Source organism: Brevibacterium sp. OS20 (assembly GCF_056837565.1).
Window position 1 is genome coordinate 2698861 of record NZ_CM166367.1, and the last position, 461373, is coordinate 3160233.

The following is a 461373-nucleotide window of genomic DNA, read 5'->3' on the forward strand; positions in this document are numbered from 1 at the left end:
TGTCGATGCCCTCGAGCTCCTCGCGCGGGTCGATCCGCAGCCCCATCGTCTGCCGCAGCACCAGCGAGATGGCCAGCGTGACGAGTCCGGCGAAGACGATGGCCACGAGGCAGGCGAGCACCTGCGCGATGAGCAGTTCGAGTCCGCCGCCGTAGAAGAGACCGGCAGGCCCGTCCTCGTGTGGGAAGGCGAAGAAGCCGATCATCACGGTGCCGATGATTCCCGCGACGAGGTGGACGGCCACCACATCGAGCGCATCGTCGTAGCGCAAGCGGTTCTTCGCTTCGACGGCGAAGATCGCTCCCGCTCCTGCGGCGATGCCGATGAGCACGGCGGCGTAGGGATCGACGTTGGCGCACGCCGGGGTGATGGCGACGAGGCCGGCGATCGCACCCGAGACGCTGCCGATGCTGGAGGGCCGCGAGGCCCGCAGCCGTTCGATCATGATCCAGGTGATCATGCCGGCGGCCGGAGCGGCCAGGGTGTTGATCCAGATGAGTCCGCCCTGTTCGATCGTCGAGGCGGCACCGCCGTTGAAGCCGAACCAGCCGAACCACAGCAGGGCCGCTCCGAGCACGGTGATCGGAATGTTGTGCGGCTTGTGCGGGGTCGAGAAGCGGGCGCGGCGACCCATGACGACGACGAGGACGAGTGCCGAGATGCCGGCATTGATATGAACGACGGTGCCGCCGGCGAAGTCGATGGCGGGTCCGAACAGGCTGCCGATCGCACCGGATTCGCTGAGCAGTCCGTCGCCCCAGACCATGAACGCCAGCGGGCAGTACACGAGCGTCACCCAGGCGGCGGAGAAGACCAGCCAAGTGGAGAATTTCGCTCGGTCGGCGACGGCACCGGCGATGAGTGCGATCGCGATCATCGCGAACGTCGAACCGTAGCCGATCGAGATCAGCGAGGCGGGGTCGTCGGCGACGGCACCGGTGAGTCCGAGCTGGGACAGCGGATTACCGACGAGCCCGGCGATCGAATCACCCGAGCTCAGGCCGTATCCGTAGAGCACCCAGACGAGCCCACCGACGGCCATTGCGGAGAAGACCATCATCATCATGTTGATCGCCGAGGTGATGCGCGTCATCCCGCCGTAGAAGAACGCCACCCCGGGGGTCATGAGCAGGACCAGCCCTGCCGCGACCATCATCCATACGTTCACTGCATCGAGTTCCATGTCGTCTCTCATCCGTCGAAGCCGGTTCCGGATCGAACCGCGCAGAGACAGTTTCCATGACGCATGTCACAGTGATGATTCGGCTATGTTTCGTGAATATGACAAGCCGGGTCTCACCCAGCAGATACAAGGGTGAGACCCGGCAGAATCCATCCGCAGATTCGGTGTGCGAAATCAGTCGAGCAGCGCGTCGACGAACCCTTCGGCGGTGAATGGCGCCAGGTCGTCCGCGCCTTCGCCGAGGCCGATGAGCTTGACCGGCACTCCGAGCTCACGCTGGACGGCGACGACGATTCCGCCCTTCGCGGTGCCGTCGAGCTTGGTGAGCACGATCCCGGTGATGTCGACCGCCTCGGCGAAGACCTTCGCCTGCTGCATGCCGTTCTGTCCGGTGGTTGCGTCGAGGACGAGGAGCACCTCGTCGATGTCGTGGCCCTCCCCCAGCGGTCGGGTGGCCACTCGTTTGACCTTGCCGAGTTCGTCCATGAGTCCGCGTTTGTTCTGCAGACGTCCGGCGGTGTCGATGAGGACGACGTCGGAACCGTCGGCCTGCCCCTTCTCGACGGCCGAGTAGGCCACCGAGGCGGGATCGGCACCTTCTTCCTTGCGCACGGTTTCGACGCCGACACGTTCACCCCATGTGGCCAGCTGTTCGGCCGCGGCAGCGCGGAAGGTGTCCGCGGCACCGAGCAGCACGGATTTGTCCTCAGCGACGAGCACGCGGGCGATCTTGCCCACCGTCGTCGTCTTCCCGGCACCGTTGACCCCGACGACGAGGATGACGGAGGGGTCACCGTTCTTGCCGGTATCGGCGAGCGAGCGGTCCATCGTCGGATCGACGAGTTTGATGAGCTCTTCGCGCAGCAGCCCGCGGACCTCTTCGGGATCCCGGGTGCCGAGCACCTTGACGCGTTCCCGCAGGCGGTCGACGAGCTCGGTCGTCGGTTCGACGCCGACGTCGGCGAGGATGAGCGTATCCTCGATCTCCTCCCATGCGGACTCGTCGAGGTTGTCACGGGAGAGGAGGTTGAGCAGTCCGCGTCCGAGCCCGCTGTTCGACTTCGCCAGGCGCTCGCGCAGGCGGACGAGGCGGCTGGCCGGTTCGGTGGGGACCTCGGAACCGCGCGCTTCGGCTTTGTCCTTCTCGACCGCCTCGGCGACGTCATCGATGCTCAGCTCACCGGTGACCTCCGCATCGATGCCGCGCCTGTCATCGAGGCCTTTCTTCCGAGCGTTGACGCGCAGCGAGATGCCCACGCCGACGACGAGAGCGAACACGATCGCCGCGACGATGAGCAAGATGATCGGCTGATCCATGGTTCTTCCGTCCTCCTTTGAGTGCCGCCGTTCGGGCCGCCGGCACTCGAGTTCCCGGACTCTTCCGGTGGTGTCAGTGTGTCGGTGAGCGCGCCGGAATCAGTCGGCGCGGTCTCCATTGTCGCGGGCCTCGACCGCTCGAGGCCGCATGGGTCTTAAGGTCAGGAACCGCGGCTGCCGAAGAGCAGCCCGGCGGTGGTCTTCCACCCTGTTCCCGACTCGGGGATCTTCCAGTGGCGGGTGCGCGGGCGGACCGTGATGAGCGAGGGCGCGGCATGGCGTCGGGGCTGTGGCCGGAGCACATAGGAGTGGTCGCGGATCGCGGTCACCGCCGCCTGTTCCCTGGTCGCCAGGTGCGAGGTGCCGTCATCGTGGCCGAAGAATTCGTGGACTTCGTCGTCGTAGCCGGTCCACTCCGGGGGAAGGCGGAACCGCTGCACGTCGGAGGAGTATCGCAGGCGTCCTTCGGCGCGAAGGCCGGGCAGAGCCACGAGAAGGACGACGACGAGTGCCAGGGCGAAGGAGATCGCGAGTCCGACGATGACGACAAGTACCGAATTCATGCCCTCGAGCCACCTCGCAGTACAGCAGCCTCGGCCATGGACGTCCCGCTCCTCACATTCTTCGAATACCTGTGTCTCGGCCCAAGTCTATAGTCCCCGGCCACGACTATTGTGCTCGCCCGCCGTACGGCAGTTGCAAAATTCCCTGGGACTGTCCTGGGCATCACCGTCAAACGGCCTTGTGCCCCAGCGGCGGGCCTGCCACCTCGGGCGCGCCGGCCGAAGAGCGGACTGCCGATCACGGAATCCGCTGCGATATGACTTTCGACACCCCGTCGCCGTGCATCGTCACTCCGTAGAGGGCATCGGCGATCTCCATCGTCCGCTTCTGGTGGGTGATGACGATGAGCTGCGAGGAGTCCTGCAGCTCCTTGAACACCGTGAGCAGGCGAGAGAGGTTGAGATCGTCGAGGGCCGCTTCGACCTCGTCCATGACGTAGAACGGGCTCGGCCGGGCCTTGAAGATCGCGACCAGCATGGCCACGGCCACCAGCGACCGCTCCCCTCCGGAGAGCAGAGACAGACGTTTGACCTTCTTGCCGGCCGGGCGGGCGTGCACGTCGACGCCGGTGGTGAGCATATCGTTCGGATCGGTCAGGCTCAAGGCGCCCTCACCGCCGGGGAAGAGACGGGAGAAGATGTCCTCGAACTCCCGCGCCGTATCCGCATAGGCTTCGGCGAAGACGCGTTCGACGTGCCGGTCGACCTCCTCGACGAGCTGCATGAGGTCCTTGCGCGAGGATTCGATGTCCGCGATCTGCTTCTCGAGGAACTGATGCCGCTCCTTCAGCGCCTCATACTCCTCGAGCGCGAGCGGATTGACCGTGCCGATGCGCTTGAGCTGCGACGCCGCCTGCTTCTGCCGCTTCTCCACTTCCGCGCGCACATACGGCCGGTCCTCGACGTCCTCCTCGAACGACGGAACGGGCAGATGCGGCCCGAATTCGTCGATGAGGCGGTCGATTCCCAACCCCGTCTCCTCCTCCGATCGGTGCGCGATCTCCTCGAGCCGAAGTCGGAAACGCTCCTTCGCGAGTTCGGCTTCGGCCGCGGCGTCCTTGAGCTTCTGCAGCTGGGTTCGCGTCGATCCCAATTCCTCGCCGAGGCGGCCCTTCTCTTCGCGCAGACCGCCGCGTTCATCGACGAGAACCTGGATCGCCTCACCGAGTTCGGCCACCGTGGAGGTGGCCAGCTCCGCGGCTTCGGCCGCGGTTTCGGCGATGAGCTGTACCGAGGCTGCCGCGCGCTTCTTCTTCGCGATCGTGCGCTGCGTCTGCTCCCGCGCCGCTTCTTCGGCCTTCGCCGCCCGCAGGAGGGAGTCCACCCGGTCGCTGAGGAACCGGGCCCGGTCGGCTGCCGACCGGTGGCTGATGCGGGCTTCGACGAGGTCTTCCGAAGCTTGGGCGACCTGTGCGCTGAGTTCGTCCCGAGCGGCGGTATCGACGACTTCGTCGACCTCGGCGGCTCCGGCCAGTGCTGCCGCGGCCGACTGAGAGTCGCGTTCGGCGGCGGCGAGGCGGGATTCGAGTTCGGTCGCGTTCTCCTGCGCGCGCTGCAGGCGCGTGCGAGCCACACCGATCTCACCGGTGATGCGCGAGACCTCTTCGGCCGCGGCCATGATCTTCGCGTCCGAGGAGTGGAGAGCGTCGAGGGCTGCGGCTGATTCCTCACGTGCCGCGGTCAGGCGCGGTTCGAGTTCCCTCAAGGAGGCGTCGAGCTTCCCTTCGCGGTCGTCGAGGTCGGCAATGAGGGAATGGGTGTCCTCGAGCGCGGTCTGTGAGGCCAGCCGTGTGCCCGATGCGGTGCGGGCCCGGCTGATGCGGGTCGTAGTGAGTACTTCACCGTGGACGGTGACGGCGGTGAGCTCAGGCCGGGCCGCGGTCAGTTCGATTCCGGTGCGCGCATCGGGGACGCAGACGACACCATGCAGGGCACGGGCCAGCAGAGAACGCAGTTCGGGGACGTCGCTGTCGACGACGTCGGAGAGCCATCGCAGGTCGTCCATCGCAGGCAGCTCCGGCAGAGCGTCAAGGGTGGTCCCACCGCCCTTCCCTGCCGCTGGTTCGACTCCGGCGGGGATCGTCAGTGACACGTTCGTGTCCTCGCCGAGGTGGTCGAGCACTGCCAGCGCCGCTGCGCTGTCATCGACGATGACGCCGGAGACCGTCGTCGACAGGGCCGCTGCCGCGGCCATTTCGAACCCGTGGTCGACACTCAGTCTTTCTGTCACGGCCGTGCGCACTCCCGGCAGGTCCGCATTGACGATGTCTTCGAGGTCGGCTTCCAGGGCGGTGCCCAATGCCAGGGCCTCCGCGCGGGCCTTCGCCGATGACAGTTCGGACGCGACCTGCGCCCGCTGCTCCTGCAGCTGAGTGCGTTCGGTCTCCAGCTTCTCGAGGCTCTCCTGCGCGGCCTCGTACGCGGAGTCGAGTTCGGTCTCACCGGCTTCGACGTCCTCGACGCCGGTCTCGGCGGTTTCGAGTTCCCTGCTGCGCTCGGTGATGCGGGCGGTGACGGTGTCGATCTCGGCACGGTTGGCTTCGATCCGGGTCTTGAGGTCGGTGATCCGCTCGGCCGCCTGGGTCTGCTTCGACTGTAGCGCCGAGCGGTTCTTCACCGCTTCGGTGATGGCGATCTGTGCGGCCTTGACCTCGTCTTCGGCGGCGCGCAGGGCTTGGGTGAGCTCTTCCTTCCGCTGCTGGCTGGCCTCGAGTGCGTTCGTCTTCTCGGTCACGGCCGCCTCGGCGTCGGTGAGTTCGGAACGGTTGCGTTCGGCCTGGGCGCGCAGCTCTTCGGGTGACTTCGCTTCCCTCTGCCCGAGGCTCGTGACCTCCGAGAGCAGGTGGGAGCGCTTGTCCGCGGCACGTTGGCTCAGTCCTTGGGCGCGCACGACCTGCGTCTGTGTCCGCGATTCGGCGGTGCGTTGGACGTCGAGTTCGCTGTCGAGTTCGGACAGCCGAGCTTCGATCTCCGACAGGCGCGCCTCGGTGCGGGTGCGGCGGTGGTCGAGTTCGGCGATGCGGTCGCTGTGGTCTTCGCCCTCGCTCGTCGAGGCCAGGGAGGACTGCATCCGCACGGCGTCGTCGGCGAGCAGCCTGGCGGTGGCGTCACGCAGCGTCGCCTGCACGGTCGCTGCCTTCGCGGCGGCTTCGGCCTGCCGTCCCAAGGGCCCCAGCTGCCGGTTGAGTTCGGTGCGCAGATCGGTGAGCCGGTCGAGATTCGTCTGCAGTCCGGTGAGTTTGCGGACCGCTTTGTCCTTGCGACGTCGGTGCTTGAGCACCCCGGCGGCCTCTTCGATGAAGCTGCGCCTCTCCAGCGGGTCGGCATGGAGGATCGCGTCGAGGCGGCCCTGACCGACGATGACGTGCATCTCCTTGCCCAGGCCGGAATCGTTGAGCAGCTCTTGGATGTCGAGCAGCCTCGCCGGTGCCCCGTTGACGGCGTATTCGGATCCGCCGGTGCGGAACAGGGTCCGCGAGATGGTCACCTCGGTGTAGTCGACGGGGATGGCTCCGTCGGTGTTGTCGATGGTCAGAGTCACCTCGGCGCGTCCCAGGGCCTGACGTTTCGAGGTTCCGGCGAAGATGACGTCGTCCATCTTTCCGCCGCGCAGATTCTTCGCACCCTGTTCGCCCATCACCCAGGACAGGGCGTCGACGACATTGGACTTGCCCGAGCCGTTGGGTCCGACGACGCAGGTGATTCCCGGCTCGAATCGAAGGGTCGTCGCCGAGGCGAAGGACTTGAATCCCCGCAGTGTCAGGCTTTTGAGATGCATATTGGGCACCAGCATATCCGCAGGCGGCGGCGAGATCCCGAATCTTTTGGTAGAGTTTCTCCTCGTGCGTAGACGACTGCGCCGTTTTCCTCCGTAGCTCAGTTGGCAGAGCATTCGACTGTTAATCGAAGGGTCGCTGGTTCGAGCCCAGCCGGGGGAGCTGGAAGGGGCCCTGTCGTGCGCGGCAGGGCCCCTCACTATTCACCGCACCTGTGTGACGGTGAAGCACAGCGAAAGGCGACCGATGGTGGTCCGAGATGAGGGAATTCCGACCATCATCGCCCATGGTCTGTCATGATCATGTGTGAGAGGTGTTCGGGTGCACTCGGCTCGGATCCCTTCGGCCACCTGTCCGATGCAGTCCATTCAAGGAAGGAACGCCGAGGCGGCAGCCCGTTCTCATTCGTGTCACCGAGGACCCGCCCCCGATCGGCCCGATCACTATGAGCAGTGAACATACAAAGACTCAGGAGCTCATCGAGCACCTGAAGCATCCGACGACCGCGCTCCGGCCCTTCAAACGTGAGGGTCTGGACAAGGTGGTCTTCTTCGCGGCCGGCATCCTCGCCGTCGCATTCGTCGTCTGGGGCTTCGTCTCTCCCGACAGCCTCGGCAATGTTGCTGGCACGCTGCTGACCGGAGTGATGGACAACTTCGGCTGGCTCTTCGTCATCGCCGCGACGATCTTCACGATCTTCGTCATCGTCGTCGCCGTCAGCCGATTCGGACGGATCCCGCTGGGCAAGGACGATGAGAAGCCGGAGTTCAAGACCTCCTCGTGGATCGCGATGATGTTCGCCACGGGCATGGGCATCGGACTCGTGTTCTCCGCGGTCGGCGAGCCTCTCTTCTTCTACATGTCGCCTCCCCCGAACACCGTCGACGGCTCCACTGCCGAGGCGATGGGCACGTCCATGGGAACGACACTGTTCCACTGGACGCTCTACCCGTGGGCGATGTACGCCATCGTCGGTCTCGGCGTGGCTTACGGTTCGTTCCGTCTGGGACGCTCGCAGCTGTTCTCGTCGATGTTCACCCCGCTGTTCGGCGAACGCGCCGTCAATGGAATCGGCGGCAAGGTCATCAACATCCTCGCGATCCTCGCGACTCTGTTCGGTTCGGCCTGCTCGCTGGGTCTGGGTGCCATCCAGATCGGCGGCGGCATCGAGTCCGCAGGCATCATGTCCGAGGTCACTTCACCGGTGCTCGTCATCATCATCGCGATCCTCACGGCCGCATTCGTCGCCTCGGCGGTGTCGGGCGTGGAGAAGGGCATCCAGTGGCTGTCGAACATCAACATGGTGCTCGCCGTCATCGTCGCCCTCATCGTCTTCATCGGCGGTCCGACGCTGTTCATCCTCAACGTCATCCCCTCCTCGGTGGGTGCGTTCATCCAGGATCTGCCGCAGCTGGCTTCACGGACCGCTGCCGATGGGCAGGGTGTCAATGAGTGGCTGTCGTCGTGGACGGTCTTCTACTGGGCATGGTGGGTGTCATGGTCGCCCTTCGTCGGCCTGTTCATCGCGCGCATCTCGCGCGGTCGCACCGTCCGTCAGTTCGTCACCGGCGTGCTCATCGTCCCCTCCGTCGTCTCGACCATCTGGTTCGCGATCTTCGGCGGCGGTGCCATCGGCATCCAGGAACGCGCTGAACGCGGCGAGGGCACGGTCAAGGCATTGGCGAGCATCGTCGACGGAGAACCGGACATCAACATGGACACGGTTCTGTTCGACCTCCTCGGCGCTCTGCCGTTGCCGAACCTCATCGCGATCATCCTCATGATCGTCACGGTCATCCTCATCGCGATCTTCTTCGTCACCGGTGCGGACTCCGCATCGATCGTCATGGGCACGCTGTCGGCCAACGGCATGCAGGAGCCCGGCAAGGGCCTCGTGATCTTCTGGGGCACCGCGACCGGTGCCGTGGCTGCGGTGATGCTGTTGGCGGGAGGTTCCGATCCCGCCGAGGCGCTCGACGGACTGAAGAACATCACGATCGTCTCCGCCCTGCCGTTCGTCATCGTCATGCTGCTGCTGTGCGTGGCTGTGTGGAAGGACCTGTCGAAGGATCCGCTCATCATCCAGGAGCAGCTGGCCGCACACGTGCTCGAGACCTCGGTGGCCACCGCGGTCGACGAGTACGACGGCGAGATCTTCGGCCTCGAAACCTCGGAACTCCAGATCGAGGACGAGCCGGACGAGGACAAGGACACCTCCGAAAAGAACTAACCCCCAATTACTACCTGACGGCGGCCCAGCAACCTCGCGCGAGGTTGCTGGGCCGCCGTCAGGTAGTTCTGAGGGAAAGGACGTCGATAGATGAACAGAGTCATCAGACGCGAGGGGAACATCTCGACATTCATCGGCTGGATGCTCGTCGTCATGGCGATTCTCGCGTTCATCACGGTGATCCTCCTGGCGATCTTCGCCGAACCATTCTTTCTCATCTTCCTCTTCACACCGGTCATCGCGCTCATCGGCGCGTGGGTGAATTTCCACTTAGGAGCCCGCGCCCGGTTGGAGATCACTCCTGAGGAGTTCATCTGGTGCGGCTTCACCGGCAGACCTCATCGGATCGCCTGGCGGGATCTCGACCGCATTCTCCTACCGGTTCCCGGTTCACGCTATCGGCTGGCTGCGGCAGCGCGCCTGCGAGACGGTCGGATCGTCGAAATCGACTCACTGTGGTTATCTCCGACGAACCCCGCGAATATTCTCTCCCCACCTGACCACACCGAGGCGCAACGCGCGCTCATCGACGGCCACAAAGCGTATCTTGCGAGGGCATTCTGACACTGACGTCTTGATACTGTGTTCGCAGGCGGCACCGCTGAAGGCGAGAGACGGAGGGCGAGACTGATGATCGTGATCGACAGCATCGAGGCGCTGCGTGAGCACACAGCCGACACACGTTGCGTTCTCGCCACCCCCGAAGACCGAGAGCTGACGGATGAGGCGGCCAATAGCCTCGACCTGACGGTGCACACCGCACATCCTGGGCCGAGGCGGCCGATGGCTGCGGTCGTCGACGACCAGATCAGCCTCGTGCTGCAGGTCCTCGACGAGGATCGTGCCCACCATGCGCTGCAGCTCCACGCCCGTGAGCGCGGCCTGCTCGTCATCGGTGAGAAGAAGGCCCTGGACTCCATCGCGGGAAAGATTCCTGCCGATGCCGGCGATACGTGGACCGTGCTCGTCGAGCTCATCCTCATCGTGGCGCGCCGCTGCGAAGAGGCACTCGACGAGATCGATGATCGGTGCCAAGAGCTCGAAGCACAGTCCGTGGGCTACGCGTCTTCACCGCGGCGGCGGACGATGGGGAGACTGCGAGCCGAGCTCTTCCGAATCGGTGAGACCCAGGCGGCCCAACAGAGGCTGCTGTCGAACGAGGAAGAACTCGCGCAGAGCCTCGGCGAGGACCATCAGCGGCTGCTCGCCCGTGCTTCAGCGGCGTTCGGGGCGAATCAGTCGATGACCACGCGACTGTATGCGATGCTCGGCGACATCCTCAACGAACAGGACTCCGTCGTGTCCGAACGGCTGACACTCGTGGCGACGATCTTCCTGCCGCTGACCCTGGCGACGGGGTTCTTCGGCATGAACTTCCAGTGGATGCTCGATCGTCTGGGCAGCCTGCCGGCGTTCATCGTCTTCGGCCTCGTCATCCCCGGCCTGCTCACGGTGGCGACCCTCGTCTTCATCCGCCGCCTGACGCGCACCTCCTGAGCCAGCCGAACCCGGTCTCGGCTACATCCCGAACAGCGCCGGAATGGCGATCGGGCCGGCACCGAACGCGGTGATGACCGCGGCCAGCACCAGCAGGAGCAGGTCGTATTCGGGACCGCCCGCCGAGGCCCAGTACTTCGAGTGCCATTTGAAGACGTGCAGGCTCGTCGTGATGAGCATGAGCACGACGACGCCGAGACCGGCCCATTGAGCGAGGACGCCGGTGCCGAATGAGACTGCGGCGGCGAGCTCGGCGATGGTGACGAACCATGCAGTCGGGACGTTGAGCCCATCCGCTTTGGCGAACCGCGGAATATCCTTGGCCTTGACCATGAACTCGCGGACGAAAGCCACCGTCAGAACCGCCCTGACGAGCAGGAGTACGATCCCTGCAGCGATCGTTGGAACCGTGAACATGAGCATTCCTCTCCGCCTGAGCGCCGAGGTGGCGACTTCTCGCCCGAGTCTACGCTTCACTGCGTTGCAGCCGGAGGTCTCGACAGCCTCTCCTGCCCGGCATCCCTCACCCTGAGTTGCATTTCACCGCGCTGCAGCGGTGCATAATGCCGCAGCCGGTGACCGATGGACCGTTGACTGTAGGACTTGCGGCGAAGGCGAGGGACTGCGAGCAACGGTGCGGGATGCTCTCGGCAGCTGGAGTGCACCGTGCCGGAGACACGGAGGCCGGATCACCCCAGCGTCGTCACCGCCTACCTATACCGCGGGGGCTTCTGGCACACGGGACAGTAGTGGGTTCCGCGTCCGCCGACGGTGATCTTGACGATCTCGGTCCCGCAGCGCACACATTCCTGTCCCCCGCGCCCGTAGACGAGCAGGGCACGATCGAAGTATCCGGATTCGCCGTTGACGTTGACGTAGAGAGCGTCGAAGCTCGTCCCGCCCACGGCCAGGGCATCGCTCATCACCTTCGTCGCGGATTCGAGGACCGCGACGAGGCGGCTCTTCCGTGTCCGCGCGGGTGTCGCCAAAGGGTGGACTCCCGCCCGAAACAGGGCCTCATCTGCATAGATGTTCCCGATTCCGCTGACCAACGTCTGGTCGAGCAACGCTGCCTTGACCGCCGTGCGCTTCCTCGCAAGGTCCGAAACGACCCGTTCCGGATCGAATGCGGGCTCGAGCGGATCCGGGGCGATGTGAATCGCCGAGGCGGGGACGAGCCGTCCGTACCCGTGGACGAGAGGTTGGACGCCGATATGGCCGAAGATCCGTTGGTCGACGAAGCGCAGTTCTCGTGGCTGTCCTCCATCGTCCGAGAGGTGCAGAATCGCCCGTGTGTGGCGGTGGATCTCCTCGCCGTGCGAGTGGATGCGCAGCTGTCCGCTCATGCCCAGATGCACGAGGATGCCGAGTTCGGGCCTCGGCACAGATGAAGCGACCGAGTCCGCAGTGGAGAGATCAGTCCCCTCTCCCAGGCTCAGCCACATGAACTTCCCGCGCCGTTCGGCCCTCAGGATGTGCGCCCCGGTTACGGCCGAAACGAACCCGGAGACCGCGGACGGATCGATGCGCCGCTGGGACGTCGTGCCCAAGATTCGGGGGTCGGCCACCTCGGCGCCGGTGATCGTGGTCCCGGCCGTCCATTCGTCGACGCCGCGACGGACGCTTTCGACCTCGGGAAGCTCAGGCATCAGTGACCCTCGATTCGATCAGGCATGCGCCCGTGAGCGCACAAAGAGACCACGGTGAGGCTCAGCGCCGGTAGTCCGGGTAGATGGTGCGGATGGCTTTGACGGCTACCTCGGCGGCCGCGGCTTCGGCGGCCTTCTTCGAGGATCCGTCGCCGGCGCCCCAGTTGTTCGCCCCGAGCATTGCGGTGGCGGTGAAGACCATCGCATGGTCGGGACCCGCCGAGGTGATCTCGTAGCTCACTGCGCCGAGGTCGAGGTCGGCAGCGGCCTCCTGCAGGGTGGTCTTGAAGTCCATCCCGGCCCCGAGGTTGACCGCGTCGTCGAGCATTCCGTCGATGAGGCGGTGGACGAAGGCAAAGGCCTCTTCGCGTCCGCGGGAGACGAAGGTCGCGCCGATGAGGGCCTCGACCGTGTCGGCGAGGATCGAGTCTTTGTTCCGGCCTCCGGTCAGCTCCTCACCCTTGCCCAGCAGAATGTGCTCGCCGATGCCGTGTCGGCGGGCGATCGACGCGAGGGCACGCGTGTTGACGACGGCCGAACGCATCTTGGCCAGCTGGCCTTCGGGCAGATCCGGGTTGTCGTAGAACAGCGACTCGGTGGCGACGAGGCCCAGAACGGAGTCGCCGAGGAACTCGAGGCGCTCGTTGGTGGGGATGCCACCGGCCTCGAAGGCGAAGGAGCGGTGCGTGAGCGCGAGACGAAAAGTCTCGGGATCAATATCGATCCCGAGACTCTTCTTCAGTGCTGCTGTGGTGTCAGTGTCCACAGTCTCAGACGTCAGCGACCTTGCGGCCCTTGTACTCGAGGTACAGCGGGGTGCCGGCTGCGTCTTCGACGACCTTGGCCTGGTGGGGGCGCGAGTACACAACGCGACCGTTCTCCACAGTCTTGACCAGGTTCGGAGCCTTGGCCTTCCACTGCGAACGACGGTGGCGGGTGTTGCTGCGCGACAATTTACGCTTCGGAACAGCCACGTCTAGCTCTCTTTCTTCTCTTCCAACAGATTCTTCAATGATGCGAACGGCGATTCGGATTCGTCCTCGTCCACCTCGAGGTCCTCCCCCAGGGTGTAGCTGAACTCCTCGCTCTCATCCCGTGAGGGATTGAACGGCAGAGCCATCACGACGGCGTCTCTGATCGCGGGCTCGAGGTCGAGCTGATCCCGGTCGATGACGTAGGAGTCCTCGTCCCCTTCGGCCTGCTCATAGACGTACATCTCCTGGATGTCCACATCTATAGGCAGCTCGATGGGTTCGAGCGTCCTTGCGTCTTCGCCGCGGGCCGTCGCCGAGACTGTGCCCGACACGTAGATCCCCTCCGACACACTCTCGAACATCAGCTCGAGCGTCAGTGGTGAACCTTCCGCAACCCCGATCACTTCGATCTTGAGATCCGCTGGAGCCGACAAGGTGGTGTTCACCCGTTCCCACTCACCCGGATGACCGAGCAATCCCATGGATCTGAGATCATAGACGAATTCAGATCTGTTCTTCATGCCCTGTCCTCCTGGTGCGTTTGAGGATGTCGCTCCTGCGTTCACACGCGACTCACCATTCTAATCATTGTCAGCGGCCATTACCAATCGGGTCCGTCCCGCCGCGCAGGTGTTCCTGCTCACCATTTCTCGTGCTGGTTGCGCCAGGTGACGCCGCCGGCCAGGAGGAGCAGTGCGCCGGAGATCGTGAACACGATCCCGGAACCGGCGATGACCGTGAGCGCCGAGGCGGCCGATGGGATCGCGACCTGGCTGAGCCGGTTGCCCGCCAAGCGGATCGACAGCACCGCGGCCCGGTTCGCCGGATCCGAGAGCGTCGACACCCAGGTCATCGTCAGCGGCTGGGTGAGACCGAAGCAGAAGCCCGCGATCGTGAGCAGGATCGCCAGCGTCCACGGTTGGCTGAGCACGGGAATGAGGACCACACAGAGCCCAGCCGCCGCCGAGGCGGTCCACAGCAGGGAGAGATTCCGCCATTTCCGCGTGAGGAAACCGATGAAGAGCCGGGAGATCACCGAGGCGAAGGTCCGTGCCGCGAGCAGCCACGTCACCGTCGTCACCGACAGTCCGTTCTGCTGACCGATGAGCGGCAGATAGGCGGTCATCAGATCCACGGCGGCGAGCGTGGCCATGGAGGCGAAGATCGCGGGCTTCATCCCCCTCACCGACAGCAGAGCCAACGGGGCGATGGCGCCTTCGGCCGCCTCGGCGCGGGAGACGTGAGGGGTCCGGCCGCGGAGCATGACGATGACGGCGGCGATGAGGGTCAGCGCTGACAGTGCGGTCATGAACCACAGCGCGTTCGTGATCGCGGTATCACCTGTGGTGGCGTCGGCGACAATGCCGGCCAGGGGCAGGCCGATGGTCTGTCCGATCGAGACCCCGAGGGTGAGGTGGCCGAACTTCGCGGTGAGCTTCGAAGCGGGGAAGCTCTGCGGGATGAGCGCCTGGGAGGCGACCGTGGTGAGCAGCTGGCCGAAGCCCAGGCTCATCGTGGCGATGAGGAGCACGCCGAGGTTGGGAGCGGTGGCCGCGAGCGCGACGGGCAGGATCGACAGAGCGGTGCCGACCCACAGCACCGCCGTGGCGTACCCGCGGTCGACGAGGCGGCCGACGAAGAGCGCGGTGAGCAGTGGGACGAGTGAGTACACCGCGGTCATGAGACCGAGGACGACTCCTGATCCGCCGAGCTCCAGAGTGCGGTAGGAGATGAGGACGCGGACGCCGTTGTACGTCGCGTGCGCGATGACGGTGTGGATGACGAGGCCCGGGAACCAGGCCCTATTGGCAGGATCGGCGGCTGCGCTCATCCCTCAGACGACGCTGTCGTCGTTCGCGGCCGCGGGTCCGCGGCCGCCCAATGCCTCCAGCACCGAGGTGGGGACGAGGCCTTCGATGTTCCCGCCGCCTCCGTGGACTTCCTTGATAAGTGAGGAGGAGACGTGTTCGAACTTCGGGTCACCGGGGACGAAGATCGTTTCGAGTTCGGACAGGTGCTTGTTCATCAGCGCCATCGGCAGTTCGTAGGCGAAGTCGGTGCCCGACCGCAGGCCCTTGACGACGGCGGGGGCGCCGATTCTCGTGCAGTAGTCGACGAGGAGGCCCCCGGAGACGAGGTCGATCGTGATGTTCTGCGCTTCCCGGGCGCGTACATCTTCGGCCAGGGACCGGCGGATGAGGTCGGCACGGATCTCCGGGTCGAAGCGACCGGATTTCGAAGGATTGTGGACCACTGCCACGACGACCTCTTCGAACATCCGAGAGCTGCGGGCGATGATATCGAGATGACCCATGGTGATCGGGTCATAGGAACCGGGGCAGACGACCTTCATGCCCTCATCGTATCGTCTGCCCCGATCAGAGGCGGGCAGATCCGTGTGACGGACACGTAAGGTCGCGACCGTCAGTGCGTCTGTTCCCGCAGTCGCAGCCACTGGTCGTCGGCGGAAGTCTCAGCGTCGGTGCCTTTGACCACCTGCCCGTCGAAATCATCAACCGGTCCGTGCAGGCGGGAGGCCGCCTCGGCCATGATCCGGGCGACGATGGCAAGGGAGCGGGGTTCGTCACCGGCGGCGACCGCCTCGGCGAGGTTCCTGTGACTGTCCAGGACATCGCATCGGACCTCATAGCCGCGCTTGTCCGACAGCGACAGCAGCCGGGTGTGGACCATCGAGACCTTCATGAGGTCGGTCAGCCGCGCCGATCCGGAGCACGCGACGATCGAATGGTGGAAGTTGAGGTCGGCGTCGCCGATCGTGCGCGCGACGTTGTCCTCGATGGCGTGCTCGAGCTCTCGCAGCGCCGTGCCGATCCGTGACGTGGACCGACCCTGCCTGATGACGAGCCTGACCGCCTGCGATTCGACCGCCTCGCGCACGGCATAGACGTCGTCGATATCGGCCGTGCGCATGCGTCTCACATGCACACCTCGTCCGGGAGCATGCGTCATCACGCCTTCGCTGATGAGGCGCTGCAGGGCCTCCCGCAGAGACGGCCGCGAAACCTCGAGCAGCTCAGCCGTGCGCACCTCGTTGATCGACTGCCCTGGCTCGAGCGAACCGGAGTAGATGGCATTGCGCAGCTGGTCCGCAATGAGGTCGATCGTCGAGGACCGGACCACTTTGCGCAGCACCGGCAGCTCGGAAGCAGGAGGATTCGTCACGGTCACGATCATATAACGTTGTCAGACAGTGTGACATTCGGACAACATGAGTATTGAATACTGTTTCAGAGACGCACGTCACGATGATGTGTCGACGTTCAAGGAAGGAACAGCACATGAAACTCAAAGGACTGGCCGCCGCGACATCGATCCTCGCGCTGACGCTGACCCTCGGTGCCTGCGGCGGAAGCGACTCCGACAAATCCACCCTGCAGAAGGCCGTCGACGACGGAAAGATCACGGTCGGCTTCGCCGGTGAAGCCCCGTACAGCTTCGAAGAGGGCGGTGAACTCCAGGGAGCATCGGTGGCACTGGCCAAGGCCGTGTTCAAGGAGCTCGGCGTCGACGACGTCGAAGGCGTCAACACCGAATTCGGCTCGCTCATCCCCGGCCTCAACGCCGATCGCTTCGATGCGATCTCGGCCGGCATGTCGATCCTGCCCGACCGCTGCGAACAGGCCGCCTTCGGTGATCCCGAGTTCATGTACACCACTGCCCTGATGACCAAGGAGGGCAAGCTCGACGGGATGAAGAACCTCGAGGACGTCAAGGAGAAGGGCGTCAAGCTCGCCACCATGACCGGCGCCATCGAGTCCGACTACGCCAAGGACCTCGGCATCAAGACCCAGCAGGTCGGCACCCCGCAGGACGGCATGGACGCTGTGACCACCGGTCGCGCCGACGTCTTCGCGCTCACCGCAATCTCGCTCAACTGGATGGAGAAGAACACCGAGGATTCCGGGGTCGAGGTCAGCGATTCCTTCGTCCAGGAGATCGACGGAGTCCCACAGGTGGGAGCCGGCGCCACGGTCTTCCGCACAGATGACAAGGAACTGCGCGACGAATGGAACAAGGGCCTCGAGAAGATCGTCTCCGATGAGAAGTCGTACCTCGACGTCGTCGGCGACTACGGCTTCACGAAGGAAGAGCGCCCCGACGGTTCGATCACCACCGATCAGCTGTGCAAGGGCGAACTTCCCACCGCTGACTCCTGAGTCGGCGCTGTAGTCACGCACCATGAATGACAATGTCACAACGTTGCTGAACTTCCTCCCACAGCTGTGGGAGGGAGTTCAGACAACCATCATCCTCACGGTCGCCGGCAGCATCGGCGCCGTCATCATCGCACTCATCCTCGGACTGACGATGACCTCGCCGAGCGCCTGGCTGCGCATTCCGGCTCGCATCGTCGTCGAATTCTTCCGCGGCACCTCTCTGCTCGTGCAGCTGTTCTGGCTGTTCTACGTGCTCCCGCTCCTCGGCGTCGATTTCGACCCCATGTCCTGCGGTGTCGCCGCTCTGGCGCTCAACTACGGAGCCTATTCCGCCGAGGTGGTCCGGTCCTCGATCAAGACCGTGGCACCCGGTCAGTGGGAAGCCGCCATCGCGCTCAGCCTCTCCCCCACCCGTCGGATGATCCGCGTGATCTTCCCACAGGCCTGGGCACTGATGATCCCGTCCCTGGCGACGCTGCTCATCCAGCTGCTCAAAGGCACGGCGGTCGTCTCCTTCATCACGCTCTCCGACCTCACAGACAAAACCGAACAGCTGCGTCAGTCGACCGGTGACACGATGTTCGCCTATTCGATCAGCCTCCTCATCTACTTCGCACTTGCATGGCTGCTCCAGGAGTTCATGAACTTCCTCGAACGCAGAGCGACGAAAGCTCTCGGCCGCCGTCGCCCGAACTCTCGCACCGATCGCCGTGCGGCCAGGCGTGCAGCCCGTGCCGACGCCGTGCGCAAAGACCGTCTCAAGTCACACGTTGCCGCCGGTGAAGGCACCAACCACACCAAAGGTCCGTTCCCCGGGCAGGGAGGTGACCTCTGATGTGGAATTGGGAATTCGCCGCCGAGGCACTGCCGATCCTGCTGCGCGGTTTCGTCAACACTCTCATCGCCACGGTCGTGGGCACCGCCATCGCCGTCGTTCTCGGACTCATCCTCGCCGTCGCCATCCGCGGCCTCCCACGGTGGATCAACTGGCTCATCCGGCTCATCGTAGCGTTCATCCGCAACACCCCGCTGGTCGTCCAGCTGCTGTTCGTCTACTACGCGTTCGCGGATATTCCGGGACTCGTCGATGTGCCCGCTCTGGTGATCGGCTTCATCGTCATCGGCATCCACTATTCGACGTACATGTCCGAAAGCTACCGCGCCGGAATCGATGCCGTGCCGCCGGGACAGTTCGAGGCTGCCACCGCGCTGTCGCTGCCGCCGGTGCGCACGTTCACCGCGATCGTGCTGCCGCAGGCGCTGCGGGCAACCATCCCGTCGCTGGGCAACTACGCTGTCGCGATGTTCAAGGACACTCCGTTCCTGTTCGCGATCTCCGTCGTCGAACTCGTCACTGCTGCGAAGGAATTCGGCGGTTCGACCTTCGCCTACACGGAAGCCTTCACCCTGGCCGGAATCATCTTCCTCGCCGCCAGCTACCCGACCTCACTGCTCATTCAGAGATTGGATCGACGCCTTGCCAAGTACTGAGAACACCCCAGCCAATTCCTCCACTCCCGGCGCAGGCACACCGGCGATCGAGTTCAGGGATGTGGAAAAGAGCTTCGGGCCGACCACCGTGCTCAAGGACCTCAACTTCACGGTGGCTCCCGGCGAACGCGTCACCCTCATCGGGCCCAGCGGTTCGGGCAAGACAACGATCCTGCGCCTGGTGATGACGCTCGAGGAGCTCACCGGCGGATATATCTTCGTCGACGGTCAGCCGCTGACGCACGAGGACCGCGGCGGCAAACGCGTGGAACTGCCGAAGAAGCGCACGCGTGAGATGACCACGCGCATCGGCATGGTCTTCCAGCAGTTCAACCTGTTCCCGAACATGACCGTGCTCGAGAACATCATCGAAGCCCCCGTCCATGTGCTCGGCAAGTCCAAGGTCGAAGCCACCAAGGAAGCCAAGGAGCTGCTCGAACGGGTGGGACTGGCCGACAAGGCCGACGCTCACCCGACTCGTCTCTCCGGCGGTCAGCAGCAGCGCGTGGCGATCGCCCGAGCACTGGCAATGAACCCGGAGATCCTCCTCCTCGACGAGGTCACCTCGGCGCTTGACCCCGAGCTCGTCGGGGACGTGCTCGGAGTGCTGCGCGATATCGCCGAGACCACGGACATCACGATGCTGCTGGTCACACACGAGATGCAGTTCGCCCGCGACGTCTCTCACCGCGTGATGATGTTCGACGGCGGTCAGGTGCTCGAAGAGGGTCCGCCGGATCAGATCTTCAACAATCCGCAGCACGAGCGCACGCGCAAATTCCTCTCCAGCGTGCTCTAATCCTCTGCGGCGCTCACTTCGTCCGGCTCTGCGACGAGCTGGACGAAGTGGATCGCGGTCTCGCCGAAGGTCTTCGCCCGAAATACCTCCAGCCCGTCGGGCATCGTCGGCTCCGGCGAACGCGCGGCACGTTCGACGACGACGATGGACTCCATGTCCAGGTGTGTGCTCAGCCGTCTGAGGATCTGCGTGACAGCGTCCTCTCCCAACGGGTATGGCGGATCCATGAACACGAGGTCGAAGACACGTGACTCCGGATTCTCCGGTCCGGGCAGTCCGGCGAGAAAGTGGAGCACGTCCCCGGTGTGGACCTCGGCCGAATGGTCGAGACCGAGCTTGTCCGCATTGGATTCCAGAGCGCGAGTCGCAGCCAGGGATGAATCGACGAAGTCGACTTGTGCTGCGCCCCGCGACATCGCCTCGAATCCGAGTCCACCGGAACCGGCGAAGAGGTCGAGGACGTTCGCTGCAGGCAGCACCCCGTAGCCGTCGAGCATGGAGAACAGGGACTCCTTGACGCGGTCGGACGTCGGTCGGGTGTTCGCCCCCGACGGTGACGACAGTCTGGCGCCCTTATGTGCGCCGGCGATGATTCTCATATCTGCTCCCTCAGCCTGCCTCGATGAAGTGGGCGTCGTCCTCGGGCAGGACGCGCCTGATGAAGGCCTTGAGCGCGGGCACCGCTTCCAGTGTCGGGTCGACCGCGACGATCTGCTCAGCGATCGTCTTCGCTTCGGCGACCATCTCGGAGTCGCGGAGGATCGACAGATGCCGCAGCGACGACCCACCCCATTGGGAGCCGCTGAGCACATCGCCTTCGCCTCGGGCGTCGAGATCGTATTCGGCCAGAGCGAAGCCGTCAAGCGTCTCGGCCACGGCCTGCAGCCGTCCATAGCTCTCATCCTCAGCACTCATCTCGGTGAGCAGGAAGCACAGGGCCGAGCTGCCGTCACGTCCGACGCGTCCGCGCAGCTGGTGCAGCTGTGCGACACCGAAGTTCTCGGCTTCGATGATGACCATCATCGTCGCCCTCGCTACGTCGACGCCGACCTCGATGACCGTCGTCGAGACGAGGATCTCGATGTCGCCTTTGACGAAGTCCGCGAGCACCCGGTCCTTCTCCGCCGTCGACATCCGCCCATGCAGCAGACCGAACTTCAGACCAGCCAGTTCCGGGGTCTCAGACAGCTTCCGTGTGATGTCTTCGATGCCCTGCTTCTGTCCGACTACGTCCCCGGACTCCGGATCTTCGATATCCGTCGGTTCGATTCGCGGGAAGACGACGAAGACCCCCTTCTCAGCCTCGACGGTCTGCCGCATGAGCTCCCGAACCCGGACGTACCAGGCAGGTTGGTCGACGATCGGCACCACATGGGTGGCGACGTCCTTCGGCCCCGCCGGCATCTCGTCGAGCGTCGAGATATCGAGGTCGGCGAAGACTGTCATCGCCACGGTGCGCGGGATCGGCGTCGCCGACATCACGAGAGTATGCGGGGTGGTGTCCCCGCCCTTCGCACGCAGCGCTTCCCGCTGTTCGACACCGAAGCGGTGCTGTTCGTCGACGACGATGAGACCGAGATCTGAGAACATCGTCGACTCCGACAGCAGCGCATGCGTGCCGACGACGATGTCGATGTTCCCGGCGACGAGGTCGAGGGCGAGTTCGCGACGGTCCTTCGCCGGCATCGACCCGGTCATCAGCGCCACCGTCACCTGGTCGTCGTCAGCCAGCAGCGGCGACAGCGCCATCTGCTCGTCGAGGAATGTCTGGATCGAGTGGAAATGCTGAGTGGCGAGCACCTCGGTGGGGGCGAGCATGGCGGCCTGGGCACCGGAGTCGACCGCAGTGAGCATGGCCCGCAGTGCCACGAGGGTCTTACCGGAACCGACGTCACCGTGCAGGAGCCGGTGCATCGGCCGGTCCGCGGCCATGTCCTCAGCGATCTCCTCGCCGACCCTGACCTGAGAGGCGGTGAGGGTGAAGGGCAGGTCTTCGTCGAACCGGCGGCTCTTCGTCCCCTGCGTGAGCAGCGGCGTCGCCTTCTCGTCGGCCAGTTTCGCTTTGCGGGCGGCGAATTCGGTCTGCAGGGCGAGCGCCTCTTCCCATTTCCACCTCAGCCGGGCCCGTTCGACGTCCTCGATCTTCCGCGGTCGATGCATGTCTTCGAGAGCTGTGCGCAGGTCCGGCAGCTCATGAGCGTCCCGCAGCCCCTTCGGCAGCGGATCCTCGAACTCCTCGGGCCCAGCGACGGTGAGCAGGGTCTTGATCGAACTCCACAGCCGGGACTGTGCGATCTTCTTCACAGCCGGGTAGATGGGGAACGGCGAGTTGAGGTCCTCGGGAGTCCACTCATGGTCATCCTCGGTGCGGTTGAGCCACACCGGAGACGCTAGCGTCAGCTGCCCACGGAACGATTCCACCTTGCCGCCGAAGACGACGGTCAGTCCCGGCTTCAGCGACTTCTCCAACCAGTACTGGTTGAAGAACGCGATCTTCATCGACTGCTTCCCGTCATGGACGATGACCTCGGTGATCGTGCCTTTCCGCTGTTTCATCCGCCGCGTCTCCACCCGGATGACTTCGGCCTGGATGATCGCGGTTTCCCCCAGGGGCAGATCCCCGAGTTCCGTGCGCTCCCCGGGGACGAGGTAGCGCCGCGGGAAGAAGCGGAGCAGGTCGGTGACCGAATGCACCCCACGTTTGGCCAGGTTCTTCCGATCGCCCGGCCGGAAGTTGTCTTCGAGCCGGGTCGTCATTCGACCCCCATGATCACGAGCACTCCGGAGTCTCTGGCATCGATGTCCTGGAAGTGGACGGTCTCGTGTGACTTCTGGATCCAGTCACGCAGGTGGTCGAGCACCTCCGGTGCGCAGTCGGGTCCGTGGACGACGGTGAGCAACTCTCCCCCGGCCCCGAGCAGCCGATCAGCGAGCTTCTCCACCAAGGTCCGCAGCTCCGTGCTCTGGGTCTTCGCGCGGCCTTCGATGAAGACCCGGTAGAACTGTGCCGGATGAGCCGCCACTGCCGTGCCCCCACCCGGACCGAGAGCCGTGGCAACGCCCGGAACGCCATCCGAAGTCGATCCTTCGTCCTCGCGGATCACCGGCAGCATCCCCGTCGGAGGGTCGGTGGCGAGCTGATCGGCCGAGTAGATCGTGCCCACCCTCGTGCCCGCGGCCGCTTCGGTCATATCGGCGAAGATCTCCCCCGCCGGAGCGAACGGATCGTAGACGGCCAGGGCCGAGAGCAGGGTGCCGACGTTGCGGGAGCGCACGACGTGCGCACCCAGCCCTGCCAGGGACTTCAGCGCCGAGGTGGAGCTGGGGATGACGATGACCTCCCGGTCCTCGGCGGCGATGAGTTCGGACATCGTCTCGAACAGGTCGCCCACCTCCGGAGTCAGCGCCGTGGCCCCGTTGAGCGCGGTGTGCATGAGCAGTCCCGTGCCCTTGACCAGGGCGATGAGCTTCGTCTCGCCCTCCTCCTCGTGCATCCGCAGGTCTTCCATGTCGAGCCGGGCGATCCCGTATTCGCCGAGGCGGTCGATGACGGTCGCGGCGGTCGTTTCGTCGGCGACGTGGACGTGGACCTTGGCCGCGTTGATGACGATCGAGGTCCCGCCGAGGCGGTCGAGATCCTCGGCGAGCGAGTCCGCGGGGGTGTCGGTGAGGATGGCGACGATCTCGAGTTCGTCGGCGGTGGCTTCGTGGATGATCTTCGGGGCGCGGGCCACCTCGGCGAGCATCGAATCCTGCGGGGTGCGGCCGGTGACGGTGGCGTAGAGGAGGTCGAAGAGTTCGACGATTCCCGTCGATCCGGCGTCGACGACCTCGGCTTCGCGCAGCACGGTGAGCTGTCCGGTGGTCTCCCGCAGCGCCGACCGGGAGCGTTCGCGCACTGCCGCGATGACGTCGATCAGGGAGGCTCCGTCGTCGGCTTGCTCACGGGCCTCGGTGGCCATGGCGTCGAGCACAGTGAGCATGGTGCCGTCGACGGGTCGGGCGACGGCGGCCCGCGCTCGGTCGGACGCGGTCTCCAGGGCGGTGGCCATGGCGTCGGCGGTGGCCACGGTGACTCCGGCCAGAGCATCGGCGACTCCCTGCAGAGCGACAGCGAGGATGAGTCCGGAGTTGCCGCGCGCACCACGTCCGGCTCCGGCGGCCAGTGCCGCGACGACCTGTGGGAGGGTGACGGGGCCGGTGAGCTCTTCGACGGCGAGGTAGGCGGCGCGCAGGGTGTGGTACATATTCGTGCCGGTGTCGCCGTCGGGGACGGGGAAGACGTTGAGCTCGTCGATCTCGGTGCGTTCCTTGCGCAGCCGGTCGACCGCACGGCGGGCCCAGCGCGCGGCCAGACGACCGTTGAGGCTGATGGCGTTGCTCATGTCACTTCCCGAAATGGCTGAAACCGCTCGCCGGCACGGGTGTGCCGTCGAGGCTGACATCGTGTCCGGTGCGGATCTCACCGATTCTCCGCCAGCCTACTCCAGGCACGGCGGACGGCGGCGCAGACGCGGCGAAGCCGTGATCCTCTCCCCCGTCGAGCACCCAGGACAGCGCCAGATCCTCTGCCGTCGTGGCCACCTCCGTTATTCCGACCCCGTCGCCTGACCCTCCAGTCGCCCGTGTTTCGAGCACGAATTCGGCTGCGGGCAGCAGCGGGTCGACGAGGTCGCTCAGCAGGGAACGGTCAAGGTCGATTCCCGCCCCCGAGGCGGTCGCCACCCGGGCGAGGTCGAGGCTGAGCCCGTCGGAGACGTCGATCATCGCAGAGGCCCCGAGCGTGGCCAGCGCACCGTAGTCAGGCTGTGGCGCCAGCTGGGTGTCGATGAGCGAGCGGAGTTCCGGTCCGGCGGTGTCAGGTCGCGCTCCGGCGAAGAGCAGGTCGAGCCCGGCGGCGGATCGACCGACCGTTCCGGCCAGGTAGAGCGAATCCCCTGGCTGGGCGCCGGAGCGCAGAATTGCGGACTCCTCGCCCACGGTCCCGAGTGCGGTGATGGCGATGACGATGAGACCCGAGGACGACAGGTCCCCGCCGATGATCGGCACCGTGCAGTCCAAAGCCGTCCCTGCTCGTTCCGCTTCGTCGAAGAGCCCGGAGTACAGGGCTTCGAGGCAGGCGATGTCCGTGTCATCCGGAACGGCGACGGAAACGAGCAGTCCGTGCGGGATCGCTCCCATGGCACAGACGTCGGCCAGGTTCTGGGCCGCTGCCTTGACTCCGAGCTTCTTCCAGTCCAACCACTCGCGAGTGAAGTCCTCGTTTTCCACGAGCATGTCCGCGGTCGAGACGAGTCGACCCTCAGGTGCGGTCACGGCCGCATCGTCTCCGGGTCCGACGATCACGTGCGTGCTGCTGGGGTTACGGCCCAGCACGCGGGAGATGATGTGTGATTCGCCAAGTTCGGACAGTCGGGTCATGGCTCCAGGTTATCGGGCGATACGGTAGTCCTATGAGATCTCGCCCTGCTTCGACGCGCCGCAACGCCCGGCCCGCGCACCGTCGTCGTTCTCTCACCTTCGTCGCATTGGCCACGGTGCTCACCGGTCTGGCGGTGACCGGGTGTTCGCGCACCGTCATCGTCGAACCGGCCAAGGATGCTGCGAATCCGAAGTGTGCCGACATCCTGCTCACCCTGCCCGATGAGATCTCGGGTGAGAAGGCACGCACGACCTCCTCGCAGGGCACGAAGGCGTGGGGAGATCCCAACGTCGCGGTGCTGCGCTGCGGAGTCACTCCCCCCGGGCCGACGACAGATCAGTGCGTGAGCGTGTCCGGAGTCGATTGGATCTCGAAGCCGGTCGAGGACGACGATTCGACGTGGAGGTTCACCAGCTACGGGCGAACCCCCGCCGTCGAGGTGCTCGTCAACCGCAAGGCCGAGTCAGGCAATGACGTGCTCGCCGCGATCTCACCGACCCTGTCGAAGTTCCCTCCGGAGAACGAGTGCGTCGGAGCCGAGGACATCGCCGGCTAGAGCGCCCACCGAAGACGCGATTGCTCCACGGAGGCGGTTGCTCCGCGGCATCCGCTTCTACTTCGCGCGAGCGTGGTCGATCAGGGCGATCGAGATGAGTTCGCCGATGAGTTCGGAGTATTCGAGTCCCGACTGCGCCCACATGAACGGGTACGCCGAGGTGGGAGTGAACCCGGGAAGGGTGTTGAGTTCGTTGATGACGACCTCGCCGGTGTCCGTGACGAAGGTGTCGACGCGGGCCAGACCGGTGCAGTCGAAGAGACGGAACACCGAGGCGGCCAACTCCTGAACCCGGGCGGTCACCGTCTCGTCGAGATCGGCCGGACAGGTGACCTCTGCGGCGGCGAGGTCGAGGTACTTGGCGTCGAAATCGTAGAAGGAGTGGTCGCCGCTCACCCGGATCTCTCCGGGAGAGGACACTCGCAGCTCCGTGTCATAGACGGAACCGAGCACGGCGCATTCGACCTCACGACCGCTGACCTCGGGTTCGACGATGACCTTGGAGTCGTGTTCGAAGGCACCGAGCAGGGCGGCTTCGAGGTCGGCCGCCTCGGCGACCCGGCTGACTCCCATGGACGATCCGGCACGGGCGGGTTTGACGAATACGGGCAGGCCGAGCGCGGCCACTCGTCTCTCCGCCTCCGCGCGGTCTGCGGCCCACATCGTCTCGGTCACGAGCTCCCACGGGCAGGTGGGGACTCCGGCGTGGGCCATGAGTGACTTCGTATAGTGCTTGTCCATGCTCGCGGCGGAGGAGAACACTCCGGAGCCGACGAACGCGGTGTCGCTGAGTTCGAACAGTCCCTGCAGGGTTCCGTCCTCGCCGAAGCGGCCGTGCAGGAGTGGGAAGAATACGTCGACGGCACCGAGTTCGGTGTAATTGCCCTCGGCATCGCGCTGCAGCAGCGGTGACCCGTCGGCGGAGACCGGAGGAATCACCTCGGTGCCGTTGTCCGTGACCTCGGGCATGGCTTGCGGGTCGAAGCGCATGCTCGCCCAGTCGTCGACGACCCGCCACACACCGGTCTTCGTGATGCCGATCGGCAGAACATCGAAGGCATCGGCGTCGATGGCACCGATCACCCCGGCCGCGGTGACGCAGCTGACGGAGTGCTCGCTCGAACGGCCTCCGAAGAGGACTGCGACAAGGGGCCGGTGATCGTTGTCTGCCATGAGTTTCCTTGCTGAAGTGGTACTCCCGTGCACTCGGACCGGACACGGGTGCGCACAGCGGGTCAGGTGTGCGCGGACTGAAAGACTTTAGCTCACTTGGCCTCGTACGTGCATTCCAGCCACGCCCGGCCGATGCCCTTGAAGAACATGTTGAAGCCGGCGAAGGCAGGTGTTGCGGATTCGTCGATGCCCAGCGGTTCGGCCAGAGCGGTGACGATGAAGAAATAGCGGTGCGGTCCGTGGCCCTCCGGCGGGGCGGCACCGACGAAGCGGGGTTCGCCGGCGTCGTTGCGCAGGGTCACGGCACCGCTGGGCAGGAGGTCGGCGGCCGGGTCACCGGCGTTGGCCTCCAGGCTCGTCACCGAGGCGTCGAGGTCCGTGACGACCCAGTGCCAGAAGCCCGAGCCGGTGGGAGCGTCGGGGTCGTAGCAGGTCACGGCGAAGGCCTTGGTCTCTTCGGGGAACCCGGACCAGGACAGCTGCGGCGAGACGTCCTCACCGCCGGGCACGCCCATGGCGCCGGAGAGCTGGGGGCCGGTGAGCACCCCACCGTCTTCGATGTCGGTGCTCGTCAGCGTGAAGGTGGGAAGTTCGGGAAGGTTGAAGAACGGTGAGTTGGCGCTCATTTGTGCTCCTAGTTTTCCAGCGGGTGCCTGAGACTCGGTGTGGCTCAGGCAGGTGGTCCTTCGTGCTTACGCTTCCGAGACAACAGCAATCCGGCGAGTTCGTCAACCTGCAGTTTTCCGCTGAGCACCGCACAGACCGCCTCGGTGATGGGCAGGTCGACGCCGTTGCGTCGCCCCAGGGCGAGGACGGCAGGAGCGGATTTCACGCCTTCGGCCGTCTGCGAGGTGTGGGCGATGACATCGTCGAGGCTCATCCCCTCACCGAGGTGGCGTCCGAAGGTGCGATTGCGCGACAGGGGCGAGGCGCAGGTGGCCACGAGGTCGCCGAGTCCGGCGAGTCCGGACAGGGTGTGCGCCTCGGCGCCCATGGCCGCAGCCAGGCGAGAGGTTTCGGCGAGCCCGCGGGTGATGATCGACGCCTTCGAGTTGTCGCCGAGCTTCTGTCCGTCGGCGATGCCCACGGACAGGGCGATGATGTTCTTGATCGCACCGCCGATCTCGACGCCGACGACGTCGGTGTTCGTATACGGGCGGAAGTACGCGTTCGCGCTGATCTCCGCGACCACCTCGGCGGTGGTGATGTCGGAGGACGCGACGACGGTGGCGGTGGGCTGCCGGTCGGCGATCTCCCGCGCCAGATTGGGTCCGGAGACGACGGCGATCTGGGATTCGTCGACCTCGGCGACCTCGGCGATGACCTCGGACATGCGTTTGCCGGTGTCGACCTCGATGCCCTTCATCAGGCTCACGAGCTTCACACCCTCACGCAGATGCGGCTTCCACCGGGTGAGGTTCTCCCGCAGGGTCTGGGCGGGCACGGCGAGGACGATGACCTCGGCGTCGGTGACCGCGGCGATATCGTCAGCGGTCGCACTCAGCCCCTCGGGCAGGAGTCGCTCGCCCAGGTAGCGCTCGTTGGTGTGCGTGGAGTTGATCTCTTCGGCGACCTCGGGACGGCGGGCCCACAGGGTGACGGGGAATCCGGCGTCGGCGATGACCGCGGCGTAGGTGGTTCCCCACGATCCGGCTCCGAGGACGGTGATCTTGTCGACGCTCATTCGCCAGTCTCCTTAGCTGTGAAACGCTGCGGCAGTTCGCGTTCGGACAGTTCGGCCACCATCGCCGCCACGGTGTTCTTCACACGCTGGGAGAGGTCTCCCATCGTCTTCTTCTCAGCCCGGTGATCCCACAGATCCGAATAGTCGATGGCGGGGCCGAAGGCCACGACGGAGTCATGGCTGAAGGGGCGGAAGCGGACCTTCTTCTGCCCACGCGGGTAGACCGTGTCCAGTCCCCAGTGGGCGACGGGGATGATCGGGGCTCCGGTCTCCAGCGCCAGCCGGGCAGTGCCGGTCTTGAAGTGCTGGGGCCACAGCTCCGGGTCCTTCGTCAGCGTGCCCTCGGGGTAGATGACGACGGTCTGGCCGTTCGCCAGGGCGTCCTTCGCATATTCGAGGGAGTCCCCGGCCGAGGCCGAGGCGCGCAGCACCGGGATCTGCCCGATGGTCTTGAGGATCTTGCCGAGCACCCCGGTGAACAGCGTCGACTTCGCGAGGAAGTGCGGCATCCGACCGTTGCGCTTCAGCGCCAGCCCCACGAGGATCGGGTCGAGATGGTTGGCATGGTAGGCGGCGGCGATGATGCCCGTGCCGGCCGGCGGCAGGTGCTCGACTCCCCGCACGCTCATCTTCGTGGCCGTGCGCATGAGCCCGAAGGCCGCTGTGGCGGCGACGGTGCCGGCCCGGTTCTGGGACCGCACCGAGGCGGGATCGAAGGAGACGAGATCGTGGTCGTTCGCGTCCGGTTCGATGTCGGCGCTCATGCGGAGACCTCGGCACCGAGTCCGGTGAGTTTGTCGAGGAAGTTCTCGTAGCCGCGGTTGATGAGTTCGATGCCGTGGACTTCGCTCGCACCCTGGGCAGCCAATGCGGCGATGAGGTGGCTGAAGCCGCCGCGCAGATCGGGAACGTCGATGCGGGTGCCCTTGAGGTCGGTGGGTCCGGAGATCACGGCCGAGTGTTGGTAGTTCCGTCGTCCGAAGCGGCAGGGAGTGCCGCCGAGACATTCGCGGTAGAGCTGGATCTGCGCACCCATATCGCGCAGGGCGTCGGTGAAGCCGAAGCGGTTCTCATACACGGTCTCGTGGATGATCGACAGACCTTCGGCCTGAGTCATCGCGACGACCAACGGCTGCTGCCAGTCGGTCATGAAGCCGGGGTGGACGTCGGTTTCCAGCGCAAAGGATCGGAGTTTGCCGCCGGGGTGGCGGAAGCGGATGCCGTTCTCCTGCACATCGAATTCTCCGCCGATCTTGCGGAAGACGTTGAGGAACGTGATGAGCTCCGGCTGGCTGGCGCCTTCGACGAAGATGTCTCCGCCGGTGGCCAGTGCCGCCGAGGCCCAGGACGCGGTCTCGTTGCGGTCGGGCAGGGCGCGGTGGATGAACCCGCGGAGGGTGTCGACGCCTTCGATGCGCACAACGCGGTCGGTGTCGACGGTGATGATCGCGCCCATCTTCTGCAGCAGCGCGATGAGATCCATGATCTCCGGTTCGATGGCCGCGCCCCGCAGCTCGGTCACGCCTTCGGCGCGGACCGCGGTCAGCAGCACCTGTTCCGTGGCACCGACGGAGGGGTAGGGCAGTTCGACCTTGGTGCCCTGCAGGCGGCTGTGCGCCTTGAGCATGATGCCGCCGGGGGTCTTGTCGACCTCGGCTCCGAACTTGCGGAGCACATCGAGGTGGAAGTTGATGGGGCGGTCGCCGATATGGCAGCCGCCGAGGTCGGGGATGAACGCCTGACCGAGGCTGTGCAGGAGAGGTCCGCAGAAGAGGATCGGGATGCGAGAGGATCCGGCGTGGGCGTCGATGTCGACGATGGAGCCCTGAGCCACATCGGCCGGGTCGAGGTGGAGTTCGCCGTCGGGCTGGTCCCCGTCGGGGCCGGAGGTGACGCGGACTCCGTGGAGTTCAAGGAGTCCGGTGACGATCTCGACATCGCGGATGTTGGGCACGCCGCGCAGCACGGACGGGGTCTCACCGAGCAGAGAGGCCACCATCGCCTTGGGCACCAGGTTCTTGGCGCCGCGGACTCGGACGGTGCCGTCCAGCGGATTTCCCCCACGTACTTCGAGCATGTTCCTCCCTGATTCCGATGATCGGATCCGGGCGGGATGCCACCCGGAGACGGTGCCCCACGATTGCCGCGGGCACCGTCCTAGACTAACCCAGCCGACGGTATCCCACCGATTCGCCGAGGATGCCCACCGTCACGTCCGGACGTGTGACGGTGGGCATCCTCGGCGGGGTGGAAACGGTACGGGTGGGCCGGCTTAGGTGAGGGTCAGACCTTGGCGGGCAGGGTCGTCGGCTTGAAGGCGAAGCGGGAGGATTCGTAGGCGACGATCTCGTCTTCCTTGGCCAGGGTGAGGCTGATGTCGTCGTGGCCTTCGAGCAGGCGCCAGCGCGTGTAGTCGTCGATCTGGAAGGACACGGTGACGGTGTCGCACGTCACGGTCTTCTCGTTCAGGTCGACGGTGATCGAGGTGCCGGGATGGTTCTCGAGGATCTTCCAGATCAGTTCGATATCGGCCTGTTCGAGCTGGGCGGCCAGCAGGCCCTCTTTGCCGGAGTTGCCGCGGAAGATATCGCCGAAGCGGGAGGACAGGACGACGCGGAAGCCGTAGTCCTTGAGCGCCCAGACGGCGTGCTCGCGGGAGGAGCCGGTGCCGAAGTCGGGGCCGGCGACGAGGACGGAGCCGGATGCGAAATCGGGGTCGTTGAGGACGAAATCGTCGCCTGACCGCCACCGGTAGAACAGGGCGTCCTCGAAGCCGGTGCGGGTGACCCGCTTGAGGAACTTCGCGGGAATGATCTGGTCGGTGTCGATATTGGATCGGCGCAGAGGAACGCCGATGCCGGTGTGGGTGGTGAAAGCTTCCATGGCTCGTCCTCCTTTGTCAGTCGTTCGCCGAGACGGGTGTCAGGTTGAGGGACAGGCGGTTGTCGGCCCATTCCACGGGTTCGGCATCCCGCGGCAGGTCGGCGACGTCGCCCGGTGAGGAGAGCGTGCCGCGCACCGCGGTGGCCGCGGCCACGAGCGGTGAGACGAGGTGGGTGCGCCCGCCCTTGCCCTGGCGGCCTTCGAAGTTGCGGTTCGAGGTCGAGGCGCAGCGTTCGCCTTCGGCCAGCTGGTCCGGGTTCATCCCTAAGCACATCGAGCAGCCGGCGAAGCGCCATTCGCCGCCGAAGTCCTTGAAGATGACGTCGAGGCCCTCTTCTTCGGCCTGGAGTCGGACCTTCGCGGAGCCGGGAACGACCATGAAGCGGACGTTGTCGGCCTTCTTGCGGCCGCGGACCACCTCGGCGGCGGCCCGGAGATCTTCGATCCGGGAGTTCGTGCAGGACCCGAGGAAGACGGTGTCGACGTCGATCTCGCGCAGCGGCGTGCCCGGGGTCAGGCCCATATAGGCCAGCGCATTGGCGGCTGCGGCTTTGTCGTTCTCGTCGGTGAAGTCGTCGGGGCTGGGCACGCTCGCCGACAGCGGCAGGCCCTGGCCCGGGTTCGTTCCCCAGGTGACGAAGGGTTCGATGTCTTCGGCCTTGAGGACCACCTCGGCGTCGAATTCCGCGCCTTCGTCGGTGTAGAGGGTCTTCCAGTACTCGACGGCCGCGTCCCAGTCTTCGCCTTCGGGGGCGTGGGGACGGCCCTTGACGTATTCGAAGGTCGTCTCGTCGGGGGCGACCATTCCGGCGCGGGCGCCGGCTTCGATCGACATATTGCAGATCGTCATCCGGGCTTCCATCGACAGCTGGCGGATGGCCGAGCCGCGGTATTCGAGCACGTAGCCCTGTCCCCCGCCGGTGCCGATCTTCGCGATGATGGCGAGGATGATGTCCTTGGCGCTCGAGCCTTCGGGCAGGTCGCCGTCGACGGTGATCGACATCGTCTTGAAGGGCTTGAGGCTGAGCGTCTGCGTGGCGAGCACGTGTTCGACCTCGGAGGTGCCGATGCCGAAGGCGAGCGCTCCGAAGGCGCCGTGGGTGGAGGTGTGCGAGTCGCCGCAGACGACGGTGGTGCCCGGCTGGGTCAGACCCAGCTGCGGTCCCACGACGTGGACGATTCCCTGGTCGGCGTCGCCGAGGCTGTGCAGGCGGATGCCGAATTCCTCGGCGTTCTTGCGCAGGGTGTTGATCTGCGTGGCCGAGGTCGGTTCGGCGATCGGCTTGTCGATGTCCCACGTCGGGGTGTTGTGGTCCTCGGTGGCGATGGTGAGGTCGGGGCGGCGCACTGGGCGCCCGGCGAGTCGGAGTCCGTCGAAGGCCTGCGGGCTGGTCACCTCGTGGACGAGGTGGAGGTCGATGTAGATAAGGTCCGGCGCACCGTCAACACCTCGTGAGACGACGTGATCGGCCCAGACCTTCTCGGCCAATGTGCGTGGCATGGTTCCTCCCGCCGGTGCAGGGATCTCTGCACCCGATGTAGACCTGACGGGCCGAGGTACGGCGCGTCGATGAACTGCGATGTGCGCACTGGAGTGAGTGCGTATTCGAAATCTACTCGCCCGTATCGCAATGCGAACTTGCATCTCGCCCACTGAGACGCGCACAATGGTGCCTATGACAAGCAATGGTAGCGGCGTCGGGGTCATCGACAAGGCCGCAATGGTTCTCTCCGCACTTGAGGCCGGACCCGCCTCTCTCGCCGAATTGGTGACGCTGACCGGACTGGCACGCCCCACTGCCCACCGCCTGGCTGTTGCCCTCGAATTCCACCGCATCGTCGGTCGCGACCTGCAGGGACGTTTCGTCCTCGGGCCGCGTCTGGCCGAGCTGTCGTCGGCCGCCGGCGAGGACCGCCTGCTGGCCGCGGCCGGGCCGGTGCTCGGTCAGCTGCGCGATCAGACGGGTGAGTCCGCTCAGCTCTTCCGCCGTCAGGGCGATCTGCGCCTGTGCGTGGCCGCGGCCGAGCGCCCCGTGGGTCTGCGCGACTCCGTGCCGATCGGCGCGACGCTGTCGATGCGCGCCGGTTCTGCGGCTCAGGTGCTGCTGGCCTGGGAGGAGCCGGACCGTCTGCACACGGGCCTGCGGGGTGCCCGGTTCTCCGCGACCATGCTCTCCGGGGTCCGCCGCCGAGGCTGGGCCCAGTCCATCGCCGAACGCGAACGGGGGGTCGCCTCGGTGTCGGCTCCCGTGCGCGGTCCGAGCAATCGGGTGGTCGCAGCCGTCTCGATCTCCGGACCGGTCGACCGGCTCACCCGCCAGCCCGGCCGCCTGCACGCGAAGTCGGTCATCGACGCCGCGCGTGCGCTGACCGAGGCACTCGTGCGCGGCTGAGTCCGACTCAGCTCCCATCGCACCTCGCCCAGCGGCGAACGGGTTGACCGCGGGCCCGGAGGATCATCCCTCCGGGCCCGCGGTCGTGCCTCGTCCTTGAAGTCGGCCCGACCTCCGGGCTTGTACTATGGCCCCATGATCGCCGCTCAGAGACGCAACATCATCGTCGATACGATCGAGAGAGACGGCGCCGTCTCCATCACTTCCCTGTCGGAGAAGCTCGATACTTCGGCCGTGACCATCCGCCGGGACCTCGATCAGCTCGCCGAGGAGGGCAGACTCATCCGCACCCACGGCGGCGCCGTTCTCGCCTCGAGCGCGCGGGAGTCGAGCTATGCGGAGAAGCTCGAGCAGGCTCTGGCCGAGAAGACGGCGATCGCGCGTGCTGCAGCGGCCCAGGTGCGCAACGGCGACGTCGTGGCGCTGGGGCCGGGAACGACGACCGAACTGCTGGCCAAGGAGCTCGTGACGCGTTCGGGTCTGCGCGTGGTGACGAATTCGCTGCTCGTCGCCGAGGCCATGGTCTCCTCCCCCGACAACGAGGTCATCGTTGTCGGCGGTCTGCTGCGCCATTCGATCCGGGCCTTCGTCGGCGGCGGCACTGTGTCTCAGCTGCTCGGCCTGCGCGCCGACACCGTCTTCCTCTCCGGGAACGGACTGGCCGCGGACTTCGGGCTCTCGACTCCCGCCTTTCCTGTCGCCGATACAGATCGGGCCATGGCCGCCGGGGCAGGGCGCGTCACCGCGCTCGTCGATCACACGAAGGTCGGTCTCCGCTCATCGGTGCTCACTGTTCCGACCGAGCAGATCCAGCAGCTCATCACCGATTCGAAGAGCGAGGAATCCGAACTCACCGCCCTGCGCGAGGCGGGCGTTGAGGTCGAGGTCGTCTGACCCTCGCCAGCAAACGATCAAAACTGTTCAGGTTCGATCACTAGCGATCAGGCTCACAATCCTCTAAAGTGTCCACTCGGGTGTCATACACCACACGCAGCCATGCACTGACGCATTACGAAGCGATGCACTGACGCATATGGAGGAACCTTGGAAGCAATCCGCTTGGACGCACAGTGGATCGACTATCTGCTGATAGCGATCTACTTCATCTTCGTCCTCGGCATCGGCTGGTTCGCCAAGCGCGGGATCTCCTCGAGCATCGAGTTCCTCCTCTCCGGACGGAGCCTGCCTGCTTGGGTCACGGCTCTCGCGTTCGTCTCGGCCAACCTCGGCGCCGTGGAGATCATGGGCATGTCCGCCACGGGAGCCCAGTACGGAATGCCGACGATGCACTACTTCTGGATCGGCGCGGTCCCGGCGATGCTGTTCCTCGGCGTCGTAATGATGCCCTTCTACTACGGTTCGAAGGTCCGGTCGGTTCCGGAGTTCATGCGCAAGCGCTTCGGCACGGGCGCCCACCTCGTCAACGCGCTGTCCTTCGCCGTCGCACAGCTGCTCATCGCCGGCGTCAACCTGTTCCTGCTCGGCACGATCGTCAATCGCCTGCTCGGCTGGCCGCTATGGATCACTCTTATCGTCGCCGCCGCGATCGTCCTGTCCTACATCACCCTCGGCGGACTGAGTGCGGCCATCTACAACGAGGTGCTGCAGTTCTTCGTCATCGTCGCAGCCCTCCTGCCGCTCACCCTCATCGGCCTCAACCGCGTCGGCGGCTGGGACGGGCTGGTCGACCGAGTGAGCAATGACGGAATGCTCGGCGCCGAGCAGCTGAGCAGCTGGCCCGGCGAGCAGCTCTCCGGCTTCTCCAACCCCGTGCTCTCGGTCGTCGGCATCGTCTTCGGCCTCGGCTTCGTCCTCTCCTTCGGCTACTGGACGACGAACTTCGTCGAGGTCCAGCGCGCCATGGCGTCGAAGTCGATCAATGCCGCGCGCCTGACCCCGATCATCGGCGCGTTCCCGAAGATGCTCATCCCCTTCATCGTCGTCGTCCCCGGCATGATCGCCGCGGTCCTCGTGCCGCAGATGACGCAGTTCAAGGAGATCTCGGCCTCCATCGACGAGGCGACCGCGCTCGAACAGACGGGCGTGACGTACAACGATGCGCTCCTGCTGCTCATGCGCGAGGTCCTGCCCAACGGTCTCCTCGGTGTGGCGATCGCCGGCCTCCTCGCCGCGTTCATGGCCGGTATGGCCGCGAACATCTCCGCGTTCAACACGGTCTTCAGCTATGACCTGTGGCAGCAGTACGTGGTCAAGGACCGCGAGGACGACTACTACCTGAAGATCGGCCGCTGGGCGACGATCGGTGCCTGTGTCGTCGCGATCTTCACAGCGCTCATCGCGGGCAACTTCTCCAACCTCATGGACTACCTGCAGACGCTGTTCGGCTTCTTCAACGCCCCGCTGTTCGCCACGTTCATCCTCGGTATGTTCTGGAAGCGGATGTCGGCGACCGCCGGTTGGGTCGGCCTCGTCGGCGGCACGCTCTCGGCCGTGTTCGTGTTCATCCTCGCCGAGACCGGAGTCCTCGACCTGCCCGGCCAGGGTGCCGCATTCCTCGCGGCCAGCACAGCGTTCGTCGTCGACATCGTCCTGTCGGTGATCGTCACCCTGTTCACCACGCCGAAGCCCGCCGCGGAGCTGCGCGGACTCGTCTACTCGGAGACCCCGAAGTCCGATTTCGAGGACCTCAGCGAACCGAAGGCGCCGTTCTGGAAGCGCCCCGTGCCCGTCGCGGGTGTCGCCCTGGTGCTCGTCATCATCCTCAACGTGACATTCGGCTGAAGGAGCCAGTGAGACCATGAGCAAATCCAACGAACTGACCAAGACCGCAGGCGCCTTCGACGTCCGCAACTTCATCGGTGCGCTGCTGGCGATCTTCGGCGTCATCCTCACGATCGCCGGAATCGTCGGCTTCACCCCCGACGAAGCAGAGCGCACCGGCGGGGTCGATGCGAACCTGTGGACCGGAATCGGCCTCATCATCGCCGCAGCCGTCTTCCTCATCTGGGCGAAGCTGCGCCCGATCCGCATCGTCGAAACCCCCGACGACGCCGCAGGCGCGGCCGGCACCGACTGATCGCCTCAGTCTGCGTCGATCCGCTCAGAGCGCTGCCATCGCTGCAGCAACCTCGGGGGTGTCGGCGGTCGGTACGACGGTCGAGGCGTTCTCGAGGGTCAGCAGCCGGGCATCTGGAATCTCCCGGGCGAGCGCCACTCCATTGCCCACGGGGAAGAACGGGTCACGCCTGCCGTGCATGACCAGCGTCGGCACTCGCAGCTGCGGCAGTCGTTCTCGCCAGCGTGGCTGGCAATCGAGGCGGGAGAACACCATTCCCAGTTGATCGGCCAGATGAGCTTCCGGATCCGAGTTCTGTGTCGGAACTGAGCCCTGTTCTGAATCAGAGCTCTGCGTGCGTGCCCAGATCCGCGCGGCGACTGCCCGTGCCTCTTCAGGGTCGTCGCCGAGGATCCGTGCACCTTCGGCCATATAGTCGGCCACCGAGTAGACGTCCGTCCAGTCCGGCTGCGGTCGGGAGAAGAGCGGACCCATCGTCGCCTCATCATGATCCGGCAGGTCATCGTCGACCGGGCCGGGAGCGACCGGTCGGGTGCCGATGAGAGTGAGTGCCGAAAACGCCTTCGGATGGTCGAGAGCCGCGACCTGCGCAATCATTCCGCTGATACCGATTCCCGCGAGATGAGCGGGCCGACCGTCGAAGATCCGTGCGAGTTCGGCGGCATCAGCAGCAAGGTCCCGCAGGGTGTAGTCCGGTGATTCGAGGTCACCATGGCTCGAGGCCCCGGCATCCCGGAGATCGCAGCGCACAACGTGACGTCCCTGCTCTGCCAGCTGCTCGCACAGAGCATCGGGCCAGGACAGCATCGTCGGGGCGCCGAGGCAGAGAACCAGCGGCGCATCCGCCTCGCCGAACTCGTCGACGCCGAGGCTCACTCCATTGACGTCGCAGATATCCATGCCGCTCCCCCGCTCCGAGTTCATCCTCGTCTGAGGTTCAAGCATGAACCGCGTTGCTTCGAGAGGTCAATGCCTGCCCGGCTCGGCTGCACCGGCGGCTCAGCCGAAACAGGTTCGGCCGAATCAGGAGCTCAGTCGAAACGGGCAGCGCCCCGGCCGGCACTGACGGCGAAGATGTCCGGCTCCCCGTAGCCGTGCTCGGCGAATGCCGAGGTGACGGCATCGCCGACCTGTTCGACCCGGTCTGCGTGGATGAGGGCGATCGCGGAACCGCCGAAGCCGCCGCCGATCATCCGCGCGCCGAGCGCCCCGGCTCCCATCGCGGCGGCCACCGCCACGTCGAGTTCGACGCACGAGACCTCGTAGTCGTGCTGCAGAGATTCGTGGGAGGCCACCAACAGGTCGCCGATGGCACTGATGCGCGCGTCATGGTCGTCGCCGGTTGCTCGTTCATTGTCCTCGAGCAGTTCGACGGTGGCGCGGACCCGAGCGTTTTCGGCGATGACGTGGCGCACCCGCTTCCGCTGCTCCTCGGTCAGTTCGCTCAGGTCGACGTCATCGGCGAGTTCCCGCAGACTGTCGACTCCGAAGATCGCGGCGGACTCCTCACAGGTCCTCCGTCTGGCGCCGTACCCGCTTTCGCTGTGCGAGTGAGAGACCTTCGAGTCGATGACGAGGAGTATGAGCCCCTCGGCGTCGAGGTCGAAGGGAATCTGGCGAGCGCTGAGGTCACGGCAGTCGAGGAAGAGCGCATGCCCGGCCTCGGTCATGATCGACGCGGCCTGGTCGACGATGCCCGTCGGCGCACCGACGAAGTCGTTCTCGGCTCGCTGAGTCAGCAGGACTTTCTCCCGGTCGTCGAGGCCGAGGCCATACACCTCGTCGAGGGCGATGAGCACCGCGACTTCGAGTGCGTGCGATGACGACAGTCCGGCACCGACAGGCACGGTGGATTCGATATAGAGGTCGACTCCGCCGACCACCGTGCCGGTGGTCTTCGCGATCTCATCGACGACTCCCGCAGGATGACTCAGCCAACCGGGCAGGGTTCCGGGCACGAGTTCCGCGGCCGCGAACTGGCCGAACATTCTCTGGCCGGTGTCATCGCGATGGTCTGAAACGATGCGAATGCTCTCCCCACGCCGAGGCGGTTCCACAGATCCAGTGTTCCCTGCGTCATCGACCTGCTGCTCTGAGGCGTCCCCGCCTCGCCCGGCAGCGCCGTTGTCGGGTCGCCGACCGATGGCGACGTACACCGCCCGATCGATGGCGATCGGCAGGACGAAGCCGGCGTTGTAGTCGGTGTGTTCGCCGATGAAGTTCACCCTGCCTGGAGCACGGAAGGAACCGATCGGACGGTATCCGAACAGGGACTCGAACTCCTCGGCGAGGTGTCCGGGGGTCGGTGTGGATACGGCCTCGGGGGTCTCTGTGGTCATGAACGATCGTCTCCCGGGTCGAACGCCGAAGCCGTGCTCGCGTTCGCGCTCACGGGTACGGCTGCCCCGGCGAGGGGTTCCAGGGCCACGGCACGCAGTCTGGCTGCGGTCTCCTCGGCGGAGACGTCGCCGACGAAGGCACCCATGGCGGCCTCCGAACCGGCGAGGAACTTCAGCTTGTTCTCCGCACGACGGGGGCTCGTGATCTCGAGGTGGAGCCAGTCGGCGCGGCGGTCGGCACTGTTGACCGGCGCCTGGTGCCAGGCCGCGATATACGGTGTGGGACTCGGGTAGAGGCCGTCGATGCGGCGCAGCACCTCCGGATAGACGCGGGCCAGGTCGTCGCGTTCGGTCTCGTCGAGCTCGTCGACGCTTCCCACCTGGCGGTGCGGAACGAGGTGGACCTCGATCGGCCAGCGGGCCGCGAAGGGCACGAAAGCGGAGAAGTGATCGGTCTCAAGAATCATTCGCTCTCCTGCCTCGCGTTCGAAGGCGAGCACATCGCCGAGCAGCGGCCGACCGGTCCGGCGCAGGTGTTCATGCGCCCGGGCCGAGGTGATCGCGGTGTGCGGGGTGACATAGGGGTAAGCATAGATCTGACCGTGCGGGTGGTTCATCGTCACCCCGATCTCCTCCCCGCGGTTCTCGAACATGAAGACCTGTTCGATGCCCGGCAGCGCAGCGAGTTCGGCGGTCCGATTGGCCCACGCGTCGATGACGGTGCGGGCACGCGCGGTGCCGAGGCCCGCGAAGGAGCCGGTGTGCTCCGAGGAGAAGACGACGACTTCGCAGCGGCCGTATCCCGGTCCCGACAGCACGGAGGTCACGGTTTCGGCGGAGTCGGCGGCCGCCTCGGCGAAGGTGGTGTCCACGCTCTGCGCGGACGGAACATCACCGAGGCCGGGGCCGAGGGAGGGGAAGCGGTTCTCGAAGACGGCGACGTCGAAGTCCACTGCCGGGATCTCTGTGGGACGGTCCGTCGTCGACGGGCACAGCGGGCACTCGGCGGCGGCGGGCAGGTGGGTGCGGGTCTGTCGGTGGGTGGCCACGGCGACCCATTCGCCGGTGAGGACGTCGAAGCGCAGGGTTCCGCTGTCGGGGCGCGAATCGTGTGGCCGGGGGTCGGCGGCGATCGTCGGTGCAGGTGAGTCGGGGTCCTGGAAGAACAGGATCTCGCGACCATCGGACAGGTTCGCCCGGCGATGCGACGCTAGCATCAGACCTCCCAAAAGTTATCATTTTCGATCATAATGCTAACATCTGGCGGCCCGGATGCGTGCGGACGGCGTAGAATATCTGCAACTGTTCTTCCCGCGCTCGAGCACCCTGGAGACCCATGACCGCCACCATCGAACTCGCCTGTGACGAGTCAGCGGCGGTCATCTCCCCCATCGGCGCGAGCCTGGTTCGCTTCAGCGTCGGCGATCGTCCGGTCGTGGTGCCGATGAACGCGTTCGACGGAGCCGTGCTCGCCCCCTGGCCGAACCGGATCGATGGGGGTCGCTACGACTTCGCCGGGGACAGCTACCGGCTGCCGATCACCGAGCCCGAGCGGGGTACTGCCTTGCACGGCCTCGTCGCCGATGTCGAATGGTCCGTAGTCGAGCGCACCGAGTCGACGGTCAGTCTCGCATTCACGCTGGAGCCGACTGCGGGGTATCCGTTCAGGTTCGATCTGCAGGTGGATTTCGAACTCGCCGAGGCGGAGCTGCGCATGCGCGCACGTGCCCTGAACACGGGGTCGGCTCCCGCACCGTTCGGTTTCGGATTTCATCCGTGGCTCTCCCCGGGCACGGCCCCATCGGGTACAACCGACCCCGTTGACGGTGCCCTTGTCGATGAGGCTCAGCTCGTCATTCCCGCTGCGCGCTGGTACGAGACCGATGAGCGGCTTATCCCCACGGCTGTTCGCCCCTTCGATGACGGCACTGCCGTCCCGGCCGATCATGCCTCCGATGATTCGGCATGCATGGTGTGCAAGGACTTCCGGGCGCTGCGCCTCATCGGCGGCACGGTCCTCGATGATGCGTACGGCTCACCTCGGCGCGGTGACGACGGATGGTCGCGGGCACGGCTGAAGGGTGCAGATCTGCGCGAGGTCGTCGTCGGGATGGGGCCGGGGTTCCGCACCTGGCAGGCGTGTACGGGCGACGGCCTCGATGAGGATCTGGCACGTCGGGCGATTGCGATCGAGCCGATGACCTGTCCCCCGAATGCATTCGCAGCGGGCGAAGCCGGCGAGGACTTCGACGTCGTCGCCCCGGGTGACGAGCTTGTCGTCGAGTGGAGCATCGCTCTGACCGGGGCAGACGACACTTCGTGCTTCCTTCCGAAATGACAGTCGCCCTGCCGCGAGTCGGCGCATCCTGATAGGTTGCGACTACAGGCAGATATCAGGCGAGCGTGCCCTGTCCTGGGTGCGTTCCATTCTCGAAGGGGACACCATGTCGACACCGCAGAACCCGAACGACCCGAACAGCAGCTCGGCTGAGCAGAATCTCGACGGCCAGAACCCCGGTGCGAGCGACCAGCCGGAGAGTGCCCAGTCCGCCTCGGACCAGTCGGCGCAGAATCCTCAGGACACTCAGTTCCAGCCCAACCAGGATGCACCGGCATCGCAGCCTGGCCAGGATGCGCAGTTCCAGCCCGAGCAGCCCACCTATCAGCAGGGCACCTATGATCCCAATGCCTATCAGGCACAGGGGCAGCCGTACCAGCAGGGCGGGTATTCGCAGCCCGGCGCCTATCAGCAGGATCCTTATCAGCAGCACGCATACTCGCAAGGAGCGGCCCAGCAGCAGGCTTATGGTCAGCCTGCGTATGGTCAGCCTGGGTATGGTCAGGCTCCGCAGTCGGCGCCTCAGCAGGCTGGGTTCTTCAAGTCGCTGTTCGATATCCGCTTCGACAACTTTATCGCGGTGAAGTGGGCGGGCTTCATCTACATCATCGCGATCGTGGTCGCGGTCCTGTCCTATCTCGGGACTATCGTCGCCGGCATCACCACGGGAATCGCCGCAGGTTCGGCGTCGAGCTACCTCAGCGGCGGACCGAGCTTCAGCGTGCTTCCACTGATCCTGTCGATCATCTTCGGCTGGATCATCCCGGCCCTGTGGGTCATCGGCGTGCGTCTCGTGCTCGAGCTCATCGTCTCCAATATCAAGACTGCCGAACATACGAAGCGCATCGCCGATTCAGTCGGCCACTGACTCACTGCGCCCTATATTTCTGGTGCAGGAGCGGCTTCAATGTGCAGAAGTGGTGATCTCAATCAGTGCATATGAATCTTGAACCCGCAGATGCTGACACGGTGCAGGAACGCCCGTGAATTAGAGTGAGCCCCGCACCGAAATTCGATGCGGGGCTCAACCGTACCCCCGAGCAGATTCGAACTGCCGTTACCGCCTTGAGAGGGCGGCGTCCTAGGCCACTAGACGACGGGGGCTAGAACAACACTCCTGGACTGATCCAGACTGTGTCCGCTGGGCTACCAGGACTTGAACCTAGACTAAATGAACCAGAATCACTCGTGCTGCCAATTACACCATAGCCCAATGTTTTTCAAGGTTATCCCCGAGGAGATTTCCCTGAGCAACGAGATATAACTCTACACAAGCACCCCGCCTCCCGACAAATCCGAGAGGCTCCTTTTCAGTGTGACCTTCTTAACAGAATAGGCTCACCGCACCCGGCCCGTCGACAGGCCCAGAAGTCCCGCGCGCGCAGGCTCGCTCTGCCGGCCCCGACGGCCCCGGCCTCACCCGCGAGCGAGGCCGATGAGCCGGTCGAGGACCCGGTAGCCGTCGGCGCGCAGACCGTTGTGTTCGTACTCGTTCGTCACCCACGGCTGCACCCCGGAGAGATGCTCGGCCGTGGCCAGCGAATACTCCACCGGCACGTACGCGTCTTCGAAGTACACTGCCGCCGCACCACGCACCGAGGCGGCCTGCAGAGCGTCGACATCGTAGAGACCGGGCCACTGACGTGCGGCGACGAGCTCGGCCACCTCGGCGAAGGGCGTAAGCTCCGGATCCTCATGCAGCGACTCCGGCCCGGCATGCTCGCCGGCCAGCAGCGTCGGATCATTGACCACGGCATCGGGCATCGCCCTCCTGGCCGCCCAGTTCGTCACCGTGCCGTCGGCCCAGCAGGATTCGTGGATGACGGCATAGAGCGGGTTGCGCCCCGAGAACGGCAGAGACGCGGCAAGGTCATGCCGGAAAGCCCCCGAAGAGAAGTCGAGGTCGAGCAGATAATGCAGCTTCTCCGGACCATCCGAGGCGCCGAGGAAGTGCCCGAGCAGACGGATCCGCTCCGGCGTCGCCCGCGCTCCCCCGGGCAGGGCGAGACCGTCGCCGACAGACGCAAGGTCGCCGAGGCGCCGCATCTTCTCACGGTCGCCGGGGAACGCTGCGTAATACTGCTCGGACTTGCGGATCATGCCCTCCCACGTGCGTCCGTAGACGGTCGCCGGGTCGAGGCCGATCGCCGGCAGACCGCCGGTGAAGTACACCTCGTGAAGGGCACTCGAATGCGCGGAGATGTAGCGCAGAGTCGTGAAGCCGCCGAAGGACTGCCCCAGCAGGGACCAGGTTTCCGCGCCGAGGTGGCGGCGCAGGATCTCCGCGTCCTCGACGATCGAATCGGCACGGAAGAAGGACAGCGCCTCGGCGATCGCGGCCGGGTCGTCCCCTACCGTCTCCAGTCCGGTGATGGCCCCATCGACAGAGCCGATCGGATTCGATCTTCCGGTTCCACGCTGGTCGAGCATGACGACCTGGAATTCCTCGAGGGCACGCTTCACCCAGCCGCCGGGACCGCCGACGACGCCCGGGCGCGGGGCTTCCACGCCGGGCCCGCCCTGCAGGTACACGAGGTAGGGCTTCTGACTGTCCGCCTCGGTGGCGATGATCCGGGCGAACACGTCGATCGTATCCGGCAGATCCACCTTCCCCGAGGCGGCAGTCGCGGCGTTCTCCCCCGCCGAGGCGGCCTCCCCCGACCGTCCGAAATGGTCGAAGGGCACGGTGACCGTCACGTCACGGAAGTGCAGTCCCCCACGGGTCCAGTTCTTCTGCTCGACCATGGTCACAGCTGCGCCGCGAGTGCCTTGAGGCGCTTCAGCGAGGAGTCCTTGCCGAGGATCTCCATCGACTCGAACAGCGGTGGTGAGACCTTGCGGCCGGACACGGCCACACGCAGGGGTCCGTAGGCCAGGCGCGGTTTGATCTCCATCTCGTCGACGAGTTTCGCCGACAGCACCTCTTCGAGCTTCGCCGTGGTCCAGTCGTCGAGCCCTTCGAGGACCTCGATGGAGGCGGCGAGCACCTCGGGGGCGGAGTCCTTGAGCGTCTTCAGTCCGTCTTCGGCCATGACGAGGTCGTCATCGGAGGTGAAGAGGAACGCGAGCAGGTCGGGAGCCTCTCCGAGCAGCTTCATGCGGGTCTGCACGAGCGGAGCCGCCTCGTTGAGGATCGCCAGCTGAGCATCTGTCGGGGACTCTGGGAGCACCTCGGCGGCCTGGAGATACGGCACCAGACGGTCACGGAAGTCATCCGGCTCGAGGAGGCGGATGTGGTCGGCGTTGATGGCGGTGGCCTTCTTCACGTCGAAGCGGGCCGGGTTGGGCAGGACGTCGTGGATGTCGAAGGCCTCGGTGAATTTCTTGACGCTGAACACGTCGCGGTCGGGTCCGATGGACCAGCCGAGCAAGGCGAGGTAGTTGATGAGTCCCTCGGGGATGAATCCGTTCTCGCGATGGAGGAACAGATTCGATTCGGGGTCGCGCTTCGACAGCTTCTTGTTGCCTTCGCCCATGACGTAGGGCAGGTGGCCGAACTCGGGAGTCGCCTCGGCGATGCCGATGGCCTTGAGGTGTTCGTAGAGAGCGATCTGACGCGGGGTCGAGGACAGGATGTCCTCGCCACGGAGCACATGGGTGATGCCCATGAGCGCGTCGTCGACGGGGTTGACCAGGGTGTACAGCGGCTGGCCGTTGGCACGAACGACGACGAAGTCGGGAACGGTGCCGGCCTTGAAGGTGATGTCGCCGCGCACGAGGTCGGTGAAGGTGATGTCCTCATCGGGCATGCGCACGCGCCACACGGGTTCGCGACCCTCGGCGCGGAAGGCAGCCTTCTGCTCGTCGGTGAGGTCGCGGTCGTACCCGTCGTAGCCGAGCTTCGGGTCACGGCCTGCGGCCTTGTGCCGGGCTTCGACTTCCTCGTTGGTCGAGTAGGACTCGTAGATGTGGCCGCCGGCCTTGAGCTTCTCGATGACGTCGGCGTAGATCTCGCCACGCTGGGACTGGCGGTAGGGTCCGTTGTCTCCGCCGACCTCGATGCCTTCGTCCCAGTCCAGGCCCAGCCATTTCAGCGCCTCGACGACCTGACCGAAGCTCTCCTCGGAGTCACGTGCCGCGTCGGTGTCCTCGATGCGGAAGACGAACTTGCCGCCGGTGTGCTTGGCATAGGCCCAGTTGAACAGGGCTGTGCGGACCATACCGACGTGCGGGGTGCCGGTGGGTGATGGGCAGAAACGAACTTTGACGCTCACGATTGTCCTTTGCGTGATCTTCTCGGGTGTGAGTCTGTGGTGTGCGCGGTGGCGCTGGTGGTTCGGCGGCTCTGGTGTTCCGTGGATGCGATCGCCGAGGCGGCGGTGGGTTCAGGCGTCCATGACCGGGTTCGACAGGACGCCGAGTCCTTCGATGGCGATGTCGACGCGGTTGCCGGACACGATCTGGCCGACCCCCTCCGGGGTTCCGGTGAGGATGACATCGCCGGGCAGCAGGGTGATCGTCTCCGACAGGTGTTCGATGATGGTCGGGATATCGAAGATGAAGTCGGCGGTGGTGCCGTCCTGCTTGAGATCCCCGTCGACCCAGGAGCGGATGCCGAGGTCGTCGACGTCGAGTTCGGTTTCGATCCAGGGACCCAGCGGGGCCGAGGTGTCGAAGCCCTTCGCCCGCGTCCACTGCTTGTCCGACTTCTGGAGGTCGCGCAGGGTGACATCGTTGCTCGCGGTATAGCCGAGAACATGGTCGAAGGCGTTCTCCGCCTTCACACCCTTGGCCACACGGCCGATGACGACGGCGAGTTCGGCCTCATAGGAGACGTATTCGCTGATCGCGGGCAGGCGGATGGGGTCGCCGGGGCCGATGACCGCGGTGTTCGGTTTGAAGAAGGTCACCGGAGTCACGGGAACCTCGTTGCCGAGTTCTGCTGCGTGTGCGGCGAAGTTGCGGCCCACGCCGATCACCTTGGAACGCGGCAGGATGGGGCTGACCAGACGCACATCGTCGATCTTCAGCCTCTCGCCTGTCGATTGGGCCGGAGAGAAGAAGGGGTCCGAGTCGAGAACGGCGAGTTCGAGTCCCGACGTGTCCCAGCTTCCGTCGGTGATCGGCGGCACTTCACCCTCGACGACTCCGTATTTGGGTTCGTCCTGATGTACAAATCTGGCGATACGCATGTGTCACAGTCTAGTCAGTGCCTGGTGCCTTCCGCGCGTCGGTGCTCATCGATCCGCGATCGGGTCTCCACAGATCCCCCGCTGTGTCCCGTGTGCGGGCGGGGCCGCCCTGCTGAGAGACTGGTGGCATGCCCGATCCGCACCTCCCGCACACCTTCGATCTCGCCCGTATCGGGGCCGGCCTGCCCGCCGCCGCGCTCATCGATGAGCTGGGCCTCGGCGAGGCGGCCCCCGCCCCGAGATTGGTCGTGGAGGCTCCTCCCGGAACCGGTAAGACCACCGTGGTGCCGCCGATGATCGCTGAGCACGTGGCCGGTCCGGGCCGCATCATCGTCACCCAGCCCCGGCGGATGGCGGCCCGCGCCGCGGCCAGGCGGCTCGCGTCGTTGACGGGGACCCGCCTCGGCGAGGTGGTGGGGTTCACCGTCCGCGGTGAATCGCGGACTTCGCGGGCGACACGGATCGAGTTCGTCACCACGGGTGTGCTTCTGTCCCGACTGCTGCGCGATCCGGAGCTGACCGGTATCGACGGGGTCATTCTCGACGAGGTGCATGAGCGGCAGCTGGATACGGATCTCGCGTTCGCGATGTGCCGGGAATTGGCTGATCTGCGCGAGGACCTGTCCGTGGTCGTCATGTCGGCGACCTTGGATGCGCAGCTGTGGGCCGCGCGTCTCGGTGACGGACCGCAGTCGCCGGCGACGCTGCTGCCGGTGTCCGCCGATCCTCATCCCTTGGAGATACGGTGGGCACCGGCGAAGGATCGGCCCCTTGATGCGCGGGGTGTGACCTGGGATTTCCTTGATCATCTGGCGGCGACGACGGTGCGTGCGCTGACTGAGACCGGTGAGGGCGACGTCCTCGTCTTCGCTCCCGGTGCACGCGAAGTCGACGAGGTGGCCTCTCGCGTGCAGCGCCGTGTGGAATCAGGTGGCGGTTCGGGTGATGGCGGACCGATCGGCTCTGGTGGTTCGGGTACCGGTGACACGATCGAGGTGCACACTCTCACGGGGCGGACCCCCGCGAAAGAGCAGGACGCGATTCTGCGCCCACGCACCGACGAGGGACGGAACCGTCGCGTCATCGTTTCGACCTCGGTGGCAGAGTCGGCGCTGACGATCGATGGGGTCCGCATCGTCGTCGACTCCGGGCTCTCCCGAGGACCACGGCTGGATACGCGGCGTCGCATGTCCGGGCTGGTCACGATGCGGGAGTCGAAGGCTTCGGGAACACAGCGCTCCGGTCGTGCCGCCCGGCAGGGACCGGGTGTTGCGTATCGGTGCATGTCAGAGGCGGATTGGGCAAGCCTGCCCGAGCACACTCCTCCCGAAATTGCGACCTCCGATCTCACCTCCGCAGTGCTCGCACTCGCTGTGTGGGGCGGCGACGAGACCCTCTTGCCAGATCCGCTGCCGGCCGGACCGAAACGGCAGGCGGTCGACAACCTGGTCGCTTTGGGAGCCGTGGAGATCTCGGCAGCGGCAATGGACGGTGCAGGAGGCGAGCGCTCCGCCGGTGAGCTCCCCGACACTGCCGAGTTCCCGATATCAGCACTGAACGTCACCCAGACGGGGCGGGCGATCGCGGCGGTTCCCGCCTCGGTGTGGTCGGCACGTGGTCTCCTCGACGGGGCCGCCCTGCTCTCTCCCGCTCGTGCGGCAGAAGCAGTCGCCGTCATCGAATCCGATCAGCGGGCTCCAGGCGCCGATCTCTCCGCGCTGCTGCGGCACCTGCGGCGCAGCAGGGATACTCGATTCGCTCAGGACCGCAAACGGTTCGCGTCGATCGCACGCGAGTTCGCCTCCGATGGCGGCGAGGGTGGCGATGGCGGCGACACGGGAGGCGACACCGGGAACGGTGGAATCGGCGACCGCGCTGAAGTCAACGGCGGTTCCGGCACAGCGTTGACTTCCGAGGATCTCGGGCTCGTCACGGCGCTGTCCTATCCCCTGCAGATCGCGCGTCTGCGCGGCGCCTCCGATTCCGAATACCTGCTCGCCTCAGGCACGGCGGCGAGCCTGCCGCGGGAGTCCTCTCTGCAGGGCAGCCCATGGTTGGCTATCGCCGAGGTGGGCCTCGCCGGATCGCGTGCGATCATCCGATCTGCTGTGCCCATCGACGTCGACACCGCGGAACTCGCCGGCGCCGGGCTGCTGCACACGGAGGAGACGGCGACGTTCGAGTCCGGGAAGGTCCGTGCGGTACGGCGCAGCCGCCTCGGCGGAATCGAACTGACCTCCACCCCGATCCAGGCCGGTCGCGAACTCGCCCGCCGCGCCATCGCCGAATCGGTGCGAGAACGAGGAGCCCGCGAGGTTCTGCGTCCCTCCGAGGCTTTCGAATCGCTGCGCGCCCGGCTGGGACTGCTTCGCGCGATCTACGGGGACCCGTGGCCGGACGTGACGTGGGAGCACCTCTCTGAGACGCTCGACCAGTGGTGTCCTGATGCGCTCGACCGGATCGCGAAGGGCTCCGATCATGCCCGCGTGGACCTCGTCTCCGCGCTGCGCGGTCTGCTGCCGTGGCCCGAGGCGGCTCGGCTCGATGAGCTGGCCCCGACCCATATCGAGGTGCCCAGCGGATCACACGTCCGCCTCGAGTATCCGGATCCCGAGCGCGCCGAGCTCCCGAGCCCGATCCTCGCGGTCAAACTCCAGGAGTGCTTCGGCTGGACCGATGTGCCTCGCATCTGCGACGGCCGGGTGCCTGTCAGCATGCATCTGCTCTCCCCCGCCAGGCGGCCCCTGGCGGTGACCAGTGATCTCGCGTCGTTTTGGGCGAATGCGTATGCCCATGTCAGGGCCGAGAACCGGGGCCGCTACCCGAAGCATCCGTGGCCGGAGGATCCACTCACCGCACCGGCGGCGAAGGGCACGAAGCGCTCGAGTCGCTGAGCTGGAGCCCGACTCGACCGTCTGGGACAATGGTGCGGTGACTTCCGCACTCTCGACCACGACTCCCGCCCCATCCAGGGCGGCGACCGAGCGTGCCGACGCATCGTCGGGCCGCCTCGGTGACGGTGTCGTTCCTGCCGAGATCTGGCGCGAGCTGCGTGACGAGCACGAACATCGGATCGCCGAGCGCACCGATGCGCATATCGACCGGCGGATGCGACAGGAGACCCACCCGGTCGAAGACTTCCTCTTCACCTACTACCCGTTCAAGGTCGGGCAGCTGAAGAAATGGCATCCCGGGCCGGGTGTGCGTGTCGCGCTTGAGACGGCCGAAGATCGTCGGTATTTCGACCGTCGGTGGTATCGCATCGACGATGCGCAGAATTTCGCCGAGGTGGACCTCGAGTCCTGGCGCACCGACCGTGGGGACGGAGCGAAGTTCATCGCCTCGCTGCTGTCGTCGACATTGGGTCGGGAAGCGAACTTCGGGTGCTTCGGCATCCACGAATGGGCGATGGTCTACCGTCTCACCGACGAGCAGCGCCGGCATCAGCAGGTGCCGCTGCGGCTGAGCCCCGCCGAGACCGATGCCGTGGTCGAAGGCCACCGCATCCAGTGTTCGCATCATGATGCGTTCCGTTTCTTCACCGCACCGGCCCGGCCGCTCAACACCTTGCAGCCGAGCCGCGAGGGCATGGTCGCCAACGAGCAGCCCGGGTGTCTGCACGCGGGGATGGATCTGTACAAATGGGCGATGAAGATCTCGCCGATCGCTGATTCGGATCTCGTCGTCGACTGCTTCGACCTCGCGCTCGACATCCGCACCCTGGACATGGAGGCCTCCCCCTATGACCTGCGTGGTTGGGGCTACGGGGTCGTCGCCATCGAGACCGCTGCGGGCAAGGCCGAGTACATGGAGCGGCAGAAGGATTTCTCCGGCAGGGCGCAGTCGCTGCGGTCGCGCCTGCTCGATGCCTTGGCAGTCGCGGGAGTCCATCCGCGCTGAGTCGCCTGGTGGCTGCGCTGGTTAGCCGCTGCGGCTGCGCCGGGCCCGCTGTGCTGACCGGTCGCTGCGGCCGCGCCATTTCGTGGACGTCTTCGCGGTCGCGGCACCGGCGAGCCTACGATCGGCGGTATGCGCGCCGTCCTCTTCGACCAGTTCTCCGTCCGTCCCGAACTCACGGACATTCCCGCCCCGACCGCACCTGGTGCGGGCGTCGTCATCGACATCGAAGCCACCGGGGTGTGCCGCAGCGACCATCACGCGTGGGCCGGCCACGATTCGACGATCACTCTGCCCCACGTGCCCGGGCATGAGCTGGTCGGTCGGGTCGCCTCGGCGGGTGTGGGCGTACAGGACTTCCACGTCGGCCAACGGGTGACTGTTCCTTTTGTGTGCGGTTGCGGCAGCTGCCGGTGGTGCGTTTCCGGCAATGCGCAGGTGTGCCCCGATCAGACCCAACCGGGATTCACGCATTTCGGGTCGTGGGCGGATCAGGTCGTCATCCACAATGCCGATGCCAACCTCGTGGCCGTGCCCGAGGACCTGCCGGCCGCGGCCGTCGTCGGGCTCGGATGTCGATTCGCCACGGCCTTCCATGGTCTGCGAGTGCGGGCTCACCTTGCCGCGGACGAGACTGTCGCCGTCTTCGGCTGCGGCGGGGTGGGACTGTCGACAATCATGATCGCCGGGGCCCTCGGTGCGAAGGTGATCGCCATCGACGTCAGCGATGCGGCCTTGGAATCCGCCCGTGAGTTCGGTGCCGCACGATGCGTCAATGCTCGGGATCTCAGCCCTGAGGAGCTGAGCGCCGAGGTGGTCGCGCAGTTCGCGTCGACCGATCCCGACGGGGTGGCTGTGACCGTTGATGCCCTGGGCAGGGAGGACACGATCCGGGCGGCGATCGGTGCTCTGGCACCTTTGGGTCGGCATGTGCAGATCGGGCTGCTGCCCGCGGAGCCGGTCGTCGATCTGCCGCGCGTGATCGCTCTCGAGCTCAGCGTGCTCGGCTCGCACGGAATGGCTGCGGCCGAGTACCCAGAGCTCGTGGACCTTGTCGTTCAGGGACGATTGCGTCCGCAGGAGCTGGTCACTACTGTCATCGGACTCGACGAGGCGCCCGCGGCGATGGAGGCGATGGGGTCACCCTCTGCCTCGGCGGGGATGACGATCATCGACCTGGCCAGGTGAGACGGCCGGCGGTCCGGGCACTGTGAGTCGCCTCGGCGAGGTCGAGCGCAACGGCGGCGATCACGGCAATGCCTCATTCGTCGCCGAGTGACTCCCGCATGCTCGCGGCCAGGAATCCGATGAGTTCCTGATTCCCGCGGATTCCGGGTTCGAACGGCAGCCGCAAGCGGTCTTTGTCCCTGTCCCGGTAGCGCGGAATGACGTGCATATGGAAGTGGAAGACCGTCTGCCACGCCTCGGCACCGCAGCAGTTGAGGAGATTGACGCCATCGGCTCCCCATGCATCGAAAGCGTGCTTGGCGATGCGCTGGGATTCGAGCGCCACCGCAGACAGATCTTCGGCCGGGATATCCCGCAGGTCCGTGCTGTGACGTTTCGGCACGACGAGCAGATGCCCGTCCGACCCGGGCTGGATGTCCATGAACGCTAAGGTCGACTCGGTCTCGGCGATCGGCGCACTCGGTGCGTCACCTGCGACGATCTGGCAGAAGATGCAGTCGCTGCTCATGAGTTCCGATTCCTCCCCTGCTGTCAGTCAATTGTCCTGTTCGGTGCTGGGTCGAGTCCCTCAGATCGTGCTGACGAGCCCTCAGACCATGATGGCGAGGACGACATTCGTGTCCTGGCCATCCCAGCGGCCCAACAGCAGACCGGCGTCGGACTTCTCCGCCGGAGACTCGGGCGACAGGCGGTAGAGGATCTCGACGTCGCCGGCACCCGGCAGAGGTCCCGTCCCGAAGGCGTGGGCCAACTCGGTGATCTCTTCGCCCCGGTTGCCCTCAGCATCGACGCGGTACTGCTTCGCTGCGGTCGACGCGGTGGCGATGGTGTGGTCGAGGCGCTGCCGGAACAGCGGGTCACCCATGCCGCCGTAGACCCACCGCTTGCCGAGCACCGAATGCTCCATATTCGCCACGAATGCTTCGTCGGCGCCTTCGAGCGGTGCTCCGCGGTAGGTCAGCGGCACCTGCAGCAGCTGGTCGCCGCTCTTCACGATGTGGATCTCGATGCCCACTTCGCCGGCAGGGTCGTCGAAGCGGTACGCGGTAACAGTCTCGAGCGGGTTCGCCGCGAGGTCGAGCTCGGCGGCCCAGTCCTGCTTGGCAACCCAGTCGGTGACGACGTCGAGCTTGCCGGGATTGAGCTGAGCTGCGTAGATATCTGCCATGACGGTTCCTCCTGAAATCTGTCTGACGTCGGCGTCAGGTGTGGCTGGGCGGGTCAGGTGTCTGTAGGTGTGAGGCGATCGGAGGTCTCCGGACGCTTCGCAACAGGCCTTGCGTGGTCTCAGGCCTTGCGCGTGCCGGGGATCCATTCTCCGTCGACGACTTCGTAGTCGGCGAAGACTGCCGGTGCCTCTTCGCGCATGACCTCGCCGATCTTGTTGAAGATGAGGCGGATCTCCTCTTCAGCGCCCTTCGCAGTGCGCATTTCGATGACGTGGCGCAGAGAACGCAGGTTCGCGGTGTAGACGATTCCGGTCGCCAGGCCCTCGGGGGCGAAGCGGCGCATGAACGAGGTCATGTGCTTCTTGTGGGAGAACTTCGTGCCCTCCTCGTCAAGCTCGAAATGATCGGCCATCCACTGCTGGTGCTCCTCGAGGGTGTCGAGGACCTTGAGGCTGCGTTCCATGAGTTCGGGATCTTCGCGGGCCCACTCGGGGAACCAGAACGGGATGTCCGTGAGGCGGACGTAGCGCAGCGATTCCTGCGAGAACGCCGATCCTGCGCGGTGGCGGATGAGTTCGTGGGTGAGCACGCGCGAGACGTTGTGGAGGACGAAGGTGAAGTTCGCGTGTTCGAGCACGGATCCGTGCTGGGACTTCACGACGTTGCCGAGGTACTGCGCGGAATCGGTGCGCACCCGCGAGACGTTCGGGTTGAGTCCCGGCTCCCACGAGCGATAGCACATGCGTCCGGAGAACTCGAGGAGATCCTCGGCGTCGGGAGATTCCGCATCTTCGACCCGGTCCGCCCAGGAGGTTCCGCCCACCTCGTCGAGGTAAGTCCTCATCGCTTCCCAATCGATATTGGGCTTGGCGAGCAGTTCAACGGACGGTTCGACCTGGCGCATGGCTCTCCTATTGAAGGGGACGTGATTGATTCCCAATCCTACAGACAGCCCGGCTGGTTGCGGCGACCGGTCCGCACCGAAATTCTCCTCGCCTCAACCGCCTTGGCTGACAGATGCGACGGGGCCCTGTTCGTCGAGGTTGTGCAGGCGACCGCCCGTATCAACGACGAACGCCTGCGCCCCCGCGGATTCCACCATCACCGAGGTGGCCGCACCGTCGACGTATACGACCGCGGCATGATCATCGATGGCGATTCCGGGGCCCGGAAGTCGGCCCTGTGCGATCCATTCCCGGAAGGATTCCTTCCGTCCGGATTCTCCATGGAAGTGCGGGCAGGCACTCCCCCGCAGGAAGCCGAGCCCGTCGTTCAGCGGTGCCAGCGGACCGAACGAATCCGTCGAGGATGCCTCGAACCAGCAGCTTGCACCGGCGCTGATGCCGGCGAGGATCGTTCCTCCGGCGGCCGCTTCTCTCATCCGTTGGTCGACGCCATGCCTCCGCCAGAGGCTGAGCAGGTTCGCCGTGGAGCCGCCGCCGACGTAGATGAGGTCCATGTCGAGCAGCATCGCCGGATCCTGGTAGTCCCACGGACTCTGCCCGAACAGGGAGAGGACATGGGTTCGTGCCCGCGCCGCGAATGCCGCTTCGAACCTTTCGCTGTAGTCACGGCTGTCACCGGATGCCGTCGGGACGAAGCAGACGTTCGGGAGTCCAACAGAGGTGCCGAAGCCGCTCTGAGCACCGGCCTCGTCCTCAGCGCCGCCGCGGATCCGTCTGGCGGCCATGCGCACCAGCTCGTCGTCAATGGCCGATTCCCCGGTCTCGGACATCGAGAATCCACCACCGCCGAGGGCCACGATCGTGCCCCGGAAAGCGGTGGATTCAGAGGTGCTCACGGCACTCGGTGCGTCCACTTCTCGGTTCCGAACTTCTCATCGACGAGTTCCTGGGCCCGCTTGAGTTCCTCCTCCGTGTAGGTGCCGTAAGTGGCCCCGTAGCGGGTGGCGAAGGTGTCCGCCATGACATCGATGATGTCTTTGCGCGCCTCACCGGTCTGACTCCGCAGCGGATCGACGCGCTTCTTCGCGCTCGCCACTCCCTTGTCGGAGATCTTCGCTTCGCCGATGCGCAGAACTTCGACCATCTTGTCCGCGTCGATGTCGTAGCTCATCGTCGCGTGGTGGAGCAGTGTGCCGTCGCGATTGCGCTTCTGTGCGGCACCGCCGATCTTGCCTCCGGTCGAGGAGATGTCGTTGATCGGCTTGTAGAACGCCTCAACGCCGAGAGTCTTGAGAGCCGCGAGCACCCACTGGTCGAGGAACACATACGACTCCTCATAGTCGAGGCCGGCGACGAGGGCAGGCGGGACGAACATCGAATAGGTGATGCAGTTGCCGCCTTCCATGAACATCGCACCTCCGCCCGAGATGCGACGCACGACCTGGACGTCGTACTTCTCCACGCCTTCGGGCCGCAGCTCGTTGACGTAGGACTGGAAGGCCCCGATGACGGTGGCCGTGTCCTCCCACTCCCAGAACCGCAGGGTCGGCTGACGACGACCTGCCGCAACTTCCTCGAGCAGGACCTGATCAAGTGCCACATTGAGCTGAGTCGGCAGCACCTCGCCGCGAATGACCTGCCAGTCGAAGTCAGTGAAGTTCGCCGCCGAACCCAGCGCCCGTCGCACGACGGTGGCGATATCGGCGGTGGAGAAGCCGTGCATCGCCAGTTCCGAACCGTAGCCGGCCAGAGCCTCGTCGAGGCGGCCGCGCAGCGCCGCATTATCGGCAGTGACGCTGGCGCCGACGAGGGCCGGTGCCAGGTCGAAATAGGCTTCCTCGGGTTCGAGGAAGAAGTCCCCGGAGATCTTCACCTCGGTGATGGTCTTGCCGTCGGTGGTGACATCGGCGACGACGAGTTTGCCGCCGATGACCTTGTATTCGCCGTGGAAGTGCTGCGTCTCGTTCGTCATGTCTCCCAACCTACTCCCCTGTCAGTGCGTTCCACATGAACCGGTAGCTCAGCGCCCGGGTGAATGCGGTCTGTTCATTGTCCGAAGCGGCGGAATGTCCGCCTTCGGTGTCTTCGAAGAACCACACGTTCTCGATTCCGTCCGCCTGCATCCGGGCGGCCATCTTCCGGGCCTGCACCGGCCCCACCCGATCATCCGACGTGGCCGTCCAGAACAGCACCGGCGGATAGTCCTGACCGTCCTCGAGGAGGTGGTAGGGAGAGAATTCCCTGATGAACGCCCAGTCCTCGGCCACGTCCGGGTCTCCGTACTCGGCCTTCCACGAATAGCCGGCGCTGAGCTTCGTGTATCGGGCCATGTCCAGCAGCGGCACTCCGCAGGACACAGCACCGAAGAGCTCGGGATATTGGGTGAGCATATTGCCCACCAACAGGCCACCGTTGGATCCGCCGGCACAGGCGAGAGTCTGCGGACTCGTCACGCCGCGGGCGATGAGATCGCGAGCCACTGCCGAGTGATCTTCATAGCAGCGCATGCGGTTCTCCCGCATCGCCGAGGTGTGCCATTCGGGTCCGTATTCGCCTCCGCCGCGGATGTTCGCGAGGACATAGACGCCTCGGCGACCTGCCGGGAGGGTGTTGCCGGTGGTGCTGCGGCTGAGCCAGCCGATGCCGACGACGGGTGAGTATCCGGGAGTGCGGCTGACTTCGAAGCCGCCGTAGCCGTCGAGCAGGGTGGGATTCTCTCCGTCGAGCGGGAGGTCGTCGGCTCCGATCTGGAAGTACGGGATCTTCGTCCCGTCGGCGCTGGTGGCGAAGTGCTGTTCGACGCTCAGCCCTTCAGCATCGAACATCGCCGGGGCTGACTTGATCACCTCGATGGTGGACTCCTTCGTTCCCGCAGCTTCGTCCGAGGGGCCCAGGGTGCCGTACGACAATGTCGAGGGCGTGAGGAAGCCGGTGCTGACCATCCAGAAGTCGTTGGCGGTGGCCGGGTCGTACTTGTCGACCGCGCCGAGGCCGACCATATGGTTGGCCGGGACTCCGGGCAGGGCGGATTCGGCGAAGTCGTTGTTCAGGTCGAGGACCGTGAGCTTCGACTGTACGTCGGCGAGCAGCTCGAGCACGAGGTAGTCCCGGGTGAAGGTGAAGGACTGCAGGGAGGTGTGGGCGTCGGGGGTGAAGATCACGCGCGGAGCGATCTCGCCTGCCTTGACTGCATCGATATCGGCGATGGCGAGGCCGCCGGCGGCCACCTCGGTGGTGGTGGACGTCCACGTCGACTGGGGCCGGAAGAGCACGAGGTCGCGCTCGAAGCCGACCTCGACGTCGGTGGGGACGTCGACCTTGTTGAGCGCGTCGGCCCATGCCGTCGGTTCGACTGACAGCGAACCGTCTGCGCTCGTGATGTCGGCGAGGTCGAGGAAGCTCATCGTCGAGTTGAAGAAGTCGATGGCGTCGATGATGACGGCGCGGTCGGTGGCCTCGGTGTCGGGGCGGATGTCGCTGCCGACGAAGATCGCCACGTGGTCGCGTGGCACTTCGGCGACGATCGGGGCGTCGTCGAGGTTCTGACCGCGGCGGAGCGCTCGGGCTTGGCGTGGGTAGGACGAGGTCGTCAGTGAGTCGGCGTCGGTTTCGGTGGCGACGAGCACGGTGTCGTCGTCGAGCCAGGCCAACCGTGTCTTGGCGGCGGGGATGTCGAAGCCTCCGTCGACGAAGGCGCGGTCGTCGAGGTCGAATTCGCGGACTCGGTGTGAGTCGCCTCCGTCCGGGGACAGGAGGACGAGTGCGCGGCGGTTGTCGCTGCGGCGCACCATCGCTCCTGACCAGACCCAGGCGGTGTCTTCCTCTGCGGCCAGTTCGTCGAGGTCGAGCAGCACCTCCCAGTCGGGGGTGGCCGTGCGGTAGCTGTCCCAGGAGGTGCGTCGCCACAAGCCCTTCGGGTTCGTCTTGTCCCGCCAGAAGTTATAGAAGTGATCACCGCGTTTGGTGACCATCGGGATGCGGTCGTCGGAGTCCAGCGCAGTGCGCAGATCACCGGAGATGTCGTCGAAGAGGCCGTCGTGAAAACGTTCGAGGGTCTTCGCGTTCTGGTCCTTCACCCAGGCGATCTGCTCCTCGCCGTAGATGTCTTCGAGCCAGAGGTTTTCGTCGTCGGGCAGTTCGGCGTTCACCGTCGAGGCCGCCTTCGAGGAGTCTTCTTCACGCATGCTCCCATCCTAGTGACCGCCGCCGACGCGGCCACGTGTCGCCGCTGACGAGAAACTGTTCTGCCGAGGATTTCTCACCGCGGGCTGCGGAACATGACCAAGCCGGGGTGCCCGTTGGGTGCCTCGGGCCCGTGGCCGAGTTCGGTGAAGCCGAGTTCCTCGTAGAGCCGTCGTGCCGGGCTGTCGATATCGTCGGTCTGCAGCCAGCAGCCGAAGCGTCCGACCTCCCCGATCCACGCCTCGAGAGTGCGCCGTCCCAGTCCTCGTTCGCGCCGGTTCGGATCACGGGCGAGCAGGTTGAGAGCGAAGGTCGATTCGAGTTCGGTCGAAACCTCGCCGAGGCGGCGCTGCAGTTCGAAGGCCCACGGATATTTCTGTTCTTCCCATTTCCAATGGTGTCCGTAGGCGAATGAGCTCAGCCGGCCGTCGGGCTGGGTCCGGGTCAATGTCATGAGGACCTGCCCGTTGCGGACGGAGACTTCGTAGACGCCGGCGAACACTGCCGCAAACCTCGGGTCCTCGTTCAGCGGCGGCTCGGCGGCAGCGGCCCCATAGACTGCTTCGACCTCGTTGCGGGGCGGGAGGACTCCGGTGATTCCCGGCCCCGAGGGCATGCCCTGCCACAACGGCCCCATTCCCGTCGGCATCCCCCACACGATTTCGACCGCGGGAACGTCTGCGCGGCCGGAGGGCGCGATGTGGTCAGCGGGCGACGGCTGCCCGTTGAGGTCGTTCATGACTATCACCATAGTCCCGTGATGGAGCGGGCAGTTGAACATTCGGTGACCACTTATCATCGCTTCGGCAGACTCGGTTCACAGCCTGCCTCGGTGTTCGAGGATTGCGGCGCAGAGTAGTTCTTCGGTGGGGCTCATCGGGCGTTCGTCGGCATCAAAGATATCGATTCCGATAGTGGTTCCGCCAACTTCGACAATTGCCGGCTGCGAGGTCCGGCGAACGTACCGCCATGGGATCAGCACCGAGAACGCGTGTTCGGCTTCGTCTGGTGAAGCACCGTCACGGTCGCTCGGGGGAACGGCACGAGGTCCGTCGTCCAGCGGCGCGGCACGGGTTCCATCACCGGGCGGCGCGGCACGATCTCCGTCACCGGGCGGCGCCGTCGCCTCCGCTGCTTGAACGGGCCCTCGTCCCGGTTCGGGGCCATAGTCTCGTCCCGGCTCGGGACCGTGTTGTCGACCGGGAAGTTGCTGCCGTTCCCGATCGTGCTGCTGATCAGGAGGATCCTGTTGGCCGGGGCCATGCCTCGCACCGAGTCCCCCGTCCTGACCGGAGGCGCATCCGGGATCGGAACCGCTGAGTGGTTTGGTGCGGGTTTTGTAGTGGTGACCGGTCGGTGTGACGACCTCGAGGGAGTCGGCAGTTGCCTTGTGGCGCCACCCGCTGAGCTCTTTGAGATAGTTGCAGGCGGCGCACAGTCCAGAGGCGTTGTCCCACTCGGTTTCGCCGCCGCCGGCAGCCGCGTCGGCATGATCGGCGTGCTGGATGGGGGCCTCGCACCACGGCGAGCGGCAGACGTCGTCGCGGAAGACGACCATGCGTCGAAGCAGCCCGGAGAATTCCCTGCGGCGCGAGTCCATCCTCACGAGCTGCCCGTCTTCGGGCCGAGTGTAGAGCCTGCGGATGAAGGTGGCGGCCTCGTTCTCGGCAACGACGGCCCTGGCGGCTTGTGCCGGGATCGGGCCGACTCCGGGGAACCATGCCGATTCTTCCCCGGGCCCGAACAGACTGCTGTCCTGCATGATGAGGTGGACTTCAGTGGGCACTGCCGCAGCAGCAGCCTGCCCGGTCAGTCGCTCGACCAAGAGATCCGCAGCGATCTGATTCTGACCTCGACCGTCGGCTCTGCCGGTGGCGATGGCAGTCTGCGCCGACTTCTTGAGGTTGGCGAATGCGGCGACAGCCTGCGGCATCGGCAGCAGAGCGGTCAGATACGCCATATTTCCCGGTGCCGGACGCACACTGACCGAGCGCTCCTCGATACAGCGCTCGAGGTGGTCGACTGCAGCCTTCTGATCGAGTCTCTGTGCGAGAGCCCTCACTTCGTTGCCCAGTCGCCTCACACCCACCTCGGCCAGGCGTCCGGCCATCTGCTCGTCGAGCTCGTGCTTCTTCTCCCGGGGAAGCCAGTCGGATTCCTTTGCGACCGTGCGGGCCTTCTCCTCCGAGATGTCGCCACCTTTCATCGCCCTGTAGACATTGGGCAGATCCAAGAGCAGGGTCCGAGAGAATTTGAGCAGCGCGTTGCCACGGTGCCGGGAGACCTTTCTGGCTAAGCCGATCTCCGCACCGACTCCGAGGCCCTGCTTCTTGCTCGGGATCCCGTCTTCGGCTTCCCGATTCCTGCGGTGCGTATCGAACGTCAGGGATTCGCGGGCCTGCGCGGCGGCGCAGGCGGAAGTCAGCTCCTCGAGAGCCGTGATGCGATCGATCGCCTCTTCCTCGGTCGCGGCAGGAGGCATTTCGGACAGGCTCTCACACCACCGAGCGATCTCGGTGAGCACGTCTGGAACCGGCTTTGCCTCCATGTCCAGAACACTATCGTTCGCCACTGACACGAGATTTCGCGCGACCATCTGTGCAGGTCACAGCTTCATGGAAGCAGATCCGTTGCCAATCGGTTCGAGGTGGAGCTGCCCCGCTGCTTTCGCGGCTGCCTCAGCTCAGTTCTTCGCCGGTCGTCTCTCGGGCGAGGAAGCCCATGAGCAGCACGGCGACGACCACAAGCGCGCCGGTGAGGACGAACGTCAGCGCCAGTCCGAGCACGGGCCACATGAACGCACCAAAGACGATCGGGGCGATTCCTGTCGCCAGTCGAGACGCTGCCGACGCCCATCCGAATCCGGATCCGCGCAGGCGGGTGGGATAGAGCTCGGAGACGTAGGTGTAGAGCGTCGGGATGGCGATCTGGATGACGAAGCCGAACCCGATGATTGCGGCCTTCGCAGTCCAGGTGAGGTCGGCGCCGGAGGCTTCGATGAACACTGCCGATCCGACGAGGAGGATCGCGGCCACGATCGACGAGACCCCGAGCACCCATTTGCGACCGAATCGTTCGACGATGAGCGCGGAGACGATCACACCGAGGATGCCCACCGCTGTCATCGACCCGGTGACGAGGAATGCCGCCTGATCGGCCAGCCCCTGCTTCTTGAGGATCCCCGGCAGCCATGTCAGCGCCGCATAGTAGACAAGAAGGACGGAGACGAACAGCGACCAGGCGACGAGAGTCGTCCTCGCGGAATGCTGCCACAGCTGCACCAGCTGACCACTGGCCGCACGCAGCTGCCCACTGACCTTGGGCTCTGCACTCGAGCTCGGCGTCGCAGCAGTCCCTCCGACCGGCTCGTGTGTCCACTCACGCACGTCGGCACCGGTGCGCTCGACCAGTCGCCTGATGATCGCATCGGCCTCTGCGTAGCGTCCGACCGAGGCCAGGTAGAGAGGTGATTCGGGAATCCCGAAACGCACCGCCACCGTCAACAGCGCCGGCACGATCATGACGAGCATGATCAGGCGCCAGTCCCCGAAGCCGAGGAGGTAAGCCGACACGAACGCACAGAGCGAGGCGCCGATCGGCCACCAGCCGTCCATAGCCGTGAGCACGCGTCCGCGGTGACGGCTGGGAGTGAACTCCCCGACGAGGGCGTAGTCCACGGGGATACATCCGCCGAGCCCGAATCCCGCAAGGAAGCGGAAGAGGATGAACCACCCATATGCCGGTGCGAAGGCTCCGGCGACGGTGAAGATCGAGAACACGAGGAGCGTGAGAGTGAAGGCCTTCTTCCGACCGATGACGTCGGCGATGCCGCCCCAGATGAAGGCACCAAGTGCCATGCCGATGAGGTTGGCGGTCGCGATCCAGGCGGCCTGGCCGACGGTGAGACTCCAATAGTCGCTGAGCAGCGGAATGAGGAATCCGTTGAGGGCGACGTCCCATGCGTCGAACATGAAACCGAGCCCGCCGATGATGAAGATGGCACCTTGAGTGCGCCACTTCCATGGCAGGTGAGCGATGACTTCGGAGGCTGTCGGTATTGACGCCGAGGTGGTCGTGTGCACGAAGACACAGTACCCCATTTAACGCATAGCTGCGTAAAATATCTGCCGACCGGCCACCCCGTAATCAACGGCTCCGCAACAGCAGACGGACAGACACAAAGGGCCGGACTCCGCGATCATCGCGACGCCCGGCCCTCCAGAGCCCCGACCCTCAGGCCAGCCGCACGAGCCAGTTGTTCTTGTCCTCGACGCGTCCGTACTGGATGCCGAGCAGCGTCTTGCGCAGCTCCATGGTCTTCTCACCAGCCTCTTCACCATGGTCGATGGTGAAGTCTTCGCTGACGAGCTTGCTGATCGGCGTGATGACCGCGGCGGTGCCGCAGGCGAACGCCTCGACGATCTCGCCGCTGGCCGCGCCCTCGCGCCACTCCTCGATGGAGATCTGACGCTCTTCGGCCTCGAGTCCGAGCTGAGGTGCCAGTTCGAGCAGCGAACGGCGGGTGACGCCGTCGAGGATCGAATCGCTCAGCGCCGGGGTGAGCAGCTTGCCGCTCCTCGTCACGAGCATGAGGTTCATGCCGCCGAGCTCGTCGATGTACTTGTTCTCCACCGAGTCGGTGAACAGCACCTGCTGGCAGCCCTTGGCGGCCGCCTCGTTGGTCGCCACCAGCGACGATGCATAGTTGCCGCCGCACTTGGCGAATCCGGTGCCGCCCGCGCCGGCGCGCTTGAGCTTCGGCGAGAGCCAGATCGACACCGGCTTGATGCCGCCGGAGAAGTAGGGTCCGGCCGGTGAGGCGATGACGTAGTAGTCGACCTCGTGGCTCGCCCGCACGCCGAGGAACCGCTCCGTGGCGATCATGAACGGGCGCAGGTAGAGACTCGACTCGTCGGCGTCCGACTCCGGCGTCGGAACCCACGCCTGATCGAGGCTGACCAGGTGCTTGAGCGAGTCGATGAAGTCCTCTTCGGGCAGCTGCGGCAGCGCGAGACGCTCGGCGGACTTGTTGATGCGCGCGGCATTGCGCTCGGGTCGGAACGTCCATACCGATCCGTCGGCATGACGGTAGGCCTTGAGCCCCTCGAAGATCTCCTGGGCATAGTGGAGGACGGCGGCTGCCGGGTCGAGCAGCAGCGGACCGTACGGCCGGACCTCGTGCCCCTGCCAACCGTCATCGATCGTATAGCGGATGTGCGCCATGTGGTCGGTGAAGTACTGGCCGAAGCCGGGATCCTTCTTGATGTTCTCGCGCACCAGCTCGGGTTGCGGCTGGAGGTTCTTAAGAACGGTGAAATCTGTCATGAAAACTCTTTTCTCACTTGTGATGAGTGACACTTTCAGGGTAGTCCATCACCCCGGCGCTCGTCGCACCGGGGTGATGTCGTCAAACCTGAAATCGGGTGTCGCTCGGTTGGGTTCATCCTCGCAGAGGTGACCCCATGGTTGCCCATCCGCCCCCTCGCAGAGGTGACCCCATGGTCACCCACTCGCCCCCTCGCAGAGCCGGTCGATCCGGTCAGCCGAGGCGTGCCGCGATCGCGTCGCCCACCTCGGCGGTGGACCGCTTCGTGCCGTCGCGCTCGGCGAGGTCGGCCTCCACGGCCGTCTCGATCGCCTTGGCCACGGTCTCGAGCCCCAGATGGGAGGCCATGAGCGCCCCCGAAAGGATCGAGGCGGTCGGGTCGGCGATCTGCTGCCCGGCGATGTCCGGAGCGGACCCGTGGATCGGTTCGAACAGGCTCGGCGCCGTTCCTTCGACGTTGAGGTTCCCCGAGGCTGCCAGACCGATTCCGCCGGTGACCGCGGCTGCGAGGTCGGTGAGGATGTCACCGAAGAGGTTGTCGGTGACGATGACGTCGTAGCGCTCGGGATTCGTGACCATGTAGATCGTGCACGCATCGGTGTGCTCGTAGTTGACGGCCACCTCGGGGAATTCCTGCCCGACCTTCTCGACCACGCGACGCCACAGGTGACCGGCGTGGACCATGACATTGTGCTTGTGCACGTAGGTGAGCTTCTTGTTCCGCGCCTGAGCGCGGGCGAAGGCATCGCGGACGGCGCGCTCGACGCCGTACCAGGTGTTGACCGAGACCTCGGTCGCGACTTCCTGCGGCGTGTCCGTGCGCACGGAACCGCCGGATCCGGTGTACGAGCCCTCGGTGCCCTCGCGGACGACGACGAAGTCGATCTTCCCGGGCTCGGCCAGCGGGCTGGTGACTCCGGCGAACAGCTTCGAGGGACGCAGGTTCACAGCATGCCCCAGCCCGAAGCGCATCTTGAGGATGACTCCGCGCTCGAGCACGCCGGAGGGCACGGACGGATCTCCGCAGGCGCCGAAGAAGATGGCATCATGTTCACGCAGCGATTCGAGCTCTTCGTCGGTGAGCGTCTCACCGGTCTCGTGATAGCGCTGAGCACCGACCTTGTAATCGGTGAGCTCGAGCTCGACGGGCTCGCCGGACACCTCGATGGCGCGCTTGAGGACTTTGAGGCCTTCGGGGACGACCTCGTTGCCGATTCCATCTCCGGGCATGACTGCGATTGAGAACTTCATGCTCACAGAATAAGACTCAATCTCACGATACAACTACAGCGTCTTACAATGTGAACCGGCCTCGGCGCCGTCGCAGAAGCGCGGAAGTGCAGCGACGTCAGCTCAAAAGCGGCGCGAACACATCGGACGACGACCGCCGCACCCGCCGCTGCCCCGCGCTCCGTGTGCCGACATGAACAAATTCACGTCTCAATCACTGTTCTCGGCTACACATCCGACGCCGCAGGGACGAAAATGGAGACAGCACCCCAAACCCCGTGGGGGCCAACCGCAACCAGCCCCGAGAGAAAGTCGATCATTGACCGAAATCATCCGCAACGCCCGCGCCGCAGCTCTGCCCGCCAAACTCTCCCGGTCCTGGCTGCTCGTCAATGCTGCGAGGGAGGAACTGTTCACTCCTGCGCAGACCTCGGAAGCGGATTCCGTCATCTTCGACCTCGAGGCTTCTGTCGCCGATGACAAGAAGATCGAAGCCCGCGACAATGTCGTGCGCGCCCTCGACTCGGGAATGTCCGCCTGGGTGCGGATCAACAAGATGGAATCCGAGTTCTGGGCCGACGACCTCGCCGCCGTCGCCATGCTTCCGGGCCTGCGCGGAGTCATGCTGCCCGAGACCGAACGCCCCGAGCAGGTGTCCTACACCGCGATGCGCGCGAAGGCCGGCCTGCCCGTGCTCGCCCTCCTGGAATCGGCCCGCGGAGTGGAGAACGCCACCCGCATCGCCGAGGCGCCCGGCACCTTCCGCCTCGCCTTCGGCACCAATGACTTCCGCAAGGACACCGGCTTCTCCGGCGATCCGATGGCTCTGGCCTATGCCCGCTCACGCCTGACGATCGCCTCTCGCATGGGCGGCCTTCCCGGACCCATCGACGGCCCTTCGGCCGCCGATGCCGATGATGAGAAGGTCTGGGCCGATGCCGAAGTCACACACATGATGGGCATGACCGGAAAGCTCGTCCTCACCGTCGACCAGGTCAACACCCTCAACGAGGCCATGAGCCCGAGCGAAGACGAACGCGATTGGGCCCGCCAGATGCTCGAAGCCGCCGAAGGCGGATCCGAGATCACCGACGGCTCCTACCTGCCGCGCCTGGCCCGCGCCAAGAAGATCGCGTCCATGGCCGACGCCTACGGTCTCTGGAACGCTTGAGCCGACAGCCGCCTTGGCTGCTGTGGGCAACACTGCCCGCCGTCCTGCTCGTCATCGCCTTCGGACTGTGGCTGCATCTCGAGCGCATCGGGCCCACCCCGGTCGATCAGTCCTGGTTGGAGTTCGCCGGTCTCGATAGAGGTTCGGTGCCGTATTGGATCGCCGTCGTCCTCGCCGAGGTCGGCGGCGGCACGGGTGTGGTCATCTGCACCGCGTTGCTCACAGGCGTCTTCGTGTTGCGCAGACGCCTGCGCTCGGCGCTCTTCCTCGTCACCACGATGCTCGCCGGCATCGCCGCCTCGGAGATCCTCAAGGCCATCGTCACCCGGCTGCGCCCCGGCGACCAGCTCTACGAATCCTTGGGGTTCTCCTATCCCTCGGGGCATTCGATGGGCGCCGCCGCACTGGCCATGAGTCTGGCCATCATCGCCTGCCGCCGTCATCAGCTGCGCGGATCGACAGCCCAGGAAGCACAAGCACAAGCACAAGCACAAGCACAAGCACAAGCACCGAGGATGGGCTTCCATTGGTCGTTCATCCTCGCCGGGATCTGGATCCTCGGCATGATGTGGTCTCGGACAGCGCTCCAGGTCCATTGGCTCACCGACACGATCGCCGGCGCCTTCATCGGCATCGCCGTCGCCGTTCTCGTCGACGAATTCTGGACCCTGACAGCGCAGAAGACCCGTTCACCCCGCTTCGCTCTGTGGCTTGCGGGGTGAACGGGTCTTCTGCTGAGGGGCTCAGTCCTCCTGGAGCGAGACGCCGGTGAAGGCCGAGGCGTTCACGGCACCGGCCACGGCCTTGACGACCTCGTCCGAGACGACCGAATCCACGGCGAGCACGGACAGCGCCTCGTTGCTCGTCGATGCAGGCGAGACCTGCATTCCCGCGATGTTGACGTTGTTCGCACCGAGTGCCAGACCCAGCTGACCGATGATTCCCGGACGGTCCTCGTAGCGGAAGATCAGCAGGTTGTCGGTCAGTTCGATCTCGAGCGAGTAGCCGTCGACCTCGGTGAGCTTCTGCACGAGCTTCGGACCGGTGACCGTGCCGGACACGGAGATGCGCTGCCCGGTGCTCGTCGTCGCGGTCAGTCGGGTGATGTTGCGGAACGATTCGCAGTACGGATCGGTGACGAGCTCGACGCCGATTCCACGCTCTTCGGCCAGCAGCGGAGCGTTGACATAGGAGACCTGATCGGACACGACGTCCTTGAACAGGCCCTTGAGCGCGGAGAGCTTGAGGACGGAGACGTCCTTGTCGGCGATCTCGCCGTTGACCTCGACCTTGAAGTGCGTGACCGAGGAGTCCGCCAGAGCGTTGACGACCCGGCCCAGACGCTCGGCCAGGGGAATGCCCGGGCGCACATCCTCGTGGATGGCGCCGCCTGCGACGTTGACCGCATCGGGGACGAGTTCCCCGGCCAGGGCCTTGCGCACGGACTTCGCCACGGCGACGCCGGCCTTCTCCTGGGCCTCATGAGTCGAGGCGCCCAGATGCGGGGTGACGTTGACGGCATCGAGATCCATGAGTGCCGAGTGCTCCGGCGGTTCGACGTTCCAGACGTCGATTCCGGCACCGCCGACCTCGCCGTTGGCCACAGCCTCGGCCAGGGCTGCCTCGTCGATGATGCCGCCGCGGGCGACGTTGATGAACCGGGCTCCGGGCTTGGCGGCTTTGAGCTCCTCGGTGCTGATCATGCCGACCGTCTCCGGCGTCTTCGGCATGTGCACGGTGACGAAGTCGGACACGGCGAGCAGACCGGGCAGGTCGAGGACCTCGACGCCCATCTGAGCCGCGCGGGCCTGGGTGATGTAGGGGTCGTAGCCGACGAGTCGCATGCCGAAGGCCTTCGCGCGTTCGGCGACGAGTCCGCCGATGCGACCGAGGCCGACGATGCCCAGGGTCTTCTCGTAGAGTTCGACGCCGGTGTACTTCTTCCGGTTCCACTCCCCCGCCTTCAGCGAGGTGTTTCCGGCTCCGAAGTAGCGAGCCGAGCCGAGGATGTGGGCCATCGTCAGCTCGGCTGCGGAGATGATGTTCGACGTGGGTGCGTTGACGACCATGACACCCGCCGAGGTGGCCGCGGGGACATCGACATTGTCGAGTCCGACGCCGGCGCGGGCGATGACCTTGAGTTTCTTCGCAGCGTTGATGGCTTCGGCGTCGACCTGCGTGGCAGACCGGACGAGGATCGCATCGGCGTCGGCGATGGCGGGCAGGAGCTGGGATCGGTCGGCGCCCTCGGTGTGACGGATCTCGAAGTCTCCTCCGAGAGCTTCGATGGTGGCCGGTGACAGTTCTTCGGCGATGAGCACGACGGGCTTGGGCACTGATTTCCTCCTGTTGCGTCCGGGACGCGTCCACCTTATGAGACTTTCAGGATTCCTTCACAAGGTCTCAGATTCTGGGAAGAATCGCTCAACAGACCGTTCGGGTTGCTCAGAATCCGTGGCGTGCTCAGAATCCGTTCGGAGAATACGGTGCCCGACCGAGGCTGAACATTGCGCTGGCGAGTACGGCGGATCCCGGCGTCTGCTCATCGATGCGTCCGGCCCGGGCGAGGATGACGGGATCGGCGCCGCCGAGGTACAGGGACCCGAGCTCGGCGATGCCGAGCCCCAGGTCTGCCGGCGTCGAATCGGAGGCAGGGGTCACCTCGGCGCTCTCACCGTCAGAGGTGATCGTGAAGCGTCCCCCTGCGAGGTCGAGGGAATCGTCGATGTCGATCGTCAGCGTTCCGGGCACATACCAGGGCCGGGCTTCGAGTGCGGCCTTGACGTCGAGGATGCGGATCCAGATGTTGTCCTCGCTCGCGACGGTCTTCACACGCCTGGAATCGGTGAGCAGCCACGGCAGCGGGGAGTATTCGGCGGACTCGCCGAAGGTCACGCGGGTCGACAGGTCGATGGCGGCGAGGAACGACCACAGGGAGGCGTAGGCCGCATCGGTGACGGCCACGAAGTCGATGATGTCGACGGTCGGCGGGGTCTTCGACCAGCCGGCGAACTTGTAGGACACATAGCCGTCGGGCTCGCCCTGTTCGTCGAAGTGCAGGGCCGCGCGGACACCGCGGTCCTCTTCGCCCGTCTCAGTGTTGAGGGCGCCGGTGGCGCGTTCGATGTAGGTCTGCTGGCGCTCCATCGCTCCGGGCGAGGTCCGCATGAAACGGTCGTAGATCTTCGGAGCGAGTTCGCGCAGCTCGCTGGGCAGGCACATCTCGACACGGCGATCGGGTTCGCGGACCATTTTGAAGCCGGGAGAGGTGTCGACCTCGATCGAACGCAGCCAGGTGGCCACACCGAAGCCGAAGCGCGAGTAGATTCCGCCTTCGGTCGCGGTCAGTGCGGCGAACGGGTAGCCGGCCGCCTTCGCCTCGGCGAGGTCCGTGGTCATCAGCGACCGCAGCAGACCGCGCCGCCGGTGGGTCGGTCGCACCGTGATCCAGGTGATGAGGTGACCCGGGACCAGCCGACCGCCGCCGACGTTGACGAGTTTTTCGAACCAAGCGAAGGTCGCGACCGGGATCGACGAATCCAATCCGTGGCCGAACTCCTGGTCGGCGTAGACGGCGGTGAGCTTGCGCCCATCGGCGATCGCCCGCTTCACCCTGCCCACCAGGGCCGCATCCGTCGAACGCGGGTCGTGGAAGCCCACACTCGTCGAGGCGAAGTACGCCTTGGTGCGCTCGTCCGGCTCGCCGGTGGCTTCGTCGATGGTGGGCTCGAAGTCTTCGAATCTGTAATTCGTCACACATCCACAGTAGTCCAGATCACCCTCCATGCCCACGAATGATTGCGCTCAGGCTAGGCAGAGGGCTCACAGATCCCAGCCGGACCGGCCGATCGCCGCCCACGGGAGCCGACCGTCCACAGACCGAGAAAGCATCCAGACTTTGCCCAGGAGGAATTCAGGAGTAATAATTGTTGAGCAGTTCAGGCAACCAAGCCGAACCCGGCCACCTCCGGGTCGCACCCGCCCTTCTCCGAGCACACCCGCTCGGCTCAAGAACGGCGACGCCGTCTAAGAAAGCAGAACATGGCTCAAGCACCACCCCCACGCGGTCAGCGCATCACCGTCTGGACGCGCCTGAGGCGGTCCCGTCCCGCCATGATCGGCCTCGCGCTCGTCGTCTTCTTCGTCGCCCTCGCTGCGCTCGCTCCCGCATTCTCTGCGATCACCGGCAACAGCCCGTATGCCTACAACCCGGATGCACTCGGCCCGGACACAGCCCCGACCGGACCATTGGGCGGGGTAAGTGCTCAACACTGGTTCGGCGTCGAACCCCGCACGGGCCGAGATCTCTTCGCCATCGTCAGCTATGGGGCGCAGGTGTCACTGCTCATCGGTCTTGCCTCCACCGCGGTGTCCATCATGGTCGGCGTCGCCGTCGGTCTCATCGCCGGCTTCTACGGTGGAGTCGCTGACCGTCTGCTCTCCAGGCTGACCGACATCATCTTCGGCTTCCCGTTCCTCATCTTCGCCATCGCATTGTCCGCAACGGTCCCGGCCAGCGTCCCCCGACCGCTGCTGCTCATCCTCGTCATCGGGTTCTTCGGCTGGCCGTCGATCGCCCGCGTCGTCCGCAGCGAGACCCTGTCCTTGCGGGAGCGCGGATTCGTCCGCGCCGCCGCGGCGCAGGGCATCGGCAGCGGCCGCATCATCATCCGCGAGATCATTCCGAACATCCTCGCCACCATCATCGTCTTCACGACAGTGTCGATTCCGGGCAAGATCGGCGCCGAGGCGGCGCTGTCCTTCCTCGGCGTCGGCGTCAACCCGCCCACTCCGTCATGGGGCCGGTCGATCTCCGATGCCATCAGCTGGGTCCAAGTCGACCCGATGTATCTCATCTTCCCCGGAATGGCTCTGTTCCTCGTCACGCTCGGATTCAACATGTTCGGCGACGGGCTCCGCGATGCCCTCGACCCGTCCGAGGCTGAGGCCTCGACAACCACCAGCACCGAGGCGGCCCCCGCGGCTGCTCCCGTCTCGACTGATCCGCTGAGCGCGGGAGGGCAGGCATGAACCGCACGAAATTCATCCTCATGCGCCTCCTCGGCGCGGCCTTCGTACTGCTCATCATCGCCGCTGCGTGCTTCGCGATCTTCTACCTCATGCCTGCGAACCCGGCACAGTATTCGTGCGGCAAACCCTGCTCCCCGGAACGTCTGGCCGAGGTCGAGCGCTATCTCGGCGTCGATCAGGCCTGGTGGAAGCAGCTCTTCGACTTCCTCGGCGGCATCGTCGGCGGGCGCACCTATGGTGAGGGCGCGGCCGCAATCCACTGCAACGCACCCTGCTTCGGGTATTCGTTCCGTCTGCGCGATTCGGTCACCGATCTCGTCATCGACCGCCTGCCGATCACGTTCTCGCTCACCCTCGGAGCTGCGGTCCTGTGGGGCGTCGGCGGAATAGCCGCCGGTCTCATCGCCGCTCTCAAACGCGGAACTGCCGCCGACAGCACGGTCATGGGCGCCGCCATCACCGGCATCTCCGCACCGACCTATCTGCTCGGGCTGCTCGGCATCCTCCTCTTCGGCTTCACCCTCAACGTGCTGCCGATCGGCGGCTACGTGCCGTTCACCGAGAACCCCGGAATGTGGGCCTTCCACCTCATCCTGCCGTGGATCGTGCTCGCCATCGCCAACGGCGCCATCTATGCCCGGCTCACTCGCGGACAGATGCTCGAAGTGCTCAGCCAGGACTTCATCCGCACTGCCAGGGCCAAGGGACTGTCCGAAACGACGGTGATCGGCAAACACGGCCTGCGCAACCTCGTGGTGCCGCTGACGACGCTCTTCGCCATCGATATCGGCGGACTCCTCGGCGGGGCCGTGATCACGGAGAAGGTCTTCGGGCTCGGCGGAGTCGGGACTCTGCTGCTCGAAGCGGTGTCGAACCTCGACATCCAGGTCATCGTCGGTGTGACTCTCTTCGCAGCCGCCGTCGTCATCATCGCCAACCTGCTGGCCGATCTCAGCTATTCGCTGCTCGACCCGCGAATCAAGGCCGTCCGATGAACGGTGACCGGCCGATGAGCACCGCACACGAACACATGCGCACGGGGCCGCCTCGGCGGCGATGTCGATACCAGCTCTCTTCCTCATTCGTCTCTTGACCGACTTCGCGACGCAGTCAGCGCCGCACATCTGAAAGGCACACCATGAAACGCGCAGCACTCATCGCCGCCACCCTGTCCTTGGGTCTCGTCCTCAGCGGCTGCAATGCCAACCCTGAACTGAACAAGGACGGCGGGGAGTCCAACACCCTCGGCGAGACGCACAAGGGAGGGACGCTCAACATCTTCTCCGACGCCCCGGACATGGACTTCGATCCGGGCAAGAGCCAGGGCCTGGCGATCACGTCCCTGTCGTTCGTCCACCGCCGCCTGACCACCTGGGACATCCAGCCAGGCAAACAGGCGAAGGTCGTCCCGGATCTCGCCACTGACACCGGTACAGCCAGCGACGACGGCAAGACCTGGACCTTCACGCTGAGGGACGGGCTGAAGTACGAAGACGGCTCGGAGATCACCTCGGCCGATATCAAGTACGGCATCGAACGCTCCTTCTCCACCGAACTCTCCGGAGGGCTCAGCTATCACAAGACGCTGCTTGAGGGCGGCGATGACTATGCGGGCCCGTTCAAGGGCAAGGAGCTCAAGTCCGTCGAGACTCCTGATGAGAAGACGATCGTCTTCCACCTCGATTCCTCGTTCGGCGACTTCCCGTGGATCGCGTCGATGCCGGCCTTCTCCCCCGTGCCCGAGTCGAAGGACGATCCGGGCAAATACGGCCTCGATCCCATCGCATCGGGTCCGTACAAGGTCGAGTCGAACAAGTCCGGTGCCGAGGCGGTGCTGACCCGCAATGACAATTGGGATGAGAAGACCGATCCGGTGCGTACCGCCGGCCCCGACGAAGTCGTCTTCAAACTCGGTCAGGATGCTTCGGTGACTGCGCAGGCGCTCATCTCCGATTCCGGGGATGCGAAGAACGGCTTCTCGGCAAGCTTCGTGCCCGCTGCTCAGCTCGCCCAGGTGCAGAACGATCCGAATGCGAAGTCGCGTCTGGTCACCTCGGGCCCCGGAGCTTTGTCATACCTGGCGATGAACAACGATTCGAAGGGACTCGACAACGTCAAGGTTCGTCAGGCGATCAACTATGCGGTGAACAAGGACACGTTCCGCATCGCCGCCGGAGGCGAGATCTCGGGCGACTTCGCCTCGACCCTCATCACCCCAGGCATCCCCGGACGCGTCGACTACGACCTGTACGAGGCGAAGCCGGAAGGCGATGTGGAGAAGGCGAAGTCCCTGCTCGAGGAATCCGGAGAGAAGCTCGGTGACCTCAGGCTGCTCGTCGCCAATGACGCCACCTCCGTGTCCGAAGCAGAAGCTGTCCAGGAAGCACTGGCACGCGCCGATATCAAGGTGACCATCAAATCCGTCGACTCGAACACCTTCTCCGCCGACGCAACGGATGCCAAGGGCGACTACGATCTCGCCCTGAGCTCCTGGCAGCCGGACTTCCCATCGGCAAACGGCAATATCGCTCCGCTCTTCGACTCCTCACAGATCGGCAACGGCAACTACAACATTTCGCACTTCTCCGATGAGAAGGTCGATGCCCTCATCAAGAAGGCCACCGAGACCGTCGACCCGACCGCAGCTCAGAAGGTCTGGGCCGAGGCCGACAAGGCGATCATGGAGCAGGCGCCGATCGTACCGCTGACCTATAACAAGAACTCCTACCTGCACGGGTCGAACGTGGAGAACTTCGTCATCGGCGACTTCCCCGCCTACCCGGTCTACTTCAAGGCATCGCTGAAGGGCTGATCCATGGTTGCCGATTCTGCGCCGTCGCCTGAGACCGTTCCGACTGACCGCGCTGCACTGTCCTATCGTGACCACAGCGTGTCGTTCGGGCCCAAGGTCATCACCCGTGAGGTGTCTTTCGACCTCGTTCCCGGCCGGATCCTCGCCCTCGTCGGCGAGTCCGGTTCGGGCAAGTCCGTGACCGCACTGGCTGCACTCGGCTTGGCAGGAAGCGCGGAGCAGACGGGGTCCGTGCTTCTGAGCTCTGCGGGCCTAACCGGTACAGCTGCAGACAGCCGTGAACTCGTCGGGCTCGACCCCACTGGGCTGCGCGGAGTGCGTGGGGCGGAGATCGGCGTCGTCTTCCAAGAGCCGATGAGCGCGTTCAATCCGATGTTCCGCCTCGGTCATCAGATTGCCGAGGCGGTTCGTGCTCACCGTCACCGCGCGGGCTCTTCGCCGGGTGGAGCAGAACCCGCTGGAGGTGCGGAGGCGACGGCCGGTGCCGCATCTGCTGCCGAAACATCGGTGAGAGACCGGGTACGAGCCCAGTTGGTCAAGGTCGGCCTCGACGACCCGGACCGGATCATGCGAGCCTATCCGCATCAGCTCTCGGGTGGTCAGCTGCAGCGAGCGATGATCGCCTTGGCGACGGTCAATGCCCCGCGTGTGCTCATCGCCGACGAACCGACGACGGCTCTCGATGTCACGGTCCAGACGGGCATCCTCGACCTTCTCCGCTCCCAAGCGACTGAGGAAGGGCAGGCCGTCCTCCTCATCACCCACGATATGGGTGTCGTCGCCGATATCGCCGACGAAGTGGCCGTGATGAAGAACGGTCGCATCGTCGAACAGGGCAAGGTCGACGAACTGTTCTCGGACCCGCAGGAAGAATATACGCGCCAGCTGCTGGCTGCGGTCCCCCGCCTCGGTGACTTCGGATCTGGAAGGTCGAAACCGGAGACCGGTTCATCCAGCGCTCCGGATGCATCGACAGCACCAGATGGATCAACTGCTCCGGCAATCGCCGCCGAGCTCAGATCTGCCACAGTCGTGCACAGGAGCTCGGCGGGCCCGGTCACCGCGATCGAGGGCATCGACCTGCAGATTCCTGCCGGTTCGATCACCGGACTCGTGGGCGAATCCGGTTCCGGGAAGTCGACGATCGCCACTGTCCTCACCGGCGGGCAGAAGCTCAGCAGCGGTCAGGTCTTCGTCGACGGTCAGGCCGTGTCCACCCGCCCGAACCGGGCTCAGCGACGTCGCCGCGCCGATATCGGTGTGGTCTTTCAGGACCCACGCGGCGCACTCAATCCGCGGCGGACCATCGGTTCTCAGATCGGCGAGCCCCTGCGGGTCCATCGTCGCCTCGATTCTCACACGATCGACGCACGCGTGGCTGCGCTCCTCGACGATGTGCAGCTGCCCGGTGACTTCGCCGAGCGCTATCCGCACGAGCTCTCCGGTGGTCAGCGTCAGCGTGTGGCCATTGCGCGGGCACTCGCTCTGGATCCGAAGCTGCTCATCGCCGATGAGCCGACGTCCGCGCTCGACGTTTCGGTCCAACGCGGGGTGCTGCGTCTGCTGGCCGAACTCCACGAGGTCCACGATTTCGCCTGTCTGTTCATCAGTCATGACCTTGCAGTCATCGAGCAGCTCGCCTCCACCGTCGTCGTGCTCAGGCATGGAGCGATCGTCGAACAGGGCACGAGCGCTCAAGTGCTCACTGCGCCCCAGCAGGCGTATACGAAGGAGCTCATCGAATCCGCTCCCCTGCCGGATCCGCAGATCCAAGCCGCCAGACGCGCTGCCCGGCTGGCCGCCTGACCGGGCGAGCCGGCTGCCAGAGCGACAGCACCGGCCGTCTGACCAGCCGAGATCTGTGAATGTGAAGGAGCCCTGGACACCGAATGGTGTCCAGGGCTCCTTCTCTCAGCTCTCCCAGCTGGGGCGGTCACAGCATCGCAGCGTTGGGGCCGCCTCGGCGAGGTTGAGACTCAGCCGATGATTCCGACTCAGCGAGCGGCAGTGCCCTCGGTGTAGTCGTCGTCGGAGTCCTTGAGCCATGCGAACATCTTGCGCAGCTCGCGACCGGTGGATTCGATCGGGTGCTGCTCTTCCTTGGCACGCAGCTCCTTGAACTCCGGTGCGCCGTTCTTCTGGTCGTTCATGAAGCGCTCGGCGAACTTTCCGTTCTGGATGTCGTCGAGGACGCCCTTCATGTTCTCCTTCACCTCGGGGGTGATGACCCGCGGGCCGGAGACGTAGTCGCCGTACTCAGCGGTGTCGGAGCAGGACCAACGCTGCTTGGCGATGCCGCCCTCGACCATGAGGTCGACGATGAGCTTGAGCTCGTGGAGGACCTCGAAGTACGCGATCTCGGGCTGGTATCCGGCCTCGGTCAGGGTCTCGAAGCCGTACTGGACGAGGTGCGAGACACCGCCGCAGAGCACGGTCTGCTCACCGAACAGGTCGGTCTCGGTCTCCTCGGTGAAGGTGGTCTTGATGCCGCCGGCGCGCAGGCCGCCGATGCCCTTGGCGTAGGACAGCACGGTGTCCCAGGCCTTTCCGGAGGCGTCGACCTCGACGGCGACGAGCACGGGCACACCGCGGCCGTCGACGAACTCACGACGAACCACGTGGCCGGGACCCTTCGGTGCGACCATGATGACGTCGACGCCCTCGGGAGCCTTGATGTAGTCGTAGCGGATGTTGAAGCCGTGGATGAACACGAGGGTCTTGCCGGGAGCCAGCTGATCCTTGATCTCATTGTTGAAGATCTCGGCCTGAACCTGGTCGGGTGCGGCGATGGTGATGACATCGGCCCATGCGGCCACCTCGGCGGGGGTGCCGACCTCGAGGCCCTCTGCCGTGGCCTTGTCGCGGCTGGCCGAGCCTTCCTTGAGGCCGATGCGGACTTCGGCGCCGGAGTCGCGCAGGCTCAGCGAGTGGGCGTGGCCCTGGCTGCCGTAGCCGATGACGGCGACCTTCTTGCCCTGGATGATCGACAGGTCTGCATTGTCGTCGTAATAGCGTTCTGCTGCCATAGTTCTAGCTCCTTCGGGTTACGGGGTGATGTCCCCATTGTTTCACAGTTCGGTACTGCTGTTCACGTATTGAGATGAGCGGGGTTCCACAAGTTGGAACGCGAAATCAGCCACGCAGTGCGCGGTCGGTGATCGACTTCGCCCCGCGGCCGATGGCCACGGTTCCCGACTGCACGATCTCCTTGATCCCGAAGGGTTCGAGGACCTCGCGCAGGGCTTCGACCTTGCCGAGCTCACCGGTGGCCTCGATGCTCACGGAGTCGGGTCCGACGTCGACGATCTTCGCGCGGAACATCTCCACCGCCGAGGCGACCTGGGGTCGTGTGGCCGCATTCGCCTTCACCTTGTAGATGATGTGCGCACGGCGCACCGAGGACTCAGGTTCGAGTTCGACGATCTTGATGACGTTGACGAGCTTGTTCAGCTGCTTCGTCACCTGTTCCAGCGGAACGTCGTTGACGTCGACGACGACGGTGATCCGGCTCAGCTCCTCATGTTCTGTCACACCGACGGCGAGGCTGTGGATATTGAAGCCGCGGCGGGCGATGAGCCCGGTGAACCGGGTGAGCACGCCGGGCTTGTTCTCGACCAGGACAGAGAGTGTGTGTCGGCTGCTGTTCATTCCAGGCCTCCTTCGATCTGAGCCACGGAACGCACCGTGCCGTCTTCGTTCGCTCCGGCCTCGGCGATGGCAGCCTCGGCCTCCTCTTCGCCCTCTCCGTCGAACTCGGGACGGATGCCGCGGGCGTACTCGATCTCATCGTTCGACACGCCTGCCGCGACCATCGGCCACACCATCGCATCCGGTGGGACCGTGAAGTCGAGGACGACCGGTCGGTCATTGATCGACAGCGCCTTCTCGATCGCGGCGTCGACATCCTCGTTGCGGTCCACGCGGATCGCCTCACAGCCGTAGGCTTCGGCCAGTTTGGCGAAGTCGGGGATGCGGATCGTCTCGTGCCCGGTGTTGAGGTCGGTGTTCGAGTAGCGGCCGTCGTAGAACAGGGTCTGCCACTGACGGACCATGCCCAGCGACGAGTTGTTGATGATCGCGACCTTGATCGGGATGTTGTTGAGCGCACAGGTGGCCAGCTCCTGATTCGTCATCTGGAAGCAGCCGTCACCGTCGATCGCCCACACCACGCGGTCGGGCTGGCTGACCTTCGCACCCATGGCCGCGGGCACGGAGTAGCCCATGGTGCCGAGCCCGCCGGAGTTCAGCCAGGACTTGGGGCGTTCGAATTCGATGAACTGAGCGGCCCACATCTGGTGCTGCCCCACGCCTGCGGCATAGACCGCCTCGGGGCCGGTGAGCGCAGAGATCCGGGAGATGACGTACTGCGGATCGCACAGTTCGCCGTGCGTCTCATAGCCGAGCGGGTAGGTCTGCTTGAGACGGTTGAGGAAGCGCCACCACGGTTCGCGCTGGCGCTCCAGAGCCTTGGGGAACTTGCTGCGCATCTCTGCGAGCATCTCGGCGAGCACTTCGCGGGCATCGCCGACGATGGCGACATCGACCTCTCGGTTCTTGCCGATCTCGGCCGGGTCGATATCGGCGTGGATGACCTGGGCGTTCGGCGCGAACGAGTCCAGCTTGCCGGTCACGCGGTCGTCGAAGCGGGCACCGATGGCGATGAGCAGGTCGGCCTTCTGGAAGGCGGTGACGGCAGGCACGCTGCCGTGCATTCCGGGCATGCCCAAGTGCAGCTGATGCGAGTCGGGGAAGGCTCCGCGCGCCATGAGCGTGGTGACCACGGGGATGTTCGTGGCCTCTGCCAGGCGCAGCAGCTCCTTCTCGGCCTCCGAGCGGATGACTCCACCGCCGATGTAGAACACCGGGCGCTGAGCCTCGGACATCAGGCGTGCGGCCTCGCGGATCTGCTTGGCGTGCGGCTTGAGGATCGGGCGGTAGCCGGGCAGCACCGGCTCTTCCGGCCAGACGAACGGGGCCGTGCCGGTCTGCGCATCCTTGGTGATGTCGACGAGCACGGGGCCGGGACGGCCGGTGGTCGCGATGTGGTGGGCGTTGACGAGCGCCGCCGGAATGTCCTCGGCACGGGTGACGAGGAAGCTGTGCTTGGTCACCGGCATCGTCATGCCGACGATATCGGCTTCCTGGAAGGCGTCGGTGCCGAGCAACGATGAGGCCTGCTGACCGGTGATCGCGAGCATCGGCACGGAGTCCATGTGCGCATCGGCCAGGGCCGTGATGAGGTTCGTCGCGCCCGGACCCGAGGTGGCGATGCACACGCCGAGCTTGCCCGATGCGGCCGCATAGCCTTCGGCCGCGTGGCCGGCGCCCTGCTCGTGACGGACGAGGATGTGACGGATCTTGTCCGTCTCGAACAGCGGGTCGTAGGTGGGAAGGATGGTTCCGCCGGGAAGCCCGAATACCGTGTCGACCTCGAGCTTCTCGAGGCTGCGGACGATCGCCTGTGCGCCGGTGAGGACCTCCGGCCCGGTGTTGCGGCGAATGCTGGACGGTGTGGCTGTGACCGGTGCGGACGCGGGTTGAGTGCCCGTGTCTTTCGCGGTCGAGGGCTTGGCTGCCATCGATTCCTATCCTTCCTGGGTTTCCTTCTCATCTCCGCATTAAAAAAGCCCCTCCGGATTCGGTAGGGGCGCGCGGAACGTGTCGTCTCGACAGGCTACGGAAGATCCGCGCGCTGGGTAATAACGACGACAAGAAGGTGAGTCATGCCTCAATAGTTCCCCGCAGCACTCGAGGGTGTCAAACCTCGCAAACGTTCGTCCCGACATTCGAGACCGACGATGATTGCCAGGCGAGACTCGCCGAGGCGGCACAGCGTCCCCATTCCCCACCGCCGTTCCGCTCGACCTCAATTTTCAGCGCACAGAGAAACGGGAAGCCTGTTTGCCGGATTCGTGGAATAGATCACAGTCTGCGACTAGGCTGGATTCTCGTGCGCCCCCTCCTCCGTTTCTGGCCTGACCTCCGCTCCCGCATCGGCGTGTACGTCCTCGTGCTCGTCCTCACTCTCCTGGCCAACGGAATCCAGCTCATCGTCCCCGTGATCACCGGCTACATCGTCGACGGACCCATCGCCCACCGCGATCTGTCGGGCCTGTGGCTGCCGGTCCTCGGGGTCCTGTTCATCGGCATCGCCGAGGCTGTCGGGATGTGGGCACGGCGCATGGTCGTCGCTCCCGTCGTCTCCCATTGGGAGGTGACGTGGCGTTCGCGCCTGTTCGATCGTCTGCAGTACACCTCGGTGGCGATCCACGACTCCTGGGAGTCCGGCCAGCTCCTCTCGCGCGCGGTGAATGATCTGTCTCAGCTGCGTCGCTTCTTCGCGTTCGGGCTCCCGTTCCTCCTCTCCACACCGATCGTGCTCGCCGTCGGCACGGTGATGCTCGTGATCATGCAGCCCGTCTTCGGTCTGATCATGATCATCATGGCAGTGCCGGCGATCATCGCGGTCGCCGTCTTCGAGAAGCACTATCGGGAGACCTCCCGTCGGTCGCAGGACACTATGGGCGAACTGACCACCGACGTCGAGGAGTCCATCCAGGGCATCCGCATCCTCAAGTCGTTCGGACGCTCCCCCTGGGCCGCCGAGCGCTTCTCCGAGATCTCCACCCGGCTGAAATCCTTGGAGATCCGCAAAGCGAAGCTCGACTCCTGGCTGTGGAGCGTGCTCCTGCTGCTGCCGACCCTGGCTCAGGCCGCGATCGTCGCCGTCGGCACGTGGGGTGTCATCGAGGGCTGGACGACGATCGGCACGGTCGTGGCGGCCGTGACGATCTCGATGGTGCTGCGGATGCCCATCGAGATGCTCGGCTTCCTGCTCGCCGATGCGCTCATGGCGCTGACCGCCGCAGGACGGTACTGGGAGGTCATCGACATCCGCCATGACATCACCGATACCGACGGCGGTGTCGACGATGCTCCCGAAGTCGGCCACTACCGCGGGAAGCTGCGCTTCGACGACGTCGATTTCCATTTCTCTGATACCGAGCGACTGACCCTGCGCGGTCTCGATCTCACCATCGAGCCCGGTCAGACTCTCGCTCTCGTCGGGGCAACCGGCTCGGGGAAGACGACTCTGGCGTCTCTGGTGCCCAGGCTTCAGGACGTCTCTGCCGGCACGGTGAGCATCGACGACGTCGATATCCGAGACATGCCGGTGAACGAGCTGCGTCACCTCGTGTCCGTATCCTTCGAGGACCCGATCCTGTTCTCGACTTCCGTGGCCGAGAACGTCGAGATGGGTTCCCCGGGCGCGGGCGAGGAAGAGATCTGGGAGGCCCTCGAGATCGCGGCGGCGAAGGATTTCGTCTCCCGACTGCCCGATGGTCTGGATACGCAGGTCGGCGAACAGGGACTGTCGCTTTCCGGCGGTCAGCGTCAGCGCCTCGCTCTGGCTCGTGCGGTCATCGGGCGTCCGCGCATCCTCGTTCTCGACGACCCGCTCTCGGCCGTCGACGTCGACACCGAGGATCGGGTGCAGCGGGCCCTGCGGGAGATCCTGCCGGATTCGACGACTCTCATCATCGCCCACCGCCCATCCACAGCGGCATTGGCCGATGTGGTGGCGGTGCTCGACGAGGGCCGGATCGCAGCGCTCGGCACCCACGAACAGCTGCTCGAGTCCTCGAAGCTCTACCGCGAACTCATGGGGGCGAGCGCGAAAGCCGATGCACACACGTATCCGGGTGCGGCCGCCTCGGCGAAGGAAGGAGGGACACCATGAGCATGCCACGTCTCGACAGCGACGACGAGATCGAGTCGCTGCCGCCGGACATTGCGAAGAAGGCCCGCACCCTGCTGATGTCGCTGGTCAGGCCGCACCTGGCGATGGCCGTCTTCCTCGCCGTCATCGTCGTGCTCACGGCTGCGCTGATGGTCATCGGGCCGGTGTTCATCGCTGATGCCCTCGATCGAGGTGTGCCCGCAGCCATCGACGGCGATATGGATCCCCTGATCCGGGCGGTCACGCTCTTCGTGGTCTCAGCAATCGCCTCGGCGATCTTGGCGTTCACGTCGACCAGGCTCGTCGGGATCACCGCTCAGCGGATCCTCTTCACCCTGCGCGAGCGGGTCTTCACCCATGTTCAGCGTCTTGACCTGGGTTATCACGAGAAGTCGACCTCGGGTCGGCTCGTGTCCCGGCAGACCTCGGACATGGAATCGGTGCAGCAGTTCCTGTCGTATTCGCTCTTCGACACGGCGCTGGCGGTGCTGCAGATGCTCTTCATCGCCGTCACCCTCGTCGTCCTCGATGTGCCGCTGGCGATCGTCGTCTTCGCTGGATTCGTGCCGCTGTTCTTCATCACGAAGGCGGCGCATTCGACTCAGCGCAGCGCCTACCGGCGTACGCGGACGTCGATCGCGAAGGTCATCGTCCACTTCGTCGAGACGATGGGCGGCATCCGCGCCGTGCAGGCGTACCGGCGTCAGCCCGAGCGGCGCGGGACCTTGAGCGATCAGGATGCCCGGTATCGGGATGCGAACACGGATGCCCTGCGCGGAGTGGCCTGGTTCGCCGGGTGGACGCGGCTGATCGGCAACGTCACGCAGACGGTCATCATCGTCATCGGTGCGTGGCTCGTTATCGAGGGGTGGACGCAGATCGGCGTGCTCGCCGCCTTCATCCTCTACCTGCGTCGTTTCTACGGTCCTCTCGATGAACTCGTTCAGGCTTTCAATCTCTACCAGTCCGCCTCGGCGGCGCTGGAGAAGATCGCGGCGGTGCTCGACACCGACCCCGAGGTGGTCGAACCGACCCAGCCGCAGGCTCTGCCTGCGCACGCAACCAGTGACGCGGCTGCCAGCGGTCGTGCCCTCGATCTCGACGACGTCCGCTTCGCCTACTCCGACGGCCCCGACGTCCTCCCCCGCTTCGATCTCCACATCCCGGCGGGACAGATCGTCGCGCTCGTCGGCGCCACCGGCGCGGGCAAGTCGACCCTGGTCAAGCTCGTCACCCGCTTCTACGATCCAAGCGTTGGACGGATCACCCTCGACGAGGTGGATCTGCGTGACCTCGACGATGCACAGCTGCGATCGTCGGTCGTCATGGTGACGCAGGAGTCGTTCCTCTTCGCCGGCACCATTGCCGACAACATCCGCATCGGCAATCCGGGCGCCAGCGATGACGATGTCGTGGCGGCCGCGACCGCGGTCGGCTTGGATGCGTACATCCGCCGGCTGCCCGAGGGCTATGCCACGGATGTGAAGAAGCGCGGCGGCCGGTTGAGTTCTGGCCAGCGTCAGCTCGTGTCCTTCGCCAGGGTGTTCCTCGCCGATCCGGATGTCGTCGTCCTCGACGAGGCGACCGCGCACCTCGACATCCCGTCCGAGCGGCTGGTGCAGAACGCCCTGGCCACGGTGCTCGAAGGCAGGACAGCCATCATCATCGCCCACCGCCTGTCCACCGTCGAGATCGCCGACCGCGTGCTGGTCATGGAATCCGGTCGGATCATCGAGGACGGCACACCCGACGAACTCATTTCCGGCACAGGGAAGTTCGCACAGCTGCATCAGGCCTGGCGCGACTCACTCGTGTGAGGTCCTCCCGTCCTCCTGCCGTCCCACTTCCGTCCCTTCACCATCACCAGCGTGGTCGACTCATCAGTTCCAGCAAAGTATGTTGCTGTATATAAGACGAGTCGAATCGACGAGGAGGACGCCCTTGGTCACTGGATCGGATAAGGAAGCTGCGGCCGAGCACCCGACCGACGCCGAGTCCTCAGCAGAAACTGAGGTCAACGCGACCGGCACAACCAACGAGACTGACGACGCCGCCGACGAACGACGGATCATCGGAGACGCCGTCGCCCTCGGATTCCTAGTCGGCCGGGCGATGGCCGCGGTGGTGGGGATGCTGCTGATCGCTTCTGGACTGTGGTTTGCGGGGCTTCTCCTCATCTTTGTGACCAATCTCGATCTGCCGCGCGCAGCAGCCCAACGCCACCTGCGCAAACACCGAGCCGAACTGGAGATTCCGTCGCTGAAAGAATTCGAAGCCACGACGCTGTCGGGCATGCTGAGTGGGGCTGGTCTCATCATTGCAGTTTGCGCATTGGCCATCACCCAAGCACTTCTCGGCCACCCGATTCTCAACTGGTCGTGGAGAGCGTTCACCGACGGAGTGGACCTATTCATATTGGTGCCACTCGTCGGTTTTGCGCTCTTCATCATCATCAATTGGTTCATCCGCTGGCGGAAGCGAAGCAGTGGTGAGGTCACCCGATGATCAGCGGCACGAACCGATACCGGCCGTGACGAGTGATCGTCAGCTCGTCGGAGCCAGGACCGTCTCGAACGACGCGGAGCATCTCCCCTGCGACGGGAATGACCATGGTGGCGCCGACGGTCAGCTGATCGACGAGCTGGTCGGGCAGTGATTCTGCCCCGGCGGAGACGAGGATCCGGTCGAACGGCGCCTCAGCAGGGAGACCGAGGACACCCGGAATGGCTTCGTGGATGGTCACCTCGGCGAGGGTCTCTTGGTCTGCGGGATCGGCGGTGACGGCTTCGATGGCCGCCCGCGAGGATTCGACGAGCCCGGGATGGCGTTCGACCCCGAGCACCCGCCCGGCCGGACCGACGAGGACGGCGAGCAACATCGAGGTCCACCCGGACCCCGATCCGAGGTCGAGGACGGTGTCCCCCGGCTGCGGATCAAGCAGCCGGAGCATGTCCGCGACGGTGCTCGGCTGCGAATTCGTCTGCCCCAGCCCGATCGGCAACGGAACGTTGTCGGAGGCATTCTGTCGTTCTGCCACTGGCAGGAACGGTTCGCGCGGAACCCGGGCGAATGCCTCGGCGATTCGATCGCGCGTCGCATCCGATGTCACTGCTCCTCCGATCCACGACGGTCTTCTGTACCCTCCCATTGTGCCGATCCGCGCTGAGGGCACAATGGCGTCACCGAGTATCGTTGTGCCGTGACTCAATCTGATCTCGGCCGCGCCCAGAGCCTCATCACCTCAATTCCTGACTATCCCGAACCGGGAGTTGTCTTCCGCGACATCTCCCCGCTGCTCGCCGATGGTCCGGCGATGCGGGCCGTCACCGAGGCGCTCATCGAACCTTTCGCAGGTCAGTTCGATATCGTCGGCGGGCTCGAGGCCCGTGGCTTCCTCTTCGCGGGTGCCATCTCCGCGATGACGGGAGTCGGAATCCTGCCGATCCGCAAGGCCGGAAAGCTCCCCCGCCCAGCGGCTGCTGTGTCGTACACGCTCGAATACGGCCCTGCCACGATCGAAGGTCCCGATGTTCTGAAGGAGGGCGAGCGCGTGCTGCTCATCGATGACATCCTCGCCACCGGCGGAACGCTCACAGCGGCCCAGTCCCTGGTCGCCGATCTCGGCGCCGAGGTCATCGGCTCAGCCGTCGTCCTTGAGCTCACCGCGCTCGGCGGACGCGAGCATACGGGCGAGGTTCATACCCTCTTCGCGGAGTGAGACGCCTCAGCTGACTCGGACGTCCTCAGCCGATTCGGATGAGGACGTCGCCGGCCGAGATCGGCCCCGCCTCGGCGAGAGACAGGTCTTCGGCGTCGGCTTCGAGAACGACGACCGGAACGACCACGGACTTCGCCGCTTCACGGGCGGCGGCCAAGTCCCAGACGACGATCTCTTCGCCGGCCTCGACCTGCTGCCCGGCCTCGGCACGGAGCGTGAAACCCCCTCCCTTCAGGTGAACGGTGTCGATGCCCAGGTGGACGAGCACACCCTGATCGGGTCGGTGGGAGATGACGAAGGCGTGGGGTTTGAGGCTCGTCAGCTTTCCCGCGACAGGAGCTGTGACCGTCAGGGTCGCGGCCTCGCCGGGGTCGATGGCCGTTCCGGGGCCGACGAGCGCCTTTGCGAAGACGGGGTCGGGAACCTCCGTCAATGGGATCACCGTGCCGGTGATGGGTGCAGCGATCGTGACTGCCATAGCCAGCAGGCCGCCTTTCTCCAAAATCAGTTGTACTTCGCCTAGACTGACCTCAGACTACAGACAAGGATCACTGTCGACCAGCAGATGCTCATCGGCGAGCAGAGGAGACGAAGACGTGACTCAGCCCATGAGGTCTTCGATGTCATCGACGAGGTTGTCGGCCTCCGGACCGACGACGACCTGGACCGCGCTTCCCTGCACCACCACACCGAAAGCACCGGCTGCCGTGAGCGCCTGTTCGTTGACGAGAGAGTCATCGTCGACCTCGACGCGCAGGCGAGTGATGCACGCTTCGATGTCGTCGATGTTGTCGGCACCGCCCAGTCCGGCGAGGATCTGTGCTGCTTTGTCCATGTCTGTCACCTTCATCTCCGGCGTCCACGCGCCGGCGTCGATTTCACGTTCTGCGATCTGCGTCACAAGTCTACGGCGACTCGTGACCGACGGCCCCACTTCCGAGGAGGAATCCGATGACCACCGCATCCGCTGAGGCACCGAAGAAGCGCAGGAAGGCGATACCAGGGTTCGCCCAGCTCCAACGCGTCGGGCGCTCCCTCATGCTCCCGATCGCCGTGCTTCCGGCCGCGGCCCTGCTCATGCGCTTCGGCCAGCCGGACATGCTCGGCGCCGAGGGACTCGGCCAGTTCGCGGACTGGTTGCTGCCGGTGGCGACGGTCTTCGCGGCCGCCGGTTCGGCTCTGTTCGACAACCTGCCGCTGATCTTCGCCGTCGGTGTGGCCATCGGCTTCGCGAAGAAGGCCGACGGCTCCACGGCACTGGCCGCCGTCGTCGGCTATATGGTCCTCACCGGAGTCTTCACCGCCATGGCTCCGGGCTTCGGCTCGGACAACGGTGAGGGCGAGAACGTCATCAACTTCGGAGTGCTCGGCGGAATCGTCGTCGGCATCATCACCGCCCTGCTCTATCAGCGCTATCACCGGATCAAGCTGCCGACCTACCTCGGCTTCTTCGGCGGTCGCCGTTTCGTCCCGATCGTCACTGCGGTCGCGTCGATGGTCATCGCCGTGATCATGGCGCTCATCTACCCTGTCTTCGACGCCCTCATCAACAAGGGCGTGGGCGGCTTCCTCATGGAGCACGGAGCCAACCCGGGCACAGGCTTCGTCTTCGGCACGATCAACCGTCTCCTCATCCCCTTCGGACTGCACCATCTGCTGAACAACCTGCCCTGGTTCCAACTGGGTTCGTGCACCACCTCCTCGGGGGACACCGCACACGGCGACATCACCTGCTTCTTCTCCGGTGTGGACGGCACGGCCGACTGGACGGGGTCATTCATGACCGGCTTCTTCCCGATCATGATGTTCGCGCTGCCGGCCGCGGCCCTGGCGATCTATCGCACCGCCCACCCGAAGCGCCGCAAGGTCGTCGGCGGCATCATGCTCTCGGTGGCGCTGACCGCCTTCATCACCGGAATCACGGAGCCGCTCGAATACGCCTTCGCCTATGTCGCATTCCCGCTCTACGCGGTCCACGCCGTGCTCACCGGCACATCTCTGGCATTGGTGAATGCGCTCGGCATCAAATCCGGATTCGGCTTCTCGGCCGGTGCGCTGGACTATCTGCTCAACCTCGGACGAGCGTCGGAACTGTCCGGCGGCATCGGGCCGGTCCTGCTTCTGCTGGTCATCGGCCTGGCCTATGCCGTCATCTACTACTTCCTGTTCCGGTGGGCGATCATCAAGTTCAATCTGCACACCCCGGGCCGCGAGGACGAGACCGACACCGGCACCGGTGCTCCTTCGGTCTTCGACGAAGCCCAGATCGCCGCCGAAGAGTCCACGGGCAAGAAGCGCGCACAGGACGAGGGCAGAAGCTGACCGTCCATGGAATGCTCCGGGGCCCGGTGACGTTATACGCTCGGTTCGGTGCCCTCACCGGGTGCCGAACCGGCGGACCCGATCAGCCTCGGATCCGTCCTGACCAGTGCATACGTGACGAAAGGCGGCACCATGACGGTTCCCACACTCACTCTCAACGACGGTAAGACGATCCCCCAGCTGGGATTCGGCGTCTTCAAGGTCGACCCCGACGAGACCGAACGCATCGTCACCGACGCCCTCGAAGTCGGCTACCGCCACATCGACACCGCTGCCGTCTACGGCAATGAGGAAGGCGTAGGCCGGGCCATCGCGAAGTCCGGGATCTCCCGCGACGAACTCTTCGTGACGACCAAGCTGTGGAATGACCGCCACGGTGCGGAGGAATCCAAGCGGGCCCTCGGAGAATCCCTGGAGAAGCTCGGCCTCGACCATGTCGACCTCTACCTCATCCATTGGCCGACCCCGGCGAACAAGAACTCCGTCGAGACCTGGGAGGCCTTCCCCGGCTACCGCGACCAGGGCCTGACCACCTCGATCGGCGTCTCGAACTTCGACCACCGCTTCCTGCCGGAGATCCTCGACACGGGCATCATCCCGGCCGTCGACCAGATCGAGGTCCACCCGCAGTTCCAGCAGGTCGAGACCCGTCCGCTGCTCGCCGAGCACGACATCAAGATCGAAGCCTGGGGTCCGCTGGGCCAGGGCAAGGTCGACTACGCGAACACCGTCATCGGTGAGATCGCCGCCGCCCATGAGAAGTCCTGGGCTCAGGCGATCATCCGCTGGCACTTGCAGAAGGGTCACGTCGTCTTCCCGAAGTCGAACAACCGCGACCGCATGGAGCAGAACTTCGACGTCTTCGACTTCGAACTCACCGACGCCGAGGTGGCAGCCATCGACGCGCTCGAAAACGGCGGCCGCGTCTCGGCCGATCCCGCCGAGGTGAACTGACCCGTTCAGGTTCGACCAAAACCTCGCCGAGGCGGCCCACCCCGACCAACGATCGTGACCGACGTGGCCGGTTGGGCAGTCAGGTCGACCAATGACGAAGCCGCCGGAGAGTTCCGACTCTCCGGCGGCTTCGTCGTTCTGTCACGCCACCGTCCGCCCGTCGACGCCGAGGACGACGGCGTCGATGAGCACCGGTCCGTCGGCCTGCAGCGCTTCACGGTAGGCCGCGTCGAACTCCTCGCGAGTCGTGGTCCGGCTGGCCGGGACACCGTAGCCCTGCGCCAACGACACGAAGTCGATCGTGCCCAGGGTCAGCCCCGGTGTGTCAGGGACGCCCATCCGTTCGGCGAATCCGGAGAGCGCACCGTAGCCGGAGTTGTTGACGATGATGAAGATCGTCTTCGTGCCCAACTGGGCGGCCGTGTACAGAGCTGTGAGCCCGTAGTTCGCCGACCCGTCACCGACGGTGGCGACGATGGTCTTCTCCGGGTCGCCGATCGCCAAACCCAGCGCGACCGGCAGCCCGAAGCCGAGCCCTCCCGAGGCCGGGAAGTGGTACATGCCCGGCCTGTCGATGACGATCCGCTCGAGGTAGTCGAGGTCGAGGGTGGTCGTCTCATTGACGTACACGACGCTGTCGTCGACATGATCGTTGAGCACGGCGAGCACCTCGGTGCCGGTCATTCCCTGCTCTGACCGCGGCGGGGAGGTGACGATTCGAGACCCACGGTCGCCTCGGCGAGTTCCTCGATCCGTCGTCGCTGCAGCGAGGTCGGCGAGCGCGGTCGCGACGTCCGCGACGACGGCGCGGCCGAACGGTGCCCGTGTCGCCTCACGCGGGTCCTGGGTGATCTGGATGACCTCGGTGCCCGGCGCCAGATAGTTCGCCGGCTCCCAGCGGTGGTACCGGAACGTGGCGGCTCCCATAACGAGCACGACGTCGTGGCCGGACAATCGGTCGCGCACCGATCGGATGCCCGGAACCAGGACGCCTTCGAAGTTCGGATGGGTGGTCGGGAACGGGCACCGCGTTGGTGAGGGTGCGACGTAGACGGAGGCGTTCAGGCGTTCGGCCAGCACCATTGCGTCCTCATAGACCGTCGGATCAGCCACTGCGGCGGCATCGACCTGCGGGCCGAGGACGAGGGCAGGGTTCTGTGCCCCGTCGAGGACGTCCGTGAGTTCGCGGCGCAGCGACTCCGGCATGGTTCCTGCCGTCGTCACCGAACGCTTCGCCAACAGTGCGTCGTCGGGTAGTGCCGGTTCGTCCCAGTCATCGAGCGGAACGGACACATAGACGGGACCACTCGGCTGGGTGGTTGCCTCGAGTGCCGCCTGCGACAGCGTGCGCGGCACGTCGGTGGCCGACAGCGGCTCGTGCGAGTACTTCACCAGCGGGGCGGGCAGCATCGAGGCATCGACGCTGGCGAGCATCGTCTCCTGACCGACGGTGCGGCGCACCTGCTGACCTGCGAGGACGACCAGCGGAACGTGGCCGTAGTGGGCGTTCGTCAACGCCCCCATGCCGTTGCCCGACCCCGAGGCGGCGTGCAGATTCACCAACGCCGGCCCTCCCGTGGCCCGTGCGAAGCCTTCGGCCATACCGACGACGACTTGCTCGTGCAGACCGAGGACGAACCGGAAGTCGTCGCCCAGTCCTGCGAGGAACGGCAGTTCGTTCGATCCCGGATTTCCGAAGATCGTCGTCATCCCGTGGGCACGGAAGACCTCCAGACTCGCGTCGAGGACTGTCTTCTCTCCGTCGTCTCTGTCGGATTGGTCGACCATTGTGCCTCTGCTTTCGTTCATAGTTCTCGCACGGAGGAGCCGAGTTGTGTGGCGCCTCTCCCACCTCACCATATCCGTTGGCGTATTCGAGTCGGCTCAGCCCAGCACGCGGATCGGCTCTCCTGCGATCCAGGCGGCGATGTCCTCGACTGCCTGAGTGAAGAAGATCCGATAGGTGTCTTCGGTGACGTACCCCAGGTGCGGGGTGAGCACAGTGCGCGGTGTGCTGCGCAGGCGATGGTCCGCCGGCAGCGGCTCTTCGTCGTGGACGTCGAGTCCGGCCCCACGGATCCCACCTGCTTCCAGCACGGTGATGAGCGCGTCGGTGTCGACGAGTCCGGCGCGCGAGGTGTTGACGAGGATGCTGTCGGGCTTCATCGTCTCAAGTTCGGCGGCTCCCACGAGTCCTCGGCTGCGGTCGCTGAGTTTGTAGTGGATCGTCACCACGTCCGCGGTGGAGAACAGTTCGTCCTTGCTCACCGCGCGCACGCCCAGGGCGTCCGCCCGTTCCGCGTCGAGGTTCTGGCTCCACGCCACGACGTCCATTCCGAAGGCCGCACCGACCCGCGCGACCTTCGTTCCCAGACGTCCCAGACCGACCACGCCGAGGCGGTGCCCATCGAGGTCTCCCCCGACGGTCGACTGCCAGCCGCCGCCTCGGACAGCGGCGTCCTCGGCCGGGATGCTGCGCAGAACGGAAAGGATGAGTCCCCAGGTCAGCTCCGGTGTCGCCGAGGTGGTCGACTCGGTTCCGCAGACCACGATCCCCTGCGCACGCGCCGCCTCCACGTCGATGGAGGCGTTGACCCGTCCCGTGGTCACGAGCAGACGGAGGTCCGGCAGCCGTTCCAGCCGGCCGGCGGTGAAGGCGGTTCTCTCTCGCATCGCCACAGCCACCTCGGCGCCGGAGAGGACCTGCACGAGGTCTTCGTCGTCGACGATGGGACGATCGATGAACTCGACCTCGGCGTCGAGACCGCTCCAGTCCGCGAACGTGCCTGCCACCTGCTGATAGTCATCGAGAACGACGATGCGCATTGTGTTCCTCTCCTGAAGTCGTGTGACCTACATCCTAGAGCCGATAGGCTGGGCTGGTGAGTGCACCGATCATCCTGAGACAACGCAGCGGCCCCATCATCACGGTCATCGTGTGGGCGTTCCTCGCTTTCCTCCTCGGCGACGCGCTGCTGCGCGGGGCGTGGGACACCGTCGGCCGTTTCGGTCCAGGGCTTGTACTCATCGGCTGGCTCGCGTTCATCGTCCTCTGGCGGCCGGCTCTCGTCGTCGGAACCGACGAGGTGGAGGTCAGGGAGATCCTGCGTACGACGACGGTGCCGTTCACCCGAATCCGTGATATTCGGCTGGGTTCTGTCGTGACGATCGAAACCGCCTCGGCGGAGGGGGTCGAACGCACCATTCGACCGTGGAACGCCCCCGGAATGCCGCGACGGAAGATCGATTCCGGACTGACCGGCGGAACGCGACCGGAGTCTCTGGACAATCACCCCGCGTTCGAGCTGCTGCGTCGATGGGAGCATGCTCAGGCCCATGCCCCTGGAACGGCTGCGCGAAGAGGTCCGTCCGGCGTTGCCGAGGACGTCAGCACTCGATGGAGCCGGGGCGTCATCGGGGTGACTCTGGTGCTGGTGCTCCTGGTGGCAGTCGGACTCATCTGAACACAGAAGGACCGGCCCCGTGGGGAACGTGATCCCACGGGGCCGGCAGTCTCGGAAGGCTTCAATCGATCAGTGCATCACTTCTTGAAGCCGATCTCGGTCCAGTCGGGTGTTTCGAGCTGGCGCGGCCCGAGGTTGAGGACGTCATTCCTCACGCCCCACACATATGGTGTCGGGTAGAAGGGGATGAGCGGCTTGAGCTTCAGAACCTCGGCATCGCCCTCGTTCGCCAGCTTCTTCGCCTCGGCCGGATCGAGTGTCTTCGTCGCAGCCTTGAACTTCTCGCCGATCGCATCGCTGGAGATCTTCGAGTGGTTCTGCGCGGAATCCGCCGGGTAGAACAGGTTCGATCCCGAGGAGATCGGGAAGGCTGTGCCCTGCCAGGTGAACGTCGCCATCTCGAAGTTGCCGTTGAGCACGTGGTCGGCGAAGTACGCGGCGACCGGAACGGTTTCGATTTCGACCTTGAAGCCGATCTCGTTGAGGTCCTTCATCACCTGTTCGGCACGCTGGGCATTCGAAGCGGTATCGGCGGGAACGACGATCTTGAACTGGAGCTTCTCTCCGTCCTTCTCGCGGACACCCCCATCGCCTTCCTTCCAGCCGGCGTCGTCGAGGATCTTCTTCGCCTTCTCCTGGTCGAAGTCGAGGCTGCCGTCGGTGTTGTCCTGGTAGCCTTCCTGGCCGGGCATGAATGTGACGTTGTTGATGAGAGTCACCGGTGCTTCGACGGGGCCGATCGCAGCCTGGGCGATGGCTTCGCGGTTGATCGCATGACCGATCGCGTCACGGACTTCCTGCTCCTTGAGCGCACCCTTCTTCGCATTCATCGTCAGGTGCGTGTATTCCATGCCCTGCGACTTGTACATCTCTCCGTCTTCGCGCTTGCCGGCGGTCTTGTAGGAGTCGCCATCGGTGCCGACATCGACAAGGTCGATCTCCTTGTTGGCGTAGGCCTGAGCCTGCTGTGCCTGAGAGACGACCTTGAAGATCACCTTGTCGAGCTTGGGTTCCTGTCCCCACCATTTGTCGTTCTTGACCATGGTGATGACGCCGGACTTCGTGTCGACCTTGTCGGCCTTGTAGGGACCGTTCGAAGGCAGGACTTTCTTCGTGTAGTCCTTGTTGAAGGAGTCGGCATCCTCGGTGATCTCATTGGGCAGGAAGGCGCCGATGTAGTTCGGCCAGTCGATGTTCGGGGTCTTGAAAGTGACCTTAACGTCGTGCTTGTCCTTGCCGGATTCGATCTTCTCGATGTCCTCGTAGCCCTTGGTCGAGGCGACCTCGAACTCGTCGTGTTTGCCGTCGCGAGTCTGCCAGAAAGCCTTGTAGTCGTCGACGTCGATCGGTGTGCCGTCCTCCCAGACGGCGTCCTTATTGAGCTTGACGTCGATGACCAGGGGATCCTCGCTGGCGATCTCGACGCTCTCGGCGTAGTTCTTGTCGACTTCCCAGGTGCCGTCATCCTTGATCTTGACCGGTCCGCCCAAGGTGGTGCCGTAGATGTTGTTGTTGTCCACATGGGCGCCGTCGGCGTGGTAGTAGTTGAGGCTCGCGGGGATCTCGGTGATCGGGTAGGTCAGCGTGCCGCCGTCCTTGACCTCGTCGTATCCGGCCTTCTGGTAGTCGGTGGTGGGGAGCCCGGAGATCTCCTTGTCCGCCTTGTCGCTGTCGACTCCGCCGGAGTCCTTGTTCGCCTGCTGGCAGCCGGACAGTGCCAGGCCCAGCGCAGCGGTCGCGGCGACGACCATTGTCGCCTTCTTCCTCATTCTCATGAGTTCCTCATTTCTAGTGTGGTGTTCCTCGAGGTGGGCTATGGGTGCGGCTTCAGGTCGCGGTGTCGAGCTCCGTGATCCGCTCCGCATGGTGGCAGGCGACGAGGTCGCCTTCCAGTGACCGCGGACGGGGGTCATCGGTCAGGCACATTTGCCTGTCCCCGTCCGGCAGCAGGTTGAACAGCGGGCACCTGGTGCGGAAGTTGCAGCCGGAGATCTCATCGGTCGGGCTCGGCAGATCTCCGGTGAGCAGCACCCGTTCCCGAGACCGTTCGATTTCTGGGTCGGGAACGGGGATCGCTGACATCAGTGCACGTGTATAGGGGTGCCGCGGCTGCCGATAGAGCGCGTCGGATTCGCCGTACTCGACGATCCGACCGAGATACATCACGGCGACATAGTCCGATATCTGTCGGACGACCGCGAGGTCGTGAGCGACGAACAGATAGGACAGTCCCAAGGTGTCACGCAGGTCTTCCAGCAGGTTGATGACACCTGCTTGGACTGAGACGTCGAGAGCCGAGACGGGTTCGTCGAGGACGAGCAGCTTCGGGTTCGTCACCAAGGCCCGAGCGATGCCGATGCGCTGACGCTGCCCACCGGAGAACTCATGCGGATAGCGTTCGGCCATCGACGCGTCGAGGCCGACGAGTTCGAGCATCTCGGCAACCTTGTCGTTGCGCTCCTGAGCCGGCACTTTGTGCACGGTCAGCGGTTCGGCGATCACTTCGCCGACCGGCAGCCGCGGGTCGATTGCGGCCATCGGATCCTGGAAGACGACCTGGACGTCTTTGCGCATGGCCAGACGTTCACGCTTGTTCAGGTCCGCGACATCGATGCCGTTGATGACCAGCCGTCCCTTCTGCGGAGCGACCATCTCCAGGACTTCACCGATCGTCGTCGACTTCCCGCAGCCCGACTCGCCCACCAGTCCGAGGGTCTGGCCGGCCTTGATCTCGAGATCGATTCCGTCGACGGCTTTCACCGTGCCGATCTGTCGCTTGAACACGGCACCCTTGAGCAGAGGGAAGTGCTTCTGCAGACCGGTGACTTCAAGGATGTTCGGGGCTGCGTCGTCTTTCACCCGAGTCGCCACCGGGTCGGGGCGCGGGTAGATGTCCTTGGCTTCCAGATCGCCCCGGGCGATCTCGTCGGCACGATGGCAGGCGGCCTGCACGCCGGCGATTCCGTGTTCGACGAGTTCGGGCTCGACCTCGCGACATCTGTCGACCGCGATCGGACAACGCGGTGCGAATGGGCACCCCGGCGCAAGATTCGACAGCGACGGCGGTTTGCCCTCGAGCGGAACGAGTCTCTGGGTTCCCGCTGTGGCAAGGTTCGGCACCGAACGCAGCAGTCCTGTCGTATAGGGCATCTGCGGGCTGTGGAAGACCTGCTCCACTCCCCCGGTCTCGACGAGGCGGCCGGCGTACATGACAGCGATTCGGTCGGCGTTTCCGGCCACTACACCGAGGTCGTGAGTGATCAGCACGATCGCGGCACCGGTGATCTCGCGTGCCTTCTGCAGCACGTCGAGGATCTGAGCCTGAATCGTCACGTCCAATGCCGTCGTCGGCTCGTCGGCGATGATGAGATCCGGATCGTTGGCGATCGCAATGGCGATCATGGCTCGCTGCCGCATGCCTCCGGAGAACTCGTGGGGGTATGACTTCACCCGCCGTTCCGCCCCTGGGATGCCGACGATTCTGAGCAGTTCGATCGCCCGGTCGTTCGCCGCCTCTTTCGACAGGCTCGGGTCATGGATGATCAGACCCTCGGAGATCTGTTCTCCGATCGTATAGACGGGAGTCAGTGCCGACAGCGGATCTTGGAAGACCATGGCGATCTCGCGGCCACGCAGCTTCGACATCTGGTGGTCGTTCATGTCGAGAAGAGACTGCCCGCGATACCGGATGGAGCCGGCGATCTGAGCGGTGGAGGGAAGCAGACCCATCACAGCCATCGATGACACGGATTTGCCTGACCCGGATTCGCCGACGATGCCGAGGAATTCGCCCGGTCTGACCTCGTAGATGACCCCGCGCACTGCTTGAACGTCGCCCTTGGGGTTGGGGAAGGTCACCGTCAGGTCTCTGACCTCAAGGATGGGTTCTGCCGCGGTGACGGGGGCGAGGTCGATGTCAAGGGTTTCAGTCACGGTTGACTCCTGAGGTCGGATCGATCGCATCCCGCAGGGCATCGGCCATGAGACTGATCGCGAAGAGCATGAGCACAAGCACCCCTGCGGGGAAGACGAACAGCCAGGGACGTGTGGCCGCCGCTCCGGAGCCTTCGGCCAGCAGTGTGCCGATCGACACGTCGGGTTTCTGAATGCCCAGATTGAAGTAGCTCAGGGAGGTCTCGGCAAGGATCGCGGAGACGACGCCGAGCGTCGCATCGACGATGAGAATCGAGGCCACGTTGGGAATGATGTGACGGCTGAGGATCTTCGGAGTCGAAACCCCCATATAGCGGGCGGCTCGGACGAAGTCGCGGTCCTTGATCGCCTTGGTCTGGTTGCGCACGACTTGAGCCATGATCATCCAACCGAAGAGCACGAGGAAGACGACGATGGCCGTCCACGACAGCTGCCTCAGCAGAGGCGCCATGAGCACAAGGATGAAGAAGGACGGCAGTACGAGCAGAAGGTTGATGAACCAGACGATGATCGTCTCGACGCGACCACCGAAATAGCCTGCCGTCGAACCGATGATGGCGGCCAGAATGCTCGCACACGGTCCGGCGATGATGCCGATGAGCAGGGATTTCTGAAGTCCCACGACGGTCTGAGCGTAGATGTCCTGGCCGATCGTGTTCGTACCGAACCAGTGCTGGGCGCTCGGGCCCTCATTGAGTGCGAAGACATCCTGGTCGGTCGGCGAATAGATGTTGATGGTATTGCCGAACAGAGCGAAGAGAACGAAGAATGCGAGTAGGATCCCGCCGACCCAGAACCGCGGGGTCGAGCGCAGGCGGCGCCAGATGAGCATCGCCCGAGAGGTCGGCTTCGAACGCTTCGTCACCACCTCGGTGTCGGGCTCTGTGGAGATCGGAATATCTGTTGCCATGTCAGATCCTCACTCTCGGGTCGAGTGCGGCATAGAGCACCTCGGACAGGGTCGAGGCCAGGAGCGTGAGCACTGCGACGAAGAGAACGGAGCCTGCGGCCGCGTTGATATCGGACTGCAGGATCGAGTTGATGGTGAACTGGCCCATGCCGTTCCATGAGAAGACGACCTCGAGCATCGAGGAGCCGGCGACCAGGGTGCCGAACGCGTAGGCGAAGTACGTCGACATCGGGATGAGTGCGACGCGCACGCCGTGCTTGACCAACGCGGTTCTGCGGGTGCGCCCTTTGGACCTGGCGGTGCGAATGAAGTCCGATGCAAGCACGTCGAGCATGACCGAACGCTGGTAGCGCGAGTACGTCGCGGCGCCCATGAGCACGAGCGCCAGGGTCGGCAGCAGCATATGTGACACCTGGTCGGTGAACCACGGGATGAAGCCAGGGTCGATATTCGCCGAGTAGTCACCCGAGAAGCGGATGAGGGTCGTGCCGAGTGCATTGTTGAATCCGGTGGCGATGATCATGAGGATCACGCCGATGACGAATGTCGGAGTGGCGATGATGAGGTAGGACGCGTAGGTCACGACCTGGTCGGATGCCTTGTACTGCTTGACGGCTCCCCAGACGCCGAGGATCACACCGAGGATGGCTCCGATGATCGATCCGATGAGCAGGAGCTTGAGGCTGACACCTGCCCGAACGAGGATCTCCTGCAGCACAGGCGAGTTGTGGACCGTCGTGCCGAAATCACCATGGAGGAAGATGTTCGTCAGCCAGTGCCAGGTCCTCTCGAGGATCGGGACTTCGGGGTTCGTGCCGTGGCCGTTGAGGATGGACCGAATCGAATCTTCTGACAGCGGCGGATTCTGGCCACGGTACCGGGAGGCCGGATCCATGAATGAGCTGGAGGTGATGTAGGCGGTGACCGTCGCTATGAACGCGAGGATGAAGTAGTTGATGAACCGCCGCAGGACGTACTTTCCCATGGCGCCGACTACGACACAGGGATCAGCCGGGCCTCACTGGACGTCGAGGAATGGTGCATGGGACCCGGCAGCTGGGAGTAGATCTCACGGCGAATCGGGTAAGCGGTGCGAATCATCAACGATCAAGGTTCCTTTGCGCGAATTTTCCTCTGATCAGCCACTATGAGTGAATCATCAATGGTTCATCACAGAAGACTGAACGTAATTCGCACTGTATCTCCATGTGACCTGTTGCACAAACTTCCCTTGCAGTATTGATTGCGACAAGGCTCCGTGTCCCCCGGAATTCCGCGCGACACGCCGAAGTAACTTTTCGGTAACTGTAGTCTCGTGTCGCCGGGTCGGAACGGTCCGTGCTGTCCTCAGGAACGTTCCCCACCGAAATCGCCGAGGCGGTGCAGACGTGATGTCTGCACCGCCTCGGCGATGGTGGAACCGTTCCGTATCGCTGAGCGTCACCCGAAGGCGAGCGGAATCAGCAACGGACCTTGAACTGGATCAGAAGCAGACTGCGCCCTTCGATGCCGACTGCACGAGCTTCGCGTACTTGCCGAGCACACCGGTGAGGCGGTGGTTCTCGGGCAGCGTCCAGGTCTTGCGACGCTCGGCCAGCACCTCCTCGTCGACGTGGAGCTCGATCGAGCGGGCCGCGATATCGACGGTGATCTTGTCACCGTCCTCGACGAGCGCGATCGGACCGCCGTCGACTGCCTCGGGGGCAATGTGGCCGATGCACAGGCCGGTCGAACCGCCGGAGAAGCGACCGTCGGTGAGCAGCAGGACGTCCTTGCCGATGCCCGCGCCCTTGATGGCGCCGGTGATCGCGAGCATCTCGCGCATTCCGGGCCCGCCCTTGGGCCCTTCATAGCGGATGACGACGACGTCGCCCTTCTTCAGTTCTCCGTTGAGCACGGCGTCCATGGCCGGCTGCTCCTGGTCGAATACGCGAGCGGTGCCTTCGAAGACGTCGGCGTCGAAGCCCGCGGACTTCACGACCGCACCCTCGGGAGCCAACGATCCCTGCAGCACGGTGAGGCCGCCGGTGGCGTGGATCGGGTTGTTGAGCGCGCGCAGGATCTTCCCGTCCGGGTCCGGCGGATTGATCGACTCAAGGTTCTCGGCCACGGTCTTGCCGGTCACGGTCAGGCAGTCGCCGTTGAGCAGACCGGCGTCGAGGAGGGCCTTCATGATCACGGGCACGCCGCCGATCTTGAAGACGTCGTTCATCACGTACTGGCCGAAGGGCTTGACGTTGCCCAGGTGCGGAACCTTGTCGCCGATGCGATTGAAGTCATCGAGTTCGAGCTCCACTCCGGCTTCGTGCGCGATGGCCAGCAGGTGGAGGACCGCGTTCGTCGAACCGCCGAAGGCCATGACCACGGCGATCGCGTTGTGCAGCGATTCGCGGGTGATGATGTCCTTCGTGGTGATGCCCTGGCGCAGCATGTTGACAACAGCCTCACCGGACTTGCGAGCGAACATCGTGCGGTTGCGGTGGATGGCCGGCGGAGCAGCCGAGCCCGGCAGGGACATGCCCATGGCCTCGGCGGCCGAGGCCATCGTGTTCGCGGTGTACATTCCGCCGCAGGCACCCTCACCGGGGCAGACGGCGCGCTCGATGGCGTCGACGTCCTTCTGGGACATGGTGCCCGCACGGCAGGCGCCGACGGCTTCGAAGGCGTCGATGAGGGTGACTTCCCTCTCCGAGCCGTCCTCCATCTTCGCGGTTCCGGGCATGATCGAACCGTTGTAGAGGAAGACGCTCGAGAGCCCGAGGCGGGCGGAGGCCATGAGCATTCCGGGGATCGACTTGTCGCAGCCGGCCATCAGCACGGAGCCGTCGAGTCGTTCGGCGCTCATCACGGTCTCCACGGAGTCGGTGATGACCTCACGGGAGACCAGCGAGTAGTGCATTCCCTCGTGGCCCATCGAGATTCCGTCCGAGACGGAGATGGTGCCGAATTCCAGCGGGAAGCCACCGGCCTCGTGGACGCCTTCCTTGGCGGCCGAACCGAGACGCTGCAGCGACATGTTGCAGGGGGTGATCTCATTCCACGAGGTCGCGATCGCGACCTGCGGCTTCACCCAGTCGTCGTCGCCCATGCCGACGGCGCGCAGCATGCCGCGTGCGGCGGTGGCCTCGAGGCCGTCCGTGACATCGCGAGAACGGGGTTTGATGTCGGGAGTGGTGTTGTCTGTATCGATGCTCATGCAGGCATGCTACGCCCGATTTCAGCATCCGCATGCCGGACTCTCGCATGGTGGAACCTCTTGTGGGAACCATGCGAGAGTCCGACCGCGGGGCCATGTTCCGGCCCTGCTTAGGTCAGATTCGCGTGACCTATTGCCGGCGATGCAGGCCCGCGATTCGCTGCGCCTCGGGCCCCAGCTCACGGCATCTCAGGCCTTGATGAGATTGACCGGCTGCTCACCGTCGTTGATCCGCCTGACCTGCTCGGCGAGGATCTTCACGACCCGTGGTTCGAACGCCGAGGTGTCGCCTCCGACATGGGGTGTGATGAGGGTGTTCGGGGTGCCCCACAGCGCGTGGTTGCGCGGCAGCGGCTCCGGATCGGTGACGTCGAGGGCGGCATGGAGCCGGCCCGCGGCGAGTTCCGCCACAAGCGCCTCCGTGTCGACGACCTTGCCGCGGGCGACGTTGACGATGAGCGCATTGTCGGGAAGCAGGCTGAGGAACTTCTCATCGACGAGGTGGTGGGTGCCCTCGTTGAGCGGGGTGATGAGCACGACCACCTCGGTGTGGGGCAGTAGTTCCGGCAGCTCGTCGACGCCGTGAATCTTCCCGCGCTCGTCCTCACGTGCGGTCGAGGCCACTCGGGTGAGCTGGACTTCGAAGGGGTCGAAGCGGTCGGCGATGGCCGAGCCGATCTCGCCGACGCCGATGATCATCACCCGCCGGTCCTGCAGCGAGCGGTGACGCTGGTGCTCCCATACCCGCGAGACCTGCGAGCGCACGGCGTCATCGATTCCGCGCAGGCTGGCCAGGGTCAGCGCCAGGGCGAGCTCGGCGGTGCCCCCGGTGTGCACGCCGGAGGCGGTCGCCACCTGGATTCCGCGTTCGGGCAGGTGGGCGACGGGATCGAATCCGGTCGTCTGAGTGATGACCATGCGCAGGTTGGGCAGCTCGTCGAGCAGCTCGATCGTCGGCCCGGAATCCATGTACGGCAGGATGACGACATCGACATCGTCACGACTGAGCTTGGCCGACCGTTCGGAATCGGAGAAGACGACGAGGTCGACGTTCGCGCGCTGGTGAGCGGGGATCCGAGCGATCACACGGTTGCGGAGCTCGGAGTTCGGGAAGGCGATTGTGGTGATGGACATGCCCTCATTGTGGCACGCGGCCAGGCCCGGTGCCGAGGGATTCGTCACTCTGAGATGACGGGCCTCGTCACTCGGGCAGCGCTCTTCCGATCCGAGTGAAGACGGCCTCGATCACCTCGAGTTCGGCATCGCTGACATGATCGAAGAAGATCTCGTCGACATAGCTCTTGTGCTGGGACCCGGCGGACAGGAATGCCCGCGCCCCCGCCTCGGTGAGAGCGACATTGTGGGCACGCCCGTCATCGAGACACTGGGTCTTCGTCACCAGTCCCGCGTCGACGAGGACCTTGATCCGATAGTTCAGCCGCGACGGCGAGAAGACGAGCTTCTTCGCCAGGGCACTCATCGTCAGCGTCCGCTCCGGCGCCTCCCACAGCAGGAGCAGAGTGTTGTAGTCGCTGACGTCGAGCCCTGCATCGTCCTTGAGCTGGACCTCGAGGACCTGACGGAGGCGCTGCGAGGTCTCGAAATAGGTCCGCCACGCGTTCTGCGCCAGCGCCTCCCTGCCGAGCCCGAATCTGATCTCCGTCATCTCAGCCCTCGAGCAGCTGCGCGAACGGGGTGACGTTCGCGGGGTCGAATTCGTCGACGATTCCGCGATTCGCCGAGGAGGTGCCCCGGGTCGCGCCCGCCCCTGCACCTGCGTGCGAATCGGGGTCGGCCACCTCGGCGAGGTCGTCGTTTCCGGCGCCGATGATCGCTGCGGTCAGGGACACGAGTTCCTCCCCCGCCTGACGGATCCGGGCGGTCAGCGCACGGCCGCCTTCGACGGTTCCCCAGTCGTCGGTCGCGGCGAACACCGTGGTGGGCACGACGATGCCCTTGAGGTAGGACAGCATCGGCCGCAGCACCGCGTCCCCGGCCAGCGAATGGCGGGCAGTGCCGCCGGTGGAGGCGATGAGCACGGGCTTGCGGCTCAGCGCCCTGTCGTCGACGAGCTGCCAGAACAGGGTGTGCAGGCCGACGGGGGCTGCCTTGTACACCGGTGCGACGGTGACGATCGCATCGGCGGCGGCGATGGTCGCGAAGGCCTGCTCCAACGCTTCGGAGCGGAACCCGGTCAGGGTCATATCCGTGAGCGCGGTGGCGAGGTTGCGGACGTTGATGACGTCCGTGGTCACGTCGATGCCCACCGATTCCCCCGCCGAGGCGGTCTGACCGAGGATCCGGTTCGTGAGCTTGAGCGTGGTCGAGTCCTCGCTCAGGGAGGTGGTCACGGCCACGATGTTCATCGTGTTCGTGCTCATGAGCGGTCGGCTCCTTCCTGTGTCGGATTCTGGGCCGCTTCGGCGGCGCGTGCCTGACGGTCCTCGAAGGCGCGGGAACCTTCTCCGCCGCCGGGGATCGGGTCCCGGCCTTCGCGATGGCGGATGACGAGGGATTCGTGGGTGGGAGCGTCGGGGACGTCGGCCGGGCGGCCCTTCGCGAACTCCTCGCGGAGGACGGGGATGACCTCTTCGCCGAGGAGGTCGAGCTGTTCGAGCACCGTCTTCTGCGGCAGTCCCGCATGATCGATGAGGAAGAGCTGGCGCTGGTAGTCCCCAGCCCAGTCCCGGAAGCTCAGGGTGCGCTCGATGACCTGCTGCGGCGAACCGACAGTCAGCGGAGTCTGCGTCGAGAAGTCCTCGAGGCTGGGCCCGTGGCCGTAGACCGGGGCGTTGTCGAAGTAGGGACGGAACTCGCGGACGGCGTCCTGGGAGTTCTTGCGCATGAATACCTGACCGCCGAGGCCGACGATCGCCTGGCTGGCCGTGCCGTGGCCGTAGTACTCATAGCGCTGACGGTAGAGCTGAACCATCCGCGCGGTGTGCGAGGTCGGCCAGAAGATGTTGTTGTGGAAGAACCCGTCGCCGTAGTAGGCGGCCTGTTCGGCGATCTCGGGGCTGCGGATCGATCCGTGCCAGACGAACGGCGGCACTTCGTCCAGTGGGGTCGGGGTGACGGTGAAGCCGTTGAGCGGTGTGCGGAACTTGCCTTCCCAGTCAAGGTTCTTCTCACGCCACAGACGGTAGAGCAGGTTGTAGTTCTCGACCGCCAGCGGGATGCCGGCACGGATGTCCTTGCCGAACCACGGATAGACGGGGCCGGTGTTGCCGCGGCCCATGATCAGGCTGATGCGACCGTCGGAGAGGTGCTGCGCGTACGAGTAGTCTTCGGCGATGCGCACGGGATCGGTCGTGGTGATGAGCGTGGTCGCCGTCGAGAGTTCGAGCTTCTCCGTCTGTGCGGCGATGTTGGCCAGAAGGACCGGCGGGTTCGCCGGGGCCACGAAGGGCGGGTTGTGGTGCTGCCCGGTGGCGAAGACGTCGAGTCCGACCTCCTCGGCCTTCTTGGCGATCTCGACGGTGTTCTTGATCCGCTGGTGTTCGCTGACGGTGGTGCCGTCGGTGGGGTCGGTGGTGACATCGCCGATGGTGAAGATTCCGAATTCCATGACGCCTCCTGCATCTGGGCTGCTGCGGTTCTCGCGTCCGCCCTGCTGATTGGACTAACTTCAATTTTGAAGTAACTAGTTGAAATCTTAACAGAGATGGTCGCGAAAGTATTCCCGGCCCCAGAGCGGTCACCTGGGTGGGACGCGAGGCCATGATCGCAAACGGTCGATTGTTGGGTCGATCCACGGTGTTTCCGCGGTTCCAGCCCGATTTTCACCGTGGATCGACCCAACAATGCACGAAAAGCGGCTCCCGCCCGTAGGCAGGAACCGCTTTTCGTGTCTGTTCGCCGAGACCGGTTCGCTGAGCACAGCAGCGAACCGGAGCATGGCCGCGGCGGTGGACTCAGATCCAGAGGGCCGGATCCTCGAGGACGAAATCCGGGTGCGTCGTCGACGACTCGGCTCCCGCCTTCGCCGAAGCGGCGCCGTCCTTCTTCTTCGAGCGCACGGTCGCGGGGATGCCGACAGCGCTCGAGTCGGCCGGCACGTCCTTGACGACGACGGCGTTGGCTCCGACCGCGGAGTTGTCGCCGACGACGACGGGGCCGAGGATCTTCGCCCCGGCTCCGACGAGCACGTGGTTGCCGATCGTCGGGTGGCGCTTCGTCTGTGCCATCGACGTACCGCCGAGGGTGACCTGATGGTAGAGCATGACATCGTCGCCGACTTCCGAGGTCTCCCCGATGACGACTCCGTTGGCGTGGTCGATGAAGAAGCGACGCCCGATCCTGGCCCCTGGGTGGATCTCCACCCCGGTCAGCGTCCGCACGAGCTGGGACATCAGTCGCGCCGGAACCTTTCCGGCATCGTGCTGCCACAGCCGGTGGAGTCCGCGGTGCGCCCAGATGGCATGCATCCCGGGGTAGGAGACCAGGGAGACGAAATCATTGCGCGCCGCCGGATCGCGTCGCTTCACCGTCTCGAGGTCTTCTCTCAGCGTCTCGCGCACACCGGGTCGGCTCAGCCCAAAGGCGGCCGCCCCCGCAGCTGCCGCGGCCGCTGCCCACAGTGCCTTCATCATTGACTCCCTTGCTCAGTCGTCTCGGTCTATCTCGTGCAAGTCGGATCCGGTCGGAAGAATTCCCGCGACCCTCCGACAGGGAACGTCTCAGACAGCGAGGGCGCCAAACCGAAGTCTGACGCCCTCACGCTGTTCACTCGCGCTCAGTCGAGGTATTCCGAGAACAGCGGTGTCGACAGGTAGCGCTCGCCGAAGTCGGGGAGGACGACGACGATGCGCTTGCCGGCGTTCTCGGGGCGCGAAGCGACCTGCTCAGCCGCAGCAAGGGCAGCACCCGAAGAGATTCCGACGAGCAGACCCTCTTCCTTGGCGACCTCGCGGGCCCGCTCGATGGCGACCTCGTTGTCGATGTCGACGACCTCGTCGTAGATCTCAGTGTTGAGGATGCCCGGCACGAAGTTCGCACCCAGACCCTGGATGGCATGCGGTCCGGCAGTGCCCTCGGTCAGCAGCGGCGAGGCGGAGGGTTCGACGGCGACGATCTTGACCTCAGGCAGCGCCTCACGCAGAGCGGCGCCTGCGCCGGAGATGGTGCCGCCGGTGCCGATGCCGGCAACGAAGATGTCGACCTTGTTATCGGTGTCGGCGAGGATCTCGGGGCCGGTCGTGGCCTTATGGATCTCAGCATTGGCTCTGTTCTCGAACTGACGGACGAGCACGGCCCCCTCGGCGGCGACCTCTTCCGCCTTCGCCACGGCACCTTTCATACCCGCAGCCTTGTCGGTGAGGACGAGCTCGGCTCCGAAGGCGCGCAGCAGAGCACGGCGCTCCTTCGACATCGATTCGGGCATCGTGAGGACGACCTTGTAGCCGCGGGAGGTGCCGACCATGGCCAGCGCAATGCCGGTATTGCCCGAAGTCGCCTCAACGATGGTTCCGCCGGGCTTGAGTTCGCCGGACTTCTCGGCGGCGTCGATCATCGCCACGCCGATGCGGTCCTTGACGGAGTTGCCGGGGTTCGAGGATTCGAGCTTCGCCACGATCTCGGCGCCCGACCGGTCACTGGCCTTGTTGATGCGCACCAGCGGCGTGCGGCCGACGAGTTCGGAGACGTTGTTGAAGATGGTCAAAGTAAGTCCTTTCACGATTCTTTGTGCACCGCCGTCGGCGGCCACTCGCCGTTCGGCGGACGTGCACCTGAACGGGTGGAGCGACAGCTTGCATCTCGTGGTCCGAGACGGCTTGCCCTCATCATAACCACGCCGACCTTGAACGTGTTCCCAGATATGTTGCTCAACAATCTGTGTTCGCTGGGGGCGAAACTTTATGACGGCCCCTATCACATACCCGAGATGGCCGCATATCCATCCACTCGATCGAGCGCGGGATACGATCAACCGCTGAGCAATCGGTGGACACGGTCACCGAGGCGGCCCTCCCCCGAGATCGCGCCCGAGCGCTGCGATCGGGCGGAGTCTGAGACGGTCTCAGGTGACCGATACGATTGTCCCCATGGCTATTCATCCCATCGTCGTCTACGGCGAGCCCGTTCTGCATCGTCGTGCCGAGAAGATCACCGAGTTCGACGAGGACCTTGCCGAACTCGTCGCAGACATGCACGAGACGCTCGACGCCAGCAACGGTGTCGGACTGGCCGCACCGCAGATCGGTGTCGGCAAGTCCATCTTCGTGTTCAACGCCGACGATGACTATGGTGTGCGTCGTCGCGGCACCTTCGTCAATCCCGTGCTCATTGCCTCGAAGGTTCCCGATACCCGTCCTGATCCCGACGATGAGACCGAAGGATGCCTGTCGGTGCCGAGTCTCGATTTCCCCCTCAAACGTGCCGACAGGGTCACCGTCAACGGCTTCGATGAGAAAGGCGAACCGGTGACCCTGAGCGCTGACGGGTGGTTCGCGCGCATCATGCAGCACGAATACGACCACCTGCAGGGAACCCTCTACGTCGACCGTCTCGACAAGCGGTGGTCGAAGAAGTGGAAGAAAGCCCAGGAGGCTCACGGCTATAACCAGCCGGGCCAGTCATGGATGCCGGGAGTCGACCCCGACCCTTTCGGTCACTGAGCCGGGGGCGAGCTCAGGCTTCGAGTTCGTCCACGGACTTCTGAGCCGCGGCGAGCCGGGTGTCGAAGTCGTCGAAATCATCGGCAGTCTGGTCGAGTTCGGCGACGAGTCCGGAGATGATCGACGACTGCGAATCCGCATCGATGCGCAGCTCCCTGAACTGCCAATCGGCGGAATCATCGGCTGCGGTGCGAGACAGCACATCGAGCACTCGATCGCCGAGCTCGCGGGAGCGTTCGGAGTTGTGCAGCAGCATCAGCTGCTGATCGAGTTCGAGCAGCCGCTCGTAGTATTCGTGCATCGACTCCACCCGGCGGGCCATCGACGAGAATGCGACGGCCAGCTTCGACAGATAGGTCTCCACCGACTTCGCGGTTCCCGCATCGCGGATGCCTTCGATCTCCTCGCGCAGGCTGACGAGTTCCTGCAGCCGCACTCCGATGGAGGCCACGGCATGGTCGAGGTCGACGCGGGAGACGTGGTCTTTGAGTATCGGGTGGGTCCAGGCACGGGTGTGCACGATCTTGCGAGCGATCGTGACCGCGAGATGGAACAGACGCTGTTCGTCGGTGTCCCGGCCTTCCTTGCGCCCCGGCAGATAGCCGAGACTGGCCGGAGTCACCCACTGGGCGCCGGCGACCTTGCGCCGGTTCTTCCGACTCAGTCGCTTCGGGTCACGCAGGTACTTGGGCCCGGTGACGGCGGCGAAGATTCCGGTGCCCAGGGCGGTAGCCGCACCCATTCCGCCGAAGGTCAGTGCGGCGTCGGCGAATCCCGAGACCAGAGCCAGTCCCCCGGGAGCCGCGAATCCCGCGGTCACGGCGGTGCCGGCGGCAGTGCCGCCCTTGAACAGGACGCTGGAGCGGAAGAAGTTCCGGCTCATCCCACCGGTGAGCATGATCGCGCTCGGGGCTCCGGCCGTGTAGCGGTATCCGCGGGCACTCCAGGCTCGCAGCACCGCCTCGTTGACGCTGTCGGGCACGAGCACCCGATAGATCGGCGCGGACTTCCCGCATTCGCTCTTCCACAGCGATTTCCACTCAGACACCGCTTCACCTCCACGCGTGTGGGTCACGCACTCGGCCCTGTCCCTGCGGGCCATCGGCTGCGGGGAATGCGAACAGCCACACCCTCCGCTGTGCTCGGGAAACCGGTCGGTTCCCTTGGACGCACAGTCTAGAGGGTGTGGCTGGATCAATCCTGAGTCCTGCTCGGCACTGTCAGGCGCCGCCGTCGACCAAGATCGGAGTCGGACCTGTACTCAGACGCCCAACTTGGCGAGGATGAGGTCCTTGGCCTTTCCGGCATCGGCCTGCCCGCGGGTGGCCTTCATGATCGGACCCATGAGCGCTCCGATGGCCTGCATCTTCCCGCCCTTGATCTTCTCGACCACATCGGGGTTGGCCGCGATGGCCTCCTCGACGGCGGCTTCGAGTGCACCGGTGTCCTCGACGATTTCGAGGTCGCGGGCCTTCATCACCTCGGCGGGCTCGCCTTCGCCGGCGATGACTCCGGTGAGCACATCCTTGGCCAGCTTGTCGTTGAGCTTGCCCTCGTTGATGAGATCGACGAGTCCTGCCACCTGGGCGGGTGTGATGATCTCGGTGGGGTGTTTGTCCTCCTGGTTGGCCAGGCGTGCGACCTCACCGGTCCACCACTTGCGTGCCGCTGCGGGCTTCGCACCAGCGGTGACGGTGTCCTCGATGGCTTCGAGGAGTCCGGCGTTGACGATGTCGCGCATCTCCAGGTCGGAGAACTTCCATTCCCCGAGGAGGCGGCGCCGCTTCTGCGCCGGCAGCTCGGGCAGGCTCGCCCGCAGCTCCTCGACCCATTCGCGGGACGGCTGCAGCGGGACGAGGTCGGGCTCGGGGAAGTAGCGGTAGTCGTCGGCGTCGGACTTCGGACGCCCCGAGGAGGTCTCTCCGGTCTCCTCGTGGAAGTGACGGGTCTCCTGGACGACCTTCTCCCCCGCCTCGAGGAGGGTCGCCTGGCGGGCGATCTCGAAGCGCACGGCGCGTTCGATCGAGCGGAAGGAGTTGACGTTCTTCGTCTCCGTGCGGGTGCCCAGCGGTGCCTCGGGGCGCTCCCGCAGGGACACGTTGACGTCGGCGCGGACGTTGCCCTGTTCCATGCGGGCTTCGGAGACGTCGAGGGCGCGGAAGATGTCACGAAGGGTCCGCACATAGGCGGCGGCCACCTCGGCGGCCCGTTCCCCTGTCCCGGTGATCGGGTGGGTGACGATCTCCACGAGCGGCACACCGGCGCGGTTGTAGTCGACGAGGGAATGGTCGGCGCCCTGGATGCGGCCGGTGGCCCCACCCACGTGGGTGTTCTTGCCGGCGTCTTCCTCCATGTGGGCGCGCTCGACGGGGACGGTCACGATGGTGCCGTCCTCGAGCTCGACCTCGACCTGGCCTTCGGCCGCGATCGGCTCATCGGACTGGCTGGTCTGGAAGTCCTTGGGCACGTCCGGGTAGAAGTAGTTCTTGCGGGCGAACCGGCAGGTTTCGGCGATCTCGCAGCCGAGCGCCAGACCGATCTTGATCGCGTACTCCACACCCTTCTCGTTGACCACGGGCAGGGACCCGGGCAGCCCGAGGGAGGTGGGGGTCACGTTGGTGTTCGGTCCCCCGCCGAAGGTGTTGGGGGCGGCGTCGAACATCTTGGTCGCGGTGCCGAGTTCGACGTGGACCTCGATGCCGATGACCGGATCGTATTTCTTGATCGCGTCTTCGTATTTCACTTGGCGTTCAGTCCTTCCGCGAGAGTGTCGAGCACGCGTCCGCCGGCGGATTCGAGTGCGGCTTCCAAGGGTCCGGCCACCTCGTAGAGCTTGATGTCCTCACGGGCCGGAGCCAGGATCTGGAAGCCGACCGGCAGACCATCGGCCAGGCCCGCGGGCAGGGACAGTCCGGGGATGCCGGCGAGGTTCGCCGGGATCGTCGCCACGTCGCCGAGGTAGAGGGCCATCGGGTCAGCCGCCTTCTCCGCACCGAACTTCAGTGCGGTCGTCGGGGTCGTCGGGGACACGAGGACGTCGCAGGCTGCGAATGCCTTCGCGAAGTCGTTCTGGACCAGGGTGCGGATCTTCTGCGCCGAACCGTAGTAGGCATCGTAGTAGCCGGCCGACAGAGCGTAGGTGCCGAGGATGATGCGGCGCTTGACCTCCGATCCGAAGCCTGCGGCACGAGTGGCCGACATGACGGTCTCGGCGGTGACGGGACCGGATTCCGGTTCGACGCGCAGGCCGTAGCGCATGCCGTCATAGCGAGCGAGGTTCGAAGACACCTCGGAGGGCATGATGAGGTAGTAGGCGTCGAGGGCGTAGGAGATCGACGGGCAGTCGACCTCGACGATCTCGGCTCCGGCAGCGGCAGCGGTTTCCAGCGCTGCCGTGAACGCGGTGCGGACTCCGTCCTGGTATCCTTCACCGGCCAGCTGCTTGATGACGCCGAGCTTCTTGCCCTTGAGCTCGCTGGTCTGGGCGGCGCTCAGGAATCCGCCGACCTCTTCGGGCAGCGAGGTCGAGTCGAGCGGATCATGTCCGGCCAGCAGTTCGTGCAGGGCTGCGGCGTCGGCGACGTTGCGGCCCATCGGTCCGACCTGGTCGAGGCTCGAGGCCATGGCGATGATGCCGAAGCGCGAGATCGAACCATAGGTCGGCTTGACGCCGACGGTGCCGGTGAACGCGGCGGGCTGGCGGACGGATCCGCCGGTGTCGGTGCCCACGGACAGTGGGGCCTGGAAACCGGCGAGGGCTGCGGCCGCACCGCCGGAGGAACCTCCGGGCACGTGGTCGAGGTTCCAGGGGTTGCGGGTGTTGCCGAAGGCCGAGTGCTCGGTCGTCGATCCCATGGCGAATTCGTCGAGGTTGGTCTTGCCGAGCACCGGCAGACCGGCGGCCTTGACCTTGTTGTGGACGGTCGATTCGTAGGGCGGAACCCAGTTCTCGAGCATCTTCGACCCTGCGGTCGTACGCGTGCCTTCGGTGACGACGAGGTCTTTCAGTGCCACCGGAACACCGGCGAGGGCGTGGAGGTCCTCACCGGCTGAGCGCTTGGCGTCGACGGCCTTTGCGGTCTCCAGAGCGAGCTCGTCGGTGACAGTGATGAAGGAGTTGAAGTCATCCTCAGTGGAGGCGATGTGGTCGAGGTGCGCCTGTGTGACGTCGGCGGAGGAGAACTCGCCGGATTTCAGACCTGCGGCGAGTTCGAGGGCGCTCTTGTTCGTCAGTTCAGTCATCTCATTCCTCCCCGAGGATCTGCGGGACGAGGAACTTGTCGTCCTCGGCGGCCGGGGCCGAGGCCAGTGCCTGTTCGCTGGAGAGCGTCTCGCCCACGACGTCGGGGCGCATGACGTTCGTCAGCGGGATGGGGTGACTGGTTGCGGGCACATCGTCGCCGGCCACTTCGTTGACCCTGGCGACGTTTCCCAGAATTGTGCTCAGATCACCGGCGAGCGATTTCAGCTCATCTTCGCTCATGGCGATCCGAGACAGTGAAGCCAGATGCTCCACCTGTTCGGGGGTGATTGCGGAAGACTCCGTCATTCCCTGCCTTTCATCGTCGTTTTCACTCGCCACCAGTCTAGTCTCTTCAGCCGACCCGCCCCCGCCGTTGCGCTGTGACCTTCCCCCAGAACTACCTGACGGCGGCCCAGCAACCTCGCGCGAGGTTGCTGGGCCGCCGTCAGGTAGTAATTATTAGGCGGGGAGGCGTTCGGGCCAGGTGCGGGTGCCGTGGATGTATCCGGCCATGTCGGCCACGACGCGGTCGGCGTCGGCCTGGGTGAATTCTCCGGCCGAGACTCCGGCCTGGAGGTCGGCGGCGAGATCGGCGATGCGGGTCCGGGCGTCGGCCGCGGTGGCGGCGACGAGGTCCGTGCCGGCTGAGAATGCGCCGACCGCAGAATCGTCGACGATGGTGCCTTCGATGACCTCGTGCGCGTCCGTCGAGATGCCGTCGAACGCAATCGTCGACTCCTCGGTCCGCGCGGTGACAGGAGCGGCCGGGGTGCGCATCGAGGTCAGTGCCGGCTGAGCATTGCGTTTGGTGCTGTTCGGTCCCGGCCCCAGCACCAGGTCCGCCAGGCCTGCCGTCACCGGCACCGCGGTCAGTGCCGCGGCGACGACCACGCAGGTTCCGGCGAGGATTTTGGGGATCCATCTCATGTCCCACACTCTTCCACTCGAAGCTGTCTCTGAGCTTGGCTGAGTCTGAACCCCGACTTCGAGTTCGGTCACGAACGAATCACAGCCACACCATGGAACCTCCCGGAACCGGGATGTATTCCCTCCTGCAGCGAGGCACCAGGGACCAGGCACGAGGCCAGGGCACACCTCAGTCGAGGCTGCCGGTCTCCAACAGAACCCTGAACTGGTCCTCGTCGAGGACGGGCACGCCCAGCGACTCCGCCTTCTCCAACTTCGACCCGGCATTCTCACCGGCGACGACATAATCGGTCTTCTTCGAGACCGATCCCGCCGCCTTGCCGCCGGCACCGAGGATCGCCTCCTTGATGCCATCGCGGGTGAACGAACTCAGCGAACCGGTCGCCACGATCGTCAGCCCCTCAAGGGTCTGCGCGGCGGCCTCGACCTCGTCGTCTTCCATCCGCACCCCGGCGGCCGCCCAGGTCTCGACGATCTCGACGTGCCAGTCGATCTCGAACCAATCGCGGATGCTCTGGGCGATCGTCGGACCGATGCTCTCGACGGCCGACAGCTCCTCGAGGCTTGCCTCACGGATGGCCTCAAGGGTCCGGAACTTCGCGGCCAGGGTCCGTGCCGCGGTCGGTCCGACGTGGCGGATCGACAAGGCGACGAGCACCCGCCACAGATCCTGATCCTTCGCCTTCTCCAGCTCGTCGAAGAGCTTCTTCGTGTTCGCGCTCGGGGCGCTCGGCTTCTTCGCGGTTCCCCGGGTGTAGAAATACGGGACAAGCTCTCGCTCACCGGTCTCCACTCCCTTGGACTTCTTGTTCCGCCAGATCTTGACATCGCCCAGATCCTCCGGGGTGAGGTCGAAGAGGAAGGCCTCCGACGTCAGCGGGGGCGTGTCCGGTTCGGCCGGCGCCGTCAGCGCCAGTGCAGCCTCCTCGCCGAGAGCTTCGATGTCGAAGGCCGCGCGGGAGGCCAAGTAGAAGATGCGGTTGGCCAGCTGCGCCGGGCACGATCGAGAATTCGGGCACCGCAGGTCCTTGTCGCCCTCCTTCTGCTCACCGAGCTCGGTCCCGCAGGACGGGCAGTGGGTGGGCATGACGAATTCGTGCTCGGATCCGTCCCGCAGCGCCGCGACCGGGCCGAGCACCTCGGGGATGACGTCTCCGGCCTTGCGCAGGGTGACGGTGTCGCCGATGAGCACGCCCTTGCGTTTGACCTCGTACCCGTTGTGCAGGGTCGCCCGCTCGACGGTCGATCCGGCCACGGTGACCGGTTCCATCACGGCGAATGGGGTCACGCGCCCGGTCCGACCCACCTGCACCTGGATGTCGATGAGCTTCGTCGTGACTTCCTCTGGCGGGTATTTGAAGGCCGTCGCCCACCTCGGTGCGCGAGACGTATAGCCCATCGTCTCCTGCACGGCGATATCGTCGATCTTGATGACGATTCCGTCGATCTCGTGGGTGACATCGTGACGGTGTTCGCCGTAATAGGAGATGAAGTCTTCGATCTCGTCGACGGTGGCGAGGACCTTGAAGTAGTCGCTGATCGGCAGACCCCACGACCGGAACTGCTCGTAGACCTCGGACTGGTGAGCAGGCTCCGGATGCGAATCATCGGCCGGTGTCCACACGGCGATTCCGTGGACGAGCATGTGCAGGGGCCGGCGTGCGGTGACGGCCGGGTCCTTCTGCCGCAGCGAACCGGCCGCGGAGTTCCGCGGGTTCGCGAACGGGGCCTTGCCCTCGGCGACGAGGGAGGCGTTGAGTTCGGCGAAGTCCTCGACGGGGAAGAACACCTCACCGCGGATCTCGACCTCGGCCGGCGGGTGCTCGGTGTCGAGGCGGTGCGGGATATCGGAGATCGTGCGCACGTTCGCGGTGATGTCCTCACCGATGCGTCCGTCGCCGCGGGTCGCCGCCCGCACGAGTTCGCCGTTCTGGTAGAGCAGATTGACGGCGAGGCCGTCGATCTTGAGTTCGCACAGGAACTTCGACTTCACCGAGGTGGCCGACCGCACCCGTTCGTACCAGGCACGCAGTTCGTCGTAGTCGAAGACGTTGTCGAGGCTGTACATCGGACCGATGTGTTCGACCGGGTCGAAGGTCGAGGTGTCGACGACGCCGCCGACGGTCTGCGTCGGCGAGGAGTCGGTGACGAGTTCGGGGAACTGCGCCTCGAGGTCTTCGAGGCGATGGACGAGTTCGTCGTATTCCGCATCGGAGACGAGCAGGGAGTCCTGATAGTAGGCGGCCCGCAGCTCCTCGATCCTCTCGGTCAGCTGAGCATGGGCCTGAGCGCGAGCGGTCGCGTCGGTGAGGTCGACGCCCTGCAGGTCGGGTGTGGTCGAATCCGAGGTCTGATGCTCGGGCGTCGACGAGTCGGCGTTCTCCGGTGTCGTGGTCATTCGATCTCCTCAAGAGCCCGCCGCAGACCGGCGGCGATGGTCATGGTTCCCCGATTGTGCTCGGGTCCGATCCCCGGCTGGTCCTCCAGCAGCGGCGGGTAGGTCAGCGGCAGTTCGGGTCCGGCGATGATCCCGAATTCGCGCAGACTCGCGACCCCCATGCCGATGCGCGACCACGGGGTGCGGATCCGTTCGCACCAGTGGTTGACCGCGTCCGATCGCACACCGGCCGCTGCCGGCAGGTGGATCCAGGTGCCGAGCCCCGCCTCGGCGAGGATCGCCAGCTGCTCCCAGCTGTGTGGTCTCAGGCTAGCCAACGGCACTGACACGGATCGGGCGCCGGTGCGGCGGACCGCCTCGGCGGCGGGAATCTCCTTGCCCTGCAGGTTCAAAGAATCGAGGTCCGGCAGGGCGAGCACGGTGGGCGGGAGGTGGCGCAGCGTGGATTCGAGCGCCGCCCACACCTGGGTTTCGCTGATGGCGGGCAGGCTCGCCCACCCGGACACCGTCGGCCAGGTGCCGGTGAGGACCGGGTTCAGGCGGGATTCGACGAGGCGGACGGTCGGCTGCATACCCAGGCTCGCGATGCGGTCGGTGAAGGCGGCGATGCCGAAGGCGTAGGCCTGGACGACGTCGCGGCGTGCCCCATAGTCGCCGAGCACACGAGCGCCGGAGCTCAGGCTCAACGCGGTCACGAGCGACCACGGTCCCGGCAGGCTGATCTGGACCTGCCCGGGCCGGGACCCACCGTATTCGGCGATCGCGTCGAAGGCTTCGATCAATGCCGAGTCCTCGAGCCGTTCGTCTTTGCCCGCCGAGGCGGTCAGGCGCCATCCGTAGGATGTGCGGTCGACGTGGAGTTCGGTGAGCAGGCCGACGGCGCGACCGATGGCGTCGGCGCCCCATCTGCCCTCGGATTGGTGAGCGGTCAGGGGTACCGGCGGAAGCTGGTCGGCGAGGATGTCGAAACCGGAGGCCGCAGCCTCCCGGACCGGACTGGTCGCGATATAGCCGCGGTGCGGATCGCGGGCTCCGGGCAGCCAGATTCCCGTGGTCGTGGCGGCGGGCAGAACGGACATCGGGACATCGGGGGCGGCCGCCTCGGTGGAGGTGGCACCGGGACGGTCGCGGTCGGAGCTTTCGCGGTCGGAAGATCGGGGTTCAGCCATGCTGGTGGGCGCGGGGGATTCCGAAGACGTCGACATAGAATCCGAACTCGCTTTCCAGGGAATCGATGATGGTTTCGGCGCGGACGAAGCCGTGGGATTCGCCCTTGTACAGACGGTAAATGTACTCCACTCCGGCCAGTTCGAGTGTATCGACGAATTCCTGGGCCTGTGAGGGTGGGACGATCGGGTCGCGGTCGCCTTGCATGACGGCCACGGGCACCGTGATATCGCTGGTCCGGCGGATCGGCGACCGAGTGATGTATTCGTCCTGGGCTGCGGGCCAGGGTCCGACGAGGCCGTCGATGTAGTGGGATTCGAAGTCGTGGGTGTCGACGACGAAGCGCATGAGGTCAGTCACCCCGAAATACGAGGTGCCGCAGGCGAACACGTTCGTCGAGGCCAGGGCGGACAGCACCGTCCACCCGCCCGAGGAGGCTCCGGAGATGGCGATGCGATTCGGATCGGCGAGTTCGGCTGCGATGAGTCCGTTGACGGCGGCGACGGTGTCCTCGACGTCGACGACTCCCCACCCGCCGCGCAGCCGGTCACGCCAGGCGCGACCGAATCCGGTCGACCCGCCGTAGTTGACCTCGAGGACGCCGATGCCCTGGGAGGTGAAGAAGCTCGTGCGGGCCGTCATCTCCGGAGTCGCCTGTCCCGTCGGTCCGCCGTGGATCGAGACCACGAAGGGCGGGAGTTCGTCGACGGGAGCTGCGAAGCGCGGGTTGTGGGGCGGGTGGATGACGACGGGCACTCCCCCGAGCTCGCCGACCTGCGGGCGGGAGTAATAGCCCTGGTGGGTGTCGAGGCGTTCGCTTGCGATCTCGGTGAACAGTCCGGTCACCCGGTCGACGGCATAGAGGACTCCGGGGCGCCTTGTCGATTTCGCTGTCAGCAGCAGGTGTGTGCGTCCGAGGTCGAGGAGTTCGATCGTGCCGAAGGTCTCCCCCGTCGTGTCGATGGTCTCCCAGGCCGTGTCGGAAGGACCCAGCGTTGTATCGGAGGGGGTGAGGCGGCAGCGCACGAGCGTCGCGGTGGCCGCCTGAGAATGCGCCCACACCTCATCCCCGTCGTTGAGGTGCCACCGCGTGCCCAGCTGCCAGAGGGCACCACCGATCTCCTCGCCGGTGTCGATGACCGGTCGCAGCCGGTCGAATCCGATTCTTTCGGGCGCCGGCGTCTGACGGTCGTCGGTGACCAGGGGACGCGAGGCGACGGGGTCGATGTCGAGCCCGTATAACGACCAGTGCCCGTGATGGTCGGAGATGACGTGGAGGGAGGAATCGGAGGTGAACTCCGGCTGGAGCAGGGAGATGCCCGGATCGGTCGGGCTCGGCATGCCCGGATCGGCTCTGCGTGGCCTTTCGACGCCGTCGCCGCTGAGCACGGCGACCGCAGGGGTGGCCGGCGTGCGCACATCGACCAGCCACAGGGTCGTTCCGTCCCAGGGCATGTTCGGGTGCTCCCAGCCGATGAATGCCAAGCTGCTGCCGTCGGGTGAGAGTCTGGGCCAGGCCATGAAATGAGAGTGGGTCGAGAGCACATTCGTCGTCCCGTGCTTGGTCAGCAGCACAATCGCGCGTTCACGACGGGTGGACCGGCAGTCCTCGCGCACGCACAGCAGTCCCCACGGACTCATGTGCAGATCTCCGTAGCGGATCCGCCCCGAGGTGTCCGGGGTCAGGGCATGCGGGGCTCGCCCGGGAATGATCTGCCAGACGCGCTGATCTGCGGCGTTGACGAAGTAGATGACTTCGCTGTTCTGGTCGAGAGCCCACGAGGCGCCACCGTATTCGTGGACGGCGGAGCGGATGTTGAACCCGGTCGGAATGACCTGCTCACGCTCTCCCGGACGCGACAGTGAGGTGCGGACGAGCCCGGTGCGGGCTTTCTCGGCGGGGATCTTCGTCGAATAGAAGATCTCGTCTCCCCTGAAGGCGGCGTCGAAGATCGGAGCGGCACCGGCGGCCACCTCGGCGGCGCCCAGAGGTGAGGACCAGGTTCCATAAGGTGCCGTGACGACATCTTGGGGACTTTCCTTCATGCCCCCAGAGTATCGCCAGTGACCGACATCGGTCCCGGGGCCGTCGCTTCAGTGAGGTGAAGCGGCTCAGGCACCGGCGAATTCGGGTGCCGGGGTGATGCGGTCCTTGGCCGTGGAGTCGATGGTGGCCTGGCCGAGGACACGGGTGCCGCGGTAGATGACCATGGTCTGGCCCGGGGCCACTCCGGACAGCTCCTCATCGACGTCGACGTGCATGAGCTGCCCGGCCGGACGTGCGGCAGGCACCTCGACCTCGTCGACGATGGGGTTGACTTCGTGTTCGGGCGCCTCGGCGACGAATTCGCCGAGCCACGCACGGGCCGGCACCGGATCGGCGTGGGCACGGATCTGCACTTCGCAGTCGATCCCGGTCTCCGGAGTCGAACCCATGTCCGAGGGGGCCGCTCCGGCCCAGGAGGTGCGGATTCCGGTCAGATGCGAGACCGCGAGGTCGGCGCGCGACCCGACGGTGACGGTGTTCGTGGCCGGGTCGAGGCCGGTGACGAAGCGCGGCTTGCCGTCCGCGGCAGGCTTCTCGATGCCGAGGCCCTTGCGCTGACCGATCGTATACGTCATCGCTCCGTCGTGACGCCCAAGCACTTCGCCTTCGGAGTCCTTGATGAGTCCGGGTCGCATCGGGATCTTATCGGCCAGCCAGGCCTTCGTGTCCCCGTCGGGGATGAAGCAGATGTCGTAGGAGTCGGGCTTGTTCGCTACGGAGAATCCGCGCTCGGCCGCCTCGGCGCGCACTTCGGCCTTCGACGCCGTCGCACCGATCGGGAAGTAGCAGTGCTCGAGCTGGTCGGAGGTGAGCACACCGAGGACGTAGGACTGGTCCTTGGCCAGATCCTCACCGCGGTGGAGTTCGGGCCGGCCCTCGTCGTCACGCAGCACCTCGGCGTAGTGGCCGGTGGCGATGGCGTCGAAGCCGAGCGCCAGGGCCCGGTCGAGGAGGGCGGCGAACTTGATGCGCTCATTGCAGCGCATGCACGGGTTCGGGGTGCGTCCGGCGGCGTATTCGGCGATGAAGTCATCGACGATGTCTTCCTTGAACCTCTCGGAGAAGTCCCAGACGTAGAAGGGGATGTCGAGCATTCCCGCCACCCGGTGGGCGTCGCGGGAGTCTTCGATCGTGCAGCAGCCGCGCGATCCGGTGCGCAGGGTCCCGGGCATCCGGGACAGGGCGAGGTGAACGCCGACGACTTCGTGTCCGGCGTCGACGGCACGGGCGGCTGCGACGGAGGAATCGACTCCGCCGGACATGGCGACGAGTACTCTCATGATGCTCCTTGCATCCATCGGGGTGTTGCCGAAACCATCCCGGCTCGGCGTGCCTGGTCGACGACCTCGGGAAGGGCCGTGAGCAGGGCATCGACATCGGATTCGGTCGTGTCGTGACCGAGCGTGAAGCGCTGGGTGGTGCGGGCGCTGTCCTCATCCATCCCGCAGGCCAGGAGCACATGGGAGGGACGGGAGACACCGGCAGAGCAGGCCGATCCCGTCGAGGTGGCCAATCCCCTGGCATCGAGACCGAACAGCAGCGAGTCCCCTTCGCAGCCCGGGAACGTGAAGTGGGCATTGGCCGGCAGGCGGTCCGCTCCGCGCGGACCGGAGAGCACGGCACCGTCGATGCTCGATTCGATTCCCGCGATGAGGCGGTCCCGCAGCCCCGACAGTCGGGCCGACCGGGACTCGAGGTCGGCAGTGACGAGATCGACGGCGGCGGCGAAAGCCACGGCACCGGCGACATCGAGGGTGCCCGAACGCACGCTGCGCTCCTGTCCCCCGCCGTGGAGGATGGGCGTCGGGCTCGCTGCGCGGTCGAGCAGGAGTGCGCCGATGCCGACGGGGCCGCCGATCTTGTGCGCGGTGATCGTCATGGCCGTCGCCTTGAGTGCCGCGAAGTCGAGCGGGATCTGTCCGAGCGCCTGCACGGCGTCGATGTGGAAGGGAATGCCGAGTTCGGCGGCGATCTCACCGATCTCGGCGATCGGCTGCAGAGTGCCGATCTCGTTGTTCGCGGCCATCACGCTGATGAGCGCGGTGCGTTCGGGTTCGCGGCGCAGTTCGGCGGTCGCCGCGTCCAGATCGAGACGCCCTGCCGAGTCGACGTCCAGGTAGACGGCTTCGGCGCCGAGGCGCTCCAGCCACTCCACGGTCTCGAGGATCGCAGGATGTTCGATCGTCGTCGTCAGCACCCGCGGGCGCGCAGGCTCCGTGAACGTTCCGTTGTTGCGGGCGAGGTAGAGGCCCTTGAGAGCGAAATTGTCCGCCTCGGTGCCTCCGGAGGTGAAGATCACCTCCGACGAGGTGGCCGCACCGACCGCGCGGGCGATTCCTTCGCGTGCTTCTTCGATGCGCATCCGTGCCGCCTGTCCGACCGCGTGCAGGGCCGAGGGGTTGGCCCGGCGGGCCAGCTCCTTCGTGTACACCTCGAGCACCTCGGCGGGCATCGGCGAGGTGGCTGCGTGATCGAGATAGATGGGCACCCTGCAATTTTAGGGCGTGAGCCAGGCTACGGCCAGGATCCGTGCGGCATCTCACCTGCGCAGCGGCACATCCGGACGAGTTGCCCGCCGGTGTGGCCGACTAAACTGGTCTCCGTGTTCACCGTTTTCACCATCGTCCTCTATGCCGCCACCGGCATCCTGACCCTGTGGTCGATCGTCGAGACCATCCGCAACCGTCCGGCCGGCAAGGCCCTGCTCGGCGGTGCCGCTCTGCTTCTGCTGCTGCTCATCGTGCAGCTGATCATCTCGATTGCGACCTTCGGCTCCACGCATGATGTCGACCCGCTGCTCTACTTCGGCTACATCATCACGGCGATCATGGTCATGGCGCTGGCCGGGTTCTGGGCGTTTGCGGAACTGAGCCGCTGGGGGCCGGGTGTGCTGGCCGCGGCAGGACTGACGGTGATCGTGATGATCGAGAGATTGGACCAGATTTGGCAGTGACCAGGCGCAATCGGTTCGGCGGGGACTCCGCCGACGATGCGAACTCAGCAGACAGCGCGAATAAGGCAGGCAATGCGAAGTCAGCGGGCGACGCGGACTCCACGGCCGCCTCGGCGAGGGGAAAGACGGGACGGTCGCCGTTCTCGGCGATGCATACCGGACCGGGACGGGCACTGACGGCGGTGTACGGGGTCTTCGCGCTCTCGGCCACGGCCCGGGCGGGCTACCAGCTCATCCGCGAATTCGATGTCGCGCCGATCGCGTACTCGCTCTCGGCCTTCGCTGCGGTGATCTACATCCTCGCCACGGTCTGTCTGGTCATCGGCAACCGCGTCTCGCACCGGATCGCCGTCGCCGCCTGTGCGATCGAGTTCCTCGGCGTCATCGTCGTCGGCATCCTCAGCCACACTCACCCCGAGGACTTCGCGAAGCCGTCGGTGTGGTCGAACTTCGGCAGCGGATACGGCTATATTCCGCTGCTCCTGCCGCTCATCGGCCTGTGGTGGCTGCTGCGAGTAGGCCGCCGCGCCAGCCGCGGCTGACAAATCGCGCGAACCGCGGCCCAGCGCGGTTCATTCCACCTTGGAGGACAGGACGTTCCAGTCGGTGGCGACGGCGGTGAGTTCGTCACCGGTCTTCATGAGCACATAGGGGTGCGCGGTGTCGACCTTGATGGTGTCGCCCTCTTTGTCGTTCGTCTTCACGGCTTCGACGGTGTCGCCGAGGTCGAATGCGTAGTCCGACGGTGCCTTGATCGTCAGGGTGCACCGCACTTCGCCCATTCCGATCGCACCGTTCTCGGTGCTCAAGGTCATGTCCTCGAACTTGAGGTCCTCGTAGGGCTTGCAGTCGACGTCGACCTTGTCGAAGCCGGAGTCCTTGTCCCGCAGGTCACCCAGGTAGTCGCGGAATCCCTTGAATCCGCCCTCCTTGAGGCCCTCGGGACCCCCGGACTTCGCCTTGCCGTCAACGAGGAACGACGAGACATCACCGGACGCGGTCGTCAGATCCTCGGAGAAGTCCTCCGGCCCCTTCTCCACGGCGCCGCTGTCATCGGCCATGAGGGTCGGCATCTGGTCGGTGGGGATATAGGACGCCGAACGTACGAGCGGATCGGTCGACGCCGATTCCCGCGTCACCAGCATCACCTGGGTCAGCTGCTTGTCCCCGTCCGTGGACTTCTTGTCCGCGGTGCCGAAGGCGTAGAACCACATCGGATATTCGGTGAAGTTCGGGCTGCCGGCGATAACCTCGGTGAAGTTCGGTGCGCGCAGCTTCTGCTTCGCCTTGTCCGCGATCTGGATCTGCGCGCGGGTGTGGTCGATGAGCGGCGCCGCCTGGATCTTGTCGAGGTCGGAGCCCTTGTCGCCGAGGGTCTTGTCCAGCGATTCCGTGTAGTTCGTCATGAACTTCCCGGCTTCACCCGGGCGCACCGCAGTGCGCTCGTACGGGGTGGTGTCCGGGCTGCTGGGTTTGGCGATCGGCATATTCGCACAGCCGCTGAGCACGAGTCCGGTGCCCAAGACGGAGGCCGTAACTGCGCGGAAGGACCGCCGGTTCCGCAGATCCCGTCGCCGAGGCGGCGCGTGGCCGGCCGTGTCCGGCTGCACTGTCGAGATCGGCTGAGTCGCCGGTCCCGGCTCGCCTTTGACCGTGCGGTCGGCGGCCGTTCCCCGGCCGTCACGGCCGGAGCTGCTGCCGGCTCCGGGCCCGGGTCCGCTGTCGTTGCTGTCGGGTTCGCTGCCGCTCGGGGGTCCGACGTCCTTCTTCGGCGGGCGGATGCGCGAGGCCCACCAGCGCATGAAGAAGAACACCGAGAATCCGGCGAGGATGATCGTGCCGGCAATGCCGAGCAGGCTGAGTGCGAACACGCCCTTGACGCGCATCTGGAGACTCACCGTCGTTCCGTCGAGGCTGTCATCGGAGTTCGCAGGAGCGATGACGAGCACCTGCGGTTCGGCATCGAGGTCGAAGGTCTTCGCGACCGTCTTTCCCGTGTCCGAGCTGATCCACCAGTCACGGTCGGCGATATCGGCCTCCGGCTTCGCATCACCGGGAGTGAACCGGTGGGAGGCGGAGTTCGGGAACGACACATCACTGATCTGCTCCTGCGCCACCCCGTCGAGGTAGCTGTCGGCGTCGACCCCGCTGGCGGTGCCGACGAACAGCTCCGTGCCCTTCGAGTTCTTCGCCGTCACGGTCACGCTCGAACCCGAATAGGGCACGATCGCCTCGTCGAGGACGACGGCGTAGGCACCGTCCTTGACCTTGAAGGCCGGCGTCTCGGTGATCTCGTCGGTGCCGACGACCGAGAGCGCAGAGATGACCAGTCCGGCGAGCGTGAGTGCCGCTACGCCGAAGAGGATGGCGGTGATGAGTCGGATTCGCTGGATCAGAACAGTGCCCTCATGAGTGCGGTCCGTGCCTTGGTCACGGCTGGGTCGTCGGCGCCGAGGACCTCGAAGAGATCGAGGACCCGCAGGCGCAGGGACTCCTTCTCATCACCCGCGGTGGTGCGGATGAGTGAGATGAGTCGGTTGAAGGCGCTGCCGGCTTTGCCGCTGACCACTTCGGCGTCGGCCGCGGCCTTCGCGGCTTCGACGTTCTTGGGGTCCGCATCGGCGGCGGCGATGAGATCGGCTGGTTCCTGGTCGATGAGGCGGCGGCCCAGGCCTGCACGGGCGAGACCGAACTTCGCCTCCTCATCGGCGGGAGAGTTCGCCAGCGCGGCTTTGAACAGGTTCTCGGCTGTGTCGAAGTCGCCCTTGGCGAGTGCCTCTTCGGCCTCCGGGTGGGCAGGGCCGGCCGGTTCGGGCTCGGCTCCCCCGACGGCCGCATGACCGGTCACACCGTTCTCACTGGCGAGCTTGAGCAGCTCGTCGAAGTACGCCTGGACCTGCGGCTCGGGCAGAGCACTCTGGAACAGCGGCACGGGCTGCCCCTTGATGAGGGCGACGACCGTCGGGATCGACTGAACGCCGAAGGCCTGCTGCAGACGCGGGTTCGCATCGACGTCGACCTTGGCCAGCACCAGACGTCCCCCGTAGGAGGTGACGACGCGCTCGAGGATCGGCGAGAGCTGTTTGCAGGGTTCGCACCAATCGGCCCACAGGTCGATGACGACGGGCACGCGGTCGGAGATCGCCACCAGGCTGGTGAACGTCGATTCGTCGACGTCGAAGACCAGTCCCGGAACGGCGACCGCATTCGGATCCCCACCGGCCGGGCCGCCGGCAGCACCGTCAGCACCGGCTCCCGCACCGGCGGCCTGACCGGTCTGACCGGTCTGACCGGTCTGTTCGGCGGGCATGTTCTTGCTGCGCACCGCCGACAGGTCGAGTCCCTGATTGGGCTGCGTGCTCTCCTGCGAGGGATCCATTGACACGTGGTCTCCTTTGTGACGCGGTCGGTGGGCTCGGCGCAAACCGTGACGCACCTGGTCCTTGCTTATCCAACAGAACGTATCAACACCGGTGCGCCCACGGCTATTTCCTCAGCCGTCAGGGAAGGAACACCACGGTGCCGACCCTTCCGCCTCAGCCTGCTTCGGCTCCGGCGAGAGTCTCGAGACCGCCGATGAGCTTGACCTTGCCGTCCTTGGGGACGAGGAAGGTGAGCACCTGGGTGGTCTTCGTCGTCACCGGCTCCTTGGTCGTCGCGGAGCCGACGAGTTCCTTCTGGGGCGACGACAGCGACAGGGTGCCGGTGCGACCCTCCTTCGACTCGGGGCTGATCGTCGATTCGGCGTCGATGACTCCGGTGACGATGGCGGCGTCCCCGGCGGTGCCCTGGGCGACGAGCTCCTTGCCCGGAGTGTACTTGTACTTCACCTCGGCCTTGCCTTCTTCGGCACTGGCCTTCTGGTCCTTCTGGTTCTTCCAGATGGACTTCGAGAAGTCATCGGACTCGAACTTCTTCGCCTCCTTCGAGTCCGCCCCGCTGCCGAGGGCCTTCGCGTAGTCGGCGACGGCCTTCTCCGGAGTGGTGACGAAGTCCTTGGATCCGGGTTCGAGCATCTTCGCCCCCTGACGCGAGTCGGGCAGCTCGGGCAGCTTCGTGCCGGCCGTCAGCTGGGTCTGCGACCACAGTTTGTAATTGCTGCGCGGATCCTCCTGGGTCAGCACGAGCAGCTGCGAATTCCCACCAGCGGAGGTGATCAGGCTGGTCACGCGCGGCCAGGCATCGGTGGCCGAGGTGTAGTTGGCGACGATCTCTTCGCTGGCCACCTCCGGCGCCATCTTCTGGTCTTCGACGTCGTCTTTCACCTTGTACAGGTCTTCACGCTGTTTGAGCGCGGGACCGGCGGCACGTTCGGCCAGTGCCTTCTTATCGGTCTTCTTGTCCGCGGCTTTGACGTCGGCGGCCACGGAGTCGAGGATCCGCTTGGCCTGGTCATCGGTGACACCCGCGGCCGCGGAGCTCGGAGCCTCGGAGGGTTCGGGCTTCGGCAGCTCTTCGGGCCCGCAGGCGCTCAGGGCGAGCACGGGGACGACGGCGAAGGCGGTGCCGTATTCGGCGAGCTTGCGGCGGCGCTCCTGGCGCGCCTTGCGGCGGTTCGCTTCCTTCTTCGAATTGTTCGCACCGAGGAAGAGGAGGACGACGCCGACGACGAAGAGGACACCGCCGATGATCATCAGCGGGAGCGCCCAGGGAGTCTCGGCATGGTTGGGCCAGGTGAGGGTCACGGATTTGACGGCTCCGGCTTCGCCGTCGCCGGCAATGAGGAATCCGGTGCGTTTGGCCTCGTCGTTCCATTCCAGCTCCACCGAATCGGTGCCGGTGACTTCCGACTGCCACAGATCGGCCCCGGCAGGATTGGGAACCTTGCCCTCACCATCGGTCGCCTTGGTCGTGAGCTTGCCGCCTTCGGCGAGTCCGGTGACGCGGTCATAGGCGGACTGTCCCGCCCAGGCTTCGACGTTCTCGATCGGAGCTTGGGCGATCGTGAGGTCACCGCTGCCCTTGACCGTGAGCGTGGTCGGGGTTTCGTAGAGGTTGAGCATTCCGGGGTCGACGACGACCGCCGGTTTGTCGGCATCGATCTGTGCGGTGGCAGTGATCGTATCCTCCGGCGCCCACAGGGTCTTCTGCAGGATGCCGAGGCCACCGACGACGACACCCACCACCATGAGAATCACAGCGAATGTGTAACGCACGAGCGAACCTTCCCTCAGCCGAGCAAAAATGGCACCCCAGTTCGGGGACTCTTCAAGTTTAAGTCACATCCCGGACATCGCCTTTGTGCGCACGCTCAGTGTGTGTCGACGTTCACACGCCCAAGCCGCGCAGCGGCGCCGATTGCGCCCCGGAATGTCCCGTTCCCTGCTGTCTGCCCTAAGCTGGGCGAGTGAGCAACAACAGAATTGTGTGGATCGACTGCGAAATGACCGGCCTCGACGAGGTGCGGGACGAACTCATCGAGGTGGCTGCGATCGTCACCGACTTCGAGCTCAACCCCCTCGACGACGGAATCGACATCGTCATCAAGCCCTCGGCGGAGGCACGGGCGAACATGAACGAATTCGTCACGAACATGCACACCACCTCGGGCCTGATCACCGAACTCGACGCGGGCACCACCGTCGCCGAGGCGCAGACCCGAGTCCTCGAATACGTGAAGAAGCATGTCCCCGAGGCCGGCAAGGCACCGCTGGGAGGGAACTCGGTCGGCACCGACAAGGTGTTCCTCACCAAACAGATGCCCGAACTCGTCGAGCACCTGCACTACCGGATCATCGATGTCTCCTCGATCAAGGAACTGTCCAAGCAGTGGTTCCCACGCGCCTACTTCCAAGCACCGGCCAAGCACGGTGGCCACCGTGCACTCGGAGACATCATCGACTCGATCATCGAGCTCCAGTACTACCGGAAGGCCGTGTTCTCCGCCGAGGGGCCGAGTTCCGATGAGGCGAAATCGATTGCCGCCGAGGTGGCCGAGGCCTACCCGAAGGCGACCGACGAGGACTGACCGCCGCCTTCCGAGGCGATCGTGAGCACAGCCCGGTTCCGCAGCTGCGGAACCGGGCTGTTCATTCTCTGAGACCAGCCGGATCTGAACCCGAGCGTTCGATATGATGGTTTCATCATGCCATTGAATCAGCTTCAGCGACCCCTGTACGAGGTCAAGGCGAACCTCTTCAAGGGCCTCGCCCATCCCTTCCGCATCCGCATCCTCGAGCTCCTCTCCGGCAACGACGAGGTCAGCGTGGCCGATCTGCAGGCCGAGACCGCGCTCGAGGCCTCGCACCTCTCGCAGCATCTCGCAGTGCTGCGGCGCCACCGTCTCGTCGAATCCGAACGTCGGGCCAGCCATGTCTACTACCGTCTGGCCGACCGGCGCACCGCAGAGCTGCTCGCGGTGGCCAGGAGCCTGCTGCTGACGATGCTCGAAGACGATGAGCAGCGACTCGCCGAAGCCCGTTCGCTGCCGAAGATCCCGGGCGCTGATACGGCATGAGCCCGACATCTCCGCTGCGCAGCACCCGATCTCTGCTGCCGTCGGTCGCCGACTACCGTGAGACCCGCCGCTCCTGGCCGAAGGACCTCCTCGCCGGCGCCACTGTCGGCATCGTCGCCCTGCCCCTGGCTCTGGGCTTCGGAGTCAGCTCCGGGCTCACTGCCGAACAGGGACTCATCACCGCAATCGTCGCAGGCTTCCTTGCCGCGGTCTTCGGCGGATCCCACCTGCAGATCTCCGGTCCCACCGGTGCCATGGCCGTCGTCCTCGTGCCGATCGTCGCCAGCCACGGCGCCGAGGCCGTCATCGCCGTCACCTTCATCGCCGGACTCATCGTCGTCGTGGCCGGACTGCTGCGGCTCGGCCGGACGGTGTCCTTCATCCCCTGGCCGGTGATCGAAGGCTTCACCGTCGGCATCGCTGCGATCATCTTCCTCCAACAGGTGCCGTTCGTGACGACCCCCGATGATCTGGCTCCGGGCGAGGTGAGCACGAATGCCTTCGCCGCCGCCGTGCAGCTCGTTTCGTCGGCGGACTGGTCGTATCTGCCCTACTCCCTGGGTGCGGTCTCGATCGTCGCCGTCTGCATGCTGCTGGCTCCGAAGTTCCATGAGTCGATCCCCGGATCATTGGTCGGCATCATCGTCGTCACCGTGCTCGCCGGAATCGTGCCCAATCCCCTGGCCACGATCGAAGAGATCCCCCAGTCGCTGCCGACCCCCAGCCTGCCGGTCGTCGACCCGGCCTCCCTGCCGTCACTGCTGCCGGCGGCGGGCACGATCGCCGCGCTCGCGGCCATTGAGTCGCTGCTTTCGGCCAGGGTCGCCTCGTCGATGTCCGACGCCGGCGCCTACCAGCCTGACCGTGAGCTCGTCGGCCAGGGCGTCGCCTCGATCGGATCGTCGCTGTTCGGCGGCATCCCTGCCACCGGTGCCATCGCCCGCACCTCCGTGAACATCCGTGCCGGCGGTCGCACGCGCCTGGCCTCGATCGTCCACGCGGCCGTGCTGCTGCTCATCGTGCTGGTGGCTGCGGGACCGGTGAGTCGGATTCCGCTGGCGGCCCTCGGCGGAGTCCTCTTCGTCACGGCGGTCCGGATGGTCGATCTCAAGACGATGCGGTCGATTCTGCGCTCGACGAAGTCCGATGCCTTCGGGTTCGTCATCACTGCGCTCATCACCATCTCATTCGACCTCATCGTCGCCGTGGGCATCGGCGTCGTCGTTGCCGCGGTCTTCGCTTTGCGGAAGCTGTCGTCGATCACCTCGGTGCGCATCGAACGACTCTCGGAATCAGAGTCCGAGTATCCGGGTGATGAGAGGATCGCCATCGTCCATTTCCACGGACCGCTGTTCTTCGCCTCGGCCGATCGCATCTCGGATGAGGTTCTGGGGCTGCGGGGAGTCGAGGTCGTCGTGCTGCGCATGTCGCAGCTCGAACTCGTCGACGCCACCGGCGCACACATCCTCACCGATATGGTCACAGCCTTCGAACGCCGCGGGATCACGGTGCTCATCAAGGGCGTCAGAGACAGCCAGGCCGGACTGTTCGAACAGGTCGGGGTGCTCGCCGCACTGCGTCACCACAAGCACCTCTTCGATGAGCTTCCGGCTGCCCTCGCCCATGCCCGCTCGCATGTGGAGCGGGCGCGGCAGAGCTGATCGTGTCTCAGCCGGCCTTCTTCTCGGGACGGGCGAAGATGTTCGACGGGAAGGCACCTGACTTCGCAATGACGCGCAGCAGGTCACGGCTCGGCGAAAGCAGAGATTCGATCGTCTGATCGTCAAGCACCGACCACGCGGCTGCAACGGTACCGTCGGTGAGGGCTTCGACCTGCTCCTTCAGGTCACGTCCCGCCTCGGTGATGGTGGGGAGGTCGTGCCCGCGTTCATCCTTGTCCACGGTGATCAGCCCCGCCTCGGCGAGCCTGGACTGCGCGGTCTGCCATTCCTCATCCGTGTAGCCGCGTGTCTTCTGTGCCGCTCGCGGACGGAACCCGGCACCGGTCGCGACGTCGAGCATGAGGGCGTCGATTCCGGGCACACCGGCGGTGACGAGGGAGGCGACATGGCCGTCGCCGCGGAATTCGCGGGCCACGGTCGCCACGTCCCACATCTTCTCGAATGCGGTGGCCGCCTGGTGGCCGCCGATGACGTCGGCGGTGGCTGCGGCCAGGGTGCGGCCGGAGAAGTCCATGGCGGCGAGCACGGGTGCCAGCGTCTCCGTCACTTGGGTGGCCGCCTCGGTGAGCAGGGCGATGTCATCACGGTCACCGAAGAGTTCGGCCATGTACGCGCCCACTGCGTCGAAGCGGGCCTGGACCATCTGCTCCGGGCTCACCGTCTCCCACAGGCGCGGCAGCATTCCGGCGACGAAATTCGGGGAATAGTTGTAGTACGCGGCGGACACGACTCCGGGATTCACCCGTCCCAGCGGAGCCGAACGGGCGGCCATATTGCCTTCGACACCGGGTTCGAGTCCGTACTTGGCGTACTCGGCGCCGACCGTCTGCGAGAAGTAGATCGACGAGTGGAAGGAGTTGATGCGGGCCGAGACCGTTCTGATGTTCTGTGTGCGCTGGGAATCCATATCGTCATCCTATGGGCGGTCTCCTCCCAGGTAAATGGGTCTGCGCGTGCGTCGCTGCCCGCACCGACCGGCGCAGGTCAATAGCGCAGTCTCATAGGTCCTAAATCGCTTTCCCCCTCCCCCGAGGCGGCCGGACTCCCGCGTCGATCCTCGCACCGGCGCGCCCGTCCGGTCGCGCACATTTGCCGCGTCAGGACCCGGTGCTACGGTCTGAGCATGGAGTGACACGGACCGTTTGCGACCACGGCATCGTCCCGGTCGGAAGCCGATCCCGCCAACCGCATCAGCACAGCGTCCGGCTTGGAGGTCAGATGAGGATCGCACTGTTCGCCACCTGCATCGTCGATGCGATGTATCCCGAGGTTGCGCAGGCAACCGTGAGAATTCTGCGCCGACTCGGCCATGAGGTGATCTTCCCCGAAGGCCAGTCGTGCTGTGGGCAGATGCACATCAACTCCGGCAAGTTCGCGCAGGCCGAACCGGTCATCGCCAATCACGTCCGCGCCTTCACGAGCACCGAATGGGATGTCGCCGTCGCCCCGTCCGCTTCATGCGTGGCCTCGCTCGGCCACCAGCAGCCGATGGTCGCCACCCGGGTGGGCAATGATGCCCTGGCTTCCGAGGCCGCCGAGGTGGCCGGCCGCACCTATGAGCTCACCCAGTTCCTCACCGACGTCCAAGGCGTCACGGATGCCGCGGCCGATCTCGGTTCCTATTTCCCGCACCGTGTGACGTATCACCCGTCGTGCCACGGAATGCGGCTGCTGCGCCTCGGCGATCGACAGTCCTCCCTCGTCCGGTCCGTCGAGGGCATCGACTTCGTCGAACTGCCTCTGGCCGATTCCTGCTGCGGGTTCGGCGGCACTTTCTCCGTGAAGAACCCGGAGGTGTCCTCGGCGATGCTCGCCGACAAGGTGCGCACGATCCAGGCGACCGAAGCCGATGTCTGCACCGGCGGCGATGCCTCCTGTCTGCTGCACATCGGCGGGGGCATGTCACGGTTCGAACGCACCGGAAGCTTCGACGGCGCCCCGGACGTCACCGCCGTCCACGTCAAGGAGACGAGTTCGACCGATGAGCGGGGGCACACGACCGAGACGCTGACGACGGTCGTCGGTGCCGACGATGACGACCACCTCACCCCAGGCCATCGGGGCACCTCTCCGGCCGAACCAAGCCGCACCCAATCCGGGTTCCGCGTCGGTCAAGCCGCGGTCCATCTGGCCCGGATCCTCGCGTCGACGAAGGAGGACCCGCTGCGGGTGCCGAGCGAAGGAGCAGAAGTGAGCGGAGGGAGCCTGCGATGACCTTTCTGGGAATGCCGCTGCTGCCGTCGAAGCGACGCAGCGATCTGCCCGGCGGGCAGGGCAACATCATCGAAGCCGAGGCCTTTCCCGAGGTCTCGCACGAGCATCTGAGCAACCAGCAGCTGCGCAACAACATAGGCCACGCCACCTCGACGATTCGGTCCAAGCGCGCCGAGGTCGTCTCCGAGCTCGACGACTGGGAAGCCCTGCGCGACGCCGGTGAGGCCACGAAGAACGAAGTGATGGAGAACCTGCCCGAGTATCTCGCGCAGTTCGAAGAGGCATTCACCGCCGCCGGCGGCATCATCCACTGGGCCCGCGACGCCGATGAGGCCAATGCCATCGTCGCCGAACTCGTCGAGGACAATGCGCCGGTGCTCGAGACAGGCCGCCGTGAGGTCATCAAGGTCAAGTCGATGGCCACCCAGGAGATCGGTCTCAACGAGCACCTCGAGGCCGAAGGCATCGATGCGTTCGAGACGGATCTGGCCGAGCTCATCGTCCAGCTCGGCGAGGACAAACCCAGCCACATCCTCGTTCCCGCCATCCACCGCAACCGGGATGAGATCCGTGAGATCTTCATGGACAAGATGCCCGACGCCGGGGAGCTGACGAACGAACCGGCCGTCCTCGCCGAGGCGGCCCGCCGACACCTGCGCCACAAATTCCTCACCACGAAGGTCGCGATCTCCGGAGCGAACTTCGGTATCGCGGAGACCGGCACTCTCGGAGTGGTCGAGTCCGAGGGCAACGGGCGCATGTGCCTGACCCTGCCGGAGACGCTCATCACCGTCATGGGGATCGAGAAGCTGCTGCCCCGCTTCGCCGATCTCGAGGTGTTCCTGCAGCTGCTGCCGCGCTCGTCCACGGGTGAGCGGATGAACCCGTACACCTCGTTCTGGACGGGGAAGTCCGAGGGGGATGGTCCGCAGAACGTCCATCTCGTTCTCCTCGACAACGGACGCACCCGGGCCCTGGCCGATGAGCACGGGCGTACGGCGCTCAACTGCATCCGCTGCTCGGCATGCATGAACGTCTGCCCGGTCTACGAACGCACCGGCGGCCACGCCTACGGCTCGACCTATCCGGGGCCGATCGGAGCGATCCTGTCCCCGCTGCTCACGGGAGTCGAAGAGCAGGGCAACGGTTCGCTGCCGTACGCGTCGAGCCTGTGCGGCGCCTGCTACGACGTGTGCCCCGTGAAGATCAACATCCCGGAGATCCTCGTCCATCTGCGGGGCGAAGATGTCAAGGCCAACCACTCCCCTGTGTCCTCCCAGCTCGACGCCGCCCTCACCGGTGCGTCGTGGATGATGGGCGACGGGAAGCGGATGGCCGCTGCGGAGAAGGGACTGCCTCTCGCGCACAAGGTCACCGGCGGTGAGCAGATCAACGCTCTGCCCGGAATCGCCGGCGCCTGGACATCGAGCCGGGACATCCCGGCCCTGCCCGAGAAGAGCTTCCGACAGCTGTGGGCCGAAGAGGAAGCGAACGACCGCGACGAGGAGGGACAGCGATGACCGATACCGCCCGCGAGGAGATCCTCGCCCGCATCAGCGAAGCACTCGGTCGCCGCGGCGGCGGGGAATACGTGTCGTCGTCTCCGCGGACGGCGGTACCGGGCACCGGCGGCACGGCACATGCCGAATCCGGTGGGGTCGCCTCGGCGAACACTGCCGCCACGGCCGCCGACGCCGGATACCACCATGAGGGCACATACACGGGTGAGGCCCTCGTCGAACTGCTCATCGACCGCCTCGTCGACTACAGAGCCAACGTCCACCGCGCCGACGGCGACCCGAGCGCGACGATCTCCGAGCTCATCGGCGACCATTCCTCGGTCGTCGTCCCCCGCGGCCTCGACTCGTCCTGGCTGGCGGGGTATTCCGGTGGGGTGCGGGTCGATGCTCCGGGTGAGTTCCTCAGCGTCGACGAACTCGACGCTCAGGGGGCGGTGGTGACCGCCTCGGCGGTGGCGATCGCGCAGACGGGCACCATCGTCCTCGACGGATCGGACGAGTGCGGGCGGAGGGCGATCACGCTCGTGCCCGACCATCATGTGTGCATCGTCCGGACGGACGACATCGTCGACATCGTCCCCGAGGGAATCTCCCGGCTCGACGCGCACGCACCGCTGACGTTCATCTCCGGGCCCTCGGCCACGAGCGACATCGAGCTCAGCCGGGTTGAAGGAGTGCACGGACCGCGAACCCTCGACGTCATCATCCTCAACGGATGAGCGCAGCGAGGACCTTCGACTCGGCCGAGCCGGCGAGCGCGAACGAACCGGCGAGCGCGAACGAACCGGCGAATGCGAACGGACCGGCGAGTGCGGAACAATGGAGCCCATGACCACGGCGCAGACCCTTCAGTACCCGCGGCCGGATGACCGGCCTCGACGTCGCAGCCGGCGCACGACGTTCATCGTCTCCGCGGTCGTCATCGTCTTCACCCTCATGATCGGCAGTGTCGCGGCCGACCGCATCGTCGACTACACCACGGAGCAGCGCATCGCCGACGGACTTGCCGACTACGGTGAAGCCGAGGTCTCCGTCGAAGGCTTCCCCATCCTCACGCAGCTGGCTTCCAAAGAACTGAACTCGGTGCATGTCACCGCCGATGAGGCCACCTATGAGGGTGTCGACTTCACCGATGTCGATGCGAAGCTCTATGACGTTCCCACCGGCGGGTCGAAGCCGATCGGCACCGTCGACGGCACTGCAGTGCTCCCCCACTCGACCCTCGACGAGCTCGCAGCCGAACATGCGAACCTGCCCGAGGGGATGTCGTTCACGACCGTCGACGGCGAACTCTTCCTCAAGGGGTCGATGCTCGGTCAGGATCTGCTTGTGGGCATCGACCCGAAGGCCGACGGCAGGCGGGCCGTCGTCGACGCGACGACGATCAAGCTGGGTTCGGCGGAGTTCTCCCTCGATCGCCTGCCTGGCTTCCTCACCTCGGAGATCTCCGATATCGTCATCGATCTCGACTTCCTGCCCGCCGGACTCGAACTCACCGACATCACCGCCACCGACTCGGGACTGCAAGTCCGCCTCCACGGTTCCGGCGTCAGCCTGCAGTGACCCGCTGGGACCCCGGGCGGCCGTGGTCGGGTCGGGCCGCCTCGGCGATCGGGTAATGTTCCGGTCGTGACGACTCCCATTCCCGCCGAGACCGCCGACGATGCCCGCCGCTACCGCCCCGATCCGACCGTCCTCACCGCACTGACCTCACCGAGGCTGCTCACCCGTGAGGTCCTGGCCGGACTCGTCGTGGGGCTCGCCCTCATCCCCGAGGCGATCGCGTTCTCGATCATCGCCGGAGTCGATCCGAAGGTCGGGCTGTTCTCCGCATTCATCATGGCCACCTCGATCGCGTTCCTCGGCGGGCGCCCGGCCATGATCTCCGCGGCGACGGGAGCCGTCGCCCTCGTCATCGCCCCCGTCGCCCGCGAGCACGGGATGGACATGTTCATCGCCACCGTCATGCTCGCGGGTGTGTTCCAGATCCTGCTGGCCGTGGCCGGAGTCGCGAAGCTCATCCGGTTCATCCCCCGCAGCGTCATGGTCGGCTTCGTCAACGCCCTGTCGATCCTCGTCTTCGCAGCACAGGTCCCCCACGTCATCGGAGTGCCGTGGATGGTCTACCCTCTGCTGACCATCGCCATCGTCGTGCTCGTGTTCATGCCGAAGCTGACGAAGATCGTACCGGCACCGCTGATCACGATCGTGATCATCACCGGCATCGTCGTCGTGTTCGCCGTCGATGTCCCTACTGTCAGCGACCAGGGCGAGCTGCCGCGCAGTCTGCCCGAACTCTTCATCCCGCATGTGCCGCTGACCTGGCAGACCTTTACGACGATCGCCCCTTACTCGCTGGCCATGGCACTGGTCGGGCTGATGGAGTCGCTCATGACGGCGAAGCTCGTCGACGAGATCACCGACACGCACTCGAACAAGACCCGTGAGTCCTGGGGTCAAGGGGCTGCGAACATGATCTCCGGCCTCTTCGGCGGGATGGGCGGCTGCGCGATGATCGGGCAGACGATGATCAATGTCCGCGCTTCGGGGGCGAGGACTCGGATCTCGACGTTCATGGCCGGAGCGTTCCTGCTCATCTTCGTCGTCGTGCTCGGCGACATCGTCGGCATGATCCCGATGGTCGCACTCGCTGCCATCATGATGATGGTCTGCGTCGACACCTTCGACTGGCATTCCATCCGTCCCTCGACGCTTAAGATGCTGCCGAAGTCCGAGACTTTCGTCATGATCGCCACCGTCGCCGTCGTCGTCGCCACCGGCAACCTCGCCATCGGCGTTGTTGTCGGAGTGTTCGTGGCCAGTGTGCTCTTCGTTCGGAGGGTCGCCCACTTCGTCACCGTCGAGCGCACGGTCACCGAGGCGGTCGCCCGGTACGTGGTCCGCGGCGAGCTCTTCTTCGCCTCCTCGAATGACCTGACCACTCAGTTCCGATACACACATGATCCCGATCAGGTCGTCATCGATATGACGGAATCGCATGTCTGGGATGCGTCGACAGTGGCCGCCCTCGATGCGATCGTGACGAAGTACGAGGCGCTGGGCACGAACGTGGAGATCACCGGAATGAATGCGTATACCGAGACTCTGCATACGCGACTCTCCGGCGGGCTGGGATAACTGCCCGGTGAAGTCGGGCAGGCGCGCGATCCGCTGAGGTAGACTGTCCGCAATGTCACAGTCAGCCCCGGATGCCGCTTTCCGCCCGAAAGTGTGGGTTCTTCCGCACTCGGGCACCAACGGCTACATCACTTCGTGGGGCGAAATGCAGTCGGGCACACAGCCGTTCGGACGCGGAGATCTTCCGCCCCGACCCCTGGTGTGATCTTCCGACAGAGTTCATCGTCCGAGCCGACGACGTCCGCTCGATTCACGTACGTACGCTCAGTGTCGACGAACTGAGCACAGTCTGCACATCCACTCTTCGGGTCGAACCCTTTTCTCTGCCGACCACGAACGGGATCACTGTGACCACCACTTCTGCAACCGCTTCACCACTCGCCTCACCGACCCCTCTGGGACAGCGCTTGTTCCAGGCGCTCCGCAGCGACACCGTCGGCGGCGCCCTTCTCCTCGTCGCCGCAGCTGCCGCTCTGATCTGGGCGAACTCACCGGCGTCGGCCGGATACTTCGCACTCCGCGATATCGAGTTCGGTTACGAACCGTGGCATCTGCGGCTGAGCATCGGGCAATGGGCCGCCGACGGACTGCTCGCAATCTTCTTCTTCCTCGTCGGCATCGAGCTCAAGGCGGAATTCACCCGCGGTGACCTGCGTCGGCTCCGCACCGCCGTCGTCCCGATCACTGCGGCGGCCGGCGGCGTCCTCGTCCCCGCCCTCATCTGTGCGGCGTTTCTGCTCACCCGCCCGGAGCTCCTGCGCGGCTGGGCGATCCCCACCGCGACAGACATCGCCTTCGCCGTCGCCGTCCTTGCGATCGTCGGCTCCCACCTGCCGAAAGCGCTGCGCCTCTTCCTGCTGACCCTGGCCGCAGTCGACGATCTGCTGGCGATCGCGATCATCGCGATCTTCTATACCGAGTCCATCGCGGTTCTCCCCCTTGTCGCGGCGCTCGGAATCGTCATCGTCTACGGGCTCATCGCGAGCCGTTTCCGTCGCTTCTTCGTCGACCGTACCTGGGCCTCGTGGGTCATCCTCCTGCCCCTCGGCCTCACCGCCTGGGCGTTCATGCACGCCTCCGGCGTCCACGCGACCATCGCCGGAGTGCTGCTGGGCTTCACGATCCCCGCCGTCGTCGGTCGTGGTTCGAACCGCGCGATCGGCACCGATCACGGTGCCTCCAGCGACCTCGATCCGGATGCCGACAGTAGGTCCGGAATCGACCTCGCCGAGGCGCTCGAGCACCGCCTTCGACCGCTGTCGGCCGGTTTCGCCGTCCCGGTCTTCGCATTCTTCGCCGCCGGCGTCGATATCGGCGGAACCCACGGTCTGGCCTCGGCGTTCTCCCACCCACTGACCTACGGGATCGTGACGGCACTGGTCGTGGGCAAGCCGGTCGGCATCCTCGTCTCCACCTGGTTGGTCACCCGGTTCACCGGTGGGTTGAATCCCAGTCTGCGTTGGGCCGATCTCACCGGCATCGGGCTGCTTGCCGGCATCGGCTTCACCGTCTCGCTCCTCGTCGCCGAGCTCAGCTTCACCGCCGGTTCGATCGAACACGATGTGGCGAAGGTTGCCGTCCTCAGCGCCTCTCTGTTCTCGGCGGCACTCGCCGCTCTCATCCTCACCGTCCGAAATGCCCAGCACCGTCGCCGGTCTCAGGCGCACCATCGACGGTCGCAGGTGTGAACGAGCTCGGTGACCAGCGAATCCGCACCGGGCGATTGCCAGTTCCGTCACAGACAGCCGCACTAGGCTTCGAATCGTCCGTGTTCATCCCCACGATCAGCATCGACAGTGTATTCGACCAACTGAGAAGGACCGTGCCATGGCATTCGACAAATTCCTCGACAAGGCCAAGAACCTCGCCAACGATCCCAAGATCAAGGACAAGCTCAATTCTGACAAAGCTGAGAAGGTCACCGACTCGGTCCTCGACAAGGCCGCCGGTGTCGCTGACTCCCTGACCGGAGGCAAGCACTCGGACAAGATCAAGAAGGCCCGGGACGCCGCCGACAATGCCATCGGCAATGACCGTGATCAGACCGGTGGAGCGAATCGCAGCGACGATCAGCCCGGCGGTGCGAACCGCGGCGACGACGTTCGTGGGAACGATGTCCGCGGAGATGATCGTGGCGACAACGGTCTCGACGGCGGCAACGGACCTGCCGGAAACCGCTGATCATCTGCGTCACCTGATCGAGCCCCTGCCGACTGCGGCAGGGGCTCGATCTCTGTTCGGCGGTCTTAAGCGGACGCAGCGGTGCGGCTGACGGTGCGGCCAGCAGGGTCAGATATGCGACTGTGCAGACAATCCTGGCTCAGGAATCGATGTCCGGGGCCGGCACACCCTTCGGATCGGCGTCGATCGTGATCCGCACTGCGTCGATGACAGCACGATCGTGCAGGAGATCCTCGGCCGGTACAGTCCACGAGTCCCCCGTCTTCTCTCCGCATGACTCGCCACGAGGAGAGAAGACCTCACAGTCGACGGCAGAGATCGGTGCCGCGGACTCGATGACGAGGTCTCCTCGGTCCAAGGGACGGACATACACGACGACGCCATTGTCCTGATCGCCGTTCATGTCTGCTGCAGGCACCGCTGCCCCCGCCACCTCGTAGTTGAGGACCCCTCGATGAGCTCCTGCAGTGAGCCTGTCTGTGGAGAATCCGATATCGACGGAATGCAGCTCTTCCTCGATAGTCGCCTCGGCGGGAGCCGAATCGATGGTTCCCTGCGGATTCGAATAGCGCGCACGCAGGTACGGCGGCAGCAGAGACTTGGAGTCGGGCAGGCGGAATCCGTCATGGATGTCACCACCGAATCCCCATGCTGTCTCCAGCGCCAGCTCGAGTTTCGTATCCATCCGCACCGAGTAGCTGCCATCGGCGGCGATGCTGACCGTGTGCTCAGCAGTCTTGTCTCGCAGCGGGTTCGGCGCTGCATCCACTCCGCCGGGCGCTGCGATCACAGTCGTGATCACCGCAGTCACGGCGAGCGCCGCCATAATGGAGAACGCTCCCCGGGTTCCGAATCCTCTCTTCGTCTCGCTCATCACTGCCTCTCCTCTGCAGGGATCGGGGATACTGTCATTCCTGTGGGAGGAGTGAAGGCGATGATTTCATGACTGTCCGTCAGGGACTCCCGCCAGACCATATGGGTTCCGTCTTCGGCCGCGTCGCCGCTGTTGATCGCATCGCTGTCATCGACTCGCGAGAATGCCTCAGCGTCACACCCGTCACCAAGATCGAAGTCGACGTTGTCGGCCGGACAGTACACCGGCCCGTCGGTGTCGATGTCCAAAGTGTGCGTCGTCGGTGTGCGCTGACCATTCCCGATCACGGGGACGGGCACGGCGAAGAATTCCTCGCCGGCCACGGTGATGAACACATCGTCAAGGACGTATTCGAGCTCGACGACATGACGGCCTTCGCTCCACGGCACGGCCTTTCCGTCGGAATCCTGCGAGGTGAACTCGAAGAGAACCCGCGGGTGGTCGAAGCCCTCCTGCTTCGTCTCTTCGACGTCGATGTGCAGCTCTCCGACTGTCTTCGGCGATGCCTGGGTCGAATCGTCGGCTGTGCTCAGCTCGACTGCTCTCAGCGCCGACGGCTTCGGCATCATCGCCAGCCTGTTGCCGGTCCGCGGATCACTGCCCACGCCGACATCACTGATCCACAGACCGACCGGTTTTCCGCCTTCAGGCGGGCTTTCGAAGATCAGCCTTTGGCGGATCTGCACGGTGCCGTCTCTGTGCGGGTCCACCTCGGTGATGGTTTCCTGCGGGGTCAGCGCATGTTCGGGCAGGCTTTTGGTCTCAGGGTGGGGAGCCGAGTACCGCAGCACCAGCGCGATCACGATCACGCCGATGAAGGCGACAGTGAACGCGATGCCGATGAGGAGGAGCAGCTTGGGGCGGGTCATGACTTCACACTATGGCCGGGTCCCGTCACAGGAGCTGCACAGTCGGTGCCAGACCTGGAACAATCGCTGGGTGCGGCGCTGAGACTGTGCCGCTGAGTGCGTCATCGAAGTACCTCCGCACCGGCCCCGTTCGGCCGAACCGGTGGCTCTGCTGCCGACGATCGGCAGCCGGCGGAGGAGTGTGTGAGAATGGCAGTCTGCGTCAAGCTACGCTGTGCCCACCGACCACGACTGCAGCAGGAGGTGCCATGCGATCGCCTATCCCGGATTTCCTCGATGAGACGCTCGACCGATTCCGACCGGATCGGTCCGGCGAGAATGCGGACTATATCCCGGACCTCGCCTCAGCGGATCCGGAGAAGCTCGCGATCTGCATCTCCACCCTCGACGGCGTCGAGTACACCTCCGGCGATGCCGACTATGAGTTCTCGATCCAGTCGATGTCGAAGCCCTTCATCTACGGCCTCGCCCTCGAGCAGGAGGGCCTGGCCGGGGTCCTCGAGATGGTCGGCGTCGAACCCAGCGGTGAGAAGTTCAACGAGCTCTCCCTGGACAAGAAGTCGGGTCGGCCGCTCAACCCGATGATCAACGCCGGGGCCATGACCATCCACTCCATCCTCGGCGATCCGGGTGCAAGCTTGGCCGAACGCACGGAGATCGTGCGCGCCGGACTCTCTCGGTTCGCCGGCCGAGAGCTGTCGATCGACGAATCGGTGGCCGACGGCGAATGGCGGGAAGCCTACCGCAACGTCGCCATCGCGAACATGCTCCGGTCCTACGACATCTTCTATGACGACCCCGACGAGGTGGTCCGCGGCTATATCGAACAGTGCGCGATCACCGTCACTGTCAAGGACCTCGCCATCATGGCCTCGACGCTGGCCGGCGGCGGCATCAACCCGCTGACCGGCGAACAGGTGCTCTCCCCCAGGGTCAATCGGCAGGTGCTCGCAGTCATGATGACCTGCGGCATGTACGACGCGGCCGGCGACTGGATGACAGAGATCGGGATCCCCGCCAAGAGCGGAGTCTCCGGCGGTGTCTTCGGTGTCATGCCCGGTCAGGTCGGCATCGCCACGTTCTCTCCGCGGCTGGACAGGCACGGCACGAGCGTGCGCGGAGCAAAGATCTTCCAGGACCTCTCAGATCGGCTGAGCCTGCACATCATGGATGCTCCGGAACCGGCCCGCTCGATCATCCGCCGCGACCGTCGCTTCGTCGACTCTGAGGGCAAAATGGTCCGCATCTGCAGCCTGCAGGGACTCATCCAGTGGAGCGGTTCGGAGAACGTCCTGCGCACGATGGACGAACCCGGTTCCACCACGAACACCTTCGTCCTCGACCTGCGCCGCGTCAACGAGATCAACTCCGTCGCCCGGAGCATGCTCACCGAGGCGCTGTCACGAATGAAGGACGATGGGATCCGCGTGGTCCTGCTCGACCCCGACGACATGATGCAGTGCAAAGGACCGAACTCCGCCCTTCCAGGTGTGCAGATCCTCGATTCGCTCAAATCGGTCAAAGGACTCAAACGCATCCGCGACGATCGTCGTCGGGAGATGGCCGACCGCTCCAACTGACGGGGGCCGGTGGGTGGTCGACAGAGATTTGATAAGGTGAGCCTTACTGAACCCCTGCGCCGAGGCGGCTCCACACTTCAAGGCCGACCGTGAGCTTCCAGGGGCACCCCGTTTGAGAAAGGCCGCCTGTGACGACCGCACCCAACACCCCCGAACGCACCGCACGACCCGTCCGCCAGCAGGCTGTTCTCACCGTGCTCGAGACGACCGAAGTCAGCCCGCACCTGGTGCGGATCCGCCTCGGCGGGGACACCTTCGACAACATCGATTCGAACGATGCGACCGACAAGTACGTCAAGCTCCTCTTCGCCGATCCGGCACACGGGCTCGTCCCGCCCTACGACCTGACGAAGCTGCGCGAGCAATCCCCCGAGAAGCTGCCGAGTCGCCGTACCTACACGGTGCGCGAGATCAACCTGGACGAGAAGTGGCTGAGCATCGACTTCGTCATCCACGACGATGACGGAATCGCCGGACCGTGGGCGAAGAGCGCGAAGCCGGGAGACACGCTGGTCCTCTCCGGCGCGGGCGGCAAGTACGCCCCTGCCGCCGAATCCGACTGGCACCTGCTCATCGGCGACCATTCCGCGATCCCCGCGGTGAGTTCGGCCATCGAGGCCATGCCCACCGGAGCCGCCGGGGTCGTCCTGGCCTATGTCGCCGACGACGCCGATCGCGTTCTGCCCGAGGCGCCGGAAGGCGTCGAGGTGAGATGGGTGGACTCGGACGACGAGCTCATTGCCGCAGTTGAGGGGCTCGAGTGGCGTGCGGGCACTCCGCAGGTCTTCGCCCACGGCGAGCGCGAGACGATCAAGGCGATCCGCAAGATCCTCAAGGACCGCGAAGTGCCGCGGGAGTCGCTGTCGATCTCGGCGTATTGGGCCCGCGGCCGTGCCGAGGACCAGTTCCAGGCCGAGAAGCGCGAGCCCATCGGCCAGATCGACTGATTTCCCTGCCTGGTCACAGCGACCGCTCAGGTCGCCGTCGACCGCTCGAGTTGTCGCCGACCGCTCACGCCATAGGGTGAGCGATCGGCTGGGGTTCAGCTGCGACGGCGGGCGAAGAAGTAGGCCGCTGTGCCGATGGCGATGAGACCGACAGCGATGCCGCCGAGGATGAGGTACTGACCGAGGTCGGCACCGGTGCGCGGCAGCGGGCCACCGTCACCGTCGGCGTCGTTGGAAGCTTCGGAACCGTCTGCACTCGAGCCAGCTTCGCTGTCCGACTCCGCCCCGTCAGCAACCGCACCGTCAGCGCGCGAATCCGCTTCGCTGCCCGCATCGGCCCGAGCGTTGTCGTTCGCACCGGCCTCGGAGTTGGACTCACTGCCGGCCGCGTCAGCCTGAGCATCCTCGTGCGCGTTGTCGTCGGCACCCGCGTTGTCGTCTGCGCCGGCGTCCTGATCTGTCCCGGCGTTCTCATCGGCACCAGCATCCTCGTCAGTCCCGGCGTTCTCATCGTCGCCGTCGTCTCCACCGTTCGCGAGATCGGCCACCGAGTAGAGACTTGTCGTTCCCGAGACCTCATTGCCGACGACGAGCGCAGCCTCATTCGTCGGCGACTCATCGGCGCCGAGGAACGTGATGCCCTCCGGTCCGAGGTCTCCAGCGCTCGAGAGCAGTGCAGCAGGATCCGAGGCATCTTCGATCTCGTCCTCGACGGAGACCGAGAAGTCCCGGTTGTTGAAGTAGGTCGCGAACTTCGGGGCGCTCGGGTCGCTGAGGTCGAAGGCCGCGATTCCGCCGATGCGTTCGAAGCCGACGAACGCGTAGGTCGTCTCCCCCACCTCGCCGATGGTCAGCGCCTCGGGCTCTGGGCCCTTGTCGTCGCTGCGTCCTTCGAGGTTCGACTCGGAATGGTTGGAGTTGAAGAATTCGGGCACCGCCTCGGAGGTCAGCTTCTCGAACTCGTCCCCGGAATCGGCGACGAGCTTCCCGTCGGTGGTCCACACGGAGAATGAGCGGGCGCCGAACGCCACGAGCTCCTCATAGCAGTCGCCGTCTTCGCTCAGACCCAGATCGGTGATGATGTTCAGCCGTCCGAGGTCTTCGTCGCCGAGCTTGTCGGCCAGCGGCGAGGTCTCGCACACCGGTGCGAGGCCGTCCTCGCCGAGGTCCTTGACCCTGGCCGCATCGACGAAGTCGCCCCACTCACGGGAGTCGCCCTCGTTCGCGGTCACGAGGTAATCGGTGCCGCCGGAGGTGAACGTCGAGATCGTATCGGGCATATAGGCGCCCTTGAGCCCCTCGTACTCCGTGATGTTCACGGTCGGAGCGTCCTCGGGATCCCGGTCCGACGCATCGAGTCCGTTGCCGGCCTGGCCATGATCTTTGAGGCCCAACGGGAGGATCTCCTCGACCGACGCCGAGGCGATATCGACGACCGCGATCGCGTTCGCTTCCTGCAAGGTCGCGTAGGCCCTGTCACCGACGACAGTGATGTACTCGGGTTCGAGATTGCGCGAGATCGGCAGGTCCTCTTCGGGTGTGTGTCCGAAGATCCGCACATCCTCGGGCAGGGTCTTCGCTCCGCCGTCCTCGAACTCGTGGAAGTCCGCAGTGTGCACGTCCGAGTCCGACGGCGCGGCCACCTCGGCGGGCAGATCGATGACGGACACCGAGCCTTCGGGGTCGGTCGAGAAATCATCGGCCGGTTCGCCCTCGTTCGCGACCAGGGCATGGCTGCCGTCCGGAGTGACGGTGACCATGTCGGGCAGGGACCCGACGGGAACCTCGCCGAGGATGTCCGCCTCAGGGTCGTTCGCGTCGAAGAACATCACGGTGCCCGGCTGCGTCTTGTCCTCGTCCTCGAGCGCGATGACGCCGAGGCCGTCCTCACGGATGGAGATCGAGTTCGCGGCCCCGGTGCCGGTGATCTCGGAGACCTTCTGCGGGTTGGTCGGGTCGGAGGCGTCGATGACGTCTACGGTGGCCGCCTGGGCGTTGACAGTGAAGACCGTGTCGCCGTGGACGGCGGTGATCTCGGCGGCGGATTCGTCGAATTGTCCGGTTTCGTGGGACCCGAGGAAGCCCATCTCGATCTGCGCGTCCGAGGCCGAGGAGCTGATGGGATCGTCCACTTCCGCGGCGTGAGCGGTGCTCGTGCCTGGCCCCGTGCCGCCGACGGTGAAACCGGTGGCCAGCAGGAGGGCGGCCGCCTGGGCCGTGAGCGTCTTCGCGGACAGTGGGATCGGCATCGGTTCTCCGGGATCGATTGGGCGTCGCGGGCCGACTGAACCCGCAAACACCTATTCATAGGCACCCGGAATGGACCGGTTCCGAACCGCAGATGGACGGATGGTGAACACACTCAGCGACTGCGTCAGTGAACGTCGACCGCTCACGTTATACGTATACAGTGAGCGCTCGGCGCTGAGGCGAGCGGCCGGTGACGTCGCCAGGGAAGACTCAGCCGAGATCGAGGTTGTCGGCCACCTCGGCGACCTTGCGCTTCGCCGCCGCGTCGAGATCGCGGACCGGCAGGGGCAGGCTGTCCGCACTCACGAGCGCGAGATGTTCGGCGATGGCGGCGGTCACGCGCAGGCTTCCGCCGAATTCGGTGAACAGATCCCACAGCGGCTGCAGCTCGGCCGAGAGTTCGCGGGCGAGCTGTGCATTGCCGAGTTCCGCGGCCCGCGTGATCGCGAGCATCGGCTCGGGGATGGTGCCGCCGACCGCCGTATACCAGGCGTCACAGCCGGCGATGAGGCCCTCGGCACCGTAGGCATCGCCGGAGATGCCGATCGTCACCTCACTGCCGATGGCCGCACGGATCTCTCCGATGCGCTCGTCCCATCCGGCGGGCGAGGCCGGTGTTCCGGGGATCTTGATCGAGGCCACACCGTCGAGCCCGGCCAGTCGTGAATAGAGTTCGGTGGTGAACGTGAAGTGCGTGGTTCCGGGGTTGTCGTAGACGACGACGGGCAGATCGGTGGACTCGGTGACGCTGCGGAAGAGTGCGAACACCTCGTCATCGGTCAGCGGCTGATAGCTCACCGGCGCCAGCAGCACCCCCTGCGCCCCGGCAGCTTCGGCGGAGGCGACATTGGCCAGAACGTCTCTCGTCCGCAGTGCACCGACTCCGATGAAAACAGGGATGTCGAGGGCGGATTCGACGCTCAGCTGCGCCACCCGGGCGCGTTCGTCGGTGTCGAGGTAAGCGTGCGAACCGGTCGATCCGAGCGCCGTGATCGAGTCGACTCCGGCGAGGACGAGACGTTCGATGAGACCGACGAAGGCATCCTCGTCGATGGAGTCGTTCTTCACCGGGGTCAGAGGGAAGGCGCTCAGTCCCGTGAACAGGGACGGGTCGGGGGTGTTCGTCAATGATCCTCCTCGGGTGGACGTGGGCCACCGATGGCGCGAACCTCGGGTGGCGGCAACGAGACTCGTGTGGCAGCAGCGGATGGGTCCGCTTGCGTTCAGTCTGCCAGGTCAGTCGAGAGTAGGCAGGTACATCTCGAACCGATCGAAGTCCGGCTGCGCCGAGGCGACCTCCACGGCCGCCGCACCGACGGCGTTGGCAGCCCGCAGCGCGCGCTCCGGTTCGAGTCCGCTGGTCAGGCCGATGGTCAGCGCCGCGCAGTAGGCGTCTCCGGCACCGACGGTGCTCACGGGATTTGCGGGGACCGCCTCGGCGAAGGCGATCTGCTCACCTCTCTGCAGCAGTGCCGATCCTTCCGCCCCGTAGGTGACGGCCACGAGCTTCGCGTTCTGCAGCTGCGGCAGCTGGGAGTACTCGTATTCGTTGACGATGATGAGGTCGGCACGGTCGACCACCTCGGCGGGCAGTTGAAGGGCGGGAGCCGCATTGACGGCGAGGAACCCGGGCACATGGTTCGCGAGCTCGACGATGAGATCGAGGGAGATCTCGAGTTGAGTGAGCACGGCCTCGTCGGCCCGGAATTCGATTCCGTCGAGGCTGACCTCGGCATTCGCTCCTTCGCAGACTGCGATCTGATTCTCACCGTGGGCGTCGACCATGATGAGCGCGGTCCCGGTCTCGGCGGTCGCCTCGGCGATGTCATCGGTATCCACCCCGGCGGAGCGGAGGGCCTCGAGCATTGCCCTGCCGTCGGAGTCTGGGCCGACCGCACCGATCATGCGGGTCCGCGCACCGAGGCGTGCGGCAGCGGCGGCCTGGTTCGCCCCCTTACCGCCGGGAGAACGGGACAGTCTGCCTCCTCCCACGGTCTCGCCGGCGGCGGGAAGTCGGGAAGTGGTGGCGGTGATATCGGCGTTGATGCTGCCGACGACCGTCAGGGAGCAGTCGATGGTCATGGCCCCATTATCGACGATCGAAAGAGGGCGGATCGACGACGATTGTCGGCGATCGGAATCGGGCGGGTGTTGGCAAAACGTGGGCACACAGCGAACATGAGAGAAGCCCCGCGATCCATCTGCACAGATCACGGGGCTTCCCGATCGGGGTGAGTAACGGGACTTGAACCCGCGACATCCGCGACCACAACGCGGCGCTCTACCAGCTGAGCTATACCCACCACATGCGCTGCGCCTTCAGGCGCAGACAGCAAGATACATCTTAACCGCACCCGCCTGACCCGGGCAAACCAGAACCGCCCCTTCGGCCCGATGAGACGCAGATCTCATTACATGCAACGATTCAGTAGCGATCTATAACGGTTTCGGAAAACTGGTAGGAGCGACCCTCGACATTCATTAGTATTGACTCGGCCCTGTCCTCGATAGCTGTCAAGGAACCCTGTACATGCCTCGTGCGTTGATCTCCGTCTCTGATGACGGGTTCACCTACACCACCCTCAACGGGGCGACGAGTCGCTATTCGGACACCGGACAGGCCATCTCCTACCTCGGCGACTATGCCAAGGAGACCGCGACTCCCCTGACCGTGACGATCGACGACGGTACGAAGACGACCGAGATCGGCATCGATGTGAATGGCCGAGTCGGGGCGGTTCCCAAATACAACACCGGCGCCGAGGAGGTCGCGGACGAATCATCGACCGCTTCGTCCGCGCATGGTTCGGCTGAGACGGCCGGACAACCGGACGACGCCGACCAGAACACAGGCGGCGAGAACACGAACGGCCAGAGCACACACGGCCAGTCCGCCAGCGGGCAGAACGGCTTCGCAGCCTATGACGACTCATCAGGGTCGAACGGCGACAGCTACCCGATGGGCACTCCGTTCTCCGGACCGGCCGCACCGGCCACGCCGACAGTGAAGAAGACACCGGTGCGCAAACGGTCGACACGCAACCGTCCGCAGCGACTGAAGAAGATCACCATCCCAGGACTCGTGCTCATCGGTCTGGCGATCCTTATGATCGGCGCCTTCGTCGTTCCCAATATCGTCCCCATCGACTCCCCCGATACCCCGCAGACGATCGGTTCGGAGCAGCAGGTCAACCCCGCCTCCGAACTCTCCGTCGACAATACCCAGGACATAGTTCCCAGCTACGACAACTCCCCCACGTGGGAAGCCGAGGTGCCCAAGCGCGCCTCGGTGACAGCCTCCGATCGCGGCGTGCTCCTCGTCAACGACAACCGCCTCGAAGTCCTCGACGCCGACACCGGCAAGTCCCGGTACAAAGCCAAGATCGATCAGTCCCCGACCTTTGCCGTCGATACCGTCATCGACGGCCGCCCGGCCCTGCTGTGGCAGTCGGGCAATACCGCCGAGGCGCTCTTCGACGGGGAATCGAAGCCGAAGACCTACCAGTTGCCGGAGAAAGCCCGCATCACCTCCGCAGGCAAGAGCGTGCTCATCAAGTCGGGCAACAAGCTCTCGACCTTCGGCGCCGAGGGCCTGGAAGACGTGCCCACCCCGCAGGCCGGCTCGACACCGATGGCCATCGACGATGATGAGATCTTCAGTTCGGACTGGAACGGTCCGGTCACAGCGAAGAACATCAAGTCCGGCGACGAACGCAGCATCAAGCTCGAAAGCCCCGGCGACGAACTGAAGATCATCGACTGGATCTCCGCTGGCCACGGCAAGGCGATCACGTTGTGGGGCGAACAGGGCGCTTCGACGAACTCGGGTCACAGGATCCAGCTCGTCGTGCACTCCCTCGACGACGGGTCGATCCTCTCGACCGTGACGACGACGACCGACATCGTCGGCGAGAAGTCCTGGGTGCGCGGGCAGGCCGGAGAACGCGCCTACATCGGTCCGTATCTCTTCGACCTGGAGACGGGTCTGCTGCTGATGGACGTCTCCAGCCGTGATATCCATCTCTCCGAACCGCGCGGATCCATCGTGCCCTGCACGATGGACACGAGCACCTCGTGCCTGCTCGCCGGCAAACAGGCGTTCAAGACCGACACCGACCTGCTGGCGGTCGTCGACAAGGGCAACGAGGCCCTGGTGCTCGGTGACGACTCGACCGTTCGCGCATATCCGAAGAAGTCAGAGACGCAGGATCGCTGATTCCGCGCCACGGCGAAACACGCCTACGGCTTTAACACATCTGGCCGAGACATTAAGATAGTGCCCGATGTGTCTGAACGTCATGTCCCCTTGACCCAATGAAGTCGGAATCCCCACCGCGAAGGAACGTAGTGCCAGTCTCACACAGGTTCAGCCGCAGAGCCGCCGCAATCGGCGCCGCGCTTGCCCTGGCAGCACTACCCATCTCGGCGACGTTCACACCTGCATTCGCGCAGCCGAGTCCGACCCCCACAGCCGAAGCCAGTTCGAACGCGGAGGCAGGTGCTTCCGCCGGAGCAGATTCCGATTCCGGCGATGACGCTGGTTCGACAGCCGACGGCACCGACGGTGCCGACGCCGATTCGAGCAGCGCCGACAACGGCGTGACCGAAGTCGAAGCCGCAAAAGAGGGGGACACCGATCCGGATCCCGATCCCGAATATGACGAAGCCTGTGCACCTCCTGAAGAGGGCGACCCGGTGCCGGGCACCAACGGACCGTGCAAAGTGGCGGAGCCGCTGGAAGCCGAATGGCACCCAACATCCAAAACGATGACGGTGGCCGAACCGGCCGGCAAGCCTGAAACCTTGCCGAAGAGTTGGGTCGGAAAGCCTTTCAAAGCCCCCAAACAGGCGATGAAGCGCATTCCGGCACAATCGTCTGACACCCATTCCGGGGACTCGACCACGAACGACTCCGACACCGACGACAGCGGCCAGCCCGTCGCCGAAGCGACCGCACAGGCTTCTATCCCGGACACTGTTCAGTTCAACAAAGACGGCGTGATCGTTGGTGCCGACGGCTCCGGTCCAGTGAAGTTCGAGAACTTTGATGCCGGTAAGGGGCCTGATCCAAAGTGGACTTTCGCGCTCAACAACGGTGGCCAGATCGCCGTCACCGACGGGCAGCCCTACCCTGATGACGAATCCGGCGACGACGCCGAAGCATCCGCCGACCCGGAGGGCGCCGATCAGGACGGCTCGAACTCCGATACCGACAGTGGGACGGCGGACAGCGATCCCTCTCCAACAGCGGATGGGTCGACCTCATCCGAAGGTGCCGAGGCAGACAGTGACCCGGACGGCGGCAAGACCGCCAGTAAGGACGGCGCCACCTCCGACGACGGCTCTGCGAACGACCGCGGGGCCGGCAAGGACGGGTCGTCTGCGGACAGCGACACCTCAACGGACAGCACCACCTCGACCGATGGCTCCACCTCATCGGATTCGGGATCGAAGGATCGCGCGAACTCATCGGGCGACAAGGACTCCGACGGCCGAGAATCTGACGCCGACACCGGCTCAGGCTCGGACGGCTCACGCGGCAGCGATTCCGACAGGTCGGGCTCCGATTCGGACTCCGGCGACGATGACGAGAAGGAATCGGACAAGGATGGTTCCGGCTCGTCGATCGGAGCCTCTGATGCCGACGGCACCACCCCGGACCCGTCGAACGGCAACGGCTCCCCCGATGATGAGCGCGAGACCATTCCCGGCAATGCTGGTGATGAATGGCTGCCCGGGGATGACGAGGATACCGAAACCCCTGACTACTCGGACCCTGTGCCTCGCAACCCCGACGAGCCTGCGCCCAAAGACGATACGGACCTCATCACGGGTGGCGATCAGCCGTCCCCGCGAGCCAACCAGAATCCGGCGACCTCGTTCGGCGAATCCATCATCTCCACGATCGTCAGCTCCTGGCCCATCTTCGTCCTCGCCGCCTCCGGTATGGCCGCGGTCGGGTTCATCATCTACCTCATGGGACGCCGCGGAAAACAGGAGTGAGGCCGCCTGGACCTCTTCGACTCCGAACTGCGAGTCATCGCCGCTGCCGAGCAGCTCGTTAGCGGACTCGGCAGCGATGACAACCACACCGTTGCCGCTGCCGCGATGGACGCCTCCGGTCGCATCCATACCGGCGTCAACGTCTTTCACTTCACCGGCGGGCCCTGCGCGGAACTCGTCGTGATCGGTGCCGCCGCGGCAGCGAACGCCGGACCCCTGGTCACGATCGCAGCGGTTGGCGACCGGAACCGCGGTGTGCTGGCCCCGTGCGGACGCTGCCGTCAGGTCATCCTCGACCTCCATCCCGATGCGCTCGTCGTCGTACCCGACGACACCACGGGCCAGACGTCGATTGCCCCGATCCCTGCCCTGCTCCCCCACTCCTATCGGCACCCGGATTCTGATCCCAAACGGCTGCTGAGGTTCCACGCTAGATACTTCGAGGCCGTCGCGGACGGGACGAAGACGCTGACGGTGCGGTGGAACGAAGGCCACTGCACGGGTCCGGCTCTGGCGTACTTCGAGAACACCGCGCATGGCACGCCCCCCGTGGAAGTCGCCTCGGTGATGGTGAAGCGACTCGACGAACTGCGATCTGAGGATCTCGACCTCACCCGCTCGTGTGGATTGGAGCGGTATATCGCCAATCTCCGCGGTCACTACCCGACCATGCCCGCGGACGCGAGCGTCGAGATCGTAAGATTCCGTCGAACCGCGGCCGATATCTGACACTCGCAGTGCCCAGCCGCTAAGCTGGACAGCGAAGCACTGTGGCACAAGGTCACAGACGCAGCAAAGCATTCTCGACCGGGAGGACTCGACCCGATGACTGACAACGTCTACACCTCAGATGTGACCGTCGACCAGGCGACAACCGCGCAGCTCGCGGAGTCGATCCGACTGCGCGAGGAGCGCATCGCCGAGAACATCGACGAGCTCGTCGGCCGCATCCACCCGAAGGTGCTGGCGACGCGCGCCGTCAACAAGGCGAAGTCCGAGGTCGTCGAGGAAGACGGCTCCCCCAAGCCCGAAATCATCGCACTCGGTGCCGGTGCCGTCCTCGGTGTGGCAGCCCTCATCGTCGGACTCTCCGGTCGCAAGCGTGGCTGATGCCGCACTACCGATCCGGATGCTCCATGACCGGATCCTGCTCGAACCCAGCGCGGAAGCCGGGGAACGCAAATCCTCGGCGGGAATCGTCATTCCCGCCACCGCCAGCATGGGCAGACGCCTCGTGTGGGGCAAGGTCGTAGCGGCCGGCCCGCACGTGAGGCAGGCCAACCTCGGCGACACCGTCCTCTACGATCCCGAGGAACTCGCCGAGGTGGAGCTCGAGGGACGCGCGTATGTGCTGTTGCGCGAACGCGACGTCCACGCGATCTCCGAACCGGCCGAACAGTCGAGTTCCGGAATGTATCTCTGAAGTGCCTCCGGGCATCGAGGACGAATCCGGTGCGGTGGAGGGACTATTGATCAGCGGGTTCCGGGTCGCCGGATTCGCGGGCAAAGGGACTCTGACCAGGGGCTTGCGACCTTCATCACAAAACTGAATATGGGCCGATCTCGGTTTGCATGATCGGTCGACACCTGAGTAATATTAATTCTCGTTGCACAGCATGTGCGGCAAGCACCTCTAGCTCAATTGGCAGAGCAACTGACTCTTAATCAGTGGGTTCCGGGTTCAAGTCCCGGGGGGTGCACAGCACAGAGAGAACCGCCTTCGACTTCGGTCGGAGGCGGTTCTTTCGCATTCACACCATCTGCCGGTGGGGTTCTGTTTCCGGCGAGGAGCATTCGCCTGCGGGATTTGCCAATAGCCCAACTGGGGGTGAGCAGCCCATGCTTGAAACTGGGCTGCTCACCTCGGAGTGGGCTATTGCGGGATTCCGGCCGGGCCGCTCATGGCGTACGGCTTGCCGCCCCGCGGCTCAGTCCTGGCCGGCGCGGGCGTAGGCGCCGAGCACCTGGCGCTCGGAATCACCGAGGTAGGCGCCGAGGATCTTCGCCGCAGCCACCGGCCCCTCCGTGCGATAGATCTCGACGACTTCCTTGTTGCGGCCGATGAACGGCGCATGGAGGAAGTCGAGGACCTCGACCTTGAGGAAGGCCAGCCGCAGCTCGGCGAGCACATTGGAGAACGACTGCATCAGCCGCCTGCTGTCCGAGAGCGAGACGACGGCATTGTGGAACTCCATGTTCGCCGTGCCGACCTCCAGCCAGTTCTCTTCGGCAGCGAACTTCTCGGCGGCTTCGACGGCCGCCTCCATCCTCACGGCGTTCGGGTGATTGCGCGGAGCGTGCTCGAGCACCGAGCACTCGACATGATGGCGCACCCGGTAGATGTCGACGACATCGGCGGTGCTCGGTGACGCCACTGAGACGCCTCGGTGCGGGATATGCGTGACCAGGCCCTGCTCCCCGAGGACCCGGAACGCCTCACGCAGAGTATTGCGCGAAACATCGAATTCCTTCGCCAGCGCGGTTTCGGACAGCCGCTCACCGGGGCGCAGCTCTCCAGCGATGAGGCGGTCAGTGAGCCTGTTGACCAGGGACGAATCGTGATTCACCTCTCCATCCTACTGAAACAGCACCCCGAACTCCCATCCGTCCGTCGACAAAGCGACTAAGAAAAGTGTGACCCCCGTCTATGTTTGTTGAACAATGAGTGCTAGATTGTTTACCACTTCACGTGTGCCAGGACACAGACATCGCTGTTCTCACCCCATCGGCGCACACGAAGGAACAATTGACCACCAGACAGTCGGAGACTCCCATGTCACACGCACCGGAATCCCAACCGCCGGAATCCTCTTCTACGGATGGGGCCGCCTCGGGCCTTGACAATGCCAAGAGCGAAATCGGATCCAAGATCAGCCGCAGCGCGATCATCGGCGCCATCTTCCTCATGGCCACCTCGGCGATCGGTCCGGGCTTCATCACCCAGACAGCCACATTCACGGCTCAGATGGGTGCGGCCTTCGCCTTCGCGATCTTCGCGTCGATCCTCATCGACATCGCCATCCAGCTCAATATCTGGCGGATGGTGACCTCCTCGGGCAAACGCGCAGCCCAGCTGGCCTCCTCGGCCGTGCCGGGTTCGGGCATCCTCCTGTCCGTCCTGATCGTCGTCGGCGGACTGGCCTTCAATATCGGCAATATCGCCGGTGGCGGCCTCGGCCTCAATGCGCTGCTGGGCATCGACCCGAAGCTCGGCGGACTGCTCACCGGCGTCCTGGCGATCGGCATCTTCCTGTTCAAACGCGCCGGAAAGGTCGTCGACGCCGTCGTCCTCGTCCTCGGCGTCGGAATGATCATCCTCACCTGTGTCGTCGCCATCGTCTCGAACCCGCCGGTCGGTGAGGCGATCAAACAGTCGTTCGTGCCCGACACCATCAACTTCGCCACCGTGACGACGATCGTCGGCGGCACCGTCGGCGGCTACATCACCTACTCCGGTGCCCACCGCTATCTCGACTCGGGCAAGACCGGCCCGGAGAATGCCGGTTCTGTCATGCGCTCGGCTCTGTCGGGGATCCTCGTCACCGGTGTCATGCGCTACGTCCTCTTCCTCGCCATCCTCGGCGTCGTCGCCTCCGGCGTCGCTCTCGACCTCGACTCGAGCGTGGCCAACCCCGCCGGTCAGGCCTTCGCCGCAGTCCTCGGCGATGCGGGAATGCGCATCTTCGGCGCGATCTTCTGGGCCGCGGCTCTGAGCTCGGTCATCGGCGCCGCCTACACCTCGGCGACGTTCCTCTCGGCGTTCTCCAAACGCCTCGAAGGCGGCTGGCCGCTGCAGCTGGCGACGGTGTCCTTCATCGTCGTCTCGCTCGTCGTCTACCTCGTCCTCGGCACGGCACCTGCCACACTGCTCGTCTTCGTCGGCGGCTTCAACGGGCTTATCCTGCCGATCGGTCTGACGATCTTCATGTACATCGGCTGGTTCAGGCCGCGCCTGCTGCGCGCTGATTCGTACCCGAAGTGGTTGCTCATCATCGGCACCGCGGCAACACTGGTCACGTGGTACACGGCCACACAGTCCATCGGCCCCATCTTCGCCATGATCGGAATCGGAGGGTGACATTGTCTGTCAACAGCGAACTGAGAATCGACCTCAACTCTGACCTCGGGGAGAACGTCCCCGACCGTGTCGTCAGCGACGATGCCGCCATGCTCGGCCTCGTCACCAGCGCCAACGTCTCCTGCGGGTTCCATGCCGGCAACCCGGAAGGCATCCGCGCCACCGTCGACGCCGCCACGAAGGAAGGTGTCGTCATCGGGGCCCACCCCGGATACGACGACTACGAGGGCTTCGGCCGCCGCGCCCTCGACGTGCCCGCCGCCACTCTGCAGGCCCAGGTCGAATACCAGATCGGCGCGCTCATCGGCCTGACCACAGCCGTCGGCGGAACCGTCTCCTACGTCAAACCCCACGGCGGTCTCTACAACGCGATCGTCCATGATGAGGCACAGGCGAAGGTCGTCGTCGACGCGATCACAGCCATCGACGACTCGTTGGTCTTCCTCGGACTCGCCGGCAGCGTGGCCAACCGCGTCGCCGCCGAAGCCGGGCTGACCGTCGCCGCCGAGGCCTTCGCCGACCGGTCCTACAACCCCGACGGCTCCCTGGTCTCCCGGTCGGAGCCGAACGCTGTCCTCCACGACCCAGAGGCCGTGGCCGCCCGCGTCCTGCGCCTCGTCCAGACCGGGCAGGTCGAAGCCGTCGACGGCACCCTCGTCGACGTCGACGCGCAGTCCATCTGCTTCCACGGCGACAGCCAGGGATCCATCGACATGGCCCGGGCCGCCCGTGATCTCCTCGAATCCGAAGGCGTCACGATCGCCGCCTTCGCCGGAGCCGGACGATGAACACTGCCACCACCAGCACATCTGCCATGGACACGATGCGGGCTGCGGGTGCGGAAGCCCGCGCACGCATCCGGGCAGGATTCGACGGTCCCACCTCGGGGATGGCACCGGGACTCGTCCAGGCGAACCTCATCTCCGTCCCCGCGGACTGGGCCTTCGACGTTCTCCTCTTCACCCAGCGCAACCCGAAGCCGTGCCCGGTCGTCGACGTCCTCGAACCCGGACAGCTGGCATCCGCACTCGCCCCCGGCAGCGATATCCGCACGGACATTCCCGGCTACCGGATCTGGGAGAACGGCGCCCTGACCGACGAGGTCACCGACGCCACTTCAGTCTGGGAGCAGCATCCGGACCTCGTTTCCTTCCTCATCGGCTGCTCATTCACCTTCGAAAACGGCCTGACCGAAGCGGGCATCCCGATCCGCCACCAGGAGGCCGGTCGCAACGTGCCGATGTACCGCACGTCGACGGCCTGCCGTCCCACCGGCCGGATCAGCGGAGACATGGTCGTGTCCATGCGCCCGATCCCGGCCTCCCAGGTCGCCGAGGCAGTGCGCATCACCGACCGCTTCCCCGCCGTCCACGGTGCACCGATCCACATCGGCGAACCCTCCCAGATCGGCATCGATGACCTCGGCGCCCCGGATTTCGGTGATGCTCCGGCCATCGAAGACGGCGACATTCCCGTCTTCTGGGCCTGCGGAGTCACTCCACAGGCAGCCATCCAGGCGTCGGGAATCCCCTTCGCGATCACCCACTCACCTGGGAAGATGTTCATCACTGACGAACCGGAAGACACCTACCGCCAATGACCTCGACACCTCCGGCCGACTCCCTGACCTTCCACACCGCCTCCACGCGCCACCTCCTCGTCGAATGCGCGGACCTGGGCACGACGATGGCCCTGCACCACAGTCTTGAAGCCGCTGATCTGCCCGGCGTCACCGAACTCATCCCCGCCGCCCGAACAGTGCTGATCAGTTTTGATCCCGCACGCACGAACGCCGAGATCCTCGCCGAGGCAGTGCGCGGGCTCGGGCACACCGAGTCGGCCTCGGATGCGGCCCGTGAGGTGACGATCGATGTCCACTACGACGGGGACGACCTCGCCGAGGTGGCCGACCTCCTCTCCGTCTCCCCCGCCGAGGTGATCAAACGCCACCAGGCCGCAACCTGGCAGGTCGCGTTCGCCGGGTTCGCCCCCGGCTTCGGCTACCTCGCCGGCGACGACGAACTCTTCAACGTTCCCCGCCGCTCGTCCCCACGCACGCGAGTGCCCGTGGGATCGGTGGCATTGGCCGGCGAGTTCACCGGCGTCTACCCCCGCTCCTCCCCCGGCGGCTGGCAGCTCATCGGACGCACCGACGCGAAGCTGTGGGACCTGGACCGGGAACCACCGGCCCTGTTCGTACCCGGCACGATCGTGAAATTCGCCGAGGCGGGGCGCGAGACCGTGGAGGTCGCGAGCTCGAGTGCGGGGTCAGGTTCGTCAGGTTTCTCGGGTTCGTCAGATTTCTCAGGTTCGCCAGGTGCGGCGTCGGATTCTGCGGTGGATTCAGCAGCGGACTCGGCGTCCGATTCGGCGACTGCTGCCACCCACTCCCTCGAGGTGCTGCGTCCCGGGCTGCAGCTGCTCGTCCAGGATCTCGGTCGCCCCGGTTTCGCTTCGATGGGAGTCTCCGCCGCCGGTGCCGCCGACCGCACCGCGTTGACCACCGCCAACCGTCTTGTCGGAAATGCTGAGACCGCTGCCGGGTTGGAGAGCTTCGGGGGCGCAGTGCTCCTGCGTTCCACGGGAGACGGCGTCGCCGCTGTCACCGGGGCCGCCGGAGCGATCACCGTGACCGCTGCCGATGGCACGGTCCTCACGCCCCGCCTCGGCGAGGCCTTTGCCCTGGCCGACGGGGACGAACTCGAGCTCGGACCAACCGAGCGCGGAGTCCGCCGCTACCTCGCCGTGCGCGGTGGAATCGCTGTCGAGACGGCTCTCGACAGCAGCTCCGCCGACACCCTGGCCGGGCTCGGTCCGGCCGCTGTGGACAAAGGCACCACGGTGGGAGTGCACGATCCGCGGACGGCGCCCCACCTCGTCGATCCCAATCCCACGCAGCCAAGGGATCTTCCGCAGGCGGGTGAGACCGTGACGCTGAGCGTGACGCTGGGACCGCGTGAGGATTGGTTCACCGAGGCCGGGATCGAGACTCTGCTGTCACAGGAGTGGACGGTCACCCACGAATCCGACCGGGTCGGACTGCGCCTGAACGGTGAGGTTCCACTCGAACGTGCCCGCACCGGAGAGCTGCCCAGCGAAGGCGCGGTCACCGGTGCCCTGCAGGTTCCGCCGAACGGTCAGCCGGTGCTCTTCGGACCCGACCACCCGCTCACCGGCGGCTATCCGATCATCGCCAGCGTCGATGATGTCGACCTCGCCGCGCAGCTGCCTCCCGGCGTGAAGCTGCGCTTCACCACCTCTGCCCGACCGACGTCGAACGCCCACCCAGCCGAGGCGTCCCGCACCGCAGCAGAATCCCGCACCAACGAGAACGAAGGCTGAACAATGTCGAGAATCCTCATCGCCAACCGCGGCGAGATCGCTGTCCGCATCATCCGTGCCTGCGCCCAGCACGGGCACACTTCGGTGGCTGTCTACGCTGATCAGGACGCCGACGCCATGCATGCCCGGTTCGCAGACGAAGCGTTCGCTCTGCCTGGGACGACAGCGGGTGACACGTACCTCAACATCGATGCGATCCTCTCCGCAGCGAAGTCCGCCGGTGCCGATGCCGTCCACCCCGGGTACGGATTCCTGTCCGAGAACGCCGATTTCGCCGCCGCCGTCGAAGCCGCCGGCCTCATCTGGATCGGTCCGACCGCGGACACGATCACGGCCCTCGGCGACAAGGTCACGGCCCGTCAGCTCGCGCAGAAGGTCGGCGCTCCCCTGGCACCGGGCATCGACCGTCCCCTCGAGAACGCGGCTGAGGTCGAGTCCTTCGCCGCCGAGGCGGGACTGCCGATCATCATCAAAGCCGCCCACGGTGGCGGCGGACGCGGAATGAAGATCGTCCACGAGCTGTCCGAGGTAGCCGGTGCCTTCGAATCGGCGACCCGTGAGGCCGTCGAGGCTTTCGGTCGGCCCGAGTGCTTCGTCGAGAAGTTCCTCGAGCGTCCCCGCCATGTCGAGGTCCAGATCGTCGGCGACGGTCAGGGTCGGGTCGTGGCCGTCGGTGACCGCGACTGCTCCGCTCAGCGGCGCAATCAGAAGCTCATCGAGGAAGCACCCGCCCCGGGACTGACGGATGAGCAGCGTGAGCGCCTGCACCGTTCGGCCGAAGCCATCTGCGCCGAGGTGGACTACCGCGGTGCCGGCACCGTCGAGTTCCTGCTCGCTGCCGATGGCACCATGACGTTCCTCGAGGTCAACACCCGACTGCAGGTCGAACATCCCGTCACCGAGGTGACCTCAGGGGTCGATCTCGTCGCCGAACAGTTCCGCATCGCCTTCGGACAGGGACTGTCGCTTGAGTCGACCCCGCAGCCGGTCGGTCATGCGATCGAGCTGCGCATCAACGCCGAGGATCCCGGCCGCGGCTTCCTGCCGACTCCGGGACACATCGATGTCCTCGACGTGCCCGGGGGCCTCGGCGTGCGCTGGGATTCCGGTGTGCGTGCCGGTGACACCGTACAGCCGGCCTTCGATTCCCTCTTCGCGAAGCTCATCGTCCACGGTCCCGACCGTGAGCAGGCGATCGCGCGCACCGTGACAGCGGCAAAGGAACTCCATGTCGAGGGTCCGGCCACGGTGGTGCCGTGCTCCCTGGCGATCCTCACCGATGAGGCGTTCACCGGTCTCGGCGTCGACGGTGTCGACGGCATCCACACGCAGTGGATCGAGGCCGAGCTGCTGCCGCGCTTCGAGACTCAGGACCGCCCGGCGCCGGTCGCCGATGGCGAGATGCAGCGGATGTCGATCGAGATCGATGGGAAGCTCACCACGATCGGACTGCCCGCCGGACTGCTCGCTGCGCTCGGCTCGGTCGGTGGGACCGGTCAGGGCGGCACGGGTCAAGGCGGCGAGGCCGGTGGCGCCGGACACGGTGGAGCCGCCTCGGCGAGTGCCGGGGATGTCACCGCTCCTGTGCCGGGCAGCCTTGTGGACTTCCTCGTCGAAGACGGCGCGCAGGTGGCGGCCGGTGACGAGGTCGCTGTGCTCTCGGCGATGAAGATGGAGACCCGGGTCGAAGCCCCGGTCGCGGGAACGCTGCGCCAGGTCGCGGCGGTCGGCGACGTCGTGGCGGTCGGGCAGGCCATCGCACGGGTCGACTGAGACGGCGGGCTGCCTCGGCGAAAGGATCGGTCGAGGTGACTGCGTGCATCGGTCGAGGCATCGGGCTCGGCAACGGAATAGAGTGGTGGTCAGCAATGGTTGTCCATCATGGAGACCACCCCAATCAAGAGGAGCATTCATGTCACGTCTGTCGGTCGGCGACACCGCCCCGGAGTTCACCCTCGTCAACCAGGACGGGAAGTCCGTCAGCCTCAGCGATTTCCGAGGTCAGCGGGTCGTCGTGTACTTCTACCCCGCCGCTATGACCCCGGGCTGCACGACCGAGGCCTGCGATTTCCGGGACTCGCTGTCGGCACTCAAGGCCGCCGGAATCGCCGTCGTCGGCATCTCCCCGGACAAGCCGGAGAAGCTGCAGCAGTTCATCGAGAAGGAAGGTCTCAACTTCGACCTCCTCTCCGATGAGGACAAGACGATGATGACCGAGTGGGGTGCCTTCGGCGAGAAGAAGAACTACGGCAAGGTCGTCCAGGGCGTCATCCGCTCGACCGTCGTCGTCGATGCCGAGGGCAAGGTCGAACTCGCCCAGTACAACGTCAAGGCCACCGGGCACGTCGCCCGCGTGCGCAAGGAGCTCGGCATCGACGCTGCCTGAGTCTGCTGCAACTTGAGCGTCGGGCGGGCTGAACTGCCCGTGCTCAACGTGAGCATCGGGGCGGTCCGAGTTTTCAACAACTCGGGCCGCCCCTGCTAATCTTGAGGACGTTGTGGCCGCGAGGGTGGCCGCTTCAGCGCGAGTGGCGGAATTGGTAGACGCGCTGGATTTAGGTTCCAGTGTCTTCGGACGTAGGGGTTCAAGTCCCCTCTCGCGTACCGCGGTCCCCGGCGCGGAAGTCGACAGGCTTCCGCGCCGGGGACTTTTCTGTCGTCACTTCTGTACGCGAAGAGACGCGGAGAACGTAGTGTGGTCATTGGTGCACCGAACCTAGTGAGAGGACTGCAGATGACGACGTCCCCGGCCCCGACGATCCGCCCCACCGCTCCTGCCGACGAGGCCCGGTGGAAGGAGCTCTTCCGCGCCTACCGCGAGTTCTACCGACTGGAGCCCTCCGAGGAGATCGTCTCTCGCGTGTGGTCGTGGCTGACCGACTCCGCCCATGAGTGCCAGGGACTCGTCGCCGAGGCGGACGGATCGATCGTCGGAATCGCCGACTATCGTCGTTTCTCGCGTCCCTCGACAGGCAGCGTCGGCATCTGGCTCGACGATCTCTTCACCGATCCCGAGGCGCGCGGCCGAGGTGTGGGTCGTGCATTGATCTCCCGGCTGCAGATGATCGCCGCGGCCGAAGGCTGTTCGGTGGTCCGGTGGATCACCGCCGATGACAACGCTCAGGCTCAGGTGCTCTATGACGATGTCGCAGCGAAGACGAACTGGCTCACCTACGACGCGAAGCCGACGGAGTCGTGAGCACGGAGTTGCCGAGTGAGGAGAGGCCGAGCTCGGTGGAGCCGGAAGAACAGGCAAGCTCAGCGAACGCCGGTGATGACCGCGAGGTGCTTCTGTGCTGCCTGCTGTGGGCGCGCGAAGGACGGGCTGAGGCACTGACAGCCTACGAGAACGGTGTTCTCGCGCTCATCTCCGAGCACGGAGGGCGCGTCGTCAATCGTGCCAAGAGCGACGGGGCTCAGGGGCGTCCCAACGAGGTGCAGTTCTATCGGTTCGAATCCACGGAAGCTCTCGATTCCTACCTGTCGGATCCGCGACGTCGGGCGCAGGCCGCCGAACGCGATCGAGTCATCGCCAGGACGGAGCTGTTCCCCGTCAGCTTTCTTCCGAGCGAGTGAGGTCCTGCGCGAAGTGCTGCTGTGCGAGCAGGACCAGCGCCTCGAGCAGCGGTCGGCGCAGCACGCTGCCGAGGACGACTCCGCGGATCCGCTCCTCCAGACTGTCTGCGTCGCCGATCGCGTCGAGGTCGGTGCGACCGACGTCTTCAGCGGCTTCGACATAGGCGTCGAGTCGGTCGAGGATCGGAGTCAGGTTCTCCGCAGTCAACATGGCAACCGCCTTCACAGCCGCCCGATAGGCCGGTGATGACGTCGCGCAGTGCCATCCTCGCGCGGTGATCGCGCGGTCGAGTATCGCCGAGGCGGCTGTATCGTCCGTCTCTGCCTCGCCGATGAGCGCGTCCTGGGTGACGCCCATCGCTTCGACTTCCGAGGACGGCTCGTTCACCGCGTCGACGACGGCTCGCGCCTTCGCCAACGGCAGTCCGGCCACCGACGTCAGCGCCCGGATGAGGCGCAGCCGCTCGAGGTGAGTGCGATCATACACGGCTTGATTCACGCTTGTCCGTCGTCCCGGCTTGAGCAGTCCTTCGCGAAGGTAGTACTTGATGGTCGGCACGCTGAGCTCCGAACGACGGGACAGCTCCGCCATCCGCATCCCCGACTTCTCCGCTGATTCCTGCATCGTCATCTCCTCCCGGCACTGCCGGCAATGTTCAGTGACTGATCTTGCTCGACCCTAGCAGATACCTCTACTATCTATTATGGATAGTCGAACTACCTATTAAGCGGAGGAATCATGGATGCACTCGCATTGGCCGCAGTCCTCGTCACCGGCTTCGTCGGCTCAGCGGAGTTCGGGTCTGCCGCCCTGGTCCATCCGGTGATCCGTCGACTGGCGACGGACGATCAACTCATCATGGAGAAGGGCCTGCTGAAGACGTTCGGCCGGGTGATGCCGGTGGGGATGACCGCAGCGACAGCGCTGGCCATCATCATTGCCATCGATGAGCCCAACGCATGGTTGGTTTCGGCAGCAATCAGCCTCAGCGTCGCTCTGGTCGTGACGATCATCGGGAACGTCCCGATCAACACCCGGACGGGACGGATCACCGAGGAGACCGCCCCCGAGGGATTCATCGCCATGCGCAGACGGTGGGACGTCTTCCAGATCGTGCGCGCTTCACTGCAATTGCTCGGATTCGTCCTGGTGGCGGTCGGAGCCGTCGGACTCGCCTGAGCACCCGTCAACGTTCATCTCGCCGTCAGGGATGTTCCGGCACGCGCGTCGCAGCACTCTGACCGCTGAGGTTTCAGTCCATCCGTCGCCGGAGTTCGGTGACTCCGCTGCCCGTCAGCTCTGTCAGTGATTCCGGTCGACCGGCCATAGCCAGGACGAGGTCGAGGACACGACCGGTCACCTCCGGCCCGCTTCCGGATTCGAAGTCGGCGTCGACAGCACTGAGCTTCAACCCTTTGACCAGGGTCTTCGAGTTCACTGCGAAGTCCTGAGAGGCGAAGTATCGGGCCACCTCGACGGTCGCCTCGGCGCCAGGGGTCAGGTCGAGTTCCAGTGGTCGTGCGATGTCCTGGCCGTGGACGATGACTTCACCCAGGAAGGCCGGGAAGTCTTTGGTCGGCGCGATAGTCAGTGGGATCGAGCTGTGGAACTTCGCAAGGGTCTCCTCAGGTGAGCCACCGAGGCGGCGCTCGAGCAGTCGCGCATTGTGTTTGGCAGGATCGAATCCCGCCCGAACGATGCTGCGGATCCAGGCCCACTTCCCGGTGTTGGCTGCGGCTGTCAGGTGGGCGACGACCTGCTCGACCGTCCAGTCTGCACACAGAGTGGCGAGCGCCCACTGCTCCGGTTCGAGCGTGGAGAGCAGATCGGCCAGGCGCGCGCGTTCCGTGTGGATGAGGTCCCAGTATTCGGCTTCGATCATCTGCTCGTCCCCTGTGATTCGTCGCCCGAGACGCTGACGCACCCCTCGTCTTCTACGTCGAACAGCAACCGGAAGCGTTCGCAGACGACCGGCATCTCGGGCGCGAATCCGCGCCGGCCATGCTCTTGCCAAAAACGCTCATGGATCTCGCGCCAAGCGGCCAGGGTTCGGTCGCCTTCCCCTTCCGAATGGGCATGCTCGGCGGTCACCTCGCAGAACGGAACGATGTCGATCGCCGTGGTTTCGATGAGGGCTCTCGGCCGGCCTCGGCCGTCGAGGATGATGCTCAGTTCACCCACCTCGGGTACGGATTCGTCATCGGCTTCGATGTCCCACAGCGCCGAGGCGGTGCCCGTCTTGGTCCCAGCCAGCACGAGAGCGAGGAGGTCGTCCGCATGCTCGGGAGTCGCGCCGAACGCCCATGCTTCAGGCATCGCTTCCGGCAGGTCGGGGCTCCGGGCGCGGACCCGCCCCCAGAACGAGTCGAGTGCGGCGCCGACCTTCTTCGCATGGCTCATGACACGGCCTCAAGCTGGTGCTTCAGACCTTGGATCAGGCTTGTCAACCCGAACTCGAAGGACGCCACCGCTGACGAGTTCTCGCCGAATCGAGGATCCAGCGCACCTCGAATCTCCGCAAATCTGTCTCCGGCCGATTCTTGAGTGATGAGGTCGACCGGAGCGACGATGTCCAGAGCGGAACCGAGGACATAGGCTTCGACAGACCGCATCACCGCCACGGTCTGACCCTGCGGCCATCCCCCTCGACGAAGTCCACCGATCACTGAGTCATACATTTCATACGTTGAGAGGTCTCGAATCGAGGTCGTGGCCAGCAACCGGATGAGATTCGGATGGTCGGCAAACGCCCTGAGATACGACCGGGCCCACAGTTCCAGCCCCCTGTCCCACGACACGCTCTCCGACGATTCCTCAATCCCGGCAAATACTTGAACGTCGATTCCAGCCACAATACGGGCGCGCATCAATTCGATGAGTTCACCTCGGCCGGAGACATGGTTGTACAGAGAGGACACCTGCCTGTCGACGCGAGCCGCCAGAGTTCGCATCGACAATGACTCTTCGCCGAGGTCGTCGACAAGCGCGAGCGCGGCATCAACCAGCCGATCCTGATTCAATCTCACAGAATGCTCGCTCTCAATTTCGCACTTCCCTACATCTTTCGAGCAGTGTATCGTGTTCCCAGTCACATACGAACACTGTTCGTGTAAACGCCGGTGCGGCCGGCCACAAACAATGGAACAGGAGGACGGCAGTCTTGACGACACAGCACTTCCACAACGGCACCATCTGGTTGGGCGCCGGCGCCCAAACTGAGGATTCCCTTGTGGTTCAAGATGGCACTGTCGTTGCCTCTGGTTCACATGCGGTGGCGGCCGTCCTCGATCAAGTTTCGAGCCACGACGGCGCAGAGTTTGAGTCCATCGATCTCGACGGCGGGTTCCTCATGCCGTCCTTCGGCGACGGCCATGCTCATCCGATCTTCGGTGGCATGGAAGCAGAGGGCCCACAGGTGAGATCGTGCACGAGCGTCGAAGAGATCATCGCTGAAGTGAAACGGTACGCCGAGGCTCATCCCGACGACGACTGGATCACTGGTGCCTCATATGACGGCAGCCTCGTACGCGACGGCCTCTTCGACGCCGAATGGCTTGACAGAGCCGTGTCCGACCGACCGGTCGTCCTTCGCGCTTGGGACTACCACACCGTGTGGTGCAATTCTCGAGCATTGGAACTCGCGGGAATCACCGCGGCAACCCCGGAGCCGCAGATAGGCGAGATTCCTCGCCGAGACGACGGCTCACCGCTGGGCACTCTGCGTGAATGGGGTGCAATTGATCTGATCGACGCCGTTCGTCCGCCACACCACGATTCCGTCCGACTTCGCGCTCTCGATCGGGCAGCCGACTATTACCTGGCTCGAGGCGTCACTTGGGTCCAGGACGCTTGGGTGGAGCCAGCCGATGTCGAGACCTATGCGTCCGCCTCTCAGCAGGATCGGCTCAAACTGCGATTCAACCTCGCGTTCTACGCCGATCCCCGCCGCTTCACGCAACAGCTGCCCGAAATGCTTTCTGCGCGCCGAAGGATCGAGGAACTTTCGGATCCGTTCCTGACCGCTCAGACCGTGAAGTTCTTCGCCGACGGAGTCATCGAGAACGAAACCGGTGCGCTCATCGAGCCCTACTGCTCCTCCCTTCACAACCACGGCATGCGAGTCTGGGAAGGAGATTCGCTGGCAGAGGCGGTTCGCGAAGTCGACGCGGCAGGTTTTCAGATCCACATCCACGCCATCGGCGACGCGGCCGTTCGACAAGCATTGGATGCCATCGAGTACACAATCCGGAACAACGAAGCCCGTGATCGACGGCCGGTGATCGCACATGCCCAGATCATCGACTCTGCCGACCTGTCCCGCTTTGCTGAACTCGGCGTCATCGCGAATATGCAGCCTTTGTGGGCTCAGCTCGATGACCTCATGACAGTACTCACCGTCCCCCGGATCGGCAGAGAACGCGCCGTGGCGCAATATCGGATGCGCAGCGTCCTCGACAGCGGCGGGCACCTTGCGTTCGGTTCGGACTGGCCCTGCACTTCAGGGGCGCCGCTCGAGGGTCTCGCCGTTGCCGTGAGCAGACAGACCGATGACGGTGAGCCCGACGGCGGGTGGACTCCCGAAGAGATCCTCGACGTCGAACGCTCTCTCGACGCTTATTCGGCTGCGGTTGCCCACCAAGCATTTGCAGACCAAAGACCCGACGAGTGGGGAGTGATCCGTCCGGGCGCGAGCGCCGACTTCATCGTTCTCGATTCGGATCCTCGAACACTTCTCCCCCAAGAACTGTCTGATGCCCCTGTTCGCCGCACATACCTGCGCGGCGCGGCCGTCTACTCAGCGGACTGAATCGAAAGGACAATGATGTCCCATTCCAACCACAGTGTCACCACTCAAGACTCCGCCGAGACCCACCTGAAGCGTGCGCTCGGAGTGCCTTCACTCGTCTTCTTCGGCCTCGTCTATATGGTTCCGCTGACAGTCTTCACGACTTACGGAATCGTCACCCAGGTCACCGGGGGCCGCGTCCCAGCCGCATATGTCATCACCCTGCTGGCAATGGTGTTCACCGCCAGGTCATACGCGAAGATGGCCGCCGCGATGCCTTTCGCCGGTTCGGCATACACGTACACGCAGAAGAGCTTCGGAGCAGGAATCGGCTTCGTTGCCGGCTGGGCACTGCTTCTCGACTATCTGTTCCTGCCGATGATCAACTATCTGGTCATCGGCATCTACCTCAGCGCAGCATTCCCCATGATTCCGGCTTGGGTCTTCGTCGTCTCTGCCATTGTTCTCGTCACCGTCCTCAACGTCATCGGAATCGTCTCCGTTGCACGGGCCAACATCGTCATCATCGCTGCCCAAGCTATTTTCATCGTTGTCTTCGCTGCGCTCGGCATCGCCTCATTCACCGGATCCGGTTCTGTCGACCTAGCGGCGCCGTTCACTGGTGACGGTTCTGCACCCGGATTCGACAATGTCATGGCCGGCGCAGCGATTCTGTGTCTGTCTTTCCTCGGCTTCGATGCGGTCTCGACTTTGTCCGAGGAGGCCAAGGACGCGAAGAGAGCAGTTCCCCGCGCGATCGTCATCGCCACTGTCACCGGCGGCCTCATCTACATTGTTCTGTCGTACCTGGCTCAGCTGGTCTACCCGTCGAATCAGTTCGCCGATGTCGATTCAGGTGCGCTTGACGTCATGGCGGCGGCCGGCGGCGAATTCCTCACCGCCTTCTTCACCGCCGCCTATGTCGCCGGAGCATGCGGCTCGGCTCTGACCTCGCAGGCATCAGTCTCACGCATTCTCTTCGCGATGGGTCGCGACGGTGTGCTCCCGAAAAGCTACTTCGGCCGCTTGTCACCGCGCTTTCACACACCCACGATTGCAACTCTGACTGTCGGCGCAGTCTCTCTGCTTGCGCTCGCCGTCGACCTCGCATTCATATCGGAGATGGTCAGCTTCGGTGCTCTGATCGCGTTCTCAGCAGTGAATCTGTCGGTTATCAAGCACTTCATCATCGACGAGAAGAATCGCGGTTCACGTGCTGTTCTCAGTTCGATCGTTCTACCGGGAATCGGGTTCTGTCTGACCCTGTGGCTGTGGACGAGCCTGTCTCCGCGGACTCTTCTCATCGGCGCCATCTGGCTGGTTCTCGGAGTCGGATACCTCGCTTTCGTCACACGGGGATTCCGTCGGCCGACACCAATGCTCGACCTGACGGACTGACGTTGACCTACTCGGCTCAACGGGCACGCGATCACCCTCGACACGATCCGGCTCGTCATCGGAGCCGTCATCCCAGCCGTGGCAACAAAGGGCCTCCGCACCCAGCTTTCCGAACTCGCCGTTGACTCGGCCGATTCAGATCAGCCGGGATCCGTGGCAAAAGCCTGAAGAGGATGCGCTTCGATCATCGCCCGCGGGCTCGAGACAATACCGTCCCGAGCGCGCAGGCGATGGCACATCCGGCAGCCATCCAAGCTACCCACACCTGCCATGCCTCAGGCCCTTCAAGAAGCCCAGGAAACAACAGCATCAACACCCCAGCAGACACTGCCAGCCCGAGGATGAAACCAGCCAAAGCACTGTTGTTCGCCATTTCATTCACTCCTGTTCAGTCAAGCCGCCTAAAGAAGAAACTGCTCGATCTCATCAATCGTCGACCGATTGTCACGGTGCACGATCGCATCCATGCCGACGGCACGGGCGCCTTCAGCACAGACTTCGTGGTCATCAATGAAGAACACGTCTCCGGCGTCCGCAGCCATCCGCTCAAGCGCATTCTCATAGGCCTCCGGTTCCGGCTTGAGCAGACCGGTCTCGTGACTGTAGAGAATCGGGTCAAAGACTTCACTGAACCCGAACCGCCGTTCTTCCTCGCGCCGCGCCCCGTCCACTGAGTTCGACAGAATCGCCACACCGGCGCGTGGCCGCAGCGCAGCTGCATACTCAAACAACTCTGTATTGAGACTCCCGCAGTATTCGTGCCACATCTCGGCCTGCATAGCCTCGATCAGGTTCGAATCCATCTCGAGCGCTCGACCCAGCTTCGACCAGTACTCGTCCCGCGTGTCCGCTCTACGGTCGATGACCGGCAAGTCCGCCGCCAGAATGCGCGCCCGATACTCCTCCGCTGAGAATCCAGAGCGCTCCTGCCACCGGCGAACGAAAAGCTGTCCCCAGGTGTCATCATCAACGACCTCCAGCACTCCCCCGATATCGAAGAGCACCCACTTCCTCAAACTCATGAGGCAAGACTACCTACCGATGCTCGCGCTACTCGTGTGCCGGAAAGCCCAGGTTGAGGCGAATAGCCCATGTTCCAACGTGAGCTGCTGACCCTAAACCGTGCCGCGCGCCGTGCCGCAGCAAAGAATACCCCGCCTCTTGTAATAGTGTGCGACACACACTATCGTGTGATGCATGAACGAGGATGAAGACAAGGCACTGGCCACCCACGAACAGGAGCTGCGACGCGGCACCGTGGTCTTCGCCAGCCTCGTCGCCTGTCGACGGCCGCAGTACGGCTACTCGCTGCTGACGACGCTGACCGAAGCAGGCATCGCCACCGAGGCCAACACCCTCTACCCCCTCCTGCGGCGGCTCGAGAAACAGGGCCTGCTCACATCGGTTTGGAACACCGAACAAGCCCGCCCCCGCAAGTACTACACACTCACCGACAGCGGCGCCGAAGTCGCCGCCGCACTGCACCGCCACTGGCTCGAACTCAACTCCAGCATCACCAAGCTCTGGAAGGACGGCACACCATGAGTGCGCTCACCGAAATCTACGTCGACAACGTCACCCGCCACCTGCCCGAAGACTCCCGGCCCGACATCGCCGCCGAGATCACCGCCACGATCGACGACATGGTCGACGCCCGCCTTGGCGAGGATGCGGATTCGTCCCCGGATCACACGGCGACCGTCGAACGCGAAGTCCTCGAAGAGCTCGGCGATCCCGTCGCGCTGTCGCGGGAGTACTCGAACTCTCCGCAGCACCTCATCGGCCCGAATTCCTACCCGCTCTATATCTGGGCGCTGCGTTGGGTCCTGCCCATCGTCGGTCTGCTCGCCGTGCTCACAAACATCGTGACCACCATCGCCGTCTCCCCCGGAGTCCAGATCGGAGAGATCATCGGCAAGACGGCCGGCAACACTGTCATCGCCCTGCTGACCGCCTTCGCGGTCATCACGATCATCATCGGCCTCGGCGATCCCGGCCGGGACGGCGGAGCAGCCGATTCGCTCCGGAAGCGGAAACCGGGCACGTGGACGATCGATGATCTCGACCGACGTGATTCGCACAGCAAGCAGATCCGCGCCGAGGCGGGGCTCGGGCTGGTCTTCATCGTCGCCCTGGCAGCCATCCCGTTCATCCCGACAACCCTGCTCTACGTCGGCCACCTCAACGATGGGGAGACGTTCGTCAACCCCGACCTCGGCGTCGGCTGGCTGCTCGGCTACTGGGCGTTCCTCGCGCTCATGGCCGCAGTCGAGGTCATCAAGTTCACGACCGCCTCGGCGAAACCGACCGTGGCCATCATCGGCGGGATCGTCGACATCGCCATGGCCGTCTTCCTCACCATCGCGCTGCTGACTCAGCCGGTCCTCCACCCCGAGCTCACGAACACCGCGAACGCCGACTTCCAGCAGATCATCACGGTCATCGCGATCTGGATCATCGTGATCTGGGACCAGGTGAGCACCTGGCGGATCTATCGCCGCAATCGTCGGTGAAGTTGTGCGATCGGGACGGCCACCTGCCGACCCGATCGCACAGCTGGTGAGAGATTTCAGTCGCGGCGGCTGGCGATGACAGTGAACTTCTTGTTCCGGGCCAGCTGCCGACTCGGTCCGATGATCGATTCGAGACGATCCCGGTAGCGCAGATGCGAATTGAACACCGTGAGCACCTGCCCGCCCGGCGCGAGATGCTCGGCGGCCGTGGCCATGAGCGCCGCGGCCGTCTCGGTCTCGATGGCCGTTCCCTGATGGAACGGCGGATTGAGCAGGATGACATCGAATTCGCCTAAGTTCGCGAGCGCCGGTTCTCCCGGATCCGCGGCGTCACCGAGGATGATATCGACTCCGACTCCGTTCGCCTCCGCTGTGGCCCTCGCCGAGGCGACCGCCGCCTTCGACACATCGACGCCGAGCCCCGTATTCGCCCCCGAGGCCCGCATGGCCGCGGTGAGCAGCCAGCCGTTGCCGCAGCCGAGGTCGAGCACGGACTCCGGCGCCCCACCTGGGAGCAGTCCCAGCAGTGAGTCGATGAGCAGCTCCGAGCCCTCATCGCTCTTCGTCCCTGAGAAGCAGGCCCCATGAGCGCGGACTTCGAGCTCACCGACACCGCGATGGGTGATCACCCCGCGGCGTGGGAATTCCGGCAGACTCGGAGAGGACAGGGGGCGGCTGCCGATGATCATCCGGTGCTTGCCGACCCCCGGCGAGACATCGACTCGGCCGAAGCCGCGGGCAAGCTCCTTGTTGACGCCACGGCTCATCGCATCGCTGCGGCCGATGACGATGATGGTGCTCGCCAACGGCTGCAGTACCGCGATCGTCTCGGTGAGCGCATTCATCGCCTTCGGAGCGTTGACGACTGCCCACGTCTCCCCCACGCCGAGTTCGGCCAGTCCCGCGATCTCATTGAGCTCGCTCACCGCCAGCACGGGGGCCGCTTCGGCACCTGGCTCTCCGGCGACTCCCGCGGATTCGCCGGCTCCGGCCAGGGACTCGACCGCTGCGGCCAAAGTCCGTGCCTCGTCGAGCCGGTCGTTGTATGTGCATACCTGCGTCAGCCGGCCGAGCAGGGTCGCCTGCAGACCGTGCGCATCGTCGACGAGGATGAGGTTCTCGGGGACCTCGGCTGAGAGTTCGGCGGCCACGAAGGTGCCTTCGGTGTTCCGGCCCGAGACGTCGAGGACTCCGAGTCGGCGACCTATGACGTATTCGATGAATATGCGTGCCTGCGGCAGACCGGGCACGTCACTGAGCTGAGGGAATATCGCCAGCAGATCCCGGCTGCGGTGGGCGGCGGCAGAGTCAGAGGGCAGCAGGGAGGCGGACATTCGATCAGTCTAATCCGAGCGGACCGGTCGCCGCCTCCTTGAGGGTGTGCCGCTCAGCCTTCGGCGTCGTGGTCGGTTTCGATGAGCTGCTTGAGGTGGGCCAATGCTTCGTCGGCTCCGTCACCCTCGGCGCGCAGAACGACCTTCTGACCGTATTCCGCGCCGAGGCCCATGAGGGAGAGCACGCTGGCCGCGTCGAGGGCATCCTCGGCCGGTTCGCCCTCCAGGGCGATAGTGATCTCGAGATCGTAGTCTGCGGCGGCCTCGGCCAGCAGTGCTGCTGGACGGGCGTGCAAGCCGACGGTGCTTCCGACTGTTGCGATGGTCTCTGCCATGAGTTGTCCTTCCTGATCAGACCGGCCGTGGTTCGGCCTGCCCGGTGTTTCGGCATGTCCTATTGGTGGTGTCTGTGGTGGTGCTGAGTATGTCACGGGGCCACTCGCCCGACAGCCGGACTCACAGGCCGAGCTCGTCGAGGATCGGCAGCTCGGCTCGGACCGCGGCCTTCGCCTCGCTCGGGCTGCGCGCCGCAAGTGCGCTGCGGGCGATCTGCTGTGCCTGGTCCAGGGAGACACCGGACAGCACCTCGGCGACTGCCGGCAGAGCCCGCGGCGCCATGGACAGGCTGGTGACTCCGAGGCCCACGAGCACGACGGCCAATGCCGGATCGGCCGCGGCCTCTCCGCACACGCCCACCGACTTCTCCGCCGCAGCGGCCTGGGCGGCGGCGATGCCGATGAGCTGCAGGACTGCCGGCTGCCACGAGTCGCTGAGTTCGGCCAGGCCGCCGAGCATGCGGTCGGAGGCCATGACGTACTGGGTGAGATCATTCGTGCCGATGGACGCGAACTCGACTTCCTCGAGGATCGTGGCCGCCTGCAGCGCCGCCGAGGGAACCTCGACCATGACACCGGCGGTGGGGAGTCCTGCCGCACGAACGAGGTCTGCGAACTGTCGGGCCTCCTCGGCGGTGGCGATCATCGGAGCCATGACGTGGACGGTCACCGCATGCCTTGAGGCGGCGAGCGCGATCGCCTCGAGCTGACGTTCGAGGACGCCCTGAGCCCGGCGACTGGTCCGGAATCCGCGTACGCCCAGGGCCGGGTTCGGTTCATCGGCGTCGGTGAGGAACGGCAGAGGCTTGTCGGCTCCGGCGTCGAGGGTGCGCACGACGACCTTGTGATCATCGAAGGCTGCGAACACCTGCCCATAGGCCTCGGCCTGCTCCTCGACGCTGGGTTCGGTGTCACGATCGAGGAAGCAGAACTCGGTGCGCAGCAGACCGACGCCTTCGGCACCGGCGGCTGCCGCTGCCCGTGCCTGAGCGCCGTCGCCGACATTCGCACGCAGTGGAATCCGGGTGCCGTCGCTCAAGAGGCAGGGTCCGGTGAACGACTGCAGACGGCCAGCCGTCTCCGCCCATGCCTCGACGAGGCCGGTCTCCGTCGCTCCGGGTTCGGTGCGCAGGACTCCGGCACCGCCGTCGACGAAGACGGGTGTGTGGTCGGTGATCTCGCGGACGCCGGCGGCTGCGACCACGGCGGGAATGCCCAACGACCTGGCGAGGATGGCCGTATGGCTCTGCGGTCCACCCTCTGCGCAGACGAGTCCGACGACCAGCTCAGGATCCAGAGTTGCGGTGTCGGCGGGAGCGAGATCCGTGGCGATGAGCACGAAGGGCTCGGCCGCGTGTGGAATGCCGGGGGCCGGCACTCCACGCAGATGGGCGACGAGGCGGGCGCGGACATCGAGGACGTCGGCTGCGCGTTCGGCCATATAGCCGCCGAGCTTCTCAAACTGTGCAGCGGTCTCCGCGGCCACCGTCCAGATCGCGGTCTCCGCGTCGGTCTCAGGCAGGCGTCTGATCGCCGTCTTCACCAGGGTGGGGTCCTTGGCCATGAGGGCGGTGGCCTTGAGCACGTCGCGGGCGTCCCCGGTGACGGATTCGGCGCGCTCACGCAGTTCGGCGTGGACGGCGGCCGAGGCCTCTCGGATCCTGTTCGCCTCCGCTTCGGGATCAGCCGGGGCGGGCTTCGCCACGGGTGCGGACACGGGGTCGGGCATGGTCAGCGCCGGGGCGATGACCCGTCCGGGTACGACTCCGATGCCTGAGAACTCTGCGGACATCCCCATTCCTTCCTGTCTTGCCTCGTCGGTGAGAGCGGTCAGACTCGTGTGGCGTCAGCGTTCGACGATACCGGTTCGGCCTGCTGAGCCTCACCGGCCGAACCGGATCCGGTGGTCGAACCGGTCGACGCGGCTGCGGTCGTCGCCGGTGCGGACCGGTCGGCCGCCTCGGCGAGGCCTGCCGCTCCGCCCTTGCGGACGAGGATCTTGAGCGCGAGCACCAGCACGGCGCTGATGATCGTGCCGACGACGACGGAGAGCAGGAACAGCAGGAACGAGTCGATGGCGAAGAAGACGAACACGCCGCCGTGCGGGGCCTGGCTGGTGACGGAGAAGGCCATCGTCATGCCGCCCGTGACGCCGGCACCGACGACCGAGGCAGGGATCACGCGCAGCGGATCGGAGGCGGCGAAGGGAATCGCGCCTTCGGAGATGAACGCGGCGCCGAGCAGCCAGGCGGCCTTTCCATTTTCCTTCTCCGCCTGGGAGAAGATGCGTGGGCGGACGGCGGTGGCCAGCGCCATGGCCAGGGGCGGAACCATTCCGGCGGCCATCACCGTGGCCATGATCTCCCACGGCACGGGGTTGTCGACGGAGCCTGCGGCGAGGCCGGCGACGGCGAACGAGTAGGCAACCTTGTTGACGGGGCCGCCCAGATCGACGGCCATCATCGCGCCGAGGATGAGCCCGAGGACGACGGCGGCGGTTCCGGTCATGGAGCTCAGCCAGCTGTCGAGGCCCTTGGTCAGGGCGCTGATCGGTCCGCCGAGGACCATGAACATCAGGCCCGAGGAGACGAGGGAGGCCACCAGCGGGATGATCACGACGGGCATGAGTCCGCGCAGCCACCTCGGTGCGGCGAAGGAGCCGATCCAGTGGGCGATATAGCCGGCGAGGAGTCCGCCGATGATGCCCCCGATGAACCCGGCGCCCATGAGCACGGCGACGGCGCCGACGGTGAAGCCGGGAGCGATTCCGGGGCGGTCGGCGATGCCGTAGGCGATGTATCCGGCCAGGGCGGCGACGAGGAAGCTCATCGACAGGTTGCCGATCTGGAAGGCCACGGCGCCCAGGTAGGCGCCGACGGGTCCGAGTGCCAGGTCACCGTATTCGGTGGGCAGGTTCCACAGGGAGTTGCCCAGGACGATGTCCTCGGCGTAGTCGGGGATGTCGAATCCGCCGAGGAGGAACCCCAGTGCCATGAGCAGTCCGCCGGCGGCGACGAAGGGGATCATGTAGCTGACACCGGTCAGCAGCACGCGCTTGAGGTGGGCGCCGATGCTTTCGCGAGAGTTTCCTGCCGTGGACGATTCGTCGTCGGCGGCGGCGTGAGCGGCGGCCAGCCTGCGGCCGTTGGGAGCGTCCGCCTCGGCGAGGGCCTTCGCGATGAGGCCCTGCGGATCATCGATTCCGGCCTTGACCGGCACTTGCACATAGGGTTTGCCGGCGAACCGCGGCTTGTCCCGGACGTCGACGTCGACAGCGAAGACGACGGCATCGGCGGCATCGATGACGGACTGGTCGAGCGGAGTCGTGCCGCTCGAGCCCTGAGTCTCGGTGACGACGTCGATGCCCATCTCGGCTCCGGCCTGGGCGAGGGCGTCGGCGGCCATATAGGTGTGGGCGATTCCCGTCGGGCAGGCCGTGACGGCGACGACGCGGCGGGGGTGGTCGGTCGAGGAGGCGGCGGATTCGGTGGGGGCCGCAGCGGCGGCGGCGGTGGATGCGCCGGTGGGGGTCGACTCGGTGCTGGTCGACTCTTCGGGCGTCTCGCGCAGACCGAGGGCGGTTTCGACGAGGTCGACGACTTCCTGCTCGGTCGTCGCCGCGCGCAGGGAGGCGACGAAGTCCTTCTTCACCAGCGACCGCGCGAGTTTCGACAGGAGCTTGAGGTGGTCCTTCCCGGCGCCCTCGGGCGCGGCGATCATGAACACGAGGTCGGCGGGGCCGTCCTTGGCACCGAAGTCGACCGGCGGGTTCAGACGAGCCATTGCGAGGCTCGGTTCGGTGACCGCCTCGGTGCGGGCGTGCGGGATGGCGATGCCGCCGGGAACGCCGGTCGGGGTCTTCTCTTCGCGGGCGATCGCCGCGTCCGCCAATCCGTCTGCGGAGTTCGCGCGGCCCTGTTCGGCGATCGTGGCGGCCAGAGCGCGGATGACAGCGGACGACTCCGTCCCCTGATCCGCGTCGAGGACCACCAGGTCTGTTGTGATGAGCGATGTCATCGTGCCTCCTCGGCTTCGGGGGCTGTGCCCTCGTATCGGTGGGAAGTGTCGTCGGTATGCGTGCCTGCAGGCGCCGTTGCCGGTGTGTCCAGTGACGTCACGGTCACCGCGTCGGTCCGGGCGTCCGCCGGGCTCGGCACTCCGGTGCCGCGCAGCCGGGCGGCTGCGGCTCCGTAGGCGACGGCTCGCGCCAGAGCCGCATCGGGTTCACGGCCGTCGGTCAGACCCAGCAGGTACCCGGCGAGGGTGGAGTCGCCCGCGCCCACGGTGCTCACGACCTCCATCGGCGGATGCTGGGCATGCCAGGCGATGTCCGGCTGGGCGAGAACTGCGCCGCCGGCGCCCAAGGTCGCAAGGATCGACCGTGGGCGGAAGCCGCGCGCGTTGAGCAGGGTCGATGTGGCGCGAGCCGTGAGCTGCGGTGAGGACTCGAGGCGGTCGGCGGTCGTGTGCAGTTCGGCGGTGCCGAGGGATTCGACGGCGTCACGTGGGTCAGAATCGTCCCGGAGACCGGAGGCGTGCAGGAGGCCGGCGGCGTTGAGGAGCTCGGCGAGTTCTTCGGCGTTGGGTTTGATGAGATCCGGTGAGGCCATCAGGGCCGCAGCCAGAGGAGCACCGGAGGTGTCGACGGCGATCAGCGGCGGACGATCAAGCTGGCGGATACGTTGGATCGCGCGGGCGTAGAAGTCATCGTCGACTCCTGGAGGCAGCGAACCGGCCAGGACGACCCAGCTCGCACCGACTGCCTGCTCGGCCACGAGATCGAGCAGTTCGTCCTGAGCCTGCGGGCTCAGAGGCGAGCCTGGTTCGTTGATCTTCGTCGTCGTGCCGTCGGGTTCGGTAACGGTGATATTGGACCGCAGCGGCGTGCCGGTGGGAACGGAGCGATGAGCCAGTCCGATCGCGTCGAGTCCGGTGAGCACCGGGTCGTCGATGTCTCCGGGCAGGACCGCCAGGGTGTCACAGTCGGCGGCCGCCACGGCACGGGAGACGTTGACTCCCTTGCCGCCGGGCTGCTGTCCGGCCCAGACGGCGCGCTGCACCTGGCCGCGGAGAACGGGGCCGGGCACTTCGATGGTCCGATCGAGGCTGGGGTTGGCGGTGAGGGTGAGGATCATGGAGTGACGACCTCGACTTCCGCAGTCTCCAGATCGGCCGACAACGACTCTTCCGGCGCGTCATCGGTGATGAGGACATCGATCTGGTCGAGTTCCGCGAACCGCACCAGAGAGATGGCATCGAACTTCGCTGAGTCGGCGAGCACGGCGACCCTGCGTCCGGAGTGCACGAACGCTGACTTCGTCGCCGCCTCGTCATGGTCGGGCGTGGAGACGCCGTCGCCGGTGAGTCCATTGGTGCCGAGCACCGCGAGATCGACCCGGTGGCCCTCGATGGCCGTGATCGTCTGCGGTCCGACCATGGCCCGGGTGACCGGGCGGAATCGGCCGGGGAGGACGAAGATGTCGACGCCGGGCGCTCCGGCCAGACTGTCGATGGCGGACAGGGAGTTCGTGATGACTCGCAGCTGTCGCGGCGCCTGTCCGGCGACGAGGCGGCCATGGGCTTCGTCGGCGATCGCGCGGGCGAAGGCCGCACAGGTCGTGCCGCCGTCCACGGAGATGCTCATCGTCTCCTCAAGCAGGCTCAGCGTGGACCGGGCGATCGTTGTCTTCTCATCGAGGTTGTGGATCTCGCGGTCGTCGAAGGCCGGCTCTTCGAGGCTGTGGGGACGGCAAGGCACCGCTCCCCCGTGGACGCGCTGGAGGGCTCCGGCCTTTTCGAGGGCGGCGAGGTCGCGTCGAACGGTTTCCGTCGTGATGTCGAAATCGGCGGCCAGATCGGTGACATTGACCCGGCCCGCTTCGCTGACGAGCTCAGCGATGCGTCGTTGCCGTTCTTCAGCGAACACGTCCGGCCTTTCCCTTCGCGCGGCTCATCGTCATACGGACGAATAACCACGTGGTTATCTGTTGGTTTGAACGATCTTAGGACTCTATTCACGCACCGTCAATCACATTCCAACATCTTTCCAATTATTCCCACATCACCTAGTGGTCGACCCGGCAAGGCGGCTCGACCGAGGCGGCGAGATCGATAAATGACGAGTGCCCCGGAACTCAGCGTTCCGGGGCACTCGTCATTCACGGTCGGGGTGGGCCACCTCGGCGATGGGATCAGCGGACCGGGTAAGCCGCCTCGGCGATGGGGTCGACCATCTGGCGATCAGCTGCCGATGCGCTTGTACGCCGAGGAATCGGCGTTGTCGATCGTCGAGTGTTTGCGGTTGTCGTGCATGAAAGCCACGGCGACGAAGCCGACGATCGCGATGACGACGACGTAGACGGCGAACCAGGTGCCGATTCCGGCGTTGCGGAACCACAGAGCGACGTATTCGGCGGAGCCGCCGAACAGCGAGTTGCCGACCGCATAGGTGAAGCCGACGCCGATTCCGCGGATGTGGGCCGGGAACATCTCGGCCTTCACGATTCCGGAGATCGAGGTGTACATGCTGATGAACGCCATGGCGATGACGATGAGGATGCCTGCAGTGAGGACGGAATCGGCCTTGCCGATCATGCCGAGCAGCGGGATGGGCAGCGCGATCATGCCGATGACGAAGATGAGCATGTTGTTTTTACGGCCGATCTTGTCCGAGATCTTGCCCGCGATGGGCTGCATGACGACGAAGATGAGCAGGCAGATTGTCATGAGGTCAGCGATGGAGCCTTTGTTGAACACGGCTTCGCCCGGGGTGCCTTCGTTCTGCAGCAGCAGGAACTTCTGCATGTAAGTGGTGAAGACATAGAAGACGAGCGATCCGACGCTGGTGATGCCGAGGACGACGAAGAAGGCGCGCGGGTGGCGCAGCACTTCGCGGAAGCTGCCGGAGTTCTCGTCCTTGCGGGTGTCCGCCGAGGTCGTCTCCTCGAGTCCGCGGCGCAGCCACAGGGAGACGATCGCGGCGGCAGCGCCGATGGCGAAGGGCAGTCGCCACCAGCCGGCTTCGATCTGGTCGGTGCCCAGAGTGTGGGTCATGATGACGGCCAGCAGGCTGGCCAGCAGCTGGCCGCCGATGAGAGTGACGTACTGGAAGGAGGAGTAGAAGCCGCGTTTGCCTTCGGTGGCGACCTCGGACATGTAGGTGGCGGTGGCGCCGTACTCGCCGCCGACGGCCAGCCCCTGGATCATGCGCACGATGAGCAGCAGGATCGCGGCCCAGGAGCCGACGACCGCACTCGTGGGCAGCAGAGCCATCATCAGCGAACCGGCGCACATGAGCAGAATGGAGATGAGCATCGAGTTCTTGCGCCCGAGGCGGTCGGCGGCGCGACCGAAGATGTAGCCGCCGATGGGACGCATGAGGAAGCCGACGAAGAAGACGCCGGCAGCCTGCATCAGTGACAGTGCTTGGTTGTCAGCGACGAAGAACTGGTCGGCGAAGTAGACGCTGAAGAAGGCGTAGATGTAGAAGTCGAACCATTCGACGAGGTTGCCCGAAGAGGCAGCCATGATGGCCTTGACCGTCTTCCATTCCGACTTCTTCTGCGCTGGGGTCTCACCGGCTTCTGCCTGGTCGAGATGCATATTCTGATCTGTCAATGCTTCTTCTTTCTCACTCGTACGCGGCGCACGCAGCGCCCAGGTCACCTTACTGCCGAGTCAATCGAACTGACGATTCAGTCAGTAATTGAGATTTGGGGTCGGAGGCCCGATTCCGCGGGGTTTTCGCACGGTTTACGCGCGGTTACAGAGCAGAAGTCGCTCGAGGCTGACGATCCCGTACCTGGTGAGGTGAGGAAGATCTCAGTCGAAGCTCCCCGTTTCCCCCGTCGCAGAGTGAGCTGCCGCCCGTCCGAACAGCGCGGATATGCTACTAATTGAGAGAGCTTCGTCCAATGTCGCACCAGGAGAGATCATGACAATCCTCGTCGGTTATTCCCCCTCGCCCGAAGGCAAGGCCGCTGTCGAATTCGGCATCGAGCAGGCCCGCGCATTCGACGATGTCCTCGTCGTGCTCAATGCCGGAATCGGTGAGACTCCCGACGAGCGCGGCGTCGCCACCAGCAAAGACATCGAGGAACTCAAGGAGACGCTGAAGTCTTCCGAGGTCTCCCACGAGATCCTTCAGTTCCTCCGCGGCAATGACCCCGTCGAAGAGCTTCTGGCGCTGGCCGAGGCGACCGCCGACACCCGCATGATCGTCATCGGATCACGCCGCCGCTCCCCCGTGGGTAAGCTCATCATGGGCTCGACGGCCCAGCGCATCATCCTCGACTCCGACGTCCCCGTCGTCTCCGTCAAGGTCGATCGCCGGAAGAAGAAGTAGCCTGCGGCGAAGGACTCCCAGCGCCGCGCCTGAGGTCTTTCAGTCCCCTGCGATGGCGGCGACGAGGGCGTCGACGTCTTCGGCCGTCGTGTCGAAGGCGCACATGAGGCGGACGATGTCCTTCTCCAAGGGCCAGTCCGCGAAGGCGAATTTCTGCCGGGCGCGAGCGGCCACCTCGGCGGGCATGCGGACGAACACGACGTTCGACTCGACCTTCTGCACGATCTCCAGTCCGGGGACACGGCCGCTGCCGGCCACCTCGGCGAGTCTCTCATTGAGATACTGAGCCATCTCGTTCGACCGGGTGGCGGAGGTTCGCCACAGGTCCCCTTCGTACAGGGCGTTCAGCTGGGCGGAGAGGTAGCGCATCTTCGAGGCCAGCTGCAGGTTCATCTTGCGCAGGAACCGCAGTCCCTGGCCGATCTCCGGGTTGAGGACGACGACCGCCTCGGCGCCGAGCAAGCCATTCTTCGTTCCGCCGAGGCTGACGATGTCGACTCCGGCCGCGGTCGTGATGTCGCCGAGGCCGACGCCGAGGTGGGCGGCCGCGTTGCCGAGTCGGGATCCGTCGATGTGGAGGATCATGTCGTTCTCGTGCGCGGTGGACGCGATCGCCGCGATCTCGTCCGGGGTGTAGGTCGTGCCCCATTCGGTCGATTGGGAGATCGACACGGCCAACGACTGCGCATTGTGTTCGCTGCCGCGGCCGATGATCGCACCCTTGACCGTCTCGGGGGTGAGTTTGCCGTTCTCGGTGGCAGCACCGATGATCTTGAGCCCGCCGACCTTCTCCGGGGCGCCGGTCTCGTCGTAGTTGATATGCGCCGAGGCGGCCGTGATCACCGCCGCCCACCGCGGCAGCGCCGACTGCAGGGCGAGCACGTTCGCGCCGGTGCCGTTGAAGACAGGAAACGCCTGAGCCTCGGGCCCGAAGTGGTGGGCCATAATGTCGTGGAAGCGCTGTGTCCACGGATCTCCGCCGTAGCCGGGCGTATGGCCGACGTTGGCCTCGGCAATGGCCGTGATGACCTCGGGGTGGACCCCGGCCCAGTTATCGGACCCGAAGTTGCGCGGGTGCGCCTCGGGGCTGGGGTCGACAGGTGGGGCTGCGGTGCCGGTGTCGGGGAGAAGGTCCGCGGGGTTCGTCGACTGCGCTGTCTGATCAGATGTCTGAGAGTTCACGATCCCAGCCTAGACCCTCCGCGGGGCCCTGACACGACGGTCCGCGCGATGTCAACGGAGCTTCAGACGCCCCTCCTGCGGGCAATAACGGCTTCAAAATGCATACGCAGATCATTCGTGCGCGGCAATCACACTTTGAACCAGTTGCAGGGCTCTGCGCCGCCCCAACCGACCGAGACGCACTGCGGCCCGCCTCCGTTTGTGGAGGCGGGCCGCAGTGTGGTTCGGATCAGTGCCGGTCAGGCGCTCACCCGATGCGGGAGTGCTCGACTCAGCCGAGGAGTCCGCGCATGAGCTCGGCGGTCTCGGTCGGGGTCTTGCCGACCTTGACGCCTGCAGCTTCGAGGGCTTCCTTCTTGGCCTGAGCGGTTCCCGAGGAGCCGGAGACGATGGCGCCTGCGTGGCCCATGGTCTTGCCCTCGGGAGCGGTGAAGCCTGCGACGTAGCCGACGACCGGCTTCGTCACGTTCTCCTTGATGAAGGCTGCTGCGCGCTCTTCGGCGTCTCCGCCGATCTCGCCGATCATGACGATGGCTTCGGTCTCCGGGTCGGCCTCGAATGCTTCGAGCGCATCGATGTGCGTGGTGCCGATGACCGGGTCTCCGCCGATGCCGATGGCGGTCGAGAAGCCGAGGTCACGCAGTTCGTACATCATCTGGTAGGTCAGGGTGCCGGACTTCGAGACGAGGCCCAGCTTGCCCTTCTTCGTGATGTTGGCCGGGATGATGCCGGCCAGCGACTCACCGGGGGTGATGATGCCCGGGCAGTTGGGTCCGATGATGCGGGTGGCGTTTCCGGCCGCCTGCGCACGGGCCCAGACCTCTGCCGAGTCCTGCACCGGGATGCCCTCGGTGATGATGACGAGCAGACCGATCTTGGCGTCGATGGCCTCGATCGCGGCGTCCTTGGAGAACGCCGGCGGCACGAAGGCCACGGACACGTCGGCACCGGTGGCTTCCATCGCCTCGGCGACGGACCCGAAGACGGGGAGTTCGACCTCGTTGCCGGCCTGGTCGTTGTGCTTCACAGTGGTGCCGGCCTTGCGGGCGTTGACACCGCCGACGACGTTCGATCCGGCTGCGAGCATGCGGGCGGTGTGCTTCGAGCCCTCTCCGCCAGTGATGCCCTGGACGATGATCTTCGAATCGGAATTCAGGAAGATAGACATTGTTGTAAAGACCTTTCCTTACTTGGCAGCAGCCAGTTCGGCGGCCTTGTCGGCTCCACCGTCCATCGTGTCAGTGAGCGTGACGAGCGGGTGCGCGGCCTTCTGGAGGATGGCGCGTCCCTCTTCCACGTTGTTGCCGTCGAGGCGGACGACGAGCGGCTTTGTGGCCTGGTCGCCGAGGATCTCGAGGGCCTTGACGATGCCGTCGGCCACGGCGTCACAGGCAGTGATTCCGCCGAAGACGTTGACGAAGACGGACTTCACCTGATCATCGCCGAGGATGACGTCGAGTCCATTGGCCATGACCTCAGCCGAGGCGCCGCCTCCGATGTCGAGGAAGTTCGCGGGCTTGACGCCGTTGTGGTTCTCACCTGCGTAGGCGACGACGTCGAGGGTCGACATGACCAGTCCTGCGCCGTTGCCGATGATTCCGACCTCACCGTCGAGCTTGACGTAGTTGAGGTCGAGCTTCTTGGCCTTGAGCTCCAGCGGGTTCTCTGCGCTGATGTCGCGCAGCTCCTCGTGCTCCTTCTGGCGGAAGTCGGCGTTGTCGTCGAGCGAGACCTTGCCGTCGAGGGCGATGATGTCGCCGGCACCGGTCTTGACCAGCGGGTTGACCTCGACCAGGGTAGCGTCTTCCTTCTCGAAGACGGTCCACAGGCTGGTCAGCACGGGGGCGACCTTCGCGGCGGTGTCGGCATCGAAGCCGGCCGCCTCGGCGATCTCTGCTGCCTTGGCATCGTTGATGCCGTCGATGGCGGAGACGGGGATCTTGGCGAGCGCTTCCGGACGTTCCACGGCCAGCTGCTCGATCTCCATGCCGCCTTCCTTCGAGCACATGGCCAGATAGGTGCGGTTGGACCGATCGAGGAGGACGGAGAAGTAGTACTCCTCAGCAATGTCGGCACCCTCGGCGATCATCACCTTTTCGGTGATGTGGCCCTTGATGTCGAGTCCCAGGATGTCCTTGGCGCGAGCCTCGGCCTCATCGGGGTTCTTGGCGACCTTGACGCCGCCGGCCTTTCCACGGCCGCCGATCTTGACCTGCGACTTGACGACGACGACACCGCCGCCAAGATCTTCGGCTGCCTTCTTCGCTGCTTCTGGCGTCGTCGCGACCTGGGCCTTGAGCACGGGCACTCCGTGCTTCTCGAACAGGTCACGTGCTTGATACTCGAAAAGATCCACGTGTTTTCCTTCGTTTCTGCTGCCGGGTGGTTGGCCCCTGCAGGTTCGTTGACGGATGCAACAACCAAGGACAACCATATTCCCAAACGCACCCGTCCATCCAAACCTGCAGGTTAAACGGACCCTGAGAGTAAGGAATCTCTCGTCAAAAAGTATCTTTGCGCTCAAGATTCTTGATATGGACGTAAAATCGATTCATGGACGAAGTGGATCGAATAGTCGCAGCCTGGCGACGTGAGCGTCCGGATCTCGACGTCTCCCCGATGGAGATCCTCTCCCGAGTCTCGCGGCTGGCCAGGCAGTTGGACCTGGCACGGAAGGCGAGCTTCTCCGATTACGGAATCGAGGGATGGGCCTTCGACGTGCTCTCCGCCCTCCGCCGGGCCGGTGAGCCCTATCAGCTCTCCCCCTCGACCCTGTTGCAGGAGACGCTTGTCACGAGCGGCACCATGACCAATCGCATCGACCGCCTCGTGGCCCGCGGATGGGTCGAGCGTCGCCCCGATCCGGGTGATCGCCGCGGAGTGCTCGTCCACCTCACCGACAGCGGCCGCGCCACCGTCGACTCCGCCCTGGCGGACCTGCTCGTGAAGGAGCGCGAGATCCTCAGCGGCCTCACCTCCGCCGGCAGCCGCAAGCTCGCCGGACTTCTGCGCGAGCTGTCCACCGGCTTCGACGGCAGCGAAGACTGAACCCACTCCGAGCACAGTCACACCTGCCCAACCACAGACACGGACACACGAAACCCACCCGAACCCCGATGACGAGGACCCAGCCATGAACGACGACCTCACGAATTTCACAGGTGCACAGCCGCCTCGGCGAGAGCCCATCCACGGTCATTACGTCGATCTCGAACCCCTGGATCCTGCCGTCCACGACGATGATCTGTTCGCTGCGGTCTCAGTTGCCGACGGGATCGAGGAGCGGTTCCGCTACCTGCCGCAGTCTCCGCAGACCGAACGCAGCGACTTCGATACCTGGATCGCCGAGGCGGCCACGTCGTCCGATCCCCTCTTCTTCGCCGTCGTGGACCGATCCACCGGTCGAGCCGAGGGGCGGCAGGCACTGATGCGCATCGACACCGCCAACGGAGTCATGGAGATCGGGCACATCCTCTGGGGTCCGGCGCTGCGGCGGACGCGAGCAGCCACCGAGGCGCTCTTCCTCTGCGCCGATCTCGCCTTCGCCTCCGGTTTCCGACGCTTCGAGTGGAAGTGCGATGACGCGAACGCCCCGTCGAAAGCGGCCGCCGAACGCTTCGGGTTCACCTTCGAAGGAGTGTTCCGACAGCACCTCGTGTACAAGGACCGCAACCGCGACACCGCGTGGTTCTCGATCATCGACAGCGAATGGCCGGCGCTGCGATCGGCGTATGAGCAGTGGCTCGACGAAGCGAACTTCGATGCCGCGGGCGGCCAGCGGCAGAGCCTGCGCGAACTCATCGCCGCAGCGCGCCGCGGCTGAGGCAGCAGGGTCGGGCGCCGCGGTTGGGCGGCCGGCCTGTGACGTCAGGGTCAGTGCGTCGCACCCCGGCGCAGAAGTCTCGCACCCGCGCTGCTTTCACCGCCTCGCCGCGCGTCCACCCGGGCTCGGACCGTCCCGCGCATTACGCTGGAAGCGACACCACTTGGACGCTGAAGATACCTCGAGGAACCATGCGACTTCGCCCCCTTGCCCTGCTGTCCGCCGCAGCACTGCTGGCCACGACAACGGCCTGCGTGTCGACTCCCGATGAGACCCGACCCCAGCCGCGCCCTTCGGTGAGCAAGGAGGAGGTCACCCCGATCGAGACGCCAGACGATGCACCGAAGGTGTCCATCGTCGATTCCTCGCCAGGTGGGGCGAAGGACACCGACCCGCTGTGGCAGGGCCTCGCCGAGGCGGCCGAGAAGAAGACCGAGGCCTACCTCAAGGTCTACGTGCACACCGGCAACCCGGAAGTCCCCGACTCCGGCGAGACGACCGTGACCGCCGACAGCCCCGACAGCGTCAGCGTCACCGTCGACTCGAAGAACGTCGACGACGGTGCCTCCCCGTTCCTGCTCATCCACGGCACCTTCGAGGTCGAAGAGATCGGCAACTCGGCTTACACCCTCAAGACCGTCGATGACGAAGACATCCCCGAGCTCGACCCGAAGGGCCCGGATGACGAGAAGCGCTGCACCGCCGATGATGCCCAGGACCGCATCGGCCTGGCCGCCGACGACCTCGCCGAAGATCCCGGTCGTCGCGAGGAGTTCCGCCAACAGTGGGGCGGTTCGCCGCGCGTGTGGTGGGGCATCCAGATGACCGCTATCAGCCTCGGCGAAGAGGGCGGAGTCGCCGGCGACTACCTCACTGAAGCCTGCGGAGAGTTCCTCCAGTAATCTCTGGGCACTCCTCGCCTTGCCTCGGTGCGTGTTAAGTGTGCGCAGATTGCCACTCTGAAGCCCGTTTTGGGTAATCTGCGCACACTTAACGCGTACCAACGGTCAACCGGCGGCGTCGCCACCCGGCGTTCTGCGTGCGACGATGAGTTCATGAAGATCGCTGTCATCGGAGCTGGAATCGGCGGACTCTCGACGGCCGTGGGACTGCAGAGGGCCGGCGCCGAGGTCACCGTGTTCGAACGTGGCCCCGAAGTGAGGGCCGGTGGTTCGGGACTGTCGATCTTCGCCAACGGGCTTGCCGCACTGGAGTCGCTCGGTCTGCGCGAGGCGTTCGACGCCGTGACCGATTCCAGCGTCGAAGGCTTCGCCGCAGGTCAGCGCCGCGCAGACGGGCACTGGATCGCTCAGGTGCCCGATGATTCGGTCGGTGCGCTGCGCATCGTCGACCGGGCCGACCTCCACCGCATCCTCCTCGATGCTCTGGCTCCCGGGACAGTGCGCACCGGCACCGAGGCGACGGCGACCGGCACCGACGGGACGCTGACTATCAGGGCCAGGTCCGCCGACGATTCGAGCACGATGGAGTCGATCGCAGAGCGTTTCGACCTCATCATCGGCGCCGACGGTCTGCACAGCTGGGTCCGCACCGTCGTCGACGGTGAACCGGTGGCACCGCGGTACTCCGGGTATTCCGCGTGGCGGGGCATCACCTCGGTGCCGGTGGATCTGTCCGGCGAGGCCGGGGAGTCGGTCGGGCACGGACGCCGCTTCGGCATCGCTCCGCTGGCCGACGGCCGAGTGTACTGGTTCGCCGTGGCGAATATGCCGCAGAACGCGGTCTTCGCCGATGAGAAGGCGACGATCGAGCAGATGTTCACAGGCTGGCACTCCCCCATCGCCGAGCTCATTGCCGCCACCCCCGCCGAGGAGGTCCGCCGCACCGCGATCTCCGACCTCTCCCGCCGGTTGCGTCGTTATCACCGCGGCCGAGTCGTCCTCCTCGGCGATGCCGCGCACGCGATGACGCCGAACCTCGGTCAGGGTGGCGGTCAGGCCCTCGAAGACGCGGCGACGCTGGCCGTCCTGCTCACCCCGCTGATCAGTAAGTCTCCGGGGCCCGAGGCGAATCGACCCGGGCGGATGGTGGAGCAAGCCGAGATACCAGTCTCCGCTGCAGGTGCGGGAGCGGGCGCAGGTGTGAACTCTGCCGACGATGTGGGCACACGCGCCGGTGTGAACCCGGCCCACGACGCGGGCCCGCGCGCCTCAGCACCGGCAGACCTCGCTGCGGCACTCAGCCGCTATGACTCGCTGCGGCGTCCGCGGACGCAGTCGATCGCACAGAAGTCTCGGCTGATGGGGCAGGTGTTCCAACTCGAATCGCCGCTGCTGGCGCGGCTGCGCAATGCCGTCTTCTCAGCGGTTCCGTCGCGACTCATCGCCGCTCAGGCCGCGAGCGTCCAGAAATGGTCGCCGCCGACGCTGCCGTCGTGAGTTGGATGTGGCAAAAAATCCGCTGAGGCGCCGATTTTCCGCCTTTTACCCACAGTGAACGCGTTCGCCATGCGCGAAGTCGGCGGGCGCGGCAACCTCGAACCGTCAGACACGGACGCCGTCGTCGCGCGAGTTAAGTGTGCGAAGAGTGTCCGTCAGACGCAGTTTTTCGGCAATCTGCGCACACTTAACGCGTTCGCCGGGTGGCAAGCCCACGGCAGCGCAGCCAGCCAGCGCAGTCGTGACCTCTGTTCAGGGGAGGTCGCGGCTGGCCGCAGTCCTCAGGCAGTCAGTCGGGCGGGGAGCCTCACAGTCTCAGTCAGCCAGCGCTCGGTTGTAGGCGTCGACGACGGCCGGCAAGAAGAAGCCCAAGAGCACGGCGATGGCGGTGACCAGGCAGGCCAGCCCCAGCCACAGGGAACCGCCGATGACGCTGAAGGCAAAGACGATGACGAGCAGCTCGAAGGCGATCGCCGCCGGACGCGCCCACCGATGCAGACGCCAGGCGCCCCGGGCCGCGGCGCCGACACCGGCCGCGAAGATGAGGAACATGACGGCCAGACCGATCAGCGAAGCCGCCAAGGGGCCGGCGGTGATCGCGGTGATGACGAACGACACCGCCGCTCCGACCAGGGCCAGCGCCTGGATGCCGAGGACGCTCACGGGTAGCAGCATCGCCCGTGGGGTCGGAACGCCGTGCCCCTCAGGCTCCGGTGAGGCACCGGACGCTGCGGCCCGGTCATTGTGTGAGCTCAAATGGTCACCCGGGCGAATCCGGGGATGAGGATCTCGTCGAGCATGCGCTCGCGCACATCCAGCGGCAGGAAGGCAGCGGTGATGGCGTTGACCGTCGCCCATTCGAGGTCGGTCTGGTTCCAACCGGCCTCATCGACGAGCAGACGCATCTCACGCGACACCGACGTGCCGGACATGAGCCGGTTGTCCGGGTTGATGGTGACAGCGAATCCGAGATCCTTGAGCCCCGTGATCGGGTGGCTGGCGATGGTGCCGCCGATGTCGGTCTGCAGGTTGGAGCTCGGGCACAGTTCGAGCGGGATCTGCTGGTCGAGGACCCAGGCGGCGAGGCTGCCGAGCTGCCCCTGGCCGTCGACGATGTCCATGTCCTCGACGATGCGCGCACCGTGGCCCAGACGCTGGGCGTGGCAGATGGTGACCGCCTCGTGGATGGATTCCTTGCCGGCGGCCTCACCGGCATGGATCGTCACCGGCACATATGCCTGGTGCAGGGCGTTGAAGGCGGAGAGGTGCGCAGACGGCGGGAAGCCGTTCTCGGGCCCGGCGATGTCGAAGCCGACGACACCGGAATCCGCACCCTTCTCACGATGGCGGATGGCCAGTTCGGCGATCGCCAGCGAGTTGTCGGCCTGACGCATGGCCGTGATGAGCTGTCCGACGCGGATGTACTTGCCCTCGGCCGCGGCCTCGGAGACGCCGGCTTCCAGACCGTCCTGGACGGCTTCGACGACGGCGTCGAGTTCGAGTCCGCCTTCGAGGTGCTGTTCGGGAGCCCACCGGGCCTCGGCATAGAAGACTCCGTCGGCAACCTGGTCGAGGACCCATTCCTTGGCCACGCGGCGCAGGTTGTCCTCGCTCTGCATGACCGCCACGGTGTGCGAGAACGTCTCGAGGTAGCGGACCAGGTCACCGGAGTTCGCGGATTCCGAGAACCACCGGCGCAGCGATTCGGCATCGGAGGCGGGCAGGGTGTGACCGATCGAGTCGGCCAGTTCGAGCATCGTCGACGGGCGCAGACCGCCGTCGAGGTGATCGTGGAGGGAGACTTTGGGCAGCTGCAGGATGGGGTCGTCCGATGCGACGCCGGCGGGTACATTCATCACCGTCTCAGCTTATCCGATGCGGCGCGCGGCCCTCATCCTTTCTCCGGGTCGATCTCTCCGCTCTTGATCCGCTCGCGCAGGTCCGTGATTCCGCGTCCGGCGTCGGAGACACGGGAGAGGAATCCGTCCTCGGCGACGATGCGCACTCCCCCGTTGTCGAGGGTGCCCCAATAATGACGGTCGGCGACGCGGAAGCCGCCGATCTCCTCGGGCCCGGTCTTCGGGGCGGGGGCCACCTCGTCGGGGTTCTTGCTCTGCGGCCAGTCGGGGAACATCGTGCGCAGTCCGCGGCGCACGTTCGGCTCCAGGGTGGCCACGATCGCCTTGGAGAACCCGCCGGCGGTGCCGTACCAGACGACTTTCGGCAGGCTCGGTCCCTCATCGTCGCCCTCCGGATCCTCCGTTGCCGCGGTCAGCTCGGTCCGCTTCTCATCCGCCGAGGTGACCACCCCCATCGCGGCCGCCGATCCGAACGGGACGAGCACGTCGACATCGGCATCGAAGGACCGTTCGAAGTAGTCCTTCCCGGCGTCGCGGGTATCGTCGATCGTCCGAGGCGAACCGTTCGCCGAGGCGGCCCCGCCGGAGGAGGGACGATAGGACTCCGCCTTCGGCAGGTCCTCGTCCTTCTCCTTGTTGTACAGGTCGACCCCGGCGTCGAAGGCGGCCAGGATGCGTTCGGACTGCGGGAAACCGTGCGCGACGACGACCCCGACCTTCCCCGTCTCCGAGGCTGTGGCAGCGGTGTATCCCGCGATGAACGCCGGCGGGACGAGGTCGAAGTCCATGCTCAGCACGTTCTTCGGCAGGTCGTCGGTGCCGCTGGAGACCCCGAGGAACAGATCATCGGGGTGGGCGGCGGCGAAGTCCGCGAGTTCGTCCGCTCCCCCGGGTCCGATGACCGTGGTCAGTGCACAGTCGTGTCTGTGCATCCGATCCAATGCCGCCGAGGTGGCCGACCCACCCGAGACACGCTGGCTCGAGGTACCCGAGAAGACCCCGGCCCCACGGGCCAGTTCCGCCTCCTCGAGGGTGAGCGCACCGGCCGAGTGATCGTCGAAGCCGGCCGGAGCCGAGACGAGGCAGCCGAGCCGTTCCTCTTCGAGGGCTTCGGGAGTCGTGACGGAGCAGCCGGTCAGCACCAGGGTGCCCACCGCGGTGAAGGCGGCGATGGAGGTGCTGCGGGTTCGGAGACTCATGACATCAAGATTATCGGCCGGGTAATCAGCGTGGACAGCCGGCGCAGCCGAGCAGCCACCGATCGCTGTCGAGTGGTCGCCGACCGTGACAGGTCGATCAGCGGTCGCGGTCGAGGACCTTGAGAGCGGTGGCGGTGAATACGCGGGCGGCGATCTCCACGGCGCGTTCGTCGATGAGCAGATCACCCTGGTGGATGTCGTAGGTGATGCCGCCGGGTGTGCGGGTGCCCAGCCGGATGAGCGCACCCGGGCAGTGGGTGAGGTACCACGCGAAGTCCTCACCGCCCATGGACTGCGGGGTCAGCTGCACCGAGTTCTCGCCGAGCTCACCGCGGACCGCGGATTCGATGAGGGTGACCTGGTCTTCGGTGTTGACCACCGGTGGGACGCCTCGGCGGTGTTCGAGGTCGACCTCGACTCCGTACGGTCCGGCGATGCGGTCGACGAGCTCGGGCAGCACCTCGGCGACCTGGTTCCAGCCGTCCACGTCGAGGCAGCGCAGGGTTCCGCGCAGAATCCCCTCGCTGGGAACGACGTTCGCTGCGTGACCGGCGCTGATCTCGCCCCACACAAGGGAGATCGCGTGCCGCGGATCGATCAGCCGGCCCAGGGTCGAGGGCAGGTCGGTGGCGAGCTTGCCGAGCGCATAGACGAGGTCTTCGGTCAGATGGGGACGGGAGGTGTGCCCGCCGTGACCGGAGAGGCGGATGATGACCGTGTCGCCGGCAGCGGTGATGGCGCCGATGCGCGAACCGACCTTGCCGATGTCGACGTTCGGGTCGCAGTGGACGGCGTAGACCTCGGGCACATCGTCGAGGACGCCCTGTGAGATCACGCGCAGCGCGCCACCCGGGGTGACTTCCTCACCGGGCTGGAAGATCAGTCGCACGCGTCCGCCGAGGCCGCCGGGCCGTGATTCATGGATCTTCTGCAGGGCGATGCCGGCGCCGATGAGCGAGGTCAGGTGGACGTCGTGGCCGCAGGCATGGGCGACGCCGGGAACGGTGGAACGGAATTCCTCGTCGATGAGGTCATCAACCGGCAGGGCGTCGATATCGGCTCGCAGTCCCACGGCCACCGGCCCCTCGCCGACCTCGCAGACGACCCCGGTGCCTTCGAGGCGCTGGGGACCCAGACCTGCGGCCTCGAGACGGGCGACGATCTTGTCGGTGGTCTCGAACTCCTGGAAGGACAGTTCCGGATGGGCATGGATGTCGCGGCGGAAATCGATGAGTTCTGCACCGATCTCAGCGATTGTCGAGCTGATCACGTCGGGTCCTTCAGGGCGGGGAGGTCGGGGATGGGCGATGTCGAACATTTCAAGCAATGCTAAGCACTCGATGTCATAAATGTGCCCATTGCGACCAATTTCGACATACTTCGCATGCTTCTTCCCGCCCTCGCCGAGGCGACCGCCCCGTTCACATCCGCCCACCCCTGGCGCGCACGACCAGGTCGAGCTCCGTCCGCACTTGCCGTGCCCGGCCAGGTTCGCATCCGTCCGCCCCGGAGGCGGGCGTCAGGATCAGAGCAGTTCGTCGAGTCCGCGCTCACCGGCGACGGACACTGCCTTCTTCACATCCTGGGCGTGTGAACGGGAGGTGATGAGCAGGACGTCGTCGGTGTCGACGACGACGAGGTCTTCGAGTCCGACGATCGCCACCGTCCTCGGTCCTTCGGAGAACACGACTCCCGATGCATCGACTTCGAGCAGGTCGGTGTTCCCGCCGATCGAGATCACTCCGCGCGGCTCCCCTGGAACCGGCTGGCGCAGTCGGGCCACCGAGTCGAAGTCGCCGACGTCGTCCCAGCCGAAGTCACCGGGGATGACGATGACACGACCGGCCGCGGCCGCGGGCTCGGCCACCACATAGTCGATGGCTCGCTTCTCCAGTCCGGGCCACACAGCACTGAGGACCTCGTCGTGGTCAGGAGTGTCCCAGGCCTCGGCGATTCGGGCCAGTCCCGAATAGAGCGGCGGGTCCTCCTCAGCGAGGATGTCGAGGAGGGAGGACGCCTTGGCGATGAACATGCCCGCGTTCCAGCGGTAGCGTCCGGAATTCACATACTGACGAGCCGTGCTCGCCTCCGGCTTCTCCGCGAATGCCAGCGCCCGCCTGGCCGTGGGTGCGCCGTCGAGCCCGAGCAGGTCACCGGTCTCGATATAACCGTAGGCGGTGGCGGGATTGCGGGGCATGATGCCGATGGTGACGATGTCACCGGTCTTCGCGGCAGCGACGGCCTGGTCGATGACGAGACGGAATTCGTCGACGTTCGTGATCGAATGGTCGGCGGAGAACGAGCCGACGATGGCGTCGGGGTCCTCGCGGGCGATGATCATGGCCGCCAGTCCGATGGCGGCGGCAGAGTCCTTCGGGGACGGTTCGGCGATGATCTGGGCGCGAGCGATATGCGGCAGCTGCTCGGCGACCTGGTCGAAGTGACTCTCACCGGTGACCACCCAGACCCTGTCTTCGCCGACGATCGGCGCGACCCGGTCCCAGGTGGCCTGGATGAGGCTGCGGCCGAGGCCGAGGACATCGTGGAGGAACTTCGGCGTCGCCCGGCGAGACAGCGGCCACAGGCGCGTTCCGGATCCGCCGGCGGGGATGATGGCGTGGAAGTGCGTGTTCACGATTTCAGTGTCTCAGAATTCGGGCACACCTTCCCCGAGGTTGCCCGCCGTGTCGGATGAGCCGATCCCCAGGGATCCGGTGGGGATCTCCCCACCTCAGAGCCGCCTCGGGGATGGTGCACCTGAGTTCCCGGGCCGCCCGGGTCAGGACGGGAGCGCAACAATTTAGAGCACACGACTGTGATGTAATTGAAATTTCGTGAGACGCGAAATCCCAGTTTTGAGGGAATTGCCAGGGTTGCGGTGTGATCCGGGACGCTCAGCCGTGTCTCGACTGGCACGGAAGCGGTCTTCGGCGTAGTTTCTAGACGTACACACCCGAATATTCAAGATGGAGGATGCTCCGTGGCCAAAGCGTCTACGGGCACTCTGTACCGAGGAAACGAAGGAATGTGGTCCTGGGTCGCGCATCGCGTCACAGGCGTCGGAATCTTCTTCTTCCTTCTGGTCCACGTGCTCGATACTGCACTCGTCCGCGTCTCGCCCGAGGCCTACAACGCAGTGATCGGAACCTATAAGACACCGGTCATGGCATTCGGTGAGATCGCGCTCGTCGCCGCAATCGCATTCCATGCGTTCAACGGTCTGCGCGTCATTCTCGTCGATTTCTCGAAGAGTGGCCCGAAAAATCAGAAGAAGCTGTTCTGGGGAGTCATGGTTGTGTGGCTCATCATCATGATCGCCTTCATTCCCCGCCAGCTGATGCACACCTTCGGAGGCTGACATGAGCACAACATCCATTCCGGCTCCGCGGACCGGCTACTCCCGGCACAAGTCGACGCGTTCGAAGTTCGAGATGTTCGCATGGCTGTTCATGCGCATCTCCGGCGTCGTGCTCGTCATCCTCATCTTCGGCCACCTGTTCGTGAACCTGTGGGCCGGCGACGGCGTCCAGGCCATCGACTTCGGCTTCGTCGCAGGCAAGTGGGCCAGCCCGTTCTGGCAGATCTGGGATCTGCTCATGCTGTGGCTGGCGATGCTGCACGGCACCAACGGTCTGCGCACCATCATCATGGACTACTCCGAGAAGCCCGGCACACGCATGTCCCTGCAGGTGATCCTCTACATCGCCTCGGTCATCGTCATCGTGCTCGGCACGCTCGTCATCTTCACGTTCGATCCCTGCCCGGCCGGAGCGGACCCCTCGGTCCTGGCTGAGTTCTGCAAGGCCTAAAGGAGAAACATGCAGGTACATCATTACGACGTCGTCATCGTCGGTGCCGGCGGCGCCGGCATGCGTGCGGCGATCGAGTCGGGCCAGCGTGCCCGCACCGCCGTTCTCACCAAGCTCTACCCCACCCGTTCGCACACCGGAGCCGCCCAGGGCGGAATGTGCGCCGCACTGGCGAACGTGGAAGAGGACAACTGGGAATGGCACACCTTCGACACCGTCAAGGGCGGTGACTACCTGGTCGACCAGGACGCCGCCGAGGTGATGGCCAAGGAAGCCATCGACGCCGTCCTCGATCTCGAGAAGATGGGGCTGCCGTTCAACCGCACCCCCGAAGGCAAGATCGACCAGCGCCGCTTCGGCGGTCACACCCGCGACCACGGCAAGTCCGCCGTGCGCCGCTCCTGCTACGCCGCAGACCGCACCGGTCACATGATCCTCCAGACCCTGTACCAACAGTGCGTCAAGCACGGCGTGGAGTTCTACAACGAGTTCTACGTCCTCGACCTCCTCATGACCGAGGTCGACGGGGTCAAGCGCCCCGCAGGCGTCGTGTCCTACGAACTGGCCACCGGTGAGATCCACGTCTTCCAGGCCAAGTCGGTCGTCTTCGCCACCGGCGGTGTCGGCAAGGTCTTCAAGACCACCTCGAACGCACACACCCTGACCGGCGACGGCATGGCCGTGACCTACAACCGCGGAATCCCGCTGGAGGACATGGAGTTCTTCCAGTTCCACCCGACAGGCCTCGCCGGCCTGGGCATCCTGCTGTCCGAGGCGGCTCGCGGTGAGGGCGGAATCCTCCGCAACTCCGAGGGTGAGCGCTTCATGGAGCGCTATGCCCCGACGATCAAGGACCTCGCCCCGCGTGACATCGTGGCCCGTTCGATGGCTAACGAAGTGCGCGAAGGCCGTGGCTGCGGACCGAACAAGGACTACGTCCTGCTCGACCTCACTCACCTCGAGCCCTCACACATCGACGAGAAGCTGCCGGACATCACCGAGTTCGCCCGCACCTACCTCGGTGTGGAGCCCTACACGGAGCCGGTGCCGGTCTTCCCGACCGCGCACTACGCGATGGGCGGCATCCCGACGAACATCGAAGCCGAAGTCCTCGCCGACAACGACACCGTCATCCCCGGCCTCTACGCCGCCGGTGAATGCGCCTGCGTGTCGGTGCACGGTTCGAACCGTCTGGGCACGAACTCGCTGCTCGACATCAACGTCTTCGGCAAGCGCGCCGGCATCGCCGCTGCGGAATACGCGAAGACCGCCGAGTCCGTCGAACTGCCCGAGAACCCGGCGAACGACGTCGTCGAGATGCTCGAGAAGATGCGCACCTCGGACGGCACCGAACGCATCGCGGCGATCCGCAAGGATCTGCAGGACATCATGGACGCCAACGTGCAGGTGTTCCGCACCGACGAAACTCTGCGTGACGCTCTCGACGAGATCGCAAAACTGCGCGAGCGCTACAACAACGTGGGCATCCAGGACCGCGGCAAGCGCTACAACCTCGATCTGCTCGAGGCCGTCGAGCTCGGCTTCCTGCTCGAGCTCGCCGAGGTCATCTCTGTCGCCGCCATCCACCGCAAGGAATCGCGTGGAGGACACTTCCGCGAAGACTTCCCGGATCGTGACGACGAGAACTTCATGCACCATACGATGACCTACCTCGATCCCGAAGCGGAGACCGACGGCATCAGGGGCATGCGTCTTGAGACGAAGCCCGTCATCGTCACCCGTTACCAGCCGATGGAGCGTAAGTACTGATGAGCACCGATACCACCCCAGAGCCAGCGTCGAAGATCGACCTGCCGACACATGTGTCAGGCGAAGGCGGGTCCATCCCGTCATTCGACTGCACCTTCCGGATCGCTCGCTTCGACCCCGAGGTCGATTCCGAGCCGCACTGGGAGGAATACAGCATCACGATGTACGGCACCGACCGTGTGCTGGATGCTCTCCACAAGATCAAGTGGGAGATCGACGGTTCGCTGTCCTTCCGCCGGTCCTGCGCCCACGGCGTCTGCGGTTCCGATGCGATGCGCATCAACGGCCGCAACCGCCTGGCCTGCAAGACTCTGCTCAAGGACCTCGACACGTCCAAGCCGATCACCGTCGAGGCGATCAAGGGCCTTCCGCTCGAGAAGGACATGATCGTCGACATGGAGCCCTTCTTCCAGTCGTACCGCGAGGTCATGCCGTTCCTCGTCACCTCGGGACACGAACCCACGCGTGAGCGTCTGCAGTCAGCCGAACAGCGTGCGGCCTTCGACGACACCACGAAGTGCATCCTCTGCGCTGCGTGCACCTCGTCGTGCCCCGTGTTCTGGACCGACGGCCAGTACTTCGGTCCGGCCGCGATCGTCAACGCGCACCGCTTCATCTTCGATTCGCGTGACGAAGGCGGAGACATGCGCCTCGAGGTCCTCAACGACAAGGAAGGCGTGTGGCGCTGCCGCACCACCTTCAACTGCACCGAGGCCTGCCCTCGCGGCATCGAGATCACCAAGGCCATCGCCGAGGTGAAGCAGGCGATCCTGCAGCGCGCATTCTGATCGCGCCAGTCTGATCCCGACTGCAGCGGCCCCGCACCACACGGTGCGGGGCCGCTTTCGTCTGTCCCGCCTCGGTGGGTGCTTTTCACCACGGCCCAGTTGAGGGTGGATAGCCCACGTTTGAACGTGGGCTATCCATCTCAAACTGGGCTGCCACCACAAGCTTCGTCTCGGTGAGGTGCCGTCTCGAGTGAACGAATCCTGAGGACGAGCTGCTCGCGGCGAAAGTAGACTGGTGCGCATGCGTTTCACCCGCTCGACTGCTTCCTCACTACACAGCCTGCCCCTGAGCATCCTCGGCTTCGCCGCCGCACTGCTGATGCTCGCCGCGCAGCTCGTCCACTCCCCCGCCCCCGCACACGCGGTGCCGCAGCCGGCGGAGTCGACAGCACCGGCGTATGTCAGTCCAGAGGACCTCGGTGACGGTGCGAAGCCGCCGAAGCCGACGGGCACGTCCTGGCTTGTCGGCGACCTCGACTCCGGGGAGCTGCATGTGGCGAAGAATGTGGAGAAGCGGCACGCTCCGGCGTCGACGATCAAACTGCTCACGGCTCTGGCGCTCGTGGACGAGTTCGACGACAAGAAGAAGAAAGTGACCGCCGAGTTCGAGGACATGGAAGTCGATGGGACGAAGGTCGGTCTCATGCAGACGAACAAGTACTCCATCGATCTGCTCTTCCACGCGATGCTGATGTCGAGCGCCAACGATGCGGCGAATGCTCTGGGTCGTGCAGCCGGCGGGCAAGACAAGGCAGTGAAGCTGATGAACGAGAAGGCCGCCGAGCTGGGCATGTCGAATACGCAGGCGAAGAACACCTCGGGACTCGACGCAAAGGGCCAGTACACGACCGCAGAGGACCTCATGAAGCTCGCGTGGGCGGTGTGCGAAGACGACTACCTCATGAAGGTCATCGGCACGGAGACTTATCAATTCCCGGGCGGAAAGAACCCGCAGACGAAAGAGAAGTTCAAGGGCTACGAGATCCAGAACCATACGAAGATCGTCGGCCAGGTCGACGGCGGGCTGGGCCTAAAGAACGGGTTCACTCGAGCCGCGAAGGGCTCGTACGTCGCCGTGGCCGAGCGTGACGGGCACCGTGTGGTCGCGACGATGCTCGGCATCGACAACAACTCTCGCCAGGTCGCCGTGGACCTGCTCGATTGGGATTTCGCCCAGAAGGACCCGAAATCGCTGCAGACCGTGCCCGTCGGGGTTCAGGCCACCGCCGAGGCGGCCCCCACCGCCACTGGCAGCTCGAGTGATGCCGGGGGCGCCGAATCGGATTCGAGCGGAACGACGGAGTCCCAGAAGTCCGATGAATCGGAGTCATCCATGGCGTCCCAGACCGTCGGTGCAGCACTGGACAATCCCCTGGCGCTCGTCCTCTTGGCGGGTGGGGTCGTGCTCTTCATCGCCACGGTGATCCTGTGGCTGCGACTCCGGGCACGGTTGCAGGGCCGACGATAGGGGCATTCAGAGCCTCCTCGGCCAGAGGCCGGCAAAAACGATCTGCAGGTCCACCACGGCGAGAGGATCAACGGTAAGGTTCGGTGCCGCCTCGGCGAGATGGCCGGAGGTAGGGTCGGTCGACCTGAGCCTAGGGTTCTGACCTCAATTGGACAACGTCGACATAGACGCGTTACGCTTACAACTTGCGTTCGAAGTTGTCCGCATTCATCGAACTGATCGTTGCGTTGCTCCTGACGACAAGCTTTTGAAGTCGTAGGCCCCGATCATGGTTCGACTTTGCAGATGAATGTTCCGGACACTGTGTCTCTTCGAATCGCAGATCCCCATGGCGATCACCCAATCGCCGTATTGAGAACCTGAAGAATAGCGCGCGTCGTTGCCTGCTATTCACAACTGAAGAAAGGAGGGAACCATGTCTGAGTTCCCACAGTGGGTCCAGCGCGGGCTCGCACACGCAGGATTGATCGATCCCCGGATCAGCCGTCAGGCTCCTGGTGAGATCACGATCAAGGATGCGACCGGTCGAGTTGTGCTGTTCACCGGCACCTCGCTGCGTGAGATCACGCCGATGGCCGCCGCCTGACCGAACCTCGGTCGCCCTGATCTGCAGGGATCGGCATGGCCCGACCGGGCCGGACTGATCCTCACTGATTGAGAAGACGCCCACTTGCTGCCGGGTTTTACGCAGCAGGTGGGCGTCTGTCGTTCACCCATGCGCGTCAACGAGGCTGTGGATCTCTGCAGGTTCCTCATCATCGGTGCGTGGTTCGAACCGCACCATAACGGCTTTGAATCCCGGGGTGTTCGACTCTCTGGCCACGAGGTCCCGGTGAACCAACGCGTTCGCCTCCGGATAGTAGGCAGCGACACAGCCGCGGGCCGTCGGATAGGCGACCATCCGGAATTTCTCCGCCCGTCGCTCTTCCCCGTTGAAGACCGAGACGACATCGACGAGCTGACCGTCGTCGACACCGGCAGGGCCGAGATCGGCAGGATTGATGAGAATCACCCTGCGCCCGCCCGAGATTCCCCGATAGCGATCGTCGAGCCCGTAGAAGGTCGTGTTGTATTGATCGTGCGAGCGCATCGTCTGCAGCACCAGGTGTCCCTCCGGCGGCAGCAGATATTCGAGTTCGCGCGTGCTGAACTGCGCCCGTCCTTCGGCTGTCGCGAAAGTCCGTGTATCACGGGGCGGATTGGGCAGAACGAAGCCATATTTGTCCCGCACGCGGCGGTTGAAGTCCTCGGTGCCTTCCACGACCCGTGAGATGCGGTCGCGGATGACGTCATAGTCTTCGGCCATCGCCCTCCAGTCGATGACGTGATCGGGTCCGAAGACCGCCTCGGCGATCCGGGCCAGCAGCACCGGTTCGGCAAGGAGGTGGTCGGAGACCGGCTCGAGCCGACCTTGGGTGCGGCTGACGACCGACATGGAGTTCTCGACCGAGAGGAACTGTGCTCCTCCGGGGTGCTTGTCATCCTTGTCGGTGCGTCCGAGCGTCGGGAGGATGATCGACGTCTTGCCGTGGACGACATGGGAACGGTTGGGCTTCGTGGAAATATGCACGGTGAGGCCTGTGCGTTTGAGTCCGGCCTCCATTGCGGCGGTGTCGGAGTTGGCCATGGCCAAGTTCCCGCCCAAGGACATGAACACGTCGACGTCTCCGCGGGCCATGGCATGCATCGCCTCTGTGGAGTCATAGCCGTGCCTCCGGGGCGCATTGATGCCGAATTCGGCATCCAGGCGCTGTAGGAAGTCCTCCTTCGGCTTCTCCCAGATCCCGAAGGTGCGGTCGCCCTGGACATTCGAGTGCCCCCGCACCGGGCAGGCCCCTGCCCCGGGCTTACCGAAATTGCCCTGGAGTAAGAGCAGGTTGATGATCTCTTTGATCGTGTCGACCGAATGAGGCTGCTGCGTGATGCCCAATGCCCAGCAGAAGATCGTTGCCCTCGACTTCGCCAGCAGATCCGCGACGTGTTCGATCTCGGCTCGTTCGAGACCGGTGGCGAGCTCTGTCTCCGCCCAGTTGAGCTCCTGCCTGGCTTCCGAGTAGGCGGCGAAGCCGTCAGTGGAGGATTCGATGAACTCCCGGTCGACGACCGTTCCCGGAGTCTCTGCTTCCTTCTTCAACAGCAGGTGTCCGAGCGCTTGGAAGAGCGCTTGGTCTCCCCCGACCCGGATCTGGAGGAATTCGTCACTGGTCCGCTCCCCGTCGGCCAGCAGGCCCTTTGGCGTCTGCGGATCCTTGAAGCGGAGAAGCCCCGCCTCGGGCAGCGGATTGACCGCGACGACCTTGCCGCCGTTGCGCCGGCACTCGGCTAGCGTGCCGAGCATACGCGGATGATTCGTCCCCGGGTTCTGCCCGACGACGAAGATCAGTTCGGCTTTCTCGAGATCCTCAAGTGAGACGGTTCCTTTGCCGATGCCGATCGTCGGAGACAGTGCCGTGCCGGAGGATTCGTGGCACATGTTCGAACAGTCGGGAAGATTGTTCGTTCCCAGGCTGCGGGCAAACAGCTGGTAGAGGAACGCTGTCTCATTGGGAGTGCGACCGGAGGTGTAGAAGACCGAACGGTCGGGTTCGGTGGCGCGGAGGTGCTCGGCGATGGTCTCGAAGGCGTCGGCCCAGGAGATCGGTGAGTAGTGCGACTCCCCTTCGCGGATGATCATCGGATGGGTGATGCGGCCGGATTGGCCGAGCCAGTACTCCGTCTTCTGCTCGAGCACGGAGATGGGGTGCTGCTCCCACCAGCCGGGGGTCGCCACCCGGGTCGTGTTCTCCTCAGCGAGCGCCTTCGCCCCGTTTTCGCAGAACTCGATCTTCTTCCGATCACCGGTGATCGATTCCGGCCACGCGCAGCCTGGGCAGTCGACGCCGTCAGGCTGATTGACGCGGAACATCGACCGTACGGTCCGGCTCGCGCCGCCCTGTTTGAGTCCGCGTTCGAAGGCAACCTCGACGGCTTTGAGTCCCGCTGCCGCGGTCTTCGGTTCGCTGATGACAAGATCGTTCTCGTCGATATCATCGAATTCGACTCGGCGTCCACGTACGTTCGACACTGACGATCACCTCTGACCTCGGCGGACTTGATTCCGATGATCGTATCTGAGCCGAGTCATAGTATCCGAACCACGAGGAAAGAATCTCGCATTCCGAACATTCCGCCTGACGCTCATCGAACAACCGCCCCGGTCCACGAACAGCGAGGCGGCCCATCCAAACGTGTTCCGTCGGAATGGGCCGCCTCGATGCTGAAAAGTCAGGTCAGGGCTGAGGACTCAGAAGTCCCAGTCGTCGTCTTCCGTGTTCTCGGCCTTGCCGATGACGTAGGACGAACCCGAACCGGAGAAGAAGTCGTGGTTCTCATCGCTGCCGGGCGACAGAGCCGCAAGGATGGCCGGATTCACCTTCGTGACCTCCTTGGGGAACATCGCCTCGTAGCCGAGGTTCATCAGCGCCTTGTTGGCGTTGTAGTGGAGGAACATCTTGCAGTCCTCGGACAGTCCCACGGGATCGTAGAGATCGTGGGTGTAGGCGACCTCGTTCTCGTAGAGCTCGAACATGAGGTTCATCGTGTAGTCCTTGAGCTCCTGCTTCCGCTCTTCGGACTGCGATTCCAGACCCTTCTGGTACTTGTAGCCGATGTAGTAGCCGTGCACGGCCTCATCGCGGATGATCAGACGGATGAGGTCAGCGGTGTTCGTCAGTTTGGCGTGTGCCGACCAGTACATGGGCAGGTAGAAGCCGGAGTAGAAGAGGAAGGACTCGAGCAGCGTCGAGGCGACTTTGCGCTTGAGCGGATCGTCACCCCGGTAGTAGCTGAGGATGATATCCGCCTTCGACTGCAGGTACTTGTTCTCACGCGACCAGCGGAAGGCCTCGTCGATCTCCTTCGTCGAGCACAGGGTCGAGAAGATCGAAGAGTACGACTTCGCGTGCACGCTCTCCATGAACGCGATGTTCGTCAGCACCGCCTCTTCGTGCGGGGTGACCGCATCCGGGATGAGCGAGATCGCACCAACGGTGCCCTGGATCGTGTCGAGCAGGGTCAGACCGGTGAAGACGCGCATCGTCAGCGTCTTCTCATCGTCGGTGAGAGTCGCCCAGGACTGGATGTCGTTGCTCAGCGGGACCTTCTCCGGCAGCCAGAAGTTGCCGGTCAGGCGATCCCAGACCTCGTCATCGATCGGATCGACGACGCGGTTCCAGTTGATGGCATCGACATGCGATGCCAGAGTCAGATTCTCCAACGCTTTCTCTCTTCCCAAAGTGCTGTTCGTCGTGAGTACGTGCTGTCTGCGCGGCAGACGAAAGTCATGTGTGCGGGCCCAGCCGGCGGCTTGGAGCCCGCACGAGGCCGGCGGACCGATTCGCATCGGTCCGCCGATTCCATCATCAGAGCATGCAGGAGACGCAGCCATCGACTTCCGTGCCCTGCAGAGCGAGCTGCCGGAGCCGGATGTAGTAGATGGTCTTGATGCCCTTGCGCCACGCGTAGATCTGCGCCTTGTTGATGTCACGAGTGGTGGCGGTGTCCATGAAGAACAGTGTCAGCGACAGCCCCTGGTCCACGTGTTTCGTGGCCTCGGCATACGTGTCGATGATCTTCTCGTAGCCGATCTCGTAGGCATCCTGGTAGTACTCGAGATTGTCGTTGTCCATGAAGGGAGCCGGGTAGTACACGCGGCCGACCTTGCCCTCCTTGCGGATTTCGATCTTCGAGGCCACCGGGTGGATCGACGAGGTCGAGTTGTTGATGTACGAGATCGAACCGGTCGGCGGCACGGCCTGGAGATTCTGGTTGTAGATGCCGTGCTCGGCCACTTGAGCCTTGAGCTCGCGCCAGTCGTCCTGGGTCGGGATGTGCACGCCTGCTTCGGAGAACAGCTCGGTCACACGAGCGGTGCGCGGCTGCCAGACCTCATCGGTGTACTTGTCGAAGTATTCGCCGGTGGCGTACTTCGACCGCTCGAAGCCGGCGAAGGTCTCACCGCGCTCCTTGGCGATCTCCATCGACGCCCGCACACAGTGGTAGGCGACGGTGTAGAAGTACATGTTCGTGAAGTCCAGGCCCTCATCGGAACCGTAGTAGATGTGCTCACGAGCGAGGTAGCCGTGGAGGTTCATCTGCCCCAGGCCGATGGCATGCGACATGTCGTTGCCGCGGGCGATCGAAGGCACGGACTGGATGTTCGAGGTCTCGGCGACCGCGGTGAGTCCGCGGATCGCGGTCTCGATGGTCTGCCCGAAGTTGCTCGAGTCCATCGTCAGAGCGATGTTGAGCGAACCGAGGTTGCAGGAGATGTCCTTGCCGACGACGTCATAGCCGAGATCGTCGTCGTACTTGCTCGGTTCGGAGACCTGGAGGATCTCCGAGCACAGGTTGGACATGATGATCTTGCCGTCGATCGGGTTCGCCTTGTTGACGGTGTCCTCGAACATCACATACGGGTAGCCGGACTCGAACTGGATCTCGGCTAGAGTCTGGAAGAACTCGCGGGCGTTGATCTTCTTCTTCTTGATCGCCGCGTTGTCGACGAGCTCGGTGTACTTCTCGCTGACGTTGATGTCGGAGAAGGGCACACCGTAGACGCGTTCGACGTCATAGGGGCTGAAGAGGTACATGTCCTCGTTGCGCTTGGCCAGTTCGAAGGTGATGTCCGGGATCACGACGCCCAGGGACAGGGTCTTGATCCGGATCTTCTCATCGGCGTTCTCGCGCTTGGTGTCGAGGAACTTGTAGATGTCGGGGTGGTGGGCGTGCAGGTACACGGCACCGGCACCCTGGCGGGCTCCGAGCTGGTTGGCGTAGGAGAACGAGTCCTCGAGCAGCTTCATGACGGGGATGACGCCCGAAGACTGGTTCTCGATCTTCTTGATCGGTGCACCGGACTCGCGGATGTTTGTCAGAGCGAAGGCCACGCCGCCGCCGCGCTTGGACAGCTGCAGAGCGGAGTTGATGGACCTACCGATCGACTCCATATTGTCTTCGATGCGCAGCAGGAAGCAGGAGACGAGCTCACCGCGCTGCTTCTTGCCTGCGTTGAGGAACGTCGGGGTGGCCGGCTGGAAGCGGCCGGCGATGATCTCGTCGACGAGCTGGGTGGCCAGAGTCTCGTCTCCGCGAGCCAGGAAGAGAGCGACCATGACGACGCGGTCCTCGAAGCGTTCGAGATAGCGCTTTCCGTCGAAGGTCTTCAGCGTGTAGGAGGTGTAGAACTTGAACGCGCCGAGGAAGGTCTGGAAGCGGAACTTCTGATCGTAGGCGCGCGTCGAGAGCTGCTCGATGAAATCGAACGAGTACTGCTCCAGAACCTCGGGCTCGTAGTAGTCCTTCTCGACGAGGTAGTCGAGCTTCTCCTTGAGGTTGTGGAAGAAGACGGTGTTGTTGTTGACGTGCTGCAGGAAGTACTGCCGGGCAGCCTGCTTGTCACGCTCGAACTGGATCCTGCCGTCCTCGTCGTACAGGTTCAGCATCGCGTTGAGCGCGTGGTAATCCAGATCCGTCTCTTCGCGGATGATGTCCTCTACATTGCGGTCTTCAGCGAGCTCGCGCACAGTTTGTCCAATCCTAGGTTGACAGCGTCGACATCTTCCTGAGTGCCCAGGAGTTCGACTCGATACATGAGGGGTACTTGACACTTTGCCGCGACCTTGAAGGCCGCGCGGCAGTAGTCCATGCCGAAGTTCGTGTTTCCGGCGCCGATGACACCGACCAGATGGCGCCGGTTCTCTTCGACATTGAGGAACTTGATGACTTGTTTGGGAACAGCCCCGCGATTGCGACCGGCCCCATAGGTGGGGGTGACGAGAACGAATGGCTCATCCACTCGCAGCGTCGGCTCCTTGGTCAACGTCGGCAACCGCACTGCCGGGTGACGCAGCTTCGCGACGAAGCGGTGCGTGTACTCGGAGTTGGCGGAGAAGTAGACCAGCAGCATTGTCAGGCCACGACGGACGCAGACTGTTCGCCGGTCAGGGTGGCGATCTTGTCCGGACGGAAGCCCGACCAGTGATCGTTGTCGGTGACGACGACGGGAGCCTGCATGTAACCCATGGCCTTGACGACATCGAGGGCGTTCTCGTCGACGCTGAGATCCACCGACTTGTACTTCAGGCCCTTGGCGTCGAGAGCACGGTAGGTGGCGTTGCACTGGACGCAAGCTGGCTTGGTGTACACGGTGATCATGACGACTCCTTCATTCTGCTGTGCAGTTCGGCATTCTGATGGCTGTGACCGTGTCCCGTCAACTGCTCGATCATGATGAATATCACGAGGCGCAGGCTCAGGGGTGACCACTAGATGTTGTGTTCGGGTTAGACCTTACCCCTATATCCAGTGTTACACCAGTGTCATTTGCAGGTTCCACACCCTGTGTCATCACCGTCCACAATCGTCCACAGGCTGTGAACGACAATCATGTAGTTCGATCACCTGCGCGGACGCTGGGATCGGCGGCTTCAGGGCCGATTTTCGACCCGTTGTCCACCTCCGTTTTCCACCGCTTTCCACAGAAAAAATTTTTGCCTGTGGGCATGTCGCGGAGTCCACGACCGACGATTCCGAACTCCTTAGTGCGGCACCGATCACGTCGAGGCAGAGGCGATCATCACAGCACCTCCTCACATCCGTTCGTCGGTTCCATCGACGCTACAGCCCGGTCCTGACATGAGATGGCCGCGCTGTGAATGGCAGGTGGCGGACGGACGCACGTCGGGCACAGCACTGCTCTGTGTGTCAGCACTGCAACGTTCTCGGCTGTCGCGTGTCAGTGCCAGCCAATATGCTGGAGACCACAGAAACGCATCAGACGGCGTGGCTGAACGACCACAGTGACACCGAAAGACACGTGGCCTCGATGCACCAGTGACACCGAGAGACTGAGGGACCATGACGGCAACGGCACCGGCGAACACGCAGGAGATCGCGCACGCACAGACGATCCTCAAGGCTCTGGAGTCCTACCTCGACCATTTCGTCGTCGGGCAGCAGCGCCTGCGCGAATCCTTGCTCATCGGACTTCTCTCCAGCGGTCATCTGCTGCTGGAGAGCGTGCCGGGGCTGGCGAAGACCACGGCGGCCGCGGCTCTGGCCAATGCCGTGGACGGCAAGTTCTCCCGCATCCAGTGCACCCCGGATCTGCTGCCGGCCGACATCATCGGCTCGCAGATCTACAACGCGCACGAGGGGTCGTTCAACACCGTGCTCGGTCCCGTGCATGCGAACATCGTCCTCCTCGATGAGATCAACCGGTCGTCGGCGAAGACCCAGTCGGCGATGCTCGAGGCCATGCAGGAGAAGCAGACGACGATCGGCGGCAAACGCTTCGAACTCCCCCGCCCCTTCCTCGTCATGGCCACGCAGAACCCGATCGAGCAGGAGGGCACCTACCAGCTGCCCGAAGCCCAGCTCGACCGGTTCATGATCAAGGACCTGCTCACCCACCCGAACCCCGGCGAAGAGGTCGAGATCCTCTCCCGCCTCGACTCCGGGGTCTTCGACAAGGACTCGGTGCCCGATCCGGCCTGCTCGCTCGACGATGTCGTGACCATGCAGAGCTACGCCCGCACCGTCTACATCGACCCGGCCATCACCCGCTACCTCGTCGAACTCGTCCACGCCACCCGCAATACGACGAAGTACCTCGGCCGATTCGCCCCGTTCATCGAATACGGAGCCAGCCCACGTGCCTCCATCGCGTTCACGAACGCCGGCCGGGCGCTGGCGATGATCCGCGGCCGCAACTACGTCATCCCCGAAGACATCAAGGACCTCGCCCACCGAGTGCTGGCCCACCGCATCCAACTCAACTTCGAAGCCGCCGCCGAGAACATCACGAGCGCCCAGATCGTCGATGCACTCCTCATGGCAGTGCCCACTCCCTGATCGGCTGCCGCGATGACTGTCCTGCTCAACCGAATCAAGGCGCGGATGACCATCCACGCCCATCGGCGGACCCGGCGCCTCCTCGACGGCGACTACTCCTCGGTCTTCCACGGCCACAGCCTCGACTTCGACGATCTGCGCGACTACATCCCCGGTGACGAGATCCGCGACATCGACTGGAAAGCCACGGCCAGGCACACAGAGCCCCTGGTCAAACGCTATGTCGCCCACCGTCGGCACATCCTCGGCCTCGTCGTCGACACCTCCCGGAACTTCGACGCCGTGACCTCCGCCGGAGCCGACAAACGCCACCTGGCCATCCTCATGGCCGGGATGGTCGGCTACCTCGCCGTCCGCCACGCCGACGACGTCATGCTCATCCACGGAAACGCCGGTCACACCATCGCTTCACCGCGGAAAGGCAGCGAGGCCCACCTCGAGCATCTCCTGCAGCAGATCCTCGCCGAGACCGGCAGCGACTCCCCCGGGTCGATCAACACCCAGCTGCAGTGGATCACCAGCCATATCAACCATCGGATGCTGCTGGTCGTCATCTCCGATCAAGCTCCGCTGGGACCGGAGGCCGAAGCGACGATCCGTCGGCTGCGCGCCCAACATGAGGTCCTGTGGATCACGATCACCGACGCGGACCTCGCAGGACTGCCGTCCGCCTCGGCGCCGTTCGACGTCGCCCGACCCGACCATGGACTGCCGACCTCGGTGATGACGAAACCCGAGGTCCGACAGGAATTCGCCCTCGCCGAGGCGGCCCGCCGTCAGCAGCGCATCGACCTTCTCGCCAAGCTGGGCATCGCCCACATCGAAATCGACCATCCGAAGTCGGCCCTCGGCCGACTGCACACTCTTCTGCTGAGGCACCGCCGTGGGCCCCGCTGAACTCATCGGGCCCCTGGAGGTCTCACCGGCGTGGTACGTGGCAGCCTGCTTCGTCCTGCTGCTGGCGTGCGGAAACCTCTTCGCCCCTCTCTTCCGCGCCGCCGCCGGAGTCACCGCAGCGGACGGACCGCGCATCCCGATTCCCGTGCGCAGCACCTACCTCTCCCGCATCAGCGCCGTGGAAACGGGACTGACCGCAGAATCAGCGGACGTGCGCGAATCGGCACAGCAGCTGGCGACGATCGTGCGCGAATTCGCCCATGACGCCTGGGGCGTCAAAGCCGAGCGCCTGACCTACCGCGATGCGGCAGTCGCCGGTCTCGACGACCTCGCGCAGTGCTTGCTCGGCCTCTACGAGGCGGAGTTCGCCGAAGCCGAACCGGCCGGTCTGCAGCCTCAGATCGCCGAGGCCCGGAAGTTGGTGGCGCGATGGTCCTGATGTTCTGGTGGCTGGCGCTCATCCTGCTGGCCCTCGCCGCAGCCGCAGTCTTCTGGTTCCGCCGTCCGAAGTCGACGGAGTCCTCTTTGGCCGTGGCCCACAGCGGACGGATGACGAGCCTGCCGAGTTTCCGCAGGGCCATGCGCAGACGACTGGTGACCACGGTCGCCCTCCTCGGAGTCATCGTCCTCACCGGGCTGTCGGCACTGGCGGGAGTCGCACGTCCGGCTTGGGTGGAGACGGTCAACCCGGAGCGGAAGATGCGCGATGTCATGCTCTGCCTCGATGTGTCCGGGTCGATGCTCGGCTACGATGCCGATCTGCTGGAGTCCTACCAGGAACTCGTCGACCGCTTCGACGGCGAACGCATCGGCCTGACCGTGTTCAATGCCACCGCGGTCTCCGCATTCCCGCTCACAGACGACTACGATATGGTCCAGAACTACCTCGCCGAGGCCGAGCAGGGGTTCCGCACCTGGGGCGCAGAGGGCACCGACTACTCGTGGTCGACGTCGCCCCCGAACATCGGCGGCTCCTCACTCATCGGCGATGGACTCGTCAGCTGCGTCGACAACTTCGACCGGCAGGACGAGGACCGGTCCCGGTCGATCATCTTCGCCACGGACAATATGCTCGCCGGTGAGCCCCTCTTCGAGCTCAACGAAGCCGCCGATATCGCCGTCGACGCGAAGGTCCGCGTCTACAGCCTCTCCCCTCCCTCGGTGCTGACGACCACTCAGACGAAGGAGCTGCGATCCGTGTCCGACCGTACCGGCGGCGAACAGTTCGACATGGGTTCGGCCTCGACGATCGACCGCATCGTCGAGGAGATCCAGAGCCAGGAAGCGGCGAACACCCCCGGCCGTTCGTACACGATCGTCCACGATATGCCGGTGGTTCCGCTCGCACTCGCCGTCTTCGGCCTCGCCGGAGTGTTCGTACTGGCGTGGAGGACGAAATCATGATCTTCGATCCCGTCTTCACCTGGTTCGGCTGGGGCTTCATCGTCATCGCCCTGCTCACTGTGTGCATCATCCCCGCCATTCGCGGCGACGGAGCACGCTGGAAGTGGTTCGCCCGCATGGGTGTCGTCGCCGTGCTCGCAATCGCACTGGCACGCCCCGGGATCCCCATCAAATCCTCGACCGAGGAGTACGAGGCACGAGCCGATGTGTACTTCGTCGTCGACGTCACGACGTCGATGGCCGCTGAGGATTTCGACGGGGACGACACCCGCCTCGAGGGGGTCAAGAAGGACATGCTCGAACTCGCCGACGCCTTCCCCGGCACCCGGCTGAGCATCATCACCTTCGCTTCGACCGCAGCCACCGTGATGCCGCTGACGACCGACCACGCCGCCTTCGCCTCCGCCGTCGACGTCCTCGAACCCGAATCATCCATGAATTCCAGAGGCTCATCGATCACCGAGGCCGGTGAGGAGCTCGATAAGCGGATGACCTCGAACGATGAGGACCGTCCGGAGAACAAGAACGTCGTGTTCTACTTCGGCGACGGTGAGCAGACCGTATCGGAGAATCCGGAGTCGTGGTCGCCCTTCGCCTCCCGCATCGACAGCGGCGCCGTCTTCGGATACGGCACCGATCAAGGCGGGAAGATGCGCGACAGCCAGCCGTTCGGCTACGGGTCCGGTGTCGGTGATCCCGGCAATGCCCCAGGAATCGGTGACCCCGATGACCCAGATGACGATCAGGCACCTCCCGAGTACATCCAGGACCGCAACGGCAATCCGGGGATCTCGAAGATCGACGAGGGCAACCTGCGCCAGATCGCCTCGGACCTCGGCGTCGATTACCACCACCGGGACGGAAACGGCGCGATCTCCAGCGTCTACACCGCCCCGAAGTACGATCAGGCCCTGGTGAAGAAGGACGGCCGGGTCACCGTCGACGAATACTATTGGGTCCCGCTCATCCTCGTCTTCGCGTGGATCGCCGTGGAGCTCGTCTTCGGAGTCCGCGAATACCTTCGCCTCAAGGCGATCACCCCCAAACGCCCTCGCCGAGGCGGCCCACCCGGTCCCGGAGGCCCGCTTGGTCCCGGAGGTCCGTTTGGTCCCGGGGGCCCACCAGGTCCCAGCGGATCGGTTCCCTACCAGCCGGTGCCCTATCAGGGAGGTCAGCGATGAACCGCCTGAAGAATCTGTGGTCACGGCTGCGTCGGATCACGAAGATCAACCTCATCCTCGGCACGATATTCGCCCTGGTGTTCGGCTATATCGCCATGGCCACATACTTCGGAACAGCCTCGCAGGTCAGATACACCTCGAATGACTTCCCCGGTGCCAAGAAGGCGGCGACGGCGTTCCTACGGGTCAGCCCGTTCCAACGCCATATCGGCTACTTCAACCGCGGCACCGCCGAGGCGGCCGTCGGCGACTACGACGCTGCCCAGACCGATCTCGAAGCCGCCTTGGAGATCGCTCCGACCTCGGCCGAATGTGCTGTGCGGATCAACCTGTCCTTTGTCTATGAGAAGCAGGCAGATCAGATCGCCTCCCAGGACCCCGACCAGTCGCAGGAACTCTACGACCGGTCACTGAAGACCCTCGAAGACGCGCCCGAGGAATGCCAGCCGAAGAAGAGCGAAGAGAAGCAGAAGAGCAGCCAGGCGAAGGAACGCGTCGAGGACAAGAAGCAGGGCGGGCAAGCCAAGGAGGAGGGAACCGACGACAGCGAGTCCGAGGACGAGGACTCGCAGGAGAAGGACTCCGGGGACGAGAAATCCTCCGGAGATGAAAGCCAGGATCCCGGGGAAGATGAGGAGAAGCCGGACGATTCCTCAGGCAAGTCCGAACGTGAGAAGAAGCGGGACGAGCTGGAGAAGCGCCGCGAGGACTCCGAACGACAGCAGCAACAGCAGGGTCCCGGCGGCGAGGGAGGCCGGTCGACCCCGGAGAAACCCTGGTGATCCTCGTCGACGAAGTCTGACCCCTCCGGGGCGTGGTGGCAGCGCTGACCCGCTGTGACATCATGAGTCCATGAACGCCTCCGACCCCGCTGCTTCAGATTCTGCGTCCACCTCCGCGCCCGGGACTTCGTCCTCGAGCGCATCCGGCTCCACCGCTTCGGCCTCCGCACCCTCGGCACCGTCACCGCGGCTGCGGGCCGCTCTGGAGACCTTCCCGCCCTATGTTCCGGGCAAGCCTCCCCGCCAGGTCGAGGGCCTCGAGTCGTTCAAACTCTCCTCGAACGAGAACTTCCTGCCTCCCCTGCCGGCAGTGCTCGAAACCATGGTCGCTCACGCGACGAACCCCGCGCTCTACCCCGACGACGCGGCACTGGCGCTGCGCCAGGGACTGGCCGACCGCCTCGGTGTCGGACTGGATCAGCTCGTCGTCACCACCGGTGCCAGCGAACTGCTCGTCGCGCTGACCCAGATCACCTCGGACGCCACCACCGAGGCGATCTATCCGTGGCCGTCGTTCGAGATGTATCCGCAGACCACCGGGCTCGTCGGGTCCACCCGCCGCGAAGTGCCGCTGACGGCCGAGGGTCGCCACGACCTCGACGCGATGGCGGCGGCGATCACCGAAGACACCCGTCTCATCATCCTGTGCTCACCGAACAACCCGACCGGCCCGGTGCTGCGCGACGACGAGGTCCGCGCCTTCCTCGATAAGGTGCCTGACCACGTTCTCGTCGCCCTTGACGAAGCGTACTGGGAGTTCGCCACCGAACCCGGGCGAGCCGATGGACTCGGTCTTGTCCGCGACTATCCGAATCTCGTTCTGCTCCGCACCTTCTCCAAGGCACACGGACTCGCCGGGCTGCGTGTCGGCTACGCCGTCGCCCGTCCGCCGGTCATCGAAGGACTGCTCAAGGCCGTCATCCCCTTCGGCGTCACCGATCTCAGCCAGGCCGCCGCCCTCGAATCCCTCAATCATTGGGACGAAGTGCTCGAGCGGGCCGGCGAGATCGCACAGACCCGCGATGCCTTCGCAGCTGCACTGCGCGAACAGGGCTGGGAGGTGCCCGAAGCACAGGCGAACTATGTCTGGCTGCCGTTGGGTGAAAAGTCTGGTGCCTTCGAAGATGCCTGCGTCGAACAGGCCGTGGCGGTGCGCAACCTCGGGGCCGGTGTGCGCATCAGCATCGGCGAAGACGAAGCCCTGGCCCGGGTGCTTGAGATCGCCGAACGCTTCCGCATCGAACACTTCGAGGACTGAGCGGAGAGCACCGCCGCGCGGAACACCGTGCCGAGCGGTCGGTGAGAGGTGTGCCTAGAGTTCAGCGAGTTCGAGTGCCAACGACACGGCCTGCAGCGTTTCGGCACGGGAGAGGTCCCGGCCGAGCAGCTTCTCGATCTTCGCCAACCGCGCCCGCACCGTGTGCCGGTGCACTCCCAACTCGGCGGCGATGCGCTCGCGTGCCCCGGACGCGGCGATGAAGGCCCGGAGGGTCTCCAACAGCTCCTGACCGCCGCGGGCCCGAAAGAGTTCGCCGAGAATCCGATCGACGAATCGGTCGGCAGCCTCCTCATCGACCGCCGACAGCAGCGCCCTGACCTCGGAGGCCTCGGACTCGTGCTGGGTCCGCCACAGCATCCATGTGTGATGGAGCTGACCCAACGGCAGCCTCTTCTCCGCAAGCACGTCCAGGCCGGTGACCTCGGCGGCCCGCGTCACCAGCTCATCGAGTCCGCGTTCCTGCGCCCCGACCACCCCGAGCAGCGAACCGGTGCGAGTGAGCAGGCTCCGGCCGACGATATCGGCGATGAGGCGTTCGGCGGAGTCCCCACGGACACCGCCGAAGATGCGCATCCCCACCGTCGCCACCGGTGCCAACCCCGTCACCCGGGTCCACTCCCCACGTGCTTCGTCGTCACTGAGATCGGCGTCGAAGAGCAGCGCGCGACCGGAGGGAACGGGCAGATCCGCCAACGACATCGCCAACAGCGCCGAGGCGGTCGACAGCAGCAGGGCACGCGTCTTCGGAGATCCGGCTGCCTCGGCGGGGGTGAGGATCCACCCGAGCGGATGATCACCTCCGATCGGAACGGCCTCGACGATCCGCGAACCGGTGCGGATCAGGCGAGGCCCCGACGTCGGCTTCAATGACTCCTCGATGAGTGCCGAACGCACGTCTTCCTCGGCGTCGTCACCGCTCAACGCCCTGCCTGTCGGCGAGACGAACCGGACCGGAGCCTTCAGCGTCTCTGCCAGATCGGCCACAAGCGCCGCAGGCCCCTCCCCGGCCAATGCGGTTGCGAAACGGCGGGCGGCGCTGCTCGCCCGGGTCAGCTCTCGGTTGGTCTCGGCCTCACGCATCCGGGTGAAGGCATCGACGACGGCGACGAACGGAACCGGCTCGGGCACGCCGAACAGCGCCAGCCCCGCCTCCTGCGCGGCGGCGACGAGCTTCGGCGGAACCTGCTGCCACGGCAGGTCGGAGCCCAGCCCGATGCCGAGCGCATGCACGCCGACAGCTTTGAGGCGGCGCACATAGTCCCCGACCGTGTCCCCGCCGAGGTCCTGACCGACCCCGATCGTCAGCAGCACCTCACCGCCGGCAAGCCATTCGTCGACCTCCGGCAGCTCCGAGGAGTGCACGATCGTGACGTTCTGCTCCGCTGCGGTGGCCGAATCGACGATGACTTCGAGCGCGAGTTCTGCGCGTGACCAGATCTGTTCCAAGGTGACCATGCACCCGATTCTATCCATGATGGACAGTAGTGGTTTCAAATGCTCCCCTACGGATATCGGTGTTGTGTGACGCACGTCCTAGGCTGAGGGCATCACCTCCGGCCCGTTCGGGTCGGGTCAGCCGCTACGACGAAGGAGCAAGCCAGTGACGTCTCAGCCGCTCGGCCCAGCCGACTACAGCAAGACACCCCGCTACGCAGGACCCCCGACGTTCGGACTGCTGCCGCGCATCGACGAGGTCGAAGCCGAGCGTCCCGGCGAGAAGATCGACGTCAAGGTCATCGGCATTCCCTTCGACGCCGGCGTCAGCTACCGTCCCGGTGCCCGCTTCGGACCCGCTCACATCCGCCAGTCCTCGAAGCTGCTGCGCCCCTACAACCAGGCCACGAACGTCCACCCGTTCACCTGGCAGCAGGTCGCCGACTGCGGTGACCTCGGCGTCAATCCCTTTGACATCGAAGAGGCCATCACCACCGTCGAGGCCAACGCCGACGCCATGCGCGCCGACGGGGCCAAGCTGCTCACCCTCGGCGGGGATCACACCCTGGCCTTGCCGAACCTGCGCTCGCTGCACAAGACGCATGGCAAGATCGCCGTGCTCCACTTCGATGCGCACCTGGACACCTGGGACACCTACTTCGGTGCGCCCTACACCCACGGCACTCCCTTCCGCCGCGCCAGCGAAGAGGGCCTCATCGACATGACCGCTTCGATGCACATCGGCATCCGCGGTCCCCTCTATGGGAAGAAGGACCTCGAGGATGATGAGGTGCTCGGCTTCCAGATCATCCGCAGCGACGAATACCAGTTCACCTCCGTCCAGGACGTCGTCGCCCGGATGCGGGGTCGCCTCGGCGACGCTCCGGTCTACCTGTCCGTCGACATCGACGTCCTCGATCCGGCGGCCGCACCCGGCACCGGCACCCCCGAGGCAGGTGGAATGACCAGCCGTGAGCTGCTCAACTCGATCCGCGGGCTCCAGGGACTCAATGTCGTCGGCGCCGAGATCGTCGAAGTCGCCCCCGCCTACGACCATGCCGAAGTCACCGGACTCGCCGCCGCTCATGTCGGCTACGAGGTCCTGTCCCTCTGGGCGGCGGAGAACAACGGAGTCACCGCTCCCTCCGGGCCCGCCGGCGATGCTCTCGGAGTCTGAATGAGCACCGAACAGAACGTCCGCAACGGCGGTCGCGCGGTCGTGGCGACCCTGGCCGCCCACGGTGTCGACACGATCTTCGGCATCCCCGGCACCCACAATCTCGAGTTCTACCGGCATCTGCCGGAGTTCGGGATCCGCGCCGTGACTCCCCGCCACGAGCAGGGGGCAGGCTACGGTGCCGACGGGTACTTCCTCGTCTCGGGCAAGCCCGGGGTCGTCATCACGACCTCGGGGCCGGGGCTGACGAACGTCATCACCGCCGCCGCGACCGCCTATGCCGAGTCCCGACCGATGCTCATCCTCTCCCCCGGTGTGCCCACCGGGTTCGAGCGCGCCGACGTCGGCATGCTGCACGAGACGAAGGACTCCTCCGGTGCGGTGGGCCACCTCCTCGTGTCCTCCCAGCGCACCCGCACTGCCGAAGGTGCAGCCCAGGCCGTCGCCGAGGCGTTCGCCATGTTCGACTCGGCCCGTCCCGGACCCGTGCATATCGAGGTTCCCCTCGACGTGCTCGAGGGCGCGTGGAACGGCAGCGTTCCGGTCCCGTTCGCAGGTCGCCGTCCCGGACTCGATGATCATGTGGTGTCCCGTGCCGCCGAGGCGATCCGTGCGGCGAAGCGTCCGCTGATCATCGCCGGCGGCGGTGCCAGGGGCGCCCACGCCGAGGTGGCTCGTCTCATCGAGGGCCTCGACGCTCCCCTGGCGACGACGGCCAACGGCAAGGGCATCGTGTCCGAGACGCATCCTCTGTCGTTGGGTTCGAATGTGCGCTTCCCCAGCGTGCAGGCCGAATCCGCGGCGGCAGATGTGCTCATCGTGCTCGGCTCCGAATTGGCCGACTCCGACCTGTGGGGCGGGGTCATCGGTGCGCAGACGAGCATCGGTGTGCGTGATGAGTCTGCCGGACAGACCGTCATCCGCTGCGATATCGACCCCGACCAGCTGAACAAGAACCTGCCCGGGGACATCCTCGCCTGCGCGGACACTGGCGAGTTCCTCACCGCGCTCATGAGCGCACTCGGAATCGGAAACGACAGTGCCGCCTCGGCCAGCGCCGCCTCGGCGAAAGATGACGGAACGGAATCGTCCGAACGACACGGATCGGCCGCCTCGGCGAAGGAATCCGGGGCCGATCGGGTCGCCCGGATCCGAGAGACCTGGGCCACCGATTTCGACTTCGAGGCGATCGGCGCCCGAGTCACCCGGCTCGTCGAAGAAGGTGCGGGATCGACCGTCGTCATCTCCGGTGACTCCTCGCAGGTCACTTATGACGGCACGGTGCACGCGCTGACGGCGAGCACGCCCGATCAGCTGCTCTACATGCCGGGATTCGCCACTTTGGGCTACGGCATTCCCGCCGCCCTCGGAGCGAAGGTCGCCGATCCTGCACGACCGGTCGTGTGTATCCTCGGCGATGGTGCGGCCATGTTCTCCATCCAGGAGCTCATGACCGCTGCCGAGCTGGGGCTGGGCATCCCCTTCGTCGTCGTCGACAACGGCGGATATGCGGAGATCGAGGGTCAGATGGTCGACCGCGACATCGAACCCTTCGCTGTCAGACTCGCCCGTCCGGACTTCGCGAAACTCGGCGAGTCCATGGGCGGGGCCGGGGTGACGATCGCCGAAGCGGACATCGATTCCGCTCTGCCGCAAGCCATCGCCGAGGCGCTCGATCGCACCGTTCCCACCGCCATTCACATCACCGTCGGTCACTGAGCCGATCCAACAGAAAGGGTCGCTGTGGACTCTTTGGTAGTCATCATCTATCTCGCCGCCATGGTGGGATTCGGAGTCTGGGGCCGCTTCAAGGCCCATAACCAGGAGGACTTCCTGGTCGCAGGGCGCCGCCTCGGCGGACTGCTGTACACCGGCACGATGTCGGCCGTCGTCCTCGGCGGCGCGTCGACGATCGGCGGAGTCGGCCTCGGCTACACGGCTGGGCTGTCGGGAATGTGGCTCGTCTTCGCGATCGGCTTGGGCATCATCGCGCTCTCGCTGTTCTTTGCTCCGAAGATTCAGAAGCTCGAGATCTACACGGTCTCGCAGATGCTCGAACTCCGCTACGGCAAGGGCTCCCGCTTCGTCTCCGGAGCGATCATGACCGCCTACGGTCTGATGATCTCGACGACGTCGACAGTCGCCTACGCCACGGTCTTCCATGCCCTGTTCGATCTCAACAAGGTGTGGTCGGTGCTCATCGGCGGCGGCATCGTCATCCTCTATTCGATGCTCGGCGGCATGTGGTCGATCACGCTGACGGACTTCGTGCAGTTCTTCATCCAGACGATCGGCATCTTCCTCATCATGCTGCCCATCGTGCTTTCGAAGTCCGGAGGCATCTCCGAGCTGTTCTCCTCGCTGCCCGAATCGCACACCTCACCGGTGGGCATCGGCTGGGAGGCAATCCTCGGCTACATCCTCATCTACACCCTCGGACTGCTCATCGGCCAGGACATCTGGCAGCGCGTGTTCACCGCCCGCAGCCCGGGTGTGGCCAGGTGGGGCGGCTTCTCCGCCGGCGTCTACTGCCTGCTCTACGCTGTCGCCGGTGCGCTCATCGGCATGGCCGCGACGAAGATCGTGCCCGGCATCGAAGTCCAGGACGATGTGTTCGTCGCCGTCGTCGATGCCTCGATGTCTCCGGTGCTCGCCGGAATCGTGCTCGCTGCGGCCCTGGCCGCGATGATGTCGACGGCCTCGGGCTCGCTCATGGCCGCCTCGACCGTCTGCCGTCAGGACATCGTCGAACCGATCCTCGCCCGCAAGGACATCGTTCCTGAACGCGGCGACGGCGACGGTGCGGGAGCCGGCTCGGGTGCGAAGTCGACGCTCGTGCGATCGCTGGTGCGCGAGACCGGAGATGAGATCCGCGACTCGCGCATCTACCTCATCGTGCTCGGCGTCGTCACGCTGGTGCTCGCGATGATCATGCCCAGCGTCGTCGAGGCGCTCACCGTGGCCTACAACCTGCTGGTGGCCGGTCTGTTCATCCCGATCCTCGGCGGTCTCGTGTTCAAGCGCGGAACGATCGTCGGCGTCATGGCCGGCATGATCCTCGGCGCCGTGACCACCGTGGTCGTCATGATCGTGGCGGGCATCTACGCCAACGAGGCCATCTACCTGGGCCTCATCGCCTCGCTGGTCGGCTACCTCGTCGGGTCCTTCGCGTCGAAGCCGACCTCGCCCGAGGTCATGGCCGCCTGGAAGGAACGCATCACCCGCTAATTGCTACCTGACGGCGGCCCAGCAACCTCGCGCGAGGTTGCTGGGCCGCCGTCAGGTAGTTCTAGGACCTCGCTCGACTTGGTGTCTCAGACCACAGTCACTTATATTCGAAGAGTCAGGCTGAGCCGCCCGCGGCAGCCCCCGGGAATGGGTGCCCAGGGCGAGGACACATCAGCCGGTGCTCGAAAAAGGAGCACGAAGCCGCAAACCGCGCGTGTGAGACATATATGGATCCCTCATTTCCATATCTCATTCGCGAAAGGCCTGCCATGGCTCATACCTCCGCGCACGTCGCGCACACCCTTGCCGCCCACATCGACGAGGTCTTCGGCCTCATGGGCAACGGCAATGCCTACTTCCTCGACGCCCTGCTGCGTAACACCTCGGCAACCTACACCGCCGTCCGCCACGAGGCCGGAGCCGTCGTCGCCGCCGACGCCCACTTCCGCACCTCCGGGCGGATCGCCGCGGCCACCACCACGTATGGTGCCGGGTTCACGAATACGCTCACCGCCCTCGCCGAGGCGGCACAAGCCCGGGTTCCCCTCGTCCTCGTCGTCGGGGATGAGCCCACGTCCGGTCCCCGCCCATGGGACGTCGACCAGATCGCCATGGCCTCCGCCGTGGGTGTGCGCACCTACACCGTCGGTCGGGTCGATGCCGCCGCAGCTACCGTGACCGCCATCGAGCATGCGCTGACCTACCGAATGCCCGTCGTCCTGGCCATTCCCTACGATGTGGCGACTCTGGACCTCGGTGAGATCCCGGCTGTGCCCGGCCCCAGTCGTCCCTCGCCGATGGCACCGACCGGCGAATTCGCACATGCGGCTCTTGATCGCCTTGCCGCCGATCTGTCTGGAGCGAAACGTCCCCTGCTGCTCGCCGGCCGCGGTGCCTGGTTGGCCGGAGCCGAGTCCGAACTCGGTGAACTCGTGGACATCACGGGAGCACTCACCGTGACGACCGCGCTGGGACGCAACATCTTCCCGGCTGCCGAACACGATTTGGGAGTCGCCGGCGGATTCGGTGCCCCGGCCGCGATGGAGCGCGTCCGCGAGGCCGATGTGGCCGTGGTCTTCGGAGCCTCGCTCAATCAGTTCACCATGCGTTTCGGAGACCTCTTCCATCCCTCGACGGCGGTATGGCAGATCGACACCGACGACCGCGCCACGAACGCCCGAGTCGGAGGCTTCATCCGCGCCGATGCGAAACTCACCGCCGCCGAACTCATCGCGCGCCTGGCGGCGACCGGCGCAGGCAGTGCTGGGGGTTCGGACAGTGCCGACGAACGCTGGCACGATTCCGTCGACACCGCTGCCGACCGTGCCTACGTCGTCGGGTCGGAGCTCGCCGACGATGGTCGGCTCGATCCGCGTGCGGCGGCGAACCGCCTCGGCGAGGTTCTGCCCGAGGATCGGGTCGTCGTCTCCGACGGCGGACATTTCATCGCCTGGGCGAACATGTTCTGGGAGCCCAGTGCACCCGATCGGCTGGCGATGGTCGGCACCGCCTTCCAATCGATCGGACTCGGTTGGCACAGCGTCGCCGGGGCCGCCCGCGCAAACCCGGACTCGACGATCGTGCTCACCACCGGTGACGGCGGCGGAGCCATGGCACTGTCCGACCTCGACACCGCGATCCGGGTGGCCGGCGGTCGCGGTCTGGCCGTGGTCTTCAATGACGCGGCCTACGGTGCCGAGGTCAACCTGTACGGGCTCAAGGGGTTGGAGAAGTCGCCCATGCTCATCGACGAGATCGATTTCGCGGCCCTCGCGACGGCCGCCGGTGGGCACGGGGTCGCCGTCCGCACCCTGAGCGATCTCGCCGTGGTTGAGGAGTGGAAGTCCCGCCCAGTGGACGAACGGCCTTTCCTGCTCCTCGACCTGCGGATCTCCGGCGAGATCATCGCACCGTACCAAGAAGAGGTCATCCGCGTGAACTCGTGAAGGCGCCCGGCCGGTTGCGCAGCTGGTGGCGGCCCTGGTTCAGACACTGGTCTTGCTGTGCCGACCGGCCCCAGGTGACGAGGCGCCACAGCTTCTCCAGCGGGCCCTGTCCGAAACAGCGCAGCCACAGAGTTGAGACGACGACCTGAACGATGATGATCGCGGCGCAGATGACGAGTCCGGCGACGTATCCGCCGCGGTCCTCGAACCGGGCGAGATCGGGCGCTGCCAGCCGAACGGCGACAAGGATGACAGTGGCGCCGACGTAATTGCTCAGCGCCATCCGACCCAGCGGTGCGAATACGGACTTCAGGACCGCCTCGGCGGGGGTGCGCAGGAGCAGCAGGATGGCGAGGATATAGGTCAGGGCCATACACAGGCCCAGGCCGGCATTGATCCACTGGTCGACGTGACGGGTCGTATAGTCCGTCACGGAGAAGCCGACGACCGTCACGATCAGTGCGAGACCACCGGCGATCGCGACTCGTCCCGGGCGGTTGAGGACGGAACGGAGGAAATCGCTGCCGCCGATGGCGAAGCCGAGCAGGAAGAGTCCGGGGATGACGGCCATTCCGCCTCCGGTGGCCACTCCGGCGATGAGCAGAACGACGCCCAGGATCGCAGTGACGACGTTCCGCCACCGGTCGGCGATCCACGTGGCCGGCAGCAGGAAGACGATCCCGGCGAGCGCATATGGAAGCAGCGCCTCGCCGGGTTGGAGGAGCTGATGGAGCCCACCGAGAATGCCGAGGAAGGCGAACCGGCGCAGCAGAGCCAGGCGCGGTCGGTGGCTGCGGTTCCGGGCGGACAGCCACATGAGTCCGAACCCGATTCCGAAGAGGAACGAGAAGATCGGGAAGAAGCGGTTCTGCACGAAGTCTTCGTAGAAACGGTAGAAGTCGAGGCCCCCACCCTCGACGCCGAGGCCGAAGATCGGCGGCAGGTTGACCAGCAGGATCCCGCACAGGGCGAACCCGCGGATGACGTCGAGTGCGGCGATGCGGGGTCGAGATCGGATATCTGCGGGCCGCGCGGTGTCGGCGAGCCTCGCCGAGTCGGCAGGGCTCACGTTGTCGGCAGGGCGTGTGGTGTCGGATTGAGGTCGTGTCATGGCTTCTATCCTTCCCGGATCGATGACCTGGCACATCGGCCGTGCGACCGAGAATCGACGAACGGGGTCGGCCATTCGGCTGATCCCGGCACGACTGGCGGGGTGAGGTGGGCGCAACGGTTGGGGCGGTTGGGGCCGGTGAGGCGACTGCAGCGTGGGAGAAGAGTCCGCGCTCCTCAGCCGTTGGAGTTCATGGCCCCGGATTCCCACATCCGGGCGGCGATCTCGACGCGGTTACGGGCATCGAGTCTGGCCTGGATGCTGCCCAGGTGGGTCTTCACGGTGCCGAGTGAGATGAAGAGCTCGGCGCAGATCTCCTGGTTCGTCCGTCCCACGGCGACGAGCTTTGCGATCTCGGTCTCCCGATCGCTGAGGCTGTCGATGCGCGCGGTCTCCGACCGGGGTGCGGCGGTGCGCCGTCGGAGCAGGTCGAGAGTGAGCGAGGGGGAGATGAGCGCATCGCCGTTCGCCGCCGCTCGGACTCCGGCGAGCAGGAGGTCGGCTCCGGCGTCCTTGAGCAGGAATCCGCTGGCTCCCCCGGCGAGAGCCGCATCGACATAGTCATCATCGTCGAAGGTGGTGACCATGATGACCTGCGAATACGGAGTCAGTCGCGGAAGCGCAGCCAAACCGTCGAGGCGCGGCATGCGAATGTCGAGCAGCACCACATCGGGCTGTTCGCGTTTGACAAGAGCGATCGCGTCGACGCCGTCGGCGGCTTGCCCGGTGACGCGGATATCGGCTTCGGCGTCAAGGATGAGTGAGAATCCCATCCGCACCATCTCCTGATCGTCGATGACAGCGACGGTGATCATCGGCTCTCCCCTGTTCGGTGGTCGTTCACTGGATTGAGCGGCAGCCGCGCGACCACGCTCCATCCTCCCCCGGGTTCGGATCCCGCCTCGATCCTCCCACCGAGGTGGCTCACCCTCACGCGCAGACTGTTCAGTCCCGTGCCGCTACCGGCACCGACCCCACCGGAACCGGGTTCGTTGGTCACGGTCATGGTCAGGGTGCCGAGAACGTCGGGCCCGGCGAGGTTTTCGGCTGAGTCAGTCGGGGTGGCGGGCTCGATCATGACGGTGACCGTCACCGGAACATCGGCGCCGGCGTGACGGCGCACGTTCGTCAGGGATTCGACGAGGACACGGTCGAGGACGGGCCAGACCGGGGCGGCCACCTCGGTGGGGGTGTCGATTGTGATCGTCGCGGACTTGCCGAACGCCGCGACCCGGTCACGCAGAGCCTGCGGGCCCGAAGCGATCGGGGTGCGGGAAGCGGTCTCCGCGCCAGAATCGGACACCGTTCCCGCAGCGGTGACGGGTGAGGCATCGGTTCGCGTGTCGCTGCGGGCGTCGGAGACGAGGCGGCGGATCTCCTCGAGCGCGCGGGTCCCCGAATCTTCGATCTTCGCCAGGGCCGTTGTTCTCAGGTCCGGGCTGTCGCTGCGCCCGGCGGCTTGGGCGAGCACGACGATTCCGGTCACCTCGTGGGCGATGAGGTCGTGGAGTTCGGTGGCGATGCGACGTCGTTCCGCCTCGGTGGCGGTGGCCTGTCGTTCGATCAGGGTACGGTCATTCGATCGCAGCATCAGACCGATCGCGATCGCGGCGATGATCAGGGCGAACACCATGAGTGCGAAGGTCGCACCGTCGGCCATGACCAGGGGACAGACGATGTTCGCGACTGCGAGAACGACAATGGAGGCGATGCTCATCCGGCCCGAGGATGCGCGCGTGAGCATCGCCAGCACCGTCAGGCTCAGCCACAGAGTCGTCAGACTCAGTGTGGCGGCGACGGCGGCCAGGGCGAGGCCACCGAGCAGTCCGAGGACGGCCCACTCCAGCCGTGCAGACCGTCCCGGACGCAACTGGGCTCGAATGAGGATGGGCAGGCCGACGGCCACGGCGATGACGTTGCCGAGGATCAGTGACCAGCCGCTGCCGATGAACAGTTCCAGGGCGAAGGTCAGCGGGACCGGGATCAGCCACAGCCAGGTGAGGAGTCGTCTCATTTGCTCACAGTCTAGTCAACGCCGGATGCCAGGTTCTGGTTTCTCGGGTTCGGCATTGTCGTGCGCTGCGCTGACCGTATCAGCGGCAGTCGGTGTCAGCGTATTCGACCTCGACAACCACGCCATCGTCTCCCGCGGACACGTTCCGCACTTCGGCCGCCTGCGGCAGGGCGCGGTCGGTGAGGAAACGCTCGTCGGCGAGGACATCGAGCCGGTTGCCTTCCGCCCGGGCGGAGAAGGTCACCCTCTTGCCGTCGATGGTGGCCACCTCGGTGTAGGAGTCATCGGGATTCTTCACCGGCCGGACCTGGCCTGACGGGTAGTCGAAGGTGATGAAGCGGGTGAGCCGGTCGGCGTGGCCGTCGACGAGGCGGTGGACGAGGACCTGATCCTTGTTCGTTCCCTTCGCTGGGTCGAGATCGACGTAGCTGAGGTCTGCGGTGTGCTGTGCAGCGTAGAGGAGGTAGGGGCGACCGTGGACGTCGATCGTGTCGGGTGTGATCGCGCAGCCGTCCAGGTAGTCGGCGACGTCGGCTTCGAGTGCGACTTTCGCACGGTTCTCAGCCACAATGAGTCCGCCGATGAGGGCGATGAGGATGATGACGATGGTGCCGAGGGCGATGAGTGCCTTCTTCATGAGTGTGGAGCGTCCTTATCGGATCGGAGTGAGCAGTCACTGTGCTGGGCCGGGGTTTCACAGCCGGCGCGTGGCTGCTGTCTGACACCCTCGATCCTTCCCGTTTCGGGGAGGCCGAGCCTCGGCCGAATGGCTGATCGTGATCGGCCGAGTGGTCGGAACTCCCGGGTCTCGCAAGGGCGTCGCGAAGAGAGTGCCCAGACAACGGTATGGCGGTCGTCTCTGGGGAGGTCGTCGCCGTGGCAGATCAGTCGTCCGCGGATCGCGCCGCGCGGTTGGCCGTCGTCCAGACTCTGACAAAGAGGCCGAGGATGAGCAGCCACCCCGAGACTGCGAGAACGGCTCCGACTGCCTTCGGCCAGGCGAATTTCTCAACGCTCAACAGTGCAATCGAGAACCCGACGGCGATGATGCTGATGATGATGAGCACGGGAATCGCCGCACGGTGGCCAGCTTTCCAAGAAGCCTCGGACCGCAGCGTCAGCGCCGACCGGATTCCGATTGCACGATTGCGGGGCAGACGGTCGCCGCGGATGACCAACACGAGAACGACGCAGACAACGGCGAGGAGCAGATAGCCGATCAGCGGCGGATAGAACATCGTTGCCGGTCCCCTCTCTGAACTCGGATCCACCGTATCTCATCGGGGCTGAACCCAGCCGCTCTCCAAAGGACAGATGGGAACGGCCCTGTCCGGCCGCCTCGGCGATGGTGTTCACCGGTGTCGATGTGGTGAAACTGCAGGTCTGGGGATATCCGGACAGCGAAAAGCCCCGGATCCTTGCGGAATCCGGGGCTTAGACACGTGGAGATGGCGGGAATCGAACCCGCGTCCGTCGGCAGATTGTCAGGACTTCTCCGGGCGCAGTTCGTGAATTAGTGTCTTAGGTTCTGGCTATCGCACGAACACGTAAGCCAACGAACGGAGTTGAGTGAAAGTCCCTCAGGCACCCCCAACATGTGCCTGAAGCAGTGGCCTCTTAAGCGACGCCAGGATCTAGAGCAGAGGCAACTCTAGGCTGACGGATTCGCAGCTCGCGCTCTATCAGGCAGCGAGGGCGAAATCGGTGCGGTTGTTAGACTTAGCACCTATTGTTTTGCAGAGGACATTAACGAGATGACTCTGCATTCTCGGCCCGCTTCTCCCGACGCAGTGTCCAACGTCGAAACCGATCATCCCCATATTCTGTTACCAATCCTGATCAGCTGTTTCATCCGCCGAGGCGGCTGCTGGCGCCGATCAGATACTCCAGCATACTCGTACAACGCAGACCGAGCCAATTGCATTCCCTGAACTCCGCGAATACGTGACCGGACGCGCTCGGATGCGCTCGGACCGCCTCGGCGACGGAGCCGAGAGACGGTGGAGATGGCGGGAATCGAACCCGCCGTCGACCAACCCTTACAGGTACTGCTTGGACTTCATGGCGCGTTCGGCTTCGCGTTTGTCCTGCGCTTCGCGCAGTGCCTGTCGCTTATCCCATTCGCGCTTGCCGCGGGCCAGGGCGATCTCGACCTTGACGCGTGAGCCGTCGAAGTACAGCTCCAGCGGGACCAGGGTCCGGCCGGATTCCTTGACTTTCTGCGAGATCTTGAGGATCTCCTCGCGGTGAAGCAGCAGCTTACGACGGCGGCGGGCCGAGTGATTCGTCCACGTCCCCTGCAGGTATTCGGGAATGTAGACGTTCTCCAGCCAGGCCTCATTCTGGAAGATGAGGGCAAAGCCGTCGGTGAGCGAGGCTCGGCCTTCGCGCAGCGATTTCACCTCGGTGCCGGTGAGTACGAGTCCGGCCTCCCACGTGTCTTCGATGTGGTAGTCGTGGCGCGCCTTGCGGTTCCTCGCAATGACTTTCTTGCCTGTGTCCTTCGGCATGACCGGCCTCCTCTCTGCTCCCGATAACCTGTGCACGCGTTTGCGGGCACAGCCATCAATTCTATCCCATCGCCGCCCTTCCGCACGCCCGTCCCCTCCCAGAACTACCTGACGGCGGCCCAGCCACCTCGCGCGAGGTGGCTGGGCCGCCGTCAGGTAGCAATTAGAAGATGAAGGGTTTGGGATCGACGTAGCCGCCGTTCTCCATGATCTCGAAGTGCAGGTGGCAGCCGGTCGACGCTCCCGTCGTACCGGAGTACGAGATGATGTCGCCCTTCTTGACCCTCTGCCCGTCATGGACCTTGAGCTTCGTGTTGTGGTTGTACGTCGACGCGATCGATTTGCCCTTGATCTTGCCGTGGGAGATGACGACACGGTTGCCATAACCGCCGGTCCAGCCGGAGGTGACGACGATTCCGTCGCCGGCCGAGCGGATCGGGGTTCCGCAGGGAACGCCGAAGTCCATTCCGGTGTGCAGCTTCCGTGCACCGGTGATCGGGTGGACCCGGTATCCGAACGGAGACGTCGTCGGGTATCCCTTGGCCGGGTTGGCCAGGACTCCGTCGCCGAAGACGAACTTGCCCTTCTTCTCCTGCTCTTTCTCCCATTCCCGGACCTTCTCGGCCAACCGGTCCTGCTCGGCCTTCTCATCGGCCAGCTGCTTCTCGGTCTTGTCCTTGTTGTCGGAGATCGTCTTCTCCGCATCGTCCTTCGCGGAGATGAGGTCGTTGAGACTGTCGGCCTTCTTCTTCGCATCGACCTGCGCGGCCTCTTTGGCCAGCACCGCCTCGGCGGCTTCGTCCTTGAGGTCGGAGATCTTCTCGGTCACGCCCGAGAGCCGCTCTTCGTTGTTCTTGTTCAGCGCCCGCTGTTCGGAGAGTTTGTCGATCGTGCGCTGCTGAGACCGCACCGCCGAGTCGACGCGACCGATGCCGCCGTCGGCGCTCGTACCCTCGGCCATCTGCAGCAGCATAGCCAGATCGGACGTGATGCCCGAGTTCTGGTAGGCCTGTCGTCCGATGCGCGCCGCCGAGGTCTTGTGCTTGTCGATCTCCTCCGTGCCGGATTCGATCGTGTCCTTGAGATCCTTCTGCGCGTTCTCCGCCGAGGTCAGGCGCGCGGCCATGTCCTCATCCTTCTCGATCGCCTCAGCAAGCGCATCGTCGGCGGCCTTCGATTCGGCTTCGGCATCCGGCAGCTTCTCCTGCGCCGCATCGCGTTCGGCGATGACGCGGGCGAGGTCCTCATCGAGACCTTCGAACTCCTGCTGGAGCTCCTTGACGCGTTCGTCGACCTCGCTCTTGTCGTCGCGAGGATCGGCCACCACCGAGGTGACCGGCATGACCACTGCCAGCGCAGCTGCCGTGAGGACGAGTCCGAGTCTGCGTCTCATCTCAGACCTTCGTGTACTTGTTCAGCGTGATCAGCGACGACGCTCCGGCCATGAGCACGCCGATGATGATGAGCACGGGGGTGATGAGGAGGACATCCCATCCGGAGATGAGGCTGAATCCCGTGGCCTGCGACTGCAGCCAACCGCTGACTCCGAAGTGGACGAGCAGTCCCAGGGCACCGGCGGACAGCGTCGCACCGACGGCCGAGGCGATGACGCCCTCGAGCAGGAACGGCATCTGGATGAAGGTATTCGACGCACCGACGAGCCTCATGATGCCGGTCTCCCGGCGTCTCGAGAACGCGGAGAGTCGAATGGTGGTGGCGATGAGCAGCATCGCGCACAGCAGCATGATGCCGGCGATCGCGATCGCCACGATGGTCGCGATATTGAGCACCCCGAACAGGCGGTCGAGCAGCTGATTCTGGTCGACGACCTCTTCCACCCCGGGAGTCGACGAGAACGTCTCCTTGATGATGTCGTATTTCTCGGCGTCCTTGAGTTTGACCCGGAAGGACTCGTTCATCTCGTCCTTGGGCACTGTGCCTTCGAGGCTGGTGCCCTTGAACTGCTCCTGGAAGTGCTCGTAGGCCTCGGCCTTGTCCTCGAAATAGACCTTGTCGACATAGGGGGCCAGATCGGAGCTTTCGAGTTCTGCCCGGATCTGATCCTTCTGGTCGCCCGTGACTTCACCGTCGACGCAGTTCGTCGCCTCCGAATCCGGCGGGCACAGGAATACGGAGACCTGCACGCGGTCGTACCAGAAGTCCTTCATCTGCCCGACCTGCATCTGCAGCAGGATCGCGGCACCGACGAAGAGCAGGGACACGAAGGTCACGAGCACGACGGAGATGACCATGGAGAAGTTCCGGCGCAGACCCGACCATACTTCGGAGAGGATGAAACCGGCCCTCATGAGGCGACTCCGTAGGTGCCTTCTTCGACGTCGCGGACGATTTCGCCTTCGCGCAGTTCGATGACTCTCCGGCGCATCCGGTTGACGATCTCTCCGTCGTGGGTGGCCATGAGCACCGTGGTGCCGTTGCGGTTGATCTTCTCGAGAACGTTCATGATGTCAGCGCTCGTCGCCGGGTCGAGGTTGCCCGTCGGCTCGTCGGCGAGCAGGATTCCGGGTTTGTTGACCACGGCGCGGGCGATGGCCACACGCTGCTGCTCGCCGCCGGAGAGCTCACTGGGGTACCGCTTCTCCTTGCCGGCCAGGCCCACGGTCTCAAGGACGTCGGGGACGAGGGTCGACATGGCCGCGCGGGACTTTCCGATCACCTGAAGGGCGAAGGCGACATTGGCGAACACGGTCTTGTTCGGCAGCAGGCGGAAGTCCTGGAACACGGTTCCGATCCCCCGCCGCAGGTAGGGCACCTTCCAGCTGGGCATCTTCACCACGGATTTTCCGGCAATGTGGATGCGACCGGAGCTGGGGACCTCTTCACGCAGGATGAGTCGGATGACCGTGGACTTTCCCGAGCCGGACGCCCCGACGAGGAACACGAATTCCCCGCGGTCAGCCTCGAAGGAGATGTCATCGAGTGCTTTGCGGGAACGCGTGTCGTAGGACTTCGAAACGGAGTCGAATCTGATCAAGTCGGTCTTCAATCATGTTGCGGGTGGCTCGGCCGATTCCACTGTACGTAACAGTTCCGTGATGTTCGCGGAGGCGGCCGGGCGTGTGTTGCGATCTGATGAAGTTCACAGTCGCCTCGGTGATGGTCGAAACCTCGCCGAGGCGGCCGACCCTCAGTCGGCCATCGACCGAGTGAGACGGTTCGCTACCGTTGCCCGAGGAATCAGGACCGTTGCCCGAAGAATCAGGATCCGGCCTCGGCCTCTTCGGCCATCTCCTGTTCCTTGCGCCAGCGAATGCCGGCCTCGATGAGTCCGTCGAGGTCACCGTCGAAGACGGCCGAGGGGTTGTTGACCTCGTAGCCGGTGCGCAGGTCCTTGACCATCTGGTACGGATGGGTGACGTAGGAGCGCATCTGATCACCCCAGCTGGCCTTGATATCGCCGGCCAGCTCCTTCTTCTGCGCGGCCTCTTCCTGGCGCTTGAGGTCGAGCAGTCGCGACTGGAGGACACGCATCGCGGCCTCACGGTTCTGGATCTGGGACTTCTCGTTCTGCATGCTCACGACCACACCGGTGGGGATGTGGGTGATGCGCACGGCCGAGTCAGTCGTGTTCACCGACTGCCCGCCGGGGCCCGAGGACCGGTAGACGTCGATGCGCAGATCGTTCTCGTCGATCTCGACATGGTCGGTCGATTCGATGAGCGGGACCACCTCGACGGCGGCAAAGGAGGTCTGGCGGCGGCCCTGGTTGTCGAAGGGGCTGATGCGCACGAGACGGTGAGTGCCGGCTTCGACCGACAACGTGCCGTAGGCGTAGGGCGCGTCGATCTGGATGGTCGCAGACTTGATGCCCGCACCTTCGGCATAGGAGGTGTCGAGCTCCTGGACCTTGTATCCGCGGTTCTCCGCCCACCGGACGTACATGCGGGTGAGCATCTGCGCCCAGTCGGTCGCGTCGTCGCCGCCGGCACCCGACCGCACGGTCACGACGGCGGAGCGCTCGTCGTATTCGTGGCTGAGCAGGGTCGAGATCTCGAGTTCGGCCAGCTGATCGCGCAGCTTTCTGATGTCGCGGTCGGCTTCTTCGAGCGAGTCCGAGTCGCCTTCATCCTGGGACATCTCGACGAGCAGCTCAGCGTCGTCGATCCGCTCACCGAACTTCTCGAGCTTCTCCAGGGTGCCCTGCTTGTGCGAGAGCTTGGCCGAGGTCTTCTGCGCCGAATCAGGGTCGTCCCAGAACGTCGGCGACGACGCCTGCTCCGTGAGTTCGGCAACCTCGTCGCGCAGGTTGTCCAGATCGGACACGTCGAGAATCGCTTTGTACGTCTGGCGGAGGTTGGCGATTTCAGAAGAGTAATCAGTGGAGGCCATAATGATCCGATTCTAGTGCATGCCCTCCCCCGAGCATGAAACGGCGCCGAGGCGGTCGACCGTTGAGATGTCGAGGGCTGATCGGTCGAGGCAAGCCCCGATCAGTCGCCCCGGCCCCAAAAAGCGCCGCCGGCGGGAGATCTGATTCATCCCGCCGGCGGCGCGGCTCACGTCGCTTCATACGAAGACTGGTGAGGAAAATATAGACCGAAACCCACCCTTGCGCAAGACGAAAACGCCCCGCAATGACAATCGTGAAACTACACCGTGAGCATTTGCAGAACTCATTCCCAGTTATCCACAGATTTCGGAATTCACTAGATTCTTCATTCGACTACAGATAGGTTAAACAGCAAATCACGCTGTCAATAGAATGATCAGGCAAGGGTTCAGAGTGGAAGCCACCGAAGTCATCACCAGCGAGGTTCACAAGCGGATCAGAGATCTCGATGTGGATCCCCGCGCCGATATTCAGCGCTCTCGCGAGCTCATTCGCACCGTCATCGCCGAATACGACGAACGCAGCCTCGTCGCCGATCTCCCCGTGCTCGAGGATAAAGAGGCGACGTTTCGGCACATCGATAATCAGCTCTCGGGTTTCGGTGCCCTGCAGGATTATTTCGATGATCCGCACGTCGAAGAGATCTGGGTCAACTCCCCGAGCGAGGTCTTCATCGCCGTCGACGGAATCCACCAGCTGACGACGACGAAGCTGAGTTCGGGCGAACTCGATGACCTCATCGAGCGGATGCTGCGCACCTCGGGCCGTCGCGTCGATCTCTCCCAGCCGTTTGTCGACGCCATTCTGCCCGACGGGTCCCGGCTGCATGTCGTGCTGCCCGATATCACTCGCACCCACCCGGCCGTGAATATCCGCAAGTTCATCGCCCGGCCGCGCAACCTCGCCAACCTCGTCGCTCACGGCTCACTGACTCCTGGGGCCGCCGAGTTCCTCGACGCGGCCGTGACGTGCGGTGCCAATATCCTCGTCTCCGGGGCTACTCAGGCCGGCAAAACCACTATGCTCAACGCCTTGGCCGGCTCGATACCGGCCCGCGAACGCACGATCTCCTGCGAAGAGGTCTTCGAACTCAATCTGCCCAGCCGCGACTGGGTTCCCATGCAGTGCCGCCAGCCGTCACTGGAAGGAACCGGCGAAGTCACCCTCCGCGCCCTGGTCAAAGAGGCGCTGCGCATGCGACCGACGCGCATCATCGTCGGCGAGGTCCGAGAAGCCGAAAGCCTGGACCTCCTGGTCGCGCTGAATTCCGGGTTGCCCGGGATGGGCACAATCCACGCGAACTCTGCTCGGGCGGCGATCACGAAGATCTGCACTCTGCCCCTTCTGGCCGGGGCGAACATCTCCTCGGCGTTCGTCGTGCCCACCGTCGCAGTCAGCCTCGATGTCGTCGTCCACCTGCGCAGGGATCCGTCCGGAGTGCGTCGAATCGATGAGATCTGCGCGGTGCCAGGCGGAGTCGAAGGCGACGTCGTCGAACTCGACACGATCTTCCATTCGCCACGAGGACAGCTCGTTCGCGGTCAGGGATTCGGCCACCTCGGCGAGCGATTTGCGGCCATCGGCCGCGATCTTCACGCCATTCTGGAGGCAGCGTGAGCTATTCCCAGTCCGCTCTGCTCATCGGTGCCTGCCTCGGGGCAGGACTGTTCCTCATCTGGATGTCACTGTGGCGGCGACCACAGAACAAGAGGACTCAGTCGCGGTGGGTGCGCGAGCTCGATGACATGCTCACCGGGGCCGGATTCCCCAGGCTGCGGCCGGCCCACCTGCTGCTCATCTCCGTCGCAGCGTTCTGTGTCGTTGCGGTCGTCGCGACAGTGCTCACCGGATCGTGGGCGATCGCGCTGTGCTTCGGTCTGTTCGCCTCCTGGCTGCCGCATCGGGCGCTGCAGCATCGGGCGCGGAGCCGACAGGTGATGCGGCGGGAGCTGTGGCCAGAGACTCTCGACCATCTCAATTCCGGTGTCCGTGCGGGTCTGTCCCTGCCTGAAGCACTGAGCTCTCTGGCTCATCGCGGGCCCGAACCGCTGCGACCGCTGTTCGAAGTCTTCGCCGAGGAATATCGGGCCAGCGGTTCGTTCGCATTGGCGTTGGAGCGCTTTCGGCAAGTCAGCGCCGACCCGGTGGCCGACCGCATCGTCGTCGCGCTCAGCGTCACCAGGCAGGTCGGCGGCAGCGATCTGGGCACCATGCTCCGAGCCTTGGCTCAGTTCGTCCGCGACGATGCCCGCACCCGCAACGAGCTCTCCGCCCGGCAGCAATGGACGGTCAATGGTGCCCGACTGGCCGTCGCCGCACCGTGGGTGGTGCTCGCATTCCTCTCCACGCGACCCGAAACGGCCGTGGCGTACAACTCGCGGACCGGGCTGATCCTCCTGGCGGCGGGCTTCGTCGTCTCTCTGCTGGCGTATCAGGCGATGAAGCGCATCGGTCGGCTCCCCTCCGAACCCAGAGTCATCGAAGGGTCCTCACTCAGCGCCGCCCACCGACGTTTCGCGGGCAGCCCCGGCGCGAATGGCGGAATCTCGGCCGACGACAAAGACGCTGCGGACCGGCGGGCGGCATGAGTCCCCTCGGCGAGCCCCTGTCGATCCTGGCCCTCGGGCTCTTCAACGGCTTCGCCCTGTGTGTCTTCGTTCTCTCCCTCCCGCCGCTGCGCAGACCGACTCTGTCGTCGCGGATCGCACCCTATCTGCGGGATCAGGAATCCCTGGTCGACATCTACGCTCCGCCGACCCCTCGCACCGAAGGGTTCTGGGGACTGGTGAAGTCCTGGCTGATCGGTTCGACCCTGTGGGTGACGTCGCGCATCACCACGGATGCGACTCTGCGGCTGCGCATCGACCGCCTCGGCGGCAATGCCACGATCGAACGCTTCCGCATCAGCCAGGTGCTGAGCATCCTCGTCGGGATGATCGTCGCCGGCGGTCTGGCCGGTGCACTGTCGGCGCAGCGCGGCTTCTCCCCCATCGTCACCGTCGTCCTCGTCATCAGCGGCGGCATCGCCGGGCACGTCTTCAATGATTGGCGACTCAGCCAAGCCATCGCCCGCCACGAATCCCGTGTGCTCGCCGAATTCCCGACCGTCGCCGAGCTCCTCGCACTGTCCATCACCGCCGGTGAGGGGATCGTGGAGGCTCTCGAACGCGTGTGCCGCACCTGCTCCGGCGACCTCATCGACGAACTCCGCGCAGCCCTGGCCGCCACTCGCACTGGGACACCGTTGGTCGATGCGCTCGATGGGATGGCTACGCGCATCGCCATCCCCGAGATCGTCCAGTTCGTCGACGGCCTCGCCGTGTCGATGACCCGCGGCACCCCGCTGGCCGAGGTGCTCCGATCCCAAGCCGCTGACGTGCGCGAACAGTCCCGACGACGGCTGCTGGAACTGTCCGGTCGCAAAGAGATCGGGATGCTCGTTCCGGTTGTCGTCTTCGTGCTTCCCGTCACCGTGATCTTCGCCGTCTTCCCGTCTCTGACCGTCCTCGACCTCAGTCCGTAGCGACCACACCCCGCACCACCGACCACGCCCGCTCCCACAGCCAGTCCCGCACTACCGACCACGCGGATCGAACCCTCGACCTCGCCGATGAAGGAGACACGATGTTCCGCCAGTTCACCTACCGCCTCGTCCCGTTCATGCTCGGGCTCATCCCGGGTCCTCCTCCGCGAGGTGGAACCACTTTCACCGAGGTGGCCGAGACCGGCATCGACTCAAACCTCACCGCCGATGTCGACCGTCCCGATCGCGGGGACGTTCCCGGCTGGGTCCTCATCACCCTGATGACTGCGGGGTTAGTGGTCGCATTGTGGGCTCTGGCCGGCGAGGCCTTCACCTCGATGTTCCAAGACGCGATGAACAAGGTCCGCGGGGCCGGGTGACCCAGCTGTGACCAGTGGCGACGAGACACTACCGGGAAGTCGGAGGAGGGTTGCCTCGATGACGGAGGCAGGCGAGCACAGCGATTCGGGATCCGCCGTCGCCGAGTTCGCCCTCATCGCCTCGCTGCTGGCCCTCATCCTGGCCGGCGCCCTGCAGATCGGTCTCGTCATTCACGTCCGCAACACTGTCATCGACTCCGCCATCGCAGGGGCGAGGCAGGCGAGCCTGGCCGATCAGACTCCGCGCGACGGGCAGAAGCTCACCCGCGACCTCATCCGAGTGTCCGTGGGCGAGCGCTATGCCCAGAAGGTCACAGTCTCGACGTCACAGCGCGGTGCCGTCGAGATCGTCGAGGTGAGGGTGACGACCCCGCTGCCCGTCCTCGGGCTGTGGGGACCCGCCGAGGTCTGGGACCTGCGCGGACGATCCATCGTCGAGGACGTCGACCGTGACTGAACCCGCGTTCGTCCAGGGAGTCGCGACCGACGACGCAGACGAAGGAACGGCGGTCATCGAGTTCATCTTCGCCTCCATCGTCCTGCTCATCCCGGTCATCTACCTCATGCTCACCCTCTCCCAGCTGCAGGCGGCCAGCTATGCGACCACCTCGGCGGCGATGTCGGCCTCACGTATCGCCGCCCGCGACGCGAACCCCTCGGAGGCTCGCGCCCATGCCGTCGCGAAAATGCATTTCGCGGACTTCGGGCTGCGTGATGCGCCGACTTCCATCACCTACTCGTGTGCCGGACCCTGTGGACAGGCCGGCTCTCTCATCACCGCTCGAGTCGAGACGAAAGTGTCACTGCCCGGGTTCCCGCTCCTCTTCGGCTCCGACCGGTCTCCACACATCACATTGCGCGCAAACCACACCGACGTCGTCGCCACAGGACATCAGTGATATGCCGACCGCGGGAGAGAACCGCTGTGAACGGGGACGCGAATCGCAGATCGGCCGCGAATCGGATCATGATTCGGATGCCGGGTCGATCACGCCGCTGGCCATCGGCTTCGTCGTCATCGCCTTGCTGCTGGCCTTCCTCATCGCCGCCCTGACCGACCTGCACATGGCCCGCCGAGAGCTGCAGGGGCTGGCCGATTCTGCGGCGCTGGCGGCCTCGGACTCGTTCGAACCGGCTCCCGGTGACGATCCCGGTCTCGTGTTCTCACCTCCGGCGGCCAAACGCGCCGCCGGACGGTACCTCAACGCGGTGCCGACTCCGAAGGACATGGGCAATCTGCGGTTGAGCGCCGACGCCGATGGAACGCATTCGGTGCGCATCCGCATCGAAGCCCGCTACTCGCCGGCGCTGCTCTCGCCGTTCGTCCCCGGCCTCATCGACCTCCACGCCACCGCTTATGCCCGGGGTGCCCTGCGCCTCGACTGATCAACCCGAGCCGTCTCCACCTCGACGCCGATTCCTGTGGGCACAGGCTCCACTCACGCATCCTGAGGCTGTGGATGCCCAAAGCGTATCCACAGGGCGCATTCTCGCTCTTGCCCAAGCCATGCGCTCGCGGTGAGTCTGTGGGCATGAGAACCCTGGGACTCATCCACCGCATTGAGACGAACGGAGCCGTCACGAGCATGAGCATCGAAGCCGAATCAGCCCAACCGGCCCTCGAGGTCTTCCGGTCTGCCCTCGGAGCGGAACTGACTTCCCAGGACTTGGCCGCCGGCAACAGGCTCGACGATCACAGAATCGAGTCGATCAGCTGGGGTCATTGGCAAAGACTCAATCCCATCACTGTTGTTGGGGCGAATGTTCTGCGCACCACCGACGACTGTGCCGACTCCGCGCGGACGAACGTGTCCGTCCTGGCAGGACCGGATGCGGGATTCGCCCTGACGCTCGACCCACGGCGGGCTCGCTTGTCTCGACTGCCCCACCCTGATTGCCTGACCATCATCGACCCCAGCATCTCCCGCGCCCCTCAGCCGCTGCGACTCGATGCCACGGGGACTGGGCCCGCCGCAGCTCTGGGTGCGACTGTGCTCGCACCGGGCACGGCAGACGGCTCGTCGGCCGGCTCTTCTTCCTCGGCTGCCCGTTCGGCTCCGCCGATCCGGTCCCCGCCGCTGCACCACAGCAATGACATCCACATCGCCCCGAAGACGATCGACGATCCTCGGCCGGCCAGACCCCCACAGTGGTGGACGTTCCTCATCCCCGTCGGCATCGGCGTGGTGCTGGCCGTGGCCACCGGAATGTGGTGGTTCCTGTTCTTCAGCGTTTCGGCCCCGCTCTCCGGGTGGGTCGCCTACGTGGTGGAGAAGAAGCGTTTCACTCGCGACAGCGCGCAATGTCGACTTGACCGCGACGAGGCGTTGGCCGAGGCGCGGGCCAGGCTGAGCCGCCTGGAGACGTCGCACCGTCAGATGATCTTCTCGTCCCCTGGTCTGTGTCTGGGTTTCGGGACGGTCTTCAGCGACCTCACTATCGACGAACGGCTGCAGCATGGAACAGACCACATCGACGGTCGGATCGTCTGCACCGATATGCCGGTCCGCATCGATCCACGTACGACCACGGTCACCGTCAGCGGAACACCCGCAGTCCTGCGCACCATGGCCTTCGCCTGGTTGGCCGACCGGCGATTCAGATGGCGACCGAGTCCCGAACTCTCATTGCTGCCGGAACTGGCAGGCACCGGGTTCTCCGCCGACCACGCATCGACCACTGTCGGGTCAGGGTCACGCCCAGACGCCGGCATCGACGATCCCATCTCGATCACCCTCGACGAGGCGGTTCACCCCGCCGTGCTCACGCTCACCGCCCCGCATGCCGGCTCTGCGGTCTCGCTGACGGTGGGCTCTCTCGCGCAGGCACGCACTACCTCGTCGACCGCACCCGGTGGCCCGGTGCCAGGACGGGCACTCGTCGCTGCACTCATGCCGGCCGCGCGATTCGTCACTCTGCACTGTGGCCGTTCGGCCGAAACCGGCCCCCGCACCTGGCCCGACCATGGTCTCGGCGAGCTCTGTGACGATGCGCCCGGGGCCATCAGAGCGCGGTGGCGGTCTCCCGCCTCGGGGCCGGTGCCGATCGGGCGCGGAACCGTCGGTGACGTCGGCGTCGATCTGTTCTCCGACGGTCCTCACGCTCTCGTCGCCGGCACCACGGGCAGCGGAAAATCCCTGCTCCTGCAGACATGGCTGCTGTCGATGGCTTTGGCACAGCCGCCTCGGCGACTGCGTTTCGTCCTCATCGATTTCAAAGGTGGGGCCACGTTTTCACCACTGCAGGATCTGCCTCACACCGACAGTGTGCTCGACGACTTCGACTCCGGTCTCGCCTTTCGCGCTCTCGTCTCCGTGCGCGCCGAGATCACCCATCGAGAGCGGCTGTTGGCCGATCACGGGTGTGCCGATGTCACCGATCTCGCCGATCCTCCCCCACGACTCGTCGTCGTCATCGACGAGTTCCATGCGCTGATGGCCACTCATCCTCGCGCCACCGACCTGCTCGAACACCTCACAGCTCTCGGCCGGTCCCTCGGCGTCCACCTCATTCTCGCCACTCAGCGCCCGATGGGCGTCGTCACCGGGCAGATGAAGGCGAACATCAACATTCGCGTGTGCCTGCGAGTGCGCGATGAGACCGATTCCTTCGACGTCATCGGCTCCGAGGCGGGTGCGTTCCTGCCCGCGGACAAGCCCGGCGCCGCCTGTCTGGACTCCGGGATCAGCGTCACCCGATTCCGCGTGGCGGTTCCTTTCGGACATGACGCCCACACCGAGGCGGCCCTCCGCCCTCGCGTTCGTCCCTGGGTTCCGGGGCCGGTTCCGTCCCTGGCCAGCGGCGCCCACGGCGTTCACGTCGACAACATCATCGCCGCGGCTCACGACATCGCCAGGGCCGAGGACGCTTCGGCTCATCGACAGGTGGTGCTGCCTCCCTTGCCGGGACCTGAAGAGATGTCGGCCTGGGCGGCAGGGGCACTGGCCCATTCTGATGGTGAGCTCGCCGCTTCCTCTGCGGTACCGGTGACGGACGGTGGTGAATTCGCGCCGACAGTCACGGGGATCATCGATGTTCCCAGTCAGCAGCGGCAGCAGATGTGGACATTCGACCCGGACGTGGATGGTTCCACGATCCTCACAGGCGGCAGCCCGGACACCGTGGAATCCGTGCTTGCGGCCATGGCACGAGCGGCCGCTCCGACCCGGCGGATCATCGCGATCGGCAGGATCGCCGCGGTCCTCGACTGGGCCGAGATCAGCTGCGGATTGAGCTCGGGCTGGCGGATTCAGGCGGTGCTCGACCATCTCTCTGCCAGTGGGGGCCCGAGCAGATTCTCGCGCGCCGGTGAAAGCACAGATTCCCCGACCGGGTCGAGGCAGAGTCGACAGCCACCGAGCCTGATCGTCTGCAGCAATTGGGCCGAGTTCGTCGACTCGCTCGACCACTACTGGGCCGAACGGGCCGAACGTCTCCTCGGACATGGTGCCGAATCGGATCTCGTGTTCCTGCTCGCCGGGTGCCGGAATATGACGAGCTGGAGCTCTCGTTTCTCCACCCAGATCATCTTTCCGCCCGAGGCCGGCGAAGACGGAACGAGCGTCGGGCTCAGCCGACAGCGATTCGCCGGTTCGTGGCCGGATCTCCGCGCCGTCATCCGCGGTCCCCGCGCGCAGGCCGCCGGCGGGGACGGTGCTGATGTGCAGTTCGCACCCGGTGATGCGGCACGATTCGATTCGTCGATGTCCGAGGCGGGCACCAGCATCCTCGGCGGATCACCCGGCATTCCGGAGGCCCGGAAGGGATTCGCTCCACGCTGGCGGGGGCTTGACCAATCTGTGGGCGTGGGCGAGGAACCCTTCAGCGGCATGCCGGGCTGCATCCGGGTCGGCGTTGATGCTTTCGACGACCTCGTGGTGTGGGATCCGCGGCGAGACGGTTCGGTGCTCACCGTTCGCGGTTCTCCGCAGAGCGGCAAGACCGGATTCGCGACGTACCTGGGCCGCCTCGGCGGGGTCTCTGTCCACGACGATGTGCACATGGAATCGGAACCAGCCGACTGGAATCTGCTCGACGGACGCTTCCATGTGCTCACTGTGCCGACACGGTTCACTCCCGGCTATGGTTCCTCTCTGGCGAAGGCACAGAGTCTCGGACCGCTTCTGGTGCTCGGTGCGCATACCAGGCAAGATCTCACCGGGCTCGGAGTGCTGCGACAGGCCCCGCTCGACGGGCTGCCGGGGACGGGCTGGTTCGTCACCGAGGACCGGGCTCGCCCTGTTCGCCTCTTCAGCCCAACGGGAGTCGAGCCTGAGTCAGTTGACGTCGGCAGGCGGTCCTGAGAGAGTCTCGTAGCGGTAGAGCTCGGTGGCGGTTCCGGCGTCGAGCAGTCGATCGGCGAGCGAGGAGATCACGGGCATTCCGCTCGTGACTTCGATGACGACATCGGCGTCGACCGACAGCCTGGCCAACAGGAGTTCGGCATCGGCGACGGCCGCGGCGAAGTCCTCACCCGTGGTGTCTGCGGCATCGTCGCGAGTCTCGAACATCGACCCGAGGATGAGCTCGGTCGGCGGTTCCTCGTCGACCTGGTCAACAACAGCGGTCCCGTCGCCGGCGGTCGCACCGGCACCCGGTTCACCGGCCGAGGGCAGAACACCGGCGGTCTCATCGGCCTCCCGCGCATAGGACACGGCGAAGGCGCTGAGTCCACCCGCCTCGGCGGTTCCGGCAGCGCCGTTCAGCAGTGCGGCACCATGAGCTCCGGCCGCCTCGGAGAGGAAGACGTTGTTCACCTGTCCGATGGTCAACTGGCCGACGGCATCGTCTCGGTTGACGGCGGTGTACCAGGCGAGGAATGCCTTCGTCAGCTTCACCGAACCGGTGGCAACGATCTCGAGGTCCTCGGCCCGACCGCCGCCGGCCGGAGGCAGAGCACCGGCGGGCACCTTGATCACGCGGGTCGTCGTCAGTGGGGTGAAGCCGAGAGCCTGCGCGAAGCCCTCTCCCGGGCTGCCGGCGTGCACACGGGCACGCAGATCGAGGCCCTCGAGTGCGGTTCCCCGCGTCTCCGCGCACACTGCGTCGAAGAGTTCACGCCCCTGACCATGTCCCTGCTCCTCGGCGGCGACCTCGACGTGGACCCACGCCCGGTAGGGGTGAAGCGGGGATTCGGCGATCGCGGCGGCTCCGACGGGAACGTCGGGGACCACCTCGGCGACGACGGAGCGGATCAACGGCGAATCCGAGGACGGACGGAACAAGGACCTGGCCATATGACCGGCCGGGGTGGTCGCGTCGGCGAACACCTCATTCAGGCGCAGATCGTCACCGTCGGTCAGCTCTCGAATCGGCATGTGCTCGCTCCTTGGGCGGTGGGGAACTTGATAATCTTGGCGTCATGACTGACTTAAGCGATCCTACCGCCGCCGCGCACGCCGCGGCCACGACCATCAACGCGAACGCGGGCATCGAAGCCCATGACATCGCGCTCGTACTCGGCTCCGGTTGGGGCGGGGCGGCGGACCTCCTCGGCGAGACCGTTGCCGAGATCTCCGCGGCGGAGGTCCCCGGATTCCACGCCCCCGCCGTCGAGGGCCACGGCGCGACGTTGCGCACGGTGCGCATCGAAGCCAGCGGCAAGCATGCGCTCGTCCTCGGATCGCGCACCCACTACTACGAGGGCAAGGGTGTCCGGGCGGTTGCCCACGGTGTGCGCACCGCCGCGGCTGCCGGCTGTTCCTCGCTGGTGCTGACGAACGGGTGCGGCGGGCTCAACCGCAATTGGGGGCCCGGCACTCCGGTGCTCATCTCCGATCACATCAATCTCACCGGCACCTCTCCGATCGAGGGCGCGAACTTCGTCGATCTCACCGATCTGTACTCCCCGCGGATGCGAGCCATCGCCAAGGAGATCGACCCGACGCTCGACGAGGGCGTGTACGCACAGTTCCGCGGACCTCATTACGAGACCCCCGCTGAGGTGCGCATGGCCGGGGTCCTCGGTGCCGATCTGGTGGGAATGTCGACGACGTTGGAGGCCATCGCCGCACGTCAGTCCGGGCTCGAACTCATGGGAATTTCGCTGGTGACGAACCTTGCCGCCGGCATCCAGGAGACCCCGCTCTCTCATGCAGAGGTCATCGAAGCCGGAGCCGCGGCCGCCCCGCGCATCTCCCGTCTGCTCGCCGACATCGTCGCGAAGCTCTGAGACGGCCAGCCCCACTCCGCGCTCCCCCGCCCCGCCACCGCGAATTCGCAAAGGACCTCATATGACCCGCGTAGCCGACCGCTTCACGAATGGATTCGACGCCGAGGTGGTCCGTGCCTGGATCGCCGACGACCCTGATCCGCAGACGGCCATCTCCTTGGAGCACATCCTCGCCGAGGCCGAGAGCGGCGACGAGGCGGCGGTCGCCGATCTCGAGGACCGGTTCTCCGGTCCCCTCGTCTTCGGCACGGCCGGTCTGCGCGGCGAGATCGCCGCCGGCCCTAACCGGATGAACCGAGCCGTCGTCATCCGTGCCGCCGCCGGACTGGCCGCATTCCTCGCAGACACCGTCGGTGAGGGCTTCCAAGTCGTCATCGGGTGCGATGCTCGGTACAAGTCCGCGGAGTTCGCCGCCGACACTGCCGCCGTCATCACCGCCGCCGGCGGAGTCGCGATTCAGCTGCCCGAGCAGCTGCCGACCCCGCTGCTGGCTTTCGCGCTGTCGCAGCGCGGGGCCGATGCCGGAGTCATGGTCACGGCCAGCCACAACCCACCGGCTGACAACGGCTACAAGGTCTACCTGGGACAGCGTCCGCTGCAGGCGATCGGATCCGAGGCCGACGCCGAAGCGGGTGCCGGAGCGCAGATCGTCAGCCCGGCCGATGCGCTCATCGCCGAAAAGATCTCAGCAGTCGAGTCCGTGGCGTCTGTGTCACGTGCGGAGTCCGGGTGGGAACATCTCGACGAGTCGATCGTCGAGGACTATCTGTCGCGCATCGACGATCTGGGTGTCCGGGCGGAGTCGGATCTCTCGATCGTGCTGACCTCGCTGCATGGTGTCGGTGCCGGAGTCGCCGAGGCTGCTCTGACCCGCACCGGGTTCACAAACCTCCACCCGGTGGCCTCCCAGCAGGCACCGGATCCGGACTTCCCGACGGTGTCCTTCCCGAACCCGGAGGAAGCCGGCGCACTCGATGAGTCCTTTGCCCTGGCCCGTGAGGTCGGTGCCGAACTCATCATCGCCAACGATCCGGATGCAGACCGGTTCTCTGCGGCCATCCCCGATGAGTCGGCGGCCATCGGCTACCGTCAGCTCTCCGGCGACGAGGTGGGGCTGCTGTTGGGTGAGGACCTCGCCGGCCGACTCGCAGAAAGCGGTTCAGACGGCGCCGTTTTCGCGAACTCGATCGTGTCCTCCCGGGCTCTCGCGGCTGCGGTTAAGAGCCACGGTTTCGCCGCAGTGAACACACTCACTGGTTTCAAGTGGATATCTCGTGCCAGTCTCGGGCTTGTCTTCGGCTACGAAGAAGCACTCGGCTACTGCGTCGACCCTATGATCGTACGCGACAAGGACGGGATTTCGGCGGCTGTGACGTTCGCAGCGCTGGCCTCACGGCTCAAGGCTGCGGGCAGCAGCATCGAGGCCGAGCTCGATCGCATCCGCAATCGCGACGGATACTTCGCCACCGCTCCGCTGAGTTTCCGTCTCGACGATGTCTCTCTCATCGGCACGGCGATGGCGAAGCTGCGTGAGAACCCTCCGGCCGCTCTTGCCGGCTCCCCGGTCGCCGAGGTCCACGACCTGTCGGCAGGGTATGAGGGGCTGCCGCCGACCGATGGAATCCTGCTCCTCTCGGAGTCGAACTCGCGGGTCATCGTGCGTCCTTCGGGTACCGAGCCGAAACTGAAATGCTATCTCGAGGTCGTCGCCGAACCCTCGGAAATCCAGGCTGCGGCCGAGGCCGATGCACGTGCTGCGGCCAGCGCCGGAGTGCGCCTGCCGACCGCCTCGGCCAGCGCCTCGCTCAAACCGGCCCTAACGGAGCGCCTGAACTCGATCACCACCGAGCTCAAAACCTTCTTCGCCCTCTAATTACTACCTCACGGCGGCCCAGCAACCTCGCGCGAGGTTGCTGGGCCGCCGTCACGTAGTATTTAGGGCCAGTAGCTGTAATAAGGAGGCGACGATGGACGTTCCTCACGATCCAGAGGTCGACGCGGTTCTGACCAGCCTGCTGGGATCACTGGGCGAAAGCAGCAGCGTCTTCGGTGCCGGTCGACTCGGTGCCGAGTGGTCGGCGAAGCGGCTGAAGACCGAAACCCATCACGCCGTCATCGAAGTTCCACCGGATGAGACCGAACGCGTTCTCAATCAGGTGACTCAGCTGGTGTCCGCACACGCTCCTGCGACCGACGACCCTGTCGTCACCATCCGCGGTGTCATCGGATCAGGCTTCGCGTCGATGAATCCGGCCTACGTCATCGTCGTACTCGACCGGAGAGAGTCGACCCTGGGGATCGCGGCCCATGCAAAAGAGGGCCTCATCAAACAGCGAACGGCGCAGAAGGCCGTCACTAAGATCCGGGAAGCCATCGCCCTCTGACACTCCCAGAACTACCTGACGGCGGCCCAGCTACCTCGCGCGAGGTAGCTGGGCCGCCGTCAGGTAGTAATTAGAGGGAGTTGAGGATTGCGGCGCTGCCGGAGAGGCCCAAGCGGGACGCGCCGGCGGCGATCATCTCTTCGGCGGCTTCGGCGGTGCGGATTCCGCCGGAGGCCTTCACGCCGAGGCGGTCGCCCACGGTCTCGCGCATGAGAGACACAGCATGAGCGCTGGCGCCTCCGGCCGGGTGGAAACCGGTCGACGTCTTGACGAATCCGGCTCCTGCGGCCTCCGAGCGGCGGCAGGCCTCGACGATCTGCTCGTCGTTGAGCGCAGCCGATTCGATGATGACCTTGACGAGGGCGTCCCCGCTGGCCTCGACGACGCCGCGGATATCAGCCTCGAGTCCGTCGAAGTCCCCGGCGACGGCCTGTCCGATGTTGATGACCATGTCGACTTCGGCAGCACCGTCGGCGACGGCCTGAGCAGCCTCGGCGGCTTTGATCTCCGGCTTCACCTGGCCGGAGGGGAACCCGACGACGGTCGCCACGACGAGCTCACCCGGATCGGTGACCGGCAGCATGGACGGTGACACGCAGATCGCGAGCACGCCCAGCTCCTTCGCCTCCGCCACGAGGGCATCGACGTCGGCGCGGGTCGCTTCGGGCTTGAGCAGGGTGTGGTCGATGATGTTCGCGACATCGGTGCGGCTGGTCATTCGGTCCTCCAGAAGTGGTCGTGCAAGCTTGCGTGGTCGTGCATGGTTGCGCGTGCAGGTGCCGCGCAGAGTCATCAGGTCCAGCGTAGCGAGGCCAGCGGCCGCGCGGCAGTGCTGAGAGTGTGCGATTCGGCTCAGGTGATCGTGTCGAAGACGATCGATTCCGGCACCGAGGCGGCATCCCCGCCGATCTCGACCGCGGACTCCAAAGCCTCGATGGCGCGCTCGAACCGTTCCGGGGTCGCCGTGTGCAGTGTCATGAGCGGCTGACCGGCCGTGACCGTGTCCCCTGGTTTGGCGTGCAGTTCGATTCCGGCCACGTCCTGGACCGGGTCTTCCTTCCGTGCCCGTCCAGCGCCGAGACGCCACGATGCCACCCCGACGCCCAGCGCGTCGAGCTTCGTAAGCACCCCGGAGTCGGTCGCTGTGACGACCTCAGTGTGCTCGGCGACCGGCAGATCGGCGTCCGGGTCGCCGTGCTGGGCGCGGATCATCTGCTTCCACTTGTCCATGGCCCGACCGTCGGCCAGCGCGGCTCGAACATCGACATCGGTCTTGCCTGCCAGGCGCAGCATCTCCTCCGCCAGAGCCACGGTGAGATCGACGACGTCGGCGGGTCCGCCGCCGGCGAGGACCTCGACGGATTCGCGGACCTCGAGGGCATTGCCGACGGTCAGGCCCAAGGGCGTGGACATATCGGTCAGCAGCGCCGAGGTGTTGACGCCTGCGGCCTTGCCGAGTTCGACCATCGTCTGCGCGAGTGTGCGAGCCTTCGCCAGGTCCTTCATGAACGCACCGGAGCCGACCTTGACGTCGAGGACGAGACCGGAGGTGCCCTCGGCGATCTTCTTCGACATGATCGAGGAGGCGATGAGCGGGATACAGTCGACCGTCGAGGTGATGTCGCGCAGGGCGTAGAGCTTCTTATCGGCCGGCGCCAATCCGGATCCGGCGGCGCAGATGACGGAGCCGACGTCCTCGAGCTGGTCGACGATCGCCTCGTTGCTCAGTCCCGCCTGCCAGCCGGGAATCGATTCGAGCTTGTCCAGGGTGCCTCCGGTGTGGCCGAGGCCGCGGCCGGAGAGCTGTGGGACGGCCACGTCGAAGACGGCGACGAGCGGGGCCAGGGGCAGGGTGATCTTGTCGCCGACTCCCCCGGTCGAATGTTTGTCCGAGGTGGGCCGGGACAGGGACGAGAAGTCCATGCGCTCACCGGAGTCGATCATCGCCTGCGTCCAGTGCGCGATCTCAACCGGTGCCATGTCGTTGATGAAGATCGCCATGGCCAGGGCCGCCATCTGCTCTTCGGCGACAGCACCCCGAGTGTAGGCGTCGATGACCCAGTCGATCTGCTCCTTGCTCAGGGCTCGGCCATCTCGCTTTGCGGCGATGACGTCGACGGTGTCGAATGCTTCTACGCTCACGGTCTCAATCCTTCGTTCTCGTCGAAATCTGTGTTGTCGACGATGCGTGCGTTGTCGTCGAAATCTTCGTTGTCATCAATCCCTGTGGTGACACTCCGGGCCACAGCCGCCTCGGCGGGGGTAGGACTCGTCAGTGCTTGGCCTCATGGCCGTCGTGCGCCCCGGCCAGGTGTTCGGGGCCGAAGGCTTCGGGCAGGACCACGGACATCGGGGCGCGTCCGCTGGGCATGTTGATGACGAGCTCGTTGCCGCCGTGTTCGAACAGCAGCTGTCGGCATCGCCCGCAGGGAACGAGGGTGTTGCCCTCTCCGTCCACGCAGTCGAAGGCGACGAGGCGGCCCCCGCCGGTCATGAACAGCTCGGAGACCAGCGAGCATTCCGCGCACAGAGTCACCCCGAACGAGGCATTCTCGATATTGCAGCCGCCGACGATGCGACCGTCGTCGACGAGACCGGCGGCTCCGACAGGGTAGTTCGAGTACGGCACATAGGCCTTCGTCATCGCCCGTGTCGCCTCGGCTCGCAGCAGCTCCCAGGTGCCTTCGCTGAGGTCTTCGGGGCTGACCGGGGTGGGTTCCTCGCTCCAGACCGGGTCGGTCGACTCGGGTGCGGAAGCGCGGGGTTCGGGGGCAGTCATGGGGATATCTCTTCCTTCGGGTGGTGACTGTGGGGTGATCGAGGGGAAATGCCGATCCATCGCCGAGGCGGGGCTCACTTCACGTAGGGCACACCTTCCGCGGCCGGCGGGCGGACCCGACCGACGAATCCGGCGACAGCGAAGACTGTGACGATGTAGGGCAGCATGAGCAGCAGCTCGTTGGCCACCGGGGTGCCGATGGACTGCAGAGTGTTGCCGAGGCTCTTGGAGAATCCGAACAGCAGGGCCGCGAACAACGCACCCTTCGGGTTCCACTTGCCCAGGATCATCGCGGCCAGGGCGATATAGCCCTGTCCTGCCGACATCTCCTTGCCGAACGCCAATCCGGAGCCGACGGTGAAGAAGGCACCGCCGAGGCCTGCGATGGCACCGGCGAGCAGCGTATTGCGCACACGAGTGAAGTTGACCTTGATGCCGACGGTGTCCGCCGCCTTCGGGTGCTCACCGACGGCGCGCATCCGCAGACCCCATTTCGAGCGGAACACGAAGATCTGCAGCGCGATGACGACGACGTACATGATGTAGACGAGGATGTTCTGGTCGAACAGCACCCGTCCGAGCACCGGAATGTCCGAGAGCAGCGGGATCGGCAGGTTCGGCAGCTTCTGGCGGGAGTTCCACAGTCCCGGGTCCTGGGTGAGAACCGTCGAGTAGAGGAAGCTCGTGATGCCGACGACGAGGACGTTGAGGACCACGCCGATGATGATCTGGTTGACCCAGTACTTCACCGCGAAGAAGGTGAGCACCACGGCGACCAGGGCACCGGCGATGGGAGCGGCGAGCAGTCCCGCGTAGGGGTTCTTCACCACCGAGGCGACCACCGCGGCGAGGAACGCACCGGCCAGCAGCTGGCCCTCGATGGCGATGTTGATGATGCCCGAACGTTCTCCCACGAGACCGCACATGGCGCCGAAGATCAGCGGCACGGACAGTGCCAGGGCACCGGCGAGCAGCGTCGTCAGCGGGATGACGCCTCCGGATCCGCCGCCGGCCCAGGCGAGGAAGGAGAGAACGAAGATGACGCCGAAGAGCATCGGGAACCACGAGCCGAGGTCGATGCGCCTGATCGCCACATAGATGGACACAGCGGCCATGATGATGAGCAGGATGCCCAGCGTCAGCCCCGCCGCGGTCGAGGACACGGCGAAGTCGGGGATGGCGAAGAAGTCTCCGCCGGTGGCCACCCGGAAGGTCGTCTCCCCGTCACGGCCGATGAAGCCGAAGAAGATGAGCGAGACGAGGGCGAGGATCGTATAGACGATCGGGAACTTCCAGGCGATCGGCGCAAGCGCCTTGACCTGGGTCGAAGGTGTCTTATCCATGGTCTGAGCAGTCATCTCAGTCCTCCTTCCGCTTGAGCACCGGTGTGGGCAACCGGAAGATCGACCTCACCAGGGGCGGGGCCGCGATGAGCAGCACGATGACGGACTGGACGACGAGGACGATGTCGATCGGCGTACCGGTCTGGGACTGCATGAGGTAGCCGCCGGCCTTGAACGCGCCGAAGAGCAGGCCCGCAAGGAACGTCCCCAGCGGTTTCGACCGTCCCAGCAGGGCGACGGTGATGGCGTCGAAGCCGATCGATCCGCTGATTCCGCCGGTGAGTTTGTATTCGGTGCCGAGCACCTGAGCGGCACCGCCGAGTCCGGCCAGGGCACCGGCGACGATCATGACGAGGATAGTCACCTTCGACACGGAGATGCCTGCGGTCCGGGCCGCGTGCGGGTTCGCGCCGACGGCCTTGAACTCGAAGCCGATCGTCGAGCGTTCGAGCAGCCACCACACGAAGATCGTGGCGAGGATGGCGATGACGAAGCCGAAGTGGAGACGGAACGGCGGTGGCAGCAGCAGGAACATCTGCGCGGAGTCGTCGATGACGCGGGACTGCGGGTTCGCCGAGGTCGTGTGCGTGAACCAGCTCTGCTTGAGCAGGTAGCCCAGTGCGTAGCCGGCGATCGAGTTGAGCATGATCGTCACGATCACCTCGTTGGCACCGGTGCGTGCCTTGAGGACACCGGCGATTCCGGCCCAGATCGCACCGCCGATGATTCCGCCGATCGCGGCCACGAGCATGTGGACGACGGGAGGCAGCGGCAGCGCGTAGCCGAGGAATCCGGCGATGGTCGCGCCGAGGATGACCTGGCCCTGACCGCCGATGTTGAACAGACCGCAGCGGAAGGCCAAGGCGATGCCGAGACCGGTGAGGATGAGCGGGGTGCCCGAGACCATCGATTCGGTCAGGGGGCGGATGGCGCGTTCGGTGGTGCGTGCGTCCCAGTCGAAGACCGCTCCGCGGAACAGCGCCGAATAGGCGTTGCCGACGGTCTGGAAGAGCGTGGCGAAGAACTCGCCGGGAGCGGCGAAGAAGTTCTCGGCCGCCGCGACGACCTCCGCGTTCGACACGGCGATGAGGACACCGCCGAACAGAAGGGCGAGAACGATCGCCAGCAGCGAGACCAGCCAGGATCCCGACATGATCTGCTGGAGCAGAGTCTGTTCCTTGCCGTCCTCGGTCTCGGACTCCGGCGGCGGTGCCGCGGAAGGAGCCGCCGGTGAGATATCAGTCGTCATTTGGTCTCCTCCGCCGAGGTGGTGGCTGAGTCGTCGTCCGTCGCCTCGAGGGCTTCGTCGGCGGGAACGCCGGCCATCATCAGGCCCAGTGCTTCGCGGGAGGTCTCGGGTCCCACGATGCCGACGATGCGCCCGGCGTACATCACGGCGATTCGGTCGGCGAGGCCGTAGACCTCGTCGAGTTCGGTCGAGACGATGATGCAGGGGGTGCCGGAATCGCGTTCGGCGATGACGCGCTTGTGCACGAATTCGATCGATCCGACGTCGAGTCCGCGGGTGGGCTGGCTGGCGATGAACAGTCGCAGATCGCGGCCGAGCTCGCGGGAGAGCACCACTTTCTGCTGGTTTCCGCCGGAGAGGGTCGAGATCGGATCGGAGACGCTGCCGAGGCGGATGTCGAACTCCTCGACCTTCTTCTTCGCCTCTTCGTTGATGACCTTCGACCGCATATTCAGGCCCTTGGCATAGGGCTCACGATCGTAGACGTCGAGGATCATGTTCTCGCGGATCGCAAACTCCGCGATGATGCCGTCGGTCGACCGATCTTCGGGAACAAATCCGATACCGGCACCGAGGCGGTCCTTGACCGAATCCCCGACGAGCTTCTTCCCGTCGAGGGTGATCGTGCCCAACCGCGGTTCGGTGAGACCGATGATCGTCTCGGCCAGTTCGGTCTGCCCGTTGCCCTGGACGCCCGCGACGGCGAGGATCTCGCCGCGACGGACGTCGAAGGACACATCGTCGACGACGACGTTCTCGGCCTTGTCGACGACGGTGAGTCCGCGCACCTGGAAGGTGGCATCGCCGGGATCGGCGGCCTCCTTCTCGGTCGTCAGCGACACGGCTCGGCCGACCATCTGGCTGGCCAGCTCGGTCTCAGTCGACTCCGGCGAGGCCTCGCCGACGATCTTTCCGCGGCGGATAACCGTGATCGAATCAGCGATCGCACGGACCTCACGGAGTTTGTGGGTGATGAAGACGATCGACGTGCCCTGCTCCTTGAGCTGGCGCATGATCGAGATCAGTTCGTCGGTCTCCTGCGGAGTGAGCACAGCCGTGGGCTCGTCGAGGATGAGGATCTCGGCATCCCGGGACAGGGCCTTGATGATCTCCACTCGCTGCTGGGCGCCGACCGGCAGATCCTCGATGAGGGCATCGGGATCGATGTTGAAATTGAAACGCGAAGAGATCTCCTTGACCTTCTTGCGCGCCTCGCTGATGTCGAGGAGCCCGAGGCTCTTCGTCGGTTCGTAGCCCAGCGCCACGGATTCGGCGACGGTGAACACGGGCACGAGCATGAAATGCTGGTGTACCATGCCGATGCCCGCAGCGACGGCGTCGCCCGGCCCGGAGAACTTCACCGGCTTGTCGTCGATGAGGATCTCTCCCCCATCGGCGTCGTAGAGTCCGTAGAGGACATTCATCATGGTGGACTTGCCGGCGCCGTTCTCACCCAACAGGGCGTGGATCTCGCCCGGTTCGATGGTGAGATCGATGTGGTCGTTGGCCACGAACGATCCGAACACCTTGGTCATCCCGCGAAGCTCGAGTTTCACTGCTTCCGGTTCTCCTCACAAACTTGAAAACTGCAGGGCCGAAAGAACTCGGCCCTGCAGTTTAACCGACGAGCTTACTTCGGTGTGCTCTCAGACTCGACGACCAGGCTGCCATCGACGATCTGCTTCTTCAGATCCTCGACCTTCTTCTTCACGTCCTCGGGAACCTTGTCCTCGAAGTCGTGGTACGGAGCGAGGCCCACGCCTTCGTTCTCAAGCGTACCGACGTAGGGCTCATTGGAGAAGTTGTCCTCCGAGCCTTCCTTGATGGTGTCTTCGACGGCCTGCGAGATCTGCTTGACCACCGAGGTGAGGATGATGTCTCCGTATTCGGTCGACTCGTAGCCGTCGGAGTCGACCCACACGAGGTTGACGTCGCCGGCTTCCTTCGCCGCCGCTGCGGCACCGAGGCCGACGGGTCCGGCCACGGGCATGATCACGTCGGCGCCCTGCGAAATGAGCTGCTTGGTCAGCTCCTGGCCCTGGCCCTGGTTCTCGAAGTCACCGGAGAACGATCCGTCCTGCTTCTCCTTGTTCCAGCCGAGCAGCTTGACGTCCTTCTTGTTTTCCTCGTTGAACTTGTCCACGCCATCGGCGAAGCCGTCCATGAAGATCGTCACCGACGGAATCTGGATGCCGCCGAAGGTGCCGACCTTGCCCGACTCCGAGGTCGCGGCCGCAACATAGCCGGCCAGGTACGCGGCCTCGGCGGTGTTGAAGACGACTGCCTTGGCGTTGTCGATCGTCACCGGCTTGCCGTCGGCGTCGGAGAATGTGGAGTCGATGAGCGCGAAGTTGAGGTCCGGGTTCGCTTCGGCGGCTTCCTGGATCGTGTCCTCGAGGAGGAATCCGACGCCGAAGGTGAGGTTGCAGCCCTGCTGCACCATGTTGTCGACGTTCGGCCCGAAGTCCGCGTCGCCCTGCGATTCGGCGAGCTTCTCTTCGATGCCGAGGTTCTTCTTCGCGTTCTCCATGCCCTCCCGACCGGACTGGTTGAAGGACTGATCGTCCCAACCGCCGGAGTCGGAGACCATGCAGGCGAGGTAATCCGAACCGGATTCGCCTCCTTCGCCTGAACCACAGGCCGAGAGGACGAGGGCGGATGCGGCGATCATCGACACCGCTGAAGCGAGCTTCTTCACGTTTTCTCTTTTCTGATACAGACAGTGCACACGGATGAGGGCCCTGTCTGCCCCTACCGAAAATGTGAAACCACTGGACGAACTGTCATATTTTAATGAGTTTCGGTCAGTCTAATGCACTGAGGTCATTTGGAAAGGTCCGTTAGCACCTCAATCGCAGACACCGATATGAAAAAGAAACAATCCGTCATGCGGTGGGGTTATCGGTCCGAAATGCGAACAGAAAACGCCTTGTGTTTGAGACAGAAAGATGCGGCAAACGATGCGGCCGGCGGCCGGCCGGACTGGCCCATCCGGTCAATCGGGCGAACCGCGGTGAACTAGGCTAGAGACTGCTATGGCACATCTCCTCGGGGCAGAAGCCCTCCACCTCGAATACCCCACGCGAGTCGTCTTCGACTCGGTCACTCTCGGCGTCGAGTCCGGCGACATGATCGGCATCGTCGGCCGCAACGGCGACGGCAAGTCGAGCCTGCTCGGCATGCTCGCAGGCACCATCGAACCCGATTCCGGACGCGTGACGTATCGCGGCGGGCTGCGTCTGGGCATGCTCGGCCAGCGCGATGACCTCGATGACGAGGCGACCGTCGGCTTCTCCGTCGTCGGCGATGCCGCCGATCACGAATGGGCCGCCGATCCGCGGGCCCGTGACATCATCTCCGGTCTCATCGCCGATCTCGATTGGGATGCGCAGATCTCCTCGCTCTCCGGCGGTCAGCGCCGTCGAGTGGCCCTGGCGGCTCTGCTCATCGGCGATTGGGACATGCTCATCCTCGACGAGCCGACGAACCACCTCGATGTCGACGGCATCGCGTGGCTGGCGAAGCATATTCGCGGCCGGTGGCCGAAGAATTCCGGAGCCCTGCTGCTGGTCACCCACGACCGGTGGTTCCTCGACGAGGTGTGCACGAAGACCTGGGAGGTCCACGACCGCATTGTCGAGCCTTTCGAAGGCGGTTATGCCGCCTATGTCCTCCAGCGCGTCGAGCGCGATCGGATCGCCGCCGCCACCGAGGCGAAGCGACAGAATCTCATGCGCAAGGAACTCGCATGGCTGCGACGCGGTGCTCCCGCCCGGACGTCGAAGCCGAAGTTCCGCATTGAAGCCGCCAACCAGCTCATCGCCGATGTGCCGGAGGTGCGCAATCCGATCGAGCTGAAGAAAATGGCCACGGCCCGCCTGGGCAAGGACGTCGTCGATCTGCTCGACGTGTCCAAGCACTTCGCCGAGACCACGATTCTGGAGGATGTCACGTGGCGCATCGGTCCCGGTGAGCGCACCGGGATCCTCGGTCCGAACGGTGCTGGGAAGTCGACGCTCTTAGGTCTGGTCTCGGGAGAGATCGAACCCGATGCGGGTCGGGTCAAGCGCGGCAAGACCGTGCAGATCGGTGTGCTCGATCAGCAGTTCAAGGATCTGGCCCGCATCGCCGAATCCCGTGTGCGCGAAGTCCTCGCCGAGTCGAAGACCTCGTTCAACATCGAAGGCAAGGACTTCACTCCGGCCCAGCTGCTCGAACGGCTCGGCTTCGCGAAGGAGCATCTGTCCGCCCGGGTCAAGGAGCTCTCCGGCGGGCAGAAGCGCCGACTCCAGCTTCTGCTGCTGCTCATGGCCGAACCCAATGTCATCATCCTCGACGAGCCGACGAACGACGTTGACTCGGACATGCTCGCGGCGATGGAGGATCTCCTCGATTCCTGGCCGGGCACCCTCATCGTCGTCTCCCACGACCGGTACCTGTTGGAGCGGGTCACCGATCAGCAGTACGCGATCCTCGACAACGGACTGCGCCATGTTCCCGGCGGCGTCGAAGAGTACTTGCGGCTGCGAGCCGAACAGGAATGCCGCGGCACTGCAGGTTCGAACAGGGCTTCCGGCGGTTCGAACGGGGCCACAGCGGGAAACGACGGGACCGGTTCCGGTGGGGCCGCCTCGGCGAGCGAGGGATCCGCATCGGTTCCGAAGCTGTCCGGCGCGGAAGCCCGGGCGGCGAAGAAGGAACTGTCGTCGATCGAGCGGCGGATGGACAAGCTGAACACTCAGATCGCGAAGAAGCACGAGGAGATGGCCGCCCACGACCAGACCGATTTCGAGGGACTGGCCAAGCTCACGGCCGCGATCCGCGAGTCCCAGGACGAACTCGACGAACTCGAGATGCGCTGGCTCGAAGCGTCCGAAGCTCTCGAGGCCTGAGTGATCGACGAAGCGACGATGCGAGACCTGCTCGAGGCGGAACGAGCGGAGACGCAGGCGCTCATCGACCGCCTGACTCAGGGAATCGATGAGGTCTCGGCCGCTCGCGAGGGCGACAACAGCGACGACGAGCACGATCCGGAAGGGGCGACGCTCGCCTTCGAACGGTCGCAGGCCGCGACCTTGCTCGAACAGTCCGAGAATCGCCTCGAGGAGATCGCCGAGGCGGTCGACCGCCTGAACGCGGGCACGTTCGGGACCTGCATCGACTGCGGCAGACCCATCGCCGAGGCGCGGCTGGAGGCCCGCCCCTACGCGGCCAAATGCGTGAACTGCGCCGCCCGCGGCTAGTCGTTTCCATCCCCTTTCGCACGCACGAGTGCACCGTCGCACACGACCGGGCGACCGCCTCGGCGCCGGTCTGAACTTTCCCCAAAGCCTGCCGGGTGCGGTAGTGTATCGGCGTGTCATCACGGGACTATCGCATCGACCGCGCCAAGGGAATACTCATCTTCCTGGTGGTTCTGGGCCACCTCCTCGCCAGGACCTCCCCATGGGAGTCGCCGATCCTGGGCGCACCGATGTACTTCGTCTACATGTTCCACATGCCGGCGTTCGTCTTCCTTGCCGGCATCACGGCGAAGTCGAACAAACTGGCCGAACGGGTTCTGACCTACTTCGTCCTCCTCGCCACGGTGCTGCCGCTCATGTGGGGGTGGATGTGGCTCTTCGGGCTCAATCCCGACTACGACTTCCTCCGACCGTTCTGGTACACGTGGTTCCTGCTGTCGATGGCGTGGTGGATGATAACGGTCCCCTTCATCGAGCGATTCCCGCGCACGATGCTCGTCGCTTCTCTGGTCGTCGGGCTCTTCGGCGGATTGCTGCCGGTCCTCGACACCGAGCTCTCCGCGGCTCGGACGATGGCGTTCTGGCCGTTCTTCGTCATCGGCAAGCTCTACGGCAAGCAGATCATCGACTGGGCGGGCAGCCTCGCGATCTGGCAGAAACTCTGTCTCAGTGCCGCTGCCCTCGCGGCCGTCGGATATTTCTTCCTCGACCAGGTCGACTACAACTGGCTCTACGGCAGCCTCAACTTCGCCCACTTCGACGTCAGCGTTCCCGAAGGCGTGGGACTGCGACTCATCGTCGACATCGGAGCGGTGCTGCTGACGCTGGCCCTTCTATCCTGGTTGAGCAATACGAAGGACACGATCGCGACGATCGGCAAGAACAGCCTCGCTGTCTACATCCTCCACGGATTCGTCGTCCGCGCCCTGCAGCCGGTCCTCGACGAAAGCCGCAACGTCCTCCACGACGCCGTCGTCCTGCTCATCTGTGTGGCCCTGGCCGTCGTCTGGACGGGCTTGCTCGCCTGGTCGCCCTTCGAACGCGCCCTGCGCTGGTGGTCCTCGACCGTCACCGGCCTGCTGCTCAAACCGTTCCCCTTCCTCCGGCCGGAGGACTCCGACCGTCGCAGCGGGCGAGGTCGCGGAGAGCGAGGCCGCAGCAGGCGAAATCGCGGAGAGCGAGGTCGCCGTGGAGATGCCGGCTACACCGGCGACACCTATCACCCCGGGGACGCCTACAGCGAGGGCGACGGACCGGACCGGTAGGGACTCGGGCTGCAGCCCATGCCCGGAGTCGGCTACCAGCACTCCCCCGGCTACGAACAGCAGCCCGGTCAGCAACAGTCGTTCGCCTCCCCCGCCCCGGTTGCGGGCGAGCCGTACCCGTTGCCGGGTTCACATGAGGTTCCGCAGAACAACGCCACCTACGAACCCACTCAGGAGGTGCCCGCCGGCGCAGCCCAGCGGGCAGTGCGCTACCGTCGCCTGCCGGTCTATCTCAGCGGCGACGAGGACCGCTGACGATCGGGCCGCCTCGGCGGTCGCTGATCTTTGCGGGGACCCCACCGGAGCCCGACATTGCAGGCTTTCGGTCGGGCCGCCTCGGCGAGGTCGTGTTCTTTCATGGCCTTCAGCGTCGAATTATGTCGATGTGACGGACCTCACTGCGCCGATTGATGGTGTGATAACAATGTTCGGGCCGTTTGCCCGGGCTCGGCCACATCATCGAATCGGAGAGCATCCATGACCGCGACCAACGCCCTGACCCAACGCCTCGATGCCGGCCCCGTGATCTGCGCGGAAGGCTTCCTGTTCGAGCTCGAGAAGCGCGGATATCTGTCTGCCGGCGAGTTCGTCCCCGAGGTGGCCCTCGAGTTCCCCGACGCCCTGCGCTCCCTCCACGTCGACTTCCAGCGGGCCGGCTCCGACATCGTCGAGGCCTTCACCTACAACGGGCACCGCGAGAAGATGCGCGTGATCGGCAAGGAAGATCTGCTCGAACCGCTCAACCGCGCCGCCCTCCAGATCGCCCGGTCGGTAGCCGACGCCAAGCCCGGGAACTTCATGGCCGGCAACATCTCGAACTCGAACATCTGGGACCCCGCCGACGAGTCCAAGCAGTCCGAGGTGCGAGCCATGTTCGCCGAGATGGTCGCCTGGGCGGTCGAGGAAGGTGCCGACCTCATCATAGGCGAGACCTTCTACTTCGCTGGTGAGGCCATCGCCGCCGCCGAGATCGCCAAGGCCAGCGGACTGCCCGTCGTCCTCACCCTCGCCCCGATGGCCTTCCAGGAGATGGCCGACGGGGTCGGGATCGTCGAGACCGCGCAGCGCCTCGAGCAGCTCGGCGTCGATGTCGTCGGGCTCAACTGCTTCCGCGGTCCCGCGACGATGCTGCCGTGGCTGAAAGAGATCCGTCAGGCAGTGTCCTGTCACGTCGGCGCCCTGCCGATCCCCTACCGCACCACTGAGGACGAGCCGACGTTCTTCAACCTCTCCGACCCCCGCGCCGAGGTGGCCTCCCCGCACGGACGCACGTTCCCCACCGCTCTCGATCCCCTGCAGACCAACCGCTACGAGATCGGCGCGTTCGCCAAGGAAGCCTATGACCTGGGCGTCAACTACATCGGAGTGTGCTGCGGCGCGACCCCGATGCACATCCGCGAGGTCGCCGAGGCGGTCGGACTGACCACCGATGCGAGCCGCTTCTCCGAGAACATGGCCAACCACTTCATGTACGGCAGCAACGAACGGCTCGCCGACAACGTCGTGGCCCTCGGAGACACTGCCTGAGACTCGGGAGCATCGCTCACAGCTAGGCGAACGAGGGTGCCTGAGCGTCCCCGCCATAAGGCACTCGAGCGTTCTGAGCACCCCTCACTGTCAGGGCCACCCCATACAGTCAGCGCCATAACCCCTCGCAGGAACGGGAGGTTATAGCGCTGACTGTATGTGCTGCGACTACCGGTAGGCAGTGCCACTGGCGGTGCGTGATGCTTCCCGGCGTTCTGCCTGTAGGCAGTGCCGGTTACGGTGCGTGATGCTTGGCGACCGCGCGGGGTCGCCCGTGAGCGCTCAGGCTTCGGCGGTCACGCCGATCGAGTCGAGAGCGGCCTCGAGGCGCGCGATCGTGCCGTCGATGTCGCCGAGCTTGTCGAGACCGAACAGGCCGATGCGGAAACTCGAGAAGTCCTCGGGCTCATCGCACTGCAGCGGCACGCCGGCAGCGATCTGCACACCGACTTCCTTGAAGCTGGCACCGGTCGCGAGCTTCGGATTGTCGGTGTGGACGACGACCACGCTCGGCGAGGCGAACTCGTCCGAAGCCACCGAGGGCAGTCCGCGTTCGGCGAAGACCGCGCGCACGCGCTGTCCGAGTTCGGCCTGCGCGGCGGCGAGCTTATCGAAGCCGCGCTCCTCGCTTTCGACCATGAGCTTGGCATTGTGCGCCAAAGCATCGGTGGGCATCGTCGCATGGTACGGCGCACGGCCGGCTTCGTATTCGTCGGCGATGAACAGCCACTTCTTCAGATCCATCGCGAAGCTCGTCGAGGTGGACGCCTCCACGGCGGCACGGCCGGCCTTGCTGAGCATGACGTAGCCGGCGCACGGCGATCCGCTCCATCCCTTCTGCGGAGCGGAGATGAGCACATCGACACCGAGGTCGGTCATCGACGCCCACACCGCGCCCGAGGCGATGCAGTCGAGAACGAAGATTCCGCCGACCGAGTGCACGGCCTCGGCAACCTGGCGAACGTAGTCATCGGGCAGGAGCATCCCCGAGGCGGTCTCGACGTGGGGAGCGAACACGACAGCGGGCTTCTCGCGCTCGATGGCGGCGACCACCTCGGCGACGGGGGCCGGCGACCACGGCGACTGGTGCTCGGCACTGTCCGGGGAGGCCTTGAGCACGGTCGTCTCCGAGGCGATGGCTCCGGCGTCGAGGATCTGCGACCAGCGGAAGGAGAACAGACCGTTGCGCACGATCAGCGCCTTCTTGCCGGTGGCGACCTGACGGGCAACGGATTCCATGGCGTAGCTGCCGCCGCCGGGGACGATGGCAGCGGAATCGGCGTCGTAGGCCGAGCGCAGGATCCGGTTGATCTCCTGCATCACGGATACGAACCGCTGCGACATGTGGTTGAGCGATCGGTCGGTGAAGACCACCGAGTATTCGAGCAGTCCGTCCGGGTCAACATCTTCGTGTGGCAAAGTCATGGCTCTAACATATCGACAGTCCGCCATCCGGGCCACCGGAGTCGATCAGTGAGACCGCAGCGACCCTCGCCGAGGCGGCCGAACGTCAGTTTCACCGCGCACCGAGGCGGCCCCGTCGTTCCGGTCGACCATCACCGAGGCGGCCCGACGATCAGACTTCGACTTCACCCCGATCCCCCGACCACAGGGTATGGAAGAACCCGGGACGGTCGGTGCGCGTGTAGGTGTGCGAACCGAAGCGATCGCGCTGGGCCTGGATGAGTGCGGCACTGCCCGCCTCGGTGCGCAGTCCGTCGAAGTAGGCCAGCGTCGAGGACAGTCCAGGCACGGCGATTCCGTGACCGATGGCCTCGACCACGGTCGTCCGCAGGGATTCCTGGCAGCGGTCGGCGACCTCGCGGACGAAGTCGGCGGCCAGCAGGTTCTCGGGCGGAGTCGGTACGTCGAAGGCCTCGACGATTCGATCGAGCAGGCGGGCCCTGATGATGCACCCGGCCCGCCAGATTCCGGCGAGCGCCCCGAGGTCGATGTCCCATCCGTGTTCGGCTGCCCCGACCGCGATCTCGTGGAAGCCCTGGACGTAGGCCATCACCTTGCCCAGCAGCAGGGCCTTGCCGATCTCCTCGATGCGAGCCGCACGCTCGTCCGGAGACAACGACGACGATCCGGCGCCGGGACGGGGACCGGCCAAGCGGAGTCCCTGAGCGCGCAGATCGACCGAGGATGACAGCGAACGGGAGAAGACCGCCTCGGCGATGGTGGGCACCGGAACCCCGAGATCGAGCCCGACCTGCGCCGTCCACGCACCCGTGCCCTTGGCCTTCGCGGCGTCGGCGACGATGTCGACGAACGGCCGACCCGTCGCCTCATCGACGTGGTCGAGGACGTCGGCGGTGATCTCGATGAGGTAGGACTCGAGCTCTCCGGTGTTCCAGTCGGCGAAGACTTCTGCGATCTCGGGCGGTGTCATGCCCAGGCCGTCACGCAGGAGGGTGAAGGCCTCGCTGATGAGCTGCATATCGGCGTATTCGATGCCGTTGTGGACCATCTTGACGAAATGGCCGGCCCCGTCGGTGCCGATGTGATCGACGCAGGCCTCGTCTCCGACCTTCGCAGCAATGGGTTCGAGCAGGGGACGCAGGCGCTGCCATGCGGTCTCCGATCCGCCGACCATGAGGGAAGGCCCGAGCAGGGCGCCGACCTCTCCCCCGGAGATGCCGACCCCGGCGAACTCGATGCCGGTGCCATCGAGTCGGGTCCCGCGGGCGATCGTGTCCCGGAAGTGGGAGTTGCCGCCGTCGACGATGATGTCTCCGGGGGCGAACGCCTCGGCGAGATCGCCGATCGCCGCATCCGTGGCGCCTCCGGCATTGACCATGAGGATCGCCACTCGTGGTTCGTTGAGCTTCCCGGCCAGGTCGGTCAGGTCGGTGGCGACGAGGAAGTCCGCCTCGGGGAAGTCCTGCGCCAGGTTCTGGGCGCGCTCGACGTCGCGGTCGTAGACGGCCACTCGGCGGCCCGACTCACGGGCGAGGTTGCGGGCGAGATTCGACCCCATCACGCCGGTTCCGATCACCGCGACATCGGCCTTCATGAGCATCCTTCTTCCCTGTGATCAGCAGTGTTGACAGTCGCTTCCCACCAGCACTACGGTGCAATAAATCTGTTTTAATAACTGATTATAGATATTTCTTCATATTTTATCGAGAGGTTTCGGTTATGGGTCACAGCCCTTTCCTTCCACCGCTCGTCATCATGGGTGTCTCGGGAACCGGCAAAACCGTCCTCGGCGCGCAGGTGGCGCACGCCCTCGACCGTCGATTCGTCGACGCCGACGATCTGCACTCCGCGGCGAACAAAGCGAAGATGAGTTCCGGGGTGCCGCTCACGGATGAGGATCGCTCCCCCTGGCTTAACAGCGTCGCCGTCGAGGCCGCCCGCACCCCGGCCCCGGTCATCGCGTGCTCCGCGCTCAAGCGCACCTACCGTGACCTGCTGCGCAGGTCGGCACCCTCACTCGTCTTCATCCACCTCGACGGTCCTCGCGAGGTCATCGCCGACCATCTGGCCCGCCGCGACCACGAGTTCATGTCTCCCGATCTGCTCGATTCGCAGCTGGCCACCCTCGAACCGCTCGCTGCCGAGGAAGCTCACGCCACCGTCGACGTCGACCGGTCGATTCCCGAGGTTCTGAATGCGATCCTCGAATCCGTAAAGCGGCTGAACGCATGATCGTCCCGTCCACCGTCCGCCCATCCATCTGACCTCAAGGAAGAGGAACAATGACCGAACTCGAATTGGCCTGGACCCTGCCGACTCCGGCCCTGCTGGGAATCGCAGCCGCGGCGATCGCCGTGCTGCTCCTGCTCATCATCAAGGCACGCGTCCACGCCTTCATCGCCCTCGTCATCGTCTCAGTGATCACAGCACTGGCCGCCGGCATCATGCCCGGCGACCTCATCGACGTCCTCTACGACGGCTTCGGATCCACCCTGGCCAGTGTGGCTCTGCTCGTCGGACTCGGTGCGATGCTCGGGCGGATGCTCGAACTCTCCGGCGGCGCCGAGGTGCTCACCGACGCCCTCATCCGCCTCTTCGGTGAGAAGCGCGCACCCTTCGCCCTCGGCGTGACCTCGCTGCTCTTCGGCTTCCCGATCTTCTTCGACGCCGGCCTCGTCGTCATGCTGCCGATCATCTTCACGATCACGCGCCGCCTCGGCGGGTCTCTGCTGCTCTACGCGATGCCTGCGGCCATGGCATTCTCCGCCATGCACATCTTCGTACCCCCGCACCCCGGCCCTGTCGCAGCCTCCGGACTGCTCGGCGCGAACGTCGGCCTCGTCCTCATCTGCGGAATCATCATCGCCATCCCCTCCTGGTACCTCACCGGGTATCTGTTCGGGCTCATCATCGGCAAACGCATCGACGTCCCGGTCCCGACGGTCCTTTCGGCCGGGAAGGACGACAACTTCAAAGATTTCGCCTCGCGCCCGAAGCTCGGCCACGTCATCTTCCTCCTCGTCCTGCCTCTCGTGCTCATCTTCCTCAACACCGGGCTGAACTTCGCCGGTGAAGCAGGGTGGGTCGATATCGAATCGGTGGGCATCAGCTCCCTGCGACTGCTCGGAGAGACGCCGATCGCCCTGCTCATCACCGTCGTCATCGCCATGTGGCTGCTCGGCTGGAAGCAGAAGAAGGACCAGTCGCTCATCGAGACCGTCGTCGACTCCGCGCTCGGCCCGGTGTGCTCGATCATCCTCATCACCGGTGCCGGCGGCATGTTCGGCGGAGTGCTGCGTGCCAGCGGCATCGGCGATTCCCTGGCCGATTCGCCGGCTGCCCTTGGCCTGCCCGTCATCGTCGCCGGCTTCGTCATCGCCGCGATCGTGCGTATCGCACAGGGTTCGGCGACGGTGGCGCTGACGACCGCGGCGGCACTGGTCCAGCCGATCGTCGTCGGCAATCCGGACTTCTCGAGCCTGCAGGTCGTGGCGATCGTGCTGTCGCTGGCCGCCGGTTCGGTCTTCGCCAGCCACGTCAACGACTCCGGCTTCTGGCTGGTGTCCCGCTTCTTCGGGATGGATACGAAGACGACGCTGAAGACCTGGACCGTCGCCGAGACGCTGCTCGGCACCGTCGGATTCCTGCTCAGCCTCGCCCTCTACGGAGTCGTCAGCCTGTTCTGAAGCCGGTGCTCAGCCGCCCGGGCGCTTGGGTGCTCAGATGCCCGGGCGCCTCGGCACCTTCGTCAATTGCTGGGGTGCCGGGGTTCGTCAGCCCAGACGCTGCCCATCTCCGCATCGGCTTTGGCCACGATCTTCGCCATCGCGTCCTTCGCCCGGGCCGGGTCCTGCCCGCCGATGGCATCGGCGACGTCGAAGTGCCATTGCAGGGCATCCGGGTGCGGGAACTTCGGCATCAGTCCCGCTCCGGTGCGGCCGGCGAGGATCTCGCCGATGACGGTGTCGAAGGCGGCGAAGAGCTCGTTGCCTCCGGCGCCGAGCACTGCCCGGTGGAATTCCACATCGGCTTCGAGGAACGCCTCGACATCGCCCTGCCTGCCCGAGGCTCGCATCCGAGCGGCCAGACCCATGATCTCCTCGGCGGCTTCTGCAGGGGCGTACTGTGCGGCCAGTCCGGCCGCTTCGGGTTCGATGGCCACTCGCAGTTCCGTCAGCGACCGCAGCTGCCGCGCCGGCGCCTCGGTCATCCTCCAGCGGATGACGAGCGGGTCGAGCAGCATCCATTCGCTCATCGCGAGCACGACGAGGCCGACCCGACGGATCGGCTGCAGCATGCCCAATGATTCGAGGACTCGGACGACTTCGCGCACCACCGACAGCGACACATCGTAGCGGGCACGCAGATCTTCGGCCTTGATGATCGTCCCGGCGGCCAGCCGCCCGGAGACGATGTCCTGTCCGACCTGATCGCGCAGCGTTTCATAGAGGTTGCCGCGATTCTCCGGGCTCGATTTCGGACTGTCGGCCGCCTCGGCGGGGGTCTGGTTCTCCTCCCCCACGGTCAGCCGCCGTCCACGATATGCGCTCCGGGGGCGGGCCCGGTGGTGCGCAGTGCTTCGTTGACGCCGCGCGTAGCCTGCAGGAGCACAGCGAGGTCGAGGGCGTGGTGGGCATCGCGGGCGAGGAAGCCGATCGTCGGCCCTGACCCGCTGAGCAGGGGCAGGACGGCGCCGGCGTCCCGGCCGGCCTCCATCACCTCGGCGATTTCGGGCATGAAGGACACGGCCGCCTCGGTGAGATCGTTCGCCGCGAATTCCGCGAGCGAGTCCGGTTCGCCGGCGGCGAGCGCCGTGAGCACCTGATCGGGGACGGTCGCGGGTGCCGGGTCGGGGTTGAGTTCGTCGAAGCGGGCGTAGACGTCCGGGGTGGGCAGGGGCGACGCCGAGGTGGCCATCACCCAGTGGAAGGTTCCGCGGGTGAGCACGGGGCTCAGCTTCTCCCCGCGACCGTGGCCGATGGCCGTGCCACCGCGCAGGAGGAAAGCGACGTCGGCCCCGACGGCGACCGCGCATTGGTGGAGGATCGCCTCATCGACTCCGCCGACGAGGTGAGCGGCTCCGACGAGCGCGGCGGCCGCGTCGGCCGATCCCCCGCCCATTCCGCCGGCCACGGGCACCTGTTTGTCGATGACGATGTCGAGGTCGCGCAGCACATCGACATCCCGGTCGCCCTCGAGCGCGGCGATGAGGAGGTCGACGGCGCGTCTGGCGAAGTTCGATTCATCGCGTGGGACCTCGGCATCCGCGTAGCGGCCCTGGACGATGATCGTTCGTGTTCCGCCCGGAATGAGAGTGAGGGTCTCGCCGAGGTTGAGCGCTTGGAATACGGTCGCGAGTTCGTGATACCCGTTGTTCGCCGCACCCACACCGAGGTGGATGTTTATCTTCCCCGGCGCCTGCACTTTCACCGGGGCCGGGATCGTCATGCGCGGATGCAGCGGGACGGTCATGGTGAGGGATCCTCGGCGGGCGGGGCCGGTGCAGCGGCATCTCCGTTGGAGGCGCCACCGTCGTCGACGGCAACAGCGGCGAGGCGTTGGAAGTCGGCGACGGTGAGGGCCTCGCCGCGGGTCTTCGGGTCGATTCCGGCGGCCGTCAGCAGGTCTTCGGACTGTTGGGGGCTGCCGGCCCATCCGGACAGGGCTGCGCGCAGGGTCTTGCGGCGCTGGGCGAAAGCGGCGTCGATGAGGGTGAAGAGGCGGCTGCGCACGGCCGGGTCGCGGTCGGTGCGGGTGACGTCGATGCGGACGAGTCCGGAGTCGATGTTCGGGGCCGGCCAGAACACGTTCTTGCCGATCTTGCCCGCCAGCTGCACGTCCCCGTACCACTGGGCTTTGACGCTGGGGACTCCGTAGGTGCGGGAGCCGGGGGCGGCGGCGAGCCGTTCGGCGACTTCGAGCTGGACCATGACGAGGACGGTTGTCAGGCTCGGGAAGGTCTCGAGGAAGTGCAGCAGCACGGGCACGGCCACGTTGTAGGGCAGGTTCGCCACGAGCGCATCGGGCTGGTTCTCGGCATCGGCGTCAGGCGTGTCGGTCGCGGCTTTGGTGGTGTGCTGCGGCGTGGGCAGCGTCGTGACGCGGAGTGCATCGGCGTTGACCAGCTGGAACGGTGCGTCACTGCCGGCGAACCTGTCGACGGTGCTCGGCAGCTTCTGTGCGAGCAGTTCGTCGATCTCGACCGCGGTGACCCTGTGACCGGCTTCGAGCAGGCCGAGGGTGAGCGAACCGAGTCCCGGACCGATCTCGACGACGTTCGAGTTCTCATCGAGCCCTGCGGCGGTGACGATCGAGCGCACGGTGTTGGGGTCGATGACGAAGTTCTGGCCCTTCTGCTTCGTCGGGCGCAGACCGATGTCAGCGGCTAATTCGCGGATATCGCGGGCGGTCAATAACGTCACAGCCAACAACTTACCGCAACGGTCGGCTCGCACAATCACCTCGGCGGCCCGGCGGTTCGGCCGGACCGCCTCGCCGCGGGGAATGACCCCACCGCGCAGACGATAGGGTGAAGCCTATGGATCCGCAGACACTGACCGAACTGCTCGACGTCGCCGTCCTCGAACGTCTCGACCGCATCGACGACCTCGAGGGCGATGAGCTCGCCCGGTCCACGGCCCTGCGCAAGGAGGGCTACTCCTCCGAGGTAACTGCGGCCCTGCTCACTCAGGCGCGGCTGCGTCAGGAGGCGGCAGCGAAGCTCGGACCTTTCGCGGAGGACATGCTCTTCACTCGCGACGGACTGGCCCAGGCCACGCGGCTGCCGGTCGCCGCTCATCATGCGCGTCGACTCATCGGCGACGTGGCCGAGGGTGAGTCCTTCCGCATCGCCGATCTCGGATGCGGGATCGGCGCGGACTCGGTCGCCTTCGCCGGAATGGGCGCGCAGGTCTCGGCTGTCGATGCCGACGAGGTCACCGCTGCCATCGCCGCCTTCAACCTCCGCCACCTGCCCGATGCGGCCGTCGAACATACTCGCGCCGAGGATGTCGACCTGGATGGATTCGATGCCCTCTGGTTCGATCCGGCCCGGCGGACCATCGGCAAGGCCGACAAACGCGGATCGACTTCCCGCATCACCGACCCCGAGGCCTTCTCCCCTTCTCTGTCATGGGTGATCGAGAAGGCGAGTACGGCGAAGGCGGCCGGAGTGAAGCTCGGCCCGGCACTCGACCACGACCTCGTCCCCGAGGATGCCGAAGCCCAGTGGGTCTCCCATAACGGAGAGGTCGTCGAGGTCTGCCTCTACTTCGGTGCAGCCAGGCAGCGCCCCGGCCGCGGAGCCCTCGTCATGGGCGAACGCACCCTCCTCGTCCATGAACACAATCTCCCTCGTGAGGACGAGTCGGGCATCGGGGAGCTCGGGAAGTATCTGCTCGAACCCGACGGGGCGATCGTGCGCACCGGACTCGTCGCCGCATTGTGTGCACCGCTGCAGGCGCGCCGACTGCACCCGAAGATCGCGTATCTGACCACCGACGTCGAACCGAGCGGGCCGGCCTCTGCAGGTGTCACCGCCTACGAGGTCGTCGACGTTCTGCCCGCGAAGGTCTCGAGCCTGCGCAAGGAGCTCGTCTCCCGCGGAATCGGCTCGGTCGTGATCAAGAAACGCGGTGCCGACATCGTGCCCGACCAGGTCCGACGCCAACTCAAACTGCCCAAGGGAGACAAAGCCACGCTCGTATTCACCCGGCTCGGCGATAAGCACGTCGTGCTGCTCACCCAACCGGTGTGACCCCTTCAACCTGCCCATGAAGATATCTGCCCGTGAAGGAGATCGAATTGTCCCGCTCCGACGTTCTCATCAGCGCCGATGAACTGCTCATCCGAATGGCCGACTCCCCAGCGCCGAGGCTGCTCGACGTCCGCTGGACCCTGTCGAAGCCCGATGGCCGCGAGGACTTCGCCGCGGGGCACATCCCCGGTGCCGTCTATGTCGATCTCGACACGGAGCTCGCTGACCACGGCACCACCGATCCGACGGCCGGTCGCCACCCGCTGCCGAGCCCCGAAGCCTTTCAGGAGACGGTGCGCTCCTGGGGCATCGACGAAGGTACCGAGGTCGTGGTCTATGACGACAACTCCTCCCTCGGAGCGGCCCGGGCCTGGTGGCTGCTGCGCTGGGCGGGATTGAGCGCGCGAGTCCTCGACGGCGGGCTCGCAGCGTTCCGTGACGCCGGCGGGACGCTCGAGACCGGCGACTCCCCCGAGGGCGCACCGAGTGCCGTGGAGATCAGCCCGGGTCGACTGCCCGTCATCGATGCCGAGGCGGCAGCCGGTTTCGATGGAGTCCTGCTCGATGCCCGTGCCGGTGAGCGCTTCCGCGGAGAGACCGAACCGCTCGATCCGCAGGCCGGTCACATTCCCGGAGCGAAGAGCGCCCCGGCCACGGACAACGTCCCCGCGGGGACGTTCCTGCCCGAAGCGCTGCTGCGCGAACGCTTCGACGACCTGGGTGCCCTCGATGGTCCCGTCGGCGTGTATTGCGGTTCGGGAGTGACCGCCTGCCACAACGCTCTTGCGCTGGCGACCCTGGGCGTCGAGGCCAGCCTCTACCCCGCGAGCTGGTCCGGTTGGTCATCCGATCCGGACCGACCGGTCGAGACCGGCGCCTGAAGCTCAGCCACCATCGCCCGCGCACGTGGTCACCCCCGCACGTGGTCACCACTGCACGTGGTCACCACTGCACGTGGTGACTGTTGCACGTGGTGACCGTTGCACGCGCGCGATTGCCCGCGCCGACGGCATTCTCCGGCATTCCTGGGTCGATCCACGGTGGTTTGAGCGTGGAAAACGCCGCGGATCGACCCAAGAATCACACTTCGCGAATGTCACGAAACGTTATTCAAGGCTGAGACTGCGCGCTGAATCACAGACGCAATTGGGCGGAACCGTGGCCCTCCACCAGCCATTCCTGTCAGCACCTGCCCTCTGACCAGCAATTTTGCTCTCGAATCTGCCTGCGAATCCTTTTGTAACAAAAACGTGACAGAAGATCACGAATTCGTTACAGTGGAGGACATCGTCACACTCAGACAGGCAACGAGAGGAAATCGTGGCATCTAAGCAGCACGGCCGCCGCGCCGCGAACGCCAAGGCCAAGACACCACTGACCGAGCTGAGCGAACTGCTCGCAGCGAACTCCGGCGCATTCGGTCGCCGTGCCGCAGTCGTCGCCGCCAGCGGCGGACTGCTCACCGCAGCGGTTCTCCCCGCCGCCGGGCAGGGAGCCGACGACGAGGCGAAGGTCGCAGCCGAGTCCGAGAAGCAGGCACCGGTCGAGTTCAAGAACCAGACGCCGACCGTCGATGCCGGCGGTGCCTCGAAGAAGGGCGAGCAGGAGGCTGAGGTCACCGTCGACACGGACCTCGTCACCGCCGAGGCCGCCCCCAAGCCGAAGCCCAAACCGAAGCCGAAGCCTGAGCCGAAGGAAGAGCCGGAGGAGACCGTCGCAGAGCCGGCGCCTGCCGAGGAGCCGAAGGAAGAGCCGAGCGAGAACTCCGACGACGATTCCGCCGGCACCGGCGACGAGGGCTCTGATTCGGGCGACGACAAGAGCAAGGACGACGGCGCGGATTCGGGCTCCGGGGACGTCAAGGTCCCGGACGGGTCGAAGGCCGAGCAGGTCATCGCCATCGCGAAGCAGTACGTCGGAACGCCCTACGTGATGGGTGGGACTTCACCCAGCGGCTGGGACTGCTCCGGCTACACCTCATTCGTCTACGGCAAGGTGGGCGTGGATCTTCCGCGCACGTCGTCGGCACAGAAGGGCGCCGGGCAGATCGTCTCGGCGTCCGAGGCGAAGGCCGGAGATATCATCTGGTCGCCGGGCCACGTCGGCATCTACGCCGGCGACGGCATGATGTACGACGCTGGGAACACTTCGGTGGACACCAGCTACCGCAGCGTCGATTGGATGACCCAGCAGGGCGCCCAGTACATCCGCGTGCTCTGATCTCCACCCAGAACTGAATACATAAGGAATCCCCTCGCCGGCACTGCGCCGACGAGGGGTTTTCTCGTCTCCGAATCCCTGGAACTGCTGAGCCTCTCACCGAAGAGCCGGAGAAGCGAGTTCCGGACGATGTGTGCGGGATTCCCAGTTGTTCTCCGGCATGCATCGTCCGGAAGTCGCAGAGCCGGCGGTGATCACCCGCAGTCGGGAGCTTTGTCGCTGCCGTCGTATTCGGCAGGCAGCTGACCCGATGCCTCGAGGTCGCCTTTCAGCCACTTCGCCACGGCCCGCAGTGCGTACGGGTTCGAATCGTACGCGGTCACGGCGGACTTCGCCGCGGTGTTGCGCATCGTCCACGGAGCAGCGGTGCCTACGGCCACCTCGGCGGAGGTCGACGGGCTCAGGCTCACGGAGGTTCCACCGGATCCCACGGTGAGGCCCTCGGCTTCGGCGGCTTCCTTCAGTGCCGCCTTCTCCTTGTCGCTGCCGCCGACGATCGAGATCGAGTCGGTCCCGGTGAAGGAGCATTCGCCCTTGAGCACGGTGAGGGACTGATCGGCGACTTCGGCGAGAACCTTCTTCGGATCCTTCGCATCCGCATCCCCGGCCTGCACGCTCTTCTGGGCTTCGGCGGTGGCCAGCTGTGCGGCGACGACGCGTTCGGACTTCTCGACGAGGTCCTTCTTCTCAAGCGTCCCGTCCCCCATCGCCTTGACGATCGTCTTCTGCGCGGCTGCCGAATCCGGGGGCATGAGGGCGATATCGGCTCCAGCGGCGAGCGCCTTGACCGTCTCTCCGCCCTTGAGGTTCTGCGGCACGGCCTTCATGTTCAGCGCATCCGTGGTGATGACACCGTCGTAGTCGAGGGTCTCGCGCAGCGCAGAGTACGCCTTCTTGTTCAGGGTCGCGGGCGTCGTCTTCGCATCGGGCAGCCCGATATGACCCATCATCACCATCGGCACCCCGGCCTTGACCGCGGACTTGAACGGCAGGAGATCCGTGTCCTCCATCTCCTCGATCGACTTCTCCGACACCGGCAGGCTCTCGTGCGAATCCACGCCGAGGCGGCCGTGCCCCGGGAAATGCTTCGCCGAGCTCGACACTCCACCGGACCGGTACCCCTCGACGGCGTCGGCGACGACCTCGGCGACATCCTCGTGGTCGGTGCCGCCCGAGCGGACGTTGATCGCTTTGTCCTTCGGCCCGACCGTGACGTCGGAGTCCGGAGCGAAATCGATGGTGAAGCCCAGATCGGTGAGGTTCTGCCCCTGCACGGTCGTGGCCTCGGTGATGAGGTCGGAATCGTCGGTCGCGGCCAGGCCCATGAGCGGCGGGAACGGCAGCGCGGCGGTGCCGAGGCGTGACACCGGGCCGCCTTCCTGGTCGACGCCGATCGACACTGGCTGGCCCTTCGTCCGCGCCGCGGAGATCTGCTCAGTCAGTTCCGTGACCTGGTCCTTCGTCGGGTACTCCTGCAGGTTGTAGCCCATGACGATGACCCCGCCGAGGTGGTTCTGCTTGATCATGTCCACCGGGGTCTGCGTGTCGGTGCCTTCCCAGGTGCCGATGATGAGGGACCCGGCCAGTTCCTCGTCGGAGAAGTCTCCGACGATGTCCGCGGCCTCGTCCTTGAAGTCGGCCGGATCGGCGTCGGCGGGGTTGTCCAGGGAGGATTCGGTCTGGGCTTCAGACTGCGCTTGGGTCTGAGAACCGGAATCGGCAGAGGACTTCTGTCCGGCCGTGGAGGATTCGGGGGCTGACGCTCCGCCGGAACAGCCGACGAGCGCGAGAGTCGTGGTCAGGGCCAGGAGGCTCAGGCGAGAACGCAACATGTCTCAATGCTAGACGTTCCCGCCTGCTCGCCGCCTGTTCACAGTTCTTCGTGAGCGGCCAGGCGGCGGGCGGTCTCTTTCGCTCCCCGTTCGTGCAGCGATGTCAGTGCCTTGAGATACGGTTCGGTGAACCTCGGCTCCTCGGCCAGCGGCCCGAAGAACTGTTCCTGCCGGACGAAGGCCAGCGGGTCCCCTCCCTGTGTCGCGGCAACCGCCTGCAGTTCGTCGGCATAGCGGTCGACGATGGTGAACCGACCGCCGGTCTCGTCATGCCCTTCGGCATACCGGGCCCACGAGGCGCAGATCGCCGCGGCCACCTCGATCGGGTGGCCCGAGGCGAGGTTGTCCTTGACGACCGGCAGCAGCCATTTGGGGATCCGGTCGGACGACTCTGCGCCGAGGCGGGCGAGGGTGTCGCGGATCTCCGGGTTGCTGAAGCGTTCGATGAGCGAGTCCTTGTAGGCGTCCAGGTCGATTCCGGGCAGCGGTGCCAGGCTCGGTGTGCCCTCTTCGTCCATGTATCGGCGCAGGTAGACGGGGATGTCCGGGTTCGCCATCGCCTCATGGGCGAAGGTGTATCCGCCGAGGAGACCGAAGTACGCGAGCCCCTGATGCCCGGAGTTGAGCAGTCGCAGCTTCATATGCTCGTAGGGCTGCACATCGTCGACGACCTGGACCCCGGCCTCTTCATAGGGAGGACGGCCAGAGGTGAAATCGTCCTCGAGCACCCATTGGAAGAAGGGCTCGGCGACGACCGGCCAGGCATCGGTGACGCCCGTGTCGGCGAGCAGGTCGGCTCGGTCGCCGTCGGTGGTGGCCGGGGTGATGCGGTCGACCATCGAGTTCGGGAACGCCACTGATTCGGCGATCCACTCGGCAAGCTCGGCATCGACGAGGCGAGCGAAGGCAGAGAACATCTTCGCCGCCACATCGCCGTTCTCGGAGATGTTGTCGCACGACTGCACGGTGAACGGTGCGACTCCTGCCTCACGTCGTGCGCGGAGAGCGGAGACGACATAGCCGAAGACGGTGGCCGGCAGCTCCCCTGCCCTCACGGCTTCGACATCGGCGGTGATCGTCGGCTCGTCGGTGATGAACTCTCCGGTGATGGGGTTGACGTTGTATCCGCCCTCGGTGACGGTCAGCGAGACGATCCGGATCGTCTCATCGGTGAGCAGATCGAGCAGTCCGGCAGGGTCATCGGGCCCGAATCGGTAGTCGATGATCGACCCGATCACCCGACGTTCCTTGGTTCCGTCGGCGTGTTTGAGCGTCAGCGTGTACAGGTGATCTTGGTCGGCGAGCGCATCGCGCATGGCCACGTCGTGGGGCAGCACTCCGGCTCCGACGATCCCCCAGTCGGAGGCCAGCCCAGCCCCGAGCAGATCGTCGAGGACCATGGCCATGTGCGCGCGGTGGAATCCGCCCACTCCGAAATGGACGATGCCGGGGCTCACGGCCGACCGATCATAGGCGGGGACGGCGATACCGTGGTCGGCCACCTCGGCGAGGTTCTGGGTGTTGAGGGAAAGCGCGGTGGTCGGTGCGGTCATTTGACGGCTCCCATGGACAGGCCCTGGACGAGTTTGTCCTGGGCGGCGATTCCGGCCACGAGCACGGGCACGGAGATGATGAGCGAGGCCGCGCACACCTGTGACAGGAACAGACCCTGGGAGGTGACGAAGCTGGTGAGGAACACGGGTGCCGTCGATGCCGCCGTGGAGGTGAGCACGGTGGCGAAGAGGAGTTCGTTCCACGAGAAGATGAAGCAGATCAGTGCGGTCGCGGCCAGTCCGGGTGCGGTCAGCGGCAGCAGGATCTGGAGAAAGACGCGCGGCAGGCGGGCGCCGTCGAGTTCGGCGGCTTCGAGGACTTCGACGGGCACCTCGGCGAGGAAGGAGCGCATCATCCACACCGCGATCGGCATGTTCATCGCCGAGTAGATGATGATGAGCAGCAGCCAGGTGTCGAGGATGCCGAAGGATTTCGCGACGAGGTAGACGGGCAGGAGGCCCGCAACCATCGGCAGCATCTTCGTCGACAGGAGGAAGAACAGCACGTCCGACCAGCGTTCGATGCGGCGGATCGCCAGTGAGTACGCGGCCATCGTGGAGAGGACGAGGACGATGAGGGTCGAGACGATGGCGGCGACCGCGGAGTTGATGAGGAACGGCCAGGGGTTCGCGCCGTTGCCGCCGCCGAAGAAGTTGACGAAGGACTCCAGCGTCAGCGGGGCGAAGTAGCTCGGCGGATTCGTCGAGGCGTCGGTCTCCGCGTGCAGGCTGGTCAGCAGCATCCACAGCAGGGGTGAGACGAACAGGAGTCCGACGAACCAGGCCAACAGGCCGAGCAGGATCTTGCCCGCCCGCCCCTGGCCGGGCCGCCTCGGTGCATTCGCCTTTCGCCGAGGCGGCTCTGCGGAACCGGGTCCGCCCGGTTCGGTCGGGGTGGGGGTCACCCCGGGTGCGGGGTGGTCGTCCACGGTGAGGTCGGGGGTGCTCATGAGTTCTCCTCCTTGAGCAGGGTCGATGCGGTGCGCAGGGCGAAGGTCGCAGTGATGAGGGAGGCGATGACGACGATGACGCCGACGGCGGAGGCGACTCCGTAGTCCTGAGCGACGAAGAACTCCTGGTAGATGACGTACGGCAGGGTGGCGGTGCCGAGCCCTCCGGAGGTCATGGTGAAGACCATGTCGAAGTTCTGGACGATGTAGATGGTGCCCAGCAGTGCGGCGAGTTCGATGTATCGGCGCAGGTGGGGCAGGGTGATGAAGCGGAAGGTCTGCCAGGGTCCGGCGCCGTCGACGAGGGCCGCCTCGTAGACGTCCATGGGTCGTGACTGCAGTCCGGCGAGCATGATGAGCATCATGAACGGCGTCCACTGCCAGACGAGGACGATCCCGATGCCCAGCAGCGGGTTCGAGGTCATGAGGTCCGGCTGTGGGGCGTTCTCGCCGAACATGGTGGTGAGCAGCCCGTTGATGAGGCCGTACGAGGGGTTGAAGATCGCGTGCTTGAACAGCAGCGCGGCGGCGACGGGGACGACGAGGAACGGGGTGATCATCAGGGTGCGGACGAATCCGCGGCCGATGAACTTCCGATCGAGCAGCAGCGCGATGCCCAGGCCCAGCAGAGCCGAGGCCAGCACGACGCCGACCGTGAGCCCGACGGTGACGATGACGGCCTTGAGCAGGTTCGCATCGGTGAACACGGTGACGTAGTTCTGGACGGTGCCGAAGCTGATGTCATCGGGGTAGGCGGCGTTCCAGTTCATGAACGAGATGATGATCGTGATCGCGAACGGGATCTGGGTGACGAGGATGACGAAGATCAGCGCCGGCAGCATGGGCGCGCGCTTGAGCCATCGGTCCTTGGCACGGGGTTTCGGCGGCGTGATCGGCTGCGATGCACGCTCGGCGGCTGGAGCTGACACTTCGAACATCCTTCGTCAGGCGGGTGGTGGGTCGGGCGGTGGTGCGGATGGGGCCGGGGCCGCCTCGGGGAGGGTGATCGTCACCCGCCCCGAGGCGCTCGGTCACTTCTTGTACTTGTCTCCGACCTTCTCGGCTTCCTTCTGGCCCTTCTTCAGGGCCGCATCGGCCGAGGTCCGACCGGCGATGGCGGAGCTGACGTCTTCGGAGATGCCCGTGGCGAGGTCCGCGAATTCGGGGATCGTCACGAACTGGACTCCCAGCGTCGGCCGCGGCTGGACTCCGGGGCTGACCGGATCGGCCGAGTTGATGGCGTCCTCGGTCTGCTGGTAGAAGGGCTTCGCGGCCTTCTGGTACTCGGGGTTCTCATAGGTCGAGGTCCGCTTGCCGGCAGGCACGTGCTGCCAGCCGAGCTCCTCGGCGACGGTCTCCTCGTAGTCCTTCGACGAGGCCCAGGCGACGAACTGCTTCGCCGCGTCCTGGTTCTTGCCTGCGGCCTGGATGCCCCATGCCCAGGTGTAGAGCCAGGAGCTCGACTCCGTTTCCTTCACCGGTGCCGCGACGTAGCCGATCTTGCCCTTGACGGGAGAGTCATCGGCCTCGAGGGTTCCGGTGGCGGCCGTCGAGTCGTACCACATGGCGACCTTGCCCTGCTGCAGGTTCGTCAGGCACTCGGTGTAGCCGGCCTGCGGGGCTCCGGATTCGCCGTGGTCCTTGATGAGGTCGACGTAGAAGTTCGTGGCTTCCTTGAATTCCTTGGAATCGACCTGCGCGTTCCAGTCCTCGTCGAACCAGGTTCCGCCGAAGGTGTTGACCACGGTCGTCAGCGGAGCGAACATCTCGCCCCAGCCGGGCAGCCCGCGCAGGCAGATGCCCTTCGTGCCCTTCTCCGCACCGTCGACCTTCGCCGCGAGCTTAGCGACTTCGTCCCAGGTCGGATTCTCCGGCATCTCCACGCCGGCCTTGTCGAAGATGTCCGTGCGGTACATGAGGAACGAGCCCTCACCGTAGAACGGCTCACCATAGACCTGGTCGTCGACCGTCATCGACTCGGCCATCGGGGCGAGGATGTCGTCCTGGTCGAAGCCCTCGGCATCGACGACGCCTTCGTCCATGGGGGTGAGCCACTTGTTCTTCGCGTAGGTCGGGATTTCGTAGTTCGACATCGAGGCGACGTCGTAGTTGCCGGCCTGAGCGGCGAACTCCTGGCCGATCTTCGCCCGCACCTCGTTCTCCGGCAGCACGGTGTAGTTGACCTTGATGCCCGTGTCCTTGGTGAAGTGGTCGGCTGTGAGCTTCTGAAGGTCCTGCATCTGCGGGTTGTTGACCATGAGGACGTTGACTTCGTCGCCGCCGCCCCCGGCCGAGCTGCCGCCGGCACCACCACAGCCGGACAATGCCAGTGCTCCGACCATGCCGATGGCCGCCCAAGTGGCTCTCCGGCCTGTGATCAGGTGTTTCATCGTTGCGCCTTCCCTCGTCCTTGCGGGATCGCAGCCCGCCGTCGGTTCGCTGCGAGAAAATCATATGAGCATCCGTGCTCATATGTGCAATACTGTGTCACGAACCAATCAGATGTGCAACACTTCACATATGAGCGAACACAGAGTCGTCGACGCCGAAGGGAGGACCATGTCCACGGTGCCCACCGCCCGCCACCGCCGCTTCCTCGCCCAGCTGGCCCGCGATCACTACCTTGAGGGGCGGTCCAAGGTCGAGATCGGCAAGTCGAACGGACTCAGCCGGTTTCAGGTCGCCCGCCTCCTCCAGGAGGCCGTCGACACCGGGGTCGTGACCATCACCATCGAAGCCGATGCCGGTGAAGCCGACGGTCTGGCCGAGCAGGTCGCCGCAGCGCTCGGCCTCGACTCGGTCGTCATCGTCGACATCCCCGACGAGACTCAGGCCTCCCAGCAGATGGGTCGGGCCGCGCTATCGCTGGTCGGCCGCCACGCCCATGCGGGGATGCGCATCGGCCTGTCTTGGTCGCGCACCTTGGATTCCGCGGCCGCGTTCACTCCGGCCCTGCCCCGCTGCACGATCGTCCAGCTCGCCGGTGCCCTCCGTTTGGAGTCGCATCGTCCCAGCTCGGAGATCTTCACCCGGCTGGGCCAGGATCCGGCGGTGAGCATGGTCCGTCTGCCCGCCCCGCTGCTCGTCACCGAGGCGGGAACCGCCGCTGACCTGCGGGCACTGCCCGAGATCTCCGGGACCCTGGCCGCCGCCGATGACCTCGATCTTGCCGTGGTCTCTGTGGCTTCCTGGGCCGAGGGCCTGTCCTCGGTGTGGGAGAAGTGCTCCCCCGCCCAGCGTCAGGCGGGCATCGACGACGGCGCCATCGCCGAGGTGTCCGGACGTCTCTTCGCCGCCGACGGATCGGATGTCACCACGATCGACGACCGCGTCATCGCCGTCACCCTCGATCAGCTCCGCCGAGCTTCGACGACCGTGGGAGTCGCCCGTGGAGCCGAGCGCGCCCGCGCGGTCCGTGCCGCCTGTGCCGCCGGGATCCTCGATATCGCGATCATCGACCGCTCCTTGGCCGATGAGATCCTCGCCGAGGCGGCCGACCCCGGTGCTGCACCAGCTGAGGAGGAGTTCCGATGAGTGCGAATCGCAGGTTCGTCGCCGGTGTCGACTCCTCGACCCAGAGCTGCAAGGTCGTCATCGCCGATCCGGACTCCGGTGACATCATCCGCACCGGTTCGGCCCCGCACCCTCCCGGCACCGAGGTCGACCCCGAAGCGTGGTGGACGGCTCTGCAGGAGGCGATCGCGGCAGCCGGCGGACTCGACGATGTCGCGGGTCTGAGCATCAGCGGTCAGCAGCATGGACTCGTCGCCCTCGACGCCGAGGGCCGGGTCATCCGCGATGCCCTGCTGTGGAACGATCTGCGCAGCAAGGCCGCGGCCAGAGACCTCATCGCCGAGGTCGGAGCCGCCGACTATGTCGCACGCACCGGGGTCCTGCCCGTCGCCTCCTTCACCGCCGCCAAACTGCGGTGGCTGCGCGATGCCGAACCGGACAATGCCGACCGGGTCGCCGCCGTCGCCCTGCCGCACGACTGGCTGAGCTGGCGCTTCCTCGGATACGGCCCCACCGACGCATCCGTCCGCGGTCCCGTGCTCGAGGCCTTGGTCACCGACGCGTCCGACGCCAGCGGCACCGCCTACTTCGACCCCTCCGCTTCTCGCTACGATCTCGATCTCTTCCGCATCGCCTTCGGTGCGTCCGCCCGTGAGGCAGCGGGCTTGCCGTGCGCCGCGGATACGGAGGTGGAGGCGGATTCACCGAACGTGGGCGGGAACGGGCAAGCCGCCTCGGCGATCATCCTTCCCCGCGTCCTCGCCCCCGACGAGGCGGCCGGGCACAGCCCGGACGGAATCGTCGTGGGCCCCGGGGCCGGCGACAATGCGGCCGCGGCGCTGGGACTCGGGGTCACCTCGGGGGATCTCGTCATCTCGATCGGAACGTCCGGTACGGTCTTCGGCACCACCGACCTGCCCATCGCCGATTCGTCCGGCACGGTCGCCGGGTTCGCCTCGGCCGACGGCGGGCGCCTGCCGCTGGTCGCCACGCTCAATGCCGCCCGCGTCCTCGATTCGGCGGCGAAGCTGCTGCGGGTCAGCCACGACGAACTCGCGGCCCTGGCGCTGGCGTCCCGGCCGGGAGCGGACGGGCTCACGCTCGTCCCGTATTTCGAGGGCGAGCGCACCCCGAACCTGCCCGATGCCACCGCTCGCCTCGAGGGGATGACCCTGGCGAACTCCTCGGCGCAGAACGTCGCCCGCGCCTTCGTCGAAGGAATGCTGTGCGGTCTGGCGGACGGGCTCGACGCGGTGCAGGCTCAGGGCCTGGAGGCCGGACGGCTGCTGCTCATCGGCGGGGCGGCACGCAATCCTGCCGTCCGGGAGGTCGCCCGCGATATCTTCACCGTGCCCATCGACGTGCCCGAACAGGCCGAATACGTCGCCATCGGGGCGGCTCGGCAGGCGGCGTGGACACTCTCGGGAACCCTGCCGGACTGGACAGTCGAGCTCGTCGCCACTCTGCATCCGCGTCCATCGCGGGTGCGGCAGCAGTACCGGTCCTGTGCAGCGCAGACGGCTGCACAGCAGACGGCCAGTCTCGTCTCGCCGGGCCACACAACGCCGGAACCGACTTCGTCAGAACCCTCTCTGTCCGAACGCTCATCGTCCGATCAATCACTGACCGATCACCGTGGATCTTCGGGTGCGCACGCATCCGCGAAAGGTTGAGAACAATGGCCACAGTCACCTTCGACAAAGCACTTCGTCAATACCCCGAGGCACTCAAACCCTCCGTCGACGAGGTCAGCCTCGACATCGCCGACGGGGAGTTCCTCGTCCTCGTCGGCCCCTCGGGCTGCGGGAAGTCGACGACCCTGCGCATGCTCGCCGGGCTCGAACCCGTCGACTCCGGTCACATCCGCATCGGCGACCACGATGTCACAGACCTCTCCCCCAGGGAACGCGATATTGCGATGGTGTTCCAGAACTATGCGCTCTACCCGCATATGAGCGTGCGCGAGAACATGGCCTTTGCACTGAAGATCGCGGGAGTCGCCAAGCAGGAACGCGATCAGCGCGTCGAGGAAGCCGCCCGGCTGCTCGACCTGGAACCGTACCTCGACCGCAAGCCGAAGGCGCTGTCCGGTGGGCAGCGACAGCGAGTGGCGATGGGGCGTGCCATCGTCCGGTCCCCGCAGGTCTTCCTCATGGACGAGCCGCTGTCGAACCTCGATGCGAAGCTGCGGGTGCAGACCCGCGCACAGATCGCCTCGCTGACCCGCCGCCTCGGCGTCACCACCGTCTACGTCACCCACGATCAGGTCGAAGCGATGACGATGGGCGACCGGGTCGCGGTCCTCGCCGATGGCCGGCTGCAGCAGGTGGACACTCCCGCGAACCTCTACGATCGACCGGCGAACCTCTTCGTCGCGGGCTTCATGGGCTCGCCGGCGATGAACCTCGTCGACGTGCCGGTCGAGGGCACGTCGCTGCGCCTCGGCGATGTCGAACTCTCACTGACCGCGGAACAGCGTGAGCAGGTCACCGGTGAGACGGTCACCGTCGGCATCCGTCCGGAGGATCTGCAGGTCACCGAGACGCAAGGCCTCGAGGTCACCGTCGATCTCGTCGAGGAGCTCGGCGCCGATGCCTACGTCCACGGTCGAGCGGTCCTGGCCTCGGGCGAGAAGACAGTGGTGGCTCGCGTCGCCGGTCGGTCGACGATCCGCCGCGGGGACACCGTGCGCGTCGCTCCCGATACCGCGCGCCTGCACCTCTTCGACACCGATTCGGGCAGCCGATTGGCCGAGGACACACGCCGCGCCGCGTGACCGGCGGACCTCGTGACCGGCGCGCCGACGGAGGCGAGCGCACCGCGGGACGGCGGCGCCGCCTCGCCGGGGGAATGCGGGGCATCACACAGCTCGAAAGTCGCCGCTGAGTCAGGGGAATCGGGCGTGCGCGATTATGATCGGATCATGGTCGATTTCGCACGCTCTCCCCGCTCCACCCTCGGTGTCGAGTGGGAACTGGCTCTGCTGGATTCTCGCAGCCTGGATCTGACCCCGGCTGCCGAGACTCTGTTGGCCGATGTGGCCGAGCATGCGCCCGAGTACGAGAAGCACATCGTCGGAGAGATGCTGACGAACACCATCGAGCTCGTCACCGGCGTGCACAAACAGGTGTCGACCGTCGCCGAGGATCTGGCCACTTCGATCGGGGCGCTGCGGAAGCTGACCGAGGCACGCGGTGTCGAACTGATGTCGGCGGGCACCCACCCGTTCGCGCAGTGGCAGTCGCAGGAGGTCCGCGCGAAGGACCGTTATCTCGAACTCGTCGATCGCACCCAGTGGTGGGGCCGGAACATGCTGATCTTCGGCGTCCACGTCCACGTCGGCATCGACTCGCGCGACAAGGTGCTGCCGATCGTCAACGCACTGCTCGCCTATGTCCCGCACCTGCAGGCACTGTCCGCATCGTCTCCGTTCTGGGGCGGCACGGACACCGGCTATGCCTCGAACCGAGCGATGATGTTCCAGCAGCTGCCGACGGCCGGTCTGCCGTTCCAGTTCGATCAGTGGGCGGACTACGAGAAGTACGTCGACGATATGCTCACCACCGGGATCATCGACAACATCAACGAGATCCGCTGGGACATCCGGCCGGCCCCGCACTGGGGCACCGTCGAGGTCCGTGTCTGCGACGGACTGCCGACCCTCGAGGAGATCCTCGCGGTCACCGCGTTCATCCAGTGCCTCGTCGATGACATGTCCGAACGCCTCGACGCCGGTGAGACCCTGCCGACGATGCCCGATTGGTTCCACAACGAGAACAAATGGCGCGCCGCCCGCTACGGCATGGACGCGATCATCATCGAGAACGCCGCGGCCGACGAGCGTCTCGTCACCGAATGTCTCGCCGATGAGATCGAACGACTCTCGCCCGTCGCTGAACGCCTCGGCTGTGTCGACGAGCTGCACTCGATCACCTCGATCATCGAACGAGGCGTGCCCTACCAGCGCCTGCAGAAGGTCTTCGGCACCACGGGTTCGCTCACCGAGGTGACCCGCTCGCTCATCGGCGACCTCCGCAACTCCTACAGCTGAGGCGGCTCTTCCGGGTTCGATTGCGCCCACCCGCGGCCGCATCAGCCCCTCATGCGTCCTAGGGGTGGATCCACCACGATTCGCAAGGAGATTTCGAGACGGATCCACCCACAGGAGACACGTGGGCCCGCAGGCACAGCCCCAACGGCGAGCGAGCCGAGCTCACAGATGGGGTCGGAGCAGCTCCAAGAGCGTCGGCAGCGCGGAGGCGACTCCCGGGTGCAGTTCGTAGTCGTTGAGCTCGTCCAGCGGCACCCACGACAGCTGGATGCTCTCGGGGTCATTGATGACAGCGTCGAAGCGGCGCAGGGTCTTCGCGATCACCGTCGTGTACGACCAGGTGTCCAGGTCGAGGATGTGCGTCTCGAGGATCTCGATGCCCGATCCATCCTGGTCGGGCACCCCGGCCTCTTCCCAGGACTCCCGGACCGCGGCCTCGACCGCCGACTCGCCCATATCGCGGGCGCCGCCGGGGAATCCCCAGGTCCCACCTTCGACCGACCACAGCGCCCGGTGCTGCATGAGCACCCCGCGCTCGGGATCGACGAGCATGAGCCCCGCGGCCCCGTTGAGACCCCAATGCTTCTTCCCATCGGACCCATACGTCCACCCGTCACCCGATCGCCGAGGCGGCCGACCGGCAGGCAGGCGCGTTGACTTCGCCGCCTGTGCGTTCCGTTCGGCGGCGCTGTTCGGGTCGCTCTCAGACGAGGACATGATCGACATCCAAAGAGGAGACGGCGGCGAAGGACAGGTCACTCGGTCCGATTCCGCGGGAGACGAGCTCCGCACCGAGAGCTGCGACCATGGCTCCATTGTCCGTGCACAGTGTCAATGGCGGCACGCGCAGAGTCACGCCCGCCTCGGCGCAGCGAGCCGAGAGCACTTCACGCAGGTGCGAGTTCGCGGCCACTCCCCCACCGAGGACGACATGGTTGATGCCGGTGTCAGCCGCAGCGAGCAGAGTCTTGGTCACGAGCACGTCGACGACAGCGTCTTCGAACCCGGCGGCGATATCGGCCACCCTTAGGTCCGCGCCCAGAGTCTCGGCCTTCGTCACCTCACGCAGGGCTGCGGTCTTCAGCCCGGAGAACGAGAAGTTATACCGACGCTCGGGGTCGCGCAGGTCCTGCTTCTTCGCGAGTCCGCGCGGGAATCTCACTGCCTTCCGGTCGCCGGGGATCCCGGTGCCGTCGAGCAGGCCGAGAGCAGCCTTCGAGATGTTCGGTCCGCCGGGATAATTAAGCCCGAGCAGGCGCGCGGTCTTGTCGAAGGCCTCACCTGCGGCGTCATCGATCGTAGCGCCGAGGAGTTCGATGTCCTCGACGAGGTCGCCGATGCGCAGAATCTCGGTGTGCCCACCGGAGACGAGCAGGGCGATGGTGGGAGTGGTCAATCCGTCGACGTCCTCGGCGACGAGGTCGACGGCCACGTGAGCGGCCAGATGGTTGACTCCGTAGAGCGGTTTGCCCAGCGCCGCGGCAAGTCCTTTGGCCGCGCCGACCCCGACCATGAGCGCACCGGAGAGACCCGGTCCGGCGGTCACCGCGACGGCGTCGATTTCGGACAGCTCCACCTCGGCGGTCTCACAGGCAGAGGCGATGGCCGGGCCGATGGCCTGCACATGGGCGCGGGAGGCGACTTCGGGCACGACCCCGCCGAAGCGCACATGCTCGTCCATCGACGAGGAGACGGTGTTCGTCAGCAGCGTGCGCCCGCGGACGATGCCGACCCCGGTTTCGTCGCACGAGGATTCGATGCCGAGGACGAGTGGGTCGCTCATGATCCGTCCTCCGGGGCGTCGGCAGACTCCGCGGTTTCGAGGTCGAGGTCGGAGTAGATGGCCACGAGTTCGGGTTCGGTCACCTCGGCGATGTCCATACCGAGGGTGCGGGCGAAGAGGCGCAGATGCGTGTCCCACATCGGCCCCACTTCGGCGGCCTGACCGCGGGCGGTCTCGGCATCGGGCGCGGTATGGGTGAGCACGAGCAGGGTCTCGTGACCGGTCTCCCCCTCGATCGGCAGCACGCGGAGGCCGAGCACTCCGAAGTCGTCGAGTTCGAGCAGCACGTGGTCGAAGTCCTCGCAGCTGAGGACGGATCCGTTCAGGTCGATGTCCTCGAGCGCGAACGTGATCGTGCGCGTCTCTCCATCCTCGCCGAGGCGGAACGGCGCGAACCAGGCCCGTGCACTCTCGGCATCGGTCAGTGCGTTCCACACCGTTTCGACGTCACGCTCGAGGAGCAGCTCGATGACGAGGTCGGTGCCGTTCTCCCAGGTGACCAGGCGCGGGCTGGTCCCACTCATGCTTCCTCCCAAGCGCCGTCGAGGGCCGCCTTCTCATCAGGACTCAGCTGCATCTCCGTTCCGGCGAGCAGCTCGGTGAGCTGTTCGGGCACGCGCGCCGAGGCGATCGTCGAGGGGATGAAATCGTGGGTGAGCTGCCACGCGATGGCCGTGGCCGTCATCGTTACTCCGTGGTTGGCGGCGACATCGTGGAGGATTTCGAGGGCGCCGAGGGCTTTCTGGTCGTCGACGAAATCGGCGACTCGGTCACCGCGGACGCTGCCGGTGGCGTCGCCGCCGGTGTGCTTGCCGGTGAGGAAACCGGAGGCCAGTGAGTGGAAGGGCAGTTCGGCGATGCCCTCAGATCGCAGGTACGCCTGCTTCTGCGGATCGACGGCGGCGCGGGAGACGAGGTTGAACCGGTCTTGGACGACTCGATAGCAGGCAAGCGAGAACTTCGTCGAGATCTTCCGGGCTTTCTGCAGTCGCTCGAGGCTGAAGTTCGATGCCCCGAGGTAGCTGACCTTGCCGGAGCGGACGAGCGCGTCGAAGGTCTCGGCGACGGCGACCTGGTCGACGTCATCATCGTCTCTGTGGGCATAGTAGACGTCGATGTGGTCGGTGCCGAGCCGGCGCAGCGAGTCGTCGACGCAGTTGCGGATGTTCGCCGGATCGAGGCCATGCCCCTTCGGGTGCATGCCGACTTTGGTGGCGATGACCATCTCGTCGCGATTGCCGCGAGCCTTCATCCATTCGCCGATGATCGTCTCAGACTCTCCGCCCGAGTTCCCCTCGACCCAGGCCGAATACGCGTCGGCGGTGTCGATGAAGTTTCCGCCGGCCTCGGCATAGGCGTCGAGAACAGCGAAGCTCTGATCCCGATCCGCACCCCAACCGAAGGGGTTTCCGCCCAGCTGAAGAGGGTGAACGAAGAGATCGGTATCTGCCAATTGCACACGTGTCATACCCTCCAGACTACCCGTTTGACCTCCACTGCTTCGGGGCAGGACCGTCTCCCGGAACTCAGGTTAGGCTAAGCTATAGATACGCAATGATGCCGATCACGCCGCCTCGGCGGCAGACCAGCATTCGGTTGGCCGCACTCCCCCAAGGAAACATCATGTCTGAACCGTTCTCCGCTCGCCTCAAGGCCAGCACCGCCACCATCCACGACGAGGTCGAACACACCACGTTCATGGTCGACCTCATGGAAGGACGGCTCGACGCAAGGGCCTACGCTCTCCTGCTCAAGCAGTACGACGTCATCTACGGCGTGCTCGAGTCGAAGTCACGGGAGTTCGCCGAGGATCCGGTCTTCGCGCCGTTCTTCGACGCCCATCTGTTCCGGGCCGACCGCATCGCCGCCGATCTGGCCGCGCTCGATGGCACCGAATTGCCTGTCATGCCCAGTGCCACCGCCTATGCTGCGCACTTGGCGGGGCTCGAACGGGCCGAGCAGGTCATCGCCCACCACTACACGCGCTACCTCGGCGACCTCTCCGGCGGTCAGGCGATCGGCACCCTCATGGGCCGGCACTACAGTCTGCCGGCGACCTCGCTGACGATGTGGGATTTCGCCGAGCTCGGCAAGACGAAGCCGTACAAGGACGCCTACCGCCGACTCCTCGACCAGGTTGCGGCAACCGGCGGTGACGAGCAGATCGTCGTCGACGAGACGATGGAAGCGTTCCGACTCAATGGAGCGCTGCTCGTCGACCTCACCGAGGCGACTGATAACCGCGCGGTTCCCGTCGCCTAGGGCGCGATTTGAGAAGGATCAGTCGCCGATCCGCAGACGCATGAGAATTCCCGCGGCGCCCGGATAGTAGTCCGGGCGCCGCCCCCATTCCTCGAACCCGAAAGATGCGTACATCCCCAACGCCGCAGCATTGCGTTCGTCGACCTCGAGGTGGACGATCTCGGACCCACGGTCCTTCGCCCAATTGATTCCGGCCTGCAGCAGGGCACGACCGATGCCTGTGCCGCGTGCCGCCTCGGTGGTGGCGATCGTCATCACATCGGCTTCCGCACCGGCCCCCGACATGACGATCCACCCTGCCAGCTCCCCCGTCGAGGCGGTGAACTCACTATCCGTGGCTGTGCCGTCCACATCCGTTTCCCCCGCCGATGCGGTCCTGGCGGCGAGCATGACCGTGCCGTTCTGCGCCTTGACCGACCAGTAGTAGCCGAGCGTCCAGGCTGTGGGTCCGAAGATCGCCGCGTCGTGGTCGGCCACCTCGGCGAGGTCCCACCAGGGAAGCTCGGCAATGGTCGTGGAGGTCATTTCAATGAGCTCTCGCGTACCGGGGTTGCTTTCGCATCGGGTTCGCGCAGGTATTCGGGGATCGGGTCGGCAAGGTCTCGACCGGCGGCGAGTTCCCGTGCCGCCGCGAGGGCAAGATATTCGGCACGAGGATCGGTGATGGACTCGGTGCTCGACGCTCCGAGGACGTCCGGATAGAGGAGGAATCCGCGGCCGAGCTTCTGATCGATCGTATCGAGCCGGTAGCCGTTGTCGGCGAGAACTGAAGCAACCTCGGCCGGTTTGGCCACGAACGGCCCGGCGTTCAGCGTGGCGTCGGCGGAGTCGTAGACGCTGAAATAGACCTCTTTGCGGCGGGCGTCCGAAGCGATGAGGACGGGGCGAACGGATTCGGTCGCGGCGGGCGACGCGACCTCCGACGCAAGTGCTGGGGAGCCTTCTGCCCTGCGGACGAACTCTTCGACGATCGCGGCTTGGGACAGCAGTCCCTTGACGGGAATCCCACGAGCCTGACCGACGGCGATTCCGGAGGCGATGCCCACCCGCAGACCGGTGAAGGGTCCGGGTCCGATGCCGACGACGACGAGTTCGGGTTGGGCATCCTCGGCGAGCACGCCGGCGAGCGCAGGACCGATGAACTCAACGTGTCGACGTTGGTCATCGGCCTGTTCGGCCGCGATGACCGAACCGGTGTCCGTATCCACGAGGGCCACAGAGGCCGACTGCGAGGTGTCGATGGCCAGAACGATCATGATTCGTCTCCCTCATCCGCGAAGTCCTCGGCAGGCAGATCTGCAGAGGCCGGGTCGTCGACTCGCACGCCTGCCAGCGCCGAGACAGCGGCCACAACCTGCGGCATCCGATCGATCCAGGCATCCCCGCGACCAACGAGGTCGACGGTGCGTCGTTCGTCCTCCACCTCATCCTCGTCGTCCACACCGACCGAGTCATCATCCCCCGCGGCTTCATCCCACACCGGGGTGATGGTGATGTCGAGGTGATCGCTGCTGAGCTGCTCGGCCAGGCCGGCTCCCCACTCGACGACCGTGATCGACTCGTCCAGTTCGGAGTCGAGGTCGAGATCTTCGAGCTCCTCCCCGTCGGCCAACCGATACGCGTCGACGTGGACGAGGGCGGGTCCGCCCGAGCGCGATGGGTGCTCGCGGGCGATGACGAACGTCGGCGACGTGATCCGCCCGGCCACGTCGAGGGCTCTGCCCAGCGACTGCGTGAACGTCGTCTTCCCCGCTCCGAGGTTGCCCGTGAGAATGAGCAGATCACCGGCGCGCAGATGGTCGGCCAGGACCGCAGCGAACGTGCGCATCTGCTCCAAGGATTCGAGATGGACCCTCATCGCCCGTCTCCCTTCCGGGCGACCCGGTCGACGCGGGCGCTGAGCTGGGTGACGATCTCGTAGTTGATCGTGTTCGCCCAGGTCCCCCATTCGGCCGCACTCGGCCCACCGGGGCCGAAGATGACGACCTCGTCGCCGATGGCCACCTCATCGTTGCCGGCACCGATGTCGATGATCATCTGATCCATGGCGATACGCCCGACGACGGGGTAACGACGACCCCGGATGGCCACCTCGGCGCGGTTCGAGGCTGCCCGCGGCAGTCCGTCCCCGTACCCACCGGGCACGAGCGCGAACCGGGTGTCGGTCGCGGCGGTGAACGTCAGCCCGTAGGAGGCGCCGTGACCTGCGGGAATGTCCTTGAGATTGATGACGCTGGAGGTCAGCCGCATGACCGGCCGGAGCCCGAGAGCCGCCGGATCTCCGTCTTCGAGCGGGGACAGACCGTAGAGGGCGAGCCCCACCCTCGCCGAGGTGCCCGGGCACGGTCCCAGAGTGAGCGCTCCGGGTGAGTTCGCGATGTGCACATCCAGGTCATCCGATTCGCCGAGGCGGCCGTCCGCGGCGTCGAGCACGGCCCGCAGCTGCCCGTGGGCGGAGGAGAAGACCGCGCTCTGCGCCGCGGTCTCGGGGCGTTCGGGTTCGTCGGCGACCGCGAAGTGGCTCATCATTCCGACGATGCGTATATCGGCGCCGGCCTCGGGGTTCCCGGAGTCGTCGGTGTGGCTGTCTTCGGCGTGGCGGCGCAGCCAGTCGAAGGCACGGACGAGCGCTTCCGGGGACAGACCGTTGCGGCCGAGTCCGGTGTCGATCTTGAGATGGGCTCGGGCTGTGACGCCGGTGCGGCGGGCCGCCTCGGCGAGTCGGTCGAGGGCCCCGACCGTCGAAATTCCCAGTTCGATGTCAGCTCGCACCGCCTCGTCGAGGTCGGTGGTCGGTCCGTAGAGCCATGCGAGGATCTGCGCTTCGGGGCCGAGCAGGCTGCGCAGGCGAAGGGCCTCGGGGATCGTGGCCACACAGAACTCGCGCCACCCGGCCGAGAAGAGAGCGGGTGCGACGAGGTCGATGCCGTGGCCGTAGGCGTTGGCTTTGACGACGCATTTGAGGCGGGCGGGTGAGAGCCGATCGGCAAGGACGGCGGCGTTGTCGCACAGGGCTGCCTCGTCGATCTCGGCCCGTACGAGAGCCTCGGGGATGTCGAAAGATGTCACTGGATAAGACTACCGCCGACCCCCGTCGACCAGCACCTTCGTTACGCTGATCCCCCGCGACATTCGGCTCTGGCGCCGGTGTCGCAGGTGCAGCCGACGACGTGTTCGGCGAAGACCGGCTCGACGAGCCATTCGATGAAGAAGGAGACATCATGCACACCACACCAGCCCGCATCCTCGCGATGGTGATTACGGCTGTCCTGTTCGCGGCGGGCCTCGCACTGATCGGACAGTCCGGTCCCGCCGAGGCGGCCGCGAAGTACTGCACCGGCGTCGAGGCGAACAGTTCGGTGACGGCCGCGAAGGCCATCGAGGTCAAGCAGCGGTCGACGATCACCGCCGATATCTACCTGTGCAAGAAGTCCGGCGACCGGTACGTCCGCGACAGCGGCCCGTTCAAGGCCCGCCTCGGCTACAACGGCACCACGTCGAGCAAACGGGAAGGTGACGGCAAGACCCCGAAGGGTGTGTTCTGGATGCGCGATGGCTTCGGCACCTCGGCGAATCCCGGGCTGGGCAAGCCGTGGACGAAGGTCACCCGCGATCATGTCTGGGTCGACGGTGACGCGACGAAGGCCGAGGGCTACAACACGATGCAGCGGAAGTCCGAAGGGTACAAGGGCGAATCTCTCTACCAGCCGAAGCCGTACAAGTATGCCCAGGTCATCGGCTACAACGAGGCTCGCACACCGGGGAAGGGATCGGCGATCTTCCTGCATGCGAACACGGAGTCGATGAAGACCGCCGGCTGTGTGTCGATGTACGAGTCCAGTCTCGTCAAGGCGATGAAGTGGGAGGGCTCGACGAAGACGCAGATCCTCATCCACTGAGGTTCTGCTCTGTCCCGACTGTTCGGCCTGTCCCGACCGTTCGAACCATTCCGCTGATTCGGAGCAATCCGCAGTCCGACAGCATCCCCCGCAGGGACTACGTATCGGGCGGTGATTCGCTACCTCTTGGTGATGACTCCGAGCTGGACACCCGGCTCATATGGGACTCACCGACGAGGAGGACAGCGACATGGAACGAACCGGTCGACAGACAGAATTATCCACTGAACAGACAGACGAACACGAGCGGCAGGGGGCCTGGACGCCCAGACGCCTGGCGGTGACGGCGCTGTTCACCGCTTTGGTGGCCGGAATCGTCGAAATGGCCGCACATCTGTGGCCGTTCACCGACCTCGCGGAGAATGCGGGGGCGGTGGTCATCCGCCTGGCCGTCTACGCCCTCGTCGCCGTCGTGATCCTCCGATTCGCTCGCGGCAGGCAGTGGGCTCGGATCGTCCTGCTCGTCGGGCTCGGCGTGATCGGGACGGCATCTCTGCTCGTCGAACCCGTCATGTGGCTGTTCGGCGATGCCGATCTCGGCGCTTACTTCGCCGGTCTCGACGGCCCCGGAGCGGTGATCCTCGTCAGCCGAGTCGCGCATCTGTCTGCGGTGGCCGTCGGTGTGGCCGCCATGCTCGTCATGCACCCACGGAAGGTCGCCGGCGTGACCGGGTGAGCGGATTCAGTCAGTGCCGTGGATGAGTTCGCCGACCACCTCGGCGAGGGCATCGGCGAATCCGGACGCGGTCACCGCGCGTCGGCCGGCCTCGTTGTGCAGCAGCACTCCGACTCCGACCAGGCGAGCCCACTCGCGGGGTGGACGCGTCCGATCGTCACTGTCATAGCGGCCGTGGGCGGCGGTGATCGCGGCGAGCGTGCCGAGGATCCCGGCGAGCACGTCCCCGGAGCCCGCCGTGGCGAGGGTGCCCGGCCCCGGCGCGGGCAGAACGACGTGTCCGTCGGGGGCGGCGATGACCGTGTGATGGCCTTTGAGCAGGACGATCGCTCCGGTCAGCTCCGCGGCTCGCCGCGCCCATCGCATCGGGTTCGCCCCGATCCGACCGGCGGTGATGATCTCGCCGAGGAGGCGGCTGAGCAGCCGCGCCAGCTCGGCGGCGTGCGGGGTGATGATGAGCGGGCGGTCGGCCAGCCAGGTGCCTGCCATCGATTCGGCGCGGGCGATCATGTCGAGGCCGCCTGCGTCGACGACGACCGGTGTGCGGTTGCCGGCCAGCGCCTCGGCGACGCCCTGCACGAATTCGGGTTCGGGGTCGCCCGGGCCGAGGACGACGGAGTCGATGCGTCCGGAGGCGTTGACGACCTCGGGGTGGAGGCCGAGGACGTATTCGGCGACGAGCGGGGAGCCGAGATAGCGGACCATCCCTGCTCCGGTGTTCACCGCCGAGGTGGTGGTGAGCACGCCCGCGCCAGGGTAGTCCTCGGAGCCGGCGAGGACCCCGGTGACACCGCGGGAGTACTTGTGCCCGGTCTCATCGGGGCGCGGGAATCCGGTGACGAGATCATCGTGATCGAGCAGCTCCGCGGCGGCCGAGCTGGGGTCGAGGCCGAGGCCGATGTCGATGACGTCGATGGTTCCGATGAACTCGTCCACACGCGGATCGATGAGTTCGGCCTTGAGGCCGCCGAAGGTCACAGTGCGGTCGGCGTGGAGTCGTTTCTCTGCCCCGGTGTGGTTCGGGTCGAGGTCGGAGGGGACGTCGACGGCGATGAGGCGGCCGGTGCGGTGCGGGGCCCAATCGGCGGTAAGTGAGGAGATGTGGTCGGGCAGTCCGCGCCGCCCGCCCGTGCCGAGGATGCCGTCGAGGACGAGATCGGCGCGGGAGAGTTCGCGCAGAGCGTCGGCCCGGGCCGCATCGGCCTCGGCCGAGGTGAACGCGATGACCTGCGCCCCGGCGCTGTGTGCCGCGGCCAGTCCATCGTCGTGAGTGCGATCGAAGAGGGTGATGACCGTGACGGCGGCACCGCGCCTTCCCAGAGTCGCCGCAGCGAAGAGTGCGTCCCCGGCGTTGTTGCCGGGCCCGGCCAGTACGCTCACACGGGTGCCGGTGACCTGTCCGTGATCGGCCTTCAGCATGGCGGCCGCACTGTTCGCCAGCGCTCGGGCAGCCCGGGCCATGAGCGGGATGCCGGCTTCGAGCAGCGGCTTCTCGGCCTCCCTGATGGTTTCACTCGGGTAGGCGAACACGCTCATCGACTGTTCCTCTTCACAATTCTGCTCCTGATACGACGTAGCCCTGCACGGGACCTATCCCTGCACCGTATGCCGTTTCCACCGTCCGAGCCAGGGGTCGGGCGGATCATCCCTCGGACAGCTGCGCCAGCCGGCGCCCGGCCAGATGAGCGAGGAACAGAGCCTGGTCGGCGAGACCGTCGTCGCTGTGGCGGGCGCGAGGGGAATGATTGGCTTCGCGTTCTTCGACCGGCAGATTCGGCAGAGCGACTCCGAAGTGTCCATAGGCTCCGGGCACGGCGTCGAGCACACGGGAGAAGTCCTCGGAACCGGGCAGCGGATTCGCCTTGCGCACGGTCCGCTGCTCGCCGAAGAGGTCGGTGAAGGTGGAGAGGAAGAACTCGGCTTCGGCGTCGTCGTTGATCGTCGGCGGCAGGATCTGCTCGTACTCGACGTCGGCGCTCAGACCGTGGGCGGCGACGAGGTCACGAACGAGCTGAGGCAGCTCCACCTCGGCGCGGGAGGTCACAGCTTCCGAGAACGTGCGCACACTGACGACCAAGGTCGCGAAGTCGGGGACGACGTTGGGAGCGGTGCCGCCGTTGAACTGGCCGACGGTGATCACGAGCGGGTCGAAGATGTCGAAGCGGCGGGTGACGTACTCCTGCAGCTGGCCCACGAGCATCGCACCGACCTGGATGGGGTCCTTGCCGGTGGCCGGGCGGGAGGCGTGCGTGCCCTTGCCATTCACGGTGATCGTCATCTTCGAAAACGCCGCCATGTACGGACCGGGACGGGAGCTGGCGACGCCGAGGTCGGCGTCGGCGGAGACGTGGATGCCGAAGGCGGCTTTGACGAGGGGACCCGCGGCGTCGAGGACGCCTTCATCGATCATCTTCCCGGCCCCGTCGAATCCTTCTTCACCGGGCTGGAACATGAACACGACGTCGCCGGGCAGGGAGTCGCGGTCGCGGTGGAGGAGTTTGAGTGCGCCGACGAGCCCGGCGGTGTGCAGGTCGTGGCCGCAGGCGTGCATCCTCCCCGAAGTGGCCGCGAAGTCGAATCCGGTCGCCTCGGTGACGGGCAGTCCGTCCATGTCCCCGCGCAGGAGCACGGCAGGTACGACTCCGGTCGAGTCCTCCTTGCGGGCACCGCCGCGCAGGACGACGACGATCGACGACAGCCTCTCCCCCGTGCTCACCTCGACGTCGAGGCCCTCGATGGCGTCGAGGACGAGCTTCTGCGTCACCGGCAGGTCGAGTCCGACCTCGACGTTCTCGTGCAGGGCACGGCGCAGGGTGACCAGACCGGGCGCGATGTCGTTCGCGTCATCGGAAGTGGGCAGGTGCACCTGGGTGGCGGCCGCCTCGGCGGGGGTCGGGCTCATAGGGGCGGCGATGTCGGCAGCGGCGGTGTTGTCGGTGTCGTTGGGAAGTGAACTCATGCCTTGAGTCTATTACCCACCAGGCGCAGGCTGATTGAGACCGATCAGCCTTCCTAGAAATCCGCGCCCTACGCGTGATTCTTCCGGCGGCAGTGATCGATCAGCAGCCTTCGCAATGGAGCCGCTACAGCCCTGTAGCGTCTCTGGCCTCATCGACGAGCTCATTGAGGATCGTGATCAGGCCGGGGATTTCGGTTGTGGTCGCCAGCCAAAGTATTTCGTAGTCGATGTCACCGTATTCATGGGCAAGGACATTCCGCAGTCCAACGATTCGTTCGAGTCCGGGCACACGAGCAGCGGTGTCAGCATCGTCTCTGCGGAGGCGCTTCAGCAGCATCCCAGAGATGCGCACCTGTCTTACGCTGCATAGACATCCCGCGCACTCTCGAACGCGGCCGCTTTGAAGAAGGGGTTCTTCACCGAGCGTTCCATGACCAGATCGACTCGCCGTCCGACGATCCGCTCCAGCTCAGCCTTCAGATCGAAGTAGTCGTGGAACAGATTGTCCCGTTCCGGTCGAAAAGTGACGAGGAAGTCGATGTCGCTCGTCTCCGGATTGAACCGATCCGTGAGCACGGACCCGAAAATGCGAAGCCGTTCCACACCGAATCTTTCGCAAGCGCTCCTGATTGCGTCAGTGTCGAATACCACGGCGGATTCCATAAATCTATTCTCCCAGATCGGGAGCGACTCAACCAGGCCATATAACATTTCCTTGCGAATACATTCACCTCCATCGGACGTGAACCGTACGCGGTGGTGGGCGATGGACGGATCTCATGAAGCGTCAGGGGTCCCGGTTCTCGGTGGCAGACAGAGAATTCAGCGAAGCTCACCATGTTGATCGATACGGCATACTGATCGTCATGGCCCAGGACATAGACCTTCGTGTGCGATTCACTGTTGATGACGCCCACCTATCTGCGCTCCATGCACGAGCGTTTGGACACTCAGGTGGAGAGGTGAAACCGTGGGGAGCGCGCCTGAAGCGGCACAGCCTGACGTGGATCGGTGCGTTCTCCGACGACCAGTTGATCGGGTTCGTCCACGCCTGTTGGGACGGCGGGGTGCACGCGTTCGTCCTCGACACAATTGTTGATCCGGGACCTCAGAGGCGTGGTATCGGAAAACGACTGGTCCAGACTCTCGTTCATGAAATCAAAGCCGCCGGCTGCGAATGGATGCATGTCGACTATGAGCCGCACCTCGAAGTTTTCTATCATGATTCGTGCGGGTTCAGCCGAACACATGCTGGTCTACTGAGACTCGCGTCCCGATGATGCTCGACTGTGCAAGAAGTCGACGGTTCAGACCAGCCCGTGGTGGGCGGCGAAGGGATCCCAATCGGGATCGGTGTGGATATCCAACTCGATCTCACGGGCGACGGTGGCGGCCGCCTCGGCGCCGTAGAGATGGGTGATGAGTGCCGCAGTCATGTCCATGCCAGCGGCCACACCCGATGAGGTCCATCGATCCCGGTCCTCGACCCATCTGGCCTGCGGTATCCAGGTGACATCCTCGCCGTGTTCGGACGCCCACGTGAAAGCCTTCTTGTTCGACGTCGCCCGGTACCCGTCGAGCAGGCCGGCGGCAGCGAGCACCGCCGAACCGGTGCACACAGAGGTGATGAGCTCGGCACCGGCCGACCAGTTCACGAGGCGGTCGAGGAATGCTCGGTCGTCGACCAACTGCCGGGTGCCCATCCCGCCGGGAACCATGACGATGTCCGGGTTGCTCGCTGTGTCGAAGGACTCGGTGACGATAACCTCGATGCCCTGAGCGCTGCGGACGGGCCCAGGCTGAGCGGCGACATAGGAGAGGGTGAAGGAATCCGGGAGACGGCTGAAGAGTTCGACGGGGCCGAATACATCGAGAACTTCGAAGCCGTCGAAGAGCACTACCGCCACATTGCTAGTCATTGAGTCCATCGAATCATTGTCCCAGCTGCAGCGTAAGTCTTCCTGCCGCGGATTCAGTCTTCCGGCCGAAGAACTCGCTTGTACATCGAATGGGTGAAGTGCTCCGCGGCGCCTTCGATGCCGGGGCTCAGCGACGGCCCGTCGCCCTCGGCGATGACGAAGGTCATCGTCAGGTGAGCATCGTGGGTGATCGACAGGTGGATGTTCGTTCCGCCGATGGCACGGAAGTGCTCGAGCACGAGCCCGCGCAGACGGAAACTCGGCGCACCGGACCTCGCGGGGACCACCTCGGCGGACTGCCACGGCAGCCATCCGGGGAAGCCGATCGCCTTCTTCAGCGCCTCCTTCGCGGAGAACCGCGCCGCCAAGGAGGCATCCGTCCGGCGTTTGCCATTGCGTTTGAGCTGCTCACCGGGAGTGAGCAGGCGGTCGAGCAGTTCAGGCACGCGTTCGATGTGCTCCGCGAAGCGCGGCACGTCGGCGATGTCAGTGCCGATCCCTAGAATCGCCACAATCGAACCTCCTCAGATACCCGACCGACTCAGATGCCGGACCGACCGTTGTCGTGCCCGGCACCGAGGCGGATCATTCGACCGTGACCGACTTCGCGAGGTTGCGCGGCTGGTCGACGTCGAGGCCCTTGGCCGTGGCCAGCTCCATCGCGAAGATCTGCAGCGGAACCGTCGTCAGCAGCGGCGCCATGAGCGTCGTCGTCTCGGGCACGTAGATGACCTCGGAGGCGAACTGATCGACCTCTTCGTCGCCCTCCTCGGCGATGACGACGGTGTTCGCACCGCGGGCGCGGACTTCCTGGATGTTCGAGATGACCTTCGCATGCAGCGAATCCCGGCCGCGCTTGGATGGGACGACGATGATGACGAGCTGACCGTCGTCGATGAGCGCGATCGGTCCGTGCTTGAGCTCACCTGCGGCGAAGCCCTCGGCGTGGATGTACGCGAGCTCCTTGAGCTTGAGCGCACCCTCCATCGCCACCGGGTAGCCGACGTGACGGCCGAGGAACAGCACCGAACCGACGTCCTGGTTGCGGTCGGCCAGCGCGAGGACCTGCGACTTGGTCTCGTCGAGGATGTGCTGGATCTTCGCAGGGATGGACTGCAGCTCGGCGAGGATCGTGCCGATCTCGTCGCGGAACTTGTTGCCCCGCAGCTGGGCGAGGTAGAGGCCGAGCAGGTAGCAGGCGACAACCTGCGACAGGAAGGCCTTCGTCGAGGCCACGGCGATCTCCGGGCCGGCGTGGGTGTACAGCGCGGCATCGGATTCGCGTGGGATCGTCGAGCCGAAGGTGTTGCAGATCGCGATGACCTTCGCACCTTGCTGACGTGCGTGGCGGACGGCCATGATCGTGTCCATGGTCTCACCGGACTGCGAGATCGCCACGACGAGCGTCTTCTCCGTGACCACCGGATCCCGGTAGCGGAATTCGTGGGCCAGCTCCACCTCGGTGGGGATGCGGCACCAGTGCTCGATCGCGTACTTCGCGACCTGACCGGCGTACGCTGCGGTGCCGCAGGCGATGACGACGATCTTGTCCACGGACTTGAGCACGTTCTCATCGATGTGCATCTCGTCCAGCGTCAGGCGGCCCTCGGTGTCTAGGCGGCCGAGCAGAGTATCGGCCACGGCCTGCGGCTGATCGTGGATCTCCTTGTCCATGAAGGACGCGAAGCCGCCCTTCTCCGCCGAGGCGGTGTCCCAGTCGACCTCGAACTGCTCACCCTCGACGGGGTTGCCATCGGTGTCCGTGATCGTAACCGTCTCCGGGGTGATGGTGACTACTTCGTCCTGGCCGATCTCGACGGCTGTGCGGGTGTAGTCGATGAACGCGGCGACGTCGGAGCCGAGGAAGTTCTCGCCCTCACCGAGGCCGATGACCAGCGGTGAGTTCCGGCGCGCGGCGACGACCTGACCGGGAGCGTCGGCGTGGACGGCGAGCAGGGTGAACGCACCTTCGAGTTCGGTGGCGGTCTTGCGCATCGCGGCGGTGAGGTCGCCGGTCGCCTTGTAGTTCTTCGCCAGCTGGGCGGCGGCCACCTCGGTGTCGGTCTCGGAGAGGAACTCGACGCCCTCGGCGACGAGGTCCTTCTTCAGGTGGGCGAAGTTCTCGATGATCCCGTTGTGGATGAGCGCGAGCTTGCCGCCGTCGGCCAGGTGCGGGTGGGCGTTGAGGTCGGTGGGTCCACCGTGGGTGGCCCAGCGGGTGTGGCCGATTCCGGTCTGCGCAGCGGGCAGCGGGTTGGCCTCGATCTCCTCGGTCAGGGCGGAGAACTTTCCGGCCTTCTTCGCCGAGGCGAGCTGACCGTCGGGCGTCACGAGCGCGACGCCGGCCGAGTCGTAGCCGCGGTACTCGAGCCTCTTCAGGCCGCCGAGCACGACATCGAGCGCCGAGTGGTCGGCATTGTCAACGGGGGCCTTGGATACATAGCCAACGATTCCACACATGAGGGAGATTTTACGCACTGATAGCCGATCTCGGGTATTCCGGCGAGTCACGATCGGGTCAACGTGACGAACTGCACGCGCACGCGGGCGCGGGAGAGGATGGTCGGGGCACACCTGACGGGGCCGGAGACGGAACGGTCACCTCGGTGGGGTGGGGCTCCTCGGTGGGGGTGGGGGCTTTCGCCGACCTGGGGCGGGTGGCGAACATGACGCATGACACAATGGTGGGATGAGCCATGTCGACCCTCAGTTGGACCGTGCGCGCAAGCTCGCCGGCCTCAATACCGCCCGGCGCAGCGAGCCGGACACGACGTCTCCGTTCTGGGAGTTCGATCGGGAGGTGTGGGGTACGCTCGCCCAGGCTACGCCGCTTCCGCTGAAGCAGCGCGATATCGAACGGCTGCGCGGGCTCGGGGATCGGATCAACCTCGACGAGGTGGCCCAGGTCTATCTGCCCCTGTCACGACTGCTCAACCTCTACGTCTCCGCACGGCGGGCGAAGCACGACCTGACCAGGGAATTCTTCTCTCCGCTGCACGAACGCGGGTTGGAACCGCAGGATGCCAAGCGCACGCCCTTCGTCATCGGCGTCGCCGGATCGGTGGCCGTGGGCAAGTCGACGACGGCACGTGTGCTGCGCGAACTGCTCGCCCGCTGGCCCGACACTCCGCGCGTCGAGCTCATCACCACCGACGGATTCCTCTACCCCAACGCCGAACTCGACCGTCGCCGCCTCAACGGGCGGAAGGGATTCCCCGAATCCTACGATCGGCGCAAGCTGCTCAAGTTCATCTCCGCCGTGAAATCCGGGGCCCCCGAGGTCCGTGCACCTGTGTACTCGCACCACACCTATGACATCGTTCCCGGCGCCGAGGTGGTCGTGCGTTCCCCCGATGTCCTCATCGTCGAGGGCCTCAACGTCCTCCAACCCGCCCGCCCCCGTCAGGACGGGACCGTGGGCTTGGCCATCAGCGACTACTTCGACTTCTCCGTCTACGTCGATGCGCGCTCCCGTGACATCCGCCAGTGGTACATCTCGCGGTTCCTCAAACTCAAGCACGGTGCGTTCCAGGACGAGGATTCCTACTTCCACCGGTACTCGCAGCTCGACGACGACGAGGCGATCACCTTGGCCACGGAGATCTGGGACTCCATCAACTTCCCGAACCTGCGCGAGAACGTCCAGCCCAGCCGCGGCCGAGCCGATCTCGTGCTCCACAAATCCTCCGACCACACCATCCGGAAGGTGCAGCTGCGGAAGCTGTGACGGGAGTCGCTGGTGGGTCTGGGACCTCGGAAGGGGCGGGCCGCCTCGGCGAGCTTGCGATGGTACCTGTGATGGGAGTCGCCGGGCGGTGAGGAAATAGTTTCACCGCTCTGGCGGTTGCACAGTGTGCACTGAACTACTCACCGCCGGCAGGCCACCCGCCCACGGCGGCGGCCGGATGCGAGCGATCCTCGCGCCGTCACGGGCTCCCCCGTGCATGCTCGGTCGTTTCGGCAGCAGAAAGGGACCCAGTATGAGCGTGCCATCCGCACATCACCTCATGTACTCCTCGGTCAAGAGCAAGAAGACCCCCGAGACGCGCATCCAACCGGGCATCTACAAGCGGATCGCCGGGTATGCGACCCGGCACAAGCGCAAACTCATCATCTTCCTGCTGCTGTCCGTGCTCACCGCGGGCATCGGCGTCCTCAACCCGGTCCTCGCCGGCGACGTCGTCAACGCGATCACCGGCGGCGGGCCCGTGTCCACGGTCGTATGGCTGGCCGTGGCCATCGGCGGGTTGGCCATCGCCGATGCGGCCATCTCGATCACGAACCGGTACCTGTCCTCACGGATCGGCGAGGGACTTATCTTCGATCTGCGCACGGCCGTCTATGATCACGTCCAGTCGATGCCGATCGCATTCTTCAATCGCACCCGCACCGGCGCCCTGGTCTCCCGGCTCAATACGGACGTCATCGGTGCGCAGCGGGCGTTTTCGAACACCCTGTCCGGCATCGTGTCGAACTTCGTCTCCCTGGCCCTGACCGTCGGCGTCATGGTCACGATCTCCTGGCAGGTGACCGTGCTGTCGATCCTGCTGCTGCCGCTGTTCATCATCCCCACCCGAATGCTCAGCGGAAAGCTCGCATCCCTGCAGTTCGAAGCGGCCAACAATTCCGCAGACATGTCGACCCGCATGACCGAGCGCTTCTCCGCCGCCGGTGCCACCCTGGTCAAACTCTTCGGCAATCCCCGCCAGGAGAACGAGGAGTTCGCCGACCGCGCCGGCCAGGTCCGCGATATCGGGGTCAAGGTCGCGATGCTGCAGTCGACGTTCGTGTCCTCGCTGACTCTGGTCTCCGCCCTGGCGCTGGCTCTCGTCTACGGCGTCGGCGGTGCACAGGCCGTCGTCGGCAACCTCAACGCCGGTCAGGTCGTGACCCTGGCACTGCTGCTGACCAGGCTCTACACGCCGCTGACGATGCTCGCCAACGCGCGCCTGGACATCCAGAGCGCAGTGGTGTCGTTCCAGCGGGTGTTCGAGATTCTCGATCTCGTGCCCTACTTCAAGGAGCCGTCGCAGCCGAAGGCCCTGCCCGCCGGCGGGTTGGATGTGCAGTTCGATCACGTCGACTTCGCCTACCCCAGCGCCTCGCAGGTCAGCTTGGCCAGCCTCGAAGACGTCTCCGTGCTCGACACCCGCGGCGGCGATCAGGTTCTCCATGACCTGAGCTTCACGATTCCCGCCGGGCACACCGTCGCCCTCGTCGGATCCTCGGGTGCGGGAAAGTCGACGATCGCGTCGCTGCTGCCGCGGCTCTACGACGTCACGGGCGGCTCGATCACCATCGGCGGAGTCGATGTTCGCGATCTGTCGTTCGCCGATCTGCGCGAGGCCGTCGGCGTCGTCACCCAGGACGGACATGTCTTCCACGAGTCGATCCGCGCCAACCTGGCGCTGGTCAATCCCGATGCCACCGAGGAGCAGATGCTCGATGCCATCGACCGGGCACAGCTGAAAGGCGTCATCGATGCGCTTCCCGACGGACTGGACACCGTCGTCGGTGAACGCGGGTACCGTCTCTCCGGAGGCGAGCGTCAGCGCCTGACCATCGCCCGGATGCTGCTGGCGTCTCCGGAGATCGTCGTCCTCGATGAGGCCACCTCGGCGTTGGATTCGACGAATGAGGCCGCGATCCAGCGTGCCCTGGCCCAGGCGATGCACGGGCGGACGGCCCTGGTCATCGCCCACCGTCTGTCGACGATCCGGCAGGCCGACACGATCCTCGTCGTCGAGGCCGGTCGCATCATTGAGAAGGGCACTCACGAGGAGCTCGTCGGTCGCGGCGGCCGCTACGCCGAGCTCTACGCCACCCAGTTCGCCTCGAGCTGAGTACGCGACGCTGAACCACTCTCGGTGCGAGTCCCGCACCGACGCCGCAGGGTCAGAGACTTCCTCGAGTCAAGTGTGCGCAGATTGCCGGTTTCGAGCCGAAATTGTGCAATCTGCGCACAGTTGACTGGCCAACGCCGCGGCAGAAGGTCGTTCCGCCCCGCAGTCGCCACGGCAGGGCCCCTCTGAAACTGGCGATCGGCGCGGCACTGCGCACTCGGCAAACCCTGCGCCTCTCAACGTCGATCAAGGGCCCGCCCGAATATGCTGCGGAAGACCGCGACATATCTGAGCGAGCCCTTGATCGAGCGAAGGGCGCCCCGCAAGGCACGCCGGAGCCGGTGGCTCGGCGTTTACAGCGCGAGGTGCTCCTTGACCGACGCGGCCAGGCGCTCGGCCTGGGCGGAGGCGGCATCCTCGGTGGCGGCTTCTACCATGACCCGGATGAGCGGCTCCGTGCCCGAGGCGCGCAGCAGCACGCGACCGGTGTCGGCGAGTTCGGCCTCGACAGCGGCCACCTCGGCGGCGACCTGCGGGTGATCGACGTTGTTCTTGTCCACGCCCTTGACGTTGACGAGCGCCTGCGGCAGCTGCGGGATCTCCGCGGCGAGGTCGGCCAGGGTGCGCTTGGCATCGGCCATCCGCTTCATCAGATGCAGGGCGGTCTGCACTCCGTCGCCGGTGGTGCCGTGATCGAGCATGAGCACGTGTCCGGACTGCTCCCCGCCGAGCGCATACCCGTCGGCGAGCATCCGCTCGAGCACATACCGGTCGCCGACAGCGGTCTGCACGGTATCGATGCCGTATTTGTCCATCGCCTGCTTCAGACCCAGGTTCGACATGACGGTCGTGACGAGGGTGTTGCCGCGCAGTTCACCGAGCTCCTTGAGCCCGATCGCCAGGATGCCCATGACCTGGTCGCCATTGACGACCCGCCCCAAGGAGTCCACGGCCAGGCAGCGGTCGGCGTCACCGTCGAAAGCCACGCCCAGATCGGACTGGGTCTCGACGACGAGGCGCTGCAGCGGTCCGAGGTGGGTCGATCCCACACCGTCGTTGATGTTGAAGCCGTCGGGTTCGGCGGCGGAAACGATGACTTCGGCACCGGCCTGGCGCAGGGCGGCGGGTCCGACGATGGACGCCGCACCGTGAGCGCAGTCGACGACGACCTTGAGTCCCGACAGCGGGCGCACATTGTCGGCGTCGACACAGCGCACCAGGTGCTCGGTGTACTCGTCTGCAGCGGCCGGGTAGCGCGAGATGCGGCCGACGTCCGCTCCGGTCGGACGGTCCCAATCCTCATCGAAGATCGCGAGGATCTCGTCTTCGACGGCGTCGTCGAGCTTCGTGCCTCCTGCGGCGAAGAACTTGATGCCGTTGTCGGGCATGGGGTTGTGAGAGGCGGAGATCACGACTCCGAAGGCGGCGCCGGTGTCCTTGACGACCTGGGCGATGCCCGGTGTCGGCAGCATGCCCGCGTCGAGGACGTCGACTCCCGTCGAGGCGATTCCGGCGCTCAGTGCGGCGGAGAGGAATTCGCCGGACACGCGCGTATCACGTCCGACCACGGCGAAGGGGCGCTTCTCACCCGTCCAGCCGCTGCTGAGCACGCGTGAACCTGCGACCGAGAGCTGGAGCGCGAGTTTGGCCGAGATATCGCGATTGGCCAGTCCGCGCACTCCATCGGTGCCGAAGAGTCGAGACATAGTGGAGATCCTTTCGTCAATGTCGGAGTCGATCTTAGTCGATCCGCTGTGTGTCGCTCGTGATGTCGGCGTCCTCGCCGAGGCGGCTCACCCGCAGCCGTGGCTCCTGTGATCGCGGCGTCGCGAGTGTCCGTTCAAGGCGGAGCGCGCTTATCGTGCGGTGCACAATGCGATATTCGCGCTCAGGCTTGAGCGACGGACTATGCGCCGAGGCGGCACACCCGACCGCAGCCGCGGTCGCGCGCAATGCCGGCTAAGTCAGTGACCGTGTGAGATGAGTCCGGATATGAGAAATGCGGCCCCGAACCTGGTTCGGGACCGCATTCTCATGTTCATGATGCTGAACTGTCGATGACTGCGACTCAGTGGCAGACCAGCCGCAGTCGGTTCGCCAGCGAGATCAGCGCTTCGAGAACTGAGGTGCCTTACGGGCCTTCTTGAGACCGGCCTTCTTGCGCTCAGGAACGCGAGCATCGCGGCTGAGGTATCCGGCCTTCTTCAGCTCGGCACGGTTGGACTCCGCGTCGATCTGGTTGAGCGAACGAGCCACGCCCAGGCGGACGGCGCCGGCCTGGCCGGAGGGTCCACCACCGGAGATCCGGACGATGACGTCGAAACGTCCGCCCAGGTCCAGCAGGGTGAAGGGCTCGTTGACGAGCTGCTGGTGCAGCTTGTTCGGGAAGTACTCCTCGAGAGTACGTCCGTTGATGGTCCACTCACCGGTGCCGGGGACGAGGCGCACACGAGCAATTGCCTGCTTGCGGCGGCCGACTCCGTTGCCGGGGGCGGTCAGGGACTGTCCACGTCCACCGGCGGTGCTTTCGCCCAGGCCAGCGGATGCGGGAGTCTCGGAAGTGTATTCGGTGATCTCTTCTTCGACAGTTTCTGTCGCGTTGGTGGTATCAGCCACGGTTCTCCTCGGTATGTCTAGAGCTCAGGCGCTTACTGCGCGACCTGGCTGAGTTCGTACGGCTGCGGATTCTGAGCGGCGTGCGGGTGCTCGGCACCTGCATAGACCTTCAGCTTCTGCATCTGGGCACGTCCGAGACGAGTCTTCGGGACCATACCGGCGACAGCCTTTTCGACTGCACGCTCGGGGTGGGTGGCGAGGAGCTCGGCGTAGTTCACGCTCTTGAGGCCACCGGGGTACCCGGAGTGGCGGTAAGCGCGCTTCTTCTCGAGCTTCGCACCTGTCAGCGCGACCTTGTCGGCGTTGATGATGATGACGAAGTCACCGGTGTCGGTGTTCGGAGTGAACGTGGTCTTGTGCTTGCCGCGCAGGAGGCGTGCAACCTGCGAAGCAAGGCGACCGAGCACCTGGTCAGTGGCGTCGATGACGTGCCACTGGTGCTCAACGTCACCGGGCTTAGCTGTATACGTACGCAAAAGTAGCCTTCTTTTCGTATCTGTGTTCAGTGCAGCGCCGGATCCTCATCGGGTCGTGAGTCCAATGGGTCTCAAGCGCTGGTTGTCTTCAATCGGGTGAACCTATCGACGCATTCCCCTCACCTACGGGCCTGCAACGCATGAGGCTATGTAAGGGAGTGCGACAAGCACACACAACGACAATCAAATATACATGCCCTCAGCCCCGGGGAGCAAACGCCCAGAGCGGTCTCAGGGCCAGCTGAAACCCGAGCCGATAGTATTGATCTGTGCCGACTCATTCCAGCCTGCCCTTCCGACTTCCCGCATTGAGAATCCTGATGCTGGGTCTCTTGGTCGGGCTCCTGACGGCGGGCCTCGGACTCGGCCCCGCCTCCGCATCGGCATCAACGGACAGCATGGCACCGACCGACGGTTCGGCCAACGCGAATGCGTCCTCCACGCAGTCCACTGACACCGGCAGGCCCCCGGCTGGGCAGACGGTCGTCTTCGGCATTCCGGGTCTGACCATCGATGATATCGACCCCGAGCGCACTCCGAACCTCTTTCATCTGCTCTCCGAGGGCGCGGCAGCGAACCTCAACGTGCGCACGATCGGCTCGGCCACCTGCCCCGCCTCCGGCTGGCTGTCCTTCGGCGCGGGCGCCCGCGCGCAGGCCGGCCCCTCCCCCATCGCCGAGGATGCCGACCCCGATGACTCGGCCCGCTGCCCGACCATGATCGCCCCCACCACGGACGGTTCCGCGGATGCCGAGAACGGGGCCACCTCGGCGAAGGGGGCGACGAACAGTGATGAAGCTCATGGCGACGATTCCGCGGCCGGAACGACGACGGCTCGGATCGAAGGTTTCGATGCGGTCAAGGAACCCAATATCGGCTCCGGCTACTCCGTCGACTACGGCATGCTCGCGCGCGCCGTCACAGAAGCCGGCAGCGCCGTGCCCGCCGGCACCGACGCAACCGATGCGGACTCCCTGCTCGAACCCTGCGTCGCAGCCGAAGGCCCCGGCGCAGCATATGCCGCCGCGGACGAAGACGGGGTGGTGACGAATTTCACGGACGATGCGTTGGCGACGGACTGCCGCCTCGGCGTCGTCGACCTCGGCGCGATCGGCATCCGCTCCTGGCTGTTCGACCCGATCCCGAACTACTCCTATACCGTTCCGCCGAACTACGACCGGGAGACCCGAGTCGCCGAAGCCGACCGCCGCCTCGGCGTGCGCCTGCAGGAGGTGCGGGAGAACGCGAAGGACGGGGCCGCGGATCCGACGATCATCGTCGCCGGCCTCGGTGACAGTTCCGGTCTGCCGCAGCTGCGCGCGTTCATCGCGTCCGGGCCCGGCTTCGAACCCGGGTCCCTGTCCTCGGCGACGACCCGCACCCCGGGGCTGCTGCAGATCACCGATCTGGCGCCGGGCATCCTCGATGTCCTCGAAGTCGATTCCCCGCGCGCCGTCGGCTTCGACTCCACCCCGACCGATGATGATCCGCAGCAGCGCATCGACGATCTCGTCGCCGAGGCGCAGAAGTCGACGACGATCCATCAGAATCTCTCGACGTTCTCCATCACCCTCGACGTCATCTTCTACATCCTCTTCATCGCGTGCGCGGTCCTGCTCAACCGCTCCATCCTCGGCCGCCGAGGCGGTGCCACCCGAGCGTCCCACGTCCACCGCTTCCTCGGGTGGGTGTCCCTGGGCGTCGCGTCCCTGCCGATGGGCGCGTTCCTCGCCGGGCTCCTCCCCTGGTCGAGGATGGCCGATCCCGGGCTCGGCCTGTTCCTCTCGGTCATCGGCACGGCCGCCGTTCTGTTCGTCCTTGCCCTCATCCCGCCATGGGGTCGGACCTGGCGAGGACGGGTCGGCGCCCTGGCCGGGGCGAACCTGCTCATCCTCGCCGCCGACCTGGCCACCGGGTCCCATCTGCAGGCGAACTCGCTGCTCGGGTACAACCCGATCGTCGGCGGCCGCTACTACGGACTCGGCAATCAGGGTGCGGCGATCTTCATCGTCAGCCTCTTCATCTTCTTAGGGCTTGTGGTGTCCTGGCTGCGGACGCGGGGCCACCGAAAAGCCGTGATCATCGTGCCGGTCGTCGTCGGACTGGCCGCCGTGTTCGTCTCCGGCAACCCCTCCTGGGGTGCGAAGTTCGGCGGCACGATCGCCATCCTCGCCGGACTCATGGTCCTGCTGGCACTGCTGTCGAAGATCCGACTGACTCTGCTGCGCCTCGCCCTCATCGGTCTGTCTTCGCTGGCCGTGCTCATCGGCATCGCCTTCCTCGACTGGCTGCGCCCGGCCGGGGCGCGCTCACATTTCGGCACGTTCTTCGACCAGATCGTCACCGGTGCGGCCCTGCAGGTCGTCGGCCGCAAGCTCGGCGCGAACCTCCACATCATCCAGGTCAATCCGGCTCTGGCCATCGTCACCCCGCTTGCGGCCATCGCGATCCTCATCTTCCTCCGCTACCTCCTCCACTTCCCCCGCGTCCACGCCGGCAGCCGGACCGGGCGCCTGGTCAACAAATGGCGCGGACGGCTCCCCCAACTCTTCACCGATTCAGACCTGCACTATGGATTCCTGGCCGCCGCCACCGGGCTCGGCGTCGGGCTCGTGCTCACCGATTCCGGGGTCGCCGTGCCCTCGACCGGAGCCATGGTTCTGCTGCCCTTCCTGCTGGCGCTCAGTGCTGAGCACGCCGAGGAGGCTCACCGATGAGAGCCCCCGTGACCTCCCCCGCCGCTCGGGTTCTGCTCGGGATCCTGGCCATCGCCCTGTTCGTCCTCGGCCTGCCCCAAGCCGGGCAGGCGGTCCCGGGCGCGAGCTCGAACGCGGTTGCTGCTGCGGGCGCGAATGCGGCCGCGGGTGCGTCGGCTCGAGCCGATGCCCAGGCGGCGGGCGGGAACGGGGGCACGGCTCCGGCCTCGGAAGACGGCGACGGCGGGACCACCTCGGCAAGTCCCGGGGTCGTGTCGATCAGCGTCTCCGGGTTCAGCTTCGAGGACCTCGATCCGCGCACCACACCGCACCTGTGGGTGATGATGAAGGGCGGGCAGATCGGGACGATCACACCGCGCAGCGTGCGCTCGACGAGCTGCCCGGTCGACGGCTGGCTGGGGCTCGGATCCGGGCGGCGAGCCGCCGACGAACCCCGCGATCAGTGCCGCGAACCGGCATCTCCGCTCGACGGCTGGGTCGCCGATTGGGACGTGTACGCGCAGGTGGCCCGCGGCGACAACTACGATGCCTCCCTCGGGGCCCTGGCCGAGTCAGTGCCCGATATCCGCGCCTTCGGCAACGGTGCCGCCATCGCCGCGGCCACCCCAACCGGCCGCGTCGAGAACTGGTCGCCCGTCGGAGCCGACCTTGGAGCGGACGTCGCGAAATCGACCGCAGACGGCGAGCTCACGCTCGTCGATCTCGGCAATACCGCCGCCGACGGCTACTCGCTGAAGAGCCTCGACGCTCAGGTCGGGGAGATCCTCGAATCGACGGGATGGATGAGCGCGGATCAGCCGAACCGCCTCGGCGAAGGACGCGTTCCCGTGGTGTTCTCATCGATCGCCGACGGCACGCATGAAGGTTCGTCGATGCAGGCGACGATGATGGTCGCCCCGGGAGAGCAGGCGGGACTGCTCACCTCCTCGTCGACGCGGCAGCCGGGACTGGTGCAGGTGCCCGACCTGGCACCGACGCTCGTGGCACTGTCCGGTGCCGAGGAGATGGACAATGCGGCCGGGGCGCCGATGACCTCGGGGGCGCATGGGTCCGATTGGCATTCGCGCTATCAGGCAGTCCTCGATCGTCAGGTGGCGGTGAAGACGCAGAACGATCTGTCGACGTGGTTCTTCCCCGTGGTCGCCGTGCTCATGATCGGACTGTTGGCCTTGGCGTGGTTCATGCGGAAGAACCACCGGGAGCTCGTCCATTCCGGGGCGTACCGCCTCGGTGTCGTATTCGCGGCGATGCCGATCTCGACGTATCTGGTCAATACCGTGCCGTGGGAGCGGGCGACGAATCCGGACATCGCGATGCTCGGAGCCCTGGCCGGGTGGGCGCTGCTGCTCGGGGTGCTGGCGCTCCTCGGCCCCTGGCGGCGGCACAAGTTCGGGCCGGTGCTCTTCGTGTCCACCGTGACCGTCGCCGTGCTCGCCTACGACGTCGTCGCCGGATCCCAGCTGCAGATGTCGACGCTCTTGGGTGAGCCCCTGCTCATCGCCTCCCGGTTCTACGGGATCGGGAACTCGGCACTGGCGCTGTACTGCTGTGCGCTGCTGTTGGCGGTCGCAGGGTTCGCGTCTCTGGTGACGAAGCCGCTGCATCGGGTCCTCATCGTCACCGTTCCCGTGCTCGCCTCCTGCGTCATCCTCGCAGCACCAGGTCTGGGCACGAAGTTCGGGTCCGTACCGACCCTCATCATCGGAGTCGCCTACCTCGTTCTGGCCGCGGCGAGCATCCGGTTCTCGCTCAAACGGCTGGGACTGACGGTGGGCATCGCCGGGTTCGTCATGCTCACCGTGCTGTTCCTCGACTGGCTGCGCCCGGCCGATCAGCGCACGCACTTCGGACGGTTCTTCGACTCGATCATCAGCGGTCAGGCGGTCAGCGTTCTGGCTCGAAAGATCGGGATGAACATCGACATCCTCACCCAGTCGTGGATGACTCTGGTGCTGCCGCTGGTCATCATCGGCGTGTTCTGGATGGCGCTCGATCCAGCGCGCTTCCGACTGCACGGACTCCAGGACACCTACCGCCGGATCCCTCTGCTGAGGGCGGCGATGATCAGCCTCGCGATCCTGCTGGGAGTCGGCACTCTCATCAACGACTCGGGCATCGTCGTGCCGGCCGTCGGCATCCTCTTCCTCGTCCCGGTGCTCACTCACCTCGAGACCTTCCGCGCCGGTCGCCCGCCGGTCCCAGCGGCCGAGGCCGCCGGCGACGGTGCCGACGATGCTGACGCGGCCCCTGCCGACTCCGGTGCCGAGGCCGACGCCGACGCCGACGGCGACGGCTCCGGTGCCGAGGCCGACGCCGACGGCTCCGATTCATCGTCACGCCCCTGACACTGCGGGCATCACGCACCGGTAGTCTCAACATCCACCGCTCGCCGCAGAACACCTCCGTGGCGACAAAAGGCACCTTTGCACCGGTGCGCAATGCGCCTACCTGTAGGAGACGGCACTGACGGCGCATGGTGCCGCACAGAGAACGACCTTCGCCGAGGCATCCCTCACCGTCAGTGGCATCCCCGCCGCTTCCTCGCAAAACACCCCCGCAGCAGCAATTCGCACTCGTGCACCGGTGCACTATGCAACTGCGTGGTGGATATGGAGCAAGCGGTGAGGGTTGTTCGTACGGACAGTGTCTGGAAACGACGGCGGGGCCGGAGAGAAGAACTCTCCGGCCCCGCCCGTCTCGGCGATGATCTCGCCTGAGTGTCAGGTGCTTCTGAACAGCCTGTCTCAGTCCTGGAGGCTGAGCTTGCGGCGACGGACGATCGTGACCGCTGTACCGCCGGCAACGATGAGTGCCAGTGCCGCAGCGACGATGTTGACGGTCTCGAAGCCGGTGCGCGGCAAGTCGCCTCCATCCTTCGAACCGTTTGCATCGGCCCCGGAGCCATCGGCCGAACCACCGTCGGCAGACGCATTCGCGCCGTCAGCCCCACTGCCGGCGTTCGACGAACCGTCCGACCCACCGGCCGCGCTGTCTCCGCCATCGGCATTGCCGCCGGCCGCGCTGTCTCCTCCGTCAGCGGCGCCGCCATCGGCGGAACCACCATCGGCATTGCCGCCGTCGGCCGAACCGTCATCGCCGGCTGAGGCATTCGCATCGTCACCGACTGCCGCGGTGGCTTCGAACTCATGCGCCAGCGGCAACGGGTTGTCATCCCACCATGGACCATCGGAATTCGCCTGCACGCTGGCCTTGACGGTCACCTCACCGGAGGCGTCCTTCGGCGCGGTCACCGTCACAAGAGTCTCGGACTCCCCCGCCGGGATCGAATCGAGGGTGATCGTCTTGGCCGCCTCGGCGCTGACCTCAGGGGCCCTGCCCTTGGTGGCGCTGCTGGAAGCAGACCGGGACTCGGACTGCGCGGCCGCCTCGGCGGTATAGCCCTCCGGCAGGTCGACGGTGACGTCGATGGGACCCGCAACCTCGGACTTCGCGTTCGTCTTGAGCGCGAACTCAGCGCTCTCACCGGGCTTGATGGCCTTCGGCCCGGTCAGCTCGGCGCTCAGATCACCCTTGTCGATGACGTCCTTGGCTGCGTCTGCCTGACGCTCGTTCTTATCCGGGGTGACGTCTTTGCCTTCGGCCTGGTGCTTGTTGAAGTAGTTCTCCCAGGTCTCGAAGTCGGTGAGTCCCGACTGTTCGAAATCGCCCTTGGCGAAGGAGGAGAAGTTGTCGCCACCGGTGGCGAGGAAGCTCAGCGTCGCAACCCGGTAGTCCTTGTTCGGGTCGATGTCCTTGCCATCGACCTTGACCGACTTCACGTGCTCGCCCTTGTCGGCATCAGTGTCATAGACGACGTCGAGGTCCTCGGAGATGCCCAGGTGGAGGAACGACCGGGAGGCACCGTCGGGCTGCCACTGCTCTTCGAAGAGGCCGATGACGTCCGAACCCTTCATCGTCACGACACCATGGTCGTTGGCGAAGGGAAGCACGCTGTTGAGCTCGGCAACGGTGACTTCGCATTTCTCCTCGGAGTTGTAGATGTCATCGCAGAGCAGATCGGTGCGCAGACCGCCGGGGTTCGTGATGCCGAAGTCGGCTTCTTCCAGCTGGGTCTCTTCGACGCCTTCCTTGAGCGCATCGGCGACGAGGTTGCCGAGCGTGGACTCGGCACCGCGGTCCTCCTCGCCGTCCTTCTTCGCTCGGGTGATGTCCTCGCTGATCGTGCCGGTGACCTCCGAGCCGAGCTCCTTGGCCTTCTCCTCTGCGTCGCTGACGATGCCTGCGACCTTGTCGACGACCTCGGAGTCATAGCTCTTGCCCTCGGTCTCGATGAGATCGATGCCGCTGGCCTGCCAGTCGCTGTTGCCGTCGACTCTCATGGTCACCTGCCCGACGTATTCGCCGTAGCTGCCGGCCTCGATGACGGGACGGGTGCGATCGGGTTCTCCGGGCACCGGCGCTTCGAAGGCATACGGCAAATGGGTGTGGCCGGTGAACATGGCGTCGACCGAGGCGTCGGCCTCGGTGACGAGCTTCTTGAACTCCGCGTTCGACGCCTTCGCGTCTTCCAGGCTCTCGGTCGACGACGCGCCGAGGTGGGCCTCGACGACCGTCATATCCGGTCGTTCGTCCTCGGGCAGGTTCTCGAGATCGTCGGCGACGCGGTTGACTGCGTCCGTGGGGTCACCGAAGTCGAGGTCGGCGATGCCGTCCGGTGAGACGAGTGAGGCGGTGTCCTTGGTGACAACGCCGATGACGGCGATCTTGACTCCCGACACGTCGACGATGGAGTACTCGTCGAGGCCGTCGACGACGTTCTGAGTTCCCTTGTCGTAGACGTTGGCCGCCGAGTACGGGAAGTCGGCTTCGTCGCTCACTCTTCCCGTGAGGTCATCGATGCCTTTGTCGAATTCGTGGTTGCCGACAGCAGAGGCCTCGACGCCCATGGCGTTGAGGACATCGAGCGTGGGAGTGTCGTTCTGCGATGAGGAGGTGTAGGTCGAGGCACCGATGTTGTCACCGGTCGAGAGCAGAGCAGTGCCCATATTGTCGCCGCCGGTACCGAACTTCGCTCGTTCCTCCTCGACGACCGAGGCGACCCGAGTGCCTGCCTCGGAGATGCGTCCGTGGAAGTCGGTGATATTGAGCAGCTGAACTTTGGTGCCCTCGGGCGCCGACTGCGCATCGCTGCCGGAATCCTGCTCGTCGCCGGCGTTGTCCGACGGCGCGGACTTGCCGTCGGTCGAATCGTTCGACGACTCGTCGGGGTCCGCGGGAGCCGCTTCACTCGGTGCCGTGGCGCTGTCGTCGGTGGAGTTTCCGTTGCCCAGAGAGGGTGCCCCGATGGCAGGCGCGAGGCCAGGCAGCGTCAGCATTGACACCGCGGCGCCCGTGGCCAGCACTTTGGTCACAAGTTTCGACATGTATTCGGTTCCTTCGATCGTTCAGTCAGGCGCACATCAACCGTGCCGGTGGGATTGAAGACGGATTCCATCCTGCAGTGCCAATGCGAACTGAAAGTTACTTAAGTGTGAATCTACACAGGATTCTCACAACTGGAAAGAGGAATTCTCACATGATCGCGACTCGCGCGATAAAAGGCGGCTTGATGCTTCTGCCGACGACCCGACGAACCGTCGGCCTATTCCTGGTCGCGGCGGGCCATCGTCTGGGCGTTGCGAGCCGCGTAGTCCTCGGGTGCCGGATAGCCGACCTCGGTGAGGACGAGTCCTTCGGCAGGCGTGACGAACATGGGCACATCCGGAGTCAGCCCGGCGTCCGCCTCGGCGATGAGTTCGGCCGGGCGGGTCACCGCCCAATTGCCGGATCCGACCTTGATCAGTCCGCCGACGAGTGCACGGACCATGTGATGGCAGAAGGCGTCGGCGCGCAGATCGATGGTGATTACAGCATCCTGATCGCGCGAGACTCGCAGTTCGTGGAGGGTGCGGATCGTCGTCGCGCCCTCCCGGGGTTTGCAGAACGGCAGGAAGTCGTGTAGCCCTTGGACCTCTCTCGCGGCCTCGGCCATGGCTTCGGCATCGAGTTCGCCCTTGTGCCGCGGCGTCACCTGCGTCAGCAGCGGGTCGATGAATGACCGATGATCGGCCAACCGGTACTGATACGACCGCCACAGCGCAGAGAACCGGGCGTCGAAGTCCTCTGGCACCTCGGCCACCGCGTGGACGACGATGTCGTGGAACTCACCGGCGATGAGGACTCCGCGCAGACGTGACAGGAGGGCCGCCTCGGCGGATCGATTCGACTGGCCGATGAGCTTGCCGATCGCCTCATCGCCCAGATCGACATGCACGACCTGACGGCGAGCGTGGACGCCGGAGTCGGTGCGGCCGGCGACGACGGTGGCCACCTCGGTGCCGGTGATCCTCTCCAGTCCGGATTCGATGGCGGCCTGGACCGTGCGCAGCCCCGGCTGCTTGGCCCAGCCATGGAAATCCGTGCCGCGATAGCCCAGGTCGAGGCGGAAGCGGGTCATCGGGTCATCCTCGCCGAGGCGGGGCCCGCCGTTCCGAGTCCGCCATCGTCATCGATCGCTTCGGTGAATGGGGCGCGGGGCTTGAAGACCCCTCCGAAGAGGCGGGAGACCAGTCGCGCCCGCTGCCGGTGATAGCGCTCGACGTTCGTGTTGTAGAAACGCGCGCCGGCGAGGATCCGTTCGGTGAGCACCTGCAGCTGACCGTGCAGAAGCTGGATCGTCGTGTCGATCTCCTCATCGACCGCAGCCCGCTGGGGACGGGCAGAGTCCGAGGTCAGGGACCTCTCCGTCAGCGCCGCGGGGATGAGTGCGGCGTCATCGACGGCGTCGGTCAGGGCGTTTTCGGCTGCAGCGCCGCGGTGGTCGAAGGGGGCGCGTTCGGCAGAGGCGAGCGCGAGTTCCAGCCGGGACAGGTCCTGTCCGGCGATCTGCTGGAGGGTGCCGATATAGGCCGGCACGAGAGCATGGCGGGCGCGGATCTCGCCGATGAGCTGGCGCTTGGCTTCATCGCACAGCGACCGGGCCATGGACAGCTGGTTGAAGCGCAGGACGGTGAGGATGACGAAGAGGACGATGAGAGCGGCGAGTACGCAACCGCCGACGATGAACCAGACCACGGCCATTCCCCTCGTTCCATGTGCTGCACGAGCATTTCCGACACCTCAGTTTACGCGGGGTTCAGACTCGTCGCGAACAGGTCATCATCCGGACACCGAGGCTACTGAGAAGAGTCACCGAGAAGGACCGCGCCCGGACACCGGCCCCGGCATTCTGCAGTCACCGCAGAGAGTGCGGACCGATTTCGGCCAGATGTCGCCGACCTGTCGCCTTCGGGTCATGCGTTCGTCACTCGGCGGGCCTTAGCTGGAAATCGTGAGAGTAGCGATCATTGCAGAATCCTTCCTCCCCAATATGAATGGGGTCACCCACTCACTCCTGCGAGTCCTCGACCATCTGGCCGACCGCGGCGACGAAGTCCTCGTCATCGCTCCGGGCACACGCAGGGACGGTCCGAAGGAGGTCGCCGGTGCCCGCATCGTCCGCGTTCCCTCGATCGCCTTGCCGAAGTATCGGCGCATCCGTGTCGCTCCCGGCGGCGTCACCCGCATCCGCCGGCTGCTGCAGCGGTTCGCCCCGGACGTCGTCCATCTGGCCAGCCCGTTCGTCCTCGGTTGGCGCGGGGTCCTCGCCGCCCAGGCACTCAATCTGCCGACCGTGGCGATCTACCAGACCGAGGTTCCCGCCTATGCCGCACGGTACGGAATGCACGGCATCGAGGCCATGCTGTGGAACCACGTCCGCAATATCCACCAGCATTCCTCTCTGACGCTGGCCCCATCGTCGTACACGATCGATCAGCTGCAAGGGCTCGGGGTCGCCGAGGTGGCACTGTGGGCCCGTGGGGTCGATTCCTCCCGTTTCGACCCGGGTCACCGGTCCGAGGCCTGGCGTCGAAGCGTTGCCCCGAATGGTGAGAAGATCATCGGCTTCGTCGGCAGGTTGGCCGCGGAGAAGCAGGTCGAAGACCTTGCTGCGCTCACCAATCTGCCCGGGGCGAAGGTCGTCATCGTCGGTGACGGTCCCTGGCGGACGCGTCTGCAGCGGCTGCTGCCGGAGGCTCATTTCACCGGGTTCCTCGGCGGGGATGCCCTGGCCCAGGCGGTGGCGAGCTTCGACCTCATGGTCGCCCCGGGTGAGCTCGAGACGTTCTGCCAGACGATTCAGGAGGCCATGGCCTCCGAGGTGCCGGTCATCGCTCCCGCCCGAGGCGGCCCACTCGACCTCGTCGACTCCTCGCGCACCGGGTGGCTCTACACCCCGAAGGATCTCGCTGCCATGCGAGCGCATGCGGCGGACCTCCTCGGCGACGAGGCGAAACGGCGGGCCTTCGGGGTCGCCGGTCGTGAGCAGGTGCAGGCCAGGAGTTGGAAGAGCGTGTGCTCACAGCTCGTCGGCCACTATTCGCGGGCGATCGAGAATCCAGCCCCGCAGGTGCTCGGCCGCGGATTCAGCTCGATGGTCAACTCCGGACTGGAGAATCCACTGCCCTACTGAGGTGACCGCGCAGGTCAGCTTCCGGCCCTTTCGCCGACCGCTCAAGTTACCGCCGCTGTATCAAGCTATACGGTGAGCGCTGGGCGCCGAGGTGAGCGGTCGGCGCGCGCGAGCCTTCAGATGCCGAGCTCAGCCGAGGCCGGCCGTCCAGTCGGCGACGGTGACCACTGTCGCCTGCTTGGGGAACACCTTCTCGGTGAGCACCGCGTGGACCTCGGGGTCGCGGTCGGCGCAGGCGTCGGAGAGCACAGTGAGCTCGAAGTCGAGATCGGCGGCCTGGCGCACCGTCGAGAGCACGACACCGCTCGTGGCGACTCCGGCGAGCACGAGAGACGATGCCCCGTAGCCGCGCAGCAGCACCTCGAGATCGCTGCCGGTGAAGGCGCTGATGCGACGCTTGGTCACGATCGGCTCGCCCTGATGCCGGTCAAGGGTGTCGTGGATGCTCGTCGAGGCATGGGTCTCGTCAAGGTCGCCGTGGGCGGCGATCTGCGCGAACGATGCCGTTGCCGACAGTTCCGGATGCCCCTCGCGCAGCGCCACTCGCACCCAGACGACGGGGATGTCGTGGCTGCGGGCCGCGGCGACGGCGTCACGTGCGCGTTCGAGCACACCGGTCGAGGCGAAGGCGTCGTCACCTGCGATGCCGTTCTGAAAATCCATGGCCAAGAGAACGGTGCTGTCGGTTCCGGTCATCATGTCTCCTTCGGTTCGTGCGGGGCTGATTCCCTCTTCCGCCGAGGTTACTCCTGACTCCAGTTGGTCCGCTGAGTCGAGGCTCAATGCCGACTGAGACCGGAGCGACGGCTAGCAGTGGAGTGCCGTTGTCCGCCGAAGGCGGCATCGATATGATGAAGAGGAAGCAACGTCAGGCCCCGGGCTACCGGATAATCCCGGCCCTTGGGAAGACGGCCCCCTGGCGAATGCGGAAGCACCCAGGGGGTGCTTCATATTCACGGACCTATCGTTTCAACCGCCTGCCTTCCGTCGAGCCGCTTCGCCCAAGGCGCGGATCTGGCGCAGAAGATCATGGCCCACCGACTGGCCGGGAGCAAACAACGCGCCGTTGTCGACCGCATAACGCGCTGGTATCCTGGATGATGAAGCAACGTCATGCCCCGGGCTACCGGATAATCCCGGCCTTTGGGAAGACGGCCCCCTGGCGAATGCGGAAGCACCCAGGGGGTGCTTCATATTCAAGAGCTTTCCGTCGACAGCATTGATGACCGTCAACTTGCCTTCCTGCAGAACCGGCTCGATGAATCTGACATCATCGCGCGCGATGTCACGTTGCATCGCCCATGAGATCGCGTCTGCTGACCACAACAACGGTTCGAACGCCATTCCGCCGTGAGTGAAGGCGACACCAGGGTGAATCGCGCCCGTCCTCCGCAAACTATCGACCACTCGCTCATCTGCACGGTTGAGTCTCTGATCCCTATTGTTGTCAGCGACGATCCCCCGAACAGCCCCCTCTCCGGTACCGCTCGTGAGGTTACGGACGAGCCGGCCGAGACACAGCGCCCTGGCCCTCGCAATGTCGCCCTGAGAACTGCCCCCCAACGGCATCTTCACAGCAATGACATTCCACACCGATTCCTCGGTGATCGTCTCGACCATCTCGACGATGTCACCGCGGTCGAAGTCGCTTCCGCGGAACTTCTTGTTCGTATGCCAGTAGGTTCCGTCGGCCACTTCCACCAATCGCTCGCGAATGGAATCCAAGCGCGCATGAGAGAAGATGACCGCGGCCATCTGATATAACGAGACCTCCGCCGGACCCAACCGCGTTCGAGAGAAGGTGCCCTCCGCCGCGCCTGTCGGCTGCCTCATCGACTCGTCGATGAACGCGATCGGGTTCGGGGCAGCGGCGAGGTAGAACCTCTCCAGTGCAGGTGACCGCAGGTTTGGGCTCGACATATCTCCGCTCTCATCCGGCAACGCTGCTCTCTTCGAGCAGCATTGCTCTCATCCGATGATGTGCCGAACACTCTATGGGGCGGTCCTGACACGACCGATGGGGGCGGTTCAGTCGACGATGCCGCGAGCGTCGAGGGCCCGACCGGTGTCCTGCGCGTATTTCACCGACCGCAGGATCGCCGGCACCACTCGGGCCCTGATGCTCGAGTCCAGTCCCCTGGCCCGGGCTGCGCGTTCGGCTTCGCCGAGCAGACCGGAGATATGGGAGATCGCCCTGACCATGAGGCTCGCTGTCAGTGCGATCGCCTCGGTGTTCGCGCCGAAGAACCGCAAGGGCGCGACCAGCACCGTGAACGTGTCGAGCAGCTGCGCCACCGACGTCGTCAGGGTGAGGATCAGGGCCGCCTGCACACAGGCGAACACGGTCCCGCCGACAGCCAGCCCCGACTCCATGGACCCGAAGAAGTACTGCAGCCCCATGACGATCGCCACGAGCACCGCCACATAGATCCATGTGCGCAGGAAGTGCTTCACCCGCAGCCGGGCGGTGAAGCCGAGGACCACGAGGACAGCGAACATCGACCAGTTGATCGCCGCATCACGGAAGATGAGCGCAACGATGCCGATCACGGCGATCACCGCCAGCTTCACTCCCGTCGGCACTGCATGCAGCCATCCCCGAGGATGCGCCACCTTCCCGAAGAGCTGCGGTCGGGCCTTGATGCCGGCGTGCTTCCGCCACGTCGTTCCGGTGTCACCGGCACCAACGCCGGTATGACCGGCCCCGACAGGACGTTTCCCACTCATGGCGTATCGCTCATGATGAGATTCCGGTAGGCGGCGACCGCCTCGGCGGGGGCGGCATCGGCCACGATCCGACCGTCGTCGACGACGATCGCGCGCTGGGCGGTCTGCGCGAACTCGAGGTCATGGGTGGTGAGGATGATGCGCACCCCGCGCCTGTCCACGAGCTCCTGGAGATGCACGCGCAGCCGCTCTTTATTGCGCAGGTCGAGCAGGGTCGTCGGCTCGTCGAGGACGAGGATCTGCGGATCCACCGCAAGCACCGCGGCCAGTGCCACGAGCTGACGCTGACCGCCGGAGAGTTCGTAGACGCTGCGTTCAGCCAGGTCGGCGATGCCGAGCTCGTCGAGCACCGCCAGTGCCGCTGCCCGCCGTTCGCGTTTGGGCACGGACTTGCGCAGGGACAGTTCGATGTCCTCGATCGGGGTCGGCATGACCAGCTGCGCGGCCGGATCGGTGAAGACGAAGCCGACCATTGAGCGCACCTTCGCCGCCTGCCGGCGCGGGTCGAAACTGTCGACGAGGACCTCTCCGGCGTTCGCGGTGACCAGCCCGTTGAACAGCTGCAGCAGGGTCGACTTCCCCGAGCCGTTGGCACCGATGACGGCGACGACATCCTCGGTGAGGGTGAGATTGACGTCTTGGAGGATCGGGCGCACGACATCGCCGTCGGGTCCGTCGTCGAGGACTCCGACGCCGACGTCGCTCAACCGGATCTCACGAGTCACTTCGCGCCCTGTGCCTGCCCGGCCGACACCGATTCGACGCTGATGCCGCGACGGCGCAGCACGTCGGGGAATGCACGGTGGATGAGCACCGCCACCGACGCGGCCAGGATGTTCTTCACAATGTCACCGGGCCAGTAGGCGAGGTCCGCGACCGCAGCCACGCCGAGCGGCAGATCGCCGTTGATCGACATGCCGAGAATGCCCAGCGGGTGGTTGAGCAGGAGGCTGCCGCCGAAGCCGCCGAGGAACAGCACCACGCCGAGCTTCATTCCGCTGAAGCGGCGCACGGCCCAGCGGGCGATGAGCCCGGCGAGGAGAGCGTAGAGCGCGAAGGAGAGGATGTAGCCGGCGCTCGGACCTGCGAGGACGCCGATTCCGCCGCGCATTCCCGAGAAGATCGGGAGTCCGACGAGACCGAGGACGACATAGAGCAGGGTGGCTGCGAATCCGCGCCAGGGTCCGAGCACCATCCCGCACAGTGCGATCGCGAAGGTCTGCAGAGTGATCGGCACACCGAGGGGACCCACCGGGACAGGAGGCATCATCGCAAAGGCCGCGAGCATCGCCGCGAAGACCGCGACGAGGGCGATATCGCTGCCGGCCGAGCGAGGACGGGTGATTCCCGCCGAGGTGGTGCTGTGGGTCGGTGTCATGAGTACTCCATTGGTCGTGATCCTCCCCGACGGGATCGGGGACGCCCGAGGCGGCCTCGAGCACCCTCCCACTGTAACTGAACGGTGTTCAGGAGCGGTATTCGGGGTTGCGGTCGAGGCCGCCTCGAGGAGGGTGTCCGCACGTTCACACGCGCAGTGCCCCTCAACGGTCGCGGAGGATCACTCCCATTCGATCGTGCCCGGAGGCTTCGAGGTGACGTCGAGGACGACGCGGTTGATGTCGTCGACCTCGTTGGTGATGCGGTTGGAGATCACGGACAGCACATCGTAGGGGATGCGCGTCCAGTCGGCGGTCATCGCGTCCTCGCTCGAGACCGGGCGCAGCACGACGGGGTGGCCGTAGGTGCGGCCGTCGCCCTGGACGCCGACGGAGCGGACATCGGCCAGGAGCACGACCGGGCACTGCCAGATCTCTCCGTCGAGGCCGGCCTTCGTCAGCTCTGCGCGGGCGATCGCATCGGCCTTGCGCAGGATGTTCAGGCGCTCCTCGGTGACTTCGCCGATGATGCGGATGCCGAGCCCCGGTCCGGGAAACGGCTGGCGGGAGACGATGACCTCGGGCACGCCGAGTTCGCGGCCGATGGCGCGGACCTCGTCCTTGAACAGGGCGCGCAGAGGTTCGATGAGCTGGAACTGGATGTCATCGGGCAGGCCGCCGACGTTGTGGTGGCTCTTGATGTTCGCGGTGCCCGATCCGCCGCCGGATTCGACGACGTCCGGGTAGAGGGTGCCCTGGACGAGGAACGCGATCTCTTCGCCCTCGCCTTCCTGAGCCTCGAGCACGAGGTCGGCGGCAGCAGTCTCGAAGGTGCGGATGAACTCGCGGCCGATGATCTTGCGCTTCTCCTCCGGGTCGGTGACCCCGGCGAGCTGGGACAGGAACTGCTCACGCGCATCGACAGTGACCAGGCGGACGCCGATCGAATCGACGTAGTCCTTCTCGACCTGGACGCGTTCGTCCTGACGCAGCAGCCCATGATCGACGAACACGCAGGTGAGCTGGTCGCCGATGGCCTTGTGGACGAGAGCTGCGGCCACGGAGGAGTCGACTCCGCCGGACAGACCGCAGATGACCTTCTTGTTGCCGACGCGGGCGCGGATGAGTTCGACCTGCTCGTCGATGACGGATTCGTTCGTCCAGTCGGCGGTGAGGCCGGCGACGTTGAACAGGAAGTTCTCGAGGATCTTCTGCCCGTTCTCCGAGTGGAGGACCTCGGGGTGCCACTGCACGCCGGCGAACCTCTTCGCCGCGCATTCGAAGGCCGCGACGGGGGTGTCCGGGGTGGAGGCGAGGACGTCGAAGCCGTCGGGCGCCTCGGCGACGGAGTCCCCGTGGGACATCCAGACCTTGTAGTTCTCAGGGGTCTCGGCGAGCAGCGAGCCGGTCTGGGACACGGAGACCGGGGTCGATCCGTATTCGCGCTTGTCGGTCTTGGCCACGCGCCCGCCGAGTGCGGTCGACATGAGCTGGAAGCCGTAGCAGATGCCCATCGTGGGCACTCCGAGGTCGAACACGGACGTGTCGAAGCTCGGGGCGCCGGCGTCGTTGACGCTCGAGGGTCCGCCGGAGAGCACGATGGCCACGGGGTTCTTCGCGGCGAATTCGGACGCCGGGGCGTCGTGGGCGATGATCTCCGAGTACAGGCCGGCTTCGCGGATGCGGCGCGCGATGAGCTGGGCGTACTGGGCGCCGAAATCGACGACGAGGACGGGGGGCACCTGCGTGCTCTGAGATTGCGTCATGATCCAATTCTAAGCGTCGGCGACCAGACGCCCGAATTCGGGTCGCGCTCCCCTCGAAGGGCGGATGCGCACGTAACGGCGGGCCGCCTCGGCGAAGGTGGGCCGGGCCGGTTTCGCCGCCGCGGATGACCGCGGGTCGGCGGGCCGCCTCGGCGGGGGTAGGGTCCCTCTTAGGACTTGGGGGCGACGACGACGGCGGCTTCGAGCTCGGCGTCGACCTGACGGTGGATGCGGCGCTCGAGGATGAACGACATCACGGGCACGACTCCGGCCAGGGCGAGGATGAGGTAGCGGCCGAGCGTCCAGCGCATCTGCTGGTTGAGCCAGAAGCAGCCGATGAGGTAGACCACGTAGCACCAGCCGTGGCAGATCGCGATGGCTGCGGCGAGGTTGAAGCCGCCGAAGTTCAGGGCCGTCTCGGCGTCCGCGGCGATGAGGTACTTGTAGATCATCTCGACCGTGAGGATGAGCAGCATCGTACCGGTGATGAGCGCCATCACGCGGTAGAACTTCAGCGCATTGCGGGCCGAGGTGAAGCGTTTGACGCTCCACACGTTGTTCTCGTCGAAGTCGGGGCGGGAGTCCAAGGACTCGTGTTCTTCGCTCACGCTCAGTTTCCTCCGGTCGTGCGGGTGTCAGTGTTTCGGGCATCGGCGTTCTTGCTTCGTTTCCTGCCGGGCTTGGCGCCTCCGTGGCGATGGGCCGGCAGTCCGGTGAGTCCGGACATCACCTCGGGGTCGATGGTCGCGTCGCCCGCGGGTTTGACGACAACATACTCGACGCTCTTCTCCGAATCATGGGAATCCTCGCCGAGGCGGCGCCGGAGGTAATCATCGCGCAGCAACTGGAACCACATGTAGAGGGCCATGGCCGCGAAGATGATCCATTCGAGAGCGTAGACCGCCGACTGCAGATCGAATCCGCCCTCGTCGCGTGTCGTCGTAGTCGGAACCTGTGCGAGACCGTCGGTGCCCACCGAGGCGGCGGCACCGGTGGCCTTCTCCGGGATGAGGAATCCGGAGTAAGTGAGCAGGTCGGGGAACAGGTTGACGATCTGCGAGGTCGAGACCGTGTGCACCTGGCCCTCGGGCAGATCGTTGCCCTCGACGGGGCCTTCGATGGGTCCGATGCGCGCGGTCAGCTCGACCTGGCCGTCCCTGACCTCAGACGTCATCGCCGTGTCCTCGTCGGTGGTGAAACCGCGGACGACGGGGATCGCGATCGTCTTCTCGTCGGCGCTCGCGGCCTCGACGCCTTCACCGAGGTGACCGCCGTCCGGGGCGAACATCGTGACGACCCAATACCCGGTATCGCCGTCCTGGACGCGTCCGGGAACGACGATCTGAGCATCGGGGATCCAGTGTCCTGACAGGCTGACCCGCTGGTCGGCGAGGATGCCGGGCATCGGAGCCTGGGCATCCATGACGTCGTTGAAGTCCTTGAGCTCATCGACTCCGGAGGACGCGGCGACGTCGTTCTTGTGCTGGGCCCGGTCGACCTGCCACGCGGAGAGTCCGACGAAGCAGGTGACGAGCACCAGGACGAGGAGCAGGGACCCCAGCCATTTGGGAGTCAGTGCCAGGCGGAACAGTTCAGACCACCGAACCAGTCTGGTAGGGCGAGACGGTGACGTCGACGCGCTGGAATTCCTTGAGATCGAGGTAACCCGTGGTCGCCAGTGCCCGACGCAGGGCGCCGGCGAGGTTGAGTTCGCCGATCGCGGTGCGGCCGGGGCCGAAGAGCACCTGCTCGAGGCTGCCGACGGTGCCGAGTTCCACACGGTGTCCGCGTGGCAGATCCGGGTGATGAGCTTCGGCGCCCCAGTGCATTCCGCGGCCGGGTGCTTCGGTCGACCGGGCCAGGGCGGTGCCGAGCATGACGGCATCGGCGCCGACCCCGAAGGCCTTGACGATGTCGCCGCTGGTGCCGAGTCCGCCATCGGCGATGACATGGACGTAGCGGCCGCCGGATTCGTCCATATAGTCCCGCCGGGCGGCGTGGACGTCGGCGACGGCCGTGGCCATCGGGGCGTGGATGCCCAGGGTCTTGCGGGTCGTGGCCGCCGCTCCCCCGCCGAAGCCGACGAGGACGCCGGCGGCACCGGTGCGCATGAGATGCAGGGCCGCGGTGTAGGTGGCGGCTCCGCCGACGATGACGGGCACATCGAGTTCGTAGATGAACTGCTTGAGGTTGAGCGGTTCGGTGTGGGTCGAGACGTGCTCGGCCGAGACCGTGGTGCCGCGGATGACGAAGATGTCGACTCCGGCGTCGACGACCGTCTTGTAGAACTCCTGGGTCCGCTGCGGGGTCAGAGCACCGGCGACGGTGACTCCGGCTTCGCGGATCTGCTCGAGGCGAGCGGTGATGAGTTCGGCTTGGATGGGTGCGGAGTAGAGCTCCTGCATCCGGGAGGTCGCCATCTCGGCCGGCAGCTGGGCGATTTCAGCCAGCTGCGGGGTGGGGTCCTCGTACCGGGTCCACAGACCTTCGAGGTCGAGAACGCCGAGTCCGCCGAATCGGCCGAGCGCGATGACGGTCTCCGGGGACATGGCCGAGTCCATGGGGGCGCCGATGAAGGGCAGCTCGAACTGGTAGGCGTCGATCTGCCAGTTCAGGGACACGTCTTCGGGGTCACGGGTGCGCCGAGCGGGGACGATGGCGATGTCGTCGAGCGAATAGGCGCGACGGCCGCGCTTGCCTCTGCCGATTTCGATTTCAGAACTCACCCCAACAGCCTATCCCACCACCCTTGGCGCAACGTCTCAGCCCATTATGAGGAACAGCGCATCTCCCCTCCCAGGACTACCCGACGGCGGCCCAGCAACCTGGCGCCAGGTTGCTGGGCCGCCGTCGGGTAGCAATTAGGGGGTGGCGAGGTGGGTTGCTACTGCCTCTTCCGTGGCGGTGGCGAAGGCGCGGACGTGGGGTAAGTGCGCGTCTTTGTCGCGGATGTGCATGACGACCCGGCGCTGTGGGACGGGGTCGGTGAGGTCGACGGCGACGAGGCCGGGCGGCAGCTGCAGAGTCGAGAGCCGCGGAAGGACCGTGATGCCCATGTTTGAGGCGACGAGGGCCAATGCCGCGAAGTCGTCCTCGCAGGCGGCGAAGCTTCTGCGCTCGAATCCGGCTGCGGCACACGCATGGTCGACGACCTTGCTCGAGGGTCCGGCCCACATGTCGTAGTCGACCCAGTGCTCGTCCTCGAGGTCGATGAATGGCACGGACTCATGGTCTGCGAACCGGTGCCCCTCGGGGACGACGACCCGATAGTCGTCGTCGAAGAGCGGGATGCGCGTCATCTCCGGCAGATGATTCTCCCCGTCCTGCGGAGCCTCGGCGCGGATCTCGATGAGGCAGTGCCCGCGCCGGTTCTTCGCCGGCTCGTTGAGCTGAATGTCGAAACGCAGATCCGGATGATCCAGGGCCACAGCATCGATGATGCCCGGCAGCAGGCGCGCATTGAACGAAGTGAACGCCGCGATCCGCAGCCGGGGCCTGCTGACGCTGCGGAAGCCTTCGACCAGATCGTCGAGGCGGCCGACCGCAGTGAAGACCTCCGCCGAATCATCGGCCAGACGCCGGCCGAGCTCGGTGATCTCGATGCCGCGCCCCGACCGTCGGTAGAGGGGCGCCCCGACGGCCTTCTGCAGGGTGGTGATGTGCTGACTGACGGTCGCCGGCGTGTAGTTGAGGTTCTTCGCCGCGGCGACCACGGAACCGGTGGCCGCGACGGCCCGCCAGACCCGCAGACGATTGAGATCCCACATGCCTCCAAGAGTAGCCGCTGAGCGCCGGATAAATCATTAGGCACTGCCTGATGATCATTTATAATCAATTGCTTTTCCCGATTGATCGATTCCGGCAGAATGGTATTCGTCCCCGATGCCATCGGACGACGCCCCGACACCCCCGTGCACCATCCCCGCTGATCGTTCCCATCACCCCCGAAGGAGTGCCGTGACCGGACCCGAGATCCTCACCATCACCGGAGCTGCGGCCGCGCTTGCCGTGACGCCCGGCCCCGAGACGATCCTGACGATCCGACTGTCCTCGCTGCGCCGCAAAGCCGGACTCGTCTATGCGCTCGGCACGGCCACGGGCACCGTGATCTGGATGATCCTCGCACTCACCGGCGTCTCCGCACTGCTGACCGTCTATCCGGCTGCAGTCCAAGTGCTCAAGATCGGCGGCGGCCTCTATCTGTGCCTCCTCGGCATCCTCGCCGGTCGGCAGGCGCTTCGCCTGCGCCGGGATCTGAAGGCCGCCGAGGCGACCGACCGCCCCACTGCGAACGCCACCCCCACCCCATCGACCGGCCCCGACTCCCCCGACGGGCCCGTGACCGAGATCGCCCACGTCATGGAGTCGAGCTCGTGGGGCCACTTGCGCTCGTTCGTGTCCTATCGCCGCGGCATCATCTCGTCGCTGTCCAACCCGAAGGTCGGCCTGTTCTTCCTCGCGATCCTGCCGACCCTCGTCCCCGCCTCCCCGACCGGCATCGACTACACCGTGCTCGTCGCGCTGATCCTCGGCGTGCTTCTGTCGTACCAGCTCGTCCTCGCATGCCTGGCCAGCCTCGCAGCGTCGGCAATGGCCCACCGCAGCGCCGACTTCTTCATCGAAGCCGCCTCCACGCTCATCCTGCTCATCATCGGCATCGCCGTCATCGCGATCCCCGTCTGAGCCGCGGTTGCCCGGAAAACAAGATACGGGCGGTGCACCGAGGCCGATCCTCGGTGCCCCGCCCCTTTCGGTTCGGTGGGCAGACCCTCACTCAGCTCTCATTCGCCGAGGAGGCTCCCCCGTTCCCGCTGCCACCTCCGTCAGTGCGCGTTCCGGTCCCCGGTGCGCCGCTGTCCACGACGTCCGGGTTCGAATTTACGGCCGCCTCGGCGAGGTCGACCTTGTCGAGCATCTTCGCGGCCGCCTCACGTCCGCCGAGGCCGAAGGCCAGAGCGGCCGCTGCGGCACCGCCGATGACGACGGCTCCGAAGGCGAGGTTGATGATCGAATCGGCCAGGCCCATGTAGCGCAGGCCCATGGCGATGAACAGGGCGATCGCCGAGTAGCGCAGCACCTTGCTGGCGAGGTTGTTCGTGATGAACTTGCCGATGATCGCGGCGATGAGGAATCCTGCGGCGATGATCGCAGCGCCGAAGAGCACGCTGCCGCCGAGGTCGAGGATCTCGTTGAGGATGTTCGTGATCTCGGGGAATCCGAGCATCCGGGCGGCCATGATCGCGAAGAAGATCATGATCGCCGCCTGCACGAGGCGGGTGATCACGTTGGAGGCGCTGGTGCCTTCGGGCACGATCCCGATCTCGTTGATGGCTTTGTCGGTGCCGATGCCCTGGAGGATCTGTTCGAGCAGATTGCCGAGGAACTTGGCGATGACGAAGCCGATGGCCAGCAGGATGCCGGCGGCGATGATGAGCGGGATCGCGTTGAGGAAGATCTGGAGCATCTGCTGGGCAGGCTCCGAGATCGCCTTGATGCCGAGGACCTGCAGCGCCGAGATCGCAACGACGATGATGATGATTCCGAACACCAAGTTGCCGATGAGGTTCGAGATCTTCGCGTTCGCCTCCGCGTTCGGGTTCGGTGCATGACCGGGGTGTCCGCCCTGCGGCGGCATACCCTGCTGCCCCTGCGGCGGCATGCCCTGCTGACCCTGTGCGGCGTACTGCTGAGTGGCGTCGGGATGCGGTTGAGCATTTCCGGCACCCTCGGCCACTCCGGTGGCTTTGTCGCCGAGCGAGCGGAACTTCGACGTCAGCTTCGTCAGATCCACAGCGTTGAGGGCGGTCTGGACGAGCTGTTTGGCGATCTTCGCGAAGACATAGCCGATGAAGAAGATGAATCCCGCGCCGATGATATTGGGCAGGAATCCGAAGATTCCATCGAGCAGGCCCTGCAGCGGAGTCAGCACCTGATCGAGGTTGAACAGCTGGAGCACGGCGATGAGTCCGAGCAGCCAGATGACGAGACCGGCGATCTGCCCGACCGACTTTCCGATCTGCTGACCATTACTTCCGTCGCGTTGAAGTGCGGGAACCTTGGTGACGAGTTTTCCGATCGCCCATTTGACGATGGCGGCGAGAATCCAGGTGACAATGAGAATGACGATTGCCAGTCCGACTTTCGTCAGGACCGACCAGATATCCAGATCTTGCATGTCGCTTATCTCCTTCGAACTCAGCGAACCGGCAAGTTTCATTTTCTCTTGCTGATTTTGAGTCTATTCTCAGCGAACACTGAGAACAAGGGTCCAGCGACTGATAGCCGTTAATTGAAACCACAGTTGTCGATGGATCTCGGTCGGTTACATATGCATATGTCGATCGCTCAACAGAATCTTCACAAACTCATCACAATTGCATATCGCGTCAGAATTCCAGCGGCAGATTGTCGATGAGGTGAGTCCCACCGACCGTCGCGGAGACGAGCAGCAGAGCCGGTCCCGTGAAGGCCGGTGGGCACGGCCGCAGGGTCGCGGCCTCGACGAGACTGCAGTAGACGATCTCGAGATCCCCACGTTCAGCAGCCGGCTCCAGCTCGGCGAGCGCGGCCGCCTCGACGGCAGCGGGCAAGCCAGCAGAAACACCACTGGTGCCGGCCCCAGAGCCAGAATCGCCACCGATGCCGGACTCCGCCGCCCCACGGCCTCGCTCGGCCACCTCGGAGGCGGCGGTGAGAGCCCGTGGAATCGCCAGAGCACGGGCACGGTCGTCCGGCGCCAGGTAGGAGTTGCGGCTCGACATGGCCAGCCCGTCGGCGTCCCGGACGACGGGTAGGCCGATGAGTTCGATATCGAAGTTGAGGTCGGCGATCATGCGTTTGACCAGGACGAACTGTTGGATGTCCTTGAGCCCGAATACCGTGACGTCGGGGGCGATGAGGGTGAAGAGCTTCACCACGACGGTGAGCACGCCGTCGAAGTGCCCGGGCCTGGCCGCGCCTTCGAACACGGCCCCCATGCGCCCGGCGACGACCCGCACTTCGGGTGCGGACGGGTACATCTCGGCCAGCGCCGGGGCGAAGACGAAGTCGACTCCGGCCTCTTCGCACTTCCTCAGATCCTCTTCGATCGGCCTCGGGTACTGGACGAAGTCCTCGTCGGCACCGAATTGAAGCGGATTGACGAAGATCGAGGCCACGACGAGTTCGGACTCTGCGCGTGCACGTGTCATGAGTGCCTGATGCCCGGAGTGCAGGGCGCCCATCGTCGGGACGAGACCGATGCGGCCCGACTGCTCGGCCCGCCACCGGCGCAGTGCCTGGATGCCGCCGACCTCCATCAGTCGAAGCTCCTCTCGGGCTCGGGGAAGACCCCGGACTTCACTTCGTCGACATAGGTGCCGACCGCCTCGGTGAGCACGGAATGCAGGTCTGCGTAGCGCTTGACGAAGCGCGGGGCCTTCCCCGTACGCAGGCCCGCCATGTCCTGCCATACGAGGACCTGGGCGTCGCAGTCCGCACCGGCGCCGATCCCGACGGTGGGGATCGTCAGTTCGGATGTGACCTGGCCGGCCAGCCCGGAGGGCACCATCTCCATGACCACGGAGAAGGCTCCGGCTTCGGCCACGGCGCGGGCATCGTCGAGCAGGGCGCTGCCTGCGTCGCCGCGGCCCTGGACCTTGTAGCCGCCGAGGTTGTGCTCGGCCTGCGGGGTGAAGCCGATGTGCGCCATGACCGGGATCCCCGCCGTCGTGATCGCCTTGATCCGCGAGGCCATCCGCGCCCCGCCCTCGAGTTTGACCGCGTGGACTCCGGCTTCCTTCATGAATCGCACGGCCGTGGCCACGGCCTGTTCATCGGAGATCTCGTAGCTGCCGAATGTAAGGTCGGCGACGATGAGCGCCCGGCTCGTCGCCGAGGCGACTGCTCTGGCCAGCGGGATGAGTTCGTCGACGGTGACCGGCAGGGTCGTCGTGTGGCCATAGACATTGTTCGCCGCCGAATCGCCGATGAGCAGGGCCTCGACACCGGCCTGCTCGAACAGGGCCGCCGTGTACTGGTCGTAGCTGGTCAGCATCGCCCACCGCCGGCCTTCGGCCTTGGCCTTGATGAGATCGAGGGTCCGGATTCGCCGAGGCGGCGCTGCCGGTGCGGACACCGGACCGCCGTACGGGGCTGGTTGTTCCGCCGAGGCGGCCCCTGCCGTCGCGTCGGGGCTGGCCGGGGCGCCGAGGCCGGCCGGGGCATTGTCACCGGCAGCAGCGTTGCCCGCGATGCCGGTGGCGGAGGGGGAGGTGAACTGGTTCGAGTGTGCCGCTTCGGGCATGAGAATCCTTCAGATATGCGATGTCGTCGGTGCCGGCGCGGGCGGGGCGAGACCGACGCTTCGGTCCGAAGCCTCGGCGACTCTCACGGGGGCGCCCACCGCAGTGCGCATCGACTCGGATTGCGAGCCAGACCACAGCCTATTGCATCCCCCGGCTCAGAGCCATCGCCGGCGAGTTGTACATTGCCCGCCGACAGGATTAAGCTCAAATCTGCGCAAAGAAATAAACGCACAATTGCGCAAAAGATTTCGGGCGGCTCTCACCACGTGCGAGGCACTTCAGGCACGGGTCCCGCCCACCGAGCGAAGGACGATGATGACCACAACAGCTTCGATCGAACTCACCCTCAAGGACATCTCTGCCTCGGGAGCGAACGACGAAATGTGCTCGACGGACCTGCTCGATGCCCCGTGGGATGTCGACGAACGTCCCGGCTACGGTCCCGGTTCCTCGATGGCCGACCCGATTCCGGTCGCCGCCCCACGTCAGGGCGATATCCCCGAGGAGTACAAGCAGGCCGCGCCTGAGGAGCTCGATGCCCGCATCCGCGGCGCCAAGGCCGCCCTCGGCGATCGTGTCGTCATGCTCGGCCACCACTACCAGCGAGTCGAAGTCGTCGAACACGCCGACTACATCGGCGACTCGTTCATGCTCGCCCAGGCCGCCCAGAACCATCCGGAGGCCAAGGCCATCGTCTTCTGCGGCGTCCACTTCATGGCCGAGACCGCCGACCTGCTGTCGAAGCCGGAGCAGTCGGTCATCCTGCCCAACCTCGCCGCAGGCTGTTCGATGGCCGATATGGCCAGCATCGACCAGGTCGAGGACTGCTGGGAGCAGCTCGCCGAGGTCTTCGGCACCGAAGCCGATGCCGACGGTCGCGTCCCGGTCATCCCCGTCACCTACATGAACTCCTCGGCCGCGATCAAGGGCTTCTGCGGCCGCAACGGCGGAATCGTGTGCACCTCGTCGAACGCCGAGGTGGTTCTGGAATGGGCGTTCGAACGCGGGCAGCGGGTCCTGTTCTTCCCCGATCAGCACCTGGGCCGCAACACCGCGGTGAACATGGGCATCGGTCTGGACGAGATGCCGCTGTGGAACCCCGCCAGGCCAATGGGCAACAACGACGAGCAGACGCTGCGTGAGGCTCGGGTCATCTTGTGGCAGGGATTCTGCTCCGTGCACAAACGCTTCACCCCCGCCCAGATCGACAAGGCCCGCACTGAGCACCCGGACGTGCGCGTGATCGTTCACCCCGAATGCCCGCGTGAGACCGTCGAGGCCGCCGATGAGGCCGGATCGACCGCGTACATCACGAAGGCCATCGAACAGGCGACCGAACCGACGACGTTCGCCATCGGCACCGAGATCAACCTGGTCCAGCGGCTGGCCGCCGAACACCCTCAGCACGAGATCTTCTGCCTCGACCCCGTCATCTGCCCGTGCTCGACGATGTACCGCATCCACCCCGGCTATATCGCCTGGGTCCTCGAATCGCTCATCGACGGACAGGTCGTCAATCAGATCTTCGTCGACGCCGAGGTGGCCGAACCTGCCCGTGTGTCCCTGGAGCGGATGCTCGCCGCGAAGCCGCGGATCTGATGAGCCGCGTCATCGTCGCAGGCTCCGGGATCGCGGGGCTGACCGCGGCACTGCACCTGTCCGGCCGCCACACGGTCACGCTCGTGACGAAGGGCCGCCTCGGCGAGTCGAACACCGAGTGGGCGCAGGGCGGCATCGCCGGTGTCATCGGACCCGATGACTCGGTCGATTCTCATATCGCCGATACGCTCGCGGCCGGCGCCGGGCACTGTGATCCGGAGGCCGTGCGCTCCCTGTGCGAAGCCGGTGGGGGCGCGATCGTCTCACTCGCCGAGGCGGGGGTGGACTTCGACACCGATCCGACCGGAGCCTGGGCCAGGGGTATGGAAGGGGCGCATTCCTATCCGCGCATCTTCCATTCCGGAGGTGATGCGACAGGTCGGGCGATCAGCACCGCCCTGGCGCAGAAGCTGCGCACCGAAGTCGCCGCAGGGCGAATCACCCTCCTCGAGGACACGATGCTCGTCGACATCCTCACCACCGACGCCCACGAGCGCCGACAGGGTCGAGCCACCGGAGTCGCCACAGCCACCGGAGTCACCGTGCTCCGCGAAGGCCGCGTCGCGGCCCTGGCTGCTGATGCGATCGTGCTGGCCACCGGCGGTGTCGGGCAGCTCTTCGCACACACGACGAACCCGGCAGCTGCCACCGGAGACGGTTTGGCCGCTGCCATTCGCGCCGGTGCTAAGGTCTCCGATCTCGAGTTCTTCCAGTTCCACCCCACCGCCCTTCCAGGTCCCGGTTTCCTCATCTCCGAGGCCGTCCGCGGGGCCGGCGCTCTCCTCCTCGACGAGCACGGCCACCGGTTCATGACTGACATCGATGATCGCGCCGAGCTCGCCTCTCGTGATGTCGTCGCACTCGCCCTGCACCGCCGCCAGGCGGCTCAGGACGGACGCCCGTGCTACCTCGATGCGCGGGCCGTCCCGGATGTGCAGGCGAAGTTCCCGAGCATCACAGCCGGTCTCGCCGCTCACGGTCTCGATCTGTCCCTGGACCTCATCCCCGTCACTCCCGCCGCCCACTACTTCATGGGCGGGGTGGCCACGGATCGCGATGGTCGCACGAGCATCGACGGAGTCTTCGCCGTCGGCGAGGTCGCGTGCACCGGAGTGCACGGAGCCAATCGGTTGGCCTCGAACTCTCTGCTCGAGGGCGCAGTCTTCGCCGCCCGCGCCGCCTCGGCGATCGACGCACTGCCGGTCAACAGAGACCATGAACTCCCACTCCCCCAGTCCTGTTCATTGCACCAGACGGCACTGACACGAACCGAGCTGCAGGACCTGACCTGGGCTCATCTGGGTGTGGTGCGCACCGCCACGGGCCTACGGACCCTGCTCGACCGCCTCGGTGACGGTGCCCGCAACGACGGGGCCCGCAACTCCGGCACCTCCGCCAACCGTGCCCACAGCGCCGATGATCACCCCACCACCCCGGCTGCGGCCCTCGCCGACGCACTCGAGACCGCGAATCTCGCCCTCATCGCCGAACATATGGCTCGGCATGCCCTGGCCCGGGAGCACAGCCTCGGCGCGCATACCCGCACGGATACGACACTCACGCCGTCGACGACCGCGCCGTCCACCGCCACTTCGCCCACCGCCGTGCTTCAGGAGGCCACCGCATGCTGACCGCTTCAACCATCGATTCCGCACTGCGCACAGCCCTTGGCGAAGACGCTCCCTGGGGAGATATCACCGGCGAAGTCTTCATCCCTGCCGCCGCCTCGGCGAGGGCCGAACTGCGTGCCCGCGAAGACGGAGTGCTCGCCGGAATCGAAGTCTTCGCCCGTGCCTTCGCACTCGTCGACCAGAGCGTCACGGTCGACCTCGCCGCCGCCGATGGAGACGCTTTCACCGCAGGTCAGGTGCTTGCCGCGGTCGCCGGTCCCGCTCGGGCGGTGCTGCAGGCCGAACGGATCGCGTTGAACTTCTGCCAGCGCATGAGCGGAATCGCCACCCAGACCCGCGCCTATGTCGATGCCGCCGCCGGGCGGGCGCGCATCGTCGACACCCGCAAGACGACTCCGGGGCTGCGCGCGTTCGAGAAGCACTCCGTCTTCTGCGGCGGCGGACACAACCACCGTTTCGGCCTCTCCGACGCGGTCATGGCCAAGGACAATCACCTCGCCGTGCTCACCGGTGCCGGACTCAGCGTCGCCGAGGCGATCCGCACCGCCCGCGCCCGTCTGCCGCATACGACGATGATCGAGGTCGAAGTCGACCGGCTCGACCAGGTGCCCGCAGTGCTCGACGGCGGCGCCGATATCATCATGCTCGACAACTTCACCCCGGCTCAGCTGCGCGAAGGCGTCGAACTCGTGGGCGGCCGCGCCGTAGTCGAAGCCAGCGGCAACGTCACCCTGGAGACGATCCCGGAGATCGCCGCCACTGGCGTCGACGTCATCTCCTCGGGCGCGCTGACCCACAGTGTCCGCGCGATCGACCTCGGTCTCGACCTTTCCCTCGAGGCCTGAGATGACCGGACGCCTCTACCTCGACACCGCGGCCGCGGCTCCCGTGCGCAGGGAGGCCCTCGAAGCCGCTTGGCCGTATCTGGCCGGGGCGTTCGGCAACCCGTCGAGCCACCACGAATTCGGGCGCGGACCCGCCGAAGCCCTCGCCGATGCCCGTGCTCGCGTGGCGAAGGTGCTGGGAATGAGGGCCACGGACATCACGTTCACCAGCGGCGGCACCGAGGCGGACAATCTCGCAATCATCGGTATGGCCCTCGGCGCTCGGACTCAGGATCGGGCTCAGACCCAGGGTCGATCGCACACCCAAGATCGGGCTCAGCCCGAGGGTCGGGCCGGGACCGCGGCGCCGCCTCGGCGACATATCGTCACCTCTCCCATCGAACACGAAGCGGTGCTCGCCTCGGTGGAGTTCCTGACCCGCGTCCACGGATTCACCGTCACCGAGGTGGACCCGACCTCCGATGGGACCGTGACCCCCGAAGCCCTCACGGCGGCGATCCGCCCGGACACCGTGCTCGTGAGCGTGGGATATGCGAACAATGAGATCGGCACCGTTGCCGACATTCCGACCCTGGCCGGAATCGCCCATGAGGCCGGTGCTCTCTTCCATACTGACGCCGTGCAGGCGGCCGGGTGGCTGCCGCTGACCGGGTTGGGCGTCGATGCGCTCAGTCTGGCCGGGCATAAGGTCGGGGCGCCGAAGGGCATCGGTGTGGCCGCGATCCGCGCCCGCGTCCCCGTCGAACCACTCATCCACGGCGGCGGGCAGGAGTCGGGCCGACGATCGGGCACGGAGAACGTGGCTTTGGCCGTTGCGTTCGCCACGGCACTCGAACTCGCCGAGGCGGATCGGCATGAGGCCGCCGATCGTGTCCGAGCCATCCGCGATGAGTTCATCTCCACAGTGCTCAGCCATGTCCCCGGGTCGTTTCTGACGGGCGCGGCGGGCACGGCCGGCCCTGACGGCCGGGCGACTCGGACTCCGAATCATGCGTCGTTCTGCTTCTCGAACACCTCCGGCGAGGCAGTGCTGCTCGAGCTCGAATGCCTCGGGGTGACGGCCTCGAGCGGTTCCGCCTGTGCGGTCGGCTCCGATGAGCCCTCCCATGTGCTCACGGCCTTAGGGGTCGCGCCCGAGGTCGCGCAGACGAGTGTGCGCTTCACCTTCCCGTCCTCGATCACCCCCGACCAGGGACGAGCGGCCGCCCGAGCCGTCATCAGCGCTGCCGAGAGCCTCGCCTCATCCTTTGCATGAACGGCGTCTCACACCCGAGTTGATTTTGATCACCTTCACGCTCACCAGGTGGGATAGACCTATCTTTCTCTGTATTTTGGGGCGAGACTGAAAGAGAGGCATTCGTATCAGGATGTGAGGGGGCCGCCATGGATCTTTTGATTCTGTTCATGATCGCAGTGATGTTTGCGACCGTTGTGTTCTTCATCGGTCGGTTCGCCTGCCCGAAGCACGACCGAGTGCCCCTCATCGAGGTCGATCACGTGCTTCTGTGGACGACTCTGCGCCGCGGTTGGCATGCTCTCGGATCGTTCGGTCCGCTCACTCATTACCCGGATGACCCTTATGGAGCCTCCCGCGCCTGAGGCGGGAACGCTTCCGCCCGCCGACCGAGGTGACCGACTCAAGGTCAGGGCCACCTCGGCGAGGGGGATCCGATGCTCCCTGGAATCAGACGGTGACTTCCTGGGGCAGGAACACGGAGACGTCCCAGTTCTGCATGGCGTGCGCCGAGGCCCAGAAGTGGAGTTCGAAGACGCAGGCCTGCTCGAAGGCGGCGCGCATGCGGGCGGCTTCCTCGCTCGGGGCCTTAGCGAGTTCCTGTTCGAGGATCTGCACGGCGTGGCGGGTCGATTCGTCGAAGTCTGGTGAATCGTAGGTCTGCACCCAGGTGCGGTAGGGGTGGTCGTCGGCCATCTGCCCGGCCCGGTCGACAAGCACCTTGCCCATATGCGCGTACACCCAGAAGCAGGGCAGGACTGAGGCGACGCCTTCGCCGTAGGAACGGCTGGCGGCCGTGGCGACGAGGAAGGACACGTAACCCAGCGTCGTCGGGGAGGCCTTGAAACGGGAGCCTTCCGCGGTGAGTTCTTCCAGCGCCGAGGCGAGTCGGGCATCGGCGAGCAGCTCTCCGTGCATCTCCTCTTCGACGGTGATCGCCTCAGCGGCGGATCCGGCCCAGAATCGGGATTCGTCACGGTCGACGGTCTTCGCGGCCAGGAACGACATGGCCTTGGCGTATCCGTTCAGGTAGAGGCTGTCCTGCGAGATGTAGTTGACGAAGGCCTTCGGATCGAGGCTGCCGTCGGCGAGCTGGGCGAGGAACGGCAGCTCTTCGATCTGCTTGACGATGGGGCGGACACGGTCCCACAGCTGGGTGGTCAATGGGCCGGCGGTGTAGGTGACGGTCATGGGAACTCCTTTGTGCTCGTGTGACGTGGTGGTTCGGATGACGTGGTGGAACGAGTGAGTTGGCGGTTCGCGTGAGGTGGTGGTCAGGCGGGATGGATACGTCAGGCGGGTCGACCGCGGACGATGTCGACCTGGTGGTCGACGGGTCCGTGGGCGCCCTCTGGATTCAGGCTCAGCTGCCAGTCCGCAGCCGAGGTGAGAGCGCGAGCAAGATAATCGAGGGCATTGCCGACGGCCTCGCCGAGGATGTCCGACCCGATCTCTGTGCGTTCGCGGCCGAGGACAGCCACCTCGGCGGTGATCGCGGCTGACAGAGTGCACCCGGTTCCGTGCGTGTTCATCGTCGTCACGCGGGGGTGGGTGAACTCGCGGACCTGGCCATCGGCGGTGGCGAGGATGTCGATGACCTCGTCCTCGCTGCCGTGCCCGCCCTTGAGCAGGACAGCTCCGGGGCCGCGTTCGAGCAGGCGCCGAGCCTGGTCACGCATGGCTTCAGTCGTCTGCGCTTCGGGTTCGTCGTCGGAGATCAGCAGGGCCGCCTCGGGGAGGTTGGGGGTGATGAGGTCGGCGACCGGCAGCAGGTGGGTGCGCACGGCCTCGACGGCATCGGTCTCGAGGAGGCGGTGGCCGGAGGTCGCGATCATCACCGGGTCGACGGTATAGAAGCCGAGCCGGCCTTCGGCGGCGCGATCGACGACGAGTTCGACGAGGTCACGGCTGCCGAGCATCCCCGATTTCGTCGCATCGACGGGCAGGTCGCCGAGCACGGAGTCGAACTGATCGGCGACGAAATCGACGTCGATCGGATAGACGCGGGACACACCGTGCGTGTTCTGCGCGACGAGGGCGGTGATGACGGTCGTGCCCATGGTCTTCCGCGCGGTGAAGGTCTTGAGGTCGGCATGGATTCCGGCACCGCCGGAGGGATCGGTGCCGGCGATGGACAGGGTGATCGGCGGGCGGGTTGTCACTGTGCACTCCCGGCGTATGCGGCGAGCAGCTCCTCTGCTGCCGTCTTCGGATCGTCGGCCATGCAGATCGCCGAGACCACGCAGATCCCGATCAGCCCACGTCCCTGCAGGTCAGGGGCACGATCGGCGTTGATGCCGCCGATCGCGACCGCGGGGATGCCCGCTTCTGCGACCAGTTCCCCGAGGCGGTCCGGTCCGATTCCGCCGGGGGCGTCTGCTTTCGTGGAGGTGTCAAAGACCGGTCCGATGCCGACGAGGTCGACGACTCCGGAGTCTCGGGCGGCGGCGAATTCGTCGCTGTTCGCGGCCGAGAGACCGATGAGCGGTTCCGCACCCAGGGCGGCGCGCACCTCGGCGACGGTGGTGTCAGTTTGGCCGACGTGGATGTGCACGTTCTCGCCTTCGTCGATGAGGCGGCGGGCCACCTCGACGCGGTCGTTGAGGACGACGGGGACCGTGCGGTCGGTGTCGCGGGTGGCGGCGTCGACGGCGGCGATGACCTGGCGGGTGAGCGAATAGAAGCCTGCATCGTCGATGTCTTTGTCGCGGACCTGGACGATGCCCACTCCCCCGGCGACGGCGGCCTGCACGGTTTCGGCGACGCTGCGGCCGGCGGCCTCGCATTGCGCGGAGTCGGTGACGAGGTAGAGGCGCGTGTCGATTCCGGCGAAGCGGTCGGCCGAGCCGTCTCGGTCGTTCGCGGTCGCGCCGTCGTCAGCCGGGTTGTCGGCGATGTGGGCGGATCCGGCGGTCATGCCTGGACGCCTTCGCCGGCGGTGAGCGTGTCGAGGCCGATTCTCGCCTGTGCGAGTCGGTCACCGTCGACGGTGTGGAGTGCGTCGAGAAAGTTCACCGAGTAGCTGCCGGGCCCCTTCGCACCATCGGCGGCGAGTTCCCCGGCGACCGCGAAGTGGGCGTGGGCGGCGACGACGGCTTCGAACTTCGCCGAGGCGTCCCCACCGTTCGCGGACTGCTCAGTGGCGTTGACGGCTGAGACGTCGGCGTCGGGGTCGGCGAGTCCGGCTCGGGCGGCGGCCAGGTAGGCGACGGTGACGGCACCGAGTGAGCAGCCGGTGCCGATGACGAGCGGCATGAACTCATGTCCACCTGAGATGCGGGCGACGTGGTCAGTGCCGTCGATGTGGGCGACGACGGCATCGGTGGGTCCGGAGACGGCGACGATGGCACCGGTCTCTCGGGCCAGCTTCGCGGCAGCGGGTAGGACGGCGTCGACTTCATCGGTGGAGTCGACTCCACGACCACCGAGTCCGACTCCGGCGAGTGCGGCGATCTCGGAGGCGTTGCCGCGGATGGCGGTCGGGTGATCGGCGGCGGCGCGGCGGATGCGGGAGGTGCGGAAGTCGACGGCGCCGACGCTTACGGGGTCGAGGACCCAGGGTTTTCCGGCGGTGTTGGCGACGTCGATGGCGGCATCGGCGGCGAGCAGCTGGTGGTTCGAGGCGGTTCCGAAGTTGACGAGGATTCCGCTGGCGATCCCGGCAAACTGACCGGCGTCTGCTTCGTGATCGAGCATTGCCGGGGAGGCGCCGATGGCCAGGAGCACGTTGGCGCTGAACTGCTGCACGACGGTGTTCGTGATGCACTGGATGAGTGGATTGCTTGCGCGCAGACGCGCATTCGCAGAACGCAGGTCGAAGTCAACCATGACGATCCCTTCGCTAGTATGGCCCAGATCAGGTTCGATGGGTGTTCTCTCAGCCTCGGTGTCCTCCGTGCGCAGCGTCTTGGTGCGAACGGATCCTCATGAGGCACCCCATGTCATTGGCTCCGACTGTATCAGCCCGGTCGGACACGGGCGACTCCATACTCTGCTTGGATGCTCAGCACCGACCGCTCGACTCAACGTCGCTGTATCAAGCTATGCATTGCGCGCTCGACGCTAAGGCGAGCGGTCGGCAGAGAGAGCTTAACGCCCCACTACCCGCGCCCGACGTACCTCTGACCGCGGCGGCTGAGCGCATCGATGACAACTGCGGTGAGCAGAACAAGTGCGGTGATGATCTGCTGTGCATCGGAGTTGAAGCCGATGAGGTAGAGACCGTTGTTGATCGCACCGACGACCAGAGCACCGAGCACGGCTGCCCAGGCGGTTCCGCGTCCGCCGAACAGCGAGGTGCCGCCGATGACAGCTGCAGCGATCGCATTGAGCAGGTCCTGCGTGCTCACCAGCGTCGATCCCGCATTTGTCGTCACACCGGTCTTGATGAAGCCGAACAATGCGGCCAGCACTCCGGCTGCCATGAACACGCTGATGCGCACCCAGGTCACGCGGATGCCGGCACGCCGTGCAGCTTCGACCTTTCCGCCGACGGCGTAGATGGAACGACCGTAGCGGGTCTTGCGCAGCACGAGGTCGATGATGATCGCAATGACGATCATGAGGAAGAAAGGCATCGCCAGACCGAAGTCCTGATTGACGAGGATGAGGAACCCGAACACGATCGCGGCCAGCAACACGATCCGCACGATCACAGAGGTCCAGCTCGGAGCGCTGAGACCCTCCCGGTGGCGGCGCAGCTTCGAATAGATGATGCCGCCGCCGAAGCCGATGATCGCGACGGCGCCGAAGATATAGGCCCAGATCGCAGGAAAGTAGAAGCTGGCGAAGTCGAAGGCGAAGGTGTCCGACATCGACAGGTTCTTCTGCGTGCCCAATGTCGTCAGAGTCAGACCGGTGAACGCGAGCAGACCGGCCAAGGTGACGACGAACGCCGGGATGCCGACGACGGCGAAGAACCAACCTTGAATCGCGCCGACGACCAGGCCGAGCAGCAGCATGATGACCAGCGCTAAGGCCGGCGGCACACCTTGCCTTACCACCAAGACACCGAGCAGCGAGGCGGCCAAACCGCCCAATTGCGCCAGAGACAGATCGATCTCGCCGAGGAGCAGGATGAGGTTGATGCCGAGAGCCAGGATCGCGAGGAACGCGACCTGAGTGGAGAGGTTGACTAGGTTGGCCGGAGAGATGAAGTTCGAGTCGGCCGACTGGAATACGATGACGATGACGATGAGTGCGAGGATGACCGGGAACGACCCCAGCTGCCCCTCTTTGACCCGGCGGACGAAGGTGCCGATCACGCCTTCGGAGGAGATCCGCTCATCGGTGATGAAGGAATTGCGGGTCATCGACGCTCACCCCTCCGTGCGGCGCGTTTGGTCACGACATTGTCGCTGGCTCCGGTAATCGCGGCGACCAGCACATCGGTGCGCTCGTCACCGGGGAAATCACCGGCGTCCTTGCCCAGCCGCAGCACGTGCACCCGGTCGCACACCGCCTGCACATCGGCCATATTGTGGCTGACGAGCAGCACGCCGAGGTCGCGTTCTTTGAGCCGTTCGATGAGGTTGAGCACTTCGGCCGTCTGGGCGACGCCGAGTGCCGCCGTCGGTTCATCGAGCATGACCAAGGATGGTTCGCCGAGGAGGGACCGGGCGATCGCGACCGTCTGACGTTGACCGCCGGACAGGGCCGCGATCGGTACGCGCACGCTCGGGATCTTTGCCGAGAGGCTGCGCAGCAGCTCCCAGGATTTGGCTTCCATCGTCACTTCGTCGAGGACGCCGCCGCGGGTCTTCTCATGTCCGAGGAACAGGTTGGCCACCACGTCGAGGTTCTCGCACAGGGACAGATCCTGGAACACTGTGGCCACTCCGGCTTTCTGTGCATCCTTCGGGGAGGAGAATCTCTGCGCCGTCCCGTTCATGATGAGTTCGCCGTCATCGGCGGCGTGAACTCCGGCGATGACCTTGATCAGGGTCGATTTGCCGGCGCCGTTGTCGCCGACGAGGCCGACGACTTCGCCGCGACCGACGCTGAGATGGATGTCGGTCAGGGCTTGGACTGCACCGAACCGTTTGTTGATTCCGCGCAGTTCGAGCACCGGCTCGCTGTCGCTGCCCGGCGTCCGCGTCGCCTCAGTTGCCGGGTCGGGTGTCTCTGGTGTCATCTGTTCCTACTTGTCGCAGTCGTTGACCCCGGCAGCCGGCGACCGGTGGCGGTCGCCGGCTCGAGGTCGGTCACGTCAGATTGTGAACGCGCACGCGCTCACTTCACGCCGGCATCGGCACAGAGCTTCTCCACCTTGCCTGTGCAGATGTCCTCGGCCTTGATCTGGTCACCAACGATGTCTTTGATGGTGTCGGTGGTGACGACCTTGGCTTCGACGAAGTCCGTGGGGGTGTCCTTGTAGGTCGTGCCCGCGTCGACGTCCTCGCCTGCGGCCAGGGCCACGGCGGCTTTGGCGGCGAACTCTGCCTGCGGTGGGATCGACTTGTAGATCGTGGCGTACTGGTCACCCTTGAGGATGTTCTGCAGACCGTCGACCTCGGCGTCCTGACCTGTCACGACGGGTTCGACCTTGGCTTTCTTCGTTGCGGCGATGACGCCGCCGGCGGTGCCGTCGTTGGCAGAGTAGATCGCGATCGGCTTCTCGCCCTTGCCCTGCAGCTGACCTTCGACCCACTGGCGGGCGTCGTCGGGGTTCCAGTCGAGGGTGTCGTGGCTGGCGGCGATGTCCACGCCTGCGCCCTTGAGGGTCTCTTCGGCGCCGGCCTTGAAGTCCGCGGCGTTCGGGTCCTTCGGATCACCATTGACCATCCAGACCGGTCCCGATTTCGGGTCGACGCCGGCGTCTTTGAGCCCGTCGAGGACGGCCTGGCCCTGCAGGTTGCCGATCTTCTTGTTGTCGAACGAGGTGTAGTAATCCGCACCTTCGAAGAAGCGGTCGTAGGAGATGACCGGGATCTTCTTCGCTTCGGCTTTCGACAGCGCGGATGAGACTGCGGAAGCGTCGACGGGGTCGAGGACGATGGCGTCGACGCCTTCGGTCACGGCCGCCTCAACCTGTTGCTGCTGCTGAGTCGCGTCCTGATTGGCGTTGCGGTATTCGACCTTCGCGTCTGGGTTGGCTTCTTTGAGGTATTTCTCGAAGTTCGGCTTGTCGAGCGACTCGTACCGGGTGGTCTTCGACTCGGGCAGCAGCAGCGCGATGGTGACGTCCCCGTCGCCGCCGGATCCGCTGTCGGCCTCGTCGTTTCCCTGGCCCTTCTGATTGCCGCAGCCGCTGAGCGCAAGAGCGCCGATCGCGACGGAGGCACCGAGGAGCGCCAGCTTCTTGTGGGACTTAAGGTTGTGCCTCATTGTGAACCTTTCAATCTTTCTGACAACGTTGTCAGGCTGTTGAATATGATTCGCTGAACGCCGCCTGCTGTCAACTGTTTCGACAAAAATCTTCAGCGGGTGTCCGGCGGCTCTTCACCGCTGCCACGAGCGATGACGCACAGCGCATTGTCGAAATCGGGCACGCCGTCGTCGACTCGATCGCGCCGGTTCGCCTCCCCCGCAATCGGGCCATCCCCTTCGCCGAGGCGGTCCCCGCCCTCGCCAGCATCGCTGGGTTCGACACCGACCCGGAGTCGTCGGACCGCCTCGGCGGCGAGGGATTCGACGTTGCGATCGACGACGGTGACATCGAGGAGTTCGGCCGTGGGGAAATCGTCGATGCCGACCAGTGCCGGCCATTCGCCGAGGCGGCGGCAGGCGTCGATGGCACCTTGGGTCACTGTGGCGGACAGGGTGATCAGGGCTCCGGGTGCGCTGCGGGAACCGAGCCAGGCGGCGACGACGTTCTTCGCGCTGGCTTCGTCGTGGGCGTCTTCGCGCATATAGGCGCGCCAGCCGACGCCGCGGCGGCCGGCGATGGCGTCCTGGATTCCCTGCAGTCGGCGGGTGGTGATGAGGCTGGGCGAATGGTCGCCGATGACGCCGAGTGCCATGTGCCCGTGAGCGAGCAGCTGTTCGGCCGCGAGGCGTCCCGCCTCACGATCGTCGCCTGCGACGATGCTGATTCCAGGGCCTTCGACCGCTGGGTCGAGGGAGACGATTCGAGTGCCCGGCGCCGAGGCGGCTCGTGCGTAGGTCTCGGCCGCCTCGGGGTGGGCGCGGATGACGATGAGCCCGGTCAGGTCGTTGGCGAGGCATTCGTCGAGGAAGGCTTCCTCTCGGTTCGGGTCGTCACCGACCACGGTCACCACCGGGCGCAGGTCGAGGATTGCGAGCTCGGCTTCCACTGCGGCGAAGGCACGTGATTGGAAGGCGTCACCGGCGTCCGAGAGGACGACGCCGATATAGGGTGAGCGGCCTCCGGCACGCAAGCGTCTGGCCGTGGGGTTGAGGCGGAATCCGAGCTCTTCGGCGGCAGCTTCGACTTTCTCCGCCGTCGAGGCGGCAACGTGCTTTTCGCCGTTGAGGACGCGGGAGGCGGTCTTGATGCTCACGCCGGCACGCGCAGCGACCGTGGCCAGGGTCGGCCGATCGTTCTGCTTCGCCATGCGCACACCTTTGAGTCTGAGAACCGGTTCGTGAATCTGCGCATCGACGCACAGGCAACCGTTGGAATGATACTAACCGCTCGCGCGGCGGACTCAGTTGTGCTGGCCTGTCACCGTCCGGTTGAAATCCAAGGCGGTCTCGACCCAGAATGCCAGCTGTTCGTCATCACGGACAGACTCTGCGCTCACGTTGATCCACCCCGGTCCCATGTCCCGACCGGTTCCCATCTCAGCTTGGGCAGCTTCGGGACGTTTGAGGAGCTCATCGTGACGGTCGGGATCGATGTGCGCCAGCAGATCACCCGTCTTACCAGCACTGACGATCATCTTCTCGTTGACCATGACCGCGCGGCCGCCGAACATCGAGACCTCTCGAACCACGGGCTCTTCGGCAATGAGCGCACGGATCCGTTCGATGAGTGAAGTCTGCTCGGGAGTCATACAGTGGTCTCCGGTCGGCTCTGCAGCAAAGGTCGGTTTCACTGTCAATGGTACTCGCCGAGGCGGGACTCCTTTCCGGAGTCCCGCCTCGGCGAGTGGCATGTTCTGCTGCGTCGAATCACCGACCGCTCAGCGCAGCGGCGAGCGCACGCACTGGCTCAGTCATCCTTCACTGAGCGCTCGAGTTGCCGTCGCTGTATCAAGTTATGCGACGAGCGGTCGCCGCTCAGGTGAGCGGTCGGCGTGGCCCCCTATGACTCAGCGAGCCACCGGGTTGGGCATCGTGCCCGCGTAGAGCAGTGATTCGGCTTGGTTGCCGATGTCGACCATCTGCTTCGTGTTCTTCAGCTGCAGCCGGTTGAGGCACGAATGAGCGAAGTGGTCGGCACGCAGATCCACGTCGCCGCTGACACCGCGCGCATCATCCGGGTGCTCCGCTTCGTAGTCGTCGAGGGTCTCGGCGACGATCGCCCAGAATCTCTCGGCCGGCAGCAGTCCATCGCCGTCGAGGATGCCGGAGAGGTGCCGCAGGACCCCGTCGAACATATCGGTGAACACCGACAGGGCCTTCTCCTCCCCCGACACCACGGCGCGGATGCGCTCGACATCGGCAGGCAGCTCGCGGTGGCCGAGCACGGCGACCTCCTCTCCGATGTCCTTCATGAACGCCCCGGTGACCACATGCTCGTCGAGGACGAGGATGAGGTTCTCCCCGTGCGGCATGAACACGAGATCGTGGGCCAGCAGCGCATGGACAAGCGGCTTCAGGTACGCCCGCAGGTAGCTGCGCAGCCATGCCGCGGTGCTCAGGCCTGATGCGCTGATGAGCTCGCCGGCCAGCGACACCCCCTGGTGATCCCGATGCAGCAGGGCGGCCATCGTGATGAGCTTCTGACCTGGTTCGATCTGCTCGACGGGGTTCTCCCGCCACAGGGCGGCGAGCATCTTCCGGTGCGGGTTCGTCTCCTTCGTCCGGTGGTAGACGTCCCCCGTGTACCCGAGCGCGGCACGCTCCCGCAGCACTCGGAAGCCCGCCTCGGCGAAGGTGGGGTCGGATCCCACCAAGCCAGCAACCCAGTCGTTGATGGCTGGAGTGTCGCGCATGTACTTCGGCGACAGCCCACGCAGGAATCCCATGTTCTGCACGGCGAGCGCGACCTTGACATACGGAGCTCCGGCCCGCGAGCGGTTGAAGAACGTGCGCAGGGACTGCTGCGCCTGGTGCTTATCGAGCCCTTCCCCGAGCGGCAGCAGATCGCCGCGCGCGATGTCCGCGGCGAAGGTGATCGCCAGGCGGTGGTCGGCCTGCCAGGGATGGATCGGCATGAGGTGGAAGTCCGCAGGATCCTGTCCCGCCGCCCGGATCCGGGACCCGAAGAGATCCCGTTCGGCGTCGCTGAGAGCCTCACCGAGGTGGCTCTCCTCGTCGAGTCCGATGCCCGTGGACAGATGGCTGAGTTCACGCCTCACTGCCACCCATTCGATGCGGTTGAGCCGTCCGTTCTCCGGCGCCCACTTGCAGAAGTCGCTGAGGCCGAAGCCGATGCGACCATTGTTCGCGAGGAACCCCGGGTGGCCTTCGGTCATGGCCGCCTCGGTGGTCTGGAAATCCGCTTCGACGAGTGCACGTGCATCGGGCCTGCGCCCGGCTCGAGCGTCCTCGAGTTTGTACGCGGCCCCGGCCAGGGTCGAGGCGAGTTCCTCGAGGTAGGTGGAGATGAGGTCCTCGGGGATGGAGAGTTCGTCTTGGAGTTCGACGACGAGTTCCTGCGCGTCGAGCGGAACCTCGGTACCGTCGCGCAACCGGGTGATGCTCGCTTCGTCGATCACCCAGTGTTCAAGCGGCAGCACGCGCGCGGTGAACGTGTATCGGCTGGCGCCGTCGATGCTCAGTTCCCAGGTCTCGCCTTCGCCATTCGCCGAGGCGGCTCCCCCGACCCGATGTGCACTGCCGTTCGCTGCGACCCCTTCACCCTCGCCGAGACTCACCGGTGCGATGAGTCGTTCGTGGGCGAATTCGGACAGGGCTTTGGCGACGAGGTGGCGCTGCACGACGGCGAACGCATCCCCGTTGAGGTGGGCGTACGGGACCGGTGGGGTTGCGAATGTCCGACCCGCGCGTGATTTGGTGGACCTCCGGTCACTGTCCGACTCGCCGGTCTCAGCCACGCGCGACTCCCGAGCACCGGCCGTGACGAACGGAGCCAGCGCGCTGGCTTCGAAATCCGCGCGAGTGCACACACTGACGAGCGCCGGTTTCTCGATCTCGCCCATCATGATGGTCGCTTCGGTGATGGGGGTGAAACCGGCAGCTCGGTTCTTCTCGATGATCGCGTCGTTCCTGGCATCGGGTTCGACGATGACGCGCTCGGCACCGCGTCCTCCCTGGTCAACAGGCTTCAGGCAGAAGTCGATGACCTCCGCCATGATGCGGTCGGTAAGGCCATGCACGGCCGGTCCTGCCGGCGGTGCGACGAGCAGGTGCATCCCGATGTCCGCGGGCCCGGTCGCCACGATGTTCTGCGGGATGAGGGTGTCCGGAGTGTAGGTTTCGACGTAGAAGCAGTCGGTGCCGTCGACGGAGCCAACCCAACCGGCGTCGTCCGCGGAGTCGCGAATGCCATCCAAGTAGGTCCGGACCTCGTTCTCGTCGAGGTCGGTCATCATCCAGTAGTGAGCGCGCGGGTGGGTCAGCCACCCGTGGATCCGGGCGGTGTCCCGGTCGACGTCGAGCGGACGGATGGTCACTGTCGCCGAGGCAGCCGTGAGCTTCACGTCCGAGCTGCGGTCCGTGCGCGTACAGGTGGCGTTCGCACCAACCGCAGAATCGGTCGGGTCGGTTTCGTCCGCCTCGGCGGTGGTCAGGCTGGTGATGAGTTCGGTGGTCATACGTGTGACATCTCCTTGGAGTCGTCGAGTGCGAAGGCGGCATCGGGCACGGCATCGGATTCGTCGGCCGGGATCCCGAAGGTCTGGAAGGCGATGGTCCGTTCGATCGGATAGGGTTCCCGGCCGGTCACTGCGGCCAGCACCACCGAGGCCCGCCACGGGCCGAAGCCGAGGTCGGGGGCGGTCACGCCGTGGGTGTGCTCTTCGCCGTTGAGGACGTGGATGGTTCCTTCGTCGTTGATCGTGTAGTGGCGGCTGACGTCGAGGCGGCCTCGGGAGTCCAGACGGATGTCGTCGCCGAGAGGGCTGAGGAAGTCCGGGACCTGCGATTTGTATCCGGTGGCGGCGACCACGGACCCGGATCGCCGAGTAAACGTCTTGTCCAGTGCCGTGCTGCGGAAGCCGAGCAGGTATTCGCCGCTGATCGGATCAATCTCGGCGGTTTCGAGTTCGGCTTCGGAGACGAGGTTCGTCAGCAGCTGCCGCCCGCCGCGGCTGAGTCGGTAGAGAGTGTCGTGGATGTCGTCGACGAGGTCGGCGGAGATGCCCTTGTACAGCGTGCGCTGTTCCCGGCCGACCCGTTCGCGCAGCTCATCGGGCAGCGCCCGGAAGTGGTCGGTGTACTCCGGGGAGGTCATCTCAAGGGTGAGCTTCGTATACTCCATCGGGAAGAACCGCGGCGACCGGGTCACCCAGTCCAGGCGCACTCCGCGGTCTTCTGCGTCGTCGATCAGGTCACGGTAGATCTCAGCGGCGGACTGGCCGCTGCCGATGATCGTGATCGCCCCGGAGTCGAGCAGCGCTTCCCGGTTCTCGAGGTAGTCGGCGGTGTGGATGAGCGGGCCGGCAGCGGGCAAGCCGGCGGCACCGTCCCGGCCGGCAGCGGGCGAGTCGGCGGCTCCTCCCCCGAGCCCCTGCAGCGCAGGTGGCAGCACCGGCTGCGTTCCCACCCCGAGGACGAGATGCCGAGCGCGGTAGGTCTCGGTCGTCACGATCGAACCGGAGTCATCGACCACCTCGGCGAGGGCGGTGTACACACCGTCGTCCCTGGTCACGGACACGACGCGGCGGTTCCATCGCAGCGTATCCAGCTGGGCGGCTACCCACCGGCAGTATTCGTCGAATTCGGCGCGCAGGGGGTAGAAGGATTCGCGGATGTAGAACGGGTAGAGCCGCTGGCGCTCCTTGAGGAAGTTGAGGAACGAGTACGGCGAGGTGGGGTCGGCCATGGTGACGAGGTCGGCGAGGAACGGCACCTGGATGGTCGAGCCTTCGATCATCATGCCCGGGTGCCAGCGGAATTCGGGGCGCTGATCGAGGAAGATCGCGTCGACGTCGTCGAGCGGTTCCGACAGCGCGGCCAGGCCGAGTCCGAAGGGTCCGATGCCGACGCCGAGGATGTCGTGAATGTGTGTGGAATCTGCGCTCATGCTGCGCCTCCTTCTGTCGCTGCGTCCTCGAGGTCCCGGCCGGCGAGGATGCCGTGCCCGGTGGCACGGACGAGGTCGAGCACGGCGGTGACGTCGTCGATGCGGGTGTCGGGGTTGAGCAGGGTGAGTTTGAGCCACGGCGTGCCGTCGATGACGGTGCGGGCGATGGCGGCGCGGCCGGAGCGGAAGAGGACTCGGCGGATGAGCGGGACGAGTTCGTCGCAGGTGACCTGGTCCGCGGTCGCCGGGGTGAATCTGAAGAGCACCGTGGACAGGTCCGAGGCGCCGAGCACTTCGAAGTCCGCCTGGTCCTCGAGCAGCGCCCGGACGTCGGTCGCGAGGTCGCAGACGGCGTCGAGCATCGATCCGATCTCCCCTGCTCCGCGGGCGCGCAGCGTCGTCCAGAGCTTGAGCGCGTCGAAGCGGCGGGTGGTCTGCAGGGACTTGTCGACCTGGTTCGGTTCGGCGTCGGCTTCTTGCGCTTCGGCTTCGGGATTGAGGTAGTCGTGGTGGTGGATCGTCGGCGCGAACAGGCTCGCGTCCCTGATGAGCAGGGCCGATGAGGACAAGGGCTGGAAGAACGTCTTATGGAAGTCGATGGTCACCGAGGTGGCCCTGGAGATCCCGTCGAGCAGGTGGGCGCGTTGTGGGGCCCAGAGCAGTCCGCCGCCGTATGCGGCGTCGACGTGCAGCCACACGTTCGCTGATTCGCAGACCTCGGCGATGGTCTCGAGCGGGTCGATGACACCGAGGTCGGTGGTTCCCGCGGTGGCGACGACGGCCATGGGGATCTGGTCGTTCGCCTCGATCGCGAGCAGGCTGGCGTTGAGCGCTTCGGCATCCATGCGACCGGACCGGTCGGTCGGGACGGTCACGACCGCCTCGGCGTCGAGACCGAGGAGGAACGCAGCGCGGGACACTGAGAAGTGGGCCTGGTCGGTGGCAAGGATCCGCAGCCGGGACAGCAGGTCGCGGCGGTTGGGCGCGCCCAGGTCAGGGCCGCCTCGGCGGGATTCGGCGTCTTTGGCCTCAACGTGTCCCGCTGCCTCGGCGAGGACGTTTTCGCGGGCGAGGAACAGTGCCTGGAGGTTCGACTGGGTGCCTCCGGAGGTGAAGATTCCGTCGCCGCCGGCGAAGCCGAGGTGGCCGCAGGTCCAGTCGATGAGGCGGCGCTCCATGAGGGTGGCAACCTCGGATTGGTCGTAGGTGTCGACCGAGGTGTTGATGGCGGCGAGCATCGCTTCGGCGGCGACGGCGGGCACGGCGACCGGGCAGTTGAGGTGGGCGACGTAGCTGGGGTGGTGGAACCACACGGCATTGTCGGCGTAGAGAGCGTCGACCTCGCGCAGGGCTTCGGCGTTGCCGACGCCTGCGGTGTCGAGATCCACGGCGTCGACGGCGGCCTGGAGTCCGGAGCGTTCCTTCGCCGAGGCGGCCCGCTCAGTTGTGCGGAACCGATCGCCGAGGATGTCGACGACGTCGTGCATGAGCGATGTGTACTCGTCTGCGCTGTGGGCGCCGAGGAGGGCATCGGTGTGGGCGCCACGATCGCTGAAGGTGCCGGCGGCGTCCGGGTGGGGAATTTCGGGAGTCTGAAGGGGTGCTGAAGTGGGTGTCGCTTCGGTGTCGTAGAGCAGAGAAGTCGTCACTGTGAGGTTTCCTCCTTCGATGATGCGCACCGCGAAGCGCGGCTCGCATTAGGGAAACCTACCCTAAGTTCTTTTGTTCCCGAAGAGCCTCCGGGCGGATTCGATGACTACGGAAGTAGACCCCTCACCAAGGACGATGCCCCGCTTCCCAGCGTTCACACGGCAAGGCGGCCGTTCGCACTACGGGTGCATCGGCCGGAAAATGGGCGAGTGGCATTCGTCACATCGGGGTGTGTCATCCAGCATCGTGAGACCAAGGGCGCCCGGGTGACCGCGATTTGTTGGGTCGATCCACGGTGGTTTCAGACCGCAGAACACCGTGGATCGATCCAACAATTTGCTCAGGCACTGCAGAGTCACAGATTTCCGTTGAACAGCCAGGAATTCGCCCCGTGCCCTCAGCCGACCGCACACGCAAGAAGCCGCAGCCTCCGCTCAAACGCGGAAGCTGCGGCTTCTCACTGACCAGAGGCATCTCCGTCAGATGTGCCTGCCTACGTCACTTCACGACGTAGTTCGGGGCCTCGACGGTCATCTGGATATCGTGCGGATGGCTTTCCTTCAGCCCTGCCGTGGTCAGGCGGACGAACTTTCCCTTGGCCTTGAGCTCGCCGACGGTGCGCGCGCCGACGTAGAACATCGTCTGGCGCAGACCTCCGGTGAGCTGGTGGGCGACCTGCTTGAGGTGACCGCGGTAGGCGACTCGGCCTTCGATGCCCTCGGGGATGAGGTCGGTGTCGGTGGCGATATCGGCCTGGAAGTAGCGGTCCTTCGAATACGACTTGCCCTTGCGCGGGGCCATCGCGCCCAGCGAACCCATGCCGCGGTAGGCCTTGTACTGCTTGCCGTTGACGAAGATGAGGTCGCCTGGCGACTCGTTGCATCCGGCCAGCAGAGAGCCGAGCATGACGGTATCGGCACCGGCGACCAGGGCCTTGCCGATGTCACCGGAGTACTGGAGGCCGCCGTCGGCGATGACCGGCACCCCGGCGGCCTGAGCGGCCTGAGCCGCGAGGTGGACGGCGGTGACCTGCGGGACGCCGACACCGGCGACGACGCGGGTGGTGCAGATCGATCCGGGTCCTACGCCGACCTTGACGGCGTCGACTCCTGCCTCGACGAGCGCCTGCGCGCCTTCCTTCGTAGCGACGTTTCCGCCGATGATCTGCACGGCGGAGAACGCCGGGTCGGACTTGATCTTCTTGATCATGTCGGTGACTCCGCGGGCGTGGCCGTTGGCGGTGTCGACGACGAGGACGTCGGCTCCTGCCTCGGCGAGCAGTCCTGCACGCTCGTAGGCATCTCCGTAGAACCCGACGGCGGCACCGACGCGCAGGCGGCCTTCGTCGTCCTTGGTCGCGAGCGGGTATTCCTCGGTCTTGACGAAGTCCTTGACGGTAATGAGGCCCTGGATGACGTTGTTGTCATCGACGAGGGGAAGCTTCTCGACCTTGTGTTCGGCGAGCAGCTCGAAGGCCTTCTCGGCAGCCACGCCGACGGGCGCGGTGACCAGCGGCATCTTCGTCATCGTCTCGGCGACGGTGCGTGTGGGGAATTCGCTGCGGGTGACGAAGCGCAGGTCGCGGTTGGTCACGATGCCGACGAGCACATTGTTCTCGTCGACGACGGGCAGTCCGGAGATGCGGTACTTTCCGCAGATCTCGTCGAGTTCTTCCAGCGTCTTGTCCGGGGTGATCGTCAGCGGGTCGTTGATCATGCCCGATTCGGAGCGCTTGACGTAGTCGACCTGGTTCGCCTGATCCTCGGCGGAGAGGTTGCGGTGGATGATGCCCAGGCCGCCGATGCGGGCCATGGCGATCGCCATCCGAGATTCGGTCACGGTGTCCATCGCCGCGGAGACGAGCGGGATGTTGAGCTCGATCTCCTTGGTCAGCCGGGAGGCGGTGGAGGCTTCGGAAGGGATGACATCGGTGTCGCCTGGCAGGAGGAGGACATCGTCATACGTGAGTCCCGTCAGCGAGAACGGATCGTTTGCGGCCTGTGATTCCTGCTCAGGGTTTCCCATGAAGACAGCCTTTCGACGCGAAGATACGGTGGCTCAATGCTATCGGAGCGAGAGAGTCGACCGCTATGGGTTCAAGCACCGGGCACTGTGAGACTGGCTACACAGGAACAGCTGTCGGATTCGTGCACGAAACCTTCACCGAGGCGGCTCATCGTCAATCCCTCACCGAAGCAGGTGGCCGACCGCCCTATCCTCACCGAAGGGCTAGCGCCCCTCCCCCACTGACCGTGCGAGGTCGAGGGTCGAGGCTTCGGAATCGTCGAGGTGGATGCGCAGCAGTCCTTCGGCGCCCTGCCGGTCCCCGGATTTCATCTTCTCGAGGATGTCCCGGTGCGGGTTCGCCCAGTGCGAGTGGTACTTGCCTGGTTCGGGCGAGCGCGAGAATGTCGTCGACAGTCGGGCCATGAGATTGAGGTAGAACTCATCGAGCAGCGGTGAACCCAGCAGCCCGACGATCGCGCGGTGGAACGACGCCGAGTGTTCCTGCGCGTCGGCCCAAGTTTCATTCTTCGGTGCGGTTTCGGCCCTGACCACGGAGGCTTCGACGGCGGCCATCGCCTCGTCGGTGGCGTCCTGCGATTCCTGCACCGCGCGGATCTCGAAGACCCGGCGCGCGCGGTAGAGGTCCTTGAGTTCGTCGATGCCGAAGGTGGAGACGAAGAAGCCCCGGTTGGGTTCCTGAGTGAGCAGCCCGGCGTGGCGCAGCAGGCTCAGCGATTCGCGGGCGGTGTTGCGCGAAACGTTGAATTCTTTGGCCAGGGCACCATCGCGGACCGGGCTTCCTGCCGGGTATTCACCGTCGGTGATGCGGGTGCGGACAAGGGCGACGATGGCCTCTGATGTGCATCCGGGGGCGTGTGGACTCATAACACCAGGCTACCGGGTTTCGCCTGGATCGGAGCTGACTGCGGCGGGTTCGAGTTCGAGTCCGCTCTCGAATCGTCGGCTCAGCCCGTTCAGCGGATCATCGAAGGCGATCTCCGCGGCCAACAGCTGCAGCGGTGATGAGAAGTCGTAGGGGTCCGGGGCGAGGTCGACCGGGTAGACCGGATCACCGAGGATGGGCAGCCCGAGCGCGTTCATGTGCACCCGCAGCTGGTGCGTCTTGCCCGTGACCGGACTCAGCTCGTATTCGGCAATCGCATCAATTCGCCGAGGTGGTGCTCCGTTTCCGTCTCCCGCCCGTTCGGACGGGGCACCGTCAGCTCCACCTCGCCGAGGTGGCGGCAAGGTATCCGTGTCACCTCGCGATGGCTCGCCGTCCGGTGGGGTGATGGTCCGAAGCAGTCGGATCCGACTGACCGCATTCGGCTCCCCTGCGACTTCGTGCACCTGGCGTCCGCCGACGGGTTTGACCAGGCGCGATTCGCGGACGAGCGGGAATCCGAGCTCTGGCGGCGGGGCCGGCGCCAGGGCACGGTAGGTTTTGCTGACTCGTCGGTCTTGGAACAGGCGCTGGTAACGGCCGCGCGTCTCGGGCCGTTTCGACAGGACCAGCAGTCCGGCGGTGATCCGGTCGAGGCGGTGGATGGCGACGAGATCGGGCTGGCCGAGGTCGACGCGCAGACGAGTGACGACGCATTCGCGGACGAATCGTCCGTTCGGGGTACTGGCGAGGAAATGGGGTTTGTCGACGACGAGGAGGTCATCGTCCTCGAAGACGATCCCGACCTCGAACGGGATTCGCTCTTCGGGCGGGACCGGACGGTGGAAGAAGTAGAACCCGCCGGGAATGACCGGATCGTCCCAGGCCACCGGGAGCCCCGCCTCGTCGCGCATGTCCCCATATGTCAGCAGCGCCCGTCGGGAATCGGGGGCCGCTTCGGGGAATTCGGATTCGAGCCACTGACCGATCGAATCGGGAACGGGCAGGTGATTCTTCGCATGGGTGGCCTTGCCGCCGGGGGCGCGCAGCGCGGTCGCCGAGATTCCTTCTCGGGGCGAGAGCGGACTGCGGGGCATGGGGGCAAGTCTATGCGGTGCCATCTCCGTCCCAGTCTTTGCGGTGTCGTCTCCGTCCCAGTCTTTGCGATGCCCCGTCGTCGTCGCGGTCGCGGAAGCATTGGCGTGGAACCGCACGAAGTCTGCCGCATACCGCAGATCGGCCGCGGTTTCCGCAAAACTCCGAGACGCCTTCGAACTCCCGACGACTGAGCACATATGGTGGGACACATGGACCGCATCGAACTCACGCAGGATGTCCTCTGCGAGAAGGTCGTCACTCCGATCGTTCTCGCGATGTTCGCCGATCACGAGTGGGACAGCATCGCGATGCTCCGCGATACCGAAGACGAGCGTCGGCTCTTCGCGCGGATCGTCGTCGCCGGGGAGGCCATTGAAGTCCTCCTCGATTACCCAGGCAACGATGAGAGCCTCTACGACATGCAGGAGCGCCTGGTCGCGGAGTTCCGGTCGTTCATCGAAACTTCTGAGTTCGGTGCGCGACGCGCCCCGGAATGGGAGGCCGATTCATTCGCCCTCGAGCACAAACCTGCTGTCGTCTCTCGCACTCCGCGACCGGATTTCGAGGGACCGCCGGACTGCGTTCAGCGTCGACGGCGCAACCGCGGCCGAGTCATGCGCGTCGACCGCCGCCGCTGCGTCTCCGCTCACCGACGCGACTGAATTCCGCCGCGTCTTCGCACTTCGTCGCGGCTGAGAACACAGGTCACCCGAGGGTTGCAGCACAGTTTGAGTTGAATAGCCCATGTTTGAAACTGGGCTATTCAACTCAAACTGTGCTTTCAGCGCCCGGGCCGCCTGCTCACGCCCGAGCGACGAGGAAGTCGACTTCGACTCCGTCGGGCAGGGCACCGTATTCGCGGCCCCGATCGGCACCGAGGCGGGCCGCCGCAAAACTGGCCGCCACTTCAGCTGGGGCGGATTCGAAGAGGATCGACGCCTGCATGAGCAGCGCCATCTTCTCCACAAGGACACGGCCTCGCGCCTGCAGCGCCGCTTGCGCTGCCGCATCCCCGGAATCCAGATCCTGCACCGCCGACTGCAGCGACCGGGCCAACGACTCATACGCCGCATCGAAGTCCGCGTGTCTGCCCAGCCCGGTCTCGAGGAAGCCGAGGAACGTCTTCGCGCTGCGCGGTTCGCGGGCCAAGGCACGCAGCACGTCGAGGACGATGACGTTTCCGGAGCCTTCCCACACGGCCATCACCGGCTGCTCTCGGTAGCGGCGAGCCAGAGGGAAGGACTCCGTGTAGCCGTTGCCACCGAGGCATTCGAGCGATTCATAAGCATGTTCGGGACCGCGTTTGCAGATCCAGTATTTCGCTACGGCGGTGGCCAGACGTCGGAAGTCGGCCGCCTCGTCGCTGTCGTCGTCATAGGACGCGGCCAGGTGCAGCGCCGTATAGGTGGCTGCCTCAGCTTCAAGCTGGAGGTCGGCAATGACGGCGCGCATGAGCGGCTGGTCGATGAGCGCAGCCCCGAAGGCCGCACGCCCGCGAGCGTGCCAGGCCGCTTCGGCCACGCATTGGCGCATCCCAGCGGTCGAACCGAGGACGCAGTCGAGGCGGGTCTGGGCGACCATCTCGATGATCGTGCGGACACCCTTGCCCGCCTGCCCGAGAAGCCATCCGTGTGTGGCGTCGAACTCGACCTCCGAGGAGGCATTGGACTTGTTCCCGAGCTTGTCCTTGAGCCGCTGGATCCGGAACGTATTCCGTTCTCCGCCAGGCAGAACACGGGGTACGACGAAGCAGCTCGGGCCCTCATCGAGTTGGGCGATGACGAGGAACGCGTCGGACTGCGGAGCCGAACAGAACCATTTGTGGCCGGTGATGAGGTAGTGGTCGCCGAACGCAACGCCGTAGGTGGTGTTCGCGCGGATGTCCGATCCGCCCTGCTTCTCCGTCATCGCCATGCCGAAGGTCACTGCGGACTTCGACGCCGGGTCCATCCGCCGCGGATCATAGCCGGCGGCCGTGGCGCGTGGCACCCAGAAATCGGCGAGCGCGGGATCGGCACGCAGGGACGGCACGACCGCGTGCGTCATCGACACCGGGCACGCATGTCCGGGCTCGACTTGGGAGAAGAGCATGAACCGTACGGCACGTTCGACATTGGCCCCCGGCCCGGGATGAGTCCAGGCGTAGGAGTGAGCTTCCGCCTCCAGCGCATCTCCGATAATCCGGTGATAGGCCGGATGGAAGTCGACCTCGTCGATGCGGTTACCCCAGTCGTCGTGGGTCCGCAGCTCCGGTCCGTGGACGTTGACCAGGCGAGCGTCGCTGATGAAGTCCGCACTGCCGACGAGCGCTCCGATGCGTTCGACCTCGTCAAGCGAGGCATCCGGCGCATAGTGGGCGAGCGCGTCCTTCAGGGCCGTATTCAGCGTGAACTCGTTGATATCTCGCCGAGGTGGTGCCTGGTTGAACACGGTATGCGTCGTCCGCGGGGCGGTCGGTTCTGCGGTCGTGGTCATGGTTCTCCTAATGCCGATCGGGTGAAGGTGGTCAGTGCCTTGACGAGAGTTTCGATCTCCGCAGGACTCGGGTTCGCGGTAGTCGGGTCGAGGATGTCGACGAGGTTCTCTCCCACGCATCCGACGATCGAACGGGCGGCCACCTCGGCGGGGATCTGCGTGCCGCCCACGCGGTCCAGGGCGGTTCCGATGACGGCGACGTATCCTCGGCGCAGCCGCAGCCGTTCGCTCTGCACGGGTTCGGGGACCTCTTCAAGCAGCAGCGCGTGGGCGAGCCTGCGCCCCGCGACGGCTCGGCGAACGAAGACCTCGACAGTCGATTCCGCGATCTCCGAGGCCGTGGATGCTTCGGCGACTGTGCCGGCGATGACATCCAGCTCGTGACCGGCTGCTTGGGCGAAGACGAGACGCAACAGCTCATCCCGGTTGCTGAAATACGTGTAGATCGACCCGGCGCTGCAGTCGGCCTCGACGGCAACGGCGGCCACATTCGCCGAGGCGAATCCACCGCGGGCGATGACGTGTCGGGCAGCACGTTCGATGCCTGCGCGGCGCTCCTCGGCGTTGGCCCGAGTGCGCTGGGTTGCGCGATATGCCATCCTCACCCCATCGGTCGCAGCGGCACCACGGTGTCGACATCATCAACCTCGGCGCCAGCCCGAACTGTCGCTTCCCCAAAGAAATGAATCGTGGTTCAATTGTTCTCAGTATGGCACTCGTCACAAGGAGAAGCAATGAAGCTTGGAACCATGCTCGACACCACCGTCCTGCGGAACCCGGACAAAGAGGCCGTGGTCTACGAGGATCAGCGCTTCACCTATGCCGAGCTGCGGCACCGGGCGCTCAAGGCAGCGCAGGTGCTCGCCGACAACGGAATCCGGCCCGGCGACGCCGTCGGCATCATGACGTTGAATGTTCCAGGTTTCGTCTTCGCCGCTTTCGGTGCCTGGTACCTCGGGGCGACGGTTGTGCCGATCAATCACAAGTTCCAAGCTCCGGAAGTCAAATACACGGTCGAGCATTCGGGAGCGAAGCTCGGCATCGTCAGCACCGAACTCGCCGGAACCGCGCGGGCCGGGGCACCGGACGTCACCTGGCTGGAGACAGAACCCAACGACCCGGGCAGCTTCGATGTCCAGCTCGAGAACGCCACGGAGGCGGCGCCAGGCGACTTCACCGATGAACAGGTCGCGCAGATTCTCTACACCTCGGGCACGACGAGCTCGCCGAAAGGGTGCGTGCATTCGCATCGCAATATCGTCCAGGTCGGCACACTCATCAACCTCAATATGGGCTACCAGAGCGATGACCGGTACCTCATCTGCATGCCGATCTGGCATTCGGCGCCGCTGAACATCGCCCTCGTCCCCACCATCCAGATGGGTGGAACCGTCGTCCTCCAGCGGGCGTATCACCCGGTCGAATCGATGCAGATCATCGCCGCGGAGCAGATCACGACGTTCTTCGGACCCACCGTCGCCTATGTTGCGCCGATCATGACCGCGAAGAAGCTCGGCCTCGACTTCGGTGATTACGACTTCTCCTCCATTCGCCGGTGGAACTACGGCGGTGCCCCGATCGACCGATCGACGGCAGCCATGCTCATCGACGCCTACGGGACCAACCAGTTCTACAACCTCTTCGGCATGTCCGAGATGGGTCCGACCGGTTGTCTTCTCGGGCCCGAGGATCAGCTGCGCAAGGCAGGATCCATCGGTCGGCACGCGATGGTCGGCAACGCGATGCGGGTGGTCACGGCCGACGGGGCCGAGGCGGGTCCCGGGGAAACCGGCGAGATCTGGTTCGCCGGTGACACCCGGATGCGCGAATACCTCGGCAATCCCCCAGCCACCGAGGCGGCCTTCGAGGGCGAGTGGTACAAGACCGGTGATCTCGCCCGGCTCGACGCGGACGGGTACCTCTATATCGTCGACCGCTCGAAAGACGTCATCATCGTCGGCGGTGAGAACGTGTTCTCCCTCGAGGTCGAGGAGGCCATCATCACTCACGACCGGGTCGCCGATGTCGCGGTGGTGGCGAAGCCGGATCAGCAATGGGGCGAGCAGGTCGTGGCCTTCATCACGACTGCAGATGGTGAGAACTTCGGTGTCGAGGAACTGCGCGACCACCTGGCTGACAAGCTCGCCCGCTACAAGCTGCCACGCGAAGTCTTCGTCATCGACGAACTTCCGCGCAACCCTTCAGGCAAACTGCTCAAGCACAAACTGCGCAGCGAGGTGGCTGCCGACTGACGAAGGCCGAGAGCCGCGGTCGTCCTGGCCGACCGTCGATTGCATAGCCAGGACGTCCCATCCCACCCGGACCTGTGGTGGACTGGTGTCATGAGCGATGCCTCACTGAGCCTGCGCCACCGGATCATCAACGCGGCCATGCGCACCGTGTACTTCGGCCGCATCCGCGTGCTCGACCTCAGCTCGAGCCCGGATTCCCAGTCACCGAAGTCGGCATCATCTCCCGCCGAGGCGGCCCCCGCCTCAGGTGCCGGCCGTCCCGCCGCATCCGCTGACTCTCCTTCCGCGCCCGACGGAGGTCCCGTCCGGCGACCGCGCCTCATCATCGCCAGCCACCGCAACGGCGCGATCGATGGCCACCAGGTGCTAGCAGCGTTCCCGCACGCTCAGTTCCTCGTCTCGATCCAGCTGCTGCGCCATTGGTTCCTCCGCCTCTTCATTGCCGGCATCCCCGTGGTCCGTCCCAAAGACGTCCAGCGCTACGGACTCGATCCCGCCTCCGTGGCCAGCCCCGTCGAGGCAGGACTCGCCCACCTGCGCCGAGGCGGTGACCTCGGCATCTTCCCCGAGGCCAGCAGCGATTGGGGCCACCGTCCGCAGCCGTACAAGTCCGGCGCTGCCCGGATCGCGTGTGCCCTCATCGAAGACGGCATCGACGTCGAGGTCATCCCCGTGGGCCTGTTCTATTCGACCCCGGATCGGTTCCGCTCCCGCGCCGAGGTGGTCCGCGGTCGCGCGGTCACGATTCCCGACCGCGACGGCAGGGAGGTCAAAGAATGGGAGGCGGCGGTCGCCTCGGCGATGGGTGCCGCCCTTGACGATGTGTCGGTGAACTGCCCGGACGAAACGACGTTCGCCGCTGTCGAAGCCCGTGCCCTCGACCGGGCGCGGAGGACTCCGGGCGCCTCGGCGAGCTATGCGCAGGCGTTTCTCAAGCTGCAGAATGAGGTCGGATCCGCCGTTCTCGACGGCGACCGCCCTACCGGTGCGGGCCAGGCGGACGGCGGCCCCACCTCGGCGAATGTCCCCACGACACCGCGCACCTTTCCCGTCATCAGGTGGGTCGGATTCTTGGCTCTGTGGCTCTTCGCCCCGATCCTTGTGGCCGCCGCGGTCGCCGGGTCACGCGCGGACGGTCGCAATACTGTCACATTCTTTCGCATCCTCGCGGGCTTCGCAGCGGTTATGGTCTGGGTACCGGTGCTGATCATCGCGGCGTTCTTCTGGCCCGCGGTCATCGGCGCAGGTGTCCTCAGCGGAGTGCTCGGCTGGCTGCTGCTGGGAGTCCGCCGCATCCGGCTGTGAACCGCCCTTGCTCGACTAACCGCATCGACCCTTCAACCCCACCCCACCCGACGAACCGCACCGCACCCGATGAACTGTTTCGTGAACCGCAGATCCGAAGGAGCCCCGATGAGCCTCACACTCCGCTTCGCCGATCCCCTCGCCACCGAGCTGGCCCGCAGCGGCGGCAAGGGGGCAAGCCTGGCCAAGTCCGCGCAGAACCTGCCCGTGCCAGGTGGCTTCATCGTCACCGCCGACGCCTATTCCCAGTTCATCGCACCGCTGCGGTCGAAGATCGCCGAGCTCTTCGGCACCGACTCCCCCGCCGAGGAGATCGCTGAACTCATCCGCTCCACCGCTATCCCCGATACCTGGCTGTCCGAAATCGATGGAGCCGTCGCCGAGGCGGGCCTGACCGGGCAGGCCGTGGCAGTGCGGTCCTCGGGCACGATGGAGGACCTGCCGGGTGCAGCGTTCGCCGGGCAGCACGACACCTACCTCGGCGTGCGTGGAACCGCAGCCATCGCCGAGGCGGTGCGCGACTGCTATGCCTCCCTGTGGAACGAGCACGCCTTCCGCTATCGCCGGCAGCTCGGCGTCGATCAGCTTGAGGCGAAGATGGCCGTCGTCGTCCAGCTCATGGTCTCCGTCGCCGCCGACGAAGCCGCGGGTGTCGCGTTCTCCGTCGACCCGGTGCGCGGCAACACCGATGAGGTGCTCATCAACGCAGCCTTCGGCCTCGGTGAGACTGTTGTCGGCGGAGAGGAACCCGTCGACGAATTCCGGGTCCGCCGGGAAACCGGCGAGCAGGTCGCAGCCGAGATCGCCGAGAAGCCCACCGCGCTCGTCATGACCGGCGGTGGGAACGGCGCGGGCGACGGCTTCGGCACTGGCGCTGGCGACGGGTGCGGTCACGACGTCGGGGGCGGCCGCCTCGGTGAGGGTGACGGTCGGGGCGGCGACCGCCTCGGTGAGTGTGACGGTGCGCGGACGACGGTCGTCGACCTCGGCGCGGAGCAGCGCACGCGTCCGGCGCTGACAACGGCGCAGGCGAAACAGGTCGCCGAGCTCGCGGTGGCCGCGGAGAACCATTTCGGGTTCGCTCAAGACATCGAATGGGCGCTGCACGACGGCGATCTCTACCTGCTGCAGTCGCGGCCGATCACGCGGGTGGCTCCGCGGTGGACCCGCGATGAGTCCGCGGAGCGCTTCCCCACCCCGGTGACACCGCTGACCTGGGATCTTGTGGAGGCCGGCTTCCATCATTCGCTCAATCACAGTTTCGATCTCATGGGGCTGCCGCCGTTCGATGACAAATGGTTCGTCATGCGCGATTTCTATATCTACGGCAATCAGACCGCGGTCGATCTCTACGCCGGCCGGCTGCCGACGAACATGCTCGCCAGCGTCGAGACGATCACCGAGTCGCTGCCCCAGATCGCTCGGCAGTTCGGGTGGGTGCAGGAGCTGCCGGTGCAGTGGATGCGTGATCTCGACACGTATCTCATCGGGATCGGTCGCCTGTCGAACGAGCCGTTGGAAGAGAAGTCGCTGGCACAGGTGTGGGATCACGTCATTGCGATCAGTGACCTCGGCACCGAGTATTTCCGGCCGAACATCGCGATCTCGCTGACCCAGGGCACACTCTATGCGGCTCTGCAGCACATGCTCTCGCTCGCTCTCGACGAGGATCAGGCACAGGTCGTGTTCGAACGCCTCATGGCGTCGACGGAGACGAAGACGTCACAGGTCAACGCCGAGCTGCGCGAGCTCTCGCAGCTTGTCGCCGTCGATGCTGATCTGCTCACTGCGCTCGAGGCCCACCATGGTGAGGCCGGGGTCGCGGAGCTGGAGAGGTTCCCGCAGTTCAAAGCATCCTTCGACCGGTTCCTCGAGCAGCACGGACACCGTGAACTCGACTTCGACGCCTACCATCCGACGTGGGTCGAGGCTCCGCACATCGTGCTCGACCAGATCCGCCTGCTCGCCGCACGGACCGTGGCCGAAGCAGAGGCTTCGGACGTCGGGGCCAGTCCAGCGGGTGGTGGAGATGGTTCTGCCGCTGCGGGAACCGGGTCGCCGGAGCCGGGCGCAGGGTCCGCGACCGCGCCGATGACGGACATGGAGCGCAAGATCGTGCAGGCAGAGACCGAACTCGCCGTCGTCAATGCGGCACCTGAGAAGCTGCGCTATCTCGTCCAGGAAGTCATCCGTCTGGCCCGCACCTACACGGCACTCGATGACCTCGAGCACTATCAGACAACGCGGCTGACCCTGCCGATGCGGCGCGCGCTGAAGGAGCTCGGCGGCAGGCTCGTCGATGCCGGGGTCCTCGTTGAGGCCGCGGACGTGTACTTCATCGACTTCGAGCACCTCGACACGGCGATCCGTGCCGACGCCGCGAACCGTGACCTAGACGCCACCGACGCCGACGCCGCGGACCGCGAGGTGGACACCGCCGACGCTGCCGCAACCCGCGCCTCAACGAGCCCGGTCACAGGCACCACGGGAACAGGATCCGCTCTGACGAGCCTCACAGAGATCGCCGCACAGAACAAGGCCGCCTACCAGGCCGCTGTCGATCGCACACCCGAATGGGAGTACGGCAAGGAAACAGCAGCAGTCGACGCTGACAGCGACCACATCACCGGCACCGCAGGCAGTCCGGGGACCGTCGAAGGCGAGGTCTTCGTCGTCCACTCCCCCGCTGACTTCTCATCATTCCCCGACGGAGCGATCCTCGTCGCGCGCACCACGAACCCGGCATGGACCGCCCTGTTCTACCAGGCCGGCGGGGTGATCACCGAAAGCGGCGGAGCACTTTCACATGGAGCGGTCACCGCTCGAGAACTCGGACTGCCCGCCGTCATGGCCGTGCGCGACGCAACCAGCAGATTCACCTCCGGCCAGCGCGTCCGCGTCGACGGATCCAACGGAAACGTCATCGAACTCGACTGAGGCGCAGAGCTCGATTCAGCCCGGACGACAGTTCTACACAGTCTTAGTTGAATAGCCCATGTTTGAAACCGGGCTGCTCAACTCAAACTGGGCTGCTCGCCGCGGCCTTGCCGGACGCCTCGGCGGTAGCCATCCGCAGCACCCGCACCTCACACGGCTTCGAGCGCTTCGACGGGGCTGATCGATGTGGCCGCGCGGGCAGGTTCGCGGCTGGCGACGAACACGGCGATGAGGGTGCCGACGATGACGGCGATGACGACCGTCCAGGGCACGCTCGGTGCGAAGAGGCCGAGCAGCGGCGAGAGCAGGGTCAGCGCGCCGACCCAGCCGAAGCCGATGCCCAGCGGGACGGCGACCGCGCAGGCGGTCAGACTCAGCTGCAGGCCTTCGGCCGTGATCATCCGACGCACGCGCTTCGGAGTCTGGCCGAGCGCCATGAGCAGCCCGATCTCCTGAGTGCGCTGACGCACGGAGAGCATGAGTGTGTTCGCGACGCCGATGACGGCGATGATCACGGAGAAGAGGATGAGGGCCAACGCGAACAGCATCGACTTGTCGATGACGGTGGCCAGCGCGTCTTCGAGGCCGCCCCACCCTTCCTCGCCGAGCGACCTGGCATACCGCAGCAGCTGATCACGGAAGGTGGTCATGGCGGTGGCGAACATGACGATGAGCGTGATGCCGATGACGAGACCGATGACCGTGCGCGCGTTCCGGGTGGGATGGCGGGCGATCGTCGAGGCGGCCAACCGAGACACAGCGGTGCGTCCGCACAGCCAGCCGATCGCTGCCTGCAGGGGTGGCAGGATCCACGGATGGCCGATGATGACGCCGAGGAAGGTCAGGCTCGAGCCGAATGCGGTGAGCACCACGCTGATCACGCTGATCCGATGATCGGCGGCCCCGATCACGGAGTTGACGAGGAACGTCACCCCCATGGACAGCAGAATCAGCGAGGCGGTGAGCCCGCCGAGTGAGGCGCGGGCATCCTCGGGCCGGGCCTCCACCGCCTGCGAGGTCGCCTCGATCGGTGAGATCCCCGTGATGCGGCGCGCGCCCAGGTACGCCGACAGCCAGGTCACGATGATCGTGGCGAGCGCTGGAACAGCCATGGTTGGGGTGAGGAGGGCGACCTCCTCGGTGATGGCGCTGCCCAGATAATTCTGGGCCGCTTTCGCCAGCCCGGTTGACGCCGCGAAGGCGAGCACCGCGGCGGGGACGGAGATGATCAGGCCCTCCACCGAGGCGGCCCTGCGCAGCCGTTTCGACGACGCCCCGATGAGGCGCAGCAGAGCCAGCTGGCGGCTGCGACCGGCGATGATGATCGAGAACGTGTTCGCGATGACGATCGCGGAGACGAAGAGAGCGATGAGGAAGAAGGTGACACCGATCATCGAGAGGAAGTTCTGCGCGGTCTCGGACTCGGCGATGATCTTCTCGGACGACAGCCACGCGGTCAGGATCGCGATGCCCTGCATGATTGCGGTGCCGAAGAGAGCGGCGATGAAGACGACGAGGATGCTGGGGAAGAACTGCCGCGGATTGGTTCGAATTTCGCGCAGCGGGTTCATCGACTCACCGCGGATTCGGCGCGTTCGTCGATGTCGAGCATGGTCGAGGCGATCGCTTCGGCGGTGATGGTGTCGTTCAGTTCCGTCACGGGGGTGCCGTCGGCGATGAAGATCACGCGGTCGGCGTGGGCGGCGACGATCGGGTCGTGAGTGACGAGCACGATGGATTGGCCGAAGTCGCGGACGGCCTCGACCATGATCACCATAACTTCGCGACCGGACTTCGCGTCGAGGTTGCCGGTCGGTTCGTCGGCGAAGAGGATGTCGGGGCGGGTTGCGAGCGCCCGGGCGATGGCGGTGCGCTGCTGTTGACCGCCGGAGAGCTCGTTGGGTCGGTGTTTGAGGCGGTCTTCCAGCCCCAGGCGGTGGACAACCGTGGTGATCCAGGCGCGTTCGTCGGCATTGGGCCGACGGTCGTCGAGTTCGAAGGGCAGGCGGATATTCTCTTTGACGGTGAGCGTGGGCACGAGGTTGAACGCTTGGAAGACGAATCCGATCCGGCGGCGGCGCAGGGCGGTGAGGTCGTCGTCGCGCAGCTTCGTGATCTCCTGTTCGCCGAGGTGGACTGAGCCCGAGGTGGGACGATCGAGTCCGGCGAGGACGTGCATAAGTGTTGATTTCCCCGAGCCCGAGGGCCCCATCACTGCGGTCAGTTTGGCCGGTGCGATGTCGAGGCTGACCCCGCTGAGAGCCGTGACCGCTGCCCCTTTCGGATCGAAGACCTTCGAAACGTCGCGAAGTCGGGCGATGGGCATCGTTGGGCCGGTGGTCATAGATTCCTCATGCGTCGGTGCAAGCTGTCATTTCCAGACTAACGAGGATCGGGCTTAAGAAACATGAAAAGCGACTGGCCAGTAGGTGTGAGCGAGCTGTGTACGGTCTGCTGCGAGCGGCACGAGGGAGGGCACTCTGGGCCGGACCGCGTGCGAGGTACCGACCCGCGTGCGATGGCCGTCCCGCCTGCGATGGCCGTCCCGCCTGCTATGGTCCGCTCCCTTTCTCTGGCCGCGCGGCTTCTCATGTGGTCCACTTGGGAGATGACGAATCCAGCGCTCCACCTATCGACGTCCATCGACGCCTCACCCGCCGAGGCGGCGGCCTTCGCCGGCGATCCCGCGAACCTTCCGGCCTGGGCCGCAGGACTGAGCAATGGAATCCGCGAGGCGGGCGGCCGCTGGATCACGGATTCCCCGATGGGCGAGGTCGAAGTCCGCTTCGGCCCGCACACGGAGCTGGGCATCCTCGATCACGACGTGATCTTCCCCGACGGCACGATCGTGCACAATCCCCTGCGGGTGCTCGCCAACGGCACCGGCGCCGAGGTGGTCTTCACTCTGTTCCGTCTGCCAGGAGTCGACGACGCCCAGTTCGACCGGGACGCCGACATGGTTCGTGCCGACCTTGTCCGCCTGCGCACTCAGCTCGAGAGCGACCGCGCCTGAACACGCCCTGCCTGAGCACCCTTCGTCCAGGCCTCGCGCGCGTGCACAAAGCCGACACCAACGACACGGCCCCACGCCCGAGCACGCCCTAGACGGCACAAAGCGCTCAACAACGGCTGGGTCACAGTGGCTTCAGGCCTTTTGTACACCTGTCTCTGAATTGCCCAGGCTCTTCAGTGTGCATTTCAGAGCAGGGTGTGTCGAAAGTGGAATCCTGCGCGCCCGAGGCCCTTGAGCCTACCTGCGCGCGGAACGCAGCCGGCGATATGCGCGGCGGGCGAAGTCTGCAGACTGTCGGCTCGCGCTCTCGACACGGCGCGCTGCCCGGACGGCAGGCTCTGCCTCGCGCCGCTCATCACGTCGGCGGGCCTCGTCGCGTTCGGTGCGTACGCGCTGCAGCTGCGACTTCACCGCCTGCACCTCTTCATTCAACCGTGCCGCCTTCCGGTCCTTGAGCGCCATCACCAACCCATAGTTCTGGACGGCGTTGAGACGTTCGCGGACAACGCCGATGTTGTCGACGTAAGGGTTGTCGATCACATCGGCGTGAAAGAAGCCGGGTGCTTCGGACTCCGCCGCTCCGGGAGTGACGCCCAGCGTCTTCGCCACGACGAAGTCCCACCACTCCCTATGCTCGGCGCGGCGCTTCTGCGACTGCGAACGCAATCGGTTCGTGAGCTCGCCTCGGTCCTCCACCGCGCCGACCCCAGTTGCCACAATGTCGTCGACCGAATCGAGCGGCAGCACGAAGTCCTCCATACCGACGTTCTCAGCAGCTCCACGCATGCGGATCGACGAATAGAGGTTCGGCGCCAGTGAGATGAACGGGACGCCCGCGGCTCCAGCGAAAATCGCAGCGTGGTACCGGGTCCCGACGACCAATTGGGCTTGCTCCGTCAGGGCGATGAGCTCTCGTGCGGTGAGCATCCGGGTGGGAACGACCTCAGCATGCCCGCTGGCCCGAGCGATCTTCATATCAGTGAGCTGGTCTCTCGTCTCCGGCGCTGGTGGCAGTGCCCCGCCGTGCGGCACAAGCAGCACCCGCAGGCCGGTATCCTCGGCAAGCCGACGTGTGAGTTCCGCCAACCGCGCATGATAGTCATCATCGCTGAGCATCGGGGTCGAGGCCTTCTCGGCGAAGCTCGCCAGGATGAACGGATGCTCGGTCAGATCCGATACGGCAGACCGGTCCTCGTCGCGCGCTGTCAATGAGAACGCGTCGTCGACCTGACGACGCGCCGTGGCCGAACCTCGTCCGAGGTCGTCGACGAGGTGAGTCGTGTAGCTCTCTCGAGTCCCGACGAACTCCGCTTCGGAGAGGAGTTCGTGAACGATGTCCCGATCCTCGTCGTAGATGAGCGGGCCGAGCGTCTGACTGGTCAACGCATACGGTTTGCCGAGGACGCGAGCGATCTTCGCCAGGGTCGCACGCTCATAGATGTGGTGGGCGAACATCGAGTTGAGGTTACCGCCGCCGGCGATGAGGACAGCATCGGACTCACGAACCGCCCCGATGACGTCAATCGCCGGGTCATCTGCCTTGAGCGCTGCCCGATCTCCACCGACATAGTCGAGAACTTTCGCCATCCGCGAGGCATTCGGACGTCGGTCGCGCTTGAACCCGATACGCTTGACAGCGTCGACACCGTACATTTCGCTCGCGTGCTCAGGTTCACCGGCAATGAGTGTGATGGCGATGTCCGAACGGGCACGGAGCGCATCGATGGCCAGTTCGGTCATGGCCTCATCGCCGAGATGGTAGAACCGGCTCCAGCCTACGTCGCCGATCATCGTAATTCTCTTCATGGATCCCTTGTTCACGTCATGCACTGCAGAACTTCAATCGAATATTCCGATCACTGTAACGACAGCGATGGGTTCGCTCGTGAACAGCACCTGTCTCCGAGGTGAATACGTTCGCGTTCAAGCCGACGCCAAGGTCAGGCTCGGATACAGCCACTCAGAATGCGTTGAATAAGCGGCGGCCGCCTCGGTGAGGGTGAATACGCCGATGAATGCGACAGTGGCCCGGAACGTGATGTTCCGGGCCACTGTCGTGGTCAGAGACGACTCAGTCCGAGCGAATGGCTCAGGCTTCGTCCTCCTCGTCCTTCTTCTCGACGACCAGAGTCTCGGTGGTGAGAACCAGGGCGGCGATCGAAGCGGCGTTGCGCAGCGCCGAACGGGTGACCTTGACGGGGTCGATGATTCCGGCGCCGATGAGGTCGCCGTATTCGTCGATGGCGGCGTTGTAGCCCTGGCCGGACTCGAGGTCCTGGACCTTGGCGACGACGACGTAGCCGTCCTGGCCCGCGTTGGCGGCGATCCAGCGCAGCGGCTGGACGACTCCGCGCTTGACGATCTCGGCACCGGTGAGTGCGTCACCGGACAGACCGAGGTCGTTGCCGTCGAGGACCTTCGCAGCGTGGATCAGAGCCGATCCACCGCCGGCGACGACTCCCTCTTCGATGGCGGCTCGAGTAGCGGACACGGCGTCTTCGACGCGGTGCTTGCGCTCCTTGAGCTCCACCTCGGTGGCGGCGCCGACCTTGATGACGGCGACTCCGCCGGAGAGCTTGGCCAAGCGCTCCTGCAGCTTCTCGCGGTCCCAGTCGGAATCGGTGTTCTCGACCTCGGCGCGGATCTGAGCGACACGACCGGCAACAGCATCGTCGGCACCGGCACCATCGATGATGGTGGTGTTGTCCTTGGTGACGGTGATGGTGCGGGCGTTGCCGAGCTCTTCCAGGGTGACCTGGTCGAGCTTCATGCCCATGTCCGGGGTGACGACCTGGCCACCGGTGAGGACGGCGAGGTCCTCGAGGATGGCCTTGCGACGGTCACCGAAGCCGGGAGCCTTGACGGCGGCGACGTTGATGATTCCGCGCAGCTTATTGACGACCAGGGTCGACAGAGCTTCACCCTCGATGTCCTCGGCGATGATGAACAGCGGCTTGCCTGCCTGCTGCACCTTCTCGAGGACGGGCAGGAGCTCCTGGATGTTGGAGATCTTGCCCTGGTTGATGAGGATGAGAGCGTCGGAGAGCACAGCCTCCTGGCGATCGGCATCGGTCACGAAGTGCGGCGACAGGAAGCCCTTGTCGAACTGCATTCCTTCGGTGATCTCGAGTTCGACGGACGCGGCCTGCGACTCGTCGATCGTGATGACGCCGTCCTTGCCCACCTTGTCGAAGGCATCGGCGATGAGCTTGCCGATCTCAGGCGACTGAGCCGACAGACCGGCGACGTGTGCGATCTCCGAGGAGTCGGCGACGTCGCGGGCGATCGCGCCCAGCTGCTGCGAGACGGCCTCGACGGCGGTCTCGATGCCGCGCTTGAGCTGTCCGGGTGCGGCACCTGCGGCAACGTTGCGCAGTCCTTCGTTGACGAAGGCCTGAGCGAGAACGGTCGCGGTGGTGGTTCCGTCACCGGCGATGTCGTTGGTCTTGGTGGCGACTTCCTTGGCCAGCTGTGCGCCGAGGTTCTCGTAAGGATCGTCGACCTCGACCTCACGGGCGATGGTCACACCATCGTTCGTGATGGTGGGGGCGCCCCACTTCTTGTCGAGCACGACGTTGCGGCCCTTGGGTCCCAGCGTCACCTTGACGGTGTCGGCCAGGGTGTTGACACCCTTTTCGAGTGCACGACGGGCTTCGTCGTTGAATTCCAATGATTTAGGCATTCGTCCTCCTGTCAGTGAAGTAGTTGTTCAGGGGATTCAGCCGATGACGGCGAGCACGTCGCGAGCCGAGAGCACGAGGAACTCTTCGCCTGCGTACTTGACTTCGGTGCCTCCGTACTTGGAGTAGATGACCTTGTCGCCGACGGCGACGTCGACCGGCACGCGGTTACCGTTGTCAGCAACACGGCCCGGGCCCACTGCGACAACTTCGCCTTCCTGAGGCTTTTCCTTGGCGGTTTCGGGAATGACCAGACCACTGGCGGTAGTCTGTTCTGCTTCGACCTGACGGATGACAATCCGATCTTCGAGTGGCTTGATGGAGACCGACATATCGGGCCCTCTCCCTTCGCTGGGTTCTATTTCATCGAGTCAGACGGCGGCTTATGCCATGAACCTCTCGTCGTCGCGGGTGCCGAGCGATTCGACCGTCTCATGAAACTGGCACTCAATGAGTGCTAGTGCTAATTCTGACTCTAGAACGCTCTTAGCACTCGGTCAACTTGAGTGCCAGCAATTCGTCATGCTCTGGGCGAAAGTTCAGATTGGGCCCCGGAAGCCGGGGCAGCGGGGCACCGAAAAGCGTGGGCCCCGAGGATCTCTCCTCGGGGCCCACGCTCCTTGCTGACCGCCTCAGCTCAGTTGTCGATATCTGTTGTCAATGACGGCCAGAGTTCATGGCCTATACAGGCGCTCAGTCGGTTACTGCGAACCTGATCTCAGATCAGGCGCAGGCCCACTGTCCCCAGCCGGCTTCAGCCTGGAGCTTCTTGGCGCGCTGGAACTGCTCCTGCGGGCTGGCATCCGACGGATTGCCGCTGCCGCCCATGGCCTGCCAGGTCGAGGGCAGGAACTGGAACAGACCGAAGTGGGTGCCGTTCGAAGCCTTCGGATCGAAGTTCGATTCGCACTCGACGACCGAGTACCACTTGGAACCGGGTCCGCCGAGCATCGCCTTGATCTCGGCGGTGGACATGGAACCGCTGCCGGAGCCGCCGCCGGTGCTCGAGTCACCGGAGTCACCGGAGTCGCCCGAACCGGAATCGCCGGAGTCACCCGAGTCGGAACCGCCGGTGTCAGCCGGCTCCTCCTTCTTCTTGGTGCCCTGGATGACGACCTTGGTCTTGGGTTCGGAGAGGACCTTCTCGTCCTTCTTCTCCTTCTTGACCTCTTCGCCGTTGATCGTCTTGACCTTGTAGGTGACCTGCTTCTCGCCGTCCTTGCCTTCGGTCTCGACCTTGGTCTCACCCTCGTAGAGGGAATCGGACTTCTTGGTCTCGACCTTGGCCTTGATGGCCTGCTTGTCCTTGACGGTGTCGTTCTTCACGCGGTTGACGGTCAGCACCTGGCCGTCGGAGACCTCGGCGGACATCGGCACGGACAGGAAGTCGTCCTTGTCGAGCTTGACGCCCGTGTCCTTGAGGGCTTCCTTGGCGGTGCCCACAGCGGCCGAGACCTTGTGGTCCTTGCCGTCGGCGACGACGGTGAGGTCCTTCGACGTGGTCACCTCAATGTCATTGCCTTCGTCCTTCAGACGCTGGCTGGCCTTCGCGTTGAGGTCGGCGCCCTTCGCGTCGACACCGAGGTCGGCCAGAGCCTGACCCACGGTGTTCGCATTGGTCCATTCGTTCGTCTCTTTGCCATCGACGGACAGCGCAACCTTCTTCGCCGTGTTGACGGTGATCGTCATATCACGGTCGACCTTGGTGCCCACACCGGGCTTGACCTGGTCGCGCTTGTCGACATCGATTTCGTGGCTGTCGAGGATGTCCCCGACCGTTCCTCCGAAGGTTCGGATCTCTTCGGCCTGTCCGTTGACCTCCAAGGTCACGGGCTTGTTCATGGTCACAACCGCGCCCGTGCCACCGACGAGTCCGGTGATCACGACCGCCTGTGCAGCGATCTGAACCTTGCGGTTCTTCAGAAAATCAATCACAAAAATATCCCTGAGCAGAGTTTATCGACCTGTTCACTGTAACCGATTCGTTACACGGTTCGCAAAATATCACGGAAATGTAACGGTGTGAGTTTCCTGAGGGCGTGTCTGACCTGGAGTTCCCCGTGTTTCCGGGGCATTCCCGATCGTGACATTCCCCCGCCGAGGCGGCGCTGCGTCCCGTTATCTCGCTCACAGAACGAAGGGCTGAGCCCGGCTCAGTCCCAGCTGCCGAGGGCCCGCTCCGCGTTGTTCCACACGGCCGCGCACAGATCCTCTTCGCTCATCCCGCGCACCTCGGCGAGTTTCCGCGCCGTGACCGCCGTGAGGTATGGACCTCCCGGCTTACCGCGATGCGGGTGCGGGGTGAGGAAGGGTGCGTCGGTCTCCGTCAGCAGGAGCTCCAGTGGAGCGGCCGCCGCGGCCCGCCGCAGCTCGTCGGCGTTCTTGAACGTGAGGTTGCCGGCGAAGGACATGTAATAGCCTTCGGCCGCACATTCGCGGGCCATCGCCTCGTCGCCGGAGTAGCAGTGGAAGATCGTGACCTCGGGAGCGCCTTCCTCCTTGAGGATGCGCAGCACATCGGCGTGTGCCTCCCGATCGTGGATCTGCAGTGCACGTCCGGTGCGCTTGGCGATCTCGATATGAGCTCGGAAGGAGCGCTGCTGTTCGGCAACTCCCTCTTCTGCCGTGCGGAAGTAGTCGAGACCGGTCTCCCCCACCACGCGCATGCGCTCATGCGAGCTCACGAGCGATTCGATCTCGGTGAGAGCGTCATCGAGCAGGCCGCGCTCGGCCAGCCGCGGGGCTTCGTTCGGGTGGAGGGCGGCCCCGCCGATCATCCACGTCCGTCCCTCGGCAGGAGGGCCGGGCACAGTACGGGGGTCGGCCGCCTCGGCGAGGGATCCCACCTCCGTGGCCGCCTCGGCGGGGGTGCCTGAATACTGGGAAGCCACGAGCGCAGTCGTCCACCGGGCTGCCGGAAGGTCGCAGCCGATCTGGACGATGCGACGGACTCCCGCCTCGGAGGCGGTGTCATGGAAGAAATCCAGCGACGGGAACTCTTCGTCCGCGTTCGGGGTCACCTCGGGTTCGGGTTCACCAGCACCCAGCGGCAGCCGCACACCCGTGCAGATGTCGAGGTGAGTGTGGGAGTCGACGATGGGATGAGCGAGCGGTTCGGGCACCGGTGGATAGGTTCCGGCGGCGCGCGAGGCCATTATTCGGTCTCCTCCACGAACTTCGGGAACACGGGTTCGGGCTTCGGCAGGGGCGTGCCCGGTTCGATCGGGAACCCGACGGCCGCGAACGACCGGGGATCCGCCTCGGCGGCGGCGATGCCGTCGGCAGCGGCCTCGGCGACATTCGGCGCCAGGGCGGCCGAAGCGTATGCCGCACCGGCGGCGACGCCGATGGCCGCGCTCGCGGATACGGCTCCCATCGCCTCGGCGCCGGACCCGGAATCGACGGCGGTCGGCAGGACCTTCGCACCGGCCTCACCGACGCCGGCGGGCACACCGAGGAGGTCGAGGATCTTGCCCGCGGAATCGGGCATGACCGGCTGGATGAGGATGGAGATGATGCGCACGACCTCGATCGTCACCCACAGCACGGTGGCCATACGATCGGGATCGGTCTTCTTCAGTTTCCACGGCTCCTGCGCGGAGAAATAGCGGTTGGCCTCGGACAGCACCTTCCAGCAGGCCTCGACATAGAGGTGGAGGGCCTGGGTGTCGACGTGGCGTCGGGCGGTGTCGGGCACGGCCCGGGCGAGGGCGAGGAGTTTCTCGTCCGCCTCGGTGAGCTCACCCGGCTGCGGCACCTGGGCGTCGCAGTTCTTCTGGATCATCGACAGCGAACGCTGGGCGAGGTTGCCGTACTCGTTGGCGAGGTCGGAGTTCTTCCGTGTGATGATCGAGTCCTTCGTATACGAGCCGTCGTGGCCGTAGGAGAACTCGCGGAAGAGGAAGAAGCGCAGGGTGTCCAGGCCGAAGGCATCGACGAGGTCGAGGGGGTCGACGACGTTGCCGACGGACTTCGACATCTTCTCACCGGAGTTGAAGAGGAAGCCGTGGGCGTGGACCCGCTTGGGCAGTTCGATGCCGGCGCTCATGAGGAACGCGGGCCAGTAGACCGAGTGGAAGCGGATGATGTCCTTGCCGATGATGTGGACGTCGGCGGGCCACCACTTGCTGAGGCGCTCCTGGTCATCGGGATAGCCGGCGGCGGTGAGGTAGTTCGTCAGTGCGTCGATCCACACGTACATCACGTGCTTGTCGTTGCCCGGCACCGGCACACCCCAGTCGAAGGTGGTGCGGGAGATGGAGAGGTCCTTGAGCCCGGATGCGACGAACGAGGCGATCTCGTTACGGCGGGAGTCGGGACCGATGAACTCGGGGTGGTTCTTGTACAGCTCGAGCAGCTTGTCCTGGTACTTCGAGAGGCGGAAGAAGTAGGACTCCTCTTCCGTCCAGGTCACCTCGGTGCGGGTCTCCTTGGACAGGCGCACGCCGTCGACGACTTCGGTCTCGTCATCGGTGTAGAAGGCCTCGTCGCGCACGGAGTACCAGCCGGAGTACGTGTCGAGGTAGATGTCGCCGGCCTCTTCGAGCTTGCGCCAGATGGCTTGCGAGGCGGCGTAGTGGTCTTCGTCGGTGGTTCGGATGAACCGGTCGAAGGTCGAGCCGAGGGCGAGCTGGGTGTCGCGGAAGTTCTTCGCGTTGTCGTCAGCGAGTTCTTTGGGGGTGATGCCGAGCTTGTTCGCCGCCTGCAGCATCTTCAGTCCGTGCTCGTCCGTGCCGGTGCAGAAGAAGACATCGTGATTGTCCAGTCGCTTGAACCGGGCGATCGTGTCGGCCGCAATGTACTCATAGGCATGCCCGATGTGAATGGCCCCGTTGGGGTAGGCAATCGCTGTCGTCAAGTAGTAACCCATAGGGAACTCAGTCTAAGGGACACCGCCGCGCAGGCGCGCATGGGCTGGTGCTGGTGGACCCAAGCGAGTTTTTGCCGAGGATTCGCGAATAGCCCAATTTGCGGTGAGTAGCCCACGTTTGAAGATGGGCGGCTCACCTCGGACTGGGCTGAAACAGTTCGCACCTGGACACCAGCTCACAGAACCAGCGGTTTCCCACATCGACGACGTAGTTCAGGTGCCTGTAAGAAGAGCTTCTGTCCGAAGGTCTTCGGGTCCAGAACTTCATTGAATTTGAAGCGCACGATCTTATAGCCCATCGCCAGCAGACGATTGTGCTGTCGGCTCTCCTTGTTCATGACGTCGAAGCCGCCATCAACGTACTTCTGCGTCCCATCGACGTAGAGTGCGACTCTATCGTCACGGAACAGGAAGTCGAGTCTCGTGAGAAGTCGGCTGCCATCGGCAATATTCACCTGCTGCACGAAGTCGTGCAGACCCAGAAGATGCAGATTGAAGGCGGCTCTGCTCTCCGCATAGCTTTCGGACAACGGTGATGCGAGTGAGACCAGTCTCGCGGCCACCTTTGCGCCCCGTGCCAGGCGGTCAATGGGCGCTGCGAACAGAGCTGCGACTGCGCCCGGAACCTCGTCCAGCAGATGTGCCGGATACCCGAGCCTGAAGATCAGATCCTCGTCGTCGCCGAGAAGATGCCATCTGACCACCTGCTCCATCGCGGCAAACGCCGCAGCGCTGCCGAGTTCGGCCCGCAGATCCAAGGCAGTTCGAGCCGGAGTAGTGACGCGAAGCCCTTCCGCCTGGCAGACGTCATCAGCTGCGATTGTTCTGCGTCGCCTGATCAGCTCGGGTGACTTGGTGCTTGATATGGGGTGGAACACCGACACTGGTTCGTCCGGCTCATCGAACATACCGATTCTGTGCAGCCGGGCCGCCGAGACCCCGAACACGATGTCTCCTGCGCGGTAGTGGGGATAGTGGAGGACTTGCAGACGCTTCAGATTCGCCTCGTATCTGCGTTGCTGGGACCGCTCTTTGTCGCGTCCTTCCTCGTGATACGTCATCCAAGCCGAGTCCGTGGCGAAGGGAGAGAGGTATCGGTGGGCACGGACTTCACAACGTCTGACGACTGTATAGACTCCACGAGAGAGCTTTCGCAGACAGCAGCCCAAAGCGCTGCGGATGTCTGCCGTTGAGGCTCCAGCATTGCGAAGGTCCGTGAAATACACGACGTTGTTCTTCATGCCGGCACACTGCAGAAATCCGCGTTGATTCAGCAATGCTCAAACCTGTTGCTGTGGAATCAACTCCGGGGTCCACATGGCGACAGCGTCTCAGTAAGGAGTCAATCAACAAGCCTCAGCGCTCGAGTCGAGTCGTCGACCGGCTTCACAGCGGATCGTGCCTTTCGCACCAGGCTCGCTTGGGGAGTATCTCAACCGCGCTGATGGCCCAGTTTGAGGTAGATAGCCCACCTCCCGACATGGGCCATCCACCCAAAACTGGGCTACTGACTATCCACAGCCCACTGCGCACGAGTCGTGTCACTCGCGGTGGAGCCAGGCCTCGTAGACGTCGCGCTTGGACAGGCCGAACTTCTTCGCCACCTGCCCGGCCGCGTCCTTGGCACGCGAACCGGAGTCGACCAGTGCGCTGACCTCGCCGAGGTGGTCCTCCGGAGCCGTTTCGACCTCGGTGGCACCGGCGAGCACGAGGGTCAGTTCCCCTCGCAGACCCTCGGCGGCCTGATCGCGCAGTGAACCGACGGTTCCGCGCAGAGTCTCCTCGTAGGTCTTAGTCAGCTCGCGGCTGATGGCCATGGGCCGGTCGACGCCGATGATCTCGGCGAAGTCGTCCATCGCATCGGCGATGCGGTGTGGGCTTTCGAAGAAGACCATCGTGCGCTTCTCGGCCTTGAGTTCGGTCAGCAGGGTCTTGCGCTGCCCGGACTTGCGCGGCAGGAACCCTTCGAAGCTGAACCGGTCGCTCGGCAGTCCCGAGACCGCGAGCGCCATGAGCACCGCGGACGGCCCCGGTGTCGACGTGATCGGAAGTCCCGCCTCGGCGCAGGCCTTGACCACACGGTAGCCGGGGTCGGAGACGGCGGGCATCCCCGCGTCGGAGAGCAGAACAACGGTCTCACCAGCGGCGATGATATCGACGAGTTCGGGAGCGCGGTGGCCCTCGTTGTGGTCGAAGACGCTGATGACACGCTTCGTGTGCGTGAGGTTGAGTCGCTGCGCGAGCGACAGGAACCGCCGCGTGTCCTCGGCGGCGATGACATCGGCAGTTTCGATGGCCTCCCGCATCCGCGGGCTCGCATCGCCGAGGTTGCCGATCGGAGTCCCGACCAGGATCAGTCGACCGCCGGTGAGGTTCGGACCGATACGTGGCCCCGCGTCATCGGTCAGGTCGATGTCGTCGGACGGCACCGCCTCGGTGGGGCTGTCGTCGGCTCTGTGGCCGGCCGCCTCGGTGGAGTTGTCGTCGGCTCCGTGGACGGCCGCCTCGGTGGAGTTGTCGTCGTCACCGATTCCACGATCCGCATCGACGCCCTGGTCGGAGGACGCGAAGGAGTCTGAACTCAACTGGTCGAACCCGCGCCGACCATTGCCGCGCCGAAGATGAGGACGAATACCCCGACGTAGAGGACCCAGAAGAGGATCCAGAGGATGGTGCCGATGTAGCCGACCCACAGGGCCGCGATGGCCATACCGTCGCCGCGTTCTCCGCGTTCGCGGATCTGCTTGCGGGCGATGTGGCCCATGATGATGCCGGCGATGCCGCCGATGAAGACGGACGAGATGACGCCGAAGATCGAGGCGCACATGCCGACGATGGCCAGCACGTTCGTCGGTGGCAGCTGCTGGTACACGTAGCCGGGTCCGCCGGCGTACTGCGCATTGGCCGCGTAGGCGCTGTTCTGACTGTACGACTGGGCACCGTACGAGCCGCCCGCGTTCGATTGGGGCTGCTGATAGTACATGTCCGGGTTGTTCCAGTTGTTCTGGCTGCTCATAGCGAAGTCTCCTTGTGGTTGCCTTCAACGGTACAGAGTCGTCGGTGGCGGCAAAAGGCGGGGCGGTTACAGGTCAATCACAGTTGGCGGGGTGGGCACCTTGCGATGTGATGCCGGGGCGGGCGCGTGTGTCGGACGTTGAGGCCGTGCGCCAGGTCGTTTGCCGGGGTGGGCTTCCCGGAATCCCGAGCCTCAGCTGACGGTTGCGTTTCCAGCGGCGATCGAGGCGCCGATGACGAGCGCGATGACGCCGAAGTAGAACAGCCAGAACACGACCCAGAAGAGCACGCTCAGGTAGCTCAGCCACAGTCCAGCCACGGCCATTCCGTTGCCGCGCTCTCCGCGGGCCTTGATCTGCGAACGGGCGATGTGTCCGAAGATGATGCCGACGAAGCCGAGGAAGAAAAACGATGAGATGAACGAGATGAGGCCGAGCACCAGCGCGACGATCGACGAGGAATTCGTCGGCGCCACCTGCTGGTAGACGACGACCGGTGCTCGGTTTCCGTACGTCACGGGGGCCTGGACCAGGGCATGAGGGTGGGCCAGAGTATGAACCGGTGCGGGCGTGTGGACTGCGACGGGGGCGTGGACCGAACCCTTCGATCCGGTGTAGGTGTTCCCGAGAGGCAGTACGCGAGTGTTCATGTCCGTTCCGTTCCGCTGGCTGTCGTTGATCTTTGAATCTGCTCGGGGCCGTCCTCGACGGGTGTCCCGATATCTGTCATCAACGCTACCTACGTGCAGCGAGCGCGGCGGCCGAATCGTGTTGCAGTCCTGCACCACAGGTTGCAGGTTCCCCTCGCCGAGGCGGCCCGACCGTCCCGTACCCGCGTGGCCTTGGGGCGCACGCAACGCTGCGGGCAGGCGTTTTCAGGGTCGTGCAGAGCGGCCCGACCGTACGAATCGAGCGTGACCTCGGCACCCGTCCGAAGTCATCCGGAGCAGCGCCGAGGTCACGCGGGGCGGCGCCGAAGTCACCCCGGGCAGCGCCGAGGTCACGCGGGGCTGCTCAGTAGCTGCTCATCATGCCCAAGAAGCCGATGCCCAGGATGCCGATCATGACGACTGCCATGATGAGTCCCAGGGCGATGGTCACGTAGCCGATGATGAGTCCGGCGATCGCCTGTCCGCGGCCTTCTTCGCCTGTGCGCTTGATCTGGCCGAGGCCGATGTGGCCGAAGATGACGGCGAGCACCGGTGCGATCCACAGGAACATCGCGATGATGCTGAAGATGATGCCGATGACCGGGATCATCGACAGCAGGCCGCAGACGAATCCGCCGCCGATACCGGCGATGCCCATCCACATCGACCACACGGCCATCTTGTTGGGTGCGGGCCGGACGAAGACCGGCTGCGCGCCGTAGGTCATCGGCTGGCTGTACGCGCCCGACTGGCTGTAGGCATCGTAGGCGTTCGGCTGGCTGTACGCACCTGGCTGGCTGTATCCGCCTGACTGTCCGTACGCGTTCTGCTGACCGTAGGCGCCGGACTGTCCATAGGAGTTCTGCTGCCCATACGGCTGTCCCTGCGAATACTGTCCCGCACCGGACCCATACTGTCCGGCACCGGATCCGTACTGGCCCGACTGTCCCTGACCGTACTGCGGCTGGGACCCATAGTTGTTGTTGAACTGCTGCGAGCCGACCTGGGGAGGGTCGCTCGGGCGGTAGTTGGGGTTGTTCGACACGTTGTGCACCATTCGCTCTGACTCCGGCTGTCTCCCACTACTCTAGTGATGCACGGTGGCGAATGCCCAAGAATCCTGCTCAAGGTGCCGAACCTCATGCCGGTCTCCCCCTCCCGACCTACGCCAGCCACACCCGGCACGCCCTCACTCCCCCACCTCGTCGGCCCCACCCGGCACACCCTCACTCCCCGACCTACGCCCGCCCGACACTCCCCTTCGACCCCACCTCGTCGGCCCGATCGCTCCCAATGCCCCGCCCTTCCCTGCGGGTCGCATGAGAGCCCTGCCCGCCGAGATCTCTAAACTGGACTCCGATGACACACACCGCAGACTCCCCGGCACCCACCAGGCGCATCGCCCGCGAGCGCCTGGCGAGGAAACGCGAAAAGGTGCGTTCCGGCGCCGCTGCGATGCGCCGCGAAACCTTCCACGCCGGCATGTGGGCCACCCGAGCACCGCTGTGGATGTGGCCGGCCCTGCTCGTCATCACCGGAATCGGTGCGACCCTGCGACTCTTCCGCCTCGACTTCCCACACCGCCTGATCTTCGACGAGACCTACTACGTCAAGGACGGCTATTCGGTCTTCAACTTCGGCTACGAACGCTCCTGGCCCGAGAACGCCGACGATTCCTTCAACGCCGGCGATCCCAGCGTCATCGAGCCCACCCCCGAATACGTCGTCCACCCGCCGCTGGGCAAATGGCTCATCGGGTGGGGCATCGACCTCTTCGGCGCCGACGATTCGTTCGGCTGGCGCTTCACCGTGGCGATCATCGGCACCCTGACGATCTTCCTCCTCGGCGTCATCGCCTGGACGCTCTTCCGCTCGGCGTTCTTCGCCTGCGTCGCCGCCGGCCTGCTCGCCGTCGACGGCGAGCACTTCGTCCACTCCCGCACGAGCCTGCTCGACATCGTGCTCATGGCCTTCGTCCTCCTCGCCTTCTTCTTCATCCTCCTCGACCGCGAGCAGGTGACGAAGCGTCTGGCCGCTTGGACCCAGCGCACCGCGGAGATCGACAGCTCCGTTCCGTCCCGCACACTGCAGAATCCAGAACCCCTCGCCGAGGCGGCCGCTTCCTCCTCATCCGACCCCGAGGAGGTCCCCCGAACCTTCCCGACCGAACTCAGCGAGTCGATCATCTCCACCGCCTCACTCCCCGAGGCGGCCCCGCCCACCGCGGAAGCCCGACGTCGGCATCGGACGAAGTCCAGGGACGTGATCAACTTCGGGCCCCGCCTCGGCGCGCGTCCGTGGATCTTCGCTGCGGGGATCAGTCTCGGCCTGGCTACGGGGGTGAAATGGTCGGGTCTGTATGCGCTGGCGGCGTTCGGGATTCTGCTCGTCCTGTGGGATGTGCATTCGCGGTATCGGGCCGGGGTCGTGCATCCGTGGCTGGGCATGTTCATCCGCGACAGCATTCCCTCGTTCTTCAAGCTCGTGCCGATCGCGCTCGTGACCTATGTGGCGTGCTGGACCGGGTGGATCCGTTCGGATGACGCGTGGGACCGACAGTGGGCAGCGGAGAATTTCGGCTGGTGGCGTGCGTTGCCGGAGTGGTTGGATTGGCTGCCGTCGCTGGCGCACTATCACTACACGGCGTACTCGTTCCATGTCGGGCTGGACTCGGAGCATCCGTACATGTCGAACCCGTGGGGTTGGATCGTGCAGTGGCGGCCGACGTCGTTCTACTACGAGTCCTACGACCGGGGCGATATGGGGTGCACGGTCGCGAAGTGCTCCTCGGCGATCACCTCGGTGGGCAACCCTGTGATCTGGGGCTTGGCCGCTTTGGCTGTGCTCGTCTGCCTCAACGTGTGGATCATCCGCCGGGACGTCCGCCCCGCCGTCATCCTCGCCGGGCTGGCAGCGACCTGGCTGCCATGGTTCGCTTACCAGGAGCGGACGATCTTCACCTTCTACACCATCGTCATGGTGCCCTTCGTCGTGCTGGCCGTGACGTACTGTCTGACCCTCGTCTGGGGTCGGGTTCCGGTTCGTGGGCTAGCGTCGCCAGGGCCGTCGACGAAGCAGCGTTTCACGCGGATCTCCGCGGCGCTGTTCGCCAGGCGACTGAGCGTCGGGCTCATCCTCGTCGCAGCGATCCTCGCCTTCGCCTACTTCTGGCCCGTCTACACCGGTGAGGTCATCCCGTTCTCGGCCTGGAACAACCGCATGTGGAACATCACCTGGCGCTGATCGGCTGACGTTGGCGTGCACCCACGCACCGCACTGGCTCCGTCGAATCACCCCACCGGCCGCTTCGGGCCGCGCGTCATCGACTTTTGTCCCATTCGTCATCGACTTTTGATCAGATACTCATGTTCGAACCGGATTATTCGTCCAAAAGTCGATGAACCGATTCACGGGCCTACCCAAGAGTCGATGAGGCTCCCACCGGCTCTGCCCACTCAGCACCCACCGCGCGCGGGCACAGGGGCCGGCTTGAACGTCGCCGCACGGCCCCGCCCGCGGCCCACCGGCACATCCGTCACGGGTTCGCCATCGAAGGGTCGCCTCGGCGACATGGCGTGTTCACCTTGAGGTAACACCCCGTCGTTAGCGTCGAATCATTGTGAATGACCAATCGACGACCTACGAGCCCAACGCAACCGAGTTTCAGTCGGAAATGAAGCCGGATGCGCGCACCACCGTGGCCGCGAACCAGGCGGCAGAAAGCACCACCGCATCAACCAGCACCACCTCCCCCACTCCCCACCGCACCGTCGCGATCATCCCCGCGCGCGGAGGATCCAAGGGCATCCCGCTGAAGAACCTGCAGAAGGTCGCCGGAATCTCCCTGCTTGCCCGCGCCATCAATGCCGCCCAGGCCAGCCCCAGCATCGACCGCGTGATCGTCTCGACCGACCACGACGGAATCGCAGCCGAAGCCCTGCGCGCCGGCGCCGAGGTGGCCCACCGCCCCGCCGAGATAGCCGGCGACACCGCCACCAGCGAATCCGCTCTCATCCACACACTGTCGACCCTCGATGAGGACTTCGACATCACCGTGTTCATGCAGTGCACCTCCCCCTTCATCGACTCCGCCTCGATCGAGAACGCGGTGCGCACGGTCCGTGACGACGACGCCGATGTCGTCTTCTCCGCCGTTGAAGACCATTCCTTCCTGTGGCGCCTCGACGACGACACCCAGGCCGTGGCCGTCGGGCACGAAGCCAGCTTCCGGCCGCGCCGCCAGGACCGCGCCAAGCACTTCAACGAAACCGGCGCGTTCTACGTCATGCGCACCTCCGGCCTCATCGAGCACGAGCACCGCTTCTTCGGCCGCATCGGCATCGAAGAGGTCCCGCCCGAGCACGCCCGCGAGATCGACGACATGTCCGACCTCACCCTCGTCCGCGCCATCGCCTCGACGCAGGAGACCGCGCAGGTCATCGACGTCGACGCCCTCGTCACCGACTTCGACGGCGTCCACACCGACGACGGCGCCTACGTCGACGAGGACGGAAACGAACAGGTCCGCGTCCACCGCGGCGACGGCATGGGCATCTCCCGACTCGTGAAGTCCGGCGTGCCCGTGATGATCCTGTCGAAGGAACGCAACCCCGTCGTCACCCGCCGTGCGGAGAAGCTGCGCGTCGACGTTGCCCAGGGCATCGACAACAAGGCCAGCATCCTCGACGCATGGATCACCGCCAACGACCTCGACCCGGCCCGCGTCGCCTACGTCGGCAACGACATCAACGACCTCGAGGCCTTCGACGTCGTCGGCTGGCCCATCGCCGTCGCCGACGCCCACCCGCGCGTCCTCGCCGCCGCCCGCGTCATCCTCGATCGGCCAGGCGGACGGGGTGCGGTGCGTGAGGTCTGCGACCTCATTCCCATCCCCGCCGAGGCGGCCGAACCCCTGCCGAATCCGACCCTGACCTCACTGCGGTCGCCCACCGGACACCCATCGACCTTGGCAGGGCACCAGTCAGGACGCCCGGCCGGCCACCAGTCGGCGGCCCTGTCCGGCCACGCGTCCGCCTTCCCCGACCAGCAACCATCCGTCCCGCGGCACCAGCCGCAGTTCACCAACCGCGCGGAGATTTCGCGTGCCAACCGAAAGCAGGTTTCATGACTGATCAACTCGCCCCCGTGGCCATCGGAGAGCACCTCGTCGGCCCGAACCAGCCCGTGTACATGATCGGTGAGATCGGCATCAACCACAACGGCGACGTCGACATCGCCAAGCAGCTCATGGATGTCGCCGTCACCGCCGGTGCGCAGGCAGTGAAGTTCCAGAAGCGCAACCCCGAGGTGGCCGTTCCCGAACACCAGAAGTCGAAGATGCGCTCGACCCCGTGGGGCGAGATGACCTACATCGACTACAAGCACCGCGTCGAGTTCGGCATCGACGAATACTCCGAGATCGACCGCTACGCCAAGGAAGTCGGACTCCAGTGGTTCGCGTCCCCATGGGACACCGACTCCGTCGACTTCCTCGAGAACGAATTCGATGCGCTCACCTACAAGGTGGCCTCGGCCTCGCTGACGGACTTCGAGCTGCTGCGCGCGATCGCCGCCACCGGCAAGCCCGTCCTGTGCTCCTCGGGCATGTCCGATTGGGAGACTCTGGACAAGGCTGTCGAGGTCTTCGACCGCGACAAGCTCGTGCTCATGCACGCCACCTCGACCTACCCGCTGCCGCCCGAAGAGGTCAACCTCAAGGCCATCCCGGCCATGCGCGAACGCTACGGTGTTCCCGTCGGCTACTCCGGCCACGAGCTCGGCCTCGAGATCTCGTTCGCCGCAGCCGCACTGGGTGCTGTGACCATCGAACGCCACATCACCCTCGACTCCTCCATGTGGGGCTCCGACCAGTCCGCATCGATGGAACCGCGCGAATTCGCCTCCCTCGTCAAGGGCGTCCGCGTCCTCGAAACCGCGTTCGGCGACGGAGTCAAGCGCGTCATGCCGGGCGAGGAATCGAAGATCGATTCCCTGCGCAAGGTCACGGCCTGAGCAATCAGCTGAGCCACCTCGGCGAGGATTTTCTGCGCCGAGGTGGCTCTTCCATGTCCGATCCACTGATCTTCTGGTGGACCAACCCATGACCGCAATCTTCGGAGAAGGCCCGTGACCGATTTCGACCTGAGCATCATCATTCCCGCAAAAGATGGTGCCCCCTACCTGAGCACGCTGTTCCGTTCGCTGAGGCAGCAGGGCCCCGTCTGGGACCGCACTCAGCTGATCTTCGTCAATGACGGATCAAGTGATGAGACGCCGGAGCTGCTCGATGAGTTCAGCACTTGGTTCCCTCATTTCGAGGTCCTCACCAACCCGGAGGCGACGGGACTTGCCAATGCCCGAAACAAGGGCCTGGCATCTGCCCGGGGAGAGCACATCATCTTCCTCGATGGGGACGACTGGTTGGCCCCGGGGCATCTGTCCTCGATGCTTGCTGCAGCCCATAGGCTCGGAGTCGATTTCATCCGCTGTGACCATACGACGGTCGAGGGGACCAAGCGGGTGCGCAAACTCGCGCCGATGTCGGTCCGAGACGTGCCATTGGATCCCAAGGTGGGGATCCTGCCCGTCTACGAATCGACGATGGTCGACTATCCGTTCGCCTGGGCCGGCATCTTCCACCGGCGAGTGCTCGAACAGGGGATCCTCCATTTCCCCGAGAACTTCATGACTGCCGAAGACCGGTCCTGGATCTGGCGACTGCACCTGCAGGCCGAGTCCTTCGCGGTCGTCGATGCTCCAGGGATTCTCTATCGAAGAGGGACGGCGGGTTCTCTGTCGCGTATCGTCGACATTCGACAGCTGGATTTCATCCGCGCATTCGGACAGATCTTCGATCTCGTCGCTGCCGAGCCGGACGCCGACCGACTGTGGCCGAAGGCGATCCGCAACTGGTTGGCAATCCTCGACCATCAGATCAATCGTTTCGCAGCGTCGCCGGCGTCCCTGCGAAACCAGTTGCGAAGGGGTGCACGAACGATTTCGGCGAAGATTCCGCCAGAGTATCTGCGTGAGGAATTCGTTCTGCAGAAACAGGGACGACAGCTCAACGTCAGCAGCTACCTCAATGACGCACCTTCGTTAATGCTGGAGATGGTGAAGTGAAACAGATCTTTCTGGCCTCGACCCTGTTCGAACTCGTCTGCTTGGCGGCAGGAATCGATGGCGGTGACTACGACCGGCCGGCGGCTCCGGCGCTGATGGGAACCGATGGATTCGCGCCCGAGGACACCCCGGCTCCGACCGAACGGATCCTTCTGGTCAGCAACAACGCCGTGGTCATGGAGCTCTCGGAATCCTTCGTCGATTCGCCGGGAGCCGCCTCGTTGATCGCCCGGTTCGATCGGGTCGTCAACCTCAATGAGGCGCTCGCGCCTCTGCACGTCCATCCTTCGTCATGGCGGCCCGATCATACGGATCTGCCGGTCGTGGAATCGTATCTGCGTGGCCGGTGGGGGTTGGACGATACCGACGAGATCGAACTCGTAATCGAATCACCCCAGGTCAACCCGGCCATTGCGCTTAGCCGAGTGTTCTCCCGCGCGACGATCAGGGTACATGCCGACGGACTGATGAGCTTCGGCCCGACCCGCAATCAGATTCCGCTGACGAACGGTCAGCGGATGTCCGTGCTGCATTACTTGCCACTGGTGCCGGGAATCTCGCCGAAGCTGCTCCGCGAGTTCGGAATCGTCCACCGCCCACTGGGTGTCGAGTCGTTCACCGGTGTGGTGCGCGAGCTCGGCGAGCATTCGGCCGAAGCGCTGGAGGACGAGCTGGGAGGGGTTCTCAGCGCCGCGCCGTCGAGCAATCGTCCGTGGGCACTGGTCGTCGGCCAGTATCTGTCGGCGCTCGGACTCATCACTTCTGAGGAAGAGACGCAGCTGCACATCGACATAATCGAGGCCGCCGCTGCGCGCGGAATGGAAGTCGTCGTGTTCAAACCGCACCCGGCCGCTCCTCCCTCGCAGACAGGACCACTGTTCGAGGCGGCACAGAGACTCGGGATCACTCTGCAGCTTTTCGACCTGCCCGTCATGGCCGAGGTCATCATCGATCGTCTGGCTCCCGACCTCATCGTCGGCGGGTTCTCCACCGCACTGATGACTGCTCGCCAGATCTATCAGGTACCTGCCCTGGCTGTGGGTACGGATCTGCTGCTCGAAGCCATCGCTCCTTATCAGAACAGCAATCGCATCCCATTGACGATCATCTCCGAGATCTGCGACGGCAGCGCCCCGGACAAGACCGACGCCCATCCGCAGCTGGGGCGTCTGCTCGCAGCCGTCTCTTACTGCATGGCACCGACGCTGTCGCACGATCTGCGTGACGCGGCAACAGACTTCCTCACAGAGGTCTTCGAGGTCAGCACAGGCCGCGGCGAGTCAGCTGACCGATTCAGTCGCTATTTCAAACGCCGACGCCTCACCGCGCTCGCTCTGCCGGGCAGCACGTCGAAGGCGTTTGCTCCGAAGCGGATGATCAAACGATCGGGAACGCTCGTGATCAAAGCCGTGGCAAGAAAACAACAACGCATCATGAAACGGATCCAACAGCGGTGACACCGAAGAAGAAGCGCCGGAGCGCCGTCGCCTTCGTCGAATCCCCACTGCAGTTCCTCTCCGCGCTCGAATCACATGAGCCGACGGAGGATCTGCTCATTCGGGCCCGGGCAAGCGCGAAAGGCATGACGTCCTTCCTCGATGCTTTCGATCCGGCCTGGTTGCCGAAGAACGTCCGTCTCGAACGAGACGGGGCCAAACCGGGACTTCTGCGCAAGAACACCTTCGATCGGATCTACCTCGGCGATGCCTGCTCCGGTCAGGTGCACAGAGCCTTGGCGCTGGCATACCTGGAACGTCGTCTGCCGGAGGTCGTCATTCTCGATGACGGTCTGGCCACGTACTCTGCGATCGAGATCCTCACCGCCAAGCGCGGTCCCCTCGTCCGTCCCCGGCAGAAGCTCAAAGCTTCGCGCACGGTCATGGCCGCTCACGTCGCCGACCGGCTTCGCCACCTCGCCACTGTGGGCAAGCTGCGCTGGCACACGGCGCTGCCGGTGGCGAAGCCGCTGCGCAAGGCTTTCCTCAAATCAGGCGGTGAGATCACTCGCCACCGGTTCGAACACCTGCAGACTCTGCCCACCGGCGGCAGCCACCCGCGGGACAACCCGGTCATCGGTTCGTCCCTGGCCGCCGACGGGCTCATCGATGCCTTCGCCTACCGGGCGTGGGTCGATGACATCATCGACACTCACGGATCGATCACCTATTACCCGCATCGGCGTGAGACGGAGGAGTTCCTCGCCGATCTCGCCCAGGACGAGCGCGTCAGGATCAAACATCTCGGCCTGCCCATCGAGCTGCGTCTGATCAACCTGCCGCCGGATTCGACGATCCGCAGCCTGCCGTCGACGGCAGCGGTGTCCCTGGCCGTACTCAATCCGGATGTGACCATCGATGTCACCGAGATCCCCGCGAAGTGGTGGACCGGCGCCTCACCCGATAGTCTGCGAAAGTCCCTCAACGCCCAGTCAGTCAAGGCAGATGACGATTCCTGAACCAGGCGATCCCCACTACAGCGGGCCGATCATGCCGCCGTCGCTCTCCGACGCACCGCCTCGGCCCTCACACCTGACCGAACGCACCCGCGCGGACGGTCAGTCGTCGCAGTCGAACTTCCCGGACGGTCCTGTGCTGCCGCCTCGGCGATCGGCCGGGCTTGCGCCCATCCGCATCCTCTCGATTTCCGACAGTGAGTCCTATCTCAAGTGGGCGACCCAGCTGCTATCGTCCCTGCCCGACGTGGAGGGACGCGTGTTCCTCGTCGACAATCCGATTCTGCCGACAGATGAGCAGATCGCCAGCGCCGTCGCCGGCACCGACTGGGAACACCGAGAGGTCCCCGTCATCGCGCGGGCCGACCTCGCGCAGGTCATCGCCGATCACTCCCCCGATATCGTCCTCGGCGCCGCCACCGGCCCGATCGTCGCCCAGGTCTTCCTCACCGCGCACACCCGCACGGACCGTCCGGCCCTGATCTCGGGGCTGCCCGGAATGGGTCTGCCTGCCAGCGGCAAGGGGATGAATTATCGCCGTCTGATGGATGCGTTCATCGCCCATTCCTCCGCCGAGGTTGCCGCTTACACCGAGGCGAGCGCACGATCGCAGGTGCCCTGCGAAGTTCTGTTGGCGCGCCTGCCGATGCTGCGTTCGGAAAGCATTCCGCAGCTCGCGGCACCAGCGGAATCCCTCGCCGAGGCGACCCCACCATCCGACGCCACCGCGCCGTCCTCGGCGGGTGCCGCACGAACCGTTGCCCCTGCGGCCCCACGGACTCTGCTCTTCGCCCCGCAGGCGAAGGTTCCTGCCGAGCGAGCCGACCGTGAGGCGATCATCGCGGCCCTGGCCGAGTTCGCCGACAGGCACCCGGATTCGACGGCGGTCATCAAGATGCGGTCGCGTCCCGGTGAGTTCGAAACCCATCACGAACAGCACTCCTACTTCGAGATCCTCGACGACTTCCGCGCCCGCAGAGTGCCTGGAGCGAACCGCATCGAGCTCGGGTATGGTCCTCTCAGCGATTTCCTCACCGACGGCTCGGCCTTGGTCACGGTGTCCTCGACTGCGGCCCTCGAATCCATCGATCGGGGCATTCCGACCCTGCTCGTCTCGGACTTCGGCTTCAACGCCGAGCTGCTCAACGAGGTCTTCGCAGACTCCGGTGCCACCGGCACATTGGCCGAAGTCGCCGCCGGATCAATCGGATTCCCTGACCCGGAATGGCTGACCGAGAACTACTTCCACGCGCAAGACGGACAGCTGCGCCGAGATCTGGGGCTGTTGGCCACCCGAGCACGGGCCGGTCAACTGCCGAACCGTCGGTCGGCACTGCTCAAGCAGAAGCGGATGCTCATCAGGGCCGAACTGCGCACCGTCACTCCGGCCCCCGTCGTCAGCGCCTACCGCAAGCTGCGCCGCACCCGCTGACGGCCAACCCCTGGCGCCCCGAGAATAGGTCACCAACGGACGTTCGGGTCCAAACATGGGTCAGCATCGGATACTTTTGGCGCCCGAGACTATCCGATGCTGACCTAGGTTCTGGGGTGAACAGCGCTTTTCGGAGCTCAGAACGCGATGGTTCGCCCAGCCGTTTCCGGGAGTCGGATGAGCAGCGGCCTGTAAGCTGATCGACCACACGACCGCACAGACAAAGCAGCGACCAAAAGGACACTGAATCCGATGACCGTCCCCAAGCCGATTGTGATCGCTCTGCTGTCTCTGTTCGGCGGCAGCGTTCTGACGATCCTCGCGATAGCCGCAGTCACGTTCTCCACCGAAGGCGGCGGATTCTCCGGTTCCGAGTGGCTTGTCGGACTCGGCTTTGCTGCTGCCGGCCTTGCGATGCTCTGTCCAGTGCTTCTTGCGGTACTGGCCGTGATGCACCGAATAGCTCGCAACCAGTCTTCGAACCCTCGTTAGTCCGATAAGCACGCCGGCGCTGTCGGCCGGTGGCGCTCAGCCCCGGTCGTCGGGGACCCGGCTCGATTCCTCCATGGGAACGACCACCTCGGTGTCGGGGGCCTGGTCCTTGAACACCCAAGTGCGGTAGGCGTAGAAGCGGAAGATCATCGCCAGTCCGATGCCGATGACATTCGTCGAGATGTTGTAGGTGAGCTGGTCGCGCATATCAAGCAGGTACCAGGTCACACCGAGGGGGATGACGGTGATGATCATGCCGACGAGGTTGACCGCGACGAACAGGACGATGCCGCGCATGTTCGAGTTCGTGGTCCGGTCGCCGTAGGTCCAGAGCTTATTGCCCATCCACACGACGATCATCGACAGAATAGTCGAGATGATCTTCGACTTGATCGGACTGCCCTCGAGGAGGGCGGGGATCGGACCGAACCCGTAGGCCAGAAGGTTCGACAGGCCCACGTCGACGATATAGCCGAGTCCGCCGACGGTGAGGAACTTGAAGGCTTCCACCGCCAGGCGCCGGAGACGGTCCGAGAATGACTCTTTCATAACTGCACTCAGTCTATGGCCCGATGTTTCGGACTCGCTGGATGCGGTGCTGGGCGAGCCAGAGGACGAACGCGAAGGTGACGGCGAGCGCCGGCCAAAACGTGTACCGGAAATGGTTCGCCGGCACGATCGGGAAGTACCCGAAGATGTAGCACAGCGCCGAGGCGGCCAGGACCGTGATCTCGGGCCAGAAGGACCGCGGCCGGTGGGCAGACGCGTTCAGTTCGCGACGGGTGCGGCTGTGCGATCGGTACCCGAGACCGAGCAGCAGAACGGCGACGAGGGCCCAGAACCAGGGCTTGAAGAGCATCGGGAAAGTTCCCAGCGCGAAGTCCTCGACATACGGCCGGACGATGTAGTCAGCCTTTGCGCTCCCTGCGGGCAAGCGTGCCTTCTGCGCATCACCATCCCAGTCGGCCTCCCAGTATTCGAGCTTCGAGGTGAAGAAGTAGGAGGAGTAGACCGATATCCGATATTCGATGTAGCTGACCGGATGAGTGACGACTTCGTTCAACCACAGCGACTTCAGCTCATCCTGGTAGGCAATGGGACTGAATGCCTTCCCAGTCGTGCCTCTGCCGTAGCAGTTCCAGTAGGCGTCCCAGATCTCGCCTCTCTTCAGGCATTTGTCGCGCGCAGAACTGATGTGGTCCTTGAGCGCTCTGGGTGCGTCAGACGACTGCAGTCGAGATTCCGGCACGGAGAACATCACGTCGTCGAGGAAGATCTGTGAGATCTGGCCGGTCTTCGTCACTCCCATCTGCGAGTCGATGACCGCGTCGGTGACTTTGACGCCTCCGCCGATGAGTCCGAGCACGATCAGCGACGAAACCGCCGTCAGCAGAAAAGGGCGTCCTTTCTTCGCGGAGTCTGCTGTCGGCTCTGAAGTCTCCGGTGACGCGGAGTCTGCAGACGTGGCAGAGTCTCCAGGTCGCCCTCGACGATGGCGCCACAGATGCACCAGGCACCACCCGCCGTACACGGCGATCGGGACGACCGCGAACACCGCATTCTTGCGCACCCCCACCCCGTAGACGAGGAGGGCCAGCGCCGGAAGCCACAGCAGCCATGTCTTCGGGACCAAGCGGGTGATCATGATGAGGACGACGGCGAGCAGGATGGCCACGGCCATCTGCGAATCCTTCCACAGCGTCGTCATCTGGGAGACGACCCAGGGCGAGACCATGATGGTCGGGCCCAAGAGCGACACCCACCTCGGCGCCCCAGATCGGTGGACGAGCACCCCGATCCCCCACGCGGCCGCGGCCAGCAGGCCGACCTGCAGCAGGAGCAGACTGCCCGGGTCTCCGGTGATGTCGATGAGGATTCGCCACACCGCGCTCATCACCGGCGCATGCCAATCGGAGTACGGGATCTTTCCGGTTGCCTGCAGGTACTGATCGGCGATATCGACGTTGACCCGACCGGGCCAGAACAGGCGCAGGAAGATAAACGACCATGCGACGGTGAAGAGAGCAAGCAGCAGGTCCCATGCCAACGGGGACGTCAGCCACCTGCGAATAGCAGAACGACTCATGAAGCGAAGCGTGCCCGCACCTGCCGGCTCGGCTTCATCCGTGCTGCGTCGGCAAAGATCTCTGCCTCCGGGGCTGAAAACTCTCGGTCCGCGGGAGCAGTCTGCTGCGGCGTCTGACGCTGCGTGACGGGTCGACCGGTCACCGCGGGCAAGCTGAGATAGACCAGTCGGGAAGTCTCGCGGCGAGCCCTGCGCAGACCGTCCAAGGTCAGGCCGACGCTGCCGAGCAGGAACGCCAGCCCCATGAGCGCGGTGGCAAGAATCGCAGTCGGGAACCTCGGCACGAGCCCGGTCTGCCAGAACTCCCACACCACGGGCAGACCGAAGACCAGCGACAGGGCGGCGAGCACGACCGTCAGCGTGCCGTAGAACAGGCGGGGTCGTTCGTGGCGGACGAGAGCCGAGATGAGCCCGAGGATGCGGAACCCGTCCTTGAAGGTCGAGAGTTTCGACTCGCTTCCGTCGGGTCGGTCACGGAAGTCGACGGCCACCTCGGTGGTGGGAAGGCGCAGCGACATCGTGTGCACGGTCAGCTCGGTCTCGATCTCGAACCGGCGGCTGATCGCGGGGAACGACTTGACGAAACGGCGGGAGAAGACGCGGTAGCCCGAGAGCATATCGGACACCTGCGAACCGAAGAGCCACCCGGTCAGCCGGTTGAACATCTTGTTCCCGGCTTCGTGGCCGGGACGGTAGGACGTGGTCTCCTGATTGTCCTGGCGAACACCGAGCACGTGGTCGTAAGGGCCGGAGATCAGGGTGTCGATCATCTCGGGCAGGTGGGCCGCCTCGTAGGTATCGTCGCCGTCGATCATCACGTAGATATCGGCATCGATGTCGGCGAAGGCGCGGCGGACGACATTGCCCTTGCCGGGGACGTTCTCCTTGCGCACGATGGCACCGGCTTCGGCAGCGCGCTGCGAGGTGCGATCGCTCGAGCAGTTGTCATAGACGTAGACCGTGATGCCCGGGACGGCGGCCTTGAGGTCGCCGACGACCTTGGCGACGGTGATCTCCTCGTTGTGGCAGGGAACGATCGCCGCGATCCTGCTCGATTCTTCGTACATTCATCGGTCCCGTCGTGGAGCTCGTCCGCCTGCCGGTACACCGGGCAAGCGAACCTGTCGATCAACCACAGGTACGCCCCGGATATGGACATCGGGTTACGTCGGAGGAAAATGCTGCTGGATTCTGCCCCGACTTCGACCGCCGTTCACCGTCTCGTCATCTCTGCCGCCGTGGCGGTCGAGATCAGTTGACACCGAAGAGAGCAACAACGCCCTTCCCCGCCCCAGTGAGTTCTTCGTCACGATGGGTCGCCAATGCGTCCTTTTATGACATCTCATGACGCCGCCGAGGCGATTCCTTGTCATCCTGAATCGTCGGCCCTACTGGACCGTAGACCGACCCATCCCCAAATCTCTGCCGTCCACCACCGTGCGCGGCATTCGTCAACCACACGAGGAGGCGCCTGTGATCGAACTGCGCGCACTGCGGAAGGTGTTCGGAGAGACCGTCGCCCTGGAGGAGATCGACCTCTCGGTCCCCGCCGGAGAGATCCACGGCATCGTCGGCCGCTCCGGCGCCGGCAAGTCCACGCTCATCCGCTGCCTGACGGGGCTCGAGTCCCCCACCTCCGGGACGGTGTCGATCAACGGCGTCGACCTCACGAACCAGTCCGGTGCCGGACTGCGCGAGGCCCGTCGCAGCATCGGCATGGTGTTCCAGCACGTCAACCTCCTCGACTCGAGCACCGCGCTGAAGAACGTGGCCCACCCGCTCAAGATCGCCGGCGTGCCGAAGGCCGAACGCCTGGCCAAGGCCCGTGAGCTCCTCGAATTCGTCGGTCTCGGCGACCGAGTCGACAACTATCCGGCTCAGCTCTCGGGAGGACAGAAGCAGCGCGTCGGCATCGCCCGAGCCCTGGCCGCAGAGCCGAAGGTGCTGCTGTGCGATGAGCCCACCTCGGCATTGGATTCGACGACGACGGATCAGATCCTCGGCCTCATCCGCTCGCTGCGCGACCGCCTGGGCATCACCGTCCTCATCATCACCCACGAGATGTCCGTCATCCGCGAGATCTGCGACTCGGTGACGCTGCTCGCCGACGGCCGCGTGGCCAAGACCGGGAAACTCGCCGAGGTCATCGCCGAGCCCGGATCGGTCCTGGCCAAGGATCTCGTCCCCCTGCCTCCGGTCAGCCTCGTTGACGGGGCGAGCCGCCTCGTCGAGGTGTCCCTGGCCGGCACCGACTTGCCCACCGTGCTCACCGCCGCGCGAAATGCCGGAGCGAGCGCCGAGGCGATCCTCGCCGGAGCCGTGGAGACGATCGAAGGCCGCCAGGTCGGTCGGCTGCGCTTCTCCGTCGACTCGGCCGAACAGGCGAGAGAGCTGATCAGCGCCCTGAAAGCCGATGGAATCTATGCGGAGGAGGCTGCCTGATGAACGATCCCACATGGTTCGACAACCCGGCGATCACCGATCAGATGTGGCCGGCCACCATCGAGACTCTGCTCATGACGGCCTGGTCGACCGGACTCGCCGTCCTCTTCGGACTGCCCTTGGGAATCTGGCTGTTCACCGCGTCGAAGGGCGGGCTGAACTCGAACCCGGTCGTCTACCGGGTGCTGTCCTTCATCGTCGACATCACGCGCTCGATCCCCTTCATCATCCTCATCATCGCCCTCATCCCCTTCGCCCGATTCGTCGTCGGCTCGGCGCTGGGTTGGCAGGCGACCGTGGTGTCACTGACGATCGGCGCGATCCCCTTCTATGCCCGTCTGGTCGAGAACTCGCTGCGCGAGGTCTCCGAAGGCAAGATCGAAGCCGCACTGATGATGGGCGCCTCGAACGGCCAGGTGATCCGTCAGGTCTACGTTCCCGAGGCTCTGCCCGGTCTCATCGGAGCAGCCACGGTCACCTCGGTGACGCTGGTGTCCTATACCGCGATGGCCGGTGCCGTGGGCGGCGGCGGTCTGGGTGCGCTGGCGATCTCCTACGGCTATCAGCGCTACCAGGCGGACACAATGATCGCCTGCATCATCGTTCTCGTCCTCGTCGTCACGATCATCCAGTTCATCGGCGATCGGCTGGCCCGCACGGTCGACCACCGGTGAGCCGCCTCGGCGGCGTCGATCACGTCCGGCGCGGCGACGGAACTCCCAGTTAAGTGTGCTCAGATTGTCCGAATCGGCGACGAAACCGGCAATCTGCGCACATTTAACGGCCACCACTGCTCATCCCTTTGCACAACACACAGAACACATCAAGGAGAATCATGAAGACCAAGCTCATTGCGATCGCGGCCAGCGCGACTCTGCTGCTCTCGGGCTGCGGACTCGTCGGCGGCGGCACGGATTCCGTCGGCGAGAAGGACGGCGACATCACGAAGCTCACCGTGGGTGCGACCCCGGTGCCGCAGGGCGACATCCTGCGCTACGTGGATGAGAACCTCGCCGAGGATGCCGGCCTTGACATCGAGGTCACCGAGTACACGGACTACACGCTGCCGAACAAGGCGCTCAACGACGGCGACATCGACGCGAACTACTTCCAGCACAAGCCGTACCTCGACTCTGAAGTCGAAGGCCAGGGCTACGAGATCACCGGCTTCGAGCCGATCAACCTCGAGCCCTTCGCGCTGTTCTCGAAGGACATCAAGGACGTCAAGGACATCCCGAAGAACGCCAAGATCGGCATCAACAACGATCCGTCGAACCAGGGTCGCGCGCTGAAGATGCTCGAAGACGCGAAGCTCATCACCCTCAAGGACGGCGTGGACGCGGTCGACGCGAAGCTCTCCGACGTCGAGGACAACCCGAAGAACGTGAAGTTCGTCGAGGCCGACGCCGCGCAGCTGGCTCGCACCCTCGAAGACGTCGATGCTTCGGTCATCAACGGCAACAACGCCCTGGAAGCCGGTCTGAGCCCGGCCAAGGACGGCATCCTGCTGGAGAAGGCCGAGGACAACCCGTACGGCAACTTCCTCGCCGTGGGTACGGAGAACAAGGACGACGAGAACATCAAGAAGCTCGACGAGCTGCTCCACTCCCCCGAGGTGAAGAAGTTCATCGAGAAGAAGTGGGCCGACGGCTCCGTCCTCCCCAGCTTCTGACCCCAATTGCTACCTGACGGCGGCCCAGCAACCTCGCGCGAGGTTGCTGGGCCGCCGTCGGGTTGTTTGGGTACGAAACGCCTCTCGATTCGCGGGGAACCGCGATGACGGAGGAGACTGGTCGTTACCGAAGACCACAATGGCGCCTTCGTCAATTTGACGTACTTCCACGATGGCGGCACGCGTCGTCTCCCGCTGGGGAGAGAACGGAACGATTCGATGACCACACGAACTCTGCAGCTTTTCGCTTCGTCAACGTTGACCGCTTTGGCAGTAAGCGGCTGCGCTCCGGGTGAGGCTCAGTCGTCGGACGACAGCGACTCCCACACCGAGGCTTCAACAGAATCAGCGAACGTCTCTGACCGCCAGCGACTCGAAGAGCAGCTCAAGGATCTCGAGGACCGCTGCGACGCGAGAGTCGGAGTCAGCGCATTTGATACCGAGTCCGATGAGTCAGTCGACTACCGAGCAGACGAGCGCTTCGGCTTCGCTTCCTCACTCAAGGTGTTCGCTGTCGCCGAACTCCTCGACCGCACGTCACCGAAAGAAATTGAGAAGAACGTGTCCTGGACTCAGGCCGATGTCGATGAGGCCGGATGGACACCGGTGACGCAGAAACACGTCGACGACGGACTGCCGCTCGACGACGTTGCCGAGAGCGCGCTGAGGGTCAGTGACAACCTGGCGATGAACATCGTGCTCGACGAGCTCGGCGGGCCCGAGGCCCTCGACGACGCGCTGGAGAAGTCCGGTGATATGACGACCGAGGTCACAGACGAAGAGCCGGAGCTCAACGACGTCAAAGATGGCAGCAGGGACAACACCACCACTCCGGCCGCATTCACCAACGATCTCCACCGCCTCCTGGACCCGCAACAGCTCTCGGACGATGATCGCAGGGTGCTCTTCGACTGGATGTCGGCGAACGAGACCGGCGACCCGCTCATCCGCGCAGGCGCACCCGAGGGATGGGTGGTCAGGGACAAGTCGGGGCACTCGGATGCGATTCAGAACGACATCGCAGTGGTCACGCCTCCCGATCGCCACCCCATCGTCATCTCAGTGATGACAGAAACCGATGACCCCGAATCAGAGGACGGACCAGCCCTGGTCGCTGCCGTCGCCGAGGTGGCGCTTACCGAATTCGAATGAAGCCAATCCTCTCCAATTGCTACCTGACGGCGGCCCAGCAACCTCGCGCGAGGTATCTGAGCCGCCGTCAGGTTGTTTGGACACGCGGCAGCTCGCCTCCTATCCCCTTCGAGATCCCCGTACCCGGACGGTTGAGTCGATGAAACAATGCGAACAGACACACCCGTCGCTGACGAACAACTGGTCTCTCAAGGAGGAGCACATGACACGAATCGGTTTCATCGGAGTCGGAGAGATCGCCTCGGCGATGGTCGAAGGTCTTGCCGACAGTGAGGCGAAACCCGACTTCCAATTCTTCCTCTCCCCACGCAATGCAGAACGCGCGGCGAAACTCGCTGACTCAATCGAGTCCGCCACGGTCTGCCAGAGCAATCAGGACGTCATCGACCGCAGCGACCTCATCGTCCTCGCAGTCCTGCCGCAGCAGACCGACGCAGTCCTGAACGATCTCGACATTCCTGCCGAAAAGACCCTGGTCAGCGCCGTCGCTGGAATCTCAACAACCACGCTCGGAAACCATCTTCCGCATTCCCCGACGATCGTGCGCGTCATCCCCCTGCCCGCCGTCCGCGAGCGCAAGGGAGTCACCGCCGTATACCCGGCCAATGACGCGGTCGAAGGGCTGCTGAGTCACCTCGGCGGATCGGTGACCGCAGCGGACGAGACGATGTTCTCCACGCTCTCAGCGGTGACGGCGACGATGTCGGCGCACTTCGCGTTCCTCCAGACGATCACCGCGTGGCTGGTCGACCGCGGCTGGGATCAGGCGGATGCCGACCACTTCATCCGCGGCCAGTTCGTCGGACTCGGCACCACTCTTGCTCAGACAGACGAGCCCATCGACAACCTGGTCGCAGCTCACGAGACCCCGGGCGGCCTTAACGAAATGCTCAATAACGAGTGGATGAACGAGGCCAACCGCAACTCCCTGGCGGCAACTCTCGACGCGGTGTTCGACCGCGTCACGAAGTCCGACTGACCCCCAGAACTACCTGACGGCGGCTCAGCAACCTCGCGCGAGGTTGCTGAGCCGCCGTCAGGTAGCAATTACGTATCAGAAGAGGCCGGTGATGTTGCCGTCCTCGGTGACGTCGATCTTGAGTGCCGAGGGTTCCTTCGGGAGGCCCGGCATCGTCATGATGTCGCCAGCGATGACGACGATGAACCCAGCGCCGGCCGACAGCCGCACGTCCTTGACCTCGATGATGTGGTCGGTCGGCGCCCCACGCAGGCTCGCGTCTGTCGACAGCGAGTACTGCGTCTTCGCGATGCACACGGGCGCATCGCCGTAGCCCTCATCCGTGAACTGCTTGAGCTTCCGTTTCACCTTGGCCGGCAGATCGACGTCCTTGGCCTGGTAGATCCGCTGCGCGATGGTGCGGATCTTCTCCTCCAACGGCCGGTCGAGGTCATAGCTGTATCGTGCCCGCGACGCCGGATCGGCAGCAGGAGCCTCGGCATCCCCGGAGGCGGTGCCGGCGACGAAGACCGAGCCGTCATCGACAGCGGCCCCGGCATTGCCGATGCCGCCGGCGGCCTCAACGACCGCCTCGGCCAGAGCGAGCGCGCCCTTGCCGCCGTCGGCCCAGTGCGTGGACTCCACAGCCGCAACCCCAAGACCATCCAGGTGGTTGATCGCCGCGGCCATCTCCTCGTCGGTGTCCGTGGGGAACCGGTTGAAGCACACGACGGGCGTCAGTCCGTAGATCTCGCGCAGGTTCCGGCAGTGCAGCTCGAGGTTGCTCATGCCCTCCAGCACCGCACCAACATCAGCCGAGTTCACATCCTTCACGTCGACTCCCCCGTGGTACTTCAGGGCCCGCAGCGTCGCGACGACGACCACGGCCGAGGGCCAGATCCCGGCGGTGCGGCACTTGATGTCGAGGAACTTCTCGGCCCCGAGGTCGGCACCGAATCCGGCCTCCGTGACGACCCAGTCCCCCAGCGCCAGCCCGGCCTTTGTCGCGAGCAGACTGTTGCAGCCGTGGGCGATATTGGCGAACGGTCCGCCGTGGATGAACGCCGGCGAATGCTCCAAGGACTGCACGAGGTTCGGCGCCAGCGCATTGCGCAGCAGCGCCGTCATGGCCCCTGCCGCCCCGATGTCCGCGACGGTGATAGGTTCGCGCCCCCTACTGTGAGCGAGCACGATCCGTCCCAGCCGTTCCTTGAGGTCGGACAACGAGGTGGCCAGGCAGAACACCGCCATGACCTCGCTGGCGACGACGATGTCGAAGGCGTCCTCGCGCGGCACTCCCCCATTGAGCCCGCCGAGCCCGACGACGACGCCGCGCAGTGCCCGGTCGTTGAGGTCGACGACGCGGCGGAGGTGGATGCGTCGCGGGTCGACGTCGAGGTCGTTGCCGAAGTGGATGTGGTTGTCGAGCATCGTCGCGGCAAGGTTGTTCGCCGCAGCGATGGCCGCGAAGTCGCCGGTGAAGTGGAGGTTGATGTCCTCCATCGGCACGACCTGCGCGTATCCGCCGCCGGCCGCCCCGCCCTTCATTCCGAAGACCGGGCCCATGCTCGGCTCCCGCAGCGCCAGCACGGCCTTGCCGACCTCGGGTTTCGACCGCGCGAGTTCGTTGAGTCCATCGGCCAGGCCGATGCTCGTCGTGGTCTTTCCCTCTCCGGCCGGGGTCGGGCTCATGGCAGTGACGAGGATGAGCCTGCCGTCCGTGGCGGACTCGGCTGCCTGATCGAGGACGTCGATCGGCACCTTCGCCTTCGTCCATCCGTGAGGAATGATGTCCTTCGCGTCGAGACCCAGCCCAGCGGCGATATCGACGATGGGATCGAGCTCGGCGCTGAGCGCAATATCCATATCTGTGGTCATAAGGCCATCATGCCCGTTCTGCGAGATTTTGTGACCATCACTGACCCGAGAATTCGCGCAATGTGCACTGAGTTCCGCCCACCGCAACATCGAATTCGCCCAGGCGGCTGACCGCTCACCCCGCATACTCCGAGCACTCCGGACATCGGGTCATGAGGTCGTGCCGACAACCGCGAACGTGGAGGAGGAACTTCTCCGCTGAGTCCAGCGAGGTCCGCTGCGCCCGAATCGCCGACAGGCGAGCAGCGATCACCGAGGCACGCTCCGCCTCACCGCGATGCAGGATCGCCCGGATCTCGGCAAGGCTCATGCCCACGCTCTGACACGACAGCACGATCCGACACCGGCTCAGATGCTCATCCGAATACTCACGGTGCCCGGCTGCAGTCCGGTCCGCCACGACGACGCCTTCATCCTCCCAGTGCCTGAGCACATGCGCGGCCGTTCCCAGCTGCGCTGCCGCATCCCCGATCTTCATGACTCCATGATGACACCTTGACTTCAGGTTGACCTGAAGTTCTACCGTCGATTCATGACAACGCCAACAGATCGCAGCCCCGCCATCCGCATCTCCACTGACCACATCACCTTGAGCGACGGCGCCGAGGTGGCCACCACGACCCTCGAACCGACCCTCCATAACAACGGCCAGGACCGCCTCGGCGAGGTCATCATCTGTCACGGAACCCCGTGGTCATCCCGAATGTGGCTGCCGCTTGCCCGCGAACTCGCGCAGACGAATCGCGTCCGCCTGTGGGATATGCCCGGATACGGCGACTCGATTCCCGCCACATCCGGCAAGTCCATCCCCGATCCCTCCACCACGTCGGCACAGCCGACGGACGATCCCCTCGCCGAGGCGGCCCTCGCCGTTGATCTCATCACCCAACGTCGTCGACTGGCCGAGCTCATCGACTGCTGGGACGTGTCGAATCCCCACGTCATCGCCCATGACATCGGTGGTGCTGTCGCGCTCGGCGCGCACCTGCTCGAGGGCTGCGATTTCGCGTCGTTGTATCTGCTCGACATCGTCACTCTCGACCCGTGGGGCTCACCGTTCTTCCGCCTCGTCGCCGAGAACGAAAAGGTCTTCACCGCCCTCCCACCTCGCCTCCATCGCGCCTTGGTCCGCGAATACATTTCCGGGGCGGCTGCCACGCCAGCCGACGAATCTCCGTCGGGCGAAGCCCGTTCGAGTCTCAGCGAGGAATGGATCGCCGCACTCAGCGCACCCTGGCGCACCGACGCCGGTCAAGCTGCGCTCTACCGGCAGATCGCTGCGCTTCGCCCCGAGCACACGGCGCCCATCGTCGACCGCCTCGGCGAGGTGCGCTGCCCGGTCCGCATCGGATGGGGTGAGGACGATCCGTGGATTCCGGCCGACCAAGCCGATCGCCTCGCCGAGGCGCTGCCCGGAAACCCGCACGTGACCCGTTTCCCGCGCTCGGGCCACCTCGTACCGCTTGAGGCACCGCACGATCTCCTCGCCGACGTGACCGCTTGGCTCGACGTGTGAGAGTCGTGTGCGCGAAGATGGCGGTATGCGCGCATTCGACGAGCTCGTCACCGAGGCACAATCCCCCGATGTCACCGGCTGGGGGTTCGGCTGGCTCGATGGGCGCGCCACCGAGGAGCGACCACCGTGGGCCTACTCGACTCTGCTCGCCAGGCGGTTGTCGACGGCAACGGCGGCCCTCGATATCGATACCGGCGGCGGTGAGGTCATCGACGAGGCACCGGTGTTGCCGCCGCGCATGGCGGTGACCGAGTCGTACCGCCCCAACATCGCCGTGGCCCGTCATCGGCTCGGTCCGCGTGGCGTCGACGTCGTCGAGTCCGACCCGCACAGACTGCCGTTCGCCAACGGCAGCTTCGACCTCGTCACTTCCCGACATCCCGTGAGCCCCACCTGGTCGGAGATCGCCCGCGTGCTCGTCCCCGGCGGCACCTATCTCGCCCAGCACGTCGGTCCGGCCTCGGCGTTCGAGCTCATCGAGTTCTTCCTCGGACCGTTGCCGGAAAATCGCCGCTCACGGCACCCGCAGACCGAATCCGAATCCGCCGAGGCGGCTGGACTCACGGTCGAAACGCTGCGCACCGCGCGCTGCCGCATGGAGTTCTTCGACGTCGGTGCGATCGTGTGGATCCTGCGCAAATGTCCGTGGTGGGTGCCCGATTTCTCGGTTGCCGACTATCTTCCGCAGCTGCGTGAGCTAGATGCCGGGATGCGTAGGGGTGAACCCTTCGTTGCCCATTCGACTCGGCACCTCATCATCGCGTCAAAGCGCTGAGGCAGCCCCGCGCTAACACACCGAGTCCCCGAGGCACCCCACTCGATCACGAAGTCGAAGCGCCACCCACCCGGAATCGTTCCGGCACACTGCTGGCTCCCGTTGCGAGGTCGGCCGCGAACTCACCGAGCAGCGGCGCGAACTTCGCCCCGTGCCCCGAACAGGCCGACACGATGACCAGGCCATCCACCTCGTCGATGACGAAGTCCTCGTTCGGGGTGTTCGTGAACAGGCACGTGGTCTCCGCATACGGTTCCGGAATGAGTCCCGGCAGGTTCCGCTTCGCATAGTCGATCATCCGGGTCCGCATCTCCTCGGTGATCTGTCCGTCCTGGTCGAGCGCAGATGCGATCACCTTCCCACCGTTGAACTGCGCGAACTTCTGCCCTGCAAAGCCGGCATCCCGCCCACCGGGCAGTCCGTAGGTGAACATCTCACCGGATTTGTGGATGAACGTCGGCCAGGGCGTACTCGGCCGCCCATCTTCGCCGGCATCGCGATACGGCATGTGGAAGGCCTGCTCCTGCCGCACTTCGAATGTCGGCAACGCCTCAAGAAACGCTTGCGGAAGACCCAGATCGCCGAGGAGGTCGGGCAGCCACCCGCCCGCAGCGACGATGAGGCGGTCGCCCTCCACGGATTCCCCTGTCGCCGAGGTGACACGGAAGTCGCCCGCGGATCGTCGGGCCACCTCGGTGACGGTCCAATCATTGAGGGTCCGAGCCCGCCCGGTGTCCACCGCACGGTCGAGCATGGTTGTCACCGTGGTCTCGGCGTCGATGACGCCAGCGTCGGGGTGCCACAGGACGTCGGTGTCGAAGGCGAACTGCGGCCACCTTTCGGCGGCTCGTTCCGGGTCGAGGACCTCGTACTCAACGCCGATTTCATCGAAGATCTCGGCGAGCAGATCAGTATGCCGGGCGTCGCCGAAGTCGAGCGCTCCCGTGCGAGTGATCAGCTCAGTTCCCGATTTCGCTTCGAGGTCGTCCCACAGCTGCCGGGCGCGCACCACGAGTTCGGTGTAGAGACGATCCGGGTAGGCGTACCGGAAGATGCGGGCCGAGCCGTGGGAGCTGCCGCGGTCGTTGGCCGGGGCATGCCGTTCGAGCACAGTGACGTCCTCGCCGCGCGCGGTCAGGGAATACGCGGCTGCGGCACCGGCCAACCCTGCTCCGATGACGATGTGATGGGTCATAATAGGACTCCTCAAGAGGTGGTTGGGTGGTGGCGGCCTCCCCTCGCACTTCTACTGCAGCTTCAGGTCGGTCACACAGGTGGGCCCATCGCTCTTCGTCGAAAATTCGGTCGTACCGGTCTTTCCCTCGGCGGTGACCTCGATGGTAGCGGTGATGCCTGACGGTACCCAGAAGCCCACAAAACCATTGTCGAACGTCGTCGTCGACTCATCGACCACCGTTTCGCCTGTCGCCGAATCGGTGATCATCACTTCGACGCCCTTCCCGCTCAACTCGCCCAGACAGGTCGTGAGGCTGTGGTAGAAGCAGTCGTGTGTCTCATCGACGAAGGGAGCGATGGACACGTAGCTCTTCCCCTCCGGCAATGTCATCGTCGCCTCCTTCTGCCCGTCGGTGAGGACGAGTTCGTCCGGTTGCACCGAGGCCATGAGGTCGGTGGGCCTTTCGTCCACGGGGAGGCGATCGAGATGATCGATGACCCCTGTGACGTCTGAGTCGGCCAGATCGAGATCCGCAAGCAGCGCTTCGGCCGAAACCGGCTGCACTGCCGCAGACTCTGCTGAATCTGCGGATGATTCACTGCCCGGTCCCGGAGCAGAACACCCGGTCAGTGCAAGAACGAGGGCAGCAGCCCCCACCACGAGTCGCGTCGTTTTCATATATATCCCCATGTCACTACGGGTGCAGAGCACCTATGTCATCTTGGCAACCATACCCTTAAGGGGTATAGGGTGACCGTGGCGGGTCCAAAGGATGGGATGCCGTGAAATGTTCCCATCAGCCGCCGAGCGAATCCGACACGACCGTCTCACAGAACCAGGAGACCATTCATGAAGAAGCTCAATCCGACCTCCCGATTCACGGCACTCGCCGCAGCACTCGGACTGGCATTGGCAGGCTGTTCGACTGCGAAGGATGACACCCAGGCACCCGACGGCGATGGGTCGCACGGCAGTCACGAGTCCGCATCGAACGAATCCAGCGGATCCGATCACGAAGACATGGACAGCAGCGAATCCGAACACGAATCAGGTGGCCACGAAGGGCACGCTGCCGATGGCGGCGACCCACCGGAGGGAATCGCGAAGGCCGCCGACCCGAAATTCGACCTCGGTGACACAGTCGTCCTCTCTGCCGATCACATGCCGGGGATGAAGGACGCCGAGGCAACCGTCTCCGGCGCCTTCGACACGACAACCTATTCGATCAGCTATACCCCGACCGATGGCGGAGATCCGGTCAAGGATCACAAGTGGGTCGTCCACGAAGAGCTTGAGGATCCGGGCAGAGCGCCGCTGAAGAAGGGCGCGAAGGCCACCGTCAATGCCGACCATATGCCCGGAATGAAGGGCGCCGAGGCGACCATCGACTCAGCGACCGACGAGACCGTCTACATGGTCGATGTGAAGACAGATGAGATGGAGATGACGAACCACAAATGGGTCGTCGAAAGCGAGATGACATCCGCGAAGTGAGGCGTGGTTTCACCAAGTCCGTCCGAATCGCGCGAGGCAGTGCCAGGCCTTCTTCAACTGCTGCCCGTCGAGATCCCACGCCCGGCGGGCGCGTGCGATATCGATGGGCCTCAGCTGCGCTGAATTCCCCATAGTCTCGGCGATCCGCTGCGCGAGATCCGCCACGTCCTGTCCCCGATACTCCGGATGTGCGGCGATCTCGGCAACCTCGGCGACATAGCCCGGATGAGTCTCGACGGCGAGACCACAGAGGTCCGCCGTCTCCAGCACCGCGTGATCGGCGAAGCTGGGATCGATCACCAGCACTTCGACGTCTTCGGGCACCTTGACCCCGCCGTGGACATGAGCCTCGATGTAGTGGTCGAGACGGTCGACGATCCCGCATCCCTGGGCAGCAGCCTGGTCGGCAGCCCGCTCGTCACGACGATAGTCGGCAATGAGCCTCATCCGGTCAGCAACCCCGAAGAGCTCCGGCTCGAAGGTGCTGTCCGGGTAAGCGAACGTCGCCCGCGCAAGGACCTCCGGACGGAGACGCAGGTAGGCAGACCCGAACCGCGGTGCCGGCCCAAAGGGGTCGCCGTCGAGGTCAAGTGCCCCATAGACCGGTCGGTGGTGCACCTCCACATGGTCATAGGCTCCACCGAAGATTCTCTGCTCCCAGAGCCACCGGTCGCCGCCGGGGAATGCCGTCAAACCGCCATTGCTCGTGCCTGTGGCGAACTGGGAAAGATACTGTCCCTGCTCGAGAATCGACTCGAGCACCCTGGCCTCAGAGGCGTCATCACCGGGATGGAAATGCAGTGCCACCCGCGCCCCGACCGGCAGCTCGTGCCCTGGCGCGGAACGTGCTCGGATCCAGTGAAGTGCTGTTGCGGCTGGGTCCGATTGCGTCATCGTTCTTGGTTCGGCAACATCCCCGCGGCCTCGACAGCGCTGCGGACGATCTCCTCGAGACCGAACTCGGCCTTCCAGCTCAGCAAGGCGGAGATACGGGTGACGTCGGCGACCAGCGCCGGTGGGTCGCCTGCGCGACGCTCGCCCATTTCGGGGACGATGTCACGGCCGGTCACCTCGGCGATGGTGTCGATGACTTCCTTCACCGAGGCGCCGGTTCCGGTGCCGACGTTGAACACGGTCTCCGTGGTGCCGCCGGTCCTCATGTAGTCGAGGGCGGCGATATGCGCCTCGGCGAGGTCCTTGACGTGGACGTAATCGCGGATGCATGTGCCGTCGGGTGTGTCGTAGTCGTCACCGAAGACGATCGGCGCCTTGCCGTCCTTCAGCCGTCCGAGCACGATCGGGATGAGGTTCATGACGGCGGTGTCGGCGAGTTCGTTCCAGCCGGCACCGGCCACGTTGAAGTAACGCAGCTTCACGGCGTTGAACGTGGTTCCCCGCATCGTGGAGGCGGTGATCTGGTTATCGATCATCCACTCGCCGATGAGCTTCGTCTGGCCGTAGGGGTTGATGGGACGGCAGTCGAGGTCCTCGGCGACCATGTCGACATCCGGCATGCCGTAGGTCGCGGCTGAAGAGGAGAAGACGAGCGATTCGATGCCGGTCGCTTCAACGGCGGCGAGGATGTTCGTCAGGGCACCGATGTTCTGCCGAAAGTACATGACCGGCTCTTCGACTGACTCACCGACCTGCTTCTTCGCGGCGAAGTGGATGATCGAGTCCACGCTGTGTTCCTTGATCGCGGACACCAGTCGTTCCTCGGCGTCGGATGCGGCCAGGTCGAGGTTGACCACAGGCAGGCCCTCGACGCGAGCGCCGATGCCGGTAGAGAAATCATCGACGACGAGCACATCGTCGCCGCGCTCGGTGAGCAGCCGCACCACGTGCGAACCGATATATCCTGCCCCTCCGGTCACCAGAACTGCCATTGGCCGCGTCCTCCTTCGTCTCGTCGACACGTCGGTATCAGAATACGCGTTCGGGTGTCCGAGTTCAGATTCGGTCTGAAAGCCCCGTGAGGAAAGCTTCGGAATTCGCCGTCGCCCTAGCCAGACCGAATCGGCCCTGCCACAGTGGGAAAATGCACATCCTCCTTATCTGCGACCCCGGGCCCCCGAGCCGCCGCGTAGCTTCGTTCAAGGACGAATTTGCCGAACTCCTCCGGCAGGATTTCGAGTCGGATGTGACTGTCGATGTGTGCACAGAGGCGCTCCGGGTCCAGGCCGACCACCGACTGGAGCTGACGACTCTCGACGCGATCGTCGACCGCTATGCCGCTGCGGATCTCGTCATCATGCTCACGGACATTCCGCGCCACACCCAGGGCAAACCTCTGATCGCCGAGGTGCTTCCGGCGCGCAACATCGCCGTGATCTCCTACCCCACCCTCGGCGCACTGACGACGAAGCGTCGTCTGCTGAAGATCTATATGAGCTGCGTCAATCAGCTCCTGCCCGAAGGTCACCTGCCGGCGAAGACGCATCGCCTGCCGCGCTGGGGCAGATGGTCGAGCCGCTCCGAGTCGGGCCGCCGCACCCTTCACGCTCATACATTCACGGGCGGACCCCGCCTCGTCCTAGGCATGACCATGGCCAATGAGCCGCTGCGGATGGCCCGCAGGCTCTCACGAGCCATGGCCGCAGCCGCTGCCACAGGAGCATTCGGCATCTTCTACAGCTCCATCTGGCAGATGTCCCACCATCTGTCTACCGTCCGTCTCATCTCGATCGGCGCCATCGCCATCGCAGTCATGGTCGGCTGGCTGATCACGATCAACCGCCTCTGGGATCGCCCGGTCAATGAACGCCTTGCTCAGGTCGTCTTCTACTACAACCTGTCCACCGTACTCACTCTCATCATCTGCGTGACGGGCCTCTACGCTTTGTTGGTCATCGGCATCCTCACCGGTGGACTCATCGTCATCGACCCCGAGTTCATGGCCCAGACGATCCACCGGCCCGAAGCCCGCCTGACGAACTACCTCGACATTGCGTGGCTGAGTGCGGCGATGGGCGTCGTCGCCGGCGCACTCGGCTCAAGCTTCGACAGTGACATCGACCTGAAGAATCTCACTCACGCCCAGCGGCTGCGCTCTCGCGTCTATATCGCCCAGGACGACGAGACCGGTAGAAACTGACGGGGGTTCCGTCCCGGTCAGGGCGGCGTTATGGTGGCGACAGACTCCGGATTCACGTGTAACCGGAGAGATTGGAGCAAGAATCATGACACAGTCAGTGACAGTTCCCGATCCTCATGGCTCAGAGAAGACCGCTCGCGAGAACGCCGAACGCGGCTTCATCGCCTCCGACGCCCTGACCAAGAACCTCCAAACGGTCCTGGTCGACTTCATCGCTTTGAGCCTGACTGCCAAGCAGGCGCATTGGAATATCGTGGGCACGAACTTCCGCGACCTCCACCTCAACCTCGACGAGGTCACGGACATCGCCCGCGCAGGCAGCGATGAGATCGCCGAGCGCATGCGTGCCCTCCACGCCTCTCCGGACGGTCGCCCTGCGGTGATCGCCGAACAGACAGGGCTGCCGGAGTTCCCGAACGGTGAGATCAGCACACACGACGCCATCGACCACATGGTCACGTCGATCGAGGCAACCGTGGCATCGATGCGTGACTGCCATGACGAGGTCGATTCGGCGGACCCGACGACCGCCGACATCTTCCACAGCTACATCGCTCAGCTCGAGCAGCAGGCCTGGTTCATCAGCGCCGAGACCCGCACCCCCAAGTGAGTCGCTGCGACTGAGCAGCCACTGTGGTCTTCGGGCCGCCTCCTCGTCCTCACGGTCGGGCAGGCGGCCCTTCGTCGTCGACGCCCGGAACCGTCATCGTCGGCCGTCGATGACGCCGACGAGGTGTTCGGCAATGGCCAGCGCCGAGGTGGCTCCCGGGGAAGGCGCATTCCTGACGAACATCGTCGCTCCCGCCCGATCGATGACGAAATCATCGACGAGTGTTCCGTCCCGGTTCATCGCCTGGGCGCGGATTCCGCGGGTGGCTCGGTAGCCACCGGCTCCAGCGAGGGAGGGGACGTAGCGAGCCGCCTCGGCGACGAATCTCTCAATGGAGAGCACGCCTGGAAGCTCACGGGCAGCGGTGGCCATGTTGCCTGCGGCGAAGCGCCAGAATCCGGGGTCGGCGGCCACGGCCAGGGAATCGGGGATGTTGAGGCCGAGCCCTCGGTAGCCTTCGCGGGAGAAGGAGAGGAAGGCGTTGGGCCCGATCATCAGTCCGCCGTCGATGCGGCGGGTGAAGTGGACACCGAGGAAGGGATACTTCGGGTCGGGTACGGGGTAGATGAGTCCGTTGACGGCATCGCTGTGTGCGGCATCGATGATGAAGTATTGGCCGAAGAAGGGCACCACGGTCGGTGTGCGGGCCTGTCCGGAGCGGGCGGCGAGGCGGTCGGATTGGAGTCCGGCACAGACGATGACGTGGTCGAATTCCTGGGCATCGGCCGGGGTGCGGACGATGGCAGTGTCACGGGCGGTGGGGCCACCTCGGTGATCGACGGTCTTCACCGGGGTGGAGAAGCGCACGCGGCCGCCGTGGGCGCGGAAGTCGGCGACGAGGGCCTCGGTGAGTCCGGAGTAGTCGATGATCGCGGTGTGGGGTGAGTGGAGGGCGGCAAGCCCCTCTGCGTTCGGTTCGATGTCACGCAGGCCGTCGCGGTCGAGCAGGGCGATGTCGGGGACGCCGTTGGCCAGGGCACGGTCGTGGATGGCGTGAAGGCGTTCGACTTCTGTGTCGTCGGTGGCGACGACGACTTTGCCGCATTCGTCGAAGGCGACGTCATGTTTGGCAGCGAAGTCGGTCAGGAGGGAGACGCCTCGGCGGCAGAGGGTGGCCTTGAGGCTGCCGGGTTCGTAGTAGAGGCCGGCGTGGACGACTCCGGAGTTATGACCGGTCTGGTGGGCGGCAGGGTGGTCTTCCTTTTCGAAGAGGGTGACGTCGGCGGAGTCGTGACGGTTGAGGATTTCGCGGGCGACGGCGGCTCCGATGATTCCCGCGCCGATGACTGCCCATCGTGTCTTCTCTGCCATGTCTCAACTCCTTCGTCGGTCTCGGTTGAGTCGACTTTAGGCGACTGCGAGGTGTCTTGTGCCTCCCGTCCACACCACGGAAGTCGTGACCTTGCGGGTCACCGATTGGTCACAAGTCAACCTCGAGCGCGGACTTCTGTACCCCGATCTGTGACAATAGAGTGCAGTCTCAGTGACTCGACTACGACCGTGACACTTTTTCTGAACCACAGAATTCGCCTGGAGTCCATAAGCCTGCCGCCTGGTCGTTTATTGATTCAGGCAGGCACAATGCCGATCACGACGTATAGCCGCAACGCCCACACAAATCTACCTGACCGTAACTATAACGACGAGGTAACTTTTCTTGTGATTCGCTGATTACTTTTTCATTACTCCGTAATGTTGTGAGGGATCTGCCAGGAAACTGCCCGTTTCCGTCCAGGCCATGCTTGGAAATGATCAGGATCCGAACGATGTGGAGAACCATGAAAAAATTGAGAGGCCGGCCCGGAACCGGTCGGAAGATCGCGGTGGGGTCTGTCGCCGCGGCGACGGCAGTGGGACTGACGCTGCTGACGACCTCACCCGGTGCCGCTGATGAACAGAATCCGAACGAAGACTCAGAAGCCTATGGTCAGCTGATCAATGCCGACATCCTGACCGCTGATGCGGTTGATGCTCTCTCGGCGTACAGCAGCTCCCCGTCCAGCACGGACGCGGACAGCACTCCGATCAATGCCGAGGTGCTCCAAGCCATCGGAGTCGAGCTCCCCGGAATCGGCATCCCGCTGATCAGCAACGAGGGCGGCGACGGCCTGCTCGAACTCGGCGAAGCAGGAGCGCTCAATGCCTATGGGCACGCTCCTGCCTACAACGATGCCACGGCCAGCGCCGGCGCAGTCGGGGCAGACGGCGGACTCAATCTCGATGACATCAACAACGGCGAGTACGGCAACGCGAAGGTCGACCTGACCTCGGTGCTCGGCCAGCTCAACCTCGACGGCGTCACCGATCAGGTCGTCGATGAGCTCAGCCTCGAGCTCGGCGCGATCGCGTCGACCGCCAACAGCAACGGCGAAGCCGATGACTCCGAGTACGCCGTCGCCGATGGCATCCTCACGGTCTCGAGCCCCGCAGTGGGCGACCTCTCTGACGCTCTCAATGAGGTCGTCGACGGTGCAGGTGGCACTCTCCAAGAAGTCATCGGCGAAGAGGGCCTGGTCAATGAACTTGCCGGTATCGGGCTGAATCTGGACGTCGGGCTCGCCTCGGTCAATATCGGTGGAGACGACACCCAGGTGTCAGTCGAAGTCCGCGACGCGCTCAACAGCGTCGTCGAGAACGTCGTCAACGAGGCACTTGAAGACGAGGCTGGGATCGTCTCGATCGACCTCGCGAACGGCGACATCAAAATCGACCTCGCGAAGATCGTCAAGGGCGGAGACGCCTCTGACCTCAACGGTCTCGACCCGAACACCCAGGTGCTCACCTCGGACACGATTTCGAAGATCACCGACGCGGTGGCCGATGCCCTCGGTGCACTCTCCGGCAAGGTCAACGAGACCCTGACCGACGCACTCAATGACGTGCATCTCGTCATCGAGCTCCCTGCGAACATCTCCGCACTCGGAATTCCCGCCGTCAACGGCAAGGTCACGGTGGATGCCACACTCGGGCAGCTCGCAGGCACTGATGATTCCGATCCGACTGTCGACACCGATCTGTCAATTGCGGGCGTTCCGGTCGGCAATGTGCTCAATGCCATCACTCAGCCGGTGATCAACGCAGTTCTCGGCATCACCGAACCGCTCATCGGGGGAATCCTCGATTCCACAGCTGATGAAGTCGCTGGTGCTGTGACCGGTATCGTCGATCCGGTTCTCGATACTCTCGACCCGGTCTTCGAGGCACTCAATCAGGTCGTCGATCTGACGATCAACGAGCAGCCGACGGCGAAGGATCCGGCAGAGGAGAGCCAGGTCAAGGGCAACAACGGACCCGGCTTCACCGTCAGTGCGGTGAGCCTGGAGCTGCTCCCAGCCGCCGATGCCATCGACATCAACCTGGCCTCGTCTTCGGTCCGTGCGACCGCGGACGCTCCGGACCCGGGCGATGACGACGCGAACACCAACGCAGCGGCCTCGGCATCGGCTTCGGCCGACGCCGATGGAGACAACAACCCGGCCGCCCAGGCTGCCTCCGAGGCAGCTGCTGACAACAACGCCGACAACACGGCGTCGGCAGCAGCTGACGAGAACGCCGAAGCAGCCGCCGAGTCGGCAGCGACCGAGGACGCATCCTCCGAGGCCTCCGCCGATTCGACAACGGATGAGAATGCTTCGTCGACGGCTGCTTCACAGGCCGCCGCACAGGCTGATAACACCGATGACACGAACGCAGAGGCATCGACGGCCTCGGACGCCAACTCCGCAGCCGCTTCTGAGGCCGCTTCCACCGCTGATTCCTCGAACGAGGCATCCGCAGAGGCAGCAGCCGAGTCTGACGCCAGCGCAGCAGCAGATCCTGATGCTGCCAATGAGGCAGACGCGAATGCCAACGTGAACGCTGCCGCATCGGCCTCGGCTTCGGCCAACGCCGATGACAACAGCAATGCTGTCGCAGAGGCAGCCGCCCAGGCAGCAGCCGACAACGATGCCAACAACACGGCATCGGCAGCAGCTGACGAGAACGCCGAAGCAGCTGCAGAATCGGCCGCCAACGAAGAGGCCTCCTCGGAGACCTCGGCGGACGCCACATCGGATCCGAACGCTTCGGCTCAGCAGGCAGCCAACGCCGCCGCAAATGCCGACAACGAGGATTCGACGAACGCCGATGCTTCGGCCGCCGCTGATGCCAATCCGGCAGCTGCTGCGTCCGCAGCCTCGACCGCGGATTCTTCCTCGGAAGCTTCTGCCAACGCAGCTGCTGACGCCGACGGTGCTGATGACGGAGCCGCGGCAACCGCTTCGGACGATTCTGATGCGAATGCCAATGTGAACGCTGCTGCATCGGCCTCGGCTTCGGCCAACGCCGATGACAACAGCAACGCAGTCGCCGAGGCCGCTGCTCAGGCAGCAGCCAACCCCGACGCTGACTCAGCAGCATCGGCAGCAGCTGACGAGAACGCCGAAGCAGCCGCTCAGGCAGCAGCCAACGAAGAGGCTTCTACGGACACGACTGCTGATGTCTCGTCGGATCCGAACGCCTCGGCACAGCAGGCAGCCAACGCCGCCGCAAACGCCGACAACTCGGATGACAGCAATGCGAAGGCATCTGCCGCAGCCAACGACAACGCCGGGGCTGCCGCTTCGGCAGCGTCGACGGCTGATTCCTCCTCGGAGGCGTCCGCGTCCGCAGCAGCCGACGGCGACGAGGCTGGTGCAGCAGCTGAAGGCGCAGAGGCGAACGCCTCGGCCAACGGCGACGAAGCCAACGCTTCGTCGGCAGACGACGCGAACGAGGCTTCGGCCGATTCGGATCAGGCCGCATCGGCCAACGCCGGATCGTCGGCCAACGCCGGAACCGGAGCAGACGCCTCGGCCGGTTCGAGCACGAATGCCTCGGGCAATGCCGGTGGAGACCTGCCGCGGACGGGTGCCGATGGCCTCCCGGCCATGGTCGGATTCGCCGCGCTGCTCCTCGCCGGTGGTGCCGCAGCGGTGTGGGCAACCCGCCGCTACCGCGCCGGAAAGCACTGAGGGTGACCCAGCTCAGTCAGTGAGCTGAAACCGCGAATGGCGGGGTCGGAGTGAGAACTCCGGTCCCGCCATTCGTCATTCACTCAGCCGACGACCGCGCACTGAAGGCCATCGGACGCTTTCGCTACCGACAGCACTGCCCGCTATCGAATGTGCTCCTCAGACATTCGTTACCTATCGGTAATGAGTCAAAGCTGCCTTGTCACATTTCTGTCATATTTCTCGATGTGACGAACCTCACATTTCGCTGAAGCCTCCGGAGTGGCCACGCACAGTCTTCCGCATGCTGAGACCACGGCCGTTCGACACGAACTCCCAGATCACAGAACTTCCGCTACAGCAAGCGGAAACAAGCGATCCGCTTCCCGTCGTTCGCATGAACCGCAGTTCACTCACAGTTCACCCTCCACCAGCAAAAGAGTCGTCGTTACCTTTCCGTTATCTTTCTGATTACTCTCGCATTATTCGTTCATGACTTTGTAGGGTGTGTGACGTTCGACCAAAACAGCATGGGTACTTGCTGTACGAATCGAACAGTCGACCGTCACGAACGAAAGTTGAGAAGTATGAATAAGCTCCGCAAAGGGCACGTTCCCGTGCGCAGAGCCGCTGCCGGCACCGCCGCAGCAGTAACCGCGCTGGGACTGACCGTCATGGCAACAGCGCCCGGTGCCGCAGCAGTCAACCCCGACCCGAATGAAGATGCCGAGGCATTGGGCCAGCTCGTCCAGTCTGACCTCCTCGACGAACAGCTGGTCGATGCAGCGGGAGCGTACAGCAGCTTCCCCAGTAATCCTGAAGAGGCGAAGACTCCGCTCAACGCCGAGGCCCTCAACGCCATCGACCTCGACCTCGGCAATGGCGTATCGCTGCCTGTCGTCAGCCAGCCAGGCGGCGAAGGTCTCTTGGAGCTCGGCGAAGCAGGCGCTCTCAACTCGTACGGCTATGCCCCCTCCGCGGACAACGCAAAGGCCAGCGCGGGTGCCGTCGGAGAGGACGGCGCTCTCAACCTCGATGACATCAACAACGGTGCTTACGGCAATGCCAACGTCGACCTCACTCAGGTCCTGTCCCAGGCGGGCCTCGACGGCGTCACCGACCAGATTGTCGACGAGCTTTCGCTTGAGCTCGGCGCGGTCGCATCGACAGCAGAAGCCAAAGGCTCCGACGAGGCGACCTCCGAGTACGCCGTCGCCGATGGCGTCCTCACCGTCTCCAGTCCGGCAGTCGGCGACCTGTCCGACTCCCTGAACGAGGTCGTCGACGGCGCGGGCGGCAAGCTCGAAGACGTCATTGCCAAAGAAGGTTTGGCCGACACAATCGGAAACGCCGGCATCGACGTCAAGACCGGCCTTGCCGACATCGAACTCGGCGGCGAGAACACCACCGTCAATGTCGAAGGTCAGGACGCTCTCAACAGCGTTGTCGAGAACATCGTCAATGAGAAGCTCGAAGACAAGTCGGGTCTCGTCTCGATCGACCTCAAGAACGGCGAGATCAAGATTGATCTCGCCAAGGTCGTCAAGGGCGAGAACGGCGAAGACCTCAACAGCCTCGATCCCAACACCCAGGTGCTGACCTCCGAGACCATCGGAAAGATCACCGACGCAGTTGCCGACGCTCTCGGCAGCCTCTCCGGCAAGCTCAACGAGACGCTCAAAGATGCGCTGAACGATGTCCGCGTCGAGGTCTCGCTGCCGGCCAAGGCCACCGCGGTCGGAGTTCCCGCAGCTGACGGCAAGGTCAACATCGACGCCACCCTGGGTCAGCTCGCCGGCACCGGCGAGGGCGACCCGAAGGTCAGCACCGACCTCAAGCTCGCTGGAATCGACGTCGGAGACCTCCTGAACTCCATCACCGGACCCCTGCTCGACCAGCTCACAAGTGTGACCAAGCCCCTGATCGGCCCGATCCTCGACGCTACGGCCGACGAGGTCTCCGGCAGCGTCACCGAGCTCGTCGATCCGCTGCTGTCCGACCTTGACCCGGTCTTCGCCGGACTCAACCAGGTTGTCGATCTGACAATCAATGAGCAGCCGACGAAGAGGGACCCTGCTGAGGACAGCAACGTCAAGGGCACCGACGCAGACGGCTTCACCGTCAACGCGGTCAGCCTCGAGCTGCTCCCGAACGCCGGTGGAGCGCAGGCACAGGCTTCGAATGCCGTTGCCGATATCAACCTGGCCTCTTCCTCGGTCCGGGCGACTGCCGCGGACGATGCTCCGGGCGATGACTCCGCATCCGCTGATGCCGATGACTCCGCATCCGCCGATGCTGATGACTCCGCTTCCGCAACGGCCGACGCTGACGACTCGGCCTCGGCTACCGCAGACGCGAACGATTCCGCCTCGACAACGGCTGACGCCAACGACGCGGCGTCCGCAACTGCCGATGCCGATGATGCCGCTTCCACTACCGCAGACGCGAACGACTCGGCTTCGGCGAACGACGCGGCCAACGTGACCGCCGACGCCGACGATTCCGCTTCGGCGACCGCCGATGCCGACGACTCGGCGTCTGCGACGAACGACGCTGACTCCTCCGCTGCCAGCAACGACGAGGCCTCCGCCTCGGCGAATGCCAGCACGAACGCCAACGCCAGCAACAATGCACAGGCTGACAGCACTGCTGATGCCGGAGCTGCAGCTGACGCGGGCGGCGATCTGCCTCGCACCGGTGCCAACGGCACCATGGCTATCGGAGGGCTTGCCGCGATCCTCGTCGCCGGTGGTGCAGTTGCCATCTACCTGACGCGACGTCACCGCGCGGGTCTCTGAGACCTGACCGTGTGAACGCCGAAACGGCGGGGTCGGAGTGAGAACTCCGGCCCTGCCGTCTGCGTACCCGTCGACTTCGCATCGAAGCCGTTCGTCATTCCCGCGAGTTCGTCTGTCACTCGAACGACGCGGCCAACAAACTCAACGACTACAACCCGCGCCCGGCCTCCCACGGCTCTTCCGAGGCACCGGTGATCAGGGCATTGACCGACATGGCCTGCGCATCCGTGAACGAGGCGATGTAGTCCACGACCGCCCGTGCCCTGCCGCGCCGCACTATCCCGGCCGCGCCTTCCTCCCCCAAAGCCGCAGGGTTGCGCGCATACAGGTCCGAATACTCCTGCGTGGCCGCCTCGACGGAATCGACCAGCCGCCGGGGAATCCGCGTCGCCTCATCCGGGTCGAGCAGCCACTCATGGAATCCCTCGACCAGAGACGCAATGATCCGCGTCTGCCCACGCTGATACACGGCCAGGTCAGACCGCTCGAGCACGAACCGCGCATGCACGAACTTGAGCACCACGACATCGTGCCAAGCCTCTTGGCTCAGTCGCACATGACCGCTGCGGATATGCGGCTCCGGGTCGACGACGATGGAAGCCTGCAACCGGTCGATCCACCGCCGGGTGAACCCGGTGACCGCCCGGTCAGCTTCCAGTCCCCCGTCATAGGGAACCCCGAGCAGTCCTTCGACCAGGTCCCGATTGACCCGCTCCACCGACTCTCGGAACGCCTCCTCCGAGGCGATCCACGGATCCTTCTCCCCGATGTGCCGCCGGATCGCCTCGAGCGCATGCCCGGGCCGCCGCCGATCCAGCTCGGAAGAATCGAGCGCCGCCAACTCGCGATGATCGCGCAGCCACCGCCCGAGCTCGGCCGACACAGCCGTGTACTGCAGCACGTTCGACCGGTAGAAATCGTCCAGGTCGTGCACCGCATACGCAATATCGTCGGCAACGTCCATAACCGCGCACTCGAGCGTCTGCTGATACTTCCCGATCGCAGGGAACGCCGAGAGCACGTCAGCCATCTCCTCGACCTCGGTGGCGTAGGCGGAGAACTTCATCGCTCCCTCGCTGACATCGTCACCGACCCCACGCGGCATCCGCGCCGCCGAGTCCACTCGATTCCCGCTCCACTCCCCGCGTTCCCACGGATACTTGAGCACCGCGGCCCGAATCGCACGCGTGAGGTTGAGACCGCGCGCCGTGGCCTCGCAACTGTCGAGGGCGGTGAGAATTCGAAACGTCTGCGCATTCCCCTCGAACCCGTCCTCGAGGCGCAGCACCTGCCGCGACACCCGATCGAGTTCCTTCTCGCCGAGGTGGCCGAACGGTGGGTGCCCCAGATCGTGGGCGGCCGCGGCCGCCTGCACGACAACAGGATCACATCCGCCGAGGCGGCTGACCGTTTGCCGTGTCGCCTCGTCAGCGTTGATCAACGTGATCGCGATCGACCGGGCCACCGCGGAGACCTTGAGCGAATGCGTCAGCCGGTTGTGGATAACGGTGCCGGACCCGGCCTGCGGGATGACCTGGGTGACCGAAGCCAGGCGGGAGAAGAACGGGGAGAACCGGATCCGTTCGATATCGACGCGGAACTCGTCCTCTCCGGGGCGGGCTTCCTCGGCGACATTGCGATCGCGACCTCCGGTGGTGTGAAATCTCTGTCGTTCCATGAACTCAGACTACCGATACCAGCCCCCACAGATCCTCTATTGCTACCTGACGGGGGCCCAGCAACCTTGCGCGAGGTTGCTGGGCCCCCGTCAGGTAGCAAGGGGAGTCATTGAGACTCTTGTCACACTGACGTATGGTCAGAAGACCTATAGGAGGTGGTCACGATGACCGGAGTCAATGAGGATTTCTACCAGCCAGCGACCCAACCTGGTGACATCATCGAAGTCGAGGACGAAGAGACCGGCGAGATGGTCAAACACGTCATCTACCTCGACGAATTCGGCAACGGCACGAAGACGCGGCCGCTGTCCGAAGAAGAACTCGAAGACCTCGACGAGGCGCCCGAGACCTGATCGCGAACCAGCCGCCATCAGTCATCCGAGGTCAGGCCCATGCGTGCGAACAGCCGTGCGGCGGTGGCCCGTGAACTCTGCTTGACCACCTGCCCGAGCTCGGGGTCTCCGGCCAGCAGCGATTCCGCGAGTCCTTTGGCCTGCGCGAAAGCGATGTGGGCCGGCAGCGGCGGCGTGTTGCGGTCGCAGCGGACGTCGAGGACGACCGGCCGGTCGGCGGCGAATGCCTGGTCGAGGGCCGCGTCGATCTTCTCCGGATCGTCGACGCGGATGCCTTTGAGCCCGAGCAGCTCCGCATATCCGGCGTAGTCCATCGATTCGACCAGCTGGGCCGTGTCCCACCTCGGGTCTCCGGCCTCCCGCATCTCCCAGGACACCTGGTTGAGGTCGCCGTTGTCGATGACGAGGACGACGAAGGTGAAGTTCGACCATTCCCGCCAGTGGCGTTTGACGGTGAGCAGACCGTTCATTCCCATCATCTGGAAGGCTCCGTCGCCGATGGTGCACACTACCGGGCGATCGGGATGCGCGAACTTGCCGGCCAGCGCATAGGGCATTGCGGCGAGCATTGACGCCATCCGACCCGAGAGGTTGCCCATCTGTTTCGGTCCCAGTTCGATGTGGAAGCCGTACCAGTCGGCTGTGCTCCCGGCGTCGCAGGTGATGATCGCGTTCTCGGGCAGATGTTCGTTGAGGGAGACGAATACACGGCGGGGGTTGATTGGGTCGGCTTCGGTCATGGCGACCCGAGTGTTCTCCTTCTTCCACGCCCGGTTCTCATCGGCGATCTTCTCCTGCCACCCGGTCTCGTGCTGGCTCAGATGCGACTGCAGGGCAGCCAGCGTGGTCTTCGCGTCGCCCCACAGGTTGACCTCGGTGGGATAGCGGATCCCCAGGTGACGCGGCGACAGGTCGATCTGCACGGCACGTGCCTGCCCGGTCGGCGGCATGAACTCGCCATAGGGGTAGTTCGTGCCGATCATGAGCAGGGTGTCGCATTTCTGCATCATGTCGTAGCTCGGCCGCGATCCCAGCAATCCCAGCTGCTGGGTGTGGAAGTCGACATCACCGGGCACCACCTGTTTGCCCAACAGGGTGGTGATGACACCAGCACCGAGGCGCTTCGCCACGGCGATGACCTCATCGGTCGCTCCGATCGCGCCCTGTCCGACGAGCATGGCGACCTTCTCACCGCTGTTGAGGACTTCGGCCGCGCGGGCGAGCGCGTCGTCGTCGGGTCGCAGGCGGTCCTCGGCGTAGCCGATGCCGGTACGGGAGACGAAATGCTCGACCGCCGGCTCTTCCATGTCCATCGTCTGTACGTCGGCGGGCAGGACGACGACGGCCGGACCGCGGTAGGCCTTGGCCATGCGGACGGCTTTGTCGACGACGAGCTGCGCGTGCATCGGCGCGGCCACTGTCTGCACGAACACCGCGGCGTCGGCGAAGAGTCGTTCGAGGTTGATCTCCTGTTGGAATTCGGAACCCAACGACACTCGCGCCTGCTGCCCGACGATGGCCACGACTGGGGCGTTGTCACCCTTGGCGTCGTAGAGGCCGTTCATGAGGTGGATGGCGCCGGGGCCCGAGGTCGAGACGCACACGCCCACCTCACCGGTGAATTTCGCGTGGGCGGTGGCCATGAACGCCGCCTCCTCCTCGTGGGTGGGGCGCACATAGGTGAAGTCCTTGCCCTCGTCCTGCGCTCGGCCCATAGCCCCGTCGAAGCCGCCGATGCCGTCGCCGGGGTATCCGTACCAGTGGTGCAGATCCCAGGCGATGAGCCGATCGATGATGAAGTCGCTGACGGAGGTCGCCATGTGCCTTCTCCTCACGAATACTCGCGTGTCGAATGTGCCAAGCCGACGTGCTGCGACGCGGCCCAGCCTGGCCCTCCAGGCTTGTCCTGGCACCGTCAGCTGTCAAGACTCCGAAGCCCCGTCGCCCGGGCCTCACCGACCATCGCCGCGGCATGTCGCCCGGCGGATGGGATCAGCACAGAAGGGGGTGTCTTGTCCTCGCGAACAGCGGCCTCACCACGAGGCCCGCACCGTTTCCGTCGGCCCATCGACTTCCGTGAAGCCCGCGTCGACGACGCTGACCTGCTGCTCGTTCGCCGCCCACGCGTCCTTCGTCGCAGTCTGCACGCGCAGACTGAACCCCGACTCACGCCAGCGGTCGCGCACCTCGTCGGGCATCTGCTCGAACGCCAGCTGCGCGGCATGACCGCATTGCGCGGCGGCCTTCCCGGTCGTGAGCGTCAGGTCGGGAGAGAGTTCGATCGTCACAACCGCCTCGGCGGCGGGGATCGAGGATTCGCCCTCATCCGGGAACTCGGTGCCGCCGACCTGCAGCTTCTTCAGCTCCGGTGGCAGGGGTTCAACAGGGCCGGGTGCGAAGACGAACGCCTCGGCGGGAGCGAAATCGTCGGTGCCGCCGAAGGTCACGCTCACGCACCCGAGTGCCCGTGCGTCCTCGAGCTTCTTCCCGTCACCGCGGCGCACGACCTTGCGGATCGCTCCGTCACGCCAGTATTCGACGGCCTCGTTCCAGCCCTCGCCCGACTGTGAGCGCGGATCGTCGAGGAAGGTCACGACAGCACGAGAGGTGGCCTCGAGGACATCGATGTGGCGAGCGATGGCGGTCTTGGACCGGCGCACGACGATCGGCAGTGACCATGGGATTTCGTGATCGGTCTCGTGCCTGCGCATGTGTTCGGTCAAGGGTTCGCTCCTGCAGTGTCTTCGGCGGTGAAGGACTGGTGTTACAGTCCCCTTGTCATAACAGCGACGATCGGCGAATATTCCGGATCTTCGCAGGTGAGTCCTACCGTGGCCGCCGCTGGCCTCGCTAAGCTGGGAATCATTGCCGCCGACCAAGAATGAGGCTGATGATTCCCGGCGTGACCGTCGACCCCGCGCTCACCGAAGCGCTGCTGGCCACCATTCCTGCCGACATCGTGGCCTCGATGTCGCCACAGATGCGCGAGGTCATGGCCGTCCAGGCCACTCGGGCCGACGCGTGCCGCCGAGCCGGCGAGGACTTCGCCGCTGCCGCCGGTGACCTCTCCCCTGCCGCTCGATCCTTGGCCGCCAAACGCGCCGAATACCGGATCGAACGCACGCTGTGGAATGAAGGTGGCCCGAACATGGCCCGCACCGATGATCACCACATCCGCGCCGCCTGGGTCGACGTTCCGATCCGCATCCATCGCCCCACCACCGAGGCGGTCCTGCCCGGTCTCCTGTTCCTCCACGGCGGTGGGTTCAGCCTCGGCGACCTCGATACACATGACCGGATCATGCGCGTGCTCGCCGCTGCCGGCGGCTTAGCCGTGATCGGAGTCGACTATTCGCTGTCGCCGGAGGTGAAGTTCCCGCAGGCGCTGCACGAGTGCGCCGGGGTCGTCGACCACCTCGCCGGCCACGGTGAGGATTTCGGCATCGACGGCACACGTCTGGCCGTCTCCGGGGATTCGGCTGGGGCGGTTCTCACCCTCGGCGCAGGTCTGCTGCTGCGCGATGAACCGGAGACCATCGGGGCGAGTCCTGCGAGCTTCTCGGCTCTGCGCGCCCTCCTGCCCATCTACGGCAGCCACGGTCTCATCGACTCGGCCAGTCGCAGGCTCTACGGCGGCGACTGGGACGGCATGGGCATCCACGACCTCAGCAACCTCCTCGACGACTACCTGCCGACCCCGGAGGACGAACATTCACCGTTCGTCGCGCACCTCACCGCCGATCTGTCCGGTCTGCCGCCGGTGTTCGTCGCGGCCGCCGGGCTCGATCCGCTGCGCGACGACAGCCGGGCATTGGCCAGGACCCTGCAGCGGGCAGGCAACGACGTCCGCTTCGAGGAGTATCCGCATGTGCTCCATTCGTTCCTCCACTTCGGTCGGATCCTCGAGGACACAACCACAGTGCTCCACAACGCTGCGGCTTTCGCTGCACACCATCTGAACTGATTCGTGCGGTCGGCGCCCAGCGGGCGCGGACGAGACTGGTTTCCGGTCAGCGACCCGTGACCTGGTTCATCGGCCCAGGGCTGCCGTGAGTGCCGTCAGCAGGACGCCCCTGGCTGCTGTGACTGCTGTCAGCAGGACGCCCCTGGCTGCCGCGATCCGAATGACCGCCTCGCGTCGGCCGCCGGAACAGCACGTCTGCGGCACCGTCGGACTGCCGCTGCCGCTCACGTTCGATCTCAGCGTCGAACTCGGCGCCGAGGAGCAGTGAGAGGTTGACCATCCACACCCAGGCGAGCCCGACGATCACTCCCCCGATCGAACCATACGTGACGTTGTAGCTGCTGAAATTGTTGATATAGAGCACGAAGCAGGCCGACACGGCAAGCAGCACGAGCAGAGCGAGGAGGGCACCGAGGCTGACCCACCGAAATTTCGGCTGCCTCACGTTCGGGGTCACGTAGTACAGCAGGGCGATGAGGAGCATGACGAAGAAGACGAAGACCGGCCATCTGACCACATTCCAGATCAGCAGGGCAGTGTCGCCCATGCCGATGAGCTCGCCGAGCGTTTCGGCGATGGGCCCGGACAGCACGAGCAGCAGCCCCAGAGTGGCCAAGACGATGAGCGTGACCACGGTCATCAGCAGCATGAGCGGCTTGAACTTCCAATAGGGCCGGGTCTCCTCGACCCGGTAGACAGCATTCAAGGCACGACCGAATGCGCCGATGTATTTCGACGACGACCAGATCGCCAGGACCAGACTGCCGATGAGGGTGGCACCGGCCGAAGGGGACTCGGTAAGTTCGACGATGATCGGACGGATCGCCGAGGCGGCCTCAGCAGAAATATCATGAGCCAGGGACAGCACCGCCTCCGTGGTCGACTCGGCTTCCCCGACCACGCCGAGCAGCGACACCATGGCGAGGATCGCCGGTGCAGCGGAGAGCAGAGCGTAGAAGCTCAGCCCGGCTGCTTTGTCGAGACACTCATCCTCGAGCAGACGTCGCAGAGCGCCCTTGATGATCCGCCACCGATCCGGACCCATCGAGGACCGTTTCATTTGTTACCGACTCTGTAGTCTCTGGCCGCATGGACCATCGAGTTGAGAGTCGCGATGACCGGCACGGAGAAGAAGGCTCCGGCGATGCCCGCAACCGCCGCTCCTGCTGTCACGCCGAGGATCACCGCCAAGGGGTGGATCTTGACTGTGGGTCCTGTCATCCAGGGCTGCAGGACGTGGCTCTCGAGCTGCTGTACGACGATGACGATGCCGAGCATGAGCAGGCCGTGGACCCAGCCGTTGAAGAGCAGCGCCAGGCCCACCGCGACTGCGCCGCCGACGATGGCGCCGACGAATGGGATAAAAGCGCCGAGGAAGACCACCGTCGCGATAGGAATTGCCAAGGGGACGCCGAGGATCAGTGCCCCCACACCGATTCCGATTGCATCAGTGGCCGCGACGACGAGCTGAATCCGAATGAAGTTCGACAGGGTCTTCCAACCGGCCTCGCCGGCGGCGGAGATCCGCGCATGCGCCTTCTTCGGCCAGATGTGGACGGCCCAGGCCCAGATGCCGCGACCGTCGATGAGTGCGAAGAGGGTGACGAATAGGATGATGAAGACACCCTCGACGACATGAGCCGCAGTCGTGCCCACCTCGGCGGCACCGGAACCGAGACCGGCCGCGTTGTCCTGAAGCCACTTCCCCGAGGAGTCGACGAGGTCGTTGAGCTTGGCTTCGGTGAGCCCGAACGGCTGCGTGGCCAAGTACTGCTGTGCCGCGCTCAGTGACGTCGCCACCTGCTTCTGAATCTCCGGGATCTCGCTTCTGACCTGGAAGGTGATGATGAGGGTGAGTCCGGCTAGCAGGCCGAGGACTGCGATCCAGACGGTCACCACTGCCAACCATTTCGGCCACCGGTGCCGCTGCAGGAACGACGACAGGGGCACTAGGAGAGCCGAGAGGACGAGTCCGGCGAGAAACGGGACGACTATCTGAGCGATCTGCAGAGCGAGGAAAACAGCGACGGCGATCCCCGCGATGATCACGAGCAGGTATCCGGTGAAGCGGGCACCGAGTTTGAGCCCCTCGGGGATCGGGTCATCGCGATGGGGAGATGCGTGCGGCGAACCTTCTGTCATGCACCAACACTAATGCCGCGAGGCGCTCCGTGGGGGACCGTTCTGTTCTGCGCCGATTGCGGTCAGCCGGCTCCGAGGGAAATCCGAAGAAGCACTAAAGCTGGATCAGTACGGTGTCCCGATGACCAGATTGCGACGTTGGCCCTACACCTTTGCCATGGCGCTGTCTCTCCTCGTCGGAGCGGCCGCCGTGTTCTCCTCCCTCTTCCTCGATCTCCCATTGCGGGACCCCGACGGATTCCTCGGCCCCTCATATATCCGGCTGCCACTGCTGGTTCTCGGATTCATCGGCGGCGGGCTGATCGTGGAAACGGTGAGGCGAAGCGGGTGGCGAAATCTGCCGACGTCTGTCGTAGACGTCGCGAAGAAGGAGTGGAACACACACCGTCTGCTGTGCATCGGTGCCGGGCTGCTGAGTTTCTACGTCTGCTACGTCGCCTACCGCAATCTCAAGAGCGTGTTGCCGGTGTTCCGCGAGGGCACCCTCTTCGATCAGCAGCTGTTCCGCCTCGACCATTGGCTCATGGGCGGAAACACTCCCGCCGTGCTCCTGCACGAACTCCTCGGCACCGACATCGCGGCGAACCTGCTGTCGATCGCCTACCTCGCTTACCTGCCGCTCATTCCGATCAGCCTCGGCGCGGTCCTCGTGCTCAATCGCAGACTCGCCGTCGGCGCTTGGTATACAACGATGTTGAGTCTCAATTGGGTGCTCGGCACCGTCAGCTACTATCTCCTGCCATCGGTCGGCCCGGTATTCAGCCACCCAGAGGTCTTCCGGGCGCTGCCCGACACCGGAGTCAGTGAGCTCCAGCAATCCCTCATCGACACTCGCCTCGACTACCTCAGCAACCCGATCGGCAGTGACTCCATCCAGGGTGTCGCCGCGTTCGCATCGCTGCACGTCTCCGTCACCTTCGCCGCCGCTCTATTCATGACGCTGACGAAACAGCATCGCGCCGTCCAGGTGTTCACCTGGATCTTCTTCGGGGTGACGGTCGTGGCCACGCTCTACTTCGGATGGCATTACATCCTCGACGACATCGCGGGCATCGGCATCGGCTGGGCTTCGGTGATGCTCGCCGCTCGGGTGACCGGACATCGCCGAGTTCGAACCTCTTCCCGAACAGCACTGAGAGACACTATCCGAGTACCGCCCCAGCAGGCTCGACAGCAGCCGAATCCTCCCGCTGAAGCAGCGGGAGGAGATTCTGCCCGACCCGTTCAACCTCTGCCAGATACGGTGCGTCCGACAGGATGAAGTGGCTGACCCCGAGTGACCGGTAGCGGTTCAGCGCATCCGCGACTTCCTGGAACGAACCCACCAACCAGGTGGTGCCGGCACCCTGCCCACCGAGGCGGCCGGGAGCGGTGTAGAGGACATCGTCGAGGACGTCGCCCTCATCGGCAAGAGCGACGAGGCGGTCCTGTCCCACCGACTGCCGGTGGTTCTCCCGCCAGACCTTCGCCTGGCTCTCATGATGCATACCGGCCACACGGTTCCTGGCCACGCTCCACGCCTCTTCGCTCGTCTCCCGGACGACGACGGTCACCCGCAACCCGAATTCCAACGGCGCATGCACTCGCCCGACTTCCTCGGACAGCGCCTGGAGTCGCGCGATCCGCTCGGCCACGGCAGCATAAGTCTCGCCCCAGAACAGCTGCACGTCCGCCTCGGCGGCAGCGACCTTCTCCGCTTCGACCGAGGCCCCGCCGAAGTAGAGCGTCGGCCGCGACCGCTCACCCACAGTGAACGGTCGTGCACCGAGAGCGGCGTCGTTGAGGGTGTAGAACCGCCCGTCATAGGTCACCGATTCCTCCGACCACAGTCGCCTGACCAGGTGGATGAACTCCAGAGTGCGCGCATACCGGTCGCCCCGATCGGTCACAGTGTCCCCATAGGCCGACGCCGAATCGGCGCCCGAGACGATGTTGATCAGTACACGTCCCCGACTGAGGTGATCGAGGGTGGCTGCGGCGGCCGCGAAGTTCGCCGGGTGCCAATACCCGGGCCTGGCCGCGATGAGCGGTTGGAAGGAATCGGTGCGTGCGGCCAACGCGGTGCCGACGGTGAAGGTGTCCGGCCGCGTCCATCCGGTGCCCAACAGCGCCCCTTCCCATCCATTGGCCTCGACCGCCCGGGCATGCTCGGTCAGTGTGTCCAACGAGTTGTGATCGGCTCGCACTTCGTCGCCGCGGTGTCCGGGTTCAGTTTGGTTGGGAATGTACCAGAGGTACTTCGGCTCAATCATGGTCATGCCACCTCGCTGCTCGTCGTATCAGTGAGTTCATCGCCGCGGTCCCGTTGACCGGGGGTCGGCAGGCCGTAGTGCCCGCGCAGGGTCGTCGTCTCGTAGTCGTGCCTGAACAGGCCTCGTCGCGTAAGGATCGGCACCACGGTGTCGACGAAATCGTCAAGGCCGCCGGGCAGCGACGGGGGCATGATGTTGAACCCGTCGGCGGCTCCTGCACGGAACCATTCTTCGATCGCGTCGGCGATCTGTTCGGGTGTGCCGGCAACGGTCCGATGACCGCGACCCCCGCCGAGGCGGCCGATGAGTTCTCGTGCCGTGAGACCTTCCCGTCGGGCGAGGTCGACGATGAGCGTGTACCGTGACTTCGCTCCCTCGATCTCGTCCTCGGCGGGAAGATCGGCAGGCAGCTGCCGGTCGAGGGCGAGTTCGTCCGGGGACACCCGCAGTGTCTGGGCGAGTTGGGCGAGTGCGAACTCGGGCCGGATGAGGCGATCGAGTTCCTCGTCCTTCGCTTGAGCCTCGGCCTCGGTGGCTCCGATCACCGGGACGATGCCGGGCAGGATCTTCACATGCTCCGGGTTGCGGCCGTGCCTGAGCGCACGGTTCTTGACGTCGGCGGCGAAGACGATCGCATCGTCGAGCCACTGGTGGGCGGTGAACACCGCCTCGGCGAACTTGGCAGCGAGCTCCTTGCCGGATTCCGAGGATCCGGCCTGCACGATCAGCGGGTAGACCTGCGGTGAGCGGGGGATGTTGAGCGGTCCGGCGACCTTGAAGAAGCGGCCCTCGTGGTTGATGGCGCTGACCTTCTCCGCATCACCCCAGATCCCGGATTCCTTGTCTCCGAGGACGGCGCCATCGTCCCAGCTCTGCCACAGTCCTTGGACGACCTCGAGGAATTCCTCGGCGCGTTCGTACCTCGTCCGGTGGGCGGGAAGCTCATCGAGGCCGAAGTTCCTCGCCGCATCCGCGCCGGCGGTGGTCACGACGTTCCAGCCGACCCTCCCCCGGCTGATGTGGTCGATCGAGGAGAACCGGCGGGCAAGATTGTAGGGAGAGTTATAGCTCGTCGAGGCGGTGGCGATGAGCCCGATGCGCTGTGTCGCCACTGCCAATGCGCTGAGCAGGGTGAGCGGTTCGAGGTTGCCGGCAGGTCGCCTGCCCACCTCGGCGCGGAGGCTCGGTCCGTCGGCGAAGAAGATCGAATCGAAGCCTCCCCGCTCGGCAGTCTGTGCCAGCCGGATGTAGTGGTTGATGTCCGTGCCGGCCTCGGGATCGCTTTCGGGCAGCCGCCACGAAGCTTCGTGATGGCCGGTGGTCATGAGGAATCCGTTGAGGTGAAGAGTCTTCTCCAGTGGTGTTGTCGTCATAGCGGTGCCTTCCGAGTCATGGAATGAGTGTCGCGGGATGGGCGGGTGGGGGCCGTCGGGTGGGCGGGGCGTCCTCGGCTGGGTGGGAGCTCAGACCGCGACGTCGACTCCGAGAGCCTCGAGCAGCGAGGTTCGCAACTCGGAGAGCTCTGCGGAGGTGACGGTGCGCGGGTGCGCTGCGTCGATGCGGATGTCCGTGGAGATCCGGCCGTCGTCGAGGACGATGATCCGATCGGCGAGAAGCAGCGCCTCGTCGATGTCGTGGGTGACGAGGAGGACGGCTGGCTGATGTTTCGTCAGCAGGGTGTGGAGCAGTCCGTGCATCTTCGACTTCGTCAGCGCGTCGAGGGCGCCGAAGGGTTCGTCGGCGAGCAGAAGTGCCGGTTCGCGGACCAGGGCTCGGGCCAGGGAGACCCGCTGCTGTTCGCCTCCGGAGAGTTCCTTGGGCCAGGACTTCTCACGTCCGGCCAGCCCCACCTCGGCGAGTGCCTCTCGGGCCCGTTGCGCAGGATCCTCCCCGCGCAGTCCGAGGGTGACGTTGTCGAGCACCTTCTGCCACGGCAGCAGCCGGGAGTCCTGAAAGGCGACCGATCGTTCGGCGGGCACGTCGATCTGCCCCTCGATGTCGGGGTCGAGCCCGGCGAGTGCCCGCAGCAGGGTGGACTTCCCGGAGCCGCTGCGGCCCAGCAGTGCCACGAACTCACCTGCGGCGATGTCGATGTCGACGGAGTCGAGCACGGTGCGGGAAGCGAACCGGCGGGTGAGTCCGCGCACGTGCACAAGGGGCGGAGCCGCCTCGGCGGGGGTGGTGGAGTTCCGGGTCGTGGTGTCCGAGTCGGTCACCGTGAGAGTGTCTGGCGCCATGTCAGCGCCCTCCTTTCTGCGATGCGGACGAGCAGGTCGCTGCCCACGCCGAGGATGGCGTAGACGACGAGGCCGACCACGATGATGTCGATCTGTCCATAGAGGCGGGCCTGGTTCATGAGGAACCCGATGCCCGAGGTCGCGTTGATCTGCTCGACGACGACCAATGACGTCCAGGCGCTGGTCACTGCCAGCCGGAGTCCGGTGAAGAACCCGGGAAGCGCTCCGGGCAGTGCGACCTTCGTGACGAATTCGCGTCTGCTCAGCCGCAGCGTGGCAGCGAGTTCCTGGTACCGGCCGTCGAGTCCGCGCAGGGCGGCGTGGGTGTTGATGTAGATGGGCACCATGACCGAGAAGACGATGAGGGTGACCTTCATGCCTTCGCCGATGCCCAGCCACACGATCGCCAGTGGGATGAAGGCCAGGGTGGGCACAGCGCGTTTGATATTCATCGGACCGTCGATGAGGCTCTCGCCGAGGCGGGTCAGTCCCGCTGCGAGGGCGAGCAGGATCGCGGCGATCACGCCGATGCCCAGGCCGAGTGCCGCTCGCTGGAGGGAGGTGAGGAGGTTCTCGGGCAGGCGACCGTTCTCCGTCAGGGAGATTCCCGTCGAGACCGCCGTCCACGGTGCGGGCAGGACGCGCGGGTCGATGAGACCGGTGGCCGAACCGCTCACCCAGATGGCCAGAAGGATGACGATGCCGAGAGAGATGCGTGTCGGTGAGAAGCGCTGCCACCATGGGGCGCGCGGCTCCGGTGCCGGTGAGATGTCGGAGCTGACGCTGTGTTGACCGGGTTCGAGTCGCGTGGTCTTCGGAGGCTGGACTGTCACACTCATTCGTCGAGTTCCTTTCGGTCCTGGTGGGCGCCGACCTCGTCGACGGTGTCCTCGATGACGTCGTTGAAGCGCCGATCGAACATGTCGTTTGCGTCTACGTCGACCGGCAGTTCTCCGGAGTCGTAGCTGAGGTCGATGGTGGACTGTTCGGTGGCGATGACGTCGTCGAGCTTCGGGAAGACCGTTGTGCCCTCCTGCTCGCGGATGAAGCGGCCCTCCTCTTCGGTCAGCCCTTGGTTCTTCACGAAGTAGTCCTCGACCCAGTCGTCGGTGTTCTCATTGATCCACTGATTGGCCCGGATCGAATGGGCGACGAATTCTCTCAGCGCGGCCGACTTCGCGGGATCTTCGAGCACTTCCTTGCGGGCATAGATGAAGTTCAGCCCGGTGCCCAGCCCTGCGGTCTCCTTGTCGGGCAGGTAACCGGCTCCTTCCTTCTCATATCCCTGGAGATAGCGGGCCAGCCTGGCTCCGGTGAGCGGGGCGATGTCGATCTCGTCGGATTGCAGGGCTTCGCTGAATTCGCCGAGTTCCAGGCGGACGAGTTCGACGTCGTCGGTCGACAGTCCCGCTTTGTCGAGCAGTCGCAGCACCAGAGATCCCTGGGCGGTGCCCTCTGCATAGCCGATCTTCGCGCCCTTGATCTTGCTGATCGAGTCGACGTCCGTGCTCGGCGAGGTGGCGAGACGGATGACGTCGGGTGAGGATTGGAGGGCGAGGATGATCGGAACGACTTCCCCGGAGGCGAAGGCCTGGATGGGCGGGGTATCGCCGACGCGGGCGACGTCGACGGCACCGGCCCGGAAGGCTTCGAGGATCTCCGGTCCGCCGACGAAGTTCGAGAATTCGTATTCGAAACTGAAGTCGTCGAGCTCACCGGAGGACTTCAACGCCACCTGCTGCTGTTCCTGCTGGTCGGCGATATTGAGCACGGTTCCTGCGGGGACATCGTCTGCTAGAGCCTGATCCTTGAGGTCGTCGACCGTTCCCTGCCCCGAGGCTGCTCCCCCGCAGGCGGACAATGTCAGGGCGGCTGCTGCGAGGAATCCGATGAATCCGAGAGTTCGGCGTCCGTGGCGCGGCGGAGATGTCCGCCGGTCGGTGGAGGGACGAGAGAGTGCCATGGGTCTGGTGTCCTATCGTTCGATGACTGGCCCTCGAATCCCAGCTGAGTGGATCCGAGATGACCTCACGCTATGGTCAGCGCCCGAATCCGAATTGTGATCGCGCCATGTCGAGTCCGCTGAGTTCACGGGCCGACGAGTGACGTCCGGCGACTTCATACACCGAACGACGGCGTCCGCCGGCGTCACAGTCCGACAGAAGGCGTCTGCTGACGTCACAGACCGATGAAGTCAGGCCGGCAGCGGGGTCAATGTGATTCGTGAGCCGACGCCCTGTAGACTGGTGCTACTTGCGAACCCGTTTTCGGGTTCCCTGCGTCGTCAGGACGCCTCGCCTCTGCAGCTGGGTGAAAGAACCCGCGCATTTCCGAAGCCGTTTTCTCTCGGCGATCGAGAGCGCCGACAGCGCTCATTCCATGACCGGAAGCGGCTGCCTGCCACCTATTCACGGCACCGGCACGCCCTCCGGCACGTCGAAGGGCCACCCCATCACTACGTCACAGACTCGCACCAATCCCCGCAGCACCCGCACCCGCGGAGGCAGCAACAGCAACACCACCACAACCGCCGCCAACGCCTCGGTCAATCGCACGAAGAAGGCCTCCCCAGCCCCCACCTCGTTCGCCGAGCTCGGTGTTCCCCAGAAGCTGGTCGACACGCTGAGCAAGGAAGGCAAGACTCAGGCCTTCCCGATCCAGCAGGACACTCTGCCCGACACGCTGACCGGCCGCGATGTGCTCGGCCGCGGAAAGACCGGGTCAGGCAAGACCCTGGCGTTCTCCATTCCGCTCGTCGCCCGACTGGTCGAATCCGGCAAGGGTTCGCAGAAGTTCCGCCATCCGCGCGGACTCGTACTCGCTCCCACCCGTGAGCTCGCCACGCAGATCACCGAGGTCATCGACCCGTTGGCCAAAGCCGTGGGCTTGCGGACGACGACGATCTTCGGCGGGGTCAAGCAGCGGCGACAGGAAATCGCACTCAAGGCCGGAGTCGACATCGTCGTGGCCTGCCCCGGCCGCCTCGAGGACCTGCTCCAGCAGGACATCCTCACGCTCGAGAACATCGAGGTCACCATCCTCGACGAGGCCGACCACATGGCTGACCTCGGGTTCCTGCCCGGAGTCACCCGAATCCTCAACCAGACCCCGGCTGAGGGGCAGCGGATGTTCTTCTCCGCCACCTTGGACAACGACGTCAACAAGCTCGTCCGTCGTTTCCTCCACAACGAGGTCCTCCACTCCGTCGACGAGGCGACCTCCCACGTATCGGCCATGACCCACCACGTGTTCGAGGTGTCGGTCGACGACAAGAACAAACTCGTGCACAAGCTCGCCTCCGGCACGGGCCGCCGCATCCTCTTCACTCGCACGAAGCACCGGGCCAAACGCTTCGCCCGCCAGCTCACGGCAGCGGGCATTCCCGCCGTCGATCTGCACGGCAACCTGTCGCAGGGCGCTCGCGATCGCAACCTCGCCGCGTTCACCGATGGTGAGGCGAAGGTGCTCGTGGCCACAGACATCGCTGCCCGCGGCGTCCACGTCGATTCCGTCGAGCTCGTCGTCCACGTCGATCCCCCGACCGAACACAAGGCGTACCTGCACCGTTCCGGTCGCACCGCACGTGCCGGCAGCGCCGGTGACGTCGTCACGGTGATGACCGCCGAAGAGCGCAAGGACACCCAGATGCTCCTGCGCAAGGCCGCCATCAAGGCGACCCCGCAGAAGGTCACCGCAGAGTCCCCCGAGGTGACCGAGCTCGTCGGTGAGATCGCCGAATACGTCGCCCCGCAGCCGAAGGAACCCGTCCAGCCGCGCAAGAAGACCGAACCGGCGAAGTCCGGTGGTCGCTCGCCCCGTCGCCGAGGCGGCCGTGGCGGACGCGGTGGAAGTGCGGGCCGCGGTGGCGCCACCAACGAGTCGGGTCGCAGCCGCGAGAACTCCCGTGGCAACGGCGGAGAGCGCAATGGCAACGCCTCCCGACAGAACAACCGCGGCACCGGTTCCGGCCAGGGCGGTCGTGGCAATGGTTCCGGTCGCAGCGGCGGATCCGGCCATGGCGGCGGATCCGGCCATGGCGGTCGCAGCGCCGAGGGCAGCCGCCGTCGCGAGTCGGTTCGCGGCAGCCGTTCCGGTGGTCAGGGTTCGGCTTCGCGTTCCGGTCAGCCGGCCAACCGCCGTTCATCCGATTCGCGCGGCACCAGCCCGGAGACCCGCCGCCGCAATCGGGTGCGCACCGGAGGCTCCGAGCAGGTCTACTCGACCAGCAGCTGAGTCCAGCAGACGATCCCAGCGGAGCACCGGCGCACATCACACGGGTGTCGGCCCTGCCGAATGATCTCCGCGAATGCGTTTGGCCACAAGCTCTGCGCTGATGAGGCACATCGGCACACCGATGCCCGGCGCGGTCGTTGCTCCGGCGTAGAAGAGTCCGTCCACGCGTCGTGACTGGTTCTGCATCCGCAGAAATGCGCTCTGTCGGAGGATGTGCGATGGCCCGAGCATTCCTCCCTTCCACGAGTGGAAGTCCCGGGAGAAATCGGCCGGGCCCAGGGTCCTGCGCAGTCTGGTCCGACTGCGCAGGTCCTCGATTCCTGCCCACAGTCCGATGCGCTCGAGCGCGGCATCGACTGCCGCCTCGAGGACGGGGCTTCCTTTCCCGTCCGATCCCCCACTGCCGATCTCCACGTCCGCCGGAACCGGAATGAGAACGAAGAGATTCTCACACCCGGCCGGTGCCACCGTGGGATCCGTGGCGCTGGGTCTGCACACATAGAGCGATGCCGGCTCGGGTATCTTCTGCTCGGCACCGAAGATCGCCTGCAGGTTCTCCTCCCACTCATCGGTGAAGAACAGCGAGTGGTGCTCGAGTTCGGGCAGGGTTCCGTCGACGCCGAGCATTGCGATGATCGCCCCCGGTCCACTCTCCACCTTTGACCAGACCGACTCGGGGTAGCTGCGCAGCCGTGGCGGAAGCAGCCCGGTCTCCGTATGGTGCAGGTCGGCGGCGGACACGACGAGATCGGCCGGTTCGACATGCGATCGACCGCCGGAATCGGTCCAGCGAACTCCGCTGACGACTGTTCGACCGCCTCTGCCCTGTGTCATCACTTCCGTCGCCTCCGCCGAGGTGATCACCGTGACCCCGGCTCGGCGAGCCAGCGCTTCCAGACGTTCGACGACAGCCCAGAACCCACCCATCGGATAGAAGACTCCCTGGTCCAGGTCGAATGCGCTCAACAGGTGATAGATCGCGGGTGCGCGATTGGGGTCGGTGCCGAGGAACACCGCCGGATACGTCAGGATCCGGCGCAGGATCGATGCCGCGAACCGCCGCTCCACGAATGTCGCGAGCGGCCGCAGCAGCAATCGGGTCAGCTGCGGCAGGGACTTGAGAACATCTCGGCCGATGGTTGGTCTCAGCTTCGTGAAGGGGTTGTAGAGGAACCGGTTGCGGGCGACTTCGGCCGTCAGCCCCGCGGACCTCACGTACTTCCGCACCGCGGCACCCCCTCCCGTTTCGATGCTCTCGAACAGATCGGCCACCGCCTCGACGCCGTGCGGCACTTCCACACGGCGCAGACCGGTGACATCATCAGGCTCCGAGAAGACCCGATACCCTGGGTCGAGGAGCCGCAGATCCAGCTGCTCATCCGTACTCGTGCCCAGCAGTTCGAAGAAATGGTCGTAGACCTCCCGCATGAGGAACCACGACGGCCCGGTGTCGAATCTGAAGCCCTGATCCTCAACACTGCCCGCTCGCCCGCCGAGGCGGCTGTTGCGTTCGAGGAGGGTGACCTCATGTCCGTCGCGGGCCAGAAGAGCCGAGGTGGCAAGTCCGGCGATTCCCCCGCCGATGACGATCACCCGACTCATCGCTTCGCCCCCATCCGCACCTCATAGACCGTCCGAAGGACGAGTGCCGCCTTGTGTGGGCCCGCCACTCGGATCCGTCGACGCGGCAGCTCCACGGCCGGCACTTCGGCCAATCTGTCGGTCAGTGCGGAGAACAGACGCAATGCGCACAGGACTGCCAGGCGGGCGTCACCGGGCAGAAGCGGAATAGTCTGTGCGGCGGCTTCGATCTGTTCGCGGATGGCAATGATCCATCGCTCCTGTGTTCGGTCGTCGACCGTGCCCTCCTCGGTGAGGTAGCTGCGCCCCAGGCGCTGCATGTCATCGCCGAGGTCGCGGAGGAAGTTGACGTTCTGAAAGGCCGCTCCCAGGCTGCGGGCACCGTGCTCAAGAAACCGTTCTTCCTCCGGTGAGTACGACTCGTCGCGAGCGAAGACCCGCAGGCACATCAGACCCACGACTTCCGCGGATCCGTAGACATAGTCGGCATGTTCTTGGGGACCGAAACCGATCCGTCCCTCAACAGCGGTGGCCGAAAGGTTCGTCGGGTGTCCCTGCAGGTCTGTCCGCATGGATGCGAAGAAGGGCCGCGTCAGCTCGTCTCCGATTCCGGCGACGCGGGCTGTACGGGCGAAGGCATGGATGATGGGGTTGCTGCTGTAGCCGAGGCTCATCCCGCTTTCGGTCTCGGCTTCGAGCCGGTCGAGCATCCGATGCTGCTGGTCGGCGGCGATGCCTGCTTCGGCGGCCACCCCGTCGACGAGCTCGTCGGCCAATCGGACCAAAGCGTAGATGTTGCGCACGTGGTCGCGGTGGCGGGAACCGAGCAGTCGCGTCGCCAGACCGAAGGACGTCGAGTAGGCACCGATGACCGACCGTGAGATCCGGTTCGATACGAACGTATAGCGTCCGAGCGGTCCCAACCGGTCGATGTCCCGCCTCATGATCGTCTCCCGTTGAGCGTGTCGATGAGGTCGTCGATGAGTCCTGCCATGTCGGGGCCGATGACATCCGGTTCGGTCGCGATGAGTTCCCGCACATTCGCCGCGAGTTCGTCGATGAGTGCCCGGACTTCCCGCTCTGCCCCGCACTCGGACAGCAGCGATCTCACTTTCGCGCCATCGGCTGTGCTCAAGTCTCCCGCACCGAAATGCGGTGCGATGTACGGCCAGGCTCCGGTTCGTCTGGCGATGGCGATGATCGCCGTCTCCTTTCCTTCGCGCAGGTCGGAGAATGCGTCCTTACCGTGCTCGTCGGCCCTGCCGAAGGTCGACAGCAGATCGTCCTGCAGCTGATAGGCCAGCCCCAGCTGCGCCCCCACCTGGCCGAGAGTGTCCTCGACATCGGGTCCGAGGCCGGCGAGGATCGCTGCGGAACGCAAGGGCAGCTCGAAAGAGTAGGTCGCCGTCTTCTGCCTGCTCATCTCCACGACGTCGACCAGCTCCGCATCGACGTGCCCGGCACTGAGCGCCACATCGGTCAGCTCACCCGATACCGATTCCACCACGGTCCGATCAAGCTGCTGCTGAAGCCGAATCCCCAATCCAACCGGCAGCGCTTCGCTGAAGATGATCTGATGAGCGGCGGACAGCAGCAGGTCTCCAACCAACATCGCAGAGCTGCGCGCCGCGTGCAGCTGCGATGCGAGCGACGCCCGACCTGTCTCGACTCCACCGACCGCCGCGTCCCCATCCCTGAGCTGGAGGCCGATGAAGTTCGGGCGACCGCGACGCATGAGGTCGCCGTCGATGATGTCGTCGTGGAGAAGAAAAGCGAAATGCAGCAGCTCGACGGCGGCAGCGATGCGCAGAGCCTGTTCTCTCGCTGCCGCCCCATTCGGGAGTGCAGTGTCCCTGAGTGCGGTGAGCGGGAGACCGCTGCCCGACCGAGGAGAGCCGACTTCCGCGAGAACTTCCTGGAACTCAACGGGGGCGAGCGCATCGAAGGCACCCATGAGAAGCCGCGGCCGCAGCAGCTTCCCGCCGAGCAGGCATTCCGAGGCTCGCTCCCAAGCGTGACTGGCAGCTGATCCCAATCCAGCCACTCGCTGGGCCTGCCTGTCCACCACACGGCAGATCTCGGACTCGATTTCAATTGTGACGGAGGGTCCGAACACGACGCCCTCGGCAGTGGTCATCGGTGAGTCCTTCGCTCGAAATGTAATAGCCTAGAAAGTATAATACACTGTGGTTTAATATATACATGAAGTTATTCTTCTAGGTTCGAGAGTGGGAAACAGTAAGATGGCGATATGGAGTCATCCGAGGCCGCGGGCGCTCACGACCCGATCACAGAGAACATGTACACCGGATCGCAGAACAGCTTTCCCGGCGACCTCGTCGACTCCTCCGACCTGTCGAACGCTGACCGCGAACAGATTGCTCGACTCATGAACTCTCTCGCCCGACTGCGCGAGGCCGAGCGCACTCTCTCCGAGGCTTCGCGCAGATTCATGAAGCTCAGCGAACAGGACATGCGCGCCCTGCACTATCTCATCGCCGCGAAGCGGCAAGGTGCAGTGGTGACCCCGAAGATGCTGTCTGCTCACATGGCCATGTCGGCAGCCTCGGTGACGAAGCTGATCAATCGCCTGGAACGCGAGGGACATGTCATCAGGAAGCTGCATCCCAGTGATCGCCGGGCCTACGCCATCGAGATCACCGCGGAGACAGCACGCTCAGCACGCGAGACTGTGGGGCGTTCCCAGGCAAGACGCGTCTATGCCGCCGCCCAGCTCAGGAGCCGCGAACGTGATGCCGTCATCCGCTTCCTCGATGGAATGGCCGACGAGCTGTCCTTGAGCAAGGCCGATTGGGCGAAGAAGCAGTGAAACAGCCTCCCCCGGCGCGCCGAAGCCCGGCGCCGGGTGGGCGCAAGGCACGACGTGACAGTGAGGCGGCGGCTCCCGCCGTCGAGTCCGACCGGGGGATGTGGAGAATCCGCTCGTTCACCGCGGCTCGACAGGTATTGCGCGCCCGTGACCAGACGACTCAAGCCGGCTTCACTGCGGAGAAGATCCCCCGCGGCCTTTTCCGCTCCCATCCGATTCTCATCTCCGACGGACCGGCTCATGACCGACAGCGTCGTGAGGTCGCCCGATTCTTCGCCCCGACAGTGATCGCCGACCGCTACGGCGACACGATCGCCGCCTCCGCGCAGCGAATCGTCGACGAGGCGGTGGTCACCGGCCGATGCCGACTCGATGAGGCTGCTCTGCACTTCACGGTCGACGTGACATCGCAGGTCGTGGGACTCACCGAATCCGACACCGACGATATGGCCGCGCGGCTCACCGCCTTCTTCCGTCAGCCGCCGGTCGACCTTGCCGCAGAGAGCTGGGGCAGGTCGAATCGCCAATGGATGCAGGCTGCGGTCAACGGCATCGTTCCGCTCATCACTTTCTTCGCCCATGACGTCTTCCCCGCCATCCGTGCCCACCGACGACGACACCGCGGCGACGTCATCTCCCACCTCCTCGATTCCGGGCACAGCACCGGTGACATCCTCGTCGAGTGCCTCACGTACGGCACCGCGGGAATGGTCACGACCCGCGAGTTCATCGCCATGGCCTGCTGGCATCTGCTCGACAACGAGGAGCTGCAGCGTGAATACCGTGCAGCCGAGCAGCCTCGTCGCCTGTCCATCCTCGAGGAGATCATCCGTCTCGAACCCGTCGTCGGCCACCTCTACCGTCGCGCCACCTCCCCCATCGACATCAGCGACGGCCGCGGGGACACCACCATTCCCGCCGGCGAACTCATCGACATCTGCGTTCGCGAGACCAACATCGACACCGACCACTACGGCCACGAAGCCGAGGCTCTCTGCCCAGCCCGGCAGTGGGCCGCCCCGGCCGCAGGGATGAGTTTCAGCGACGGCGCCCACAGCTGTCCGGGGAAGGCCCTGGCATTGTTCGAAACCGATGCGCTTCTCCATCGGCTCCTCTCTTGCGAGCCCCGGCTGCTGACAGAACCCACCGTCGACTGGGACGACCTCATCGAGGGTTACCGAATCCGCAATCTCGATCTCGGACTCCACGTGTCGGCCCGCCCCGCGCGCACGCCTGGCAGCAACGATCCCGCACGGTGGAGTCATCCATGATCGGACAGTGGGACTACCTCGGCCTCATGGCCGCCTGCCTGCTCATCACGCTGCCGCTGGAGCTCGTGTTCGCCGCCCGCGTCTACCGTCGCTGGCAGGTTCTGCTCAAGTCCCTGCTGCCGGTGGTCGCCGTCTTCGCCGTCTGGGACATCATCGCCATCGCCCGCAACCACTGGACCTATGACTCCCGGTTCGTCACCGGCATCGACCTCGGGGTCCTGCCGCTTGAGGAACTCGTGTTCTTCCTCGTCATCCCGGTCTGCGCGCTGCTGAGTTACGAAGCGGTCGGCACCGTGATCGGGTGGGCAGGACGCCGCACCGGTCGCCGGACGAACCTCGCCCGCCCGGGCAGGCCCGATCACCGCCCACCCAACGACGGCGAGCACCGATGATCCCCGAGTACACCGTGATGACCGCCCTCGGCATGATCGTGGTCGTGGGACTCGAACTCCTCGTCTTCCGCAGCGGCATCTTCCGCCGCGCGAAGTACTGGGCGGCCTTGGCCATCTGCCTGGGGTTCCAATGCCTCGTCGACGGCTGGCTGACTAAACTGTCCGACCCGATCGTCATCTACAACCCGGACATGTTCCTCGGCATCCGCTTCCCCTTCGACATCCCCATCGAAGACTTCGGGTTCGGCTTCGCCATGATCACCGCGGTGCTCATGCTCTGGCAGTGGAACCTCAACCGAAACCCCGAGGAGGCGGAATGAACCCGCACGATCCGCACGCTCGACAGCTGCCCGCCGCCCCAGGACGACGCAGCCTGCTGCGCCCGAAGACCGTGACGGTCATCGGCGCCGGAATTGCGGGCCTGTCGGCCGCGACGATTCTGGCCGAACGCGGGGCCGAAGTCACGATCATCGAATCCGGGCCCCGCCTCGGCGGCCGGGTCAGCGCCTGGCCGGTGGCAGACGGACGGACGATGAGCCGGGGATTCCACGCCTTCTTCCGGCAGTACTACAATCTGCGCGACCTGCTCAGCCGCACCGACCCCGACCTCGATCGTCTCCGACCGATTCCCGACTATCCCCTCATTCGCCGAGGCGGCCCCACCGATTCGTTCGCCTCGATCCCGCGGACTCCCCCGCTGAATCTCCTCGGTTTCGTGCTGAGCAGCCCGACCTTCCCGCTGCTGGGTCTGACGCGTGTCGACCTCCGCACCGCTCTGGAACTCATCGATGTCGACTTCCCGGCCTCGTTCTCACGCTATGACGGGGAGTCTGCGGCAGCGTTCCTCGCTCGCCTCCGCTTCCCCACCGAGGCACGTCACCTCGCCCTCGAGGTCTTCGCCCGCTCATTCTTCGCGCACCCGAGTGACTTCTCCGCCGGGGAACTCGTCGCCATGTTCCACACCTACTTCGCAGGTTCCGCCGAGGGGCTGCTCTTCGACGTCCCCGATGACGACTACGACACTGCTCTGTGGGCACCGCTGGGACGGTACTTGGAGGACCTCGGGGTGCGCATCGAGACCACCACTGCAGCCCGCACGATCACCCGAACCCCTGGTGGCTGGAGTGTCGACACGACTGCCGGGGTCATCGACTCCGATGCGCTCGTCCTCGCCGCCGACCCCGCGAACACTCGGCGTCTGATCTCCACGATCGAGGCGCACGACGACTCTGCACAGGCCCTCCGGACCGGCCGGGAAGGTTCGGCCGGGCGGCCGGAACTGCATGACTGGTTCGCCCGAATCGCCACACAGCGCAACTCCCCGCCGTTTGCGGTGCTCCGGCTCTGGTTCGCCGAGGCGGTCGCGCCCGACCGGCCCGCGTTCCTGGGCACCAGCGGTTTTGAGCTGCTCGACAACGTCTCCGTACTCGAACGATTCGAGGCAGGTGCCGCCCGGTGGGCCGAGGAGCACGCGGGATCCGTCATCGAACTCCATGCCTACGCCCTTGCCGACTCCGTGGACGAGGACGCATTGGCCGAGCGGCTTCTGGCAGATCTGCACGAGGTATATCCGGAGACCAGACACATCGAAATTCTCCACCGCGAACTCCTCATCGAATCCGATTGCGGACTCACCGACACCCGAGCCTGGGCCGACCGGCCGGGCGTCTCCACTCCGCTGCCCGGCCTGGTCCTGGCCGGTGACCACATTCGGTGCGACCTGCCGGTGGCTCTGATGGAGCGTGCGGCGACCACCGGGTATCTCGCCGCCAATGAGCTGTTAGGCACCTGGCGGGTCGCAGGCACCCCGATCTGGACTCCGCCGCCGCAAGGGCTGCTGCGGCGCGGTCTGCTCGGCCGCCTGCGAAGGTCAGAGAAAGGGAACATCCGATGAGCAACGAGCATCTCACCCTCGTCTGGTTCCGCGACGACCTGCGCGTCGATGACCACGAGGCCCTGACTGCAGCCCGCGCCGACGGTCAGGTGATCGGCCTCTGGATCAGGGAGTGCCGAGACGATGATGGGCTGGGCCCACGCCCGCTGGGTGGGGCGACCCGCTGGTGGGCGCACGAGTCGCTGCGCGTCCTGGAGACCGAACTCGCACAGCTCGGTATCCCGCTGATCTTCGCAGCAGGCTCCGCTGCGGACATCGTCGCGCAGGCGGCCGCGGACCTGGAAGTCGATGCCGTGCGCTGGTCGCGCCGCTATGCGCCGGCCTCCCGCCGCCTCGACGCACAGATCAAGACACAGCTGACCGACGCCGGGTGTGCTGTGCACTCCCATACCGGCGCGCTGCTGGTCGAACCCTGGACTGTCAGCCCGCAGGGCGGGGACTTCTACAAGGTGTTCACCCCGTACTTCAACGCCGTGCGCGATCGCAGCGTCGGCGACGTCCTCCCTTGCCCACGCAGACAGACGTCTCTGACGAAGGCGGACCGCCAGACCCTCGACGGGCACTCGTGGGTGCGCGACCTCGACGACCTCGGCCTCCTCGACGGAACAGACACGGGCTCAGGCAGCTTCGCCTCGGCGAAGACCCCGCAGTGGTGGCAGACGACCGTGGCCGAGCACTGGACCCCCGGGTGTCGAGAGGCAGCCCGAGCGCTGGCGGACCTCAGCGACAGGGTCGACGACTACGCCGATTCGCATGATGTCCCGGCTGACCCAGACAGCACGTCAGGCGTGTCACCGCGACTGCGCTTCGGCGAACTCTCCCCACGGCAGCTGCTCGCCGCCGCCCTGGACCTGCCGGAGGTCAGCGACGATGACCGACAGGCATGGATCCGGCAGCTCTACTGGCGCGAGTTCTCCTGGCACCTGACCTACCATCTGCCGAACATCGAGTCCGAGCCGATGCGGCCGGAGTTCGCGCGCTTCCCATACGAGGACGACCCCGAGGCGCTCAACCATTGGCAGAACGGGACGACCGGGATCCCCATTGTCGACGCCGGCATGGCCCAACTGTGGCAGACCGGGTGGATGCATAACCGGGTCCGGATGGCCACGGCGAGCTTCCTTACTAAGAATCTGCTCATTCACTGGTGGCACGGCGAACAGTGGTTCTGGGACACACTCGTCGACGCCGATGAAGCCAACAATCCCGTCTCCTGGCAATGGGTGGCCGGATGCGGAGCCGATGCGGCGCCGTATTTTCGGATCTTCAATCCCGAACGCCAACGTGAGCGCTTCGACCCGACCAACGAGTACGTCGGCCGGTGGCTGGGCCACGGACCGGGCGGTCTCACCAAGGCGGAGCGTTCGCACGGCGATCGCGAGCCGATCGTCGACCTCAAGGCATCGCGCCAAGCAGCATTGGCGGCCTATGACCGGATGAAGAGTGAGGCGAAATGAGCACGACGAACGGACGCAGGGTTCTCCTGGCCGGGTGCGGAGACCTGGGTACACGGCTGGGCCTGCGGCTGGTCGACCAGGAGCACGAGGTGATCGGACTGCGCCGCCGCGTCGCCGAACTGCCCGATGCCTTCGAGACCATCGCTATGGATCTCACTCGCCTCGGAGCGCCCGAGCGCGGCTGGGCCGGCGACCCCGTCCGCAGCGATCCGCGACTGGACGCACTCGACGCGGTCATCATCACTCTCACTCCTGACGAGTCGACACGGGACGGATACGAACGGTCCTACCTCCACGGGCTGAGAGGTCTCGCACACGTCCTCGAGTCACAGCCGGGCCGAGTTATCCTCGTCTCCTCCACCCGTGTCCTTGCTGAGGACCCGACGCGTGTGATCACCGAAGACGCTCCGCTCGCCCCAGGGTCCGGGCCGGGTGAGGTCCTCGCTGCGGCCGAGTCCGAGGCGGCCGAGCTCTTCGACCACCTCACGATCGTGCGCCCGGCAGGTATCTACGGACCTGGTCGAACCCGTCTCATCGACTCTGTGCGACGCGGACAGCAGTTCAATCATCAGCGGTGGACGAATCGCGTCCACCGAGACGATCTCGTTCACGGCCTCGAGCGCTTGGCCCTTGACCCTGAGCCGCCGGACCTGGTCCACGCTGTCGATTCTCTGCCTGCCCAGATGGGCGAGGTTGCCGCCTTCATCTCCGACCGCCTCGGCGTTTCCGTCCCTGGCCATATCGAGGACGAGAGGCCGGGCGGCAAACGGATCGATGGGACTCGCTTCGGCTCGCTCGTGGGTGAACTGAAGTTCCCCACCTACCGGGACGGCTTCGCATCGATGCTGATGGACCGCTCCTGATCAAAGCCTGCTCCGTGGATCATTCGCCGTCGGACACGACGCCGCGCCTCGGCGGCGATGTTCTTCGCCATTGCGGGGAAGATGAACCGATGGAACGGGGCGACGAGGGCCCAGTAGATGTGGCCGCGCAGCCCGGTGGGGATGAAGGTCGCTGTCTGGTGATACTCGCAGCCGTCGTCGAAGTCTGCCAGTGTGAATTCGAGCCACGCGTGACCGGAGACTCTCATCTCGGCGCGCAGCAACAGGCGAGAGTTCCGCTCCAGCCGTTCGACTCTCCACCAATCGACCGGGTCGCCGATGCGCAGGGTGTCCGGCAGCCGCCGACCTCGTTTGAGGCCGGCTCCCCCGACGGCTTTGTCCCAGAATCCGCGGACTTTCCAGGCCAGGGGCCAGGAGTACCACCCGTTGGACCCGCCGACGCCCTCGATCACGGGCCACACCTCGGCGGCCGAGAGACCGGGGATCGTCGCCGACCGTTCATCGGTGAAGATGCGCCTGCCCGACCACTGCGGATCATTGGGCAACGGTTGGGCAGCCTCGTCGAGCCCTCCTGCGTCGGCGTCCCAGTTCGTATCCACAGCGCCCTCGACCTCGCGACGCAACGCGAGTCGGACGGCGTCGTCGAACCTGATCAGCCCGGACTCGGGCGGTGGGATGACCTCGTCGACATCGTGTGATGAGGCCACCGCATCCTCCTGCAGAGACTGGACGAGCGGGAGTGTGAGGCGGAACGGCAGCGGTGTCACCAGCCCGACCCAGATACCCGACAGGGTCGGGGCGGGAAGCGGCAGCGCGATGACGTGACGGGGCTTGAGGCCGGCGACAGCGGCAAAGGTCCGCATCACGTCCGCATAAGTGAGGATCTGCCGCGAACCGATATCGAACGAGCGGTTGACCGCTCCTTCCACATCCGCGGCGGAAAGAAGGTAGTAGAGAGCGTCACGGACCGACAGCGGTTCGACGCGGTTGGCCACCCAGTCCGGTGCCGGCATCCACCTCAGCGTCAGGGCGAGATGGCGGATCATTTCGAACGAGGCGGAGCCGGAGCCGATAATGATGCCGGCGTTGAAGACGATCGCGTTGACCTCGGAGTCGAGCAGAATCCGTCCGACGGTCGCCCGCGAGCGCATGTGCTTCGACAGCCTGCGCCCTTCAGGATGCAGTCCTCCGAGGTAGACGACGCGGCGCACTCCGGCTGATGCGGCCTCACGAACGAAGCGCTTGGCGGCTTGGGCCTCGGCCGCTTCGAAGTCCCCGCCGGACCCCATGGAGTGGACAAGGTAGTAGACCGTATCGATGCCGACGAGGCTGTCGGACAGTCCGCGACCGCTGTCGAGGTCGAGAGCTCTCACGTCGACGTCGGCTACCCAGGGAACCTGTTCGAGTTTCTCAGGTCGCCGCACCCCGACTCGGACCTCGTGACCGGCCTGCAGCAGTCGAGGCACGAGGCGACCGCCGATGTAACCGGTCGCGCCGAGCACGAGGACTCGGCGCGGGATGTGGGCCTGTCGGATGACTTCGTCGCCGGGCGACGTCGAGTGGTGGGGCTCCATGAGTCAACCCTACACACTTTGTTAACCCGATGGATACATTATCCTTAGAGGTATTTAAATTTCCAGACCTCACGCCTGATCGACGCGGCGCGACCTGCCGCGTAGACTGATTTTCCATCCGCGCTCCCCAGCGAAAGGTGACCAGAATGTCAACCGACGACAACAGCACCGAAGGCAACACATCAGACAGCATGCGCAAAGCTGCGGAGAACCTCGATCACGAGGCCGGAGGTGCACCGTCATCCGAGTACCTCGACAAGGTCGACCCCGACGACTTCGGCCGAAAAGAAAAGACCACCGAGGATCAGAGCCGCGACGAGGATGCGCCCTCCGAGGATGACGCAGCAACGATCGACTCGACCTCAACGAATCGCTGACGACCTTCGCTGCCCACTGGCTTCGGACTAATTCTGTGCCGTCATCGCCGCGCGAATGATCTCCACGTCCGCTGGATCCAGTTCGAGGACGCCCCGTCGCAGCTGATACCCCCAACGCGCATCTGCGGTGAGAGCCAACTTGTCCCGCGGATCATTGACCGGCACATGACTTCCAGGCAGGTAGTCGACACGTCTGCGAAACGGTTTGAGCGAACCTTCGTCAGCCTGCCAGATCTTGTCGTCGGGAAACGTCCCGATTGCTGTAAACGAACGGCATCCGTCGGATACCCCGCGCACTGTGGTCGGCGAATAGTAGACGAGCGTGTCTCCCACAGCCATCCTCACCAGCGGTAACCGCTTGCCGTGGTTGACCTGCGCGAAACCCCGATGCACACCTATGGCAACGTGCTCGGCCGACACCACGGCCAACCAACCTCGACTCATCGCGGCACGCTCCTTCACACGATAATCAGCAACGTAGAAACGACCATACGCTGTTGAGTGGGCGGCTGGAATCCTCAGCCGCCCGCTCTCCGGTCGACCTACTGAATGACTCAGAACTTCGACACAGAAACAGCTTTCCACTCCGCACGAAAAGGACACCTCGTCGCCTCCGCGGGTCTGGCATCAGAACTCGACCTGACCGAACTAAGCCGGTGAGTCGATCCTTGTTATCGAAGACACCGGCACCACCTAACCACTTTGTTAAGTCACCACGGACACCGATCGTGAAAATGCTGGCGGGAGCAGACTCGATTGATGGTCTCAACCTGCGGAGTGCCACGGCAGCATCGAAGTTGATCGGTGCTGATCGGGCACCGCCGACTGCAGAATCGACCTTCACTCCACCAATTTGCGGATACTGGCGTTAGCCCTCGTTCGTTTATCTGAACTGTTTAGCCCAATTGCCGAAGCGGTTCGATAAGGTTGGTGTGTCTTGACTAGGGTTGGATCTTTTGCTGGTGCCCTGTTCATTCGATCTAGTCCACGTACCAGCTAGACTCGCTCGCAACTCATCTATAGTTTCTCATTTCCTACTAGCAGCTCACCCGAAGGTATCCAACGCATGGCCTCGTCACTACGAATTGCAACAGTGTCCTATGTCGACGACAACTTCGGAGACAATCTCATTAGCACCACGTTTCTCGCGTTGCTTGAAGTTGCTCTAGAAAACTATGGTCTCAGCTCCGACGAATACGAGCTCGCTCCGTTGTCGCTAAAGGGCTTCGACGAAGCTCAACTCGAACGCTGTGATGCCATCTTCTTTGCTGGCGGTGGACTCTTCGGTCAGTCATATCTTGGGTTCTATGAGTATATGGACCGGATCACCGCCGCAGCCGATGAGCGCGGAATTCCTGTTGTGTTCTCCTCAATGGGTTTGAACAACATGGGTGCCGAAGAAGGTCGAGTCGACGCTATTTCCAATATCGTGAACAAGCGCTGTGTCCGAGCTCTGTCTGTCCGCGAGAACTTGCCACTTTTCCAGGAAGTAGCCAAGGACGCGAGATTCGAGGTGCGACAGGTTGCGGATCCGGCAACTTGGACCAAGTTTGTCTATGGAATGACTGACGTCGTTCCCGACGGCACAATCGGGATCAATGTAGTCCGCGGCGGGCTGTTTAAAGCTAACCAGCGGAACTGGGGACTCTCGCAGGAAATGTCGTACCTGGCCGACCTTGTCACGCTTGCAGAATCCCACGGCATGCCCCCCAAGCTCTACACGAATGGGAGCTTGGGAGACAACAATACTTTGCGATTCTTCGCCGAGAAACACGGTCTCTCAGATGAGCAGATCATCCTCCCGCAAACGACCCGAGAGGTTGTCGAGGCGATCGCGGCCCGATCAAGAATTGCCTCCATACGCATGCATTCCTCGATCATCTCCTACTCATTTGGTATTCCTACTGTCGCTCTCGAGTGGAATGACAAGCTTCCACATTTCTACGAAGCAATAGGACACCCGGAACGCGCTCTCCCGTTTGAAAAGTGGGATGCCGAACAAACATTCCAGATCCTCGATCAGACAAGTTCGGCGCCCGAAGATAGCCCCGAATACACGGACTACCTGATGTCCACGTACGCCTACATACATGAGGCGCTAGGTGCCCATGTGCTGAATTCAAACGAGGGTGGACAAAGGTATGATTTCCAGTCAGTCGCGGACTCCCTGGTGTCTAGGTCGCAGTTCCTTGATACGGATGAGTTCGACCTTCGCCGTAAACTGGGGAAAGCTGAGAGAGCCTACCTCAAACAGTTCACATCAGGGCGCAAGAATCGCGCGAAGTTGGGCTCGCTCACAAAGAAGGTTGACTCCCTCTCAACAGAAGTGAAGTCACTCTCATCGGAAGTGGAGTCACTCACTCAACGCAACGCAGAACTTCAGACAGAGATCAATCGACGATTCTCGACTCGGCTCGCAGGGTACGTACGACGAGTAGCGCGTCGGTAGTTCCTGCGTGGCGGGGAGGGACACGCCTAGTCCAAACAGGGGCTATCCGACTGAGACTCGGCTGCGAAGCCAATAGGGCTCGCTGCCGGCAGACCCCTCAAAACTTCGGCACGTCGGCGATCAGCGCCCGTGTGTACTCGTGCGACGGATCCTCAAGCACCTGCGCGGTCGGTCCGTAGTCGACGATCTTGCCCTTGTTGAGCACCGCGAGGTTGTCGGCGATATGCCGCGACAGCGCGATGTTGTGCGTGACGAAGAGCATTGCCAGCTGACGCTCTTCCCGCAGGGTCCGTAGCAGGGCGACGATCGACGCCTGCACGCTGACGTCGAGCGCAGAGGTGATCTCATCACAGACCATCACCGACGGTGCGTTGACCAGGGCGCGGGCGATCGCCGCCCTCTGCCGCTCACCACCGGAGAGGTCACCGGGGCGCCGGTGGTAGAACGTCCGTCCCAGACGCACCGAATCCAGCGCTTCTTCGACAGCGGCCTTTCGGCTCACGGCCGTGCCCTCGCCGCTCATCTCCAGCGGCACCGTCAGCGACTGCCCGATCGACCGCCGCGGGTTGAGCGATGAGAAGGGCGACTGGAACACGTACTGGATGCCCACACGCTGCTCGTTCGTGCGTTTGCGCGTCGACCGAGCCAGCTCCGTTCCGCGCAGCTTCACCGATCCTTGGTAGTCGTCGTTGAGCCCGGCCACACACTGCGACAGGGTCGTCTTGCCCGACCCGGATTCGCCGAGCAGCATCGTGCACTCCCCCGGCTCCAGGACCAGGTTGATCCCGTCGAGGATCTGCGCCTTCCCGTAGGCGAGCGCCACGTCCTTGACCTCGAGCAGAGGTGCATTCGCGACCCCACCGCCCCCATCCCTCGCCGAGGCGGTCGCCCCGTCAGCATCGGTCCGTTCCGTTTCCGAATCGCCGGACTTCTCCCCCGCCGACACGAGGATATGTGTCTTCTCAACAGCCTCGGCGACGGCTTTCGCTTCCGCGGCCCCGTCACCGATCGTCTTCCGCCCGGCCAAGTCCGGCACCGCGGCCATGAGCATCTTCGTGTACTCATGCTGCGGACGTTCGAGCACTGCCGACACCGGGCCCTCTTCGACGAGGTCGCCGCGCAGCATCACAGCCACCCGGTCCGAGATGTCCTTGATCACCGCGAGGTCGTGAGTGATGTAGAGGCCGGCGACGTTGTTCGCCACCGTCATCTGCCGGATCGTGTCGAGCACGACCGACTGGGTGGACACGTCCAGGCCGGTCGTCGGTTCATCGAGGATGAGCACGTCGGGGTACATCGCGAAGGCCATGGCGATGCCGATGCGCTGCTGCTGACCGCCGGAGAGCTGATGGGGCCAGCGTCGCTGATAGGCACGATCCCCGGGCAGTCCGACGTCGACGAGCACCTCGGCGACGCGGTCAGTTCGTTCACGATCGGAGGCTCCGAAGTCGTGGATGTCGAGGACTTCGCGGATCTGCTCACCCACCCGCATGGCCGGGTTGAGCGAGAGTGCCGGGTCCTGAGGGATGTACGCGATTCGGGATCCGCGCAGATCTCGCAGGGCCACCTCGTCGAGGTCGCCGACCTCAAGGTGGGTGGCGTCACCGCGCGGCCAGATGCTCACGGAGCCGGACCCGAACTTCAGGCCCTCCCGGAAGTGTCCCATGCAGGCCAGGCCGGCCGTGGTCTTACCGGAACCGGACTCGCCGACAAGCCCCAGGATCTCTCCTCGGGACAGGGCGAAGTCGACTCCGTGAAGGATCTCGTCTCCGGCGTTCGTGAGCACGCGCAGGTCGCTGACGCGCAGGACGATCTTCTCGTTCGGCTCGTTCGCATCATCGTGGCGAACGGTCTCTGTCTTCGGGCTCATCATGCCTCCACGGATGTTGATGCGGTGGCTCGGGCGAAGGAGTCCGCGAGCAGGTTGGTGCCGATGGTCAGCAGCGCGATCGCAACGACCGGCAGCAGCACGCCCCAGGGCTGGATGGACAGGGCGATGCGGTTCTCGTTGATCATCAGACCCCAGTCGGCCGCGGGCGGCTGCAGACCGAGTCCGAGGAACGACAGCGACGCGATGTAGCCGATCGAGTAGGTCAGGCGCAGGCCCGCCTCCACGCTCAGCGGTCCGGTGATATTGGGCAGCAGCTCACGGATGAGCACCTTCCACCGGGGCATCGCGTACATCTCTGCCGCCTTGATGTAGTCCTCGGTGATGACGCCCAGGGTCGCGGACCTCGCGACACGGGCGATGCGCGGAGCGTGGGTGAGGCCGATGACGGTCACGAGCACCCATCCCTGCGGGCCCAACACTGTGATTGCCAGGAGGGCGAACACGAGCTGCGGGATAGCGAGGATGACGTCGTTGAGCCGCATGATCACGGCGTCGAAGGTTCCTCCGACATAGGCGGCGAGCATGCCGATGATCGCACCGACGACCATGCCGAGCGCCGTGGCGAGCACACCGTAGGCGATGAGGGTCACACCGCCGGCGAGGAACCGAGAGAACACATCGCGGCCGAGGTTGTCCGAACCGAACAGCCCATAGGGGCTGAATGGCTTCGTGACGAACTCGGTTGCGGTGTTGCCGGTGGCCCAGGGCAGCAGCAGCGGTCCGCACAGGGCGAGCGCCACGACGACCACGGTGATGATCAGACCGATCTTGCCCTGTTTCTGAGCGAGCACCCGCTTGTAGAAGGGAACGTAGGTGGTGGCGGATTCCTTGGGCACCTCTGCGGCATCGGTGGCCGCGGACTTGAGGTCATCAAGACTGTTGGCGTCGGTGCTCATGCTGCGCTCCTGAGTTTCGGGTTGGTGAGGATGCCGACGACATCGGCCGCCAGGTTCACCACGACGTAGACGGCGGCGACGAGCATGGAGATCGCTTGGACGACCTGCACGTCACGGTAGGTGACCGCATCGATGAGTGCTTGGCCGAGTCCCGGGTAGCGGAACAGGAACTCGACGACGACCACACCGCCGGCCAGCCACGCCAGCTGGATCGCGACGACCTGAGCGACCGGTCCGAGTGCGTGGGGCACGGCATGGCGCATGATCACGCGCTTCTCCGGGACACCTTTGAGCCTGGCCATCTCGACGAAACCGGAGTCGAGGACTTCGATCATCGTCGCTCGCATCATTCGCACGATATAGGGGGTGACGACGAGGATGAGTGTCAGGGTCGGCAGGATGAGCTGCTCCGGCCGGTTCCACACGGGTTCTCCCGGCGGGGCCAGGGTGACGGCCGGCAGGATCTGGAATACCGAGGTGGCGAAGATGGCGATGAGGCCGATGCCGATGACGAACTCGGGCATGGCCGCCAGCACAAGGCTGACCCCGGTCATCGCCTGGTCGCGGCGCTTCCCGCGGTGCAGAGCCTGATAGACGCCGAGGCCGATGCCCAAGGGCACGGAGATGATCGCGGCCAGTCCCATGAGGATGAAGGAGGCCCCGATCCGATCGCCGAGGAGGGCCCCGACGGATCCTCCCGTCGCCGAGGAGGTTCCGAAGTCGCCGACGAACAGTCCTCCCAGCCAGGTGAAGTACCGCTGCCAAGCGGGCTGGTCGAGTCCCAGCTGTTCATTCAGGGCTGCGATGCGCTCCGGTGTGGCCTGTTGGCCGAGGATCGCCCGGGCGGCGTCGCCGGGCAGCAGCAGGGTGGCGCCGAAGACGAGCAGGGAGACTGCGATGAGGATGAACGCGGAGAAGAGCAGCCGCTTACCGATGACTTTTCCGAACATGTCAGACCTCTCCGATCCATACGCGGTCGAATCTCCAACCGCTCAGGGGTCGTCCTGTTGAGTTGGGGACGAGACCGCCGACGTACTTCTGGAATGCGTCGACCTGGTTGGCGAAGCCCCACACGATGTAGCCGCCTTCGTCGTAGAGCATCTTCTGCAGCTCGTGCTCAAGGTCTCGCCGCTCCCCTGCGTCGGGAATGGCTCGAGCTTTGTCGAAGACCTTGTTGAACTTCGGTTCGTCCCAGTGGGTTTCGTTGAAGGGTGATTCGGACAGTGCGCAGGAGATGACCTGCGGCATGAAGTCACGTGTGTACCAGAAGTCCTGTGCGAAGTCCCATTGGAGGTATCCGTCGCCGAAGAACGTGGTGGCGTCGACCTTGCGGATCTTGACCCGGATTCCGGCGTCGGCGGCCTGCTGGGCGAAGACCTGGGCGGCCTCGACTGCTCCGGATTGGATGGGGGCAGTGACGAGTTCGACGTCGAGTCCGTCAAGGTAGCCCGCCTCGGCGAGGAGCTTCTTCGCTTTGTCCAGGTCCTGTTTGCGCTGCGGGAATTTCGGGTAGTTCTCACTCAGCGGGCCGAACATGTCGTTGCCCAGGGTGCCGTAGCCGGAGAGCACCTGCTCGATCATCTGTTCGCGATCGACGACGAGCCGGAAGGCTTGTCGGACCTTGACGTCGTCGAAGGGCTTCTTGTCCACGCGCATGGTGAAGGGCAGCCACATGCCAGTCTTCGAGTTGAGGATGGACATGCGCTCATCGGCGGCGATGACTTCGACGAGGGCGAGTGGGATGCCGGCGATCGCGTCCACCTGGGTGGACAGTAGGGCGTTGATGAGGGCGTCGTCGTCGTTGAAATTGAGCACCTCCACCTCGTCGAGGTACATCTTGTCGAAGTCGAAATAGTGCTCGTTGGGCACGAGCACCGTCGACTGGGCGGCGGTGAAGGATTTGAGTTTGAACGGTCCCGAGCACACCGGGTTCTCCGGGTCGTAGCCGACGGGGACGATGGCGGCGGTGTATTCGGCGACGGCGTCCTTGAACAGGCCGTTGGGTTCGCTGAGTCGGAATTCGACGGTGCGGTCATCTTTGGCGACGACTTTCTCCAGCATGGAGAAGTTTGCGGCCGCAGTCTTCGGATCGTCGGGGTCATTGATCCGCTCGAAGGTGAACACGACGTCTTCGGAGGTGATCGGCTTGCCGTCGGAGAACTTGATGCCGTCCTTCAGCGTGCACGTCCACACGGTGGAGTCGGAGTTGGCTTTGATCGATTCGGCCAGCAGCGGCACGACCTGGGAGTCGTCGTCCCAGCCGTAGAGGGCGTTGTAGAGGTTGACGGCTCGGCAGACGTCGCCGTTGTTGACGGGGATGTGGGCGTCGACGGTGTCCGCGGAGTTGCCGCCGGTGACACCGACGCGCAGGGTTCCGCCTTTGACAGGCTTGCCGGCGTCGGCGGCACCGACTTCCCTGCCGCCGCAGGCGCTCAGCCCGGCGACTCCGGCCACGGCAAGGCCCGCGCCCAGCGCTTGTCTTCGGTTCGGTGTGTTCATGTGCCTTCTTCCTAGGACGTCGGGTCGAGTCGGCCAGCAGTGGCGGCCCGGTCTGACTTCGGGTGTCGGGTGTCGTCGGTGGACGCGTCATTGTTGAGGATGTGAGCGGCGAGGTAGTTCTCGAGCATGGTCAGTGCCTCGTCATCGGTGATGGGCATGTGCTCGGTGGTGCGGGCAACGCCGAGGCCGTCGATGAAGATCGACAGGGATTTCACCATCAGTGGGGTGTTGCCTTCCCGGATCGTTCCCATGCGCTGGCCGCCGTCGATGACGGTGGTGATCATGTCCATCCACTCGCCGTAGACGGCGGTGAGGTTCGCACGGGCGCTTTCGTCGGTGGCTGCACGGGCCCAGCATTGGAGCCAGATCGACCACACTCTCCGGATCTTAGGGTCGACTCCGGCATGGATGCGTGCGAAGTGGCGGAGCACGCCGATGGGGTCGGCGGAATCGTTGAGGTGGCGGGTCTCGGCGATGACATCGAGCGAGTGGCGCAGGGCCGCCTGCAGCAGCTGGTCTTTCGTCCGGAAGTGGTAATTCACCGCCGAGGCGCTCACCCCGGCGACGTCCGCGACGTCTTCGGTTCGGACCTTGTCGATGCCGAGATCGGCATAGAGTCGCCAGGCGGCCGCGATGATCTTCAGCCGATTGCGGGTGCCCTTCGACATCCAGTCCTGCTCGGAGGTCGGCCCGAGGGCCGCTCCCCCACCGACCAGCTCCATGCGCGCATCATCCGCGAGACCATCTGCGAAATCGTCGGCAGGTGATTCACTGAGAGCAGGAAGAACGTCGGCGACCATTGTTCGCCGAGGCGGCCGTGCCGTTCGCCCGGTCGTCAGCCAATCCGTGGTGACCCCGGTGAGTTCGGCGATGTGAGAGATCTCCTCGACTCGGAATCTTCGTGTTCCGGCGAGGGATTTCGACAGTTTGCTCGCGTCGAGTCCGATCTGTCGGGCGACTTCGCTGTGGTTGATTCCCGCGTCTCTGATGGCGATGCGGACACGACTGACCAGAGACGTCTCTGTGCTTTCAGCACCATTGCCTGTCGTGACCACCACTACAGTCTGCACAGAGGTTGCGATTTTGGCAAGACTTACTGGGGTATTGGGCAGTTGATCGTTACTGAGCAAAAGCTATATTCATTCACCCATACCTCACCCTGCACGCTCTGCAGGAGTAGCATGCGGTCAAGAGGCTGAGCTCATCCCCACACTTCTCCTTAGGAGCACTCAATGCCCAATTCTCCGCACCAAACCCTGGATGCTTCGCGCGACGCAGTTCAAATTGACGTCAGTATCATCATTCCGGTTTACAACTGCGAAAAGTTCATCGAAGAGACAATCCAATCTGTTCGTGAACAGACCATTGAAGAGGGCTGCCTCGAAATCATCGCTGTGGATGACGGGTCGTCAGACAGCTCACTCGCCCTCCTCAACGATCTAGCGAGAGATCATGACGATCTTCGAGTGTTTTCGATCCCCAACAGCGGCTCAGCCGCGGCTCCGCGAAATCGAGGCGTCGAAGAAGCTGTCGGACGATACCTCTTCTTCCTTGACGCTGACGACAAACTTGACCGGAACGCCCTGAAGCGACTCGTTGAGACTGCCGATAGGACAGGCTCCGGAGTCGTGCTCTGCAAGTTGGGAGCGTTTGGAGACGGTCCGCCGCGACCGGTGGTGTCGGGACTGTTCGAGAAGAGCCGCTACGCGGTTGACTTTATTGACTCCAAGGCAAAGTCAACTCTGAGCGTGCAAAAACTGTTTCGCAAGTCAATCATCGATGAGCACAGCATTCGTTTTCCATTGGGATTTGCCATCGGAGAAGATCAGCCGTTTGCGATGAAAGCATTTCTGCACAGCCCCCATGTCTCCATCCTTGCAGACAAGACTTATTACTGGCTACGCCATCGCGGAGACGGAACAAATGTGACGAGCAGAGGACAGACGCCTCGAAAACATCTCGATCGGATCTTATCGCTGGTCGCGACCATCGTAGAGAACACTGAACCCGGGATTCGACGCGATGTGTTGCTCAGGCGACCCCTGGTCGGCAGGAAAGGAACTCTTGCCGTGTTCGGCAAGAGGTTGCTTCCAGCACATGGTCGTGCTGAGCGCGAAGAGATGCTCTCTCTGTTCAGAGAGCAGGTTCTGTCTTTGTGGAATCCCAGAATCCGAAAGTACGGTGCCGTGAGCTCACAAGTGCTGGTAGATCTCGCTGTCCGCAACGATCTGGACGAGATCGAGAGGGTCAGCGAGCTCCTCCGAGTGGATGGCTATGTTCCTCTCGATTTCGATTGGGAGAACTCCGAGTTCCGTTATCTTCCGTCGACGGGCAGCTCGATCGGCGACCTCAACGTCACCATCAGAACCTACCTCACCAGAATCAGACACACCGATGAGCTAACCGAGCTATGGGGAGAAGTCGGTATTCAGGGTGCATTCGAAGCCCCGTTTTCTGCCGAACTCGTAATGCGACACCGTCAATCGTCGGTCGAAGTCCGGTACCCTCTGGATGTATCGCACACCGACAGGGGCACCTTTGGCATCCGTTCTCAGATTCGCGCTGAAATCAATACCAACGATTTCCCAGAAACGGGGCTCTGGGACACTTTCGTCCGCGCAAGATGGGGGTCGGTGACTTTGACTGAGAATCTGGGACACCTCAAAGCCAAAGGCATCGACACACAACCTGTTTTGCACGGCACGCCGACTTATGCCGCAACGTTGTTCACCCCTGCCGGAAACTTCGCTGTGGATGTGGGACCGACAGCCGTGCACCTCAACTCCACCCACAATATTCGCCCAGTCCGGATCGGGCGATTCACACTCGGCAGGAACGAGATCACCGAACTCCATGGGGTGCACAGTGATTTGATAACCGCGACCGTGCGATCGAAAAAAACCGGCAAAGTCACCGAAGTCGAGCTCATCAAACACCAAGACGACAGAGCCTCGGTTATCGTGCCACGATCGGTGACGAAGAAAGGCCCCTACTCAATCGCGCTCTGCGACGCCGAGGACAGGAAAGTCAGGGTGGCAAAGTCCTGAGACAGGGGCGACAGCATTCGGGTTCACGGCTCAAACTGACGAACTCTCGTTCTGTGCGCGGGGCGTCCCTGCGATGCCATGCCAAGGTTTCGCAAATGGGCATTCCACAATGAACACTGGGTTAAACTCCCCTGTGACTACTAAATCAGTTCAGCTCCATCGGAACTGAATTCCAAAGCGAGGTCCGAATGGTAAATATCAGATCAGTTGCAGTAAAAGACAACGACGAAGGCGTCTATGTCTCCGCCCAAATCAGCATGCCGGCGGCCGAGGGCGAAGCCTGGATTCAGCTTCCCGAGGGCACGAAAACCGACGACGAGGCAGCCGCAGATGCCTTCTTCATCATTGGCCTGATCCTGGCGATTGGCAGCGACGGCGTGCTGGAGATGGATCAGCCTGTCTCAAGTCGACTCCTCTACAACTCGCAAGCTGCACAGGACATTCTTCGTACCTGGTACCCCAGACAGTTGGTTGCTGCCCGCTTGGAAGTGGCTCCGCGAACGCAAGACAAGGCTCCGTTGCTTGAAAAGACCGTTTCCTGTTTTACCGGTGGAGTGGACTCTTTCGACACTCTCATTCGAAACGAGTCCGACATTGATGCTCTGGTCTACATGCACGGCTTCGACATCCCACTTTCACGGACCGATGTTCGAGAGCCGACGTCCGCGCACCTTCGCCAGGTAGCCGATTTCACAGGCAAACAGCTCATTGAAGGCTCCACAAACATGCGCAGGTTCCTCAATCGCGCTGGTAAGTGGCCCACTCTGACTCACGGCGCCGCGTTGTCATCGATCGGGCACCTTCTGAGTGGACAGTTCGGCCGTCAGATGATTCCTGCTTCGCACACCTATTCCGACACTTTCGCTTGGGGTTCGCATCCCCTGCTCGACCACCTGTGGTCGAGCAACCGGCTTTCAATTGTGCATGATGGCGCCGGATCCACACGAGTCGATAAGACCAAGCGGGTAGCCAAGTATCCGGCGGCCAAAGAACATCTACGGGTGTGCTGGCAGAACACCGGAAAATACAACTGCGGAGTTTGCGACAAGTGTGTAAGGACGATGGTGGCGCTCTCGCTGAGCGGAGACCTCCCTGAGTTCAAGACGTTTGACTCCGAGATAACCACAGACGCGATCCGTAATCTCAAGATCACCGGCATGAATAGCCTCTCGTTTGTGCAAGAAAACCTCGACTTCGCCAAGGAACAGGGCGCCGCTGAAATCGAAGCGGCCCTGAACTATCTCGTCACAGATTTTGAGGCTCGGAAGAAGACCAAGAACGCGTCCGCTTCTGTCGCCGCCCTGGAAAAGCGAATCACCCCTCTCGAACGCAGGCTTACTCGTATGGAGACGAGTATGAAGGCAACCAAAACCCGCGCGATCGCTGCGGAGAAATCGGCGAAGAAACTCCAGAAGATGCTCCCGATCCGCACGTGGACGAAGATCTCCAATGCTCGACACGGCAAGTAGACCCTAGTCTTCTCAGACTTGCCAGTCAGACAAGAGCCGGAAACTTCTCTCCGCCTTGCTCTTAGACAAACTGAGAGTGGTCGGTTTCAACGAATACTGAACGTTTTCGTTGAAACCGACCACTCTCATATTTATGACTCTGAAGTTCTAGCTGATCATGCTAAATCGTAAGCACGCTCCACTAGCGCTTCCAGATTGGGCGAACGGCTCAGGTCTATCGTCATACCCAAGGCAAGCGATTAAGTAACTTCTTCAGTCCGCGACCAACTGACCTCGGAAGCGTTGCTACCTTAGGCTCCGTAGCCGGAGAATTTGCAACGTTCTTGTAGATGCGATCCTGGTAGAAGCCATACGATCGACGAAGCTTTCGTCGCATCTTCTCTTGGTACTGCTTACGCGATGTACCCGCGTAGCGTGGCAGCTTTTCTCGGAGCTCCTCCAGTGAGTAGGGCTCGATCTGCTCGTTGGGCTTGAGGATGCCTTTCAAGCCTGAGAACAGCGTTCGATAGACCGAGATCATGAAATCGTCGTCCTTCTCCACTCCTTCACTCATAGCTCTGTCGAGTGCGCTGAGAACTGTGGAAGGCTTCCAATCTGCCGAATCCAGCGCTCGTTCCGGATAGTCAACAGAACGATAGAAATCTGGAACCTTGAAATTCCACGTCAACCCGATCGAGGGGATGTCGAAGGCGAATGAGGTGATCGACGCGTGAAGACGATAGGCGATGACACCATCACAGCTGCGAAGCTGTTCGATGAGCTCCTCTGGTGAGTTGAGAGTGACGGCAGCCTTCTTCCCTTGCACCCCGTGGTGTCGAACGAGAGAATCGAGGAAGATCTCATCGTCGAAATGACCAGTGGTGAAAAGTCGATAGTCGTCGCCTCTTGCGGTCAGTTCGTCGATCACACCAAGCCAGAAATTGCGCTGATCTGCTTCACTGAATGGAATTCCGTTGTCGGGGAACACACCGGACCGGGTTACAACGAGGCCGATACGTTTCCGGCTGCGTCCACGCGGGTCTTCAATTGGACGCACCTTCTCAAATACCGAATCAGCGAAGACAGCGGGGTCAGACACGAGCTCCGTAGGAATCCCGGTTCCCTCAACGTATTTCTGTGTCGATTCCAGATCGTCTCTGGTGGTAATCTGGCGAACGACTGGTTTCCTCAGCGCCGTCTGCAGTGCCAGCGAACGTTCGTCTGCGTCGTTGTAGGGCTCAACGCCGATGCTGGAGAACAGCACGGGGACCCCGTACTCCTCGGCAAGTTCGACCGTCCTTATAGTTCGCCGGTAGAAGACTTGGTAGACATAGTTGAATATTGGCGCCCCACCGAAGACTACGACGTCAGCCCTGGAAATGGCACGTCGAGCCGGCTCGAGCAGAGACTCATCACCTGTGCTCATGTATTTCTTGCTGATGATGCTCGCGGCCCGACTGCGAACGACGAACGAATCTGATGCAACTCCAAGGTTCTCTGCAGCCGCTTTCAACAGGCTGATAACAGAGGCTTCAATAATCTGATCGCCGATATTGTCTGAATCTCGGTTAGTCAGCAACAGAACTTCAGTACGTGCCACGTTTGGCTCTTTCTCTAGCGTGAACAATCAATCCATTGACTGTGCTTTGTCGTATAGCTTCTGGTAGTTCTCGTAAGTACGACGCAGCTTCCGGTTGACTTTCTCCCGGTACCCCTTGGGACCAGTAGCCAACTGGCGCGGCATCCCTTCCCAGAGCTCTGAGAATTCGTAGGGGGTTGCAGGATTGCCGGGAGCGAGCACGTCTCGGATCCCTGCGAACAATGTGTCGTAGACGGACTTGAGGAATTCTTCGTCTTTGACGACTCCGTCTTTCATCGCACGCTCTATCGCGGGAACGACCTTCTCGGCTTGCCACTTTTCCGGGCTCAGCGCACGATCCCCATAGCCCACGGATTCGTAGAAATACGGCACCTTGAAGTTCCACGACAGGCCGACAGAGGGAACGCCGAGCGCAAACGACGTGATGCTCGCATGCAGCCGATAGGCGATGACCCCGTTGCACCCACGCAGTTCGCGAATGAGTTCGTCTGGGGAATTCACCGTAACTGCAGCCTTTTTGGCCGGAATACCAGAGGTCTTGATGAGGGTGTCGAGGAACACCTCATCTGAGAAATGGCCAGTGGTGAAGAGACGGTAGTCGTATCCCTTCTCTTCGAGCAGTGCGATCGTCTCGAGCCAGAATCTGCGCTGATCATCTTCACTGAAGTCGATGCGGTTGTCAGCGAAGATGCCCGCCCTAGTGACAACCAGACCGATGCGTTGAGGTTTCGGTTCCACAGCACCTGGCGCCTTAGCGACTGGTTGAACCGGAGCTGTCGCGGGCTGAGCCACGCTGGATCCAGGTGACCTGGCGACGATGCTTTTGACAATTCGCTTGAGTTTCCGCTTCGCTCGCACGGGAACGGACGGCACTGGCTTAGGCGCCGGGGCAGGTTCTGGCTTCTTGCGATAGACGATATCGGCCAGTACTGCGGGGTCGGCAACGTGGGCGACCGGGGTACCGGATCCTTCGGCATATTTCCGAAGTGATTCGATGTCATCGCGCGTTGTGATCTGTCGGACCACCGGAAGTTCAAGCGCCTTCTTGAGAGCCTGGCTTTTTTTGTTCGCCGCATCGAACTTCTCCACACCGATGCTCGAGAAGATCACCGGAACGTCATATTCCTGAGCCAGTTCAAGAGTGATAATCGTACGACGATAGAAATTCTGATAAGCATAGTTGAAGAGCGGGGCCCCACCGAAGATGATCAGATCAGCTTTCGAAATTTCGTCCCGGGCCGCTGTCAACAGCTCTGGGTCTTTGGTGGCCATGTATCTTCTCGAGATGATTCCTGCAGCACGGCTGGATATGACGAAGTCATCGGTGCCGAAGCCAAGATTCTTCATCGCGCCTTTGATGATGGACAGGACTGTGGCCTCGATGATCTGGTCTCCGACATTGTCCGAATCACGGTTTGTCAGCAGAAGAATTCTGGTGGGGCTCATAGACGTTCAGGTCTCCTCAACAATGCAACGATCAGCGTCGTTACCGAAATTGTGGCACGTCGTACCGGTTGGTGAGTGCAAGAAGTATAGCGTTTTCCGATCAGTCGATGAGCGGACCATCTTCGAACGTCCGAACTGTCCGGGAGACGCCGTCAGTGAGCGAAGTTCCCGCATCCCACCCGAGTGCGGTGAGCTTACCAGCGTCCAAGCCGAGAGAGGCTACCGGGGAGAAAGAACGACCGTCCTCTGGATTGACGAAATCCAGATCGAGCTCTTTATCTGGCCGTGCCGCGGCAAAGGTCTCGGCCAGTTCACGGATGCTGATGTTCCCAGCGGGATCGGCGACGTTGTAGACCTGTTCGTCACTCCGCAGATGGGCGAAGAACAGTCCCTCCACGGCGTCCGCAACGTACGTGTACGTCCGGGTCGCGGCACCGGCACTCATCATCCGCACATTGCGACCTCGAACTACGTCGGCGAGGAAATCCGCCTGTACTCGACCGTCGTCGAGAGCCATTCCCGGGCCATAGATATGCCCGAAACGCAGGCTGAGTCCCCTGATACCGAACTCATCTGCATAGGCAGCCAGGGCGGTCTCGGCGATGCGTTTGCCTTCTGAATAACTGGCGCGTGGCGCAAAATGCTGCAACGTTCCCTCGTCGTCTTCGCTGATAAGGCCACTGCCTTTCACCGCCCCGTAAACCTCTGACGAGGACAGGAGGACAAAGGACTTCCCGCCCGCGTCGACAAGCGCGTCAAGGAGGTTGATCGTCCCGAGAGTATTCGCCTTAAGAGTCGTGACGGGGGACGACTTATGCAAGCTCGGTCGAGCCGGCGAGGCACCGTGGAAGATCGTCGAGAATTTGCGTTCGAAAGTCTTCGTGTCGATGACGTCGCCAGCCAGCAAGGTGAAATCTGAGCGCTCGAGCGCGGAGCCGAATCGCTTTACTGCCTTGTCCTGGTTGCGCACCATTCCCGTGACATGGAGTCCGAGGTCGTAAGCATCGTTCGCGGCCAGCAGTGAACCGACAATATACATCGGGATCATGCCGGAGGCACCGGTAACGAGGATCTTCGCATTCCGATACTGTTCCCATGGCAGCCGGGCCGAGGCGATGCGTGCGACGTCCTCGGAGAATACCGGCGTGTCGAAGAGAACGACGTCCGTTGCTTCCGAAACAGATGCGACCGCTCCGTCCTCATTCGCCACCGAAGGCCTCCCTGTCTTCGATGAGAGTGAGGAATGTCCGGCAAACATAGTAGTCCGAGGCAGTGGTGATTTTGATGTTCGTCCGCGGACCTTCGACTCGGTGCACGTTATATCCGAAGCCGTTCATGAGCGTGCATGTGTCGATGGAATCGTTCTCGCCTTCAGCGACAGCACGGTCGTATCCGGCAAGGACATCCTTGAGAGGGAATGTCTGCGGGGCCTGGGCGGTCCACAACGGGTCCCGAGGAATGACCTCTTTGATGCCGGCGCCTTCTTCGACGACGACTGTCTCTGTCATCTTCGTACAGGTGACTGCCGAACCGAATTCACGAGCACTCTCGATGTTCCGCGAGACGAGGTCGGCATCGATTAGGGGACGGACACCGTCGTGGATGAGCACGATGCTGTCCGGGTCGTTGTGTTCAGAGACGACCTTGAGCGCATTGTGTCGCGATTCCTGGCCGGTCGACCCGCCGTCGACGATCCATTGCACCTTGTCCAGCTCGTAACGTTTGACCAGGCGTTCCAGGTGCTCGCGATATTGCGGAAGGATGGCGACTGCGATCGAGTCGATCTCCGGATGCTGCTGGAAGATGTCGAGCGTGTGCACGATCACCGGTCGGCCGTGGATCTCCAAGAACTGCTTCGGACGTGAGCTGTGCGCCATACGAGCGCCGACGCCTCCTGCGAAGACTACTGCGATGTTTGCCATTGGTTCTCCTCGTCCTCTTCTTCGGTCTTATAGCTGCCGTCGGAATCGTTGTCCGTCGGGTCGTTGAGTTGGTCTTCTTGCCCGGGTGCGCCGGGATCTTCCTCACCGACACGTTCGGACATACGGTGATCTTCGTCTTCGGAAGGCACCTGTGGTTCCGTGGCAGGCTCGCTGAGGATGAGCGTGTCGATCACTCGGTCGGAGTTGTTCGTGTCCACGTAATCGAAGTTCTCTTTGACGAACTCCTTCGTCGCTTCGTTGCTCAACTGGGGACGGCGGAGCAGTTCGACGAGTTCGTCGAAGGTCGTAGCGATGTTTCCCGGGGCGGCTTCCCGGTAGTCTTTGTGCATTCCTCGCGTCGCAGAATAGGTATCGAGATCGTAGGCGAAGAAGATCATCGGGCGCTCGAGCAGCGAATACTCGTAGATGACCGAGGAGTAGTCAGTGATGAGCACGTCCGAGATGAGCATCAGATCGTTGGTGTCCGGGCAAGACGCGACGTCGATGAGTCGGTCGCTGAATTCCTGTGGAATCGGAG

At 65.0% G+C, this 461373-nt stretch carries 399 protein-coding genes, 6 tRNA genes, 1 other RNA gene and 1 riboswitch (2 of these 407 cut by a window edge); of the genes, 168 read left to right on the forward strand and 238 right to left on the reverse strand.

Annotated elements, in window-relative coordinates:
* From ACVZTU_RS12095 to smc, 4 genes are all read right to left on the reverse strand, one after another.
* Positions 1-1183, reverse strand: the 5' portion of a protein-coding gene (locus ACVZTU_RS12095; RefSeq protein WP_139908450.1) for an ammonium transporter. 38 nt of this gene lie to the left of the window's left edge; 1183 of the gene's 1221 nt are visible here — the first part of the coding sequence; it begins with the start codon at positions 1181-1183; the stop codon falls past the left edge of the window.
* Between the two features lie 174 nt (positions 1184-1357).
* Positions 1358-2500, reverse strand: a complete 1143-nt coding sequence (ftsY, locus tag ACVZTU_RS12100) for a signal recognition particle-docking protein FtsY (RefSeq protein ID WP_482400484.1) — start codon at positions 2498-2500, stop codon at positions 1358-1360.
* Positions 2501-2661: 161 nt separating this feature from the next.
* Positions 2662-3063, reverse strand: coding sequence for a hypothetical protein (locus ACVZTU_RS12105; protein WP_025777325.1), 402 nt, complete (start codon positions 3061-3063; stop codon positions 2662-2664).
* Between the two features lie 238 nt (positions 3064-3301).
* Positions 3302-6841 carry a chromosome segregation protein SMC gene (smc, locus tag ACVZTU_RS12110; RefSeq protein ID WP_482400485.1) on the reverse strand — a complete coding sequence of 1180 codons (3540 nt, stop codon included), beginning with the start codon at positions 6839-6841 and terminating at the stop codon, positions 3302-3304.
* Positions 6842-6928: 87 nt separating this feature from the next.
* Between smc and ACVZTU_RS12115 the strand changes: the two genes are divergently transcribed.
* From ACVZTU_RS12115 to ACVZTU_RS12130, 4 genes are all read left to right on the forward strand, one after another.
* Positions 6929-7001 (forward strand) — tRNA-Asn (locus tag ACVZTU_RS12115).
* 283 nt (positions 7002-7284) lie between these two features.
* Positions 7285-9069 (forward strand): BCCT family transporter, encoded by a 1785-nt coding sequence (locus ACVZTU_RS12120; protein WP_229664185.1) that lies wholly within the window; start codon positions 7285-7287, stop codon positions 9067-9069.
* Positions 9070-9159: 90 nt separating this feature from the next.
* Entirely contained in the window at positions 9160-9633 is a 474-nt protein-coding gene (locus tag ACVZTU_RS12125; protein WP_092012351.1) for a hypothetical protein, read from the forward strand.
* Positions 9634-9705: 72 nt separating this feature from the next.
* Positions 9706-10566 carry a CorA family divalent cation transporter gene (locus ACVZTU_RS12130; RefSeq protein WP_180345616.1) on the forward strand — a complete coding sequence of 287 codons (861 nt, stop codon included), beginning with the start codon at positions 9706-9708 and terminating at the stop codon, positions 10564-10566.
* Positions 10567-10587: 21 nt separating this feature from the next.
* Here the strand turns inward: ACVZTU_RS12130 and ACVZTU_RS12135 are convergent, their stop codons facing one another.
* The 8 genes from ACVZTU_RS12135 to ACVZTU_RS12170 all read right to left on the reverse strand — a co-directional run bounded on the left by ACVZTU_RS12135 (position 10588) and on the right by ACVZTU_RS12170 (position 16372).
* Entirely contained in the window at positions 10588-10983 is a 396-nt protein-coding gene (locus tag ACVZTU_RS12135; RefSeq protein WP_139468817.1) for a DoxX family protein, read from the reverse strand.
* A 293-nt stretch (positions 10984-11276) separates the two neighbouring features.
* On the reverse strand, positions 11277-12215 hold the full coding sequence (gene mutM, locus ACVZTU_RS12140; protein ID WP_139468818.1) for a bifunctional DNA-formamidopyrimidine glycosylase/DNA-(apurinic or apyrimidinic site) lyase: 939 nt from the start codon (positions 12213-12215) through the stop codon (positions 11277-11279).
* A 61-nt stretch (positions 12216-12276) separates the two neighbouring features.
* Positions 12277-12981 carry a ribonuclease III gene (rnc, locus tag ACVZTU_RS12145; protein WP_025777329.1) on the reverse strand — a complete coding sequence of 235 codons (705 nt, stop codon included), beginning with the start codon at positions 12979-12981 and terminating at the stop codon, positions 12277-12279.
* Positions 12982-12985: 4 nt separating this feature from the next.
* Positions 12986-13189, reverse strand: coding sequence for a 50S ribosomal protein L32 (gene rpmF / locus ACVZTU_RS12150; protein ID WP_025777330.1), 204 nt, complete (start codon positions 13187-13189; stop codon positions 12986-12988).
* Positions 13190-13191: 2 nt separating this feature from the next.
* On the reverse strand, positions 13192-13755 hold the full coding sequence (locus tag ACVZTU_RS12155; RefSeq protein ID WP_227492764.1) for a YceD family protein: 564 nt from the start codon (positions 13753-13755) through the stop codon (positions 13192-13194).
* Between the two features lie 74 nt (positions 13756-13829).
* Positions 13830-15020, reverse strand: a complete 1191-nt coding sequence (locus ACVZTU_RS12160; RefSeq protein WP_139468819.1) for an MFS transporter — start codon at positions 15018-15020, stop codon at positions 13830-13832.
* A gap of 3 nt (positions 15021-15023) precedes the next feature.
* Positions 15024-15542, reverse strand: a complete 519-nt coding sequence (gene coaD, locus ACVZTU_RS12165) for a pantetheine-phosphate adenylyltransferase (RefSeq protein ID WP_139468820.1) — start codon at positions 15540-15542, stop codon at positions 15024-15026.
* Positions 15543-15613: 71 nt separating this feature from the next.
* The gene (locus tag ACVZTU_RS12170) at positions 15614-16372 is read right to left on the reverse strand and encodes a GntR family transcriptional regulator (RefSeq protein WP_139468821.1); all 759 of its coding nucleotides are present in this window, start codon (positions 16370-16372) and stop codon (positions 15614-15616) included.
* A gap of 116 nt (positions 16373-16488) precedes the next feature.
* On the opposite strand from ACVZTU_RS12170, the gene ehuB reads away from it, so the two are divergent.
* The 4 genes from ehuB to ehuA are packed head-to-tail and all read left to right on the forward strand — an operon-like array spanning position 16489 to position 19657.
* A complete protein-coding gene (gene ehuB, locus ACVZTU_RS12175) occupies positions 16489-17367 on the forward strand; it encodes an ectoine/hydroxyectoine ABC transporter substrate-binding protein EhuB (RefSeq protein ID WP_139468822.1) in 879 nt (292 codons plus the stop codon).
* A gap of 22 nt (positions 17368-17389) precedes the next feature.
* Positions 17390-18202 carry an ectoine/hydroxyectoine ABC transporter permease subunit EhuC gene (gene ehuC / locus ACVZTU_RS12180; RefSeq protein WP_482400486.1) on the forward strand — a complete coding sequence of 271 codons (813 nt, stop codon included), beginning with the start codon at positions 17390-17392 and terminating at the stop codon, positions 18200-18202.
* Positions 18202-18858, forward strand: coding sequence for an ectoine/hydroxyectoine ABC transporter permease subunit EhuD (gene ehuD, locus ACVZTU_RS12185; protein ID WP_139908457.1), 657 nt, complete (start codon positions 18202-18204; stop codon positions 18856-18858). The genes ehuC and ehuD overlap by 1 nt, the downstream gene beginning before the upstream one ends.
* The gene (gene ehuA / locus ACVZTU_RS12190) at positions 18845-19657 is read left to right on the forward strand and encodes an ectoine/hydroxyectoine ABC transporter ATP-binding protein EhuA (protein WP_139468825.1); all 813 of its coding nucleotides are present in this window, start codon (positions 18845-18847) and stop codon (positions 19655-19657) included. The genes ehuD and ehuA overlap by 14 nt, the downstream gene beginning before the upstream one ends.
* Here ehuA and rsmD read toward each other — a convergent pair.
* From rsmD to thiL, 4 genes are read right to left on the reverse strand one after another with little or no spacing between them, the layout of a single operon-like run.
* Complete coding sequence (gene rsmD, locus ACVZTU_RS12195) at positions 19654-20256, reverse strand: 16S rRNA (guanine(966)-N(2))-methyltransferase RsmD (protein ID WP_139468826.1); 603 nt, start codon at positions 20254-20256, stop codon at positions 19654-19656. The two genes, ehuA and rsmD, sit on opposite strands and share 4 nt — an antisense overlap.
* A 10-nt stretch (positions 20257-20266) precedes the next feature.
* A complete protein-coding gene (locus ACVZTU_RS12200; protein WP_482400487.1) occupies positions 20267-22414 on the reverse strand; it encodes an ATP-dependent DNA helicase RecG in 2148 nt (715 codons plus the stop codon).
* Positions 22411-24042 carry a DAK2 domain-containing protein gene (locus ACVZTU_RS12205; RefSeq protein WP_482400488.1) on the reverse strand — a complete coding sequence of 544 codons (1632 nt, stop codon included), beginning with the start codon at positions 24040-24042 and terminating at the stop codon, positions 22411-22413. The genes ACVZTU_RS12200 and ACVZTU_RS12205 overlap by 4 nt, the downstream gene beginning before the upstream one ends.
* 1 nt (position 24043) lies before the next feature.
* Positions 24044-25078: a thiamine-phosphate kinase gene (gene thiL / locus ACVZTU_RS12210; protein ID WP_482400489.1), complete on the reverse strand. Its 1035-nt coding sequence runs from the start codon at positions 25076-25078 to the stop codon at positions 24044-24046.
* A 32-nt stretch (positions 25079-25110) separates the two neighbouring features.
* Here thiL and ACVZTU_RS12215 point away from each other — a divergent pair, with 32 nt between their 5' ends.
* Positions 25111-25635: a DUF3515 domain-containing protein gene (locus tag ACVZTU_RS12215; RefSeq protein ID WP_139468830.1), complete on the forward strand. Its 525-nt coding sequence runs from the start codon at positions 25111-25113 to the stop codon at positions 25633-25635.
* Positions 25636-25692: 57 nt separating this feature from the next.
* Here ACVZTU_RS12215 and ACVZTU_RS12220 read toward each other — a convergent pair whose 3' ends face one another.
* The 7 genes from ACVZTU_RS12220 to leuC form a co-directional block, all read right to left on the reverse strand.
* Positions 25693-26808 carry a D-alanine--D-alanine ligase family protein gene (locus ACVZTU_RS12220; protein WP_482400490.1) on the reverse strand — a complete coding sequence of 372 codons (1116 nt, stop codon included), beginning with the start codon at positions 26806-26808 and terminating at the stop codon, positions 25693-25695.
* Between the two features lie 92 nt (positions 26809-26900).
* Positions 26901-27434, reverse strand: a complete 534-nt coding sequence (locus tag ACVZTU_RS12225; protein ID WP_181271671.1) for a YbhB/YbcL family Raf kinase inhibitor-like protein — start codon at positions 27432-27434, stop codon at positions 26901-26903.
* Positions 27435-27478: 44 nt separating this feature from the next.
* Positions 27479-28492 carry an NAD(P)H-dependent glycerol-3-phosphate dehydrogenase gene (locus ACVZTU_RS12230; protein WP_482400491.1) on the reverse strand — a complete coding sequence of 338 codons (1014 nt, stop codon included), beginning with the start codon at positions 28490-28492 and terminating at the stop codon, positions 27479-27481.
* Positions 28489-29256 (reverse strand): lysophospholipid acyltransferase family protein, encoded by a 768-nt coding sequence (locus tag ACVZTU_RS12235; RefSeq protein ID WP_139468834.1) that lies wholly within the window; start codon positions 29254-29256, stop codon positions 28489-28491. Before ACVZTU_RS12235 ends, ACVZTU_RS12230 begins: the two co-directional genes overlap by 4 nt.
* On the reverse strand, positions 29253-30569 hold the full coding sequence (gene murA / locus ACVZTU_RS12240; protein WP_139468835.1) for a UDP-N-acetylglucosamine 1-carboxyvinyltransferase: 1317 nt from the start codon (positions 30567-30569) through the stop codon (positions 29253-29255). The genes ACVZTU_RS12235 and murA overlap by 4 nt, the downstream gene beginning before the upstream one ends.
* 206 nt (positions 30570-30775) lie before the next feature.
* Positions 30776-31375 (reverse strand): 3-isopropylmalate dehydratase small subunit, encoded by a 600-nt coding sequence (gene leuD / locus ACVZTU_RS12245; RefSeq protein WP_139468836.1) that lies wholly within the window; start codon positions 31373-31375, stop codon positions 30776-30778.
* 16 nt (positions 31376-31391) lie between these two features.
* Positions 31392-32876, reverse strand: coding sequence for a 3-isopropylmalate dehydratase large subunit (leuC, locus tag ACVZTU_RS12250; RefSeq protein ID WP_139468837.1), 1485 nt, complete (start codon positions 32874-32876; stop codon positions 31392-31394).
* 175 nt (positions 32877-33051) lie between these two features.
* Between leuC and ACVZTU_RS12255 the strand changes: the two genes are divergently transcribed.
* The 4 genes from ACVZTU_RS12255 to ACVZTU_RS12270 all read left to right on the forward strand — a co-directional run bounded on the left by ACVZTU_RS12255 (position 33052) and on the right by ACVZTU_RS12270 (position 36805).
* Positions 33052-33768, forward strand: a complete 717-nt coding sequence (locus ACVZTU_RS12255) for an IclR family transcriptional regulator (RefSeq protein WP_025777351.1) — start codon at positions 33052-33054, stop codon at positions 33766-33768.
* Positions 33769-33903: 135 nt separating this feature from the next.
* Positions 33904-34662, forward strand: a complete 759-nt coding sequence (locus ACVZTU_RS12260; protein ID WP_139468838.1) for a DeoR/GlpR family DNA-binding transcription regulator — start codon at positions 33904-33906, stop codon at positions 34660-34662.
* Positions 34663-34812: 150 nt separating this feature from the next.
* Positions 34813-36510 (forward strand): sodium:solute symporter family protein, encoded by a 1698-nt coding sequence (locus ACVZTU_RS12265; RefSeq protein WP_139468839.1) that lies wholly within the window; start codon positions 34813-34815, stop codon positions 36508-36510.
* A gap of 16 nt (positions 36511-36526) precedes the next feature.
* Positions 36527-36805 (forward strand): hypothetical protein, encoded by a 279-nt coding sequence (locus tag ACVZTU_RS12270; RefSeq protein WP_139468840.1) that lies wholly within the window; start codon positions 36527-36529, stop codon positions 36803-36805.
* Between the two features lie 24 nt (positions 36806-36829).
* Here the strand turns inward: ACVZTU_RS12270 and ACVZTU_RS12275 are convergent, their stop codons facing one another.
* The 3 genes from ACVZTU_RS12275 to galT all read right to left on the reverse strand — a co-directional run bounded on the left by ACVZTU_RS12275 (position 36830) and on the right by galT (position 40361).
* On the reverse strand, positions 36830-37750 hold the full coding sequence (locus tag ACVZTU_RS12275; protein ID WP_482400492.1) for an alpha/beta fold hydrolase: 921 nt from the start codon (positions 37748-37750) through the stop codon (positions 36830-36832).
* A gap of 86 nt (positions 37751-37836) precedes the next feature.
* Complete coding sequence (galK, locus tag ACVZTU_RS12280) at positions 37837-39144, reverse strand: galactokinase (RefSeq protein ID WP_139468842.1); 1308 nt, start codon at positions 39142-39144, stop codon at positions 37837-37839.
* Positions 39141-40361, reverse strand: a complete 1221-nt coding sequence (gene galT / locus ACVZTU_RS12285; protein WP_482400493.1) for a galactose-1-phosphate uridylyltransferase — start codon at positions 40359-40361, stop codon at positions 39141-39143. Before galT ends, galK begins: the two co-directional genes overlap by 4 nt.
* A 119-nt stretch (positions 40362-40480) precedes the next feature.
* On the opposite strand from galT, the gene ACVZTU_RS12290 reads away from it, so the two are divergent.
* Positions 40481-41482, forward strand: a complete 1002-nt coding sequence (locus ACVZTU_RS12290) for an aldose 1-epimerase family protein (RefSeq protein ID WP_139468844.1) — start codon at positions 40481-40483, stop codon at positions 41480-41482.
* A 106-nt stretch (positions 41483-41588) separates the two neighbouring features.
* On the forward strand, positions 41589-42350 hold the full coding sequence (locus ACVZTU_RS12295) for a DUF4282 domain-containing protein (protein WP_139468845.1): 762 nt from the start codon (positions 41589-41591) through the stop codon (positions 42348-42350).
* A gap of 163 nt (positions 42351-42513) precedes the next feature.
* Here ACVZTU_RS12295 and ACVZTU_RS12300 read toward each other — a convergent pair.
* The 5 genes from ACVZTU_RS12300 to ACVZTU_RS12320 form a co-directional block, all read right to left on the reverse strand.
* Positions 42514-42586 (reverse strand) — tRNA-Glu (locus ACVZTU_RS12300).
* Positions 42587-42623: 37 nt separating this feature from the next.
* Positions 42624-42695: transfer RNA gene (locus ACVZTU_RS12305), tRNA-Gln, on the reverse strand.
* A gap of 203 nt (positions 42696-42898) precedes the next feature.
* Positions 42899-44227, reverse strand: coding sequence for an alpha/beta fold hydrolase (locus ACVZTU_RS12310; protein ID WP_139468846.1), 1329 nt, complete (start codon positions 44225-44227; stop codon positions 42899-42901).
* A 2-nt stretch (positions 44228-44229) separates the two neighbouring features.
* The gene (gltX, locus tag ACVZTU_RS12315; RefSeq protein WP_482400494.1) at positions 44230-45696 is read right to left on the reverse strand and encodes a glutamate--tRNA ligase; all 1467 of its coding nucleotides are present in this window, start codon (positions 45694-45696) and stop codon (positions 44230-44232) included.
* 111 nt (positions 45697-45807) lie between these two features.
* Positions 45808-46614 (reverse strand): fumarylacetoacetate hydrolase family protein, encoded by an 807-nt coding sequence (locus ACVZTU_RS12320; protein WP_139468848.1) that lies wholly within the window; start codon positions 46612-46614, stop codon positions 45808-45810.
* A gap of 128 nt (positions 46615-46742) precedes the next feature.
* Here ACVZTU_RS12320 and hrpB point away from each other — a divergent pair, with 128 nt between their 5' ends.
* The 3 genes from hrpB to ACVZTU_RS12335 all read left to right on the forward strand — a co-directional run bounded on the left by hrpB (position 46743) and on the right by ACVZTU_RS12335 (position 51699).
* A complete protein-coding gene (gene hrpB / locus ACVZTU_RS12325) occupies positions 46743-49508 on the forward strand; it encodes an ATP-dependent helicase HrpB (RefSeq protein WP_482400495.1) in 2766 nt (921 codons plus the stop codon).
* Positions 49509-49545: 37 nt separating this feature from the next.
* Complete coding sequence (locus ACVZTU_RS12330) at positions 49546-50514, forward strand: 3-methyladenine DNA glycosylase (protein WP_345788947.1); 969 nt, start codon at positions 49546-49548, stop codon at positions 50512-50514.
* Between the two features lie 129 nt (positions 50515-50643).
* A complete protein-coding gene (locus ACVZTU_RS12335) occupies positions 50644-51699 on the forward strand; it encodes a zinc-binding dehydrogenase (RefSeq protein ID WP_482400496.1) in 1056 nt (351 codons plus the stop codon).
* A 73-nt stretch (positions 51700-51772) separates the two neighbouring features.
* Here the strand turns inward: ACVZTU_RS12335 and ACVZTU_RS12340 are convergent, their stop codons facing one another.
* From ACVZTU_RS12340 to ACVZTU_RS12390, 11 genes are all read right to left on the reverse strand, one after another.
* Complete coding sequence (locus ACVZTU_RS12340; RefSeq protein ID WP_139468851.1) at positions 51773-52207, reverse strand: HIT family protein; 435 nt, start codon at positions 52205-52207, stop codon at positions 51773-51775.
* Positions 52208-52288: 81 nt separating this feature from the next.
* Positions 52289-52867 (reverse strand): maltokinase N-terminal cap-like domain-containing protein, encoded by a 579-nt coding sequence (locus tag ACVZTU_RS12345; RefSeq protein ID WP_482400497.1) that lies wholly within the window; start codon positions 52865-52867, stop codon positions 52289-52291.
* A 119-nt stretch (positions 52868-52986) separates the two neighbouring features.
* A complete protein-coding gene (gene thyX / locus ACVZTU_RS12350; RefSeq protein WP_139468853.1) occupies positions 52987-53772 on the reverse strand; it encodes an FAD-dependent thymidylate synthase in 786 nt (261 codons plus the stop codon).
* Positions 53773-53865: 93 nt separating this feature from the next.
* Complete coding sequence (locus ACVZTU_RS12355) at positions 53866-54669, reverse strand: Type 1 glutamine amidotransferase-like domain-containing protein (protein ID WP_482400498.1); 804 nt, start codon at positions 54667-54669, stop codon at positions 53866-53868.
* Entirely contained in the window at positions 54666-55745 is a 1080-nt protein-coding gene (gene lplB / locus ACVZTU_RS12360) for a lipoate-protein ligase small subunit (protein ID WP_139468854.1), read from the reverse strand. The genes ACVZTU_RS12355 and lplB overlap by 4 nt, the downstream gene beginning before the upstream one ends.
* A 10-nt stretch (positions 55746-55755) precedes the next feature.
* Positions 55756-57957, reverse strand: a complete 2202-nt coding sequence (locus ACVZTU_RS12365) for a prolyl oligopeptidase family serine peptidase (protein WP_139468855.1) — start codon at positions 57955-57957, stop codon at positions 55756-55758.
* Positions 57958-58031: 74 nt separating this feature from the next.
* Positions 58032-58694 carry a GNAT family N-acetyltransferase gene (locus tag ACVZTU_RS12370; protein ID WP_482400499.1) on the reverse strand — a complete coding sequence of 221 codons (663 nt, stop codon included), beginning with the start codon at positions 58692-58694 and terminating at the stop codon, positions 58032-58034.
* Between the two features lie 78 nt (positions 58695-58772).
* Complete coding sequence (locus ACVZTU_RS12375; protein WP_482400500.1) at positions 58773-60503, reverse strand: DUF222 domain-containing protein; 1731 nt, start codon at positions 60501-60503, stop codon at positions 58773-58775.
* A 130-nt stretch (positions 60504-60633) separates the two neighbouring features.
* Complete coding sequence (locus ACVZTU_RS12380; protein ID WP_139468858.1) at positions 60634-62037, reverse strand: MFS transporter; 1404 nt, start codon at positions 62035-62037, stop codon at positions 60634-60636.
* Positions 62038-62188: 151 nt separating this feature from the next.
* Positions 62189-63280 carry a branched-chain amino acid aminotransferase gene (locus ACVZTU_RS12385; RefSeq protein ID WP_482400501.1) on the reverse strand — a complete coding sequence of 364 codons (1092 nt, stop codon included), beginning with the start codon at positions 63278-63280 and terminating at the stop codon, positions 62189-62191.
* Positions 63281-63494: 214 nt separating this feature from the next.
* A complete protein-coding gene (locus ACVZTU_RS12390) occupies positions 63495-64532 on the reverse strand; it encodes a 3-isopropylmalate dehydrogenase (protein WP_139468860.1) in 1038 nt (345 codons plus the stop codon).
* A 298-nt stretch (positions 64533-64830) separates the two neighbouring features.
* On the opposite strand from ACVZTU_RS12390, the gene ACVZTU_RS12395 reads away from it, so the two are divergent.
* Together ACVZTU_RS12395 and ACVZTU_RS12400 are read left to right on the forward strand one after the other, a co-directional pair.
* The gene (locus ACVZTU_RS12395; protein WP_139468861.1) at positions 64831-65682 is read left to right on the forward strand and encodes an HpcH/HpaI aldolase/citrate lyase family protein; all 852 of its coding nucleotides are present in this window, start codon (positions 64831-64833) and stop codon (positions 65680-65682) included.
* Positions 65679-66404 carry a phosphatase PAP2 family protein gene (locus ACVZTU_RS12400; RefSeq protein WP_482400502.1) on the forward strand — a complete coding sequence of 242 codons (726 nt, stop codon included), beginning with the start codon at positions 65679-65681 and terminating at the stop codon, positions 66402-66404. The genes ACVZTU_RS12395 and ACVZTU_RS12400 overlap by 4 nt, the downstream gene beginning before the upstream one ends.
* Positions 66405-66425: 21 nt before the next feature.
* On the opposite strand, the gene serA is transcribed toward ACVZTU_RS12400, so the two are convergent.
* Together serA and ACVZTU_RS12410 are read right to left on the reverse strand one after the other, a co-directional pair.
* A complete protein-coding gene (serA, locus tag ACVZTU_RS12405) occupies positions 66426-68018 on the reverse strand; it encodes a phosphoglycerate dehydrogenase (RefSeq protein WP_172171209.1) in 1593 nt (530 codons plus the stop codon).
* Positions 68019-68145: 127 nt separating this feature from the next.
* The gene (locus ACVZTU_RS12410; RefSeq protein WP_139468864.1) at positions 68146-69438 is read right to left on the reverse strand and encodes a GNAT family N-acetyltransferase; all 1293 of its coding nucleotides are present in this window, start codon (positions 69436-69438) and stop codon (positions 68146-68148) included.
* Positions 69439-69723: 285 nt separating this feature from the next.
* Between ACVZTU_RS12410 and ACVZTU_RS12415 the strand changes: the two genes are divergently transcribed.
* The 4 genes from ACVZTU_RS12415 to ACVZTU_RS12430 all read left to right on the forward strand — a co-directional run bounded on the left by ACVZTU_RS12415 (position 69724) and on the right by ACVZTU_RS12430 (position 75331).
* The gene (locus tag ACVZTU_RS12415) at positions 69724-70713 is read left to right on the forward strand and encodes an ABC transporter permease (RefSeq protein WP_181271646.1); all 990 of its coding nucleotides are present in this window, start codon (positions 69724-69726) and stop codon (positions 70711-70713) included.
* Complete coding sequence (locus ACVZTU_RS12420) at positions 70710-71708, forward strand: ABC transporter permease (RefSeq protein ID WP_139468866.1); 999 nt, start codon at positions 70710-70712, stop codon at positions 71706-71708. Before ACVZTU_RS12415 ends, ACVZTU_RS12420 begins: the two co-directional genes overlap by 4 nt.
* 143 nt (positions 71709-71851) lie before the next feature.
* Positions 71852-73525, forward strand: coding sequence for an ABC transporter substrate-binding protein (locus tag ACVZTU_RS12425; RefSeq protein WP_139468867.1), 1674 nt, complete (start codon positions 71852-71854; stop codon positions 73523-73525).
* Between the two features lie 3 nt (positions 73526-73528).
* A complete protein-coding gene (locus ACVZTU_RS12430) occupies positions 73529-75331 on the forward strand; it encodes an ATP-binding cassette domain-containing protein (protein WP_139468868.1) in 1803 nt (600 codons plus the stop codon).
* 188 nt (positions 75332-75519) lie between these two features.
* Here ACVZTU_RS12430 and ilvC read toward each other — a convergent pair whose 3' ends face one another.
* The 3 genes from ilvC to ACVZTU_RS12445 all read right to left on the reverse strand — a co-directional run bounded on the left by ilvC (position 75520) and on the right by ACVZTU_RS12445 (position 79104).
* Entirely contained in the window at positions 75520-76551 is a 1032-nt protein-coding gene (ilvC, locus tag ACVZTU_RS12435; RefSeq protein WP_101544534.1) for a ketol-acid reductoisomerase, read from the reverse strand.
* 106 nt (positions 76552-76657) lie between these two features.
* Positions 76658-77173 carry an acetolactate synthase small subunit gene (gene ilvN, locus ACVZTU_RS12440; protein ID WP_139468869.1) on the reverse strand — a complete coding sequence of 172 codons (516 nt, stop codon included), beginning with the start codon at positions 77171-77173 and terminating at the stop codon, positions 76658-76660.
* Positions 77170-79104 (reverse strand): acetolactate synthase large subunit, encoded by a 1935-nt coding sequence (locus ACVZTU_RS12445; RefSeq protein WP_139468870.1) that lies wholly within the window; start codon positions 79102-79104, stop codon positions 77170-77172. Before ACVZTU_RS12445 ends, ilvN begins: the two co-directional genes overlap by 4 nt.
* A gap of 371 nt (positions 79105-79475) precedes the next feature.
* Here ACVZTU_RS12445 and ACVZTU_RS12450 point away from each other — a divergent pair, with 371 nt between their 5' ends.
* The 3 genes from ACVZTU_RS12450 to ACVZTU_RS12460 all read left to right on the forward strand — a co-directional run bounded on the left by ACVZTU_RS12450 (position 79476) and on the right by ACVZTU_RS12460 (position 83771).
* Complete coding sequence (locus ACVZTU_RS12450) at positions 79476-81266, forward strand: ABC transporter ATP-binding protein (protein ID WP_248283983.1); 1791 nt, start codon at positions 79476-79478, stop codon at positions 81264-81266.
* On the forward strand, positions 81263-83083 hold the full coding sequence (locus tag ACVZTU_RS12455) for an ABC transporter ATP-binding protein (protein ID WP_139468871.1): 1821 nt from the start codon (positions 81263-81265) through the stop codon (positions 83081-83083). Before ACVZTU_RS12450 ends, ACVZTU_RS12455 begins: the two co-directional genes overlap by 4 nt.
* Positions 83084-83207: 124 nt before the next feature.
* Complete coding sequence (locus ACVZTU_RS12460) at positions 83208-83771, forward strand: hypothetical protein (protein ID WP_139468872.1); 564 nt, start codon at positions 83208-83210, stop codon at positions 83769-83771.
* Here the strand turns inward: ACVZTU_RS12460 and ACVZTU_RS12465 are convergent.
* Positions 83761-84375, reverse strand: coding sequence for a protein-L-isoaspartate O-methyltransferase family protein (locus ACVZTU_RS12465; RefSeq protein ID WP_248283984.1), 615 nt, complete (start codon positions 84373-84375; stop codon positions 83761-83763). The genes ACVZTU_RS12460 and ACVZTU_RS12465 overlap by 11 nt on opposite strands.
* Positions 84376-84465: 90 nt before the next feature.
* Between ACVZTU_RS12465 and ACVZTU_RS12470 the strand changes: the two genes are divergently transcribed.
* Positions 84466-84984, forward strand: a complete 519-nt coding sequence (locus tag ACVZTU_RS12470) for an adenine phosphoribosyltransferase (protein WP_139468874.1) — start codon at positions 84466-84468, stop codon at positions 84982-84984.
* A gap of 25 nt (positions 84985-85009) precedes the next feature.
* Here the strand turns inward: ACVZTU_RS12470 and ACVZTU_RS12475 are convergent, their stop codons facing one another.
* Both ACVZTU_RS12475 and ACVZTU_RS12480 read right to left on the reverse strand, forming a co-directional pair.
* The gene (locus ACVZTU_RS12475; protein WP_139468875.1) at positions 85010-85462 is read right to left on the reverse strand and encodes a PTS sugar transporter subunit IIA; all 453 of its coding nucleotides are present in this window, start codon (positions 85460-85462) and stop codon (positions 85010-85012) included.
* 123 nt (positions 85463-85585) lie between these two features.
* On the reverse strand, positions 85586-85948 hold the full coding sequence (locus tag ACVZTU_RS12480; protein WP_139468876.1) for a PTS sugar transporter subunit IIB: 363 nt from the start codon (positions 85946-85948) through the stop codon (positions 85586-85588).
* Between ACVZTU_RS12480 and ACVZTU_RS12485 the strand changes: the two genes are divergently transcribed.
* Positions 85936-87306 carry a PTS transporter subunit EIIC gene (locus ACVZTU_RS12485; RefSeq protein WP_139468877.1) on the forward strand — a complete coding sequence of 457 codons (1371 nt, stop codon included), beginning with the start codon at positions 85936-85938 and terminating at the stop codon, positions 87304-87306. The genes ACVZTU_RS12480 and ACVZTU_RS12485 overlap by 13 nt on opposite strands.
* Before the next feature lie 132 nt (positions 87307-87438).
* The gene (locus tag ACVZTU_RS12490) at positions 87439-88260 is read left to right on the forward strand and encodes an aldo/keto reductase (protein ID WP_139468878.1); all 822 of its coding nucleotides are present in this window, start codon (positions 87439-87441) and stop codon (positions 88258-88260) included.
* 141 nt (positions 88261-88401) lie between these two features.
* Here ACVZTU_RS12490 and mdlC read toward each other — a convergent pair whose 3' ends face one another.
* Both mdlC and ACVZTU_RS12500 read right to left on the reverse strand, forming a co-directional pair.
* On the reverse strand, positions 88402-90048 hold the full coding sequence (mdlC, locus tag ACVZTU_RS12495; protein ID WP_139468879.1) for a benzoylformate decarboxylase: 1647 nt from the start codon (positions 90046-90048) through the stop codon (positions 88402-88404).
* Positions 90049-90144: 96 nt separating this feature from the next.
* Positions 90145-91086: a D-2-hydroxyacid dehydrogenase family protein gene (locus tag ACVZTU_RS12500; RefSeq protein WP_482400503.1), complete on the reverse strand. Its 942-nt coding sequence runs from the start codon at positions 91084-91086 to the stop codon at positions 90145-90147.
* Positions 91087-91142: 56 nt separating this feature from the next.
* On the opposite strand from ACVZTU_RS12500, the gene ACVZTU_RS12505 reads away from it, so the two are divergent.
* Complete coding sequence (locus ACVZTU_RS12505) at positions 91143-91724, forward strand: YdbT family protein (protein WP_180345618.1); 582 nt, start codon at positions 91143-91145, stop codon at positions 91722-91724.
* Between the two features lie 77 nt (positions 91725-91801).
* Here the strand turns inward: ACVZTU_RS12505 and ACVZTU_RS12510 are convergent, their stop codons facing one another.
* From ACVZTU_RS12510 to cysK, 11 genes are all read right to left on the reverse strand, one after another.
* Complete coding sequence (locus tag ACVZTU_RS12510; RefSeq protein WP_139468882.1) at positions 91802-93499, reverse strand: ABC transporter family substrate-binding protein; 1698 nt, start codon at positions 93497-93499, stop codon at positions 91802-91804.
* 52 nt (positions 93500-93551) lie between these two features.
* Positions 93552-95657 carry an ABC transporter ATP-binding protein gene (locus ACVZTU_RS12515; RefSeq protein WP_482400504.1) on the reverse strand — a complete coding sequence of 702 codons (2106 nt, stop codon included), beginning with the start codon at positions 95655-95657 and terminating at the stop codon, positions 93552-93554.
* Positions 95650-96567 (reverse strand): ABC transporter permease, encoded by a 918-nt coding sequence (locus tag ACVZTU_RS12520; protein ID WP_139468884.1) that lies wholly within the window; start codon positions 96565-96567, stop codon positions 95650-95652. Before ACVZTU_RS12520 ends, ACVZTU_RS12515 begins: the two co-directional genes overlap by 8 nt.
* 1 nt (position 96568) lies before the next feature.
* Positions 96569-97552 carry an ABC transporter permease gene (locus ACVZTU_RS12525; RefSeq protein WP_139468885.1) on the reverse strand — a complete coding sequence of 328 codons (984 nt, stop codon included), beginning with the start codon at positions 97550-97552 and terminating at the stop codon, positions 96569-96571.
* A gap of 498 nt (positions 97553-98050) precedes the next feature.
* Positions 98051-99763, reverse strand: a complete 1713-nt coding sequence (gene ilvD, locus ACVZTU_RS12530) for a dihydroxy-acid dehydratase (RefSeq protein ID WP_172171176.1) — start codon at positions 99761-99763, stop codon at positions 98051-98053.
* A 189-nt stretch (positions 99764-99952) separates the two neighbouring features.
* A complete protein-coding gene (locus ACVZTU_RS12535) occupies positions 99953-100897 on the reverse strand; it encodes a 2-hydroxyacid dehydrogenase (RefSeq protein WP_181271636.1) in 945 nt (314 codons plus the stop codon).
* 67 nt (positions 100898-100964) lie between these two features.
* Positions 100965-101429, reverse strand: coding sequence for a MarR family winged helix-turn-helix transcriptional regulator (locus ACVZTU_RS12540; protein WP_482400505.1), 465 nt, complete (start codon positions 101427-101429; stop codon positions 100965-100967).
* 1 nt (position 101430) lies between these two features.
* Positions 101431-102144, reverse strand: coding sequence for an NAD(P)H-dependent oxidoreductase (locus tag ACVZTU_RS12545; protein ID WP_458310280.1), 714 nt, complete (start codon positions 102142-102144; stop codon positions 101431-101433).
* Entirely contained in the window at positions 102141-103331 is a 1191-nt protein-coding gene (locus tag ACVZTU_RS12550; protein WP_139468889.1) for an LLM class flavin-dependent oxidoreductase, read from the reverse strand. The genes ACVZTU_RS12545 and ACVZTU_RS12550 overlap by 4 nt, the downstream gene beginning before the upstream one ends.
* Positions 103332-103677: 346 nt before the next feature.
* On the reverse strand, positions 103678-104352 hold the full coding sequence (epsC, locus tag ACVZTU_RS12555; protein WP_139908497.1) for a serine O-acetyltransferase EpsC: 675 nt from the start codon (positions 104350-104352) through the stop codon (positions 103678-103680).
* A 146-nt stretch (positions 104353-104498) separates the two neighbouring features.
* Positions 104499-105425: a cysteine synthase A gene (gene cysK / locus ACVZTU_RS12560; protein ID WP_482400506.1), complete on the reverse strand. Its 927-nt coding sequence runs from the start codon at positions 105423-105425 to the stop codon at positions 104499-104501.
* Between the two features lie 382 nt (positions 105426-105807).
* Here cysK and def point away from each other — a divergent pair, with 382 nt between their 5' ends.
* Positions 105808-106380, forward strand: coding sequence for a peptide deformylase (gene def / locus ACVZTU_RS12565; RefSeq protein WP_139468891.1), 573 nt, complete (start codon positions 105808-105810; stop codon positions 106378-106380).
* Between the two features lie 13 nt (positions 106381-106393).
* On the opposite strand, the gene ACVZTU_RS12570 is transcribed toward def, so the two are convergent.
* The 10 genes from ACVZTU_RS12570 to ACVZTU_RS12615 form a co-directional block, all read right to left on the reverse strand.
* Positions 106394-107428: a hypothetical protein gene (locus ACVZTU_RS12570; RefSeq protein ID WP_434590590.1), complete on the reverse strand. Its 1035-nt coding sequence runs from the start codon at positions 107426-107428 to the stop codon at positions 106394-106396.
* A gap of 213 nt (positions 107429-107641) precedes the next feature.
* Positions 107642-109123, reverse strand: coding sequence for an Asp-tRNA(Asn)/Glu-tRNA(Gln) amidotransferase subunit GatB (gene gatB / locus ACVZTU_RS12575; RefSeq protein ID WP_482400507.1), 1482 nt, complete (start codon positions 109121-109123; stop codon positions 107642-107644).
* A complete protein-coding gene (gatA, locus tag ACVZTU_RS12580; RefSeq protein ID WP_482400508.1) occupies positions 109120-110622 on the reverse strand; it encodes an Asp-tRNA(Asn)/Glu-tRNA(Gln) amidotransferase subunit GatA in 1503 nt (500 codons plus the stop codon). Before gatA ends, gatB begins: the two co-directional genes overlap by 4 nt.
* A gap of 1 nt (position 110623) precedes the next feature.
* On the reverse strand, positions 110624-110929 hold the full coding sequence (gene gatC, locus ACVZTU_RS12585; protein ID WP_062862017.1) for an Asp-tRNA(Asn)/Glu-tRNA(Gln) amidotransferase subunit GatC: 306 nt from the start codon (positions 110927-110929) through the stop codon (positions 110624-110626).
* 153 nt (positions 110930-111082) lie between these two features.
* A complete protein-coding gene (locus tag ACVZTU_RS12590; RefSeq protein WP_259357842.1) occupies positions 111083-111550 on the reverse strand; it encodes a hypothetical protein in 468 nt (155 codons plus the stop codon).
* A gap of 169 nt (positions 111551-111719) precedes the next feature.
* A complete protein-coding gene (ligA, locus tag ACVZTU_RS12595) occupies positions 111720-113948 on the reverse strand; it encodes an NAD-dependent DNA ligase LigA (protein ID WP_181271633.1) in 2229 nt (742 codons plus the stop codon).
* Positions 113945-115117, reverse strand: coding sequence for a uroporphyrinogen decarboxylase/cobalamine-independent methonine synthase family protein (locus ACVZTU_RS12600; RefSeq protein WP_229664100.1), 1173 nt, complete (start codon positions 115115-115117; stop codon positions 113945-113947). Before ACVZTU_RS12600 ends, ligA begins: the two co-directional genes overlap by 4 nt.
* Complete coding sequence (locus ACVZTU_RS12605; RefSeq protein ID WP_376906782.1) at positions 115110-117161, reverse strand: S9 family peptidase; 2052 nt, start codon at positions 117159-117161, stop codon at positions 115110-115112. The genes ACVZTU_RS12600 and ACVZTU_RS12605 overlap by 8 nt, the downstream gene beginning before the upstream one ends.
* 66 nt (positions 117162-117227) lie before the next feature.
* Complete coding sequence (gene mnmA / locus ACVZTU_RS12610) at positions 117228-118442, reverse strand: tRNA 2-thiouridine(34) synthase MnmA (RefSeq protein WP_139468898.1); 1215 nt, start codon at positions 118440-118442, stop codon at positions 117228-117230.
* Entirely contained in the window at positions 118439-119650 is a 1212-nt protein-coding gene (locus ACVZTU_RS12615; protein WP_181271631.1) for a cysteine desulfurase family protein, read from the reverse strand. The genes mnmA and ACVZTU_RS12615 overlap by 4 nt, the downstream gene beginning before the upstream one ends.
* A gap of 114 nt (positions 119651-119764) precedes the next feature.
* Between ACVZTU_RS12615 and ACVZTU_RS12620 the strand changes: the two genes are divergently transcribed.
* Both ACVZTU_RS12620 and ACVZTU_RS12625 read left to right on the forward strand, forming a co-directional pair.
* Positions 119765-120115, forward strand: coding sequence for a hypothetical protein (locus ACVZTU_RS12620; RefSeq protein WP_139468900.1), 351 nt, complete (start codon positions 119765-119767; stop codon positions 120113-120115).
* A 149-nt stretch (positions 120116-120264) separates the two neighbouring features.
* Positions 120265-120657: a hypothetical protein gene (locus ACVZTU_RS12625; RefSeq protein WP_181271683.1), complete on the forward strand. Its 393-nt coding sequence runs from the start codon at positions 120265-120267 to the stop codon at positions 120655-120657.
* Positions 120658-120687: 30 nt separating this feature from the next.
* On the opposite strand, the gene ACVZTU_RS12630 is transcribed toward ACVZTU_RS12625, so the two are convergent.
* The 3 genes from ACVZTU_RS12630 to ACVZTU_RS12640 form a co-directional block, all read right to left on the reverse strand.
* Positions 120688-122319: a hypothetical protein gene (locus ACVZTU_RS12630; RefSeq protein ID WP_482400509.1), complete on the reverse strand. Its 1632-nt coding sequence runs from the start codon at positions 122317-122319 to the stop codon at positions 120688-120690.
* A 188-nt stretch (positions 122320-122507) separates the two neighbouring features.
* Positions 122508-123494: a tetratricopeptide repeat protein gene (locus tag ACVZTU_RS12635; RefSeq protein ID WP_482401754.1), complete on the reverse strand. Its 987-nt coding sequence runs from the start codon at positions 123492-123494 to the stop codon at positions 122508-122510.
* 157 nt (positions 123495-123651) lie between these two features.
* On the reverse strand, positions 123652-125271 hold the full coding sequence (locus ACVZTU_RS12640; protein ID WP_482400510.1) for a DUF8094 domain-containing protein: 1620 nt from the start codon (positions 125269-125271) through the stop codon (positions 123652-123654).
* 227 nt (positions 125272-125498) lie between these two features.
* Here ACVZTU_RS12640 and orn point away from each other — a divergent pair, with 227 nt between their 5' ends.
* The 3 genes from orn to ACVZTU_RS12655 all read left to right on the forward strand — a co-directional run bounded on the left by orn (position 125499) and on the right by ACVZTU_RS12655 (position 128233).
* Positions 125499-126083, forward strand: coding sequence for an oligoribonuclease (orn, locus tag ACVZTU_RS12645; RefSeq protein WP_139468963.1), 585 nt, complete (start codon positions 125499-125501; stop codon positions 126081-126083).
* Positions 126084-126200: 117 nt separating this feature from the next.
* Positions 126201-126572, forward strand: coding sequence for an ArsR/SmtB family transcription factor (locus tag ACVZTU_RS12650; RefSeq protein ID WP_062862026.1), 372 nt, complete (start codon positions 126201-126203; stop codon positions 126570-126572).
* The gene (locus ACVZTU_RS12655; RefSeq protein WP_482400511.1) at positions 126569-128233 is read left to right on the forward strand and encodes a SulP family inorganic anion transporter; all 1665 of its coding nucleotides are present in this window, start codon (positions 126569-126571) and stop codon (positions 128231-128233) included. Before ACVZTU_RS12650 ends, ACVZTU_RS12655 begins: the two co-directional genes overlap by 4 nt.
* A 7-nt stretch (positions 128234-128240) precedes the next feature.
* Here the strand turns inward: ACVZTU_RS12655 and ACVZTU_RS12660 are convergent, their stop codons facing one another.
* Positions 128241-129161: an SCO6745 family protein gene (locus tag ACVZTU_RS12660; protein ID WP_139908507.1), complete on the reverse strand. Its 921-nt coding sequence runs from the start codon at positions 129159-129161 to the stop codon at positions 128241-128243.
* 311 nt (positions 129162-129472) lie between these two features.
* Here ACVZTU_RS12660 and ACVZTU_RS12665 point away from each other — a divergent pair, with 311 nt between their 5' ends.
* From ACVZTU_RS12665 to ACVZTU_RS12695, 7 genes are all read left to right on the forward strand, one after another.
* On the forward strand, positions 129473-130468 hold the full coding sequence (locus tag ACVZTU_RS12665) for a (Fe-S)-binding protein (RefSeq protein WP_434590608.1): 996 nt from the start codon (positions 129473-129475) through the stop codon (positions 130466-130468).
* Positions 130465-131988, forward strand: a complete 1524-nt coding sequence (locus tag ACVZTU_RS12670; RefSeq protein WP_482400512.1) for a lactate utilization protein B — start codon at positions 130465-130467, stop codon at positions 131986-131988. Before ACVZTU_RS12665 ends, ACVZTU_RS12670 begins: the two co-directional genes overlap by 4 nt.
* Positions 131985-132707 (forward strand): LutC/YkgG family protein, encoded by a 723-nt coding sequence (locus ACVZTU_RS12675; protein WP_139468906.1) that lies wholly within the window; start codon positions 131985-131987, stop codon positions 132705-132707. Before ACVZTU_RS12670 ends, ACVZTU_RS12675 begins: the two co-directional genes overlap by 4 nt.
* 109 nt (positions 132708-132816) lie before the next feature.
* Positions 132817-133551, forward strand: a complete 735-nt coding sequence (locus ACVZTU_RS12680; RefSeq protein WP_482400513.1) for an LmeA family phospholipid-binding protein — start codon at positions 132817-132819, stop codon at positions 133549-133551.
* A gap of 78 nt (positions 133552-133629) precedes the next feature.
* Complete coding sequence (locus ACVZTU_RS12685; protein WP_139468965.1) at positions 133630-135126, forward strand: SulP family inorganic anion transporter; 1497 nt, start codon at positions 133630-133632, stop codon at positions 135124-135126.
* A gap of 347 nt (positions 135127-135473) precedes the next feature.
* On the forward strand, positions 135474-136814 hold the full coding sequence (gene nhaA / locus ACVZTU_RS12690; RefSeq protein WP_482400514.1) for a Na+/H+ antiporter NhaA: 1341 nt from the start codon (positions 135474-135476) through the stop codon (positions 136812-136814).
* A 139-nt stretch (positions 136815-136953) separates the two neighbouring features.
* Positions 136954-137307, forward strand: a complete 354-nt coding sequence (locus tag ACVZTU_RS12695) for an antitoxin (protein WP_172171146.1) — start codon at positions 136954-136956, stop codon at positions 137305-137307.
* A 139-nt stretch (positions 137308-137446) separates the two neighbouring features.
* Here the strand turns inward: ACVZTU_RS12695 and ACVZTU_RS12700 are convergent, their stop codons facing one another.
* A complete protein-coding gene (locus tag ACVZTU_RS12700; protein ID WP_482400515.1) occupies positions 137447-138181 on the reverse strand; it encodes a hypothetical protein in 735 nt (244 codons plus the stop codon).
* A complete protein-coding gene (locus ACVZTU_RS12705) occupies positions 138181-139050 on the reverse strand; it encodes a hypothetical protein (protein WP_482400516.1) in 870 nt (289 codons plus the stop codon). The genes ACVZTU_RS12700 and ACVZTU_RS12705 overlap by 1 nt, the downstream gene beginning before the upstream one ends.
* 248 nt (positions 139051-139298) lie before the next feature.
* Between ACVZTU_RS12705 and ACVZTU_RS12710 the strand changes: the two genes are divergently transcribed.
* On the forward strand, positions 139299-140630 hold the full coding sequence (locus ACVZTU_RS12710; RefSeq protein ID WP_139908515.1) for a glutaminase: 1332 nt from the start codon (positions 139299-139301) through the stop codon (positions 140628-140630).
* Positions 140631-140758: 128 nt separating this feature from the next.
* Positions 140759-141577: a siderophore-interacting protein gene (locus tag ACVZTU_RS12715; RefSeq protein WP_139468913.1), complete on the forward strand. Its 819-nt coding sequence runs from the start codon at positions 140759-140761 to the stop codon at positions 141575-141577.
* 95 nt (positions 141578-141672) lie between these two features.
* Here ACVZTU_RS12715 and ACVZTU_RS12720 read toward each other — a convergent pair whose 3' ends face one another.
* The 4 genes from ACVZTU_RS12720 to ACVZTU_RS12735 form a co-directional block, all read right to left on the reverse strand.
* Positions 141673-143826 (reverse strand): choice-of-anchor I family protein, encoded by a 2154-nt coding sequence (locus tag ACVZTU_RS12720; RefSeq protein WP_482400517.1) that lies wholly within the window; start codon positions 143824-143826, stop codon positions 141673-141675.
* Positions 143827-144037: 211 nt separating this feature from the next.
* On the reverse strand, positions 144038-144955 hold the full coding sequence (locus ACVZTU_RS12725) for a dihydrodipicolinate synthase family protein (RefSeq protein ID WP_482400518.1): 918 nt from the start codon (positions 144953-144955) through the stop codon (positions 144038-144040).
* Positions 144956-145063: 108 nt separating this feature from the next.
* The gene (locus ACVZTU_RS12730; RefSeq protein ID WP_482400519.1) at positions 145064-145909 is read right to left on the reverse strand and encodes a ribokinase; all 846 of its coding nucleotides are present in this window, start codon (positions 145907-145909) and stop codon (positions 145064-145066) included.
* Positions 145910-146057: 148 nt separating this feature from the next.
* Positions 146058-146130, reverse strand: a tRNA-His gene (locus ACVZTU_RS12735).
* Positions 146131-146357: 227 nt separating this feature from the next.
* Between ACVZTU_RS12735 and ACVZTU_RS12740 the strand changes: the two genes are divergently transcribed.
* The 6 genes from ACVZTU_RS12740 (at position 146358) to ACVZTU_RS12765 (ending at position 151530) form a co-directional block, all read left to right on the forward strand.
* Positions 146358-148043: a hypothetical protein gene (locus ACVZTU_RS12740; RefSeq protein ID WP_482400520.1), complete on the forward strand. Its 1686-nt coding sequence runs from the start codon at positions 146358-146360 to the stop codon at positions 148041-148043.
* 131 nt (positions 148044-148174) lie between these two features.
* On the forward strand, positions 148175-149830 hold the full coding sequence (locus ACVZTU_RS12745; protein ID WP_482400521.1) for a hypothetical protein: 1656 nt from the start codon (positions 148175-148177) through the stop codon (positions 149828-149830).
* Positions 149831-149866: 36 nt separating this feature from the next.
* Complete coding sequence (locus ACVZTU_RS12750) at positions 149867-150559, forward strand: ASCH domain-containing protein (protein WP_482401755.1); 693 nt, start codon at positions 149867-149869, stop codon at positions 150557-150559.
* Between the two features lie 96 nt (positions 150560-150655).
* Positions 150656-150940, forward strand: a complete 285-nt coding sequence (locus tag ACVZTU_RS12755; protein ID WP_062862037.1) for a DUF3618 domain-containing protein — start codon at positions 150656-150658, stop codon at positions 150938-150940.
* A complete protein-coding gene (locus ACVZTU_RS12760) occupies positions 150933-151253 on the forward strand; it encodes a GroES family chaperonin (RefSeq protein WP_039209700.1) in 321 nt (106 codons plus the stop codon). The genes ACVZTU_RS12755 and ACVZTU_RS12760 overlap by 8 nt, the downstream gene beginning before the upstream one ends.
* A 204-nt stretch (positions 151254-151457) precedes the next feature.
* Positions 151458-151530 (forward strand) — tRNA-Lys (locus ACVZTU_RS12765).
* Positions 151531-151758: 228 nt separating this feature from the next.
* Here the strand turns inward: ACVZTU_RS12765 and ACVZTU_RS12770 are convergent.
* The gene (locus tag ACVZTU_RS12770) at positions 151759-152397 is read right to left on the reverse strand and encodes a GntR family transcriptional regulator (protein WP_139908521.1); all 639 of its coding nucleotides are present in this window, start codon (positions 152395-152397) and stop codon (positions 151759-151761) included.
* Between the two features lie 206 nt (positions 152398-152603).
* On the opposite strand from ACVZTU_RS12770, the gene ACVZTU_RS12775 reads away from it, so the two are divergent.
* The 9 genes from ACVZTU_RS12775 to ACVZTU_RS12815 all read left to right on the forward strand — a co-directional run bounded on the left by ACVZTU_RS12775 (position 152604) and on the right by ACVZTU_RS12815 (position 160826).
* Complete coding sequence (locus tag ACVZTU_RS12775) at positions 152604-153908, forward strand: NRAMP family divalent metal transporter (RefSeq protein WP_259357777.1); 1305 nt, start codon at positions 152604-152606, stop codon at positions 153906-153908.
* Positions 153905-154696, forward strand: coding sequence for a LamB/YcsF family protein (locus ACVZTU_RS12780; protein WP_482400522.1), 792 nt, complete (start codon positions 153905-153907; stop codon positions 154694-154696). Before ACVZTU_RS12775 ends, ACVZTU_RS12780 begins: the two co-directional genes overlap by 4 nt.
* Positions 154693-155508: a putative hydro-lyase gene (locus tag ACVZTU_RS12785; RefSeq protein ID WP_482400523.1), complete on the forward strand. Its 816-nt coding sequence runs from the start codon at positions 154693-154695 to the stop codon at positions 155506-155508. Before ACVZTU_RS12780 ends, ACVZTU_RS12785 begins: the two co-directional genes overlap by 4 nt.
* Complete coding sequence (locus tag ACVZTU_RS12790; RefSeq protein WP_482400524.1) at positions 155505-157250, forward strand: 5-oxoprolinase subunit B/C family protein; 1746 nt, start codon at positions 155505-155507, stop codon at positions 157248-157250. The genes ACVZTU_RS12785 and ACVZTU_RS12790 overlap by 4 nt, the downstream gene beginning before the upstream one ends.
* Before the next feature lie 3 nt (positions 157251-157253).
* Positions 157254-159023: an ATP-binding protein gene (locus ACVZTU_RS12795; RefSeq protein WP_482400525.1), complete on the forward strand. Its 1770-nt coding sequence runs from the start codon at positions 157254-157256 to the stop codon at positions 159021-159023.
* 139 nt (positions 159024-159162) lie between these two features.
* Complete coding sequence (gene bcp, locus ACVZTU_RS12800; RefSeq protein ID WP_101553572.1) at positions 159163-159636, forward strand: thioredoxin-dependent thiol peroxidase; 474 nt, start codon at positions 159163-159165, stop codon at positions 159634-159636.
* A 136-nt stretch (positions 159637-159772) separates the two neighbouring features.
* Positions 159773-159854 (forward strand) — tRNA-Leu (locus tag ACVZTU_RS12805).
* A gap of 130 nt (positions 159855-159984) precedes the next feature.
* On the forward strand, positions 159985-160449 hold the full coding sequence (locus ACVZTU_RS12810; protein ID WP_139468923.1) for a GNAT family N-acetyltransferase: 465 nt from the start codon (positions 159985-159987) through the stop codon (positions 160447-160449).
* Complete coding sequence (locus ACVZTU_RS12815) at positions 160446-160826, forward strand: hypothetical protein (RefSeq protein WP_248283994.1); 381 nt, start codon at positions 160446-160448, stop codon at positions 160824-160826. Before ACVZTU_RS12810 ends, ACVZTU_RS12815 begins: the two co-directional genes overlap by 4 nt.
* Here the strand turns inward: ACVZTU_RS12815 and ACVZTU_RS12820 are convergent.
* Positions 160804-161451 carry a MerR family transcriptional regulator gene (locus tag ACVZTU_RS12820; protein ID WP_482400526.1) on the reverse strand — a complete coding sequence of 216 codons (648 nt, stop codon included), beginning with the start codon at positions 161449-161451 and terminating at the stop codon, positions 160804-160806. The genes ACVZTU_RS12815 and ACVZTU_RS12820 overlap by 23 nt on opposite strands.
* A 114-nt stretch (positions 161452-161565) precedes the next feature.
* Here ACVZTU_RS12820 and ACVZTU_RS12825 point away from each other — a divergent pair, with 114 nt between their 5' ends.
* A complete protein-coding gene (locus ACVZTU_RS12825) occupies positions 161566-162006 on the forward strand; it encodes an anthrone oxygenase family protein (RefSeq protein ID WP_482400527.1) in 441 nt (146 codons plus the stop codon).
* A 73-nt stretch (positions 162007-162079) separates the two neighbouring features.
* Here the strand turns inward: ACVZTU_RS12825 and ACVZTU_RS12830 are convergent, their stop codons facing one another.
* Genes ACVZTU_RS12830 through ACVZTU_RS12840 form a run of 3 tightly spaced genes read right to left on the reverse strand, consistent with a single transcriptional unit; the run spans position 162080 to position 163853 of the window.
* The gene (locus tag ACVZTU_RS12830; RefSeq protein WP_376906738.1) at positions 162080-162709 is read right to left on the reverse strand and encodes a maleylpyruvate isomerase family mycothiol-dependent enzyme; all 630 of its coding nucleotides are present in this window, start codon (positions 162707-162709) and stop codon (positions 162080-162082) included.
* A complete protein-coding gene (locus tag ACVZTU_RS12835; RefSeq protein ID WP_376906737.1) occupies positions 162706-163227 on the reverse strand; it encodes an ASCH domain-containing protein in 522 nt (173 codons plus the stop codon). The genes ACVZTU_RS12830 and ACVZTU_RS12835 overlap by 4 nt, the downstream gene beginning before the upstream one ends.
* The gene (locus tag ACVZTU_RS12840; protein ID WP_172171111.1) at positions 163224-163853 is read right to left on the reverse strand and encodes a TetR/AcrR family transcriptional regulator C-terminal domain-containing protein; all 630 of its coding nucleotides are present in this window, start codon (positions 163851-163853) and stop codon (positions 163224-163226) included. The genes ACVZTU_RS12835 and ACVZTU_RS12840 overlap by 4 nt, the downstream gene beginning before the upstream one ends.
* A gap of 134 nt (positions 163854-163987) precedes the next feature.
* On the opposite strand from ACVZTU_RS12840, the gene ACVZTU_RS12845 reads away from it, so the two are divergent.
* Entirely contained in the window at positions 163988-165634 is a 1647-nt protein-coding gene (locus ACVZTU_RS12845) for an amidohydrolase (protein WP_376906735.1), read from the forward strand.
* 15 nt (positions 165635-165649) lie between these two features.
* Positions 165650-167011 carry an APC family permease gene (locus ACVZTU_RS12850; RefSeq protein WP_139468928.1) on the forward strand — a complete coding sequence of 454 codons (1362 nt, stop codon included), beginning with the start codon at positions 165650-165652 and terminating at the stop codon, positions 167009-167011.
* A gap of 401 nt (positions 167012-167412) precedes the next feature.
* On the opposite strand, the gene ACVZTU_RS12855 is transcribed toward ACVZTU_RS12850, so the two are convergent.
* Positions 167413-168033 (reverse strand): HAD-IA family hydrolase, encoded by a 621-nt coding sequence (locus ACVZTU_RS12855; protein WP_248283997.1) that lies wholly within the window; start codon positions 168031-168033, stop codon positions 167413-167415.
* Positions 168034-168208: 175 nt separating this feature from the next.
* Here ACVZTU_RS12855 and ACVZTU_RS12860 point away from each other — a divergent pair, with 175 nt between their 5' ends.
* On the forward strand, positions 168209-168556 hold the full coding sequence (locus tag ACVZTU_RS12860; RefSeq protein WP_259357762.1) for a PadR family transcriptional regulator: 348 nt from the start codon (positions 168209-168211) through the stop codon (positions 168554-168556).
* Positions 168553-169524, forward strand: a complete 972-nt coding sequence (locus ACVZTU_RS12865; RefSeq protein ID WP_376906733.1) for an HAAS signaling domain-containing protein — start codon at positions 168553-168555, stop codon at positions 169522-169524. The genes ACVZTU_RS12860 and ACVZTU_RS12865 overlap by 4 nt, the downstream gene beginning before the upstream one ends.
* Positions 169525-169580: 56 nt before the next feature.
* On the opposite strand, the gene ACVZTU_RS12870 is transcribed toward ACVZTU_RS12865, so the two are convergent.
* The 7 genes from ACVZTU_RS12870 to ACVZTU_RS12900 all read right to left on the reverse strand — a co-directional run bounded on the left by ACVZTU_RS12870 (position 169581) and on the right by ACVZTU_RS12900 (position 178810).
* Entirely contained in the window at positions 169581-170858 is a 1278-nt protein-coding gene (locus tag ACVZTU_RS12870; RefSeq protein ID WP_376906732.1) for a class I SAM-dependent methyltransferase, read from the reverse strand.
* Between the two features lie 53 nt (positions 170859-170911).
* The gene (locus ACVZTU_RS12875) at positions 170912-171193 is read right to left on the reverse strand and encodes an HPr family phosphocarrier protein (RefSeq protein WP_139908539.1); all 282 of its coding nucleotides are present in this window, start codon (positions 171191-171193) and stop codon (positions 170912-170914) included.
* Positions 171194-171314: 121 nt separating this feature from the next.
* On the reverse strand, positions 171315-172985 hold the full coding sequence (gene ptsP / locus ACVZTU_RS12880) for a phosphoenolpyruvate--protein phosphotransferase (RefSeq protein ID WP_434590663.1): 1671 nt from the start codon (positions 172983-172985) through the stop codon (positions 171315-171317).
* A 38-nt stretch (positions 172986-173023) separates the two neighbouring features.
* A complete protein-coding gene (locus ACVZTU_RS12885; protein WP_482400528.1) occupies positions 173024-175210 on the reverse strand; it encodes a PTS fructose transporter subunit IIABC in 2187 nt (728 codons plus the stop codon).
* Entirely contained in the window at positions 175207-176328 is a 1122-nt protein-coding gene (locus ACVZTU_RS12890; protein WP_482400529.1) for a 1-phosphofructokinase family hexose kinase, read from the reverse strand. Before ACVZTU_RS12890 ends, ACVZTU_RS12885 begins: the two co-directional genes overlap by 4 nt.
* On the reverse strand, positions 176325-177119 hold the full coding sequence (locus tag ACVZTU_RS12895) for a DeoR/GlpR family DNA-binding transcription regulator (protein WP_482400530.1): 795 nt from the start codon (positions 177117-177119) through the stop codon (positions 176325-176327). The genes ACVZTU_RS12890 and ACVZTU_RS12895 overlap by 4 nt, the downstream gene beginning before the upstream one ends.
* A gap of 314 nt (positions 177120-177433) precedes the next feature.
* Positions 177434-178810: an MFS transporter gene (locus tag ACVZTU_RS12900; RefSeq protein ID WP_482400531.1), complete on the reverse strand. Its 1377-nt coding sequence runs from the start codon at positions 178808-178810 to the stop codon at positions 177434-177436.
* Positions 178811-179126: 316 nt separating this feature from the next.
* Between ACVZTU_RS12900 and ACVZTU_RS12905 the strand changes: the two genes are divergently transcribed.
* Complete coding sequence (locus tag ACVZTU_RS12905; protein ID WP_139468937.1) at positions 179127-179537, forward strand: universal stress protein; 411 nt, start codon at positions 179127-179129, stop codon at positions 179535-179537.
* 39 nt (positions 179538-179576) lie between these two features.
* Here ACVZTU_RS12905 and ACVZTU_RS12910 read toward each other — a convergent pair whose 3' ends face one another.
* The 3 genes from ACVZTU_RS12910 to sucC all read right to left on the reverse strand — a co-directional run bounded on the left by ACVZTU_RS12910 (position 179577) and on the right by sucC (position 183075).
* Positions 179577-180719, reverse strand: a complete 1143-nt coding sequence (locus ACVZTU_RS12910) for a threonine aldolase family protein (protein ID WP_181271604.1) — start codon at positions 180717-180719, stop codon at positions 179577-179579.
* Positions 180720-180990: 271 nt separating this feature from the next.
* Positions 180991-181887: a succinate--CoA ligase subunit alpha gene (gene sucD, locus ACVZTU_RS12915; protein ID WP_139468939.1), complete on the reverse strand. Its 897-nt coding sequence runs from the start codon at positions 181885-181887 to the stop codon at positions 180991-180993.
* A gap of 18 nt (positions 181888-181905) precedes the next feature.
* Positions 181906-183075, reverse strand: a complete 1170-nt coding sequence (gene sucC / locus ACVZTU_RS12920; protein ID WP_139908545.1) for an ADP-forming succinate--CoA ligase subunit beta — start codon at positions 183073-183075, stop codon at positions 181906-181908.
* Positions 183076-183272: 197 nt separating this feature from the next.
* On the opposite strand from sucC, the gene ACVZTU_RS12925 reads away from it, so the two are divergent.
* The 4 genes from ACVZTU_RS12925 (at position 183273) to ACVZTU_RS12940 (ending at position 186941) form a co-directional block, all read left to right on the forward strand.
* Positions 183273-183767, forward strand: coding sequence for a MarR family winged helix-turn-helix transcriptional regulator (locus tag ACVZTU_RS12925; protein ID WP_181271603.1), 495 nt, complete (start codon positions 183273-183275; stop codon positions 183765-183767).
* An 85-nt stretch (positions 183768-183852) separates the two neighbouring features.
* Positions 183853-184542, forward strand: coding sequence for a GNAT family N-acetyltransferase (locus ACVZTU_RS12930; RefSeq protein WP_181271602.1), 690 nt, complete (start codon positions 183853-183855; stop codon positions 184540-184542).
* Positions 184543-184733: 191 nt separating this feature from the next.
* Complete coding sequence (locus ACVZTU_RS12935; protein WP_172171087.1) at positions 184734-185444, forward strand: hypothetical protein; 711 nt, start codon at positions 184734-184736, stop codon at positions 185442-185444.
* 153 nt (positions 185445-185597) lie between these two features.
* A complete protein-coding gene (locus tag ACVZTU_RS12940) occupies positions 185598-186941 on the forward strand; it encodes an FAD-dependent oxidoreductase (RefSeq protein WP_446657116.1) in 1344 nt (447 codons plus the stop codon).
* A gap of 315 nt (positions 186942-187256) precedes the next feature.
* Here the strand turns inward: ACVZTU_RS12940 and ACVZTU_RS12945 are convergent, their stop codons facing one another.
* From ACVZTU_RS12945 to ACVZTU_RS12965, 5 genes are all read right to left on the reverse strand, one after another.
* Positions 187257-187697 carry a hypothetical protein gene (locus tag ACVZTU_RS12945; RefSeq protein WP_248284103.1) on the reverse strand — a complete coding sequence of 147 codons (441 nt, stop codon included), beginning with the start codon at positions 187695-187697 and terminating at the stop codon, positions 187257-187259.
* Positions 187694-188797 (reverse strand): adenosine deaminase, encoded by a 1104-nt coding sequence (locus tag ACVZTU_RS12950; RefSeq protein WP_139470381.1) that lies wholly within the window; start codon positions 188795-188797, stop codon positions 187694-187696. The genes ACVZTU_RS12945 and ACVZTU_RS12950 overlap by 4 nt, the downstream gene beginning before the upstream one ends.
* 35 nt (positions 188798-188832) lie before the next feature.
* Positions 188833-189999: a BMP family ABC transporter substrate-binding protein gene (locus ACVZTU_RS12955; protein WP_139470355.1), complete on the reverse strand. Its 1167-nt coding sequence runs from the start codon at positions 189997-189999 to the stop codon at positions 188833-188835.
* A 97-nt stretch (positions 190000-190096) separates the two neighbouring features.
* Positions 190097-191269: an amidohydrolase gene (locus ACVZTU_RS12960; RefSeq protein ID WP_139470356.1), complete on the reverse strand. Its 1173-nt coding sequence runs from the start codon at positions 191267-191269 to the stop codon at positions 190097-190099.
* 255 nt (positions 191270-191524) lie between these two features.
* Positions 191525-192634: a mannose-1-phosphate guanylyltransferase gene (locus ACVZTU_RS12965; protein ID WP_482400532.1), complete on the reverse strand. Its 1110-nt coding sequence runs from the start codon at positions 192632-192634 to the stop codon at positions 191525-191527.
* 345 nt (positions 192635-192979) lie between these two features.
* Here ACVZTU_RS12965 and sdhC point away from each other — a divergent pair, with 345 nt between their 5' ends.
* The 6 genes from sdhC to ACVZTU_RS12995 all read left to right on the forward strand — a co-directional run bounded on the left by sdhC (position 192980) and on the right by ACVZTU_RS12995 (position 198420).
* On the forward strand, positions 192980-193357 hold the full coding sequence (gene sdhC, locus ACVZTU_RS12970; protein ID WP_081770431.1) for a succinate dehydrogenase, cytochrome b556 subunit: 378 nt from the start codon (positions 192980-192982) through the stop codon (positions 193355-193357).
* Position 193358: 1 nt separating this feature from the next.
* A complete protein-coding gene (locus ACVZTU_RS12975; protein ID WP_025778711.1) occupies positions 193359-193808 on the forward strand; it encodes a succinate dehydrogenase hydrophobic membrane anchor subunit in 450 nt (149 codons plus the stop codon).
* A gap of 9 nt (positions 193809-193817) precedes the next feature.
* Positions 193818-195578, forward strand: coding sequence for a succinate dehydrogenase flavoprotein subunit (gene sdhA, locus ACVZTU_RS12980; protein ID WP_482400533.1), 1761 nt, complete (start codon positions 193818-193820; stop codon positions 195576-195578).
* Complete coding sequence (locus ACVZTU_RS12985; RefSeq protein WP_101546859.1) at positions 195578-196366, forward strand: succinate dehydrogenase iron-sulfur subunit; 789 nt, start codon at positions 195578-195580, stop codon at positions 196364-196366. The genes sdhA and ACVZTU_RS12985 overlap by 1 nt, the downstream gene beginning before the upstream one ends.
* Positions 196367-196607: 241 nt before the next feature.
* Positions 196608-197834, forward strand: coding sequence for a D-alanyl-D-alanine carboxypeptidase family protein (locus ACVZTU_RS12990; RefSeq protein ID WP_139470359.1), 1227 nt, complete (start codon positions 196608-196610; stop codon positions 197832-197834).
* Between the two features lie 415 nt (positions 197835-198249).
* Positions 198250-198420, forward strand: a complete 171-nt coding sequence (locus ACVZTU_RS12995) for a hypothetical protein (protein ID WP_172171077.1) — start codon at positions 198250-198252, stop codon at positions 198418-198420.
* Between the two features lie 123 nt (positions 198421-198543).
* Here ACVZTU_RS12995 and ACVZTU_RS13000 read toward each other — a convergent pair whose 3' ends face one another.
* From ACVZTU_RS13000 to nrdH, 5 genes are all read right to left on the reverse strand, one after another.
* A complete protein-coding gene (locus ACVZTU_RS13000; protein WP_446657114.1) occupies positions 198544-200898 on the reverse strand; it encodes an FdhF/YdeP family oxidoreductase in 2355 nt (784 codons plus the stop codon).
* A 219-nt stretch (positions 200899-201117) separates the two neighbouring features.
* Positions 201118-202089 carry a class 1b ribonucleoside-diphosphate reductase subunit beta gene (gene nrdF / locus ACVZTU_RS13005; RefSeq protein ID WP_139908554.1) on the reverse strand — a complete coding sequence of 324 codons (972 nt, stop codon included), beginning with the start codon at positions 202087-202089 and terminating at the stop codon, positions 201118-201120.
* 145 nt (positions 202090-202234) lie between these two features.
* Entirely contained in the window at positions 202235-204361 is a 2127-nt protein-coding gene (gene nrdE / locus ACVZTU_RS13010) for a class 1b ribonucleoside-diphosphate reductase subunit alpha (protein WP_229664253.1), read from the reverse strand.
* Positions 204362-204366: 5 nt separating this feature from the next.
* Positions 204367-204780, reverse strand: a complete 414-nt coding sequence (gene nrdI / locus ACVZTU_RS13015; protein WP_101546862.1) for a class Ib ribonucleoside-diphosphate reductase assembly flavoprotein NrdI — start codon at positions 204778-204780, stop codon at positions 204367-204369.
* Positions 204781-204782: 2 nt separating this feature from the next.
* Complete coding sequence (gene nrdH / locus ACVZTU_RS13020) at positions 204783-205028, reverse strand: glutaredoxin-like protein NrdH (protein ID WP_025778731.1); 246 nt, start codon at positions 205026-205028, stop codon at positions 204783-204785.
* 702 nt (positions 205029-205730) lie between these two features.
* Here nrdH and ACVZTU_RS13025 point away from each other — a divergent pair.
* From ACVZTU_RS13025 to ACVZTU_RS13055, 7 genes are all read left to right on the forward strand, one after another.
* Complete coding sequence (locus ACVZTU_RS13025) at positions 205731-206726, forward strand: AAA family ATPase (RefSeq protein ID WP_139908556.1); 996 nt, start codon at positions 205731-205733, stop codon at positions 206724-206726.
* A 12-nt stretch (positions 206727-206738) separates the two neighbouring features.
* The gene (locus ACVZTU_RS13030; protein ID WP_139908557.1) at positions 206739-207623 is read left to right on the forward strand and encodes a DUF58 domain-containing protein; all 885 of its coding nucleotides are present in this window, start codon (positions 206739-206741) and stop codon (positions 207621-207623) included.
* Complete coding sequence (locus ACVZTU_RS13035) at positions 207610-208062, forward strand: hypothetical protein (RefSeq protein ID WP_482400534.1); 453 nt, start codon at positions 207610-207612, stop codon at positions 208060-208062. Before ACVZTU_RS13030 ends, ACVZTU_RS13035 begins: the two co-directional genes overlap by 14 nt.
* Positions 208053-209027: a vWA domain-containing protein gene (locus ACVZTU_RS13040; RefSeq protein WP_139908558.1), complete on the forward strand. Its 975-nt coding sequence runs from the start codon at positions 208053-208055 to the stop codon at positions 209025-209027. Before ACVZTU_RS13035 ends, ACVZTU_RS13040 begins: the two co-directional genes overlap by 10 nt.
* Positions 209024-210208, forward strand: a complete 1185-nt coding sequence (locus tag ACVZTU_RS13045; RefSeq protein WP_139908559.1) for a vWA domain-containing protein — start codon at positions 209024-209026, stop codon at positions 210206-210208. The genes ACVZTU_RS13040 and ACVZTU_RS13045 overlap by 4 nt, the downstream gene beginning before the upstream one ends.
* Positions 210205-210990 carry a tetratricopeptide repeat protein gene (locus ACVZTU_RS13050; protein WP_139908560.1) on the forward strand — a complete coding sequence of 262 codons (786 nt, stop codon included), beginning with the start codon at positions 210205-210207 and terminating at the stop codon, positions 210988-210990. The genes ACVZTU_RS13045 and ACVZTU_RS13050 overlap by 4 nt, the downstream gene beginning before the upstream one ends.
* 70 nt (positions 210991-211060) lie before the next feature.
* Positions 211061-212248 carry a histidinol-phosphate transaminase gene (locus tag ACVZTU_RS13055; RefSeq protein WP_482400535.1) on the forward strand — a complete coding sequence of 396 codons (1188 nt, stop codon included), beginning with the start codon at positions 211061-211063 and terminating at the stop codon, positions 212246-212248.
* Positions 212249-212302: 54 nt separating this feature from the next.
* On the opposite strand, the gene ACVZTU_RS13060 is transcribed toward ACVZTU_RS13055, so the two are convergent.
* On the reverse strand, positions 212303-213724 hold the full coding sequence (locus tag ACVZTU_RS13060; protein ID WP_482400536.1) for a PucR family transcriptional regulator: 1422 nt from the start codon (positions 213722-213724) through the stop codon (positions 212303-212305).
* A gap of 145 nt (positions 213725-213869) precedes the next feature.
* Between ACVZTU_RS13060 and speB the strand changes: the two genes are divergently transcribed.
* The 4 genes from speB (at position 213870) to ACVZTU_RS13080 (ending at position 220054) form a co-directional block, all read left to right on the forward strand.
* Positions 213870-214880, forward strand: a complete 1011-nt coding sequence (gene speB / locus ACVZTU_RS13065; RefSeq protein ID WP_139908563.1) for an agmatinase — start codon at positions 213870-213872, stop codon at positions 214878-214880.
* On the forward strand, positions 214881-216599 hold the full coding sequence (locus tag ACVZTU_RS13070) for a thiamine pyrophosphate-binding protein (RefSeq protein WP_482400537.1): 1719 nt from the start codon (positions 214881-214883) through the stop codon (positions 216597-216599).
* Between the two features lie 24 nt (positions 216600-216623).
* Positions 216624-218108, forward strand: a complete 1485-nt coding sequence (locus ACVZTU_RS13075; protein WP_482400538.1) for a sodium:solute symporter family protein — start codon at positions 216624-216626, stop codon at positions 218106-218108.
* A 269-nt stretch (positions 218109-218377) separates the two neighbouring features.
* Positions 218378-220054, forward strand: a complete 1677-nt coding sequence (locus ACVZTU_RS13080; RefSeq protein ID WP_482400539.1) for a thiamine pyrophosphate-binding protein — start codon at positions 218378-218380, stop codon at positions 220052-220054.
* On the opposite strand, the gene ACVZTU_RS13085 is transcribed toward ACVZTU_RS13080, so the two are convergent.
* The 11 genes from ACVZTU_RS13085 to prfB all read right to left on the reverse strand — a co-directional run bounded on the left by ACVZTU_RS13085 (position 220035) and on the right by prfB (position 230039).
* Entirely contained in the window at positions 220035-221165 is a 1131-nt protein-coding gene (locus ACVZTU_RS13085) for a DUF418 domain-containing protein (RefSeq protein WP_139470375.1), read from the reverse strand. The genes ACVZTU_RS13080 and ACVZTU_RS13085 overlap by 20 nt on opposite strands.
* A gap of 176 nt (positions 221166-221341) precedes the next feature.
* Positions 221342-221980, reverse strand: a complete 639-nt coding sequence (locus ACVZTU_RS13090) for a response regulator (RefSeq protein WP_482400540.1) — start codon at positions 221978-221980, stop codon at positions 221342-221344.
* Positions 221977-223179 (reverse strand): sensor histidine kinase, encoded by a 1203-nt coding sequence (locus tag ACVZTU_RS13095; RefSeq protein WP_139470377.1) that lies wholly within the window; start codon positions 223177-223179, stop codon positions 221977-221979. The genes ACVZTU_RS13090 and ACVZTU_RS13095 overlap by 4 nt, the downstream gene beginning before the upstream one ends.
* A gap of 79 nt (positions 223180-223258) precedes the next feature.
* The gene (locus tag ACVZTU_RS13100; RefSeq protein WP_139470378.1) at positions 223259-223816 is read right to left on the reverse strand and encodes a hypothetical protein; all 558 of its coding nucleotides are present in this window, start codon (positions 223814-223816) and stop codon (positions 223259-223261) included.
* 247 nt (positions 223817-224063) lie between these two features.
* Entirely contained in the window at positions 224064-224450 is a 387-nt protein-coding gene (locus ACVZTU_RS13105; RefSeq protein WP_139470379.1) for an SdpI family protein, read from the reverse strand.
* 169 nt (positions 224451-224619) lie between these two features.
* Positions 224620-224997, reverse strand: a transfer-messenger RNA (tmRNA) gene (ssrA, locus tag ACVZTU_RS13110).
* Positions 224998-225218: 221 nt separating this feature from the next.
* Complete coding sequence (gene smpB, locus ACVZTU_RS13115) at positions 225219-225689, reverse strand: SsrA-binding protein SmpB (protein WP_101547462.1); 471 nt, start codon at positions 225687-225689, stop codon at positions 225219-225221.
* A gap of 163 nt (positions 225690-225852) precedes the next feature.
* Positions 225853-227082: a M23 family metallopeptidase gene (locus ACVZTU_RS13120; RefSeq protein WP_181272332.1), complete on the reverse strand. Its 1230-nt coding sequence runs from the start codon at positions 227080-227082 to the stop codon at positions 225853-225855.
* Between the two features lies 1 nt (position 227083).
* A complete protein-coding gene (gene ftsX, locus ACVZTU_RS13125; RefSeq protein WP_139908578.1) occupies positions 227084-227998 on the reverse strand; it encodes a permease-like cell division protein FtsX in 915 nt (304 codons plus the stop codon).
* On the reverse strand, positions 227995-228684 hold the full coding sequence (gene ftsE, locus ACVZTU_RS13130) for a cell division ATP-binding protein FtsE (RefSeq protein WP_139908579.1): 690 nt from the start codon (positions 228682-228684) through the stop codon (positions 227995-227997). Before ftsE ends, ftsX begins: the two co-directional genes overlap by 4 nt.
* Before the next feature lie 224 nt (positions 228685-228908).
* Positions 228909-230039: a peptide chain release factor 2 gene (gene prfB, locus ACVZTU_RS13135; RefSeq protein WP_482400541.1), complete on the reverse strand. Its 1131-nt coding sequence runs from the start codon at positions 230037-230039 to the stop codon at positions 228909-228911.
* A 394-nt stretch (positions 230040-230433) separates the two neighbouring features.
* Between prfB and ACVZTU_RS13140 the strand changes: the two genes are divergently transcribed.
* From ACVZTU_RS13140 to ACVZTU_RS13175, 8 genes are all read left to right on the forward strand, one after another.
* Positions 230434-231657 carry a TadA family conjugal transfer-associated ATPase gene (locus tag ACVZTU_RS13140; RefSeq protein ID WP_172170906.1) on the forward strand — a complete coding sequence of 408 codons (1224 nt, stop codon included), beginning with the start codon at positions 230434-230436 and terminating at the stop codon, positions 231655-231657.
* Positions 231654-232628 carry a type II secretion system F family protein gene (locus tag ACVZTU_RS13145; protein ID WP_482400542.1) on the forward strand — a complete coding sequence of 325 codons (975 nt, stop codon included), beginning with the start codon at positions 231654-231656 and terminating at the stop codon, positions 232626-232628. The genes ACVZTU_RS13140 and ACVZTU_RS13145 overlap by 4 nt, the downstream gene beginning before the upstream one ends.
* On the forward strand, positions 232625-233563 hold the full coding sequence (locus tag ACVZTU_RS13150; protein WP_482400543.1) for a type II secretion system F family protein: 939 nt from the start codon (positions 232625-232627) through the stop codon (positions 233561-233563). The genes ACVZTU_RS13145 and ACVZTU_RS13150 overlap by 4 nt, the downstream gene beginning before the upstream one ends.
* A gap of 137 nt (positions 233564-233700) precedes the next feature.
* Positions 233701-233943 (forward strand): hypothetical protein, encoded by a 243-nt coding sequence (locus ACVZTU_RS13155; RefSeq protein ID WP_482401756.1) that lies wholly within the window; start codon positions 233701-233703, stop codon positions 233941-233943.
* A gap of 58 nt (positions 233944-234001) precedes the next feature.
* Positions 234002-234400, forward strand: coding sequence for a TadE/TadG family type IV pilus assembly protein (locus ACVZTU_RS13160; protein WP_172170900.1), 399 nt, complete (start codon positions 234002-234004; stop codon positions 234398-234400).
* Complete coding sequence (locus ACVZTU_RS13165) at positions 234393-234842, forward strand: hypothetical protein (protein WP_446657101.1); 450 nt, start codon at positions 234393-234395, stop codon at positions 234840-234842. Before ACVZTU_RS13160 ends, ACVZTU_RS13165 begins: the two co-directional genes overlap by 8 nt.
* Before the next feature lies 1 nt (position 234843).
* Positions 234844-235329: a pilus assembly protein TadG-related protein gene (locus tag ACVZTU_RS13170; RefSeq protein WP_482400544.1), complete on the forward strand. Its 486-nt coding sequence runs from the start codon at positions 234844-234846 to the stop codon at positions 235327-235329.
* Between the two features lie 146 nt (positions 235330-235475).
* Positions 235476-239246, forward strand: coding sequence for an FtsK/SpoIIIE domain-containing protein (locus tag ACVZTU_RS13175; RefSeq protein WP_482400545.1), 3771 nt, complete (start codon positions 235476-235478; stop codon positions 239244-239246).
* On the opposite strand, the gene ACVZTU_RS13180 is transcribed toward ACVZTU_RS13175, so the two are convergent.
* Entirely contained in the window at positions 239220-240260 is a 1041-nt protein-coding gene (locus ACVZTU_RS13180; protein WP_139908653.1) for a GNAT family N-acetyltransferase, read from the reverse strand. The two genes, ACVZTU_RS13175 and ACVZTU_RS13180, sit on opposite strands and share 27 nt — an antisense overlap.
* Before the next feature lie 44 nt (positions 240261-240304).
* On the opposite strand from ACVZTU_RS13180, the gene ACVZTU_RS13185 reads away from it, so the two are divergent.
* The 3 genes from ACVZTU_RS13185 (at position 240305) to ACVZTU_RS13195 (ending at position 243498) form a co-directional block, all read left to right on the forward strand.
* Positions 240305-241114, forward strand: a complete 810-nt coding sequence (locus tag ACVZTU_RS13185) for a purine-nucleoside phosphorylase (protein ID WP_139908654.1) — start codon at positions 240305-240307, stop codon at positions 241112-241114.
* Positions 241115-241175: 61 nt separating this feature from the next.
* On the forward strand, positions 241176-242987 hold the full coding sequence (locus ACVZTU_RS13190; protein ID WP_482400546.1) for a phospho-sugar mutase: 1812 nt from the start codon (positions 241176-241178) through the stop codon (positions 242985-242987).
* Positions 242988-243081: 94 nt separating this feature from the next.
* A complete protein-coding gene (locus tag ACVZTU_RS13195; protein ID WP_376906427.1) occupies positions 243082-243498 on the forward strand; it encodes a hypothetical protein in 417 nt (138 codons plus the stop codon).
* 70 nt (positions 243499-243568) lie between these two features.
* Here the strand turns inward: ACVZTU_RS13195 and deoC are convergent, their stop codons facing one another.
* From deoC to ACVZTU_RS13230, 7 genes are all read right to left on the reverse strand, one after another.
* Positions 243569-244216: a deoxyribose-phosphate aldolase gene (gene deoC / locus ACVZTU_RS13200; protein ID WP_376906428.1), complete on the reverse strand. Its 648-nt coding sequence runs from the start codon at positions 244214-244216 to the stop codon at positions 243569-243571.
* A 134-nt stretch (positions 244217-244350) separates the two neighbouring features.
* Positions 244351-245640, reverse strand: a complete 1290-nt coding sequence (locus ACVZTU_RS13205; protein ID WP_482400547.1) for a thymidine phosphorylase — start codon at positions 245638-245640, stop codon at positions 244351-244353.
* 130 nt (positions 245641-245770) lie between these two features.
* Entirely contained in the window at positions 245771-246277 is a 507-nt protein-coding gene (locus ACVZTU_RS13210) for a cytidine deaminase (protein WP_139468462.1), read from the reverse strand.
* A 74-nt stretch (positions 246278-246351) separates the two neighbouring features.
* Positions 246352-247635, reverse strand: coding sequence for an ABC transporter permease (locus ACVZTU_RS13215; RefSeq protein WP_139468461.1), 1284 nt, complete (start codon positions 247633-247635; stop codon positions 246352-246354).
* A gap of 1 nt (position 247636) precedes the next feature.
* Positions 247637-248869: an ABC transporter permease gene (locus ACVZTU_RS13220; protein WP_482400548.1), complete on the reverse strand. Its 1233-nt coding sequence runs from the start codon at positions 248867-248869 to the stop codon at positions 247637-247639.
* Positions 248866-250425, reverse strand: a complete 1560-nt coding sequence (locus tag ACVZTU_RS13225) for an ABC transporter ATP-binding protein (RefSeq protein ID WP_139468459.1) — start codon at positions 250423-250425, stop codon at positions 248866-248868. Before ACVZTU_RS13225 ends, ACVZTU_RS13220 begins: the two co-directional genes overlap by 4 nt.
* Positions 250426-250499: 74 nt before the next feature.
* Positions 250500-251567: a BMP family lipoprotein gene (locus tag ACVZTU_RS13230; protein WP_248283945.1), complete on the reverse strand. Its 1068-nt coding sequence runs from the start codon at positions 251565-251567 to the stop codon at positions 250500-250502.
* Positions 251568-251904: 337 nt separating this feature from the next.
* Between ACVZTU_RS13230 and ACVZTU_RS13235 the strand changes: the two genes are divergently transcribed.
* The 5 genes from ACVZTU_RS13235 (at position 251905) to ACVZTU_RS13255 (ending at position 256904) form a co-directional block, all read left to right on the forward strand.
* Positions 251905-253761: an ABC-F family ATP-binding cassette domain-containing protein gene (locus ACVZTU_RS13235; RefSeq protein ID WP_482400549.1), complete on the forward strand. Its 1857-nt coding sequence runs from the start codon at positions 251905-251907 to the stop codon at positions 253759-253761.
* The gene (locus tag ACVZTU_RS13240) at positions 253762-254112 is read left to right on the forward strand and encodes a TraR/DksA family transcriptional regulator (RefSeq protein ID WP_248283944.1); all 351 of its coding nucleotides are present in this window, start codon (positions 253762-253764) and stop codon (positions 254110-254112) included. It begins immediately after the preceding gene.
* 113 nt (positions 254113-254225) lie between these two features.
* The gene (locus tag ACVZTU_RS13245; RefSeq protein ID WP_482400550.1) at positions 254226-255377 is read left to right on the forward strand and encodes an acyltransferase family protein; all 1152 of its coding nucleotides are present in this window, start codon (positions 254226-254228) and stop codon (positions 255375-255377) included.
* 18 nt (positions 255378-255395) lie between these two features.
* The gene (locus ACVZTU_RS13250; protein WP_482400551.1) at positions 255396-255632 is read left to right on the forward strand and encodes a hypothetical protein; all 237 of its coding nucleotides are present in this window, start codon (positions 255396-255398) and stop codon (positions 255630-255632) included.
* 222 nt (positions 255633-255854) lie between these two features.
* The gene (locus tag ACVZTU_RS13255; RefSeq protein ID WP_259357717.1) at positions 255855-256904 is read left to right on the forward strand and encodes a homocysteine S-methyltransferase family protein; all 1050 of its coding nucleotides are present in this window, start codon (positions 255855-255857) and stop codon (positions 256902-256904) included.
* A gap of 282 nt (positions 256905-257186) precedes the next feature.
* Here the strand turns inward: ACVZTU_RS13255 and ACVZTU_RS13260 are convergent, their stop codons facing one another.
* Together ACVZTU_RS13260 and gndA are read right to left on the reverse strand one after the other, a co-directional pair.
* The gene (locus ACVZTU_RS13260; protein ID WP_139908666.1) at positions 257187-258329 is read right to left on the reverse strand and encodes a pyridoxal-phosphate-dependent aminotransferase family protein; all 1143 of its coding nucleotides are present in this window, start codon (positions 258327-258329) and stop codon (positions 257187-257189) included.
* A 151-nt stretch (positions 258330-258480) separates the two neighbouring features.
* Complete coding sequence (gndA, locus tag ACVZTU_RS13265; RefSeq protein WP_482400552.1) at positions 258481-259923, reverse strand: NADP-dependent phosphogluconate dehydrogenase; 1443 nt, start codon at positions 259921-259923, stop codon at positions 258481-258483.
* A gap of 125 nt (positions 259924-260048) precedes the next feature.
* Here gndA and ACVZTU_RS13270 point away from each other — a divergent pair, with 125 nt between their 5' ends.
* Together ACVZTU_RS13270 and ACVZTU_RS13275 are read left to right on the forward strand one after the other, a co-directional pair.
* Positions 260049-260561: a gluconokinase gene (locus tag ACVZTU_RS13270; protein WP_229664230.1), complete on the forward strand. Its 513-nt coding sequence runs from the start codon at positions 260049-260051 to the stop codon at positions 260559-260561.
* Between the two features lie 50 nt (positions 260562-260611).
* Positions 260612-262015 (forward strand): GntP family permease, encoded by a 1404-nt coding sequence (locus ACVZTU_RS13275; RefSeq protein WP_482400553.1) that lies wholly within the window; start codon positions 260612-260614, stop codon positions 262013-262015.
* Positions 262016-262077: 62 nt separating this feature from the next.
* Here the strand turns inward: ACVZTU_RS13275 and ACVZTU_RS13280 are convergent, their stop codons facing one another.
* The 3 genes from ACVZTU_RS13280 to rsmA are packed head-to-tail and all read right to left on the reverse strand — an operon-like array spanning position 262078 to position 264751.
* Positions 262078-262851, reverse strand: a complete 774-nt coding sequence (locus ACVZTU_RS13280; RefSeq protein ID WP_482400554.1) for a FadR/GntR family transcriptional regulator — start codon at positions 262849-262851, stop codon at positions 262078-262080.
* Positions 262852-262853: 2 nt separating this feature from the next.
* The gene (locus tag ACVZTU_RS13285; protein WP_434590878.1) at positions 262854-263801 is read right to left on the reverse strand and encodes a 4-(cytidine 5'-diphospho)-2-C-methyl-D-erythritol kinase; all 948 of its coding nucleotides are present in this window, start codon (positions 263799-263801) and stop codon (positions 262854-262856) included.
* A complete protein-coding gene (rsmA, locus tag ACVZTU_RS13290) occupies positions 263798-264751 on the reverse strand; it encodes a 16S rRNA (adenine(1518)-N(6)/adenine(1519)-N(6))-dimethyltransferase RsmA (protein ID WP_172170862.1) in 954 nt (317 codons plus the stop codon). Before rsmA ends, ACVZTU_RS13285 begins: the two co-directional genes overlap by 4 nt.
* A gap of 116 nt (positions 264752-264867) precedes the next feature.
* On the opposite strand from rsmA, the gene ACVZTU_RS13295 reads away from it, so the two are divergent.
* The 3 genes from ACVZTU_RS13295 (at position 264868) to ACVZTU_RS13305 (ending at position 268305) form a co-directional block, all read left to right on the forward strand.
* A complete protein-coding gene (locus ACVZTU_RS13295) occupies positions 264868-266085 on the forward strand; it encodes a class I SAM-dependent methyltransferase (protein ID WP_482400555.1) in 1218 nt (405 codons plus the stop codon).
* 47 nt (positions 266086-266132) lie between these two features.
* Positions 266133-266966 (forward strand): sulfurtransferase, encoded by an 834-nt coding sequence (locus tag ACVZTU_RS13300; protein ID WP_482400556.1) that lies wholly within the window; start codon positions 266133-266135, stop codon positions 266964-266966.
* A 439-nt stretch (positions 266967-267405) separates the two neighbouring features.
* Positions 267406-268305, forward strand: a complete 900-nt coding sequence (locus ACVZTU_RS13305) for a C40 family peptidase (RefSeq protein WP_482400557.1) — start codon at positions 267406-267408, stop codon at positions 268303-268305.
* A 194-nt stretch (positions 268306-268499) separates the two neighbouring features.
* Here the strand turns inward: ACVZTU_RS13305 and ACVZTU_RS13310 are convergent, their stop codons facing one another.
* The 5 genes from ACVZTU_RS13310 to ACVZTU_RS13330 all read right to left on the reverse strand — a co-directional run bounded on the left by ACVZTU_RS13310 (position 268500) and on the right by ACVZTU_RS13330 (position 275030).
* The gene (locus tag ACVZTU_RS13310; protein WP_482400558.1) at positions 268500-270137 is read right to left on the reverse strand and encodes a glycoside hydrolase family 3 N-terminal domain-containing protein; all 1638 of its coding nucleotides are present in this window, start codon (positions 270135-270137) and stop codon (positions 268500-268502) included.
* Positions 270138-270175: 38 nt separating this feature from the next.
* Positions 270176-271690 (reverse strand): mannitol dehydrogenase family protein, encoded by a 1515-nt coding sequence (locus tag ACVZTU_RS13315; protein ID WP_482400559.1) that lies wholly within the window; start codon positions 271688-271690, stop codon positions 270176-270178.
* A complete protein-coding gene (locus ACVZTU_RS13320) occupies positions 271687-272640 on the reverse strand; it encodes a carbohydrate ABC transporter permease (RefSeq protein ID WP_245395713.1) in 954 nt (317 codons plus the stop codon). Before ACVZTU_RS13320 ends, ACVZTU_RS13315 begins: the two co-directional genes overlap by 4 nt.
* Positions 272637-273578: a carbohydrate ABC transporter permease gene (locus ACVZTU_RS13325; protein WP_253903790.1), complete on the reverse strand. Its 942-nt coding sequence runs from the start codon at positions 273576-273578 to the stop codon at positions 272637-272639. The genes ACVZTU_RS13320 and ACVZTU_RS13325 overlap by 4 nt, the downstream gene beginning before the upstream one ends.
* A gap of 93 nt (positions 273579-273671) precedes the next feature.
* Positions 273672-275030 (reverse strand): ABC transporter substrate-binding protein, encoded by a 1359-nt coding sequence (locus ACVZTU_RS13330; RefSeq protein ID WP_259357701.1) that lies wholly within the window; start codon positions 275028-275030, stop codon positions 273672-273674.
* Between the two features lie 130 nt (positions 275031-275160).
* Here ACVZTU_RS13330 and ACVZTU_RS13335 point away from each other — a divergent pair, with 130 nt between their 5' ends.
* From ACVZTU_RS13335 to ACVZTU_RS13350, 4 genes are all read left to right on the forward strand, one after another.
* Entirely contained in the window at positions 275161-276174 is a 1014-nt protein-coding gene (locus tag ACVZTU_RS13335) for a sugar-binding domain-containing protein (RefSeq protein ID WP_482400560.1), read from the forward strand.
* Positions 276171-277826, forward strand: a complete 1656-nt coding sequence (locus tag ACVZTU_RS13340) for a xylulokinase (RefSeq protein WP_482400561.1) — start codon at positions 276171-276173, stop codon at positions 277824-277826. The genes ACVZTU_RS13335 and ACVZTU_RS13340 overlap by 4 nt, the downstream gene beginning before the upstream one ends.
* Before the next feature lie 5 nt (positions 277827-277831).
* Positions 277832-278929, forward strand: a complete 1098-nt coding sequence (locus ACVZTU_RS13345) for an ABC transporter ATP-binding protein (RefSeq protein ID WP_181272358.1) — start codon at positions 277832-277834, stop codon at positions 278927-278929.
* Positions 278930-279076: 147 nt separating this feature from the next.
* Positions 279077-280204, forward strand: coding sequence for a glutamate--cysteine ligase (locus tag ACVZTU_RS13350; RefSeq protein ID WP_139908678.1), 1128 nt, complete (start codon positions 279077-279079; stop codon positions 280202-280204).
* Positions 280205-280366: 162 nt separating this feature from the next.
* Here the strand turns inward: ACVZTU_RS13350 and ACVZTU_RS13355 are convergent, their stop codons facing one another.
* From ACVZTU_RS13355 to ACVZTU_RS13370, 4 genes are read right to left on the reverse strand one after another with little or no spacing between them, the layout of a single operon-like run.
* Entirely contained in the window at positions 280367-280921 is a 555-nt protein-coding gene (locus ACVZTU_RS13355) for an NUDIX domain-containing protein (protein ID WP_229664235.1), read from the reverse strand.
* Positions 280908-281987 (reverse strand): tRNA (adenosine(37)-N6)-threonylcarbamoyltransferase complex transferase subunit TsaD, encoded by a 1080-nt coding sequence (tsaD, locus tag ACVZTU_RS13360; protein ID WP_181272360.1) that lies wholly within the window; start codon positions 281985-281987, stop codon positions 280908-280910. The genes ACVZTU_RS13355 and tsaD overlap by 14 nt, the downstream gene beginning before the upstream one ends.
* The gene (locus tag ACVZTU_RS13365) at positions 281984-282511 is read right to left on the reverse strand and encodes an SRPBCC domain-containing protein (RefSeq protein ID WP_181272361.1); all 528 of its coding nucleotides are present in this window, start codon (positions 282509-282511) and stop codon (positions 281984-281986) included. Before ACVZTU_RS13365 ends, tsaD begins: the two co-directional genes overlap by 4 nt.
* Positions 282508-283455 (reverse strand): aldo/keto reductase, encoded by a 948-nt coding sequence (locus ACVZTU_RS13370; protein ID WP_181272362.1) that lies wholly within the window; start codon positions 283453-283455, stop codon positions 282508-282510. The genes ACVZTU_RS13365 and ACVZTU_RS13370 overlap by 4 nt, the downstream gene beginning before the upstream one ends.
* Before the next feature lie 155 nt (positions 283456-283610).
* On the opposite strand from ACVZTU_RS13370, the gene ACVZTU_RS13375 reads away from it, so the two are divergent.
* Positions 283611-284249, forward strand: a complete 639-nt coding sequence (locus ACVZTU_RS13375) for a biliverdin-producing heme oxygenase (RefSeq protein ID WP_181272363.1) — start codon at positions 283611-283613, stop codon at positions 284247-284249.
* An 18-nt stretch (positions 284250-284267) separates the two neighbouring features.
* On the opposite strand, the gene ACVZTU_RS13380 is transcribed toward ACVZTU_RS13375, so the two are convergent.
* The 4 genes from ACVZTU_RS13380 to alr are packed head-to-tail and all read right to left on the reverse strand — an operon-like array spanning position 284268 to position 287318.
* The gene (locus tag ACVZTU_RS13380) at positions 284268-284774 is read right to left on the reverse strand and encodes a GNAT family N-acetyltransferase (RefSeq protein WP_181272578.1); all 507 of its coding nucleotides are present in this window, start codon (positions 284772-284774) and stop codon (positions 284268-284270) included.
* Positions 284771-285505 carry a tRNA (adenosine(37)-N6)-threonylcarbamoyltransferase complex dimerization subunit type 1 TsaB gene (gene tsaB, locus ACVZTU_RS13385; protein ID WP_181272579.1) on the reverse strand — a complete coding sequence of 245 codons (735 nt, stop codon included), beginning with the start codon at positions 285503-285505 and terminating at the stop codon, positions 284771-284773. The genes ACVZTU_RS13380 and tsaB overlap by 4 nt, the downstream gene beginning before the upstream one ends.
* Complete coding sequence (gene tsaE, locus ACVZTU_RS13390; RefSeq protein ID WP_482400562.1) at positions 285502-286107, reverse strand: tRNA (adenosine(37)-N6)-threonylcarbamoyltransferase complex ATPase subunit type 1 TsaE; 606 nt, start codon at positions 286105-286107, stop codon at positions 285502-285504. Before tsaE ends, tsaB begins: the two co-directional genes overlap by 4 nt.
* Positions 286104-287318 (reverse strand): alanine racemase, encoded by a 1215-nt coding sequence (gene alr, locus ACVZTU_RS13395; RefSeq protein ID WP_181272581.1) that lies wholly within the window; start codon positions 287316-287318, stop codon positions 286104-286106. Before alr ends, tsaE begins: the two co-directional genes overlap by 4 nt.
* Positions 287319-287470: 152 nt before the next feature.
* On the opposite strand from alr, the gene ACVZTU_RS13400 reads away from it, so the two are divergent.
* Together ACVZTU_RS13400 and ACVZTU_RS13405 are read left to right on the forward strand one after the other, a co-directional pair.
* Positions 287471-288148, forward strand: coding sequence for a hypothetical protein (locus ACVZTU_RS13400; RefSeq protein ID WP_181272582.1), 678 nt, complete (start codon positions 287471-287473; stop codon positions 288146-288148).
* 190 nt (positions 288149-288338) lie between these two features.
* Positions 288339-288824 carry a hypothetical protein gene (locus ACVZTU_RS13405; protein WP_188741321.1) on the forward strand — a complete coding sequence of 162 codons (486 nt, stop codon included), beginning with the start codon at positions 288339-288341 and terminating at the stop codon, positions 288822-288824.
* Between the two features lie 6 nt (positions 288825-288830).
* Here ACVZTU_RS13405 and ACVZTU_RS13410 read toward each other — a convergent pair whose 3' ends face one another.
* The 4 genes from ACVZTU_RS13410 to ACVZTU_RS13425 all read right to left on the reverse strand — a co-directional run bounded on the left by ACVZTU_RS13410 (position 288831) and on the right by ACVZTU_RS13425 (position 292494).
* On the reverse strand, positions 288831-290360 hold the full coding sequence (locus tag ACVZTU_RS13410) for a bifunctional ADP-dependent NAD(P)H-hydrate dehydratase/NAD(P)H-hydrate epimerase (protein ID WP_482400563.1): 1530 nt from the start codon (positions 290358-290360) through the stop codon (positions 288831-288833).
* A gap of 106 nt (positions 290361-290466) precedes the next feature.
* Positions 290467-291783 (reverse strand): M20 metallopeptidase family protein, encoded by a 1317-nt coding sequence (locus ACVZTU_RS13415; RefSeq protein ID WP_482400564.1) that lies wholly within the window; start codon positions 291781-291783, stop codon positions 290467-290469.
* Between the two features lie 124 nt (positions 291784-291907).
* Positions 291908-292135: a HepT-like ribonuclease domain-containing protein gene (locus tag ACVZTU_RS13420; RefSeq protein ID WP_482400565.1), complete on the reverse strand. Its 228-nt coding sequence runs from the start codon at positions 292133-292135 to the stop codon at positions 291908-291910.
* Between the two features lie 5 nt (positions 292136-292140).
* The gene (locus tag ACVZTU_RS13425; protein ID WP_482400566.1) at positions 292141-292494 is read right to left on the reverse strand and encodes a nucleotidyltransferase family protein; all 354 of its coding nucleotides are present in this window, start codon (positions 292492-292494) and stop codon (positions 292141-292143) included.
* A gap of 155 nt (positions 292495-292649) precedes the next feature.
* On the opposite strand from ACVZTU_RS13425, the gene ACVZTU_RS13430 reads away from it, so the two are divergent.
* Positions 292650-293063, forward strand: a complete 414-nt coding sequence (locus ACVZTU_RS13430; protein WP_482401757.1) for a GNAT family N-acetyltransferase — start codon at positions 292650-292652, stop codon at positions 293061-293063.
* A 27-nt stretch (positions 293064-293090) separates the two neighbouring features.
* Here the strand turns inward: ACVZTU_RS13430 and ACVZTU_RS13435 are convergent, their stop codons facing one another.
* From ACVZTU_RS13435 to glmS, 3 genes are all read right to left on the reverse strand, one after another.
* Complete coding sequence (locus tag ACVZTU_RS13435; RefSeq protein ID WP_229664269.1) at positions 293091-293711, reverse strand: DJ-1/PfpI family protein; 621 nt, start codon at positions 293709-293711, stop codon at positions 293091-293093.
* A 44-nt stretch (positions 293712-293755) separates the two neighbouring features.
* Positions 293756-294214: a holo-ACP synthase gene (locus ACVZTU_RS13440; RefSeq protein ID WP_259357675.1), complete on the reverse strand. Its 459-nt coding sequence runs from the start codon at positions 294212-294214 to the stop codon at positions 293756-293758.
* 73 nt (positions 294215-294287) lie between these two features.
* Positions 294288-296162, reverse strand: coding sequence for a glutamine--fructose-6-phosphate transaminase (isomerizing) (gene glmS, locus ACVZTU_RS13445; RefSeq protein ID WP_482400567.1), 1875 nt, complete (start codon positions 296160-296162; stop codon positions 294288-294290).
* Between the two features lie 229 nt (positions 296163-296391).
* On the opposite strand from glmS, the gene coaA reads away from it, so the two are divergent.
* Positions 296392-297429: a type I pantothenate kinase gene (coaA, locus tag ACVZTU_RS13450; RefSeq protein ID WP_025779539.1), complete on the forward strand. Its 1038-nt coding sequence runs from the start codon at positions 296392-296394 to the stop codon at positions 297427-297429.
* A gap of 253 nt (positions 297430-297682) precedes the next feature.
* A complete protein-coding gene (locus ACVZTU_RS13455) occupies positions 297683-299545 on the forward strand; it encodes an ABC transporter ATP-binding protein (protein ID WP_482400568.1) in 1863 nt (620 codons plus the stop codon).
* Positions 299546-299898: 353 nt separating this feature from the next.
* Here ACVZTU_RS13455 and glmM read toward each other — a convergent pair whose 3' ends face one another.
* The 3 genes from glmM to rplM all read right to left on the reverse strand — a co-directional run bounded on the left by glmM (position 299899) and on the right by rplM (position 302637).
* Positions 299899-301251 (reverse strand): phosphoglucosamine mutase, encoded by a 1353-nt coding sequence (glmM, locus tag ACVZTU_RS13460; protein WP_259357672.1) that lies wholly within the window; start codon positions 301249-301251, stop codon positions 299899-299901.
* 400 nt (positions 301252-301651) lie between these two features.
* Complete coding sequence (gene rpsI, locus ACVZTU_RS13465) at positions 301652-302161, reverse strand: 30S ribosomal protein S9 (protein WP_025779545.1); 510 nt, start codon at positions 302159-302161, stop codon at positions 301652-301654.
* Between the two features lie 32 nt (positions 302162-302193).
* Positions 302194-302637, reverse strand: coding sequence for a 50S ribosomal protein L13 (gene rplM, locus ACVZTU_RS13470; RefSeq protein WP_101554123.1), 444 nt, complete (start codon positions 302635-302637; stop codon positions 302194-302196).
* A gap of 320 nt (positions 302638-302957) precedes the next feature.
* Here rplM and ACVZTU_RS13475 point away from each other — a divergent pair, with 320 nt between their 5' ends.
* On the forward strand, positions 302958-305354 hold the full coding sequence (locus ACVZTU_RS13475) for a hypothetical protein (RefSeq protein WP_482400569.1): 2397 nt from the start codon (positions 302958-302960) through the stop codon (positions 305352-305354).
* On the forward strand, positions 305351-307699 hold the full coding sequence (locus ACVZTU_RS13480) for a hypothetical protein (RefSeq protein ID WP_482400570.1): 2349 nt from the start codon (positions 305351-305353) through the stop codon (positions 307697-307699). Before ACVZTU_RS13475 ends, ACVZTU_RS13480 begins: the two co-directional genes overlap by 4 nt.
* Before the next feature lie 399 nt (positions 307700-308098).
* Here the strand turns inward: ACVZTU_RS13480 and ACVZTU_RS13485 are convergent, their stop codons facing one another.
* The 3 genes from ACVZTU_RS13485 to ACVZTU_RS13495 form a co-directional block, all read right to left on the reverse strand.
* A complete protein-coding gene (locus ACVZTU_RS13485; RefSeq protein WP_482400571.1) occupies positions 308099-310738 on the reverse strand; it encodes a bifunctional metallophosphatase/5'-nucleotidase in 2640 nt (879 codons plus the stop codon).
* 218 nt (positions 310739-310956) lie between these two features.
* Entirely contained in the window at positions 310957-311811 is an 855-nt protein-coding gene (truA, locus tag ACVZTU_RS13490; protein ID WP_482400572.1) for a tRNA pseudouridine(38-40) synthase TruA, read from the reverse strand.
* The gene (locus ACVZTU_RS13495) at positions 311808-312434 is read right to left on the reverse strand and encodes a LemA family protein (protein ID WP_482400573.1); all 627 of its coding nucleotides are present in this window, start codon (positions 312432-312434) and stop codon (positions 311808-311810) included. Before ACVZTU_RS13495 ends, truA begins: the two co-directional genes overlap by 4 nt.
* A 250-nt stretch (positions 312435-312684) precedes the next feature.
* Between ACVZTU_RS13495 and ACVZTU_RS13500 the strand changes: the two genes are divergently transcribed.
* Positions 312685-313866, forward strand: coding sequence for a glycosyltransferase family 4 protein (locus ACVZTU_RS13500; protein ID WP_172170798.1), 1182 nt, complete (start codon positions 312685-312687; stop codon positions 313864-313866).
* A 129-nt stretch (positions 313867-313995) separates the two neighbouring features.
* Here ACVZTU_RS13500 and ACVZTU_RS13505 read toward each other — a convergent pair whose 3' ends face one another.
* The 10 genes from ACVZTU_RS13505 to ACVZTU_RS13550 form a co-directional block, all read right to left on the reverse strand.
* Positions 313996-314562, reverse strand: a complete 567-nt coding sequence (locus ACVZTU_RS13505) for a cysteine hydrolase family protein (protein WP_181272562.1) — start codon at positions 314560-314562, stop codon at positions 313996-313998.
* 273 nt (positions 314563-314835) lie between these two features.
* A complete protein-coding gene (locus tag ACVZTU_RS13510) occupies positions 314836-315786 on the reverse strand; it encodes a hypothetical protein (protein WP_482400574.1) in 951 nt (316 codons plus the stop codon).
* 108 nt (positions 315787-315894) lie between these two features.
* Positions 315895-316593 (reverse strand): energy-coupling factor transporter transmembrane component T family protein, encoded by a 699-nt coding sequence (locus ACVZTU_RS13515; RefSeq protein WP_258041728.1) that lies wholly within the window; start codon positions 316591-316593, stop codon positions 315895-315897.
* Positions 316590-317318, reverse strand: coding sequence for an energy-coupling factor ABC transporter ATP-binding protein (locus ACVZTU_RS13520; protein ID WP_482400575.1), 729 nt, complete (start codon positions 317316-317318; stop codon positions 316590-316592). Before ACVZTU_RS13520 ends, ACVZTU_RS13515 begins: the two co-directional genes overlap by 4 nt.
* On the reverse strand, positions 317315-317971 hold the full coding sequence (locus tag ACVZTU_RS13525; RefSeq protein ID WP_062243406.1) for a biotin transporter BioY: 657 nt from the start codon (positions 317969-317971) through the stop codon (positions 317315-317317). Before ACVZTU_RS13525 ends, ACVZTU_RS13520 begins: the two co-directional genes overlap by 4 nt.
* Before the next feature lie 180 nt (positions 317972-318151).
* Complete coding sequence (gene guaA / locus ACVZTU_RS13530) at positions 318152-319735, reverse strand: glutamine-hydrolyzing GMP synthase (RefSeq protein ID WP_139908708.1); 1584 nt, start codon at positions 319733-319735, stop codon at positions 318152-318154.
* A gap of 170 nt (positions 319736-319905) precedes the next feature.
* On the reverse strand, positions 319906-320343 hold the full coding sequence (locus tag ACVZTU_RS13535; protein WP_139468416.1) for a DUF3817 domain-containing protein: 438 nt from the start codon (positions 320341-320343) through the stop codon (positions 319906-319908).
* Between the two features lie 2 nt (positions 320344-320345).
* The gene (locus tag ACVZTU_RS13540; protein ID WP_482400576.1) at positions 320346-321272 is read right to left on the reverse strand and encodes an SURF1 family protein; all 927 of its coding nucleotides are present in this window, start codon (positions 321270-321272) and stop codon (positions 320346-320348) included.
* A gap of 55 nt (positions 321273-321327) precedes the next feature.
* Entirely contained in the window at positions 321328-322461 is a 1134-nt protein-coding gene (locus tag ACVZTU_RS13545; RefSeq protein WP_139468415.1) for a GuaB3 family IMP dehydrogenase-related protein, read from the reverse strand.
* Positions 322462-322596: 135 nt separating this feature from the next.
* Positions 322597-323502: a LysR family transcriptional regulator gene (locus tag ACVZTU_RS13550; protein WP_482400577.1), complete on the reverse strand. Its 906-nt coding sequence runs from the start codon at positions 323500-323502 to the stop codon at positions 322597-322599.
* A gap of 190 nt (positions 323503-323692) precedes the next feature.
* On the opposite strand from ACVZTU_RS13550, the gene ACVZTU_RS13555 reads away from it, so the two are divergent.
* Positions 323693-324418, forward strand: coding sequence for a LysE family translocator (locus ACVZTU_RS13555; protein ID WP_482400578.1), 726 nt, complete (start codon positions 323693-323695; stop codon positions 324416-324418).
* Between the two features lie 91 nt (positions 324419-324509).
* Here the strand turns inward: ACVZTU_RS13555 and ACVZTU_RS13560 are convergent, their stop codons facing one another.
* From ACVZTU_RS13560 to panB, 3 genes are all read right to left on the reverse strand, one after another.
* Complete coding sequence (locus ACVZTU_RS13560; protein ID WP_482400579.1) at positions 324510-325910, reverse strand: mechanosensitive ion channel; 1401 nt, start codon at positions 325908-325910, stop codon at positions 324510-324512.
* A gap of 211 nt (positions 325911-326121) precedes the next feature.
* Positions 326122-327033, reverse strand: coding sequence for a pantoate--beta-alanine ligase (gene panC, locus ACVZTU_RS13565; RefSeq protein WP_482400580.1), 912 nt, complete (start codon positions 327031-327033; stop codon positions 326122-326124).
* On the reverse strand, positions 327033-328019 hold the full coding sequence (panB, locus tag ACVZTU_RS13570; RefSeq protein ID WP_482400581.1) for a 3-methyl-2-oxobutanoate hydroxymethyltransferase: 987 nt from the start codon (positions 328017-328019) through the stop codon (positions 327033-327035). Before panB ends, panC begins: the two co-directional genes overlap by 1 nt.
* A gap of 316 nt (positions 328020-328335) precedes the next feature.
* Between panB and nadA the strand changes: the two genes are divergently transcribed.
* The 5 genes from nadA to ACVZTU_RS13595 all read left to right on the forward strand — a co-directional run bounded on the left by nadA (position 328336) and on the right by ACVZTU_RS13595 (position 333694).
* Positions 328336-329619 (forward strand): quinolinate synthase NadA, encoded by a 1284-nt coding sequence (gene nadA, locus ACVZTU_RS13575; protein ID WP_482400582.1) that lies wholly within the window; start codon positions 328336-328338, stop codon positions 329617-329619.
* On the forward strand, positions 329619-331250 hold the full coding sequence (nadB, locus tag ACVZTU_RS13580) for an L-aspartate oxidase (protein ID WP_482400583.1): 1632 nt from the start codon (positions 329619-329621) through the stop codon (positions 331248-331250). Before nadA ends, nadB begins: the two co-directional genes overlap by 1 nt.
* Entirely contained in the window at positions 331244-332095 is an 852-nt protein-coding gene (nadC, locus tag ACVZTU_RS13585) for a carboxylating nicotinate-nucleotide diphosphorylase (protein ID WP_482400584.1), read from the forward strand. The genes nadB and nadC overlap by 7 nt, the downstream gene beginning before the upstream one ends.
* Position 332096: 1 nt before the next feature.
* Positions 332097-333350 carry a cysteine desulfurase family protein gene (locus ACVZTU_RS13590; RefSeq protein WP_482400585.1) on the forward strand — a complete coding sequence of 418 codons (1254 nt, stop codon included), beginning with the start codon at positions 332097-332099 and terminating at the stop codon, positions 333348-333350.
* A gap of 128 nt (positions 333351-333478) precedes the next feature.
* The gene (locus tag ACVZTU_RS13595; RefSeq protein ID WP_139468407.1) at positions 333479-333694 is read left to right on the forward strand and encodes a hypothetical protein; all 216 of its coding nucleotides are present in this window, start codon (positions 333479-333481) and stop codon (positions 333692-333694) included.
* Between the two features lie 85 nt (positions 333695-333779).
* Here the strand turns inward: ACVZTU_RS13595 and ACVZTU_RS13600 are convergent, their stop codons facing one another.
* The 15 genes from ACVZTU_RS13600 to ACVZTU_RS13670 all read right to left on the reverse strand — a co-directional run bounded on the left by ACVZTU_RS13600 (position 333780) and on the right by ACVZTU_RS13670 (position 352242).
* A complete protein-coding gene (locus ACVZTU_RS13600) occupies positions 333780-334520 on the reverse strand; it encodes a TenA family protein (RefSeq protein WP_434591006.1) in 741 nt (246 codons plus the stop codon).
* Between the two features lie 101 nt (positions 334521-334621).
* Positions 334622-335491: a bifunctional hydroxymethylpyrimidine kinase/phosphomethylpyrimidine kinase gene (gene thiD, locus ACVZTU_RS13605; RefSeq protein ID WP_052239995.1), complete on the reverse strand. Its 870-nt coding sequence runs from the start codon at positions 335489-335491 to the stop codon at positions 334622-334624.
* A complete protein-coding gene (thiE, locus tag ACVZTU_RS13610) occupies positions 335488-336246 on the reverse strand; it encodes a thiamine phosphate synthase (RefSeq protein ID WP_434591009.1) in 759 nt (252 codons plus the stop codon). The genes thiD and thiE overlap by 4 nt, the downstream gene beginning before the upstream one ends.
* On the reverse strand, positions 336243-337157 hold the full coding sequence (gene thiM, locus ACVZTU_RS13615) for a hydroxyethylthiazole kinase (protein ID WP_482400586.1): 915 nt from the start codon (positions 337155-337157) through the stop codon (positions 336243-336245). The genes thiE and thiM overlap by 4 nt, the downstream gene beginning before the upstream one ends.
* A riboswitch (TPP riboswitch) is annotated at positions 337145-337278 on the reverse strand. Its footprint overlaps the gene before it by 13 nt.
* 151 nt (positions 337279-337429) lie before the next feature.
* Positions 337430-338641 carry a sugar ABC transporter permease gene (locus ACVZTU_RS13620; RefSeq protein ID WP_139468402.1) on the reverse strand — a complete coding sequence of 404 codons (1212 nt, stop codon included), beginning with the start codon at positions 338639-338641 and terminating at the stop codon, positions 337430-337432.
* Positions 338638-339462 (reverse strand): ATP-binding cassette domain-containing protein, encoded by an 825-nt coding sequence (locus ACVZTU_RS13625; RefSeq protein ID WP_139468401.1) that lies wholly within the window; start codon positions 339460-339462, stop codon positions 338638-338640. The genes ACVZTU_RS13620 and ACVZTU_RS13625 overlap by 4 nt, the downstream gene beginning before the upstream one ends.
* A gap of 98 nt (positions 339463-339560) precedes the next feature.
* The gene (locus tag ACVZTU_RS13630) at positions 339561-340655 is read right to left on the reverse strand and encodes a substrate-binding domain-containing protein (protein ID WP_139468400.1); all 1095 of its coding nucleotides are present in this window, start codon (positions 340653-340655) and stop codon (positions 339561-339563) included.
* A 92-nt stretch (positions 340656-340747) separates the two neighbouring features.
* Positions 340748-341845 carry a LacI family DNA-binding transcriptional regulator gene (locus tag ACVZTU_RS13635; RefSeq protein ID WP_482400587.1) on the reverse strand — a complete coding sequence of 366 codons (1098 nt, stop codon included), beginning with the start codon at positions 341843-341845 and terminating at the stop codon, positions 340748-340750.
* Positions 341846-341938: 93 nt separating this feature from the next.
* Entirely contained in the window at positions 341939-342286 is a 348-nt protein-coding gene (locus tag ACVZTU_RS13640) for a TfoX/Sxy family protein (protein WP_434591025.1), read from the reverse strand.
* A 258-nt stretch (positions 342287-342544) separates the two neighbouring features.
* Complete coding sequence (locus ACVZTU_RS13645; protein WP_482400588.1) at positions 342545-345175, reverse strand: GNAT family N-acetyltransferase; 2631 nt, start codon at positions 345173-345175, stop codon at positions 342545-342547.
* Positions 345172-346605 carry a lysine N(6)-hydroxylase/L-ornithine N(5)-oxygenase family protein gene (locus ACVZTU_RS13650; protein WP_482400589.1) on the reverse strand — a complete coding sequence of 478 codons (1434 nt, stop codon included), beginning with the start codon at positions 346603-346605 and terminating at the stop codon, positions 345172-345174. The genes ACVZTU_RS13645 and ACVZTU_RS13650 overlap by 4 nt, the downstream gene beginning before the upstream one ends.
* Positions 346602-348254 (reverse strand): pyridoxal phosphate-dependent decarboxylase family protein, encoded by a 1653-nt coding sequence (locus ACVZTU_RS13655; protein WP_482400590.1) that lies wholly within the window; start codon positions 348252-348254, stop codon positions 346602-346604. Before ACVZTU_RS13655 ends, ACVZTU_RS13650 begins: the two co-directional genes overlap by 4 nt.
* A gap of 499 nt (positions 348255-348753) precedes the next feature.
* The gene (gene guaB, locus ACVZTU_RS13660; protein WP_139468395.1) at positions 348754-350280 is read right to left on the reverse strand and encodes an IMP dehydrogenase; all 1527 of its coding nucleotides are present in this window, start codon (positions 350278-350280) and stop codon (positions 348754-348756) included.
* 204 nt (positions 350281-350484) lie between these two features.
* Complete coding sequence (locus ACVZTU_RS13665) at positions 350485-351147, reverse strand: GntR family transcriptional regulator (RefSeq protein ID WP_025776861.1); 663 nt, start codon at positions 351145-351147, stop codon at positions 350485-350487.
* A 9-nt stretch (positions 351148-351156) separates the two neighbouring features.
* Positions 351157-352242, reverse strand: coding sequence for a pseudouridine synthase (locus ACVZTU_RS13670; RefSeq protein WP_482400591.1), 1086 nt, complete (start codon positions 352240-352242; stop codon positions 351157-351159).
* A gap of 210 nt (positions 352243-352452) precedes the next feature.
* Here ACVZTU_RS13670 and ACVZTU_RS13675 point away from each other — a divergent pair, with 210 nt between their 5' ends.
* Positions 352453-352905, forward strand: coding sequence for a hypothetical protein (locus tag ACVZTU_RS13675; protein WP_181272451.1), 453 nt, complete (start codon positions 352453-352455; stop codon positions 352903-352905).
* Positions 352906-353044: 139 nt separating this feature from the next.
* On the opposite strand, the gene ACVZTU_RS13680 is transcribed toward ACVZTU_RS13675, so the two are convergent.
* Positions 353045-354718 carry an acyl-CoA dehydrogenase family protein gene (locus tag ACVZTU_RS13680; RefSeq protein WP_139908729.1) on the reverse strand — a complete coding sequence of 558 codons (1674 nt, stop codon included), beginning with the start codon at positions 354716-354718 and terminating at the stop codon, positions 353045-353047.
* On the reverse strand, positions 354715-355317 hold the full coding sequence (locus ACVZTU_RS13685; RefSeq protein WP_482400592.1) for a TetR family transcriptional regulator: 603 nt from the start codon (positions 355315-355317) through the stop codon (positions 354715-354717). The genes ACVZTU_RS13680 and ACVZTU_RS13685 overlap by 4 nt, the downstream gene beginning before the upstream one ends.
* Before the next feature lie 135 nt (positions 355318-355452).
* On the opposite strand from ACVZTU_RS13685, the gene ACVZTU_RS13690 reads away from it, so the two are divergent.
* From ACVZTU_RS13690 to ACVZTU_RS13700, 3 genes are all read left to right on the forward strand, one after another.
* Positions 355453-356970 carry a class I adenylate-forming enzyme family protein gene (locus ACVZTU_RS13690; RefSeq protein WP_482400593.1) on the forward strand — a complete coding sequence of 506 codons (1518 nt, stop codon included), beginning with the start codon at positions 355453-355455 and terminating at the stop codon, positions 356968-356970.
* 90 nt (positions 356971-357060) lie between these two features.
* Entirely contained in the window at positions 357061-358275 is a 1215-nt protein-coding gene (locus tag ACVZTU_RS13695) for a lysophospholipid acyltransferase family protein (RefSeq protein ID WP_482400594.1), read from the forward strand.
* A gap of 108 nt (positions 358276-358383) precedes the next feature.
* A complete protein-coding gene (locus tag ACVZTU_RS13700; RefSeq protein ID WP_482400595.1) occupies positions 358384-361212 on the forward strand; it encodes a PEP/pyruvate-binding domain-containing protein in 2829 nt (942 codons plus the stop codon).
* A 149-nt stretch (positions 361213-361361) separates the two neighbouring features.
* Here the strand turns inward: ACVZTU_RS13700 and ACVZTU_RS13705 are convergent, their stop codons facing one another.
* Together ACVZTU_RS13705 and ACVZTU_RS13710 are read right to left on the reverse strand one after the other, a co-directional pair.
* Positions 361362-362783 (reverse strand): FtsX-like permease family protein, encoded by a 1422-nt coding sequence (locus ACVZTU_RS13705; RefSeq protein WP_139468388.1) that lies wholly within the window; start codon positions 362781-362783, stop codon positions 361362-361364.
* On the reverse strand, positions 362780-363556 hold the full coding sequence (locus ACVZTU_RS13710; protein ID WP_181272444.1) for an ABC transporter ATP-binding protein: 777 nt from the start codon (positions 363554-363556) through the stop codon (positions 362780-362782). Before ACVZTU_RS13710 ends, ACVZTU_RS13705 begins: the two co-directional genes overlap by 4 nt.
* A 264-nt stretch (positions 363557-363820) precedes the next feature.
* Here ACVZTU_RS13710 and ACVZTU_RS13715 point away from each other — a divergent pair, with 264 nt between their 5' ends.
* Positions 363821-364225: an SRPBCC family protein gene (locus ACVZTU_RS13715; RefSeq protein WP_482400596.1), complete on the forward strand. Its 405-nt coding sequence runs from the start codon at positions 363821-363823 to the stop codon at positions 364223-364225.
* 237 nt (positions 364226-364462) lie between these two features.
* Here the strand turns inward: ACVZTU_RS13715 and ACVZTU_RS13720 are convergent, their stop codons facing one another.
* The 11 genes from ACVZTU_RS13720 to ACVZTU_RS13770 all read right to left on the reverse strand — a co-directional run bounded on the left by ACVZTU_RS13720 (position 364463) and on the right by ACVZTU_RS13770 (position 377484).
* On the reverse strand, positions 364463-366031 hold the full coding sequence (locus tag ACVZTU_RS13720) for a polysaccharide pyruvyl transferase family protein (protein WP_139468385.1): 1569 nt from the start codon (positions 366029-366031) through the stop codon (positions 364463-364465).
* A gap of 283 nt (positions 366032-366314) precedes the next feature.
* Positions 366315-367907, reverse strand: coding sequence for a chaperonin GroEL (gene groL, locus ACVZTU_RS13725; RefSeq protein ID WP_139468384.1), 1593 nt, complete (start codon positions 367905-367907; stop codon positions 366315-366317).
* A 36-nt stretch (positions 367908-367943) separates the two neighbouring features.
* The gene (groES, locus tag ACVZTU_RS13730; protein WP_039209993.1) at positions 367944-368237 is read right to left on the reverse strand and encodes a co-chaperone GroES; all 294 of its coding nucleotides are present in this window, start codon (positions 368235-368237) and stop codon (positions 367944-367946) included.
* 391 nt (positions 368238-368628) lie between these two features.
* On the reverse strand, positions 368629-369840 hold the full coding sequence (locus tag ACVZTU_RS13735) for a resuscitation-promoting factor (RefSeq protein WP_139468383.1): 1212 nt from the start codon (positions 369838-369840) through the stop codon (positions 368629-368631).
* A 218-nt stretch (positions 369841-370058) separates the two neighbouring features.
* Complete coding sequence (locus tag ACVZTU_RS13740; RefSeq protein ID WP_139468382.1) at positions 370059-371060, reverse strand: TatD family hydrolase; 1002 nt, start codon at positions 371058-371060, stop codon at positions 370059-370061.
* A complete protein-coding gene (gene metG / locus ACVZTU_RS13745) occupies positions 371060-372775 on the reverse strand; it encodes a methionine--tRNA ligase (protein WP_482400597.1) in 1716 nt (571 codons plus the stop codon). The genes ACVZTU_RS13740 and metG overlap by 1 nt, the downstream gene beginning before the upstream one ends.
* Before the next feature lie 176 nt (positions 372776-372951).
* Positions 372952-374016, reverse strand: a complete 1065-nt coding sequence (locus ACVZTU_RS13750; RefSeq protein ID WP_482400598.1) for a hypothetical protein — start codon at positions 374014-374016, stop codon at positions 372952-372954.
* 300 nt (positions 374017-374316) lie between these two features.
* Entirely contained in the window at positions 374317-375189 is an 873-nt protein-coding gene (gene rsmI / locus ACVZTU_RS13755; protein WP_219729093.1) for a 16S rRNA (cytidine(1402)-2'-O)-methyltransferase, read from the reverse strand.
* Between the two features lie 167 nt (positions 375190-375356).
* Positions 375357-375791 (reverse strand): DUF4190 domain-containing protein, encoded by a 435-nt coding sequence (locus tag ACVZTU_RS13760; protein WP_139908742.1) that lies wholly within the window; start codon positions 375789-375791, stop codon positions 375357-375359.
* 192 nt (positions 375792-375983) lie between these two features.
* Entirely contained in the window at positions 375984-376439 is a 456-nt protein-coding gene (locus tag ACVZTU_RS13765) for a DUF4190 domain-containing protein (protein WP_139908743.1), read from the reverse strand.
* 364 nt (positions 376440-376803) lie between these two features.
* A complete protein-coding gene (locus ACVZTU_RS13770) occupies positions 376804-377484 on the reverse strand; it encodes a DUF4190 domain-containing protein (RefSeq protein WP_482400599.1) in 681 nt (226 codons plus the stop codon).
* A gap of 314 nt (positions 377485-377798) precedes the next feature.
* Here ACVZTU_RS13770 and ACVZTU_RS13775 point away from each other — a divergent pair, with 314 nt between their 5' ends.
* From ACVZTU_RS13775 to ACVZTU_RS13810, 8 genes are all read left to right on the forward strand, one after another.
* Positions 377799-379682, forward strand: coding sequence for a dolichyl-phosphate-mannose--protein mannosyltransferase (locus tag ACVZTU_RS13775; protein WP_482400600.1), 1884 nt, complete (start codon positions 377799-377801; stop codon positions 379680-379682).
* A 430-nt stretch (positions 379683-380112) separates the two neighbouring features.
* On the forward strand, positions 380113-381567 hold the full coding sequence (locus ACVZTU_RS13780; protein ID WP_248283932.1) for an acylneuraminate cytidylyltransferase: 1455 nt from the start codon (positions 380113-380115) through the stop codon (positions 381565-381567).
* Positions 381564-382451, forward strand: coding sequence for an N-acetylneuraminate synthase family protein (locus ACVZTU_RS13785; RefSeq protein ID WP_139908744.1), 888 nt, complete (start codon positions 381564-381566; stop codon positions 382449-382451). The genes ACVZTU_RS13780 and ACVZTU_RS13785 overlap by 4 nt, the downstream gene beginning before the upstream one ends.
* A 114-nt stretch (positions 382452-382565) precedes the next feature.
* Positions 382566-383561 (forward strand): glycosyltransferase family 2 protein, encoded by a 996-nt coding sequence (locus ACVZTU_RS13790; RefSeq protein ID WP_482400601.1) that lies wholly within the window; start codon positions 382566-382568, stop codon positions 383559-383561.
* A complete protein-coding gene (locus tag ACVZTU_RS13795; RefSeq protein ID WP_482400602.1) occupies positions 383558-385018 on the forward strand; it encodes a polysialyltransferase family glycosyltransferase in 1461 nt (486 codons plus the stop codon). The genes ACVZTU_RS13790 and ACVZTU_RS13795 overlap by 4 nt, the downstream gene beginning before the upstream one ends.
* Positions 385015-386016 (forward strand): polysialyltransferase family glycosyltransferase, encoded by a 1002-nt coding sequence (locus tag ACVZTU_RS13800; protein ID WP_139468375.1) that lies wholly within the window; start codon positions 385015-385017, stop codon positions 386014-386016. The genes ACVZTU_RS13795 and ACVZTU_RS13800 overlap by 4 nt, the downstream gene beginning before the upstream one ends.
* Complete coding sequence (locus tag ACVZTU_RS13805) at positions 386003-387445, forward strand: DUF6716 putative glycosyltransferase (protein WP_248283931.1); 1443 nt, start codon at positions 386003-386005, stop codon at positions 387443-387445. Before ACVZTU_RS13800 ends, ACVZTU_RS13805 begins: the two co-directional genes overlap by 14 nt.
* 252 nt (positions 387446-387697) lie before the next feature.
* A complete protein-coding gene (locus tag ACVZTU_RS13810) occupies positions 387698-387937 on the forward strand; it encodes a hypothetical protein (RefSeq protein WP_062243290.1) in 240 nt (79 codons plus the stop codon).
* A 36-nt stretch (positions 387938-387973) separates the two neighbouring features.
* Here the strand turns inward: ACVZTU_RS13810 and ACVZTU_RS13815 are convergent, their stop codons facing one another.
* The 3 genes from ACVZTU_RS13815 to ACVZTU_RS13825 are packed head-to-tail and all read right to left on the reverse strand — an operon-like array spanning position 387974 to position 391090.
* The gene (locus tag ACVZTU_RS13815; protein WP_101543404.1) at positions 387974-388486 is read right to left on the reverse strand and encodes a GtrA family protein; all 513 of its coding nucleotides are present in this window, start codon (positions 388484-388486) and stop codon (positions 387974-387976) included.
* A gap of 13 nt (positions 388487-388499) precedes the next feature.
* Positions 388500-390023, reverse strand: a complete 1524-nt coding sequence (locus tag ACVZTU_RS13820) for a hypothetical protein (protein WP_139468374.1) — start codon at positions 390021-390023, stop codon at positions 388500-388502.
* The gene (locus tag ACVZTU_RS13825; RefSeq protein WP_248283930.1) at positions 390020-391090 is read right to left on the reverse strand and encodes a glycosyltransferase; all 1071 of its coding nucleotides are present in this window, start codon (positions 391088-391090) and stop codon (positions 390020-390022) included. The genes ACVZTU_RS13820 and ACVZTU_RS13825 overlap by 4 nt, the downstream gene beginning before the upstream one ends.
* Before the next feature lie 406 nt (positions 391091-391496).
* Between ACVZTU_RS13825 and ACVZTU_RS13830 the strand changes: the two genes are divergently transcribed.
* From ACVZTU_RS13830 to ACVZTU_RS13850, 5 genes are all read left to right on the forward strand, one after another.
* A complete protein-coding gene (locus ACVZTU_RS13830; protein WP_139468373.1) occupies positions 391497-392465 on the forward strand; it encodes a methionine ABC transporter ATP-binding protein in 969 nt (322 codons plus the stop codon).
* A complete protein-coding gene (locus ACVZTU_RS13835; RefSeq protein ID WP_139468372.1) occupies positions 392465-393139 on the forward strand; it encodes a methionine ABC transporter permease in 675 nt (224 codons plus the stop codon). The genes ACVZTU_RS13830 and ACVZTU_RS13835 overlap by 1 nt, the downstream gene beginning before the upstream one ends.
* A gap of 161 nt (positions 393140-393300) precedes the next feature.
* Positions 393301-394137, forward strand: a complete 837-nt coding sequence (locus tag ACVZTU_RS13840) for a MetQ/NlpA family ABC transporter substrate-binding protein (protein WP_482400603.1) — start codon at positions 393301-393303, stop codon at positions 394135-394137.
* Between the two features lie 219 nt (positions 394138-394356).
* A complete protein-coding gene (gene bla / locus ACVZTU_RS13845) occupies positions 394357-395289 on the forward strand; it encodes a class A beta-lactamase (RefSeq protein ID WP_482400604.1) in 933 nt (310 codons plus the stop codon).
* A gap of 202 nt (positions 395290-395491) precedes the next feature.
* Complete coding sequence (locus tag ACVZTU_RS13850; RefSeq protein WP_139468367.1) at positions 395492-396268, forward strand: NAD(P)-binding domain-containing protein; 777 nt, start codon at positions 395492-395494, stop codon at positions 396266-396268.
* Between the two features lie 75 nt (positions 396269-396343).
* On the opposite strand, the gene ACVZTU_RS13855 is transcribed toward ACVZTU_RS13850, so the two are convergent.
* Both ACVZTU_RS13855 and ACVZTU_RS13860 read right to left on the reverse strand, forming a co-directional pair.
* Positions 396344-398125 (reverse strand): formate--tetrahydrofolate ligase, encoded by a 1782-nt coding sequence (locus tag ACVZTU_RS13855; protein ID WP_482400605.1) that lies wholly within the window; start codon positions 398123-398125, stop codon positions 396344-396346.
* 115 nt (positions 398126-398240) lie between these two features.
* Positions 398241-398603 carry a MerR family transcriptional regulator gene (locus ACVZTU_RS13860; protein WP_482400606.1) on the reverse strand — a complete coding sequence of 121 codons (363 nt, stop codon included), beginning with the start codon at positions 398601-398603 and terminating at the stop codon, positions 398241-398243.
* 54 nt (positions 398604-398657) lie between these two features.
* On the opposite strand from ACVZTU_RS13860, the gene ACVZTU_RS13865 reads away from it, so the two are divergent.
* A complete protein-coding gene (locus ACVZTU_RS13865; protein WP_482400607.1) occupies positions 398658-399641 on the forward strand; it encodes an alpha/beta fold hydrolase in 984 nt (327 codons plus the stop codon).
* Between the two features lie 25 nt (positions 399642-399666).
* The gene (locus ACVZTU_RS13870; RefSeq protein WP_482400608.1) at positions 399667-400416 is read left to right on the forward strand and encodes a class I SAM-dependent methyltransferase; all 750 of its coding nucleotides are present in this window, start codon (positions 399667-399669) and stop codon (positions 400414-400416) included.
* A 46-nt stretch (positions 400417-400462) separates the two neighbouring features.
* On the opposite strand, the gene ACVZTU_RS13875 is transcribed toward ACVZTU_RS13870, so the two are convergent.
* Positions 400463-401611, reverse strand: a complete 1149-nt coding sequence (locus ACVZTU_RS13875; RefSeq protein ID WP_482400609.1) for an FAD-dependent oxidoreductase — start codon at positions 401609-401611, stop codon at positions 400463-400465.
* A gap of 51 nt (positions 401612-401662) precedes the next feature.
* Positions 401663-402271: a CueP family metal-binding protein gene (locus ACVZTU_RS13880; protein WP_482400610.1), complete on the reverse strand. Its 609-nt coding sequence runs from the start codon at positions 402269-402271 to the stop codon at positions 401663-401665.
* A 171-nt stretch (positions 402272-402442) separates the two neighbouring features.
* Between ACVZTU_RS13880 and ACVZTU_RS13885 the strand changes: the two genes are divergently transcribed.
* The gene (locus ACVZTU_RS13885) at positions 402443-403087 is read left to right on the forward strand and encodes a YdhK family protein (protein ID WP_482400611.1); all 645 of its coding nucleotides are present in this window, start codon (positions 402443-402445) and stop codon (positions 403085-403087) included.
* 9 nt (positions 403088-403096) lie between these two features.
* Here ACVZTU_RS13885 and ACVZTU_RS13890 read toward each other — a convergent pair whose 3' ends face one another.
* Both ACVZTU_RS13890 and galE read right to left on the reverse strand, forming a co-directional pair.
* Entirely contained in the window at positions 403097-403894 is a 798-nt protein-coding gene (locus ACVZTU_RS13890) for a DUF3626 domain-containing protein (protein WP_482400612.1), read from the reverse strand.
* Positions 403895-403977: 83 nt separating this feature from the next.
* On the reverse strand, positions 403978-404973 hold the full coding sequence (gene galE, locus ACVZTU_RS13895) for a UDP-glucose 4-epimerase GalE (protein WP_482400613.1): 996 nt from the start codon (positions 404971-404973) through the stop codon (positions 403978-403980).
* 152 nt (positions 404974-405125) lie between these two features.
* On the opposite strand from galE, the gene ACVZTU_RS13900 reads away from it, so the two are divergent.
* Both ACVZTU_RS13900 and ACVZTU_RS13905 read left to right on the forward strand, forming a co-directional pair.
* Positions 405126-406181, forward strand: a complete 1056-nt coding sequence (locus tag ACVZTU_RS13900) for a hypothetical protein (protein WP_482400614.1) — start codon at positions 405126-405128, stop codon at positions 406179-406181.
* A gap of 85 nt (positions 406182-406266) precedes the next feature.
* Complete coding sequence (locus ACVZTU_RS13905; protein ID WP_482400615.1) at positions 406267-406791, forward strand: Dps family protein; 525 nt, start codon at positions 406267-406269, stop codon at positions 406789-406791.
* A gap of 93 nt (positions 406792-406884) precedes the next feature.
* Here ACVZTU_RS13905 and lhgO read toward each other — a convergent pair whose 3' ends face one another.
* On the reverse strand, positions 406885-408102 hold the full coding sequence (gene lhgO / locus ACVZTU_RS13910; protein WP_482400616.1) for an L-2-hydroxyglutarate oxidase: 1218 nt from the start codon (positions 408100-408102) through the stop codon (positions 406885-406887).
* 467 nt (positions 408103-408569) lie between these two features.
* Between lhgO and ACVZTU_RS13915 the strand changes: the two genes are divergently transcribed.
* Together ACVZTU_RS13915 and ACVZTU_RS13920 are read left to right on the forward strand one after the other, a co-directional pair.
* Positions 408570-411782, forward strand: coding sequence for a choice-of-anchor G family protein (locus ACVZTU_RS13915; RefSeq protein WP_482400617.1), 3213 nt, complete (start codon positions 408570-408572; stop codon positions 411780-411782).
* A 566-nt stretch (positions 411783-412348) separates the two neighbouring features.
* The gene (locus ACVZTU_RS13920; protein WP_482400618.1) at positions 412349-414559 is read left to right on the forward strand and encodes a choice-of-anchor G family protein; all 2211 of its coding nucleotides are present in this window, start codon (positions 412349-412351) and stop codon (positions 414557-414559) included.
* A 148-nt stretch (positions 414560-414707) separates the two neighbouring features.
* Here the strand turns inward: ACVZTU_RS13920 and ACVZTU_RS13925 are convergent, their stop codons facing one another.
* Positions 414708-416237, reverse strand: a complete 1530-nt coding sequence (locus ACVZTU_RS13925; RefSeq protein ID WP_482400619.1) for a deoxyguanosinetriphosphate triphosphohydrolase family protein — start codon at positions 416235-416237, stop codon at positions 414708-414710.
* Positions 416238-416402: 165 nt separating this feature from the next.
* Between ACVZTU_RS13925 and ACVZTU_RS13930 the strand changes: the two genes are divergently transcribed.
* On the forward strand, positions 416403-416591 hold the full coding sequence (locus ACVZTU_RS13930) for a hypothetical protein (protein WP_139468354.1): 189 nt from the start codon (positions 416403-416405) through the stop codon (positions 416589-416591).
* Positions 416592-416608: 17 nt separating this feature from the next.
* Here ACVZTU_RS13930 and ACVZTU_RS13935 read toward each other — a convergent pair whose 3' ends face one another.
* Together ACVZTU_RS13935 and ACVZTU_RS13940 are read right to left on the reverse strand one after the other, a co-directional pair.
* Entirely contained in the window at positions 416609-418411 is a 1803-nt protein-coding gene (locus ACVZTU_RS13935) for a thiamine pyrophosphate-requiring protein (protein WP_482400620.1), read from the reverse strand.
* 213 nt (positions 418412-418624) lie between these two features.
* A complete protein-coding gene (locus tag ACVZTU_RS13940; protein ID WP_376905713.1) occupies positions 418625-419314 on the reverse strand; it encodes a peptidyl-tRNA hydrolase in 690 nt (229 codons plus the stop codon).
* A 179-nt stretch (positions 419315-419493) separates the two neighbouring features.
* Here ACVZTU_RS13940 and ACVZTU_RS13945 point away from each other — a divergent pair, with 179 nt between their 5' ends.
* Positions 419494-420555, forward strand: coding sequence for an alpha/beta hydrolase fold domain-containing protein (locus ACVZTU_RS13945; RefSeq protein ID WP_482400621.1), 1062 nt, complete (start codon positions 419494-419496; stop codon positions 420553-420555).
* Between the two features lie 46 nt (positions 420556-420601).
* On the opposite strand, the gene ACVZTU_RS13950 is transcribed toward ACVZTU_RS13945, so the two are convergent.
* Positions 420602-421615 (reverse strand): YihY/virulence factor BrkB family protein, encoded by a 1014-nt coding sequence (locus ACVZTU_RS13950; protein WP_376905715.1) that lies wholly within the window; start codon positions 421613-421615, stop codon positions 420602-420604.
* Positions 421612-422697 carry an AI-2E family transporter gene (locus ACVZTU_RS13955; protein WP_376905716.1) on the reverse strand — a complete coding sequence of 362 codons (1086 nt, stop codon included), beginning with the start codon at positions 422695-422697 and terminating at the stop codon, positions 421612-421614. The genes ACVZTU_RS13950 and ACVZTU_RS13955 overlap by 4 nt, the downstream gene beginning before the upstream one ends.
* A 121-nt stretch (positions 422698-422818) precedes the next feature.
* Here ACVZTU_RS13955 and ACVZTU_RS13960 point away from each other — a divergent pair, with 121 nt between their 5' ends.
* Positions 422819-423958 carry a phosphatase PAP2 family protein gene (locus ACVZTU_RS13960; protein ID WP_482400622.1) on the forward strand — a complete coding sequence of 380 codons (1140 nt, stop codon included), beginning with the start codon at positions 422819-422821 and terminating at the stop codon, positions 423956-423958.
* Here ACVZTU_RS13960 and ACVZTU_RS13965 read toward each other — a convergent pair.
* From ACVZTU_RS13965 to ACVZTU_RS13985, 5 genes are all read right to left on the reverse strand, one after another.
* Positions 423840-424955, reverse strand: coding sequence for an LLM class flavin-dependent oxidoreductase (locus tag ACVZTU_RS13965; RefSeq protein ID WP_482400623.1), 1116 nt, complete (start codon positions 424953-424955; stop codon positions 423840-423842). The two genes, ACVZTU_RS13960 and ACVZTU_RS13965, sit on opposite strands and share 119 nt — an antisense overlap.
* Complete coding sequence (locus ACVZTU_RS13970) at positions 424952-426322, reverse strand: LLM class flavin-dependent oxidoreductase (protein WP_482400624.1); 1371 nt, start codon at positions 426320-426322, stop codon at positions 424952-424954. The genes ACVZTU_RS13965 and ACVZTU_RS13970 overlap by 4 nt, the downstream gene beginning before the upstream one ends.
* A 90-nt stretch (positions 426323-426412) precedes the next feature.
* Complete coding sequence (locus ACVZTU_RS13975; RefSeq protein WP_482400625.1) at positions 426413-427186, reverse strand: ABC transporter ATP-binding protein; 774 nt, start codon at positions 427184-427186, stop codon at positions 426413-426415.
* Positions 427162-428025 (reverse strand): ABC transporter permease, encoded by an 864-nt coding sequence (locus tag ACVZTU_RS13980; RefSeq protein WP_482400626.1) that lies wholly within the window; start codon positions 428023-428025, stop codon positions 427162-427164. The genes ACVZTU_RS13975 and ACVZTU_RS13980 overlap by 25 nt, the downstream gene beginning before the upstream one ends.
* On the reverse strand, positions 428022-429149 hold the full coding sequence (locus ACVZTU_RS13985; RefSeq protein ID WP_376905724.1) for an ABC transporter substrate-binding protein: 1128 nt from the start codon (positions 429147-429149) through the stop codon (positions 428022-428024). The genes ACVZTU_RS13980 and ACVZTU_RS13985 overlap by 4 nt, the downstream gene beginning before the upstream one ends.
* Positions 429150-429565: 416 nt before the next feature.
* Here ACVZTU_RS13985 and ACVZTU_RS13990 point away from each other — a divergent pair, with 416 nt between their 5' ends.
* Complete coding sequence (locus ACVZTU_RS13990; RefSeq protein WP_482400627.1) at positions 429566-431419, forward strand: DEAD/DEAH box helicase; 1854 nt, start codon at positions 429566-429568, stop codon at positions 431417-431419.
* 36 nt (positions 431420-431455) lie between these two features.
* Here ACVZTU_RS13990 and crtI read toward each other — a convergent pair whose 3' ends face one another.
* The 3 genes from crtI to ACVZTU_RS14005 are packed head-to-tail and all read right to left on the reverse strand — an operon-like array spanning position 431456 to position 435137.
* On the reverse strand, positions 431456-433021 hold the full coding sequence (gene crtI / locus ACVZTU_RS13995) for a phytoene desaturase family protein (protein WP_482400628.1): 1566 nt from the start codon (positions 433019-433021) through the stop codon (positions 431456-431458).
* Positions 433018-433944 (reverse strand): phytoene/squalene synthase family protein, encoded by a 927-nt coding sequence (locus ACVZTU_RS14000; RefSeq protein WP_482400629.1) that lies wholly within the window; start codon positions 433942-433944, stop codon positions 433018-433020. Before ACVZTU_RS14000 ends, crtI begins: the two co-directional genes overlap by 4 nt.
* Positions 433941-435137, reverse strand: a complete 1197-nt coding sequence (locus tag ACVZTU_RS14005; RefSeq protein ID WP_482400630.1) for a polyprenyl synthetase family protein — start codon at positions 435135-435137, stop codon at positions 433941-433943. Before ACVZTU_RS14005 ends, ACVZTU_RS14000 begins: the two co-directional genes overlap by 4 nt.
* A 114-nt stretch (positions 435138-435251) precedes the next feature.
* Here ACVZTU_RS14005 and ACVZTU_RS14010 point away from each other — a divergent pair, with 114 nt between their 5' ends.
* From ACVZTU_RS14010 to ACVZTU_RS14040, 7 genes are read left to right on the forward strand one after another with little or no spacing between them, the layout of a single operon-like run.
* The gene (locus ACVZTU_RS14010) at positions 435252-435830 is read left to right on the forward strand and encodes a MarR family winged helix-turn-helix transcriptional regulator (protein ID WP_482400631.1); all 579 of its coding nucleotides are present in this window, start codon (positions 435252-435254) and stop codon (positions 435828-435830) included.
* Entirely contained in the window at positions 435827-437101 is a 1275-nt protein-coding gene (locus ACVZTU_RS14015; RefSeq protein WP_482400632.1) for a cytochrome P450, read from the forward strand. The genes ACVZTU_RS14010 and ACVZTU_RS14015 overlap by 4 nt, the downstream gene beginning before the upstream one ends.
* Positions 437098-437493: a lycopene cyclase domain-containing protein gene (locus tag ACVZTU_RS14020; RefSeq protein ID WP_482400633.1), complete on the forward strand. Its 396-nt coding sequence runs from the start codon at positions 437098-437100 to the stop codon at positions 437491-437493. The genes ACVZTU_RS14015 and ACVZTU_RS14020 overlap by 4 nt, the downstream gene beginning before the upstream one ends.
* The gene (locus tag ACVZTU_RS14025) at positions 437490-437813 is read left to right on the forward strand and encodes a lycopene cyclase domain-containing protein (protein ID WP_482400634.1); all 324 of its coding nucleotides are present in this window, start codon (positions 437490-437492) and stop codon (positions 437811-437813) included. The genes ACVZTU_RS14020 and ACVZTU_RS14025 overlap by 4 nt, the downstream gene beginning before the upstream one ends.
* On the forward strand, positions 437810-439387 hold the full coding sequence (locus ACVZTU_RS14030) for an FAD-dependent oxidoreductase (RefSeq protein WP_482400635.1): 1578 nt from the start codon (positions 437810-437812) through the stop codon (positions 439385-439387). Before ACVZTU_RS14025 ends, ACVZTU_RS14030 begins: the two co-directional genes overlap by 4 nt.
* A complete protein-coding gene (locus ACVZTU_RS14035) occupies positions 439384-440844 on the forward strand; it encodes a cryptochrome/photolyase family protein (RefSeq protein ID WP_482400636.1) in 1461 nt (486 codons plus the stop codon). Before ACVZTU_RS14030 ends, ACVZTU_RS14035 begins: the two co-directional genes overlap by 4 nt.
* Positions 440841-441707: a Rossmann-fold NAD(P)-binding domain-containing protein gene (locus ACVZTU_RS14040; RefSeq protein WP_482400637.1), complete on the forward strand. Its 867-nt coding sequence runs from the start codon at positions 440841-440843 to the stop codon at positions 441705-441707. The genes ACVZTU_RS14035 and ACVZTU_RS14040 overlap by 4 nt, the downstream gene beginning before the upstream one ends.
* On the opposite strand, the gene ACVZTU_RS14045 is transcribed toward ACVZTU_RS14040, so the two are convergent.
* A complete protein-coding gene (locus tag ACVZTU_RS14045) occupies positions 441665-443260 on the reverse strand; it encodes an SDR family oxidoreductase (RefSeq protein ID WP_482400638.1) in 1596 nt (531 codons plus the stop codon). The two genes, ACVZTU_RS14040 and ACVZTU_RS14045, sit on opposite strands and share 43 nt — an antisense overlap.
* 146 nt (positions 443261-443406) lie before the next feature.
* Here ACVZTU_RS14045 and ACVZTU_RS14050 point away from each other — a divergent pair, with 146 nt between their 5' ends.
* The gene (locus tag ACVZTU_RS14050) at positions 443407-443637 is read left to right on the forward strand and encodes a hypothetical protein (protein WP_482400639.1); all 231 of its coding nucleotides are present in this window, start codon (positions 443407-443409) and stop codon (positions 443635-443637) included.
* Between the two features lie 27 nt (positions 443638-443664).
* Here ACVZTU_RS14050 and ACVZTU_RS14055 read toward each other — a convergent pair whose 3' ends face one another.
* Positions 443665-444099, reverse strand: a complete 435-nt coding sequence (locus tag ACVZTU_RS14055) for an EVE domain-containing protein (RefSeq protein ID WP_482400640.1) — start codon at positions 444097-444099, stop codon at positions 443665-443667.
* 631 nt (positions 444100-444730) lie between these two features.
* Here ACVZTU_RS14055 and ACVZTU_RS14060 point away from each other — a divergent pair.
* The gene (locus ACVZTU_RS14060) at positions 444731-446086 is read left to right on the forward strand and encodes a polysaccharide pyruvyl transferase family protein (RefSeq protein ID WP_482400641.1); all 1356 of its coding nucleotides are present in this window, start codon (positions 444731-444733) and stop codon (positions 446084-446086) included.
* A 97-nt stretch (positions 446087-446183) separates the two neighbouring features.
* Here the strand turns inward: ACVZTU_RS14060 and ACVZTU_RS14065 are convergent, their stop codons facing one another.
* Genes ACVZTU_RS14065 through ACVZTU_RS14085 form a run of 5 tightly spaced genes read right to left on the reverse strand, consistent with a single transcriptional unit; the run spans position 446184 to position 452427 of the window.
* Entirely contained in the window at positions 446184-447956 is a 1773-nt protein-coding gene (locus ACVZTU_RS14065) for an ABC transporter ATP-binding protein (protein WP_482400642.1), read from the reverse strand.
* The gene (locus ACVZTU_RS14070) at positions 447956-448873 is read right to left on the reverse strand and encodes an ABC transporter permease (protein WP_482400643.1); all 918 of its coding nucleotides are present in this window, start codon (positions 448871-448873) and stop codon (positions 447956-447958) included. Before ACVZTU_RS14070 ends, ACVZTU_RS14065 begins: the two co-directional genes overlap by 1 nt.
* Positions 448870-449823, reverse strand: coding sequence for an ABC transporter permease (locus tag ACVZTU_RS14075; RefSeq protein WP_446656981.1), 954 nt, complete (start codon positions 449821-449823; stop codon positions 448870-448872). The genes ACVZTU_RS14070 and ACVZTU_RS14075 overlap by 4 nt, the downstream gene beginning before the upstream one ends.
* A 1-nt stretch (position 449824) precedes the next feature.
* A complete protein-coding gene (locus ACVZTU_RS14080) occupies positions 449825-451372 on the reverse strand; it encodes an ABC transporter substrate-binding protein (protein ID WP_482400644.1) in 1548 nt (515 codons plus the stop codon).
* 11 nt (positions 451373-451383) lie between these two features.
* Positions 451384-452427: a TetR/AcrR family transcriptional regulator gene (locus ACVZTU_RS14085; RefSeq protein WP_482400645.1), complete on the reverse strand. Its 1044-nt coding sequence runs from the start codon at positions 452425-452427 to the stop codon at positions 451384-451386.
* Between the two features lie 177 nt (positions 452428-452604).
* Here ACVZTU_RS14085 and ACVZTU_RS14090 point away from each other — a divergent pair, with 177 nt between their 5' ends.
* Positions 452605-454419, forward strand: coding sequence for a glycosyltransferase family 2 protein (locus ACVZTU_RS14090; protein ID WP_482400646.1), 1815 nt, complete (start codon positions 452605-452607; stop codon positions 454417-454419).
* A gap of 188 nt (positions 454420-454607) precedes the next feature.
* Complete coding sequence (locus ACVZTU_RS14095) at positions 454608-455888, forward strand: hypothetical protein (RefSeq protein ID WP_482400647.1); 1281 nt, start codon at positions 454608-454610, stop codon at positions 455886-455888.
* Between the two features lie 220 nt (positions 455889-456108).
* Here ACVZTU_RS14095 and ACVZTU_RS14100 read toward each other — a convergent pair whose 3' ends face one another.
* The 5 genes from ACVZTU_RS14100 to ACVZTU_RS14120 form a co-directional block, all read right to left on the reverse strand.
* The gene (locus ACVZTU_RS14100) at positions 456109-457467 is read right to left on the reverse strand and encodes a polysaccharide pyruvyl transferase family protein (protein WP_482400648.1); all 1359 of its coding nucleotides are present in this window, start codon (positions 457465-457467) and stop codon (positions 456109-456111) included.
* A 27-nt stretch (positions 457468-457494) separates the two neighbouring features.
* The gene (locus tag ACVZTU_RS14105) at positions 457495-458913 is read right to left on the reverse strand and encodes a polysaccharide pyruvyl transferase family protein (protein WP_482400649.1); all 1419 of its coding nucleotides are present in this window, start codon (positions 458911-458913) and stop codon (positions 457495-457497) included.
* 100 nt (positions 458914-459013) lie between these two features.
* Positions 459014-460123, reverse strand: coding sequence for an NAD-dependent epimerase/dehydratase family protein (locus ACVZTU_RS14110; protein WP_482400650.1), 1110 nt, complete (start codon positions 460121-460123; stop codon positions 459014-459016).
* A complete protein-coding gene (locus tag ACVZTU_RS14115) occupies positions 460113-460835 on the reverse strand; it encodes an IspD/TarI family cytidylyltransferase (protein WP_259357553.1) in 723 nt (240 codons plus the stop codon). The genes ACVZTU_RS14110 and ACVZTU_RS14115 overlap by 11 nt, the downstream gene beginning before the upstream one ends.
* Positions 460817-461373, reverse strand: the 3' portion of a protein-coding gene (locus ACVZTU_RS14120) for a CDP-glycerol glycerophosphotransferase family protein (protein ID WP_420095670.1). The gene runs 1039 nt beyond the window's last position; the window shows 557 of its 1596 coding nt (coding positions 1040-1596); its start codon lies beyond the right edge, outside the window; the stop codon is at positions 460817-460819. The genes ACVZTU_RS14115 and ACVZTU_RS14120 overlap by 19 nt, the downstream gene beginning before the upstream one ends.

What these genes read in the sequence shown, in the direction of transcription:
- ftsY (WP_482400484.1), bottom strand. Translation starts at nt 2,500, where the DNA reads ATGGATCAGCCGATCATCTTGCTCATCGTCGCGGCGATCGTGTTCGCT.
- ACVZTU_RS12105 (WP_025777325.1), bottom strand. Translation starts at nt 3,063, where the DNA reads ATGAATTCGGTACTTGTCGTCATCGTCGGACTCGCGATCTCCTTCGCC.
- smc (WP_482400485.1), bottom strand. Translation starts at nt 6,841, where the DNA reads ATGCATCTCAAAAGCCTGACACTGCGGGGATTCAAGTCCTTCGCCTCG.
- ACVZTU_RS12120 (WP_229664185.1), top strand. Translation starts at nt 7,285, where the DNA reads ATGAGCAGTGAACATACAAAGACTCAGGAGCTCATCGAGCACCTGAAG.
- ACVZTU_RS12125 (WP_092012351.1), top strand. Translation starts at nt 9,160, where the DNA reads ATGAACAGAGTCATCAGACGCGAGGGGAACATCTCGACATTCATCGGC.
- ACVZTU_RS12135 (WP_139468817.1), bottom strand. Translation starts at nt 10,983, where the DNA reads ATGTTCACGGTTCCAACGATCGCTGCAGGGATCGTACTCCTGCTCGTC.
- mutM (WP_139468818.1), bottom strand. Translation starts at nt 12,215, where the DNA reads ATGCCTGAGCTTCCCGAGGTCGAAAGCGTCCGTCGCGGCGTCGACGAA.
- ACVZTU_RS12160 (WP_139468819.1), bottom strand. Translation starts at nt 15,020, where the DNA reads ATGAGCGCAGCCGCCGATCCTGCCAATAGGGCCTGGTTCCCGGGCCTC.
- coaD (WP_139468820.1), bottom strand. Translation starts at nt 15,542, where the DNA reads ATGAAGGTCGTCTGCCCCGGTTCCTATGACCCGATCACCATGGGTCAT.
- ehuB (WP_139468822.1), top strand. Translation starts at nt 16,489, where the DNA reads ATGAAACTCAAAGGACTGGCCGCCGCGACATCGATCCTCGCGCTGACG.
- ehuC (WP_482400486.1), top strand. Translation starts at nt 17,390, where the DNA reads ATGAATGACAATGTCACAACGTTGCTGAACTTCCTCCCACAGCTGTGG.
- ehuD (WP_139908457.1), top strand. Translation starts at nt 18,202, where the DNA reads ATGTGGAATTGGGAATTCGCCGCCGAGGCACTGCCGATCCTGCTGCGC.
- rsmD (WP_139468826.1), bottom strand. Translation starts at nt 20,256, where the DNA reads ATGAGAATCATCGCCGGCGCACATAAGGGCGCCAGACTGTCGTCACCG.
- ACVZTU_RS12200 (WP_482400487.1), bottom strand. Translation starts at nt 22,414, where the DNA reads ATGACGACCCGGCTCGAAGACAACTTCCGGCCGGGCGATCGGAAGAAC.
- ACVZTU_RS12205 (WP_482400488.1), bottom strand. Translation starts at nt 24,042, where the DNA reads ATGAGCAACGCCATCAGCCTCAACGGTCGTCTGGCCGCGCGCTGGGCC.
- thiL (WP_482400489.1), bottom strand. Translation starts at nt 25,078, where the DNA reads ATGACCCGACTGTCCGAACTTGGCGAATCACACATCATCTCCCGCGTG.
- ACVZTU_RS12215 (WP_139468830.1), top strand. Translation starts at nt 25,111, where the DNA reads ATGAGATCTCGCCCTGCTTCGACGCGCCGCAACGCCCGGCCCGCGCAC.
- ACVZTU_RS12220 (WP_482400490.1), bottom strand. Translation starts at nt 26,808, where the DNA reads ATGGCAGACAACGATCACCGGCCCCTTGTCGCAGTCCTCTTCGGAGGC.
- ACVZTU_RS12225 (WP_181271671.1), bottom strand. Translation starts at nt 27,434, where the DNA reads ATGAGCGCCAACTCACCGTTCTTCAACCTTCCCGAACTTCCCACCTTC.
- ACVZTU_RS12230 (WP_482400491.1), bottom strand. Translation starts at nt 28,492, where the DNA reads ATGAGCGTCGACAAGATCACCGTCCTCGGAGCCGGATCGTGGGGAACC.
- ACVZTU_RS12235 (WP_139468834.1), bottom strand. Translation starts at nt 29,256, where the DNA reads ATGAGCGCCGACATCGAACCGGACGCGAACGACCACGATCTCGTCTCC.
- murA (WP_139468835.1), bottom strand. Translation starts at nt 30,569, where the DNA reads ATGCTCGAAGTACGTGGGGGAAATCCGCTGGACGGCACCGTCCGAGTC.
- leuD (WP_139468836.1), bottom strand. Translation starts at nt 31,375, where the DNA reads ATGGAAGCTTTCACCACCCACACCGGCATCGGCGTTCCTCTGCGCCGA.
- leuC (WP_139468837.1), bottom strand. Translation starts at nt 32,876, where the DNA reads ATGCCACGCACATTGGCCGAGAAGGTCTGGGCCGATCACGTCGTCTCA.
- ACVZTU_RS12255 (WP_025777351.1), top strand. Translation starts at nt 33,052, where the DNA reads ATGACAAGCAATGGTAGCGGCGTCGGGGTCATCGACAAGGCCGCAATG.
- ACVZTU_RS12260 (WP_139468838.1), top strand. Translation starts at nt 33,904, where the DNA reads ATGATCGCCGCTCAGAGACGCAACATCATCGTCGATACGATCGAGAGA.
- ACVZTU_RS12270 (WP_139468840.1), top strand. Translation starts at nt 36,527, where the DNA reads ATGAGCAAATCCAACGAACTGACCAAGACCGCAGGCGCCTTCGACGTC.
- ACVZTU_RS12275 (WP_482400492.1), bottom strand. Translation starts at nt 37,750, where the DNA reads ATGCTTGAACCTCAGACGAGGATGAACTCGGAGCGGGGGAGCGGCATG.
- galK (WP_139468842.1), bottom strand. Translation starts at nt 39,144, where the DNA reads ATGACCACAGAGACCCCCGAGGCCGTATCCACACCGACCCCCGGACAC.
- galT (WP_482400493.1), bottom strand. Translation starts at nt 40,361, where the DNA reads ATGCTAGCGTCGCATCGCCGGGCGAACCTGTCCGATGGTCGCGAGATC.
- ACVZTU_RS12290 (WP_139468844.1), top strand. Translation starts at nt 40,481, where the DNA reads ATGACCGCCACCATCGAACTCGCCTGTGACGAGTCAGCGGCGGTCATC.
- ACVZTU_RS12295 (WP_139468845.1), top strand. Translation starts at nt 41,589, where the DNA reads ATGTCGACACCGCAGAACCCGAACGACCCGAACAGCAGCTCGGCTGAG.
- ACVZTU_RS12310 (WP_139468846.1), bottom strand. Translation starts at nt 44,227, where the DNA reads ATGGTCGAGCAGAAGAACTGGACCCGTGGGGGACTGCACTTCCGTGAC.
- ACVZTU_RS12320 (WP_139468848.1), bottom strand. Translation starts at nt 46,614, where the DNA reads ATGCGTATCGCCAGATTTGTACATCAGGACGAACCCAAATACGGAGTC.
- hrpB (WP_482400495.1), top strand. Translation starts at nt 46,743, where the DNA reads ATGCCCGATCCGCACCTCCCGCACACCTTCGATCTCGCCCGTATCGGG.
- ACVZTU_RS12335 (WP_482400496.1), top strand. Translation starts at nt 50,644, where the DNA reads ATGCGCGCCGTCCTCTTCGACCAGTTCTCCGTCCGTCCCGAACTCACG.
- ACVZTU_RS12340 (WP_139468851.1), bottom strand. Translation starts at nt 52,207, where the DNA reads ATGAGCAGCGACTGCATCTTCTGCCAGATCGTCGCAGGTGACGCACCG.
- ACVZTU_RS12345 (WP_482400497.1), bottom strand. Translation starts at nt 52,867, where the DNA reads ATGGCAGATATCTACGCAGCTCAGCTCAATCCCGGCAAGCTCGACGTC.
- thyX (WP_139468853.1), bottom strand. Translation starts at nt 53,772, where the DNA reads ATGCGCCAGGTCGAACCGTCCGTTGAACTGCTCGCCAAGCCCAATATC.
- lplB (WP_139468854.1), bottom strand. Translation starts at nt 55,745, where the DNA reads ATGACGAACGAGACGCAGCACTTCCACGGCGAATACAAGGTCATCGGC.
- ACVZTU_RS12365 (WP_139468855.1), bottom strand. Translation starts at nt 57,957, where the DNA reads ATGCGTGAAGAAGACTCCTCGAAGGCGGCCTCGACGGTGAACGCCGAA.
- ACVZTU_RS12370 (WP_482400499.1), bottom strand. Translation starts at nt 58,694, where the DNA reads ATGAACGACCTCAACGGGCAGCCGTCGCCCGCTGACCACATCGCGCCC.
- ACVZTU_RS12375 (WP_482400500.1), bottom strand. Translation starts at nt 60,503, where the DNA reads ATGGAGGCAAAGCCGGTTCCAGACGTGCTCACCGAGATCGCTCGGTGG.
- ACVZTU_RS12385 (WP_482400501.1), bottom strand. Translation starts at nt 63,280, where the DNA reads ATGACAGATTTCACCGTTCTTAAGAACCTCCAGCCGCAACCCGAGCTG.
- ACVZTU_RS12390 (WP_139468860.1), bottom strand. Translation starts at nt 64,532, where the DNA reads ATGAAGTTCTCAATCGCAGTCATGCCCGGAGATGGAATCGGCAACGAG.
- ACVZTU_RS12415 (WP_181271646.1), top strand. Translation starts at nt 69,724, where the DNA reads ATGGCTCAAGCACCACCCCCACGCGGTCAGCGCATCACCGTCTGGACG.
- ACVZTU_RS12420 (WP_139468866.1), top strand. Translation starts at nt 70,710, where the DNA reads ATGAACCGCACGAAATTCATCCTCATGCGCCTCCTCGGCGCGGCCTTC.
- ACVZTU_RS12425 (WP_139468867.1), top strand. Translation starts at nt 71,852, where the DNA reads ATGAAACGCGCAGCACTCATCGCCGCCACCCTGTCCTTGGGTCTCGTC.
- ACVZTU_RS12430 (WP_139468868.1), top strand. Translation starts at nt 73,529, where the DNA reads ATGGTTGCCGATTCTGCGCCGTCGCCTGAGACCGTTCCGACTGACCGC.
- ilvC (WP_101544534.1), bottom strand. Translation starts at nt 76,551, where the DNA reads ATGGCAGCAGAACGCTATTACGACGACAATGCAGACCTGTCGATCATC.
- ilvN (WP_139468869.1), bottom strand. Translation starts at nt 77,173, where the DNA reads ATGAACAGCAGCCGACACACACTCTCTGTCCTGGTCGAGAACAAGCCC.
- ACVZTU_RS12445 (WP_139468870.1), bottom strand. Translation starts at nt 79,104, where the DNA reads ATGGCAGCCAAGCCCTCGACCGCGAAAGACACGGGCACTCAACCCGCG.
- ACVZTU_RS12455 (WP_139468871.1), top strand. Translation starts at nt 81,263, where the DNA reads ATGAGCATGCCACGTCTCGACAGCGACGACGAGATCGAGTCGCTGCCG.
- ACVZTU_RS12475 (WP_139468875.1), bottom strand. Translation starts at nt 85,462, where the DNA reads ATGGCAGTCACGATCGCTGCACCCATCACCGGCACGGTGATCCCATTG.
- ACVZTU_RS12485 (WP_139468877.1), top strand. Translation starts at nt 85,936, where the DNA reads ATGACCACCGCATCCGCTGAGGCACCGAAGAAGCGCAGGAAGGCGATA.
- ACVZTU_RS12480 (WP_139468876.1), bottom strand. Translation starts at nt 85,948, where the DNA reads ATGCGGTGGTCATCGGATTCCTCCTCGGAAGTGGGGCCGTCGGTCACG.
- ACVZTU_RS12490 (WP_139468878.1), top strand. Translation starts at nt 87,439, where the DNA reads ATGACGGTTCCCACACTCACTCTCAACGACGGTAAGACGATCCCCCAG.
- mdlC (WP_139468879.1), bottom strand. Translation starts at nt 90,048, where the DNA reads ATGGTCGACCAATCCGACAGAGACGACGGAGAGAAGACAGTCCTCGAC.
- ACVZTU_RS12500 (WP_482400503.1), bottom strand. Translation starts at nt 91,086, where the DNA reads ATGCGCATCGTCGTTCTCGATGACTATCAGCAGGTGGCAGGCACGTTC.
- ACVZTU_RS12510 (WP_139468882.1), bottom strand. Translation starts at nt 93,499, where the DNA reads ATGAGAATGAGGAAGAAGGCGACAATGGTCGTCGCCGCGACCGCTGCG.
- ACVZTU_RS12520 (WP_139468884.1), bottom strand. Translation starts at nt 96,567, where the DNA reads ATGGCAACAGATATTCCGATCTCCACAGAGCCCGACACCGAGGTGGTG.
- ACVZTU_RS12525 (WP_139468885.1), bottom strand. Translation starts at nt 97,552, where the DNA reads ATGGGAAAGTACGTCCTGCGGCGGTTCATCAACTACTTCATCCTCGCG.
- ilvD (WP_172171176.1), bottom strand. Translation starts at nt 99,763, where the DNA reads ATGAGCATCGATACAGACAACACCACTCCCGACATCAAACCCCGTTCT.
- ACVZTU_RS12535 (WP_181271636.1), bottom strand. Translation starts at nt 100,897, where the DNA reads ATGTCCATCACCACAATCGCCTTCCCGAACTCCGAGCTCCGCAACCGT.
- ACVZTU_RS12540 (WP_482400505.1), bottom strand. Translation starts at nt 101,429, where the DNA reads ATGACGGAGATCAGATTCGGGCTCGGCAGGGAGGCGCTGGCGCAGAAC.
- ACVZTU_RS12545 (WP_458310280.1), bottom strand. Translation starts at nt 102,144, where the DNA reads ATGAGCACGAACACGATGAACATCGTGGCCGTGACCACCTCCCTGAGC.
- ACVZTU_RS12550 (WP_139468889.1), bottom strand. Translation starts at nt 103,331, where the DNA reads ATGGAATTCGGAATCTTCACCATCGGCGATGTCACCACCGACCCCACC.
- epsC (WP_139908497.1), bottom strand. Translation starts at nt 104,352, where the DNA reads ATGAAGGCACTGTGGGCAGCGGCCGCGGCAGCTGCGGGGGCGGCCGCC.
- def (WP_139468891.1), top strand. Translation starts at nt 105,808, where the DNA reads ATGGCTATTCATCCCATCGTCGTCTACGGCGAGCCCGTTCTGCATCGT.
- gatA (WP_482400508.1), bottom strand. Translation starts at nt 110,622, where the DNA reads ATGACTGAACTGACGAACAAGAGCGCCCTCGAACTCGCCGCAGGTCTG.
- gatC (WP_062862017.1), bottom strand. Translation starts at nt 110,929, where the DNA reads ATGACGGAGTCTTCCGCAATCACCCCCGAACAGGTGGAGCATCTGGCT.
- ACVZTU_RS12590 (WP_259357842.1), bottom strand. Translation starts at nt 111,550, where the DNA reads ATGAGATGGATCCCCAAAATCCTCGCCGGAACCTGCGTGGTCGTCGCC.
- ligA (WP_181271633.1), bottom strand. Translation starts at nt 113,948, where the DNA reads ATGACCACGACACCGGAGAACGCCGACTCGTCGACGCCCGAGCATCAG.
- ACVZTU_RS12600 (WP_229664100.1), bottom strand. Translation starts at nt 115,117, where the DNA reads ATGGCTGAACCCCGATCTTCCGACCGCGAAAGCTCCGACCGCGACCGT.
- ACVZTU_RS12605 (WP_376906782.1), bottom strand. Translation starts at nt 117,161, where the DNA reads ATGAAGGAAAGTCCCCAAGATGTCGTCACGGCACCTTATGGAACCTGG.
- mnmA (WP_139468898.1), bottom strand. Translation starts at nt 118,442, where the DNA reads ATGAGAGTACTCGTCGCCATGTCCGGCGGAGTCGATTCCTCCGTCGCA.
- ACVZTU_RS12625 (WP_181271683.1), top strand. Translation starts at nt 120,265, where the DNA reads ATGCATACCGGACCGGGACGGGCACTGACGGCGGTGTACGGGGTCTTC.
- ACVZTU_RS12635 (WP_482401754.1), bottom strand. Translation starts at nt 123,494, where the DNA reads ATGGATCCCTCGCAGGAGAGCACGCAGCCCAATCAGGGACTCGACCTG.
- orn (WP_139468963.1), top strand. Translation starts at nt 125,499, where the DNA reads ATGACCGGCCTCGACGAGGTGCGGGACGAACTCATCGAGGTGGCTGCG.
- ACVZTU_RS12650 (WP_062862026.1), top strand. Translation starts at nt 126,201, where the DNA reads ATGCCATTGAATCAGCTTCAGCGACCCCTGTACGAGGTCAAGGCGAAC.
- ACVZTU_RS12655 (WP_482400511.1), top strand. Translation starts at nt 126,569, where the DNA reads ATGAGCCCGACATCTCCGCTGCGCAGCACCCGATCTCTGCTGCCGTCG.
- ACVZTU_RS12660 (WP_139908507.1), bottom strand. Translation starts at nt 129,161, where the DNA reads ATGGATTCCCAGCGCACACAGAACATCAGAACGGTCTCGGCCCGCATC.
- ACVZTU_RS12665 (WP_434590608.1), top strand. Translation starts at nt 129,473, where the DNA reads ATGAGGATCGCACTGTTCGCCACCTGCATCGTCGATGCGATGTATCCC.
- ACVZTU_RS12670 (WP_482400512.1), top strand. Translation starts at nt 130,465, where the DNA reads ATGACCTTTCTGGGAATGCCGCTGCTGCCGTCGAAGCGACGCAGCGAT.
- ACVZTU_RS12675 (WP_139468906.1), top strand. Translation starts at nt 131,985, where the DNA reads ATGACCGATACCGCCCGCGAGGAGATCCTCGCCCGCATCAGCGAAGCA.
- ACVZTU_RS12680 (WP_482400513.1), top strand. Translation starts at nt 132,817, where the DNA reads ATGACCACGGCGCAGACCCTTCAGTACCCGCGGCCGGATGACCGGCCT.
- ACVZTU_RS12695 (WP_172171146.1), top strand. Translation starts at nt 136,954, where the DNA reads ATGGCATTCGACAAATTCCTCGACAAGGCCAAGAACCTCGCCAACGAT.
- ACVZTU_RS12700 (WP_482400515.1), bottom strand. Translation starts at nt 138,181, where the DNA reads ATGAGCGAGACGAAGAGAGGATTCGGAACCCGGGGAGCGTTCTCCATT.
- ACVZTU_RS12705 (WP_482400516.1), bottom strand. Translation starts at nt 139,050, where the DNA reads ATGACCCGCCCCAAGCTGCTCCTCCTCATCGGCATCGCGTTCACTGTC.
- ACVZTU_RS12710 (WP_139908515.1), top strand. Translation starts at nt 139,299, where the DNA reads ATGCGATCGCCTATCCCGGATTTCCTCGATGAGACGCTCGACCGATTC.
- ACVZTU_RS12720 (WP_482400517.1), bottom strand. Translation starts at nt 143,826, where the DNA reads ATGCCGATCCCACTGTCCGCGAAGACGCTCACGGCCCAGGCGGCCGCC.
- ACVZTU_RS12730 (WP_482400519.1), bottom strand. Translation starts at nt 145,909, where the DNA reads ATGACCATCGACTGCTCCCTGACGGTCGTCGGCAGCATCAACGCCGAT.
- ACVZTU_RS12740 (WP_482400520.1), top strand. Translation starts at nt 146,358, where the DNA reads ATGCCTCGTGCGTTGATCTCCGTCTCTGATGACGGGTTCACCTACACC.
- ACVZTU_RS12755 (WP_062862037.1), top strand. Translation starts at nt 150,656, where the DNA reads ATGACTGACAACGTCTACACCTCAGATGTGACCGTCGACCAGGCGACA.
- ACVZTU_RS12775 (WP_259357777.1), top strand. Translation starts at nt 152,604, where the DNA reads ATGTCACACGCACCGGAATCCCAACCGCCGGAATCCTCTTCTACGGAT.
- ACVZTU_RS12785 (WP_482400523.1), top strand. Translation starts at nt 154,693, where the DNA reads ATGAACACTGCCACCACCAGCACATCTGCCATGGACACGATGCGGGCT.
- ACVZTU_RS12790 (WP_482400524.1), top strand. Translation starts at nt 155,505, where the DNA reads ATGACCTCGACACCTCCGGCCGACTCCCTGACCTTCCACACCGCCTCC.
- ACVZTU_RS12795 (WP_482400525.1), top strand. Translation starts at nt 157,254, where the DNA reads ATGTCGAGAATCCTCATCGCCAACCGCGGCGAGATCGCTGTCCGCATC.
- bcp (WP_101553572.1), top strand. Translation starts at nt 159,163, where the DNA reads ATGTCACGTCTGTCGGTCGGCGACACCGCCCCGGAGTTCACCCTCGTC.
- ACVZTU_RS12810 (WP_139468923.1), top strand. Translation starts at nt 159,985, where the DNA reads ATGACGACGTCCCCGGCCCCGACGATCCGCCCCACCGCTCCTGCCGAC.
- ACVZTU_RS12820 (WP_482400526.1), bottom strand. Translation starts at nt 161,451, where the DNA reads ATGCAGGAATCAGCGGAGAAGTCGGGGATGCGGATGGCGGAGCTGTCC.
- ACVZTU_RS12825 (WP_482400527.1), top strand. Translation starts at nt 161,566, where the DNA reads ATGGATGCACTCGCATTGGCCGCAGTCCTCGTCACCGGCTTCGTCGGC.
- ACVZTU_RS12830 (WP_376906738.1), bottom strand. Translation starts at nt 162,709, where the DNA reads ATGATCGAAGCCGAATACTGGGACCTCATCCACACGGAACGCGCGCGC.
- ACVZTU_RS12835 (WP_376906737.1), bottom strand. Translation starts at nt 163,227, where the DNA reads ATGAGCCATGCGAAGAAGGTCGGCGCCGCACTCGACTCGTTCTGGGGG.
- ACVZTU_RS12850 (WP_139468928.1), top strand. Translation starts at nt 165,650, where the DNA reads ATGTCCCATTCCAACCACAGTGTCACCACTCAAGACTCCGCCGAGACC.
- ACVZTU_RS12855 (WP_248283997.1), bottom strand. Translation starts at nt 168,033, where the DNA reads ATGAGTTTGAGGAAGTGGGTGCTCTTCGATATCGGGGGAGTGCTGGAG.
- ACVZTU_RS12860 (WP_259357762.1), top strand. Translation starts at nt 168,209, where the DNA reads ATGAACGAGGATGAAGACAAGGCACTGGCCACCCACGAACAGGAGCTG.
- ACVZTU_RS12865 (WP_376906733.1), top strand. Translation starts at nt 168,553, where the DNA reads ATGAGTGCGCTCACCGAAATCTACGTCGACAACGTCACCCGCCACCTG.
- ACVZTU_RS12870 (WP_376906732.1), bottom strand. Translation starts at nt 170,858, where the DNA reads ATGTCCGCCTCCCTGCTGCCCTCTGACTCTGCCGCCGCCCACCGCAGC.
- ACVZTU_RS12875 (WP_139908539.1), bottom strand. Translation starts at nt 171,193, where the DNA reads ATGGCAGAGACCATCGCAACAGTCGGAAGCACCGTCGGCTTGCACGCC.
- ptsP (WP_434590663.1), bottom strand. Translation starts at nt 172,985, where the DNA reads ATGTCCGCAGAGTTCTCAGGCATCGGAGTCGTACCCGGACGGGTCATC.
- ACVZTU_RS12885 (WP_482400528.1), bottom strand. Translation starts at nt 175,210, where the DNA reads ATGACATCGCTCATCACAACAGACCTGGTGGTCCTCGACGCGGATCAG.
- ACVZTU_RS12890 (WP_482400529.1), bottom strand. Translation starts at nt 176,328, where the DNA reads ATGATCCTCACCCTCACCGCCAACCCCAGCCTCGATCGGACCATCGAA.
- ACVZTU_RS12905 (WP_139468937.1), top strand. Translation starts at nt 179,127, where the DNA reads ATGACAATCCTCGTCGGTTATTCCCCCTCGCCCGAAGGCAAGGCCGCT.
- sucD (WP_139468939.1), bottom strand. Translation starts at nt 181,887, where the DNA reads ATGTCTATCTTCCTGAATTCCGATTCGAAGATCATCGTCCAGGGCATC.
- ACVZTU_RS12925 (WP_181271603.1), top strand. Translation starts at nt 183,273, where the DNA reads ATGGACGAAGTGGATCGAATAGTCGCAGCCTGGCGACGTGAGCGTCCG.
- ACVZTU_RS12930 (WP_181271602.1), top strand. Translation starts at nt 183,853, where the DNA reads ATGAACGACGACCTCACGAATTTCACAGGTGCACAGCCGCCTCGGCGA.
- ACVZTU_RS12935 (WP_172171087.1), top strand. Translation starts at nt 184,734, where the DNA reads ATGCGACTTCGCCCCCTTGCCCTGCTGTCCGCCGCAGCACTGCTGGCC.
- ACVZTU_RS12940 (WP_446657116.1), top strand. Translation starts at nt 185,598, where the DNA reads ATGAAGATCGCTGTCATCGGAGCTGGAATCGGCGGACTCTCGACGGCC.
- ACVZTU_RS12950 (WP_139470381.1), bottom strand. Translation starts at nt 188,797, where the DNA reads ATGAATGTACCCGCCGGCGTCGCATCGGACGACCCCATCCTGCAGCTG.
- ACVZTU_RS12955 (WP_139470355.1), bottom strand. Translation starts at nt 189,999, where the DNA reads ATGAGTCTCCGAACCCGCAGCACCTCCATCGCCGCCTTCACCGCGGTG.
- ACVZTU_RS12975 (WP_025778711.1), top strand. Translation starts at nt 193,359, where the DNA reads ATGAGCACAACATCCATTCCGGCTCCGCGGACCGGCTACTCCCGGCAC.
- sdhA (WP_482400533.1), top strand. Translation starts at nt 193,818, where the DNA reads ATGCAGGTACATCATTACGACGTCGTCATCGTCGGTGCCGGCGGCGCC.
- ACVZTU_RS12985 (WP_101546859.1), top strand. Translation starts at nt 195,578, where the DNA reads ATGAGCACCGATACCACCCCAGAGCCAGCGTCGAAGATCGACCTGCCG.
- ACVZTU_RS12990 (WP_139470359.1), top strand. Translation starts at nt 196,608, where the DNA reads ATGCGTTTCACCCGCTCGACTGCTTCCTCACTACACAGCCTGCCCCTG.
- ACVZTU_RS12995 (WP_172171077.1), top strand. Translation starts at nt 198,250, where the DNA reads ATGTCTGAGTTCCCACAGTGGGTCCAGCGCGGGCTCGCACACGCAGGA.
- nrdI (WP_101546862.1), bottom strand. Translation starts at nt 204,780, where the DNA reads ATGCTGCTGGTCTACTTCTCCGCCAACTCCGAGTACACGCACCGCTTC.
- nrdH (WP_025778731.1), bottom strand. Translation starts at nt 205,028, where the DNA reads ATGATCACCGTGTACACCAAGCCAGCTTGCGTCCAGTGCAACGCCACC.
- ACVZTU_RS13025 (WP_139908556.1), top strand. Translation starts at nt 205,731, where the DNA reads ATGACGGCAACGGCACCGGCGAACACGCAGGAGATCGCGCACGCACAG.
- ACVZTU_RS13030 (WP_139908557.1), top strand. Translation starts at nt 206,739, where the DNA reads ATGACTGTCCTGCTCAACCGAATCAAGGCGCGGATGACCATCCACGCC.
- ACVZTU_RS13040 (WP_139908558.1), top strand. Translation starts at nt 208,053, where the DNA reads ATGGTCCTGATGTTCTGGTGGCTGGCGCTCATCCTGCTGGCCCTCGCC.
- ACVZTU_RS13045 (WP_139908559.1), top strand. Translation starts at nt 209,024, where the DNA reads ATGATCTTCGATCCCGTCTTCACCTGGTTCGGCTGGGGCTTCATCGTC.
- ACVZTU_RS13050 (WP_139908560.1), top strand. Translation starts at nt 210,205, where the DNA reads ATGAACCGCCTGAAGAATCTGTGGTCACGGCTGCGTCGGATCACGAAG.
- ACVZTU_RS13055 (WP_482400535.1), top strand. Translation starts at nt 211,061, where the DNA reads ATGAACGCCTCCGACCCCGCTGCTTCAGATTCTGCGTCCACCTCCGCG.
- ACVZTU_RS13060 (WP_482400536.1), bottom strand. Translation starts at nt 213,724, where the DNA reads ATGGTCACCTTGGAACAGATCTGGTCACGCGCAGAACTCGCGCTCGAA.
- ACVZTU_RS13070 (WP_482400537.1), top strand. Translation starts at nt 214,881, where the DNA reads ATGAGCACCGAACAGAACGTCCGCAACGGCGGTCGCGCGGTCGTGGCG.
- ACVZTU_RS13080 (WP_482400539.1), top strand. Translation starts at nt 218,378, where the DNA reads ATGGCTCATACCTCCGCGCACGTCGCGCACACCCTTGCCGCCCACATC.
- ACVZTU_RS13085 (WP_139470375.1), bottom strand. Translation starts at nt 221,165, where the DNA reads ATGACACGACCTCAATCCGACACCACACGCCCTGCCGACAACGTGAGC.
- ACVZTU_RS13090 (WP_482400540.1), bottom strand. Translation starts at nt 221,980, where the DNA reads ATGATCACCGTCGCTGTCATCGACGATCAGGAGATGGTGCGGATGGGA.
- ACVZTU_RS13095 (WP_139470377.1), bottom strand. Translation starts at nt 223,179, where the DNA reads ATGAGACGACTCCTCACCTGGCTGTGGCTGATCCCGGTCCCGCTGACC.
- ACVZTU_RS13100 (WP_139470378.1), bottom strand. Translation starts at nt 223,816, where the DNA reads ATGAAGAAGGCACTCATCGCCCTCGGCACCATCGTCATCATCCTCATC.
- smpB (WP_101547462.1), bottom strand. Translation starts at nt 225,689, where the DNA reads ATGCCGAAGGACACAGGCAAGAAAGTCATTGCGAGGAACCGCAAGGCG.
- ACVZTU_RS13120 (WP_181272332.1), bottom strand. Translation starts at nt 227,082, where the DNA reads ATGAGACGCAGACTCGGACTCGTCCTCACGGCAGCTGCGCTGGCAGTG.
- ftsX (WP_139908578.1), bottom strand. Translation starts at nt 227,998, where the DNA reads ATGAGGGCCGGTTTCATCCTCTCCGAAGTATGGTCGGGTCTGCGCCGG.
- prfB (WP_482400541.1), bottom strand. Translation starts at nt 230,039, where the DNA reads ATGGCCTCCACTGATTACTCTTCTGAAATCGCCAACCTCCGCCAGACG.
- ACVZTU_RS13150 (WP_482400543.1), top strand. Translation starts at nt 232,625, where the DNA reads ATGAGTCCCCTCGGCGAGCCCCTGTCGATCCTGGCCCTCGGGCTCTTC.
- ACVZTU_RS13155 (WP_482401756.1), top strand. Translation starts at nt 233,701, where the DNA reads ATGCTCGGGCTCATCCCGGGTCCTCCTCCGCGAGGTGGAACCACTTTC.
- ACVZTU_RS13160 (WP_172170900.1), top strand. Translation starts at nt 234,002, where the DNA reads ATGACGGAGGCAGGCGAGCACAGCGATTCGGGATCCGCCGTCGCCGAG.
- ACVZTU_RS13170 (WP_482400544.1), top strand. Translation starts at nt 234,844, where the DNA reads ATGCCGACCGCGGGAGAGAACCGCTGTGAACGGGGACGCGAATCGCAG.
- ACVZTU_RS13175 (WP_482400545.1), top strand. Translation starts at nt 235,476, where the DNA reads ATGAGAACCCTGGGACTCATCCACCGCATTGAGACGAACGGAGCCGTC.
- ACVZTU_RS13180 (WP_139908653.1), bottom strand. Translation starts at nt 240,260, where the DNA reads ATGCCGATTCGAGAGCTGACCGACGGTGACGATCTGCGCCTGAATGAG.
- ACVZTU_RS13185 (WP_139908654.1), top strand. Translation starts at nt 240,305, where the DNA reads ATGACTGACTTAAGCGATCCTACCGCCGCCGCGCACGCCGCGGCCACG.
- ACVZTU_RS13190 (WP_482400546.1), top strand. Translation starts at nt 241,176, where the DNA reads ATGACCCGCGTAGCCGACCGCTTCACGAATGGATTCGACGCCGAGGTG.
- ACVZTU_RS13195 (WP_376906427.1), top strand. Translation starts at nt 243,082, where the DNA reads ATGGACGTTCCTCACGATCCAGAGGTCGACGCGGTTCTGACCAGCCTG.
- deoC (WP_376906428.1), bottom strand. Translation starts at nt 244,216, where the DNA reads ATGACCAGCCGCACCGATGTCGCGAACATCATCGACCACACCCTGCTC.
- ACVZTU_RS13210 (WP_139468462.1), bottom strand. Translation starts at nt 246,277, where the DNA reads ATGACTGCCCCCGAACCCCGCGCTTCCGCACCCGAGTCGACCGACCCG.
- ACVZTU_RS13215 (WP_139468461.1), bottom strand. Translation starts at nt 247,635, where the DNA reads ATGACTGCTCAGACCATGGATAAGACACCTTCGACCCAGGTCAAGGCG.
- ACVZTU_RS13220 (WP_482400548.1), bottom strand. Translation starts at nt 248,869, where the DNA reads ATGACGACTGATATCTCACCGGCGGCTCCTTCCGCGGCACCGCCGCCG.
- ACVZTU_RS13235 (WP_482400549.1), top strand. Translation starts at nt 251,905, where the DNA reads ATGGCACATCTCCTCGGGGCAGAAGCCCTCCACCTCGAATACCCCACG.
- ACVZTU_RS13250 (WP_482400551.1), top strand. Translation starts at nt 255,396, where the DNA reads ATGCCCGGAGTCGGCTACCAGCACTCCCCCGGCTACGAACAGCAGCCC.
- ACVZTU_RS13255 (WP_259357717.1), top strand. Translation starts at nt 255,855, where the DNA reads ATGACCGCGACCAACGCCCTGACCCAACGCCTCGATGCCGGCCCCGTG.
- ACVZTU_RS13260 (WP_139908666.1), bottom strand. Translation starts at nt 258,329, where the DNA reads ATGACTTTGCCACACGAAGATGTTGACCCGGACGGACTGCTCGAATAC.
- gndA (WP_482400552.1), bottom strand. Translation starts at nt 259,923, where the DNA reads ATGAAGGCCGATGTCGCGGTGATCGGAACCGGCGTGATGGGGTCGAAT.
- ACVZTU_RS13270 (WP_229664230.1), top strand. Translation starts at nt 260,049, where the DNA reads ATGGGTCACAGCCCTTTCCTTCCACCGCTCGTCATCATGGGTGTCTCG.
- ACVZTU_RS13275 (WP_482400553.1), top strand. Translation starts at nt 260,612, where the DNA reads ATGACCGAACTCGAATTGGCCTGGACCCTGCCGACTCCGGCCCTGCTG.
- ACVZTU_RS13285 (WP_434590878.1), bottom strand. Translation starts at nt 263,801, where the DNA reads ATGACCGTCCCGCTGCATCCGCGCATGACGATCCCGGCCCCGGTGAAA.
- ACVZTU_RS13295 (WP_482400555.1), top strand. Translation starts at nt 264,868, where the DNA reads ATGGATCCGCAGACACTGACCGAACTGCTCGACGTCGCCGTCCTCGAA.
- ACVZTU_RS13310 (WP_482400558.1), bottom strand. Translation starts at nt 270,137, where the DNA reads ATGTTGCGTTCTCGCCTGAGCCTCCTGGCCCTGACCACGACTCTCGCG.
- ACVZTU_RS13315 (WP_482400559.1), bottom strand. Translation starts at nt 271,690, where the DNA reads ATGACCGCACCGACCACCGCGCTTTCCCTCAACACCCAGAACCTCGCC.
- ACVZTU_RS13320 (WP_245395713.1), bottom strand. Translation starts at nt 272,640, where the DNA reads ATGAGCACCCCCGACCTCACCGTGGACGACCACCCCGCACCCGGGGTG.
- ACVZTU_RS13325 (WP_253903790.1), bottom strand. Translation starts at nt 273,578, where the DNA reads ATGTTCGAAGTGTCAGCTCCAGCCGCCGAGCGTGCATCGCAGCCGATC.
- ACVZTU_RS13330 (WP_259357701.1), bottom strand. Translation starts at nt 275,030, where the DNA reads ATGAAACACCTGATCACAGGCCGGAGAGCCACTTGGGCGGCCATCGGC.
- ACVZTU_RS13335 (WP_482400560.1), top strand. Translation starts at nt 275,161, where the DNA reads ATGAGCGAACACAGAGTCGTCGACGCCGAAGGGAGGACCATGTCCACG.
- ACVZTU_RS13340 (WP_482400561.1), top strand. Translation starts at nt 276,171, where the DNA reads ATGAGTGCGAATCGCAGGTTCGTCGCCGGTGTCGACTCCTCGACCCAG.
- ACVZTU_RS13345 (WP_181272358.1), top strand. Translation starts at nt 277,832, where the DNA reads ATGGCCACAGTCACCTTCGACAAAGCACTTCGTCAATACCCCGAGGCA.
- ACVZTU_RS13350 (WP_139908678.1), top strand. Translation starts at nt 279,077, where the DNA reads ATGGTCGATTTCGCACGCTCTCCCCGCTCCACCCTCGGTGTCGAGTGG.
- ACVZTU_RS13355 (WP_229664235.1), bottom strand. Translation starts at nt 280,921, where the DNA reads ATGTCCTCGTCTGAGAGCGACCCGAACAGCGCCGCCGAACGGAACGCA.
- tsaD (WP_181272360.1), bottom strand. Translation starts at nt 281,987, where the DNA reads ATGAGCGACCCACTCGTCCTCGGCATCGAATCCTCGTGCGACGAAACC.
- ACVZTU_RS13365 (WP_181272361.1), bottom strand. Translation starts at nt 282,511, where the DNA reads ATGAGTGGGACCAGCCCGCGCCTGGTCACCTGGGAGAACGGCACCGAC.
- ACVZTU_RS13370 (WP_181272362.1), bottom strand. Translation starts at nt 283,455, where the DNA reads ATGACACGTGTGCAATTGGCAGATACCGATCTCTTCGTTCACCCTCTT.
- ACVZTU_RS13375 (WP_181272363.1), top strand. Translation starts at nt 283,611, where the DNA reads ATGTCTGAACCGTTCTCCGCTCGCCTCAAGGCCAGCACCGCCACCATC.
- ACVZTU_RS13380 (WP_181272578.1), bottom strand. Translation starts at nt 284,774, where the DNA reads ATGACCTCCACGACCATTGCCGAGCTTCCCTGGTGGGACCTCGCCGAG.
- tsaB (WP_181272579.1), bottom strand. Translation starts at nt 285,505, where the DNA reads ATGATCGTTCTGGCCATCGACACCTCGCAGTCGGCCTCTGTGGCCCTC.
- tsaE (WP_482400562.1), bottom strand. Translation starts at nt 286,107, where the DNA reads ATGAGGGTCCATCTCGAATCCTTGGAGCAGATGCGCACGTTCGCTGCG.
- ACVZTU_RS13400 (WP_181272582.1), top strand. Translation starts at nt 287,471, where the DNA reads ATGCACACCACACCAGCCCGCATCCTCGCGATGGTGATTACGGCTGTC.
- ACVZTU_RS13405 (WP_188741321.1), top strand. Translation starts at nt 288,339, where the DNA reads ATGGAACGAACCGGTCGACAGACAGAATTATCCACTGAACAGACAGAC.
- ACVZTU_RS13410 (WP_482400563.1), bottom strand. Translation starts at nt 290,360, where the DNA reads ATGAGCGTGTTCGCCTACCCGAGTGAAACCATCAGGGAGGCCGAGAAG.
- ACVZTU_RS13415 (WP_482400564.1), bottom strand. Translation starts at nt 291,783, where the DNA reads ATGAGTTCACTTCCCAACGACACCGACAACACCGCCGCTGCCGACATC.
- ACVZTU_RS13425 (WP_482400566.1), bottom strand. Translation starts at nt 292,494, where the DNA reads ATGTTATATGGCCTGGTTGAGTCGCTCCCGATCTGGGAGAATAGATTT.
- ACVZTU_RS13430 (WP_482401757.1), top strand. Translation starts at nt 292,650, where the DNA reads ATGGCCCAGGACATAGACCTTCGTGTGCGATTCACTGTTGATGACGCC.
- ACVZTU_RS13435 (WP_229664269.1), bottom strand. Translation starts at nt 293,711, where the DNA reads ATGGACTCAATGACTAGCAATGTGGCGGTAGTGCTCTTCGACGGCTTC.
- glmS (WP_482400567.1), bottom strand. Translation starts at nt 296,162, where the DNA reads ATGTGTGGAATCGTTGGCTATGTATCCAAGGCCCCCGTTGACAATGCC.
- coaA (WP_025779539.1), top strand. Translation starts at nt 296,392, where the DNA reads ATGAGCCATGTCGACCCTCAGTTGGACCGTGCGCGCAAGCTCGCCGGC.
- ACVZTU_RS13455 (WP_482400568.1), top strand. Translation starts at nt 297,683, where the DNA reads ATGAGCGTGCCATCCGCACATCACCTCATGTACTCCTCGGTCAAGAGC.
- glmM (WP_259357672.1), bottom strand. Translation starts at nt 301,251, where the DNA reads ATGTCTCGACTCTTCGGCACCGATGGAGTGCGCGGACTGGCCAATCGC.
- ACVZTU_RS13475 (WP_482400569.1), top strand. Translation starts at nt 302,958, where the DNA reads ATGCTGGGTCTCTTGGTCGGGCTCCTGACGGCGGGCCTCGGACTCGGC.
- ACVZTU_RS13480 (WP_482400570.1), top strand. Translation starts at nt 305,351, where the DNA reads ATGAGAGCCCCCGTGACCTCCCCCGCCGCTCGGGTTCTGCTCGGGATC.
- ACVZTU_RS13485 (WP_482400571.1), bottom strand. Translation starts at nt 310,738, where the DNA reads ATGTCGAAACTTGTGACCAAAGTGCTGGCCACGGGCGCCGCGGTGTCA.
- truA (WP_482400572.1), bottom strand. Translation starts at nt 311,811, where the DNA reads ATGACCCGCTTCCGCCTCGACCTGGGCTATCGCGGCACGGATTTCCAT.
- ACVZTU_RS13495 (WP_482400573.1), bottom strand. Translation starts at nt 312,434, where the DNA reads ATGGCCGTGGTCTGGTTCATCGTCGGCGGTTGCGTACTCGCCGCTCTC.
- ACVZTU_RS13505 (WP_181272562.1), bottom strand. Translation starts at nt 314,562, where the DNA reads ATGACCGGAACCGACAGCACCGTTCTCTTGGCCATGGATTTTCAGAAC.
- ACVZTU_RS13510 (WP_482400574.1), bottom strand. Translation starts at nt 315,786, where the DNA reads ATGTCGAGCCCAAACCTGCGGTCACCTGCACTGGAGAGGTTCTACCTC.
- ACVZTU_RS13515 (WP_258041728.1), bottom strand. Translation starts at nt 316,593, where the DNA reads ATGAGTGGGAAACGTCCTGTCGGGGCCGGTCATACCGGCGTTGGTGCC.
- ACVZTU_RS13525 (WP_062243406.1), bottom strand. Translation starts at nt 317,971, where the DNA reads ATGACACCGACCCACAGCACCACCTCGGCGGGAATCACCCGTCCTCGC.
- guaA (WP_139908708.1), bottom strand. Translation starts at nt 319,735, where the DNA reads ATGACGCAATCTCAGAGCACGCAGGTGCCCCCCGTCCTCGTCGTCGAT.
- ACVZTU_RS13550 (WP_482400577.1), bottom strand. Translation starts at nt 323,502, where the DNA reads ATGTGGGATCTCAATCGTCTGCGGGTCTGGCGGGCCGTCGCGGCCACC.
- ACVZTU_RS13560 (WP_482400579.1), bottom strand. Translation starts at nt 325,910, where the DNA reads ATGCAAGATCTGGATATCTGGTCGGTCCTGACGAAAGTCGGACTGGCA.
- panC (WP_482400580.1), bottom strand. Translation starts at nt 327,033, where the DNA reads ATGGAGGTCGGCGGCATCCAGGCACTGCGCCGGTGGCGGGCCGAGCAG.
- panB (WP_482400581.1), bottom strand. Translation starts at nt 328,019, where the DNA reads ATGCCCGAAGCGGCACACTCGAACCAGTTCACCTCCCCCTCCGCCACC.
- nadA (WP_482400582.1), top strand. Translation starts at nt 328,336, where the DNA reads ATGACCACAACAGCTTCGATCGAACTCACCCTCAAGGACATCTCTGCC.
- nadB (WP_482400583.1), top strand. Translation starts at nt 329,619, where the DNA reads ATGAGCCGCGTCATCGTCGCAGGCTCCGGGATCGCGGGGCTGACCGCG.
- nadC (WP_482400584.1), top strand. Translation starts at nt 331,244, where the DNA reads ATGCTGACCGCTTCAACCATCGATTCCGCACTGCGCACAGCCCTTGGC.
- ACVZTU_RS13590 (WP_482400585.1), top strand. Translation starts at nt 332,097, where the DNA reads ATGACCGGACGCCTCTACCTCGACACCGCGGCCGCGGCTCCCGTGCGC.
- ACVZTU_RS13595 (WP_139468407.1), top strand. Translation starts at nt 333,479, where the DNA reads ATGGATCTTTTGATTCTGTTCATGATCGCAGTGATGTTTGCGACCGTT.
- ACVZTU_RS13600 (WP_434591006.1), bottom strand. Translation starts at nt 334,520, where the DNA reads ATGACCGTCACCTACACCGCCGGCCCATTGACCACCCAGCTGTGGGAC.
- thiE (WP_434591009.1), bottom strand. Translation starts at nt 336,246, where the DNA reads ATGACCGCCGGATCCGCCCACATCGCCGACAACCCGGCTGACGACGGC.
- thiM (WP_482400586.1), bottom strand. Translation starts at nt 337,157, where the DNA reads ATGGTTGACTTCGACCTGCGTTCTGCGAATGCGCGTCTGCGCGCAAGC.
- ACVZTU_RS13620 (WP_139468402.1), bottom strand. Translation starts at nt 338,641, where the DNA reads ATGACCCGCAATTCCTTCATCACCGATGAGCGGATCTCCTCCGAAGGC.
- ACVZTU_RS13625 (WP_139468401.1), bottom strand. Translation starts at nt 339,462, where the DNA reads ATGACACCAGAGACACCCGACCCGGCAACTGAGGCGACGCGGACGCCG.
- ACVZTU_RS13630 (WP_139468400.1), bottom strand. Translation starts at nt 340,655, where the DNA reads ATGAGGCACAACCTTAAGTCCCACAAGAAGCTGGCGCTCCTCGGTGCC.
- ACVZTU_RS13635 (WP_482400587.1), bottom strand. Translation starts at nt 341,845, where the DNA reads ATGGCGAAGCAGAACGATCGGCCGACCCTGGCCACGGTCGCTGCGCGT.
- ACVZTU_RS13640 (WP_434591025.1), bottom strand. Translation starts at nt 342,286, where the DNA reads ATGACTCCCGAGCAGACTTCACTCATCGAACGGATCCGTGCGCTCATT.
- ACVZTU_RS13645 (WP_482400588.1), bottom strand. Translation starts at nt 345,175, where the DNA reads ATGACCACCGAACTCATCACCAGCCTGACCACCGCCGAGGCGGACGAA.
- ACVZTU_RS13650 (WP_482400589.1), bottom strand. Translation starts at nt 346,605, where the DNA reads ATGAGCGCAGATTCCACACACATTCACGACATCCTCGGCGTCGGCATC.
- guaB (WP_139468395.1), bottom strand. Translation starts at nt 350,280, where the DNA reads ATGGGAAACCCTGAGCAGGAATCACAGGCCGCAAACGATCCGTTCTCG.
- ACVZTU_RS13665 (WP_025776861.1), bottom strand. Translation starts at nt 351,147, where the DNA reads ATGAGTCCACACGCCCCCGGATGCACATCAGAGGCCATCGTCGCCCTT.
- ACVZTU_RS13670 (WP_482400591.1), bottom strand. Translation starts at nt 352,242, where the DNA reads ATGCCCCGCAGTCCGCTCTCGCCCCGAGAAGGAATCTCGGCGACCGCG.
- ACVZTU_RS13675 (WP_181272451.1), top strand. Translation starts at nt 352,453, where the DNA reads ATGGACCGCATCGAACTCACGCAGGATGTCCTCTGCGAGAAGGTCGTC.
- ACVZTU_RS13680 (WP_139908729.1), bottom strand. Translation starts at nt 354,718, where the DNA reads ATGACCACGACCGCAGAACCGACCGCCCCGCGGACGACGCATACCGTG.
- ACVZTU_RS13685 (WP_482400592.1), bottom strand. Translation starts at nt 355,317, where the DNA reads ATGGCATATCGCGCAACCCAGCGCACTCGGGCCAACGCCGAGGAGCGC.
- ACVZTU_RS13690 (WP_482400593.1), top strand. Translation starts at nt 355,453, where the DNA reads ATGAAGCTTGGAACCATGCTCGACACCACCGTCCTGCGGAACCCGGAC.
- ACVZTU_RS13695 (WP_482400594.1), top strand. Translation starts at nt 357,061, where the DNA reads ATGAGCGATGCCTCACTGAGCCTGCGCCACCGGATCATCAACGCGGCC.
- ACVZTU_RS13700 (WP_482400595.1), top strand. Translation starts at nt 358,384, where the DNA reads ATGAGCCTCACACTCCGCTTCGCCGATCCCCTCGCCACCGAGCTGGCC.
- ACVZTU_RS13705 (WP_139468388.1), bottom strand. Translation starts at nt 362,783, where the DNA reads ATGAACCCGCTGCGCGAAATTCGAACCAATCCGCGGCAGTTCTTCCCC.
- ACVZTU_RS13710 (WP_181272444.1), bottom strand. Translation starts at nt 363,556, where the DNA reads ATGACCACCGGCCCAACGATGCCCATCGCCCGACTTCGCGACGTTTCG.
- ACVZTU_RS13715 (WP_482400596.1), top strand. Translation starts at nt 363,821, where the DNA reads ATGACGAATCCAGCGCTCCACCTATCGACGTCCATCGACGCCTCACCC.
- ACVZTU_RS13720 (WP_139468385.1), bottom strand. Translation starts at nt 366,031, where the DNA reads ATGAAGAGAATTACGATGATCGGCGACGTAGGCTGGAGCCGGTTCTAC.
- groL (WP_139468384.1), bottom strand. Translation starts at nt 367,907, where the DNA reads ATGCCTAAATCATTGGAATTCAACGACGAAGCCCGTCGTGCACTCGAA.
- groES (WP_039209993.1), bottom strand. Translation starts at nt 368,237, where the DNA reads ATGTCGGTCTCCATCAAGCCACTCGAAGATCGGATTGTCATCCGTCAG.
- ACVZTU_RS13740 (WP_139468382.1), bottom strand. Translation starts at nt 371,060, where the DNA reads ATGGCCTCGCGCGCCGCCGGAACCTATCCACCGGTGCCCGAACCGCTC.
- metG (WP_482400597.1), bottom strand. Translation starts at nt 372,775, where the DNA reads ATGGGTTACTACTTGACGACAGCGATTGCCTACCCCAACGGGGCCATT.
- ACVZTU_RS13750 (WP_482400598.1), bottom strand. Translation starts at nt 374,016, where the DNA reads ATGAAGAACAACGTCGTGTATTTCACGGACCTTCGCAATGCTGGAGCC.
- ACVZTU_RS13760 (WP_139908742.1), bottom strand. Translation starts at nt 375,791, where the DNA reads ATGAGCAGCCAGAACAACTGGAACAACCCGGACATGTACTATCAGCAG.
- ACVZTU_RS13765 (WP_139908743.1), bottom strand. Translation starts at nt 376,439, where the DNA reads ATGAACACTCGCGTACTGCCTCTCGGGAACACCTACACCGGATCGAAG.
- ACVZTU_RS13775 (WP_482400600.1), top strand. Translation starts at nt 377,799, where the DNA reads ATGACACACACCGCAGACTCCCCGGCACCCACCAGGCGCATCGCCCGC.
- ACVZTU_RS13780 (WP_248283932.1), top strand. Translation starts at nt 380,113, where the DNA reads ATGAAGCCGGATGCGCGCACCACCGTGGCCGCGAACCAGGCGGCAGAA.
- ACVZTU_RS13785 (WP_139908744.1), top strand. Translation starts at nt 381,564, where the DNA reads ATGACTGATCAACTCGCCCCCGTGGCCATCGGAGAGCACCTCGTCGGC.
- ACVZTU_RS13805 (WP_248283931.1), top strand. Translation starts at nt 386,003, where the DNA reads ATGACGATTCCTGAACCAGGCGATCCCCACTACAGCGGGCCGATCATG.
- ACVZTU_RS13810 (WP_062243290.1), top strand. Translation starts at nt 387,698, where the DNA reads ATGACCGTCCCCAAGCCGATTGTGATCGCTCTGCTGTCTCTGTTCGGC.
- ACVZTU_RS13815 (WP_101543404.1), bottom strand. Translation starts at nt 388,486, where the DNA reads ATGAAAGAGTCATTCTCGGACCGTCTCCGGCGCCTGGCGGTGGAAGCC.
- ACVZTU_RS13820 (WP_139468374.1), bottom strand. Translation starts at nt 390,023, where the DNA reads ATGAGTCGTTCTGCTATTCGCAGGTGGCTGACGTCCCCGTTGGCATGG.
- ACVZTU_RS13825 (WP_248283930.1), bottom strand. Translation starts at nt 391,090, where the DNA reads ATGTACGAAGAATCGAGCAGGATCGCGGCGATCGTTCCCTGCCACAAC.
- ACVZTU_RS13835 (WP_139468372.1), top strand. Translation starts at nt 392,465, where the DNA reads ATGAACGATCCCACATGGTTCGACAACCCGGCGATCACCGATCAGATG.
- ACVZTU_RS13840 (WP_482400603.1), top strand. Translation starts at nt 393,301, where the DNA reads ATGAAGACCAAGCTCATTGCGATCGCGGCCAGCGCGACTCTGCTGCTC.
- bla (WP_482400604.1), top strand. Translation starts at nt 394,357, where the DNA reads ATGACCACACGAACTCTGCAGCTTTTCGCTTCGTCAACGTTGACCGCT.
- ACVZTU_RS13850 (WP_139468367.1), top strand. Translation starts at nt 395,492, where the DNA reads ATGACACGAATCGGTTTCATCGGAGTCGGAGAGATCGCCTCGGCGATG.
- ACVZTU_RS13855 (WP_482400605.1), bottom strand. Translation starts at nt 398,125, where the DNA reads ATGACCACAGATATGGATATTGCGCTCAGCGCCGAGCTCGATCCCATC.
- ACVZTU_RS13860 (WP_482400606.1), bottom strand. Translation starts at nt 398,603, where the DNA reads ATGAAGATCGGGGATGCGGCAGCGCAGCTGGGAACGGCCGCGCATGTG.
- ACVZTU_RS13865 (WP_482400607.1), top strand. Translation starts at nt 398,658, where the DNA reads ATGACAACGCCAACAGATCGCAGCCCCGCCATCCGCATCTCCACTGAC.
- ACVZTU_RS13870 (WP_482400608.1), top strand. Translation starts at nt 399,667, where the DNA reads ATGCGCGCATTCGACGAGCTCGTCACCGAGGCACAATCCCCCGATGTC.
- ACVZTU_RS13875 (WP_482400609.1), bottom strand. Translation starts at nt 401,611, where the DNA reads ATGACCCATCACATCGTCATCGGAGCAGGGTTGGCCGGTGCCGCAGCC.
- ACVZTU_RS13880 (WP_482400610.1), bottom strand. Translation starts at nt 402,271, where the DNA reads ATGAAAACGACGCGACTCGTGGTGGGGGCTGCTGCCCTCGTTCTTGCA.
- ACVZTU_RS13885 (WP_482400611.1), top strand. Translation starts at nt 402,443, where the DNA reads ATGAAGAAGCTCAATCCGACCTCCCGATTCACGGCACTCGCCGCAGCA.
- galE (WP_482400613.1), bottom strand. Translation starts at nt 404,973, where the DNA reads ATGGCAGTTCTGGTGACCGGAGGGGCAGGATATATCGGTTCGCACGTG.
- ACVZTU_RS13900 (WP_482400614.1), top strand. Translation starts at nt 405,126, where the DNA reads ATGCACATCCTCCTTATCTGCGACCCCGGGCCCCCGAGCCGCCGCGTA.
- ACVZTU_RS13905 (WP_482400615.1), top strand. Translation starts at nt 406,267, where the DNA reads ATGACACAGTCAGTGACAGTTCCCGATCCTCATGGCTCAGAGAAGACC.
- lhgO (WP_482400616.1), bottom strand. Translation starts at nt 408,102, where the DNA reads ATGGCAGAGAAGACACGATGGGCAGTCATCGGCGCGGGAATCATCGGA.
- ACVZTU_RS13915 (WP_482400617.1), top strand. Translation starts at nt 408,570, where the DNA reads ATGAAAAAATTGAGAGGCCGGCCCGGAACCGGTCGGAAGATCGCGGTG.
- ACVZTU_RS13920 (WP_482400618.1), top strand. Translation starts at nt 412,349, where the DNA reads ATGAATAAGCTCCGCAAAGGGCACGTTCCCGTGCGCAGAGCCGCTGCC.
- ACVZTU_RS13925 (WP_482400619.1), bottom strand. Translation starts at nt 416,237, where the DNA reads ATGGAACGACAGAGATTTCACACCACCGGAGGTCGCGATCGCAATGTC.
- ACVZTU_RS13930 (WP_139468354.1), top strand. Translation starts at nt 416,403, where the DNA reads ATGACCGGAGTCAATGAGGATTTCTACCAGCCAGCGACCCAACCTGGT.
- ACVZTU_RS13935 (WP_482400620.1), bottom strand. Translation starts at nt 418,411, where the DNA reads ATGGCGACCTCCGTCAGCGACTTCATCATCGATCGGCTCATCGCCTGG.
- ACVZTU_RS13950 (WP_376905715.1), bottom strand. Translation starts at nt 421,615, where the DNA reads ATGAAACGGTCCTCGATGGGTCCGGATCGGTGGCGGATCATCAAGGGC.
- ACVZTU_RS13955 (WP_376905716.1), bottom strand. Translation starts at nt 422,697, where the DNA reads ATGACAGAAGGTTCGCCGCACGCATCTCCCCATCGCGATGACCCGATC.
- ACVZTU_RS13960 (WP_482400622.1), top strand. Translation starts at nt 422,819, where the DNA reads ATGACCAGATTGCGACGTTGGCCCTACACCTTTGCCATGGCGCTGTCT.
- ACVZTU_RS13965 (WP_482400623.1), bottom strand. Translation starts at nt 424,955, where the DNA reads ATGACCATGATTGAGCCGAAGTACCTCTGGTACATTCCCAACCAAACT.
- ACVZTU_RS13970 (WP_482400624.1), bottom strand. Translation starts at nt 426,322, where the DNA reads ATGACGACAACACCACTGGAGAAGACTCTTCACCTCAACGGATTCCTC.
- ACVZTU_RS13975 (WP_482400625.1), bottom strand. Translation starts at nt 427,186, where the DNA reads ATGGCGCCAGACACTCTCACGGTGACCGACTCGGACACCACGACCCGG.
- ACVZTU_RS13980 (WP_482400626.1), bottom strand. Translation starts at nt 428,025, where the DNA reads ATGAGTGTGACAGTCCAGCCTCCGAAGACCACGCGACTCGAACCCGGT.
- ACVZTU_RS13985 (WP_376905724.1), bottom strand. Translation starts at nt 429,149, where the DNA reads ATGGCACTCTCTCGTCCCTCCACCGACCGGCGGACATCTCCGCCGCGC.
- ACVZTU_RS13990 (WP_482400627.1), top strand. Translation starts at nt 429,566, where the DNA reads ATGACCGGAAGCGGCTGCCTGCCACCTATTCACGGCACCGGCACGCCC.
- crtI (WP_482400628.1), bottom strand. Translation starts at nt 433,021, where the DNA reads ATGAGTCGGGTGATCGTCATCGGCGGGGGAATCGCCGGACTTGCCACC.
- ACVZTU_RS14000 (WP_482400629.1), bottom strand. Translation starts at nt 433,944, where the DNA reads ATGAGGCGGGACATCGACCGGTTGGGACCGCTCGGACGCTATACGTTC.
- ACVZTU_RS14005 (WP_482400630.1), bottom strand. Translation starts at nt 435,137, where the DNA reads ATGACCACTGCCGAGGGCGTCGTGTTCGGACCCTCCGTCACAATTGAA.
- ACVZTU_RS14010 (WP_482400631.1), top strand. Translation starts at nt 435,252, where the DNA reads ATGGAGTCATCCGAGGCCGCGGGCGCTCACGACCCGATCACAGAGAAC.
- ACVZTU_RS14020 (WP_482400633.1), top strand. Translation starts at nt 437,098, where the DNA reads ATGATCGGACAGTGGGACTACCTCGGCCTCATGGCCGCCTGCCTGCTC.
- ACVZTU_RS14025 (WP_482400634.1), top strand. Translation starts at nt 437,490, where the DNA reads ATGATCCCCGAGTACACCGTGATGACCGCCCTCGGCATGATCGTGGTC.
- ACVZTU_RS14030 (WP_482400635.1), top strand. Translation starts at nt 437,810, where the DNA reads ATGAACCCGCACGATCCGCACGCTCGACAGCTGCCCGCCGCCCCAGGA.
- ACVZTU_RS14035 (WP_482400636.1), top strand. Translation starts at nt 439,384, where the DNA reads ATGAGCAACGAGCATCTCACCCTCGTCTGGTTCCGCGACGACCTGCGC.
- ACVZTU_RS14040 (WP_482400637.1), top strand. Translation starts at nt 440,841, where the DNA reads ATGAGCACGACGAACGGACGCAGGGTTCTCCTGGCCGGGTGCGGAGAC.
- ACVZTU_RS14045 (WP_482400638.1), bottom strand. Translation starts at nt 443,260, where the DNA reads ATGGAGCCCCACCACTCGACGTCGCCCGGCGACGAAGTCATCCGACAG.
- ACVZTU_RS14050 (WP_482400639.1), top strand. Translation starts at nt 443,407, where the DNA reads ATGTCAACCGACGACAACAGCACCGAAGGCAACACATCAGACAGCATG.
- ACVZTU_RS14065 (WP_482400642.1), bottom strand. Translation starts at nt 447,956, where the DNA reads ATGAGCCCGAAGACAGAGACCGTTCGCCACGATGATGCGAACGAGCCG.
- ACVZTU_RS14070 (WP_482400643.1), bottom strand. Translation starts at nt 448,873, where the DNA reads ATGAGCACCGACGCCAACAGTCTTGATGACCTCAAGTCCGCGGCCACC.
- ACVZTU_RS14075 (WP_446656981.1), bottom strand. Translation starts at nt 449,823, where the DNA reads ATGTTCGGAAAAGTCATCGGTAAGCGGCTGCTCTTCTCCGCGTTCATC.
- ACVZTU_RS14080 (WP_482400644.1), bottom strand. Translation starts at nt 451,372, where the DNA reads ATGAACACACCGAACCGAAGACAAGCGCTGGGCGCGGGCCTTGCCGTG.
- ACVZTU_RS14090 (WP_482400646.1), top strand. Translation starts at nt 452,605, where the DNA reads ATGCCCAATTCTCCGCACCAAACCCTGGATGCTTCGCGCGACGCAGTT.
- ACVZTU_RS14095 (WP_482400647.1), top strand. Translation starts at nt 454,608, where the DNA reads ATGGTAAATATCAGATCAGTTGCAGTAAAAGACAACGACGAAGGCGTC.
- ACVZTU_RS14105 (WP_482400649.1), bottom strand. Translation starts at nt 458,913, where the DNA reads ATGAGCCCCACCAGAATTCTTCTGCTGACAAACCGTGATTCGGACAAT.
- ACVZTU_RS14115 (WP_259357553.1), bottom strand. Translation starts at nt 460,835, where the DNA reads ATGGCAAACATCGCAGTAGTCTTCGCAGGAGGCGTCGGCGCTCGTATG.